Genomic DNA, 455,583 nt, shown 5'->3' with positions numbered 1-455,583 from the left:
GACGTTCTCGATCGGCGTGCGCGACGTGCTCGCGGCGTCGTCGATCGTGGTGCGCGTCGAGGGCCCGTTCCTCGCCGACGAGGGCGAGCGCGCGATGCTCACAACATAGGCGACCACGCGATCACGCCGGCCTCGATCAGCTCGCGCAGCCAGGCCCGCGGATCGGGCGCCTCCTCGAGGAGCGCTACGAATTCCGTAGCGCGCATCGGCGCGCGCGCGAGCACGTCGAGCGCGTCGGCGACGATCTCGGCGATCGCGACCACGACGACCTCGCCGCGGTACGCGCCGATCAGGTACGTGCGCGCGCCCTTGCCCGGCTTCTGCCCGGAGTGCAGCGCGAACACGTCGCGATCGAACGGCATCACGCGGAACGTCTGGCTGCGCACCAGCTGCACGTGCTCGAGATCGCGCGGCAGCGCGCGCGCCGGCTCGGAGAGACGCTCGACGCGATCGTCGCCACGACGCGCCGCCGCGATCGCGGCCTCGAAGCGCGCGAGCTCCGCGATCTTCGGATCGCCGCCGCTGGTCGCGAGGAACGTCGCGAGGCGATCCGCGAGCGGAGCGCGCGCGAGGAGCGCGTCGCTGGTGGCGAGCGCGGTGAGCGTCGATCCGGCGCGACGCCCCAGCAGCGCGAGCGTCCGCGGCGCGCACGAGGCGACACCGTCGGCGAGCTGATCGACGCACAGCGCGCCCCGCTCGAGATCGCCGGTCTCGACGACCGTCGGCGCCGCGCCGCGCAGCGCCTTCGCGATCCGGCGATCCCACGCCGCGACGTCGACCGCCTTCGTGCCGTCGAGCGCACGCGCGACCTCGGTGCCCGCGTCGGTCGCGATCGACTCCGCCCACTTCGCCGCGCTGCCGCCGGCGTGCGCGGCGCGCTGCACGCGATCCCAGAGCGCGCGCCCGCTCCGCTGGATCGCCGCTTTCTTCGGATCGAACGACAGCGTCGCGAAGAGCAGCGCGTCGAACGCCTCCTCGACCCCAGTGCGGTACGCGCGCACGTCCTCGTAGCGGTCGGGGCCCACCGGCACCAGCTGCGCGAGCACGTCGCCCGTCTTGTCGAGCCGCGCGCGGTGTCCCGCGACGTACGCGAGCGCATCGCTCGACGCGTCGAGGAACGGATGCGGCGCGCGCACCCGGCGCCCGGTCGCGATCTCCTCGTCGATCGCCGCGAGCTCGCGCTCGAAGTGCGTGATGCCTTCCTTGATCAGCGTGGCCGAGCGGCTCGCGCGCACGCGCAGCGACGCCTCGTCCTCCTCGATCCAGCGCGCGTCCGCGAGGCGCGCGGCGGGATCACGCCCCGCGAGCTCGCGATCGAACGCGCCCTCGTCGAGGCGCATCGCCTGCTCGGGCCCGTACCACGTCACGACGGGCAAGAGCTCGTTGAGGCGCGCGCCGAGGTAGAGCTCCCAGCGCGAGCACCCGGGCCGGAAGAAGAAGCCCACCGCGCGATGCATCAGCTCGTGCGGGCCCCACTTGCCGACGTGATCGGGATGGAACGTCGCGAACGGCTCGTCCTGCAGGAATTGCTGGTATTTCCCGAGGCGCAGCACCCCGCGATCCCACTGTCCGTGCACGGGATCGCGCGTGCCCTCTTCGCCCGCGAGCGCGCGCGGCCACGTCATCACGCGGCGCAGATCGCCGTGCACCGTGCTCGCGCCGCGCATCGCGCCGAGCGCGACCATGCGGGTCGCGAAGGGCGAGGCCGCGACCTCGGCGACGGGCAGCGAGACCGCGCGCGCGAGCGCTTCGTGGATCGCTGGATCGCGCAGCGCGAGCGCGAGCTGGACGAGACGCGACGCGAGCACGTCGTCGGTGGCGCGCAGCAGCGCGCGGCGGCGCGCGGCAGGGCTCGCGCCGCGCGGCGCGTCGAAGGCGGGGAGGATGAAGGAGGGCATCGTCGGCGCGCGAGTCTGGCACGGGCGGCGAGGGCGCGCGGGACGAAGTCCCGACGACGGACTAGGCTCGATCGTCATGCGCTCGACGTCCGCGCTCGTGATCTCCTGGCTCGTGCTGCTCGGCGGTCTCCTCGCGACGGGATGCAGCACCTCGCGCGAGCGCGTCCCCGAGGGCGGCTTCGTCGACGCGGGCCCCGCGCACTGCGCGCGCGTCGCGACGTTCCGCGACGGCGACGCGTGCGACTTCGACGAGCCGTGTGTCGTGGACGACGGCTGCTGCGCGACGACGTGGACCTGCGAAGCGAGCTCGCTCGTGAGCGCGACCCGCTGCGGGCTGCCCGGCTGTTACAACACCTGCGAGGACGCGCTCGAGTCGGCGGAGCAAGGCGACCCGTGCGAGGGCGCGTTCTTCTGCTCGCAGTTCGACGATCGCCTGTGCTGCTCGCACAGCGTCGAGTGCGTCGGCGGTCGCGTGCAGGTCGAGGACGAGTGCCCGCCCGGGTGCGCGACCGCGGACTGATCAGATCCTCGCGATCTCCGCCTCGACGCTCTCGCCGACCTCGACCTCGCTGCGCGCCCGCGCGAGATCGCGCTCGAGCCCCGCGATCGCGCTGCGATCGGCGACACATGCCGCCATGCGCACCACCGTCTCCTCGAGCTGCGCGACGATCGACTCCAGCTTCGCGCGCGCCTCGGCGCGCCGGGCGTGCATCGTGCTCAGCGTCGCGCTCGCCGCCTCGGATCGCACCCACGCGCTCCGGCCGATCGCGCGATCGAGCTCGACGAGGTGCGCGCGCTGGCGCGTGGCCGCATCGACGAGCGCGCTCGCCGAGGCGAATGCCCCGTCGAACGCAGCGCCCAGCACCTTCGCCTCGCGGGCGATCGCAGCACGTGCCTTCGTCACCCGCGCCATCAGCGCCGCGTCGTGATCGTGGCGTCGACGCCGCGCGAGCACGATGCCCAGGACGAGCAGCGGAACGCTCAGCGTCACCGCGCCCGCGAGCCCCGCAGGCGACACGCGCGGCTCGACCACCGCCGCGGTCGGCGCGTCGTGCACGATCGGCGCCGCCTCGTCCCCGAGCACCTCCGCGACGATCACTCCGCTCAAGCTCGCGCGCAGCTCCGAGACCGTCACCAGATGACGCGCCGCGAGCGCCGGCACGTTGAGCCCGATCGTCGCGCCCGCGCCGGCCGGCACCTCGACGAGGTACGCGTGCGGTCCGCGCTGCTCGATCAGGCGCGCGCCCGCCGGGAACACCAGCGGCGAGGCGTCCTCCATCGAGCGCGACGCCGTCGTCACGTGCATCGCGTCGATCTCCGATCCGTCGATCGCGTTGCTCAGCGTGCCGCGCAGCAGCACTCGCACCGTCGCGCCCGGCGCCCACGACACGTCGGCGCGATCCCACGCGTCGATGCGATACGTCGCGACCACCCGATCCTGCGCGCCCGCGCGCGCCGCGATCGCGACGACCATCAGCGAGAGCGCCCAGGCGACGACGCGCCTCATCGCATCCTCCGGTCGCCGTAGTAGTTCATCGCCATCACCAGCGTGCGGCGCGAGTCCTCGCCCCACCCGCCCCACGCCGACGCGAGCACGCGCTGGTAGCCCTCGAGGATGCGCAGATCGTCGTCGAGCCCGCGATCGCGCCACAGATCTCGCGCCGCGCGCAGCAGCGTGATGCGCTCTTCGATCGCGAGCTGCGCGCCCGCGTAGTCGCCGCGATCGAGCGCGTCCGCCGTCGACTGCAGCGCATCGCCCGCTTGGAACGCGAGCACCGTGCGCTTCACCTGGCGCACCGTCGACGCGACGGCGGCCTCGGCATCGTGCGTGCGCTCCGCGGTCACGTCGACCGCCGCCTGCGCGTTGTGCTCGTCGACCAGGTCCTTCCAATCGAGCGACACCTGCGCGATCGACGTGCGATCGACGCCCGGCGGCACCTCGAGCTCCATCAGCACGACGTGCTGATCGCCACGCCGGAACGTCGGGAAGTGCATGCGCAGACCGCGCTGATCGTCCTCCTGGCGATCCCGCGCGATCCCGAGCTCGCGCGCGAGGCGCACGTCGGTCGCGACCTCGGTCCGCCGCACCGCCTGCGCCTCCTGCTGATCGAGCAGGCGCGATCCGTACACGCGCGTCGCGACCACGCCGGGCGCGAGCTCGATGCGCAGCCGGAGGTTCTGCGCGACCGCCTGGGCGCGCTCCTCGAGCTCGTCGGTGAGGATGCTCGCGATGTCCTCGCTGCGGCGCACGAAGTGGTAGCTGCCGCTGCCCTCGCGGGCGATCGAGAGCATGGTCTGCTCGTCGAAGTCGGTGCCCACGCCGAGCGTCGTCGTGAGCACGCCGCCCTCGTCGAAGAGCGCGCGGGCGCGCGCCGCGATCATGTCCGCGTTGGTCTGCCCGACGTTCGCGACACCGTCCGACAGCAGCACGACGAGCAGCACGTCGTTGGGGCGGCGGCGCTCCGGGCGGACCCGCGAGACGGCGGAGAGCGCGCCGTCGATGTTCGTTCCGCCGCCGATCACGAGCTGATCGATCGCGTGGTGCGCGCGCTGGCGATTGCCGACCCGCGCCGGCTCGAGATCGATGCTGGCGTCGTCGCTGTAGCTGATGAGCCCGAACGTATCGTTGGAGCTCAAACGATCGACGAGCGCGTGCGCCGCCTGGATCGCGTGGGTCCACTTGTCGCCGTGCATCGAGCCCGAGCGATCGATCACGAGCCGCACGTCCATGCGCGGGCGCGCCGGCATCTCGCCCTGGCGTGCCATCAGCGCGATCTGGAGGTGCACGCGCTCCCCTTCGGCGCGCAGCGTGGCGCGCTCGAGCTCGGCGTGGAGCGCGACCGCGTCGCGCGCCGGGACCGCGTAGGGAAGGCGTCCGAGCTCGTCGAACGCCTCGAGCCGCACGTGCTGACCGCCGACCATCACCCCGCGCTCGAGCAGATCTTCGAGCCGCGCCTGCGCGCCGCTTCCGCCGACGAACGTCGACGCGAGCACGCCGCTCTGGGGCAGCGGCGCCGCGACCGTCCGCTGCGTGGTCGGCATGCTCGGGATCGGCGCGCCGGCCGGGCGCCCACCGCCGCCGAGCGCACCCTGCAGCAGCGCGTCGACGTCGCCGCCGCGATCCTGGGGACCGCCCGAGGCAGCGGCGCGCGCACGTCGTTGCGCGGGCGGCGGAGGCGGCGCTGCGGCGGGCTCGGCCGGCATGCGCGCGAAGGGCTGATCCGCGAGCGCAACCGGCGTCGTCGGGGCGGACTGCGCGAGCACCGGCGCCGCTGCGACCCCGCTCGCCACCGCGTCCTGCTCGCGCTCGGCGCTCTCTTCGCGCGCCCCCTCCTCTGCGATCGCTGCCTCGTCGTCGGCGATCGCAGGGCTCACGATCGCCGGCGACGCGGCGGGCGAGTCCGCGGTGCGATCGCAGGCTGGGACGGTGAGCAGCGCGACGAGCGTCATCAGCACGAGCGCGATCCACCGCGGCGCGCGGTGCCGCGCGCCGCTGCACGAACGATCGTTCAACATTCGCTCTCTCCGGTCGGGTGTGGCCTACGACCCGAGCGATTCGAGCGACCTTGGGCGCGCGTCAGCGATACGTCGCGTCGTCGATCGTGACGCGGAAGAACTCGCCTTCTTCCCAGCGCGGCGTGCCGAAGAACCATCCGACGCGCACGCGCGACGGGATCGTGAAGCCCTCGAACGTGCGCTCGTCCTCGATCACACCGCCGAACGGGAACGTCGACGACGTGCCCGTCGCATCGGGATCGCCCCAGCGATCGAACACGATCTCGCGCAGCGCACCGTGCGCGTCGATCGTGTAGTCGATGCGGCCGCTCTCGCCGTGGATCGCGATCTCCGCGTCGGCGTGCGCATCGTCGCGCGCGTGCCACTCGGCGCCGGTGAGGATCGAGGGCAACCAGATCGCCTCCGCCTGCGCGCGCCCCGCGGCCGATCGCGACACGTCGACGCCCGACGCGCGCGCCACCGGGATCACGCCGAGCAAGCGCCAGTCGAGCGCGCCCGCGCCGTCGACCCAGCGATCCGATCCGCGCACCGGCAGTCCCTTCATGCGCACCCGCGCGCGCCACACGAAGCCGCGCGCCGCGTGGATCACCTGCTCCGCCTCGAACGCGCTCCACGCGCCTCCGAGCTTGATCTCCCCGTGCATCGCGAGCCGCACCGCATGCGCGAGCGGCGTGCCTCTCGCGATCGCGTGACGCAGATACCGCTGCGCAGCCGGCGGCAGCTGCGCGACCGCGCGCGCATCGAACCCCGCCCCCCGCGGTACGGCGTCGTCCCAGAGCTCTTCGAGCACGCGATCACGCATCCCCTCGACGTACGCACGAGCGAGCGCCACGCACCCGACGCGCACGCTCGCCGCAGCGACACGTCGACGCGCACGCAAGATCGCGCCGACCCGCCACTCCAACCGTCGGCGCGCGCGCGTCGCGCGCCCGCACCTCTTGCCCACCGGACGCGCGCACACGCGCGAAGCGCGGTGCTCTCCGAAATCCCGCGCAACGCGCGCACACGCGCGAAGCGCGGTGCTACCCGCGAGCGTCCGAGCCGCGCGAGCAGCGCGGATCGGCCGCGAGCTCTCCCCAGCCTCCACCAACGAGGCGGCAGAACCGCGGTACCGGGCGCGGGGTGAGGGTGCTCGCGCCTTCACGCAGCGGGTTCCGCACGACGGCAACGCGAGATCGTCGGCGAGCGAGCGCTGTGCGCGAAGCGCACGAGCGAGCGAAGCGCCGCGTCCCGAAGCTCTCACCGCCACGGTCCGGCGGCCGCGAGTACCAAGGCGCCGGCACCCTCACCCCGCGCCTCTCGCCGAAGCGTCTCGATCAAGCCAGTCGCATCAGCGCCCCTTCGGGCAACGAGATCGACATCTGCGCCACCCGTCCCTCCCCGAGCTCGATCGAGAAGAAGAACGTCGGCGCGCCACCCGTCCCGACGTCGTGCTCGAAGCGCCCGGTGATCCATCCGCCCGAGCAGCACAGCTCGACGATGTCGCCGCCGTGCAGTGAACGATCGTTCAAGAACCACGCCTCGCCGCCGCGCGCGATCCCGCGCCGCAGCGATCCCGTCTCGTTCTTCATCCTGCGAGCATCCTCAGCAGCTCCGCCTCGTCGATCACCGCGACGCCGAGCTCCTTCGCCTTCTCGAGCTTGCTGCCCGCTTCCTCGCCCGCGACGACGAAGTCGGTCTTCTTGCTCACCGAGCCCGAGACCTTGCCGCCCGCGGCCTTGATCATGTCGCCCGCCTGATCGCGCTTCAGCGTCGGCAGCGTGCCGGTGAGCACGAACGTCTTGCCCGCGATGCCCTCGACGTCGGCGCGCGCCGCGCTCGCCGCCTCGAGCTTCACGCCCGCGTGCACGAGCCCCGCGAAGATCGCGCGCAGCGTCGGCGAGTCGATCTCCGCGAAGATGCTGTCCGCCGTCTTCCGCGCGAGGCCCTCGATCGCGCCGTTGCCGCCCTCGGGCGCGACCACCGCGATCGCGCTCTCGTCGCCGTTCGCATACCGCTGCGCGAACTCGCGAAGCTTCTCGTAGGTGCCGAAGTACGACGCGAGGTCCTCGCTCATCGTCTCGCCGACGTGACGGATCGCGAGCGCCGCGAGCACCTTCGCGAGGCCGCGCCCCTTCGCGGTCTCGAGCGAGCGCACGACGTTCTCCGCGCTCTTCTTGCCCATGCGCTCGAGCGACGAGAGCTGTTCCACCGTGAGCTCGAAGAGCTGATCGGGCGTGCGCACGCCGAGCTTGTCGATCACCTGATCGATCAGCGACTCGCCGAGCCCGTCGATCGCCATCTGCCGCCGACCCGCGAAGTGCTTGAGCTTCTCGCGCACCTTCGAGGGGCAGAGCTCGTTGGGGCAGTTCACGAAGATCTCTTCGACGACGACCGGCGTCTCGCAGTCCGGGCAGTGCGTCGGGCGCAGGATCGGGCGCGCATCCGCGGGCCGACGCGCGCGATCGACGTCGACGACCTGCGGGATGATGTCGCCCGCCTTCTCGACGAGCACGAAGTCGCCGACGCGGATGTCCTTGCGCTCGATCTCGACGAAGTTGTGGAGCGACGCGCGCCCCACCGTCGTGCCCGCGAGCTGCACCGGATCGAGCTGCGCGACCGGCGTGATCTTGCCGGTCTTGCCCACGCTGAGCTCCACGCCGAGCAGCTTCGTCGCCTTGCGCTCGGGCGGGAACTTGTACGCGATGCCCCAGTGCGGGTGGTGCCCGGTCGCGCCGAGCTGCGCGTAGTGCCGCAGCTCCTCGATCTTGATGACCATCCCGTCGATGTCGAACTCGAGCGTGCCGCGCCGACCGCCGAATTCCGCGCAGTACGCGAGCACGCTCTCCGCGTCGCCGAGCACGCGCACCAGGTCGAGATAGACCGGCGCGCCCATCTCCGAGAGCCACTTCAGCACGCCGCTCTGCGTGCTCGGCAGCGTGACGCCCTCGGCCCACGGCACCTGGTAGAGGAAGGACGTGATGCCGACGCTCTCGAGGCCCTCGACCTCCTTGCGCTTGATCATCCCGGCGCAGCCGTTGCGCGGGTTCGCGATCGTCTCCTCGCCCGCTTCCTTCAGTTTCGCGTTGTAGGCGTCGAAGCGCGCGCGCGGCCAGTAGAGCTCGCCGCGCACCTCGAGCGAGCCCTTCGGGCCGTCGATCTTCGCGGGCACCGCGCGCGCCTGCTTCACCTGCTTCGTGATGTCGTCGCCCTTGCGACCGTCACCGCGCGTCACCGCGCGCACGAGCTTTCCGTGCTCGTAGAGCAGCGAGACGCTGATGCCGTCGATCTTCGGCTCGACGAAGAGCGGCAAGGGCGCGCCCGTCGCGAGCTCGAGATCCTTGCGGCGGCGCTCGACCCACTGCGCGAGCTGCTCGGCGATCGGCATCGCCTCGCCCTTGCTGTCCTTGCGGTTCGGCGTGAGCTTCTCGAGCGAGAGCATCGGCACACGATGCTCGACCTCCTGGAAGCCCTCGGTGTGCTGCTCCGCGCCGGGCGCCGCATCGAGCCGCTCCGCCGCCGGCACCTTCAGCGCGTCGGCGAGCTCCGAGTAGCGATCGACCATGTCGTCGAACGCCGCGTCGGGGATCTCGGGGCGACCCTCGCGATAGATCTTCTCGTGATAGCGAATCTGCGTCGCGAGCTCCTCGAGCTCGATGCGCATGCGGTGGGTATCGGGGCTCTCGTTCTTGCTCATCGCCGACCTGAGACGGCGCAGTCTACATCGCGGGCGGCGCACATCTGCCGCGCGCCGCGCGGCCCCGGGGCTCGGGGCCGCGCGCCGAGATCAGCGGAGCTCGGGCACGCTGCACATCAGCGCGATCGCGTCGAGCGAGTCACCCGCGCGGATCACCGCGCCCCGCGCGATCGATCCCGCGGGACACGTCGACTCGGGGAACGCCGAGCCACCGCTGCCGCCGACCGAAGGCCGCGCCGAGGGCGTGCCGATCACGAGCGCGAGCGACGCGCCGGTGCCGCTCACGGTGAGGCTCGCGCACGAGATCGTGATGCTGTCGACGAGCGCGCCGCGGCGTCCGACGAACCCCGTGACGATCTCGCCGGGCGCGCAGCGCGTGCTCGCCATCACCGGTCCGGTGTGGCCGCCGCGCAGCGGCAGCGTGGCGCCTGCGCCGATCGAGACGGTGTATCCGCCGCTGCCGTCGTGCGTGAGCGCGGGGGTCCCGCACGCCGCCGCGAGGCGCTGGAAGTAGCCGTTCGCCGAGCTCAAGAGGCCGTCGAAGCCGATCAGCACCTGGCCCTCGGGGCACGCGTCGTCGAAGCGCGTGCCGCCGGTCACGTTGCCGCGCATCGGCGACTCGACGCCCGCCGGGAACGCGAGCACGGGATCCCCACACGTCGCCGCGACGCCCTCGCACACGCCCGCGGTGCACACGTCGTCCGCGGTGCAGCGATCGCCGTCGTCGCACGCGCCGCCTTCGTTGCCCGGGGCGGGCACGCACGCGCCGGTCGCGTCGCACGCGCCGACGTTGCAGGCGTCGTCCATCGCGGTGCAGTCGAGCGCGGTGCCCTCGCACGTGCCCGCGGTGCACGCGTCCTCGGTGGTGCAGGGATCGCCGTCGTCGCAGCGGGTGCGATCGGGGCGCGGGATCGTCCCGCAGGTTCCGTCGGCCGGGTCGCACACGCCGACGACGCAGGCGCCGTCCATCGCCGAGCAGTCGACGCCGGTGCAGCGCGAGCCGGCGTCGCTGCCCGCGTCGCTCGTGCCGCCGTCGCTGCCCGCGTCGGGCGTGCCCGCGTCGCTGCCCGCGTCGAGCGCGCCCGAGTCGGGAAGGCCGGCATCCGGCGCGCTCGCGTCGGCACCGCCGTCGTCGCCCGCGTCGAGCGGCGGCGCCGCGTCGATGGGCGCGGCATCGATCGCAGGCACGTACGCGTCGACGCTGGTGCTCGCATCGCGACGCCCCGCGTCGACGCGCCCTCCACCTCCGTCGTCGTCGTCCGCGGCGCACGCCGCGCCCCATGTCCCGATCACCACGATCGCCAAGCAGCTCCGAAGCTTCCCCACGCGTACCTCCGCCACCGAGCGCGCGATCGCTGCGGCCGCAAGGGATCGGCGCTCGGTGCCGCGGAGGGGGCGCGTCGCGCCCGAGCGGGTCTCGCGCGCGTGACGCGGAGATCGCATTTCACACGCCGGAAACAATCGGTGCAGCGTCGCTGCGGGAAGTCGCGCACCACCGGACGTTCCGCCGCGTTGACGACGTCGTCCCTCCCGCCGACACTCGCGGACCCCACGGAGGAGCGATGCGCCGCTACGTCCCAGTCATCGTCGTCGCCGCGTTGCTCTTCGGCCTCGCGCTGCCCGGCTGTGCCTCGGCGACGCACGCGGTGCGTCAGCGCTTCGCGGCCGAGCACGGCTGCGGAGAGCGCGAGGTGACCGTGGAGGATCTCACGAGCGGCGCGTATCGCGCATCCGGGTGCGGGCGCACGGCGACCTACGTCTCGACCTGCAACGAGGCGAACTGCACGAGCACGACGATCATCCGCGAGGTGAGCGGCGAGGAAGCGGTGTCGGGACCGCCGAGCGACGTCGCGAGCACGCAGCGCCAGGTCATCGGGAGCGAGAGGGGCGCCGCGCCGGAGGCGATCCGCGCGGTGAGCCGGGTCCGCACCGAAGCAGGCTGGGCGCTCGAGACGACCGCGCAGCTCGAGGGCGCGAGGGTGTCGCTGCACGCGGTGCCGAGCGCCGATCCGCGGCGCGTGTGGTGGTCGATCCGGATTCCCACGACCGCGCCGGACGAGACCTGTTCGACGCGCGTGCTCGTCGACGGCACGCGCGTCGATCTCGAGGTCGTGCAGCGCCACCCGGTGGTCGAAGGGCAAGAGGTCCGGAGCCTCGTCGATCTGGACGTGCTCACCGCCTTCGCGACTGCGGCGCGCGTGATCGGACAGACCTGCGGCCACGAGTGGGTGGTGGGGCCCGAAGCGCAAGGCCGTCTCCTCGGGTTCGTCGAGCGCGTGAACGAGGAGTCGGCGCTCTCGTCACCGTGAGTGGCGCTCGAGGCCGCTCTGCGGAAGTGAGCTGGACTCATTTCTGCGCGAGCGTCAGGCTCGGGCGCGCCGACGATGCACGAGGAGCGGATCGCCAAGGGCGAGCGGACGCGGCGGCGACTGCTCGAGATCGCGACGGACGAGCTCGCGACGCGTGGTGAGCTCGATCTCGCGCGGCTCGCCTCGCGCGCCGGGGTGAGCGCGGGGTTGCCCTACCGCTACTACCCGACGAAGTCGGAGTGGATCCGCGCGCTCGTGGGGTCGTTCTTCGATCGCTTCGACGCGCAGGTGTTCGACGCGCACTTCTCCGGCGAGACCTGGACCGCGCGGGAGCGCGCGCGCACCGAGGCGTTCGTGCGGTTCTTCCTGACCGAGCCGCTCGCGCCGTTCGTCAGCGCGGTCTCGAGCGACGCGAGCGTCGCGGCGGGACAGCGCGACCGCGTGGCCCAGCAGATCAAGCGCGCCGCGAAGAACGTGCGCGCCGGACAGCGCCTCGGCGAGGTCGACGCGGAGCTCGATCCCGAGCTCGCCGCGACCGTGCTGATCGGCGGGATGGTGCAGGCGATCAACCGCGCGCTCCTCGGCGAGATGAAGCGCTCGCGCGCGAAGCTCACCGAGCAGGTGTGGCGCGTGGTGGTGAACCTGCTCCGGCTGCGCGAGCCGTGAGCGAGCTGGTCGCCGAGATCGAGCGCACGTTGGACGGCGCGATCGACCCGCGCGAGCGCGTGCTCTCGTGGGTGCGGCTCCTCGACCTCGCGGTCGCGCGCGAGCCCGACACGAGCAGCGCCGCGCGCGTCGCGCTCACGTCCGCGATGGTCGCCGCGGGACGCGCGCTCCTCGATGCCGGTGTGCTCGAGCTCGACACGAACGTGCGCGCGACCGTCGCGGCGGCGGAGCGTTACCTCGAGCACCCCGACGAGGCGTGTTGGACGGCCTACGAGGAGGCCGCGACCGCGAGCTATCCGTTCGGCTCGGGCGACGGCTGCTTCGCGATCGCCGAGCTCGCGAGCTCGTGCGCCGCGGGGAGCGGCTGCCGCAGCGGGGCCGGCGCGCTCTACTTCGTGGCGCAGGCGATCGGCGAGGCACGCCTCGTCGACGCGGTGGGTCCGGCGCTCGCCGAGCGGTGCGCGCGAGCACGCGCGGCACGAACGCTGCTGCGGTGATCGGCACATGGAGCATCCGAAGAAGCCGGTGCCGGGCCGCGACTTCGATCCGCGTCGGAGCAACCTCGAGAAGGATCCCGACGACTGGGTGAGCGGCGACGATCCGATGACCGACGCGCAGTCCTCGTACCTCGCGACGCTCTGCGAGCAGGCCCACGAGGAGTTCGAGCCGCACCTCACGAAGGCCGAGGCGAGCAAGCGCATCGACGCGCTGCGCGCGAAGCTCGGGCTTCCCGATCACCACCGCCACGACACGCACTGAGCGGTCACGCGCCACGCGTGGTGCGCGGCGCATCACTCACCCGCGAGCGCGAGCCCGATCTCGCGCGCGAGCGCGTCCGTGAAGCGGTCGAACGACTCGACGCACGCGGACTCGATCACCACGTGCGCGCCCGCGTCGCGCATCGCGGCCGCATGCTCGAGGAGACGCCGTCCGGGGTACGCCGAGACACCGCTCGCACCGCGGAGGCACGCGGGCAGCGGCCACGTGCGACCGGGCTCGAACCGGATCTGCATGTCGGGATGCGCGAGGAGCGCCTCGGCGTCGACGTCGCGCGGATCGCTCACCGCCGCGGGCGGGGCGCCGAGCACCGTCGCGACCACGACGCGGCGGGGATCGTCGCGCAGCGCGAGCAGACCTCGCACATAGCGCTCGACCGGGCGCAGCGCCTCCGGGTGGCGCACGGACCGCACGGGGAGCTCGCCGTCGTAACGATCCGACGCGAGGTCGTAGAGCGAGAGGTCCGCGGTCGAGGCGTCGTCGTGCGCGGTGACGAGCACGATCACGAGCACGCTCTCGTCGCGCACGAGCCCGGCGTTCGCGCCGTCGCCGTGGCCCGCGCCGCGCTCGAACGCCGGCGCGACGTAGCCGGGCGCGGTCCACGACGTCGCGCGCGCCGGCGAGAGCGCCTTCAGCGCCGCCTCGAGCGCCTGCACGACGAAGCAGTCGTCGGAGCCGACGCGGTAGAGGTCCGCGAGCGCATGCGCGACCGTGTCCACCTCGTCGCCCTCCTCGAGGACCTGCAGCGCCGCGTGCTCGGTCATCGTGCGCGCGCCGTCGATCAGCTGCGCATCGTCGCCGCCGTCGGGGCCGCAGCCGTAGTCCTCGACCACGCCCGCGCCGAGGTCGGCCGTGATCACCCCCGCGCGCAGCGAGCGCACCGCCGGCTGCTCGGGAACGCCGTCCCGATCGACGTCGCCGCTCGCCAGCGCATGCAGGAACGCGGGGGTCGCCTCGGACAGCGCGCCTTGCAGCCGAGTCGCGTACGAGAACGCGTCGATCACGAACAGGATGTCGACGCGAGCGGTCGGCGCGAGCGGTGGACGCCCGGCGTCCGGGTCGCTCGCGACGTCGCGCGAGAGCGACGCGTCGTGCGGCTCCGCCGGCGACGTCGCGCACGCGGAGAGCAGCATCATCGTCGCGCACCATCGCCGCATCGCGGGCGCGCACTGCGAGCACCGTGCCTCGCGCGATCTCTCGCATCTCCGGCGCGCGGCGAGCCAACCGCGTTGGCGATCGTCGTGACGGAAGGGCGCGCTTGTTGCGGCCTCGCGAGCCGTGTGACGCTCGCCGGCATGACGCGCCTCTCGTGGTCGCTGCTCGTCCTCGCGCTCGTGCTCCCGTCGGTCGTGCACGCCCAGGCGCCGCTCGCGCCGAGCGACGTGCCCGCGCCGCTCCAGCCGTGGATCCCGTGGGCGCTCGACGGCGCGGAGACCTACGGCTGCACGTTCATGCCCGACGGCTCGCCGCGCTGCATCTGGCCCGGCGAGCTCGCGCTCGCCGTCGAGCCGGGGGGCGCGACGTTCGTGCTCAGCGTCTCGCTCGATCACGCGAGCACCGTGACGCTCCCCGGCGACGAGCGACGCTGGCCGCTCGACGTGCGCGTCGACGGTCGCGCGGTGCCGGTGCGTCGCGGCGGCGCGCCGCTCGTCGATCTGCCCGCGGGCGCGTTCCGCATCGAGGGCCGCTTCACGTGGACCGAGCAGCCCGAGACGATCGCGATCCCGTTCGACGTCGGGCGCATCTCGCTGCGCACGCCCGAGGGCCTCGTCACCCGCCCGCGCCGCGACGCGACCACGCTCTGGCTGCAGACCGCGACGCGCGAGGCCGCGCAGGAGGACACGCTCTCGATCGAGGTGTTCCGGCGCATCGACGACGGCTCGCCGATGCGCATCACCACGCGCATCGCGCTGCGGGTCGGCGGTCGCCCCCGCGAGATCGCGCTCGGGCGCGCGCTGCTCGAGGGCGTCGATCCGATCGCGGTCACCTCGAGCGCGCCGGTGCGCATGAGCGAGGACGGCGAGCTCACCGTGCAGGTGCAGGCGGGCTCCTTCGACGTCGAGGTCGTCGGCGTGCGCGCCTCGCTCGACGCGCCGCTCCGCGCGATCCCCCGCGCCGAGATCTGGCCCGCCGAGGAGATCTGGGTGTGGAGCGCCGACGAGGCGCTCCGTCAGGTCGAGCTCGCGGGCGCCGATCGCATCGACCCCGATCGCACCAACCTGCCCGGCGAGTGGCGCGGCCTTCCGACCTATCTCGCGCCCTCCGCGTCGGCCGAGCTCACGCTGACCACCACGCGCCGCGGCAACCCCGCGCCGCCGCCCAACCAGGTCTCGCTCTCGCGCGAGCTCTGGCTCGATCCCGACGGCGAGGGCCTCACCGGCATCGACCTGCTCAGCGGTCAGATGCACCAGCGCTGGCGCCTCGAGCTCGCGCACGGCGTGCTCGGCCGCGCGACGGTCGACGGATCGCCGCACCTCATCTCGGCGCTCGCCGAGGACGGGCGCGCCGGTGTGGAGCTGCGCCGTCCGACGATCGACGTGCGCGCCGAGTGGCGCGACGACGCGACCAGCAACGTGTTCTCCGCGGTGGGCTGGGACGAGGACGTGCAGAGCCTCGTCGCGACCCTCCACCTCGCGCCCGGGTTCCGCCTCATCGCGGCGAGCGGCGTCGATCACGCCGCGACCTGGCTCGATCGCTGGAACCTCTGGGGGCTCTTCTTCGTGCTCGTGATCTCGCTCGCGATCGGTCGCCTCGCCGGGCCCGTCGCGGGCGCGACGTCGCTCGCGGTGCTCGTGCTCTCGTACCACGCGCCGGATGCGCCGTTCCTCGTGTGGATCCCGCTGGTGATCACGCTCGCGCTCGCCAAGGCGCTGCCGCGCGGATGGATGCGCGAGTCGATGCGCTACGCGTTCCACGTCTGCTTCGCGCTGCTCTGCCTGCTCGTCGTGTACTTCGCGGGCTACGAGCTGCGGCGCGGAATCTGGCCCTACGCCGATCCCAGCGCGCCCGCGTTCGAGGTGCGCGAGGAAGAGCAGCTCTCCGCGCTCGGCTACGCGACCGGCGGCATGGCACCCGCCGCGCCCGCCGCCGAGCCGATGATGGCCGACGACGCCGAGGGCGGCGGCGGACGGCGCTACCGCGGCGGTGAGGCCGACGAGAGCGGCGGCTTCTTCGGCAGCAGCAGCGACGCGTCGCGCAGCCCGAACCTCTGGTCCTACGAGCCCAACGCGGTGCTGCAGACCGGACCGGGCGTGCCCTCGTGGCAGTCGCGCGGCGGTCAGACGATCACGCTCTCGTGGGACGGCCCGGTGACCCACGACACCCAGGTGCGCCTCTGGCTCGTCACCCCGTTCGAGAACGCGGTGCTCGCGATCCTCGAGGTCGCGCTCTTCGGGCTCTTCCTCTACTTCCTCTACCGCGCGCGCCCCCAGCCGCCGCCGCCCGCGCCTGCCGAGGAGAGCGCACCCGCGCCGATCGCCGCGGCCGCCGTGCTGCTCGCGATCGTGATCGCCCCGGCGGCGATCGCGCGCGCCCAGGACGCGTACGAGCCCTCGCCGCAGATGCTCGAGCAGCTGCGCACCCGCCTCACCCGGGCCCCGCGCTGCGCGCCGAATTGCGCCGACCTCGCGGCCGCGACGATCTCGATCGCGAGCGGTCGCCTGGTGATCGATCTCGACGTGCAGGCGAGCGCGCTCTCCGCGGTGCCGCTGCCCGGACCGCTCGACGCGTGGTCGCCCGCGACGATCACCATCGACGGCGGCGCGACCACCGCCGCCGCGCGCGCCGACGACGGCTACCTCTACGCGCGCGTCCCCCAGGGCGCGCACCGGGTGCGGCTCGAGGGCGCGCTCCCCTCGAGCGACGCGTTCACCCTCGCGTTCGCCGCCGCGCCGCACCACGCGCAAGTGAGCGCGCCGGGCTGGGAGGTCGACGGCCTCTCGGGCGGCGATCGCATCGGCAGCTCGATCCAGCTGCGGCGCTCGGTCGGCACCGAGCCCGGCGAGGGCGAAGGCGAGACCGGCGGCGGCGCGTCGATCCGCGTCGTGCCGTGGCTCTCGCTCGAGCGCTCGTTCGCGCTCGGCATCCGCTGGGAGGCGACGACCACGGTGCGCCGCACGTCGGCGATCGGCGCCCCGATCGTCGCGCGCATCCCGCTGCTCCCCGGCGAGTCGGTGCTCTCGTCGGATCTCACCGTCGAGAACGGCGTCGTCGTGGTCACGCTCGGCGGCACCGAGACCGAGCGCTCGTGGTCGAGCGTGCTCACGCCGCGCGAGTCGCTCGAGCTCACCGCGCCCACCAGCGAGCGCCGCAGCGAGACCTGGCGCGTGTCGTGCGGCACCGTGTGGCGCTGCGAGACGCGCGATCTCGACCCGGTGAGCATCGAGCAGGACGGGATGTGGCAGCCCCAGTTCCGCCCCTTCCCCGGCGACACGCTGCACGTCGACGTCGCGCGCCTTCCCGCGGCACAGGGCCAGTCGATGACGATCGACGGAGCGCGCCTCACGCTGCGCCCCGGCGAGCGCCTCACCATCGCGACGCTCTCGCTCGACGTGCGCAGCAGCGTCGGCTCGACCCAGACGATCACGCTCCCCGAGGGCGCGGTGCTGCAGTCGGTGATGGTCGCGGGCGAGCGCCGCTCGGTCGAGCAGCGCGATCGTCAGGTGAGCCTGACCATCGCGCCGGGCGCGACCCACGTCGATCTCGAGTGGCAGGAGCCGCGCGCGCTCGACCTCGTGTACCGCACGTCGCCGGTGACGCTCTCGGGCGGCGCGGTGAACGCGACCGTCGTCATCGAGCGGCCGAGCCGGTGGACGCTCTGGCTGAGCGGGCCGGCGTGGGGCCCGGTCGTGCTCTTCTGGCCGTACCTGCTGGTGCTGATCGTGGTGTCGATCGCGCTCGCGCGCGTGCTCGCGGCGCGCGACGGAACGCGCGCCGGCGTCAGCGCGCTCGACTGGGCGCTGCTCGGGCTCGGGCTCTCGCAGCTGCCGTGGCAGATCGTGTGGATCGTCCCGAGCTGGGTCGCGCTGATCGAGTGGCGCCGCCGCACGCCCGATCTCAGCGCGGGCTGGTCGGATCTGCGCCAGCTCGTGATCCTCGGCTGGACCCTGATCACCGCGATCGTGCTCTACGCGGTGATCCACGTCGGCCTGCTCGTCGATCCCGACACCTCGATCGCGCCCGATCTCTACGCGACGCTCGAGTGGTACGTCGATCGCGTCGACGGGCCCGAGGCGTCGCTCCCGATCGCGACGATGATCTCGGTGCCGACGTGGGCCTACCACGTCGTGATGCTGCTCTGGTCGCTCTGGCTCGCGGCGCGGCTGATCGCGTGGTCGCGCTGGGCGTTCGCCGCGTTCGTCGCGGGCGGCATGTGGAGGACGTGGCCGCCGAAGAAGCCCGCCGTCCCGCCGCCCGCGCCGGCACCCGTGAGCGCGCCCGTCGAGGCGCCGCCGTCGGGCGAAGGCTGAGAGACCGTTCGAACTCGGCTCGCCGGCGCAGGGCCCTCCGCCAGCGAGCACTCCAGCTCGGACTGACTCACGCGCCGGGCGTCGTGTACAGCCCGGCGCTCTGACCCCAGCACTCGATCGCATCGTCGGTGCGCACCGCGCAGTCGGCGCCGTAGGACGGGGCGATCTGCACGATCCCCTCGAGCGCGGCGGGACGCATGCCGGCCGCCGCGCCCCAGCAGGTCGCGGTGCCGTCGGCGTGCAGCGCGCAGGTGCGCGGCCCGCCGGTCGTGATGCGGGTCGCGGGAGGCATGCCCACCGGCACGTCGAGCTGTCCGTCGCCGTCCGAGCCCCAGCACCGGACGCCGCCGGCGTCGTCGCGCGCGCAGGCGTGGGTGGTGCCGACGGTGACCTGCACGATCTCGCCGAGGTCGCTCGGGACCACGTCGGTGCCGTCCGCGTAGCGCCCGCCCCAGCACGTGACGTCGCCCGCCTCGTCGACCGCGCAGGCGCTGTTCATGCCGACCGCGACGTCGACGATCGGCGCGAGCCCGGCCGGCGGCGCGAGCGGCACCTCGAAGCTCGGTGCCCAGCACCGGACACCCCCCGCGTCGTCACGCGCGCAGGTGTGGACGGTGTCGGGCGCGCCCGCGATCTGCACGATCGTCCCGAGATCCGCGGGGGCCGCGGGCCCGGTGCCCCAGCACGTCACGTCACCCGCGGCGTCGAGCGCGCAGGTGTGCGCGTTGCTGGCCGCGAGCTGCACGACGTCACCGAGCGACGAAGGCACGTTCGTCTGCCCGTCGCGGCTCATGCCCCAGCACCGCACCGCGCCCGCGTCGTCGAGCGCGCAGAGGTGCGCCCCGCCGAGCGCGATCTGCACCAGCGACGGGCACGGCGTGCCGGGATCACGATCGCGGTCGCGCCAGTCGCAGCGCAACGGCGGGGTGTCGCCGCCGGCGCAGAACTCGCCGGGGATGCAAGCGCGGCAGCTCGCGTCCGAGGTCGCGGTGCCCGCGGTGCGCAACACCTCGCCGACGTCGCAGGCGCGGTGCGGCAGGCAGAGCCGATCGCGCATCGCGCTGGGCGGCGCGGCCTCCCACTCGCCGGAGGCGCACGTCGAGAGCGGCGCGCAGAGGCGATCGCGCGAGACGCTCGGCGGCGCGAGCTCGTACTCGTCGCTGCTGCACGTCGTGATCGCGACGCAGCGACGATCGTCGGTCGCGGTCGGCGGCGCGAGCTCGTACTCGCTCGCGCCGCAGGTCGTGTGCGCGCGGCAGACGCGATCGCCGTAGGCACTCGGCGGCGCGACCTCGTGCTCGCCGTCTTCGCAGGGGGTGTGGGCCTGGCAATCGAGCCCGGGCCCGGGGCGAAACCGACCCGCCGGACACGGCTCGTCGGGCGGTGGGTCGTCGCCGCCGCAGGCCACTGTGAGGAGCGCGAACGCGAGCAGAAGGCGGTGGTTCATGTCCATGACACCTATCACGGACGGCGCCTCGCTCGCGCGGCTGGGGTACCGTCGCGCGCATGGCGACCAAGAAGAAGAGCCCCATCAAGAAGAGCCCCACCAAGAAGGCCGCGCCCTCGGCGGCGATCGCGATCGAGGTCTCGCTCGCGGCGAGCTACCCGACGCTCGGCGAGGCGCAGCAGCGCGCGTTCCTCGGCCAGGTGTCGATCGCGAAGTGCGCCGAGCTCGGCGCGCGCACCAAGGCCGAGGGTGTCTATCGCGACGCGCAGAAGTGGGCGCCGATCATCCACACCGCGCTCCAGCAGCACCCAGTCGCGCTGCGTCGCTACGGTCGGGCGCGGTTTGCCTGGTTCCTCCTCTGCCTGCGCGAGCTCGGCGAGCGCGTCGCGACGCAGAAGGGCAAGCGCTCGAAGGCGACGAGCGCGCGCACCGCGCTCGAGCGCGCGATCGACGAGGCGAAGGCGGTGCGCGCGCTGATCGCGGAGGCGCTCGAGCTGCTCGCGGCGGGCGACCCGAAGGCCGAGGCGGCGTACGCGGCGGCGTTCGGCGTGGCGGACTCGCTCGACGCGCTGCGCGACTCGCTCGCGGCGCTCGCCGATCTCGCGGACGAGACGCTGCGCGCGACCGACGCGACGACGCGCGCGCTCGTCGAGTCGGTGGACCTCACGGCGGACGACGTGCGGCTCGCGCGCGAGGCGCACGCCGCGCTGGGCGCGGCGCGGAGCACGCGCATCGTCGAGGGCGCGGCGGGCACCCACGACGAGCCGGCGACGAGCCGCGCCGAGGGCCGGATGCTGTTCGAGATGCGGCTGGTGATGGGCGTGTTCGAGGCGGCGCACCGCCGCACCGCGCTGGTGCCTCGCCTGACGCCGGGACCGGCGACCCGGAGCGCGCTGGCGCCGAGCCGCACCGAGCGCGCGGCGCCGAACGAGCCGGCAGCGCCCGACGCGGGATCTCCGACGACGCCGGGCGCGGTGTCGCCGGCGGTCGCGCCGGTGTGAGCGGGCGCCGGCGGCGTGGGAGTGAGCGCGGGCGCCGTGGGAGTGAGCACCGGTGCCGTGTGAGTGAGGGCCGGTGGCGTGTGACTGGGCGCCGGTGGCGTGTGAGTGAGGGCCGGTGCCGTGTGACTGGGCGCCGGTGGCGTGTGACTGGGCGCCGGTGGCGTGTGAGTGAGGGCCGGTGCCGTGTGACTGGGCGCCGGTGGCGTGTGAGTGAGGGCCGGTGCCGTGTGACTGGGCGCCGGTGCCGTGTGAGTGAGGGCCGGTGCCGTGTGACTGGGCGCCGGCGCCGTGTCACCGGGCGCCGGTGGCGTGTCACCGGGCGCCGGCGCCGTGTCACCGAGCGCCGGCGCCGTGTCACCGCCGCCCGGCGTCGTGTGGCTCGCGCGGCGCGCCGCTAGCGGCGGCGCTCCTGCATCTCGAGCACGATCGCGCGGCGCTCGCTCGCGGGCAGCGTGTCGATCGCCGGGAAGATCTCGCGCTCCTCGAGCTCGAGGTGGACCTCCATCGCCGCGTCGAGCGTCTCGAGCAACCGCTGGTGCCCCGCGAGATCGACGACGTGCCCCGGATCGCCCTCGCCCGCCCAGCACGCCCAGTCGGCGCACAGCAGATCGACCGCGGCGTCGATCGCGCCGTGCTCGTCCATGCGCGCCAGCAGCGCGCGCGCGAGGCCGACCGAGCGCTGCTCGATGCGCGGTGCGATCGACGCGTCCTCGTCCGCCTCGTGGAGCGGCATCGCGACCCGGAAGTAGCGCAGCACCGCGCGCGCGCTCTCGCGGCGGCGGCTGGGCTCGCCGGTGCCGGTCGCGAGCGCGCGCGCGTCCACGAGGAAGCGACGGATGCGCGCGTGACAGTCGGCGAGCCGCCCGACGACGTCGTCGGGCCCGTGTACGGTGGGCGCGGGATCTCGGCGCGAGCGCAGCGGGATCATGCTCCGACCCAGATACTCCCCGGGTGCGCGCGCGCCACCCCCGCGCACCCCGCGCACGTCAGGTCGAGGGCACGACCCGCCGCAGCGCGTGGCGCAGCACGTCCGGCGAGAACGGCTTGTCGAGCAGCGGCTGCGGCGAGGCGTCGAGGTAGTGACGCGAGCGCTCGGTGAGCGCGCCGCCAGTCATGAAGACGAAGCGCGACGCGACGTCGGGCCACACCGCGCGCACCCGCTCGTGCAGCTCGGGGCCGCTGGTGCGCGGCATCATCACGTCGCAGAGCACCGCGTCGTACTGCTCGCCCGCGTCGAAGCACGCGATCGCGTCCTCCGCGCTCGTGACCGCGTGCACCTGGTGCTCGCCGCTCAACAGCAGCTGGATGAGGCGCCCGAGCGTGGGCTCGTCGTCGACCACCAGCACGCGCATCGGCCGCAGCTCGTCGGGGCTCGCCGGGATCACGCTGGGCGGCCGGGCGCGGCCGCTTCCGGGGCTCGCCGTCGGCATGCGCACCCGCACCGTGGTGCCGCGACCGAGCACCGACTCGAGGGCGATCGTGCCGCCCATCGCGGTCACGAGCCCGTGGCAGATCCAGAGCCCGAGCCCGGTGCCGACGTTCGCGGGCTTCGTCGAGAAGAACGGATCGAACACCCGCGCCCGCGTCTCCTCGGGGATGCCGCCCGCGTTGTCCTCGACGGTGATCTCGACCCAGCCGTCGCGCTCCGCGCACGTGACGATCACGGTGGGATCGAGCGCGTCCTCGGGGAACGCCTGCATCGCGTTGACGAGCAGGTTGAGCATCACCTGCTCGAGCCGGCCGGCGTGACCGTGGGCGCGCGGCTGACCGGTGGTGCGTCGCACGAGGCGCGCGCGATGACGCAGCTCGTGCGCCGCCATGCGCTCGGCGGTGGCGATCACCTTCACGACGTCGATCTCGCCGGGCGGCGGGGTGTCCTCGGATCGCGCGAACGCACGCAGGTCGCGCACGATCTCGGCGACGCGCGCGGTGCCGTCGCGCATCGGGCCGAGCATCGCGACGAGCTCCTCGCGCACCGCGGGATCGGCGACGAGGAGCTCGATCTTGCGCTCGAGCGCCTGCACCCCGAGCGAGACGAAGGTGAGCGGGTTGTTGATCTCGTGCGCGACGCCCGCCGCGAGCAGGCCGAGCGCGGCGAGGCGATCGGCGCGCGCGAGCTGCTGCTGCATGTGCTTGCGCTCGCTGACGTCGCGCCCGAAGCCGAGCACCGCGGGCGCGCCGTCGTACTCGATGACGTGGCCGGTCATCTCCATCACGGTCGGGGTCCCGTCGGCGCGCAGCAGCCGGTACTCGCGCGGCGGGAAGCGCTCTCCGTCGAGCAGCATGCGGCGCATGCGATCCATGAGGACCTCGAGGTCCTCGGGCTCGTAGAGCTGCGCGAGGTCGAGGCCGACGAGGTCGGAGGGCGCGGCGTAGCCCAGCGCGACGGCGGCGGAGCGGTTCGCGTAGACCATCGTGCCGTCGAAGCGCGTGATCGCGATGCCGTCGGGCGCGGACTCGATCAGCGTGCGGAAGCGCGCCTCGGACGCGCGGAGGGCGTCCTCCGACGCGCGGCGCGCGCCGATGTCGCGGAAGAACGTGACCCCGACGCGGTGCGACCCGATGAACGCGGCGCCCATCGCGATCGCGACCGGGATGCGCGAGCCGTCGGGGCGGATCGCGGAGAGCTCGAACGCGCCGTTGCGGAGGTCGCCGCGATCGCGCTGCGCCTTGATGTCGTGCACCTCGCCGAGGTGCTCGGGCGCGAGGAGCTCGACGATGTTGCTGCGCAGGAGCTCCTCGTAGGGGCGACCGAGGATCTCGACCGCGCGCTCGTTGAACCACACCGGGCGGATGTGCGCGCCTTCGGTGAGCGTCACCGCGACGCCGATGCCGGCGTTGTGCGCCGCGTGGAGGACGGCCTCGGAGACGCCGTCGGGAGGCGCGGGCCAGCGCTCGCTCATCCGATGCGCTCGCCGATCGCGCGCTGGATCTCGGACGCGCGCACCGCGCTCACGGCGAGGCGCTTGGCGAGCCCCGAGTAGAAGTCGCGCTCGCTCTTCGCGACGCGTCCGTCGGCGCACGCGAGCTCCCAGCACAGCGCGAGGAGCAGCTCGCGCAGCACGGGGTGCGTCAGGCGCGTCTCGAGGCCGCGCAGCGAGGGCGGCTCGTGGCTCTCGCGGACGAGCTCGTCCTGGATGTCGTCGTCGAGCAGGCTCGCGCCGATGATGCGCCGCAGGAGGTGCACCTCCTCGGGGTCGACCTCGCGATCGGCGTGCACCATCCAGATGCAGACCTCGATCGCGGCGCGGCGCTCGCGGTTCGCGATCTGGATCGGCTGCTCGGCGAACCAGCCGCGCAGTCGATCGAGCTCGCTCTCGCCGACGACGTACGCGGCGACCGCCTGCCCCGCCTTCTCGTGCTCGCCCTCGAGCACGCCGCCGCGCGCGAGCGCGCCCAGCCAGCTCGCCATCGCCTGCTGCGCATCGCTGATCCCCATGTTTGCCCCCCTCGTCGCTCTCAGCCGCTGCTCACCAATTCGATGAGCGCTCGGTTCGCGGGCACGTCCGTCAGGAAGCGCGCCCTCCAGTCCGCGTCCGCGATCCTCCCCGCGAGGAACTCGAGGCGCGTGATCCCGATCGTGAGGATCTCGCGCGCGTCGGTGTCGCGTCCGTTGGCGATCAGCGCGCGCGCGTGCGCGAGGAACACCTCGGACTCGTCCTCCTCCATCGCGCCGATCTCGTCGCGCAGGCTCATCGCGCGGGTCGAGAGCGCGAGCGCGTCCTTCACGTCGCCCGAGAGCAGGCGCGCCTGCGACGCGAGCGCGAGCGCGGTGACCGACCACGGGAGCGTGCCGGCGCGGCGCGCTTGATCGGCGACCTGCTCCGCGAGCGCGACGACCTCGTCGGGATCGCGATGCCCGAGCAGGGTGCGGGCGCGATAGAGCCGCACTGCGAGCACGAGGCGGCTCTGCTGCGCCTGCGCGCCGATGCGCTCGGCGTCGTCGAGCGCGGCGAGCGCCTCGTCGGTGCGCTCGAGCTTGCCGAGCGCGTACCCGAGGTTCGCGAGCGCGAAGCCTTCGACGACGCGGTTGCCGACGCGACGACAGGTCTCGAGCGCGGCGCGCAGCGCGGTCTCCGCGGCCTCGTAGGACCCGATGCGGTTGAGCGTGTCGGCGAGGTTCGTCTCCGCGCTCGCGGCGCGCCGCAGATCGCCGATCTGCTTGTAGCGGGCGATCGCCTGCTCGTACGCGATCTTGCGCTGGCCGAGGTCGCCGCGCGCCGTCGCGAGCTGCGCCTTCCACGCCGCGATCAGCGCCGCGGTCTCGGGGCCGACCTGATCGATCATGCGCGCGGCCTCGCCGATCGCGCTCATCGCCTCGTGGATGCGCCCCGCGTAGAGCAGGACCCATCCGAGGCGCACCAGCGCGGTCGCGAGCAGGTCGGGATCGCCCACGTCGCGCGCGGTGCGCACCGCGTCCTCGCCGACGAACGCGCCCTCGTCGTTGCGGCCGAGCGTCGCGAGCAGGCCGGTGCGCTCGGTGAGCGCGCGGGCGCGCTCGGCGGGGGTGCGCGCGCGATCGAGCGCGGCCTCGAGCTCCTTGCCCTGCTCGTCGCGGCGGCCGAGGAACGAGAGCGCCTCGGCGCGCGCCAGGTGCAGCTCGAAGGCGAGCGCGCCTTCACCGCCGAGCGCGAGCGCGCGCTCCGAGAGCCGCAGCACGCTCTGGCTGTCGCCGCGACGCTGGGCGACGCGCACCGCCTGCACGTACGCGAGCGCCGCTTCCTCGGGCGCGCCGCCGAGCTCGTGGTGGCGCGCGATCTCCTCGCGCTCGACGCCGGGATCCGACGCGAGGTACGCGGCCGCGCGGCGGTGCAGATCGCGCCGCGCGCGCTCGCTGTTCATGCGGTACGCGACGTCGGCGACGAGCGCGCTCTTGAACTGGTGCTCGCGCTCGGTGCGCGAGCCGCTCTCCGCGATCGCGCGGCGCACGCCGCTGATCGCCTCGTCGCGCGTGATGCCGCTCGGCTCGCGATCGCTGGCGCGGGTCGCGAGCAGGCCGCGGCGCACCAGCGAGACGAGGAGCGGCGCGGCGTCGGTCACCCCGAGCGCCTCGAGCGCGCTGGCCCCGAACGCGCGCGCCCCGCCTCCGAAGCCAGAGAGCACCGACGCGACCTTGCAGAGGTGCTTCTCGGCGGGCGGCAGGTGATCGAGGCGCGACTGGACGGCGCCCTCGACGTGCAGCGGGATGGGCAGGCTCGCAGGCGGCGAGTCGAGCATCTCCTTCTCGACGAGCTCGCCGACGATCTGCTCGACGAAGAACGGATTGCCGCCGGTGCGATCGGCGATCGCGCGCACCACGCGCTCGTCGACCTCGCGCCCCGCGATCGCGCGCGCGACGTGCCCGACGTGGGCGGCGCGCAGCCCGCGCGGCTCGACGCGCACGACGTCGGCGCCGGCGAAACGATCGCGCTCGCGCTCGACGCGCTCGGAGCGCGCGGCCATCGCGACGAGCAGCGGGCGATCGGCGGCGCGCGCGCAGAGATCCGCGAGCAGCGCGAGCGACGCGTCGTCGGACCACTGCAGGTCGTCGAGCACGATCGCGAGCGGCTCGCGCTCCGCGATCGCGAGGAGCAGATCCCCGAGGGCGATGCGCAGGCGATCGGCGCGCACCTGAGGATCGGAGCGGCGTCCCTCGGACGGCGCTTCCCACGGCACGCCCAGCAGCTCGCACACGACCTCGGCGTGCTCGCCGACGACGTGGGGCTCGGCGTCGAGCCACACCGCGCAGAAGCGCTCGATCGCCTCGCGCCGGAGCGCGACGCCGACCTCGGCGCGCGAGAGCGCGTCCGCGAGCCCGGGCGCGCTGCGCAGCGCGTGACCGATCACGTGGTACGCGGCGTCGCGCCGATGCGACTCCGCGCGCCCGACCAGCACGACCGGGCGCGGCACCCGCGCCCGAAGGCGACGCTCGAGCTCCTGGCGCAGCCGCGTCTTGCCGATCCCGGGCGGCCCCACGATCCACGCGACCGTGGCGCGCGGCTCCTCGAGCGCGCTCGCGAGCGCGCCTTCGAGCTGCGCGAGCTCGGCCTCGCGACCGAGCAGCGGGACCTCGCGCGCCTGCGCCCCGGGCACGAACGTCTCGCGACGTCGCGCGCCGCGCGGGACCTCGAGCAGCGCGCCCTCGGCGCGGCGCATCTCGAACAGCGAGCCCACGGTGCGCGACGCGGTGAGATCGAGCGCGACACCGGGCAGCTGCGCGGCGCACGCGCGCTCGACCGCGCGCACCGCGTCGCCCGAGATCGTCGTGCCCGCGCCGGTCGCGCGCCCCGACGCCACCGCGATCCACCGCACCGCGTCGCGCGCCTCGAGGGCCGCGCTCACCGCGCGCACCGTCTCGTCACCCTCCCACGTCGTGCGGCCGAACACGCCGATCGCACGGCCGCCGAGCATCGGGATGAGCTCGCCGCCCCAGTGCGCGATCGCGCGCTCGAGCGCGGCCTGATCGACGATGCCCTCCGCGAGCACCAGCGCCATGACGCGCTGCTCGTCCTGCGGCGACGCGGTCTCGATCTCCGCGAGGATCGTGGGCCGCGCGTGCACGTCGATCTCGCGCAGCGCGCGCGCGATGGCGTCGGCGCTCGACCAGCGCTGATCGAGGCGCTTCTCGAGGCAGCGATGCACCACCTCGGCGAGCCCCGGCGGCAGCGGCGGCGCTTTGCTCGCGAGCGGCGCGGCCTCCTCGAGCACGACGGCGAGGATCGTCGCGACCGCGGTCTCGCGGCGGAACGGCGAGATGCCGGAGAGCGCTTCGTAGAGGATCACGCCGAGCGCCCAGAGGTCGGCGCGGGTGTCGACGTCGGTCTCGCCGCGCGCCTGCTCGGGCGCGAGGAAGCCCGGCGTGCCCACGACCGAGCCCGCCATCGTGAGCTGCTGATCGCGCGCGAGCTCACCGCCGCGCGCGATCCCGAAGTCGAGCACGGTGACGCGCCCGTCGTTGCGCACGAACACATTGCCCGGCTTGAGATCGCGATGGACCACGCCGCGCGCGTGGGCGGCGGACAGGCCCGCGCAGATCTGCAGCCCGAGGTCGATCACCTCGGCGGCGGGCAGCGGCGCTTTGCGTAGCCGGTCGTTGAGCGGCTCGCCCTCGAGCAGCTCGAACGCGATCCACGGGGTCCCGTCGTCGGCGCGCCCGGCGTCGATCACCCGCACCACGTTCGGGTGCTCGATGCGGATGTCGCCCTCGCGCTCGAAGCGCTGGAGGAGCTCGTCGGTCCGCATGTGCTCGGAGAGCACCTTGAGCGCGACCTTCGTCCCGTCGGGCGCCTCACCCGCGTAGACGGTGCCGAACCCACCCGAGCCCAGCACCGACACGAGCCGGTACGGACCGATCGTGTCGACGCGCCGTCCGCGCTGGATGCGGGTCTTGGGAGCGTCGGACACGGATGTACTCGTGTACCTCCGAGGCCCGCGAAAAGGCAAGCGAGAGAGGCGCGCAGGAGGTCAGAGGTCGCCCCGGCGATAGGTGATCGGCAGTCGCTCGCCGCCCTCCACGCTGCACTCGAGGATCGCCCGAACCGACCAGCCCTCGAGGAAGCACTCCACGCGAGCGTCGAACGCGCAGCGCGTGAAGCGATCGCCGTAGTCGTCGCGGTCCTGCGCGGCGCGGCGTCGTCGCCGGGAAGGACGACGAAGTCGTCGCGGCGACAGAGACCGGTGCAGCGGAGCGTGCTCTCGAGCTCGGCGCGAAGGCCGTCGCTGCGGTAGAGCGCGTGGCCGCACGACGACGCCAAGACGAGAGCACACCCGCGAGCCACGCTCTCGCCGTGTGGGCGCGCGCCATTCGCGGTGGAGGGCGAGCGCGTCAGCGGCGCGTCGGGCCGATGCGGACCGGGAGCACCGGCGTGGGCGCCTGCGGCTGCGGCCGCGGCCGCGTCGAGCGGCGACGCACCACCGGCGGCGCCTCCACCTCGAAGCGCTGGTCGAACACGAAGAGCTCGTCGCTGTCGGGGAAGACGAAGCTCTGGCGGGGCTGCTGGGGACGGAGGTTCGGGAACTCGTTCGTCGCGAGCAGCACCGCGAACGTCTGGCCCGGCTGCATGTCGAGCGCGACGTGGGCGACGCCGCTGGCGTCGGTGCGCGCGACCTCGCGGCCGTCGATCATCACCGGCACGTTCGCGTGCGCCTGGTCGCCGCCGGCGCGCACCACGACGACGCCGTGTCGCTGCGCGGGCGGGCACGCGATCGAGACCTGGAGGCCGAGCGCGGCGGTCGCGGGATCGAGGCTGACCACGCGGCGCAGCGTGATCATCGGCAGCGACGCGGGCGCGCGGTGGCCCTCGGGGCACGTCGCGCCGATCTGCACCGGCGAGCCTTCGGGGCCCGTGAGGTCGACGTGGAGCGTGCCGTCGGCGCCGGTCTGGCCGATCGGCGCGCCGTTCGCGGTGACGCTCACGCCGCCGAGGCGCTGGCCGGGGTCGGCCTCGGCGGTGAACGTCACCGGGAAGCGCGGCGGCGGTGCTTCCTCGCCGCATCCGAGCAGCGCGAGGGCGACGAAGAGGGCGGGGATGGCGCGTCGTGACATGGCTCGGCTCGTGGCGAGAGGGCGAGGTGCCGTCAGGGAGACGTGCAGGGTCGACCGTCGGGACCGACCCCACCTTGGCAGCGCTGCGCGAGGCGCCGCTGGAGGATGCGCACCATCTGCGCGTACTCGGGCCGCTCGGGGTGCGCCTGCGAGAGCTGCTGGTAGTGCGGCAGCGCCTCGGCGTAGTGCCCGGTGATCACGAGATCCGCCGCGACGCGGTCGGGCGTCGGGCCCGTGGGCACCTCGGGCGTCGCGCCCGGGGTCGTCGGCTCGGGCGTCGCGGGCGAGGTCGGATCGACGGCCTGCGCGGTGGGCTGGGTCGGCGCAGTCGGCTGGGTCGGCGCAGTCGGCTGGGTCGGCGCCGTCGGCTGGGTCGGCGCCGTCGGCTGGGTCGGCGCGGTCGGCTGCGTCGGCGCGGTCGGCTGCACCTGAGCCGGCTGGGTCGGCTGCGTCGGCGCGGTCGGCTGGGTCGGCTGCGTCGGCGTCGGCTGCGCCTGCTGGGGCGGCAGCGGCGCCGGCACCGTCTGGGCCTGCGGGTGCGGCGGCTGGGGCTGGGGCGCGGGCTCCGCGCTCGGCCCCATCATCATCAGCGCGACCGCAGCGAGCACCGTGATGCCCAGGAGGGCCCACGTGCGCATCGGGAGCGACTGCTTCCCCTTGGCCTTCGCGTCCTTCTGCCCTTGCGACTGCGCGCCCTGCGCCGCGTCGAACGACGGCGGCGCCATGAACCCGCTCTGCGGCCCCTGCGCCGGCTGCCCGCCGAACGGCGAAGGCGCCCCCGGGCCGTACCCGGCCTGCTGCGGCGGCTGCGGCGCGCCGAAGCCACCCGGCTGCTGCCCGTACCCGGGCGCCTGCGGGCTGCCCGACGTCACGCCCGGATAGCCCGCCTGGACCACCACCGAGGGCCCGCCCGCGTTCGGATCCGCCGGCGTCGCGGCCATCTTCGCCGCGACCGCGAGGTGCTGCGACATCTCCTCGGCGGTGATCGTCCGCGCCATCGGCGGCGTCCCGCCGCCGCTCCCACCGAGCCGCGGACGCATCGGCGGCGGTGCCTGCGAAGCCGGCTTCGCCTGCGCCGGCGCGCCGAGCCCCGGCATCAGCGCGCCCTCGCTCGCGATGCGAGTGCGCTCGGGGTCGAGCTCGCCCCACCCGCCTCCGCCTTCGCTCGGCGGCGGCTGGATGCGCGTCGCTTCGCCGGGAAGCGAGCTGTCGTCCCATCCGCCGGCGGCCGGCGGGTAGTCCGAGCGCGCCACCAGCGCACCCATCATTCCTTCGCCCGGCGCGAGCGTCACCCGCTTCGCCTCGCCGGGGTTGCTCGCCATCGCGACCGCCTGCGCGGCCGACGTCTCGATGTGCATCGCGCCGCCGCCGAACACCACCTCGGCGCGGCCCTTCACCTGCACCCAGTCCGCGACCGGCATGCCGTTCAGCATCACGCCGCCGACCCGGCGCGTGTCCGAGACCCACAGCGTGTTGCCGTCCCAGAAGATCTCGAAGTGGTACGGGTGCACCGCGGGGGCCTGCAGCGGCCAGCCCGCGTCCGGCGCGCTGCCGACCGTGAGGCGCGCCTGCGGCGTGGTCGCGTCGATCGACCAGTACTGCCCGCCCGACTGCCCGCGGACGAGCTGGATGCGCGCCCACGCCGCCCCGGGGGCCTGCATCGGCTGTCCGTACGATGCCGCCACCACCTACCTCTTCCCTCGGTGAACAGACCTCAGTGACCGTGACCGCCGCCGCCGTGGCCGCCGCCGTCGTGCCCAGCATACGCCGCTTGGCCGCCCGTGCGCTGCGCCATCTCGTACATGACGTTGGGCAGGCGCAGGCCGTAGCCGTGGATGTGCTCGACGCACTTCGGCATGAACCCGGTGAGCTCGAACGTCGACACCACTTTTCCCTGCGCGTCGTCGCCGTGATAGCGACGCACGAATACGTCCTTCACGTCGTAACCCTTCTCCGGGTCGTAACCTTGGACCTCGCTGATGTGCGTGACGCAGCGCGAGCCGTCGCGGAGGCGCGAGGTCTGCACGATGATGTCGACGCCGCTCGCGATCTGCGCACGGAGCGCGTGCAGCGGCAGCGCGATGTCGCTCATCAGGCACATCGTCTCGAGGCGGTTCAGCGTGTCGAGCGGGTACGTCGCGTGGACCGTCGCCATGCAGCCGCCGTGACCGGAGGTCATCGCCTGCACGAGATCGAGCGCCTCGCCGCTCCGGATCTCGCCGACGACGATGCGGTCGGGGCGCATGCGCAGCGTGGCCTTGAAGAGGTCGCGGATGCTCACCTGACCGCGGCCGCGCGCGTCGGGCGGGCGCGCCTCGAGCTGCACGATGTGCGGCTGCTGCGGCTGCACCTCCTGCGAGTCCTCGATGACGACGATGCGGTCGTCGTTGGGGATGAACCCCGTGAGCGCGTTGAGCAGCGACGTCTTCCCCGAGCCCGTGCCGCCGGCGACGATCGTGTTCTCCTTCACCGTGACGACCGCCTTGAGGAACTCGGCGGCCTCCGGCGTGAACGAGCCGAACCCGACCAGGCGCTCGACGGTCAGCGTCTCGCGGAAGAAGCGACGGATCGCGACGTGCGGCCCATCCGGCGCGGCGGGCGGCAGCACCGCCTCGACGCGCGAGCCGTCGGGCAGGCGCGCCTCGAGGATCGGGCGGTGCTCGTCGACGTGGCGACCGACGAACTGCGCGAGGTTGCGGAGCGCCGCGGTCAGCGCGTCGCGCGAGCTGAACTTCGCGCCGGTGAGCGTGAGCTTGCCCTTGCGCTCGATGTAGATCTGGTCGGGCCCGTTGATCATCACCTCGCTGACCGACGGGTCGTCGAGGAAGGGCCGGATCGGCGCGAAGAAGTTGAGGATCGTCTGCTCGAAGACGTCCTTCGGGATCGTGTTGTTGCCGCTCACTGCGTGGCTCCCGCGGTAGGTTCGTGAGAGGGCATGCGCACCGGGAGCGTCGACGCGCCCTCGGGCTGCGGCTGCGCGGAGGTCGCACGCGCGATCGACGCGCGCGCTTCGGCGGCGTGCTCGCCCTCGGGCGCGAGCTCGAGGTAGCGCTGGAACGACGCGATCGCGGCCGCGGGATCCGCGAGATCGTCACGCGAGAGCACGCCGAGCATGTAGTGCGCGACCGGCTCGGTCGGCTGGTCGTCGACCACGCGCATCAGCTGCGCGTGCGCGTCCGCGGGCTCGCCGAGGCCCATGTGGATCGTCGCGACGAGCAGTCGCAACGACCACGCCTCGGGGTGCCGCTCGAGGTACGGCTCGGCGTATCCGAGCGCCGCCGACAGGCGCGAGCTGCGCACGCACGCCGCGAGCAACGTCGGCATCACGACGTTCTCGTCGTGCCCGCGCTGCATCGCCGCGACGAGGTACTGCTCCGCGCGGATGTAGTCCTCGTGCTGGGCGAGGTACACGCCGCGCTCGTAGAGCTCGGAGGGCTGCACCGTCGAGAGCGGATCGGTGACCGGCGTCTCGTCGGCCTGGGTCTGCGCGCCGCCGCATCCGACGGTCGCGAGCGCGATCACGAACAGCAGGACGCGCATCACGAGCGTGCCTGGTCGACGAGCAGCTGCAGGCGCCGCTCGTTGCGGATCAGCCACTGCACGTACGCGTGCTCGCGGTGGCGCGTCAGCGAGAGCAGCGCGCGCGTCTCGAGCAGCGCGTCGGGCCAGCGCTGCTGCTCCATCGCGCGCTCGAGGCGCAGGCGATGCGTCGTGTAGTCCTCTTCGATGCGGTGCTGCATCCAGTCGCCCTCGTGCTGCATGCGCGCTGCCGCTTCGGCCTGACCGACCAGCGCGTAGCACGCCTGCGAGCGGCGATAGAGCTGCACCGACTCGACTCCGTCGCTCGCGTCGAACGGATAACGCTCGCTCTTCGCGAGCGCGCCCTCCGCGTCGTCGTCGGCCATGTAGAGCGCCTGCGCGCCGGTCTGCGGGCACTGCACCGCGGCGTCGAAGATCTGGAGCTGCTCGGTCGGCGCCTGGGTCTCGATGCCGTGCCCGCCGGGATCGCTGAGCATCGTCCACGCGAGAATGCCGACGATCCCCACGCCGCCGATCAGCACGACGGGCGAGGTCTTCTGCTCGCCGTCCTTCTTCTCCTTCGGCAGCGAGTCGGTGACCTTGATCTTCAGGCCGCCGATCTCGATCTCGGTGCCCCACGCGACCATGCCGTGCTGGAAGGCCTCGCCGCGGACCTTCGCCTGCACGCGCGAGCCCTGCGCGATCGCGACCCAGCATCCCTCGCCGCGTGGCGCGATCAGCAGGTGCTCGGGCTCGAGATCACGACCGTCGGGGATCGGCACGCCGGCGGTCGGCGACTTGCCGACCGTGATCTGGTCGCCCTCGATGCGATGGCGCTCGAGGCTGCCGTCTTCCCGGATGACTTCGACGTACGCTTCCATTCTCTGTTTCTCCGGAAGATCGGAATCAGAACGCGTCCGTCTGCATGCCCTGGATGATGAACGGGCCCATCAGACAGAGGATGATGCAGCCGAAGATCAGCATGAGCGGGCCCATCATGAGGATGGCGGCGCGCGCGGCAGCTTCTTCGGCCATGACGCTGCGGCGCATGCGCATCATCGTCGCCTGGATGCGCAGCACCTCGGCGAGCGGGTTGCCCTTCTCCTCGCTCTGCACGACCGCGCTCACGAAGTCGCGCACCGCTTCCGTGGGCACACGATCCGCGAAGTTCTCGAGCGCCTGACGGCGCGTGCGGCCGAGCTCGAGCTCCTGCAGCACGGTCTCCCACTGCTCGTGGAGCGCGTCCTCGCGGTTGCCACTCTTGTCGACGATCTGGCGGATCGCGCCGGGGAAATCGAGGCCCGCGCCCATGCAGAGCGAGGCGAGATCGATCGAGCCCGGCAGCGCGCGGTTGCACTCCTTGAAGCGACGATCGCGCTCGCCCGTGACCTGCAGGTACGGCATCAGCGCGCCGAGCGCCGCGAACGGCACGAAGAGGATGCCCGGGAACCCACCGAGGTTCGCGAGCAAGAGGCCCATCAGGCCCATGCCGACCGAGCCGAGCGCGCAGAGCGCGAAGAACTCGTTCGCGGTCAAGCCGAGCCAGTCACCCGCGTGCTTGAGCAGCTCGTCGACCTTGCGGCGCTGATCGGTCAGCGGGAAGTACGCGATCCATCCCGCGACCATGCGGATCGCGGGCTCGGTGCTCGCGAAGAGCCCGCCCTCCTCGAGCGCGCGCTGGCGCTTCTTTCCGCGCATCCCGAGGCGCGGGCTGTCCTCGGGTCGATTGCGACCGAGCGTCCACACGCCGATCACCAGCCCTGCGGCGATCAGCGCCATCGCGACGTATGCGTAGATGCGCGCCATCGGACTGCCTCAGATGTCGACCGCGAGGATGCGGCGAGCGAGGAAGATCGCGGCCGCCCAGAGCAGCGTGGCGACGGTCAGCACGATGTAGCCGATCGTCGTCTCGAAGAGCGGGCGCAGCCAGTTGTTGTCGACCTGGTGGATCGCGAAGAGCAGCACGAAGGGGATCGCCGCGAGGACGATCGCCTGCATCTTGCCCTCGGCGGTCTTGGTGCGGACGACGCCCTCGAGGCGCGCCATCTCGCGCAGCGTCGCGGCGCTCTGCTCGAGGATGTTCGGCAGATCACCGCCGGTCTGACGGCCGACGAGGACTGTCGCGAGCGAGCTCGAGATGATGCGGCTCTTGATGCGCGTCGACATGTTGAGCACGGCCTGATCGAGCGGCGTGCCGAGCTTCATCTCCTTGATGACGAGATCGAGCTCTTCGCTGAACGGCGCGCGCATGAGCTTCGCGCTCGACTGGATCGCCTCGCCGAGCGAGGGCGACGCCTTGAGCGCGTTCGCGAGCATGAGCAGCCACGAGTCGAGGTTCTCCTCGAGCAGCCGCACGCGCTCGTCGTGCTGACGGCGCAGCCAGAAGTACGGGCCGACCGCGACGATCGGGATGAGCAGGACGAGGATCGAGTCGTCGAGCAGCAGCGAGACGAACGGGATCGCGAGCACGATCGCGAGCTGCGTGAGCGCGATGCGCTGGCCCGTCGTCTTGAGCAGCAGGAAGCGCACTTCGTAGTCGAGCGTCCGGACGTACTCGGCCCACCGGCGGCGCAGCGCCGAGGTCGGATCGGTGACCGTGACGAACCCGGCGGTGACGATGCCGAGCACCGTCATGATCATGCCGCCGTACCCCAGCAGCATCGTCGTCTGCGAGACGTTCACAGGTAGTCTCCGTCGGCGACGAGGCCCTGCGTGATGAAGTCCTGCAGGAACGAGGGCAGGTACCCCGACGCGCGGAACTCGCCGATCACCTTGCCCGCGGGACCGGTCCCGGTGCGATAGAACCCGAAGATCTCGTGGGTCTCGACCTCGCCGTGCTCGTCGATGCCGACGATCTCGGTGATGCTCGTGACCTTGCGCGAGCCGTCGCTCAGGCGGCTCTGCTGGATGACCACGTGCACCGCGCTCGCGATCTGCTCGCGGATGGCGCGCGCCGGGAGATCGAGGCCGCTCATCAGCGCGAGCGTCTCGAGGCGCGCGACGGCTTCCTTCGGCGTGTTCGCGTGCGTCGTGGTCATCGAGCCCTCGTGGCCCGTGTTCATCGCCTGCAGCATGTCGAGCGCCTCGCCGCTTCGACACTCGCCGACGATGATGCGGTCGGGGCGCATGCGGAGCGCGTTCTTCACGAGATCGCGGATCGAGTACTCGCCGCGCCCTTCCATGTTCGCCGGGCGCGTCTCGAGGCTCACGACGTGCGGCTGCTTCATCTGCAGCTCGGCTGCGTCCTCGATCGTCACGATGCGCTCGTCCTCGGGGATCGCGGCGCTGAGCACGTTGAGCAGCGTCGTCTTGCCCGAGCCAGTGCCGCCCGAGATGACGATGTTCTTCCGCGCCTTCACGCAGCGCGTGAGGAAGCGACCCATCTGATCGGTCATCGCGCCGAACTTGATGAGGTCCTTCAGCAGCAGCGGCGTCTTCGCGAACTTCCGGATCGTGATGCACGAGCCCTTGATCGCGAGCGGGCGGATGACCGCGTTGACGCGCGAGCCGTCCTTCAATCGCGCGTCGACGAGCGGCGTCGACTCGTCGATGCGTCGACCGAGCGGCGTGACGATGCGCTCGATGACCGCGCGCACCGCTTCGTCGTCGGTGAAGCGCAGCGCGGTGAGCGAGATCTTGCCCTTGCGCTCGACGTAGATCGTCGTCGGATCGACGACCATGATCTCGCTGACCGCCTCGTCCGCGATGAGGCGCTCGAGCGGCCCGAGGCCGAGCGCCTCGTCGGTGATCTCGTCGATCAGCGCGGCAGTGTCGGTCTGCTGCGGGAGATCCTTCGCGAGGTCGCCGATGATGCGGCGCAGCGCGGTGCGCACCTTCGGGCGCATCACGCGGTCGTCCATCTTGTTGCGGTCGAGCGACGCGAGGTCGAGGTTCTCGAGGAGCAGCTTGTGGATGCGCTTGCGCAGCTCCACCGAGACCATCGAGGTCCCGCTCTGATCGTAGGGGCTCGCCTCCTTCTTCTCCGGCGCGGCCTGGGGCGGCGCGGGCGGCGGAGGCGGCGCTTGCGGCGCGTACTGCTGCGGCGGCGGAGGCGGCGGCGCGGCGTACGGCTGCTGCTGCGCGTAGGCCTGCTGCGGAGGCTGCGCAGGCTGGGGCATCTGCATCGCCGGCATCGCGGCCTGCGAGGGCGGCGGATACGCAGGGGCCGCCGGCTGCTGCCCGTACGCGCCCGGCTGCGCCGGCATCCCGCGCGGCTGCTGATAGCCCGGCGAGTACGGGTCGATGACGCGGATCACGTAGGGCCCGACGCGCATCGGCAGGTTGCCCGGCACCTGCACCGTCGTGCCGCGCACGCGCTGATCACCGACCATCGTGCCGTTGGCCGAGTTGTCGGTGATCAGGAACGCGCCCTGGTGCGAGGGCTGGATCATCAGGTGCCGCCGCGACACGTCGGGCGACGGCAGCACGACGTGGCAGGAGGGGTCGCGTCCGATGGACACCGGCCCGTGCACGTCGACGGTCAGCGTCTCGACCGTTCCGTCCGCGAGCTCGATTCCGAGATTCACCGGCACGAACGAACCCTCCTACCCCTGCCCCCGAAGAGGCACAGCGCGCTCACGCGCGCACGACGAACGTCATTCGTAGCCCGGCGGCGAGGGCTCGATCAGCTCGATGTCGCCCAGGCCCGGCCCACCGATCGATCCGAAGCGCTCGTAGATGCGGAGCGCCTCCGCGATGCGATCCGACTGCGCGCGCGGCACCGCCTGCACGACGGTCGGCACGATGAAGAGCAGGTTCTCCACGTTCTCGTCGGCGCGCTGGTTCGTGCCGAAGAGGACGCCGACGATCGGGATCTGGCTGAGGCCCGGCAGACCGCCCTGCGACTCGCGGCTGGTGCGCGACACGAGACCACCGAGCACGATCGACTGACCGAGCTCGAGGTTCACGACCGTCGAGAGCTGCGTGCGCGTGCGGCCCGGGACGCCCGACGTGCCCGCCTCGGTGAGGTCCGAGACGTCCGCCTGGATCGCGACCTCGATGCGGCGCGTCTCGGGGTCGTAGCGCGGCGTGACCTCGATGTTGCTGCCGAACTCGATGCGCTGGATCTGCCCACCGAAGCCGCCGCTGACGACGATGTTCACCTCGCCGCCGCTGTTGATCTCGGCTTCCTGACCGTTCGCCGTGACCAGCATCGCCTGGCGCAGGAGGCGCGCCCAGCCGCTCGCCTGCGCGAGGTCGAGGCGCGGCAGCGCCTGGTTCGTGATCGTCGCCGTCGCGCTCTGCAGCGAGAACGTCGTCAGATCGAGCGACGCCTGCACGCGCGCGATGCCCGCGCCGCCGATCGATCCCGGGAACGCGAGGCCGAGCTGATGGCTGTACGACTGCTGCAGCTGCACGAAGTACAGGTCGAGCCGGATGTTCTCGCGCGCGGGCACGCCGCCCGTCGCGGTCACCGACTGCTCGGGATCGAGCACCGTGATCGCGTAGCGGACCTGACGGCCGTCGGCGTAGATGAGCAGCAGCGACGTGACGCCGGGCTGCAGCGCGACGATGACGAACTGCGCGCCGTCGCGCGGCAGACGCACGTCGACGATGCCCGGACGACCCTCCGAGTAGCTCGCCACGCCCGTCGCCGGGATCGTCACCTGCTCGCCCACTTGAAGCTCGAGCCGCTCCGTCTCTGGACGCGCCTGCGCGGCCGCGACCGAGGGCGACACGATCTGCGGCGCGGCGAGCGCCGCGCACGCGAGGAACGAGACAATCGAGAGCGAGAGCCGCGCGCTCCTCGAGCGCGAGAGATGCTGCTTAGCGTCCACGTCCACCTTCGATGCGAATGGGAACCGGGGCCGTATCGGTGGCCGGCGCGTCGGGCCTGCGCGGAGTGCTGCGCTGGACCCGCTCGCGACGAGCCGGCTCGATGATGTCGGCCGTCGACGTCTCGGGGAGGTTCTCGAGGACCTCGATGTCGTCGGGGTTGCGCAGCACGAGCGTGAGCCGCCCGCGCTCCGACGAGAACGCGAGGAGCTGCGACTGCTCGATGCTCGCGCTGAGCGTGACCTGGTTGATCGTCTGCGGGCGACGCGTCGTCTGCCCGGGGCGCTGCATCGCGCCGGTGTCCTGGCCCGCCGCGAGCACCAGGAGGTTCTGCAGCAGCGGCACGGTCACGGGATCCTGCGTCGCGCGCTCGAGCGTGAGCAGCACGTCCACGCGATCGCCGGGGCGCACGAGACCGCCGAACGACGTCGACGCGTCCGCGCGGATCGTGATCGCGCGCTGACCGCTGCGGACCAGGCTCGAGAGATCGCGGCTCTGATCGCTCGTCGTCGCGAGGTCGCTCCAGAGGAGCGACTCGCCGGCGCGCACGCCGCTCGTCACACGAACGCCGATGATGCGCTGCGCGTCTTCGCGCGGGATGTGGCGCCCTTCGACGTACGACTGCGGGAGATCGCGATAGCCCAGCATCGCTTCGCTCACCGCCGTCCCGAGCGGGATGTCCTGCGTCGCGATGATCACCCGCACCGGCGCACCGCCCGAGGCCTCGTCCTCGAAGCGCTGCATGTACAGGAACAACATCACGATCCCGGCGGCCGCGACTCCGATGGCGGCGAGGAGTGCCTTGGCGTTCATCAGGTGGGGTCCTCGGTGTGCTCGCAGGGACGCGGGCAGGGGCGGGTCAGCCCCTCCGGAGGACCGAGACTAACGGATCCCCGACCTTGGGTGGAAGCCCCGATTGGAGCGCCGCACCTGCCCGCAACCACGCGAGATTCTTCGAGCGCGTGACGGAGCGTCAGCGCGCGGTCAGCACGGTGACGACGGCTTGACCGCTGGGCTCGTCGTCCGTGAACACGACCATCACCTGGCGGTCGCCCTGCTCGGCGTGCAGCGCGCGGCCGCGCTCGAGCACGTCGCGATCGTGCTGTGACCAGTGACGGGTGAATCGATCGCGCTGCGCGTCCGTGGGCTCGACGAGGTCCCAGCCCGAGTCGGGGAGCTCGCTGCGATACCAGCGCTGGAGCTCCTCGGCGCTGCGCGTCGTCGACGTGTACATCGAGAGCGAGTGCGGGTCGCCCTCTTCCCACGCGCTCATCAGGCGTCGCGTGTTCGCGGGGCGCGGAAGGCCGTCGACGTCCGCGCCCGGCGCGTCGCCGGTCGACGGGAACATCTCGTAGACGTTGAGCTCCTCGTCGGTGTGGAAGACGAGAAAGTGCGTGCCGCCGTCGTCGGTGCGACGCGCGTAGACGTAACGAAGGCCGCCCATGCGCGCGAGGTTGCCGCTGTCCGCGAACGACTGCAGGCGCGCGAGCAGACCCTCCACGCCCTCGCGCTCCTCGCCGACGTCGAAGCACGCGACGTAGCCGCTGCGCTCGGTCGAGTCGCGCAGCGTGCCGTCGAGCATCGACGTGTCGGGCACCGGCATCTGGCGCTGCTCGTAGAGCTCGTGGACGCGCTCGACGAGGCGACCGTCGCGCGACGTGCAGCGCGCCTCGAAGAAGTCGAGCACCTCGTCGACGTCGTGGTTCGCGGTGTGCCCCGATCCGAAGAGCAGGCGCTGGCCGTTCACGTGCAGCGTGCGCGGCGAGTCCTGCGCGTCGGCCTCGGCGTACGTCATCATCTGCGAGCCGACGCCGAGCATGATCTCGTTCGTCTCCGCGCGGACCTGACGCGCCACGATCACCATCGCGACCGCGTACACGACGAGGAGGAACGCGAAGAGGCGCGCCAGGTTCGGGAGGATCGCGCGCAGCCGACCCCAGGCCGACCCACGCTCCGACTTGCCTTGCCGCCTTTGGGTCATGACGCCGTCATCCGCAGAAGAAGGGCGCGATCGCGCACACCATGTCGAGCGCCATCTCGCCCACGGTGGTCGGGCGCTCGTTGCACATGATCGCGAAGGCGCCGCGCGTGTGGACCGTGGTCGCGCCGAGCACCTGCGGGCGATTGACGTCCTCGTTGTGCCGCGCGACGCGCAGCTCGCCGAAGAGCTCGTCGATGATGCCGTTGAGCACGTCGCCGATGATCGGGATGTCGAGCGGCAGGTCGTCCATGCTCGACTCGAGCTCGCCGGTGCCCGCGCCGCCGTCGACCGCGACCGGATCGCCCGGCTCGGCCTGACACTGCGGAGGCAACGTCTCGCATCCCGTCTGCGCGAACGACCACCCGCAGTCGCGCGCCTGCATGCCCGCGTCGATCTTGTGCTTGTAGACGTCGACGGCGAAGAGCAGCAGGCCCCAGACGATGATGAAGAACGGGATCATGATCACCGCCTCGATGCTCGCGGTGCCCTCGTCGTTCGCGAGGAAACGGCGCAGGAAGCCGGGCCGGCGCGACCCTTCGATCGCTCCTCCCACGACTCCGCGACGGCGCTGTTTCTCTCTCACGCTCCGACTCCCGTGCTCGTCAGTGAACGATGATGTTGCTGACTGCGTCGCTCAGGAAGCTGCCGATTCCACCGCCGGTGTCGCAGCTGCCGCCGCCGCCGTCCGAGGCCGCGCCGTCACACGCGGCGTCCGGCGTGTCCGCCGCGTCACCGCTCGCGCTGCCACCACCGGCGCACGCGTCCTCGCCGCCGACGCGGAAGCGCCGCATGCGCGCGGTCCAGAACATGTGCCACATCCACTCCTGGCGCTGCGTCGTGTCCTCTCCGTCGATCTCGCCGCGGTGCCAGAACATGTACTCGGCCTGCGCGAACGAGAGGCGCCCGGCGACGTTCATGATGCTCGAGTACGTCCCGCCGCCCTCCTGGCCCCACGCCGCGAGGCGCACGCCGGCGTCGGCGCGCTGCGACTGGCTCACGTCGCCGAGCACGAACGTGCGGAGCTGGAAGCGCTCTTCGCCGAGCTGCGCGCAGTCCTCGAGCTTCTTCGGGCACATGTCGCAGTTGCTCGAGTCGGGCGCGGTCGCGCCGTCCTCGAAGAGCTGATCGTCGACCGGCAGCTCTTCTTCGCGCGTCTGCGCGCAGGAGAGCACCGCCGTCACCGCGGTGAACTCGATCGTCCGGGTGTACGTCGCGGGCAGCGAGGTCGGACGGTTGTCGGTGCAGTCCTCGTAGAAGCCGGTCGGCATCATGCCGCCGCCGCCCTCGCGCGAGTTGCTGCAGCCGTCGAACGCGCCGGGCGCGTCGCTGCCCGGGCAGTCGCAGCCGCGCGTCGTGATCTCCTCGGCGCAGACGAACGGGCCGCTGCCCTGGAAGTCCTCGAAGTCGTCGCTGCCGCAGGGCAGCTCGTCCTCGTCGTTGCCGATCGCGTGCGAGGAGCTGCCCGTCATCACGCCGGGCATCGTGCAGTTGTTCGTGCACGCGATGCAGGTCGCGCCGCACGCGCATCCCGTCGAGCAGCACGTGCCCGACGACGAGCGACCGCCCGCGCAGCCCGACTCGGTCGGACCGTTGTCGACGATCGTCGGCGCCGAGAGCGAATAGTCCCAGTGACCGGTCTCGAGATCACCGACCCAGATCCAGCGCTCGGTGCGCGAGTATCGAGTCGTCTCCCAGACGAAGTTCTCTTTGTCGTCACCGCGGCAGTCGCTACGGCCTGCGGCCACGCGCTGCTCGTACGCGGTGCGATCCCCCGCGCTGCACGACTCGGGCGGGTTCTCGGTGCGCGCGCAGCGCTCGCCCGCTTCGTACCAGGCCTGGTAGCGATCACACGACGCGCGATCCGCGCTGTCGTCGGTACGCGAGCGCGCGCACTCCGCGGAGTCGCCGTCGGGGTTGTCGGGCAGCAGCGTGGTCACGTCGTAGGTGACCGAAGGCGGCTCGCCGCCGTCGCCCGACCCACTGCCGCCGCAGAACCACGACGAGAACGTCGCCGCGAGCCCGCCGAGCGCGTCGCTGATCGCGTCGCGGATCGAGCCCGGCAGGAAGAAGAACGGCAGCATCGCGATGTCGCCCGCGGTCTGACCGGCGCGACGACAGAGCTCGTCGAAGCTGTCGTCGACGACCGGCAGCGGGCGATAGAGCGGCCACGCGAATCCGATCTGCGTCGTCGGCGCGTACACGTCCGCCGCGAGCTGCACGACGCGCGCTTGCGCGACGACGGGCACCACTCGCGCGATCACCGTCTGTGTCGTGTCGCAGACTCGCAGTGCGGTGAAGATGGGCTCTTTGAGCGTGTTGTAGAGATTCGAAGTCGTCTGCTGGATCGTCTGCAGCGGCGGGACGAGCGCGAGAATGCCGCTCGCGGTCCCGAAGCTGAGCGCGGCAATCGCATAACACGCAAAGATGCCAATCCAGGCGAGCGTCTCGACCAACTTCAGGGCGACGAGGATCGCGAGCAGCGCCGCCATGATGATGTTGATCAGGACGATGTAATTCATCCCTCGGGCGTGGAGCACCGCGCTCGCGAACGCGGCACTGTCCGAGGCGTCCTGCATCCGCTCGCGATAGACGATCGCGTCGCCGATGCCGCAGACGTAGTAGACCATCCCGACGAGCATCATCGCCATGAAGATGCCCATCACCATCATCGCGCCCGACTGATCCCCGCCGAGCTCGCCGAGCGAGCGCGGGCGCCAGACGTCGCGGAGCGCGACCGGCAGCGCGGGACCGTGCACGGGGCCGAGCGCGTCGAGCGCCTCGCCGTCCGCGAGCGCGCCCGACGATCGCTCGTCTCGGAGCAGACGTCGGAGAAGCGCGATCATCGTCAGCCCCTCACTCGCTCTGGTACTGATAATTCGCGTACTGGATCGGGAGCTGCGCCTCGGCGGTCATCACCTTCACGCGCATCGACATGCCGAGGAGCGACGCACCGATTCCGAGCGCGCCCACGCCCTGACGCGCGTTGTCGCCGAGATCGCTCCAGGGGATCTCGTCGCGCGACTCGCGCGCGAGCTCGAGCTCGCGCTGCCGCGAGATCGCCTGCAGGCGCTCGAGGCTCGGGGTGCCGCCGGTCACGAGACGGGCGAGCGCGGCGCCGTCCGCGCCGAACAGCAGCGCGAGCGGGTCGTTGCACATCAGGCGGTTCGCGAGCGGAACGCCGCAGTGGAAGAGATACGTCACGCGCACGCGCGCCGGCGTCGGCACCGCGTCGTCCTCGTGCAGCGGCGCGGCATCGAAGCTGCGCTGATCGGTGCGCGAGGCGGGGCCGTCGACGAGGCGCACCGCGAGCGCGCCCGTGTTGTTCCAGACGAGCCCGGAGAGCAGGCGGCTCGGAGGCATCCCGAGAGGATCGCGGTTGTTGCCGATCGCCGCCATCACCGACTCGGGGCGAACGAGCGCCGAGGGAGGCGGTGCGACCGCGAAGAGCGGGATCGACGCGGCGCTGTGGATCGCGGAGAGACGCGCGCTGTCGCCGGTGTCGGCCGCGGAGCCGCCCGCGCCGCCCATCCCGCCGGTGTCGCCGCCGCTGACGCCGCTCGATCCGAGGAAGTCGATCAGGCCCTCGCCGGCGCTGGGCCCACTGCCGCTGCCGCCGCCGATCTGCATGCGCCCTTCGCCGCCGTAGTACTGCGGGTCGTCGTCGAGCACGACGATCGCGGCGCGCGCCGCGGCCGACGCCGCGCGTTGCACCGCGAGGCCGCCGACGAACATCAGGCCCATCTGGACCATCCCCAGGAACATCAAGAACACGGGGATGAACGAGATCAGGAACTCGACGTAGGCAGCGCCTCTCGTGTCTCGAGCGAGCTTGCCGACCATACGAATCCCGCCTCTCTGGTGTGGGTCCACGACGGGTCTCTCAGGTACCGAACATGAAGAAGGTCTGGAGCCGGCTGAACACCGCGATCAGCGTGCCCGCGAAGATCGCGCCGCCGAGCCGCAGCGTGTGCAGGAGCTCGGGGCTGATCGGCTTGCGCAGCCGCTGAGGGAGCAGCGGGTTCATGCCCATGTACAAGCTGTTGCCCAGCGTGCGGAGGAGCTTCCCCTGCCAGGCGAGCCGGCCGAGCGCGTAGATCCCCGCGACGATGAACGCGAGGAACTCGGCCTCGAGGCCGACCTCGATCCCACACACCGCGGCGATCGCCGCGAAGAGCTTCACGTCGCCTCCGGCCATGCCGCCCCGCCAGAACATCAGGAGCGGGACGGCGCCGCAGATCGCGACGGCGAGGATCGATCCGAAGAATCCTTCCGCGCCGTTCATCAGTCCGTGGACCAGCGGCGCGAGGAACAGGGGCGGCAGCGTGAGCCAGTTGGGGATGTGTCCGGTGCGCCAGTCGGTGAACGCCGCGACGGCGGTCATGACGACGGCGAGACCGTACAGGTACGGTAACAGCTCGGGATCCGGGCCGAGACCGAACACCTTATCTCCACCAGCTCACGCTGCGGCTCCTCTCAGGAGATCGCCGAGATGGCGATCAAGTCACGGCGAGCTGTCGGTCGGGAGCGTGCCGACCATGCCGTCCGCGCCCTGGACCTTCGCCTTCACGGTCTCACCGAACTGGCGCCAGATGGCGAAGCACACGACCGCGATGAGGCAGAGGATGATGATGTACTCGACGGTCGACAGACCGCGGGTATCCGCGAGGAGCTCACGAACGCGGCGCGACTTGTTCATGCTCAGCTTGTCCATTCTCGGGTTCTCCTGGGTTGGCTGGAACGAGGTGGGCCCGTCACTCCGTCAGGGGATCGGGAGCGACAGAATCAGCTGCTGATAGCGAAAGAGATTCACGAGGGGGATGCCCAGGGTGACCACGGCACCGGCCCCGATGATCGTCACCAGCAACAGCAGCGCGACGTACTCCACGAAGACGACGCCACGCGTGCCCGCCAGCGCCGCGACCTCCGCATCGGCAGGGCGGCGAAAGCCTCCTTCGGCCGACTCGGCGATCTCGATCGCGTGTTGAGCACGGGTTTTCTGCATGGCGTTCGACCTCGTCGTCGCGTTGCGTGATGGGGCCTAGTGCGACGCGCATGCCAGGATGCCACGAACGTCTGTGCGGGGTCGATGGTCCTGATTTCACAGGAGATCCCGGCGAGGAGGACCATCTACGGACATGTGGGAGATGGTGGGGCGGAGACTGGAGTCCCCAGAGGTCTTCGGATCAGCCGTGACAGGGTGACTCGCTCACGCGGGATTTGCGCGGTTTTTCGCGGAGAGGACGAAATACCCCAGCAGACCGAGCCCAATCGTGGCGACACCGAAGAGGGCTATCGCGCGGGCGTAGAGGATCGACTCGTAGACCGTCCAGATCATCACGATCACGAAGAAAAGCGGGGTGATCGGGTAGAGCGGGACGCGGTACGGACGAGGGCGCTCGGGGTGGCGAGCGCGGACGATTGCGACGCCGATGACCGTCAGGCCGGACGCGATGGAGAGGGTGAAGCCGACGGCGGCGAGCAGGGTCTCGAAGCTCGCGGTTGCCACCATGAGGAGCGCGAGGCCGGCCTGGACGAGCAGCGCGACGACCGGCGAGCCGCCGGCGTTGCGCCGCGCGAGGAACGCGAGCGCCGGATGGTCTCGGCCGATCGCGTCGTACACGCGGACGCCGGTCACGACGAACGCGCCGATCGTGGAGACGAGGCCGAGCGCGATGACGGCGGCGAGGACGCGGCCCGCGGTGGCGCCGAAGAGGTGGGTCGCGGCGACCGCGCCGATCTCGACGACGCCCTCGAGCTCGGCGCGCGGAGCGCTCGCGAGGAGCACCGCGTTGATGCCGACGTAGAGCGCCGTGACGCCGGCGGTGCCGAGCAGCAGCGCGAGCGGGAGGGTGCGCGCCGGGCGCTCGATCTCGCCCGCGACGTACGCCGCGGCGTTCCACCCGGTGTACGCGAAGTAGACGAGCACGAGCCCGATCGCGAACGGCGGCGAGACGAGCGTCGCGGGATCGAGGGGCTCGGCCAGGCGCGAGAGATCGCCCTCGGTCGCGCCGCCGAAGACGAAGATCGCGACGAGGACGATCTTCGCGATGGTGAGCGCGTCCTGGAAGCGCGCACCGCTGCGGAGATGGCCCACGTGGACGGCGGTCGTGAGCACGACGATCGCGATCGCCGCGGGGAGCTCGGGGACGAGGCCGGGGAACGCGGCGTCGAGGTAGCGCGCGAACGCGATGGCGCACGCGGCGATCGGCGCGGCGAAACCGGCGACGATCGAGACGACGCCCGCGGTGAAGCCGACCGCGGGGTGGAACGCGCGGGCGAGGAGCGTGTACTCGCCGCCGCTCTCGGGGAGCTGCGCGGCGAGCTCGGCATAGGAGAGCGCGCCCGCGAGCGCGACGAGGCCGCCGACGATCCACACCGCGAGCACCGCGGGGACCGAGCGGAGCTCGGCGAGGAGGATCCCGCTCGTCGTGAAGACGCCCGTGCCGACCATGCTCGCGACGACGAGGAGGGCCGCAGTGCGGAGGCCGTAGCGGTGCGGAGTCGAGGCGGACATCGCGCGGAGGCGCGAGCATCGCAGCCGCGGAGCCTCCGGGCCATCACGGGGCGACGAGCGCCTGCATCACGTCGGCGAGGCCGCCCTCGGGGTAGCGCGCGAGGTAGGCGCGCGCGGCGTCCCGCGCGGCCGTGCGATCGCCGGCTGCGTCGAGGGCGCGGGCGCGGAGGCCGAGGGCGCGCTCTTCGAGGGCGCTCTGCGCGAAGTCGACGGCGTCGAGCGAGGTGACCGCGCCGCGCGCGTCGGCGAGCTCCCGCCAGCGGAGGGTCGCCGCGCGGAACGCGGCCTCGGCGCGCTGCGCGGACGGCGCCGTGCGGGCGAGCGCGTCGTAGGCATCGGCGGCCTCGGCGGCGCGACCGAGGCCCTGGAGCGCGTGGGCCTCGAGCATGCCGAAGCGCCACTCCGTCGGTGCGTGGGCGCGGGCGGCGCGGGCCGCGTCGAGCGCCTGGGCGAAGCGGCGCGACGCGACGAGCGACTGGATCTCGGCGAGCGAGGGCGCGGGCGGAGTCGGGGCGGGCTCGATGGCCGGCGTGGGCTCGGGCTCGATCGTGGTCCTGCGCGCAGCGACCGGCGCGGGCTCGGGGATCGGCGTGGGCTCGGGGACCGACGTGGGCTCGGCCGTCGGAGCGGGCTCGGCGATCGGCGCGGGCTCGGCGATCGGCGTGCGAGCAGCCACCGGCTCGCGCGCGGCCGCGGCGGCGCGACCGATCGCGGCGAGCGCGCCTTCCTGGGCGTCGCGCGCGCGACCTTCGCCCGAGCGGTAGGTCTCGCCGGGCGTGATCGAGACGAGCTCGCCGCGCTCGCGCACGTCCACGCGACCTTCGTAGACGCGCACCACGGTGCGATCACCGACGCGCTCGACCGAGAACACCGTCCCGCGCACCGTCACCTCGAGCTCGGGCGTGCGCACCACGAACGACTCGTTCGGCTCGAGCGGGCGCACGTCGAAGAGCGCCTCGCCCGCGTGCACCGAGATGCGGCGCGACTCGGGCGACACCTCGTCGAGCGCGAGCGCCGCGTGCGGCGCGGTCGTGACGCGATCGCCCGTCGCGAGCACGAGCACGCCCTCACCGACGTCCGCGGTCGGCGCGTCGCGCATCGTGACGAACGCGAGCGCGACCAGCGCGGCCGCCGCGATCGCCCATGCGACGTACGGCGTGCGGCTGCGTGCTCGCGGCGTCTCGAGGACGGCGCGGTCCTCGGCCTCCGCGATCGCGCGCGCGATCTGCGCGTCGCGGCGCGCGTCGGTGATCGGAGGCACCGGCGCCTGGCGCGCGATCGTCGCGAGCGCGTCGACGGTGCGGTCGTCGAGTCGGTCGCGGCTCATCCTCCACCTTCCTCGTCTTCGTCGCGCGCGCCCGCGCCGCGACGTCCAGCCTGAGCGAGCGCCTCCGCGAGCGGATCGCCCTTCATCAACCGCGCGATCTCGTTGCGCGCCTGGAGCAGGCGCGCGCGCATCACGAGCGAGGGCACGCCCTCGATGTCCGCGGCCTCTCCCGGCGTCATGCCTTCGACGCAGCAGAGCACGAACGCGACGCGGCGCTTGGGCGACATCTTGTCGAGACAGCGATAGAGGCGGCGCAGCGTCTCCCGGCTCGCGACGCGCGACTCGGGGTCGTCGGGATCGTGCGGCTCGACGATCTCGAGGGGCACGGTGCGCGGGCGGCCGAAGTAGCGGAACGACGTGCGCACGGTGATCCGGCTCGCGAGGGTGGACAGCGACGCGCGCCCCTCGAAGCGCGGCAGCGCGCGTGTGATCTCGATCAGCGCGTCCTGGGTCGCGTCGTCGAGGTCGTCGCGCGGGCCGAGCAGGCGATGCATGCGGCTGCGGACCTCGGGGAACAACGCGCGCAGCGCGGTCTGCACGACCCGGCGGTCTCCGCGCCGGAGCGCCTCGAGCGTGGGCTCGTCGAGGCGCGCGCGCGGATCGATGGCCGCCCCGGGTTCGGCGTCTTCGTCGCCCGATGGTGTGGAGCCCCGACGCGCGCGCACGAGCTGAAGCATAGGTGTTCTCCGCAGTGCGGGGCGCCGGGGCCGTCGTGAGATCTTTTTTCGCGGGCCCCGGAGCGGGCCTGTGCTCAGGGCGCGGCGTCGGCGGCCGGCGCGCTGCACTCGAACGCGGCGAGCGGCGCGACGTCGTCGGCGCACGCGTCCACGATCTGGTCGAGCGAGCACGACGAGGCCGCGCAGCGCTCGAGGTGGGACGCGGCGGTCGCGCGCAGGTAGGGCAAGATCTCGGCGCCTGACGCCGTGGCGGCACACTCGCTGCCGCCGCACGCGGTGCAGCGATCCTCGATCACCTCGCCCAGCGCGGCCGCCCGCAGCGCCGCGTGGACCGACGCGAGGCAGGCGTCTCCTTCGCCGGCGTCGGAGAACGCAGCACATCGGGTTTCGTCGAGGCACTCCATCGAGGCGATCAAGAGCTCGGTGTCGCCGGTCTCGCAGAGCTCGATGTAGCCGTCCCAGAGGCACACGCGGTCGGCGTCCCCGGTGGCCGGTGCGGCGCAGTTGTCGCGGAACCTCGTCGCGAGCTCGATGCAGCGCGCGACGTCGGAGCCCGACGCCTCGCATCCGACGAGAAGCACACCGAGGAGCACGAGCCGAGCGGGAAGCGAAACCATATTGGAAGCCATCGATTTTCCTCTATTTTTCGACACGAGAAGACACGAGTCCGCACGCCGCGCCCGGAGCGGCGCGGTCGAGCGGCGTGATCGCGGGGCGGCTGACGAGGGCGCTGGAGCTCCGCGGCGCGCGCGGATCACCAGAACCCGATGCCGAGGACCACGTTGGTGAAGGGGCGGTAGAGCGCGGGGCTCGGCACGGCGAACACGCCGAGCTCGATGCGCGCGCGGAACGGGAACACCGCGCGGCTGTCCGGCGCGGTGAGGCCCACCGCAGTCCCGAGGCGCACCGCGAAGTTCGAGGCGCGGGGGTCCGCGTCGGCGAGCAGGTTGTGGAACGCGACCCCGACCACGCCGCCGAAGTCGAACGAGATGATGTCGGCGGGCAACGAGGCACCGACGAACGCCTGCGCTTGCAGGAGCACGCCGGACTCGTACGAGCCGTCGATCGAGTGCTCGATCCCGAGGTCGCCGGTGATCTCGCCGCGGAACCGATCGGCGACCAGGCCGGCGCCGAGGCGCTGCACGAGGTGCAGGTGGTTCTCGAAGTTGCCCATCCGCCACACGAAGCCGCCGACCGCGTCGACGATCGCGTAGGGGTGCAGGGCGCCGTCGCGGGTCGCGTGCGCGGGATCGCCTGCGGGCTCGTCGCCCTCGAGATCGGTGGCGGGCGGCACCACGACGACGTCCGAGACGAACGCGCCGAGCGGAGGCGCGGCGGGCTCCGGCGGAGCGGGCTCGGGCGGAGCGGGCTCGAACGGTGCGGGCTCGAACGGTGCGGGCTCGGGAGTCGGCTCGGGCGCCGCGCGCTCGGGTGTCGGCGCGGGGTCGGCCTGCTGCGGGACGACCACGACGGTCGACTCCGGTGGCTCGGGCGCGGGCATCGCCATCGCTTCGTCGAGCAGGCTCGCGAGCAGGACCGCGAGCACACGCGGATCGATCGAGCTCGCGGAGCGAGGCATCGTCGCGCGGCGCACGGGCCCCGCGGGCGTGACCGCGCGCGCCTCGTTGCGGCGCTCTTCGAGCCACAGGGTCGCGTAGGCACCGCGCTGCTGCGCGAGCAGCCGGGCCTGGCGCTCGCGCGCGGCGTCGTCCTCGCCGGCGAGCGCAGGGATCAGCTCGAGAGCGAGCCCGCGGAGGCCGAGCTCGGCGCGCAGCGCGAGCGCGCGATCGTCGTCGACGCCCTGATCCATCGCGAAGAGCACGCGGCCGACCGTCGAGGTGTCCTGTGCGCGCGCGCCGGCGCATGGAGCGACCACGAGCAGCACGAGCGCGACGACGACGGGGAGGACTCTCTCTCTGCGCACGACGACGACCTCCGGCCTCGCGCTCGATCGCGCTCGGACGGCTCGCTAGTGGGGGGCGGCCCCGGGAGCGTTACGGAAAAAGATCGTCAGTCGATGCGATGCACGGTCGCGCGCACGCCGTGCTTGGGGCGCAGCGTGATGAGCGGCTCGGGGACGATCGGGTGGCCGGGCAGGAGATCGACGCGATAGCGGCGCGCGAGCGTCGCGAGGACGAGCTGTCCCTCCATCATCGCGAAGCCGGCGCCGATGCACATGCGCGGGCCCGCCGCGAACGGGAAGAACTGATGGCGGTGCATCGTCTTCGCGCGCTCGGGGAGCCAGCGATCGGGATCGAAGCCCTCGGGGTCGTCCCAGAACCTCGGGTGACGATGGGTGACCCACTGCGACGTGAACACGATCGTCTTCGCGGGGATGTCGTAGCCGCCGATCTCGACGGGCTCGGCGGGCGAGCGCCCGATGATCCACACCGGCGGATAGAGCCGCATCGACTCGTTCAGCACGCGCCGCGCGAGATCGAGCTTCGGAAGATCGGCCTCGGTCGCGGGACGATCACCGAGCACGTCGCACGCTTCCTCGTGGAGCGCGCGCGCGACCGCGGGGTAGCGCGAGAGCAGCACGAACGTCCACGCGAGCGCGTTCGCGGTGGTCTCGTGCCCCGCCAGGAACATCGTCATGACCTCGTCGCGCAGCTGCTTGTCGTCCATCGCGGCACCGGTCTCGGGGTCGCGCGCCTCGAGCAGCATCTGCAGGAGATCGTCGCGGTGCTCGCGACCGCGTCGCCGCTGCTCGATGATCTCGAGGACGATGCGATCGAGCTCGCGCGTCGCGGCCGCGTACGCTCGGTTGCGCGGCGTGGGCCAGTGCGCGGGCGGCGACCAGAGCGTGTTGATGCGCGTGTTCGCCTCGTGCAGCACCGTGGTGAGCGCGGTGCTCACCGCGTTCGCGCGATCGCTGGGATCGGTCGAGAGCAGCGTCTCTCCGGCGATGCGCAGCGTGAGGCGCATCATCTCCGCGGCGACGTCGATCGGCGTGCCTTCGCGCGCGGGCGCGGCCCAGCGCTGCACGGTGTCCTCGGCGGCGCGCACCATCGCGTCGGCGAAGCCGGCGATGCGCTTCTTGTGGAACGCGGGCTGCGCGATGCGGCGCTGGCGCAGCCAGAACTCGCCGTCCGACGTGACCAGGCCGTTGCCGAGGAACGCGCGCAGCTTCGCGTAGCCGCGCGTCTGCTTGGTGAAGAGCCGGTGTTGATCGACGAGCACCTGCTGCACGTGATCGGGGTGCGCGACGAGGTGCGCCGTGACGTGCGGGAACTCGAAGCGCACGACGTCGCCGGTCTCGAGCGCGACGCGCATCAGGTAGTCGAGACGGTCGGGCCGCACGAGCGGCAGGTGCCCGAGCAGCGGCACGTTGTGCTTGGGGCTCGGCGCGAGGCGCGCACCCGTGGGGTGTCGCGACTGCAGGCCCGGCAGCGAGTAGAGGCCGCGTGCGAGGAGCGTTCGGGGCGCGTTCACGTCGACGACGAGGGTACCACCGAGCGGAAATTCGAGGTGGCCGCGACGACCGGAGAGTCGATGAGCACGACCCCGGACACGACGCTCGAGCTGAAGGTCGCGGTGCTGCGCGCGTCGCTCGGGCCCGCGCTCCAGCTCGCTCGCGCGATGGCGCTGCCGGTGCAGGACCTCCTCGACGTCGTGGAGCTCGAGTACTTCCGCGCGATGCGCGGCGACGGGCTCAGCTTGCGCGCCCTCGCGCCGAGGTTCGGCCGGAGCCTGCGCACGCTCGCGACGCTGAGCCGCCGCGCGCAACGACAGGACGGCGCGATCGCGCGAGGGAGCTTCGCGCTCGAGACGATGCGGCTCGTGTTGCTCGCGCTCTCGCGCCGAGGTCCGCGCAGCGCGAGCGCGATCGCGCGCTCGGTGCGGGGGCGCAGCGCCGAGGAGATCGATCGCGCGCTCGAGGCGCTCTCCGCGCTCGGGCTCGTGGAGCGCGACGGCGAGCGATTCGCGGCGCGCGCCGCGCACTTCCAGCGCATCGACGCGCGACCGGCGCACCGCGTCGAGTCGCTGCGGCACTTCCTCGCGCCGATCGGCGACGTGATCCTGCGACGCTTCCTGCGCGACGAGAGAGGCGGAGAGGCGTTCGCGCGGGTGCTCACGTTCCGCGCGTCGCCCGAGGCGCTCACCGCGCTGCGCGAGAAGCACTACGCCGCGCTTCGCGACGACGTGGTCGCGATCGACGCGAGCGCGGCGGAGGATGCCGGCGTCGCGTCGATCGCGTGGTGCTCGGTCAGCGAGGAGCGGACGGCGCGCGCTCAGGTGCGCACGCAGTAGCCGCCGGCGAGCTCACCGCCCACGAAGAGCTCGGGCTCGCAGACCGTCCCGGACGGGCACGCGCAGGTCGGCACATCGCTGCCGTCGGGCGCGTCGCAGCGACAGGTGCAGAACGCCGGGGCGTCGTCGCGCCCGTCGTCGATGCAGCCGGCGGTCACGCCGGGCGCGTCGACACACTCGTCGTGCAGCGTCTCGAGCAGGACCTCTCTCGGGTGGACGCCGTCGTCGGGCACGTCGCGCTGCGTGCACGCGTCGCCGGTCGTGGTCTCTTCGCGCGGGGTCGTCGGCGTCGCGCCGCAGCGCGCGCCCATCAAGCGGCAGAGCTGCTCGCGCTCGTGCGGCGATTCGGGCAAGCGGTCGACGCACGCAGCGAGATCGCCGAGCGTGATCAGGTGGGGCGCGAACGCCGGGCACGAGAAGCCGCTCTCGATGACGATCGCGGCCTCGTACACGCACGCGTCGCGCTCGCTCGAGCGCACGGCCTCACCGGGACCGCAGGGCGATGTGTCGGGGCTCGCGCACGCAGCGAGCGCGGCGGCGAGAGTGATCGGGAGCACGAGCGACGAGAGACGACGGTGCATTCGGAGGCCTCCTTCGTCAGCTCAGTCGGGAGGCCCCGTCTCCGTTTTCGATTCGCGCTCGCACGCCGTGTGGCAAGCGATTGCAACAGCGCTCAGCGAGTGAGCAGGTAGCACGCGAAGGTGCCGAGCCAGTGGCTGCCCGCGTAGTGCGCTCCGTCGATCGCGGCGAGCGCGACGTCGCGGTGCGCGCTCGAGCACGCGACGTACGCGGCACGTCGCGCGTCGTCGTCGGGGAGCGCACCGGCGATGCGCTCGAGCATCCATGCGCGGCTGAGGTTGAGCCCGTCGAGGTGCGCGAGCCGTCCATCGGTGGGATCGGTCACGCGCGCCGGGACCAAGCGCGCGGGCGCGTCGTCGGGCAGGACGCGCGAGAGCCACGTCGCGAACGTCGCGGGCGCGAGGACGCGCGCCATCAGGTCCGCGCTCCCGAGGCTCGGGCTGAGGAAGTCCTCGCCGCCCGGCTCGAGGTGCAGCGCGTGGTCGCGATCGTCGCCGAAGTAGTCGAGGGCGCGCGCGGTGACGAGCGCCGCGAGCTCGGCGTCGCGGAGCACGCGCGCCGCATCGAGCACGAGGCCGAGCGCGAACGCGGTCTGCGCGTGGGTGCCGACGCGGGTCGGCGTCGAGAGCTTCGGAAGCCAGCGCACGAGGTGCTCGCGCGCGACCGCGGTGAGCGGCGCCAGCGTCGCCGCGAGCGCGCCGTCGAGCTGCGCGAGCTCGGCCTGCAGCGTGAAGAGCCACGCGAGCCCGTAGGGGCGCTCGAACGTGGGGCGATCGCGCAGGTACTCGACCTCTCCGGTGACGCCGGCGGTCGTGAGGCTCGTGTGGAGCGCGGCGCGCGCCGGCGCGGCGAACGGCGCGTCGGGGAAGTGCCGCGACGCGCGCGCGAGCAGCCAGTGCCCGTGCACCGCGGAGTGCCAGTCGTAACAGCCGTAGAAGACCGGCGTCAGCGCGCGCGGCGGACGCGCGTCGGCGTCGTCGCGCAGCACGTGCGCGATCTGATTCGGATACGCGCGGTGCACGCAGCCGAGCGCCATCGCGACGAAGGGCGCGAGGCGCTCGGCGTGTTCGTGAGAGCTCACGATGCGCGAGGCTACGTCATCGCGGCGGCTGATCCGAGAGCGTCACGCCGGTGAACCCTGCCGTGACCGCGGTGTCGACGGCGGCGATCACGTGCTCGTACGTGACGCCGTCGTCGGGCGCGACGACGAGATCGTCGTGATCGGGCGCGGCGAGCTGGCGCTCCGCGAGCCGCGCGTGCAGTCCCTCGAGATCGTACCCACCGCTGCCGCTCGGGATCTCGACCTGCTCGCCCGCGGTCGAGCCCAGCGTGAACCCGCTCGCGCGGATCTGGAGGTACACGACGATGCGATCGACCGCCGGCGCGTCCATCGCGCTGCCCGCCGCGGCGCGTTGATCCACGTCGAGCCGGCCGAGCCGGCTCCAGACCGCGGTCACGAGCAAGAACATGATGCAGCACAGCAAGAGATCGATCGTCGGCATCAACGACACCTCCGCGTCGACGCTCTTCCGGTTGCCGTGCCCTCCACCACCCACGCTGATTCCACCCACGAGACGCTCCTCCGCTGATTTTCGTACTGCGTAAGAAAACGCCGCGCGGGGAAAGTTCCCGGGTATTCTCCGGGCGATGCGTCGAGAGCCCCGAGCGCCCGGTCGGCCGGCGCGCCTGTCGATCGAGGTGATCGTCGATCGCGCGTGCGAGCTGGTCCGCGAGCACGGGCTCGATGCGCTCACGATGCGCGCGATCGCCGAGGCGCTCGAGGCGACGCCGATGGCGATCTACCACCACGTGAAGGACCGCGACGCGCTGGTGCACCTCGTCGTCGATCGCGTGGTCGCGCGCATCGAGCTGCCGGAGCGCACGCTCGCGCCGGTGCCCTGGCTGCGCGAGGTCGCGCACCGCACGCGCTGCGTCGGGCTCGAGCACCCCGGCGTGATGGACGTGCTGCTCGACGAAGGTCCTGCGGTGCCGAGCGCGCTGCGCATCCTCGACGCGACGGTCGCCACGCTGCACGACGCCGGGCTCGGATGGGCCGCGGCGACCGACGTGCACAACACGTTCTTCTCGTGGCTCGCCGGCGCGATCCGGCGCGAGGATCGATGGCGCAGACAGCACGTGGAAGGTCCGCCGCCCTTCGTCGCGCTCGCGGAGACGATGCCGTCACGCGAGCTGCCCGCGCTGCGGCGCGCCCTCCCGCGCCTGCGCGCGATCGATCTCGACGCGATGTTCGCGACCTCGCTCGAGCTCGTGCTCGCGGGCGTGGAGCACCAGCTCGAGCGGCCGCGCGGGCGTCAGGACGCGCGACGATAGGGCAGCGAGAAGCGCACCGGTGCGGGCAGGCTGCTCGACTGCACCACGACGCTCAGCGTCATCGTGCGACCGTCCTCGCCGAGGCGGAACGTGTTCCAGCGCCGGCCGCGCTCGGTCGTGAAGACCTGCTCGAGCGCGCCCTCGCGGAAGTGGTGCACCACGCGCACGCGATCCTCGCTCGTGCTCGCGGTGGGCGCGGCCTCGGGGTGGCCCGGCGCGGTCTCGTAGCGACGCTCGTCGAGGTGCACGCGGATGCGCTGCGGGCTCGAGCTGATGACCACGCGCGCGATGATCGGCGTGCGCTCGCGCAGCGCCGACGCGGCCATTCCGTCGGCGATCGGCGGCATGCCGTCGGTGGCGGTCTCGATCGCACGATCGAGGCGCTGCCGCGCCTGGTCCTCGGAGACTGCGAGCACCCACTCGCCGTCGAGCGTCGGCGGCGTCGACGGCGCGGTGGTCGGCTGCGCCTGCGCGCTCGCGAGGAGCGCGATCGCGAGCGAGCTCGCGCCGAGGGCGGTGAGGAAGACGTGGGCTCGGAGCTTCATGCGCTTGTCGTCTCGTTCGAAGGTCAACGGTTCGCGATCTGCTCGCGCGCGATCTCGATCGCGGCGGCGTAGGGGTGGACGTTCTTCTCCTGCGCGCGCTTCATCACGCGCTGCACGTTGCGACCGATCAAGTCGCCCACCAGGCCGTGCGCGGTGCTCTCGTCGAGGCCCTGGAGCGCGCAGATCGTCGCGAGCACGCCGCCCGCGTTGGCGACGAAGTCGGGGATCGCGACGACGCCGCGCGCGTGGAGCGCCTCGAGCGTGCCCTCGGCGTACGGGACGTTCGATCCCGGCACGACGAGCGACGCCTCGATCGCGTCGACGTTCCCGCGATGGATCGCGTCGGGCCGCGCGCCGGGGACGAGCACGTCGCACTTCACCGCGAAGAGCGCCTCGCGGGGCTGCACCGTGACGCCCGGCGCGCGCTCGAGCGCGGCTTCGCCCTGCTGCTCGCGCACCGCGACGAGGCGCTCGACGTCGAGGCCGTCGTTCGAGGTGAGCGCGGCGCGCACCGTCGACACCGCGACCACCTTCGCGCCTTCGCGCACGAAGAAGCGTGCGGCCGCGGTGCCCACCTTGCCGAACCCTTCGATCGCGACGCGCGCGCCCTCGAGCGATCGTCCCGCGAGCTGCGCCGCGCTCTTCGCCGCGGCGACCACGCCGTAGCCGGTGAGCTGCTCGTCGAGGTGGAGGTCGGCGCTGCTCGCGAAGTCGGTCGCGGTCGTGCCCATGTCGGGCCCGGGCACGAACACGCCGGCGTCGATCAGCGGCTTCGCGGCCTCGAGGAACGCGCGCACCACGTCGGCGCGCGCCGGGTCGCTCGGATCGAAGCGGATCCCGGCTTTCGCGCCGCCGACCGGCATCGAGAGCAGCGCGTACTTGTACGTCATCGCGCGCGCGAGGCGCGCGATCTCGGCGATCGTGACGTCGGGCGTCATGCGCACGCCGCCGCCCGCGGGCCCACCGGTGATCGAGTCCACCACCACGACCGCGTGGAGGCGCGCCCCGGGATCGTGGAGCACCACCACGCGGCGCGGGCCGAGGTCGTCGAAGGGCACCCCGGGTACGTCGAACGTCGTCTCGCTCGCGCTCATCTCAGCTCCTCCGCGTTCCGTCCCAGAGCACGTCGAAGAACTGCGCCGCGACCAGATCGCTCACGTCACGACCACGTCGCGCGAGGTGCCGCCGGTACGCGCGCACCTGTCCGTACGAGAGAAGCGAATAGAGCGCCGGCATCGCGTCGCCGGGCGCCGCGTACACGTCCTCGATGCCCGAGAAGAGCACCGCGAGGTCGGTCGGGATCTCGCGCCAGTTGCGCACCATGTCGCGCATGATCGCGACCGCGATCTGGCGCTTCACGCCGGGCGGCACGATGCGCGGGCCCTTGCCGTTCACCCGGCCGAGCACGGCGTCGCAGAGATCCTCCGCGCCCATCATGAACACACCCGCGGTCGGGCGCGGGTTGCACTCGAGGAGCACGAGCCCGCGCGACGTGCGCATGAAGTCGAACGAGAGCTGCCCGTGGTACTTCAGCGCCTCGGCGTAGCGGCGCGCGAGCGCGAGCGACTCGGGCTCGTCGATCGACTCGAAGAGGATCCCGCCCGCGTGCTCGATCGTCTTCGGGTGCTCGTACGCGCAGTGCGCGACGATGCGCCCGTGCTGCGCGACGCTGAAGCTGCACACGTCCGTGCCGTGCACGAACTCCTGCACGATCCAGGGCTGCAGCGGCGTCGGGTGACACGCATCGATCGGCACGCGCCCCGCGAGCGGACCGCTGTTGGTCAGCAGCGTCACGCCGCCGCGCGAGTACGCGGCGCGCGCGATGTACTCGGGCAGCTCGTCGATCGCGCGGCGCAGCTCGCGCGGGCTGCGCACGACGATCGTGCGCGGCACCGGCATCCCGAGCGAGCGCGAGAGCTCGACGAAGCGATGCTTGTCGTGCAGGCGCGCGAGCGTCTCGAGCGACGGGCAGAAGATCGGCGCAGGGATGCGCGCGCGGTGCTCCGCGAGATAGAGCGCCTCTTCGAACGCCGGCACGACGAGATCGACGCCGCGCGAGCGCACGATCTCCGCGACGTCGTCGACGTAGCGCGCGGTCTCGAACGTCGGTGACGCGGTCACGAAGCTCTCGGCGACGTACCGCGAGTGACTGCCCGGCGCGGTCGCGAACGTGTCGGCCGCGTACACGGTGTGGCCCTGCTCGCCGAAGTGACGGATCTCGCAGAGCGCGTGCGGGAAGCGTGAGCTCGTGACGAGGACCTTCATCCACGCACTGTGAGTGCAGCGCACGTGCCCACCGCACGAGAGCGCTCGATCACGGATTTCACGAGATCGTGCGCCGCGATGCGGGGCGATGTGCCGCGATCGACGTGAGCGTCAGGCGCGCATGCCGCGCGCGAGCGCGTCGATCGCACGATCGATGGCGCGCCGCGACGTGTGCAGGATGCCGCCCAGCGAGAAGAAGCCGTGCACCAGCGACTCCTCGCACTGGAGATCGACGTGCACGCCCGCTGCTTCGAGCTTGCGCGCGTAGCGCTCGCCCTCGTCGCGCAGCGGATCGAACCCCGCGGTGACGACGTGCGCGCGCGGCGCGCCGCGCACGCAGGGCGCGTGCAGCACCGAGGCCATCGGGTCCGCCGCCGACACCGCGCATCCGCCGAGGTAGTTCTCGCGGAAGAACATCATCGCGTCGGCCTCGTGGAGGAAGCCCTCGGCGAAGAGGCGATACGACTCGGTGTCGTGCGCCCAGTCGGTCACCGGGTACACGAGGAGCTGGAAGCACGGGCGAGGATCGCGACCGCGCTCGTGCCACGCGACCACCGCCGCGAGGTTGCCGCCCGCGCTGTCGCCCGCGACCGCGACGCGATGACGATCGCCGCCGAGCTCGTGCGCGTGCTCCGCGGTCCAGCGGAACGCGGCGAGCGCGTCCTCGACCGCCGCCGGGAAGCGGTGCTCGGGCGCGAGGCGGTACTCGACCGCGACCACGATGCAGTCGGCGCGGCGCGCGATGCGGCTGCAGAGGCCGTCGTGCGAGCGCAGGCTGCCGATGCAGAAGCCGCCGCCGTGGAAGTAGACGACGATGGGGCGCGGCGTCGCGGTGGGCGGGCCGGGCTCGTACACGCGCACCGGGATCGAGTGGCCGACGCCGGGGATCTCGACGTCGCGCTCGTGCACGCGATGCAGCGCACATCGCGCGAAGTCGGCGAGCGGCGCGCGATGATCCATCTCGTGGCGCAGGTGCGCGAGCGGGCGCGAGCTCGTCTTCGGGCGCTGGGCCGCGACGCCGCGCAGGAACGCGCCGACGCCGAGATCGAGCTCGTGACCGCGATCGTTGCGCGGGAGCTCGCCGAGCATCGAGCGCAGGAGCGGCTCGGGCGACGCGAGGACGGCGCGCAGAGCGCTGCGGGCGAACGTGCGGTACGGCATCGCGAGCACGAGCACCTAACGCACGGCGCGAGCGCTCGGTAGCTGCCTGATCGTCGAGCGTGGCGCGATGTCCCGCGCGCCACACCCGGTGCTCAACGCGGCGTCGCCGCCGCGGCGCGCTCGCGGATGCGCTGCGCCACTTCCGCGCTGGTGCGATCGAGCTCGGTGATCGCGTCGATGGCGCTCATGCGCGCGCGGCCCACCGCGGGCGACGCGATCGCGGCCGCGCCGTCGGCGAACCTGACGTATTCCTGCCACGCGACGCGCGCGTCGGCGCGGCGATCGGGCATGCGCTCGAGCGTCGATGCGACGCCGTGCAGGGCGCGCGCGGTCCAGCGCGCATCGTTCGCGGCGCGCGCGACCTCGAGGCACGCTTGGTAGCCCTGCAGCGCGGCCGCGAGATCGCCGTCGATGCGCTCGACCTCCGCGATGTGGCAGACCGCTTCCGGCCGCGCGGGCTGGAGCTGCGCGGCTTGTCGGAACGCGGTGATCGCCGAGCCGCGATCGCCCGCGCTCATCGCGACGATGCCGCGCCCGACGTGACCGAGGTACTCGGCCGACGCGGGTGGAGCCTGCGCCTCGACGCGCGAGGCGACGACCAGCGAGGCCGCGAGGACGATCACAGCGAGCGCGACGCGATGCATGGCCGGCGATGGTAGCCGATCGAGCCGCTCTGCTATATGGCCGCCATGCGGCGATTCGCTCTCGTTTCTCTCGCTCTCTCGCTGGCGGCATGCGGTTCGTCGCCGAGCACGACAACGACGACCACCGAAGGATCCACCGCGAGCGGCGGTGAGATCGGCGAGGCGGTCTCCATCGAGCGCGCACCCTCGCGACTGCCCGAGACGGTCGCGCCGACGCGCTACACGCTCACGCTCTCGATCACCCCCGCGCAGGATCGCTTCTCGGGCGAAGCGGACATCGACGTGCGCGTCACCGAGCGCACGAGCGCCATTTGGATCCACGGCCAGAGCCTCGACGTGACCGACGCTCACGCGATCGTCGGTGGCGAGGCGATCGCCGCGCGCTGGGAGCAGGTCGACGCGGAAGAAGGCGTCGCGCGCATCGTGCTCGAGCGCGCGATCGAGCCCGGCGAGGCGCGGCTGCACTTCGCGTGGACCGCGCCCTTCGATCAGACGCTCGAGGGGCTCTACCGCGTGCGCGTCGGCGAGGACGCGTACGCGTTCACGCAGTTCGAGGCGCTCGCGGCGCGCAAGGCGTTCCCGAGCTTCGACGAGCCGCGCTTCAAGACGCCGTACGACGTGACGCTCGTCGTGCCCGCGGGACAGGGCGCGTTCGCGAACAGCCGCGAGCTCGAGAGCAGCGAGGAGAACGGCGTGCGCCGCGTGCGCTTCGCACCGACCGAGCCGCTGCCGACGTACCTCGTCGCGTGGGCGGTCGGTCCGCTCGACGTGGTCGAGGCGACGATCCCGGCGAACGCGGTGCGCGCGCAGCCGCTCGCGCTGCGAGGCCTCGCGGTGCGCGGTCGCGGCGGGGATCTCGCGTTCGCGATGCAGCACACGCCGCGCATCCTCGCGGCGCTCGAGGGCTACTTCGGGACTCCGTATCCGTTCGACAAGCTCGACATCGTCGCCGTGCCCGACTTCTCGGCGGGCGCGATGGAGAACGCGGGCCTCGTCACGTTCCGCGACAACCTGCTCCTCTTGAGCGCGGACGCGCCGATCGCGCAGCGCCGCGGGTTCGCGTTCGTGATGGCGCACGAGCTCGCGCACCAGTGGTTCGGCAACCTCGTCACGATGGCGTGGTGGGACGACCTCTGGCTGAACGAGGCGTTCGCGACGTGGATGGAGACCGCGATCGTGCGCGAGGTCTTCCCCGAGATGCGCGCCGAGGTCGGCGAGCTCACGACCGCGTTCGAGGCGTTCGACGCGGACTCGCTCGCGAGCGCGCGCCAGATCCGCAATCCGATCGAGACGAGCCACGACATCCACAACGCGTTCGACTCGATCACCTACAGCAAGGGCGCGAGCGTGCTCGCGATGTTCGAGCACTGGCTCGGGCGCGAGACGTTCCAGCGCGGCGTGCGCCGGTATCTGAGCGAGCACGCGCGCGGCAATGCGCGCGGCGAGGACCTGATGCGCGCGCTGAGCGAAGAGGCGCAGCGGGACGTCGCGGCGCCGCTCACGACGTTCCTCGCGCAGCCTGGCGTGCCCCTGATCGAGGCGCGCGTCGAGTGCGAGGGCGAGCCGCGTCTCGCGCTCACGCAGCGTCGTTATCTCCCGGTCGGCTCGAGCGCGACCGCGGAGGCGACGTGGCAGGTACCGGTCTGCGCGAAGTACCGCGCGGGCGGGCAGGTGCGCGAGACGTGCACGCTGCTCACCGAGGCGCAGGGCTCGATGGCGCTCGAGGGCGGCGCGTGTCCCGAGTGGGTGCACCCGAACGCCGGCGGCACGGGCTATTACCGCTGGACGCTGCCCGACGATCAGCTCGCGCGCCTTCGCACGCCGCAGGCGCAGCGCGCGCTCGACACCCGTGATCTGCTCTCGATCGCCGACAGCGTGCGCGCCGGGTTCGCGTCGGGCCGTGTGAGCTTCGAGAGCGCCGCGCGCGCGCTCGAGCCGTTCGCGGAGAGCACCGATCGTCACGTCGCGACCGCGCCGATCGAGCTCCTGCAGTACGCGCACGATCACCTGCTCGAGACCGACGCGCAGCGCGACGCGTTCCGCGCGTACGCGGCGCGCCTCTATCGCAACCAGCTGCGTCGCCTCGGCTGGGGCCCGCGCGGTCGCGCCACGGAGGACGGCGAGGTCCGCTTGCTGCGCGCGGCGATCCTCTCGTTCCTCGCGATCACCGCGAAGGATCCCGCGGTGCGGCGCGACGCGCAGACGCGCGGGCTCGCGTTCGTCGAGGGCGGCACGGTGCACCAGGACGCCGTGCCGAGCGATCTCGTGAGCGTCGCGCTCGTGGTCGCGGCGCAGGAGGGCGGCGAGGAGCTCTTCGCGCGTTTCGAGCAGATCTTCGCGGGCTCGCAGGACGCCATGACGCGCTCGCAGCTGCTCGGCGCGATGGCGAGCGTCGACGACGCGGCGCTGCGGAGCCGTGCGATCGCGCTGACGCTCGATCCCCGGCTGCGCATCAACGAGGTGTTCCGCCCGCTGATGGGCCAGATGAGCGATCGCGACGGGCGCGAGCCGGGCTGGGCGTGGATCCAGGCGAACTACGACGCGATGGCGCAGCGCATGGGCCCGGCGTACGCGGGCTATCTGCCGTACGCGACGAGCGGCTTCTGCAGCGCGGAGCGCGCGAACGAGGTGCGCTCGTTCTTCGCGCCGCGCATGGAAGCGACGCAGGGCGGGCCGCGCAACCTGGAGAGCGCGGTCGAGTCGATCTCGCTGTGCGCAGCGCGCGCGGACGCGCAGCGCCAGAGCGCGCAGCAGTTCTTCTCGTCGGCGCGGTGAGGTGCGACGGGCGGGGGCGTGTCACATCGCGCCCTCGCCCGCTTCCTCGTGCAGCTCGACGCGACGCCTCACCGGATCGATCGTCAGCCACGCGCCGAGCCGACCGAGCGCGCGGAATCCACCCTCGCCGGTCTCGAGCGAGTCGACCGCGCCGAGCGCCGACTCCATCGCCCACACCTCGAGCGAAGGGCCGATCACGTACAGCCCGCCGCCTCGGAGCGGTTCGTCCGCAGCGATCGGAACCGGCAGCGAGACCCGCGTGCCGACGCGACCCTCGACCGGCAACGCAGCGATCGCGATCGCGGTGAAGCGACCGTCGTCGGCACACGCGAGCATGACGCTACCGCGGCCGGGGGTCGCGACGGGTCGCCACAGACGCTCGCCGTTCGGGAGCACGCGCACCGTGTCGTCGACGTGCGCCACCACGGTTCGCGCTCGTGCGCACACCCGCTGGGTGCCTTCGGGCGTGAGATCGGTGAGCGCGCCCGTCGCGACGTCGACGAGCCGGTAGCTGCTCGCGCTCACGACACCGACGCGCCCATCATCGTGCACCTGCAAGCGCACCTCGACGTCGCTGACTGGGAGCACGCTCGTCCATGCGAGCGCGCCGTCGGCGAGGCGGTGGGCGATCACGCGCAGCGGGCTCTCGACGACCTCGAGAAGATGCTCGCCGCTGAGCACGTACGAGAGGACGCTCGCGTCGTGGTGCGTGGCCACGATCTGCGTGCCCCGCGCATGATCGATCACGAACACGCCGCAGCTGGAGCGCTCGGTCGTCCAGCGCTCGACGGTGAGGTAGTCGTCGAACACGCGACCGTTCGTGACCTCAACGGCGCGCGGGAGCGTCGTCTCCCACCGGCTCGCGCGCGTCGCCGCATCGGTCGCGCGGACCGCGTAGCGGTCGTCGCCCATCCAAAAGGCGAGCTCGACGAGGTCGTACTCGATCCCGCGCCGGCGTGCTCGATGACGCGCACCGGGCGGCGTTCGCGCGGGATCTCGCGTGCCGCGACGAGCGCCGTCGCGACCGACATCGCGATCACGACGACGCTCCCGAGGCCCACCGCGATCCGACGCGGCGCCTTCACGCGATCCACACGTCGTCGTTCGCGAACGTGCCCCGCATCACGCGCCGGCGCACTTCGCCTGCCCGGACCACGCCGCGCGAGCTCTCCTCCATCTGTGCGCTCGCGTGCACGTATCCGCGCTCGTCGCGCTCCGTGCCGCGCTCGCCCTGCCAGTAGAGCTCGTGGTCGAACTCCGCCTGTTCGTGCACCTCGCCGTCGTGGACGTGCACCGTCGGGAAGAAGGTCCGCGCTGCATCTCGCGTGGGAAACCGGAACGCCATCGGGTGCACGCGGTGGTCGCCCTTCTTCAGCGTGAACACCGCGAACCCCCAGTCCTCGTAGCGCGGCAGCGCGCGCCACACCGCCTCGGGCATGCGGAAGCGTGCATCGAGGCGCACGAAATCGCGGATGCTCGGGACGTACGACGCGTCGAACGCGCCCACCGAGCACACCTTCAGCGTCGGCAACGGCGCGGCGAACCGCGCCACCGGCGCGCCCTTCGACTGGGGCGCCATCACCACGAAGCACATCGCGAGCTGGTCGAAGATCGCGGGGGCGCCGCTCAGGTCGACGAACTCGACGGCGTCCTCGCGTGCGCCGTGCGCGACGGGGATCGGCAGCACCATCGCGAGCTCCTGCTTGCTTCGGAGGTGCATCGAGTACGCGAGGGTCTGCGTCGCTCCGTCGCAGCGCGCGAAGATGCGCGTGCCCGAGACCTTCACCGGCTGCGCGAAGAGCGACGCGAAGAGGCCCGCCGGGCGACGCGCCGAGAACATGCACATGCGTGCATCTTAGCGGCGCGGCGCGAGCCGCACGTGCGGCGGGTGCTCGGCGCTGGCGTCGACGTGGGCGCGCACGTCGCCGTCCGTGCGAGCACCATCGGTGCGCGCAGGTACGCAGGCGCCGCGTCGAGCTCGTACCGCAGCACGCCGACGTCGCGGCGGCGGGCGTCATCGTCTGACGCGCGCCGCCGCGACGCCGAATCGATCACGCCGTCGCGATCGCGCGGCGCGACGCCTCGGCGCTCGCCGCGGGCTGCGCCGTCGGCTTCGCGTCGAGCGCGAGCACGTCGCGGAACGCGTTGCGGTACGCGAACGCGAGCCCGACCTCGAGCGCGAGGATGAACAGCACCATCCCCATCCCGTCGGGCGCGAGCACTGCGTGGAAGAACACGATGTTCACCACGATCGGCGCCAGCAGCACGAGCGCCAGCGGGACGAACCGGTTCGCGAGCAAGAGCACGCCCGCGACGACCTCGGTGCCCTTGATCAGCGGGAACATGTAGCCGGCAGCCGCGAGACCACCGAGGAACGCACCGGCCTCGAGCGGAGGCGGAGGCTGCGGGATGAACTGCAGGAAGCCGTTGAGCCCGAACACGAAGAAGAGCAGGCCGAGCACGATGCGTGCGGCGTGCGGGGCGTAGCGGCGGATGCGATCGCTCATGGGGAAACCCTCCTGACGCGAGCGAACCTGCGGCGTGCCGGGCGAGCTCGGGAGAGGGCACCGACGCGACTCATCGTTGCAGAGCGCGCAACGATGAGCGCTCCTGGATGCGGACGACCCCCCTGTTCGGAACGATCGGAGCGCGCTCATTCCGCCTTGAAGCTGACGCGACGTCAGCTCGTATCGTCCCCTCCTCATGACGAAGCGCGCGACGAGCGGACGCCGCTGGCGCATCGGCGAGCTCGCGGATGCGACGGGCCTCACCGTGCGCGCCCTCCGCCACTACGAGCACGTGGGGCTGCTCCGGCCGCGATCACGCACCGCCGGACGCCAGCGCCTCTACGACGAGGACGACGTCCGCCGCATCTATCGCATCTGCGCGCTGCGCGACATCGGGCTCCCGCTCACGACGATCGCTCGCATGCTCGACCGCGATCGCGCCGCGCTCGGCGACGTGCTGCGCGCCCACCGCGCCCGCGTCGACGCGGAGATCGCGCGGCTCGAGAGCCTGCGCGCGATGCTCGATCTCGTCGGCGCGAAGGACGCGATCGACCCCGACGTGATGCTCGCGACGATCGAGGCGACCTCGCGCGTGCTCCGCCGGAGCGACGCGCGCCGCAGAGAGGGCAGCGCGCCGAAGGACGTCGAGGCGCGATGGCGCGCGCTCGGTCGAGAGCTCCGCGCGTGCATGAACGCGGGCGAGCCGCCCTCCGCGCCGGCGCCGCGCGCCATCGCGCGCGAGGCCCGCGCGCGCATCGTCGACTTCGCGGGAGGCGACCCCGCGACCCTCGAAGCGCTCGCGCACTTGCGGCGGTTCGCGCCGCCGAAGGACCTCGCAGGGTGGGATCCCCCGCTCATGCGTTACCTCGACGAGGCGCTCACCGCGCTCGGCGAGACGGAGGAGAGAGCATGAACACCGAGCGAATCGCGAAGAACGTCGGACCGGCGCGCATCGACATCGCCTGGCAGTCGCACGGCGATCCGGCGCACCCGACCGTGCTGCTGGTGATGGGGCTCGCCAACCAGCTCGTGCACTGGCCGATCGGGTTCCTCGAAGCGCTCGTCGCGCGCGGGCTCCACGTGGTGCGCTTCGACAACCGCGACGCCGGTCGCTCCACGCACATGGTCGACGCGCCGCCGCCCGATCTGCCGGCCGCGCTGAAGGGCGATCTCTCGTCCGCGTCGTACACGCTCTCCGACATGGCGGCGGACGCCATCGGGCTTCTCGATGCGCTCGGCATCGACGCCGCGCACGTCGTCGGCGCGTCGATGGGCGGCGCGATCGCGCAGACGATCGCGATCGAGCATCCGTCGCGCGTGCGCTCGCTCGCGTCGATGATGTTCACGACCGGCGATCCGTCGGTCGGACAGGTGCATCCCGAGACCGCGAAGGCGCTCTTCGGCGCGGGCCTTCCGCAGACGCGCGACGCGTACGTCGCCGCCGCGGTGCGGCGCTACGAGATCGTCGGATCGCCTGCATTTCCCGTCGATCCTGCGGCGATCGCGGAGATGGCCGCGCTCGCGTTCGAGCGTGATCACGACGAGCTCTCGATCGCACGCCAGGCGGTCGCGACGGTCGCGTCGGGTGATCGCACCGAGCGGCTGCGCGCGCTGCGCGTGCCGACGCTCGTCGTGCACGGGCTCGCGGACACGCTGTGCGATCCGAGCGGCGGTCGCGCGACCGCCGCGGCGATCCCGGGCGCCGAGCTCGTGATGATCGAGGGCATGGGCCACAACCTGCCGCCCGGCCTCTGGGAGCGCATCGCCGATCATCTCGTCGCGAACATCGGGCGCGCGAGCTGACGCGCCGTTCGCGACGGGAGCGTTCTCCCAGCTCCGGTTTATGCCAGAGAGGGGGGCTTGCGGGAAGCCCCCTCGGAGGCCGCAGGGTCCCCCGCCATGACGAACCATGCAGTGGTGATCGCGGGTGGTGGACCGACCGGGCTCACGTTGGCGGCGGAGCTCGCGCTGGCGCGCGTCGACGTCGCGATCGTCGAGCGCCGCCTCACGCAGGACCTCGCCGGCGCGCGTGCCGGCGGTCTGCACGCGCGCACGATCGAGCTCTTCGATCAGCGCGGGATCGCGGAGCGCTTCCTCTCGCGAGGACGGGTCATGCAGGTGGCCGGCTTCGCGCTGATCCCGCTCGACATCAGCGACTTCCCGACGCGCCATCACTACGGCCTCGCGCTCTGGCAGGAGGGCATCGAGCGCGTGCTCGCCGAGTGGGTGCTCGAGCTGGGCATCCCGACGTACCGCGGGCTCGACGTCGCGGGCTTCGCGCAGGACGACGACGGCGTCGACGTCGCGCTGAGCGATGGTCGATCGCTCCGCGCGCAGTACCTCGTCGGGTGCGACGGCGGTCGCAGCGTGATCCGCAAGGAGGCCGGCATCGACTTCCCCGGGTGGGACGCGTCGACGAGCTTCCTGATCGCCGAGGTGTCGACCGGCGCGGAGCCGCCGTGGGGTGTCCGCCACGACGACAAGGGCATCCACGGCTTCGCGAAGCTCGAGGACGGGCCGCGCGCGCGCATCCTCTCGAGCGAGCAGCCCGTGCGCCGCGGCGAGCCGACGCTCGACGATCTCCGCGAGTCGCTCGTCGCGGTCTACGGCACCGACTTCGACGTGCACGACGCGACGTACCTCTCGCGGTTCAGCGACGCGACCCGTCAGGCCGCGTCGTACCGCGCGGGACGCGTGCTCCTCGCGGGCGACGCGGCCCACGTGCACTCGCCGGCGGGCGGGCAAGGGCTCAACCTCGGCGTGCACGACGCCGTGAACCTCGGCTGGAAGCTCGCTCGGGTGGTCCACGGCACGTCGCCGCAGAGCCTGCTCGACACCTACCAAGCCGAGCGCCACCCGATCACCGCGCGCGTGCTCCGCGCCACGATGGCGATGACCGCGCTCAACCGCGGCGACGAGCGCACGAGGGCGCTGCACGAGTCGGTCGCCGAGCTGCTCCGGATGGACGAGCCGCGGAAGCGCTACGCCGCGATGATGTCGGGGCTCGACGTCCGCTACGAGCTCGGAGACGGCCACCCGCTGCTCGGACGGCGCATGCCCGACCTCGAGGTGATCACCGAGCGCGGCCCGCAGCGCGTGTTCACGCTGCTCCACCGCGCACGCCCGGTGCTGCTCGATCTCGGTGGTGGGCTCGAGCTCGCGTCGGATCGGGTGGAGCGCGTCGTGGCGCGGTACGAGGGCGCGTGGGAGCTCCCGGTGCTCGGCGCGGTCGCGGCCCCGAGCGCGGTGTTGATCCGGCCCGACGGCTACGTCGCGTGGGTCGGTGAGGGGACGGACGCGGGGCTGCGCGAGGCGCTGACGAAGTGGTTCGGCGCCTGATCGGCTGAGCACGAGGCACGCGAGAGCCACCCCTCTCGCGTGCCCTGCGCTCGAGGTCACGCGCGCAGCGTCATCCCGGCTTGCCGAAGACGCGCCGCGCCAGACGGCGCAGATAAGAGCCGGCCGCGCCGAGGTACGCGCTGATGCAGACCCGCCGCCGCACGCCCGGCGGCAGCACGGGCTTCTCGAACCGCGGGTCCTCGAGGATCGTGTCGAAGCGCCGATCGTCGTCGTGGAGGTTCGCGAGCATCACGCAGCGGCTCGGGATCACGTCGAGCTGCGCGCAGACGCGCCGTTGCGCATCGCGATACGCCGACGGCATGAAGTCGGCGGAGAACTGGCGCATCAGCGTGAGCCCGACGTACGCGCCGACGCGGTTGTAGTAGCTCGCCTGCGTCTGGATCTCTTCGAGGTACGGCAGCGTCCGCTTCGAGAAGAGGATGCCAATCCGGAACGACTGCACGGCGAATGCCTTGCTCAGGCTGAAGCTCACCATCTCGATCGCCGGATGGCCGTAGTCGAATCGCGTGCCGTGACACGTGCCGAAGTACGCGGCGTCGATCATCACCGGAACGCCGAGCTCGCTGCATCGGTCGAGCAACGCGCGATATCCCGGCGGCACCGACCCGTCGGCGTAGAACGGAGTCGACATGACGAGCGCGTCGTTCGGGCGGAGCTCGTCCGCCTCCACGTGCGCCCAGTCCGGCACCGAGAGGCGCACGTAGGGATACTCACCCTGCAGCGTCCGGAACCGACGGTCTTTGTGCTCGTAGAAGAAGATGTCGTAGGCCTGCGTGACCCCGTTCACGAAGTACCGCGCGGAAAACGCATCGAGGCCGGTGACAGGCGTGGCTCGGCACGCGCGGATCCACTCGGCGTACGTGGAGAGGAACTCCTCCCTCAGGCTCCTCGGCGCGGCCTGCTCGAGCAGCCGCTTCATCGAGATCGAGTCCACGGCGCGCGCGATGCGCCGATCCACGATCGGTCCGGTGCCGCGGCCCGCGCGCGACAGGTCCGCGGTGGGTCGGAACGCCGAGCGCAGCACTCGAGTCGGAATCGCGCTCACGTCAGCTCCGAGGGTGCGAAGGACGCTTGCACCGCGGCAGTCACCATCGGAGACCGCGGCGCGCGGACCGGCAGCGGCATTCGCGCGAACACCCGCTGTGACTCCGGTCGTGCAGAGACCATCTCCGGACGCCGCTGCACCGATCGCGACGCAGTCGTCGGGAGCAGCTCCTGGTACTTCCAGAGACACGCACGCTGGCGGTCCGTCAGCGGCTCGTCGACGAACGGAATCCCGGGCTCGAAGCTGTAGCTCCGGCACAGCCGCTCGTCGGTCGGGTGGCGCGACGTGTAGCAGAACGATGCGAGCTTCCGCGCGCTGAGCGGGATCTTGCCGCGGTGGAAGAGCTTCGCGACCGCGCCGAAGACGACCGTGCCAGTCGGGCCCTTCGCGCGGCGCCATCTCCACTCCGGCACGACACGCCTCATCTGCTCGTCGTCGATCCGCTCGACGCCGTGGAAGTCGCGATACGACGGGCTCGAGTGGCGCGGCACGTACTCGAATGGACCGCTCTCGTCGTCGACGACGTCGTTCAGATAGACGAGCACGCGGATCACGTCGAGGTCCTCGGCGTCCCGGTGCCACAGGCGCGTGCCGACCGCCTTGCCGTCCACGAGCTCCTTGCGGATGCAGACACCGTGGTACGCGACGTCGAGACCGATGCAGCGCTCGACGATGTCGAGCAGCGACTCGTCGAGCCCCCACATGAAGAACTCGGGGAGCTGCGTCGCGATCGTCGATGGATTGATCGGAACGCAGTGCTCGAATCCTTCTCCGTACTCGAGCGTGCGTGAAGCCCTCGCGTCCAGCCGATCGAGGTGCTGACGAGCTCTCGGCATCGCGTCGAGCAGCGCGCGATTCGACGCGAACGGCAGCTCTTCGAGCGGCACCGCCGCGACGCCCTCGCGCCGGAGCTCTGCGACGATGTGCCGGCCGATCGAGGAGAGCGGCGGTCGCCGCCGCAGGTGCCGGACCTGGCTCGCTCGATAGCGCACCTGCACGGCGGCTTCACGCGTCTTCTTGACGAGCTTTCGACTCAGGCCCTTCCACCTGGCCGGCAATGCATTGGACGTCAGCATCGAAATCCCCCCCGAGATGGATGTCCGACTGAGAAGCGCGTCCCGTCACCGGTGCCGTCGCACCCCTGCACACCCGGGTGCTCGGTGGGGCGCCGAGGCACGGAAGAGCCTTTGTCCCCCGCGGGCCTTCCGTACAAGCCCGGCGCATTGGTACACGTCTCCCGACGCGGTGCGCGCAGCGCGCGAGTCCGTCCCGACTCCGATGCTCGGAGCGCCGATCGGCAGCATTTGAGTCCGTGCTCCGGCGGCTACGGCTAGTAGCGCTCGACGGCACTCAGCGCGCGAGGTGACGTGTGATCGGCAAGTGGACTCCATTGCCCGCGCTGCACGGCGCAGCACGCCTGTTCGGGTGGAAGGGTTCACCGCTGCAGGATGTCGCGGATCGCACGTGGACCCTCAGCCCCGCGAGGCGCGCGCGCCATCCGAGGGCGTTCTTCCTGCCCAACCAGCTCGAGCGCGTGCGGCACACGATGTTCTCGGAGGGCGACGCGCGAGAAGAGGTCGAAGGTGGCGTCGTCGATCACGCCCCCACCCGCGCGTTCCTCTTCCAGAACGCGTGGCTCCTCGACGGCGTGCTGTACAAGGGCCGAGGCCACGAGTGCGTCCGCGCGCGCACGCGACGAATTCCTCCTCTGCGCGTGCAGCACGAGCTCGCGCGGGGAGCCGTCTATTCGACGTTCGCCGGGATGCAGTATTTCGGCAATTGGCTCCTGCACGACTGTCTCTCTTATCCGCTCGCGGCTGCGGAAGGAGAGCCGGTCACGATCTCGCGCAAGACGGTGGGCTGTCACGAGCCCACCTACGAAGAGTGGCTCGGCATGAAGCCCTCGCGGCTCGATGCGGTCTTCTTCCGCGAGCTCGTCCTCTTCGACGACTTCGGCTACACGGAGCACAAGCGCGCGCGCTTCCGCGCGCTGCGAGAGAAGCTGTTCGCGCGCGTCGACGTGAAGCCGCACCCGGGCGTCTTCGTGGTGCGAGGCCGCACCGGACAGGGCAAGCCGCGCGTCCTCGAGAACGAAGCGGCGCTCGCCGAGATGCTGGCGCAGCGCCGCGGCTTCCGCGTGCTCGACCCCGCGCGGACCGACGTCGCCACGATCGTGAAGACCTGCGCCGGCGCGCGCGTCGTCGTCGGCGTCGAGGGCAGCGGGCTCGCGCACGGCATCCTCGGCCTCGCGCCGGGCGGCTCGCTGCTGGTCCTCCAGCCTCCGGACCGCTTCGTCACCGTCTACAAGAACACGGTCGAGCGCGAGGACCAGCACTTCGCGTTCGTCGTCGGCCACCCGCGCGGCGACGACTTCTACGTCGATCCCGCCGAGGTGGAGCGCACGCTCGACATGCTCCCGCCGGCGCGGGTCTGAGCGGGAGAGACCGCGGCACGGCGCGACCGCGCTCGTGCACGTCCCTCGTGAGCAACTGCGTTGCTGATGCGCTCGAGGCTTGATCTCGCGCTGCCCTCCTGCTCCCGGCGTCTACGACGCTCCGTCACTCGCTCGCTGCGCTCGCGAGCGAGCTCCACGAGACCGAGCCGCTCGATCCATCCGACGCGCTACGCGCGCTCGCGCGCTCGCTCCACGCGCGCCTCGTCCACGCGCATCGGGCCGCGCGCGTCGGCAGCTCGAACTCTCCACCACCGCGATCCTCGATGGGCTCGGGTGGAGCGTCCGTCTCTCTCAGATCGAGTGCCGCCAGTGAGCTTTGACCCCCAATCGGAACTGAGCGATGGGGGGGCGTCCGATGCGGTCCTGCTTCCAGTCGGCAAGTGAAACAAGCACACGAGTGAAGACGCGAGCCGCGTCTTCCCGGAGCGGTTGCTCCCCACCAAGGCGGTGAGTTTCAATCTGCCGAGCAGCTTGTGCAGCAGCTACGATATTCCCTTGGGTATCAAGATGAGACGACCGTCTCGTTTGGATATCCTACGCTGAAGAGCGTCAGTTCCATTGCGCACCGAGCTACGGGATAGCGCAACCGAGCGGTCCGTAACGCTGAATGCGCGGAGGGTCCCACTAGGCGATGCGCCTGCACGTTTTGATGGCAGAGCGGATCTCACCAACCTTCGCCGCGTCGATCGTGTTCTTTCGCGGTTCCTGAACACGCGCGACTTTCTCGTGCTCGACAAGCAATAGGCCACTGCCGACGGCGGCCAGCTTCTGTTGGATCCAAGTCGGGTCCCAGCGATGAACGCCCCGGCCTTGAGAGTGCTCGTCAAGGACTCGTGCTGCCATCCAGGGCGTGCATGCCGTCCACACCTCCGTCCCGTAACCTGCATACGTCGCGAGTTGGTCGATCCCCCGCTTGAAATCGGGCAGAGCGTTCTTCAGTTCCACGATCACGATCGTCGTTCCGAAAAAGCCATCTTTGAAGCCCAACACGTCAGCGCGGTTTCTCCCCGTCGGTACTTCCGCGTACACTTCGAGGTTGTATTGCTTCATATAGGCTGCGATCGGAAGCAGCAGGTCTGATTCGCGCTTCAGATGGGCAAACACACCATCACGCGCGGCCGGGAGCTCGGCGCGGACCACAGCTGCGGCGGCGATCTCGGCTGAGGAAAGTCCGTGCCATGGCGAAGTCTTCAGCGAGCGTAGGTGCTCGACGTGCGCCCTGAGAGCCGTGCGCGCATCGTCGTTCGACAGCTTGCCGCGATGGCCCTTCGCGATGGGGACTTCGAGCACTTTCATCACCGCATCAATCGTCGCTCGGTCGTCGAACAGCTTCGCGAGCGCGGGCGAGCGCGCGTAGGCGTATCGAGTGTCGTCGGCTAGAAAGGTCTCGAAGAACACCTGGCCTCCTCGGGCGCTGAACCACGCCCACGTGCAATCTCGCGCTCCAGCAGTTCTCCACTCTACACGTCGAGACAGCTGCACGTCACGGCCCCTGGCTGCGTAGGATGCGCCCGTGGAGGTCAGCGCCGTCACTGCGCCCGGGGGCGCACTCCTCGCGAGCGTCCGCGGTCTGCTCGGTTCGTCCGACGACGCGCTCCTCTGCGTCGCGTTCGCTCAAGCGCGCGGAGTCCACCTCATCGCGCGCGAGCTCGAGTCGAGCGCTCGTCGTGGTCGTGCGCGCGTGCTCGTGACGACGACGCTCGGTGCGACCAGCGAGGCAGCGATGACCGCGCTGCGCGACGGCGGTGCGTCCATTCGCGTGCTCAATCCTGGCGGCTCGACCTATCACCCGAAGGTCTATCTCGGACGCCGCGACGGACGCACGACTGCCATCATCGGCTCCGCGAATCTCACGTCCGGTCTCGTCGCCAACGTCGAGGCAGCGACGGTGTTGCACGGGCGCGACGACGAGCCGCCGCTCTCCGAGCTCTAGGCCTGGGCGGAGCAGCTCTGGACCGATCCGCGCTCCTCCGACTTCGCTGGAGCCGCCGTCGATCGCAACGAGGAGGTCGAGCCCGAGCTCCTCGCGCTGCTGCACGAGGCATCACGACGGACGCCCGTCGTCTACACGCTCGGTCCGAGCGCGCAGCCGAATCGCATCGCCGAAGTGACGCCATCGGGTCTGTGGGTCGAGACCAAGCGAACTGCCGAGCGCGGCACGGGCGCTCAGGTCGTCTCGCCGCGGATGCTCAACCTCGCGTGGGACGTGCTGCGTGCGCGCGGTCGACTCACGAACCGCGAGATGCTCGACGAGCTGCGCATCCATCGCTCGAGCTTCGTGTGCGCCGTGCTCGCGAAGCTGCCCGGCGTGCGCGTCACGAGCACGCGGCCGATCGAGCTGGCGTATTCGGCTCGCATCTGATGATTCGCACTCCCCGTATCATCTCGTGGTGGTGAGCGCGGCGGTCGAGACCCAGCCATACGCGCGCAGCGCGACGCTGCGGATTGGCTTCGCTGTCGTCGGCGCAGTCGCGTGCTTGCTCGTCCTCGATGCATTCGGTGCGGGTCGCTTGCTGCACGCGACGCTCGACGAGGCCGTCGATGCGGGGCTCGGTGTGCTGCTGCTTCCGCTCGGCGTCTTCGCCGCGACGCTCCTCGCACATCCGCGCTCCGTCGTTCGCGCGGGGCTCGCGCTCGGCGTGCTCGCGCCCAACGTCGCGTGGCTGGTCGTCCTGGGCGGCGACGCACTCCTTGCTCGCGTCGCGTGGGTCGTCGTCTTCCTCGGCTGCCTCCTCGTCGCGCGAAGCGCGATCCGCGACAGCGGTGAGCCCGCCGCCGCTCGAACGCTCTTCACGGCCGCCGGGCTGGGCGCGCTGCTCCTCGGTTGTGTCGCGACGCTCGCGTGGTGGCCGCGGTCGGTCGTGTTCGGGCCGGAGGAGCGCGTGCTCCCGACGTGGCAGATCGCCGTGGCGACGATCTGCCTGATGGTCTCGCTGCGCGACCTCCACGCGCGACGCGCGCGCGCGCTGGTCTCGTTGGCGGCGGCGGGCCTGCTGATCGCGGCGTCGCCGACGTTGGGCGAGGTGCAGAGCGGGTGCGTCGGGTTGCCCGGGCCGCTCGAGACGCTGCTCTTCCCGAGGCTCGTCGTGCCCGCGATCCTCTCGTGCTGGGCTGGTCCCGTCGCGCGCGCCGTGCGCGATCGGTACGCGACGAAGACCTGAGCGTGCCGCGCGTAAACCGAACCGATGTCCACCGATCCCCGCTGGAGCGCGCTCGGCGCCGCGATCGCCGCCCATCGCGCCCGTCACGAGCGCGAGAGCACGCTGCGCATCGCCGAATCCGTCCTCGGGCATCTCTCGACGCTGCTCTACGAACGCCCCGGTGCCGGCGAGGTGCTTGCGCTGCTCGGCGCGCAGCTCGCCGACGTGACGCTCGACGACTGGTCGCGCGTCGCGATGGCCGATGCCGAGTCCGCGCTCGCGCTGCGCGACGTGTGGAAGGCGCTCGACGACGCGTGGCACCACGGCGAGAACGAAGAAGGCGCAGACGGCGCGCCGTGGGCCGTCATGGCCGAGTCGATCGACGCCGACCTCACCGCGATCCGCGACGAGCTCCTCCGCGCCGCCGACGGATGCGCCGAGGCACGCACCGCGATCGCGTCGTACCCGCCGCTCTCGATCTGGCCGCTCGAGCACGCGGGCTCGGCGCGCACGCTCCACGACGAGGCGCTCCAGGCGATCAGCGAGCGCACCGGGATCCCGCGCGACGAGATGCTCGACGTCTCGACGATCCCGGACGAGCCCTGCTTCCTCGTCGGCTTCGACGCGCTGCCGCTCGAAGACGCAGGCGCCGTCCTCGCGCGACGTCGCGCCTGGGCGATGGTGCTGCACACGCTGCGCGATCATCTCGCGCCGCTCGAACAGGCGATTCGGTCCGGCTCGTAGCGCAGCGCCACCGGAAGTGCCGTACCTCCGACGTCTCACCGTCGACCGCATCGCGACGAGACCGACGCGAGAATTCTGACTCCCGACCTCATCTCGATGAGGGCACGCGCGAGAATTCTGACTCGTGACCTCATGCGCATGGTCACGGATCGATAAATTGTGACTCGTGACCTCATACGCATGGTCACGGATCGATAAATTCTGACCCTGTGACCTCATACGCATGGTCACGGATCGATAAATTGTGGCTCGTGACCTCATACGCATGGTCACTCGAGTCACCCGTTACGGTTTTTCGCCATCCGCGACGCAACGCGCGTCATCGCGCTCCGATGAGCCCACCACGGCGCGCGGGTCGGGGTGATGCCGCGCGGTTCAGCGAGGTGATTCCCGTGACGGCTCTTCTGGCAATGGCTGCGACGCTTCTCTATGGCCCGTACACCGATGGCATTCGCGTCCAAGCGCGGATCGTGATGGCGCTCGCGCGCGAGCTCTGGAACGCGCGACCCCGCAACGTGCGCGAGAAGGAGCGCGAGGCGCTCGAGGCGATCCTCGAGCAGGCGCAGGTCATCGACGACATCCTCAAGACGGAGAAGGACGTCCAGACGATCCGCGAGCAGTTCATCGCCTTCGGCCAGTGCTGGGGCGGCATGTACGACGCGCTCGTCGCGAAGACGCGGCTGCCCGCGGGCGTGACCGCGTCGAGCGCGACCGCGATGCGCATCCTCGAGAGGGCCTTCCCCGAGGGGATCGCGTTCATCCGCTTCGAGGCGCCGGCCGCGTGGAGCGAGGGCAACCGCCGCCTCCAGCACATCGTCGAGCTGAAGCTCGACCGCGAGATCGACGCGTGCGTCGGGGTCGACTACTTCACGGCGGCGCGCGACGCGACCGCCGCGCTCGGGGAGGCGATCGGCACGGGCGAGCGCCCGCGCGTCCGCGCGAGCCGGCCGTCGAAGAAGGACGCGCTCTTCGCGTTCTCGCGCGCGATCAGCAAGTACGCGCGGCTGCTCTCGGCCGAGGTCGACGAGACCGACGCGGAGTCGATCGCGCGCTTCCAGAAGGCGGTCGCGCCGATCGACACCTATCGCTCGACGCGCACCACGCGCGAAGAGGAAGAGGGCGAGGACGGCGACGAGGGCGGCACGCAGCCGGTGACGCCGGTGGTCACCCCCGGCCCGATCAACGGCGACGGTCCCTTCATCGACGAGCCGAGCACGTGACGTGAACGACGAAGAGCCCGCGGCCTCGCGGGCTCTTCGCGTCGCGGCGCTCAGCCCGCGGTGAACGCGTCGGTGAGGTCGTCGCGGATGCGCGCGAGGTCGGACGAGGCCGGCGGAGCGCTGCTCGCCTCGCTCAGCGCGTCGATCATCGCCAGGGCACGCTCGAGCGACGGCTCGCTGAAGGTGCTGCCCTTCTGCCGCGCCTCGTAGAGCCAGTCCGAGAAGTGCCCGATGTTGCCGCTGAGGTCCCGGGGCTGTGGCTCGGCGCGCAGCGCGGTCAGCAGGCGCTCGAGCACCGCGAGCGCATCGGGGATCGCGCTGCACTCCTCGATCGCCGCGGCGTACGACTTCAGCCTCACTCCGTCGCCGGGCCCCGCGCGCTTCTTCAATTCGCTTCCTCCTCTTTCGTGATCACCGAACGAACGTGATGCGCGCGCCCGGCGCGCCGGAGTCGGGCCGCGGATCGTGGCGACGATCGCGAGCGCGCCGCCGGGCAGCGAGACGAGCTCGTACGCGGCGTGGTCCGGCCCGAGCGCGCGAGCCGCGAGCGGCTCGAGGGTGCTCGCGTCGAGCTCCACGAGCAGCCAGCCGTCGCGCTCGCGCGTGAAGGTGCGGCCCGCGATCGTCATCGGCGCTCCGTCGATCAGGTCCCCCGCGATCAGGAGCCGATCGCCGTGGAAGGCAGCGGTGGGCGCGAAGAGGCGGAGGTCGAGCACGTGATCCTCGCCGCCGAGCTGCACGCCGAGGCCGAGACCGGCCGGGCCGATCACCACCGGACGCCCATCGGGATGCCAGAACGCCTCCTCGAGCGGCTCGAACGGCGGCGCCGGGATCGACACCAGCGGCCCGTCGGGGAGCGTGGTGGTGATCACGAACGGGCCGCCCGCGGGCTCGAACGCGCCGCCCTCGAGGTCGTAGCCGACGACCAGCACGCCTCGATCGCCCGCCACGACGTGATAGACGCGCTCGATCGGCGTCGGGCGCTCGAGCGGCGGTCCCGCCTCGACCCGGAGGACGCGGAGATCGTCGGCCGCGAGCACCGCGACGAAGGGGCCCTGTCGGTCCCGGACGTCGCCGATGCGACCGGCCGTGCGCAGCGCGCCGCCGACCACGACGACGTCTCCCGCGGCGCTCAGCGCGCGGGCGAACGGGCCTTCTTCCGCCGCGGCGATGTCGAGCTGGGCGCGCACCTCGAGCGCGCGGTCGAGACGCAGCACGCCCATGCCCTCCTCGGGCGTGCACTCGTCCTGGACCAGCGCGAAGAGATCGCCCGCCGCGTGGGTGGCGAGGCGGTGCACGCCGAAGCGCCCACCGGGACAGACGACCGCGCGGCTGCGCGTGGGGCCGGCGGGGGTGAAGCACGCGATGAACGCGTCGTCGTCGCGCACGTCGGGCAGGAGCGGCGAGGGCTCGGGGGAGTCACGCACCCCGGCGATGCAGACCTCGTCGTCGACGGTCGCGACCGCGTCCCACACGCTGTACCCCGCGGGCAGCTCGAGCGCTGGCGGCGCGGCGGCGTCGGGGATCACGACGGCGTCGGGGATCACGGCGGCGTCGGCGGGCCCATCACCAGGCCCGCGGACGTGCGAGCGCGCGCAGCCCGCGAGGCCGAGGAACACGAGCCCGAGCGCGCGCGACACGCTCGGGGATCGATCACGACTCGATCGCCGACCTCGCATGGCGCCGCGGATCAGCGGGGCGGCAGGCCGTCCCAGACCTCGAGATCGTCGATCTGCCAGCCGGCGCACACGCCCTCGCCGTCGACGCAGTCCGCGTAGTCGCGGCCGTCGCCGGTCGACGCGTAGAAGAGCTGGAACCCGGTCCAGTGGAACGTGCGCTCGGGGCCGTACGCGATGCGCCCGTCGACGTAGCGCTCGTCGTCGGCGACGAGGTGGCCGTCGATCCAGATCGTGAAGTAGCGCTCGTCGTAGTCGATGAAGTACTCGAAGCGCCGCCAGCGCCCAGGGCCGGGGGCCACCTCGGGATGCTGCAGCCAGAGCGACGAGTAGCCCCAGTTGTCGCAGGTCCCGTCGGCGCGACACGCAGCGCAGGTCTCGTCGTCCTCCGTGCAGTGGGCCCAGTGGTTCGACGCGCAGCCGTTGTTGTAGACGACGGCGATGTTGCGGCTGTGGAGCTGCCCTCCGAAGTACGCGTCGAGCTGACAGCTCCCCGAGCCGGTCGCGTTGACGAAGTAGAGCAGCTTGCCTTCGTTCTCCGCGCCGTACGCGAAGTCGTCGTGGCGGAACCAGTACGAGAAGTACATCTGGTGCGGCGTCCGCTCCGCGATGTCGTGCCCCGCGCCGCGCCAGTCGAGCAGCGCGTTGCCGATGCCGGGCAGCCCGGTGATCGGATCGACGACGCTCGCGAGCTGGTTGCCGCGGAGGGAGCGCAGGCCGCCGTGGGGCTCGTGGGTGACGACCGCGACGTGGCCTTCCCACGTGGCGCGCCCCGTGAAGTCGCCCTGCCAGCCGTCGGCCTCGAAGTCCTGGCGATAGAGGAGCCGGGGACCGCTCGACGAGGCATCCTCCGCGCCCGCGTCCATCGCGGCATCGGTGATCGCTGGCATCACGCCGGCGTCCCGCGAGGACGCGTCGGCTGGATCGGAGCTCTCCCCTCCGCAGCCGAGCAGCACCACGAGCCCCGCGGCCCAGAGCCAGCGGTGACGTCCCTCGATCATCGACACCTCCTCCGGCGTCGTATCGCGCGAGCGCTCGAAGGCGCAACGAACCGTCGGTACGGACCGTTGCGCTTCGAGCAACGTTTGCCCCAGATACACGCTCGATGTCGCTCATCGAACAACCGAACATGCCGGCGCTCGAGGACCTCGAGGCATTCGTGCGGGTCGCCGAGACGGGGTCGTTCACCGCCGCGGCCACGCGCATGCACCTGCCGAAGTCGACGATCAGCCGGCGGGTGTCGCGGCTCGAGGCGGCGCTCGAGACCTCGCTGGTGGTGCGCACCAGCCGCAAGGTGACGCTGAGCGAGGCTGGCGCGGCGTACCTCGAGCGCATCGCGCCCGCGATCGCGCGCATCGAGGAGGCGAGCGCCGCCGCGCGCGAGGAGCGAGAGCGGCCGCGCGGGCACCTGCGCGTCACCGCGCCGGGTGATCTGTCGATCGGGTGGATGCCGCGGCTGGTGACCGAATTCCGGGCGCGACATCCCGACGTGACCGTCGAGCTGCTGGTCGACGATCGGCGCGTCGATCTGGTGGCCGAGGGCATCGATCTCGCGGTGCGCGCCGCGCAGCAGCTCGAGGACAGCTCGCTCGTGGCGCGCCGGCTCTCGTCGGTGGGGCTCGGCCTCTGGGCGAGCACGAAGTACCTCGACCAGCGCGGGCGACCGGCGCGCGTCGAGGACCTCGCGCAGCACGAGTTCGCGCTGCCGCGGATGATGCAGGCGCGCGGGCGGCTGACGCTCACCGGGCCCGAGGGCGAGCGCACGATCGACGTACGCGCGCCGATCGGCGCGAACGACATGGCGTTCCTCGAGCGCGTCGCGGTGGAGGACGGCGGGATCGCGGTGCTGCCGACGATCGTGAAGCTCGATCGCACGACGCTCGAGCACGTGCTGCCCGAGTACTCGGCGGGCGCGTCGAACCTCTACTGCGTGTACCCGAGCGGGCGCGTGGTGCCCGCGAAGGTGCGCGCGTTCCGCGACTTCCTCGTCGAGCGCGCGCCGCAGTTCGAGGAGCGATGCCAAGAAGGCGGCTGTCCGCGCAGCGCGTGAGGCACGCGACCTGCTGCCTCGGGCGCGCGCGGGTGGGCTGGCCTGGATCGGCACACGTGCACGCGGAGGTGGGACGTGCGGGACCGATTCGTGGTGGTGGTGGCGGGGCTCGTGTGCGCGCTCTCGGGGTGCACCTCGAGCGACGGTGAGGGACGCGACGCGGGCTCGTTCCACTCCGCGATCGACGGAGGGGATCGGTTCTCGGACTGCGTGCTCGGCGCCGACGAGTGCGACGCCGGCGAGCGCTGCGCGTTCGGGCGTCTCGATCGCTCGTCGTTCACCGGGTTCCGCTGCACGTCGGAGCCAGGGACGCTGAGCGAGGGCGAGGCGTGCGCGTTGGACGTGCACGTGACGTTCGCGGACGGGCTCGCGTACTCCACGTCGCGCTGCGGCGACGACCTCGTCTGTCACGTCGCGTTCGGCGCCGAGAGCGGGACGTGCGTGCGGCCGTGTCACCTGCTCGGGTGCCCGTCGGGCGAGCTCTGCCCGGGCTCCTGGCAGTCGTGCGTGGTCGCGGAGCGTTGTGATCCGCTCACCCAGAGCCCGTGCGACGCGCCCTCGGAGCGCTGCGCGCACGTCATGCCGTTCGGCAGCGGCGCGGATCGCTGGATCTGCCGGCCGACGGGGACCGGCGCGCTCGGTGACGTGTGCACCGACGACACCGACTGCGCGCGCTCGCTGGGGTGCGGATATGGACGGTGCGGGATGCGGTGCGACGCGACGCCGCTGCCCGGCTCGCCCGATGGCGGGACGGGGGTGCCGCTGCCCGATGGCGGCGTGGTGTTCGAGCCGTCGCCGGCGCGCTGCGACGATGGCTCGCGCTGCGAGGACGTGATGCTCGACGACGGCGCGCCGGTCGGCGTGTGCGACGCGGATCTCGTCTCGGACTGCTCGCTCGCCGCGGCGTCGTCGTGCGGGACCGGAGAGCGCTGCGCGTGGGGCGTGATCGAGCCCTACGAGCGGCGTTACGCGATGCGCTGCGTGAGCGAGGCGGGGACGCTGGGCGCGGGCGACGCGTGCACGAGCGACGTCGCGGTGTCGATCGGCGCCAGGCAGACGCTGATGACGTCGCGCTGCGGCGAGGGCCTCGCATGCGCGCCGTACGGGCGCGACGCCGGGACCTGCATCGCGCCGTGCGACGCGTTCGGGTGCGACGAGGGCGAGCTCTGTCCGCACGCCGGCGCTGCGTGCATCCCCGACGAGCGCTGCGACCCGAGCGCGCCCTCGCCGTGCGGCGGCGGGCGATGCGAGCGGATCACGCCGTACGGCGCGAGCACGTCGATCGCGGTGTGCATCGCGCCGAGCGAGGACGGCGATTGGTGCGCGAGCGATCGCGAGTGCGGCGCGGGCCTCGTGTGCCATCAGGATCGCTGCGCGCCGACGTGCGATCCCACGTGGTACCCGGTGCCTCCGGGCTCCGACGGCGCGGTGCCGCTGCCCGACGGCGGCGCGACGCGCGAGCCGCGCTGCGCGGACGGCTCGTACTGCGCGCCGCACTCGGCGGGCGGTGGGGGCCCGCCGGTCGGCGTCTGCGTGCGCGGTTGAGATCAGGGCAGGACCGCGATCCCTTCGATCTCGATGAGGATCTCGGGGTCGTAGAGCACCTGCACGCCGATGAGCGAGGTGGGCGGACGCGACGCGATCCCGAGGCGCTGCGCGGCCCGGGCGAAGCCGGCGACGAACTCCGGCATCCGCTCGGGCGTCCAGCGCGTGACGTAGATCGTGAGCTTCGCGACGTCGGCGAAGGTCGCGCCCGCGGCGGCGAGGGCGCGGCCCACGTTGAGCGTCGCCTGTTCGGTCTGCGCCGCGAGATCGCCGGTGCCCACGAGGCGCTGGTGCTCGTCGTAGGCGACCTGGCCCGCGAGGTAGACGGTGCGGGTGCCGGTCGCGACCGCGACCTGCGCGTAGTGCTCGGAACGGAAGAGGTCCGACGGATGGATCAGCTCGACGGGCATCGCTCGCCTCCTTGTCGCGTGATGGCGATGAGATGCGCCCGGCGCGCCGCGCGGTCTTGAACGAATGCGACGTCGCGTCAGCTCGCGGGATCGCGGAGCCACTCGGCGCGCGCGCGCGGCGCGTCCTCGGCGAGGAAGCGCGTCGGCGGCGAGCCGGTGAAGCGCGTGAACTCGCGGACGAGGTGTGCCTGGTCGGCGTAGCCGCACGAGCGCGCGATGGTGGCGAACTCGGCGCGTGAGGAGGTCATCGCGTCGAGCGCGCGGCGGAAGCGGAGCACCGACGCGAGCGCCTTCGGCGCGACGCCCACCTCGTCGGCGAAGCGGCGCTCGAGCTGGCGCGGGCTGAGCCCGACGGTGTCGGCGAGCGTGGCGATCCGCAGCGTGCCCGCGCCGCGCTCGAGGAGCTCGAGGGCGCGACGGACCGGTCCGCTCGGCGCGCGCGGCGCGACGAGAGCGCGCGCGAGCGCGGCCTGGACGAGCGCGACACGATCGCCGGGGTCCGCGTCGTTCACCGAGCGCGCGAGCTGGCGCGAGAGCGTGGCGGCGAGCGGCGGATCGACGCTCAGCCGATCCACGAGCTCGCGCGGCGGCACGTCGACGAACGTGCGCGCGCGGCCGGGCCAGAAGCTCACGCCGACGACGTCGAGCGCGCCGCTCGACGAGAGCGCGAAGGGGCGGCGGATCTCGCCGATGAAGAGCGTCCCGCCCGGCGGCACCGAGCCGTCGCCGTCGGGCCAGGCGAGCGGCGCGCCGAAGTTGATCCACCAGCTCATCGCGCCGTCGGGGACCATGCGCTGCGGCAGCGGCTGGTCGCAGGGCCCGGAGAGCTCCCAGACCACCCGCACGTGCCCGCGCAGCGCGGGGATCGGGAGGTGCTCGCGGTACTGCGTCGACGAGAGGGCCATCGCGGCGGCTACGCGGGCGCCTTCTCGTCGAGGAACCCGAGCATCTCCTGCCAGCAGCGGCGCGCCGACGCGCGGAACACGAACGCGTGGAACGCGTGCACTTCGCCGGGATAGATCTTCGTCATCGCCTCGCCGCCGAGCGCTTCGACCGCGCGCGCCAGGCGGCGCGTGTCGTCGAGCAGCGGATCCTTCGTGCCCACCGGCAGGAAGAACGGCGGCAGCGGGCGCGACGGCGCCTGCGCGCGCTCGAGGAAGCACACCGGATCGGCGAGATCGAGCGACGTGCCGTACGCGCTGTGATCGCGCCCGAGGTACGCGTGCGAGACCTCCTCGAGCCGGTCCATCACGAAGCGCGGGAAGCCCTTCTTGCGGCGCGCGAAGCGCTGGACGTCGCTCACCTGGAAGATGCCGCACGCCGGCAGCGTCGCGCGCGGGACGATGCCGAGCTCGAACACGCGCTTCGCGTACGGCTCGTCGCGCTCGTAGCAGCACGCGAGCGTGAGCGCGGCGACGAGGTTCGCGCCCGCCGACTCGCCCGCGAGCACGATGCGCGTCGGATCGCCGCCCCAGCGATGCGCGTTCCGCGCGACCCAGCACAGCGCGTCGCTCGCGTCCTCGAGCGCCGCGGGGAACGGGTGGCGCGGCGCGAGCCGATAGTCGACGTTGAACACGACGTAGCCGCGGCGCGCGAACGCGAGGCCCATGAGCCAGTGGGTGTCCTTCGAGAGGATGCGGAAGCCGCCGCCGTGCACGTACATCACGACCGGTCGCGGCCCGGGCGCGTCGTGCTGCGGACGATAGACGTCGAGGCGATGCTCGGGCCCTGGGCGATCGACGTACGGGATGTCGCGCTCGACGATCACGCCGTGTCGCTCGGGGCGCGCGTTCGGATGCAGCGACGCCACGCGCGAGAGCCCGCGGAAGAACGACTCCACCACCGCGGAGCCCGCGGCGCGCCGCAGATCTTCGATGCGCTCCGATGCGATCACGCGGCCCGCCTCCGCCGAGCGAGGAACATCGACGCGAGCGCCGTGATCACCAAGCCGAGCCCGGCGCTCGCTCGAGCACGTCCCGGCACGGCGCAGCTGCAGCCACCACCGCCGGGTCGGCCGTCTTCGTCGTCGCCGACGCAGACGCGGTGCACGATGCATCGGGCCTCGTCGGCGCAGGCGGTGCCGAGCTCGTCGCACGCGCCGGCCACGTGGGTCATCACGCAGAGCTCCGCGTCGGGCGGTCGGAGACCACCGCACGCGCGGTTCTCCACGCACTGTGCGAGCTCCATGCAGCGCGCGTTCTCGCCGCAATGCACGTCCGTGAGGCACGTGCGAGGCGCGCAGTAGGGACCGCTGTGCGCAGTGGAGGGCGTCGAGCCGCGCGGACAGCGCTCGGGCTCGGGATCGACGACGTCGGCGCGCGCGATCGACGCGCTCGAGAGCACGAAGAGCAGCAGCGCAATGCGCATCACGGGCACGTGCATCGGTCGTAGATGGTGACGTCGGTCTCGTTGCCGCCGCAGCTCGCCATGCCGCCGCTGCACGTGCCCGCGAAGATCGTGCACTCGCGGTAGCCCATCGCGCCCGGCGAGCAGACGCTGCCGACGAGGGGCTGACACGGCCGGCACGAGCGACCGCGCTCGCAGGGATCGCCGCCGAGCATGCACGCGCGCTCGTCGATGCGGATGCCGGACATCGCGCAGGTGCCCGCGCTGCACTGGGCGCCGGTGCAGCGACGCGTCTGCACCCCGTTGCCCATGCACGCGCTCCCCGAGGCCGAGGTGCGCACGCAGAGGCCCCAGTCGCCGCACGTCTCGGCGCCGCACATGATGCCGTCGGAGTCGCGCGTGCAGGCGCGCATCTCGGACGTGGTGGTGGTCCCGGTGCAGGCGCCGGCGCTGCAGCGCGGCGTGGTGATCGTGCGGCTCTGGGTGCCGCTCTCGTCGCAGGTGTCGTCGTAGCCGCCGCAGAGGCTCCACGCGCCCGGGATCGGGGCGCCGCACATCACGCCGTCGGTGGTGCGCCCGCAGCCCGTGGTGTCGGTCTCGATCGTCGGGATCATCGCGCACGAGCCCGACGCGCAGGTCGGCGTGGTGACGGTGCGGGTGCGGGTGCCCATCGTGCTGCACGTCGCGTCGACGTACGTGCACGCGCTCCACGGGCCGGCGGTGGGCGCGCCGCACGAGAGGCCGTCGGTGGCGCGGGTGCAGGGCTCGGTCTCGGCGCGGATGGTCGCGTCGCAGGTGCCGGTGTTCGAGCACGTGTAGCTGGTGATCGAGCGGGTGCGCATGCCCATCGTCGCGCAGACGTTCGTCGGGAACGTGCACGCGCCCCAGTCGCCGACCATCTCGGCGGGGCAGTCGGTGTCGTCCTCGCAGCCCATGCACGTGTCGCTGGTCGCGTCGCAGAACGACGCGCCGGGGCACGGGTCGACTCCGTCGTGCACGCTGCACGTGCCCTCGCCGCACGAGTCGGCGCCGTTGCAGAGCACGTGGTCGTCGCACGAGCCGGGCACCGGCGTACGCACGCAGCCGATCGACGGATTGCACACGTCGTTCGTGCACACGTTGCCGTCGTCGCAGCCGCCGACCTCGCAGAGCCGGCCGCCGTCCTCGCGCCCGGCGTCGAAGCCACCCGAGTCGGACGGTGGCGTTCCGGCGTCGCGGCCTTCGAAGCCCACGCGCTCGAGCGAGCAACCGGCGATCGCGAGCGAGCTCGCGACCGCGACCAGGCAAGTGAGACGAGCAAGCATCACGATCGAGGATACCCGAGCTGCGTCGCCGATTGCGCGGCGCCCCCGGTGGCCACGCTCGGCGCGTTGCGGTACATCCGGCCGCCATGCACGAGGCCAGAAGCGCGTCGGTCCCGGGCGTCACGCCCTCCGCGCCCGTCGTCCGCGACGGCGCCATCCACCCCGTGTGCCCGGTCGATCTGCGGCCGCTCGCGCCGATCCCGGTCGCGAGCGCGGCCGACGTGACGAAGGCCGTCGAGGAGGCGCGTCGCGCGCAGCACGGCTGGGCGTCGCGCCCGGTGAGCGAGCGGGCCGACGCGCTGCGCCGCGCTGCGAAGGCGATGCTCGCGGATCGCCTCGAGGTGGTCGCGCTGATGCGCGACGAGGTGGGCAAGCTCGAGGTCGACGCGCTGATGAGCGAGGTGCTCGGCCCGCTCGATCAGGTCAACTCGTGGGCGTCGGTGATCGAGCCCGCGATCGCGCGGAAGAAGGTCGGGCTCAATCCGATCAATTTCCCGAAGAAGAAGGCGTGGATCGATCGGGTGCCGCGCGGCGTGATCGGGATCGTCGCGCCGTGGAACTACCCGGTCGCGACGCTGTTCCGCACCGTCATCCCGGCGCTGCTCTGCGGCAACGGCGTGGTGCTGAAGCCGAGCGAGTACGCGACGCGCGTGGCGCAGTGGTTCTGCGGCAAGCTCGCGGCGGAGCTGCCGCCCGGCTTGCTCACCGTGGTGCCGGGCGGGCGCGAGACCGGCATCGCGCTGATCGAGAGCGGCATCGATGCGTGCGTGTTCACCGGGTCGGTCGCGGCGGGGCGCGACGTCTCGCGTCGCTGCGGCGAGCGGATGATCCCGTGCAGCATCGAGCTCGGCGGCAAGGACGCGGCGATCGTGCTCGCGGACTGCGACCTCGATCGCACGGTCGCGGGCATCACGCACTGGGCGCTGCACAACGTCGGTCAGGCGTGCGGCGCGATCGAGATCGCGTACGTCGACGCGCGCATCGCGGACCAGCTGGTGTCGCGGCTCGCGCGGGCGTGGCAGTCGCTGAAGGTCGGGCCGGGCGCGCCGGGCGAGGTCGACGTCTCGCCGCTGACGAACGCGAAGCAGCTCGCGCTGGTCGAGGCGCACGTCGAGGACGCGATCGCGAAGGGCGCGAAGGTCGTGTGCGGCGGGCGCCGTCTCGGAGAGGGCCTGTTCTACCTGCCGACGCTGCTCGATCACTGCACCGACGCGATGGACGTGGTGGCCGACGAGACGTTCGGCCCGGTGCTCGCGGTGGTGCGCGTGGACGGCGCGGCCGAGGCGATCCGCCGCGTGAATGCGGGCCGGTATGGCCTGACGTCGTCGATCTGGACGAGCGATCACGCGCGCGCGCTGCGGCTCGCGGAGCAGATCGAGGTCGGCGTCGTGACGATCAACAACCACGCGATGACCGGCGCGATCGCGGCGCTTCCGTGGAGCGGGACGCGAGACACGGGCACGGGAATCGCGAACAGCGAGCTGGCGCTCGGGACGTTCACGCGACCGAAGACGATCCTGCTCGACTCGAACGAGGCGCCGGAGCTGTTCTGGATGCCCTACGACAAGACGCTCTGGGAGCTCGGCAACCTGCTGAGCGAGGCGCAGATCCCGAAGATCGGGCCGGCGCTGGTGAAGATCCCGTTCCTCATCAAGCAGCGCGTCGACACCGTGCGCCGCTTCTTCCGTTCGTGAGAGGCAGGCAGGCCGTGAGCAGCGCAGCAACGTTCACCGCCCGGGTGCTCTTCGAGTCGGCCCCCAAGCCCAACGGCGGCTCGCCGCCCGGCGTGCGGGTGACGGCGCGCGAGGAGCGCGTCGACGACACGACGCTGGAGCGCGCGCTCGCGAGCGCGTGGTACTGGCCCGAAGCGCGCGAGCAGATCGCGAAGCACGGCGGGGTGCTCGAGGTCGCGCTCGCCGCGGAGGTGGGCTCGCCGATCGAGCGCGCGCTGGCGCTGACGAAGGCGGTGTCGGCGCTGGCGGCGAAGCCGGGCTGTCTCGCGGTGCTGTGGGACGCGACGACGTTGGTGCACGAGCCGGCGCAGTGGATCGCGCAGACGGAGGACGCGTCGGAGGACGACCTGCCGCTCTTCTTGTGGCTGGCGTTCGAGGGCACCGAGACGACCGATGGGTCGCGCTCGCTGCGTACGCGAGGCGCGCGCGACTTCGGGACGAACGAGGTCGAGGTCGCAGGCAGCAAGCGCGACGGCGAGGAAGTGCTCGAGACGGTGTGCGACGTGGCGCTCTACGTGATGACGAGCCCGGTGCCCCTCGAGGACGGCGATCAGGTCGAGGTCACGCGCGGCAAGGTGCGGGTCCGGGTGGAGCCGTCGTTGCGGAACGACGGGTCCCGGGCGTATCGGCTGCGGTTGCCGTGACGAGCGCGCGTCGGGCCTGGTGAGCCGACCGAGCCACGCCCGCGACCGACGTGGTCGTCGTCGTGAGCGTGGTCAGCCGTTGTCCCTCAGGCCGCGACGTCGAGCCTCGCGCGCACCAGCTCGAGCACCAACCGCCCGTGCGCTTCGCGATCCTCGGGCCTCACCCAGTCTCGCCCGATCCGCGTCCACTCCTCGCGCTTCGGGTCGAGCCCGGCGGTCTCGATGTACGCCTCGTCGACGATCACGAAGTGATGGCGGTACGGCAGGAGGAATCCTCCGTGCTCCGCGCGGATCGCGCGCGCTTCGTCGTACGACGCGCTCCACACGTTGAAGTGGCCGCCGCACTCGCGCGGATAGAGCCACGTGCCGCGGTCGCGCTCGTCGTCGTCGCCGCGGACCACCGCGGCGAGATGGGCCCAGCTGCGGAAGCCGAGCTCCTCGGCGAGCACCGCGAGCGCGTGGGCGCGACGCACGGTGCGCGCGAGCGTCTCGTCGTCGAGCGTGCGCAGCGTCGCGAGCGCGCGGACGCGCGCGAGCGCGGCGGGGTCCTTCGCCTGCGCATCTCGATGGAGGATGCGCGCGCGATGCTTCAGGTCGTCGATCGGATCCATTCGTCTCCTCCGCGCCCTCTCGGGCGAGCGAATGGGCCCTTCCCGCGCCGATGCGGGCCCGAGGACACGGCGGACGAAGATCGTCGAGCTCGTGCGTGCGTGCAGGGTGCGGAGGCTTGCGGCGGGTCGGGCGCCCCTGCGCGCCCGCGAGCACGAACCCTGCGGCGCAGACGCGCGGAGCGCAACTGTGGCGTCGCGTCGCCGCACGCGGGTTGTGAGACGCACACGCGCGCCCACGTGGTGAGGCGTCGAGCGCCATGCGCGCGCCGACGAGGAGCCCATGACACGGACCTGGATGACTCTGATCGGCGCGATCGTCGTGGCCGGCGCGACGCTGCCAGGCTGCGGCGACGACGGCGCGCGTCCCTACGACCTGTGCATCGACACGAGCGACTGCACGACCGAGACCGACGGGTGCTCGATCATCTCGACCGCGAGCTCGACCGCCGGCATCTGCACCAACAACTGCGGGAGCGACCTCGACTGTCCGCGCGACATCCGCGGCGACGTCGGCGCGTGCCTGTCGCTGTCGGGCTCGGCGTTCGTGTGCTTCGAGCGCTGCTTCGACGACTTCGACTGCCCGAGCAACTTCCTCTGCACCCCGACCGCCGGCGGCGCGAGCGAGCTGATCTGCCTTCCCCCGTAGTCGTCGGCTGATCGCGAGCGAGCTCCGCCTTCAGGGCACGAGGCCGTCGCGCAGCGCGGTGCGACGGCCGGTGGGCCAGGGCAGGCACGCGGTGCCGGAGCCCTCGACGGTGTAGACGAGCGCGTGCGGCGCGCGATCGTCGCCGCCCTTCGTCGCGACGGTGATCTCGAGATCGCCGTCGCGATCGACGTCGGCGATCGTGGGCACGCTCATCGCGCCGCGATCGGGCAGCGCGATGCGATGGAGCTCGCGCCCGTTCGCCGCGAGCACGACGAGGTGCGATCGATCCGCGTCGGGCGAGTACGTCGCGAAGACGATCTCGGGCGAGCCGTCGCCCGAGAGATCCGCGATCGCGACGCCCGCGGTGAGCACACGATCGCTCGTCGTGTACTCCGCCTGCCAGACCTCCTGAGCGCGCGCGTCGACGCAGTGGATGCGCCCGTCGAAGCCGGCGAACACGAATTCCGGGCCCGCACGATCCGGGAACAGATCCGCGACCGAGACCTGGTTCGTGGCGCCGACGACGTTCTCGCCGTCGAAGTCCCAGAGCCCCGCGAGATAGCCCGGCGCGTGGAACGGCGTGGCCCACGCGTCGGGGCGCGTTCCGTCGGGGCGAACGACCCAGAGCGCGACGCCGCGCAGTCGATCCTCCTGCGACGCGTTCTGCACGCTGCCGAGCACGACGAGCTCGCGCGTTCCGTCTCCGTCGACGTCGACGATCGCCGGCGCGCTGTTCGTGAAGTGCGCCTGGTTCGCGGTGTCCTCCTCGTCGGCGTAGCCCTGCTGCGCCTCGGCGTAGTCGTGGAGGAAGCGCACGCCGTGGAACTTCGTGCGGTCCTCGAACATCGGCGCGCAGTCGAAGGCGCGTCCCGTCGCGTCGTGCAGCGAGAGGTACGCGTTGTCCTGCGTGGCGAAGATCTCGGGCACGTCGTCGCCGGTCACGTCGCCGAGCGCGAGGTTCTGGTCGTAGCCTCCGGTCACGTAACACGCGTCGTCGCAGCCCGACGCGCCGGTCGTGTTGGGCGGGAAGCCGGGCACCATCGTCGCGTCCTCGTTCACCGCGATCACGATGTCGCGCTGGCCGCCGCCCTCAAGCGGGCTCGTCGTGACCGCGACGAGCTCGAGGCGATCGTCGCCGTCGAGATCGGTCGCGCCGAGCGAGCGCAGCTCGTCGCGCCACGCGAACGGCCATCCCTCGAGCTCGCTGCCGTCGCTCCCGATCACGTGGATGCGCGCGCGCTCCGCGAACGCGATCTCGAGCCCTTGGTGCTCGGGCACCACGTCGGCGACGATCGGCGAGGACCACACCCGCCCTTCGACGTCGAACGAGAGCACGATCGAGCCGTCGAGGTGGAACGCGAGAACGCGCCCGCTGCGCGCGAGCACGATCTCGTTCTCGCCGTCGCCATCGAGATCGTCGATCGCGGGCGAGGCGAGCCAGCCCTCGTGCCAGCGATCCGAGAGCGACGCGACGAGTTCGGGCGGCGCGACCGTCGCGCTGCCGCCGCTCGCGTCGCACGTCGCGGGCGGAGGCGGCGGGAGCTGCGCGTCGACGCGCGGGACCGACGCGTCGCGCCCGCCATCGCCGTCGTCACCGCACCCCGAGAGCACGAGCACCAGCGCGAGCGCGCCCCAACTCCCCGTCCGCATGGTCCGCGATGGTACCGCCGCGCCGCGCGCCGCGGGTCCGTCGGCGCGGCGTTGCCGGTGTGGCCGTGGTCCCTACGTGCCGTCTGAAGCGCTGCCTGCGAGACCGCGACGCGAGCGCGCGAAGCCCGATCCCACGGCGAGGGGGAGCCGCATTTGCTGGACACCAGCACCCAGCCCGGACGCGTCGTGGTCGCCCGCGAGGCGAAGGACGTGTCGCTCGCGCGCATCGCGGCCTCGCGCATCGATCTCGGTCGCTTCCTGACGCTCGCGGTGAGGCTCGCGGACGCGCTCGACGCGCTGCACGGACGCGGCGTGATGCACCTGCGGCTCCACGCCGAAGACGTGCGCGTGCACGGCGGCGACGTGGTGGATCTCGGCACGCCCTTCCCGCCGCCGCCGCACCGCGGGCCGGTGGCGTGGCGCCCGTGGCCCTCGCGCCAGTGGCCGTATCTCTCGCCCGAGCAGACGGGGCGGCTCGCGGTCGAGATCGATCAGCGCAGCGATCTCTACTCGCTCGGGATCATCCTCTTCGAGCTCCTCACCGGGCGCCGCCCGTTCTCGGCCGCCGATCTTCCGGGCTGGATCCACGCACACGTCGCGATCCCCGCGCCGCCGCCGCACCTCTTGGTGCCGGCGGTGCCCGAGACGCTGTCGCGCATCGTGCTGCGCCTGCTCGCGAAGGCGCCCGAGGATCGCTATCAGAGCGCGTCCGGGCTGCAGCACGATCTGATGCGCTGCCTCGAGAGCCACCGGACGCGCGGCGTCGTCGAGGTGTTCGAGCCGGGGCGCGCGGATCGCCCTCCGCTCCCGCGCCTCACCGCGATGCTGCACGGGCGCGACGACGAGCTGCAGCGCATCTCGGCCGCGCTCGAGCGCACGTCGCTCGAGGAGCGCCCGCGCGTCGTGATCGTCTCGGGGCCCACCGGCTCGGGCAAGAGCGCGCTCGTCGATCGCGCGCGGCGCGTCGCGATGCTGCACGGCGCGCTCTTCGCGGCGGGCAAGTGCGACGCGGGCGCGGAGCGCGAGCCGCTGCGCGCCGCGTTCCAGGCGCTCGACGGATTGGTCGCCGCCGCGCTCGAGTCCAACGCGTGGACCCACGACGAGCTGCGTGCGCGCCTCGACGAGGCGCTCGGGCTCCACGCCCCGATGTTGGTCTCGCGCCTGCCCGATCTCGCGCAGCTCCTCGGCGAGCGCACCCCTCCCGCCGAGGCGCCCGCGCGCGAGGCCGAGCGCCGCTTCCTCGGCACGCTCGCGCGCTACCTCGGCGTGCTCGCCACCGAGGCCCATCCCCTCGTCCTGTTCCTCGACGATCTCCATTGGGCCGACGCCGGCACCCTCAAGGTCCTGGAGCACGTCGCGACCGCGCCCGAGGCTCACCACCTGCTGATCATCGCGGCGTACCGCACGATCGAGCGCGCCCCGACGAGCCCGGTGGAGTCGGTGGGCACGCGCCTGCGCGAGCGCGGCGTCGACACGATGTCGATCGCGCTGCGCCCGCTCTCGCAGGACGCGGTCGCGCGCTGGATCGGCGACGTGCTGCGGCGCAGGCCCGACGAGGTCGGCGAGCTCGCGGTCACGGTGCACGAGCGCACCGGCGGCAATCCGCTCTTCGTCGCGCAGTTCCTCGACTCGCTCTACGCCGAGAGCCTGATCCGCTACGACGACGCGAAGAAGGGCTGGCAGTGGGATCTCGATGCGATCCGCGCCAAGCCCTACTCCGACGACGTCGCGGATCTGATCGCCTCGCGCATCGCAACGCTCTCGCCGCGCACCCGCGACGTGCTGCGGCGCTTCGCGGTGCAGGGCGCGTCGGTCGATCTCGCGACCCTGTCGATCGTGCTGCGCTGCTCGGAGAGCGAGCTGCTCCCGCAGCTCGCGGAGGCGATCTCGGCGCGCCTCGTCGCGCGCATCGGCGACGAAGTGCGCTTCCTGCACGATCGCGTGCACCAGACGGCGTACGAGCTCACGCCGCACGCCGAGCGGCTCGCGCTGCACCTCGAGACCGGTCGCGCGCTGCTCGCGAAGACGCCGCCCGACAAGGTGGGCACGCGCATCTTCGAGATCGTGCGGCACTTCGATCTCGCGGCGCCGCTGCTGCGCGATCCCGAGGAGCGCGCGCAGGCCGCGTACCTCGATCTGCTCGCGGGGCGCACGGCGCGCGCGTCGAACGACGGGCGCGCGGCGATCGCGTTCCTGGTGCGCGGCATCGAGCTCCTCGGCGAGGATCCTTGGGAGCAGCGGTACGCGCTCGCGTTCGAGCTCCAGCTCTCGCTCGCGCGCTCGCGCTTCCTCATCGGCGAGCTCGGCGCGGCGGAGGAGCTCTGCGTCGCGCTCACGAAGCGCGCGCGGACGCGCGTCGATCTCGCGGCGGTGCACACGCTGCTCGCCGAGCCGCGCCTGGTGCGCGGCGCGATGGGCGAGGCCACCGCGACCTGCCTCGAGGGCCTGCGCGCCCTCGACGTGGATCTGCCGGCGCATCCGACCGATGGCGAGGTCGACGCCGAGTACGACGCGCTGCTCGAGGCGCTCGGTCCCGATCCGACGCGCGCGATCCTGTCGCTCTCGCGCGACGTGCCGGTGAGCGACGAGGCGCGCGCGACGCAGGAGCTGCTCGTCGCGCTGATCACGCCTGCGAGCTACCACGACTGGAACCTCGTCTGGCTCGCGGCCTGTCGCGGCCTCGCGGTGGCGATGCGCGAGGGCGTGACGTCGAGCTCGCTCGGCGCGTTCGCGGCGTTCGCGCTCGGCCTCGCGGTGCGGCGGCGGCGCTACGCGGACGCGTTCTCGATCGCCGAGGGCACGTACCGGATCGCGCAGCGGCCCGAGCACGCGATGCATCGCGCGCGGGCGAGCTTCGCGTTCACCGCGCTGATCTCGTACCTGCAGCTCCCGCTGCGGCGCTGCGTCGAGCTCATGCGGCGCGAGCTCGCGGCCGCGACGGTGAGCGGCGATCTCACCTACGCGAGCTTCCACGCCAAGCACATCGCGGACTTCCGCCTGGTCGCGGGAGATCCCCTCGACGAGATCGCAGCCGACGCGAGCGAGGCGCTCGAGCTCGCGGATCGCTCCGGCGCGCCTTCGGTCGTCACGTCGATGCGCAGCCGCCTGCGCATGATCGATCTCGTGCGCGGAGGCACCGCGGTCGTGCCGCGCGAGCCGCTGGTCGCGAGCGGGCGCGAGGTCGACCAGTTCCACCGCGTCTTCCACGAGCTCGTCGCCCGGTTCCTCCGTGGTGATCACGAGGGCGCGGCGATCGCCGGGGCGCGCGCGCGCGCACGGCTCGGCGCGGTGCTCGGCTTCGTGCTCGTGCCCGAGTGCCGCTTCTACGCCGCGCTCGCCGACACATCGATGCTGGACGGCCCCAAGGATCGCGAGCACGACGAGGAGCTCGGCGACGGCGATGGACCGACCCGCGTGCCGGTCGCGGTGCGCGAGGATCTCGACGTGCTCGAGGCGCTCGCGGGGAGCCAGGCCGAGACGTTCGGGCCGCGCGCCGCGCTGGTCGCGGCCGAGATCGCGCGCGTCGAAGGGCGCGAGCTCGACGCGGAGCGCGGCTACGAGGACGCCGTACGAGGCGCGCGTGCCGCCGGCATCCTCCACGTCGAGGCGATCGCGTGCGAGGTCGCCGCGCGCTTCCACCGGCGCCGAGGGCTCGACACGATCGCGGACGCGTACCTCGTGCAGGCCCACGATCTCTACGAGCTCTGGGGCGCGCGCGCGAAGGCGCACGCGCTCGCGATCACGATCCCCGCGCTCGCGCGGCGCGACGAGCGCATGCGCGAGTGCCCCGACGTCTCGGGCGTGCTCAAGGCGTCGCAGGCGGTCACCGGCGCGCTCCTGCTGCCCGACCTCCACGCGCGGCTCCTCGAGGTCGCGGTCGAGAGCGCGGGCGCGCAGCGCGGGTGCCTCGCGCTCGTGACGCCCGGCGGGCTGCTCCTCGCAGCGGCGCGTGGTCACGGCGCGAGCGCGTTCGGCGAGCTCGATCGACCGATCCGCGCCGCGAGCCTGCCGCTCTCGGTGTGCGACGCCGCGGTCCGCACCCGACGCGCGGTGATGATCTCCGACGCGTCGGGCCCGCACCGCTACACGTTCGACCCCTACTTCACCGCGGGGCAGCGGCGCAGCGTGCTGTGCCTGCCGATCCTCCGCGACGATCGCGCCACCGCGATCCTCTATCTCGAGAACGACCTCGTCCCCGGCGCGTTCTCGGCCTCGCAGCTCGCGGTGCTCGACGTGCTCGCGTCGCAGGCCGCGGTCTCGCTCGAGAACGCGCGGCTCTACTCCGGGCTGCGCCAGGAGAACGCGGAGCGCCGCGCCGCCGAGGCGCGCCTCCAGGAGCGCGAGGCGCTGCTGCACGCGATCTTCGACAACTCGACCGCGCTGATCACCGTCAAGGATCTCGACGGGCGCTTCACGCTCGCGAACCGCCGCTTCGCGGAGATGGTCGGGCTCGAGCCCGCGCAGGTCGTCGGCAAGACCGACGCGCACCTCTTCGCGGAGTCCGTCGCCGAGGCGATGCGCGCGCTCGATCGACGCGTGGTGCGCGAGGATCGCGTGCTCGAGTCCGACGACGTGATCCCCCACGCGGACGGCGTGCACCAGTACATCACCGAGCGCTGTCCGCTGCGCGACGAGAACGGCGCGATCACCGCGATCTGCACCATCTCGACCGACGTCACGTCGCGCCAGCGATCCCACGAGATGCTCCAGCGCTCGATGTCGCTCGTGGAAGCCGCGCTCGAGTCCACGGCCGACGGCATCCTCGTGGTCGACACCGAGGGGCGCATCGTGCGCTTCAACCGGCGCTTCATCTCCATGTGGCGGGTGCCCGAGGACGTCCTCACCGCGCGCGACGATCACCGCGCGCTGAAGCACGTGCACGATCAGCTCGTCGCGCCCGAGGAGTTCATGGCGCGGGTGCGCGAGCTCTACCGCAGCCCCGAGGCCAGCGGGCTCGAGACGATCCGCTTCAAGGACGGTCGCGTGTTCGAGCGCTACTCGCAGCCGCAGCGCCTCAACGGCGAGATCGTCGGGCGCGTGTGGAGCTTCCGCGACGTCACGCAGCGCGTGCAGGCGCAGGAGCAGCGCGACCGGCTCCTCGCCGAGGAGCAGCGCGCCCGCACCGCCGCCGAGGCCGCGGTGCGCATGCGCGACGAGTTCCTCTCGGTCGCGTCGCACGAGCTGCGCACGCCGCTCACGAGCCTCCAGCTCGCGGTGCAGAGCCTCGAGCTGCGCTTCCAGCTGTCCGGCATGGTCGAGCCCGACGCGCTCATGCGCGTGATCACCGTCAGCAAGCGCCAGATCCGGCGTCTCGCCTCGCTCGTGACGCTGCTGCTCGACGTCTCGCGGTTCCGCGAAGGGCGCCTGCAGCTCACGCTCGGCGAGGTGGATCTCCACACGGTGGTGAACGAGGTCGCGACACTCCTCGGCGACGAGCTCGCGCGCTCGGGCAGCTCGCTCCAGGTCTCGGCGGCGAGCGACATCGGAGGCCCGCCGGTGATCGGCCGCTGGGACGCGCTGCGGATCGAGCAGGTGGTCACGAACCTGATGACCAACGCGATCAAGTTCGGCCGCGGCGAGCCGATCGAGATCACGATCGAGCGCCAGGACGAGCGCGCGATCCTCAAGGTGCGCGACCGTGGCATCGGCATCCCGCGCGAGGTGAAGGAGCGGCTCTTCGCCCCGTTCCAGCGCGGTGTGTCGTCACGCCACTACGGCGGCCTCGGCCTCGGCCTGTTCATCACCCGTGTGATCGTCGAGGCGCACGGCGGGTGCATCTCGCTGGAGAGCGAGCCCGATCAGGGCGCCACGTTCACCGTCGAGCTGCCGCTCGCCGGTCCCCCTCGCGAGGAAACCTCCGAATGAGCCAGTGCAAGGTCTGCATCGTCGACGACGACGACGACATCCGCGAGGCCATGCGCCTCGCGCTCGAGCTCCACGGTCTCGAGGTGATCGAAGCGAGCGACGGCGAGGAGGCGCTCTCGCGCTTGCACGGATCGCACTGCGGGCTGGTGCTGCTCGACCTGATGATGCCCGGCATGAACGGCTGGGAGTTCCGCGCGAAGCAGCGCGCCGACCCCGAGCTGGCGAGCATCCCGGTGCTCGTGCTCTCGGGCGCGCGCGACGTGGAGAGCCACGCGCGCGAGCTCGGCGCATCGGCGTGGGTGCAGAAGCCGATCGAGCTCGACCACCTGATCGTCGAGGTGGATCGGCTCTGCAAGGACGGCCGCGCGGAGCGCGCTGGCTAACCGCCTCGGCGGGGAGGATCCCCGGCGATTCCGCGTACCTCGCTCACCATTCCTGGTGGCTGGAGTTTTCGCGCTGGACGCGAGGACGGGCCCTGGGGTGGGATCGACGGCGATCGGAGGCCGAGGGAGATGGCGATCGAGCGAGGGTTCCGGGCGAAGCTCCGCTACCGGGCGAACGAGTTCATCGGCGGAGGCGCCGGCAAGCAGCTGCTCTTCCTCGCGGTGTTGACCGCCGCGCTGGTGATCGGGTTCACGACCGTCGGCCTGGTGCTCGGGCTCGGGGTCGAGGACGGGTTCGCCGGCGGCTTCGTCGAGCGCGCGTACGAGGTCAGCTGGTTCTACTTCGGCCGCGTGATCGACTCGGGCACGTTCACCGGCGACAGCGGCATCGGCAACCGCGCGATCTCGACGGTCGCGTCGATCCTCGGCGTCATCGTCGCGGGCCTCCTGATCTCCGCGCTCGCCGGCAACTTCCAGCAGGCGCTCGAGGACATCCGCAAGACCGGCGCGCCGGTGATGGAGGACGGGCACTTCCTCGTGCTCGGCTGGAGCGAGAAGATCTACTCCGTCATCGATCAGCTCGCCGAGGCCTACGCGCCCAAGGGCCGCATCACCGTCGTCGTGATGGCCGAGCGCGACAAGGTCGAGATGGAGGAGAAGCTCTACGACAAGGTGCAGTACCAGCACCGCGTGAAGCTCGTCGTCCGCTCCGGCTCGAGCGTCGTGCTGAACGATCTCGCGAAGGTCAGCTTCGATCGCACGCAGGCGATCGTCGTGCTGGTCGACGACGCCGACGTCGACGATCCCGACAAGGCGGACGCGCGGATCATGAAGACGCTGATGGCGATCTTCAATCATCCCGACGCGCGCGGGCGCACCGACGGCCTGCGCGTGACCGCCGAGGTGATGCAGTCGCACAACCAGGAGCTCGCGATCATCGCGAGCAACCACCGCGCGCGCGTCGTGAAGACGAACGAGATGATCTCGAAGATCATCCTGCAGACGGCGCGCATCAGCGGCCTCTCGCTGGTCTACGACGAGCTGCTGCGCTTCGAGGGCAACGAGATCCACTTCAAGAAGATCCCGCCGGTGGTGGGGCGCCGGTTCGGCGACATCCTGCTCGACTTCCCGAACGGCATGGTCGTCGGCGTCGCGAAGGCGAACGGCTCGGGTCACACGCTGAACCCGCCGGCCGATCACGTGATCGGGCCCGACGAGGAGCTGCTGATCCTCGCAGAGGACGCGTCGGTCCAGCACAAGCCGTACGCCGGACCGCTCTCGCTCGCGTCGATGCCGGTGCTCCAGTCGAACGCGCAGAAGCGCGTCGAGCACATGCTCGTGCTCGGGTGGAACCCGAAGATCCACCCGATGATCAAGGAGTTCGACGACTACGTCGCGCCCGGCTCGACGCTGACGCTGGTGAACAACCTCCCGGAGGACGAGCGCGCCACCGAGATCGCCGAGAAGGTCGGCGAGGTGAGCACGGTGCAGCTGCGACACCTCGTCGGTCAGTTCACGAGCCGGCACCTGATGGATCAGCTCGGCCCGCAGAACTACCCGCTCGTGATGGTGCTCGGCGATCAGGTCGAGGGCACGAGCGCGGAGGACGCGGACACGCGCGCGATCATCGCGCTGCTCCTCCTGCGCGATGCGCGCCGTCGCTCGGGGCTCGCGCCGAACCAGCGCGTGTGCAGCGAGATCCTCGATCCCAAGAACCGCGAGCTCGCGGCGACCACGCAGATCAACGACATCGTGATCTCGAACGAGATGGTCTCGATGGTGCTCGCGCAGATCACGTACGAGCCGCGCGTGCAGGCGGTGCTCGAGGACCTGCTGCGCAGCGAGGGCAGCGAGGTCTACGTCAAGCCGATCGAGCTCTACGCGCCGCCCGGGCAGCCGGTGTCGATCGAGTACCTGATGCTCGCGGCCAAGGCGCGCGGCGAGCTGATGATGGGCGTCCAGATCTACGAGGACGCGCCCGAGAAGAAGTACGGGCTCGTGCTGAACCCCATGAATCGCCAGGCGCCGTTCATGCCGAAGCCGGGCGATCGCGTCGTGGTGCTGGCGGAGGAAGACGGCTGACCGTCTCCCACCCGCGATCACCGCAGGCGTAATTGTCTCCCTTGAAGGACGGGCGCCGATCGGGCACACCCGGATTCTCTCAACGGAGCTGTAACGCCTCACATGACGAATTCGAAATCCGCGGTGGTCGAGGTCCATGCCGACCGCATCGAGCGCATTCGCGACGTACTGGCCATGATCTCGCTCGGCGAGTTCGATCCCGCCGAGCACCTCATCCCGAGCGACTACGACGACGACTTCTCGTCGTTCGAGGAGACGATCAACCTCTTCGCGCGGCAGCTGCACGCGTCGGTGCGCGAGAGCGAAGCGGCGATGCAGAAGCTCGAGGGCGCGCGCGTCGAGCTCGAGGCGAAGCTCGCGACGATCGAGCGACAGCGCGTGGCGATCCGCGAGCTCTCGACGCCGGTCGTCGAGCTCTGGGAGGACATCATCACGCTGCCGGTGGTCGGCGAGCTCGACTCGCAGCGCGCGAAGGAGATGACCGATCGGCTGCTGCATCGCATCGCGGAAGGCGGCGCGCGCTGCGCGATCGTCGACGTGACGGGCGTCGCGGTGGTGGACACCGCGACCGCGTACCACTTGCTGCAGATGGTCGCGGCGACGCGGCTGCTCGGCACGTTCTGCGTGCTCACCGGGATCAGCCCGCGCGTGGCGGACACGCTCAGCCACGCGGGCGTCGAGCTCCGCGACGTGGTCACGCGCGGCACGCTCCGCGACGGGCTCGAGGAGTGCTTCGATCACCTGCGCGCGGGGAAGAACGGAACGGCGAAGAAGCGCGCGACGACGCAGCGCACGGCGAAGGAGCACGGATGATGGGCGAGCTCCAGATCGAACGTGCGACCGTGTCCGGCCGGAGCGTGCTCGCCATCGTGCAGGCGGTGCGCTCGTTCTCGGTCCTCGTCACCACGCTGCTCGACGTGATGCAGATCCAGACCCGCGACGCGAGCGGCGCGCTCGCGGTCGATCCCGAGGCCTGGTACCCGGTGCGCCACTACCTCGTGACGTACAAGAAGATCGACTCGCTGCTCGGCGGGCGCGGCCTCGAGAAGGTGGGCTCGCTGGTGCCGTCGAACGCGGTGTTCCCGCCGAACATCAAGGACGTGCGCGCGGCGCTCGCGTCGATCGACGTCGCGTACCACATGAACCACCAGCTCGACGGCAAGCCGATGTTCGATCCCGCGACCGGCGCGATGCTCGAGGGGATCGGGCACTACCGGTGCGAGGCCGTGCCGGGCAAGAACGAGGTGCGCCTCGTCTGCGACGACGCGTATCCGTGCCGCTTCGATCTCGGGCTGATCCGCGGCATGGCGCATCGCTTCGAGGCGGGCGCGACGGTGACGCACGACGCGCACGGGCCCTGTCGCACGAAGGGCGGAGCGAGCTGCACGTACATCGTGACGTGGTGAGCCGACGCGGGCGCTGACGTTCTCAGTCGGCGCCGAGCACGGCGCGCAGTCGGGTCGTCGCGAGGTCCACGAACGCGCGGACCTTCGCGGCGACCGCGCGCCCCTCGCGATGCACGACGTGCACGGGGATCGGCGGCGGCTCGTGGTCCTCGAGCACCACGCGCAGCCGCCCCGCGCGCAGCTCGGGCTCGACCTGGTACGAGAGCACGCGCGTGAGGCCACGACCGGCGAGCGCCGCGGCGATCGCGAGCTCCGCGCCGTTCACGATCAAGCGCGCGTGCGGCGTGATCACCTGGGTCTCGCCCTGCGACTCGAAGGTCCAGTCGCGCAGGGCGCCGCTGCCCGAGAACGCGATCAGCTCGCGATCCGCGAGCTCCGCGGGGCTGCGCGGCGCGCCGTGCGCCTCGAGGTACGCAGGCGAGGCGCACACCACGCGTCGCACCGTGCCGACGCGCACCGCGCGCATCGACGAGTCCGGCAGGTGCGCGATGCGAACGGCGACGTCGACGCCCTCCTCCGCGAGGTCGACGACGTGATCGACGAAGAGCGCGCGCACCGAGAGCAGCGGATGACGCTCGAGCAGCTCGAGCACGATCGGCGCGACGTGCAGCCGACCGAACGTCGCGGGCGCGGTCACCGCGAGCCGCCCGCGCGGCTCGGCGTGCAGTCCCGCGGCGATCGTCTCCGCGTCCTCGAGGTCGCGGAGGATGCGCTTGCAGTCCGCGAGGTACCGCTCGCCCGCGTCGGTGAGGCGCACCACGCGCGTCGTGCGATGCAGGAGGCGCGTGCCGATGCGCTCCTCGAGCGACGCGATCGCGCGCGTGACGGCGGGCGGCGACATCGCGAGTCGGCGCGCGGCAGACGCGAACCCACGCTCTTCCGCGACCGCGACGAACGCGCGCATGGCCTCGAGCCGATCCACGCGCGTCATTCCGCGGAGCGCAAGAGTGCGTTGTCAAGAGCGTCGTTCTCGCGCTGCGCGTCGCGCGCCATGGTGCGCGACATGACGAAGCCGCCGATCCGCCTCCATCGCCACGTGCTCTCGGGCCACTCGCACCGCGTCGAGCTCTTCTTGTCGTTGCTCGGGCTGCCCTCCGAGCTCGTCGACGTCGACATCACGAAGGGCGCGCACAAAGCGCCCGAGTTCCTGCGCAAGAACGCGTTCGGTCAACTGCCGGTCATCGAGGACGAGGACTTCGTGCTGCCCGACAGCAGCGCGATCCTCGTCTATCTCGCGAAGCGCTACGACACGAGCGGGCGGTGGCTGCCGAGCGACGCGCGCGATGCGGCCCAGGTGCAGCGCTGGCTCTCGGTCGCGGCGGGACAGCTGGTGCAGGGCCCGGCGGTCGCGCGGCTCGTGAAGGTGTTCCGCGTGCCGCGCGACGCCGACCAGGCGACGAGCGTCGCGAACCAGCTCTTCGGGGTGCTCGAGGCGCACCTCGCGTCGCGTCGCTTCTTCGTCGGCGATGGACCGACGATCGCGGACATCGCGCTCTACTCGTACACGCGACACGCGCCCGAGGGCGGCATCTCGCTCGAGCCGTACCCGAGCGTGCGCGCGTGGCTCGAGCGCATCGAGGCGCTGCCCGGCTTCGTCCCGATGAAGGCGAGCGCGGTCGCATGAGCGCGCCGCCGCCCGGCTGGTCGCGCGGCGAGTCGCCGTTCCACGCGGGGGAGCGCGCGGTGCAGGAGCGGCTCGGAGCGCGCGAGCGCGTCGAGCGCCAGGGGCGGCGTGTGATCCGCGACTTCATGCCGGATCAGCACCGCACGTTCTACGCGGAGCTGCCCTTCGTCGTGATCGGCAGCGTCGACGCGCAGCGACGGCCGTGGGCGTCGCTCGTGGTAGGCGCGCCCGGGTTCGCGCGCTCGCCCGATCCGCGCACGCTCGAGGTGCACGCGCGTGCGGCGCCCGGCGATCCGCTCGGGGATCACCTGCGCGTCGGTGCGCCGATCGGCCTGCTCGGGATCCAGCTCGAGACACGGCGGCGCAACCGCGTGAACGGCACGATCGTGCGCGCCGATGACGGCGGCTTCGCGCTCGAGGTCGGACAGAGCTTCGGCAACTGCCCGCAGTACATCCACGTGCGCACGCCGGGCTTCGTGAGCGCGCCGCCGCCGCGGGTGATGGCGCGAGATGCGACGCTCTCGCCGCGCGCGATCGAGCGCATCGAGCGCGCCGACACGCTCTTCATCGCCACCAGCACGAGCGAGGACGTCGACGTGTCGCATCGCGGCGGCGCGCCCGGCTTCGTGCGCGTGCGCGGCTCGGTGATCACGATCCCCGATTATCGCGGCAACGCGCACTTCAACACGCTGGGGAACATCGAGGTCCATCCGCGTGCGGGGCTCGTCGTCGTCGACTTCGAGACCGGCGCGCGCGTGATGATCACCGGCGATGCCGAGATCGTGTGGGACGGGCCCGAGGTCGACGCGCTCGAGGGCGCGGAGCGCGCGATCCGGATCCGCGTCACCGAGGTGATCGAGATGGCGTCGTCGTCGCTCGACGATCAGCCCTGATCGACGCGCTGCGCGAACACGATCACGTTCCCCGCGGGGTCGTTCGTGATCGTCTCGCGAGCGCCGTAGAACGTCGTGCGCTCCGCGACGACGACGTCCTCGTACCCTGCGAGCGCGCGCTGCACCTCGGCGAGCGACGCGACCTTCACGTAGAGCGCGGCGCGATAGTGCTCGGCCGGCGCGTCGGCGATGTCGTTCGCGACCGAGCGCTCCGACTGCAGCATCAGCTCGGCGCCGTCCTTCACGAGGATGACGAAGCCGATCGTGTCGCCCTCGGGCACCTCGACGGTCTTCGTGAATCCGAGCCGGTCGATCCAGAACGGCAGGCACGCTTCGATCGAGGGCACGATCAAGTTCGCAGTGATCTTCATGCGCGCTCCTCTGCCACGTCGAACGCGCTCGTGATTGGAGAAATGGAACCTCGCGCCCGGGCGATCGCGCCCGGCGTCATTCCCGCGATCGCGCCGAGCTCGTGCACCAGGTGCGCCTGGTCCGCGAAGCCGTGCTCGATCGCGAGCGCAGCATGATCGCGATCGCCGCGCGCGATCGCCGCCATCGCGCGCTGCGCACGCGCGATCCGCGCGAGCTCCTTGGGCCCGAGCCCGACCACGGCGCGCACTCGACGCGCGAGGTGCTGGCGAGAGATCCCGAGCTCCTCCGCGACCGCCGCGATGCGCGGCGCGCCCGGCGCGACCAGCCGCGCGATGGCCCGCGACGTGGTGCGATCGACCGCCGCAGAGGCGAGCACGCGCGACGCGACGAACGACTCGACGAGCGCCCGGCGCGCTTCGATGGTCGGCGAGCGCGTCAGCGCGTCGATCACGGGGCGGGCTTCGATCCCCAGCGCGTCGAGCTCGACGTGCGCGTCGGTGATCGTGTCGACCGGCGCATCGAGGAAGCGCGCCGCGCCTCCGGGACGAAAGCGCACCGCGACGATGTCGCGCGCCATCGCGGGCACCACGCGCGCGCTCGTCATCGCGCCGACCACGACGGCGCGCGGCCGCGTCCCGAGGTGGAACATCACGTCCACACATCCGTCGGGCAGCACGCGCGCTTCACGCCCGGCGCGCTCGCGCTTGGTCCACACGCGATCGATCACGCCGGCGAGCGCGGCGCGCGGGAGGTGCTCCTCGTAGGGCGCGTCGGCGCTCACGCCCGGAGCGTAGCCCGTCAGGGCGCGTGCAGCGTCTCGTGCGGCGTGAGCTCGACGTGCGTCTCGTCGCCCGACGCCTCGAACACCACGTCGGCGTAGGTCGGCACGCCCGCGTGATCGACGTCGTCCTCGCTGCGCACGAGGCTCGCCGCGTAGCGCCCGGGCCGCACGTCGCGGAACAGGATCTCCGCGGTTCCGCCGGCGATCGGCGCGGCCCCGACGTGGAGCGCGTGCTCGCGCGAGCGCTCCGCGGCGGAGTGCGGATCGAAGAGGGCGACGAGCGCGACGCCGCGCTCCCGACGCAGCCCGCGCACGTGGACCACCACGCTACCGATCGAGCCCGAGTCCGCCATCGGTCTGCGAGATGGGCCCCGCCGCGCCGGCGGCAACCCGGGTGTCGCACGATGCCGCAGCGACTACGATCGCGCCGATGCGCCTCGCGCCGATCGCGCTCGTGCTCCTGCTCGTCGTCGTGCCGGCGAGCGCGCGCGCGTGGTGCCAGATGGTCACCCCACGTCCGTGCGAGCGCGCGAGCGACTGCCTCACGGGCCAGGGCTGCACCGACTCCGGTCAGTGCGCGTGGATCGGCGCGCCGCTCGAGTGCGAGGTGCCCGACTTCGCGCGCACGTTCCCCATCGCGTGGCGACGTCGCTGCACCACGATGACGATCAGCGCGGCGAGCCCTTCGGGCGACCTCATGCGCCAGCACGTCGCCGCGATCCTCGAGCGCTCGATCGCGACGTGGGAAGCAGTGCGCTGCGAGGGCGGGGGCACGCCCGGGCTCGACGTCACGCTGCTCGACGAGCCCGACGAGTGCGTGCGCGCGTCGCACTCGAGCTCGGGCGGCAACGTCCACTCGCTGATCTTCGTCGACGAGGGGTGGGCCACCGAGCGCATGCACGATCCTCGCGCGTTCGCGGTCACGTCGGTGTGGTTCGGCGCGGGCGGCGAGATCTTCGACGCCGACATCGAGATGAACGAGGCGCTCGGTCCCTACGTCGAGTGCGATCCCGCGGGTTGCACGACGCCGGGCGTCGTCGATCTCGAGAGCACGCTGACGCACGAGCTCGGGCACTACTTCGGCCTCGCGCACTCGCCGCACGACCCGCTCGCGACGATGTGGTTCGACGCCGATCCGCGCGAGACCCACAAGCGCGATCTCGCCGAGGACGACGTCGCGGGCATCTGCACGATGTACCCGCCGGGCTCGCTGCCCGACGCGTGCAACCCCGACCCACGGGGCGGGCTCGACCTCGACTGTCGGACGGTGGAGAGCTGCAACTGCCGCGCGCCGGGCGTGCGCACCGCGCCGACACCGGCGCTCGTGCTCGCGCTGATGATCACGCTGCTCGCGATCGCCGCGCGACGACGCCGCTGATCGCGACGCACTTGCGTCGTCTCACACCGCGGAAACGCGGGCGCGAGCGGTCCGGTACGCTCGCCGGCCTCCATGACCGATCACGCGACCACCGATCCGCAGAAGAAGGGCCTCGGCTGGGCCTTCTGGATGCTCTGCACGATGGAGGGCTTCGAGCGCCTCGCCTACTACGGCCTGCGCGTCGTCATCGGCATCTACATCGCGCAGGTCGGCGAGCCCGGCGGCCTCGAGTGGACCCAGTCGGATCGCGCGACGATCTTCTTCTGGTGGGCGATCTTCCAGTCGTGGCTGCCCACGTTCACCGGCGGGATCGCGGATCGTTACGGCTACAAGAACACGATCTTCGTCTCGATCACGCTGAAGGTCGCGGGCTACCTGCTGATGGCGGTCTCGCGCGACTTCTGGCCGTTCTTCACGGGCGCGATGTTGCTCGCGACGGGCACCGCGCTCTTCAAGCCGGGCATCCAGGGCTCGCTCGCGCAGAACCTCACGAAGGACAACGGCTCGGTCGGCTGGGGCATCTTCTACTGGCTGGTCAACGTCGGCGCGATGATCGGCCCCGGCTTCGCGGGCTGGCTCAAGGACTTCGGCTGGGCGGCGGTGTTCTACGGCTGCGCGGGGATCGCGGCGCTCAACTACGGAATGCTCTTCACCTACAAGGAGCAGGCCTCGGGCGCCGACGTGAGCAAGCCGCTCGGCGAGGTGATGAAGGAGACCTTCGTCAACTTCTTCCAGGCGCGGCTGCTGCTCTTCCTGCTCTGCCTCAGCGGCTTCTGGCTGATGATGTATCAGCTGTGGGATTTCCATCCCTTCTTCATCACCGACTGGGTCGACAGCCGCGGCATCATCGCGGCGCTCCCGATCCCCGAGAGCTGGACCGTCGATCTCGGACGCGGCCGGCACATCGAGCAGGAGCACCTGCTCAACCTGAACGCGTTCCTGATCGTGCTGTTCGTCATCCCGATCAGCCGCGCGGTGAAGAAGCTGCGCACGCTGACCGCGATGCTCGGCGGGATGATCATCGCGACGCTCGGCATCCTCGCGTCGGGCCTCACGACGAGCGGCTGGATGCTGCTCCTCGGCATCCTCTTCTTCTCGCTCGGCGAGATGCTCACGGGCCCGAAGAAGACCGAGTACCTCGGCTACGTCGCGCCGCCGGGCAAGAAGGCGCTCTACCTCGGCTACGTGAACATCCCGGTCGGCATCGGACAGGCGCTCGGGGCGCAGCTCTCGGCGTGGCTCTACGCGCGGTGGGGCGAGAAGGCGATGCTCGCGCAGCGTTATCTCGCGGAGCACGACACCGAGCTGCTCGGGCGCGACGTGACGTGGAACGGCGATCCGCTGACGCTCGAGCAGGCGACGGGCGTCGCGCGCGCCGATGCGTTCCAGCGGCTCTGCGACGCGCTCCACCAGGACGGCGCGGCGGTCACCGAGCTGCTGTGGGCGACCTACGATCCGTGGGTCGTGTGGCTCCCGATCGCGGCGATCGGCGTGACGTCGGTCATCGGTCTCTACCTCTTCGCGCGCGCCGCGAAGAAGTGGGCCGACATGAACCACTGAGTCAGTCGATCGCGATGCTGCCGTCGGGCGTGATCATCACGCCGCCGTCGAGCAGGACGGGGCCGCCCCCGTCGTTGCAGCGCGATCGATCGTAGACGCAGCCCGCGAGCGCGTCGCAGCGCACCGTCTCGCACGGCGCGCCCGGCGGGCAGAGCGCGTCGTTCGGCGCGTGCAGGCACCCGCTCGCGCCGCACGAGTCGATCGTGCACTCGACGCCGTCGGAGCACGAGCCCGCGTCGCACCCGATGCCGCCGTCCATGCACGGCTCGCCCACGCAGAGCCCGCCCTGACAGCTGTCGATCCCGTTGCACCCGAGGCCGTCGCTGCACGGCAGATCGTCGGTCGCGCGGCTGCACGGCTGGGTCTCGAGCGTCGGCACCGACGCGCACGCCGCGTCCGTGCAGACCGCGTCGTAGCGGAAGCGCGACTCGGTCCCGCTCACGTCGCACGTGTCGTCGAAGCCGCTGCACAGCCACTCGCCGTACGTCGTGGTGCCGCAGCTCGTCCCGTCGGTGTCGCGCGAGCACGCGCGCGTCTCTTCGCCGTCGCTGGGCTCGCACGCCGAGTCGACGCACGTGAACGTGCGCACGGTGCGCGACTGCGTCGCGTCCTCGTCGCAGGCGTCCGCGTACCCGCACGCGCCGTACGCGCCCTCCATGCGCGCCGGGCAGTCCTCGTCGCGCGCGCACCCGAGGCAACGATCGGTCTCCTCCTCGCACTCGAGCGACGCGCCGCACGGGTCGCCCGCGTGGACGCACTCGCCGCCGCTGCACGCGTCGAGGCCGTTGCAGAACACGCCGTCGTCGCAGTCGAGCGTGTTGTTCACGTACGCGCACCCGCTCGGGCCGTCGGCGGGATCACCGCTGCACGTGTCCTCGGTGCACGGGTTGTCGTCGTCGCAGAGCGCGGCGCTCCGCGTGTGCGCGCACTCCCCGTTCTCGTCGCAGTAGTCGCTCGTGCACGCGAGCCCGTCGTCGCACGCGGCGGGATCACACTCGCCGCCGTCGACCGTGCTTCCGTCGAGCACGCCGGCGTCGCGCGCCCACGGCATCAGGTCCTCGACGTCGATCGTCGCGTCGCCGCACTGATCGGGCCCGATGCACGTCTGCCCGGGATCGTCGCACGTCACGCCGATGCACCCATCGAGGAGGAGCAGCTGCAGCCAGAGCGTCTGCTCCTCGGCGTACCCGCTGATCGCGCGCACCGTCGCGATCTCGGCGCCGCCCGTGCTGAGCGCGACCGCCTCGATGCGATAGCGCCGCGAGGGATCGCGTCCTTCGGGCGCGAGGGCGACGGTCGTCGGCCATCCGTCGCTCGCCGACACCGGGAACGGGAATTCCTGCACCAGCGTGTCGGGCACGCCGCTCTGTCCACCGGGCGCGCCATAGACGCGAACGACGAGCTGGCGCGCCATCCCGCGCACGCCCGGCTCGGCGTCGATCGTCGCCATCACCTGGGTGTTCGCGCGCATGTTCTCGCACGAGCATCCGGTCGCGAGCGCGCTCGCGACGACCACGAGGACGAGGAGCGCGCGCCTCACGGGATCGGCACCGTCAGCGTGATCGCGATCGCTCCGCCGTCGCCGGTCACGTAGGGCGGGTACACGTCCTCGCGCGTCGTCGTCGCCGCGACCACCGCGCCCGCGACACCGCCCGCGACGACCACGCCGATGATCGTCCACAGCCACCACGACGTCAGCACGTCCTCGCCGCCGCCGTCATCGCGCTCGGCCGACTCGCTCGCCGGCGCGGCGCTCGGCGCGCTCGCCGCGTCCTGCGCCGCGGCCGCCTCGGCCGCCGCGACCGCTGCCGCTTGCTCGTCCTCGCGCGCGATCTCCTCGCGCAGCACGCGGAGCCGACCTTCGACCTCGCGGCGGTTCGGCGCGTCGGGCAGCGCCGCGAGGTACGCCTCGAACGCGCTCACCGCCTCGCGCTCGCGCCGCAGGCGATCCGAGCTCGTGCCGATGTTGTAGAGCAGCTCGGGGCGCCCCGAGAGCTCGTGCGAGCGCTCGAAGTACTCGAGCGCGTCCTCGAAGCGCCCGTCGGCGAACGCGACGCGCCCCGCCTCGAACAGCGCCCGCGCTTCGGCGTCACGCGACGACGACTGCGAGGAGGACGCGGGCGGGGTCCCGTCCTGCGCCGCCACGACGCTCGGGAGCGCGAGCGCGAGGGCGAGAGCGGTCCACGAGGCAGCGAGCCATCGGGCCATTCGACGGGATCATACGCCCGTGCGGCGCCGGCGGATCAAGCACCGCGCGCCCACCTCCGCGCACTCATCCGAAGACGCGATCGACGAGCGCGGTGTCGACGTACTCCGTGATCTCGGCGACGCGCTCGCCCTCGAAGCGCATCACGAAGCAGTACTGGTTGTCGTAGCGCGCGCCCTTCTTCGTCACGTTGTCGCCGCGCGCCTCGACGACGACGAGCTCGCCGTCGGCGATCACGCGCGACGCGGCGATGCGCATCGCGCCCTCGATGCGCGACCGCAGCGGCGCGATCAGCTGCTCGAGGATCACCGGCTTGGTCGCGAAGCTGCGCGAGAACCGCGAGGTCCCGCTGATCGTCCACCGACAGTCGTCGGACATCATCGCGAAGAAGCGCTCGAAGTCGCCCTCCGCGGCGCGCGCGAAGGCCTCGGTGACGAGGGCTCGTCTCGGATCGTTCGTGTGCATGCCGATCGAGATGCCGCCCGCCGCGCTCCACCGATTGGAAGAATCGGCCATGCCCGCGTGCTCGCGCGCGCGGTCACGACCATGCTCTTCTCCGTGCTGACGACCCGCGCGTTCGCTCCGCCCCGCGCGCTCGCGCGCTTCGTCGAGTGCGTGCGCGTGATCGACGCGCCCGAGCTCGCACGCCTGCGCTACGAGCGCCTGCCCGACGGCAAGACCGAGCTCGTGGTGCGCATCGACGGACGCGGCGCGGACGCGGGCGCGATGGGCACGCGCACCCGCGCGGTCAGCAAGGACGCGGGCCCGCTCGCCTCGGCGGTGGTGGTGCGCTTCCGCGCGGCGGGCGCGTATCCGTTCTTCGGCATGCCGATGTCGGAGCTCACCGATCGCCACACCTCGATCGAGACGCTCTGGGGCGGCAGCGGGCGCGCGCTCGAGGACGCGCTCGCGGGCGCGCGCAGCGGCGAAGCGCGGGTGCGCGTGATGCTCTCCGCGCTCGAGGCACGGCTCGCGAGCGATCGTGTGTTCGAGCCCGCCGCGGCCGCCACGGTACGCCGCGCGACGCGCACGATCGCGGCGATGGAGACGCTCCCGCGCGTCGACGCGCTCGCCGCGCACGTCGGGCTCAGCGAGCGCCAGCTCCGCCGCGCGTTCGACGCAGTGATCGGCGTCGGCCCCAAGCACTACCTGCGCATCGTGCGGTTCCAGCGCGCGATCGCGATGCTGCGCGCCGACGTGCCCCGGCCCCCGTGGGGCGTGATCGCGCGCGACGCGGGCTACTTCGACCAGGCGCACATGATCGCCGAGCTCCGCGAGATGACCGGCCGCGCGCCCTCGGAGCTCGCCCGGCGGCTCGCGGAGCGGCGGCGCGAGCTGGCGCTACGGAATCCGTAGCGCGGTCCTCGCGCCATCGACGACCTGGCGCACGGCGACCGCCGCATCGCGCCCGTAGGCTCGTCCATGATGAAGTGGACCAAGGGCGAGCACGAGATCGACACCGAGAAGACGCGCCTCGACGTGGGCCTGATCCATCGCTTCCTCGCCGAGGACTCGTACTGGGCGAAGGGCATCTCGCGCGAGCGCGTGGAGCGCGCGATCGAGCGCTCGTGCTGCTTCGGGCTCTACCGTGGCGCGCGCCAGCTCGGCTACGCGCGCGTCGTGAGCGACGAGGTCACGTTCGCCTATCTCTGCGACGTCTTCGTGCTCCCGGACGCGCGCGGCGCCGGCCTCGGCAAGTGGCTCGTCGAGGTGAGCACCGGTCAGCACCAGGTGCGGCGATGGATGCTCGGCACGCTCGACGCGCACGGCCTCTACGCCCAGCACGGCTTCGCGCCGATGCGCGAGCCACAACGATTCATGGAAAGACTGGATCCGGACATCTACACGCGTGGTGGATGACACGGGTCAGGGGCGGCGCGGTCTCGGGTATCCTCGAAGGGCGGTGGGCAGTCGTCGCCTCGAGCGTGCGCTCTGGTGCATGTGGTTGTGGGCGTGCGCGGCACCCGGCTGCGGGCGCATCGGGTTCGACCCGAGCGCCCTCGAGGAGCGCGACGGCGGCGCGCTCGACGCCCGCACGCCGTCCCGCGACGCGACCACCCCCGAGGACGCGACGTCCCCAGCGGACGCCCCGACCGCCGACGCGTTCGTCCCGTTGAGCCCGGACGCCGCGATCCTCCCCGACGCGACCACGAGCTGCCCCGCGGTCTGCAACGACGGCTGCGCCGGCGGGACGTGTCGGATCGTCGGGGACGTGCTCGCCGCGATCGTCTGCCCGACCGGCATGCCCTGCCAGGTGCGCTGCGTCGCGCGCCAGGGCTGCATGACCAACGTCCAGTGCGCCGGCGCGTCGAGCTGCGAGGTGCTCTGCGAAGGAGATCGCAGCTGCTTCTTCGGCGCGACCTGTGGCAGCGCGCCCTGCACGGTGCAGTGCCTCGGGACCGACTCCTGCGGACCGATCGCCTGCGCCGACGCGTCGAGCTGCTCGATCGACTGCCCCGGACCGAGGAGCTGCGGGTTCGGCGTGCAGTGCGGCTCGAACGCGTGCTCCGTCACGTGCTCGGGCGTCGGCAGCTGCTCGGGCGGCGTGTTCTGCGATGGCTCGTGCGCGTGCGACGCGGTGTGTGGCGCGTCCGCCGCGTGCCCGGGAGGCTCGGCCCGGGTGGTGTGCCCGTCCGGATGCAGCACCATCGACGGGTGCAGCGCGACCGGCGTCTGCGACGGGTGCTGAGGAGATTTTCCCCGCGCGGGGGAGAATTTCCCCGAGCGGGGTGTCGACATGGCGCAATCCGTGGTATCCACGATGCCGAGGCGCGTCGGGGTACAGGCGTCGATGTCGTTCGCCGCCCCACATCGCCGCCCTCGAAAGGTGACGATGAAGAAGCTCGTGACGGGATTCCAGCGGTTCCGAGACCACGTGTTCGAAGAGCACCGGGAGCTGTTCCATCAGCTCGCGTCCGGGCAGTCGCCGCAGGCGCTCTTCATCACCTGCTCGGACTCGCGCATCCAGCCGAACCTGCTGACGCAGACCGAGCCTGGGGATCTCTTCGTGGTCCGCAACGCCGGCAACATCGTGCCGCCCTACTCGCCCCAGGGCTGCTCGGAGGCGGGCACGATCGAGTACGCGATCGACGTGCTCGGCGTGGCGGACATCGTGGTGTGCGGTCACTCGGGCTGCGGCGCGATGAAGGCGCTGCTCGAGCCCGAGCCGCCGAAGGGTCTGCCCGCGGTGGCGGCGTGGCTCGGCCACGCGGAGCCCACGCGGCGCGTGATGCAGTCGGTCTACGCCGAGCGTCCGGCCGACGAGAAGCTGAACGTCGCGATCCAGGAGAACGTGCTGCAGCAGATGGTGAACCTGCGCACGCATCCGTCGGTCGCGGCGAAGCTCGCGGCGGGCAAGCTCCGGCTGCACGCGTGGGTCTACAAGATCGGCAGCGGCGAGATCTTCGCGTACGACCCCGAGAGCATTCAGTTCCGCCCGCTGATCGAGGTGACGCCGGAGCGCCTGTCGCGCCGGATGCTCGCCGACGCGATCGGCCCGTGAAGCGCGCGTCGAAGAGGTCGAGCGACTACTCGACCTCTTCGACCTTCACCGCGACCTCGAGCGTCTCGCCGCGACCGCCCTTGTAGAGCGTGCCGGACGTCGGGGTCGCGTCGCGGTAGTTGCGCCCGCAGGCCACGCGCACGTGGTCGCGCCCCGCGAGCACGCCGTTCGTCGGGTCGAAGCCGGTCCAGCCCGCCCAGGGCAGGTAGAGCTCGGCCCACGCGTGGCTCGCGTCGGACTGCTGGGTGTTCTCGTAGCGCCCCGCGCCGCCGGTGAAGATGTAGCCGACGCGGTAGCGCGCCGGGATGCCGAGCAGGCGCGCGAGGCAGATCAGCAGGTTCGCGAAGTCCTGACAGACGCCGGTGCGCGAGCAGTAGACGTCGTATGCGGTGGTCGCGAGCGTGGTCGACCCCGAGACGTACTTGAAGTCGCGGAAGATCGACGTGTTCATGTCGAGCAGCGTCTGCACGAGATCGCCGTCCTGGCGCTCGACGTAGCTCATCGCGAACTCGACGAGCTCCTGCAGCTGCGTCTCGGGCAGCTCGGGCGGGAGCAGGTACGGCGTCATCATCTGACGCTGCCAGGGCATCCACACGAGCGGGATCGTCACGCGACGCTCGGGCGCGTCGAGATCGGGCGAGGGCTCGTGGAGGATGCGCACCTTCGAGCGCGCGGTGATGCGCAGCTCCTCGTAGGGCTGCTCGATCTCGGCGCGCACGACCTGGTTGCCGAACACGTCGTCGTACGCGCGGCGCAGGCCGCCCGCGTTGAGCTCGAGCGAGTACTCGATCAGCTCCTGGCCGAGGTCGTGACAGGGCTGGAGGCGGAAGAGGTGCTTGCTGCGCTCGACCGGCTCTTCGTAGCGGTAGATCGTCTCGTGGAGGACCGTCATCACGCGGCCCTTCTTCTCGGGCGAGATGACGATCGCGGGCGCCTCGGGCGCGCGCGAGACGCGCTCTTCCGCGTCGAGCCCGACCGGCGGCGGCGCGACGATGCGGCGTGCGGCGCCGGCCCCGGCATGCGAGTCGAAGATGATCGAGCCGCGACGCGCGACGAGCATCTGCCCCTCGGTCATCGCGACCCACTGCGGGCTCGGCGGGGGCGCGGGCGTCGCGCCCTTCTTCGTGTCCGGCGGCGCGGGCTGCGGCTCGGGCGACAGCGGGATCGTCGAGAAGAGCACCGCGGTGCGGTTGCGATCCTCGGCGTCGGTGAGGTCGACGTCGATGTCGGGCGTGCGCCAGATCGTCGACGCGTGGGGCGGCGCGAGGCGCAGCGAGTAGAGCGTGTTGTAGCCCTCGGCGTCGCGATAGACGGCGACGTCGATGCCGTCGGTGAGCAGGAAATTCGCGGTGCCGAGCGTGTCGAGCTCGCGGAACCACTCGTGGAGGCGCTCCCAGCCGATCTCCGCGAGGCGCTTGGCGCCGCAGCTGCGCATGCGCTCGAGGAGCCAGCAGAACGCGCGCTCGGAGTCGGTGCGGCCCATCGGCGCGAACGCGCTCGAGGGCTCGAGCGGGAGCTGCACCTCGAGGTCGCCGAAGAGATCGCCGTTGTGCGCGAGCACGAACGAGCGCCCCGCCCAGTTGTGCGCGAACGGGTGCGTGTCCTGCTCGCTCAGCGTGCGCGCCGCGCCGCGCAGGTGGCAGACGAAGACCGTCGACTGGAAGCGCTCCCAGTCGCGCAGGAGCTTCGTCATCGGGTTCTCGCCGATCGACGTGGGATCTTTGATGACGAGCGCGGCGGGCCCGGCCTCGGGGTACCACGCGAAGCCCCAGCCGTAGCCGTGCTCGCGCGCATCCGCGCCGTGCTCGAGCGCGCGCAGCGAGATCGACGGCGAGACCGGCGCGTCGAGCGACATCGCGAGGAGGCGCGTGGCCTTGTGCTCGCGTGCGTAGACCTCGGCGAGCGGGCCGCGGCCCGTCGCGGAAGGAGCGTCCGCGGAGGGCTGCGGAGTGATCGAACGCGGCGGGACGGACGGCGGATCGCTCACGCCGGGCGAGGGTAGCAGACCGACCCTCGCCGAGCGCGCGGTCTTCAGCGCCAGCGCAGCTCGAGATCCGCGTCGCGCTCGCTCAGCACGCGGACGCGCACGTCGCCGCGCAGTCGGAACACGCGCAGCGCACCCTCGAGCACACCGAGGTGCCACGCGTCGGGCCAGTCCCAGAAGTCGCGGTACGAGAACACCGCGCGCCCCGGCCCTTGCTCGAGCATCCGCACCTCGCCGTGCGCGCGAACGAGCTCGTAGGCGCGCCCGACGAGCGGCACCGCGAGCTCGGGGCTCTTGCCGGCGAGCCCGAAGAGCACCGCGCCGACGGTGCTCTGCACGAACCCGTCGTACGCGCCCCAGCCCACGCGGCGCAGTCCTTCGCGCGGCGGCAACGTCGGATAGAGCGCGTGCGACGCGGCCGCGAGGAACTCGAGCCACTCGGTGAGCGGATAGCCGCGGAACGCGAGATATCGCGCGCGTCCGACGGGCTTGCCGATGCGGCGCGTGCGCTCGGCGACCGGCTCGAAGAAGACGCCCTTCACCTCGGCCGCGGGGCAGCGCGCGAGGCGCGACGGGAGATCGATCGACGCCTCGAGATCGGGCATCACGAACTCGCCGTCGCGCGCGTGGGCTGCAGCGGTCACGTCCGAGAGGCTACTCGATCGCGCCGCGACGCGATCACTCGACGCCACGAGCGCCACGAGCGCCGCGCGCTCGGCGACGCACATCGCCGAGCGCGCGATCGGATCAGCGCGTGACCGAGTACGCGAGCAGCTGCACGCCGTTCGCGTACGACTTCGTGGATCGCAGCGAGAGCGCGCGCTGCAGCGGTCGCGCGAACATCGGGATGCCCGTGCCGAACACGACCGGCGAGAGCTTCACGATGATCTCGTCGACGAGGTCGGCCTCGAGCAGCGCGCTCGCGAGCTCACCACCACCGCACAGCCAGATGTCCTTGCCGTGCTCTTCCTTCAGCGCGCGCACGCAGCCGACGACGTCGTCGCGCACCAGCTCGACCGCGGGGTCGGGCGAGCGCTCGAGCGAGCGCGAGAACACGTACTGGCGAAGCATCGGATACGGGCTCGTGACGCCCATCCGCAGGCCGACGTCGTAGGTCTTGCGGCCCATCAGCACGATGTCGCTCGTGCGGAACGAGTCGAAGAACTCGTCGACGTGCTCGCCTTCGTTCAGGAACCCTTCGTACGTGTGGTCCTCGTGCGCGAGGAACCCGTCGAGCGTGATCGCGACGTGGTACTTCAGCTTTCTCATACGAACCTTCTCTCTCGTCAGGAGCCGACGTGAGCACCGCGCGCGCACACCTCCGAGAGGCGTGATCGCTGCGCGCGATGCGTGGACGTGGATCAGAGAGAGACGGTCATCGTCGACGCGCGGCGGCGCGCGTCGAGCGAACGTCTAGCAGCGGACGCGCGAAGATCAATCGACGGGCACGAGGTCGAGGCCCGGCGCGTCCTGCTCGAACACGAGCGAGAGCGCGACGCCGGGCACACCGAGCGCGAGCACCACACCGCCCGCGATCCCCGCGAACACGAGGCCGTGACGATCACCGAACCAGCCGTAGTCCGGAGGCTGCGGCTCGGTCGCGATGCCGACGATCGCGGCCGCGCCGAGGAGCACGCCCGCCGCGATCAGGAGCGCGTGCCCGGTGCCGCGCAGGAGCGAGCGATCCTCGAGCCGCAGATCGACCCGCAGATCGTGCGCGAGGAGCACCTCGCGCTGCCACTCGATCACGTCGTCGCGCCGCCACCCGAGCCGCACCTCGCCGCGCGGCAACGCGAGCTCGCACGAGGGCTCGCACAGCGTGCGCGGCGCGCCGTCACGTGGAGCGACGACGACCTCGTAGCCCGGGAGCACGAGACCACGCGAGACCGTCACGTCCTGCGCGGCGGCGATCGACGGCGCGACGAAGATCGCGAACGAGAGCAAGCACGCCCGAAGCATCGACGGGCGCATCGTACGCCGAACCGCGCGCTCGCCCAGCGCCGCGCGTCCACGTCCGAGACCTCTCCGTCGCGCCGATCCATTTCACCGCACGGAATGCCCATCCCCGCGCTCCTCGAGGACCCCCGTCATCGGCGCCCCGCTGTTCCTCGTCTCGGGCCCCGAGCTCGTCATCGAGCAGTGCGAAGGCCGGCATCGTCGGCTCGTTCCCCGCGCTCCACGCGCGCCCCGCGCACGTCCTCGAGCAATGGCTCGAGCGCATCTCGCGCGAGCTCGCGGCCGCGCACCCCGAGCGCAAGATCGCGCCGTTCGCGGTGAACCAGATCGTCCACGCATCGAACGATCGCCTCGCACACGACCTCGAGCTCTGCCGGCGCTCCGAGGTGCCGATCCTCATCACGTCGCTGCGCGCGCCCGACGACGTCGTGAAGAGCGCGCGCTCGTACGGCGGCCTCGTCTTCCACGACGTGACCAACGTCCACCACGCCAAGCGCGCGCTCGCCGCGGGCGTCGACGAGCTCATCCTCGTGTGCGCCGGCGCGGGCGGGCACGCGGGCACGTTCTCGCCGTTCGCGCTGGTGCGCGAGGTCCGCGAATTCTACGACGGGCGGATCATCCTCTCGGGCTCGATCGCGAGCGGCGACGCGATCCTCGCGGCCGAGGCGCTGGGCGCCGACCTCGCCGGTGAAGGCGTACATCTGGGGCGCGGGCCAGGGCACCGCTCAGATCCACGACGTGCCCACCACCGCCGAGCTCGTCGCACGACTGGCGCGCGAGTACGACGAGGCGCGCGGCTGTTCGCGCGTCGTTGAAAACACCACGTCGCGACTCGGGAATTCGCGGTCGGGTGCGGGTGATCGACCCACTCGAGGCGACCCGCGCCGACAGCGGCGCCCGGGGCGCGATGCCCCGTGGGCGGTCCGCGCTCGGGCGCCTACGCGGGAGACCCCTGACGTGCGGGACTGCGGCTTCGCGGTACAACGCGGCCCCATGACGCAAAGGGTCCTCGCCGCGATCGTCGCGGTCGCGGCCGCGCTGGGGTTCGCCTTCGCCGCGGTCTCGACGTCCGACTTCGTCGCGCACCTCGATCGTCAGGTCCACGGCATCCACTGCTCGTTCCTTCCCGGCGTCGGCACCGCCGACGTGAGCGGGACGACCGGATGCCACGTGACGCTGATGAGCCCGTACTCGTCGGTCATGCGCGAGAGCGTGTGGGGCGGCATCCCCATCTCGCTGCCCGCGATGGCGGTGTTCGCGTACCTGGTGTTCTTCCCGCTCGCGCTGATCGCGCTGCGGCGCACCGGCGATCGACGCGCGACCGGGTTCCTGCTCGCGGCGACCACGCTCCCGCTGCTCACGTCGATCGTGATGGGCTGGATCTCGCTCACCGAGCTCGACGCGGCGTGCAAGCTCTGCATCGGCATCTACACGGCGAGCACGATCGCGTTCTTCGCGGCGCTCGGGCTCTTCGTGGTCGCGATGCGCGCGCCCGCGGGCGCGACCGCGACGACGGCGACGCGCGGAGGCGACGCGCCGTTCGAGCGGATGGGCCCGGCGCCGCGCATCGCCGCGCGCGGCAAGCGCATCGGGGGCGGCACGCTGCCCGGCGGGTACTCGCCCGAGCAGACGATCCCGGCCGACGAGACGGTGCGCGATCCGGTCGCGCTCGGTCACGCGCCGACGATCGATCTCGCGTCCGAAGAGGCGGCCGCGCAGCAGCCGCGACGTCTCGCCACCGCGAGCGAGATGGATCGCCGCGGCGCGCCCGATCGCCGGTTCGGCAGCTCGCCGTCGCGCACGTCGCCCGACGACGCGCCGATCGGCTGGGGTGTGCTCGGCGCGGCGTTCGCGCTCGGCATCGCGTTCGTGGTGCTCCCGGTCGTGGCGTACGCGGCGAACGCGCCCGACTTCGATCACTACCTCGGCGCGTGCGGCACGCTGCCCTCGCCCGCCGATCCGCATCGCGTGCTGGTTCCGCTCGGCCCGCAGACGCGCCCGCTCGCGGTCACCGAGGTGCTCGATCCGCTGTGCCCCGCGTGCCGCGGCTTCGAGCAGCGCTTCACCGGGCTCGAGAGCGCGTCGCAGGTGTCGCGCCGCGCGCTGCTCTTCCCGCTCGACAGCGAGTGCAACTGGATGGTCGATCGCCCGATCCACCCGGGCGCGTGCGCGATCAGCGAAGCGATCCTGTGCGCCGGCGACGACGCGGAGGACGTGCTCGCGTGGTCGTTCGAGGAGCAGGAGGCGATCCGCACCGCGACGACCAGCGATCCCGGCGCGGCCGCGCGCATGGCGAGCGCGCGCTTCCCCGCGCTCGCGCGCTGCATCGGCTCGCCCGAGGTCCGCGCGCGCCTCAACCGCGCGCTGCGCTGGGCGGTCGCGAACCAGCTCCCGGTGCTCACGCCGCAGGTCTACGTCGGCGACACGCGCATCTGCGACGCCGACACCGACCTCGGCCTCGACTGGACGCTGGCCCGCCTTCTCGAGAGGAGCGCGTCGCGATGACGAACACGATGCGATGGTCGTTCGCGGGTGTGCTCGCGCTCATCCTGTTGCTCACGCCGGTGCTGCTCGCGACGTCGTGGCAGGGCAGCGCGAGCGCGCGCCTCGAGGAGACCGAGGCTGCCGAGGCGGGCCGTGAGATGCCCGCCGTCGCGACGGCGTCCGAGGCCGACGAGGCGTACTGCACGCCCGAGCTGCGGCAGATCCTGCGCCGCGTGCTCACGAGCTGCGGCCTGATCGGCGGCAGCGGTCGCGGCTGTCAGCCCGTCGAGGCGCGCAGCGTGGCGACGATGCGCGGCGACGACTTCAACGCGCTCTTCCTGCCGATGCAGGAGCGCGGCGGGATCCTCCAGTTCGAGCGCGCCGAGGCGACGCTCGACGCGAGCGACACCGCGCTGATCGATCGCGTCTTCGCCGATCGCCGTGGCGCGTCGTACTTCTTCGTCGTCGCGCGCGCGTCGCCGGAGGGCTCGGTCGAGCGCAACCGCGAGCTCTCGCGCGAGCGCGCCGAGGCCGTGATGTCGCACCTGCGCACCACGTTCAACGATCCCGAGCTCGATCGTCAGGTCGGTCTGCTCTGGCTCGGCGAGGAGTACGCGCAGCTCCAGGCGAATTTCTGCGAGTGGCAGCGCAGCGGCGGCGAGGAGTGCCGCCCCGAGGATCTCAACCGGAGCGCGTTCGTCGCATGGATCGATTGCGTGCTGTGATCGTGGCGGCCCTCGCGGTCGCGGGATGCGGTGGAGAAGAGGCGACGATCACGCCGGAGGGCGCGGCGCCCGTCGCTCCATCGCGCGTCGAGGCGGTCGCGGCGCGCGACGAAGATCCGGCGCGTCGCTTCTGCGACGTGTCGGCGGGGTTCGGCGAAGGACGCGAGCTCGCGCTGCCGGCGCTCGAGGGCCCGAGCGCGCCGACCAGCGGATGGCGGTGGATCAACGTGTGGGCGACGTGGTGCCCGCCGTGCGTCGAGGAGATGCCGCGCATCGTCGCGTGGCGTGCGCGGCTCGCGGAGGAAGGCACGCCGATCGAGCCGTTCTTCGTCTCGGTCGACGCGAGCGCCGAGGACGTCGCGACGTGGCGCGCGGCGCACCCGGACGCGCCGGAGTCGGCGCGTCTGGACCCGACGGGCCTCCCCGCGTTCTTCACGTCGCTCGGGCTCGACGCGGCGACGTCGATCCCGATCCACGCGCTGGTCGATCCCACCGGTCACGTGCGCTGCGTGCGCGCGGGCGCGGTCGCGGAGCGCGACTACGCGACCGTGCGCGCGATCCTGAGGACGCGTTGAACGTGTGCAAGATCGGCTCGCCCGCTCAGCACTCCAGCTGGACCGTGGACGCGCGCTGCGCCGCGCTGGCACGAGAGTGCAGCGCGGATGCAGCAGCGCGCGCGTTCTCGGGCGCTCTCGCGTGCCGCTCACGCGGCACGCCGAGTGCTGAGCGGCGCGCCGCGCGCGGTCGGGGCGCTGCGTGTTGCGCGTGCGCGCCACGCACGTGAGCGAGCGCGCGCAGGGAGATCCCGGTGAGGCTGGAACGAGATTGCGGGCGTCGCGCCGAGCGCCGTACGCTGGGCGGCGTGTCTCGGCGGTGGTGTCGCTGGCTCGTCGTCCTCGCGTCGATCGTGACGGCCGGGTGCGATGACAGCGCGGCGCTGACGATCGATCTGCGCACCGATCTGGCTCCAGGCATCGAGTTCGTGCGGGTGCGCGCCGAGCACTCGATGCGCCCGTTCGACGAGGCCGGCGGCGGCGTGCGGATGGTCGAGCAGCTCGCGTCGTCGAGCACCGACTACGTGCACCGCGGCGGGCGCGTCGCCGAGCTCGACGGACTGCGCCCGGGCGCGTCGTTCGTGCGCGTCAGCCTCATCGACGCGCAGGGACGCGTGGTGGTCGATCGCGTGACGACGGTCGACGTGCGGAGACGCGTGTCGATGGTCGTCGTGATCACGCGCGCGTGCCGTGGCGTGGTGTGCCCGGGACCGAGCGACGGGCCCGAGGCGACGACGTGCATCGCCGGGCGCTGCGTGCCGCCCGACTGCTCGCCCGGGAACCCGGGCGCGTGCGGCGATCCCTCGTGCACGACCGACGAGGAGTGCCGTCCCGACGCCGAGTGCGCGGTCGGGCTGTGCCTCGACCGCGAGTGCTTCTACGTCGGCGTCGACGAGCGCTGCGCGACCGACCAGTGGTGCGGCCCGGAGGTCGGATGCCTGGTGCGCCCCGGCCTCGAGAGCGACGGCGGCGTGCCCGACGCACGCGCCTGCGCGACGAGCGAGACCGCGTGCGACGACGGCGAGGACGACGACTGCGACGACCTCGTCGACTGCGCCGATCCCGACTGCCTCGGGGTGACGTGCGACGACGGCAGCGCGTGCACGACCGACGACGCGTGCACGTCCGACGGCGCGTGCGAGGGCACGTCGATCGAGTGCGACGACGACGAGGTGTGCACCGCCGACTCGTGTGATCCCGCGACCGGCTGCGTGAACGTCCCCGCGGAGGGCGCGTGCGACGACGGCAGCGCGTGCACCGAGGGCGACGCCTGCGCCGAGGGCGCGTGCGTGGGCACCGCGATCGCGTGCGACGACGGCAACGTGTGCACCGACGACGCGTGCGATCCCGCGACCGGCTGCACCCAGACCGCGAACACCGCGCCCTGCGACGACACGTTCTTCTGCAACGGCGCCGACTCCTGCGGAGGCGGCACGTGCTCGGTGCACACGTCGCCGCCGTGCGCGCAGTTCTGCAACGAGACCACGGAGCGCTGCGATCAGTGCGCAGCCGACGCCGACTGCGGCGCCGTGACGTTCGGCGCGTGGAGCGCGTGCGGCAGCTTCGCGAACACCTGCGACGAGAGCGGCACGCGCACCCGCTCGGTGCTCACGCCGCGCTGCACGTCGGGCATGTGCACCGTCGTCACGACGACCGAGACCGGCGCGTGCACGCGCGACACCGACGGCACGACGTGCGGCACGACCACCACCGGCGCCTGCGGCTACGCCGACGCCTGCGACGAGTCGGGCTCGCAGACCGTCACCACGCGCCGCTGCGTGACCGGCACCTGCACCGCGAGCTCGACCACGCGCGCCTGCGGCGGCCGCGACACCGACGGCGACCTCTGCGGCTCGCGCCGCACCCGCGATCGCTGCTGCGCGGGCGCGTGCCGCGACATCTGGTCCGACGAAGCGAACTGCGGCGGCTGCGGGATCCGCTGCGCGAGCGGCCTGTCGTGCCGCACCATCTCGAGCGGCGCGACGTCGGGCGACGGCGCCGCGTGCTTCCAGTGCACCGCGACGTCGCAGTGCGGCAACGGAACGAGCCGCAACTGTTGGTCGGTCGCGACCGGCGGATACGGATACTGCCAGTGCTTGACCGACTCGGGCTGCGCGTCGGGCGAGCGCTGCTTCACCGGCTCGGGATCGAACTACTGCTACTACCCGTGATGCTCCGCGTCTTCGCTTCGCTGCTGTTCGTCGTCGCGCTGCTCGCGCCCTCGCTCACACGCGCGCAGGCCGCGCGCGAGCTGTCGCCCGCCGAGGTCGAAGAGGCGCGCGCGCTCTTCGTCGCCGGCTCGGCCGCGGTCGAGAGCGGGCGCTGGGCGGATGCGGTGAGCAGCTTCGAGCGCGCGTACGAGATCACCGGCGCGCCCTCCGCGCTCTACAACCTCGGGCTCGCGCTGCGCGCGCTCGGTCGTCATCGCGACGCGCGCGACGCGTTCGATCGCCTGCTCACCGCGCACACCCTCGACGACGCCGAGCTCCGCCGCGAGGTCGAGCAGATGCGCACCGAAGAGGCCGCGCGCGTCGCGGTGCTCGAGCTCGTCGGCCTCGACGCCGACGCGCGACACGCGATCCGCTTCGACGGGCGCGACGTCGCCGACGACGGCGCGCGCCCGCTCGACGTCGAGACCGACGCCGGCGCGCACACGCTGATCGCCGAGCGCGAGGGCTTCCGCCCGTTCGTGTGGGAAGGCGAGCTCGCCGACGGCGAGCGCCGCGCCGTGCGCGCGCTCTTCGAGCCGGTCGCGACGGCGAGCGCGAGCGACGACACCGCGCTGCACGTCGTGCTCGTGGTCTCCGCGATCGCGGCGGTCGCCGCGGGGGGCGCGATCCTCGGGTACGTGCTCTACGAAGACGCGCAGGTGCGCCCGCTCTACGACCAGCGGGTGGAGCCGTGAGGCGCGCCGCGCTGCTCGCGCTGCTGCTCGCGGGATGCGCCGAGACCGGCGTGCTCGAGCTGCAGCTGATGCTGCCCGCGAAGCCCGCGACCGACGGCGAGCCGCTCTTCGCGCAGGTGCAGATCCGTCGCGCGTCGGATCACCCGTTCGACGTCGCGTGGGAGGGCGCGGACGTCGCCGCGGTCGAGCTCGGCGCCGCGCCGGTGCGCTCGCAGATCAGCGTGATCGGCCGCGATCCCGCGCTCGATCTCCACGTCAAAGTGCGCTTCTGCCGCGCGCCTTCGTGCGATGCGCTCGACGACGCGCGCGCGCCCGAGCTCTGGTTCGACATCGAGCGCCCGTTCCACGTCGGTCGCCGCACCGCGTGGGCGACCTGCATCGACGCGGTCCCGAGCGCGCAGCCGACCGACGCGACCACCGTCGAGCGCTGCGACGTGCACGGCTGCACCACCGGCGCGGCCGCGACCTACTGCGACGCCGACGGCGCGCACTTCTGCGAGATCGAGTCGATCGACGAGCCGCCGCGCGAGCTGCAGTGCGCGGACGGCGTAGCGGACTACTGATGCCCGGCGGTACGCTCGACCGCGCGATGACGCCCGCCAGCGATCTGCCCGGCGAGCCGAGCTACGGCCGCTACGAGACGCTCTTCCGCATCGCCGCGGGCGGCATGGCGGAGGTCTACGCGGCGCGCGCGCGCGGCGAGGCCGGCTTCGAGAAGCTCGTCGCGCTGAAGCGCATGCTCCCGCATCTCTCGAGCGACGAGCGCTTCGTCGCGATGTTCATGGACGAGGGGCGCCTCGCCGCGAACATCTCGAGCCCTCACGTGGTCTCGACGCTCGATCTCGGTCGCGCGTCGGACGGCTCGCTCTACCTCGTGATGGAGCTCGTCGTCGGCGTCACGCTCACCACGCTCGTGCGCAACGCGCTGCGCGCTGGCGAGAAGATCCCGATCGACGTCGCGGTCGAGCTGATCGCGCAGGCGGCGCACGGCCTCCACGACGCGCACGAGGCGACCACGCCGTACGGCGAGCCGCTCCACGTCGTGCACCGCGACGTCTCGCCGCAGAACATCCTGATCGGCGCCGACGGACGGGTGCGTATCACCGACTTCGGCGTCGCGCGCGCGACCCAGCGCTCGACCCAGACCACGACCGGCGAGATCAAGGGCAAGCTCGCGTACTTCTCGCCCGAGCAGTGCGCGAATTCCCCGCTCGATCGCCGCAGCGACGTGTTCTCGCTCGCGACCGTCGCGTGGGAGACGCTCACCGGCGATCGGCTGTTCTTCGCCGACAACCCGATGGCGATCTTCGAGCGCGTCTCGAAGATGCCGATCCCCGACGCGAGCTCGCTGCGCCCCGAGGTGCCGGCGCCGATCGCGGCGGTGATCGCGCGCGGGCTCGCGCGAGATCGCGACGCGCGCTTCGCGAGCGCGGGCGACTTCGAGCGTGCGCTGCGCGATGCAGCGCGCGCGTGTGACGTGGTCGCGCCGTCGGGCGAGGTGTCGCGCTTCGTACGGGCCCACGGCGGGGACTCGCTCGCGAAGATGGAGGCGCGCATCCGCGCGTCGCACGCGACGAGCGAGGCGGGGCGAGCATCGGCGCCGCCCGGCGAGACCCCTCCGTCGCACAGCGGCATGGTGGCGCGCGGGGCGCGGACCGCGACGCCCGAGGACGTGGTGCTCCACGAGCAGCACACCGTGGTCACCCCGCCGCCCGTCGAGATGCCGCGCCCGCCGCGCCGCGCGTCGATCGCGATCTGGGCGCTCGCCATCGCGGCCGCCGCGGGCATCGGTGCGTGGCTCGCGATCGCGCAGCGCGATCCGATGGTCGCCACGCCGATCACCACGCCGCCGCCGGCCCCGAGCGCCGAGCCGCCCGCGCCGACGATTCCCACGATCGCCGAGCCGACGCCCGAGCCGGCCGTCGCCGAGCCCCCGCTCGCGCCGAGCCCCGAGCTCGCGGCACCGGCCACCCCGCGCCCCCGCGCCCCCGCGAGCGCCGCCGCGCCGATCCGCCCGCCACGCCGACCACCACGGCGCGCGCGGCCGAGCCCGCTCCCGCGCCCGCCCAGGCGCCCCGCGAGCCCGCTCCCGCGACGTCGACGCGCCCTCGCGGCAGTCGCTTGCTCTCGCTCGATCAGTTCGATCGTGACCTGGGCGGTCACTGAAATACCCAGGTTTTTCCCCGATAAGGAAAACCCTTGGGTGCATGTCCCCGGCGGGACATGAGCTGACAGCCTACGCAGCGTGCGATACGACGCGAGCGGATGGAGCACCGTTCACGGTCTCGCCCGACAGGCGCCCCGCGCGATCAGAGCCGACCGCGGGCGATCAGCTCGCGCCGCGACCGCACACCGATCTTGCGGAACACGGCGTCGACCTGCTTGGTCACGGTGCTCCGCGTCGTGCCGCGGAGCTCCGCGATCTCCGCATCGGAGAGCCCGACCAGCAGCAGCGCGTGCACCGCTCGCTCCGCCGCGGTGAGCGCCGGCGCGGACGCGGCCTCCTCGGGGGCCTTCCGCTCGGGCCAGCTGAACACCACGTACCTGCCGGAATCGTGGGCGAGCCACGAGACCCGCAGATCGTCCGGCGCCTCGTCGTCGTGAGATTGCACGGCCAGCGAGAGTAGCGCGGCGGCGGTCGGTTGGAGAGGGAACGAATGGCTCGAGCGCAGGATCCCATGAGCGTCGTCGAGCGCGCCTACGATCTCGAGGCGCCGGAGGACCTCTGGGTCCAAGGACTTCTGGGCGCCGCAGCGCCCATGCTCGACGCCGGTCACGGACTGATGGGCGCCGTGTTCGACTTCACGACGCCCGACGGGACACCCCACGCGCGCGCCGGAGCCGCGGTCGGCGGCCCCGACGAGTGGACGCTCGGCTGGCGCGACAGCTGGTGGGACCACGTGGTGCACGGCCTTCCGCGCCAGGTCTGGGTCGACGCGCTCTCCTTCGGTCCCGTGACCTACGCGTCGCACGCCGCGCAGGGCGTCGCGCAGCGCATCGAGACGTTCGAGGAGATGCTCGCGACGCTCGGCAGCAAGGGCTTCGCGCACGTCTTCGGTCGCACGTTCACGACCGAGCCCGCGGCCGCGAGCCGCTTCGTCTCGTACCCCGAGGCGCTCGGCGTGATCGCGAGCGATCCCGCCGGCTACAGCGTCGGGCTCTTCGCGAACCGCAGCGCCAACGTCACGCGCCCGCCGGGCCGCGTCCTGCGCCGCACGTGGTCGCGCGTGGCCGCGCACGTCGCTGCCGCCCACCGCCTGCGCCGCCGCATCGGCCCGGCGTCGTCGCTCGACCGCGCCGACGCCGTGATCACGCCGCGCGGACGCGTCGTGCACGCCGACGGCGAGGCGGCGCAGCCCGAGCGCCTCGAGATGATCCGCCACGCCGCGATCGCCATCGACCGCGCGCGCACCGCGCGCGTCCGCACCACCGACGAGGCGTTCGAGCTCTGGCGCGCGCTCCACGAGGGCCGCTGGTCGATCAGCGACACCTTCGATCACGACGGCCGGCGCTTCCTCGTCGCGCGCGAGAACGAGCCCGCGAGCGACCCCGCGCCCTCGCTCTCGCGCCGCGAGCAGCAGGTGATCGACCTCCTCGCGCTCGGCCACTCGAACAAGCTGATCGCCTACGACCTCGGGATCTCCACCTCGAGCGTCGCCACGCACCTGCGCCGCGCCGCCGACAAGATCGGGCTCTCGACGACGCGCGAGCTCGTGCGCTGGGCGCGCGCGCGGCGTAGACCCGTGGAGCGATGATCGCAGCGGAGATCGCGGGCGAAGCGTGCTCGCAGTGGAACCGGCGCTTCGCGATCCGGCTCCGCGACGGCGCCGAGGTCGAGGCGGTGCTCTACCGCGGCGACACGCTCTGCGTGTCGTCGCAGGTCGGGTGCGCCGTGCGCTGTCCGTTCTGCGCGTCGGGCGCGAACGGGCTCGCGCGTGGGCTCGAGATCGAGGAGCTGCGCGCGCAGGTCGAGCAGGTCGAGGCGCTCGGGGTCGCGCTCCGCGGCGTGACCGTGTCGGGCGTGGGCGAGCCGCTCCACAACGCGGCGCGCGTCATCGAGTTCGTCACGTGGTGCAAGGCGCGCGGCACGCCTGCGAGCCTGACCACGTCGGGCGGCCCGACCACCAAGCTCGCGTCGTTCTTGAAGGACGTCCCCCACCACGGCCTCACGATCTCGGTCCACGCCGGCACCGAGCCCACGCGCGCACGGCTCGTCCCTCACGCCCCGACGCTCGACGCGCTCTTCACCACGATCGCCGACGCGCTGCCCCACCTGTCGCGACGCCGGCGCAAGAAGACCGCTCTCGCGTACCTGCTGATCGCAGGCGAGAACGACGGAGACGACGAGCTCGACGCGTTCGCGGCGCGCGCCGTCCCGCTCGATCTTCCGGTGCACCTCTACGCGCTCAACGAGGTCCCGACGAGCGCGATGCGCGGCCCCGGTCGCGCGCGCTACGAAGCCGCGTATGCGCGGCTGTGCGCGGCGGGCCTCGTCGTCCGCATGTCGTCGCAGGCGCGCATCGAGGCCAACGGGGGCTGCGGCACGCTGATCGCCCTGCGCCGCCGCGCCGCGTCCTGAACGCCCGCGCCCTGCGCAAACGTTGACTCCCCCGATCACGCGTGCTTCAAACGCCCGGGTTCCAACCCAGCGGAGAAGCATGGGATCTCTCTTCCTCCAGGCCGCCGCGACGGCGCCTCACCGGCTCGACCCGATGCAGCTCATCCTGCACGCGTCGCTGGTCGTGAAGCTCGTCATGCTGGTGCTCGCCGGCATGTCGCTCGTGTGCTGGTTCATCATCGGGACGAAGCTCGTCCGCATGATGGCCGCGCAGCGCACCAGCGCGCGCTTCCTCGACGTCTTCTGGAGCAAGGAAGAAGGCAACGTGTGGGGCCCCGAGCGCCTCGAGGCGATCTACGCGCGCCTCGGTGGGCTCGAGGCGTCGCCCCTCGCGCGGGTCTTCCACGCCGGGTACGTCGAGCTCGCGAAGGTCTCGCAGGCGGGCGCGAACGCGGGCGACATCGAGAACGTCGAGCGCTCGCTGCGTCGCGCGCAGGCGGGCGAGATGACGCGCCTCGAGAACCAGCTCCCGTTCCTCGCGACGACGGGCTCGGTCGGCCCCTTCATCGGCCTCTTCGGGACCGTGTGGGGCATCATGAACTCGTTCCTCTCGATCGGCGCCGAGCGCGGCGCGACGCTCGACGTCGTGGCGCCCGGCATCGCGGAGGCGCTCATCGCGACGGCGATCGGCCTCCTCGCCGCGATCCCCGCGGTCATGGCCTACAACTACTTCATCCGCCGCATCCGCGTGATCGAGGCCGAGACCGAAGCGTTCGCGATCGACTACCTCAACATCGTCCGCAGGCACTTCCTGACCTGACACGCGTCAGAGGAGCATTCCTCTGAGGAGAGCAGGAAGGCAGGAGATCGAGAGCTCATCCTCCTTCCCTCCTAACTTCCGGCATTCCTCAGAAATTCTCTTCCCTGCGCTCCCTGTAGAGAGGCGACCACGACATGGCCATGTCGACCGGAGGAGGCGGCGGACGCGCGCCGCTGAGCGAGATCAACGTGACGCCGCTCGTCGACGTCATGCTGGTGCTCCTCATCATCTTCATGGTGGCGGCACCCATGATGACGTCGGGTGTGCAGGTCGATCTGCCGAACGCCGATGCACCGCCGATGGACATCGAGCCCGAGCAGATGATGCTCAGCATCGACGCGCAGCAGCGCGTCTTCCTGGGCGAGGCCGAGGTGCCGATGGAGCGCCTCGAGGAAGCGCTGCGCACCAACGCGCGGTTGCAGGAAGAGGACGAGATCTTCGTCCAGGCCGACCACACCGTGCCCTACGGCTTCGTGGTGCGCGTGTTCACCGCGATCCGCGCGGCGGGCGTGGAGAGCGTCGGCCTCGTCACCGATCCGCTGAGCGCCCCCGATCAGCCCGCTGCCCCGACGCCCTGATGAACCACGTCGCGAGCACGCCCCTGCACCTCGACGACGCGGACCTCCGGCCGCGCTCGCTGTTCGATCGCGCCACGCCCACGCCCGCGCAGATCGCGGCGGGCGCAGCGACCGCGTTCGTGGTGCACGTCGGTCTGCCGCTGGTGGTCGCGGCGTTCGTCGGTGTGCTCGCCGCGGTCGGCGCGCTCGAGGAAGAGCCGGCCGAGCTCCCGCCGGTCGAGCAGGTGATCCAGGCGCGCTTCCTCCAGCGCGGCGAGATCATCGATCCGAGCCAGCTCCCGAACCGCCGCGTGCCGATCCTGCGCACCGACGTGCCCGAGCCCGGCCCGAGCAAGCGCGCCCCCACCGAGCCGATCCCCCAGCCGGAGCGCGAGCGCCAGCGCGACTCGGTCGCCGACGCGCTGCAGCGCCTGAGCGACGACGCGCAGATCTTCGCGGAAGCGGAAGAGCGCCGGGTGCAGGAAGGCGATCCCGAAGGCATCGAGGGCGGCGACCGCGAAGCGAGCGAAGGCGATCTCTACGCCGGACGCCTCAGCAGTTTCTTCAAGCGGGGATGGCGCGTCGCCACGACGCTCGACTGCGACACCCTGCGAACGCTGACCGCGCGGGTGAGCGTGACCATCGCCGACGATCTCAAGGTGGTCGGTTTCCGAATCACCGGATCGAGCGGCAACCCCGACTTCGACCTCTCGGTGGAGCAGCAGCTCCAGCGCCTCGTCGACTCGCAGGCCGTGATCCCGCCGCCTCCTGAGGAGGCGGCGAGCAACTACATCGGCCGCGACATCGGCTTCCGGTTTCTCGGACGCGACGCGTGCTGAACCGCGACGCGCGCTGAGCATCACTCACGAAGGCCACACACGATGAAGACCCGCATCACCTCCGCGCTCGCCTTCGTCCTCGCGCTCGCCGCGAGCGTCGCCGTCGTGCTTCCACCGCTCGGCACCACGTCGACCGCGCAGGAGGCCGCGCCGCGCGGCAGCGAGGCGCCGCCGCCCGAGGGCGCGCCGGTCCCGCCCGACGAGATGCTGCCGAACCAGGTCGTCATCGACGTCACCGCGCCCGAGCGCGCGCTCTATCGCATCGCGGTGCCGAACCTCCTCGGCGACGCCGAGATGGGCAACAGCGGCGCCGAGGTGATGCGCACCGACTTCCGCCTCGTCTCGCTCTTCGAGGTGCTCGACGCGCGCAGCTTCCTCGCCGATCCCGCCGCCGAGGGCCTCGGCATCACCGCCGCGCCGTGGAGCAGCGTCGGCGCGCAGGGCGTCATCAAGGGCCAGATCACCCGCACCGGCGGACAGATCCGCGTCGAGATGCGGCTCTACGAGCTCGCGCGCGGCACCACCGCGACGCTCTCGCGCACCTACAACGGCGCGCCCGGCGAGCTCCGCAACTTCATGCACGACTTCGCGAACCTCGTGATGGAGCAGCTCACGGGGCGCCGCGGCGCGTTCGGCACGCGCATCACGTTCGCGCGTCGCGTGCGCGAGGGCCGCAAGGACGTCTACGTCGCGAGCTTCGACGGGCACAGCGTCTCGCGCGTCTCGAGCGGTCGCGGGGTCGCGATGCTCCCGGCGTTCGGCCCCGGCGGCATCTGGTACTCGGTCCTCACCGACGTCGGCATGTTCATCACGCGCACCGGCATGGAGGAGGCCGCGCTGATCGACGCGCCCGAGTCGATCAACATGGGCGTCTCGATCTGCGGCAGCCGCGCGTACTTCACGAGCACGCGCGACGGCAACGCCGAGATCTACAGCTCCGCGCTCGACGGCACCGACGTGCGGCGCCTGACCGATCACCCCGGCATCGACGTGTCGCCGACCTGCGGCGGCCCCGGTGGGCTCATCGCGTTCGTCTCGAACCGCCACGGCAGCCCGCAGATCTTCGGGATGGACTCGAACGGCGGCGGCGTGCGCCGCCTGACGTTCCGCGGCTCGTACAACCAGACGCCCGCGTGGTGCCCGATCGGCGAGGAGCGCCTGCTCGCGTTCACCGGCCGCGCGGCGGGCCTCGACGTGTTCACGGTGAACATCGAGACCCAGCAGTACACGCGCCTCACCCAGGGCCAGGGCGTGAACAAGGACCCGGCGTTCTCGCCCGACTGCCGGATGGTCGCGTTCTACTCGACGCGCGGCGGCATCTTCATCGCCAGCCCCGAGGGCCTGAACCAGCAGCTCGTGGTCCCCGGCGTCGCCGAGACCCTCCGCTGGTCGCGCTGAATCGGTTCAGAACACCGCGGCCCAGTCAGGGCGATCGGCGCGCTCGCGCTGCACCCGCTCGAGGCGCTCGATCGACACGACGAGGACCGGGACCGAGAGCCAACGGAGCGCGATCGACGCGACCATCAGCAGGCCGAGGAGCACATCGTCGGCGTGCGCGAGGACGGCGCCTACCAAGCTCGCCTCGAGCCAGATCGACGACAGCGCGCCCCACCACCCGGCCGCGACCCAAGCGGGCACGCGCCCGACCACGCCCGATCGGCTGAGCGCGTCCAGCTCGCTCTGGACCTGGAGCCCGGTGATGAACTGGACCACCGGCGCCGCGGCCCAGCCGACCGCGCTCGCCGGGGAGAACCGGGCGAGCTCGCGGTCGCGCGCGAGGCCCAGCGCCCGGCCGAACGCGCCGTGCAGCCAGACGAGGTACGCGACCGGCGCGACCAGCCGCGCGCCCAGGGCGAGCAGGATCGTGAGCAGCGCGGCGATGGCAAGGGTCCACCAATCGCTGCTCCCCCGCACCCCCGGCGCGATCGGGGCGCGCTCGTTCACATACGCGAAGCCGAAGAAGCAGAGGTCGGCGAGGAGCAGCGTCGCGGCGGCGGACTGGGCAACACGGGCGCGCAGTCGTGATGGCAGTCGCGGTGTGACCATCGGGGGTCCGAGTGTGGCACGCGCACGTCTACCCGATTGCGTGCCGCGCGAGCGGAACCATGTCGCGATGTTCGACACCGACGTGGCAGGCGCTACGATTGCGGGTCGGGGGTGTGACGACGAGGTGACGGAGCACGCGCAGGATGATCCGCTGAACGCGCCCGAGCAGGAGGCGCCCGCGGAGCGGCCTGTGACGACTCCGGTGCCGGACCGCCCGAGCGACTGGGGCTCGCTCGTCGCCGATCTCTCGCGCGGCCGGCAGCACCCGACGTTCCGGGTGCACGACCGCACCCACGTCGAGCTCGCCGTCGACTACCGGCTGCGCCCAGGGCGCAAAGAAGAGTCGTTCGTCTGGGAGTCGTTCTACTTCGCGCCCGAGTCGCTGCGCCTGCACTCGCGCACCTACGACAAGAGCGACCTCTACTCGGACCTCCAGTCGTACGTGCGCTTCGAGGTGCCCGACGTCGCGTACGGAAGGCTCACCGGCGAGCCGCTCGAGCGGGTGCGCCAGGCGATCGTGTCGGGCGACGACGCGACCGCGACCCGCGAGATGCGCCTCTTCTCGTGCATGGTCCGCGCAGCGGGCGTCGAGGCGCGCGACGCGATCGCCGACGGGCTCGACGGAGACGAGCACGACCGCACCCGCGCCCTCGCCTGCGCGGCGCGCATGGTCGCCGACAGCGCGCGGATCGGGCCGCGCCTGCGCGAGGTGCTCGCGCTCGCGCAGAACGCGCCCGACCCGATGCGCACCGCGGCGTCGTGGGTCGACGAGGACGTCTCGCGCCTGGTCGAGACGCTGCTCGGCAATCTCGTGCAGCGCCTCCGCGAGAAGGAAGCACCGGAGTCGCTGATCAACGCGGCCGAGCAGGCCGCGGTCGCGGAGGCGCGCTATCGCCTCGATCGCGGGCTCGGCGGCGTGGGCAGCGTCGGGATGAAGAGCCGGCGCGTCGAGCAGCTCGAGTTCCGGCGCCACGTGCTCAAGCGCTTCACGTCGTCGGTGCTCTGGCTGAGCCCCGAGATCAGGCCCGCGAGCACCTGGATCCTGCACTTCCTCTACGCGATCGCGGCGTCGGTCGCGATGGGGTTCGCGGTCGTCGCGGCGCTCTGGAACGGGCAGGACGCGGGCACGCGCGGCATCGTGCCCTGGGCGATCGTCGTGATCCTCGCGTACGCCGCGAAGGACCGCATCAAGGCGCTGCTCCAGACGCAGTTCCACGACGTGATCTCGCGACACTTCCCCGATCGACGGTGGGTGATCCGCGATCGCGAGCGCGGCGTGGAGCTCGGCGAGATGGAGGAGCAGTCCGGGTTCATCTCGTGGAGCGAGCTGCCCCACGACGTGCTCGCGGTGCGGCGGCTGACGCGCCTCCACCCGCTCGAGGAGCAGGCGCGCCCCGAGACCGTGCTCTTCCATCGCAAGGAGATCGAGGTCCGCGCCGATCGCATCGCGGACCCGCGCTTCACGACGCTGACCGAGATCTTCCGGCTCGATCTGCGTCGCTGGCTCGCGCACACGGACGATCCGAAGCGCGAGATCGTGTTCGCCGACCCCGAGCGCGGGCAGATCGGATCGGCGCTCGCGCCGCGCGTCTACAACCTCGGCGTGGTGTACCGGCTGCGGCGCGAGGACGAGGTGGACGCGCCGTGGCACCGCGTGCGGATCGTGGTCACGCGGAAGGGGATCCGGCGGATCGACACCGTCGTGTGATTCCAGCCCTCGATTTTCGCGAACGAGCGTCGAAAAAAACTGGCGATGCCGGGGAGCGGGTGGTACGTGCGCCGCGCTCCCGCGTGCCAGGGGAGCGCGGGAGGTCGTACGGTGCCGCGATCGCGCAAGGGCGACGACGAGCTGGAGAACGAGACGCTCGAGGCGGGCGAAGGCGACGACGTCGCCGAGCCGGCGGTCGACGTCGCGGCCGACGAGGACGAGGAGGGCGAGGAGGCCGAGGAAGGCGTTCCCGCCAGCGCGGCCGGTCGTGCGAGCGCGGCCCGGCTGCTGGAGCTCCTGGTCGAGAAGAAGGCCCTCGCGCTGCTCGCGAAGAAGCCGGGCAACGAGCTGATCGAGAAGGTCGCGCGCGTGCTCGAGAGCCCGGCGGCCGTGAAGGCGCGCGCGTCGCGCCTGTCGGACGTGATCGTGGACAGCGACGACGTCGACGAGCTGTTCATCGACGACGAGACGCTGATCGAGCTGCTGAAGCGCTGGTGATCGGCGGCGCGCTGGCGCGCTGTCGATCAGGGGCGCTGCAGGTCGGGAGCGCTGGTGATCAGGGCATGAGCGGGACCACGCAGTGCGCGTGGGCTCGCTCGCAGTCGCTGGCTTCGTCCCAGATGCTGCTGCAGTCGGGGCCGACGCACTCGCAGCCGCTCACCGAGCGGCACGCGGTGCCGTTCCAGGCCCAGCCGAGCACCGCGTCGCAGTCGCCGGTGCCGCGTGCATCCTGGGCCTCGCAGCTGGCCACGCAGGGACCCTCGTAGTCGACGTCGGTGCCCTGGCCGAAGGCGTCGCAGTCGCTCTGGTAGGTCTGGCCGTCGCAGCCGCAGACCTCGTGGATCACCGGCGGGCACACGGTCGGGCGCTCGCGGCAGGTGCCGATCTCGTCGCTGCCGCCGCACGCGTGGGGGTCGGGGAAATCGCAGAACTCGGAGGCGGTGCAGGCGTCTCCGGCGATGCCGCCGCAGCGGCGCACGCACGCGGCGAACGTCGCCTCGCACTCGGAGCGCGTGGAGAACGCGCTCGCGCAGTCGGCGCCCTGACACGTCGAGCAGCCGTGGAGCTCGGTGCACGAGCGGCCGTCCCAGATCCACAGGCCGAGCGCGCGCCCGCAGATGCCGTCGCCTGCGGCCTGCATCGGGGAGCAGTCGGGCATGCACTCCTCGCTGGTGCACGAGAGGTCGGGCGGCGCGCAGAGGCCGCAGCTGGCGTTGCAGCAGACGGTTCCGGGGCCGCAGACCGTGCGGCCGCAGCGCTCGCCCATCGGGCACGTCACGTGGTCGCACGGGCAGGGCTCGCCGTCGTAGTAGCAGCCGGGCGGAGGCGCAGGGCACTCGCACCAGCCGCCGCCGTCCACGGTGCACTCGGGCGGGACCACGCGCACGAACGAGCCGGAGCGGCACTCGAGGCGCTCGCAGGGGCCGCGCGCGCAGACGCGGCCGGCGCTGCACGTGTCGCCCGGCTGCGCGATCTCGCAAGGGGGATCGCAGCTGGGCGGGAGGACGTCGAGGCTGATGCAGCGGCCGCACGCGCACTGGTTGCCGAGCGCGCAGTCGGCGTTGGTCGCGCAGCTGCCCGGGCCGCCGTCGTGGGCGCCGACGCGGACGCGGTAGCCGCAGCCGATCGCGGTGAGAGCGAGGAAGAGGAACGCGGACGCGCGCATCGCGGATCGTGCGTGGCCGTGTCGTCGGTGATCCGTCACGGGCAGGCGGCGCGGACGCGGGGCGCGAGGCGGGAGCGCGGGTGCGCCGCGAGGAGCGCGTCGAGCGCGGCGCGGCCCTCGTCGGCGCGGCCGGACGCGCAGAGCGCGAGGGCGCGCGCGGCGTCGCGCTCCTCGGCGAGCTCGCCGTCGGGGAAGCGCGCGTGGTGCTCGTCGAGGGCGCGCAGGGCGTCCTCGGGACGCGCGTCGCGCAGGGCGGACCACGCGCGGCGCAGGAGCGGGAGCTCGGCCGGGAGCGTCTGGACGGGGGCGGGGGCCGGGTCTGGGCTCGCGACCGCGACGGGAGGCTGGGCGGGGGCCGGTGCGCTCTCCGGGGCCGGCTCGGGCGCGAGGACCGCGGGCTGGGCCGGTGCGGGCTGCGGCCGGGCGCGGCGCGCCGGTGCGGCGCGGGCGCGGCCACGGTGGGCGCGGGCTCGGCGAGCGGGATCGCGGGCTCGGCCAACGTGACCACGGCGGTGGGGGTCGGGTCGAGCGCGAGCTCGGTCGGCAGTGCGGGGGTGGGGTTCGGGGCGAGCGCGAGCTCGGTCGGCGCGGGAGTCCGCGCACGGTCGGGCGCCGGCGCAGCGACGTGCGCGCCGGAGCTCGCCGGGTGCGCCGGCTCGGCGGTCGCTGCTGGGCGCTCGGGCTCGGCCGTGATCCCGACCACCATCGCGCCTCCGGCGCTCACCGCCAGCGCGAGCGCGGCGACCTTCGCGAGGACCGACATCCCGAGCGCGCTGCCCGTGACCGCCGTGGTCGCCGCGCCGGTCGCCGCCGTCGCCGCCACGCCCGTCGTCGCGAGGGCTCCGCTCGCGGCCGCGCCGGTCACCAGCGCTTCGCCGCCCGCGAGCACCCCGCCCGCCGCGCTGCCCGTTCCGCTCGCCGCGCTCGCCGCCGCGCTCGCCGCGGTGCCCGCCGCGCCGGCCGCCGCCGCGCCCGCCGCGATCGACGCCATCATCGCGCGACGCACCCGTGCGCGATCCGCCGCGCTCGGATCGTCTCCCGCGCGCGCCGCTTCGATCAGCGCGCGCGCGTCCGGGCCGAGGCGCGGAACGACGCGGTGCGGCCCCGATCGGTTCGCCCGTCGCTCGCTCACGGCGCCCTCCGGTGCGACTCGCGCGCGCGATGCCGCGCGAGCGCCTTCTCGAACTCGATGCGCGCCGCGCGCAGCCGCGAGTACACCGTGTTCAGCGGGATGCCGAGCATCTCCGCGATCTCCGGCGCCGTCGTCTGCTCGAGCTCCGCGAGCACGAACACCGTGCGCTTGTCGTCGTCGAGCTCGTCGAGCAGCCGGTGCAGCAGTCGAACCGCCTCCGCCTGCTCGAGCGCGCCCGCCGGGCACTCCGCGCGCTCGTCGACCATCTCGCCCTGCGTCGACGCCATCGCGTCGTAGCTCGCGTGGCCGCCCTTGCGGCGCTGGGTCCGCCGCCAGTCCGACACGACGCGCAGCAGGATCGCGAACACCCACGTCTTGGGCGACGAACGCCCCTCGAAGTCGCCGAGCCGGCGATGCACGACGAGGAAGACCTCCTGCACCACGTCGTCGATCGCCGCCTCCGCGACGCCGAGGCGACGCGCGCTGCGCCACACGAAGTCGAAGAGCTGCTCGTAGATCGCCTCGAACGACGGCACCTCGCGCGCCGCCGCAGGAGCAGGATCGATCGCGAGCGCCAGCGCAGTCACCGACCCTCCGTGGCCGGCCCGCGCGCGATCCTTCGGGCGTTCGTCAGCGGACATCGACGTGCCCTCCGATCGTGAGTCGCCCCGCGACGGGCGACGGCTCCCACACCACACCGAACGGCGCGACCTCGAAGCCCGGCGCGCCCATCGCGACCGAGAGCTCGAGCCCCACCTCGAGATCGAGCGCGTCGATCGGCGCCCACGGCATCACCGCGCCCAGCGAGAGCGCGCCCATCGCGGCCTCGGCGCGCCCCGGATCGCTCACCCCGACCCCGCGCGCGATCAGCGCGCCGACCTGCACGCCGCCGCAGATCGCGAAGCCCGGGCGATCCGCGTCGCCGTCGAGCGGACGACCACACGCGGCGAGCGATCCGCCCGCCCACTCGACGTCGACACCGACGCCCGGCGGCGCGCCGACCGAGTCGTTCACCAGGCGCGCTCCCTGGGTCGAGAGCCAGCCGCCGCGCACCCGCAGATCGAGCCGATCGATGCGCACCACGACCTCGCCGATCACCCCCGGCGCGATCGCGGGCAGCGTGCCGACGTCGAGCACGAACGCGGCGCCGACGCCCAGCGACACGACGGTGCCGCCCGGCATCGCGAGCGGTGCGTCGGGCGCGCCGAGACGCGACGCCGGATCGTACGCGACACGGGGAGACGGCGCGGGGGTTGGCTCCTCCAACGCGACCTCGGGATCGATGCGCCACGCGAGCACCAGCGCGGTCGCGTCGAGCAGCGCGTCGCAGCCGTCGGCCGCGAGCGTCCGCTCGACTGTGCCGTCCTCGATGCTCCGCAGCTCGACCACCCAGCGGTCCGCGCCTTCCTGGCGCACTTCGGCGTGCACCGCGATCCGGTCCGCAGGCGCGAGCGGTCGTCCGAGCAGCGTCTCGATGCCGGTACGCAGCGCGTGATCGCCGGCGCACCCCGGGGGCGCGATCCACCGCACGTCCTGGGCTCGCGCCGGTGGGCTCGCGGCGAGCACGACCGCGCTCACCACGGCCGGGAACGCGCGCCAGAGCGTGCCTCGTGTGCCCAACATCCCGCCGAGGGAGCACCGTCGAGCACGCCCCATGCCGCGCGCGGGGTTTCACCTGGGCAGTGGTTTCACTGACACGCCGTAACACGGTACGTTGAAGATCGACGGAGGAGGTCGGAGCATGGGAGCGCTCGCGTTCGTCACGGGGCCGGTGCACCTCGACGAGGAAGGCGACGATCTCCGCGCCGACCTCGGGTCCGCGCTGAGCGAGGCGCTGGGCGCCTCGATCGTCGTCGAGAGCGAGCGCAGCTACACCGCGCTGCGCGATCGGGTGATCGCGCGCGATGCCGCGCTCGCATGGCTCCCGCCGGGGCTCTTCGTGCGCGCGCACGAGGCCGGCGCGGTGGGCGGGGTGATGCGCGCCGAGCGCTTCGCGGGCGCACGGTACCAGGGCGCGATCTTCGTGCGCGATGGGTCGAGCGCGACGCGCGCCGAGGACCTCCGGGGCATGCGGGTGGCGTGGGTCGATCGCGACTCGTGCGCCGGGTACTTGTTCCCGCGGCTCGCGCTGCGCGACTGCGGGGTCGATCCCGACGCGTGCTTCGGCAGCGAGACCTTCACCGACAGCCACGCGCGCGTGGTCGCGGCGGTGGCGTCGGGCGCCGTCGAAGCCGGCGCGACGTACGTGCAGCTCAGCGATCCCGAGCGTCCGTCGCGCGGCCTGGCGATCGCCGGGTGGACCGCGTTCGCCGAGACGCGCTCGATGCGCGCGGTCGTCGTCAGCGCGTCGATCCCGAGCGACGCGGTGTGCATCGGCGCCTCGGTGCCCGACGAGGTGCGGGTGCGATGGATCGAGAAGCTGCGCGCCGCGCACGCGCTGCCGCGCGTGTCGCGCCTGCTTCGTGCGATGCTCGGCGCCGATCGGCTCGCCCCCGGCACGCCCGAGGACTACGCGCCGGTGCGCGAGGCGCTGCTCGCGGAGGGCGCGCTGAGGAGCTGATCGAGGAGCCCGCGTGAAAGACTGTCGGCTGGTTCGCGGACCGAGGAAGTGCCTGCTGTTCGTGTCGTGTCTGCTCGCGCTCGCGTGCGATCCAGCCGAGAGCCCCGTCGACGCGGGCACCGACGCGTACGTCGCGCCGCTCGAGTGCGAGGTCGACGTGCAGCCCGAAGCGCCGCTCGCCGATCCGCCGCGCCGCACGCCGCGCTGGGCGTTCGAGCCGTGGATCTCCAAGGACATCTCGGATCGCGACGACACGCTCGCGTTCGTCGCGGGGTTCCGCGAGCGCGACATCCCGGTCGGCGTGGTGGTGCTCGATTCGCCGTGGGACTCGCAGTACACGACGTTCCGCCCGAACCCCGAGCGCTACGGCGACTTCGGATCGCTCGTCGAGACGCTGCACGAGGACGACGTGCGCGTCGTGCTGTGGACCACGGCGTTCGTGAACCGTCGCTCGTACGACCTCGAGATGGGCGGCGACTCGTACCGCGGTCCCGCGCCGAACTACCTCGAGGGCGTCGCGTGCGACTTCTTCGTGAACGACGGCGAGCTCTACGAGTGGTGGAAGGGCCAGGGCGCGAGCGTCGACTTCTTCGACGCACGGGCGCGCGCGTGGTGGCACGCGCAGCAGGACTTCCTGCTCGATCTCGGGCTCGACGGCTGGAAGCTCGACTTCGGCGACAGCTACCTCGAGGCCGACGCGACGCTGCTGACCGACGAGGGCGACGTGCCGCACCAGCGCTACGCGGAGGAGTACTACCGCGACTTCCTCGCGTACGGCGTGTCGCGGCGCGGGCCCGAGTTCACGACGATGGTGCGCGCGTGGGACGAGAGCTACGACCGTCGTGGGCGCTTCCACGCGCGGCCCGAGCACGCGCCCGTCGTGTGGATGGGCGACAACCGCCGCGACTGGTTCGGCCTGATCGACGCGCTCGATCACACGTTCCGCTCCGCGGAGGCGGGCTACGTCGTGCTCGGCAGCGACATCGGCGGATACCTCGATCGCGACGACGAGATGTTGACCACGGTCATCCCGTTCGACGTCGAGACGTTCCAGCGCTGGACCGCGTGGAGCGGGATGATGCCGTTCCTGCAGCTGCACGGGCGCGGCAACCTCGCGCCGTGGACCGTGCCCGGCACCGACGAGGATCGCGCGGCGACGGTCGAGGTGTGGCGCTACTGGGCGACGCTGCACCACGCGATGGTCCCGTACTGGTACTCGATCACCGAAGAGGCCTACGCGACCGACGGCGTGATCGTGCATCCGGTGGGCGACGAGGCCGCGTGGGCGGACGACTGGCGCTACGTCGTCGGTGAGGCGTTCCTCGTCGCGCCGCTGATCGCGAGCGGGAGCACGCGCGACGTCGCGCTGCCGGCGGGCGCGCGGTGGTACGACTGGTGGGCCCCGGGCGCGGCGGCGATCGATGGCGGCACGACGCTCGAGGGCTACGACGTCGGCAGCTCGCGGGTGCGCATCCCGGTGTTCGTGCGCGAGGGCGCGATCGTGCCGATGCACGTCGACGGCGACGCGAACGGGATCGGCAGCGCGGCGAGCGAGGGGTTCCTGACGGTGCTGGTGTGGCCGTCGAGCGAGACGTCGTCGTTCCGACTGCGCGAGGAGCCGGACGACGCGATCACGACGATCACCGCGAGCGAAGGCTCGATCACGTTCGCGCCGGCGCGCGCGTCGGTGATCGTGCGGGTGCGCGCCGACGCGGCACCGACCGCGGTCGCCGCCGACGGCGCAGCGCTCGAGGCGCGCGACGATCGCGCCGCGCTCGACGCGAGCGCGTCGGGCTTCTGGTACGACGCGACCGAGCGCGCGCTGTGGGTGAAGCGCACCGACGCGACGGGGACGATCACGTTCGACTGAGCCCGCGCGCATGGCTCGGCTCGGCCACGGAGGGTCCTCCCCGTCCGCGCGCTCCGCACGCTCCCGTGCGGGCCCTCCGCGGCCGAGCACCCCTGGTGGACTGATTGCGACCGTTCCGTTCAAGCCGCGGTGCCTGCGTGACGGCAGGATCGCGTCATGGACGACGAACGTGGAAGCCTCCTCTCGTGGCAGTGGTCGCACTATCCGAGCGGGCACGCGGACCGCACGAACCTGCTCATCCACGCGATCACGGCGCCGCTCTTCTGGAGCGGCCTCGCGACGCTGGTGCTCGCGCCGCTCTCGGGCGCGCCGCTCGGCGCGCTCGGGGGCGTGGCGCTGATCGTCATCGCGGTCGCGGCGCAGGGTCGCGGGCACAAGCGCGAGCAGGTCGGGCCGCTGCCGTTCCGCGGGCCCTTCGACGTGATCGCGCGGCTCTTCGTCGAGCAGCTCGTGACGTTCCCGCGCTTCGTGCTCAGCGGTGGGTTCGCGCGGGCGTGGCGTCGCGCGGGGGAGAACGTCGCGATCGGCTGATTCGCGCGCTGTCGATGGACGAATCGTCTGCTGGAGCGCGCTCGAGTAGACGATTCGTCCATCCGCGCGGTCCGCTACGCTGGGTCCATGCACCGCTGGCCCGAGCAGCTCCTCGTGTGGAACGCCGTGGGCGCGACCGCGGCGCACGCGCACCACGCCGCGCACGTCGTGCTCGCGACGCGCGGCCACGTCGGCGCGAAGGTCGGGCGCGCGCGGGTCGAAGGCGCGGGGATCTGGGTGCCCTCGAACGTCGCGCACGCGATCGAGCGCGCGGAAGCGCCGACCGTCGTGCTCTACGTCGAGCCGGCGAGCCCGATCGGCGCCGGTCTCGCGTCGGTGCTCGGCGAGGAGCCCGCGTCGATCGCGGAGGCCGTGCGCGACGCCGCGGTGCACGGGCTCGGTGCGCGCGACGCGGGCTCGCCGATCGCCGCGACGCAGGTGCTCGAGGCGCTCGGCGTGCGCGAGGGACGCACCGACATCGACGCGCGCGTCGCGCGGCTCCTGCGATGGCTCGAGGAGAGCGAGCTCGGCAAGGACGAGGTCGCGCTCGCCGCGCTCGCGGCGCGCGCGGGCGTGTCCCCGACGCGCCTCACGCACCTCTTCACGAGCGACGTCGGCACGCCGCTGCGGCGCTACGTGCTGTGGCTCCGGGTGCGCCGCGCGCTCGCCGCGCTCGCGTCGAGCGGCGATCCGATCGCGACGATCGCCGCGCGCTCGGGGTTCGCCGACGCGGCGCACCTGAGCCGCACGATGCGCAGCACGTTCGGGATGACGCCGACCCAGCTGCTGCGCGCGAAGGCCATCACCCCGAGCGCTTGACGAGCGCGTCCCAGTCGAGCTCGAAGCGCGCGAGGTACTTCCGCAGGCGATCCGCGTCGTTGATCGTCGTGCGCGTCTTGCGCGACTCCGCGAACAGCGTGCGTCCCGCCTCGGAGAGCGAGCGGCTGCGCGCGCACACCCGCAGCACCTCTTCGAGCTGCACGCGATCGAAGCGATCGATCCCCGACGCGCGCTCCGGGCCGAGCGTCTCCTCGACGCGATCGACCTCGCCCGCGCTCTGCGCGCTCACCTTCTCGGTCCACGCGTCCTCGAGCCGCGCGATCTCCTCGTCGACGATCGCGACGTCGATGCGCCCGCCGTCCGCGAGCGTCGCCATGCGCATCACCGCGGCGTCGAGATCGCGGAAGTTGCCCGGCCACGTGGCGCGCGGGCTCTCCGCGAACCCGAGGAAGCGCGCCCTCGCTTCTTTCGACATCGAGATGCGCGTGCCGAGGCGTGCGCTCACCGCGTCGAGCTCGTAGTCGAGGTTCGGCGCGATGTCCTCGCGTCGCTCGCGCAACGCGGGCAGGCGGAACGTCCAGAGGTCGATGCGCGCCAGGAGATCCTCGCGAAACTTCCCCTCGCTCACGCGCGCGCGCAGATCGCGGTTCGTTCCGCAGATGAGCTGGAACTCGCTCTTCACCTCGCGATCCGAGCCGAGCGGCAGGAACGTCTTGTCCTCGATCGCGCGGAGCAGCATCGCCTGCTCGTCGAGCCCGAGCTCGCCGATCTCGTCGAGGAAGAGCAGCCCCTGATCGGCGCGGCGCAAGAGGCCCTCGCGCTTGTCCGCGGCTCCGGTGAACGCGCCCTTCACGTGCCCGAACAGCGCCGAGTGCGCCATCTCTCCGCGCAGCGTCGCGCAGTTCACCTCGACGAACGCGCCGCGCAGCGACTGGCGCGCCTTCTTGAGCTCGTAGACGCGCTTCGCGAGCATCGACTTGCCCGCGCCGGTCGGGCCCATGAGGAGCATCGGCTCGCGCGAGCGCGCTGCGACGACCTCGATGCGCTCGATCATGCGATCGAACGTCGCGTTGCGGGTCGCGATGCCGCTCTTGAGGAACGTGCGCGCCTCGACGCGCTCCGCGCTGAAGCGACGCGCGATGCGGTCGTACCGCGAGAGGTCGAGGTCGACGATGCGGTGCGTGCCGTGTTTGCTCTCCTCGCCGCGCACGGGCGGCGAGGTCTGCACGAGGCGCGCGGGGAAGTGCCGCGACTCGCAGAGCAGGAAGAGGCAGATCTGCGCGACGTGCGTGCCCGTCGTGATGTGCAGCGGGTAGTCCTCGCGCTCGGCGTCGAAGCGCGTGTCGCGCGCGAAGTCGTAGAGCGCGCCGTACATCTCTTCGAGGTCCCACGCGTCCTCGATCTCGATCGGGTGCGAGCGGACCTCGGTGCGCGGCGAGATCTCCCCGATGTCGGTCGCGACCTGCGACGCGAGCGCCTCGAACTTCGGCTGGAAGAGGAGCTCGAAGCGATCGATCGCGAGCTCGGGCTGCGCGCAGAGCGCGACCGAAGGACGCCACTTCTCCCAGCGCCGTGGGCCGAGCCCGGCGTCGAGCGTCGAGCCCACGAGCCCGATCGCGACGGTGCGACGCGCCTTGTCCTTCTTATCCGCCACGCGCGGAGCTTATCCCAGCGTCGCAAGGCGCGCGGCTGCTAGATCCATCGTGATGGCGCGGATGAGCTACGCCGAGTACCTCGCGCTCGAGCGTGAGAGCGAGACGCGCTGTATCGAGATCCGCTCGCGTCCGCGTAGACTGCTCGCGTGTCCGACGACGAGACCCTCGTGCTGGTCGCATCGGGCGTCGTCGCCGCGATCACGCTGTGGCGCGCGCTCGTGCCGACGATGTCGCTCTCGTCGCTCCATGCGCCGACGGCGACGCGACGCTGGGTGTGGGTCGCGTTCGCGCTCGCGCTGGTCGTGGTGCACGGGACGCTCGCGACGATCTCCGCGTCCGACGTGCGCACGAGCGTCGAGTACACGTTCTTCTACGACGTGATGGGCCTCGCGTGGCTCGGGACGACGGTCGCGCTGTTCCACCTGCTCGGGCTCTCGCTGCGCGACGACGTGCTCGAGCGTCGCAATCCAGCTGCGCTCGCCGCGTTCGCGGGTGCGACCATCGGCGCGGGATTCGCGTTCGCCGGCGGCAACGTGGGCGATGGGCCGGGGTGGTGGTGCGTCGTCGCGGCGAGCGGGCTCGCGACGATCCTGCTCGCGGGATCGTGGCTCGGCGTGCACCTCGTCGGCGGCGCGGCGGACGCGATCACGATCGATCGCGACGTCGGCAGCGGCGTGCGCGTGGGCGCGCTGTTGATCGCGGTCGGCGCGATCGGCGGGCGCGCAGCGGCGGGCGACTGGGTCTCGCTGTCGCACACGATCGAGACGTTCGTCGTCGCGGCGTGGCCCGCGCTCGTGCTCGTCGTGCTCGCGGGAGCGGTCGAGCGCGTGCTCGCGCGCGGTGTGCCGTCGCGGTCGAGCGCCGTCGCGATCCTCGCCGCGTCGGTCTATCTCGCGAGCGCAGGCGTCGTCGTTGCGGCGCAGGGTCTGCCCGCGTGATCGACGCCGCGATCCCGATCCCGCTCGCGTGCACCCCGGCGCTGGCACCCGAGGCGCACGCCGCGCTGCGGCGGCGGCTGATCTTCGATCATCACAAGTGGGATCCGCAGGTCGGCGACGTCTCGGTGATCGCGCCGTACGCGCTGTGCATCGCGCGTCGCACGTGGGAGCACGTCGCGGCGCTCGCGCTCGAGCTCGCGCGCGAGCTGCTCGATGCGGAGCGCGCCATCCTCGCGTCGCCGCGCGCGATCGCGCGCCTCGCGCTGCCGCTTCCGATCCACGCGGTGCTGCGCGCGCGATTGCTCGGCGCGCCCTCGCCCGGGATCGCGCGGTTCGTGCGGTTCGACTTCCATCCGACGCCGCAGGGGTGGCGCATCTCCGAGGCGAACAGCGACGTGCCCGGCGGGCTCATCGAGGGCGGCGCGCTCTCGTCGCTGATCGCGCAGCACCACGCCGGCGCGCGCCCCGCGGGGGATCCCGGGGGCGCGCTCGCGGCGTCGATCGCGCGCGCCACGCGCGTCGGCGCGCGCATCGGGCTGGTGCACGCGACCGCGTACAACGACGATCGCCAGGTGACGTTCTTCCTCGCCGATCGGCTGCGCGCGATCGGGCTCGAGGGCCTCCCGTGCGGGCCCCACGATCTCGCGTGGCGTCGCGGGCGCGCGCACGTCGCAGGCGCACCGCTCGACACACTCTTCCGCTTCTTCCCCGCGGAGTGGCTGCCGAACCTGCTGCTCGAGAGCGCGTGGTGGCGCTTCTTCCGCGGCGCGCGCACGCCGGTCGCGAACCCCGGCGCGGCGCTGCTCACGCAGAGCAAGCGGTTCCCGCTCACGTGGGACGCGCTCGGGCTCGCGATGCCCGCGTGGCGCGCGCTCCTTCCCGAGACGCGCGACGTGCGCGAGGTCGACGTCGCGTCGGGCGAGTGGGTGCTCAAGCCCGTGCTCGGGCGCGTCGGCGACGGAGTCACGATCCCCGGCGCGACCGCGCCGCGCGAGTGGGCGCGCGCGCTGCGCGACGTGCGCCGTCATCCGCGCGCGTGGATCGCGCAGCGCTCGTTCGAGACGCTCGCGGTGAGCACACCCGAGGGCCCGATGTACCCGTGCCTCGGCGTGTTCGTCGTCGACGGAGCGATCGCGGGCGCGTACGCGCGTCTGTCGGCGCATCCGCGCATCGACGATCGCGCCCGCGAAGCGGGCGTGTTGGTGAGCGAGGACCGCGTGATCGAGGAGCCCGATGTCGCTCGAGCGTGAGCAGATCTACGCCGCGTGGGCGCCCGATGGCGCGCCGTGGTCGCCCTGGGTGAAGCCCGTCGTCTTCGCGGTGATGGAGCGCGGCCGCAGCACGCAGGTCGAGCCGATCGACGTGTCGTGGGCGCCCGCGCCGATCATCGAGACGATCGGCGAGGACGATGGATACCGGGCCGCGCCGGAGCGCGTGCACACGCCCGCGAAGCGTCGCGCGGCGCTGGTGATCGATCTGCCCGCGACGGAGTCGGTGCGCACCGGCATCTCGCTCGTCGCGCGCGGCTATCGCCCCATCCCGGTCTTCAACGCGGCGGCCGGTGCACCGCCCGGCGACGTCGCGCACCTGGTCGCCGGCGCGATCGCCGCGGGCACGCGGACGCTGGAGAGCGCTGCGCTGCCGCTCGACGCGCCGCCCGCGTTCTTGCTCGACTCGTGGCGCGGCACGGGCATCCCGACGCCGGGCACGTACGACGGGCGGTGGATCGTGTTCCCCCAGGACTTCCCGTCGGCGCGCCTGCTGCGCGCGCACGGCATCGAGCGCGCGATCCGGCGCGCCGCGCAGACCGCGCTCGACGACGATCTCGCGCACGTGCTCCACGGCTGGAAAGACGGCGGCGTCGAGATCCTCGGCTCGACGCCGGGCGACGCGAGCGAGCGCGCGCTCGACGTGCGGCCGCCGCCCGGATACCGCTCGCTCGTGCGTCGCGCGCTCGCCGTGCTCGGGCTGCGGCGCAGCGCCGCGGGCGGCTTCGGCGGGATCGTGCCGGTGCCCTCCGAGGGCGGCTCCGGCTACAGCTGATCGTTCAGGCGAACGTCGCGGCGATGCCGTGGATGTCGTCGCGCGTCGCGCGCGCGAGCTGGTTCTTGCGGATGCGCTCGACCACGAGGATCGCGAGCACCGCCGCGGTCAGGTGCGCGAGGAAGCTCCCGGCGACGAGCGTCGTCTCCACCGACTCGCCCTGTGCGAGCACGAACCGCGTGATGATCAGCGAGCCGATCCAGCACGCCCACCAGCCTGCGACCAGGCCCGTGTCGACCGCGCTCGGCTCGGGCGCGCTCGCGCGATCGATCTCCCGCACGACCTGGTACGGCACCCACGCGTTCACGCACGGCGCGAACCACACGCCCACCGCGGCGCCGGGCGTGAACTGCAGCTTCGTCTCGCTCAGCACGTGCGCGTTCTTGCTCGCCCGGTGCAGCCACACGAGGAACACGACGGCGGTGCACAGGCGCAGCACGATCTCGATCGGCTCCGCCACGTCCCAGAAGCGGTCTCGCGCATCCCACACCGCGAGATCGTCGACGCTCGGGAGCACGAGATCCTGCGCGGCGAGCACGACCAGGTAGAGCGCGAACCAGGCCACGTTCATGCCGAGCGCGACCTGCGCGACGCGCGCTCGCGGCGTGGTGTCGAGGAAGCCCTCGGGGACCTCGGCGCGCCCCCCGCCGTCGTCGGCGGGAGGCGCGTCGAAGATCGTGCTCACAGCGGCGCCCCGGTGGGCACCAGCGGGCGCAGCGTGAGCCCCGCGCCGAGCTGCGCGAAGCCGTGGAAGCCCACACACCGCACGCCGCCCGCGTCGCGGACGCACGTCGAGGTCCCGGTCGCCGCCACGTCCGTCGCGCCGCTCACGCCCTCGAGCTGCACCGGCATCGTCACGAACGGCGTGGTCGCGCCCGCGCCGAGCTGACCGTCCACCGCCGCGCCCCAGCACCACACGCTGCCGTCGGTCCGGCGCGCGCAGGTGTGATCCCAGCCCGCCGCGATCTGCGCGACGTCGGTGAGCCCGACCACCTCGCGCGGCGCGAACCGATCCGCCGTGCCGCCGTCGCCCACCTGACCGAGCGCGTTGTCGCCCCAGCACGACACGCGACCCGAGACCAGCAGCGCGCACGTGTGGGCGCGACCGAGCGCGACCTGCGTCGCGAGGCCCAGCTCGGGCACGTCGAGCGCGGTGTGACGCGCGCCCCCCGGCGAGCCGTCGCCGTGCTGGCCCTGATCGTCGGCGCCCCAGCAGCGCACCGTGCCCGCGCCACCGCTCGCGCTCACGATCGCGCACGCGTGGAGCTCGCCGGCCGCGATCGCGATCGCGCTCTCCGCGCCGGGGATCGGCGTCGCGACGCCCGAGTCGGTCACCGCGTCGAAGCCCACCTGCCGCTGTGCCGAGTCGCCCCAGCACCGCACGACGCCGCCCGCGTCGCGCGCGCACGCGAACTCGCCACCGACCGCGATCTGCGCCTGCCCGGCGGGCAGCGCCATCACGCTCAGCGGCGACGCCGAGTCCACCACCGAGGTGCCCTGGCCGAGCTGGCGCTGGCTGTTGTCGCCCCAGCACCGCACCGCGCCGCCGTCGAGGCGCGCGCACGCGAAGCGCTCGCCCATCCCGAGCTCGACCACGTCCTCGATCGCCACCGCGGCGCGCGGCACCAGCGCGTCCGACGCGAGCGCGTCGAGCACCAGCCCCGTCTCCGAGTTGCCCCAGCACGAGAGCGCACCGTCCGCGCTGCTCGCGGCGCACCACACCGCGTGACGACGCGGGCGCGTTCCCGCGATCGTCGCGACCGTCGACGCATCGATCGACACCGCCGCCGGCTCGCGCTGCGCCGGTGCGATCAGCCCGAGCTGCGCGAGGTCGCCCTGGCCCCAGCACACGCGCGCGCCCGCGCTGGTGATCGCACACGTGCCGGTCGCGCCCGCGTCGATCGCGGTCAGCGTCGCGCCCGTCGAGGTCACCGCGCGCGGCGTGCGCCACGACAGACGCGAGCCATCACCGATCTGACCGGCGGCTCCATCACCCCAGCAGTACGCGCCGCCATCGACCAGCGCGCACGTGTGCCACGTCCCCGCGGTGATCGCGGTCGCCGGGCCGGGCAGCGTCACTGCGACCGGCGTCGGCTGATCCGGCATCATGCCGATGCCGAGCTGGCCGCGCTGGTTGTCGCCCCAGCAGCGCACGGCGCCGTCGCGCAGGCGCGCGCAGGTGTGATCGCCGCCCGCCGCGATCTCCACGACGTCCGCGAGCGCCAGCACGCGCACCGGCAGGCTCTGGTCGGTGTTCGTCCCGCCGTCGCCGAGCTGCCCCTGATCGTCGTCGCCCCAGCACGACGCGTGGCCGTCGTCGTGCACCACACAGGTGTGATCGGTGCCCGCGCTCAGCGCGACCGCGGCGGGTACGAGGTCGACCACCATCGGCGCCGCGCTGTCGTTCCGGTCGGGGCCGCCGCGACCGAGCTGGCCGTTGTCGTTGTCGCCCCAGCACCACGCGTCGCCCGCCTCGTCGAGCGCGCACGCGTGCTCCTGTCCCGTCGCGACCGCGCTCATCGTCATCGTCTCGATCACGCCGATGCGCCCGGGCGCGAGCCGCGCCGCGCCGACCGCTCCGGGGCCCTGCTGGCGCGCCGCGTTGCTGCCCCAGCACCACACCGTCGCGTCCTCGTGGAGCGCGCACGCGAACTGACCGCCGAAGTCCACCTGGGTGAACAGGTCGGGCATCGTCGTGACCGGCAGGAAGCGCGGCGCCGTCGTCCCGTCGCCCACCTCGCCGCGCGTGTTGTCGCCCCAGCAGCGCAGCGCGCCGTTCATCGTCAGCGTGCACCCGCCGCGGTCGCCGAGCGCGACGTCGAGCGCGTGATCGATGCGCACGCACGCGCTCGGCTCGCCGGTGCATCCATAGGCGAACTCGGTCGCGCACGTCGCGTCGCAGCCGTCGCCCGACTCGAGGTCTCCGTCGTCGCACGACTCGACGCTCGCGACGATCCCGTCGCCGCAGATCGACGCGCACACGCTCGGCATCACGCCCACGCACGAGAAGCCGCGCTCGACGGTGCACGTCGCGCTGCATCCGTCACCAGGATCGGCGTCGTCGTCGTCGCACGCCTCGCCGCCCGCGACGACCCCGTCGCCGCACACCGGCGTGCACGCGCTCGGCATCCCGCTGCACGCCCAGCCGGTCTCGATGCGGCACGACGGCGAGCATCCGTCGCCCGCGGTCCCGTCGCCGTCGTCGCACTGCTCCATGCCGGCCACGATGCCGTCGCCGCAGCCCGCGGCGCACACGCTCGGCGCGCCCTCGCACGACCAGCCCGCCTCGATCTCGCAGGTCGCGCTGCAGCCGTCGCTCGCGCTCGTGTCGCCGTCGTCGCAGGCCTCGCCCGCGACCACCATTCCGTCGCCGCAGACCGTCGCGCACGTGCTCGGCGTTCCGCTGCACGTCCATCCGCCCTCGACGCGGCACGCGCTCGAGCAGCCGTCGCCCTCGTCGACGTCGCCGTCGTCGCACTGCTCGCCCGGATCGATCGCTCCGTCGCCGCAGCTCTCGATGCAGACGCTCGGCTCGCCGGTGCACGACCAGCCGGCCTCGATGCCGCACGACCCGTTGCAGCCGTCGAGCGGCGCGGTGTCGTCGTCGTCGCACTCCTCGTCGCTCGCGACCTCGCCGTCCCCGCAGCTCGAGCGACACACGCTCGGCGATCCGAGGCAGCCGAAGCCGTGCTCGACCTCGCAGGTCGGCGAGCAGCCGTCGCCGGCCACGAGATCGCCGTCGTCGCACGCCTCGCTCGCGCTGCGCGTCCCGTCGCCGCAGCCCGGCACCGGCGTGGCGTCGATGTCCGCCTGCGCGTCGGGGCCCGACGCGTCGCGCTGCGGCATCCCCGAGTCCATCAGCGTCGGCGTGTCGTCGTCACCTCCGCCGCATCCGGGTGTGCTCGCGACGACAGCCAAGACGAGCACGAGGAGAGTGAAGACCGAAGCGGCTGGTTTCATGGCCGCCGAAATTACACGCACTCCGTCCCGTGGCGAGGAGCTTTCGGAACTCGTGACGGAGTCGTTCCAAGGCGCGCGCGATGCTCGTACGATGTGCGCCGAGGAGAGCCCGGGCGATGCTGGTGATCGACGGATCGATCGGTGAGGGAGGCGGGCAGGTCCTTCGGAGCGCCCTCTCGCTCTCGATGGTCACGCGCAGGCCATTCAAGATCGAGCGCATCCGCGCCGGCCGCGACAAACCCGGCCTCGCGACGCAGCACCTCGTCGCGGTCCGCGCCGCGGCGTCGGTGTGCAACGCCGAGGTCTCGGGGGACGCGATCGGATCGACCGCGCTCTCGTTCCGACCGCGCGCGATCAAAGGAGGCGAGCATCGCGTCGCGATCGACACCGCGGGCAGCGCGACGCTCGTGCTCCAGACGATCACACCCGCGCTCCTCCGCGCGCCCGAGCCGAGCGTCGTCACGCTCGAGGGCGGCACCCACAACCCGGCCGCGCCGCCGTTCGAGTTCCTCGAGAAGTGCTGGGCCCCCGCGCTCGCGACGATGGGCGTGAAGGTCCAGGTCTCGCTCGAGCGCCCCGGCTTCTACCCGAAGGGCGGCGGGCTCTTCACCGCGCGCATCACGCCGGGCGAGCTCGGTCGCTTCGAGCGCGAGGAGCGCGGCGCCGAGAAGTCGCGCCGCGCCACCGCGACCATCGCCGGGCTCTCCGAGCCGATCGCGGATCGCGAGCTGCGCGTCGGGAAGGAGCGCCTCGGGCTCGCGCGAGATCAGATGGAGCGCCGCGTGCTCGACGAGGCGCTCGGGCCCGGCAACGTCTTCCAGGTCGAGATCGTGTACGAGCACGGCACCGCGCTCTTCGTCTCGTTCGGCGAGCGCGGCCTGCGCGCCGAGCAGGTCGCGGAGATCGCGATCGGTCGTGCCCTCGCGTTCCACGAGAGCGACGCGGCGATCGAGGAGCACCTCGCCGATCAGCTCCTGCTCCCGATGGCGATCGGCAAGGGCGGCCTCTTCACCACCACCGAGCCGAGCTCGCACGCGCGCACCCAGGCCGAGGTGCTGCGCCGCTTCCTCGACGTCGACGTCGACATCACCACGCGCGACGAGCGCACGTACACGATCGAGATGCGCGGAGCCGACGTCTGATGCCGACCTCGACGCGACGGCCCGTCGCCATCGTCGGGCTCGGGCAGCTCGGCGCGACGTTCGGCATGGGCCTCTTGCGGCTCGGGCGCCCAGTGCTCCCGGTGCTGCGCGGGGACGCGATCGAAGCGCTCGTCGCGCACGATCCCGAGCTCGTGATCGTCGCGGTCGCGGAGAAGGATCAGGACGCGACGTTCGCCGCGATCCCCGCCGCGCTCCGCAAGCGCGTCGCGCTGGTGCAGAACGAGCTGCTCCCGCCCGACTGGCAGGCGCACGACATCGTCGATCCCACCGTCGCGGTGGTGTGGTTCGAGAAGAAGCGCGGCCGCGGCGCGAAGGTCGTGCGCACCACGCGCATCGGCGGCCCGTGCGCGGATCTGCTGGTGCGCGCGCTCGAGAGCGTCGATCTCCCGGCGCGCCGCGTCGACGCGCGCGACCTCACGTTCGAGCTGGTGCGCAAGGACCTCTACATCCTCGGCTCGAACCTCGCGGGCCTGAAGGTCGGCGGCACCACCGCGGATCTGTGCACGACCCATCGCGCGCTCGTCACCGCGATCCTCGAGGACGTGCTCGCGCTCGACGAAGCGCGCCTCGGCGCGTCGCTGCCGCGCGAGGCGCTGATCGAGTGCGCGTTCCTCGACTTCGCGAAGGACCCCGAGCACGCGAGCACCGGACGCAGCGCGCCCGAGCGCCTCGCGCGCACCCTCGCGCGCGCCGAGCAGCTCGGCGTCGACATCCCCGCGATCCGCGCGCTCGCGGCCGAGACTCGATGACGCGCGTCGCGCTCGTCCTCGCGCTCCTGGTCGCGTCGTGCGACCTGCCCGCGGATCGCCGCGCCGCGTACGCGATCACCGACTGGACGCTGAGCACCACGAGCTGCGAGGACGAGGGCGACGACGTCCGCGCGATGCGCGTGAGCACGCACCTGCTCGTGAACCCGCTGGGACGCACCGACGATCGGGAAGCGATCGTCACCACCTGCATCCGCGCGTCGGGCACCACGAACGACTGCGAGGACGAGGGCAACGACGTCTCGTCGATCGCGGAGCTCTCGTTCCACATGGAGCAGGAGTCGGAGTCGGTCTTCGTCGACTCGCGACTCGTGCTCGACGACAGCGGCACCTGCGCGGGCGTGCTCGAAGCGGCGCGCCTCACGTTCCCGGTCGCGCAGCGCTTCCGCCTCGAGATCCGCCGCACCAGCTTCGACGTCCCCGGCGCGCTCGACTGCATCACCGAGGCGAACGCCCAGCTCGCGACCCGCGACTGCGAGGCGCTCGAGGTCCTCCACGGCGACTTCGAATTCGAGGTCGAGGGCCCGCACGAGTCGAGCTCGAGCGACGACGACGACGACTGGGACTGACGATCACGCGCCGATGCGCTCGAGCGGCCGGGGCATCGGCGGACCACCGATCGCGCGCTCCGCGACCGTGCTCTGTAGCGCGCGCATCGCCGCGATGTTCGGCAGCGGGTTCTCGACGCCCTCGTCGAGCCGGAGCAGCCCGACGAATTCGCCCTGCCCCGCCACGCGGTAGTACTCGAAGCGCACGCCCGCGGGCGGCGCCGCGGCCAGCGCGGCGAGCGCCGCCTCCACCGCCGCGGTCACCTCCGCGACGTCTCGATCGTCCACCCGGTAGTGGATCATCAGCACACGCATGAACGTTCCTCCTGCTTCCACCCTCAGGACGACCGGAGCGGCGGAGAGGTGACCGCCCCCGACGAGCTCGCGGACGAATTCGAGCGATCGCGTGCCCGCCTGCGCGCGGTCGCGCTCCGCATGCTCGGCTCGCGCGACGAGGCCGACGACGCGGTGCAGGAGACGTGGCTCCGCGCGAGCCGCGCCGGTGCGCGCGATGTCGAGAGCCTGAGCGGGTGGCTGCGCACGATCCTCGGCCGGGTGTGCCTCGACATGCTGCGAGCGCGACGCCGGCGCGGCGAGGTGGGCCTCGACGAGCTCGACGTGCCGACGAGCCCCGACGACGAGCTCGCGCAGGCCGAGTCGGTCGGGCTCGCGCTGCTGGCCGTCCTCGAGCGGCTCGGCCCCGACGAACGCGTCGCGTTCGTGCTCCACGATCTGTTCGGCGTGCCGTTCGAGGAGATCGCGGTGATCCTCGAGCGCTCCCCGGTCGCCGCGAAGAAGGTCGCGAGCCGCGCGCGCCATCGCGTCGTCGGTGCGCGCCGGGTCCACGCGCCCGACGTCGAGGAGAAGAAGCGCGTGATCGAGGCGTTCCTCGCGGCGTCACGCGCGGGCGACCTCGACGCGCTGCTCGCGGTGCTCGCGCCCGACGTGGTGCGCCGCGCCGATCGCGTCGCGCTGCCGAGCGACGGGGAGCGCGAGCTGCGAGGCGCACGTCGGGTCGCCGACGAGACGCGCGGCAACGCAGCCCGCGCGCGCCACGCGCGCGTGATGTGGGTCGACGGCGAGCTCGGCGCAGTCGTCGCGCCGCGCGGCCGCGTCGCGATCGTGCTGCGCCTCGCGATCGAAGGAGGCCGCATCACCGAGCTCGACGTGATCGCCGAGCCCGCGCGCCTGCGCGCGGTCGATCTCGCGGCGCTGGAGACCGACCTCGCGCCCTGACGCTCACTCGCTCGGCGGGTCGTCGTCCTGCGCGTCGCGGCGGCGGCCCTTGCTCGTGTAGCCGGTCATGAACTCGAACGCCTGCGCGACCTCGGGCAGCCGTCGGCCCACGCTCTTCGAGAGATCGTAGACGTCGAGCGCGGCGCGCCACGCCTCGTCCTCCGCGAGCATGCGCGCGTCGACCAGCGCGCCGAGCTTCGCTTCGTACTTCTGGCGCAGCTCGTTCTCGCGCTCCCACGCGCGCTGCGCGCGCCCCGCCAGCGCGCGCAGCTTCGCCGGGCTGAGCCCGGGCACCCGCAGGTGCGCGCGGTTCGCCTCCCACGCGCTGGCGCTCGTGCCGAGCGCGTCGTCGTAGTCGGCGGGCGGGCGCAGCAGCGACGCGCGCTGCTCGTCGGTCAGCCGCGGAGCGCTCACAACGCGCGCGCGCGACGATGACTTCTTCGCGGTCTTCTTGTTCCCGGCGCTCTTCTTCGCGCGGGTCTTCTTGGTCGCGCTCTTCTTGGATGTCTTCTTGGTCGCCATGACACGAGATCGTACGCGACGCGTCGAGCCCCGCCAGGGAGCGCGAGGATCCGATCGCGATCCGCGCGAGACGCAAGCATCTCTCGCGGCGCTCGACGCGCGTCGCGATCATTTCGATCGCGATCCGTCGCAACTCGCGATGATTTCGATCGCGATCCGTCGCAACTCGCGATCATTTCGACCGCGATCTGTCGCAACTCGCGATCATTTTCATCACGCGCCGCGCGAGAATTCGTCGAATTCCCGGCAAATTCGCGCGGTTTTCGGAGCCCCCAGAAGTTGGGGATCGAACCCCCCCTCGCTGGCCTCGCCACCCCCAGCCGGCGGGGACCGCACCCCCATCCGCCGGCCTCGCGACCCCGCACGACGGCGACGCACTCCCTCGCGTACCGCCTCGCGACCCCGCACGCGGGCGACGCACCGCCAGCGATCCGCCTCGCGACCCCGCGCCACGAGAACGCACCGCCAGCGATCCGCCTCACGACCCCGCGCGACAGCGCCTCACGCGCACGACCCCCGAGCGTCCACCCCACCCGAGTCGGCTCACGATGCCCGAAGGGCGAGTCGGTCCGCGCGAGATGCCGCGAGAGCGCTTCGCGCGCTCGCGTCATCACGCGCTCTCGCATCACACCGAAGAACGGCGCGTGCACGCCTCGCGCGCGGCCGAGACCTCACCAGCAGGGCGCGTGGCAGGGGGCCCGAGCGCTTCCGCAGCGACCCACCCGACGTCACCGACGCACCCGCCCGGTTCTCGTCATCGCATCCGCGATGACGAGAACGACCCCGCCTCCCGACACCCCACCGCCATCGCACGCCGGTCGCGAGGCTTAGCGAGGGCCCCCTGCCACGCGCCCCCGCCGAAGCCTCACCCCGCGCGGCCTCTAGCTCTCCCGCACGTGCCGCTCGAAGGCATCCGGGGGCATCGGCTTGCCGAACAGGTAGCCCTGCACCTCGTCGCACCCGACGTTCGCGAGCTGCTCGAGCTGGGTCGGCGTCTCCACGCCCTCCGCGAGCACGTCGAGCCCGAGCTGGTGCCCGAGGAACGTGATCGCCTGCGCGAGCGATCGCGCCTGCTCCGCCGGGAGCCCTTCGCGATCGAGCTCCTGCACGAACGAGCGATCGATCTTCAGCACGTCGACCGGCAGCTTCTGCAGGTACGCGAGCGACGAGTAGCCGGTGCCGAAGTCGTCGACCGACACCCGCACGCCCAGCGAGCGCAGCGCGCTCAGGCGGACGATCGCCTGCTCGACCTCGCCCATGACGATCGTCTCGGTCAGCTCGAGCTCGAGGCGCTCCGGCGGGATGCTCGCCGCGCGCACCGCGCGCTTCACCGTGCCCACGAAGTCGTGCCGCACGAACTGCAGCCCCGACACGTTCACCGACACCCGCCCGTACTCGAGCCCCGCGTCGCTCCAGCGCTTGCACTGACGCGCCACCTCGTTGAGCGCCCAGGTGCCGATCGGCACGATCAGCCCGCTGTCCTCGGCGACCGGGATGAAGCGCCCGGGGCTGATCATGCCGCGCTGCGGGTGCTTCCAGCGCAGCAGCGCCTCGGCGCCGACGAGCTGGCGCGTCGCGATCGAGTACTTGGGCTGGTAGTGCAGCGAGAGCTGCCCCGAGCGCATCGCCTCGCGCAGCTGGTGCTCGAGGTCGAGCCGCTCGCGCGCGGTCTGCTGCATCGACGCGTCGAAGAGCTTGAGCCGGCCCGGGCCCTCGTTCTTCGCCTGGTGCAGCGCGATGTCCGCGTAGCGCAGCAGCGTCGCGGCGTCGGGCGCGTCGTCGGGATAACGCGCGACGCCGATGCCCGCGGTCAGCACGATCTCGTGCGCGTCGAGGTGGAAGGGCTCGCGGATCGCCTGCTGGATGCGATCCGAGCGCTGCAGCGCCGAGACGCCGGCGCGCACGTCGTCGAGCAGCACGATGAACTCGTCGCCGCTTCGACGCCCCGCGAGATCGCCGTCGTCGATGCTCGAGAGGAGGCGCTGCGCGACCTGACGCAGCAGCACGTCGCCGAGCGCGTGCCCGAGCGAGTCGTTCACCCGGCGGAACCGATCGAGCGACACGATCGCGAGCGCGAGCCCCTGGCCCATCACCGCGGCGCGCTCGATGCGGCGCTCGGTCTCGAGGTGCACGAACGCGCGGTCGGGCAGGCCGGTGACGGGATCGGGGCGCGGCGCGCGCTGCGAGGACCCGACGCGGCGTCGCTGGCTCCCGGAGTGATGCCGCAGATCGATCGGCGGGCGGGGCGTCGGCGCGATCGGGTGCGACGCGGTGATCGGCTCGCCCGCGGGCGGCTGGAGCACGCCCTCGACGAGCGCGCGCAGATCGTCGAGCGCGGCGCTGCGGCGCGCCTCGGCGAGATCGGGGCGCGTCCTCACGTCGGCGAGCAGCACCGTCGCGAGCTGGGTCTCGCCCGCCATGATCGGGAGCGTCGCGACGGCGAGGGGCGTGGTGCCCGCGGCGAAGAGCGCGACCTCGGGCGCCGCGGGGCCGCGGCCGACGTGGGTCACGATGCGCGCGCGCTCGAGCCGGAGGCGACGCGCGGGCACGACCTCCTCGAGCCCTCCGTCGCGCGCGAGCTCGCTCGCGCTGGCGAGCTTGCGCGCGTGGTCGCCCTCGAGGGTGAAGCAGACGGCGATCGGCAGATCGACGAGCCCCGCGACCGTTCGCAAGAGACGCTCGACCGTTCGTCCCCTCGCGTCCGATGTCGCCGTCGCGGCTGGGTCTCGCGTCTCGCTCGGGCTCATGAGCCGGACCGAGTATAGGCGGACCACGACGCGCGCGAACAGCGGATCACCGGCGCATCCGACCCGCCGCCGCGGTGGTGACGTAGTAGTGGGGAGGCCAGTGTCGGTACCACTCCGCGCCGAGGACCGGACCGTTCTCGGTGTCCTCTTCGCCGGTCGCGACGCCGTAGACCTTCACGAGCGAGCCGGTCCAGAGGCGACGCGCGCCCGCGCGATCCTCCTCGCGCATCGGGATGAGCGCGACGAAGCGGCCGATCTCGCGATCGCTCACGGTCACGCGGCACGAGTCGCCGCTCTCGTCGCCGCAGAGGTGGCGATCCTGATGCGCGCGCAGCGAGAGCAGGACGCGCGCGCGTCCGTCGTCCTGCGCGACCGGCGGCTCGAGCACGACGCCGAACCAGCCGACGAGGGGCTGCTCCTCGGGGCGGGTGCGGCGCACCTCTTCGTACGAGAGCTCGGTCGCGCGCTCCATGTACGCGCGCTCGTCCCCGAGCGGCTCGTAGCTGCGCGAGAAGCCGTAGGCGCCGCCCCCACCACAGCCGGCGATCGAGGCCAGGATCGAGAGGGCGCAGAGTGTGCGGAAGAGCGTCATCGCGCGCGCATGATGCCGCACCGAACACGTCTTGCGCAGGCCCCCCGCGCGCCCCAGTATCCCGCGCCTGCGGAGGCCCCCGAAGGATCTCCGCGCGCTTACGGGCCCCGCCGTGTTCGCACGGCCGGGGCGGAGGAAAGCAGCACGTCATGCCGGGTCTTGCGAGGTCGGGAATCCAGTGGGCCGAGCCGCTGATCTTCGAGCGTGGCGCCGCGGGCCGTACGGCCGCGTCGCTCCCCGCGCTCGACGTGCCGGACGTCGACCCGAAGGCGCTCTTCGGTGATCAGGCGCGCGACCCGAGCGAGCAGGCGGGCCTGCCCGAGGTGAGCGAGCCGGAGGCGTTCCGCCACTACGTGCGGCTGAGCGAGATGAACTTCGCGATCGACAACGCGATGTACCCGCTCGGCTCGTGCACGATGAAGTACAACCCGAAGGTCAACGAGTGGGCGGCGCGCCTGCCGGGCTTCGCGAAGCTGCATCCGTACGCGCCGGAGCACCTGATCCAGGGCGCGCTCGAGCTGATGTACCGGCTCGAGAAGGGCCTCGCCGAGGTGTGCGGCATGGACCGCGTCGCGCTGCAGCCCGCCGCGGGCGCGCAGGGCGAGCTCGCGGGCCTGATGATGATCCGCGCGTTCCACCAGGCGCAGGGACGCTCGCCGAAGAAGGTGCTGGTGCCGGTGACGGCGCACGGCACGAACGCCGCGAGCTGCGCCTTCAACGGCTATCAGATCGTGCCGTTCCCCGCGGGCGAAGACGGCGTGGTGCACCCCGAGGCGATCGCGCCGGTGCTCGACGACGACGTCGCGGCGATCATGATCACGAACCCGAACACCGTCGGGCTCTTCGAGAAGCACCTGCCGACGATCGCACGGATGGTGCACGACAAGGGCGCGCTGGTGTACGGCGACGGCGCGAACCTCAACGCGCTGATGGGCCGCGCGCGCCCCGGTGATCTCGGCGTGGACGTGATGCAGTTCAACCTGCACAAGACGTTCACGACGCCGCACGGCGGCGGAGGCCCCGGGTGCGGGCCGGTCGGCTACAAGCGCATCCTCGATCCCTACGCGCCGGTGCCGACGGTCGAGAAGTCGCACGACGGGACGTACCACCTCGAGTTCAACCGCCCGAAGAGCGTGGGCCGCCTGCGCAGCTTCTACGGCAACTTCGGGATGATGGTCCGCGCGTACGCGTACCTGCGCGAGATGGGCGCCGAGGGCCTCAAGGGCGCGACCGATCTCGCGGTGCTCAACGCGAACTACCTGCGCGCGAAGCTCGGCGAGACGTGGCACGTCGCGTACGACACGACGTGCATGCACGAGGTCGTGATCAACGACAAGCACCTCGGCAAGACGGGCGTGACGACGATGGACGTCGCCAAGCGCCTGCTCGACTACGGCTTCCACGCGCCGACCGTGTACTTCCCGCTCGTCGTGAAGGGCGCGATGCTGGTCGAGCCGACCGAGACCGAGACGCGCCAGGCGCTCGATCGGTTCGTCGACGCGATGAGCGCGATCAGCCGCGAGGCGCACGAGGAGCCCGAGACCGTGAAGAAGGCGCCGCACCTCACGCGCCTGCGCCGCCTCGACGAGACGCGCGCCGCGCGCAAGCCGGTGCTGCGCTACACGAAGAAGCCGCAGGGCTGATCGCCCACGCGACGTGACGAACGAGCCGTGCTCTCCTCGAGGGAGCGCGGCTCGTGTCGTTTCAGGGCTCGTCGTCCTCGCCGAGGGCGCCGGTCGAGCCGGGCGCGACGGTGTCCGGCGCCGTCTGCTCGGGCGAGAGCGTCGTGTCGCCGGTCTTCGCGGGCTCGCCGGCGGCGCGACCGCGCGTCTCGCCGGGCTGGGCGCCGGTGGGCTCCGCGGTGTCCATGTCGCGCTCGCAGCCTACGAGCGAGAGCGCGCCTGCGAGCACGAGCATCGGGATCGAGGTCTTCATCGGTCTCCTCCGTGCTCGCCCGTTGCAGTGCGTGCGCCGAACGGCGTGCGCACGTGCGCGCACGGATCGCAGCGGCAGGAAATACGTGTGGTTTCGCGCAGTTGTCGATGGCCGTGCGCTTGCTGAAGAGGGCCCCCGACGAACGCGGCGCCGAGGCGCGCCGCCTCGCAGGAGGACCTCGCCGTGCAGCCCATCTCGTCGCGTGCCCGCATCTTCTCGCGCACCGAGCGCGCCCACCTCTGCCCGACGTGCGGAGGCGCGACACCGGTGCCGCTCGAGGGAGGCACCGCGTGCTGCGTGCGCTGCGCGGCCGCGATCCCGGTCGGGCCGCGCCCCGAGGAGCTCGCGCGTGTGCCGGTGCCGGTCACGGAAGCCGATCGCCTCGCGCGCCTCGCCGCGCAGCAGCACACGCCGATGATGCCGCCGCCCGCGATCGCGCCGCTCTTCGCGAGCGGCGGGCTCAGCGCGATCCGCCGCAGCGAGGCCGAGGCGAGCTGGCAGGCGCTGCGTCGCGCGGTGATCGCGGCGCCCCACGATCTCTCGAGCGCGGACGCGCTGTACGTGCTCACGCTCGGGCTCGTCGGGCTGCCCGACGAGGAGCCGGCGCGCGCGCGGGCGCGGCTCGAGACCGCGCGCGAGATCCTGTCGATGCCGCGCCATCGCGGCGGGCTCGCGTGCTCGCTCGCGCGCATCGCGGCGCGCGAGGAGGAGATCGACGCGGCGAAGGAGTGGCTCGCGCTCGTCGATCCGCACACCGACGATCTCGAGACCGACAGCGGGCGCCGGTTCGCCCTCGCGCTGATCGCGACGTCGCAGGACGACTTCACGGGCGTGCTCGCGGCGCTGGGATCGAAGAGCGGGGAGATCCCGCTGCACCTCGCGACGCAGGCGACGTGCGCGGTGCTGCGCGCGCATGCGCTCGAGCGCACGGGGCGCGTCGAGGACGCGGTCGCGTCGCTGCGCGCCGACATGGCGGAGGGACGGCTCGATGCGGTGCTGGTCGAGCAGATCCGCTCGCGCTTCCCGCGCTTCGCGCTGATCGCGCAGAGCTGGCCGCAGGTGAACGCGGCGCGCGCGAGCGCGCGGAGCAAGAGCGCGATCGCGTTCTGGGCGCCGATGGCGTTCGGCGGGATCGTGTTCCTGCTGATCGGGCTCGCGTCGTTCGTGCCCGCGCTGTTCGGGCTCGTGCTCTCGATGTTCCCGACCGCGATGTTCGGGCCGCTCGCGCCCGCGGTGACGTCGTTCACGAGCCACGCGTCGTTCGGGTCGCTGATCTTCGGGTTCGCGTTCGCGGCGAGCTCGAGCATCTGGTTCGGCATCGCGTGGAGCTCGTACAAGTCGGGGCGCGACGCGGCGTGGCTCGAGCAGCACGGCGTGCCCGCGCAGGCGCGCTTGCTCGCGGTGAAGCAGACCGGGATCCGCATCAACGATCAGCCGATCTTCGATCTGTCGCTGCGCGTCGAGATGGAAGGACGCGCGCCCTACGAGGCGAGCCTGCGGCAGCTCGTGCCGTTCCATCAGCTCGGGATGATGGTGCCGGGCGCGCTCCTGCAGGTGAAGGTCGACCCCGCGAACCCCACGCGCCTGGCGGCGGTGTGACCATGAAGGCGATGACGGACACGCTCGAGGGGCTCGCGGCGTCGTGCTCGGCGGGCATCGCGATGGTGCTCGGAGGCGCGGCGGTCGCGTCGGAGATGACGGGTCACGGCGTGATGGCGCCGATGGTGCCGACGGTGATCGGGAGCTTCGCGGTGATCGCGATCGCGCTCGGGTGGTCGGCGACGCGCGCCGCGACGATTCGGTGAGACGGATTCGGGCGCTCGCGGCCCCTTCTGCGAGGGATGGAGCTCGCAGCAGTACGGCAGGACGGAGCAAGCGTCGGGATCGAGGGCTGGGGGCGCGAGCACGTCGGATACGCGGTCGGTCTCGAGGGAGCGGCCGCGGCAGGCTCGGTGCGCATCGTCGCGGCGTTCGACGGGACCGACGTGGACCTCGAGCCGGCGCAGCGCGGGATCGCAGGCGTGGTGCTCGATGCGGGCGAGTCGGTCGAGCTCGAGGTGGAGGGTGCGTTCCGGCTCGTCGCGAGCGAGCCGATCCTCGTGGTGCAGACGCTCGGCGGGACGTCGATCTCGTGGGTGGTCGCGCCGGTGGATCGTCACCGCAGCGAGCACGCGATCGACCTGCCGTACGGCGCGCTCGACGAGCACGCGCTGGTGATCGTGCGACCGCGCGAGACGTGGACGTGCATCGACGGGCGCGTGTCGGGCCTGGCGCGCGTCGCGCGTGTCGGCGACTGGGAGTGCTGCGTGACGCGCGTCCGCGCCGGGGCGCATCGGGTGATCGGAGAGCGCGCGTTCGCGCTGGTCGCGATCGGACGCGAGGGGATCGCGCCGTACGCGAGCGCGTCGCTCTGAGCGTCACTCGGGGAACTGGAAGACGATCTCGCCCTCGCGGACCATGCCGAGCTCGTCGCGCGCGATGCGCTCGATCGCGCGCTCGTCGGCGCGCAGCGAGCGCACGTCGTGCTGGAGCTGGCGGACCTCTTCGCGCATGCGCTCGTTGGTGCGCTGCACCTCGGCGAGCTCGTCGCGCAGCGCGCGATAGCGGGGCAGGCCCTGCTCGCCCATCACGAGCAGCGGCACCGCGATGATCGATCCGAGCAGGAGCGAGAGCGGCAAGAGCCACGCGAGGAACGTCGAGGTCCGCGACATCCGACCCGCGATGCTCGATGGGCCGGGGGCGCAGGTCCAAAAATCAGCGCTCGCGTCACGGAATTGGTCAACCCTCGCGGAAGTCGCCCGGCGAGAGGCCGTGGCGCTTGAGGAGCGCGTGGAAGTCGGTGCGATTGCGGCCGGCGAGGCGCGCGGCGGCGCTCACGTTGCCACCCGCGCGGCGGAGCGCTTCCTCGAGGTACGCGCGATCGAACGCCTCGCGCGCCTCGCGCAGCGGCAGCAGCTCGCGCGAGCGGGCGAGGTCTCGCCCGTCGATCGATCCGCTCGGCGGCTCGCTCTCCGACGCGTCGAGCTCGGGGGCACGCGCGAGCACCGCGAGCACGTGCTGGGGGCGCAGCACGCCGTCGGGCGCGAGCAGCGCCGCGCCCTCGATCACGTTCGCGAGCTCGCGCACGTTCCCGGGCCAGTCGTGCGCGCGGAGGATGCGCAGCGCGTCGCTCGTCAGGTGCGGCTCGGAGAGGCGGTGGCGCGACGCGGCGCGCGCGAGGAAGAGCTCCGCGAGCAGCGGAATGTCCTCGCGGCGATCACGCAGCGCGGGCATCTCGACCGGCACGACGTGCAGTCGATAGAAGAGGTCCTCGCGGAACGTGCCGCGCTCGACCGCGGCGCGCAGATCGCGATGGGTCGCTGCGACGACCCGCACGTCGACCGGCGTCGCGCGCGTCGCGCCGACCGCGACGACCTCGCGCTCCTGCAGCACGCGCAGCAGCTTCACCTGGACCTGCGGCGGCGCGTCGCCCACCTCGTCGAGCAGGAGCGTCCCGCCGCTCGCGGCGGCGAACAGGCCCTCCTTGTCGCGCACCGCGCCGGTGAACGCGCCGCGCACGTGCCCGAAGAGCTCGCTCTCGAGGAGATCCGCGGGCAGCGCGCCGCAGTTGATCGCGACGAAGCGTCCGTGCGCGCGCGGCGAGAGCGAGTGGAGCATGCGCGCCGCGAGCTCCTTGCCGGTGCCCGACTCGCCGAGGAGCAGCACGGTCGCGTCGGATCGCGCGATGCGCGCGATCCGCTCGCGCACCTCCTCGATGCGCGCGCTGGTGCCGAGCAGGCGCACGCCCTCGCCCTCGTCGCCGACGATGCGGCGCAGGCCCGCGACCTCGCGACGCAGCCGGACGCGCTCGACGGCGTGCTCGACCTCGGAGAGCAGCTCGTGGTCGTGGAACGGCTTGGTGAGGAAGCCGTACGCGCCGCGATGGAGCGCGGCGACCGCGGTCTCCACGGTCCCGTGCGCGGTGAGCACGATCACCGGCAGATCGAGCGAGCGCCGCTGCACGGCGTCGAGCACGTCGAGGCCGTCCTCGCCGTCGAGGCGGAGGTCGAGGATCATCGCGTCGACGATCTCGCGCTCCAGCACCTCGAGCGCGCCGCGCCCCGTGGTCTCGATGGTCGCGCGGAAGCCGTGGTGCTCGAGGCGCATCGAGAGCAGCTCGCAGAGGTCCTCCTCGTCGTCGACGACGAGGACGTGCCCCTTCCACTCGGGCTCGCTCACGAGGGCACCCCCAGCACCCCGAGCGGCGCGCCGCCGAGCGCGCGGGGCGGTGCGCTCTCGCGTCCGTCGAGCGGCAGCCGCATCACGAAGCACGCACCGCGATCGACGGTCGCGTCGAGCTCGAGCTCGCCGCCGTGGGCGCGCGCCACCTCGCGCGCGAGCGCGAGCCCGAGGCCGATGCCGAGCGCCTTGGGCGAGCCGTCGACGGCGACCGTGACGAACGGCTCGAACAGCGTGTCGCGCACCTCGTCGGGCACACCGGGGCCCTCGTCGCGCACGCGCACCACGGCGACGCTGCGCCCGTCGACGCGCTCGATCGTGCGCGTCACGCGCACCACCTGGCCCGGCTTCGAGACCGAGACCGCGTTGCGCATCAGGTTCGCGAACGCGCGCTCGAGCAGCGCCTCGTCGAGCGCGGTGCGCACCGAGTCCCCTTCGCGCTCGACGTCGATCGTGACGCGCCGTGCGCGCGCATCGGAGCCTTCTTCCGCGACGGCGTTGGCGAGCACGTCGTCGACCGAGACACCGCCGCGGCGCCGGAGCGGCGCGCCCGCGCGCAGCCGCGAGAGATCGAGGAGCGTGGTCACGATGCGGATCTCGCGCTCGCACGCGGTCCGCGCGATGCCGACGACGCGTGCCTGACGTTCCTGGAGCGGTCCGCACGCGCCGTCCATCAGCAGCGCGAGCGCCTCGCGGATCTTCGACAGCGGAGTTCGCAGCTCGTGGGAGATGGACGCGAGGAATCCCTGCTTCAAGCTCTCGAGCTCGGCGAGCCGCACGCGCATGCGCTCGAGCTCCTCCGCGAGCTCCACGATCTCCGCCGGACCCTCGGCCACCAGCGACTCGCCGAAGTCTCCGCGCGACAGCCGCTGCGCGACGCGCGAGATCTTCGCGAGCGGCTCGCTGATCTCCGCGGCCATGCGGCGCGCGGTCCACATCGCGAGCGCGAGCGCGATCGCCGCGATCAGCACGCCGACGACCAGTGCGCTCGTGCCGAGCCGCCCGACGTCGCCCTCCTGGGCGCGCGCCGCGGCGTGGAGCTCCGCGAGCCGCTCGACCCAGATCGTCGTGATGCGCGCGTCGAGCTCGCTGCGCTCGAGCTCCGCGATCGCGCTGTACGGCGAGCACACGCCCGACGCGAGCAGGCGATCCGCGAGATCGAGGTAGCCGACCGACGCGCGGTAGAGCGGCTGCGACACCGGCGCGGTGCCTCGCAGCCGATCGCGCAGGATCGACGCGTTGCGCTCGATCGGCTCGGTCGCCGCTTCGTCCTCGCCGCGGGCACAGCGCGCGAGCGCGTGGCGCATCGAGAGATCGAGGTTCCAGTCCGCTTCGTGGAGCGCGCCCTCGCGGGCGAGCGTGCCGAGCTCGTCCTCACCGAGCTCCACCACGAGCTGCGTCATGCGCCCGAGCGCGCCGAGGACGATCGCGAGCGCCACGGTGATCACGAGGACGGGCGCGGCGTGAGAGACGACGAGGCGCGAGAAGAGACGCATTCGATTCCATCGCTGCAGCCAGCGAGCGCGACGGGGTCGCGGGGCGCGCGCCTTGATCCTCAGCATTCGGCGTTCCGTCGGGTCTCCTCCGAAGATATCGCGAGAAGCGCTGGCGCACCGTCGGTCTTCGCCGACGGTGTCGGGAACACCTGTCGGCGATTCACGACGGTGGTGCGCGGAGCCGCGCGGATCGCAGGGATCGCGCGGTGGCACGCGACGTGGACCAGGGCGCGCCGTGGCTCATCGCGAACGATCCCCGAGCGCCCTCGCCGACACCCTCGCGTCGTGGCGCGAGATGTTCGATCGCCGCACCGCCGGCGCGAACGTCGGCGCCGGTCTGGTCGTCGCGATGGTCGCGATCCCGCTGAACCTGGCGCTCGCCGTCGCGTGCGATCTGCCGCCTGCCGCGGGCCTCGTGAGCGGCGCGATCGGCGGGCTGATCGCGGCGCTCTTCGGCGGCTCGCGCCTCAACGTGACCGGCCCCGAGGTCGCGCTCGCGCCGCTGACCGCAGCGATCGTCGCGGCGCACGGCATCGACGGGATGCTGATCGCGACGGCGATCGCCGGCGCGGTGCAGATCGCGCTCGGCGCGCTGCGGGTCGGCGGGCTGGTGCGCCTCCTGCCGCGCCCGGTCGTCGGCGGGTTCCTCGCGGCGGTCGGCGTGATGGTGTTCGACTCGCAGCTGCCGCACCTCGTCGGCGTGCACGACGGCCGTCGCGTCGCCGCGCTCGCGACGACGCTGCCCGAAGTCTCGTTCGACGTGCTCGCGATCGCGATCGGCGCGCTCGTGATGCTCGTGCTGATCGTGCTCCCGCGCGTCGTGCCCCGCGTGCCCGCGCCGCTCGTCGCGCTCTCGCTCGCGGTCGGCGTCGTCGCGTGGCTCGGGCTCGACGTCGAGCGCGTCGCGCCGCTGCACGGGAACGCGCTCGCGCTGCACGTGCCGAGCTTCGATCGCGTCGATCTCGCGGCGCTGCTCCCGAACGCGCTCGCGCTCGCCGCGCTCGCGTCGGTCGACTCGCTGCTCTGCGCGGTGAGCATCGACGCGCGCACCGGCGGCCCCTCGCATCGCCCCGATCAGGAGCTCGTCGCGCAGGGCGTCGCGAACCTCGCGTGCGCGGCGTTCGGTGGCATGCCGGTCGCGGCCGCGGTCGTGCGCAGCGTCGCCGCGATCGAAGCGCGCGGCAGCACGCGCCTCTGCGGCGTCGTGCAGTCGGTCGTGCTGCTCGCGGTGGTGCTCGTGCTCGGCCCGCACCTCGATCTCGTGCCGCTCGCGGCGCTCTCGGGCGTGCTCCTCGTCGTCGGCGCGAAGCTCGTCGACCTGAGCGAGCTCGCGAAGCTCGCGAAGGTGCGCCGCTTCGAGGCGGTGGTGTTCGTCGCGACCGCGATCGCGATCGTCACGACCGGCTTCGTCGAGGGCCTCTTGATCGGCTTCGCGCTCGCCGTGATCGAGCACGTGACCGCGCAGGGCGCGGCGCTCCGGCTCGACACGCACCGCATCGGACAGACCCACGTCGCGCGGCTCGAGGGGCCGCTCGTCTTCGCGTCGCAGCATCGCGCGCAGCAGCTCGTCGCGGGCATCTCGGACGACGCGCGCACGCTGATCGTCGAGCTCGAGGGCGTGACGCACTGGGACGCGAGCGGCCTGGCCGCGCTCCGCACCGCGCTCGCCCCGTACGCGAAGCGCGGCGCGAGCGTCGAGGTCGTGCCCGGAGAGGGCATCCCGGTCGACGCGCTCGAGCGCGATCTCGCCGGTGTCGCGCGCGTCCGATCGCGCCGCGAGAGCATGCAACCGCGCCCGCGCGACGCCGGCTCCGGCCTCGAGTCGCTGGCGCTCGATGGAGCCGAGTGAGGCTCGTGGAGGTGGACGCGATGGATCGCAGCGCGACGGCGACGGTCGAACGAGACGAAGCAGCGACGGAGACGACGAGCGCCGCGCGCGCGCAGCGCAGCGCCCGCGCGACGTGGGCGGGCATCGCGCTCCTGCTCGGCCCGATGGCCGCGGTGGGCGCGGCGGCCGTGCTCGCGACCGGCAGCGAAGCGCCGCGCGGCCCCGCGCTGATCGTCTTCCTGCTCGGCCTCGGCGCCGCGGTCACCGCCGATCGGAGCGCGCGGCGTAGCGCGTGAGCCGCTCGAGGTACGCCGCGCAGCCGGGCTCTCCCTCGCGCGGCGCCCACGGCGCGAAGTCCTTGTCGTTCGCGGCCTGATAGGGGCCCGGCTTCACCTCGAAGCAGATCGCGCTCTCGCTCGTGACCACGAGCGAGTGCCACACGCCGGGCGCGAGATCGATGCCGCACGCGTGCGCGCGCTGCATCGGGTCGCCGAGCGTCTGGCAGCGCTCGATCTCCCCGCGATCGTCGAACACGAAGAACGCGACCTCGCCGCGCAGGATGACGAACGTCTCGCTCTTCGCGGGGTCGAGATGGCGATGCGGCGTGATGTACGTGCCGCGCGTCATCACGTTCAGGAAGCGGTGCGGGTTGTCGTCGAGCGACGGATGGAAGTTGTGGTTCGTGCGCCCTCGCGGCGCGCTCGCGGCACGCGCCAGCGTCGTCTCGAAGAGCGCCTCGTCGATCAGCTGCACTCGGTCGGCCACGAGCCCAACATGAGCACACGTGGTCGCGCACGTGCACGAGATCGTTCGCGATCATCGGTAACGCGCGCGACACCGCACGTTTACGCGCCGATTCCTGCGTGCGCGGTATACTGGCTCGTTCGCCGTCATGGACCGGTCAAACAAGGACGCTCCTCCTGCGCCTCCGCTCCCGGAGCTCCCGCGAGCGCGACCCGTCCCCCGAGCGCGCGTCCAAGCGGCCGGTCCTGCGCCGACGCCGACGCCCGGGCTCGCGATCCCGACGCCACCCGACGGCACCGCGCGCGACTGGATGACCCAGGAGATCTCGCTCGCGAACGCGCAGGCGCTGCCCTCGCAGCAGGTCTCGCTCGACGACATCGAGCCGGTCACGCACTCCGGTCGCGCGTCGCTCTCGCGCGCACCCTCGCTCGCGCGCTTCGGTCGCTACGACCTGCTGGGTCGCATCGCGTTCGGCGGCATGGCGGAGATCTTCCTCGCGCGCGAGGTCAGCGAGACCGGCCGCGCGGGGCGCCACGTCGTGCTCAAGCGCGTGCTCCCGCACGTCGCGGAGGACGAGCACTTCGTCGAGATGTTCGTCGACGAGGCGCGCCTCGCGATGCACCTCAACCACCCGAACATCTGCCACGTCTACGCGTTCGGCGAGGAGTCGGGGAGCTTCTACATCGCGATGGAGTGGGTCGACGGCATGCCGCTGTCGAAGCTCGTCCGCCGCGCGCGCGAGCGCGGAGGCGTGCCGATCCCGATCGCGCTGCGCATCGTCGCGATGGTCGCGGAGGCGCTCGACTACGCCCATCGCGCGAGCGACTCGCAGGGCGAGCCGCTCGGCATCGTGCACCGCGACGTCAGCCCGCAGAACGTCATGGTCAGCTACGACGGGCCGGTGAAGCTGCTCGACTTCGGCATCGCGAAGGCCGCGAGCCACTCGACGCGCACCGAGGCCGGCGTCGTGAAGGGCAAGTTCGCGTACATGTCGCCGCAGCAGTGCCTCGGCGAGCCGATCGACGCGCGCGCCGACGTGTTCGCGCTGGGCCTCTGCCTCTACGAGATCCTCACCGGTCGCAACCCGTTCAAGCGGCAGACCGAGTTCGACACGATGCGCGCGATCGTCTACGAGGACGCGCCGCCGCTCGCCGACGCGATCACCTCGCGCGAGCCGCGCATCGAGATCCAGCGCGAGCTCGAGGCGCTGATCGCGCGGGCGATCGCGAAGAAGCCCGAGGAGCGCTTCCAGTCCGCGGGCGAGATGCAGATGGCGATCGAGCAGGTGCTCGCGCGCAGCGGCACCGTGGTGCTCGCGGCGAAGGTCGGCGAGCTCATGCACGACCTCTTCGCGAACGAGATCAAGGCAGGCCCGCAGCTCGATCGCCGGCTCAGCATGCCCCCGCCGCGCGCGACGGTGCCGAGCGGCGAGAACGAGGCGATGTCCTCGCTGCCCCCCGGCCCGAACGCGACGCAGCGCATCGAGGTCGCGACGCCGCACGACGACGAGCGTCCGTCGTCGATCGTGCCGCCGCGGCGGCGCATGCTCGGCGCGCTGATGATCGCGGCGGGCTTGGCGCTCTTCGCGGTGACCGGCGGCGTGGGCGCGTGGGTCGCGTACACGATGGGCGCGCAGGGCGCGCACAGCGAGGTCGTGATCCCGAGCGTCGGCGCAGGGCCGAGCGCGCCCGCCGCGCCCACGACCGGCGCGATCTACGTCGACAGCACGCCGAGCGGCGCGCACATCGAGCTCGAGGATCGGGGCGACGTCGGCACCACGCCGATGGAGATCGGGCTGCTCTCACCGGGCCGCTATCTCGTGCGGCTTCGCGCCGACGGGCACGACGACTGGGAGCGCGCGATCGATCTCCGCGCCGGCGATCGCGCACAGCTCGTCGCGGTGCTCTCGGCGAACGCGCCCGACCTCGAAGAAGAAGAAGAAGAAGCCGCGGAGCCGGAGCCGGTCGCGCGTGCGGTCCGCCCGTCGCGCCGCGAGCGCGAGCCCGCTGCGCCCCCGGGCCGCGTCTCGATCAACTCGCGCCCCTGGTCGAAGGTCTACGTCGGCGGCCGCTTGCTCGGCACCACGCCGATCGGCGACGTCGAGGTGCAGTCGGGCTCGGTGCGCCTTCGCTTCGTCGATCGCGACGGCGAGGAGCACGTCCGCTCGATCACCGTTCCGCCGGGCGGCCACGCCCGCGAGTTCTTCGACCTCCGCGCGCAGGCGGAGTAGCGACCGGCTTCTCGCTCGTCGGCGGGAAGATGCGCCCGTCGGGCCCACGCGATGCGAGCGCGAGCTCGGCGACCCGCACCACGAAGTCGATGTACGGGCGCATCTCGTGCCCGCGCCCCGCGCCCTTCGGGAACACGACGTACTGCTCGATGTAGAGCAGCCCGATCGCGTTCACGACCATGCGCGAGAGCAGCTCGATCTCCTCCTGATCGACCTGCCCCGACTCGACGTAGTGCGAGAGCATCGTCGTGAAGAGCCCGCCGACCGTCTCGACGAACATCACGCGCAGCCGCTCCGCGTAGAGCGGCTGCTCGAGCGAGAGGTTGAACAGGAAGCGCACGAAGATCGGCCAGTCGGTCCGCTCGTACATCGCCTGCACGATGTCGCCGAGCGCGCGCGGCAGATCTTCGACGCGATCGGGGATCGACGTGCCCTCCGGCACGCTCTGCACGCCGCCGAACCCGAACGTCGTGAGGATCTGATCGACCAGCTCTTCCTTGCTGCGGAAGTAGTGGTAGAGGCTCGGCTGCTGCATCCCGAGCCGCCGCGCGAGCTCGCGCAGGCTCGCGCCCGCATAGCCGCGCTCGGCGAAGAGATGCAGCGCCGCGCGCAGCACCTCGCGGTGTCGCTCGCCCAGCTCCTGGCCGCCCCACGTGTGCTCGTCCGCGGTCCGCGGCATGCGCGCGTTCTATCACGCGCGCGGCGCGATCACGCGGCAGCGCGCATCGACGGGCGCGCCGGACGGCGCGTGGGCACGCTCGCGCGCGCTTCTTCGCGGCTGCGGTACGGCGTCTCGCGACGACAGCTCGGGCACACCGCGGGCATCGTCGCGAGCCAGTGAAGCGGGCCGAGCGCGAAGCCGTAGAGCGCCATCAGCGGCACCGCGAACATGATGAACGGACCGATCAGGCTCGCTCCGAGCACCGCGAGCACACCGCCGAGCGCGGTGATCGCGAGCGCGACGCGAAACATCCAGGGCCGCCCCGGACGGACCGGAGTGACGGCGTGATCGCAGTGTCGACAGAAGTGGGTCCCGTGGTGGTGCGGGTGCATGTCCGCTGCCCTCCCTATCACTCGATAGGCTGGTGCCTATCGATCGATAGGTCAAGGGCGCGACCGCGCGTCGGCGCTACGCTGCGCCCAACCCGAGAGAGGTTGGTCGCGCGATGGCGAACGAGACGATCCCGCTGTTCGAGCTCTCCCATCGCGAAGCGCGCGCGCTGTGCGCGCGCGGCGTGCGCGTCTGGCTCCCGGTGAACCCGGTCGAGTACCACGGGCCACACCTCTCACTGCACAACGACCGTCTCATCTCGACCGGCCTCGCGCGCGAGGTGCACGCGCTGCTGTGCGGCGAGCACGAGCCGTTCGTGGTCGCGGCGGATCTCGAGGTCGGCTGCGATCCCACGCCCGGCCCGGGCACGCGCACCGTGCCCTTCGCGATCGTGCGCGACACCGTGATGGAGGCGTGCCGCGCGCTGCGCTCGCTCGGCGCGCACCGCGTGATCGCGATGACGTGGCACGGCGCGCCGCTGCACTCGCTCGCGATCGAGCCCGGCCTCGCGTGGCTGCGCGAGCGCGGCGTCGCGGCGCTCAACCCGTTCAACCAGGCGCTGCGCGAGCTGTGTCAGCTCGACGGGCGGCGCTTCGTGCGCGCGTTCGATCACGTGAAGGACGGGCGCGAGCGCACGCGCATGATCGAGACGCTCCGGCACGACTTCCACGCCGGCTTCTTCGAGACGTCGATGGCGCTCCACTACGCGCCGCACTCGGTGCGCGGATGGCAGGACGTGCCGCCCTGCCCGACGATCGTGCCGGATCGCGCGATGATCCACGCATCGCGCGTCGCGCGCGGGATGGGCAAGGACGAGCTCGCGGGCGAGCTCGAGCTCATCGCGATGGCGCTCGGCTGGCACGCGCTCTCGCCGTTCCCCGGCTACACCGGCGCGCCGCACCTCGCGCGTCCCGAGAGCGGCGCGGTGTTCGCCGCGGAGATCGCGAAGAGCTGCGCGACGCTGATCGACGACGTGCTCGAAGGACGGCGCGAAGCGCCCGAGCCGCCGATGCGCTGGGTCGCGAAGCTGACGGCGAACGGGCGCCTCCAGCCGAAGCCGAAGAGCGCGTGATGGCGCGCGAAGTGCTCTGAGCGAACGCGACACATCGAGGCACACGCACGTGCCTCGAGAGGGGGTCGCTTTGCTCAGGAAGATGCTCGTCGTCGCCGCATTGCTCTCCGTCGCGGCGGTCTCGTCACCTGCGTCGCGCGCGTCGGCGTGCTCGGCGCACGCGTGCCCGCCGGTGCGCTTCCACCCGACGTCCGCGGCGAACGCCGACGAAGTGCCGGTCGTGCCCGAGAACGGGGCGATCCTGTCGATCACGGGCGGCGGCGCGGTCGCGTCGCGCACGCTCGTGGCGGTGCGTGAGCGCGATGGTGAGTCGACGACGATCGAGCTCGCCGTCGAGGACGGCGTGGTGCGACTCGACGGCGCGCTCGAGGGCGACGTCTGGACGCTCACCGAATCGCACGCGTGCGAGACGGGCCCGATGTCGGACGAGGCGACGACGACGGTCCGCGTCGGAGCGCCCGCGACGGCGCCGGTCGCGCTCGGGACGCTGCACGCGGGCCGGTGGGCGCGTCGCGAGATCGTGGTGCCGGACAGCTCGGGGCCGTGCTCGAGCCCGATCGACTCCGCCACGATCGAGCTCGACGTCGTGCTCGACGCGAGCGTGGCGCCGTGGCGCGATCTGTTGCAGTGGGAGACGCTCGTCGACGGTGAGCCGTTCACGGGCGGAGGGCTCCTCGGGCAGCCCGCCCCGAACAGCGCGATCGTGTTCGTCGCGTGCGAGCCGCCCACGAGCGGCCAGCACCCGCCGGACCTCGAGGAGGGGCTCCACAGCGTGCAGCGACGCGCGTCGTTGCCCGGCTCCGACGAGGTGCTCGCGACCGACGAGATCGAGATCGAGCTGCGCTGCGATCCGCCGCCGAGCGACCCGCCGCCGTCGCCCATGGTGTCGGTGTGCAGCATCGCGTCGCCCGGTGCCGGGGCGAGCGGCGGCGTGGGCGCGGTGCTCGCAGTGGCGGCGATCGGGCTCGCTGCGCGGCGTCGTCGTCGCGTCTGAGCGAGGCGCTACGGAATTCGTAGCGCCTCGCGCCTCGATCACTCGCCGAGCAGGTACGCGAAGATCAGCGGCGCGACGATGGTCGCGTCGCTCTGGATCATGAACTTCGGCGTGTCGACCTCGAGCTTGCCCCACGTGATCTTCTCGTTGGGCACCGCGCCGCTGTAGCCGCCGTAGCTCGTGACCGCGTCGCTGATCTGCGCGAAGTAGCCCCAGAACGGGCAGTCTTCCATCTCGAGATCCTGGATCATCGCGGGCACCGCGCAGATCGCGAAGTCGCCCGCGATGCCGCCGCCGATCTGGAAGAAACCGACGCTCGGCTTCTCGAGCTTCGACGCGCCGTTCTTCTTCATCGCGTTGTACCCCGACGCGTCGAGGTACCAGCGCATCAGGTGCTCCATCTGCTCGGTGCCGGTCTTCACGACGGTGTGGGTCGACACGTCGCCGCGCCAGCACGCCGCCGCGAACATGTTGCCGGTCGTCGAGTCCTCCCAGCCGGGCGAGTAGACGGGGATGCCCATCTCCTTCGCGGCGAGCATCCACGAGTCGTCCTTCGGGATCTGGTAGTGCTGCTCGAGCGAGGCATCGCTGAGCACGTCGAAGAGGAACTCGCTCTCGAACTTGCGCTCACCGCTCTTCGCGGCCTTGCTCCACACGTCGATCAGGCGCTCCTCGAGGTGGCGCATGATCGTCTCGGGGATGCAGGTGTCGGTGACGCGGTTGTAGCCCTGGTCGTAGAGCGCCTTCTCGTCCTCGGCGCGCAGCGCTCGCCAGTCCTGGATGATCTTGTAGTCGTTCGCGGCGAGGAGGTTGAACACGTCCTCCTCGAGGTTCGCGCCCGTGCACGAGATCGCGTGCACGTAGCCCTTGCGGATGAGGCGACCGAGGATGCGCCCGATGCGCGCGGTGCTCATCGCGCCCGCGAGGGTGACCATCATCTTGCCGCCGCTCTGGATGTGCGCCTCGTACGCCTTCGCGGCGTCCACGACCTCGCGGCTGTTGAAGTGCAGGAAGTGGCGGTCCATGAACGCGCGCACGGTGCTCATCGTCTGGTCTCCTCGAAAAAACAGGGGGGCCGAAGATAGCGCTCCACGACGCAGACGCGAGCGCTTCGGCGTGCGGGCGGATCACGCCCGGAGCATCGCCACGAGATCCGTCACGCCCGGATCGTGACCCGCCTGCATGAGCAGGGTCGTCACCTGACCGCGGTGATGCGTCTGGTGATTGAACATGTGGGCGACCGCGTGCCAGAGCGGAAGCTCGTTCGCGGCGCCGCGGCGCGAGTACCGCAGCGGTCCGGCGAGCGTCTCGTCGGTCAGCGTGGCGATGAAGGCGACGATCTCGTCATCGGTCTTCGCCCGCTCGCGACGGAGCTCGTCGAAGCTCGCATAGAGCTCCTGATCGAGCGATCGGATCCCCCCGGGTCCCATCTCGCCCGCCTGCAGCTGCGCGCCGGTGAAGCGCCCCATCCACACGCGATCGGCGAGGAGGAGATGGTTGAGCGTTCCGTGCACGGACCGGAAGAACGCGCCGCGATCGGCCTTGCGCTCCTCGTCCGTGAGCGTCTCCGCGACGGCGTAGAGCTTGTCGTTCATCCAGCGGTTGTAGCGAGCCATCACGCGGGCGAGGTCGGGCGTCATGTGTTCGCGCGCAGCGTACCTCGGTTCACGCCGGGCTCGGCCGCGACGACCGACGGAAACGTGCTCGAGGAGAGCACGCGAGCCAGGCTCGTCGCGTGAAGATCCCCGACGGCTGGATGCCCATCCTGCGCGGTGAGCTCGAGAAGCCGTACTGGCGCGAGCTCTCGGAATTCGTCGCGGCCGAGCGCGCGCTCCACGAGGTGTTCCCCGCCGACGACGAGGTTTTCGCTGCGCTCGAGCACACCGCGTTCGACGACGTGCGCGTCGTGCTGCTCGGACAAGACCCGTATCCGACGCCGGGGCACGCGCACGGTCTGTGTTTCTCGGTGCGCGAGGGCGTGAAGCCGCCCGCGTCGCTCGCCAACATGTACCGCGAGCTCGAGAGCGATCTCGGCGTGCCGATCGCGACGACGGGCTCGCTCACCAAGTGGGCGGAGCGCGGGATGCTCTTGCTCAACACCGTGCTCACGGTGCGCGCGCGCGAGCCCAACTCGCATCAGAAGCGCGGCTGGGAGACGTTCACCGACGCGATCCTCTCGGCGCTCTCGGCGCGCGAGCGACCGATGGTGTTCGTGCTGTGGGGCACCGCGGCGAAGAAGAAGGAGAAGCGGATCGACGCGACGCGGCATCGGGTGGTGTCGGGCGCGCACCCTTCGCCGCTGTCGATCAAGCACTTCAAGGGATCGAAGCCGTTCTCGAAGATCGACGCGGCGCTGCGCGACCTCGGCGAAGCGCCGTTCGATTGGTCACTGTGAGGCTGCAGGGGCGAAGAACTCCGCGATCAACGTCTCGCGGAAGAGCTGCGTCGCGCGCGGCCCGAGCGGCGTCACTGCGCCGGTCGTGAGCGGTCCCTCGCGCAGCGCGAAGCGCGCCGCGAGATCGCGGTTCGACAAGAAGTACGAGCCGTCGTCGAGCTGCGCGAAGAGCGCGCCGTCGACGATGCGCGCCCAGAGCCGCGCGCCATCGCGCAGCCTCGTGATCCTCACCAGATCCGCCTCGAGGCGATCGATGCGGAACGCGCCGTCACCGGTCGTCTGGGTCGATCGATCGGCGCTGTCGGCGTAGTCGGCACGGATGCGATCGAGCTCCGCGACCTCGGCGCACGCGCCCGCGATCGGCGCGCTCTCTGCGCCGGGGCACACCAGGTCGGCCTCGACGCAGCGACAGCGCGAGCGCGCCGCGCGCGGTGCGCTTCGAGGCGTGGTCACGCCGCTCGCATCGAGCAGATAGCCGCCGCTCGACGCGCTCAGGTACACGCCGCGCTCGGTCGGCGTCGCGGTGTAGAGCGAGCTCGCGCGCAGCAGCTCGGGCGGGGTCGCGGGCGCGCTCGCGTCGACGCGCGTGATCGTTCCCTGCGCGAGGTCCAGGCTCGCGCGCTCACCGCGCGGTCCGCTCAGCAGCAGCGTCCCTGCCCCCTCGAGGCTCGCGCGCGCGGGACGCCGCATGCCCTGCGGGTACGCGACGATCGTCGGCTCGGTCGCGGGCAGCCGCAGCACGTGCACCTGGATCACGCCGCCGCGCGCCTGCACGGCGCTCACGACGACGCCGCGATCCGCGTAGAGCAGCGTGCCAGGGAGCGACGCGTGATCGCGCAGCTGCACGCTGCGTCCCGCGAGCGCGAGGGTGTCCACCTCGACGCGCTGCAGGCCCATCACGACGTAGGTCGTGCCCTCGTGGGTGAACGTCGCGACGCCGTAGTCGAGCAGGTCCTCGGGCGCGTCCACGCGCGTCGCGCTCGCGTCGTCCACGCGGCGCCATCCCGCCTGGGTCCGATAGAGCACGCCGAACGCGGTGTCGACGACGCGCGCGGTGTCGGTCTGCGCGAGCCCGAGGTACGCGTCGCGCGTCAGGTCCCAGCGCCACACGCGCCCCGCGAAGCGCGTCGCGGCGCCGCCCTGATCGGTCACCGCGAAGAGCACCTCGCCGTCGCGCGCGACCGCGGACGTGTCGTACCAGTCGCCCGAGAGCGCGATGCGCCGCACCGCGCGCACCAGACCGGTCGCGCGATCACGCAAGCAGATGCGCCCGGCCGCGAGCGCGATCGTCTCGCCCTCGCGCATCGCGCACGACTGCGGCACGAGCTCGCGCGTCGGGTAGCGCGCGGCGAGCGCGGTCGCGAGATCCTGCGCGTGCACGCGCGACGAGACGAGGCTCGCGATCCCGAGCGCGAGGAGCGCGCCGATCCGTGTGCGTTGGTGCATCGCACGATGATGCCCGAGTTCGCGCGCGACGACGCGAGAGCGCTCCTCCAACGGATTGGCACGACGGACGACGCCTTGGAGCGCGATGCGCAGGCTGCATCGCGTGGAGGCAGCCATGAGCGAGACGAACGTGTGGAAGGACCGGCGCGTGATCGTGACCGGTGGGACCTCGGGGCTGGGGCTCGCGACTGCGCGCGCGTTGGTCGAGCGCGGCGCGCGGGTGGGCATCGTGGCGCGCACGCGCGAGCGAGTGCTCGCGGTCGAGCGCGAGAGCGATCGCATCGTGGGTGTGGTCGGCGACGTCGCGCGCAAGGAGGACGTGCATCCGATCGCGGTGCAGCTGCTCGGTCGGCTCGGCGGGCTCGACGTGCTGGTGAACAACGCGTCGAGCCTCGGCCCGGTGCCGCTGCGATCGTGGGCCGACACCGAGTGCGAGGATCTCGAGGCTGCGCTCGCCGCAAACGTGATCGGGCCGCATCGCCTGACGCGCGCGGTGCTCGGCGCGCTGCTCGAGGCGCCCTCGCGCGGAGCGAACGCGGTGGTCGTGAACGTGACGAGCGACGCCGCGGTGAGTGCGTATGCGGGTTGGGGCGCGTACTCGGCGAGCAAGGCCGCGCTGCTGCACGCCACGCGCATCTGGGATGCGGAGATGGCGTCGCGCGGTGTGCGCTTCGTGTCGTTCGATCCGGGCGACATGGACACGCCGATGCACGCGGCTGCGCTGCCCGACGCCGATCCGCGCACGCTGAAGCGCCCCGAGCAGAGCGCGGAGGAGCTGCTCGCGGTGATCGAGACGACGATGCGCCGAGGTGCGTCGTGAAGCCCGCGACCGAAGCGGCGCGCGCGCGGCGCGACGGACGGCTGCTGGTCGTCGACGCGTCGGGGCGCATCGCGCACCACCCGCGCGGCGCGCTGCCGGAAGTGCTGCGCGGTGCTCGTGGGGACCGCGGTGGAGACCTCCTGGTCGTGAACGACTCGGGGACGCTGCCCGCGTCGTTGCGCGGCACGCACCTCCGCACCGGCGCGTCGATCGAGGTGCGCCTCGCGGCGCGCCTGACGCTCGACGCGCGCGAGATCCGTGCGTGGCGCGCGATCGTGCTCGGGGAAGGCGACTGGCGCGCGCGCACCGAGGATCGCCCTGCTCCGCCTGCGCTGCGGCCCGGCGATCGGCTCGCGCTCGGGACCACGCTGCGCGCGGAGATCGCCGATCTCGACGGGCACCCGCGCCTCGTGCTGCTGACGTTCGAGGGCACGGCGCGCGACGTGTGGGAAGGGATCGCGCGCGAAGGCGCGCCGGTGCAGTACAGCCACCTCCGCGCGCCGCTCGCGCTGTGGGATGCGCAGACCGCGATCGCCGGTCCACCGGTGTCGGTCGAGCCGCCGTCGGCGGGGTTCGTGCTCGATCACGCGATGCTCGATCGGCTCGTCGCGCGCGGCGTCGAGATCGCGATGCTCACGCACGCGGCAGGGCTCTCGAGCAGCGGCGACGCGAAGCTCGACGCGCGCTTCCCGCTGCCCGAGCCGTACACGATCCCCGACGCGACGGCGCGCGCGATCCGCCGTGCGCGGCGCGAAGGAAGGCGCGTCGTCGCGCTCGGCACGACGGTGGTACGCGCGCTCGAGAGCGCGGCCGCGTACGACGGCGAGGTGCATGCGGGCCCGGGGATCGCGACGCTGCGGCTCGGCCCCGAGCGCCCGCCGCGCGTCGTCGACGCGATCGTGTCCGGCATGCACGAGCCCGGCACCAGCCACCACGCGCTGCTCGAGGGCTTCGCGCCTCGCGCGCGCCTGCTCGACGCGGCGCGCGAGGCCGAGGAGCGCGGCTATCTCGCGCACGAGTTCGGCGACGCGTGCCTCGTCGAGCGCGCCGCGTGACTCACGGAAGCAGGATGCGCCCCGGCGCGCCGTTCGTGCCCGCGGTGGTGTGGCACGCGTTGCAGTCGCCGCTCGTCTGCGGCGTCAGCATCGCGCGCTCGCGCCCTTCGTAGAGCACGCGCACGGTGTACGGATACGCGAACTGCGTCGCGAGCGCGCCGCCCGGCTCGACCTCGTCCTCGTCGTCGTCCTCGTCGCTCGGTCGCACGAGGAAGAAGTTGCCCGCGCGGTTCGGGGCCAAGCGCGAGACGCGTCCCTCGGCGTCGGTGATCTCGACGATCGCGGCGCCGCGCGTGTCCGCGCCGTTACAGTCGTCGGGCTCGTGCGCGGTCGGATAGACGGTGCCCGCAGCCCAGAAGAGCGGCTCGTCCGCCTCGCGCGCGTGGCACGAGACGCACGTGCCGCCGGGCTTCATCTCGGGCGACTTGTCGTCGCCGTCGGTCCACGTGCGCATGCTCGTGCACTGGACCGGCGTGCTCCACGGGTCGTCGACGGCGCACGTCCCAGCGGGCATCCCGTCGGCGATCCACGCCTCGAACGCGGCGATCTGCGCTTCGGCGACGCGCGCACCGACGGGCGGCATCGCATCGACGTCGCGCGCATGCGCACGACCGATCGCGCGGCGTGGGTCTGCGAAGGATCGATCGCCGACGCGCGCATCAGATCGGCGCGCGTCACCAGCGACATCGGCGCGCCGCCGCTCGGGGTCGCGCCGTGACACGTGCCGCAGTGTGCGGCGAGCGTCTCGGCGATCGCACACGGCAGGTCGGTGTCGGGCGTGGGCGGCTGCGTCGTGGTGCCGGCGTCGGGCGGAGGCCCGGCGAGCCGCGGGCCCGCGGGGCGCGAGTCGTCGGCACAGCCGGCGAGGGTGATCAGGGCGACGGCGAGGAGCGTTCGATGCGTCATGGCGCTCGGGTCGCAATGCATCGTGCTCGGCGGGCACGACGACGCGCGTGTTCGTGATCAGCGCGCGCTCATGATCGTCGAGTCGGGCGGCGGCTCCGCGTCGGGGTTCGGAGGCGCCGGAGGTGGGCACCCGCAGAGCGTGATCGCGCACGCGAGGAGCGCCGCGCATCGAATGACGCGGCGTCGCGCCTGCGAGATCGAGCGGTCGCGGTCCATGCGAGGCTTGCTTCTCGATCACTAGATGAGCGCGCGTCGTGAGATCCCCAGGCGCTCCCCACCGAAGCCGCCACTCGCGAATCCGATCGCGCCACCTTCGACGGGCGCGCCGACCGGCTCCGTAGACTCCGCTCGCATGAAACAACTGGTCGCGTTCGTCCTCGCCGGTGGCCTGATGTTCGGTATCGCCGCGTCGCTGTCGGTCGGGCTCTATTGGCTCGCGCCGATCGTCCCCTGCTACGTCACCGAGAGCAGCCCCTACGGCGGCTACGGCGGTCAGCGCGAAGACCTGTGCACCGGCGAGCAGCTGCACTCGTACTCGTACGCTTGGGGGCAGTACCGCGAGCGTCACGAAGCGCGGCGGGTGCACGTCGTGCTCGCGCTGGGCACGCTGGGCGCGAGCGCGCTCGCCGGGCTCCTCGCGGTGTCGCTCGTCCAGCGCATCGAGCGGCGCCGCAAGGCCCCGGCCGCACCCTCCGACGTGCGACGCGCGGCGTGATGCGTCACTCGACGACGCGCTGCACGCGCTCGGTCAGAGGCGACTCCGGGAAGTCCTCGCGGAACTCGAGGTAGCGCCGCTCGACCTCGTCGGTGCGTCCGAGCGCGGCGAGCGCTTCGATCGCGTAGACCTCGCGCTCCTCGCGCAGCGCTCCGTCGGGGAAGCGCGCGCGGTGCTGTTCGAGCAGCGAGAGCGCCACTGCGGGCTCGGTCGCGACCATCGCGCGCGCCTCCTGGACCAAGCGCATCTCGGCGGCGAGATCGCTCATCCGGCCCTCTTCACCCTCGTCGGTCGCGCGCTCGGGTCGCGCGCCCGGCGGGAGCGTCGGCACCGCGGGGAGGTTCGGCACGAACCCTTCGGGCAGCGGCTCGGCCTCGGGGGTCTCGCCCGACGGATCGAACGGCATCCCCGGCTGATCGAGCGCGAGCGGCGCGGGCGCGGGATCGGCATCGCCGCTCGAGAGCCAGTCCACGAGCCCGACGACCGCGGTCGCCAGCGAGGCGACGAGCAGCCCGCCCCAGATCCACCCCTGCCTGTTGCGCCGCTCGCTCACTCGCGCCGTCTACCGCAGGTTCTCTCTGCGCGCGAAGCGGAAAAAAGGGGGCCCCCGGCCCGCCGCGACAGGAGGGGGGAGGGAGCGGCGGGCCAGGGGCGCGCGAAGCCGGGGAGCTCCGCGCTGGTACGTGGGAGGCGACTTGGGAACCCGCGTGGAGGTTTCAGTCTTCCCAATCGCGGAGCGCGTGCGCCTACTCAAACGGGTAGGCGATTCGAGCACACGAATTCCGCGTGTTTTCCGGCCTTCGAGAAAAGCCCCCGTCGATCGCGATCACGATCGAGACGGGGGCTTCTCTCACACTCACGAGCGACTGACACCCTTCGTCAGGGTGCCAATCGTCGCTCAATGGAACTGATCTTCCTCGGTCGAGCCCTTGAGCGCCTTCGTCGAGCTCTGGCCCTGCGACACGATCTCGCTGATCACGTCGAAGTAGCCGGTGCCGACCTCGTGCTGGTGCTTCGTCGAGGTGTAGCCCACCGACTCGGCCGCGAACTCCTTCTGCTGGAGCTCCGAGTACGCCGCCATGCCGCGCTCGTTGTAGTCGGCGCTGAGCATGAACGTCGAGTAGTTCTGGACGTGGAAGCCCGCGAGCGTGACGAACTGGAACTTGTAGCCCATCGCGCCGAGCTCCTTCTGGAACTTCGCGATGGTCGCCTCGTCGAGGTTCTTCTTCCAGTTGAAGGACGGCGAGCAGTTGTACGCGAGCATCTTGTCGGGGTTGTCCTTGAGGACCGCCTCCGAGAACTGCTTCGCGAGCTTCAGATCCGGAGTCGAGGTCTCCATCCAGATCAGGTCCGCGATCTTCGCGTACGCCTTCGCGCGCGCGATGCAGGGCTCGATGCCCTGCTTGACGTAGTAGTAGCCCTCGGCCGAGCGCTCACCCGTGCAGAAGGGCTTGTCGCGATCGTCGATGTCGCTCGTGAGGAGCTTCGCGCTCTCCGCGTCGGTGCGCGCGATGAGCACCGTCGGGACGCCGCAGACGTCCGCCGCGAGACGCGCCGCGAGCAGCGAGCGCTCGAACTGCGCGGTCGGCACGAGCACCTTGCCGCCGAGGTGGCCGCACTTCTTCTCGCTGGCGAGCTGATCCTCGAAGTGGACGCCCGCGGCGCCCGCCTTGATCATGTTCTTCATCAGCTCGTACGCGTTGAGCGGGCCGCCGAAGCCGGCCTCCGCGTCCGCGACGATCGGAAGGAAGTAGTCGCGACCGGTCTTGCCCTCCGACCAGTCGATCTGGTCGGCGCGCGCCAGCGCGTTGTTGATGCGCTCGACGAGCTTCGGCACCGAGTCGGCGGGATAGAGCGACTGGTCGGGATACGTGTGGCCCGACGTGTTCGCGTCCGCGGCGACCTGCCAGCCCGAGCAGTAGATGCCGTCGAGGCCCGCGCGCGCCATCTGCACCGCCTGGCCGCCCGTGAGGGCGCCGAGCGTGCGGACGAACGGCTTCTCCTTCATCGACTTCCAGAGGCGACGCGCGCCCTTGTCGGCGAGGGTGTACTCGACGCGAACGGAGCCGCGGAGCTTGAGGACCTGCTCCTCGGAGTACGGGCGGACGACGCCCTTCCAACGAGGATCGCTGAACGAATCGGTGTCCTTCTGGATCGGATTGGCCACGTCGGTTCTCCTCTCAGGCTCGGCTCTCGCGAGGTGCATCGGGCGCATGCCGGAGCTCCTCGTAGGCAGGAAGGGTCAGGAACTCGATCAGCGGGCTCTCGGTCGAGACCCGCAGGAAAATGCGCTTCGCATCCTCGAAGCGGCCGGACTTCACGCGCTCGACGCCGATCTCCGACTCGATGACGTTCATCTCTTCGTCGATGATCTTCGCGACGAGTTCGCGCGTGACCTTGGTCCCGTCCTCGAGCGCACAACCGTGCTGGACCCACTGCCAGACCTGCGTGCGCGAGATCTCGGCGGTCGCGGCATCCTCCATCAGGTTGTAGAGCGGGACTGCGCCGCTGCCCTTCAGCCACGCTTCGACGTACTGGATACCGACCAGCACGTTGTGCTTCAGGCCCTCGAGCGTCTTCGGGCCCTGTGGCGCGGCGATCAGATCGGCGGCAGTCGGATTCCAATCCGATTGCTTGCCACTCGCGATCTGATTGGCCTCCTTCATGTGCTCGTCGAAGACCTTCTTCGCGACCGGCACGAGCGCGGGGTGCGCGACCCAGGTCCCGTCGTGTCCGTCGGTGACCTCGCGGAGCTTGTCGGCGCGCACCTTCTCGAAGGCGCGCTCGTTCTCCGCCTCGTCGCCCTTCACCGGGATCTGCGCCGCCATGCCGCCCATCGCGTGCACGCCGCGGCGGTGACAGGTCTTGATCACGAGCCGCGAATAGGCGCGCATGAACGGCTGCGTCATCCCGACCTGCGAGCGATCGGGGAGCACGCGCGTCGCGTCGGTCGCGTGGACCTTGATGTACGAGAAGATGTAGTCCCAGCGACCGCAGTTGAGCCCGGCCGAGTGCTGGCGCAGCTCGTAGAGGATCTCGTCCATCTCGAAGCAGCCGGGCAGCGTCTCGATCAGGCACGTCGCCTTGATCGACCCCGCGGGCACGCCGAGCTTCTCCTGGGCGCGGAGGAACACGTCGTTCCACACGCGCGCCTCGAGGTGGCTCTCCATCTTCGGCAGATAGAAGTACGGGCCACTGCCGCTCTCGAGGAGGCGCTTCGCGTTGTGGAAGAAGTAGAGACCGAAATCGAAGAGCATGCCGGGCACCGGCTTGCCGTCGACTTCGACGTTCTTCTCCCAGAGATGGAAGCCGCGCGGACGAACGAAGAGGACCGCAGTCTCGTCGTTGAGGCGATAGCTCTTCGCGCCGCTCGAGAAGGAGATCGTGCGCGCGACCGCGTCGCGCAGGTTGACCTGTCCCTCGATGCAGTTGTCCCAGGTCGGCGCGTTGGCGTCCTCGAAGTCCGCCATGAACACGCTCGCGCCCGAGTTGAGCGCGTTGATGATCATCTTGCGGTCGACGGGGCCCGTGATCTCGACGCGGCGATCGAGGATGTCCTTCGGCAGCGGCGCGCACTTCCAGTCGCCCTCGCGGACGCTCTTGGTCGCGGCGAGGAAGTCGAGGCGCTCGCCGTTCGCGAACCGTGCGTGACGCTCGGCGCGGGCCGCGAGGCGCTCCTCGATGCGCGGGCGGAACGTGCGGACGAGGTCCGCGACGAACTCGAGCGCGGGGCGCGTGAGGATGGCAGCGCGGTCTCCCTCGACGGTCGAGCCGAGGACGCGCACGCCGGCGGGCATGTCGAGTTGCTGTGTCATCGACCTCTCCTGCTCGCGAGCCGGTGCGGCGTTCTGCTTCACACGTTGACCTCAGTCAAGTTGTAAACTGCGTCAACTCTGTAAATGACGCGTTGCGCTAGGGTTTTCGCTGCGAATTTTCTGAGCTTGTCGACGTGTCCAGCCCGGAAAACGCACGACCCACTGCATCGACCTGCGCCCCGCGTCGCGTCCCACAAGCGGTGAAGTTGTAAATAACTTGTTGATCGCGGTGATGCGTGGCGACGGGCCTTGTGATGCGAGACGGCGCGCGGCAGGTTCGGCCGCATGACGGGGGCGGGGTTCGTGGTGGGCGCGACCGGGCTGACGGGACGCCACGTAGTCACGCGATTGGTGGCGCGAGGGCACGGAGCGATCGCGCACGTGCGGCCCGACTCTCCATCGCTCGAGTCGTGGCGCGCGCGCTTCTCGGAGATGGGCGCGCGCCTCGACGCCACGCCCTGGGACGAGGGCGCGATGCGCGCGACGCTGATCGCGCACCGTCCGACGTGGGTGTTCGGGTGCCTCGGCACGACACGCGCGAGGGCGCGTGAGGCCGCGCGCGCCGGGCGCGACGCGAGCAAGGAGAGCTACGACGCCGTCGACGTCGCGCTCACCGAGATGACGATCCGCGCGGCGAAGGACGCGGGCGTGCAGCGCTTCGTGTACCTGTCGTCGATCGGCGCGGGCGACGGCGCGCAGAACGCGTACCTCGCGGCGCGCACGAAGGTGGAGACGACGCTGCGGGAGAGCGGCCTTCCGTACACGATCGTGCGGCCCTCGTTCATCCTCGGGGATCGCGACGCGCCGCGCGCGGGCGAGAACGTCTTCGGCGCGATCGCGGACGCGGGCCTGAGCCTCGTGGGCGCGCTCGGCGGCGCGAAGGTGCGGGATCGGTATCGATCGATCACCGGCGAGCAGCTCGCGCAGGCGATGGTGGCGATCGCCGAGGACCCGGGGTGGCGCGATCGGATCGCGGACGGAGTCGATCTGCAGCGGCTCGTGCGCTGATCGGCGTGTCCGAGATCAATCGTCGCCCTCTGCGTCGCCGCGCGTCGGCGTCACCTTGCGCTTCGAGAAGCGCTTGATCTCGACCTTGCCCGCGGGCGCGCCCTTCGGCTTCGAGACGTCGGACACGCGGCACACGTGCACCTCGACGCGCGGCGCGCCGCGCGCCTTCGAGTACCACGCGGCGAGCTGCGCAGCGCGCTCGACGACGGCGTCGGGCGGATCGCCGCGCTCGGGGCTGCGCACCACGACGTGACTGCCCGGCGTCCCGCCGCCGACGTGGAGCCAGAGGTCGCGCTTCTTCGCGACGTGGAACGTGAGGTGATCGTTGTCCTCGTCGGCGCGCCCGACGAGCACCTCGATGCCGTCGATCACGAACGTTCGATACGGCCTGCCGCGACTGCCCATGACGGGCGCGAGCATGACGCGCGACGGCGCGCGGAGCATCGCGTCGATACCGTCGAGCAGGCGCGCGAGGCCGAGCTCGAAGACAGCGTCGAGCTCGACGTCGAGGCGCGGCGCCGCGATCATGCGCGCGAGCGTCGGGTACGAGCTTCCCTCGAGCGCTGCGGCGAACGAGGGCTCGCGCTGGGCGATCCACTCGTCGTTCGTCATGCCGCTCGTCGCCTCGGCCTCGAGCTCGGCGTCCACTCCGATCGCGACGCCGCGCACGAAGCTCATGAGCACGAGGTAGGTGCGCATCATCTCGCCGGGATCGAGGCCGAGCCCGTCGAGCGGGCGCAGCACCGACTCCGCGAAGCGCATGCCGTTCGGGAGCATCTGGGGGCGGGTGATCGAGAGCGCGCGCACGAGCCACGGATGCGCGCGATGGAGCTTCCACTGTGCGCGCATCGCTGCGCCGAGATCGGCGCGCCACGCGCCGCTCGGCGCGTGCTCGGGCAGCTCGGCGAAGCACGCGTCGATCATCGCGAGCAGGAGCTCGTCCTTGCTCGGCACGTGGCGATAGAGCGACATCGCGGGCGCGCCGAGCGCACCCGCGACGCTGCGCATCGAGACCGCGTCGAGGCCCTCGACGTCGGCGATCGTGATCGCGGCGCGCACGATGCTCTCCGGCGTGAGCTCGGGGTCGGTGCGCGCGCGGGATCGCGCGGCGACGATCGTGCCGACGCGCGGCTCGGCGCGCACGAGCCCCTCCTGCTTGAGAACGGCGATCGCACGGCTCGCCGTCGCGAGCGCGACGCGCCATCGGCGCGCGAGCTCGCGCACCGGAGGGAGGCGCTCGCCGGGTCGCAGCGCGCCCGATCGGATCTGCTCTCGGAAGTGCGCGGCGATGCGAGCGGAGGCCATCACGACCTAGTACAGAGCGTGCGCTGTTCTATCACAGTGATCGCCGGTTGCGTTGCTGGTCTGCGATTCTCGCGCATGTTCGCGACATGCGTACAGCGTACCGGGCGCTCCGTGATCGGTTCGTGATCGATCTCGCGGGCTTCGTGTCGCTCGGCGGCATCGATCAGTGGATCTCGGTGCGCGGCGACGACGTGCGCAACCCGGTGCTCGTGATCGTGCACGGCGGGCCGGGCGCGGTGACGTCGATCTTCACGTCGCGCCTGCGCGCGTGGGAGCGCTGCTTCACCGTGGTGCACTGGGATCAGCGCGGCGCCGGCAGGACGTTCGGGCGTCACGGCGCGCGCGGCGAGCTCTCGCTCGCGCGGCTCGCCGAGGACGGCATCGAGCTCGCGATGCACCTGCGAGCGCGGCTCGGGCACGAGAAGGTGATCGTGCTCGGCAGCTCGGTGGGGAGCGCGATCGCGCTGCAGATGGTGCGGCGGCGGCCCGAGCTCTTCCACGCGTACGTCGGTGTCGATCAGAACGTCGGCGACCCCGATGGGCTCGGTCACCGGCTCGCGATCGACGCGCTGCGCGCGAGCGGGGATCGGCGTGGGGTGCGCGAGCTCGAGCGCATCGGCGCCGACCCTGCGCGATGGACGCGCGACGACTTCGATCGGCGCAACCGCATCATCGCGGGCGCGCGCACCGGTGCGCCCGACATGATCCGCGACGTGACGCTGCCTGCGATGCTCTCGTCGCCGCAGCACGGCTGGCTCGATCTCGTCGACATCGCGCGGGGCCTGCGCTTCTCGCTCGGTCGACTCCACGCCGAGGTCGCGACGTTCGACGCGCGCGCGGGCGGGGTGTGCTTCGAGGTGCCGGTGATCGTGCTCCAGGGCGAGCACGACATCGTGACCCCGCACGCGCTCGCCGCGCGCTTCGTCGACGACGTCGACGCGCCGTACAAGGCGTTCGCGACGATCGAGGGCGCGGGACACCTCGCGGCGTTCGCGTTCCCCGAGCGCTTCCTCGAGCAGCTCACTCGCGCGTGGCGCGGATCAGTCGCTCGGTGATCTCGAGCACCGGCTTCTTCGAGCGCGTGTCGCGCGCCCAGTCGTACGAGCCGGAGTCGTCGTCGATCGCGAAGCCGTGCGCGCGCAGCAGCGAGTGCATCTCGGGGGTTCGCATCGCGCCGACGAGCGGCTCGCCGAGCATCGCGAACGCGCGCTTCACCGCGGGCAGGAGCAGCGCGGGGACGCGCACGTGCTCGGGCGTGAGATACGTGACGAGGAGCACCGAGCCGGGCGCCGAGCGCGCCTCGATCGTGCGCAGCGTCTCGTCGATCGCGGCGCGATCGAGGTACGGCGTGACGCCCTCCCAGAGCCACACCGTGGGCGCGCGCGCATCGTGGCGATGATCTTCGAGCTCTCCCGCGAGCTCGCCGCGCGCGAAGTCGACCTCGACGAAGCGCACCTCGCGCGCGAGGGCCTTCACGTGCTGGAGCTTGCGCGTCTTGATGCGCTGGCTCGCGACGACGTCGACCTCGAAGACCACCGCGCGCGACAGCTCGGCCAGGCGCCATGCGCGCGCGTCGAGCCCGGCGCCGAGGATCACGAGCTGCGTCCGCGCGGGCTCTTCGGTGAAGAGGTCGCGGAGCGCGCGATCGATCGCGGCGGTGCGCAGCGCGACGTGATCGAGCAGGCCGCCCGAGAGCACGCGCGCGACGGTGGGCGCGCGCGCGAGCACGTGCGGCGCGAGCGCGAGCGAAGGTGGGAGCAGCGACTCCGCGATCGGATCGCGCACGTCGTGCAGCGCATCCGCGCTGGTCGCGATCGCGCGCAGCAGGGCGACGCCCAGGGCGGTTCGGCTCGCTTCGCCTTCTCGCATGCGCCGCGATTGTGGCGCCTCGCGCATCACTCCGCGAGCGCCGGGGCCTCGACGGCGGTCGCGGGCGGAGGCTGCTCGTCGCGCGGATGCGCGAGCACGGTGATGAGCGAGAGCCCGGCCGCGATCGCGCCGCCCCAGAACAGCGGATCGAGCGCGTCCCCGAGCGCGTCGATCACGCCCGGCTGCGCGAGCACGATGTCGCGGCCCTCGGGATCGAGCAGGCGGCTGACGACCTCGGGCGAGAGCGCGCGGCCGAGCCGCGCCGCGAGCACCGCGCCGAGCGCGCCGACGCCGAGCGCGCCGCCCATCGTGCGCGCGAACATCGTCGCGGCGGTGACGACGCCGCGCTGCTCCCAGCCCACGCTCGCCTGCACGCCGATCAGGATCGCGGTGTTCGCGAGGCCCATGCCGAAGCCGAACACGAACATCGAGCCCGCGAGCGCGAGCGGGTGGGCCCGCATCGTGACCAGCGGCGCGAGCGCGACCAGGCCGACTGCGGAGAGCAACGCGCCGAGCCACACCGGCTTGCGATAGCCGGTGCGCACGAGCATGCGGCTCGTCATCGCCGACGCGATCGGCCAGCCCACCAGCATCGGCGCGATCACGAGGCCCGCCTCGGTGGGCACGCCGAGCAGCACGCCCTGCACGTGCAGCGGCAGGTACGTGAGCACGCCCATCATCGCGACGCCGAGCAGGAACGACGCGATCGTCGTCACCGCGATCAGCCGGCGCGTCATGAGCGGGATCGGGAGCACGGGATCGCTCGCGCGGCGCTCGATCACGACGAAGAGCGCGATCAGCGCGACGCCCGCGATCGTCATCAAGACCGGGGCGACGCCCGACGCCGCGAGCAGGAGCGCGAGCGACGCGAAGAGGATCGTCGACGCGCCCGCGAGATCGAGCGGCGCGCCCGCGCGCTCGCGCGGCGCTTCGCGATAGGCGAAGGCGAGCACCAGCGCGGCCGCGATGCCGAACGGGATGTTGATCAGGAAGATCCAGCGCCACGTCGTGGTCGCGACGATCGCGCCGCCGATCAGCGGACCGCTGATGCCCGCGATGCCCCACACCGCGCCGAAGAAGCCCTGCACCTTGCCGCGCTCGGCGGGCGTGTAGAGGTCGCCGATCACGGTGAGCACGATCGGCTGCACCGCGCCGGCGCCGAGCCCTTGGAGGCCACGGAACACGATGAGCTGCTCGATCGACGTCGCGAGGCCGCTGGCGAGCGAGCCCGCGAGGAACAGCGCGATGCCGAGCAGGAGCACCGGCTTGCGGCCGCGGCGATCCGCGAGCTTTCCGTAGAGCGGGACGGTGACCGTCGACGCGAGGAGGTACGCGGCGCCGACCCAGCCGTAGAGCCGGATGCCGCCGAGCTCGCTGATCACCGTCGGCATCGCGGTGGCGACGACCGTCGCCTCCATCGCTGCCATGAACATCGAGAGCAGGAGCGCGGCGACGGTGAGCGGACGATTCGAAGCTTTCACGGCGGGAGCCGTTATGGGGCACGGCGCTCGGAATGACAGGGAGAAAACGGCCGTGCCGGCGCACGGCCTCGTGCTCATCCGTTCTTCTTCTCGAACTCGCGCATGAACGCGACGAGCTTCTCGACGTCGGCGAGGCGCACCGCGTTGTAGATCGACGCGCGCACGCCACCGACCGAGCGGTGGCCCTTGAGGCCCACCAGCGACGCGGCCTTCGCCTCGCCGAGGAACTTCTTCTCGAGCTCCTCGGTCGGCAGGCGCCACACCACGTTCATGATCGAGCGCGACGCCTTCTCGACCGGCGCGCGCCAGAAGTCCGGCGATGCGTCGATCGTGTCGTAGAGCAGCTTCGCCTTCGCCGCGTTCTCCCTCGTGAGCGCCTCGATGCCGCCCTGCTCCTCGAGCACGCGCAGCGTGTTGCGCATCACGTAGATCGCGAACGTCGGCGGCGTGTTGAACAGCGACTCGCTGTCGGCGAACGACTTGTACCGGAAGATCTGCGGGATGTCGGTGCGACCACCCGCGATCAGATCCTTGCGCGCGATCACGACGGTCACGCCCGAGGGCCCGACGTTCTTCTGCGCGCCCGCGTAGATGAGCCCGAATTTCGACACGTCGATCGGGCGCGAGAGCAGATCGCTGGTCATGTCGGCGACGAGCGGCACGTCACCGGTCTCCGGATAGCTCTGCCACTGCGTCCCGAAGAGCGTGTTGTTCGACGTGATGTGCACGTACGCCGCGCTCGGATCGAACGCGAGCTCGTCCTTCGTCGGGATGCGCGCGAACTTCTTGTCCTTCTCGGTGCTCACCACGACGCGCGCCTTCGCGCCCGCCATGTTCCCGAAGAGCACCGCCTCTTCGTGCGCCTGCTTCGCCCACGTGCCGGTCACGACGTAGTCGGCGCTCTTGCCCGCGTGCAGCAGGTTCATCGGCACGATCGCGAACTGCCCGCGCGCCCCGCCCTGCATGAGCAGGATGTCGTGGGTCTCGGGCACGCTCAGCATGCGGCGCAGCAGCGCGATGGCCTCGCGGTGCACCTTCTCGTAGGGCGCCTCGCGGTGCGAGTGCTCGAGGAGCGACATGCCCGTGCCCTCGAAGTCGATCAGCTCGTCGCGCGCCTGCTCGAGAGCGGCGAGCGGCAGTGCAGCGGGTCCGGCGTTGAAATTGACGACGCGAGCCATGATGCGCGCAGCGTAGCGTCGGGCCCGGCAGCGAGAAAGGGCCGCACGTCACGGCGCCGTGGGTCAGCAGGCTTCCTTGCTCGTTCTTCGCAGAACGGGCGAGAATCGCGGCGTATGTCGTCGAACGCAGGGGCTCCCGACGCCACGCACAGGTCCGTCATCCGTCGCGCGGACGACGCGGTGTTCACGATCGAGCAAGGGCTCGTCGCGCTGATGCTCGTCGTGATGACGGTGATCGTCTTCCTCGACGTCATCTACCGGCAGCTGATCGCGCCCGAGAGCGAGATCTCGCAGTGGCTCTCGGAGATCGTCGCGGACGCGAGCACGCGCGCGGCGATCGCGCCGTGGCTCGGCGGCGTGCTCGGCGTCGCGATCCTCTACGCGGGCGTGGCGGCGTCGGAGAAGAGCCGCGGCGCGCCGATCCTCGCGGTGAAGGGCAGCGCGCTGATCGTCGCGCTGCTGATCGCCGCGGTCGTCGCGGGCATCGGCGTGCTGATGGTCACGACGAGCTCGCAGCTCGTCTACCTCGTGCTCGTCGTGCTCGGGCTCTCGCTCTTCGCGAGCGGACAGCTGCGCGCGCGCGCGCCCGGATGGCAGGTGCGCCTCGGCATCGCGGCGGCGATCGCGACGCCGCTGATCGCGCTGGTCGCGTCGTCGGCGTTCCCGACCGCGTACACGTGGTCGAAGGAGATCGCGATGACCGTGACCCTCTGGGTCGGGTTCTTCGGCGCGTCTCTGTGCGTGCACGAAGGCAAGCACATCCGGCTCGAGGCGCTCGAGAAGTCGCACCCCGAGAAGGCGAAGCACCTCGTCGCGGGCGTGTCCAACCTGATCGCGGCGCTCTTCAGCCTGTTCCTCGCGTACCTCGGGTATCTCTACGTGTTCGCGCCGGGCACCGGCGCGTTCTTCATCGGCGGCAACCTCGACCTCTCGGGGATGCCGATGTGGATCCGCACCGCGGCGATCCCGATCCTCTTCGTGGTCAGCGGACTGCGGTTCCTCGGCGCGGCGGTCAGCGCGGTGCTCGGCGGCAATTACGGCGCGCCCGCGAAGGCCGAGGGCATGGACGACGCGGAGAAGCTCGCCGCCGAGGCGGACGCGCTCACCGCGGATCAGGCGCCCGAGAGCGCGAGCACCGAAGCGAAGCCGGCGAAGAAGCCGATCGCGTTCTTCGTGGTGCTCGGGCTCGTCGTGCTGCTCCCGCTGCTCGGCAAGGGCGGCGTGCTCGCGGCGGTGATCCTCGCGGGCGTGCTGCTCGCGGAGCCGCTCTTCGTCGTGCTCGGCGCGATGACGGTCGTCGCGTTCCTGCTGTGGGGCGGGCGCACCGAGGCGTCGCAGTTCTCGATCCTGATCGAGCGCATCGTCTCGATCGCCGACAACGAGGCGCTGCTCGCGATCCCGTTCTTCATCCTCTCGGGCGCGATCATGGCGCGCGGTCAGATCAGCGCGCGGCTCATCGGGTTCGCGCGCGCGCTCGTCGGATGGCTGCCCGGGGGCATGGCGATCAGCGCGGTCATCGCGTGCATGATCTTCGCGGCGATCAGCGGCTCGAGCCCTGCGACCGTCGTCGCGATCGGCGGCATGATGGCGCCCGCGCTGATCAAGCAGGGCTACAAGCCCTCGTTCGCGCACGGCCTCGTCACGAGCGCGGGCTCGCTCGGCATCCTGATCCCGCCGTCGATCCCGATGATCGTCTACGCGATCGTCAACACGCAGGCGTCGATCCGCGTCGAGGAGCTGTTCGCCGCGGGCTTCGGCCCCGGCATCGTGATCGGCGGGATCCTGATGGGCTACTCGCTGTTCCGCGGCGTCGTCGACAAGACGCCGCGCGACACGTTCTCGGTCGCGCAGCTGGTGAGCGCGACGCGCGACGGCATCTGGTCGCTGATGTTCCCCGGGCTGATCCTCGGCGGGATCTACGCGGGCATCTTCAACGCGATCGAGTCCGCGTGCATCAGCGTCGTGTACGCGGTGATCGTCGAGGTCTACATCCACCGCGCGCTGAAGCTCGAGGAGCTGCCGAAGATCTTCGGCGAGACCGCGATCATGCTCGGGAGCTTCCTCGTGATCCTCGTGGTCGCGATGAGCTTCGTGGAGTTCCTCGAGGATCAGTCGATCCCGGCGACCGCGGGCGAGTGGATCCGCTCGATGGACCTCGATCGCGTGACGTTCCTGCTCGTGCTGAACCTCGCGCTGCTCGTGGTCGGATGTCTGATGGACATCATGAGCGCGATCTTCGTGTGCGTGCCGCTGATCGCACCGATGGCCGCGGCGCTCGGGATCGACCCGCTGCACCTCGGGATCGTCTTCATCGTCAACCTGGAGATCGGCTATCTCACGCCGCCGGTCGGGCTGAACCTCTTCGTCGCGAGCACGCTGTTCAACAAGCCGCTGACGTACCTGATCCGCGCGGTGCTGCCGTTCATCGCGATGATGTGCGTGGGCCTGTTGATCATCACGTACTACCCGCCGATCAGCGCGGACCTCGGGCGCTGGATCGCGGGCGCGCCGCCCGCGCCGCAGGCACCGGCGCCGGTCGAGACCGGCGAGGTCGGCGAAGAGGAAGACGAGGAAGAAGCAGCTCCTATGGGCTTCGTCCCGCAGTGCCAGCCGCCCGAGGATCTGAACTGCGACGGCAACGTCACGATCGACGAGATGACGCGCTACGGGGAGATCCTCGCGGAGCAGGAAGCGGCCGAGGAGGCGCCCACGCCGCGATGCGAGCCGCCCGAGGACCTGAACTGCGACGGCAACGTCACGATGGAAGAAATGACGCGCTACAGCGAGACCCTCGGAGAGCAGGAAGAAGCCGAGGAGACGCCCTGATCGCGCTCCCGTCCTCGTCGCACGACCGATGCGACGATGTCGGTGTCCCGCGCTCGTGGCCTCGTGAAGTGAGGCCTTCGGCCTCGTGAGAAAGCCCCCGTTGGCCCTGCGCCTCCGGGGGCTTTCGTGTCATCGTGGCCGCGCCTCATCACCTGGGAAGACATGGCCACGACCGACCTGACCTCGATCGCACGCACGGCTCCCACTTCGAGCGCGCCGCGCGTCTCCACGATGGCCGAGGGCCTCGTCGGCTCGGAGATCCTCAAGATCGCCGCCGAGATCCGCGCGCTGATCAAGGGCGGTCGCACCGTCTGCAACCTGACGGTCGGCGACTTCGATCCGAAGCAGTTCCCGATCCCCGACGCGCTCAAGAAGGCGATCGTCGACGCGTACGACGCGAACGAGACGAACTACCCGCCGAGCAACGGCATGCCCGAGCTGCGCGACGCGCTGCCGCGCTTCTACGAGCGCGAGCTCGGCCTGCGCTATCCGCTCGAGTCGTTCCTCGTCGCGAGCGGCGCGCGCCCCGTCATCTACGGCATCTATCGCGCGGTCGTCGATCCCGGCGACACCGTCGTCTACCCGGTGCCGTCGTGGAACAACAACCACTACGTGCACATGCTCGGCGCGAAGGGCGTGACCGTGCCCTGCGGTCCCGAGTCGCGCTTCCTCCCGAGCAAGAGCGAGCTCCTCGCGACGCTGCCCACCGCGCGGCTCGTGTGCCTCAACTCGCCGCTCAACCCGACCGGCACCGCGATGGCGCGCGATCAGCTCCTCGGCGTGTGCGAGGCGATCTGCGCGGAGAACGCGAAGCGCGCGTCGCGCGGCGAGAAGCCGGTCTATCTGATGTACGACCACATCTACTGGATGCTCACGGCGAAGGGCACCGAGCACTACACGCCGCCGCAGCTCGTCCCCGAGATGGCGAAGTACACGATCTTCGTCGACGGCATCAGCAAGGCGTTCGCCGCGACCGGCGTGCGCGTGGGCTGGGCCGTCGGTCCGACGGACGTGATCGATCGGATGAGCGCGATCATCGGGCACGTCGGCGCGTGGGCGCCGCGCGCCGAGCAGATCGCGACCGCGCGCCTGCTCGACGACACGAGCGCGATCAAGACCTACGTCGACGCGATGCACGCGGGCCTCGGGTCGCGCCTGAACGCGCTCCACGAGGCGTTCCAGTCGATGAAGTCGTCGGGCCTGCCGGTGGACTCGCTCTCGCCCGAGGGCGCGATCTACCTGACGGTGCGCATCGCGCCGTTCGGCAAGAAGACGCCGAGCGGCGCCGAGCTGAAGACGAACGAGGACGTGCGCCGGTACGTGCTCGAGGCCGCGGGCGTCGGCATCGTGCCGTTCCAGGCGTTCGGCGTGCCGGGTGACGACGGCTGGTTCCGCCTCAGCGTCGGCGCGGTCAGCGAGCGCGAGATCCGCGACGCGATGCCGCGCCTCGCGGAAGCGCTCAAGGCGCTCTGAGCGCCTTCTCGCTACGGATCCCGTAGCGCTACGGATTCCGTAGCGCTCACCGGAACGGGCCGATGCTCGCATCGCGCAGGCGCGCGGCGATCGGCCCTTCCGGATGCGCGTGCTCGAGCGCCTTCGTGCGCACGGTGCGCGCGAGCTCGTGCTCACCGCGCGCGTGATGGACGTCGAAGAGCAGGGCCCACGCCTCGGCGTCCATCTCGTGCGCGAGCAGGTGCTCGCGCAGCAGCGCCTCTGCGCGGGCGAGCTCGCCCGCCAGGCGCACGGCGCGCGCTCGCACGAGGAACGCCTCGCGCTCGAGCGCGACCCGATAGCCGTCGTCGATCGCGAGCTCGGGCAGGACGCGACGCGCGAATTCGATCGCCGCTTGCTCGAGCTCGCGCGCTTCCTCGGGCCTCGCGATGTCCCCGGCGAGCCGCATCGCCGCACGATGCAGCGGCACGATCTCGCGCGCGCTGGGAGAGAGCGCCGCGGGATCGAGCGCGTCGAGCAGCGCGAGCCCCGCCGCGTGGGCGCCCATCGTGTCGTGGTGCACCGCCTCCGCGATCACGTCCTCGGGTGTGCGATCGCCCTCCGGGATCCTGCGCAGCGCGAGCACGCCGCCCTCGGGATCGCCCGCGGACCACGCGGCCGACGCGACCTGTCGCAGCGTGCCCGCATCGCCTTCGCAGAGCGCGATCGCCGCGAGCACGAGCTTGCGCACCGTCGCGCGCGGCATGTTCGGCGGCAGCGACGCGAGCTCGTTCAGCACGACCCCGCGCACGCCGTCGACGCGGCCCTCGATGCTGCCCTCGCGATCGATGATCTCCTTCGCGAGGCGCACGCAGCCGTCGCAGATGAAGGTCTTCGGGCCCGCGATCAGCTTCGTGACCTGGCTGCGGTCGAGCCCACAGAACGAGCACGCCATCGAGGGCTCCGCGGCCGGCGCGGCACCCGTCCCGAACACTCGGCTCCAGAACGACGTCACGAGGGTCGCTCGATGCTACGCGCGAGGCGCGCACGACACACCTCGCGACGACTCGCCGCAAGCGATCTCGGTGGCCCCTCGATTGCTGTGGATCCGCGACATGCAGGGCCTCGCCGCACTGCTCCTCGCCACGATGCTCGTGCAAGGCCCACCGGCCGCGCTCGAGGCGGATCGCGAGCGAGATCGAACGCCCCGTCCATCGTTCGCGATCGAGCTCGAGCTCGAGGTGCCGACGCTCGAGGAGGTGCTTCGGGAGACGTTCCCGGTGAGCGAGCTGCTCTACGTGCGCAACGGCTGGGTCGGGATCTCGCTGACCGAAGATCTCGCGATCCTCGTCGACGTGCGGACCGAGGGCATCCCTTCGAGCCCCGATCCCGCGCGCCCGATGTCCCGCGGATCGTTCAGCGCGACGCTCGGGATCGCGCTGTCGTCGTGGGACGGCTGACGCGTCCGTGCATCAACGACCGTTCGGGCGTCGCCACGTCTCGAGCCCCGCTTCGACGCGCTCGGCGAACGCGATCTCCTCGCGCAGCGAGTCGACCGCGCGGTTCGAGGACGCGCCCGGGTCGAGGCACGCGAGCTCGGTCCACTGCTCGTTCTCGACCCCGTGTTGGCGCACGTACCAGCGATCGTGATCGTCGCGATCGAGCGGAAACGTGATGCACGTCGCGGGCTTGTACTTGTTCTTGTCGCCCTCGCTCGCGCCCAGCACGTGGAGCGCGCAGCCCTCGGCGTAGAACACGCAGTACGCGTCGGCGATCGCGAGCATGGGGCGGCCGTGCTTCATCCGCTTCGTGACCCACGCACCGCGCTCGACCACGCGCCGCGCGGCGGGGCGCAGCCTCGCGACCACGCGCGGGATCGCCTCGGCGATGCGCGCTGCCTCACCCTCGCTCACGGGCGGGCGCGAGTCCTTGCAGCACGCGCCGCCGCATCCCGGCCACACGCACTCGAAGCGCGCGGCGTCCCCGTTGACGACCGGCAGTGCCTTCTTCACGCGAGGCTCCGCCCGTAGACGATCTTGTCCGCGCCCACGCGGTAATAGTCGCGCACTCGCGCGATCTCGGGATAGCCGGCGCGCAGATAGAAGCGACGCGTCGGCTCGTAGTCGGGCGTGCCCTCGGTCTCGATCAGGAGGAGGCGTCCGCCGCGCGCGCGCACGTCGTCCTCGCACGCGGCGAGGAGCTTCTGTCCGATGCCGCCGCCGTGGCGGGTCGGGTCGACCGCGATCCAGTAGAGGTCGTAGGTCGCGTCGGTCATCGGCGCGTGGCCCCAGCACGCGTAGCCGAGCACGGCGCCGTGATCGTCCTCGGCGACCGCGAAGAAGTATTGGTCGGCGTTGGTGGAGAGCCCCTCGTCGACGAGCTCCATCGCGACGTCGACCTCGTCGGGGCGGAACACACCGACGGCGCGCACGATGCGCGCGATCGCCTCGCGATCGGTGGGGCGGAGCTCAGTCCGGATGCGCACGACGTGCTGCTCCTCGCAGGAGGCCCGCGATCAGGCCCTCGTAGCCGATCCCGGCGCGCTCCGCGGCGAGGCAGAGGCCGGCACCGCGCGAGAGGTCGGGGTTGGGGTTCACGTCGATCACGAACGGCGCGCCGTCGCGATCGAGACGCAGATCGACGCGCCCGTAGTCGCGCAGACCGAGCGCGCGCCATGCCGCGAGCGCGACCTGCTCGACGCGGGCGCGTCGGGTCGGATCGAGGTCGCGCGCTTCGACGCTCGCGCTGCCGCGGTACTCGTCGCTCGTCTCGTCCCACTTCGCCGCGAACGTCAGGATTCGCGGCAATTCTGCGGGAAACTGCGAGTAGTCGATCTCGGCGATCGGCAGCGCTCGCGGAGGCGCACCGTCGAGCTCGACGATCGAGACGTTGAGCTCGCGGCCGTCGACGTAGCGCTCGATCAGCGCGGGGCCGAGGCCGCGGGTGATCAGGTGATCGACACGCGCGCGCGCGGCGCGCTCGTCGTGCACCACGCTGGTCGCGTCGACGCCGTGGCTCGCGTCCTGCGCGGCAGGCTTCACGATCCACGGTCCGCGCACATCGAGCGGCCAGGGCGCGCGCGCATCGCTCATCGTCGCGCCCTCGGGCACGGGGACGCCGGCGCTGGCGAGCAGCGCGCGGGTGAGCGGCTTCTCGAGGCAGAGCGCGAGCGCGCGCGGGGTCGCGCCGGTGTACGCGCAGCCGCGGAGCTCGAGCGTCCACGCGACACCGGCCTCGTTGCGCACGCGGCCGGCCCAGCTCTCGGCGAGGTTCACCACGACGTCGGCATCGATCGCGGCGACCTGCGCGAGCATCGTGCGCGCGTCGCTCGCGAGCGGGACGCGCTCGACGCGCAGCCCGAGCGACGCCGCGACGTGCGCGACCTCGTCGATGACGCCGCCGATCGACGCGACGGCGGCGGCCTCGGCAGCGCCGGTCTCGGCGGAGGTGGCGGAGGTGGTCGAGAGGGAGTCCCAGAGGATCGCGATGGAGCGGAGAGACGTCATGGGTACAGCCGAGCGCGCGCGGGGATCATCTCAGATCGTGCGCGTGGGAGATCGGATCTCGATCTGCAAGCGCTGGAACAGCCGTGCACGAGCACGTGGCACGTGCACGTGTACGAGTCACGACGTGGTTCGATCGATCGCGATCGTTCGTACTCCGCATCACGAATCGAGGCGCATCGAGGTCACTTCATTCTCGCGCGCAGCGCGCACACGCGCGAAGCGCGGTGCGACACGCGAGCGTCCGGGCCGCGGCGAAGCGCGGACCGGTCGCGAGCCATCGCACCCTACCCCAGCGAGACGGCAGAACCGCCGTACCGGGCGCGGGGTGGAGGGTCCGACGCCCTCGTGCGACGGGGGCTCGCAGACGCCGATCAGACACTGATCGAAGCATCGCGGCAGACGCGCGAAGCGCGCGCCGCGATGCGACCACCGACTCCCGACGCTCGCGGCCTTCCGTTCAGCAGCCCGCGAGCACCCGGGCGGCGGACCCTCCACCCCGCGCCTCACACCGAGACGTTCACAGCCCTTGTCTCTCGCGCGCTCCTTCGACGATCCGCCCGATCAGGTCCGCATACCCGAGCCCGTTCGCGCGCGCGAGGATCACCAGGTCGCCCGTCACCGGGTTCAGCCCCGGCAGCGGATTCACCTCGAGGAACTTCGGCTCACCGTCGTCGCCGAGGCGCACGTCGACGCGACCGACGTCGCGGCACGCGAGCGCACGATACGCCGCGAGCGCGACGTCCTCGACCGCGCGCACCAGCTCGTCGGGGCGACGCGGCGGGACGTGGTACTCGACCTCTTCGAGGTAATTTCGTTTGACCTCCAACGAGTACACGAACTCCTCGACCGCACAGTTGCGGGGCACGATCTCCATCGCGCCGATCACCTGCGCGCTCGCGCCGGTGCCGAGGATGCCCACCGTGAACTCGGGGCCCGAGCAGAACTCCTCGACGAGCACCGGCTCGCGGTAGTCCGCGAGGAGCTGCCCGCAGAGCTCGCGCAGATCGTAGAGATCGACCACGCGGCTGTGCTTGCGCACGCCCATGCTCGAGCCCTCGAAGAGCGGCTTCGCGATCAGCGGGAACGCGAGCGGCACGTCGTGGAGCTGCTCGACGTTCTCGACGACGACGAAGCGCGGCGTGGGCACGCCCGCCGACGCGACGACGCGCTTGGCCATCGCCTTGTCGAGCGTCAGCGCGAGCGTCAGCGGATCCGAGTGCGTGTAGGGCACGCCGAGCATCTCGAGCGCGCTCGGCACGTGCGCCTCGCGCGATCGCGTGCCGTAGCCCTCGGCGATGTTGAAGACGAGATCGCCCGGCTCCTGCATCGCGCGCGCGAGGAACGAGCGACCGCTGCCGAGACGCCGGGTGCGATAGCCGTTCGCGCCGAGCGCCTCTTCGATCGCCGCGACGGTCGCGTCCGAGTCGTACTCCTCGAAGGCGTCGTCGGGCATCTCGACGTCGCCGAGGGTGCGACGCGCGACGCGCTCGAAGTCGGCCTTGAGGTCGTACGCGATGCCGATCGTGCGCACGTCGGTCGTGCGCGGGCCTTCACCGAGGCTCTTCATGTGCGTGCGCAGCGCGCCGCCGAACGACGACGGAAGGCGCATCGGCGCGCCGGGCGCGCCGCCGCGCATCGAAGGGCCGACCTCGGCGTCGAAGCGGCCGGGGACCGCGGTGCCGAGCGCGCGCACGATGCGCGGCGCGAGGCCGTAGCGGTGGGAGTGCGGATAGGAAGGACCACCGAGCGAGACGATGCTGGGCGCGCGAGTCGCGCCGCGACGCGAAGGAGAATTGCGATGCGTGTCCATCAGTGCTCGTAGGAGCGCGCTCGTCCGAGCGCGGGGCAGAGATCGCCGTCAACGGCAGGGCACGCGAGAAGTGCGCGCCGCGGCCGTCCGACCCGGGCGAGGCGGGCCGGAGCGAGCGAACGGAACGGAGACCTCACGGAGCGAGCGCGAGTCGCGTCCACGATGGATGCGATGGCGCGCCGCTCCGACGAGGCGTCGGGGACGAGTGCGAGGGGAACGTGGGACCAGTCAGGACCGTCGAGGATCGCGATCGCCGGCGCGGCGTCGTGTGTGACGCAGATCGCCGTCGATCGCGAAGGTCTTGGGACGGGTCCTGGCGGCTCCGTTTGGGCGGGGTCGGAAGCAGTAGCGCTCCGCCGTGCGCGCTCGTCCATGAGCCCGGAGACTGACGAGGTCGATCTCGAGTGTCAATCGGGTGGCGCGCGTTTTTCGAGATGCGATCTCCCGCGCACGCGCGCGAGAAAGAGAGCATCGATCGCGACCGCGGATCAGCCGCCGCACGCCGGTGTGGCAGGCCGCCCCGACGCGGTCGCGACGCCCCCCGCGGGCTCGCCGCGCAGCTGGCTCCAGCCGTAGTCGGCGGAGACCGCGACGATGCAGACGAGCCCCGCGATCATCATCCGCACGAAGAACCCGGCGGCCCACGATCCATCGCCGCCGCCCGGCACGTCGCGCCATCGCGCGAGATAGCGCTCGGCCGCGAGGAACGCCGGCGCGGCGAGGAGCACGAGCCGCGGGTACCAGCCGATCGCCGCGAGCACGAGCGTGAGGATCACCGAGAGCGCGAGGAATGCGCGCGTGACGTCGAGCGTGAACCGCGCGCCGCGCAGCGCGACGAGGGTGCGATAGCCGCGCGCGCGATCCTCGTCCTCCTGGAACGCCTGGGCCGCGAGGTACGCCGCGACGATGTACGTGACGCTCAGCGCGAGCGTGGCCGCGCCGCGCGGGGTCGGCGGCAGATCCGAGAGCAGGAACCCGCCGAGCGGCGAGAGCACGCCGTAGCCGATCGCGTTCGCGAGCGGGCCGAGGATCGCGTGTCCCTTCCACGCGGTGCGCGGGTGCGAGTAGAGCACCGAGAGCATCGCGCAGCCGAGCACGCACAGGCCGAGGCCCACGTCGGTCACGAACGCGGCGACGAGCGAGAACGCGAGCGTCAGGTACGCGTACTTCTCGACGCCGGGCGGGACCGGGACGCTCTTGCCGAAGAGCACTTGTCCTTCGTCGCGATCGAGCGCGGCGTTCAGCCACATCGTGCCCATGTGCGGCACGGCCCACACCGTCGCGAGGAGCCCGAGCGGCGCGAGCGCGCCGAAGCCCGGGATGCGGCAGCCGTGATCCCAGTACGCGAACCCGAAGCCGATCATCGGCAGGAACGCGATGAGCACCATCCCCTTGGGGCGGGCGAGGGTCCAGAGAGCGCGGATCACGAGCGGGCCGCGATGGTACCGCCGCGGTCGGGCGCGCGGTGCGCGAATCGCGGTGCTAGCGTGCGCGCATGCCGAGCGCGAACCCGCTGATCTCCGATCGCTTCGTCGACTTCCTGCTCTACGACGTGCTCGACGCGCCGTCGCTCGCTGCGCTGCCCGCGTTCGCCGATCACGAGCGCGAGACGTTCGACCTCTGGCTCGGCGCGTGTCGTCGCCTCGCGCGCGAGGTGCTCTTCCCGACCTATCGCGCGATGGACGAAGCGCCGCCGCGCCTCGAGGGCGGGCAGGTGCGCGTGCATCCGGCGATGCGCGCGATCTGGAAGGAGCTCGCGGAGCTCGGCGTGATCGCGTCGACGCGCCCCGCGTCGGTCGGCGGTCAGCAGCTGCCGCTCACGGTGTCGACGCTCGCGAGCGCGTACCTGATGGCCGGCAATCTCTCGGCGTACGGCTACGCGGGGCTCACGACCGGCGCGGCGCACCTGATCGAGGCGTTCGGCGACGCGTGGACCAAGCAGACGTTCATGGCGCCCCTCTACGAGGGGCGCTGGACCGGCACGATGACGCTCACCGAGCCCCAGGCGGGCTCGTCGCTCGCCGACGTGCAGACGCGCGCCACGCGAACTGACCAGGGTCATTTTCTCCTGCGCGGCGCGAAGATCTTCATCTCGGGCGGCGATCACGACGTGACCGAGAACGTCGTGCACCTCGTGCTCGCGCGCATCGACGGCGCACCTCCGGGCACCAAGGGCATCTCGCTGTTCGCGGTGCCGAAGCGTCGTCGCGAGGGCGACGCGTGGGTCGACAACGACGTGTCGATCAGCGGCGTGATCCACAAGATCGGGTGGAAGGGCCTGCCCTCGGTCGCGCTCGCGCTCGGAGATCGCAACGACTGCCACGGCTGGCTGATCGGCACCGAGAACTCGGGCCTGCGCTGCATGTTCCAGATGATGAACGAGGCGCGTCTGATGGTCGGCGTGAACGCAACCGCGACGGCGTCGGTCGCGTACCACGAGTCGCTCGCCTACGCGCGCGAGCGCACGCAGGGACGTCCGCTCGGCGTCGTCGATGCGACCACGCCCCCGGTGCCGCTGGTCGAGCACGCCGACGTGCGGCGCATGCTCCTGCGCCAGAAGGCGATCGTCGAAGGCGCGCTCTGCCTGCTCGCGACGAGCGCGAAGTACGCCGATCTCGCGGAGCACGCGACCGATCCGAGCCTGCGCGAGCGGAGCCGCTTGCTGCTCGATCTGCTGACGCCGATGGCGAAGAGCTTCCCCGCCGAGTACGGCTTCGAGTCGAACGCGCTCGCGGTGCAGATCCACGGCGGCTACGGCTACTCGTCGGAGTACCTGCCGGAGTCGTGGCTGCGCGATCAGAAGCTCAACTCAATCCACGAGGGGACGACCGGGATCCAGAGCCTCGATCTGCTGGGTCGCAAGGTCGTCGCGGGCGGAGGCGCGGCGATCATGACGTGGCGCGAGGAGATCCTCGCGGACTGCGCGCGCGCCGACGAAGCGGGCGTCGATCGCGCGCGCACCCAGTCGGTGCGGGATGCGCTCGAGCGCGTGGTCGCGCTCACCGGCGCGCTCGGCGCGCGCGGGATGAAGGGCGACGTGAACGGGATGCTCGCGCACAGCGCCGACTACCTGCAGCTCGCGTCGATCCTCGCGATCGCGTGGATGTGGACGCGCATGAGCGCGGCGATCGCGGGCCGCGACGAGGCGTTCGCGCGCGGGATCGAACGCGCGGCGATGTACTGGATCGCGACCGAGGTGCCGCGCATCGAGGTGCTCGCGCGGCTGTGCGAGAGCGCGGAGCCGAGCTACGTCGGGCTCGACCCCGCGGATCTCTGAAGCCAGCGCGCCCACTCGCTCGACGTGGTGCGCACCGAGCCGCTCATCACCTCGCACTCGCCGAGCTCGATCGGGGCGCGCCGCGCGCGCGCCCATCGATCGTCGTCGGCGCCCGGGGCGCGCGTGATCGACAAGTAGAACCCGGTCCGGCCGATCGCGAGCATGTGGTGGATCGAGGCCCAGGGCTCGCCGCTCGCGGTGCGTAGCTCGAACCGATCGAAGAGCGGCGCGACGAACCGCGCATCGAGCGCGTCGCCTTCGACCTCCTGCTCGTGGAGCACGCCGCCGCGGTGCCGCACGCACACGATGCGCGTCGATGCGGGCGCGCCGACCGCCGCGAGCACGTCGCGCCACGAGATCTCGCGCGGGCCCCACACGAGGAGCTCGTCCGAGCGCGGACGCGGCGGCGGGCGATACTTGGTGGTCGCGCCGCGCTCGACCTCGACGTGGCTCGCGGTGAGCACGATGCGACCTGGCGCGTCGATCACGATCGCGACCGGCGCGTCGGGCAGCTCGACGTCGGGGAACGAGAGGGGCGTGTCGACGTCCCACTCGCCATCGAGCGTCCAGCGCGTCACGCCGTGCGCCTCGAGCGTGTACTGCTGGAGCTGCGGCGGGTCTTCGGGCACGACGAGCCCGAGCACGAGCCGCACCGACCTCGGCGCGCGTTTCGCGGTCGGCTTCGGCGTCGCGCGACGAAGCAGGGCCTCGGAGAGGTACTCGCCCTCCATCCAGGCGATCAGCTCGGCCGTCGTGCGCAGAGTCTTGCGTGTCATCAGCGCAGGATCGATCGGAGGTAGGCGTCGAGCTTCGTCTCGTCGATCGGCTGGCCGCGATAGCCGACGTAGAGATCGGGGCGGATCAGGTACGCGCACTCGCTCGTCGCGCCGTAGCGCTTCTCGAGGTCGCCGTCGGGATCGAGGAGCACCGGCACGCTCTCCGGGAGCTTCGCGGGGCGCGATGCGCGCGGCGTGACGACGAATGCGCGCACGGACGCGCCCCACCGCGACGCGATGCGCTCGCACAGCTTCGCGTAGCGCTCGTAGCCCGCGTCGCTCTCGTGACGACCGTCGAAGAGCAGCAGCGTCCACGCGCGCCCGTCGAGGATCTCCGCGAGCCGCTTGGTCCCGCTGCTGCCCGCGACGGTGACCCGCCCGTCGGGCGCGCGGGATCCCGCGCGCGGTCCGTGCTCGAACTCGCGCATCGTCGCGAGCGTCGGCGTCTCGCCGCCCGCCGCGCTGCCGATGCGTGCCTGGAGCATGGAGATCTTGTCCTCGCGCACGATCGGGCTCGACTGGTAGCCGACCGCGAGCTCCGAGACCTCGCGCGCGATGCGCTGCTGCACGACCTCGAGCCCCGCGAGGTGTCGCGCGACCTCGTTGCGCAGCGCGCGCGCGACGCTGCTCTTGAGCGTGCCCACCTTGGTCGCGAGGTCGGTGCTCTTGAGCACGCTGCGCGCGATCGCGTGGCGCTCCTGCTCGTAGCTGTCGAGCAAGAGCGCGCGCGCCTCGCCGCGGTGCACCATCGCGAGCTTCCACGCGAGGTTGTGCGCGTCCTGGATGCCGGTGTTCATGCCCTGACCGCCGACGGGGCTGTGCACGTGCGCGGCGTCGCCTGCGAGGAAGACGCGATCGTCGCGATAACGCGCGACCTGACGGCAGTGGATGCGGAAGCGCGCGAGCCACGTCGCGTCGCCGAGCACGCCGCCGGTCGCGGTGCGTCGATCGAAGATCGCCTGCACCTCGTCGAGCGTCGGCGCGGCCTCGGTCTCGTCGCCCGCGGGCGCGCTCGCGATGACGCGCCATCGCCCGCCCGGCATCGGGAAGCACGCGATCACGCCGTCCTCGGCGAACCACGTCGAGATGCGATCGTCGCGGGTGTCCCAGCCGATCGTCACGTCGGCGAGCAGGAAGCGCTCGTCGTACGTCGTGCCCTCGAAGGGCAGCTCGAGCGTCTCGCGGACCGTGCTGTGCGCGCCGTCGCATCCGACGAGCCACGCCGCGCGCACCGTCGTCTCCCCGTCGTTCGTGCGCAGCGTCGCGGTGACGCCGGTCCCGTCCTGGCGGAACGAGCCGAGCGTCGTCCCGCGCTCGACCTCCACGCCGAGCGACTCGAGCTTCGCGGCGAGCACCGCTTCGGTCTCCGCTTGCGACACCGAGAGCAAGTACGAGAAGCGCGTGTCGAGCTCCTCGAACCCCGCGCTCACGATCACCTCGCCGCCCGCCCACATCGTGATGCCACGGAGCACCAGCCCGCGCGCGATCAGGTCCTCGGCGATCCCGACGTCCTCGAAGATCTCGAGCGTGCGCGCGTGCACGACGATCGCCTTCGAGCGCGTGCTCGGCGCCGCGGCGCGATCGATCACCCGCACCGCGAGCCCGCGCCGCGCGAGCTCGCACGCCATCGTGAGCCCGGTCGGCCCCGCGCCGACGACGAGCACGTCCGTCGTGTCCATGCGCGCGATGCTGCCACGATCGCGCCCCGGCTGGTCGGGACCGTGGGTCACGCGACCGGCGCGCCGTCGATCACGCGAACGTCCAGCGCATCGCCCAGCGCCTCGTCTCGCCTGCTGCGAGCCAGTGCGCGTTCTCCCAGCCGGGCTCGAGCGCGCGCGCCAGCGAGTCGGGCGCGCCGATGCACGGCTCGAAGCCGAAGTTGAGGTACGGAGTGCCGCCTTCGAACGGCGTCCAGCCGCGGTGGTTGATCCACAGCCCGAAGTCCGGGATGCCTTCGAGCTCGGCGGTCAATCGCGCGCCTTCCACTGCGAGCCCCACGGTCTTCACGTCTCCGAGCGCGACGAACAGCTTGGTCGCGTAGTGACGCCCCAATGCCGCGGGCCTAGTCATGTCGTGACCCGCGATCACCGGCCATCGGTGCTCCGCGCCGTGGCCGCCGAGGTCGATGTCGTGCTGCGCGTCGACTCTCGTGATCGCGTCCTTCGGCAACACGAGCGTCACGTCGTTCGTCAGCGGCATCAGCGGATGCGACGACCACGAGAACGGCATGCGCACGTTGCCGGAGTTCGTCGCGGCGTAGCGCATCGTGACAGCGCCGCTCGGGTCGACGTCGATGCGGCGCTCGAACACGTACTTCGCGCGCCGGCCCGTCCAGCGTGCAGACAGCGTGCTGTCTCGCGCGTCGATCTCGGGCTCCACCGCCCACAGCTCGCCGTGATCCGGCAGCGTCACGCCGCCCGGCAGCGTGCAGGGCGAGACCGTCGGAAAGCACTCGTCGAAGCCGCCGCTGTCGGCGGTCTCCACGTACGAAGCGCCGTCGATCGGAGCGCGATACGGGATCGTGGCGCTGGTCCACAACCACTCGCGGCCGGCCGCGTGGATCGACGCGATCTTCGCGCCGAGCGCCGGAACGACGACCAGCGTCGTCGAGCCGCGCTGGATGCGCACCGCCCGGAAGCCCTGCACGTCGCACGAGTCCATCTCGACGACGTAGGCACGGGCGCCCGAGCCTCGCGCGCGAGCGCCCTACCCGCTCACCGGCCGACGCGCGCGCGGTACACGTCGCCGTTGACGCGCGTGCCGCTGCGGAAGTCGATCCACCCGATCACGGCGCCCACGAACGGCGTCGTGCTGTCGGCGCGCGCGATCGACGGGTAGTCCGCCTCGCCGCCGCCCGCGCCGCCGTTGCTGTCGACCACCGGATCGGCGACCTGCCACGACGCGCCCGCGTCGATGCTCACCGCGGCGCGGACCCGGCGGTACGTGCTCGCGCCGTTCGCGTCGTTCACGTACGCGACGATCACACGATCACCTCCGGCGTACACGATCGCGGGCGAGTCGTTCACGCCCGGCACCGCGACGCCGCCCGTCGCCTGCGACGCGCGCACCGGCGTGCTCCACGTCGCGCCGCTGTCGGTCGAGCGCGCGAGGAAGATCTGCGTGCCGTCGCGGGTGTCGACCCACGCGACGAACAGACGATCGTCGGTCGTGCTCGAGGTCGCGGGATCGATCGCGAGCGTCGCCTGCGTGCTGCTCGAGACCTCGCCGCTGGGATCGTCGAGGATGCGCTCGGGCGACCAGCTCGCGCCGTTGTTGATGCTGCGCGAGAAGACGACGTCCGAGCCGCCACCCGCCGCCGTCGCCACGTCGGTCCACGCGACGTACACGCGCTCGCCGTCGCTCACGATGCGCAGATCGTCGCTCGCGCGCGCGTTCGTCGTGTCGCCGTCGAGCCGCCGCTCGTTCGCGGCGGGGATCGGCATCGTGATGTCGTCGGTCCACGTCGCGTAGACGTCGAACGTCGTGCGGCTCGGCGAGGCCGACACGCGCAGCTCGCGCCACGCGAACACGAAGCGGCCGGTCGACGTCACCGCGGCGACCGGCTCGCCCGCGTTGGGCGTCGCGCCCGAGTTCACCGAGACCGTCGCGACGTCGGTCCAGTTCGCGCCCGAGTTCGTGGTCGCCGCGTACACGACCGTGCGGTCGAGCGTCGACGTGTTGAGGCGCTCCCACGCGACCACCGCGCGCGCGCCGCTCGTCGCGACCGACTGCTTGAAGTTGTCGCGCGCCGCGAGCGTGCTCAGCGCGACCGCGGAGCCGAAGCTCGCGCCGCCGTCCGCCGAGGTGCGCACGTACACGTTGCGCACGCCGTCGACGACGATCTGGAACGTGACGTAGACGACGTCGTTCGATCCCACGCGTCCCACCGCGATCCGCGGCGCGACCGCGCGCGTGGTGGCGAAGTCGGTCAGATCGACGGGCGCCGAGAACGTCGAGCCGCCGTTCGTCGAGCGCGAGAAGAAGACGTCGGCAGTCGACCCGCCGTTGCGCTTGTCCACCCAGACCGCGTAGACGTTGCGGCCCACGGGATCGCCGCCCGACGCGAGCTGCACCTCGAACGAGTGGAACTCGCCGGGATCGTCGCCGCCGCCGGTGTCGATGCGCAGCTCGCCGCCCGCGGTGAGGCATCCCTCGGCCGTGTCGTTCAGTCCGTCGCAGTCGGTGTCGAGCGTGTCGCCGCAGCGATCGAGCGTGTTCACGATCTGGCCCGCGCACGCGGCCTCGAACGCACCGAAGCGGCAGGTCTGCGTGCCCGCGCGGCACGTGCCGACGCCGGCGGTGCCCGCGGCGCCCGTGTAGCAGCTGCGCGTGAGCGCACCGCCGCCCGCGCCTTCGTCGGTGCGACCGTCGCAGTCGTCGTCGAGCGAGTCGCAGCTCTCGCTGGTCGCCGGCGTGACCTGTCCGGTGCACGCGCCGCCGAACGCGCCCGCGGTGCACGCCTGGGTGCCGCCGCGGCAGAGGCCCACGCCGTTCGTGCCCGCGGGCCCGGTGTAACAAGCGCGCGTCACGCCCTCGTCGATGCGGCCGTCGCAGTCCTCGTCGGTGTTGGTGCAGGTCTCGCCCGCGGGCACGACCTGGCCCGCGCACGTGCCGAACGTGCCCGCCGCGCACACGCGCGTGCCGCCGCGGCAGAGCCCGACGCCGCTCGTGCCCGCGGGGCCCGTGTAGCAGCTCTGCGAGAGCATCTCGTCGACGGTGCCGTCGCAGTCGTCGTCCTGGTTGTCGCAGATCTCGCTGCTCGCCGACGCACCGCCCGAGCACACGAGCGAGCCGCTCGAGCACACGAGCGAGCCCGGCACGCACGCGCCGACCGACGAGCCGCACGAGCCGCCGACGTCGACCGGATCGTCGTCGGTCATGCCGTCGCAGTCGTCGTCGCGGTTGTTGCAGGTCTCGAGCGTCGCGCCGACGCTGCCCGCGCACACGAGCCGTCCGTCGGTGCACGCGATCGCGCCGCGCACGCACTCGCCGGTGTCGGTGCCGCACGCGTCGCCGAGCGTGGGATCGGTCGGCATGTCGTCGATCGTTCCGTCGCAGTCGTCGTCGAGGCCGTTGCAGATCTCGGGCGTCGGACCGACCGCGCGCACGCAGCCGAGCGTGCCACCGCCACAGGTCGAGAAGCCGGCGGTGCAGGCGCCGACCGCGGGCGCGCAGACGCGACCGACGTCGACCGGCGAGTCGTCCGAGCTCCCGTCGCAGTCGTTGTCGAGCCCGTCGCAGATCTCGCGCGTCGGCTCGGGCGCGCCCACGCAGCGCAGCGTCGCGCCGACGCAGGTGAGCGTGCCGGTGCTCGTGCACACGCCGGTCGCGGTGCCGCCCGGCGCGCGGTTGCACGAGGCGCCGGAGTCGGTGGTCGGACCGTCGACGCGACCGTTGCAGTCGTTGTCGAGCCCGTCGCAGATCTCGACGCCGCCGTTGGTCGGCGTGCACGGGTACTCGCACCCGTTGAGCTGCACGCCGTCGCGATCGCTGAAGCCGGCGTTGCAGTCGGTCATCGGATCGAACCCGCAGACGCCGGTGTTGCAGCGCGGCGTCGCGTTCGGGAACGTGCACACGCGACCGCACCGACCGCAGTTGTTCGGGTCGGTCTCGAGGCCGAAGCCCTCGTCGGTGCGGGTGTCGCAGTCGTTGTCGAGGCCGTCGCAGACCTCGGCGCCGGTCGGCGTGCACTCGAACTCGCAGCCGTCGAACTGCACGGCGTTCTGATCGATGTATCCGGTCTCGCAGTCGGTCGCGGGATCGAACTCGCACGTGCCCATGTCGCACGTCGCGGTGGTCACGCGGAAGAACGTGCAGACCTGGCCGCAGCGACCGCAGTTCGCCTCGTCGCCCTGGAAGTCGAACGTCTCGTCGACGTCGCCGTCGCAGTCGTTGTCGATCGTGTCGCAGGCCTCGACGCCGCCGTTGCTCGAGAAGCAGCGGTACTCGCAGCCGTCGGTGTCCGCGAAGGGACCGTCGATGTCGCCATTGAGATCGACGAAGCCGTCGAAGCACTCGAGCAGCTCGCACGCGCCCTCGGTGCACTGGGTCTGCGCGCCGGTGCGCTCGCACGTCGTCGAGCAGTCGCCGCAGTGCCGCGAGTCGCTCGTGAGGTCGATGCCCTCGTCGACGAGTCCGTCGCAGTCGTCGTCGGACTCGTTGCACTCCTCGGTCGCGCCGACGACGCAGCCGTCGGGACGACCACGGCCGCCGTCGGTGCCGCCGTCGGTGCCCGCGTCGTCGCCCGGGCCCGCGTCGAGCTCCGCGCCGCCGTCGCAATTCGCGACGCAGTAGGGATCGACCTCGCAGCCGCCGAGCACGAGCGCGACGACGAGCGCGATGCCAGTGCCAGCGTTGGCACTGGCGGTGCCAGCGTTGGCACTGGCGGTGCCAGCGTTGGCACTGGAGCGACGACGCCGCGCGATCACGATCCCGACGATGCCGAGCGCGATCCACGCGAGCGCGCCGCTCGCGCCGCCGGTGCCCGCGCCGCTCGCGCTGCACATGCCGCCGCCGCCCGCCGCGAGCACCTCGCGCGGACCGCTGCCGGTGCCCGCGTCCATCCCGCCGGTGCCCGCGTCGACCTCGAAGTCGCTCGGCGCGTAGCACTCGCCGAGACGGCAGATCTCGCCCTCGCCGGGGCACGTCACGTTGCGGCACGGATCGTCGACGCACTCGCCGCGCGTCGGATCGCACACCTCGCCGGTGTCGCAGCCGAGCGAGCCGCACGGATCGTCGACGCACGCGCCGCCCGCGCACACCTGGCCCGCGCCGCACGGCGTGTTGCAGCCCGTGCTCTCGCACTCGCCGCCGCGACACACCTCGCCGACGCCGCAGCGCACGCCCGCGCAGCTGCCCACGCACGCGCCGCCGCGACAGAACTGACCCGCGTCGCAGCTCACGCCCGCGCACGGATCGTCGACGCACTCGCCGGCCGCGCAGATCTGCGCGTCGGTGCAGAGGTACGGCAGGAAGATGCAGTTGTTGCCGACGCACGCGCCGTCGGTGCGGCGGCAGACGTTCGGCGCGTCGCACGTCACGGTGTCGCACGCGGGCACGCAGCCGCCCTCGACGCACACGTTCTTCGTTCCGTCGGGGCCCGGCTCGCACGTGACGCCTTCGCACTCGTCGGGCACGCAGTAGTGCTCGACGCAGATCTCGCCGCTCGGGCAGCGCTCGCCGAACTCCGTCATCTGGCAGGGCACGCTGCAGCGCCCGCCGACGCACACGCCGCCCTCGCAGAGGTCGCCCTCGTCGATGCTGCCGTTGCAGTCGTCGTCGAGGCCGTTGCACACCTCGGTGCCGGGGAGCACGCCGCCCACGCACTGGAGCGATCCCGCGATGCAGCGGAGCTCGCCCTCCTCGCAGACGCCCTCGCCCATCCCGCACACGCCGCCTTCGTCGCTCGGCGAGTCGTCGATGACGGTGTCGCAGTCGTCGTCGATGCCGTTGCAGATCTCGGGCGTGCCCGTGGTCGCGCCCTGACAGATCGGCGCGCCCGCGACGCACACCGTGATGCCCGGCGTGCACGTGCCCATCGCCGAGCCGCACACGCGGCCGACGTCGATCGCGTCCTCGTCGGTGTCGCCGTCGCAGTCGTCGTCGTCGCCGTTGCAGACCTCGACGTTGGGCTCGGTCGCGCCCGCGCAGACGAGCCCGCCCGCGACGCAGATCGTGCTGCCGAGATCGCACACGCCGACGTCGGTCGTGCCGCACGTCGCGCCGACGTCGCTCGGATCTTCGTCGGTGATCGCGTCGCAGTCGTCGTCGAGCGAGTTGCAGCGCTCGGTGCCGGGACCGACCGCGCCCTGGCAGCGCAGCATGCCGCCGACGCACGCCTGGGTGCCCGCGGTGCACTCGCCGGTGTCGTCGCCGCAGCTCGCGCCGACGTCGGTCGGCATGTCGTCGTTGTCGCCGTTGCAGTCGTTGTCGCGGCCGTCGCAGATCTCCGGCGTCGGGCCGATGCCGCCGACGCAGGTGGGCGCGGCCGCGAGGCAGCGCAGGCGGCCGGGCTCGCACTCGCCGGTGCTCTCACCGCACGAGCCGAGATCGGTCAGGCCCTCGTCGACGCGGGTGTCGCAGTCGTCGTCGAGGCCGTTGCACGTCTCGGCGCGCGAGCCGTCGCCCGATCCGCCGGGCGCGCTCGAGCAGCGCGTGCCGGTGTCGCCCGCGCACTCGAGCACGCCGGGCCCGCACACACCGGGCGCGACGCACGCCTCGCCGAGGCGGAACGTCTCGTCGGTCGCGCCGTCGCAGTCGTCGTCGAGCGCGTTGCAGCGCTCGGCGCGCGGCGGGATCGGCGTCGCGTTGCAGACCGGCGCGCCCATGCTGCAGATCGTCGCGCCGTTGCTGCGGCACAGTCCGACGCCGGTGCTGCACGCGACGCCGACGTCGGTCGGCCCGTCGTCGACGGCGCCGTCGCAGTCGTCGTCGGCGCCGTTGCAGAGCTCGGCGTTCGTGCCCGTCGCGTCGCTGCAGCGCAGGCCCGACGCGCCCGCGCAGGTGGTCACGCCCTCGTTGCAGAGATCGCCGTCCGCGCCGTCGCACGCGGCGCCCACGCCGGGCACGTTCTCGTCGGTGCGGGTGTCGCAGTCGTCGTCCGCGCCGTTGCAGGTCTCGGCGTTCGCGCCGGTCGCGTCGGTGCACGTGAGCGCGCCCGAGGTGCACGCGAACACGCCCTCGTTGCAGAGGTCGGCGTCGGTTCCGTCGCACGCGACGCCGGTGCCCGCCGCGCCGTTGTCGACGGTGCCGTCGCAGTTGTCGTCGAGGTTGTTGCACTGCTCGGCGCTCGGTCCGACCGTCGAGCGACAGATCAGCGCGCCCGCGACGCACGCCGTCGCGCCGGTGCGGCACACGCCGCGCTGCGCGCCGCCTTCGCACGTCATCGAGACGTTGTCGCAGGTGCACGCGACGTCGTCGTCGGAGAGCGAGGAGTCGGCGGCGTCGACGAGCCCGTCACAGTCGTCGTCGCGCCCGTTGCAGATCTCGACGCCGGGCGAGCAGGGCGGGGTGAGCCCCGTGACCTGCATGGCCATGTCCTCGTAGTCGTTGTCGCCGCCGCGGAAGAGGTCTTCGAACCCGAAGTAGAAGCGGTTCGCGGTGACGCGCGACTGGTAGACGAGGTGATGGACGAAGTCGCCGTCGTTGTTGAAGTCGCGCTGCGTGTAGTAGGCGCGACCGTAGAAGCTCTGGCTCCCGGACCCGAAGTCGCCGCAGTTGGGCGAGCCCTGCGAGCCCGGGTTCGCCGGGTCCTCGGGCGTGATCAGGTAGAACGCGATGTAGCCGCCGCGGTAGCGGCCCGCGGTGCGCTCCGCGTTGAAGTCGACGCTGACGCTCGTGCCCGCTTCGGCGGAGCGGACGTAGTTCGGGACCTCGTTCGCGTGGTTCGAGGCCTGCACGCCGCAGCCCATGATCGGCCGCAGGTTGGTCGTGACGCGCGGATCGTCGCCGACGTTGTAGTAGCCGAAGCTGTTCTCGAACCCTGCGCCCTCGGCGATGTCGACGAAGACGACCGCGTTGCTCGTGCTCGGCAGGAAGATCTCGGGCAGCTGCGCCGCGTCGATCACCGCGTGGATGGCGTTCGCGGCCGGAGGCGCGACGCCTTCGTAGGTGTTCAGCGCGTCCTGCAGCGCGTTGCCGACGGGGACGATCGTCCCGTCGACCTGCACGACGGTCGCGTGCGCGTCGGTCGCGATGAAGGAAGCGGTGAGGGCGGCGATGAAGAGAAGCGGAGCAACACGTCGACTGCGGCGCGGGCGCATAAGCCTCCGGCGAGCGTCATCGCCGCGGCCGGGGGACGGACGGCCGCAGCGGACTCGTCCAGAATCGCTGTGATCGGCGCGCGAAGTAAATAGGGATCATCCCCGACTCGCGAAGTCCGCGTTTCGCCCCAGGAAATCAGGAATTGGCGAGGAGAGCAGGAGGCTGCTCGGAGCGCGATCGAACGGGCCCTTCGGATTTTTTGAGGAAGGCAGGAGGAGAAGGAAGACCACGGCGCTGCGCCAGGTCGATCCTCGGAGCGCCCGATGGGGCCTTCCGGATTTTTTTGAGGAAGGCAGGGGGGAAGGAAGACCACGGCGCTGCGCCAGTCGCTCCTCGCCGCGTCTTCACGAGCCTGCCGATTTGAGGATTCCGAGCGCTTCGAGGTCGACGAGGAGACCTTCGACGTGGTCTTCCCAACCCTCCTGCGTTCCTCAAAACTGCTCGAAGAGGACGCGCTCCGAGCATGGAGGGCTCACGGCAGGACCCTTCGACGTGGTCTTCCCAACCCTCCTGCTTTCCTCGAAAACTGCTCGAAAGAGGACGCGCGGCGAGCACGACGGGCTCACCGAAGACCTTCGACGTGGTCTTCCTGACGTCCCGCTTCCTCGGAGAGCGGAGAGTCCGCGCTCCTCAGAGCATCTTGTGCGAGCGCACCCGGCCCGCTGCGCCGGTCATGCCGATCGTCACGTCGGCGCCCTCGCGCTCGAGCTCGACCTCGGCGCGACGGCCGTTCTGGCACAGCTCGGCGGGCGCCTCGATCAGCTCGATCGTGTCGCCCTCGTCGGTCACGAGCGCCCAGACTCCGCCCTCGATGCCCAGCTTGCGGATCGTGCCCTTCACTCGTCGTGTCGCGCCCACGCTCGCCTCCTGTTGCTCTTCCCGTGCGTGAGCGCGGGACGTGCTCCATCAAGAGCGGCGCGGCTTGACACCCCCGAGCGCGCGCGGGTTGATCGGAGCGATGAGGCAGATCCATAGGCTGACCGAGCCGCGTGCGCTAGCCCTGCAGCTCGACGAGCTCGGTTGGAGCGCGGCGCGCCACGACGATCGCACCTTCCGCTGCGTGCACGACACCAGCGAGGGCGAGCTCGTCGTGTTCGTGCGGCTCGATCAGAACTGGCTCATCGCGTCCGTCGTGCCGTTCCTCCGCACGCGCGGCGACAACTCGTTCGAGCTGTCGCGATGGCTGCTGCGGATGAACCGCGACATGTACCAGACGAAGTTCGCGTACGACGAGGACGGCGACGTCGTCCTCACCGTCGAGCTGCCGACGGAGTCCCTCGACGCGAGCGAGATCCGCACCGCGCTCTCCGATCTGTTGCAGCACGCGATCCGTCACCGGCGAACGCTGCGCGAAGCATCCGCGTGAGCTACATCTCGCCGCCTCGTCGACCACGACGACGGCGGAGGTGGCGGTGAGGATCGAAGCCGACAGCGTCCTGCCCTTCTCGCGCGAGCGTGTGTTCCGCGCCTATCGAGACGAGCTCCCGGACTTCACGGCGTACCTGCCGAACGTGCGCGCGATCGAGGTGAAGTCGCGCACGGACGAAGGCGCGATCGCGACGCTGCACAACGTGTGGCACGGCGGCGGCGACATCCCCGCGCCGATCGTGAAGGTGATCGGCGGCGAGAGCCTCTCGTGGGACGACTTCGCGAAGTGGGATCAGAGCGCGTGGACGTGCGAGTGGAACATCCGCACGAGTGTCTTCACCGAGGCCGTCACGTGCAGCGGCAAGAACACGTTCATCGAGCTCGGCGCGGATCGCACGCGGCTCGAGATCGTCGGTGACATCTCCATCGACGTGAAGAAGGTGAAGGGCGTTCCGTCGTTCCTCGCGGGCTCGATCGGCAAGACGGTCGAGAGCTTCCTCGTGAAGCAGATCACCGCGAACCTGACCAGCGTGAGCGACGCGCTGACGAAGTACCTGCAGAGCAAGGGCTGACGCATCGCGCGCGAGTGGGGGACGCTCGCGCGTGACGATTCGTATCAGGGGTCGAGCGAACGCTGGACAGGCTGTTAGAATCGCGATGGGGGGAGTGACATTGCTGGCACGTCAACCGTTCGTCGCGGTGACGGTCGCCGAGGAGCCGCGCATCGCGTCCGCGGTGGTCTCGGGCGTCCGTCGTACGCTGATCGACCTCGGGCAGTGGCCTCGTGTCCGCGCGCGTGCGATCGCGCGCATGCCGAAGGTCCGCTCCTGGATCGACAGCGCGCTCGATGGCTCGTGGTGCCCCGTCGCGTACCACATCGTGATCCTCGAGTCGGTCGCGGCGGAGTACGGGGACGACGGCATCGCCGCGTTCGGGCGCGCGCGGCTGCTCGACAACATGAGCGGCGGCGTGCTCTCTCCGATCCTGCGGAGCTGGATGCGCTCCTACGGAGGCGCGCCGGGTCACCTGCTGCGCGTCTCGCCGCACGTCTGGCGCGCGGTGACTCGCGATCTCGGGCGCATGGTGGTGGTCGAGATGGGCGAGCGCGCGACGCGCTTCCGCATCGAGGAGATGCCCGAGGAGGCGCGACGCTGCGTCGCGTGGCATCGCTTCCTCGAGGGCTACGGCGTCGCGCTGCTCGAGGCCGGCTCGTACCCGGGCGCGCACGTCGAGATCTCGCTCGGAGAGACGCCGAGGCAGCTCGAGGGATCGGTCCGCTGGTAGGTGCTCGGGGCCGCTCGGCCTTTTCGTGTCGTGCGAGGGCTGCTCGGCTTGCGTTCGACGGCTTCTCGAGATCCCTGCGCGGGCGGCGGGCTTCACGGCGGTGCATGCGAAGGGGGCTTGGCCCCCTCCGCCCCACCCCCTTCGGGCTCGAGAGTCCGTCGCGTGGTCGTCGGGCACGAGCGCGGCCGGTGGGCATGCTCGATCGTGTCGGTCCCCCGCTGTGCGGGGGCCCCTAGCCGACACTTCGCGGGGTGCCGAGCACTCTGGCGGTTCGATCGACACGGTCGGTGCGATTCGGCGGAAGAGCGCGCGACGTCTGATTCGGAAGAGCGCGACGTGTGATTCGGAAGAGCGCGACGCGTGATTCGGAACAGCGCGCGACGTGCGATTCGGCGGAACAGCGCGATGTGTTTTCGGGCGAGCGCGACGTGTGATTCGGAAGAGCGCGCGACGTGCGAGCGAGCTGCGCGCGCTCGGTTGGATGAGCGCGCGCGATGTGCGATCGGGATCCGAAGCTGGGTGCTGGATGGGCGTCAGCGCTCGTCCGGGGGGTCGGTGCGGGGGCCTTCCTCACGCGGGACGTCGGGGCGCGAACGGTCGGTGCGGCGGGCGTCGTTTTCGGCGCGCGGCGGGTCTTCGGTGGGCGGTCGCTCGTCGCCGCGGAGCTTCGCGAGGCGCTGTTTGATCCGCGACTCGATGCCGATGTCCTTCGGCTCGTAGAAGCGCGCGCCCACGAGCGCGTCGGGCAAGTACGTCTCGCCCTGCGCGTGGCCGCCCTCGGCGTGCGGATAGCGGTAGCCCTCGCCGTATCCCCACGCCTTCATGTGTTTGGTCGCTGCGTTGCGCAGCTTCATGGGCACGGGGAGCGGGCCGTGTTGCTTCACCGCGTCCTGCGCGCGCTGCCACGCTTCGTAGCTCGCGTTGCTCTTCACGGTGCTCGCGAGGTACGTGCAGCACTGCGCGAGCGGATGGAGGCCCTCGGGCATGCCGAGCCGACGGAACGCCGCGTCCGCCGCGACCGCGATCTGCAGCGCGTTCGGGTCCGCGTTGCCGACGTCCTCGCTCGCGAAGATGACCAGGCGCCGCATCACGAAGAGCGGATCTTCGCCGGCCTCGAGCATGCGCATCATCCAGTAGATCGCGGCGTCGGGATCGCTGCCACGCATCGACTTGATGAACGCGGAGACGACGTTGTAGTGCTCCTCGCCGCTCTTGTCGTAGAGCAGCGTGCGCGACGCGAGCGCTTGCTCCACCGCCTCGCGATCGAGCGCGACCTTCCTCGCCGTCGCGTCGTTCGCCGCGAGTTCGAGCACGTCGAGCGCACGACGCGCGTCGCCTTGCGCCATCTCCGCGATCACGCCGAGCGCCTCGGGATCCACGGTGAGCGCGAGCTTGCCGAGGCCGTGCTCGCGGTCGCTCATCGCGCGCTCGAGCAGCGCGCGCAGATCGCTCGGCTCGTGCGGCTCGAGGCGGAACACGCGCGCTCGTGAGAGCAGCGCCGCGTTCACCGCGAAGCTCGGGTTCTCGGTGGTCGCGCCGATCAGCACCACCGCGCCGCGCTCGACGTGGGGCAGCAGCGCGTCCTGCTGCGCCTTGTTCCAGCGGTGGATCTCGTCGACGAAGAGGATCGTGCGCGTGCCGTGCAGGCGCTTCCGCTCCGCAGCCTCGGCCAGGATCTTCCGCAGCTCGGGCACGCCGCTCATCACCGCGCTGAACGGGACGAACACCGCCTTGGTCTCCGCGGCGACCGCGCGCGCGAGCGTCGTCTTCCCGGTGCCGGGCGGGCCCCAGAGGATCATCGACGGGATCCGGTCCTGCTGGATCGCGCGACGGAGCAGCGAGCCCTCGGCCACGAGATGTCGCTGTCCGACCATGTCGGTGAGACGTCGCGGCCGCATGCGATCGGAGAGCGGTGCGCCCTCGCGGTCGCGATCTTCCTTGTGGTCGAACAGGTCCATCGACTGCGCTGCTTCTACTACGCAAGGGATGCGGAGCGCGGGACGCAGAGTGCGTACCCGGGTACGCGGATCCAACGCGAACCATGACACGGCTGTCCGACCGTCGCGCCCCACCCGTGCGCGCAGGTCGCGAGGCAGATCGAGAACTTTCGCGTGGGGCGTGCGTCGGAACCGATCGATTCGTGGCTCGTGGCACCTCGGTTGCAGAAATCGGGAGCATCACAAGGGAGGCGTCGATGACGACCCGCAACGTCCTCGAGATGATCTTCGAGTATCAGCTCCTCCGGGCGAAGCAGGATCGTCTGGAGGTCCCGCTCGACGACGACGAGCGCGCGCGCCTCTTCGGGCTCGGGCGCCTGCTGACCGGCGACGGCAGCCCAGGTGCGCGCACGATGCCGCGACTGCCGTTCCCGAAGACCGTGAGCTTCACGATGCCGGGGTGCTTCGAGTCCGGCGAGGTGAAGAACCTGAGCGGCAACGGCCTCGCGATCGCGACGACGCGACCGCCGGTGATCGGCGCGCGCGTGATCGTGCGGCTCGTCGACGAAGCAGCGGGCTGCGAGTACTTCTTCCCGTGTCGCGTGATCTGGGCGCGCCGCACGAACCTGCCGGGCATGGGCCTGGTGTTCGACGGAGTGCCGACGCGCAGCGAGTACCTCGCCGAAGAGAGCACGGGCGTGTGGCGGCGCGCGATGCGCATGGGCGACCCTCCGCGCGAAGCGAACGTCGCATAGCGCTCGGGCCGCTCGGCCTCTCTCGCTGCGCGAGCGTGTGCGAGGGCTGCTCGGCTTGCGTTCGACGTCGTCTCGAGATCCCTGCGCGGGCGGCGGGCTTCACGGCGGTGCATGCGAAGGGGGCTCTGCCCCCTCCGCCCCACCCCCTTCGGGGCTCGAGAGTCCGTCGCGTGGTCGTCGGGCACGAGCGCGGCCGGTGGGCATGCTCGATCGTGTCGGTCCCCCGCGAAGCGGGGGCCCTAGCCGACACTTCGCGGATCGCCGAGAACAAAGGCGGTGAGCTTCGACGCGCGGGCTGGCTCGGGAAGCTCGGCGCGGGGCGTGCGTGGCCATCGAGCGACTCAGGGTCGCGGCGAGACCGCGCGGTAGGATGAAGCGATGGACGAAGCGTGGTTCTGGGCGCTCATCGACGCATCGCGACGTGGGTGCGACCACCGCAGCGCTGACGAAGCGCGGGGGCAGCCAGCGGTGCTCGAGAGATTGCTGCGCGCGTTGACGCCCGAGGACGTCGCCGGGTTCGCGCACATCTTCGAGACCCTGCACGCGCGTGCGTATCGCTGGGATCTCTGGCACGCGGCCTACGTCATCGAGGGCGGGTGCAGCGATGACGGATTCACCGACTTCCGGTCGGGCCTGATCGGGCTCGGGCGCGAGGTCTTCGAGAACGCGCTGCGCGATCCACTGACGCTCGCGCGGTTGTCCGGCGACAGCGCGTTCTCGCAGGAAGGGATGCGTTACGCAGCGAGAAGGGCTTACGAGCGGATCACCGGCAGGCGTCTCGCAGTGGATGTCGCGCGCGCCATCGAGCCGGCAGGCGAGCAGCTGGACGAGGAGGTGTTCCTCCGGAAATACGCGGAGCTCGAGCGTCGGTTCGGTCCGCGTTGATGCGGCGCGAACGAGGGACGATGGGCGCCCGCCCTGCAGTCCCTCGCGCCTGCACCTGCGCTGCGCGCGCTACGGTTTTCGTAGCGCTACGGTTTTCGTAGCGCTACGGTTTTCGTAGCGCGCACCACGCGGGTGCCGCCTGCGAGCGCGTCGTGGCGGCCTTGGCGCAGCGGACTGTTGCGGATCGTCACCACGATCCAGATCCATGCGGCGAGCGCGAGGATCGGGCCGATGAAAGGGATCGCGCCGAGCACGGTGAACGCTTCGCGCGTGAGCGCCTGCTTCATCGTGACGCGCTCGCCCTCGGGGCCGATCACGCGTAGCCCCAGCGCGAGCTTGCCGAACGTCGCGCCCACGAACGCGTCGAGCAGCGCGAAGTACGCGAGCACGAGCATCGAGCCCACGATCAGCCAGTCGAATCCGAACCCCATCAGCTGACCGAGCCCGACGTTCATCGCGACCACGATCGCGACGTCGATGGCGCGCGCAGCGATGCGAACGGGGAGCTCGGCAGGAACGAGCGAGTCCATCGAGACCTCGGCAGCCACGTGAGCCTCCTTGTCGTCTCGTTGGACGCTCGAGTCACGCCGATCTCATCGGTCGACGTGATTCCTGCGCGCGCTCGCGGTGACGGCGCGACCTCATCGGTCGACGTGATTCCAGCGCGCGCTCACGGTCACGACTCAGCCTCGTCGTCGATCTCACGGCCATCGATCTCGGCGACCCGCGAAGTGTCGGCTAGGGGCCCCCGCTTCGCGGGGGACCGACACGATCGAGCATGCCCACCGGCCGCGCTCGTGCCCGACGCCCGCGCGACGGACTCTCGAGCCCCGAAGGGGTGGGGCGGAGGGGGCCAAGCCCCCTTCGCATGCACCGCCGTGAAGCCACCGCCCGCGCAGGGGTCTCGAGAAGACGTCGAACGCAGGCCGAGCAGCCCTCGGAGAGAGAGCGATCAGCGCACGATGCGCAGTCGAGTCGGGCCCTTCGCCGCGGGGATGCGAGTCCCGCCGGTGCGCTCGAAGTGCAGGTTCGCGACCTTCGCGATCAGCGCGTCCGCCACCGCGGTGAACGCCTTCGCGCTCGCACTGTCGGGCACGCTCTGCACGATCGGCATGCCCTTGTCGCCCCACTCGCGCACCGGCGGCTCGAGCGGGATCTGACCGAGCAGCGGCGCCTTCGCGAACTCCGCGATCTTCTCGCCGCCGCCGCGTCCGAAGAGCTCCTGTCGCACGCCCGCGCTGTCGACGAAGTAGCTCATGTTCTCGATCACGCCGAGGATCGGCAGGCTCAGCTTGCTGCACATCGAGACGCACTTGTAGACGTCCTGCAGCGCGACCTCTTGCGGCGTGGTCACCATCACGACGCCGCTCACCTTGAGCTTCTGCGCCATCGTCAGCGCGACGTCGCCGGTGCCCGGCGGCAGGTCGAGCACGAGGTAGTCGAGCTCGCCCCACTCGACGTCCTTGAGGAACTGCTGCAGCGCGCTGTGCAGCATCGGTCCGCGCCAGATCACCGCCTGCTTGTCGTCCTCGAGCAGGAAGCCGATCGACATCATCTTCACGCCGAAGCGCTCGAGCGGGAGGATCTTCTTGTCGTCGCGCGTCGGCGGGTGGCCGTGCACGCCCATCATCGTCGGGATCGACGGGCCGTAGATGTCCGCGTCGAGGATGCCGACGCGCAGCCCCGCGCGCTTGAGCGCGAGCGTCAGGTTCACGGCGGTCGTGCTCTTCCCGACGCCGCCCTTGCCGCTCATCACGAGCACGACGTTCTTCACGCCGGGGATCGGGTCGTCGCCCATCACCTCGCGCGTCGGGACCTGCACGTCGATCGCGATGTCGACCGCCGTCGCGCCGGCCTCGCGCGCCGCGCGCTCGATCTCCTCGCGCACCTTCGCGTGCACGGTGCTCGACGGAGTCGCGAGGTGCGCGCGCACCTTCACCTCGCCACCGGGCTCCACCGACAGATCGGTCAGCGCGCCGATGTCGAGCATCGGCTTTTCGAACACCGGATCGACGACCTTCGACAGCGCGGTGCGGAGCGACTCGGTGGTGAGCTCGGCCATGTTCATTTCCTCAGCGGACAATCAGGTGGCGCGGTGTGTGTCTGCGCAGCGCGCGCGTCAAGCGCGATCACGAGCGCGATGTTTCGCCCGTGTATCATGCCGCGCATGACGTACCGGTTCCGCTTGCTCCTGCTCTCTCTCGCATCGCTGCCCTTGCTCGCTGCGTGCGGCGACGACGACGACGCGCCGCCCACGACCGACGGCGGCACCGACGCGGGGATGATGACGACCACCGACCTCGCGCTGCCGGGCCTCGATGGAGAGGTCGAGGTCGTGTACGACGATCGCGGCATCCCGCACATCTACGGGACGACGCGCCACGACGTGCTCGTCGTGCAGGGCTACCTGATGAGCCGCGATCGCTTCGCCCAGATGGAGTTCATCCGTCGCAGCGTGCTCGGTCGCATCGCGGAGATCGCGGGCGAGGACTCGCTCGAGGACGACGTGATCTCGCGCTGGGAAGGCTACCGGCGCATGGGCGTCGAGATCTACGAGAGCCTCCCCACGGACGATCCGGCGCGCTTGTCGGCCGAGGCGTTCGTCGAGGGCATCAACCTCTACATCGATGCCGTGATGCGCCGCGAGGAGGACCCCGCCGTGATGGGCGCGGACGTCATCAACCTCGTGATCTTCGGCTCGAGCTTCGGGCACTGGGAGCCCGCCGACATCTTCGCGCTCGCGCGCTTCCAGTCGGCGAACCTGAGCTTCGATCCGCGCGACGATCTGAATCGCTCGGCGCGCCTCGCGCTCATCCAGCAGGCGTTCCCCGCCGACGACGCCGATCCGCGCATCGCGGCGCGCTCGGGCCTCTTCGAGGACCTCTTCACGCAGCGGCCGGCGCGCGAGGCGTTCACCGACGACGGCTTCCCCGACGGCACGACGATGGCGCTGCTTCCGGTGATCGATCCGCGTCCCTTCGGCGCGCGCTTCACGCCGAACGTGCGCGCGATCCGCGGCGCGATGCCGTTCCTCGATCGCATCGAGGAGCGCCAGTCGCGCATCTTCGGTGACCTCGTCACGCGCGGCTCGAACAACTGGACCGTCTCGGGCGAGCACACCGCGAGCGGCAACCCGATCCTCTCGAACGATCCGCACCTGTCGCTGATCTCGCCCGCGGTGTGGTGGTACGTGCACCTCAACACCGCGCGCATGGGCGGCGAGGACATGATCGACGCGCAGGGCACTGCGTTCGCGGGCCTTCCCGGCGTCGTCATCGGCTTCAACCGCGACATCGCGTGGGGCGTGACGACGACCGGCTACGACGTGACCGACGCGTACCAGGAGCAGATCACGGGCACGTGCGACGCGGACGGCAACGTCACGGGCGGCACCGTGCTGTGGATGGGCGGACAGAGCCCGATCGCGTTCCACGAGGAGACGATCAGCCTCGCGAGCGGCGACCCGATCACGGTGCGCTTCCCGTACGCGTCGCATCGTCCGGGCAGCCAGTTCCTCCCGGGCAGCTGCGTCGCGGTCGAGGGCACGACGGATCGCTTCGTCGCGGTCAGCGTGCGCTACACGGGCTGGGAGCCGAGCAACGAGCTCGCGACGTTCACCGGCCTGATGACCGCGACCGACGTCGAGTCGGGGCGCGCCGCGCTCGATGCGTTCGAGGTCGGCTCGCAGAACTTCATGATCGTCGATCGCGACGACATCATGTGGTCGACGCAGGCGCGCATCCCGGTGCGCTCGGAGATGGCGACGAACCTCGTGATCGACGAGGAGACCGGCGAGCACACGGGCTACTGCCCGCACATGGTCGTGCCCGGCACCGGCGAGTACGAGTGGACCGGCGACCTCGCGGACACCGCGATCCCGCACGAGCTCGCGCCTGCGCGTGGTTGGATCGCGACGGCGAACCAGGACAACGTCGGCGTCACGCAGGACGGCAACCCCTGCAACGACGAGCACTACGTCGGCGCGGGCTTCGACTACGGGTGGCGCGAGGCGCGCATCCAGGAGCGCCTCGCGGAGCTCGTGGAGCGCGGCGACATCACGACCGACGACATGATCGCGCTGCAGGCGGAGACGCAGTCGCCGCTCGGCCGCACGCTGCGTGATCCGATCGTCGCGATCCTCGGCGACACCGCCGCCATCGAAGCGCTCGGGCTCACCGAGGACGAGGAGACCGACCTCGCGGCGGCGCGCACGCAGCTCATGGAGTGGACGTTCGAGACGCCGCACGGCGTCGGCGCGACCGACACCGCGGAGATCGCGGACAGCGTCGCGACGACGATCTTCAACGCGGCGCTCACGCGCATCATCCCGCTCGCGCTCGGCGACGAGACCGAGCGCGCGATGATCGGCGGACCGACGAGCGAGTCGGCGCGTCTGATCGAGTGGATGCTGACGTCGCCGTCGCGCCTGCTCAGCTACGACGAGGCGGCGATGGAGTCGGTGCTCTGGGACGACATCCGGACCGATGCCGTCGAGACGAAGGAGGAGATCGTGATCCGCGGCGTGCTCGCGGGCCTCGCGTTCCTCACCGAGCGCATGGAGACCAGCGACTGGACCGAGTGGCGCTGGGGCCGTCTGCACACGGTGCGCTTCAACAGCGTGGTGCCGATCCTCGGCGGTGACGACGTGCTGTCGATCCCGGCGGAGAACGATCCGACGTACCCCAACGGGTTCCCGCGGCACGGCGACTGGGGCAACGTCGATCCCGGCAACTTCGGTCTGTGGAACACCGAGAGCTTCTCGTTCGGGAGCGGCGCGTCGCAGCGCCTCATCGTCGAGATGACCGCCGACGGCCCGCGCGCGTTCAACGCCATCCCGGGTGGACAGAGCATCGATCCGATGAGCCCGCACAAGCAGGACGAGGCGCTGCTCTGGATCCGCAACGAGCAGCCGCCGCTCTACTTCACCGAGCAGGACGTGATGTCGCACGCGGAGCGCGAGCTCACCGTGCGCCCGATGGACTGATCGCAGCAGAAGGCGCGTGAGACGAGGCCCTCGGTGCGCGAGCACCGGGGGCTTCGTCGTTTCACGGCTCCGCGCACACGTCGCGCGGCGGAGGGGGCGGCTGATCGAAGCACGGCGAGCGCCACGACGTGGTGCATCCGCCGCCGCGGCCGAGCGACGGAGCGCGACCCCCGGTGACGTCGAGGATCTCGAAGTCGACGCGGCGGTTCGCGGCGCGCGCGCTCGTCGACGCGCTGCGCGGGACGATCGGACGCGCGTCGGCAGCGCTCTCGATCTCGAGGCGCTCGGGGGAGATGCCGTGCGCGACGAGCCAGTCGCGCACCGCGGTCGCGCGCGCTCGCGACAAGCGATCGGGGCGCGGCTCACCGAAGTCGGTGTGGCCGGTGACGCAGATGCGGGTGAGCTGGGTGTTCTGCGCGAGCGCCGCGGCGATCGCGTCGAGCTGCGGGTGCGCGCTCGGCGCGACCGCGCTCGAGCCGCGGGCGAAGAGGATCTGCTCGAGGATCACGATGCGCCCGCTCTCGATGTCGATGTGCGCGCGATCGGGACAGCCGTCCTCGTCGGCGCATCCGTCGTACACCTCGATCTCGTTCGGGCACGCGTCGCACGCGTCGAGGATCTGGTCGCGATCGTTGTCGAGGTCGGGGCACCCGTCTTCGTCCTCGAAGCCGTCGCGATCCTCGGCGATGCAGCGGCAGCGATCGTCGGCGTCGACGATCCCGTCCTCGTCGTCGTCGGGATCGGGGCATCCGTCGTCGTCGCGGAAGCCGTCGACGTCCTCGGCGGCGTCGGCGCAGCGATCGGCTTCGCCGGCGAGATCGTCGCCGTCACGATCCGCGACGGGCGCGGCCGCGGGCGGCGCCTCGGTGGACGTGGTGAGGAGCGAGCTGCAGCCCGCGAGAGTGATCACGAGGACGACGATCGACGCGCGCACGTCGCCGAACATATACACGCGCCGCCGTGTCTTCGCGTGTGATCGATCCTGCGGAGATGTCGCACGGATCGTGGAACGCGGAGCGCGCCGTGCTCCTCACGCGCTGCTCCGCCGGCGCGGATCGAAAGAGGATTCCCGACCCCAGCGCTTGGTTCGGCACGTGCTGAGCAGACGCGCTGCATGGGGAGGTCGACGGCGCTCTTCTTCGGGCTCGTGCTCGCGCTCGCGGGCTGCGAGGGCACGCTGCTCGACGGACCGACGGGCCCACGCGGGCTCGGCGATCGCGGCGGGGGCGGGCCGGCGACGTGCGGCACACCGGCGGTCGCGCCCTCGGCGATCACGCGGCTGACGCGGACCGAGTACGACTACGCGATCGAAGATCTGCTCGGTGACACGTCGCGCCCCGCGCGCGAATTCGCGCCCGACGACATCACGACGGGCTTCGAGGTGGGCGGCGCGGTCTCGCCGCTGCTCGTCGAGCAGTACCTCGACGCCGCGACGTCGACCGCCGAGCGCGCGACCGCCGATCTCGATGCGCTCACCGGATGCGCTGCCGGCGAGGCGTGCGCCTCGGAATTCATCGAGCGCTTCGGGCGTCGCGCGTATCGTCGTCCCCTCACGAGCGAGGAGAGCGCGTCGCTGCGCGCGCTCTATCGCGAGGGCGCGGCGCTCGGCGATCACCGCACCGGGATCCAGGTCGTGCTCGAGGCGATCCTGGTGTCGCCGAGCTTCCTCTATCACGTCGAAGGCGCCGAGCCCGACGCCGCGCCGGGCGCGGTGATGCCGCTCTCGGGGCACGAGATCGCGAGCCGTCTCGCGTTCTTCCTCTGGCGATCGGTGCCCGACGAGGAGCTGCTCGACGCGGCGGAGGCTGGCGAGCTCGACGATCCCGCGAACGTCGAGATGCAGGCGCGACGCATGCTCGAGGACGCACGCGCCGCGCGCGGTCTGCACGACTTCACGCGGCAGTGGCTCGATCTCGATCGGCTCGGGACGATCGAGAAGGACTCGGCGATTCACCCCGAGTTCGATCGCGCGCTCGCGAGCGACATGCGCGCGTCGATCGAGGCGTACGTCGACGCGATGCTGCGCGACGGCGGCGACTTCGACGCGCTGCTCGTCGGCGACGGCACTGCCTACGTGAACGAGCGGCTCGCGCCGATCTACGGGCTCACCGGGATCACCGGCGAGGAATTGCGCGCGGTCGAGATCGATCCGAGCCAGCGCGGCGGACTGCTCACCCAGCCGGGGTTGCTCGCGCTGCTCGCGAAGTCGAACCAGAGCGATCCGATCCATCGCGGCATCTTCGTGAGGCAGCGCTTGCTGTGTCAGCAGCTGCCGCCGCCGCCCGCCGACGTCGACACCACGCCGCCCGATCTGATGCCGGGGCTCACGACGCGCGAGCGCTTCGGCGAGCACCGCGAGAATCCGTCGTGCGCCGCGTGTCACTCGCTGATCGATCCGATCGGGTTCGGCTTCGAGGGCTACGACGCGATCGGTCGGTTCCGCGCGACCGAAGAGGGCCAGGCGATCGACGCGAGCGGCGAGATCGTGTCGGGCGGCGACGCGAGCGGCGCGTTCGACGGAGTGATCGAGCTGAGCGAGCGCCTCGCCGCGAGCGAGACGGTGCACGAGTGCATCGCGCGTCAGTGGTTCCGCTATGCGATCGGGCGCATCGAGACCGCGCAGGATCGCTGCTCGACCGACGCGATCGACGATGCGTTCTCCGAGTCGGGCCACGACGTGCGCGAGCTCGTCGTCGCGCTCGTGACCTCCGACGCGTTCACGCACCGTCGCATCCCGGAGGCGCGCTGATGCTGCTCCCGATGTTCCAGCAGAAGACGCTGCGCCGCCGCGCGTTCGTGGGCGCGGTCGGGTTCGGCGCGATCGCCCTGCCCTTCTTGCGGCTGCTGAACGGCGCCGGTGCGCAGGACGGAGCGCCGCCGAAGCGCTTGCTCGTCGTGTTCTCGCCGAACGGCACCTGGCCCGACGAGTGGCGGCCCGAGGGCGGCGAGACCGACTTCCGCTTCAAGCGCATCCTCGCGCCGCTCGAGCCGTATCGCGAGCGCGTGCTGGTGCTCGCTGGCGTGTCGATGCTCTCGACCGATCGCGGGCCGGGCGACGGACACCAGAAGGGCATGGGCCACGTGCTCACGGGCGTGCCGCTGCTCCCGGGCGACGTCGTGGGCGGCTGCGACTCGTGCCCGCCGGTGAGCTGGGCCAGCGATCTCTCGGTGGATCAAGCGATCGCGAACCAGATCGGAGGCTCGACGCGCTTCCGCTCGCTCGAGCTCGGCGCGATGAGCCCCGAGTACGCGAACGTCTGGACGCGCATGAGCTATCGCGCGGCGAACGAGCCGCTGCCGCCCGAGGCGAGCCCGTGGCGCGCGTTCGAGCGCTTGTTCGGCGACGCGTCGATCGATCCCGACGCGGCGCGCCGTCGCCTCGCGCTGCGGCAGAGCGTGCTCGATCACAACCTCGCGGACTACGAGCGGCTGAGCGCGCGGCTCGCGGCGCCCGATCGCCAGCGCCTCGCGCTGCACCTCGAGACGATCCGCGACATCGAGCGCCGGATCAGCGCGCCCGGCGCGCTCGGCGCGGAGTGCCGCATCCCCGAGCTGGGCACCGCGATCGATCATCGACGCGCCGAGAATTTCCCGGAGATCGTGCGGCTGCAGACCGACCTCATGTGCATGGCGTTCGCGTGCGGGCTCACGAACGTCGGCTCGATCCAGTGGACCAACTCGGTCGGCAACATCCCGTTCCCGCACCTCGGCGTGACCGAGAACCACCACGATCTCTCGCACGAGGGCGACAGCAACACCGACGCGGTCGAGAAGCTCGTGCGCATCAACACCTGGTACGCGGAGCAGTACGCGTACGTGCTCGAGCGCCTCGCGAGCACGCCCGAGGGCGAGGGCTCGATGCTCGATCACACCGTCGTGCTCTGGGTGAACGAGCTCGGGAAGGGCAACAGCCACACGCTGCGCAACATCCCGTTCGTGCTCGCGGGCAACGTCGCGAACGACGACGGCACGCCGCACTTCCGCACCGGTCGCTATCTGCAGTTCGACGGCGACGAGACGCCGCACAACGATCTGCTGGTCTCGCTGTGCCAGGCGTTCGGCGTCGAGACCGACGTGTTCGGCGATCGCGACTTCTGCAACGGACCGCTCCGCGGGCTCACGTGAGGACTGCGGACCTCAGCTCGCTCTGGCACGCAGCGCGCTAACCGGGCGGGCGGCAGCACGCGCCGTTCGCGCGTGGTCAGGGGAGCGTACGTGGGGAGCTGGGGAGCACGGCGCACGCGAGTGCGCGTTTCGGCGGTCGTCGTCGCGGTCGCGATCGGCGGGTGCGGGAGGATCGGGTTCGACCCGGTCGCGCCCGACGACGCGGGCATCGTGCTCGCGGACGCGTGGGTGCCGATCGATCCACCGGTCGACGCGCACGTCGAAGAGGACGCGGGAACGTTCGAGGAGATCGACGCGGGCAGCGACGCCGGCGTGCCGGTGATCGACGGCGGGAGCTGCACGGTGGTGATGCTGCGCGCGAGCGAGTGCGCCGATCCGCCGCGCACCACTGTCGCGAGCCACTCGTTCTCGCCGGCGCGCTCGGTGACGATCCCCCTGTGGCTCGACGTGAGCGACGGCAACGCCGGCGATCACTGGACGCGCCTCGAGCTCGAGCGCAGCGACGGGTCGTGGATCTCGTGCTGCTACCAGGGCGGCTCGAGCGAAGGCGATCCCCAGAGCACGGTCGAGATCGCGCGCGGCGAGCGCTACGTCTACGAGCGGTGCGTCGACGGAGAGCGCGCGTCGTGTCCGTCGACGCGATCGCGGCTCGCGATCGTGCCGTCGTCGAGCATCGAGGTGACGAGCGCGCGGCTCCGCGTGTTCGACGGCGCGCCGTCGTACGGCGTGACCGAGGTGGAGTGGTCGCTCGAGGCGTGCCGCTGATCGTCGGCTGGCCCGCGCGCGCGGCGCGTCGTATCAGCGGCGCCCATGCGGAACCTCCTCGTCTCTCTCACGCTCGTGCTCGCCGGGTGCGGCGGCGGCGCGATGAACGTCCGGTCGTCGGGCTCGCTCGCCGCCCAGCGCTCGCAGCCCGCCGCGCAATTCCCGTCGCGCGATCAGCTGGATCGCATCGTCGCGGCGGCGCCCACCTCCACGCACCCAGCCGCGCCGACCGCGTTGTGGCCGGACGTGTGGACGCTCGGCGGGCCCTTCCCCGACGACGATCCGCGCGCGCCGTTCGCGCCCACGACACCGCTCGAGGCGATCGGGCCCGAGGTCGCGGCGCGCGTCACCGGCGCGCCGCCGATCTCGCGCGCGGTGACGTGCGGTGCGCGCGAGGTCGCGCGTCATCTCGCGGCGCATCCCGGGCCGGTCGACACGCGGCTCGCGCACTTCGCGCTCACGCGCTGCGGATCGACCGCGATCCAGTTCTTCGTCGAGTCGAGCCACGTCACGGTGCCCGCGAGCACGACCGATGCGGCGTTCCTCGCGACCTACGGCGAGCCGCTCCGCACGATGGCGCGCGAGCGCTTCGCGTCGCTCGCGCAGCAGGGCGCGACCCACGTCGGGATGCACGTCGAGCGCGCCGCGAACGGCTTCGTCGTCGCGGCGTTCGTCGGCGCGATCGAAGAGCTCGATCTCACGACGCGCGCGCCGCTCGTGCAGGGCGACGGCGTGGTGCTGCGCGGGCGGCTGCGCAGCGCGGCGCAGAACGTCGAGGCGTACGTCACGTTCGGCCCCGCGGACTTCGCGCGCTGCGCGCTCGCGCCCGACGTCGCGCTGCCCGAGATCGCGATTCGCTGCCCGATGCACCTCGACGATCGCATGGCGCGCGTCGAGATCATGGCGTTCCCGCCGGGCCGCCTGCTGGGTCGCGCGGTCGGTCGCGTGCTCTTGCGCCGCGACGACGCCGCGACGATGCCGGCCCTCGAGGTCGACCCCGCGCTGGCGACCGCGAGCGAGCCCGGCGCGCTCGTCGAGGCGCTGCTCGCGCGCGCCAACGCGCTGCGTGCGCGCACCGGTCGCGCGCCGCTCGCGCTCGAGCTCGCGCAGAGCGCGACGCTGCAGGGCCTCGTGCCGAGCTGGCTCGCGGCGCACCTCGGAGGTCAGTCCGAGGCCGCCGACGTGATCGGCCTCGGCGTGATGGCCGGCTGGAACGTCTCGGGCGGGACGATCCGCGACGCGCGGCTCGGCTCGGCGGCGATCATCGCGACGCGTCACGCCGGCGAGTGGCTCGCGCTGCTGGTCGAAGATCCGTGGACGCGCGCGGTGCTGCTCGATCCCGAGATGCGCGGCGCGGCGATCGGCGTGCGCTGGGACGCCGAGCAGCAGGCGTTCGTCGGGCTGCTCGCGACCTATGCGTTCTTCGAAGGCAGCGAGCTCGAGCGGGCGCGCGAGCAGGTGATGCGCTCGCTCGTCGCGGCGCGCGCTGCGCGGGGCCTCGCCGCACCTTCGTTCGTCGGCAACATCCCGGGGATGCAGCAGGCGAGCGCCGCGGTGCAGCGCGGGACGCGCACGCCGGGCCAGGCGCTCGAGGCGGTGATGAACGAGACGGCGTCGCGCGCGCCGGGGCGACGCGTGCAAGCGCTCTTGATGGAAGGCCTCTCGGCTGATCAGCTCGCGTGGCCCGAGGAGCTCCTCGCGCGCCCCGCGCTGCGGCTCGGCGTAGGGCTCGCGTGGCATCGCGTGCCTGGCGCGGCGTGGGGCCAGTACGCGGTGATGGTGATCGTCCTCGACTGATCACTCGAGCGGAGGCAGCAGCGGATCGATCGCAGCGCGCGCCGATGCGTCGAGCGCGGCGCGCGCGCGAGCGACCGACTCGGCGACGTAGCGCATGCGCACGACGCGTACGTACTGCCGCTCGGCCTCGGGATCGCTCGCGCGCACGAGCACGCCGACGAGCCGCCCGTCGCGATCGAACGCACCGCCGCCGCTCATGCCCGCGACCGCGTGCCCTTCGACGATCGCCTCGACCTCGGGCTCGTACGCGATCTCGCCCTCTTCGTCGCCCTGATCGGCGAGCCACTCGATCGCGGCGCGCGCGCCCTCGTCGTCGAGCACGCGCCCGATCGAGAACGCGCCGCCCTCCGGGCCCGCCTGTGGATAGCCGATCAACATCACGAGCCCGCCCGGCGTCGCGTCGACGAACGAGCGCTCGTCGTCCACGAGCCCGCGTGGATCGTGGATCGCGAGCGCGCTGCGGTCGGCGAACGTCGGCGCGAGCGGCGCGACGAGATCGTCCTGCGCGCGATGGCCGTCGACCAGCCCGACGAAGAGATCGTGACGCGGGAGGATCGTCGTGACGTCCTCGTGCTGCGCCGCGGGAATCGATGGGCGATAGGTGACCCACTGCGGCGAGACGAACGTGCGGTCGATCGCGCCGCTCGCGGTGCGCACCCGGATCCGCATGATGCCGGACTCGTCGTCGCTCGGCGCCGCGAGGCGCTCGGCCACGTCGGTGCCCGGCTCTCCGCCGAACCACCCGGGCCCGAGCACATGCATCGCGCCGACGACCACCCCCAGGCGCGGCTCGCCGCGCGCCGACCAGAGCACCGAGCTCCCGAAGCCGTTCACGGCGACGCGGCCGCGCACCGCGTCGGCCCAGCTGCGGCACGTCTCGGGCCCGCTCGCGAGCTGCGCCTCGAGATCGAGCAGCTCGGTCGTCGTGTCGCAGCCCGTCGCGCCCGCGTCGAGCACCGTCGTCGCGTCGAGCACCGTCGTCGCGTCGAGCACCGTCGCGTCGAGCACGGACGTCGCATCGAGCGGCACCGCCGCGTCGAGCGGTCGATCGTCCGCGCTCGCGCACGCGCCGAGCGAGAGCGCGATCCCGAGCAGCCCCTGCCTCCGCCATCGTCTCACGGTCACGCGTGCCTCCCGCGCATGGAGTGGCCGGACCGAGCGCGTTTCGTCTCAGGTTTCCGACGTCGCGGTGCCTACGTCCTCTCCGGTGCACCACGCGCAGGAGAGCCCGTGATCGATCGCAGCGCGTTCGAGATCGCGCCCTGGGCGATCGTCGAGCGATCGCTGCGGCTCGATCGGCTCGCGACGAGCGAGTCCGTGTTCGCGCTCTCGAACGGGCACATCGGCCTCCGCGGCAACCTCGACGAGGGCGAGCCGCACCGCGAGCCCGGCTCGTACCTCAACGGCTTCTTCGAGGCGCTCCCCCTGCCCTACGCGGAGCCGGGCTACGGCTATCCCGAAGAGGGCCAGACGCTGCTCAACGTGACCAACGGCAAGCTCGTGCGGCTGCTGGTCGACGACGAGCCCTTCGACGTGCGCTACGGCACCCTCGAGCGCCACAAGCGCGTGCTCGACCTGCGCGACGGCGTGCTGCGCCGCGACGTGATGTGGACCTCGCCCGCGGGCCAGGCGGTGCGCGTGCGCTCGACGCGCCTCGTCTCGTTCGTGCAGCGCGCGATCGCGGCGGTCTGCTACGAGGTCGAGGCCATCGGCGCGCCCGCGCGCATCGTCGTGCAGTCCTCGGTCGTCGCGAACGAGCCGACGATCGTGCACGGCGAGGACGATCCGCGCTCGGCCGCCGCGCTCCGCGGCGCGCTCGTGTGCGAGTACCACACGGCGCGCGACAGCGAGGTCGCGATGGGCCACCGCGCGCGGGTGAGCGGGCTGCGCATGGCGGCCGCGCTCGATCACGTGATCGACGGTCCCGAGGGCACGGTGTCGAGCGCGGAGAGCGAGACCGATCTCGCGCGCGTGACGGTGAGCACGGAGCTCGCGCCCGGCCGGACGCTGCGCGTCGTGAAGCTGCTCGCGTACGGCTGGTCCGCGGAGCGCTCGATGCCCGCGCTGCGCGATCAGGTCGATGCCGCGCTCTCCGCGGCGCGGCGCACCGGATGGGACGGCTTGCTCGCCGCGCAGCGCGCGTACCTCGACACGGTGTGGGAGCACGCGGACGTCGAGATCGACGGAGACCCCGAGCTCCAGCAGGCGATGCGCTTCGCGATCTTCCAGATCGTGCAGGCCGCGGCGCGCGCGGAGAACCGTGCGATCCCCGCGAAGGGCCTCACCGGCCGCGGCTACGACGGGCACACCTTCTGGGACATGGACACGTACACGCTGCCGGTGCTCACGTACACGACGCCCGACGCAGCGCGCGACGCGCTCCGCTGGCGTCACTCGACGCTTCCGCTCGCGCGCGCACGCGCCGCGCAGCTGCACCTTCGCGGCGCGTGCTTCCCGTGGCGCACGATCCGCGGCGAGGAGTGCTCCGGCTACTGGCCCGCGGGCACCGCCGCGTTCCACGTGAACGCCGACATCGCCGACGCGGTGCGCCGCTACGTGAGCGCGACCGGCGACACCGCGTTCGAGCGCGACGTCGGCGTCGAGATGCTGGTCGAGACCGCGCGCCTGTGGGCCTCGCTCGGGCACCACGACGCCGAGGGCGGCTTCCGCATCGACGGCGTGACCGGGCCCGACGAGTACACCGCGCTCTGCGACAACAACACGTTCACGAACCTCATGGCCGCGCGCAACCTCCGCAGCGCCGCGAGCGCCGCCGAGCGACACCCCGAGCGCGCCGCCGCGCTCGGCGTCGACGGCGAAGAGATCGCGAAGTGGCGCGAGGCCGCGGGCGCGATCGTCGTCCCGTTCGACACCGAGCTCGGCGTCACGGCGCAGTGCGACGGCTTCACGCGCTTCCGCCGATGGCGCTTCGAGGACACGCCGCCCGACGCGTACCCGCTGCTGCTCCACTTCCCGTACTACCTGCTCTACTCGAGCCAGGTCGTGAAGCAGGCCGACCTCGTGCTCGCGCTCTTCCTCTGCGGCGAGGAGATGACGCTCGAGCAGAAGCGGCGCGACTTCGAGCACTACGAGGCGATCACGGTGCGCGACTCGACGCTCTCCGCGTCGATCCAGGGCGTGGTCGCCGCGGAGGTCGGTCACCTCGAGCTCGCGTACGAGTACTTCCGCGAGACCGCGCTCGTCGATCTGCGCGACATCGCGGGCAACACCGCGGACGGGCTGCACCTCGCGGCGCTCTCGGGCGCGTGGCTCGTCGCGGTCGCGGGCTTCGGCGGGATGCGCGATCAGGGTGACGTGCTCGCGTTCGCGCCGCGGCTGGTCGCGCCGATGACGCGCCTCGCGTTCCACCTCCTGATGCGCGGTCGCTGCATCCGCGTGGACATCACGCCTCACGACGCGCGCTACGAGCTGCGCAGCGGCGATCCGATCGAGCTCGAGCACCACGGCGAGCGCTTCACGCTGGAGCACGACGCGTCGCGGCTCATGCCGTGCCCGGTGCGCGAGCAGGTCCCGACCGTCGCACCGCCCGCGGGGCGCGAGCCGTTCCGTCGCGGCGCCGGTGCCGATGCGCACCGGCGCGTGGGGCGCGGATGACGCTCGCCGCCGTGGTGTTCGATCTCGATGGCGTGCTCACGCGCACCGCGCGCCTCCACGCCGCCGCGTGGAAGTCGCTGTTCGACGGGTTCCTGCGCGCTCGCGAGGGTGTCGGGTTCCAGCCGTTCGACATCCAGCGCGACTACCTCGCGTACGTCGACGGTCGCGCGCGCCGCGACGGAGTGCGCACGTTCCTCGCGTCGCGCGGCATCACGCTGCCCGAGGGCGACGCGTCGGATCCCGAAGGCGCACCGACCGTCGAGGGCCTCGCGGCCCAGAAGGATCACTGGTTCCGCGACGCGATCGCGCGCGACGGAGTGGAGGTCGACGAGCACGCCGTGCACCTCGTGCGCGCGCTGCGCGATCGCGGCATCACGCGCGGCGTCGCGTCGTCGAGCCGCAACTGCATCCCGGTGCTCGAGCGCGCGGGGATCCTCGAGCTCTTCGACGCGATCGTCGACGGCAACGAGCTCGAGCGGATGCGCCTCGCGAGCAAGCCCGCGCCCGACATGTTCCTCGAGTGCCTGCGTCGCCTCGGCGCGTTCGCACCGGCCGACGCAGTGGTCGTCGAGGACGCGACCGCAGGCGTCGCCGCGGGACGCGCGGGCGGGTTCGGCCTCGTGGTCGGCGTCGATCGCGGCGGCAACCGCGACGCGCTGCGCGATCACGGCGCGCACTGGGTCGTCAGCTCGATGGCCGAGCTCACCGTCGCGCGCCTCGAGGCCCAGCTCGCGAGATGAGAACGAGCCCGGGCACCACCACGTGCCCGGGCTCGCCCGTGTGTGCCCGCCTAACGCTGCGCGCCCGGCAGCGCGAGACGGCTCATGAGCTCGCTCGGCGCGGCGACGATCGTCACCTGGCCCACGCGCTCCGCGATCTCCTTCCACGCCTCGAGCTCCTTCAGGCGCAGCAGCGTCGGGTTCTGCTCGAGGAGCTTCGCGGTGTTCGCGAGGCTGCGCGTCGCCGCCGTCTCCTCGCGACGGAGCACGACGTTCGCCGCCGCGCGCTTCTCCGCCTCGATCACCTGGTTCAGGATGCTCTTCATCTCGCCCGGAAGGACCACGTCCTTCAGGTCGAGCTCGAGCACCTCGACGCCCCAGGTGCGCGCGCGCTCCGCGAGCGACTCGCGCATCACGCGGCGTGCGTCCTCGCGACGCTCGAGCAGCTGATCGACGGTGTGGCCCGCGACGAAACGACGCGCCGCGAGCTGCGCCTCGGTGTAGAGCGCCGCGCTCAGATCCACCGTCGCCGCGCACGCGAGCTGCGCGTCGACCACCTTCGTCTTCGCGACGAGGTTGATGCGGATCGTCACCTTGTCGGCGGTCATGACCTCCTGCCCGACGACCTGGGTCTCACGCTCGCGCAGATCGACCGGCAGTGCCTGCACGACGCGACCCTCGCTCCACACGAGGTGGCGGCCCGGCTCGAGCAGACGCACCGCCGCGCCGTCGATCACGAGCAGCGCGCGCTCCCACGGCTGCACGACGATCGTGCGGAGCAGCGACGCCGGCACCAGCGGCACGAACGCCTCGGGCACACCCGACGCGAACGTCGGCAGCGTGCTCACGATCTCCGCGGTCACCTGCGCGCGCTGCTGCCAGAGCAGGTAGCGCCCCGGCACCAGCACCTTCGCGGGCAGGCCGTCGGCGCGCACGAGCGCGATCGCACGCTCGGGCACGACGATCGACTCCGCGACGCCCTGGGGCACGACGCGCGCGAGCTCGGGCGTCCACGGCTCCGCGAGGCGGTTCAGGTCGAGCACGCGAACGTCGGTCGTCGCGCGCCACAGCGTGTGCTGGCCGGGCTCGAGCCAGCCGGCGACGCGGCCGGCGCGGACGAGCAGGCCACGCTGCGTGTCGGTGAGCATGATGGTGCGCATGGGAACGGCCCTCCTGGTGGAAGACGAGAGCGAAGCGATCGCGTGATGCGATCGCGGAGATGGCGCCGCCCCGCGGGCGCGCCTCGCGCGCGCAGCGGGAGCTGCCACCAGCCACACGCGCGTCGCGAGGACGGGCGTGCGCGGGCAACACGTGACGAGGTCACGCGGCAGCTCGCAGGGCCACGCGTGCTTCGCCGTGATCGCGCTGGATCACGACTCGACGCGCCGGCAGAACGGCATTGGGGGTTGTTGGGTTTGGACAGCTTCCGTGTGTGAGACGGACGTCTTTTGCTGATTTTCAGTCAGCCCTGCTCACCAGAGCACGCCCCGGAGGGGGCGGCGGGAGTCGAACCCGCGAAGGAGTGGAGCGACCTCGACGGCCCGGAACTCGCGGAACACGCACCACCGATTTCTGTGGGCCCGTGCGCGCCGCAGGGATTCGTCGACGTTGCGCCGCGGCGCCCCTGAGCAGTGCGCGTGCCGGCGCGTGCTGCGCGGAAACGCCGCGAATCGTGGTGCTCGCGTTTATCCGCTGCGATAAGCGACTATCCGCGCATCACGTGGGCTGTCACGAGCCACGGAGGACACGTTTGCTAGGCTCGGCGCGATGTCGCCCCGCGCCGGCGTGCTCCCGCTGCTCGAGTGCATCCCCGAAGAGGGCGCGCGCCGGCTCGCCGTGCGCTGGATCGACGAGGCGTGCGCGGCCGGTGAGCGCGTGATCGCCGCGCATCACGAGGACGCCGAGGCGCTCCACGATCTGCGCGTCGCGCTGCGCAAGCTGCGCACCGTGCTGCGGACCTACGACGCGCCGCTCGACGGCGCGCTCTCGAAGAAGCGTCGCAGGAAGCTCAAGGACCTCGTGGCCGAGACCGGCACCGCGCGCGACACCGAGGTGCAGCTCGCGTGGCTCGAGCAGGTGCGCGGCGAGCTCGAGGGTGGCGCGCATCGAGGCGTCGCGTGGCTCGCGTCGCGGCTCGTCGCCAAACACGACGATGCGTATGGAGCGCTGCGCGACGACACCGTGCCCGCGCTGCTCGCGCTCTTGCCGAAGCTGCGCCGCGATCTCTCGCGCTACGACATCGAGCACGTGGTCGGCGAGGCGCGCGGCGCGGGTCGCTTCGCCGACGCGACGGCCGCGCTGCTGCGCGAGCAGGTCGAAGATCTGCGCGACAAGCTGCGCGAGGTGCACACCGTCGAGGACGAGGCGCTCGCGCACGAGGCGCGCAAGGACGGCAAGCGCCTCCGCTATCTCCTCGAGCCGCTCAAGGAAGAGTCGATCGAGGATGCGAAGGAGATCGTGCGGCGCCTCAAGGGCCTGCAAGATCTGCTCGGCGAGCTGAACGACGTCGCGGTGCGCGCGACGCTGCTGCGCGAGGAGATCGCGCAGGCTGCGGTCGAGCGCGCGGCGCGCCTGGCGGACGAGGCCGAGAGCCACGCGAGCGACGGCGTGACCGCGTCGAGCGAAGGCGACGAGCAGCTCGGCCTGCTCGCGCTGGTGCGCCGCACCCACGATCGCCGCGAGGAGCTGTTCGCGCAGCTGAAGACCGAGTGGATCGCGCGCGACGGAGCGCTCGACGCGCTGGTCGGCTCGGTCGAGACGCTCGCGGACGGGCTCGGACCGAAGGAGCTGCCGCGCGAGATCGAGCGCAAGTACCTGCTCTCCGCGGTGCCCGACCACGCGCGCGCGTTCCCGTGCACGCAGCTCGATCAGGGCTACGTGCCGGGCACCGAGCTCCACGAGCGGCTGCGCCGCACGAAGAAGGACGGCGAGGAGCACTTCTTCCGCACGGTGAAGCTCGGTCGTGGCCTCTCGCGCGTCGAGGTCGAGGAAGAGACCACGCGCGAGATCTTCGCGAAGATGTGGCCGCTCACGAAGGGCAAGCGGGTGCGCAAGCGCCGCTTCGCGGTGCCCGAGGGCGAGCGCACGTGGGAGATCGACGAGTTCCTCGATCGCGATCTGGTGCTCGCGGAGATCGAGCTGCCCGACGAGCGCACCGAGGTGACGTTGCCCGCGTGGCTCGCGCCCCACGTGGTGCGCGAGGTGACGGACGAGCCCGAATTCGTGAACCTGCGGCTCGCGAAGTGATCGGACATGCTTCGCGCATGCGGGGCAAGACGGTCGTAGCGGGGATCGGGATCACGTTCGCGCTGCTCGGCGCCGACCCAGCCGCGGTGCACGCGCAGCTGCTGCAGCGCAGCTCGGACGCGGTGCGCGGGCGCGAGCCGGCGAGCGTTGTGGTCGACGGAGGCGGATCGAGCGGAGGCGGCGCGGCGTCGCGACCGCCCCCGCCGGATCGCGGTGGTGGCGGGGGCGGCGTGGTCCGGCCGCCGCTCGGGGGCGGCTACGACCGCCCCGACGTGCCCGATCCGCAGCCACGGGAGAGCCCTCCGCCGCAGACGCGCGAACGTCCGCCGCACCGCGTGTGGCGGCCTTGGGGTGGCACGACGTGGACGCCGCCGGTCACGACGACGACCACGACGACGACCACCGTGATCGTGCAGCCGCCCGCGGCCGAGGCCGAGCCGCCGCGCGATCCGATGTACGGCGGCTCGGCGGGCGTGCGGTTGGTGTCGCCGATCGTCCCGCCGCCGCGCGCCGTGCCCGATCAGCCGCCGCCCGCGGGCACGCCGCAGGGCACGCTCGTGGCGGTCGGAGAGGAAGAGGTCGTGACCGTGCGGCCCGAGGTGCAGGGCGTGATCTCGGCGGACGCGGGCTACGTGTTCGACGACGTCGCGCGCGTGACGGTCTCGGGGCGCGTGTCGCTGCCGTACCGGATCGACGTGCTGCTCGGGTACTCGGGGTACCTCGAGCCGCGCGACGCGGGCTTCGACGCGCTCGCGATCGGACGGCTCGGCATCGGCGCGCGCTTGATCGACGAGGAGGTCGCGCAGCTGCGCATCGCGCTCGCGGTGCGTCACTTCCAGGACTGGATCGGGCCGCAATTCGGCGTGGATGCGATCCTCGGGGTCGACGTGGACGTGTACGAGTCGGTCGTGCTCGGGCTCGAGGGCTCGTTCGGCACGATCGGCGAGACGTTCTCGGCGCAGGCGCGTGCGTCGCTCGGCGTGCGCATCGACTCGGTCGAGATCTTCGCGGGCTACGACCACCTGGTGCTGCAGCCGTTCGACTCGTCGCAGCGCGCCGTCGAGCTCGGGGGCCCGATGATCGGCGTGCTGGTGGTGGTCGAGTGAGGCGCGTCGCGCGGCTCGGCCTGATCGTGCTGATCGTCGGGTGCGGAGAGAGCGAGGGCGCGCTCGATGCCGCGACGAGCCGCGACGCGAGCGCGCTCGATGCCGCGCATCTCGACGCGAGCGTGCGCGACGCCGCGACGAGCGACGCGCCGACGATCGACGCACCGGCGGACGACGCTCCGCTCGACGTGTGCGAGGACGGCGCGCGCGTGTGGCTCGAGCTCGAGCGCATCGCGCCGATCGCGCGCGACACCGACGACTACCGCGCGCCGACCTCGGCCGCGCGCGATGCGATCGGCGACGCGGTCACCGCGATCGCCGAGGCGCGCTTCGACGACGCGCGGAGCGCGGCGAGCGCGGCGAGCTACGTGCTGTGCCGCGGCGAAGGAGACGAAGCCGAGCTCGTCGTGCTGCGACCGAGCGCGCCGGAGACCGGGCACGCGACGCTCGTGATCGACACGCGTGACGACGCGCGCCCGCTGATCCTCGAAGCGCCGCACCCGATCTGGGATGCGGACACCGAAGCCGAGAGCGCCGCGATCTTCGCGCGCACCGGCGCGCGCGCGGTGCTCGTCGCGGGCACCCATCGCTGCGGCAGCGATCGCGCATCGGGCTGCGACGGAACCGCGGACGCATGTGGCCCCGACGCGCCGGTGCGCGAGTCGGACATGGCGCACGCGACGGACTCGATCTTCCACGCGGCGCACGTCGCGCTCGCGGCCGCGTACCCCACCGCGCTCGTCGTCGGCGTGCACGGAATGAGCGAGGCCGGGATCAGCGTGTCCGACGGAACGTCGCGCGACACCGGCGAGACGAGCGCGGTCGCACGCTTCGCGCGCGCGCTGCACGCACGCTTCCCGACCGAGTCGATCACCACGTGCAACGACTTCGGCGATCCCGACGTGCCGCGCGACGCGCGCCTGTGCGGGACGACGGACGCGCAAGGCCGCCATCTGAACGGCGCGCCCGACGCGTGCGTCGACGCCGCGGGGAGCGCGAGCGGGCGCTTCCTGCACCTCGAGCAGAACGCGCGGTTCCGCCCCGAAGAGTCGGACGCGATCGCGGACGCGCTGCTCGAAGCCATCGAATGATCGCGCTGCGCTGAACGCGAACATCGCGCGTCGCCCAAGGGAATGCGGGCGCGCGAGGTCTCGGTTCGCAACCCGAGATCATCACGCATGCACCGCTTCCTCTTCTGCTCCGCGCTTCTCTTCTCCGTCCTCTCCAGCGCCTGCGTCGGCGACCCGAATTGCCCGGAGGGCTCGTCGTGGAACGCCGGCGCGAACCGATGCGCCTGCGACGAAGGTCGCGCGCGACATCGGCTGAGCTATCGCTGTCTTCCTCTCGGCGACTGGGTCGACGGTGGGCTCTACGTCGACGACGCCGGCGGGCCCGAAGGAGGCGTCGACGATCACGACGGCGGACTCGACGATGCCGGACTCGACGATGCCGGACTCGACGATGCCGGACTCGACGATGGCGGGCACGACGATGCTGGCCTCGACGCATCGACGAGCGACTGCACCGCCTGCGAAGCGCCTCCCGCGCACGGCGAAGCGAGCTGCGACGAAGGCTCCTGCGGCGTGTCGTGCGAAGCGGGCTTCGAGCCGGTCACCGTGGGCACCTCGCAGCGCTGCAGCGCGTTCGGCGGCGCGTACGTGCGGCGCGGTGACGGGACCTGCGTCGACGAGAACCCGCTGACCGGCGCGTGCAATTGCGGCCCGTTCTCCGCGCTCGAGGTGCGATGGCGCGTCGATCGCGAGGACCCGCGCGTGCACGCGATCCTCGGTCTCTGCGAGGCTGCGACGACGCCCGAGAGCGGCTCGTACGGCGGGGCCTACGTCGTCGAAGAGGAGCCGAGCCGTCGCTGCCTCGAGCCCAACGGCGACACCGGCGAGTGTGCGTGCCCCGAGGGCTTCACGCCGAGCCGCAGCTGGATCGGCCGCAACGACATCGATCGCCGCACCCGGATCGTGTTCTGCCTCGCGAGCGCGCCCGAGCCCGGCGCGACGATCGCGTCGGCGTACACCGAGCTGCGCTGCGAAGGCGCGACGTCGTGCGCGACCGGCGAGGACTGCGCGTGCCCCGCGCAGACACGCGCGCTCGAGATCGCATCCGGCCTCCAGCGCTCGGGCGACGGCGAGTGCGCGACGCGCAGCGTGATCTGCGTCGCGGACTGACGCGCTACTGGGTACGGCGCTTCTTCGTGAGACGGAAGCGATCGCGCACGTCGTTCAGGCGATCGAGCACGCCGAGCGCGCGATCGCCGTAGCTCTTCACGAGCTTCATCACGACGCTCTCGTCCTCGCCACCGCCCAGCATGTCGAGGTCGGGCCGCGCCGCGTCGGGCCCGTACATCTTCTCCATCACCTCGAGCACGCTCTTCTTCACCATCCCGCGGAACGGCACCTTCGCCATCATCCCGTACATCGCGGCGTTCCCGCGCGACTGCAGCTCGGGGTGCGACTTCACGAACTGCACCGCCTCGCGCACGTCGCGCAGGTACTCCTCGACGACGCCCTCGTGGTTCGAGGTGACCGTGCAGTGGATGCAGGGCGGGTTCTGCTGGCGATCGACGTTCCAGTCGCGGTCCTCGAGACGATCCGCCAGCGTGTACACGTCGAGCCCCGAGGTCTTCCGGCTGCGCCACGACACGATCGTCGCGTCGGGGCGGCCCATCACCTCGAGCTCGGGGATCTGCTCGATGCCCGCGATCAGCGCGCGCGACGCGCTCATCGCGCGGCGCGTGTGATCGAGGAACCCGCTCTCGCCCATCGCGACCAGCGACGCCCACGCCGCCGCGATCGCGCCGCCCGAGCGCGTGCCCGGGATCGACGGCGACGCGTAGATGCCGCCCGGCCAGTCCGTCGAGACGAAGAACTGGTGCCGCAAGAAGTCCATGTCGCGATAGAGGATCGTGCTCGCTCCCTTCGAGGCGAAGCCGTACTTGTGCACGTCGGCGCTGATCGACGTCACGCCGCGCACGCGGAAGTCCCACGGCGGGATCGGATACCCGAGGCGCTCGACCCACGGCAGCAGGAACCCACCGACACACGCGTCGACGTGGAACGCGATCTTCTTGCGCTCCGCGAGCGCACCGATCTCCTCGATCGGATCGACCACGCCGTGCGGGTACTGCGGCGCGCTCGCCGCGATCAGCACCGTGCTCGCGTCGACGAGGCTCGCCATGTCCTTCACGTCGGCGCGCAGATCGCGGTCGAGCCGCGCGTAGCGCATCTCGAGCCCGAAGTACTGCGCGGCCTTGTCGAACGCGACGTGGATCGTCTCGGGCGCGACGATGTTGGGCTTCACGATCTTCGGCTTGAGCGCGCGCGCGCGATCGCGCGCGGTCTTCACCGAGAGCAGGATCGACTCGGTCCCGCCGCTCGTCATCGTGCCGACGACGTCGCGACCGCCGTGCAGCATGTCCGCGGTCATGCGCACGACCTCGGCCTCCATGCGGCGCAGCGACGAGAACGCCATCGGGTTCAGCGCGTTCGTCGCGGCGAACTTCGTGTAGGCCTTCTCGATGAGCCGTTGGTGCTCGGGGCCCGCGTAGTAGACGAGGCTGAAGGTGCGGCCCTGCTCGTAGTCGGCGTCGTCGCGCTTGAGCTCGTCGAGCGCGCGGAGCACTTCGTTCTCGCCGAGGCCACGCGAGGGGATCGTGAGCGGCATCGGCGCGCAATCTACACGATGCGATACGCTGCCGCGCGACGTGCCCACCAAGAAGCCACTCCGCATCGCCATCGCGCGCATCGCGCAGGAGACGAACGCGCTCTCGCCGCTGCGCACCACGATCGACGACTTCCGCGCCCAGCACTTCCTCGAGGGCGACGATCTGCTCGCGCGCTGCGGCGTGCTCGGCAACGAGGCGCCGGGGTTCCTGCCGTGGGCCGAGCTGAGCGGCGCGGTGCGCGCGATGCGCAAGGCGGGCGACGTCGAGCCGGTGCCGCTCTTCAGCGCGTGGGCCGTGCCCGGTGGGCCGCTGACCAAGGCGTGCTTCGAGGAGCTCGCAGGACGCCTCGACGACGGGCTGCGGCGCGCGCGCGACCTCGACGGGGTCGTGCTCGTGCTGCACGGCGCGATGGGCGTCGACGGCATCGACAACCCCGACGCGCGCCTCACCCAGCTCGCGAAGGAAGCGAGCGGCGGGCGCGTCGCGGTCACGCTCGATCTGCACGCGAACCTCTCGCGCACGATGGCGGAGGCGAGCGAGATCATCGTGCCCTACGCGACGAACCCCCATCGCGATCACGGGCGCACCGGCGGGCTCGCCGCGTCGATCCTGATCCGCGCGCTGCGTGGCGAGGTCGATCCGCGCCTCGCGTGGCGCTCGCTGCCGATGCTGCTCGGAGGCGGCGCCGAGATCGATCTGCTCGCGCCGATGCGCGCGATCTTCGCGCGGGCACGCGCGATGGAGAAGCAGCGCGGCGTGCTCTCCGCGAGCGTGATGATGTGCCACCCGTGGAACGACGCGCGCGATCTCGGGTGGAGCACGCTCGCGATCACCGACGGCGATCCTGCGCTCGCCGAGTCGCTCGCCGACGAGCTCGCCGAGGCGTGCTGGGCGGTGCGCGACGTGCGCACGCCGGACTTCGCGAGCGCGGAGCAAGCAGTCGACGACGCGAAGCGCGCGACCTGGGCGCGCAAGCTCGGCGTGGTCGTGATGTCCGACGCGTCCGACGTGGTGAGCGCGGGCTCGAGCGGCGACTCGACCCACCTCATCCGCGCCCTGCTGGAGCGCGGCGAGGGTATGGTCTGCTACGCGGCGGTGCGCGACCCCGCGCTCGTGCGCGCGATGGACGCGAAGAACGTCGGCGACGAGGTCTCGGTGCGCTTCGGTGGCGCGCTCGATCCCGCGCGCGCCGGCGCGCCGATCACGTGCGACGCGGTGGTGCGCAGCAAGCGTGTCGACCCCGGGTTCGGCCGCCGTGTCGCGCTCGATCTCGACGCGCCCGCGCACGTCTCGCGCAAGGACGCCGGCAAGGTGCGGCTCGTCGTGACCGAGGGCCCGACGCTCGCGATCCGTCCGTCGTTCTACGAGGCGATGGGCCTTCCGATGCGCGAGGCCGACGTCGTCGTGGTGAAGAACTTCTTCCCGTTCCGCCTCTTCTTCCTGCCCTGGGCGCGCAAGACGATCTACGTGCGCACCCGCGGGCTCACCGATCTGGATGCGGCGTTCGTGCTCGAGTTCGACGGGCCGATGCATCCGCGCGATCGCGTCGACGAGTGGCGCTCTCGCGATCGCAGACGTCGCCTGGGGTTGTGATCGCCGGGCGGCGCGAGCACGTCTCTGCGCGTGAGCGTTCGTCGGGCGGGTTGGCTGTGGGCGGCGCTGGCGCTCGCGGCGTGCGAGACGGGCGCGACCGACGAGCTCGACGGAGGCGTGATCGCGCCCTCGGAGGACGCGCGCGCACCACGCGATGCGCGGGTGATCCCGCGCGATGGCGGGCACCACGTCGGGCCCGACGCGTCGGACCCGCCTTCGTGCGGCACCTGGGTCGGTCGTGATCCGATCCGCACGCTCTTCGTCGGCAACAGCCAGATCGCGTTCTGGGACCTGCCGCGTCTCGTCTCGTCGCTGAGCGAGAGCGCGCCCGACGCGTGCCCGCGCGTCGCGGGCGTGCGCTACGAGCTCGGCGGCGCGAACCTGCGCGACCTCTGGGAGCAGCCGCTCCTCGACGGACGGCGTCTTCCCGAGACGATCACGGGCGGCGACTACGACGTGATCGTCATCGCGGAGTCGATCGATCTCGCGGAGTCGCTCCCCGGCTTCCCCGGGCTCTTCGAGGACTACGCGACGCGCATCGTCGAGCTCGCGCGCGAGGTGGGCGCCACGCCGATCCTCTACGCGACGCCGTACGTCGAGCGCCCGGATCACGCGGGCTTCCACGCCCAGGCGGACCCGCAGATCGCGCTCGGCCACGCGCTCGACGTGCGCGTCGCCGCGGGTGGGCTCGCGTGGCTGCGCGTCTGGGACGAGCTGCCCGCGATCGATCTCTACTTCGACGATCGCCAGCACCCCGGCTTCCGCGGCAGCTACGTCTCGGGGCTCGTGCTCTACGCCGCGATCACCGGCGCGAGCCCGATCGGCCTCACCCGCGCCCCGACGACGAGCTGCGAGACGGTGTGCGACGACCTCGCCGAGACCGAGGCCGACGTCTTCCAGCGCGCCGCGTGGGCGCAGCACCTCGACACCATCGGCCCGTGATCACGGCGCGAGCCACGCGCGCGCCCGCTCGAGGTCCACGAACGCGCGCGTCGTCACCCGCGGCCGCGCCGCGGCGATCATCACGCCGAGCACACGCGCCGCGATCACGCTCGGCACCACGATCGCGCGCCGCGTGATCACGCCCGCTTCGCACACCCGCGCGTCGAGCTCGCGCAGCCGCGCCACCGCCGAAGGCTCGAGCGGCGCCGCGCGCCGCACGTCGACCAGCACCGCGACCGGCGCGCCTCCTCGCGCGCGCAGCCGCGCGATCACCTCGTCCCCGAACCGCGCGAGCTCCGGCGCGCCGACCCGGCGCGCCGGCCACGTCACCACCACACACGACGGATCGCGATCGTCGATCGCGATCATGCACAGGAGTGCTCGTCCCGCAGGTCCCGGACGAGCGCGCGGGAAACGGGCGAGCCGATGATCTCGTCGCCGCTCACCCGTCGATCCAGCGCGCGAGCGCCACGATCGGGCTCAGCAGCGTGCGCACCACCGAGCGCGCGTCCTCGTCGTCGCGGATCGCGCCGGCGAGCGTCGGGCCCACCGCCTCGTATGCCGCGACCAGCGCGCGCCCGATCGCGTTCGTGCGCAGGTGACGATCCCGGAACCGACGCAGCGCGCCGATCTCCTCGGCGAGCGGCGACCCGTACGCCGCCGTCGCGACGAAGCACGGCGAGACCGTCGTGAACTGCACCGGCGGCGTCGTGTACTCCGCGACCACGATCGGCCCCGCGACGTTGCACGCGTCGACCGCGCGCATCGCGACCCAGTAGTGCGTCTCCGGCGCGAGCCCGCCGAAGTCGACCTCGACCGTCTCACCGGTCGCGCGGTTCGTCGGGACCATCAGCGCGACGCTGTCCAGGCTCGCCGCGTTCGCCGGCAGCGCGCGCTGGAAGTCCTCTTCGCTCGCGATCGCATGCGTCGCGACGCGCACCTGGTACTCGGCGATCCCGAGGTCGTCCCCCGGCACCTCGAACGCGAGCTGCGCGTAGCGATGCGCGTCGCGCCGCTCCTCGTACTGCGTGATCTCGAGCGAGCCGATCTCCTCGGGCGCGACGTTCTCTTCGCACACCTCGGGGCCGGTCACCGTCACGCGCAGGCGCCACGTGCCTTCCTGCAGCCGCAGACGATCCGCGCCGCTCCCCGGCGCGCTCTCGGGGTCGTTGCTGATCGACCCGTCCATCGTGTGCATCTCGCCCGCGTCGTCGCCGATCCCGCTGAGCGAGCCGTAGCCCTCGGGCTCCGCCGTCTGCTGGCGATCCGCGCCTCCGCCGACGCGGAACGACACCGCGTACACGACCGAGGGCTGACCGCGGTACGGGAAGCCGTTGTTCTCCGCCCACCAGTCCCAGTACTCGTCGCCGAACGGCTCGTTGTCGGGGCCGAGCGGCGTCGGGTACTCGTCCGGGCCCCACTCCGCGTTGTAGTCGAGCTCGGTGTTCACCTCGACGAAGAGCCGGTACTCGCCGTCGGGCAGCTCGGCTGGCCAGGTGACCATCATCCGCTGCGGCGTCTCGCCGGGCGGCGTCGCCATCGTGACCGCGTCGATCTCGGGCATCACGCGGCGCGCCTCGTCGACGAACGTCGCGACGTCGGGGTGGTCGTAACAGCCGGCCGACGTGCAGCGCAGCGCGTCGCGGCGCGGCGGATAGAGCGACCACAGGTCGAGCTCGCGCTCGATCGTCTCGCCCGGCGCGAGCTCGTACGGCTCGAAGTAGCCGCGCGTCACGTCCTGCTCGGTGACGAAGCGGCCCTTGTCGCTGTTGAACGTGCTCGCGCACGACACCGCGTCGATCCCCTCGTCGCCGCTGCGGAACGAGAGACAGAAGTAGCTGTCCTCCGAGTAGTCCGCCGAGCTGCGCGAGGCGTCGCCCTCGCTGCGACGGTTCTGGAAGATCACGCGCCGGAACCGCTCCGCGCCCTCCGCGGCCGCGCGACGATGCGCCCACACCGGCAGCACGCCCTCGCGCCGCCCGTACGGCCAGCGGAAGCCGCTGTTCATCTGCGACGCGCCGGGGCGATTGCCGATGCCGCGGTACGCGGTCGCCTGGGTCAGCCCGAGCGTGCGCAGGAAGTTCCCGTCGGGATCTTCGACCCACATCGCGATCTGCGCGCGCTGCACCGGGACGTACTGGATCTCGACGACCCGCGGCGGCTGTGCGTCGGCCACGCTCGGCGCGAGCGCAGCGAGGCAGGCGAGCGAAGCGAGCAAGATGCGGCGCATCACGGAGCTCCTCGGGACGTGGTGCGACGTGCGACCAGCCCTGGACTCTAGGTTGCCGCCCAGCCTCGCTCAAGGATCAGCGGAACGGATGGCGCGTGCCGTTCCAGCGATCGACCGGCAGCCCGCTCGGCACCGACACCGGGAGCGCATCCTCGGGGTGGCGCGTCATCTCCTGCGGGTTCGACAGGGATCGCAGGAACGTGACGATGAAGCGGACCTCGTCCTCGCTCAGCGTGCGCAGCGGCGCCGTCGCGGGGTCGAGGTTCGCCTCGATCGCGTCGAGGGTCGCCGGGTCGTTGCGCAGCGTCGCGCGGAGCGTCGGCGAGAGATGGGCGCCGGTGTAGGACCGGAGCGACCGGACCGGATCGATGTGATGGCGCACCGCGTCCTCGAGCGTCTCGAACGCGCCGTTGTGCATGTAGGGCGGCGTGATCCCCACGTTGCGCAGCGGCGGGGTACGGAACGCGAACCGATCGGGCTCGACGCCCGTCACCTCGAAGCGCCCGAGGTCGAGCTCCGGCCCCAGCTGCGGCACCGCGATGTCGTGGAAGCGCTGGTCGGTGAAGAGGTCGCCCGAGTGGCACCGCGTGCATCCGCCGTCGCCCTCGAAGAGCGCGCGACCGCGCGCGGTCTCGGCCTCGAGCAGCGGATCGAGGGTCTCGCCGCGCGGGCCCCAGAGCACTTCCTGGAAGTGCGAGAGCGCGATCGCGACGTGCCCGATGCTCATCTGCGAGGGGTCGAGCCCGAACGCGCGGACGAACAGCGTGTCGTACTCGGGGTGCTGGCGCAGGCGCTCGACGATCGCGGCCCAGATCACCCGGGGCTGTTCGTCCGAGATCATCGCGAGCTCGTTGGGGCGGCCGTCGCTCGCCACGTCGCCGGGCTGGCCGAGCATCTCGTCGCGATCGAGCAGCGGCACGATCGACGCGAGCTCGAGCGCGCGCGTGACCTCCGGCGGCGTCGGCACCGGGCCCACGACCTCGCCGCTCGGTAGCCGCTCGACGCGCCCGTCCCAGAAGAGCACGTCCATCTCGACGCGATGGAAGAGATCGAGCGCGTGACGCCGGATCACCGCGCCGTCGTTGCGGGTGCGGAACTGGCCGAGCTCGGTCGCGCCCTCGCCGAGCGAGAGCGGGATGCCCTCCGCCGTCGTGAGGAACGGGACGTGGCACGTGCCGCACGAGATGTTGCGGTTGCCGCTGAGCTCGGGGTCGAAGAACAGCGCCTGACCGAACGCCAGCATCGGGTCGCGCGGTCCGTCGGGGGAGCCGCCGTCGGGCGCGAACGGCCCTGGCTCGAAGGTCTCGAGGCTGCGCGTCTCGTGGCTGCATCCGACGGCGAGCACGACGGCCAGCAGGAGCGCCGAGCGATGTCCCATGCCCGTACGGACCGCGAGGGTCGCCGAAGCTCTCACGATCACAGGGGCCACCCGATCGCGAGGCCCGCGCTCGCGAAGAACCCTCCGAGCCCCGCCGAGCCGAACGAGTTCACCTCGACGATCCCGCGCTGGTACCCGACGTCGGTCGTGAGGCCGAGCTCGATCGGGCCGACCGGCCAGACCACCTCGAGCTGGGTGCTCGCCGAGAGCACCCACGTGTACGTCGTCGACTCGACCACCACGAAGAACCCGCCCCCGTCGCCGGCCGCGAGCGCCGCGCCGGCATCGCCGCGCACGTCCCAGCCGACGCGCACGCTCCCGCGGTGCTCGAGGACGCGCACACCGACGCCTCCGGTGAGCTGCGCGAGGCGCACCGTCCCGGGCGCGATGTCGAGCTGGGTGCCCGCGCCCGAGACCGCGATCAGCAGGCGATCGAAGCGCAGCGTCACGTCGGCGAGCGCCGCGAGCGTCAGCGGCTCGACGAACACGCGCGCGCCGAGCGTCGCGCCGAGGCGCCACGGCGAGGGCTGGGGGCGCGCTGGGGACTCGAACGGGTCGTCGAGCTCGTCGGGCCCCAGCGTCGTCTCGGGCCCGGGCGCGGTGAGCGCGAGCGCGACGCTGGGCGCGGGCGCCGGCTCGGACACCGGCGCGGGCTCTTCCGCGGCGCGCGCAGGGGTCGTCACCGCAGGCTCGGGGCTCGCGATCACTGCGGCGGCCTCGTCGATCTCCTCGTCCTGCGCGCGGGTGCGCAAGAGCTCCGCGATCACCAGCGCGACCAGGCGCGTCCGGGCCCTCGCGCTCACGCGCGCGAGCCGCAGCGTGAGCGTCGCGTCGGGCTCGCCGGGCGTGCTCAGCACGATGCGCGGCTGCTCGCTCGCGCACTCCTCGAAGCGCACCACGGTGTCGTCGAACGACGCGTCCCACTGCTCGGCGAGCTCGACCTGCACGATCGCCTGCACGTGATCGACGTCGAGCCACGCCGCGTCGCACGGCTCGAGCTGCTGCGCCGCGAGGCGCGCCGGCCACGTCACGAGCCCGACGAAGAGCAGCGCGACGGCGCGGCTCAGAGCTCGCTCTGCCATCGGAGCACCTCGGCGCGATAACGCCCATCGGGATAGGCCTCGAGGTACGCCGCGAGCGCCTCCGCGGCGCGCGCATCACCGGTCCTCGCCAGCGCGATCGCGCGTCCCGCCCGCGCGCCCTCCGCGAGCTGATCGGGGAGACCGAGCTCGAGCGCCCGCGCGAAGTCGCGCGCCGCGGCGCGCGGCTCGCCCGTGCGATCGAGCCGCAGCCGCGCGAGGCTGTACGCCGCGAGCGCCGCGCGCTGATCGTCCGCGTGCTCGCGCACCACCTGCTCGAGCAGCCGCGCCGCGCCGGCGTGATCGCCGCGGCGACGCGCGGCATCGGCGCTCGCCAGCAGCGACGCGACGGGATCCTGATCCACCTCGCGCGACGGCGTCGGACGCCGCTCGACCGCGGGCGGCGACGGTGCTTCCACCGCGATCGTCTCGCTCGCGACCACGACCGGCGCGTCCTCGCGCACCGGCTCGGCGCTCGGCGCGGGCCCGACCTCGATCGAGTCGCCGGCATCGAGGCGCTGCACGTGATCGGGCACGTCGTCGCCCCGCACCAGCACCGAGCCGCGCTCGACCGACACCGTCACCCGCGCGCCGCTGCGCGCGACCGTGAACACGGTGCCGACGACCTCGACCGTCACCCCGCCGCTCTCGATGCGCCACGCCCGCGGTCCGCCCGGCGTGACCTCGAACCGCGCCCGCCCCTCGCGCAGCGCGAGCGCGACCGTGCGCGCCGAGCTCTCGAGCACGTCGAGCCGCGCGTCGTCGTCGACCTCGATGCGCGACGCGTCCGAGAGCCGCACCACGCTGCCCGGCGCGAGCGAGCCCGCGAGCGGCACCGTGTCCGCGATCGTCAGCGGCACCGGCTCGTGATCCTCGGCACCGCGCGGCGCCACCACGACCAGCGCGACCGCCGCCGCCGCGAGCGTCGCGCCCGCGATCACCAAGCGCCGCGTGGGGCTCGTGCGCGGCGTGGTCCTCCGCGCGCCGTCGATCCGATCCCACATCCGCTTCACGCGGACCTCGTCCTGTCGCTCGCGCAGAGCGTCTCGAGCGCGCTCGTGGTCAGGCATCGCGGTCGCTCCCGAAGCTGGCATCGACGCGCGCCTGAGCGCGCGCGAGGCGGCGGTGCACGGTGGCGAGCGAGCACTCGGTGAGCTCCGCGACCTCCGTGACCTGGTATCCGAGCAGGTGGCGCAGCACCCACGCCATCCGGTCGTCGTGGGCGAGCTGATCGAGCACGCGGTCGATCAGCGCGAGCTCCGCGCGCATCTCCGGCGTCACGTCGTCGCGCGCCTGATCGACCAGCGTCTCGTCGTGCACGCTGCGGTCGAGCCCGAGCAGCCGCTGCAGCTTCCGGCGCCGGAAGATCTTGTGCACCCGATGCACCGTGCTCGCCGCGAGCCACCCGGCGAGGCGCTCGGGCGTGCGCAGCGCCGCGAGGTCGCGGAACGCGGTGAGGAAGACGTCCTGCACCACGTCCTCGATGTCGGCGCGACAGCGCAGCAGGCGCGCCGCGACGGTCGTCACCCGGTGCACGTGGCGGCGGTAGATCGCCTCCTCGGCCCAGCGATCGCCGGCGAGCGCGCGCTCGACGAGCTGCACGTCGCTCGGCTCGTCGGGATGGGGCAGCGCGTGGATGCGAAGTGGTGCGGTCATGGGCGTCGCGCGGGGTGGCGCGGGCCGCGCCGTCGAGGGTGGGCGAGTCGACGGCGCGGCCCCGCGGTGGTGGGGACGAGGAGTGGGTCGAGAGAGCGCCTTGGTGGATCCACCGCGGCACATCCGTCGCCGGCGGAGATCAGGCGTAGGGGTCGTGCTGGGGGTCGGCGCGCCCGGCGTCGACCGGCTGCGGCTCGGGGATCGGCGCGATCCCCGCGTCGACCGGCTGCGGCTCGGGGATCGGCGCGATGCCCGCGTCGACCGGCTGGCCGTTGCCGTAGGGATCGTCGGGGATGCTCGCGTCGGGCGGCACCGGCGTGCACACCACGCGGCACTCCGACGAGTCGTAGGACGCGCAGATCGTCTCGCAGCCCTCGGGGAGCGGGCCCTCGATCGGCTGTCCTTCGGCCTCTGGGTCGCCCTCGCGCGCGCATCCGAGCGCGCACCCGAGGACCAGGAAGAGGAGCAGTATCCTTCGCACGGGGAGCCTCCTTGCTGCCGAGGAGGACCCCGAGGGCGCGAAAGTCTCTCACCGCCACGCGGGCGGTCGGCCCGGGCGCTTCGACGCCGCGACGCCGACCGCGCCGGACACCGGGCTGCGCGCGCGAGGGCCCGGCGAGGACGTCGCGGAGCCCGTTCCAACGCGTGGAGTCGCCTCCCGTGGCGTCACCGGCGCGCTCTCGACCGGGTGGAATGCCCTCCCCGCGCGTCCCCGGAGCGCGCTCGAACGCTCGGAATGGCCTCCCCCGACGTCACCGGAGGGCGTTCGAACGCCTGGAGCAGCCTCCCCCGACGTCCCCGGAGCGCATTCGAACGCGCGGAACGCCCTCCTCCGACGTCACCGGAGGGCATTCGAACGCTTCGATCGTGCTCCGCGACGCCGGAGTGTCCCCATCCGGGGGCGCAGATCAGCCCCGCTGGTCGCCCTTGGCGACCGGGCGCCCGCTGCGCGCCCACTCGCTGAACGAGCCGACGTAGAGCTTCGCGCCCGGCAGCCCGGCGTGCTCCATCGCGAGCAGCGTGTGGCACGCGGTGACGCCCGATCCACACGACACGATCACGTCGCTCGGATCGCGGTTCCCGATCAGCGCGCGATACCGCGCCGCGAGCTCGTCGCGCGACAGGAAGCGCCCGTCGACGTCGAGGTTCGACGCGTACGGTGCGTTCACCGCGCCCGGGATGTGCCCGGGGTTGGGATCGAAGGGATCGGCCTCGCCGCGGTACCGCGAGGGATCACGCACGTCGAGCACGAGGCGTCCGGGATCGCTCGCGGCACGCGCGACCTCGTCGATGTCGGCGAGCGGCGAGGCCCACCCGCCGATCGGCGCGGTCGTCTGATCGCTGTGCTCCGAGGGACCGCGCACCACCGGGATCCCCGCCGCGACCGCGGCGTCGTAGCCGCCGTCGATCACCTGCACGCGCGGATGACCGGTCGCGCGCAGCATCCACCAGAGGCGCGCCGCCGCGTTCGCGCCGCCCTTGTCGTCGTAGATGACGATGCGCTTCTGCGAGCTCACGCCGAGCCACGCGAGCACGCGCGCGAACATCTGGGGATCGGGCAGCGGATGGCGCCCGCCGTGCGCGGGGTTCGAGACGTGCGCGGAGAGCCCGCGATCGAGATCGACGTGGCGCGCGCCCTCGAGGTGACCGGCCTCGAAGCGCTCGCGCGAGTCCTTGCCGCTGCGCGCGTCGACGAGGACCAGGTTCGCGCGCTCCTGCCGCGCCACCAGCGTGCGTGGATCGACGATCGGGTCGAGGCTCATCGCGCCGAAGGATGCCCGAAATGCTCGTGCGAGTGCGAGGGGTTACCCTGACGTCCATGTTCTCGCGCACGATCGGAATCGCGCTGGTGATCGGGGCCGTCTCGAGCGTCGCTCGGGCGCAGTCGTACGACGCGACGCCGATGCTCGCGAACGTGCGCGAGTCGCAGCGCGCGGGGCTCCCAGAGCGGCTCGAGGTCGCGCGGCTCGAGCAGCTCGAGCACTACGACCTGCACGTCGCGGTGGAGGACGAGCTGCGCGCGTTCGGGCTGCGCGAGGTCGTGCACGTGACGAACGACGAGCGCGCGCCGTGGCGCGAGGTCGCGCTGCGCATCTTCGCGAACGTGATCGCGACGCCGGGCGAGGCGCCGCCGGTCTCGATGATCGCGGGGGAGTGCCTCGACGGAGTGAGCTGCACGATCGAGCAGACCGCGCCGTCGATCCTCGTGGTGCGTCCGTCGGCGCCGATCGCGCCGGGCGCGACGCTGCGGGTGCAGCTCGATCTGCAGGGGCGCCTGCGCGAGATCGACGCGTCGCGCACCACGATGATGGCGCAGAGCCAGGAGGGCCTCGCCGGGATGATGGGCGAGACCGGCGGCGACTACGGGCTGCTCGCGCGCGGCGAGGGCATCGCGAGCTTCGCGAGCTTCTTCGCGGTGCTGGCGCGGCGCGAGCGGGGGCGGTGGGAGACCGACGATCGCGGCACGCTGGGCGACCTCGGCAACGATCGGATGAGCCACGTGCGGGCGCGCATCGTGGTGCCCCAGGGCGCGCAGCTCGTCGCGACGGGCGTGGAGACGGGCTCGCTGCCGGTGCGCGACGCGCCGGGGCGGGCGCGGCGGCGCGAGATCACGGTGCAGGCGGGCCTGGTGCGCGACTTCTCGTTCCTCGTGGGCCACGCGCTCGAGAGCAGCGCGCGCGACGTGAACGGCGTGAACGTGCGCTCGTGGTACCTCGGGCGTGATCGCGAGGCGGGACGGCGGGTGCTCGAGACGGCGGCGAGCGCGCTCGAGGTGTTCGAGCGGCGCTTCGGTCCGTATCCCTACCGCGAGCTCGACGTGGTCGAGGCCGCGCTGGTCGGCGGCGCGGGCGGCGTCGAGTTCAGCGGGCTCGTGACCGTCGCGAGCATGTTCTATCGACCGGCGGGGCTCGGCGGGCTCGGCGCGATGCTGGGCGGCGCGGGCGCGGGCGCGGTGGGCGACATGCAGAGCGCGATGCTCGAGTTCGTCACGGCGCACGAGGTCGCGCACCAGTGGTGGCACGGGCTCGTGGGCAGCGACTCGCGCGCCCATCCGTGGGTCGACGAGTCGCTCGCGCAGTGGAGCGCGATGCTCTGGGTCGAGGAGCGCTACGGCGCGGAGCGCGCGCGGCAGGAGGGCGAGCGCCAGGTCGCGATGGGCTACCGCACGATGCGCATGATGGGCGTGGCCGACGGCGCGGTGGATCGTGCGACGAGCGAGTTCGGTCCCTCGGTCGCGTACGCCGGGCTCGTGTACGGCAAGGGGCCGTACCTGTACCCGGCGCTGCGCGCCGAGCTGGGCGACGAGGCGTTCTTCGCGGGGCTGCGCGCGTACGTCGAGCGCTACGCGTTCCGGAGCGCGCCGGCGCGAGGCCCGATCGACACGCTCGCCACGGGACGGCACGCAGCGCGGGTGCGCGCGCTGGCGCGCCACTGGCTCGACGAGCGCCACGGCGACGCCGACCTCGGAGGCGGCGACGCGGGCGCGATGCTCGGCGCGATGCTCCCGCCCGAGCTGCAGGGCGCGATGCAGGACCCCGCGATGCGCGCGATGATGGAGCAGGTGCTGCGCGGCCTGATGCAGGGCCAGGCGCAGGGCGGCGCGGCGCCGGGCGGGGGAGGCTCGCCCGAGGACGCCGCGCGCATGATGCAGCAGCTCGAGCAGATGCTCGGCAGCCTCCCCGACGCGCCTTAGAACTTGATCTGCACCGAGCTCGCGGAGCGCTGCGCCGGGCCGTGGTGCACGACCTCGATGTTGTTGCCGTCGGGGTCGAGCACGAACGCCGCGTAGTACCCGGGGTGATAGGGGCGCTCGCCGGGCGCGCCGTGGTCGGTGCCGCCCGCTTCGATCGCCGCGCGGTGGAAGCGATCGACCGCCGCGCGATCCGCGGCCTGGAAGGCGAGGTGCACGCGGCCCGTCACCTGGCCCTGGGCCGCGGGGCTCTCGGGGGTCGAGACGAAGAGCTCGTCCGCCCAGAAGTACCCCGGCCCTTCCCCGCCCAGCGGCACCCCGATCGTGTCGAGCACCGCGCGATAGAAGCGCTTGCTGCGCTCGAGGTCGCGTGTGACGAGCTGGAGGTGGTCGATCAGACGTCCGCGATGGAGCTCGTTCGTGTTCATGCGCGCGAGCGTAGTCCCAGCAGACGTCTTTTCGAGGGCGCACGCGCCTGGTAGAGACCTCCGCATGTCGCTCAAGCAGACGATCGAAGCGGATCTCAAGAAGGCGATGCTCGCGAAGGACGAGATCGCGAAGGACGCGCTGCGGCTCGCGAAAGCCGATCTCCTGAACCGCGAGGTCGAGCTCGGACGCGATCTCACGGACGAGGAGTCGACCGCGGTGCTCCAGAAGGGCGTGAAGTCGCGGCGCGACGCGATCGATCAGTTCCGCGCCGGTGGGCGCATGGACGCGGTCGCGGAAGAGGAGAAGCAGCTCGCGGTGCTGGAGCGCTATCTGCCGAAGATGCTCTCGGAGGACGAGACGCGCGCCGCGATCACGTCGGTCACGAGCGAGCTCGGGCTCTCGAGCAAGAAGGACATGGGCCGCCTGATGAAGGAGCTCAAAGCGCGCTTCCCGGGAGTCGACGGACGCATCGCGTCGAAGGTCGCGGGGGAAGTGCTGAAGTAGTCGACTGGCACGCTCGAGAGAAATGAAAAGGCCGACTCCGGAGCATCGGAGTCGGCCTTTTCGTATTCGTCGAGGTGGTCAGTCGATCACGGGAAGATGCCGCGCTCTTCGTACGCCGCCTTCAGGTTCTCCAGCGCGAGGCAGTACGCCGCGACGCGCGGAAGGACGCGATGGTTGCGCGCGAAGTCCATCACCTTCTGATACTGGCGCACCATGCGGCGCTCGAGCTTCTCGTCGACCTCTTCCGCGTCCCAGAACTCGCTGCGCTTGTTCTGCACCCACTCGTAGTACGAGACGGTCACGCCGCCCGCGTTCGCGAGGATGTCGGGGATGACGGTGATGCCCTTGTCGGCGAGGACGCGCTCACCCTCGGGGTTCGTCGGGCCGTTCGCGCCCTCGACGACGACCTTGCACGAGAGCGAGCGGGCCTCTTCGGCGCCGATCTGGTTCTCGAGCGCGGCGGGGATGAAGATGTCCGCCTTGATCTTGAAGAAGTCCTCGCGCTCGATCGGCTGACCGCTGGGATAGCCCGCGATCGATCCGTTCTGCTTCACGTACTGCGCGAGCTTCGCCGCGTTGAAGCCCTCGGGGTTGTAGAGGTAACCCGAGTGATCGCCGACCGCGATCGTGCTCACGCCGAGCTTGTTGAGGATCTGCGAGCTGTGCGAGCCGACGTTGCCGAAGCCCTGGACGATGGCGGTCTTGCCCTCGAGGTGGAAGTCGTTGTCCTTCGCCCACTCGAGGAGGCAGTAGATCGCGCCCTGCGCGGTCGCCTTCTCGCGGCCCTGCGAGCCGCCGGCGCTGATCGACTTGCCGGTGACGACGTGGCGCTGCGCGTTCTTCTCCATGTCGCCGACACGGTTCATGTACGTGTCCATCATCCACACCATCGTCTGCGCGTTGGTGCCGACGTCGGGCGCGGGGATGTCGTACTCGGGGCCGATGTTGCTGCCGAGCGCGTGGGTGAAGCGACGCGTGATGCGCATCAGCTCGTCCTTGCTGTGCTTGGACGCGTTGACCTTCACGCCGCCCTTCGCGCCGCCGAAGGGGATGTCCATCAGCGCGCACTTCCACGTCATCATCGACGCGAGCGCCTTCACGTCGTCGAGCGTGACCGCCTCGTGATAGCGAATGCCGCCCTTGTACGGACCACGGATGTTGTTGTGCTGGATGCGGTAGCCCTTGAAGAGCTGCATCTCGCCGTTGTCCATCCGCACCGGGAAGTGAACGATGATCTCGTTCTTCGGCTGCGAGAGGATGTCGGCGACGTGGCGCGGCAGATGAATGACGTCGGCGGCTTCTTCGAGGTACCCCTGGACGACCTTGAAGAACTCGTAGTGATTGGCAGACATGGTCCTCCGGACTCCATCCCCCTGGGAGCCGGCATTGGCGCCTTGGGCTCGAGGGCAATGGCGGGCCTATGCACCCCCCGTCCATGTGGCGCAACGACGCGCCGCGTCGTGCGGACGAGGCAGAAATGCCCGTCAGAGCAGCGGATTTCGTCGCCCGCGCGTGAATGCGCGAGAGTGCGACGGATCACGAGTGCGTCAATCGCGGCGTGATTTATCGCAGAGGCAGGATCCAGCTCGCGTAGATCAGGCACGCGAGCGCCGTGAACATCAGCGCATCGACGCGGTCGAGCAGACCGCCGTGTCCCGGCAGGATCGAGCCGCTGTCCTTCACGCCGGTGCTGCGCTTGACGAGCGACTCGACGAGGTCGCCCATCTGACCCAGCGCACCGCCGATGAGCGCGAGCAGGACGGCGTCGAGCAGCGGCAGCTCGGGGAGGAACCCGAAGTGCGCGGCGAGGCCGCCGGTGAGCGACCCGAGCAGCCCGCCGATCGAGCCCTGCACGGTCTTCGACGGCGAGACGGCGGGGTAGAGCTTCGTCTTGCCGAAGTAGCGGCCCGCGAAGTACGCGCCGGTGTCGCTCGCCCACGCGAGCCACATCGCGAGGAGCACCCACGCGCCGCCCTTCTCGAGCGTGTGCAGCACCGCGACGGTGCCGAGCAGACCGCCGACGTAGAGCGGGCCGCCGATCAGCCACGCGACGCGCGAGCCGGCGCGATCGTAGGGCAGCGGCGCGAGCAGACCGCCGAGCGCGCCGACCGCGCCGAGCCCGAGGATCAGGCCGAGCAGCGCGTCCGGCTGGTCGCGGAGGAACACCAGCACCGCGGTCGTCGCGAGCGACATCACGACGCCGAGCACGTGCATCGGCTTCGAGTCGAAGTGCGTGATCCGGAAGAGCTCGTGCGAGGCGCGCGCGATCGCGATCGCGACGAGGATCTGGAAGCCCCACCAGGGCGCCCAGAACATCAGATAGAGGAGGATCGGGATGCCGATGAGGGCGGTCCCGAGGCGCGCGAGCGTGTTGCGCAGGAAGGCGGCGTCGGCCGCCTTCTTCTTGTCCACGTCGGGCTCGGACGAGGGAGCGCTGGTCTCAGGCATGCGCGCGCGGGGCCGCGTCGGGGGCGAGGTCATCCATCGTAGCCACCTGGGCGTCGGAGGATACTCGACCGAACCGACGGTCGCGCGTCTGGAACGACTCGATCGCGCCGTAGAGATCGACCTCGGTCCAGTCGGGCCAGAGGCGATCGGAGAAATAGAGCTCGGCGTACGCCGCGCCCCAGAGCAGGAAGTTCGAGATGCGCTGCTCGCCGCCGGTGCGGATGAGCAGGTCCACCGCGCCGACCTCCATCGACGGGAGGACCGCGTCGATCAGCGACTCGTCGATGCGATGGGGGTCGAGCTCGCCCTTGGCGGCCTGCATCGCGAGGGCGCGCGCGGCGTCCGCGATCTCCTCGCGCCCGCCGTACGAGAGCGCGAGCGTGAGCGTCATCTCGTGGAAGTCCGCGGTCTCCCCCTCGATGCGATCGAGCACCTCGCGGACTCGCGCGGGGAGACGATCGCGACGGCCGACCATGCGGAGGCGGATCTGGTTCGCGATGAGCTCCTCGCGCTCCGAGAGGAGGAACTCGCGGAGCAGCTCCATGAGCGCCTCGACCTCGAAGGGCGGACGGTGCCAGTTCTGCTCGCTGAACGCGTAGAGCGTGAGCGCCCGGACGCCGAGGCGGCGGCACGCGCGCACCGTGCGCCGCACCGACTCGCTGCCCTCGCGATGGCCGATCGGACGGGGCATCCCGCGGTCCTGCGCCCAGCGGCCGTTGCCGTCCATGATGATGGCGACGTGCGCGGGCAGTCGCGTGAGGTCGACGAGCGGCACGACGTTCCCGGCTACCATGCAGATTCCGAGTGTTCAAGCAGGGTTGGACGAGCAGTACGGAGCGCGGTGCGAGCGGGCGCGGGGCTGGGTCGAAAGGACCGTAGCATCGAGGATACTCACTGCTCGAAGCGGGCGCGTCGGATGTGATCGCCCGGCTGGATGCGGTCGACCGCGTCCATGCCCGACGTGACGCGCCCGAACGCGGTGTAGCGGGCGTCGAGGTGGGGCTGCGGGGAGTGCGTGATGAAGAACTGGCTGCCGCCGGTGTCGCGCCCGGCGAGCGCCATCCCGACGACGCCGCGGTCGTAGGTGGCGCGATGGTCCTCGCAGCGCTGGGACCAGCCGGGCCCGCCATACCCGTCGCCGCGTGGATCGCCGCCCTGCACCACGAACGCCGGCACGACGCGGTGGAAGGTGAGCCCGTCGTAGAAGCCGGCGCGCACGAGCTCGACGAAGCGGGCGACCGTCGTGGGGGCGCGATCGGTCCAGAGCTCGATGACGACCTCGCCGCGGTCGGTGTCGAGCACGACGCGGCCCTGGGGCGCGGCGGCGATCGAGGGCGCATCGAGCGGTCGGGGCGGCGCGGCGGGCTCGCCGTCCGGAGGAGCGACCCCCGCCTCGGCGAGGAGCTCGAGCGCGGCGCGACGGACGGCGAGGTTGGCGTGCCGGGCGAGGGGGCGCGCGTCGGACGCGAGCTCGCGGGCGGAGAGCTCGCGAGCGGTGGCGATCCACGTCACGAGACCCTCGAGATCGTCCGCGGCGCGGACGCGGGCGAGCGCGGTGCGGAGGGCGGCGAGAACGGCGGCGGCGGGCCAGCCGTCGTCGGCGGTGTCGCCGGCGAGGACCATCGCGGCGAGGCGGCTCGCGCGGCGTGACCCGGCCGCGCGGAGCGCTTCGAGCGCGGCGTTGGTCACGCCGGCGTCCTCGTCGTCGCGCAGCGTCGCGAGCAGCGCGGCGAGCGCCTCGCGGGTGTCGAGGGCGCCCATCCCGGTCACCGCGGCCTGGCGCACGCGCGCATGCTCGTGGCGGAGGAGGCGCTGGAGGTACACGCCGCGCTGCGCTTCGGAGCCTTCGACGGCGGTGAGCACCTCGGCGGCGAGCACCTGGCGCTCGTGGTCGGCGACCTGCTCGAGACCGCAGGTGTCGACGCGCGCAGGCCAGCCGCGCCCGAGGTCGACCAGGCGCGCGACCGCGCAGTGGGCGAGGCCGCGGTCGCGGGTGGCCGGGACGTCGGGGGGAACGGCAGCGAGGCGGGCGAGCGCGTCGGCGGCGACGGTGTGGATCGCGCCGTGACGGGCCATCGGCGCGGGGACGTCGAGCGCGGTGAGGAAGACGTGGAGGGGTGGGCCGGGGGCGACGTCGCCGGAGGCGAGGAGGCGGTCGAGGAGCGCGCGGATCTGCGCGGCGTAGGCGGGCTCGGCGTGATCGGCGTGCGCGCGTCGGGCGAGCGCGCGGAGGGCGTGGACCGCGACGGTCCAGTCGGGGTCCTCGGTGGCAGCGGTGAGGCGCGCGAGGGACGAGCCGGGGTGGCGGGCGAGCGCGCGGGCCGACATCGCGCGAACGTCGGCGTCGGCGTCGTCGAGACCGCGGGCGAGCTCGTCGCCGATCGCGGTTGCGTCGGCGGGGTCGGGCGCGGGCGCGACGCGTGACAGGGCGTGGGCGCAGGCCAGGCGGACGCGCGACGAGGCGTCGTCGGGGATGCGGGTGGCCGCGCGCCGGAGAAGAGAGGCGTCCGGGACGCGACCTCGCAGGGCGGCGTTCGCGAGGCCGAGGCAGGCGGCTTCGCGCTCGACGGGATGCTCGGACGCGAGGGCGGCGGGGAGCGCGGCGAGCGCTTCGTCGGTGGCGAGGCGGCCGAGGTCGAAGAGCTGGTGCGCGCGGATCGCGGGGTCGGCCTCGGTGGCGAGCGCGCCGAGGAGCGCGGCGGAGGCGGCGTCCGGCGCGGCGTCTTCGAGGGCGCCGACGCCGAGGGAAGCGGCGTCACGGACCTCGGGCGCGGGGTCGCGCAGCGCGCGCGCGAGGAGGGGAAAAGCAGCCGGGTCGTGCAGCCGGCCGAGGGAGAGAGTGGAGGCGGCGCGGGTCTCGGCGTCGGGCGAGGCGAGCGCCGCGGTGAGGGTCGGAGAGAGGCGTCGCGCGTCGGCTTCGGCGAGGAGGACGGAGCGCGAGGGTTCGGAGGAGGACGGCGCGGAGGCGACGGGCGCGCTGGGGGGCGAGGGCGCCGAGGGGGCGTCGGTCGCGGGCGAGCTACAGCCGGCGAGGAGCGCGAGGAGAGCGAGCGGGGTGAGTCGAAGTTTCACGTGAAACGCTGCTCGGGAGGGGTCGTCAGCGTCGCACAGACGGGAGCGGGGCGCGATTGGGGTGATGGGGCGGGGCGGGCGCTCGCCTGGTAGCTCCATCGGGGCCCGGAGGTGACGAGGAGCGACGCCACCCCCGACACGGGCGTGCCCTCCCCGGCTGCCCGCGGGGCCTGCCGGCGGCCTCCGGCGGCAGCGAAGTGTCGACCGTGGAAGCGGCGGCACGCGCGCTCGGCTGCGCGCGTGCGCGCGACCAGCACGCGGACCTCGATCTCGCGACGTCTCGGACTGGGTAGCCCCCACGTGCTGAGGCCTCTGAGCAGTCCGTTTCACGTGAACCGCCGGGGCCGAGCCCCTCGGCAGCGTTCGAGCTCGTTGGGCGCGCCACGCACGAGCCGACCGCGCGCACGACTCGTCGTGCCGTGGTCTCCGGCCGCGGCGCCCCGGTACGCAGCCTCCTCCGCCCGAGCTGGTCCACTGCTAGTCAGCGGGAGCGCGCGGCCGCGGACCTCCGCGTGCGGGCACGACGCCGGCGCCGGGCTGGTCGGCGCGCGTCGGCGTGGCCCCGCGTCCTCCTGCCGCGCCGTCGCGCCGAACTCCCGTGGGCCGCGGGGATTGCGCCGCGTCGGTGCACGCGCTCCGCCGGCCACCCTCTCGCAGCGGCCCCGCCGCGCTCGGATCGAGGCACGGGCCAAGCCTGCCGCCGCCACGGTCCGCGACGCTGTGCGATCACCTCTCCCATCCACACCGTGGATCGCGCGCGAACGTGTCCCCCCGAACCCGGGCGGTCTGCGGCTCGAGTCGCTAACGACGCATGGCGTGAGAGCCTCCGCCCGCCGCTGCCGCCCTGGCCCCTTCCCGCGCGAGTGGACCGTTCGTCGCGCTCGCAGCCGAACCACGCGCACTCCTCCGAACGAGGCGGCCCCGGCGTTCCGGTCGCCCTGCGTCCAACACCCGTCCCGAGCGGCTGTGCACTGCTCGCGGAGGACGCCGACCGCCCTGGGCACCGCACCTCCCGAGTGCCCGCGATGCCTGCGTCCCGACCGGTCGCCGTCTCCCCCGGAGGACCCGACTCGTTGAGTCCCGCCGGGCCTCGACGGAAGGTCGCAGCGCCCGCGCGCCGCTCCCATCGACACGCGCCGACGTCTCACGTGAAACCACCTTCCCCCGCGCCGCGTCGCGCTCCTCCGCAACTCCTCGGCGATCGGAAACACGCTGCTCCCGCTGCCGGCGCGCGTCTCCGCCTGCCCCGTTCCAAGAGGTCCCCGGCATTCCTCGTCTCGCTCGCTACCAGGAGCGTCAGCGCTCGGTGCGACGGCGTGGTTCCGCAGCCGTCGTCCCGCGGCCCACCAATCGTCCGAAGAGCATCGCCGACACCCACCGGGTGCCCTCGGCTCGACGCGGGACCTGCGCGGCAAACCCGCGGCAACGCGACGAGCTGGTCCCCCGCTCAGCTGCGCTCGCCCGCACGGGCAGCCTGCCCTGCCTCCCGTCCCGCCGTACGCGCGCACCCGGCGCCCACGAGACTTCGGGCTCGCCACGAGTTTCACGTGAAACGAGCCTCACCGCGCGCGTTGTCCGTTTCACGTGAAACGCTCGCCAGAGCCGTCTGCGCGCTCGCTGCAGCAACCATCCGCGCCCCGACGCCCCGCCGCGCCGACCCCTAGCTGCGCCGCTTCGGTCCCCCCCATCCACGAGCCCCGCCGACAGGACTCGACCCTTCCAGCACCTCAGCTCCCACCGTTTCACGTGAAACGCGCACCCGCCGCACCTGCCCCGCTGACCCTCCCCTGCTACCCTCGCCCGCCGTGCGCTTTGCCGAACACGTCCGGGCTCGCCTCGCCGACATCGAACACGCCGGGCTGCTCAGGACCCCGCGGCGCGTCACCAGCCCTCAAGGGCCCACCGCCGTCATCGACGGGCGCGAGGTCGTTCTCCTCTGCTCGAACGACTACCTCGGGCACGCCTCGCACCCCGAGCTCGCCGCCGCCCAACGCGACGCCCTCGTCCGCTGGGGGTCCGGCGCCGCCGCCTCCCGGCTGATCAGCGGCACCATGAGCCCGCACCGCGAGGCCGAGCTCGCCCTCGCCCGCTTCGCCGAACACGAGTCGTCGCTCCTCTTCTCCAGCGGCTACGCCGCCAACGTCGGTGCGATCTCCGCGCTCGTCGGGCCGGGCGACCTCGTCCTCAGCGACACGCTCAACCACGCCTCGCTGATCGACGGATGCCGGCTCTCCCGCGCTCGCGTCCTCGTCTACCGCCACGCCGACGTCGAGCACGCCGCCGCGCTCCTCGCCGCCCATCGCCACGAGGCCCGAACCGCGCTCGTGGTCACCGACTCGATCTTCTCGATGGACGGCGACCTCGCGCCCCTCGCCGCGCTCCGTGCCCTCGCCGATCGCTTCGACGCCGGGCTCTACGTGGACGAAGCCCATGCCCTCGGCGTTCGTGGGCCGGGCGGCCGCGGGCTCTCGGCCGAGCTCGACGTTCGCCCCGACGTCGTGCTCGGCACGCTCGGCAAGGCGCTCGGGCTCGCGGGGGCCTTCGTCGTCTCGAGCAGCGACGTGGTCCGGCTCGTCGAGAACCGCGCCCGCAGCTTCGTCTTCTCGACCGGTACGCCCCCCGCCCTCGCCGCGGCGGTCCCGACCGCGCTCCATCTCCTCGAGCGCGCCGACGACGGCCGCGCCCGCCTCGCCCGTCACACCGCACGCCTGCGCCGCGAGCTGCCCGCGCTCGGCTTCGACGTCCCCGATGGCGAGACCCCGATCGTGCCGGTGCTCCTCGGCGAGCCCGCTGCCGCGATGCGCGTCTCCGCGGCCCTCCTCGAGCGCGGCGTGTTCGCCCACGGCATCCGGCCGCCGACGGTGCCGCAAGGAACGTCTCGACTCCGCCTCGTCCCGACCGCCGCACACACCGACGAGCACCTCGATCGAGTCCTCGACGCCTTCGCCGCCGTCGCCGCGGACCTCCGCCGATGAAGGGCCTCTTCGTGACCGCGACCGGCACCGGCGCCGGCAAGACCACGGTCGCCACCGCGCTCGCCCGGGCGCTTCGCGCGGACGGCATCTCGGTCGCCGCGCTGAAGCCGATCGAGACCGGCGTCGACCCCGTCGCCGCCGATGCGCGCGCGCTCGCCGACGCCTCGGGCGATCCCGCCCTCGCCGACGACCCTCGCTGGTACCGCGCCGCGGCCCCCCTGAGCCCCTACGCAGCCGAGCTCGACGGCGCGCCGCCCCTCCAGCTCGATTCCCTGCTCGCGACCCTCTGCGAGCACGCGCGCGCCCGCTTCGTGCTCGTCGAAGGTGCCGGCGGCCTCCTCGTCCCGCTCGACCGCGACCACACGATCGCGGACCTCGCGGTCTCGCTCCACCTCCCGCTGATCGTCGTCGCGCCCGACCGGCTCGGCGTGCTCTCCGACGCGCTCACCACGTGCGAGGCCGCGGCGCGCCGGGGGCTCACCGTCGGTGCGCTCGTCCTCAACCGCACCACGCCCGAGCCCGACGTCAGCACCCGCTCGAACGCCCGAATCCTCGCGGAGCGCCTCCCGCGGATCCCAATCGTTCTGCACGGATACGGCGCGACCGACGTGGATCCCGCCCTGCGCGCGCTCGCTCGTTAGTGGCGCGGCCCGGACGTTCGCTCCGCGGAACAGCACCGCGCCAGAAAACGCGGAGCGACTAGCGCAGCAGCAGCACCGCGATCACGACGGCCGCCCCGAGGCGCAGCGCGAGGGCGAACCCCAGCGCGCGCACCAACGACACCGGCGCGCCTTCGCGTCGTGCCCGGCGGATCACGTCCCACGACGGAACGTTCAGGCCCGCCACCGCGCCCAGCATCAGCGCGAGCGTGATCGCCTTCGCCGCGCCCTCGAGCTGCGCCGGACCGAGCACCAGCATCAGCGCCGCGACCAGCACCGGCCACGTGAGCCGGGCCATGAGCCGCACCTTGCGCGCGTGCGCCTTCTCGGCCGCGTCGTCCATCGAGGGGCGCGAACATGCGCCATCCGCGCCGCCCCCGCATCCCGCACCACTTGACTCGTGCACCCCCTCGGGGGCAAAGCCGGCTGGCTCCAAGGAGGAACGATGCGCTCACGTCCCTGGTCGACGCTCTTCATCTCGCTCGCCCTCGCCGCCTGTGGCGGCGCTCCTGCCGCCGAGCCAGAGCCCGAGCCCACGACCGCGGGCGCCGAAGAGCCGCCTCCGCCTCCGCCTCCCCCGCCGCCGGCGCGCATCCGCGCCGTCCACGCGACCAGCGAGCCCGCGGTGTCGAGCGTGTCGTTCGCGTTCGCCGAAGGCGCCGAGCCGGTGATCAGCAACCTCGCGTATCGCAGCGCGACCGCGTACCTCGAGGTGCCGCCCGGCGCCCACCACGTGCGCGTGCTCGGCGTGCCCTCGGTCGAGACCGGCGAGGCGCCGGAGCTGCTCGCCACCGACACCGAGCTCGCGTCCGAGAGCAGCACGACGCTGATCCTGGTCGGGATGGCCGCCGGCGATCCGCCGCTCGCGGTCGTCGTCGCGCCGGATCGCACCGAGCCGCCGGGCGAAGGGCTCGCCGCGCTGCGCCTCTACCACGCGATCGCGGGCCAGGGCCCGGTCGACGTCTGCGTCGCCGGCGCGGCACCGCGCGATCCCGCGCTCCCCGTGTTCACCGCGGTCGAGCCGAACGCGTTCGCGCGCGGCGACGCGGGCGAGTGGGCCGACGTGCTGCCCTCGGGCGAGATCGCGCTGCAGCTCCGCGCGCCGAACCCGACGCCGTGCCGCGGCCGCGTCCTCGGCGTCGCGCGGTTCACGCCGAGCGCCGGCTCGCGCCACACGCTGGTCGCGGTCGGTCGTGCGTCGGGGCGCCCGCGCGTCGATCGCGAGCTCCTCGTCTGCAACGACCCGCCGGGCGATGGTGCGTGCACCGTCGTGCCGATCGCCGCGCGCTGAGGCTCGCGTCCCGAGAGCGACGGGCCCGCGCACCGGCGGGCCCGTCGCTTTTTTGCGTTCTGCGCGAGGCTCGGGTGAGGGTCGGAGCATGCGCGCCCGTGCCGCACTCGGCGTCGCGCTCGTGATCGTCGCGCTCGCGCTCGCTCCGCTCGGTGCACGCGCCGATCTCGAGCCGATCGCGTACACCGTCGTCCGCGGCGACACCGCGATGCGCATCGCGTCGCGCCACGGGCTCTCGCTGTCCGAGCTCGGTGCGCTCAACGAGGGACAGAACCTCGATCGCCTGCGCGCCGGGCAGTCACTGGTCGTCGGGCACGGCCACGCGATCCGCCATCGCGTGCGGCCGCGCGAGACCGTCACGATGATCTGCGAGCGCTACGGCATCTCGAGCGCCGAGCTCGCTCGATGGAACGACGGCATCGACGACGATCGACTGCCCGTCGATCGCGAGCTCCGCCTCTGGGCGCGTCGCGACGACCCTCCGAGCCAGTCGGTCGGGCGCCCGGATCGCGGCGAGCTCGTGCACGGCGTCGCGATCCCCTCGCACCCCGCGTACGTCGTGCGCGACCCCGAGCGCGCGTGGGTCGCCCGCCACGTGGCCGAGCATCTCGCGCGCGCGTTCGACGCCGTGCTCACGATCGACGCGAACGCGCCGCGCGTGCAGATCCGCGACGCGAGCCTGCCCTCGGGCGGACGGCTTCGCCGCCATCGCAGCCACCAGAGCGGGCGCGACGTCGATCTCGCGTACTACCAGCGACGCTGTCCGAGCGGTCTGTGCAGCCGGCGCTGGATGCGGCCCGACGCGCTCGACGCGCGTCTGCAGTGGGCGCTGATCGAGTCGTGGCTGCGCGCCGACGTGGTCGAGTACGTCTTCGTGGATCACGAGCTCCAGGAGCCGCTCTGGCGCGCCGCGCGGGACGCCGGCGCGACGCGCGAGGAGCTCTCGCGATGGTTCCAGTGGCCGCGCGCCGCGCACGTGCGCACCGGCGTGATCCGCCACGTGCCGCGCCACGCCGAGCACCTCCACGTGCGGTTCGCGTGCGCGCCGCGCGACGAGACGTGCGTGCCGAGCGTGCGCGACAGCGACTGATCTCAGAGGTACGGGCCGCAGCGCTGCCGGTGCATGTGGCAGGTGTACTGGTCTCGGTTCGGACACGCGTCGGCCTCGGTGCACGCGCACTCGTCGATCGCGACGCACGGGCCCCAGCACTGCGCGACCACCGACGCGACCTGCCCTGCCGGGCACGTGGGCTCGATCGCGCGGCATCGTACGTCGCGGCGATCGCAGCTCGTCGCCCCGGTCGTCGCGCAAGCGCCGGTGCGCGCGATCGAGGCGCCGGCCGCGTGAGCGTCGCACTCGTTGCCGTACGTGGTGCCGTCGCAGCCGCACACCGGCGCGTGCACGTCCGGGCAGACGCCCGGTCGTGCGATGCAGGTGCCCCCGCCGTCGTCGGCGCCGCACTCACCGGGCGGGAAGATGCAGACCTCGCCGTCGTCGCACGCCGCGCCGCCGCGCGTGCCGCACGCGAGGCCGCTCGCCGCGTCGTTCGAGGTCGACGCCGCGTCGCCACCGCCGGTCTGGGCGTCGTGGTCGACCTGCCCGTCGGGCACCGTCTCGCGCGACTCCGAGCAGCCGAGCACGAGGACCAGGAACGCGACGATCGCCGTCTTCCGCATGTCGACTCTCCGTAAGCGAAATCGGTGTGAGCGTACCAGCCCTTCGCCTTGACCGATCCAGGCCACCCGACCTACACCTGTTGCGTTCCGAGGTTTCAAAGTTTCTTGAAACCTGTGCGAGCAGCCCCGGACGGTGCGCCCCGAACGCGGAGCGCAGACCCGTCCAGAAGGAGAGAGCCCATGCCGACTGCCGTCGCGGCTCGAATGGACGGGACGGAGACCGGTCGCGCCGAGGTGCTGCGCCGCCTCGAGGCCATCTGCGGTGATCGCGACCTCGCGTCGCTGGGACGTCGCCTCGAGGACCTCGCCGGGCTGGTTCACGCCGACATGGCGTCGCTGGAGCGTGACCTCGCGGTCCCGAGCGGGCCGCGCGCGATTCACGCGGGGGCATCGCACCTGCTCGCGCTCGGCGGCAAGCGGCTGCGCCCGATGTGCGTCGCGCTCGCGTCGCGCGTCGGCACCGGGTTCGATGCGCGCGGGCGTGCGCTCGCGGTCGCGGTCGAGCTCGTGCACAACGCGACGCTGCTCCACGACGACGTCGTCGATCTCGGCGACACGCGTCGCGGCGCGCCGACGACGCGCGCGGTGTGGGGCAACGCGGTGAGCATCTTCGCGGGCGACTGGCTGCTCGTGGATGCGCTGCGCCGGGTGCGCGCGGCGAACGTCCCGGGGACGCTCGAGCGCCTGCTCGACGTGATCGACGAGATGATCCAGGCGGAGTCGCTGCAGCTCGAGCGACGCGGTCGTCTCGAGACCGGGCGCGAGACCTGGGAGCGCGTGGTCGAGGGCAAGACCGCGGCGCTCTTCCGCTGGGCGATGTTCGCGGGCGCGCGCGCCGGCGGGCTCGACGAGCGCGGCGTGAGCGCGCTCGAGGAGTACGGCCTGCACCTCGGCGTCGCGTTCCAGGCGATCGACGATCTGCTCGATCTCAGCGGCGATCAGCGCGCGACGGGCAAGGCGCTCTTCACCGATCTGCGCGAGGGCAAGATGACGTACCCGCTCATCCTCGCGATGGAGCGCGATCGCGCGGCCGAGCCGCTGCTGCGCGCGGTGATCGCCGACGAGGGCGGCGACGAGCAGGCGCGCTTCGACGAGATGGTCGTCGTGCTCGAGCGCACCGGCGCGCTCCACGACTGTCGCGCGCTCGCCGAGACGCACGCGCAGCGCGCCGTCGACGCGCTCGCGGTGCTCCCTCAGGGCAAGGCCACCGAGGCGCTCGTGACGGTCGCGGAAGCGACGGTCGCGCGCCGCGCGTGAGGAGGACGTCGTCATGGGACAGGAAGCCCTCACGACGGTGCGCCCGGGATCGGGCGAGTTCTTCGACGCGATCGCGAAGCGCTACGACCTGCTGAACCGGATCATCTCGCTCGGGATCGATCAGGGCTGGCGCATCAAGACGGTGCGCGCGCTGGGCTTGGCACCCGGGATGCGCGTGCTCGATCTCGCGACCGGCACCGCGGATCTCGCGATCATGACCGCGCGTCGCAGCGCCGGTGTCGACGTGGTCGGGATCGATCCGTCGCGCGAGATGCTCGCGATCGGCCGCACGAAGGTGAGCAAGGGCGGGCTCGACACGCGCGTGACGTTGCTCGAGGGCGACGCGCAGCAGATCGCGCAGCCGGACGATTGCTTCGACGCGATCACGATCGCGTTCGGCATCCGCAACGTGCCCGATCGTGCTCGTGCGCTGCGCGAGATGGTGCGCGTCGGAAAGCCGGGCGCGCGCGTCGCGATCCTGGAGCTCGGCGAGCCTCGCAGCGGGATCCTCGGGCCGCTCGCGCGCTTCCACGTGCACGTCGTGGTGCCGACGATCGGCGCGCTGCTCTCGGGCGCGAAGGAGTACCGGTACCTCCAGACGTCGATCGCGGCGTTCCCCGAGCCCGAGACGTTCGCGCAGCAGATGCGCGATGCGGGCATGGCCGATGTGAAGGTGCATCCGCTGACGTTCGGCGTCTGTCACCTCTACACGGGTCGTGTGCCGGAGGGCGCGCGGTGAGCGCTCCGGCGCACGCGCTCCGCAACGACGAGCCCTCGTCGTACGCGGAGACGCGCGCACCGCGCGTGGCGTCGATCGACTCGGCGCGCGCGTTCGTGCGCGCGACGTTGCTCGAGGCGCCGCGCGAAGGCGTGCTCGCGATCACGGTGCCCGCGCCGGTCACGCCGGTGGAGGCTCCGCTGCGCGCGCTGCGCAAGGGCACGACGTGGGTGTTCGCGCCGAGCGAAGGCGTGAGCGTCGCCGCGATCGGCGTGGCGCGCGAGGCGCGCGCGAGCGGGGAGGCTCGGTTCGTCGAAGCACGCGCGGCGTGCGAGGCGATGCTCGGGCAGGTCGTGCATCGCGTGGACGCGGGCGCGCTCGCGATCCCGGTGCGCGCGTTCGTGGGATTCGCGTTCGCGGCCGGCACCGCGTGCGCGGCCCCGTGGGAGTCGTTCGGCGATGCGCGGGTGACGCTGCCGCGCTGGACGTACGCGAGCGACGGTGCGCGCGCTTCGTTGACGCTGGCGATCGACGTCGGGCGCGGGATGGACGAGCGGCTCGCGCTCGCCGAGCTCGAAGCGGTGTACGGCGCGATCGAGACCGCGCGGCGCCAGCCGAGCGACGCAGCGACCATCGTGCGCGCCGATCATCTCGACGCCGCGCGCTGGGCACGATCGATCGAGGCGATCCGCAGCGCGATCGAGCGCGGGGATGCGCGCAAGATCGTCGCGGCGCGGCGCAGCGTGATCACGACGGCGAGCGACATCGAGCCGCTCGACGTGCTCACGCGCCTCGGCGAGACGCGAGGGCCGACCACGCGCTTCATGGCGCGGGTGGGCAGCGCGACGTTCCTCGGCGCGACGCCCGAGCACCTCTTCGTGCAGCGCGGAACGCGCATCGCGACCGAGGCGCTCGCAGGATCGATCGCGGCCGACGCCGAGCGCGGCGGAGAGCGGCTCGTGGCGAGCGCGAAGGATCGCGAGGAGCACGCGTACGTCGTGCGCCACATCGTCGAGCGCCTCGCGCCGCTGTGCGCGCGCGTCGCGCATCCCGATGCACCGCAGGTGCGTCGGCTGTCGACCGTCATGCACCTGCGCACGCCGATCGAGGCCGAGCTCGCGAGGCCGACCCATCCGATCGACGTGATCGCGGCGCTGCATCCCACGCCCGCGGTGGGCGGCACGCCCGTCGAGCACGCGGTGCCGTGGATCGTGCAGCACGAGACCGAGCGCGGCTGGTACGGCGCGCCGTTCGGCTGGATCGACGCGCGCGGTGATGCGGAGTTCGTGGTCGCGCTGCGGTGCGGCGTGATCCAGGGCGCGCGCGCGTGGCTCTGGGCGGGCGGCGGCATCGTCGAGGGCTCGGATCCGCAGGCCGAGTGGGACGAGACCGCGCTCAAGATGCGCCCGATGCTGCGGGCGCTGGGCTGCCGAGAGAACGGAGCGGTGCGGTGAACGACCTCGGCGCCCCCGCCACGCTGCTCGGCGAGTGGGCGCGCATCGTCGCGAGCGCGCTCGTCGAGAGCGGGGTGCGCGAGGTCGTGATCTCGCCGGGCTCGCGCTCGACGCCCTTCGTGATCGCGATCTCGGCGCGCGAGGAGATGCGCGTCGTCGACGTGCTCGACGAGCGCAGCGCGGCGTTCGTCGCGCTCGGGATGGCGCGCGCGAGCGCGCGTCCGGTCGCGCTCTTGTGCACGTCGGGCACCGCGCCCGCGCACTGGTATCCCGCGATCATCGAGGCGTCGCTGAGCGACATCCCGCTCGTGTGCCTGAGCGCGGATCGTCCGTTCGAGCACGCGCACTGCGGCGCGGCGCAGACGATCGATCAGATCGCGCTCTTCGGATCGCACGTGCGCTTCTTCGCGGAGGTCGGCGCGCCCGATGCGAGCGAGAGCGCGCTCTTCGGGCTGCGTCGCACGGTCGCGCAGGCGGTCGCGAGGTCGCGCGATCCGCGGCCCGGTCCGGTGCACCTGAACCTGCGCGCGCGGAAGCCGCTCGAGCCCCGAGCGCCCGAGACGCCGAGCGAGCTCGCGCTGCGGGCCCGCGTCGATCGTGTGCTCGCGACGCCGCTCACCCGCGCTGCGTCGTGCGAGGTGGTGCCCGCGATCGACGAGGCGGTCGCGCTGCTCGCGCGCGCACGTCGGCCGTGGATCGTCGCGGGCCCGATGCCCGCCCACGATCGCGCGGCGCGCGAGGCAACGCTCGCGATCGCGCGCACCACCGGCGCACCGCTCTTCGCGGAGTCGACGAGCCAGCTGCGCTTCGGGTCGCGTGATCGTGTGGTCGCGCTCGACGCGCTCGACCTCGCCCTGCGCGTCAGCGGCGACGACGATCTGCCCGACGTGATCCTGCAGCTCGGCGCGACGCCGACCTCGAGCGCGTACGAGCGCTTCGTGGCGCGTCATCCCGAGATCGCGCGCATCGTCGCGGGCGCGAGCGACTGGACCGATCCCCACGGCAGCGCGCGCGTGATGTTGCTCGGAGATCGCGGCGCGACGCTGCGCGCGCTCGCGTCCTCGCTGCCGGTGCTCGAGCTCGACATGGCGTGGAGGGATCGCTGGGTCGCGCGCGAGCGACGCGCGTGGCACGCGATCGAGGCGCACCTCGAGGAGAGCTCGACGCTCGGCGAGGGCACGGTTGCGCGCGCAACCGTGCGCGCCCTCCCCCGCGGCGCGTACCTCTCGATCGGCAACTCGCTGCCCATTCGCACCGTCGATCGCTACGTGCGCGGCGGCGAGCACGACGTCGCGGTGCTCTGTCAGCGCGGCGCGAACGGGATCGACGGCTTGGTCTCCGGCGCGATCGGCGCGTCGATCGCGACCGGCACGCCGGGCGCGCTGATGCTCGGTGATCTCTCGCTGCTCCACGACGTCGGCGGGCTCGCGAGCGCGCGCCTGGTCTCCGCCCCGCTCGCGATCGTCGTCGTGCAGAACGGCGGTGGGCGCATCTTCGAGCAGCTGCCGGTCGCGAGCGTCGCGCCCTGGGCGATGACGCACTTCACGCTCGCAGATCAGGGCCGCCCCGATCTCGCGCACGCCGCTGCGCTGTTCGGGCTCGGCTTCGCGCGGGTGAGTGATGCACCTTCGCTGCATGCCGCGCTCGAGCGCGCGCTGGTGCACGAAGGCGTGACCATCATCGAGGCGATCGTGCCGCCCCACGGCGCCCACGACGCCGACGCGGACGTCGAACGGCGCTTGCGCGAGCTCGAGACGTGACCACGCCCTTCGTGTTCCTGCACGGGTTCACGGGCTCGCCTGCGAGCTGGGCGCCGGTGCTCGCGCACGTGCCCGACGCAGACGCGCTCGCGCTCCTCGGTCATGCGGGATCGACGAGCACCGCGCGCACCTGGGACGAGGAGATCGAACGTCTCGCGGCGTCGATCACGGGCCGAGTGCACCTCGTCGGGTACTCGCTCGGCGGGCGCATCGCGCTCGCGGTCGCGCTGCGACGTCCCGAGGTGATCGCGCAGCTCACGCTGATCGGTGCGAGCCCGGGCATCGAGGACGACGTCGAGCGCGCAGCACGACGCGAGGCCGACGAAGCGCGCGCCCGGATGCTCGAGCGCGAAGGCCTCGACGCGTTCGTCGATGCGTGGGAGCGCGAGCCCATCTTCGCGACCCAGCAGACGCTCTCGCCCGAGGTGCGCGCCGCGCATCGCCGCATCCGTCTCGCTCAGCGCGCCGGCGGGCTCGCGACGAGCCTGCGCGTGCTCGGCCAGGGCGCGATGCCGAGCCTCTGGCCCGAGCTCGCCACGCTCGACGTGCCCACGCGCCTCGTCGTGGGCAGCGAGGACGCCAAGCTGCGCGCGATCGCGACGCGCATGCTCGAGCGCCTTCCGCGCGCGACGTTGCACGTGGTCGGCGGCGCCGGTCACGACGTGGGCCTCGAGCGACCCGATGCGCTCGCCGCGATCCTGCTCCAGGAGTCCCTCCTCCAGGAAGACACAGCATGACGACGAACGTGCAGCCCGGATCGACGCGCGCTTGGCTGCTCGCCTCGCGCCCCGCGACGCTGACCGCTGCGTTCGTGCCGGTCGCGGTCGGCACCGCGTGCGCCGCGGCGATGAACGGCCTCCGATGGGATACCGCGCTCGCCGCGTTGCTCGGCGCGTTCGGGATCCAGATCGGGACGAACTTCGCGAACGACGTGTTCGACGCCGAGAAGGGCGCCGACACCGAAGAGCGCCTCGGGCCGACCCGCGCAGTGCAGGCCGGGCTCATCGACGCGCGCGCGATGCGCCGCGGGATGATCCTCGCGTTCCTGTTCTCGACCGCGTGCGGCGTGTACCTCGTCGCGCAGGCGGGCTGGCCGATCGTCGCGATCGGCATCGCGTCGATCCTGAGCGGCATCGCGTACACCGGCGGGCCCTACCCGCTCGGCTACAACGGGCTCGGCGACGTCTTCGTGATGATCTTCTTCGGGTTCGTCGCGGTGTGCGGGACCACCTTCGTACAGACCGGCGACGTGCCCGCGATCGCGTGGTGGGCGAGCGTGCCCGTCGGCGCGATCGCGACCGCGATCCTCGTCGTGAACAACCTGCGCGATCGCGTCACCGACGTGAAGGCCGGCAAGCGCACGCTCGCGGTGCGGTTCGGGCGCACCGGCGCGGAGATCGAGTACGGCCTCTTGATCCTCGCGTCGTACGCGACGCCGGTCGCGATGTGGCTCGAGGGGCTCGCGTCACCCTGGGTGATGCTCCCGGTCGTGACGTTCCCGCTCGCGATGCGGCTGTTCGGCGAGGTGCGCGCCCGCGAGGGCGCCCCGCTCAACGCGACGCTCGCCGGCACCGCGCGGCTCCTCCTGATCTTCGGCGTGCTCTTCTCGATCGGCATCGCCCTCGGCTAGCCGAGCCCTTGTAGGCTCGTCGGCACGAGCCCATCTCGCGGGAACCGGGGCGCCGCCTCCGGAGGACGACGCATGCGCCACGGCGCTCGAGCACACTCTCGTACCTGCCCGACGACGGGAGATCTCTGATGCTCCAGGCGTCGCTCGTGCGCATGCGCGTGAAGCTGCCTCGGGCCGCGGGCGACGCGACGCGACGCTGGCTCGATCGCGAGGCGATCGCGATCGCGGTGAGCGACGGCACGCACGTCGGCCGCGCCGAGGCCGCGCCGCTGCCTCAGATGAGCGGCGAGACACTCGAGCTCGTCGAGCGCTCGCTGCGCGCGATCCCGTGGGCCGACATCGATCCCGAGATCGACGATCCGCTCACGCTCGCTGCGCTGCTCGTCCCCGACGACGTGCCCTCGGCGCGCTTCGCCGTCGAGGCCGCGCTGCTCGATCTGGTCGGGCGCGCCCGCAACCTGTCCGTCGCGGCGATGCTCGCCGAGCGCGAGCCCGCGGGCGCGGTGTCGACCGCCGCGCTGCTCGACGATCTCGACACCGCGGTGGTGCGCGCGACCGTCGCGCTCTCCGCGGGCGCCGGCGCGCTCAAGGTGAAGATCGGGCGACCCGATCGCATCGACGAGGAGTGCGCGCTGCTGCGCGCGCTTCGCAAGGAGCTCGGCCCGACCGTGCGCATCCGCGCCGACGCGAACGGCACGCTCGAGGACGAGCACGATCGCCGCATCGGCATGCTCGCCGAGATCGGCTGCGAGCTGCTCGAGGAGCCCTTCCCGGTCGAGCGCCTGCTCGCGATGGAGCGCCGACTTCCGCTCGCGGTCGGGCTCGACGAGAGCCTCGCGCGAGACCCGGTGCGCGCGCTGCGTGCGCTCGATCTCGGACGCGCTCAGGCGCTCGTGCTGAAGCCGGCGCTGCTCGGCGGCATCGGTCGCGCGCTCGCGCTCGCGGAGAGCGCGAAGGCGCGCGGGGCGCGGGCGATCGTGAGCCATCTCTACGACGCGCCGCGCGCGTTCGCCGCGTGCGCGCACCTCGCCCTCGCGCTCGCGGGTGCGCCCGGCGGGACGAGCGAAGTACACGGCCTCGCGCGGTACGCCGGCGTCGATCAGTGGATCGACGAGCACGGAAGCGCGATCCCGGTGCCCCGTGTGATCGGTGCGTTCCGCATCGAGCGACCCGACGGAGGAGGACTCGGTTGAGCGAGCCGCTCTCGGTGCGCGCCGCAGCGCGCGAACGTGGCGACTGCGACGCGCTGATCGACGAGGACGGCGACGCGATCTCGTGGCGCGCCCTCGAAGCGCAGGTGGACGAGCGCATCGCGATGCTCGCGGCGCACGGCGTCGATGGGCACGATCCCGCGGCGCGCATCGCGGTCGTGGGCTCGCCGACGCGCGCGCACATCGTGGACGTGCTCGCCGCGATCGAGATCGGCGCGCCGCTGGTCATGCTCCATCCGCGGTGGACCGACGCCGAGCGCGACGTGGTGATCGACGAGAGCGCGCCGCGCGTGGTCCTCCCGAGCCAGACCGAGGCGCACGTCGGGCACGAGCCGCCGCGGCCGCGCGAGGGCGCGATCGATCCCGCGCGCACCCTCGCCGTGCTCTACACGTCGGGCACCACCGGCAAGGCCAAGGGCGCCCTGCTCGCGCGCCGCGCGTTCCTCGCCTCGGCGCGCGCGAGCGCCGTGAACCTGCCGCTCACCCCGAGCGATCGCTGGCTGCTCTGCATGCCGATCGCGCACGTCGGCGGCCTCTCGGTCGTCGTGCGCTCGCTGATCGCGCGCTCCACGATCGTGCTCGCCGGGCCCTTCGACGAGACGCGCACCCGCGACGCGATCGAGCGACGCGGCGTCACGCTCGTGTCGCTCGTTCCGACGATGCTCGCGCGGCTGCTCGACGCCGGCTTCGTGCGCCCCGCGACGCTGCGCACGATCCTGCTCGGCGGCGCCGCGTGCCCCGAGCGCCTGCTGATGCGCGCGGTGGAAGCGGACCTCCCGCTGCGCACGACCTACGGCCTCACCGAAGCGTGCTCGCAGGTCACCACCGCGCGCAGCGACGTACGCTCGCTCGCCGAGGGCGCGGGACATCCGCTGCCCGGCACCGGGGTGCGCATCGGCGCGCGCGGCACGATCGAGGTGCGCGGCCCGACGATGTTCGACGGCTGGCTCGGCCAGGTCGTCTCGCCGTTCGATCACGACGGCTGGTACGACACCGGCGATCTCGGCGAGCTCGACGCGCGCGGTCGCCTGCACGTGCTCGCGCGCCGCACCGATCTGATCGTGAGCGGCGGCGAGAACGTCTATCCCGCCGAGGTCGAGGCCGCGCTCGAGCGCATCGACGGCGTGCGCGCGGCGTGCGTGTTCGGCGTGCCCGACGATCGCTGGGGACAGATCGTCGCCGCCGCGATCGTCGTCGACGAGCGGGCGCCCGACGACGCGACGATCGCGCGCGCGCTCTCGCGCGTGCTCGCGCGCTTCAAGCGACCGCGCCGCATCGCGCGACTTCCCTCGCTCGTCGTCGCGGGGAGCGGCAAGCTCGATCGCCGCGCCACCGCCGACGCGGCGACGCCGCTGCTGCGCGCGCTCGAGGTACACGATGGCTGAGGAAGCGCATGGCTGAGGAAGCGGAAGGCGATCCCCTCCTCGCGAGCCTCGTCGCGAGCGCCGAGGACGGCGCGATCGGGCTCTGGCTGATCGTCGCCGTGGTGAAGAACGTGCGCGCGCAGATCGCCGAGGGCGCCGAGGACCAAGCGCGCGAGGCGGTGCTCTCGCTCATCCGCGAGGCGCTGCGTCAGCGCGTGCTCGTCGTGGGCTCGCACGACGACGGGTTCGACGCGTGGCACGTGTCGCCCGACGACGCGGTGAAGCGCATCGACAAGGAGTGGTCCGACCTCGGGCGCGATCCGATCCCCGGCGAGATCGCGACGTTCGTGACGCCGGGCCGGCTCGGCTACGCCTGACCCGTCACTCGCCGCCGAGCGCGAGCTCGCGACGGTACGCCTCGGCGTTCGCGCCGCGCGAGAACCGCCGCAGGTAGCGCTGCATCACCGAGCGCGCCTCGCCGGTGCGGCCCTGCATCCGGTACACGTCGACGAGCAGCGACATCTCCGCGGCGCTCTGGCCGCCCTGGAGCAGCTGGACCGCGCACCGGGTGTCGCCGCGCTGGAGGCACGCCTGCGCCTCCGCGAGCGCGCTCTCGCTCCCCTCGCTCGAGCCGCTCGCCGCCCGTCGCGGGCGCGTGCTGCTGCGCACCGCCTCGGGCGCCGCCTCCTCGGCCGCCGGCTCGACCAGCGGCGCCACCGCCTCCGCGGTGCCCTCCACCGGCCCCTGGGCGCCCCGCTGGAGGCCGCCCGTCTCGGGCGCGATCACCACCGGCGCCGCGGGCTCCTCGGCGGCCGGGACGGCCACGGTAGCCTCGCCGACGACCACCGGCGCGACCGCCGACGGCGCCTCCGGCAGCTGCGTCGCCACGATCGCCGCTCCGTCGCGCTGCGAGAGCGCCCACCCGATGACGCCGACCAGCCCGAGCGCACCCGCGCCCACCGCGACCCACGCACCGTACCGGGCGAGCGTCTTGTTCGGCTTCGTGGGGCGTCCCCCGGGATCGGTCGGGTCGAGCCCGGCGCGCGCCGCGAGCGCATCGAGCGCTCCTGCCTGGGGCGACGGCGACGACAGCAGCGCGTGCTCGTCGAGGTCGAGCCCGTCGCTCGCCTGGCCTTCCTCGACGTCGTCCTCGTCGGACTCGATGTGCGAGCGCAGCACCGGGTTCTGCGGCCGCTGATCGTCGAGCGTCGTGCGCGTCGTCAGCGTGCGCAGCGCCGCGCCGAGCTCGCCCGCGTGGCGCGGCCGCCGCGCCGGGTCCTTCTCGAGGCACTTCTCGACGATCCTCGCGAGCTCCTCGGGCACGTGCGGCGCGACCTCGGCGAGGCGCGGGTGCGGCTCCTTGATCGCGTTCGCCATCACCGCGTTCGCGGTCTCGCCGGTGAACGGATGACGTCCTGCGAGCAGCTCGTAGAGCATCACGCCGACCGACCACACGTCGGCGCCGACGTCCGCCTTCTTCGCGCTCATCGCCTGCTCGGGCGCCATGTACTCGGGCGTCCCGAACGTGATCCCGCTCTGCGTCGGGCCGCGCCGCGTGACCTCGCGGACGAGCCCGAAGTCGAGCAGCTTCACCGTCTCCACGCCCGTGTGATCGCGCGCGATGAACACGTTGTCGGGCTTCAGGTCGCGATGGACGAAGCCCTTCTCGTGAGCGCGCGCGAGCGGCGCGCACATCCCGATGATCAGCTCGACCGCGGTGCGCGTGCCCGGCCACTCGCGACGGGTGCGCGCCCCGAGGCTCTCGCCGTCGAGCAGCTCCATCGCCATGTAGAACGAGCCGTCGTTGTCGACGCCCGCGTCGAACACCTGGACGATGCCCGGATGATCGATCTCCGCCGCCGCGCTCACCTCGCGGCGGAAGCGCTCCACCGCCTGGCGCCCGTGGCACAGGTGCGGGTGCAGGATCTTGATCGCGAGCTTCTTGCGCGAGAGGACGTGCTCGGCCTTGTAGACCACGCCCATGCCGCCCTCGGCGATGCGCGAGAGCAGCTTGTAGCGCCCCGCGACCATGCCGAGCTCGGGCTCGCCGTTCGCCGCCTTCCGCCGCGTCTCCGACGTGCGCTCTTCCGTGGACGCGTCCGTCGCGCCCATGTCGTCGACGGGCGTGGGGATCCGCGAGCGCGGATCCGAGGCGGCGGGCGAGCTGCTCACGGGTCGCAATGGTAGCTTCGGCCCTGGGGCCGTGACCAGGAGACAGGTCGACCCTACTCTTGGGGCCTGATGCCTACATTTCCGGTCCGCGTCGATGGGTCCCTCGTGCTGCTCGGACGCGACCCCGCGGAGGTCGCCGGGCGCCCGATGTCGCCCCCCGAGCCCGACTGGATCCAAGCCGACCCCCGGCGCATCCGGACCGCGCTCGCGCGCGCGAGCGCGAAGCCGAGCGGCGGCTGGGCGGTCCTCGACGCGACGCGAGCGGTGCGCGAGGCGAAGGGACCGCGCCACTACGTGGTGGCAGGCCGCGAGCTCGTCGCGTGGTGGGACGGCGAGCGCGTGAAGGTCGCGCCGGACGCGTGCCCGCACATGGGCGCGTCGCTCTCGTGCGGGCACGTGAGCGCGAGCGGCGAGGTGGTGTGCCCGTGGCACGGGCTCGCGCTCGGGAAGACGGCGCACGGAGGGTGGGCCCCGCTACGCACGCACGACGACGGAGTGTTGACGTGGGTCCGTGCCACGGCGCTGCTCGCGCCGGGCGAGGCGCCGACCGACGCGCCGATCCTCCCGGTGCGCCCGCCGCGCTTCCTCGACGCGGTGGTGCGCACCGAGGCGCGCTGCGCGACGCAAGACGTGATCGCGAACCGGCTCGATCCCTGGCACGGCGCGCACTTCCATCCGCACTCGTTCGCGCGCCTGCGGGTGATCGGCGAGGACGCGGAGTCGATCACGGTGCGCGTCGTCTATCGCATCGCGGGGCGGGTCGGCATGGAGGTCGACGCGCGGTTCCACTGCCCGGATCCGCGCAGCATCGTGATGACGATCGTCGCGGGCGAAGGCGTGGGCTCGCTGGTCGAGACCCACGCGACGCCGATCGAGACGGGGCGCACCGCGATCGTCGAAGCGACGCTGGCGTACTCGGAGCGCCCACGGATGGCGTGGCTGCCGCGCGCGGGCGCGCTGATGCGCAAGCTGGTGCAGGCGCGCTCGGCGCGCCTCTGGGACGACGACGCGCAGTATTGCGAGCGCACGTACGAGCTGCGCACGAAGAAGAAGCCGCTGACCGTCGTCGACGACGCGGAGATCCCGGCACCGGCCGAAGCGGAGTAGCGACCGTTCTCCAGGCGAGAGAGCCGTCCTCGAGCGCTTCCCCGGACGTTCTCCAGGCGAGAGAACGCCTCTCGAGATCCTCGAGGAGCCTTCTCCAGGCGAGAGAACGCCTCTCGAGATCCTCGAGAGCCTTGCTCCAGGCGAGAGAACGCCTCCCGAGATCCTCGAGAGCCCTTCTCCAGACGAGAAAGCGCCTCCCGAGATCCTCGAGAGCCCTTCTCGAGACGAGAAAACGCCTCCCGAGATCCTCGAGAGGCGTTCTCCAGCCGCGACCACGGTCGCCGCGCGCGTCGCCAGCGTCTCTCCCGGCGCGACGACGGCGACGCGACGCATCGAGGGCCCCCCGGCGCGGCGTACGCGGAGGGCCCGACGGCGTCAGCTCGCGGGGGGCGTGACGGGATCGCCCTCGTTGTCGTCGTTCGCGGGCGCGGTCGCGGTGGGACGGAAGAAGTCGTCCGCCTCGCCCTTGCTGCGGCTGAGCGTCACCAGCTGGCCGTGGAGCTCCACCCGGGTGCGGTCGAGCTCGAGCTTGAACTGCTCGACGCGCGAGCGTGCGAGCGCCAGCGCGGTGTCGGCCTCGTTGCTCGCCGCCTTCGCGGTGACCAGCGCGTCGAGCGCGCCGCGGAGCGAGGTCTCGTAGGCCGCGCGCTCCGCGTGATCGGCGGGCAGCCGCGCCAGCTCGCCGACGATGCGCCGCACCTGCTCGAGCTCGTCGTCGAGCCCGAGCTTCGCGACGCGCGACGGGCTCAGCGACTTGAAGAACACCGCGTAGAGCGTCGGATCGATCGCTCGCACGTGCCCGCCGAATCCGATGACCTGCTTGTCGAGCACCGCGTCTCGACGAGCCTTGCGGGCGCGCAACACCACCGCCGCGTCCTCGGCGAGCTCGAACGCGTCGCGCTCGGCGCGGAGCTCCGCGAGCTTCGCGGCGACGCGCGGCGCGAGCGCGTTCACCGCTGGGCGATCATCGGCGAGCAAGCTCGCGTGCAGGAACACGAGGTCGTATCGGAACGTCGCGAGCGAAGAGCTGGAGCCGAGCATCCGCATCGTGGCACCTCCACGCCGCGAGCCTATCGGCGGCGCACACGACCCGACGAGTCTACGAACGCGGCTAAAGAGCGCTCAGGTGGCGCCGGGCGACCCCGCGAAGCGCATCGACGCGATGAAGCCGCGCGGCGGGATCGACCACACCGGCTCGCCGCGCACGTCCCAGCGGTCCAGCAGCTGGTTCGCCGCGAGCAGGCCGCTCGCCGCTGCGCGCTCCATCAGCGCGGTCGGGAACGGCAGCTTCACGTAGTCGCCCGCGAGCACGAGGTTGCCGTACGGCGTGACGACGCGCGGGCGCGTCGCGTGGCTGCCCGGCGCGAAGCCCGGCTGGTCCTGCCGCACCATCATGACTTCGTGCAGCACGTTCGCGTCCGAGAGCTCCGCGTAGACCGCGCGCAGCGTCGAGACCATCTCGTTGCGCACTGCGCGCTCCTCGCGTCCCTCCGCGAGCGCGACCGCCTGCAGCTGGATCACGGTGCCGCCGTGGCGTCGCGCCCAGCGGCGGCTCTCGCCCTCGAAGCGATCGAAGATCGTGATCTGGTCGAGCGCGCCGAGCCCCGCGACGTTCACGTGCGGCAGACGATCGGGGCTCGCCGGGCGATCGAGGAAGAGCCGCAGCACCGCGAACGGCGCGCTCGTCGTGAGCGAGTCGATCGAGCGCGCGAACTCCGCGCTCTCGTGCAGATCGGGCGAGCGCGCCACGAGCTCGCGCAGCGCGGGCACGCACGTCGCGAGCACCGCTCCGTCGCACGCGATGATCGAGCCGTCCTCGAGGTGCACCCGCGTCGCGCCGATCTTGTCGCGCTCGATCTTCGTCGCGCTCACGCCCATGCGCAGCTCGACGCCGTGGCGCGCGAGGTAGCGCTCCATCGGCTTCCACAGGACGTCGCTGGTCGGCTCCTCGAGCACGTCGAAGCGCAGGCCCTCGGGGTTGCCGAGGAAGTAGAAGTGCAGGCGCGAAATCATCTCGGCCGCGCTGATCGCTTCTTCGCGGTTGAACACCGAGCGCGAGAAGACGCGGAAGAGCATCTCCCTCGCGCGCGGCGGCAGCGCGAGCCGATCGAGCCAGTCGCGCGCGCTGCGATCGTCGAGCTCGCCGTAGCTGCGGATCGGATCGAACGTCAGCATCGCGCGGAACGACTCGCCGTCGATCTTGCGCAGGTCGTTCAGCGTGAGCCACGGCGTGCGGCGGAAGAGCGAGATCAGGTTGAGCGGCGCGGTCGTGGGCAGACCCGCGAACGAGTCGGTCGTTCCGTCGGGCCCGAGGATCGGATAGTCGGGCAGCGCCTCGAGGGACGCGAGCTCGGGATCGATGCGCCGCAGGATCGCGCGGAGGTTGTAGTAGTGGCGATGGAACGCGGGGAACGCGCGCTCCATCATGAAGTGCTGCCCGTCGGGCAGGCGCTCGCTCCACGCGGCGAGGCGCCCTCCGAGGAACGGCTCCTTCTCGACGAGCACCACCTCGACGCCGCGCTCGGCGAGCACACACGCCGCGCTCGTGCCCGCGATGCCGCCGCCGATCACCGCGACGCGCGTGCCCGGCTCCGCGCGCTCGCGCGTGCCGCGGAACGCACCGCGCACCTCGCGGCGACCGAGCCCGAGCCGCTCGGCGAGCGACGGGCGCGGCGCGAGCGCGAGGCGATCCCCGGTCACTCTCGCTCCACCTGCGACGGCGCGTGCGCGACGAAGCTGTGCAGCACGTTGCGCTGCCAGCCGTCCATCGGCTCGGTGCGCACCCGCTCGAAGCCGGCGCGCGCGAGGCGCGCCTCGAAGGCGCGCACTCCGTCGAACGACACGACGCTCTGGCGAAGGTAGCGATAGATGCGCGCGTCGCCCGCGGTGACGAGCCCGCCGGGGATGATGATCCCGTAGCAGACCGCGTCCCACACCGCGCGCGCGGTCAGCGACTCGGCGACCGAGTACTCGTGGAACACGATGCGCCCGCCCGGCGCGAGCAGCGCGCGCAGGTTGCGCAGGCAGCGATCGGGGTCGGCGATGTTGCGGATCCCGTACGCCATCAGGATCCCGTCGAACGGGCCCTCGACGCCCGCCGCGCGAGGATCGGTCGCGTCGCCGTGCACGAAGTCGATGCCCGCGAGCACCTCCTTGCGGCGCGCGACCGCGAGCATGCCCTCCGACGCATCGAGCCCGACGATGTCGGCGTCGGGGTACGTGACGCGCAGCGCCTCGGTCGACAGGCCGGTGCCGCAGCACAGGTCGAGCACGCGTGCGCCGCGCGGGAGCACGAGGCGCTCGGCGCTGAGCCGCAGGTGGCGGTGGTAGCCGGGGTTCAGCCCGGTGAGGAAGTCGTAGGTGTCCGCGACGTCGTCGAAGTCGCGCGGGACCTCGCGCTTGCGCTGAGCTTCGAGAGAGTCGGCCTCGGGGACGATGGCTTCGGGCGAGGAGGCGTTCGGCAACGAGGGCTCCGTGAGAAGGCGGCGATCGGTCCGCGACACAGCAGACGGGTTCAGGCAGCGGCGGCGTCGACCAAGAAGCGCGTCTCCGCGAGCGGCGCGTCGTCGGACGCGCTTCCGCCCGCGACCACGGTGGCACGCGCGAGCAGCAGGGCCTTGCGTGCCCCGGTGGTGTGAGCCCGCGCGCTGACGCTATCGCATCCGCGCGACCGGATCACCCGCCCGATGTCGCGGTAGATGCGCGAGGCCGCGCGGATCGCGAGGCGACAGTCCGCCGGGAGATCGGCGATGCCGACCTCGGCGCGCGCGTAGAGCACGTCGGCCTCGTCCAGCACGCGACGCACGACGCGTCCGAGCGCCGGTGAGAACGTTGGAGCGGAAGCGAATCGATCCGGGTCGACACCCTCCTCGCGCATCCACGCGCGCGGGAGGTACAGGCGACCGTTGCGCGCGTCCTCGCCGACGTCGCGCGCGATGTTCGTGAGCTGCATCGCGACGCCGAGGTCCGCGGCGCGCGCGAGGGTGCGCGGCGCACGCCGGCCCATGAGCGCGGTCATCGCGACCCCGACGCTCGACGCGACGCGCGCCGAGTACGCGATGGTGCCCGCGAGGTCCTCGTAGGTGCGGCGCTCGACGTCCCACAGGTAGCCCTCGAGCAGCGCCTCGAGCGGGCCGCGCGGAAGGCCGTGGGTGTGGGCGAGCCACGCGAGCGCGCGGTCGACCGGGTCGTCGTGGGGCGTGCCCGCGTACGCCGCGTCGAGGCGCGCGTGCAGCGTGGCCAGCGCAGCGCGCGGGTCGTCGCTCTCGTCGACCGCGTCGTCGGACACGCGACAGAACGCGTAGAACGCCGCCACCGGATCGCGCAGCCGATAGGGCAGCGCGCGCGAGGCGAACGCGAAGGACTTCGATCCCCGCGCGAGCAGCGCACGACACGCCTCGAGGTCCCGTTCGATCGCGGCGCTCACGGGCGGGCACTGTAGCAGGCTGGGCGATCCCACGACCGCGTCACAGGACTGGTGATCGCGAGAACGGCGCGCATGGAGTCGCGAGAGCCGGTGCGCTTCACCGTCTGCCTCGCGCTGCTCGCCGTGATCTCGTGCGCGCCGCGCGAGCGTGACGACGCGGTCGTGCTCACGTTCCCGGTCAGCGCGGTCGGCGAGGAGCGCTCGATCCTCGCGCGACAGCTGCGCCGGTTCGAGGACGAGCACCCCGGCGTGCGCGTCGCGACGATCGAGATGCCCGACGATCCCGACCCGCGGCACCAGCTCTACGTGCAGTGGCTGAACGCGGGCGTGAGCGAGCCCGACCTCCTCCAGATCGACGTCATCTGGACGGCGGAGCTCGCGTCGGCGGGATGGATCCTTCCGCTCGATCGCTTCGCGCCCGACGTGCGCGACACGTTCCCGCGCGTGCTCGAGGCCGGTCGTCACGACGGTCGGCTCTTCGCGATGCCGTGGTTCGTCGACGTCGGGATGCTCTACTGGCGCACCGACCTCGTCGATCACGCGCCGGCGTCGCTCGACGAGCTCACGGCGAGGGCGCGCGATGCGCGCGTCGATCACGGGCTCGTGCTCTCGGCGGCGCGCGGCGAAGGGCTCGTCACGGTGTTCGTCGAGATGCTCGGCGCGTACGGCGGCGAGATCGTCGACGCGCGCGGCGAGGTCGTCGTCGACTCCGACGCGGCGGTGCGCGCGCTCGAGTGGATGCGCGACGCGATCCACGTCGATCGTGTGATCCCCGAGGAGGCGCTCTCGTTCCGCGAGGAGCAGGCGCGCTTCGCGTTCCAGAACGGGCGCGCGCTCTTCATGCGCAACTGGCCGTACGCGTACCGGCTGATGCAGGCCTCGCCCATCGCGGGTCGCTTCGCGGTCGCGCCGATGCCCGGCACACCGGACGGCGCGCCGACCGCGGCGCTCGGCGGGCAGCTGCTCGCGATCAACGCGCGCTCCGAGCATCCCGACGAGGCGTTCGCGCTGATCGAGTTCCTCTCGAGGCCCGAGCAGATGCTCGAGCGGCTCGCGATCGCGGGGCAGCTCCCGCCGCGCCCCTCGCTCTACGACGATCCGCGCTTCGCCGAAGCCTCGCCGATCCCGGCGCACGAGGCGCGCGAGGTGATCCTGCGCGCCGCGCTGCGTCCGTCGACACCGGTGTACGGCGAGATCTCGCGCGCGCTGCAGATCCACCTGCATCGCGCGCTCACGAACCAGGAGTCGCCGCGCGCTGCGCTCTCCGCCGCGGCGGACGAGATGCGGGCTCGACTGGCGCACGCGTCGCGCCCTCCGAGCGCGGCGTCGTCCGCGACGTGGCTGGGATGGCTCGCGCTGGTCGCCGCGATCGTCGCGGTGGGGTGGCTGGCGTGGCGCGCTCGCGCGCTGACGCGCGAGGAGCGCGTCGCGTGGGGGCTCGTGCTGCCCGCGCTGCTCGTCATCGCGCTCTTCGCGATCGTCCCGCTCACCCTCACGTTCGCGGAGTCGCTGCACGACCACGACCTGCGCGCGCCGTGGCGAGGTCGACCGCTCGTCGGGCTCGCGAACTACGGCGAGCTCGCGTCCACGCCGCGCTTCTGGGAAGCGCTCGCGCACACCGTGCTCTTCACGACGTGCTGCGTCGTGCTCGAGGTGCTGCTCGGTCTCGCGCTCGCGCTCGTCCTCGACGCTACGCGCCGATGGCGCGGCATCACCCGCGCGATGGCGCTGCTCCCGTGGGCGCTGCCGACCGTCGTCGCCGCGCTGGTGTGGCGCTTCCTCTTCGAGGGAGATCGTTCGTTCGCGAGCGACGCGCTGGTCGCGCTCGGCCTGCGCGACGAGCCCTTCGCATTCCTCTCGCATCCGAGCGCAGCGTGGATCCCGCTGATCGCGGCCGACGTGTGGAAGACCACGCCGTTCGTCGCGCTGCTGCTGCTCGCCGGGCTCACGTCGATCGATCCCGCGCTGCACGAAGCGGCGCGCGTCGACGGTGCCGGCCCGGTGCGGCGCTTCGTCCACATCACGCTGCCGCTGCTGCGACCGGCGCTCGTCGTCGCGTTGCTCTTCCGCGCGCTCGATGCCTTCCGCGTGTTCGACCTCGCGTACGTGCTCACGGGCGGTGGGCCCGGCACCGCGACCGAGCCGCTCGCGCTCTACGACTTCCAGACGCTCTTCTCCGACCTGCGCTTCGGCTACGGCTCGGCGATCTCGATCGTGATCTTCGCGTGCACCGCGATCTTCGCGCTCGTCTGCGTGCGCGTGCTCGGCGCCGAGGAGACGCGGCGATGAAGGCGCGCGGCTGCGGCGTGCTCCTGCTCCTCGCGATGGCGGCGCCGCTCGCCCTCGCGCTCGTCGCGTCGCTGCGACCGGAGTCCGAGCTCCAAGGCGCGTCCACCGCGATCACGCTCACGCTCGAGCACTACCGAGCGCTCTTCACCGAGCACCACTTCGTGCGTCCGATCCTCAACTCGCTCTTCGTCGCGGCGTGCACGACGGCGCTCGCGGTGCCGCTCGCCACCGCGTGTGCGTACGCGCTCGCGCGCATGCCGTTCCGCGGTCGCGGCGCGGTGCTCGCACTCGTCCTCGCGGTGACGATGTTCCCCCAGGTCTCGATCGTGTCGCCGCTCTATCTGCTGCTGCGCGCGGTCGGGCTCGTCGACACCTACCCCGGGCTCGTGCTGCCGTACCTCACGTTCGCGATGCCGCTCGCGGTGTGGCTCCTCGTCGGCCACCTCCGCGCATTGCCGCGCGAGCTCGAGGAAGCCGCGTTCGTCGACGGCGCGAGCCGCCTCCGCACGCTCGTCGAGATCGTCGCGCCGCCCGCCCTGCCCGGCATCGTCACCACCGCGATCCTCACGTTCGTCTACTGCTGGAACGAGCTGCTGTTCGCGCTCGCGTTCACGGTCGGAGACGATCACCGCACCGTGCCGGTCGCGATCGCGCTCTTCCGCGGCCAGTACCAGGTGCCGTGGGGCGAGATCCTCGCGGGCGCGATCGTCGCGAGCCTCCCGGTCGTGCTGCTCGTGCTCGCGGTGTCGCGGCGCGTCGTGAGCGGGCTGACCGGCGGCGGAGTGAAGGGCTGATGGCGTCGCTCGAGCTCGACGCGGTGAGCAAGATCTATCCGGGCGGCACGCCCGGCATCCGTCGCCTCGATCTCGCGGTGCGCGACGGCGAGCTCCTCGTGCTGGTCGGGCCCTCGGGGTGCGGCAAGAGCACCGCGCTGCGGATCGTCGCGGGGCTCGAGGACGTGAGCAGCGGGCGCGTGCGCATCGGCAAGCGCGACGTGACCGCGCTGCCGCCGCAGGATCGCAACGTCGCGATGGTCTTCCAGAGCTACGCGCTCTATCCGCACAAGACCGTGCGCGCGAACCTCGCGTTCCCGCTCGAGACGCGCCGCGTCCCGCGCGACGACGTCGATCGACGCGTGCGCGAGGTGGCGTCGATCCTCGACCTCGAGCCGCTGCTCGAGCGCAAGCCCGCGCAGCTCTCGGGCGGACAGCGCCAGCGCGTCGCGCTCGGCCGCGCGATGGTGCGCGCGCCCGACGTGTTCCTGCTCGACGAGCCGCTCTCGAACCTCGACGCGTCGCTGCGCGTGCGCATGCGGGCCGAGCTCCATCGCCTGCACCGGAGGCTCGGCGCGACGATGCTCTACGTCACGCACGATCAAGAAGAAGCGATGACGCTCGGATCGCGCGTCGCGGTGCTGCGCGACGGAGAGCTCGAGCAGATCGGCGAGCCGATGGAGCTGCATCGACGCCCCGCGACGGTGTTCGTCGCGCGCTTCCTCGGATCTCCCTCGATGAACGTGATCGAAGGCGAGGTGCACGAAGGACGTGCGCGCACCGCGCTCGGCGCGATCGACGCACCGCTCGCGTCCGGCACGCGCGTGCTCGTCGGCGTGCGTCCGCGCGACGTCGTGCTCGGGGGCGAGGGCGACGTGATGCTGCCGATCGACGTCGTCGAGCCGCTCGGGGACGAAGCGATCGTGCACCTCGCGGCCGACACCGCGCTCGTCGCGATCGCGCCGATCGAGCCGCGCCTCGCGCCCGGTGATCGCGTCGGCGTGCGGCTGCGGCGCGACCGCATCCACCTGTTCGATGCTGCCACGGGCCGTCGCGTCTAGCGGCTGCTCATTTCAGATCAGGTCGCCCGCGTCGCCCTGGCCCTGCGGCGGAGGCGGAGCACCACCGTCACGCGGCTCGCAGTACCCGTCGGGCGCATCGAAGCGCTCGCCGGAGCCGTGCGCCGCGATCAGGCGCGCTTCACGGACGCGTCGAGCCGCTCGGGATCCGGCACGACGGTGTCGAGCACACGCGCGCTCGAGAGCACACCGGGCATGCCCGCACCAGGGTGTGTGCCCGCGCCGACGAGGTAGAGCCCCCTGATGTCCTCGCTCTCGTTGTGCGGGCGGAAGTAGGCGCTCTGGTGCAGCACCGGCTCGATGCCGAACGCCGCGCCGTGCACCGACAGATAGTCGTCGAGGAAGCCCTGCGGCGTGAGCACGCGCGAGCTCACGACGTGCTCCTCGAGGCCCGGCAGGATCGACTCGCCGAGCGACTGCGCGATCGCGCGCCGGTATTGCTCGACCTTCCGAGGGGTCCACTCGATGCCGCTCTCGAGGTGCGGCACCGGCGAGAGCACGTAGAAGCAGTCGTGCCCCTCGGGCGCCATCGACGCATCGGTGCACGTCGGTCGGTGCAGGTAGAGCGAGAAGTCGTCGGCGAGCACCTTCTTGTCGAAGATGTCCTCGAGCAGCTCGCGATAACGCGGCCCGAGCACGATCGTGTGGTGCGCGACGTCGTCGTACTTCTTGTTCGTCCCGAAGTACCAGACGAAGAGGCTCATCGAGTAGCGCGTGAGCTTGTCGAGACGGAAGTCGCTCCACGTGCGTCGATGCTCGGGGCGCACGAGGTGGCGATAGGTCCACGCGGAGTCGGCGTTCGACACCACGACGTCGGCGCGCACCACCTCGCCGTCACGGAGGCGCACGCCGCGCGCGCGACCGTCGTCGACGAGGATCTCGTCGACCTGCGCGCCGAGCCGCACGGTGCCGCCGAGCTCGGTGATCAGCGACACCATCCCGCGCACGACCTCGCCGGTGCCGCCCATCGCGAACCACACGCCGAACTCGCGCTCGAGGAACGCGATGAGCGTGTAGATGGACGACGTCGAGTACGGATTGCCGCCGACGAGCAGCGGATGGAACGAGAAGACCTGCCGCATCTTCTCGTCCTCGATGTACTTGCTCACGAGGCCGATCACGGTGCGCCAGTTCTCGAGCCGCACCATGTCGGGGACGACGCGCGCCATGTCGAGCGGGCTCGAGAACGGCGCGTGCGCGAGCTCCTCGAAGCCGACGCGATAGATGCGCTCGCTGTGCTCGAGGAACTTCTCCCAGCCCTCGACGTCGCGCGGCGAGAAGCGCGCGATCTCGCTCCTCATGCGCGCACGATCGCCGGTGTAGTCGAACTGCGATCCGTCGTGGAACCGGATCCGATAGAACGGATCGATCGGCACGAACGTGACGTCGTCGGCCATGCGACGCCCCGCGAGCGTCCAGAGCTCTTCGAAGAGGAACGGCGCGGTGATGAGCGTGGGCCCGGCGTCGAACACGAACCCGTCCTGGCGGAACACGCGCGCGCGACCACCGGCTTGATCGAGCCGATCGATCACGGTCACGCGATAGCCGCGCACCAGGAGCCGAATCGCCGCAGCGAGCCCGCCGAACCCCGCGCCGATCACGACGGCGTGCGGTGCTCGTGGTGAAGGCGACACCGGCGCGCGCCGCGTGTTCAGGCGCGTCTCGGGGGTGCGCAGCTTCTTGAGGAACGAGCCGAGGTTCGTGTCGGGCGGCATGAGCGGCGCGAAGCGTAGAGGCACCCACCCAGCCCGCCAAGCGCACGCGCGTCATCGCGAGCGCCGGTGACCGATGCCGGCGATCCAATCCGCGGCACCGACCCGCGCCGCGAGCTCGGACACGCCGACCTCTGCGCGCTCGTACGAGAAGCGCAGCTGCGCCCGCGCGCCCTCGCAGCCCTGGCGAGCGGCGAGCGACGCGAGCTCACCCGTAGTGAGGCGCATGAGGTCCTCGGGCGCGCGCACGTCCGCCAGCGGGAGACCGTCGAGGCGGAGCAACGTCTCCCCGTCGCACGCATCGATCAGCGCGCCGCGCGAGAGCCTCAACATCACGCCGCACCGCGCCTCGAGCACCACGACGTCCTCGCCCGGCGCGACGACGTCGAACGAGACCACCGGCGCCCGGCCGTTCCCGGCGTACCCGCACCACGCGCCACGCGCGTCCGGCCCCTCGATGCGCGACACCCCGGAGGTCGCACGCGCGTCACCGCACTCGACGTCCGCCCGCACGTCGAGCACCGGCCGCAGCGTCGCGAGCTCGACGTCCTCGATCCACCACGACTCGACGGCGCCGAGGCGACGCCGCGTCTCGCGCGCGGGACCGAGCACGATCGACTCGCGCTCGTCGTCGCTCACGTGCACTCGCACCCGCGCGCGCTCGAGGTGCGCCGCGTCCGCGGCGACCACGCGATACGCCACCGAGAGCGTCGTCCCCTCGAACGACGGTTCGGTGATGGCCTCGACATCGAGCGGCTCGCCGACCGCCGAACAGGTGAGGTCGGGCTCGACGACCGTCGCGCTCCGCCGCGTCTCGACCGGAGCCGACGCACACGCGCCGAGCACGAGCGATATCGCGATCACCACGCGCATCCGCGGTGATGGTAACGCGCTCCTCACACTGCGCGCGTCACGCGACCCGCTTCGACGTGCCAGTCCACCCTGCCCTCCGCGAGGCGGATCAGCTCGGGGTGCGTGGTGGTCAAGAACACTTGACCACCCATCTCCGCGAGCAGCGCGAAGAAACGCTCGTTGCGCGTGCGGTCGAGCTCGCTCGACACGTCGTCGAGGAGCAGCGGAGGCACCCGACCGATGCGCTTCGCGAGCACCTCGAGCTCCGCGACCTTCAGCGCGAGCACGAGCGTGCGCTGCTGTCCCTGCGACGCGTGGTGCTTCGCGCCGCGCGCGTGCACCTCGAGCGCGAGCTCGTCCGCGTGCGGCCCTTCGGCGGTGAACCCTCGCGCGAGATCCTTGTCGAGCGAGCGCACCAGCGCTTCGAGGATCGCCTCTTCGCTCGGCGGAACCCGCGGCACGTAGCGCACCTCGAGCGGGATCTCGCCGCCGAGGATCTCACCCGCGACGCGCACCGTGACCGGCGCGATCTCGCGCACCAGCTCCTCGCGCGCTCGACCGAGCACCGCGCCCGCGCTCGCGACGATCGGATCGAACGACGTGATCGCACGCCGGTCCGGCATCTCTTCGCGCAAGAGGCGATTGCGCGAGCGCAGCGCCTTGCCGTAGGTCGCGAGCGTCGCGGCGTAGCTCGGATCCATCTCGCTCAGGATCGCGTCGAGCAGCGCGCGCCGCGCGTCGGGCCCGCCCTGCGCGAGCTCGAGGTCGCCCGGATGGAAGAGCACCACCGGACACACGCCGAGCCACGTCGCGACCGAGCGCGGCCGCTTGTCGTCGAGCGCGAGCTCGCGCGCCTTGCCCCCGCGATGCACGCGCACCTTGAGCGTGTGGGGCGCGGGCGGCCCGCTCACCTTCGCGGCGATCACCGCGCTGTCCGCGTCGCGCGAGACGAGCTCCTCGGCGGGCGCGCCCCGAAAGCTCTGGAGCGACCCGAGGTAGCAGAGCGCCTCGAGCAAGTTGCTCTTGCCCTGCCCGTTGTCGCCCGAGATGACGTTGAAGCGCGCGCCCGGCGCGAGATCGAGCGGCGCGAGGTTGCGCCACTGCCGCGCAAAGAGCTGCTCGAACCGCAGCGCCTCCATCGCGCCGCATCATGTCCGGGCGCGCGACGCGAAGCGAGCTAGTCCATGTCCCAGCCGGCGCGGTGCTTCCCGCATCGCCCACAGCGGAACGTGTAGAGCCCACCGAGCTCCGCCTCTCCGCGCACGAACGCATCCCACCGCTGCGGATCGCAGCGCTCGTCGTCCGCGCCGAGCAGCTCGGTCACGAGCCGTCGCGCGCCCGCGTCGTCGCCGGCCCGTGCGAGGAGCTCTTCACGCTTCCACTCACCGACGAACACCATCGGAGCATCGCAGTGGAAGAGCCAGATCGCGCCCTGCCACGTCGAGAACGTCGGCGTGCGGAGCAGCTCCTCGAGAAGCTCGGACGCGACGTGCACGCGGCTCCAGCTCGGATCGTCCGGGCTCGGCGAGGTGTCGTAGAGCTCGGAGATCAGATCACTCGGCAGCCCGTGGGTGACGCCCTGGCGCGCGAGCTCGGGCGTGACCATGCCGAGCTCGGTGTCCTGCGTGCTCTTCGCCCGTCCCGCGCGGAAGCACGCGTGACAGGCACGCACCTCGCGCTCCACCGTCACCGGCGCGACCAGTGCCGCGCCGCACGCGCACGAAGGCACACGCTCCGCGACGTGCCAGTCGGTCCGCGCGCCGCACCCCGCGCACGTCAGCTCGACGTACCCGCCGATGCCGAACCCGAAGAGCTCACCTGGCTGCGCGCACAGCGCGCACGTGCCGCGGCCTCGATGACCGGTGCACGTCGAGAGCGGACCTTCGTAGAGCGGGAACGAGATCCCGAGCTCCGCGAAGGTCGCCATCAGATGCGCATCGGCATCACGACGCCGACGAACAGCGTCGCGTCGTTCGCCGGCTTGATCACGCCCGGGTCGAGCTCGCCCGAGAGCTCGAGCGCGACCTCGTCGTCGCTCAGCGACGCGAGCACGTCCTGGATGTACTTCGCGTTGAACCCGATGGTCAGCGGGTCACCCGCGTAGTCCACGTCGAGCTCCTCGCTGCCCTCGCCGACGTCGGGGTTCTCGCTGACCACGCGCAGCGAGCCCTCCTGCAGCATCAGCCGCACGCCGCCGCTCTTGTCGCTCGAGACGAGCGAGATGCGGCGCAGCGACTCGACCAGCGACGCGCGCGGGCACACCACGCGCTTGTCCTGGTTCTGCGGGATGACCTTCGCGTACGGCGGGAACTGCTCGTCCGCGAGCTTCACGGACAGCTGGATGCCCTCGCGCCGGAAGAACGCGTTGCCGCCCTGCGTCGCGACGCCGACCGTGACCGGCTGCGCCTCTTCGCCCTTCGCGGGCTTGTCCGCCTTCGCGTCCTCGAGCAGGCGCTTGAGCTCCGCGATGCCCTTGTTCGGCACGAGCATCGTGAAGTTCACCATCGAGGCGCCTTCACGCAGCTTGTGCTCGCACTTGCTGAGGCGGTGGCCGTCGGTCGTGACCATGCGGACCACGCGTCCCTCGCCCTCGAAGAGCGCGCCCGCGAGGTGCGGTCGCGTATCGTCGGTCGACATCGAGTACGAGGTCTTCGTGATCAGGTCGGCGAGCACGTCGACGTCGATCGACGAGAACTCCACCTCGCGCGGCGCGGGCAGCGGCGGGAAGTCGTCGCCCGGCATGCCCGGGATGCGGAAGCGCACTTTGCCGCTGCGGATCTCGGCGGCGTGGTTGGGACCGACCGTCCACTGCACGTCGCCGTCGGGCAGGTTCTTCACGATGTCGAACAGCGTCCGCGCTGCGACCGCGATCGAGCCGCCCTTCTTGATCTCGGCGGGCGCGGTGGCCGCGACACCGAGATAGAGATCCGTCGCAGCGAAGCGCAGCGTGCCAGTGTCCTCCGTCGTGAGGAGGATGTTCGACAGGATCGGCATCGAGCTCTTCCGATCCGCGACACCGTGCGTCCGCGCGAGGCCTCGGAGGAAGTTCCTCTTGCTGATCGTCAGCTCCATGCGCGCGCCCTCGGCTCCTGCCTTCCGGAACGCGCTCCCGACTCGGGCTGGGGAGAAGCGATCAGAAGGATCGGGAGAGTAATTACTTAAAAGGAGATCATCTCCTTAATCAGTCCTGTGGATTGTGGGATGAGGTCCGCATCCTGCCGGGATCATTGCTGATCCCGGTCCTCGGTCCCCGTGCACGGAGCGTGGAGAGATCGGGGACGAAACCCATCCACGATCTATCCACAGGTCCTTCCACGGGTTCCGAGCACACGAACCCACAGGTGTCGTGACTCTACCGAGCGCGGCGGGTCTCCGGCAAGTTTCGCGGATCTCGACGATCCTGGCCGAACGGCCTGCTCGCCGGCGCGAGCCCGGGAAGCACCGCCGCGGGCCCGGCGATCCACAAGGCGCGCACCACGACGAGCGCCAGCGCGAGCCCCGACGCCGAGGCCAACCACCCGTGCTCGTGGGCCTCTCCGGTCGCGAGCGGCGGGAGCGCCACCGGCACGAGCGCGTTCACCAGGAGCGCCCCCGCCCATGCCGTTGCGACCAGCGCGACGACGCCGTGCACCGCCGCGCGCGTGCCGTAGCGGCGACGGAGGAACGCGAGCGTCGCGACGTTGGTCGCGGGCCCGAGCGTGACCGCGACGAGCACCGCGCCGGGCGAGAGCCCCTTCGCGATCAACACCGCGCCGAGCGGCGCGGCCGAGGCGGGACACACGTACGCGGGGATCGCGAGCACGGCCATGAGCGGGATGTCGGCGCCGATCGCCGCGAACCCCGCGACCGACTCGGCGGGCACGAGCTCCGCGACGAGCGCGGCGAGCACGATGCCGACCAGCGCCCACGGCGCGTTGTGCAGCGCGAGCTCGTCGAACGCGGCGCGCCATCGCGTCAGCAGCGTTCCCTCCTGTGGCGCGTGATCGTGATCGTGATCGCAGCAGTCGTCGTGCGAGCACGAGCTCGTCGCGACGAGCTCGAACGAGCGCCCGCGGATCGTGATCGCCGCGGGCCTTCGCGCGACGCGCGCGATCACGATCGCGGCGACGATGCTGGTCGCGAGCGAGACGACGAGGTGCGCGGTCGCGAACGGCACGCCGAGGAAGCGCGCCATGACCGCGAACACCTCGACGCCGGCCTGTGGCGTCGCGAGCAGGAACGCGACCACGAGCGCGGCGCTCGCGCGCCGCATCGCGAGCCCTTCCGCGACGGGGAGGATCCCGCACGCGCACACCGGAAGCGGCGCGCCGTAGACCGCGCCGCGCATCGCGTCGCGCAGCGGGCTCGTCTCGCGCATCCAGCGATCGGGGAAGCGCCCGCCGATCGCCTGCACCAGCGCACCGAGCGCGAGACCGAGCAGCAGCATCGGCGCGGCCTCGAGCGTCGTGTCGACGAGCGCATCGACGAGCCGCAGCTCGAGCGCGCGCGTCGCGTCGGGCGCGAGCTCCCAGTGTGCGCGGGTGCCGAGCAGCGTGACGATCACGCCGACCGCGAGCGCGATCAGCTCGCTCACCCGCCGCCCCGACGTGCGCGCGTGCACCGGCGCGAGCGCGCGCGCGATCACGAACAGCAGGAGCCCCGACGCGATCGCATCGAACGCCGGCGTGAGCGACGCGACCTGCTCGCCGCCGAAGCGCGCGAAGGACACCCCGAGCACCGACGCGATCGCGAGCCCCGCGGCACGCAGTCCGATCGCGTCCGACGTCGACACCAAGAGCAACGCGGCGGTCGGCATCGCGTGCGCGATCAGCGCGAGCGCGAGCTCGCTCTCCGGTGCGCTGCGCGCCGCGATCGCCATGCGCGCCGCCTCGAACACGTGGTAGCCGAGCAGGCCCGCGTAGGTGAGCTCGGTCGCGAGCACCGCGCTGCGTCGCTCGCGCACCAGCCACGGCACCGCGAGCGACGCGCCCATCAGCAGCAGCGACCACGCGCCGATCCCGCGCGCCGACTCGGGCACGAGGTGCGTGCCCACGAGCGCCAGGCCCGCGCCGATCGCGAACGTTCGCACCGGCGCGTCGAGCGCCGGGCGGTGTCGAGCGAGCGACGCGATCAGCGCGCCGATCGCGCACGAGACGATCGAGACGAAGACGACGAGCGACATGACGAGACCTCTCCCGAGCGAGATGCACGCGGGCAGGTGCACGCGACGGACGGAGGAGAGCCCGCATGCGCACGTCTTCGCGACGTGACGCGTGATCCTCCGCGCGTGCGCTCAGGCGGGCGGCGAGGTCTTCGGTGCGTGATCGAGGACGCGCGCGGCGAGACGCGGCGTGTCGTGCGGTGCGGTGTGGAGCGACGAGACGTCGAACGCGACGACGCGTGACGGCGCCTCGTGGATCGTGATCGCCGCGACGGTGCGCAGCGCGTCCAGCGCGCAGCCGTCGTGCGCGTGATCGTCGCGGCTCGAGAGCGCGTCGTGATCGACGTGCGCGTGCGCTGCGTGCGCATCGTCCGCGTGCTCGACGCGCGCATGCTCCGCGCAGTGGACGTGCCGCACCAGCGCGAGGTGCGCGAGCGCGCCGAGCTGCGCGGTGGCGCACACCGCGAGCAGCGCGCTGGCCACCAGGCGGAACCAGGGACGCGGCATCGGCCGGGTCGTTATGGGCGGCGCCCGCGACGACGGTCAAGGAAGCCGCTGCTTGCGGCCCGCGTAGGACGCCGGTACAACACTTCAACGAATGGTGAAGTCATCGAGCGTCGCGACCGCCCGCAAGGGCACTGCTGCTCCTCGCACCACCACGAAGGCTACGAAGGCCGCGCCCACCGGCGAGAAGCCCACGTGCCGCCACGACGACGCGCCTGCGCGTCGCGGCAGCGTCGGGACGCTCGCGCTGGCGCGCGCGGCCGCGCTCTTCCGCGCGTGCGGAGACCCCGAGCGGCTCCGCCTGCTCGAGCGTCTCTCGCAGGGCGAGTTCTGCGTCTCGGAGCTCGCGGCGGAGTCGGGCGAGGGGCTCTCGACGGTCTCGCAGCGGCTGCGTCTCTTGCGCACCGAGGGGCTCGTCAGCCGTCGTCGCGAGGGCAAGCACATCTACTACGCGCTGTCCGATCAGCACGTCGCCGATCTCATCCAGAGCGCGCTGGAGCACGCGCTCGAGCCGCGCTCCCACGCGCACACCGGAGAAGAGGACGAATGACCCACAAGCACCACGACGATCACGAAGGCCACGAGCACGGCGCCGGCTGCGGTCACACCGCGGTGCAGCACGAGGGCCACACCGACTACCTCCACGACGGTCACCTGCACCACAAGTGCGCGCACGGCGGCGTCGAGGAGCACGAGCTCGCGATCGGCGGCACGAACCCCGCGGACTGCACGCCCGGCCACGCGTGCGCGGGCCACGCGAAGGGCCACGCCCACGGGCCCGGGTGCGGTCACGAAGCGGTGCCGCACGGCGACCACACCGACTATCTCGTCGACGGTCACCTGCACCATCCGCACGGCACGCACTGCGACGATCACGGGCCGCTCCGCGCCGCCTGATCGCGAACGAGAGAGACACGAGGCCGCGCCGCTCCCGACGAGGAGCCGCGCGGCCTCGGCGCGCTCAGAAGACGATCGCGTAGCGGAGCTCGAGCACCTCGCGCCCTCCGATCGTGTCGCGCTTCGTCTCGCCGTCGGCGCGCCATCCTTCGCGCTCGTAGAAGCGACGGGCGCGCGCGTTGTGCTCGAGCACCCAGAGGATCGCGCGACGTGAATCCGCGCGCAGCGCGTCGATCGCGTGCTCCATCAGCACGCGCGCGACGCCGGTGCCCGCTGCGCGCGACGTCACGTACATCGCGTAGAGCTCCGCGACGTCGTCGGGCACACCGCGGCCGGGGCCGATCGAGACGAAGCCCTGCGCGTCGTGATCGTCGAGCGCGACCCAGGTGCGCTCGCGTGGCGCGTCGCGCGCGAGGATGTCGCGCCAGCGCGCGGCGCGATCGGGCACCGAGAGCCCGTCGAGGAACGCGTCGGGCAGCAGACCGCGATAACCCCAGCGCCATCCCTCGACGTGCACGCGCGCGAGCGCATCGGCGTCGTCGACGCGGGCGAGTCGGATCGTCATCTCTCACTCGAGCTGGGTCGCGAACCACCAGGTGTTGCCCGCCACGTCGAGCACACCGCCGCGACGATCGGGGTCGCCCTCGCGCTGCTCGGGCGCGCGCACCGACGTCGCGCCCGCGGCGAGCGCGCGCTGGTACGTCGCGTCGACGTCGTCGACGTAGACGTGCAGGTGCGTCGGCACCGCAGGCCACTGCTCGCCCGAGTCGCCGATCATCACGATGCTGTCGTCGATGCGCAGCTCGGCGTGCATGACGGACCCGTCGGGCGCGTCGTAGCGACGCTCCACCTGGGCATCGAGGACGTTCTTCGCGAACTCGATGACGCGCGGCGCGCCGGGGCAGATGAGATACGCGGAGACGCGCGGATAGCTGTTCGGTCGCTTGGCCATGAGCGCGAGCGTGGCGCCTCGAGCGAGCGCGCGATTGGAGAAAATCGACGGCCGGCGCGAGTACATCGGATGTACATCCGATGTACGATGGATGTACACGCGCATGAACGACCTCTGTCCGCGCTGCGGTCGCGCCAGGCACGAGGGCGCGCACGATCTCTCCGAGGCCGAGCGTCGCGCGCTGCGTCCTTCGTTCTGTCCGAAGTGCAGTGGCGGGCCCGACGATGCTCATCCGCGCTGCGCGAGCGAGACGACGCTCTTCTACCAGTGCAGCTGCGGCGTGCGCTGGACGTGCCCCCGATGAGCGGAGTCAGCGCGCCGCGCAGTGGGCGACGTGCTCGACGAGCCGAGAGTCGGCTTCTCCCTCGATCATCAGGCCGTCGTCGTTCAGCTCGAGCTCACCGCTCACGCTGAAGACGCCGACGACGTGGCCGTGGACATCGAGGACGGGCGCGCCGCTGAACCCGCGCACGTCGACCGGCGGATCGAGGTCGTAGACGAAGCGGCCCTCGGCGCCCGCCGTGACGCGACCGCGGTAGACGTTCTGCACGCAGGTCTCCTCGGAGTACGGGCAGCCGACGAGGAACACGGCGTCGCCCACGTCCGCGGGGCGCGCCGCGATGCGCAGCGGTGTGGACGGGAGCGTGTCCGGGTCGGCGTCCGTTCGGAGCAGGAGCCAGTCGTCGAACACGGCGGGCTCGGTGAGGCCGGTCGCGCGGATCTCGCGCTCGGGCTGGGTGCGCGGGTAGATCGTCCACTCCTCGAGCAGCGCGTCGAAGCGCGTCGGATCGCGCATCGCGAGCCCATCGACCGCGGGCTCGATGCCGCCGGGCTCGGCCGTGAGATGCGCGGCCGTCGCGACGTGAGCGCGACCGCCGGCGTCGATCAGGAATGCGCTCGCGCCGCCCGAAGGCGGGCGACCCGAGAACGACATCTCGTTCGTGAGCACGAGCTGCGGCCACTCGTCGTGCGGCGTGCTCGCCCACGGCTCGGCCTGCGACGCGGCCGAGCCCTCGACCACGCTCGTCGCGCAGCGCTCGCGCGATGCGTCGACGATCGCGTCGGCGGAGATCCTCGGCGCGCCGGCCGGTCCTCCGCCGTCCAGGATCGCGCGCGCGATCACCTCCGTCGCGGGCGCGATCACGCTGAAGTGATCGAGGCCCGGAACGACGACGGCCTCGACCGGCGCGGTGCCGGCCATCGCGTCGAGCCACGGCAGGAGGTCGCCGTTCGACGGCTGCTCGGCGCCTTCGACGAGGAACGTCGGCGTGCGGATCTCGTCGACGAAGTGGCTCGCGTCGCGCAGCCAACGCTCGGAGAACGAGACGTGCGGCGGCAGGCAACCGCCGTCGCCGTAGTCCGTGACCGCCGCCGTCGGTCCGATCGCGAACACCGCGCGGTAGCGATCGCTCGCGGCCGCGGTCAGCAGCGCGAGCGTCGCGCCGGTGCTGTGCCCGACGAGGTAGATGCGCTCGGGGTCCACGTCCGGGCGTGCGGCGAGGAAGTCTGCGGCAGCGACGAGGTCGTCGATCTCGCCGAAGAAGCACTCGGCGGAGCCCGGGTTGTCGTGGTTGCCGCGAAAGCTCGGGAACATCACGACGAGCCCGTCCTGCGCGAACGCCATGCCGCTCTGATCGTCGCCGCGCCACGTGCGCGACCACGCGAGCGCGCCGATGCTCCAGTCGAAGCCGCCGTGCACGTACACGACGGCGGGACGGCGCGGGCCCTCGCGCGGCTCGGAGACGTACGCCCAATTCGCCCCGAGCGGCGCCGCGTAGCGCACGAGCGCGTAGGTGCCCTCGGGTGGCTCCTCGGGAGGCGGACCGGCGAAATTCGGCAGCGGGAAGTGGTTGACGTGGCGCGCGCGCTGTTCCGCGAAGGGCATGTTCACCGCCCACACGCCGGTGAGGCACAGGGCACACGCGCCGATCGCGAACAGCGATCCGCACCCCAAGGCGATCTTCCACGCTCCCCGCATCGACGCGACCTCCGCGCGGAGCTTAGCGAGCGATCGTCGAGCGCGGGCTTCGGAACGCCGGCGGCCGATCAGCGCAGCGCACCGAGGAACTGCGCGCCGGGGAGCATCAGCGCGGCGCGCCGGCCGAGGACGCGCACCGTCACGGGCTGGCCCGCGGGGTTGCGATCGACGAACCGGAACGTCGCCTCGCTGCCCTGCTCGAGCCGGACGAGCACGTTCCAGTGCACGCCATTCCTGCGGCGCACCTCCACGATCGACGTCACCTGACCTCGATGGATCGCGCCCTCGTGCAGGAGACGCGTCGCCGCGCGGGCGCGCCAGAGCGCGACCATCCACACGAGCCCCGCGAGCCCGAAGAGCGCGAGCGCCGCGAGCACTCCGAGCGGACGATCGTTCGGCATCGCGATCGCGATCGCGTGCAGGATCGCGGCGCACCCGCCGAGCGCCGCGAACGCGCCCAGCGCGAAGCTGCGCCAGACGAGCTTCAGCCCCGCGGCATCGAGCAGCGGTGCGGGCGCCGTGGCGCCGGGGCTCGCCGGCAGCGGCGCTGGCCGAGGCGGCGCCGCAGGCGCGGGCCGCGCAGGCGCGATGGGCATGCTTTGGTAGGCGCTCGGGCCCGAGTACGGCCGCTCCGCCGGCCACTCCACCGACGCCACGCGCGTGTGATCGCCGAGCTGATGGACGCGGGGATCGTCGTCGGCGATCGCGAGCGCGAAGAGGCCCATCGCGGCGAACGTCGTCGAGCGCTCGGTGGTCGGGCCGTAGTCGATGGCCGCGATCTGTCGCACTCGCGCCAGCGTCTCGCTGGCGACGACGTGCAGCTCCACGATGAATCGATACTGCGTCCCGCCCGTGTAGTCGGACTGCGCTCCGAACTCGAGGTTCTCGCGCAGCAGGAAGCGATGGCCCGCGGCGTCAAGGAACGCCGTCGCGCGTCCTGGCATCGCCCCAGCGGCCTGCGTCGGCGGGCGCGTCTCCTCGACGCGGATCGAGACACCTCCGTAGGTGGCACCCACACAAAGGACATACTCCGAGCGGCGATCGCGCCACAAGCGCTGCCCGGCGCAGATCGATCTGCGGGGCGCACCGCGCGCCTGGCGTCGCGACCGAGAGCCCAGAAGGCCCGCAGCAACTGCTGCGGGCCTTTCTGATCGTCACTCGGCAGCTTCGGCGTGCTCCTCGCGCGTCGCGCGCTCGTGCGATGCCGCCGCGTCGCGCGCGCTCTCCGCGCCGTAACGCGCGCGCAGCGCGCGCTCCACGTACGCGTAGTCGCTCGGATCGACCGGCAGGAGCCACTGCGCGACCCGCTTCGCCGGCGAGAGCGTCATCTTCATGTCCGCGAGGAGCTCGTCGATGTGGTGCAGCGAGAACGGGATGATGTTCGTCCCCTTCGCGTGCTTGCCCGCCGTGCGCGCCTCCATCCACGCCAGCCTCCGCGCGATGTGCTCGCGCTGCGCCGCTTCGCTCGGCAGCGCGATGTCGCCTCGGAGGTGCTGCACCAGCCAGAGCGCGGACATCTCGCAGTTGAGCTGGCTGAAGAACGACGAGTTGTATCCGTTGAACGCGAGGCGCGGCACGCCGACCGGGAGCACCGAGCGATGCAGCTGGAAGTTGCCCTGCGCGTCGGTGACGCGGCGCACCACGTCGTCGTCGAGGAAGGGCACGCGCTGCTGGAACCCGGTGCCGCACACGACGAGATCGGCGCGCACCTCGCGGCCGTCGGAGAGGTGCGCGTAGCCCGCGCTCAGCCGCACGATCTCGACGTTCCTCTCGACGGTCAGCGCGCCCGACGCGACCTGCTCGAAGAACCCGTCGCTCGCGAGGCTCACGGTGCTGCGCGCGATCGTCTCGAGCGGCTTGCCCGGGTGCAGGCCGAGCTCGCGCAGCCGGAGCTGCCGCGTGATCACGGCCTCGACGCTGCCGAGCATCGCGTCGCGGATGCCGCGCCCCGCGCCGTGGAGGAAGCGCTCGAGCCCGGCGAGCTCGATGTACTCGAAGAGCGCCTCGCCCATGCGCGTCAGGAGGAGGAACTTGAAGTTCAGCAGCTTGCCGAGGAGCTTCGGCACCTTCCAGATCAGCTCGCGCGCGACGACGGTCGTGCTCGCGCTGGTGCTCGCGACCGCGCTCGCGACGTCGCACGACGACTTGCCGTAGCCGACGACGAGCACGTGCTTGCCGCGCGCGTCCTCGGGGTCGTGGAGCTCGCACGTGTGGCAGATGCGTCCGCCGTTCGCGACGAACTCGTCGCGCCCCGCGTACGACGGCACGAAGGGCGCCGAGAAGATCCCGTTGCAGACGACCAGGAAGTCGAATGCGAGCGAGAGCGCCTCTCGGCGACGCCGCGCGCGCACCGTCCACGTCGCGCTCCGCTCGTCGTAGCTCGCGCGCTGCACCTCGGTCTCGAGCAGCACGTGCTCGGCGATGCCGAAGTGCTCGGCGTACGCCGCGAGGTAGGCCTGCACCTGCGCGCCGGAGGGCCACTCGGGATAGCTCGCGGGCATCGGAAAATCCGAGAGCGCGTAGGTCGTGCGCGGATTCTGCGTGGTGAGCCCTGGGTATCGGCGCGACGCCGACCACACGCCGCCCACGTCCGCGGCCTTCTCGAAGACCGTCACCTCGTACCCGAAGGTCTTCAGCACCTTCGCGGTGCTGAGCCCCGCGAACCCCGCTCCGATGATCGCGACTGTCTTGATCACGACTGCCTCCGCTGTGTCGACGGCGCAGTGCAGCGCGTGTGCCCAGCGCGCGAAGCGCGGATCGGCGCGGAATTCTGGGCGCACGAAGCTCGCGAGAATCTGCGCTCGCGAGTTTTCGCGACGCCGCTCGCAAGTTCTCGTGAGCTGGACTGGCAGGTTCCGGTCGCAGGCCCGGCCGCGCACCGGGCCGGCCGCGACGGGCCCGGGAGTGCGTCGTGCCCCAAGAACGACCGAAGGGCCGGAAGCTCTCGCCGCCGGCCCTTCGTTCAGCCCGTCTTGCTCGGGCTCCCTGTTGTATGGACGTGCCCGGGATCGAACCGGGGACCTCTAGAGTGCGATTCTAGCGCTCTCCCAGCTGAGCTACACGCCCGTGAGGGAGGCGGAATATACATGGGCCGATTCGCCGCGCAAGCACTGTTCGTGGTTCTCGTCGCGTGTGCTCCCAACCGAGCGGAATCACCGCGGATTTCGCATGATGACGCGCCTCGCTGGGGCGGTCTCGACGTCGTCGAGCGAGGCCGCGGGAACGTCACGGTGGTGCTCATGCACGGCTACGGCGCGCCCGGGGACGACCTCGTCGCGCTCGGTGAGGAGCTCTCCGCCGAGGTACCGGCGCGCTTCGTGATGCCGGCTGCGCCGCGCATCTGGCAGGGCGGTCCTCCCGGTCGCGCGTGGTTCGAGCGCGAGCCTTCGCTCGCTCGCGCTCAGCTCCCCGCGGCGTCGCGCGCGGTCGACGGAGTGATCGCGACGCTGGTCGACGAAGGTGTGCCCGCGTCGCGGCTCGTCCTCGCCGGGTTCTCCCAGGGCGCGATGATGGCGCTCGAGCGATCGCTGCGTGGCCCCGCGACGCCGCGCGCGATCGTGCTCCTCTCGGGCGGCGCGATCCGCGGTGTCGACGACGGCGAGCTCGACTGGTCGCGCCTCGCGAACCTGCCGGTGTTCGTCTCGCACGGACGACAGGATCCGATCCTGCCGTTCTCCGGCGCGGAGACGATGGTGCAGCGCGCCGAGGCCGCGGGCGCGCGCGTGACGTTCGTGCCGTTCGACGGGGGACACTCGATCCCGCCGGTCGTACGACGCGAGGTGACGCGATTCCTGCGCGAGGTGGTGGCGCGATGAGGCTCGCGCTCCTCGTGCTGCTCGTGCCCTCGATCGCGATGGCGCAGCCACGTGCGCTCGAGGTGCGCTCGCTCGGCGGGTCGTGTGGCGAAACGACGCGCGACGTGCCCGCGGCGTCGCTCCGCGCGAGCGCGAACATGCGCGGCGAGGTGACGATCGCGATCACCTCGATGCGCTTCTACTGCGCTCCGGCGCCGCGCTTCGACGCGAGCGTGCGCGACGACGGAACGATCGTGCTCGTCGCGCGCGAGCCCGAGGCACCGGTCGCGCGCTGCACCTGCGCGCACGACGTGCGGCTCCGCCTGCGCGTCGTGCCGCCCGGGATCCACCGCATCGAGGTCCGCTTCCGCGACGAGGTGCTCGCGACGGGCGAGGTCGGCGTCGCGAACGTGCGGCGACGTTAGGGGCGCGGCGGCTCGCACCGTCCGGGGCCGAGCGCGCACGATCCGAAGACGCACGCGCCGCACCCGCAGTCGTCGTCGTCGTCGCAGGGCACCGTCGTGCATCCGTGCGCGTCGACGTCGTCGACGCCGCCGGGCACGCACGTCGATCCGATCGGGCACGCGTATCCTTCGTCGCAGCGCTGCGGGCGGCAGCGCCCGTCGTCGCCGCACGTCTCCCAGCGCGAGCACGACGTCGCGGTGCAGCGCTCGCGGCACTGGCTGCACGAGCCCTGGTTCAGCTCGACGCACACCTGCGAGGCGGCGCAGTCGCCGTCGTTCGCGCACTCCATCGGGCAGAACCCGGCCACGTAGAACGCGCTCGTGTCGCCGGGCGCCCAGCACGAGCCGCTGCCGCCGCAGTCGGCGTCGCTGCGGCACTCGGTCGACGTCATCGCGGGAGGAGGCTCGTACGCGCCGCATCCGCTACCCGCGTCGGGCAACGTGGGGCACCCGAACGGAATGACCGACACGCGCAGCCGTCCGTCCACGCACGTCCGGTCGACGTAGCCGCAGTTCGTCGGGCCATCGCGGAACTCGCGGCAGGACTCGTCGAAGTCGCAGCGCGCGCCCTCGCTCGCGCTGGACGCTTCGGAGCACGAGTCGACGGGCTCGGCGCACCCGAGCAGCGCGAGCGTGAGCAGGAGCGGCAGTCCTCGTTCGATCTTCATCCGTCCCCCCGTGCCACGCAGTGCCAGCCCTACGAGCGCACACGAGCGAGCAAGCGCTGCGCCGAGCTCCTGCGCGTCCTGCGCGGGCGCTCGTGATCGAGTGAGCCGATCCTCGCTCGTCGCGACACTGCAGGTCGATGCGACCGACCCTCCCACTCGTGCTCTGGGCGTTGTGCTCCATCGGCTGCACCGGCAGCGCCCCGTTGCTGAGCGACCGCGACGCCGGCCTCCCCGGGCCGGGCATCTCCACGAGCTCGTTCGTGTCGTGCGAGCCCGAAGCCGATGGCTGGTACGCCGAGGCCGAGCTGCCGCTGAACGTCGCGACGGTGCGCGGCCTGCGCGCGGTGCTCTGTGATCTCGAGGGCACCGCGCCCGAGCGCAGCGGGGGCCTCCCGTGCGCGATCACGTCGGAGGTCGCGTTCTCCGACACTGTCGCACGCGTCGCGTGCGGGTCGGGCGACCCCGCGGCGGGTGGTTTCCGCTACGGCACCGTGCGCTTCGTCGTCGACCCGTGACGACCCGAGCGCCGCGAGAGCACACCGCGTGAGCAAGCGCCGCGCCGCAGCTTTACGGGCTCTTCGCGTGCGGGGTATGTCCTTCGTCTCACTCCACGAGGCGGACGCGATGGGATTCTCGGGGCTCGACTACTACGGCATCGACGACGAGCTGAGCGACGAAGAGCGGATGGTTCGCGACAACGTTCGTCGCTTCGTCGACGAGCGCATCGAGCCCATCATCGCGAAGCACTTCGAGGACGGCACGTTCCCGATGGAGCTCGTCCCCGAGTTCGCGAAGCTCGGTCTGCTCGGCGCGAACCTCGAGGGCTACGGCTGCGCGGGCATGGGCGACGTCGCGTACGGCCTCGCGATGCAGGAGCTCGAGCGCGGCGACTCGGGCATCCGCTCGTTCTGCAGCGTGCAGGGCTCGCTCGCGATGTTCCCGATCCACGCGTACGGCAGCGAGGAGCAGAAGCAGAAGTACCTGCCCGGGATGGCGAAGGGCGAGCTCATCGGCTGCTTCGGCCTAACCGAGCCCGACTTCGGATCGAACCCGACGGGCATGATCACGAAGGCCGAGAAGGTCGCCGGCGGCTATCGCATCAACGGCGTGAAGCGCTGGATCACGAACGGTGATCTCTGCCACCTCGCGGTGGTGTGGGCGAAGCTCGACGGAAACGTGCGCGGCTTCATCGTGCCGCGCGGCACCAAGGGCTTCTCGACGCGCAAGATCGACGACAAGTGGTCGCTGCGCGCGAGCGTGACGAGCGAGCTGTTCTTCGAGGACTGCGTGGTCGACGAGGACGCGATCCTGCCCGGCGTGCGCGGGATGCGCGGTCCGCTCTCGTGCCTCTCGCAGGCGCGCTTCGGGATCTGCTGGGGCGCGATCGGCGCGGCGATGAGCTGCTACGACACCGCGCTCTCGTACGCGAAGGATCGCAAGCAGTTCTCGCGTCCCATCGCGGGCTATCAGCTCGTGCAGCACAAGCTGACGGAGATGGTCAGCGAGATCACGAAGGCGCAGTGCCTCACGCTGCGCCTCGGCCGGCTCAAGGAGGCGAAGAAGGTGCGCCCTCCGCAGATCTCGCTCGCGAAGCGCAACAACGTGTCGATGGCGCTCAACATCGCGCGCGTCGCGCGCGACATCCTGGGCGGCAACGGCATCACGTACGCGTACTCGCCGGGCCGTCACATGATGAACCTCGAGACCGTCTACACGTACGAGGGCACCCACGACATCCACACGCTGATCGTCGGTCAGGACGTCACGGGGCTCGCCGCGTTCGAGTGATCACCGTCCGAGGGTCGTCGGCGAGCGCCTCGGGGTGCTCGAATGTCGCGCGATGGCCCTCGATCAAACCGTGCCCACTTCGCCCGCGCGCTCGTCGCGCGACGTCGTCGATCGCGCGCTCACCGAGCTGCACGCGCACCGCACCGAGTGGGCGCGGCTGCCGGTGCTCGAGAAGCGCGCGCTGCTCGAGCAGATCAAGGATCGCGCGGCGCGCCTCGCGCCCGAGTGGGTCGAGGTCGCGACGCGCATCAAGCGCTTGCCCACGGGATCGCCGATCGCCGGCGAGGAGTGGATGAGCGGGCCGTGGGCGCTGATCGCGGGCATCGTCGGGCTCTCGCGCACGCTCGAGCGCATCGCGCGAGGACGTGATCCGCTCGAGGGCGCGCGTCTGCATCGCGCGGCCGACGGACGGGTGATCGTCGACGTGTTCCCGTCGAGCCCGTTCGAGCAGGTCTTGCTGTCGGGCTACTCGGCGTCGGTGTGGATGCAGCCCGGCGTCGACGAGCGCGAGGTGCGGCGCAGCGCGGGCTCGTTCCATCGCCACGTGCGCGATCCGATCGGCTCGCTCGCGCTCGTGCTCGGCGCGGGGAACATCACGTCGATCGCACCGCTCGACGTGCTCTACGAGATGATCGCCGAGGGGCGCGTCGTCGTGCTCAAGATGAGCCCGGTGAACGAGGCGCTCGGGCCGGTGCTCGAGCGCGTCATGGCGCCGCTCGTCGAGCGCGGGTTCCTGCGCTTCGTGTACGGCGGCGCGGACGTCGGCGAGATGCTCACGCGGCATCGCCTCGTCGAGAAGATCCACGTCACCGGCTCGGCCGCGACGCACGACGCGATCGTGTTCGGCACCGGCGACGAAGGCCGTGCGCGCAAGCAGCGCCGCGAGCCGCTCACGCAGATCCCGGTGACGAGCGAGCTCGGCGGCGTGGGCCCGGTGATCGTCGTGCCCGGCGTGTGGAGCGAGGCGGACATGCGCTTCCAGGCCGAGCACGTCGCGACCCAGAAGCTGCACAACGCAGGCTTCAATTGCGTTGCCGCGCAGGTGCTGGTGCTCCACCGCGAGTGGCCGCTGCGCGAGCGCTTCCTCGCGATCCTGCGCGACACGATCGCGCAGCTCCCGAAGCGCGCCGCGTACTACCCGGGCGCCGACGCGCGTCAGCGCGATGCCGTCGAGAAGCACGCGCGGTCCGAGCTGCTTGGCGGCCAGGACGTGCCGTACACGCGGATCGTCGATCTCGATCCCGACGATCGCAGCGCGCCCGCGTACCGCAGCGAGTTCTTCGGCGCGACGTGGGCCGAGACGTCGATCTCCGCGCCCGACGTGCAGTCGTTCCTCGCGCGCGCCGTCACGTTCGCGAACGAGCGGCTCATGGGCACGCTCGGCGCGCAGATCCTCGTGCACCCCGCGACGCAGCGCGCCCATCGCGCGGCGATCGAGCGCGCGATCACGGACCTGCGCTACGGCACGATCGCGGTGAACGCGTGGAGCGGCGTCGGGTTCCTGCTCGCGAACGCGAGCTGGGGCGCGTTCCCGGGGCACACGCTCGAGGACATCCAGAGCGGGCGCGGCGTGGTGCACAACGCGATGCTCCTCGAGCGCACGGAGAAGACGGTGGTGCGCGGGCCCTTCGCGCCGTTCCCGCGATCGCTCCTGCTCGGAGAGCGCCACACGTCGCCGAAGCCGCCGTGGTTCGTGACCCATCGCCGCTCGGATCGTGTCGGAGCGCTGCTCACGCAGTTCGAGGCCGCGCCTTCGTGGCGCAAGCTGCCCGCGATCTTCGCGGCGGCGCTCTCGGGGTGACGGGTCAGCGTCCGTCGAGGTAACGCTCGGCGCGCGCGAGGTCGTCGAACACGCGGAAGCCCTCGTCGCGATCCACGCTCGCGAGGCGCTGCGCCTGGAGCCACCCGGACGCGCTGCGCACGACGATCGCGACGCGCCGGAAGTCGCGCACGATCTCGCGACGCAGCGGCGCGTACCACGCCTCGTACTCGGGATCGTTCACGCCGCGCGCGAGGCGCACGTCCATCATCAGCGTGTGGGTCGCGCGATCGATCGCGTCGAGCACGTCGAGCACCGGCGTGCACGCGAGCTCGGCGTCGGCCTGCGAGCGGAAGAGCGGGGGCAGGCGACGCACGATCACGCGACGCGCGTCGCGATCGATGTCGACCTCGAACCAGTCGCTCGCGTGTCGGCGGACGAGAGCCACGGCCCACGCATCATCGCACGGCTCACGTCTCGTCGAGCGGCGCGTCGCACACGTCGCGACGACCACACCGCGCGCACTCACCGCCGTTCCACAGGTGATCGAAGATGCCCTGCACCTGATCGAGCAGCGCCTCGTCCTCGGTCACGAACCCGAGCTCGAAGTTGCGGTTGCGATCGCCCTTCGCGCCGAGCCCCGCGCCCGTCCAATTCGCGCTCCCCAGGTACAAGAGCGCGCCGTCGACGATCACCGCCTTGAGGTGCAGCCGCGCGCACTGACGCAGCGCGAGCCCGCCCTTCACGAGCCGCGGGTGCGCGTCGAACGCGTCGCGGAACGCCTGCGAAGGAAAGCCCGCGTGGAGGATGCGCAGATCGACGTGCTTCTGCGCGAGATCGTCGAACACCTCGAGCATCGAGCGATAGCTCGCGCGCCGTCCCGGCATCTTCGCGCGCGTGTCCTCGACCATCAGCTCCTTGAGGTTCGCGGTGGCGATCCACACGCTCACCTTCGCGTCGATCACCGCGCGCACCACGCTCTCGTAGTGCCCGCGACCCGCGACGATCTTCGTGCGCACGAGCCGCGAGGCGCTGACGAAGTCGAGCTCCACGCTCATCGCAGCTCCGGGACCCGCAGCTCGGGGACGAGGTGCACGGGCTCGTCGCCGCGCAGCACCCGCATCGCGTCGCGCAGCGCGCTCGACGCCATCCGGGCGCGCGCCTCGCGCGTCGCGCTCCCGAGGTGCGGCAGGAGCACCACGTCGTCCCGCGCGACGAGCCCCGGATGCACCCGCGGCTCCTCCTCGTACACGTCGAGCCCCGCGCCGCCGAGCTGTCCGCGCTCGAGCGCGCGCACCATCGCGGCCTCGTCGACGACCGTGCCGCGCGCGGTGTTGATCAGGACGACGCCGCGCTTCATGCGCGCGAATTCCGGCTCGCCGATCAGGTGGCGCGTCGCGCGCGAGCCCGGCACGTGCAGGCTGATCACGTCGCTCTCCGCGAGCAGCTCGCGCAGCGTGACGTGCACCGCGTACGGCTCGTTCTCGAACGGCACGTCGCCGCGCGTGCTCGCGATCACGCGCATGCCGAACGCGTCGGCGCGCCGCGCGACCGCGCGCGCGATGCGCCCGTAGCCGATCAGGCCGAGCGTCTTTCCGTCGAGCTCGTGCCCGAGGAGCATCGTCGGCGACCAGCCGCCGAAGCGCCCTTCACGCACCATCGCCTCGCCCTCGCGCACCCGGCGCGCGCACGCGAGCAGCAGCGCCAGCGCGAGATCCGCGGTCGACTCCGTGAGCACGCCGGGGGTGTGGGTGACGATCACGCCGCGCGCGCGGCACGCGTACACGTCGACGTTGTCGTAGCCCACCGCGGCCTGCGCGATCACCCGCAACGAAGGCAGCTGCTCGAGCAGCTCGCGATCGATGCGATCCGCGACCGACGTCACGATCGCGCCGCACGCGCGGCCGCGATCGATCAGCTCCTCGCGCGTCGGCCCGCGCTCGTGCGCGAACACGTCGATCATCACGCCGGGGCCCACCACGTCGGCCGCGTCCACCGGCCATCGACGCGTCACGAACACTCGCGGAAAGCTCATCGACGATGCTTGCTCCACTCCTCGACGAACTCCCAGTCCGCGATGAGCCCCTTGCGCAGCAGCAGCGAGAGCAGCGCCGCGAAGAGCGGCTCCCAGCGCGCGTCGGGGAGCACCGCGCTCACGTCCTTGCCCTCCGCGCGCGCCTGCAGCGCCGCGATCAGATCGCGCGTCGTGAGCGACTCCTGCGGCGCTTGCTCCTCGGGCTTCTTCTTCCCCGACGCGGGCAGCTTCACCGTCGTGCCGTCGAGCAGCGTGAGCGTGATCGTGCGCGGCTTCTTCGCGGGCGCGGGGCGTGCGGGCGCGGCGGGCACCGCGGGCTCGGGGGAGGGCGCAGCGGGCGGCGCGGGCTCGGGGGCCGCGACCTCGGTGGGCACCGCGGGCGCCTTGGGGATCGACGGCTCGAGCTCCGCCTCGTCGAGCTCGACGGGCGCGATCGACGAGCGCGTGACGACCGGCGGCGGCGCCGCGATCGACGGCGCCTTCCGCTTCACGATCGGCGCGGTCGCCGCGGTCTCGCGCCCGCCGAAGTAGTAGACGCGGATCGCGTTCCGCACGTCGCTGCTCGACGCGACCATCGGCTTCACCGGCATCCCGGCCTGCTGCGCGATCGCGATGAGCGCGGTCTCGTTCGTCGGATCGTCGGTCGCGACGAAGAGCGTGTCGCCCTGCTTGCGGATCTTGCGCACGTAGACCGGCACGCAGCCGTACTTCTCGGCGAGCTCGGCGGGGATGAGGTTCAGGAGCTCGCGCGAGAAGTCGACGTGATAGAGGTTCACCCACGGGATGCTCAGCTGGTTCGAGAGCACCTGCGCGAGCTGCACCTCGCTCACGTAGCCGAGCTCCACCAGCAGCTCGCCGAGCCGCCCGCCGCGCGTCTTCTGCAGCGCGAGCGCCTCGTCGACGTGCTCGGCCGTGACCATCTGCGCCTGGACCAGCATGTCCCCGAGTCGGATGCGGCTCATCGACTCGAATTCTCGCGGATCGCGAGCACACGCACGAAATAAGCGGCAACCCCCACCCTTGCGGTGCCGGGGGCCGAGCGTCATAGGCTCGTATCCGATGCTCGAGACCGACGCTCATCTTTCGGGCGGGGATCGCGCGGTCACCACGATCACCGAGGACGGCTCGTTCCGCGTCGTGACCCTGCGGTCGACCCAGACCGTGACTGCCGCGATCGCTGCGCAGAACGCCACCGGCACGACCGCGGAGCACCTCGCGGATCTGATCACCGGCTCCGTGCTCGTGCGCCTCACGATGGCGCCCGACCTGCGCGTGCAGGGCGTGGTGCGCGGCAAGACCGGCAAGGGCACGCTCGTCGCCGACTGCCATCCCGACGGCGGCTGTCGCGCGCTGGTGCGCGAGACCGCGGGCCCGATCGAGATCGGCCCCGGCTCGCTGGTGCAGGTGATGCGCTCGCTGCCCAACGGCACGAGCCACCAGGGCGTGGTCGAGATCCCCGCGGACTACGGGATCAGCGGCGCGTTCATGGTCTACATGCTCGAGAGCGAGCAGGTGACGAGCGTGATCGGCGTCGGCTGCGTGATGAGCGAGGACGACAAGGTCTCGGTCGCGGGCGGATGGATCGTGCAGCTGCTCCCGGAGTGCAAGGAGCCGCCGCTCGAGCTGATGTACCAGCGCATGCGCCTCGACTTCGCGGACCCGAAGAGCGTGCTGCGCTCGCTCGGCGGCGACCCCGAGACGCTGCAGTCGGAGATCCTCTACGGCATGCCGTACCAGCAGACCGGCGGCGCGCTGATCGAGCACCGCTGCTACTGCAGCCCCGAGCGCGTCTTCGCGAGCATGGCGACGCTGGGCCGCGCGGATCTCGAGGACATCCTGCGCAAGGGCGAGACGCTCCACGTGAGCTGCGACTACTGCAATCGCCCGTACGAAGTGCACCCCGAGACGCTGCGTGGGTTGCTCGAGGCGAGCTGATCGGGCCAACGGCCGATCACGCCTTCTTGCGCGCCGCCGCGTTCACCGCGGCCGGTGACGGCACGCTCGCGCGGGGCACGTAGCCCGGCGGCGGCGGCGGGATCGACAGGCGCTGTCCCGGCAGCGGCGGCGCGGGCGGGAGCTTCGCGCTCGGCGCCGGGAGCTTCGTGCCCGGCGGCGCCATCGACGGTCGCGACCCCGGCGGCGCGGGCGGACGCACCGTGGGCGGCGCGGGCGGACGCGTGCTCGACGCCCCGGGCTTCGTCGCGCTCGGCACCGGCTTCGCCGCCGCCGACTTCGCGACCGGCGCGGCGGGCTTGGCCACGATGCCGCTCGAGCTCGCCGTCGCGGGCTTGGCGACGATGCCGCTCTCGCTGACCGACGCGGGCTTCGTCGCCGCGGGCGGCGCCGACGAAGGACGTCGGTCGATCCCGAACGGCTCGACGCGCGGCAGCGCCGGGCTCGGCGGGATCGCGGGCATCGCCGGACGCGACGTGCTCGGCGGCGCGATCGACGGCGGCGCCGACGAGAAGCGCGCCGTCGGCTCGCGCGACTTGATCGTGCTCGGCGGGATCACGCTCGCGCGCGCGACGGTGCGCGACGCGGGCATCGGTGCGCGGTCTCCGTCGACGAGCCGCACCACGGTGCGCAGCTCGCAGAGGACCGGGGGTGCGTGGGGGCCCGTGCTCGGGCGCTCCACGACGAACGGCATGGTGGAATCCTTCGCGCGGCGGGAGGTCATCGCGAGCGCGTTCTTCAAGAAGAGTGCCTCGCGAATTCCGCGACGATCCCGACGCACCCGCGGCACGCGGAGCGCTCCGCGCGCGCTCCGCCGCTTTGTGGACAATCGACTCCAGCGCGCACGACGATCCGCGCGATGGGCCCCCGCACACGCGCGCGTTCGGCCGCGTCGGCCTGCGGTGTGGTCGCGCTGATCGCTGCCTCGTGCGGCACGCCCGAAGAGCGACCCGACGCCGCGCTCGAGCCCCTCGCGCTCGCGCCCTCCTTCACGATCGAGCTCCCGCCCGCCGAGCCCGCGACCGCGATCACGCGGATCGACGCGTTCCTCGGCGAGCCCGACGCCCCGCGCATCACCTCGCTCTCCGAGGCCGCGCTCGAGGGCGTGGGGCGGGGGCGCGGCGGACGCAGCGTCGCGTTCGTCGTCACGCTGCGCGACGGAACGCGTGGGTACTTCAAGCCCGAGCAGACGTTCTCGAGCGGCTCCTACGCCGCCGAGATCGCCGCGTACCACCTCGATCGCGCGCTCGGGCTCGGACGGGTCGCGCCGGTCGTCGGTCGCCGCGTGCCGTGGTCGCGGCTCGAGCCGGTGCTGAGCGAGCACGCGCCCGAGCGCCTCCGCGAGGTCGTGGTCCAGCCCGACGGAACGGTGCGCGGCGCGCTCGTGTGGTGGATCCCCGAGGCGCTCCCTTCGCTCGACCTCGGGCGCGGCTGGGAGCGCTGGATCCGGCTCGACGGCGCGCTCGCGATCACCCCGTTCCAGCGCCCGCGCGAGTACGCGGCGCTCGCCTCGGGGACGGTGCCGATCCCGACCCGCGGCGAAGGGCCCTCGGCGGGCGATCCCGATCGCGGCGATCGCGCGGCCGAGCTCTCCGACCTCGTGCTGTTCGACTACCTCGCGCACAACACCGATCGCTGGGGCGGCGACTTCACGAACCTCCGCACCCGCGAGCCCGGTGGGCCGCTGGTGTTCCTCGATCACGGCGCGTGCTTCCTGCGCCACCGCGCGCGCTTCGGGTACATGGACGCCCGACTGCGCGCGCTGCAGCGCTTCCGCCGCTCGACGATCGACACGATCCGTGCGCTCACGATGGACGATCTGCGCGCGCGCCTGATGGGCGACCCGCTCGGCGCGGCGCTCGACGAGACCCAGCTCGAGCACCTCGAGGAGCGACGCCGCGTGCTCCTCGAGCACGTCGACGCGACGCTCGCCGCGCGCGGCGACGCGGTGTGGCTCGAGCGGTGATCGCCCGCCGCGAGGTATCAAAGACGCTCGCTCGCCGGGGTACCCGCCGCCCGAAGACGCCGTAGCGGCCTGTGCGCCGGCGGATCGGCCGCTGCGACGCTTCGCAGGGGTGCGTTCGCCGGCGGATCACGCGGTACGAAGCTTCGCAGCGGTGCGCTCGCCGGCGGATCGCGCGCTGGGGAGGCGCGCAGCGCGGGTGACGCCGTCTCACCGCGCGCCGGGAAGGCTCGCAGCGCCCGTGACGCCGTCGCGATGCGCGCTGGGGAGGCCCGCAGCGCGCGTCACGCGCGCTCGAGGCGCGCTGCGAAGGCTCGCAGCGGCCGTCGCGCCGTCGCGACGCGCGATGCAGCCCTGCGAGGTCGGCCGTTCGCGGGCATCCTCGGCGGGATGACGCGCAGGAAGCCGCCCGAGGTCGGCACCGTGTACGCCGTCCCGTTGAGGAACGGGCGGTGGGGCGCCTGTCAGATCGTCGCGCTCGACATGCAGCGGCCGTGCGTCGCCGCGCTCGACTGGATCGGGGATGGCGCGCCCGCGCTCGACGCGCTGCGCGCTTGCACCGCGCTCGACACGAGCGCGCCTGCGATGCTCGACGGCCCGCCGCCGCCCGACTACCTGCCGCTCGGGGTGCTCGAGCCGCGCGATGCGCGCCCGGGCGGGATGTCGGGCTGGGGCCTCGCGCGTCACCTGGCGTGGGCGCGGCTCGGTCGTCGTCCTCGCCCGCCGCGCGCCGACGCGCCCGGTCCGGTGCGCATCACGATCGCGGGCACGACGCACGAGCTCGCGCCGGGCACGTGGCGTCTCGCGATCGGGCTCCCGCCGTCGGTGCCGGGTCTGCCGCAGCCGCCGCCCGACTGGAGCGCGCTCGACGCGCTCACGGCGCTCACCGAGATCGACTACCGCGGCCCCGACGCGCGTGTGCTCGACTGGATCGCGACCCAGCCGCGCATCGACACCCTGCGCTGGAGCGGGCACGGGGAGCGCACGATCGACGTCTCGGGCACCCGGCTGCTCGAGCTCTCGCTCGACGGGACGCGCGGCATGACGCTGGCGGTGGGCCCGGAGCTCGAGACGCTGCGGGTCGACGATCTGCGCGAGCTCGACGTCGTCGCGCCCGACGCCGAGCTCGACGTGCACACGAGCGGGCCCGGCGCGTTCGTGCCCGGGCTCGTCGCGGTGCGGCGGCTGTCGATCCACGGCGGGACCGACGCGTCGATCCTGACCCGCTACGTCGCGCTGGAGGCGCTCTCGCTCCGAGGCAGCGTCGAGCACGTCGAGCGTCTCGCGGAGCTGCCGCGCCTCCACACGCTGCAGCTGCGCGACGCGTACGGGATCGATCCGTCGCGCGTTCCGTCCTCGTGGCCCGCGCTCGCGCGCGTCGAGATCGACGGCGTGCGTCGCTCGGCGGTGCCCGCGCTGCGCGCGGCGCTGCGCGCGGTGGCGCACGTCGAGATCCGCGGCGCGAAGGACGACGCGTGGATCGCCGCGAACCTCGAGAATCCGTTCCGCGACTGGGTCGATCACGACCGCCGGCGCGGCGAGCGCGCGTGCGCGGCGTGGACGAAGGCGCGCGGTGCGGCGCCGAAGGCGACCTCGCTCGACGCCGCGAGGCGCGTGCTCGAGACGTTCGTCACGTCGCTCGCGCGGATGGAGCTCGACACCGCGGATCGCGAGGAGGTCGCGGAGGCATACTTCGCGCTCGTCGCCGCGCTCGGCGCGCCCATCGACGAGCGCGAGGCGGAGCGCTGGCTCGAGGGCTGGCTCGACTGATCGCGCTTCTCGCGATCCTGCTACACCTCGCGCCCATGAAGACGCCCCACGAAGCCGGATTCCAGCAGCCCGCCGAGTGGGCGCGGCACGAAGCCGTCTGGCTCGCGTGGCCGAGCGACGAGACGCTCTGGGAGGAGTCGCTCGGCGCCGCGCAGCGCGAATTCGTCGGGCTCTGCGACGGCATCGCCGATCCCGATCCCCAGACCGGCTCGCCGCGCGGCGAGCGCCTCGAGATCCTGGTGCGCACCGAGAAGGACGAGCGCGACGCGCGCGCGGCGCTCGGGCACCTCGGCGCGCGCTTCCACCGCCAGGCGTACGGCGACATCTGGCTGCGCGACACCGCGCCGGTGTTCTTGCTCGATCGCTCGCTGCGCCTCGGCTCGGTGCGCTTCGTGTTCAACGGCTGGGGCGGCAAGTACGAGCTCGAGGGCGACCCCGACCTCGCGCAGCGCGTGCAGGCGATCGTCGGCGACGAGGTGCACCCGTTCGCGCTCGACTTCGTGTGCGAGGGCGGCGCGATCGAGGTCGACGGCGAGGGCACGGTGCTCACGACCGAGCAGTGCATGCTCAACCGCAACCGCAACCCGAAGCTCGATCGTGCGGCGATCGAGCGCGTGCTCGAGGGCGCGCTCGGGGTGCGGCGCGTGCTCTGGCTGAAGAACGGCCTGCTGAACGATCACACCGACGGGCACGTCGACACGCTCGCGCGCTTCGTCGCGCCGGGCGTCGTGGTGTGCATGGCGCCGAGCGGCGACGACGACCCGAACGCGGCGGTGCTCGAGGAGATCGCGCGCGACCTCGCGTCGATGGTGGACGCGAAGGGTCGGAAGCTCCAGGTGGTACGGATGCCCTCGCCGGGGCGGGTCGTCGACGACGACGGCGAGATCATGCCGGCGAGCTACGCGAACTTCTACGTGGGCAACACGAGCGTCGTGGTGCCCACCTACGGCACGCCTTGGGACGAGGCCGCGGTGCGCGCGCTCGAGCCCCTCTTCCCCGAGCACCGCGTGGTCGGGCGGATGAGCAAGACGATCCTCGAAGGCGGCGGCGCCTTCCACTGCATCACCCAGCAGCAGCCGGAGCGATCCCGATGAGCATCGAGCAGCAGGCGAACGAGGTCACCGTCGCGGCGATCCAGTGTCCGCTCGGCGGCTCGCGCGCGCAGAACGTGGAGCGCGTGATCGGCTGGGTGCGCGAGGCGGCCAAGCGCGGCGCGAACGTGGTGCTCCCGAGCGAGCTCTTCGAGGGGCCCTACTTCTGCTGCGAGGAGAAGGAGCGCTGGTTCGAGGAGGCGCGTGCCTTCGAGGACAACGAGACGGTCGCGCTCTTCGCGAAGCTCGCGAAGGAGCTCGGCATCGTCATCCCGATCTCGTTCTTCGAGAAGGCGGGCCCGGGCGCTTACTACAACACCGTCGCGATGGTCGACGACGGCGGGAACGTGCTCGGCTGCTACCGCAAGAGCCACATCCCCGACGGGCCGGGCTACGAGGAGAAGTTCTACTTCCGGCCCGGCGACACCGGGTTCAAGGCGTGGAAGACGCGCTTCGGCACGCTCGGCGTCGGCATCTGCTGGGACCAGTGGTACCCGGAGTGCGCGCGCGCGATGACGCTGCTCGGCGCGGAGCTGCTCTTCTATCCGACGGCGATCGGCAGCGAGCCGCACGCGCCCGAGCTCGACACGCGCGACCCGTGGCAGCGCGTGATGATCGGCCACGCGGTCGCGAACGCGACGCCGGTGATCGCGGCGAACCGCATCGGCCACGAGCTGACGCAGACGTTCTACGGCTCGTCGTTCGTCGCCGACATGCGCGGCGACAAGGTGAGCGAGCTCGACCGCACGACCGAGGGGCTCGTGATGGCGACGTTCGATCGCCAGAAGATCGCGAGCTACCGCGCGAGCTGGGGCTTCTTCCGTGATCGCCGCCCCGAGCTCTACGGCGTGCTGATGACCGCCGACGGACAGCACGTGGTGCGCGCGGCCGGCAAGGTGTGATCGCGGCGCGATGGCGCGCTGGGATCGGTTCGTCTGCGTCGACTGGAGCAAGGAGCTCGCAGGTCGACGGGCGTGGGTCGCGGAGGTCGGGATGCGGCGCATCGCGCCGCTCGACGACGTGACGCCGACGCTCGACGGGCTGCTCGGGTTCGCGCGCGCGCTGCCGGGGCGCACCGTGATCGGGATCGACGCGGCGCTCGGCGTGCCGCGCGGGTATCTCGAAGGGGCGCGCGCTGCGGTGCCGGCGTGGCGCGAGGCGAACGACTTCCTCACCTGGCTCGTGCTCGCGTGCGAGGCGCCGTCGTTCGCGCGCGAGGCGAGCTCGGCCGCGGCGTGGCGACACGATCGACCGTTCATCGCGGTGCCGGCCGGGAAGGGCTCGCTCGACGCGTTCTGGGCGCGCGCCGGAGGGCGACTGCTGCGCGACATCGACGTCGCGACGGACGCGAAGTCGCCGTTCGTCGTGTCGGGCGTGCCGGGGACGGTGGGCTCGGGCACGCGCGTGCTGTGGGCGGAGCTCGCGCGGATGCTGAGCGGCACGTGCGACTTCGCGGTGACGCCGTTCGACGGCGCGCTCGACGCGATCGCGCGGAAGATCGCGATCGCCGAGATCTATCCGCGCGTGTGCTACGCGCTCGCGCTCGCGCCCGAGCTGCCGGCGCCGATCTCGCGGCTCGCGAAGACGTCGCGCGAGGTGCGCGAGCAGGCGATCACGACGCTGACGAGCGCGGCGTGGGTGCGCGATCACGACGTCTCGCTGCGCGAGCTCGAGCTCGCGCTCGCGCGGGAGAGCGAGGACGACTTCGACGCGCTGATGTCCGCGGCGGGATTGCTGCGCTGCGTGCTCGAGGGACGCGCGCTGGAGTCCGGGCGAGATCCCGTGGAGGGAGGGATCCTCGGGCTCCCGTCGGTGCGGCTCACGTGAGCGCGTGGCGGGCGGCGGCTGCGATCTGCTCCGGGCTCGGCGTGATGCCGGTGTAGAGCACGAACTGATCGACGGCTTGCAGCACGATCACCTCGTCGCCGGTGATCACCTTCTTGCCGAGCGCACGGGCGCGCGCGACGAAGGGCGTCTCGGGCGGCATCGCGACGACGTCGAACGCGATCTCGGCTGCGGCGATCGTCTCGTCGTCGAACGCGAGCGCCTGGGCGTCGGGGCCGGTCATGCCGAGCGGGGTGACGTTGACCAGCATCGGCGCGCGCACGCCTGCCACGTCGCGCTGCCACGCGAAGCCGAGCGCCTTCGCGAGCGCCGGGCCGCTGGTCTCGTTGCGCGCGACGATGACTCCGTCGCGGAAGCCCGCGTCGCGCAGCGCGGTCGCGACCGCCTTCGCCATGCCGCCGCTGCCGCGAAGCACGAACCGGGTGCTCGGCGCGATCGCGTGCCGCTCGAGCAGCGTGCGGACCGCCGCGTAGTCGGTGTTGTGCCCGGTCAGCCGGCCGTCGTCGTTCACGATGGTGTTCACCGACTCGATGGCGCGCGCCGAGGGCGCGAGCGCGTCGAGCAGCGGGATCACCGCCTCCTTGAACGGCATCGAGATCGCGCAGCCACGGATCCCGAGCGCGCGCACGCCGCCGATCGCCGCGGGCAGATCGCTCGTGGAGAACGCCTTGTAGATCCAGTCGAGCCCGAGCGCCGCGTACAGATGGTTGTGGAAGCGCGAGCCGAACGATCCGGGCCGCCCCGAGAGCGACATGCAGAGCGTCGTGTCGCGACCGATCGTGAGCCGGGTCGTCACGCGACCTCGGCGACCTCGGGCTTTCGCGTCTCCACCGGGGTCACCGTGGTCGCGTAGTGCTCGCGCAGGACGCGCGCTCGCGCTTCGTGCATCGCGCGGTGGGTGAACGTCAGCGCGCGCTCGCGCGCGACGATGCCCATGCGCTCGAGCTCGCCGCCGTGGCCGTGCGCCCACTCGAGCAGCGCTGCGAGATCCGTCGCGTCGCCCCGTGCGTGCAGGCGCCCGGTCACACGATCCTCGACGAACGCCGACACGCCCGGCGTGTCCGACGCGAGCACCGGCAGCGCGCGCGCGTACGCGTCGAAGAGGATGCGCGGCTGCTCGTCGCCGAGCTGCGGCACCAACACCGCGTGATAGCCGTCGAGGAAGCGGAAGAACGGCTCGCCGTACGAGACCGGCTCGAGGAAGCGCAGCTTCACCACGCGCAGCCGCTGCGCCGCTTCCTCGAACGCGCTGCGTCGATCGCCGACGCCGATCACGTCGACCTGCACCGACGTGCCCTGCGCCTCGAGCGTGCGCAGCGCGTCGAGCAGCACGTCGGTGCCCTTCTCGCGCAGCAGCCGCGACGGGTACACGAAGCGCGGCGTCCGCTCGCGCTTGGCCTGCCAGACGCGCGTCGCCTCGTCGCGCGTGAGCACGTCCTTCTCGTCGATCCACGCCGCGGGCGTGATGAACGCGCGCCCGCGCGGGTTCGTCGAGAGCTCGCGCCGGTAGCCCTCGTGCGTGAAGAACGTGAGGTCCGCGCGGTTGACGAAGAAGCGCCCGAGCGCCTCGGTCGTGAGCGCGCGCAGCACGTGCACGGGCCGCTCGGCGCCGGTGCCCGCGATGCGCCACGGCGTGCTCTCGACGACGAGCACCAGCGGCTTCTGCTGCGCCATCGCCATCGCGTTCGCGATCCAGCCGAGCGGATACGGCCAGCCCACGATGCCCGAGTGCACCAGGCCCGCGTCGCGGATGCCGCGGTGCAGCACGCGCATGGTGTGAGGCAACGCCATCAACGCGGAGCGCACCGAGGGCGTCCACGGCAGCTCGACGATCTCGAAGCGCGTGCCCTCGGGCACCTCGACGTGCGCGAGATCGACGCCGACCGCGTCCTCGATGCGCCGCACCGGGCACGCGAGGCGGACGTGCGGGATGTAGTCGAAGTGGCGGACCAGATCGCGCTGCCAGAGGCGGTCCGTGTAGAGGCGGCCCGCGGCATCGCGATAGAGCGGAATGAACGTCAGAAGCAGGTAGGGATCGGACATCCCGCTCTCGTCGTCGAGCGCGTTGTGTGACGTTCGTGGAGGGTACACGCAAGCCGCGGAGATTGCTCCGAGGTTCGAGGTTGCGTCCCTCGCGCGCGAACCCCACGCTCCGCGCCGCTAGATGGAGCACTTCCTCGATCGGCTCCGCTCCGATCTCGTCCGGCGGCACGGAAAGGGCGTCCTGCGCGAGCCCGTCGATCGGGTGGCCGAGCAGATGGGCGAAGGCCCGGGCGCGAGCGCGCTGCGCAGCCTCGCGGCGGCGACCAGCGACAGCCTGCTCGGTCCGCTGCTCGAGAGCACGGCGGTCCACGAGCGCTTCGACGAGATCGGCCCCGCGGCGCGCAGCGCGCTGCACGCGTCGTTCGGCGCGTGGTCGCGCGATCGCCTGAAGAAAGCGCGGGCGAGCGAAGGGCGCATCAGCGACGTCGCGGAGCACGAGCTCGTCAGCTGGGCGCGCCGGCTCGGCGTGGAAGAGCGGCTCGACGATCCGGTCGCGCAGATCGCGCGCTTCGCCGAGGGAGGGACGTGGGTCGCCGACGCGCTGCGATACGGGATCGCGGGCGACGTGCGGCGCGCGGCGCTCGGGCGCACCAGCGCGCGGGGAATTCCTCCCCACGAGCTCGCGGCGGCGGCGCGCAAGTACCTCGAGGCGTGCGCGGCCGACGCGGCGCAGCACGCGCGTCGCGAGATGTTGTGGCGGCAGACACCGGCGCTCCCCGCGCTGGCGCGGCTCGCGGAGTCGCTGCGCACGATGGAGCTGTCGCTGCGCGACCAGAGCGGCGGGATCGCCGCGCGCGTCGGTCGTGACGCGGTGACGCTCGACGCCTCGGTGCCGTGTCTCGCGCTCGGTCGCACCGACGAGACGTGGGACGGGCGCGAGCTGAAGCTGGTGCTCGCGGGGCACGAGCAGGGCGAGCTCGCGTTCGAGCCTCCGCATCCTCCGCCGCGCCGCGCGCTCGCGCTGGTGCGGGCCGCGCTCGACGCGGTGCACGATCCCTCGAACGCGCTGCACGGCGCGCTCACCGAGGCGCTCGCGATGCCGACGTGGAAGCGGCTGGTCGAGAGCATCGAGGAGGAGCTGATCGCGGCCGACGAGCGCGAGGTCGAGACGCGCGTCGTCTTCCGCGTCGCGCTCAGCGAGAGCGGCGCGCCGGTGGTCGACGTCGCGGAGCAGCGGCGCGGCGCGCGCGGTCGGTGGACCAAGGGCTCGCGCATCACGCCGGGCGCGGCGCTCGCGAGCAAGCACCCGATCGGCCCCGCGGAGGCGCTGGCGCTGCGCGCGCTCGGCGATCTGTACCGACCCAGCGCGTCGGCGGAGGCGCTCTTCGCGCTCGTCGGTCGCCCCGACGTGGTCTCGGAGCGTGGCGCGCCCCTCGAGGTGCGACGCGTCGAGGCGCGCTTCGCGCTCGCCGACGAGGTGGGCGGCGTGCGGCCCGCGCTCGCGCTCGGCGAGGCGCGCATCCCGGTCGAGGTCGCTGCCCCGCGGGTGCGCGACGCGAGCTGCGTCGCGCACGTCGTGCTCGAGCGCGGGCTGGTGCTGGTCGCCGCGATCGATCGGGATCTCTCGCGGCTCGTGCTCGCGGCGTCGCGCCACTCCGCGGTCGTGCCCGACGCCGAGCGCGCGGCGATCCTGCCGCTCGTCGAGCGCGTCGCGGCGCGCGTGCCGGTGACGCTCTCCGCGGCGCTCGAGCGCGAGGTCGCGCCGCTGGCGCCGGTGCTCTTCGTGCGGATCGTGCCCGACGAGGCGGGCGCGAGCGTGGAGATCCGCACCCGCCTCTCGCCCTCGACCAGCGCGAGCGCGGGCGTGGGCGCGACGCTGGTCTCGGTGCTCGGGGACGGCACCGCGGAGCCGGTGCTGCGCCGACGCGACCTCGGGCGCGAGCTCCACGAGGCGCACGAGCTCGCGCGCGCGATCGGGCTGCCCGAGGAGCAGACGCACGCGCACCTCGCGACCGAGGACGAGCTGCTCTCGCTGATCGCGGCGCTGAACGCGCATCCCGGCGTCGACGTCGAGTGGCCCGAGGACGCGGCGTCGCGCGCGCGCTACGTCGGCGCGATCGGGCGCGGCGGGCTGCGCGTGACCGTGAAGAGCGCGGCCGAGTGGTTCGGCGTCGACGGCGAGGTCGAGATCGACGGCGAGATGGTGAAGCTCGCCGAGCTCCTCGCGCAGGTGCGCGCGGGGCGGAAGTTCATCCGCTTGTCGCGCGGACGGTTCGCGCTCATCGAGGCCGATCTGCGGGCGCGCCTCGAGCGCGCGGCCGACGTGGTGTTCGAGACCCAGCGCGGCCAGCTCGCGGTGGTGCCCGCCGCGGGCGACGCGCTCGAGTCGCTCGCGGACGATGGTGCGCTGCGCTCCGACGAGGCGTGGACGCGCATCCGCGCCAAGCTGCGCACCGGCGCGCTCGGTGAGATCGCGGTGCCCGAGACGCTCCACGCGACGCTGCGCGACTACCAGCGCGCGGGCTTCGAGTGGCTGGCGCGGCTCGCGTCGGTCGAGGCGGGCGCGGTGCTCGCCGACGACATGGGCCTCGGCAAGACGGTGCAGGCGCTCGCGCTGCTCGCGCACCGCGCGAGCGAAGGGCCCGCGCTGGTCGTGGCGCCGACCTCGCTCGGCGACAACTGGCTGCGCGAGGCCGAGCGCTTCGCGCCCTCGCTGCGGGTGCGCCTGCATCGCGGTCCCGCGCGCCACGCCGCGCTCGAGAGCGAGCCGCCGCGCGCGGGCGACGTGCTGATCGCGAGCTACGACGTCGTCGCGCTCGACGAAGAGACGCTCGGCGCGCTCGAGTTCGCGACGCTGGTGCTCGACGAGGCGCAGGCGATCAAGAACCCCGAGGCCCAGCGCACGAAGGCCGCGCGCGCGCTGCGGGCGAGGGTGCGCGTCGCGCTCACGGGCACGCCGCTCGAGAACCGGCTCTCCGAGCTGTGGAGCATCGTGTCGGTGGTGCATCCCGGATTGCTCGGTCCCTGGGAGCACTTCCGCGCGCGCTTCGCGCAGCCGATCGAGAAGGACGGCGAGAAGGCGCGGCTCGCCGCGCTCTCCGAGCTGGTGCGGCCGTACCTGCTGCGCCGCACGAAGGAGGTCGTCACGCCCGAGCTGCCGCCGCGCATCGAGCTGCTGCGCGACGTCGAGCTCTCCGATCCCGAGCGGCGCCTGTACGACGCGGAGCGCACCCGCGCGATCACCGCGCTCGCCGGCGCCGACGAGTCGCAGCGGTTCCGCGTGCTCGCGTCGATCACGCGGCTGCGCGAGCTCGCGTGCGACGCGTCGCTGGTCGTGCCCGACGCGGGCGTCGCGTCCTCGAAGCTCGCGTCGCTGATGGAGCTGATCGACGAGCTCGAGGGCGCGGGCCGCAAGGTGCTCGTGTTCTCGCAGTTCGTGCGGTTGCTCGAGAACGCGGCGTCGCTGCTGCGCGCGCGCAAGACGAGCTACCTGCAGCTCGACGGCTCCACGCCGGCGCCCGAGCGCGCGCGGCGCGTCGAGGCGTTCCAGCGCGGCGAGGCGACGGTGTTCCTGCTCTCGCTGAAGGCGGGCGGCACCGGGCTCAACCTGACCGCGGCCGACACGGTCGTGCACCTCGATCCGTGGTGGAACCCCGCGGTCGAAGATCAGGCGAGCGATCGCGCGCACCGCATCGGACAGGACAAGCCGGTCACGATCGTGCGGCTCGTCGCGAAGGACACGATCGAGGAGTCGGTGCTCGCGCTGCACGCCGCGAAGCGCGAGCTCACGCGCGGCGTGCTCGAGGGCGCCGACGCCGCGGGCGCGCTCAGCGCGGTCGAGCTCGTCGATCTGATCCGCGGCGGCGTCGAGCGCGACGCGCGGCGCGCCAAGACCACGCCGTGATCACGCGCTCGCGGCGAGCGCGTCGCGCTCGTCGCGGGTGTGCGGGAGGTCGAGGTGGTGCAGCGCGAGCTCGCGCGCGAGGCGGGCTTCCTCCTCGCGTCCCGCCGCGCGCGCCAGCTCGATCACCGGGATCACCTCGCGCGCGAGGAGCGTCTCGCGGTAGCCGTCTCGGCTCGCGCTCTCGAGCCCCTCGAGCAGGTGCGCGCGCGCCGACTCCCACCGGCCGAGCGCCGCGTCCACCGCGGCGTGCACCACGCCGACCCGCACCGCGAACGCGTGGCGTCCGTGCCGCTCCAGCGACTCCTCGGCGCGCGTGAGCACTTCGTCCGCGAGATCGAGCCGCCCGCCGCGCGCCCACGCCATCCCGAGGACGACCTCGGCGAAGTGCTGCTCGGTCGAGCGCACCGATCGGTAGAGCGCGATCGACTCCTCCGCGGTCGCGATCGCGTCGTCGATCGCGCCGCGCGCGAGCGCGAGCGCCGCGTCGCCGAAGCGCACGTGGGCGAGCGCGAGACGGCTCCCCTGCGCGACCGCGATCTCCTTCGCGCGCGCGTACACGCGCGCCGCCTCCACGACGTCCTCGCGCGCGAGGTGCGCGAAGCCCATCGCCCAGTAGAGATGCAGCGAGAGCCGCGGCTCGTTCTGACGCGTCGCGAAGACCTCGATCAGGCGGAACCGACCGAGCGCGTCCTCGAGCCGCCCGGTGAACGCGTCGAGCCACCCGAGCAGCCACACCGCCTGGCCGGCGTTGATCAGATCGCCCTGCGCGAGCAGCGCGTCGTGGGCCTCGGTGAGCGCTCTGCGCGCCGGCTCGATCTGCCCGATGCGGCTCTCGACCTCGGCGCGTCGCAGGAGCGCGAGCGGCGCGAGCGCGTCCCATCCCGGCACTCCGCGTCGCGCCGCGGTGCGGTCCGCGAGGGCGAGCGCTGCGGGGTAGTCGCCGATGCTCCGCAGCGTCGCCGAGCGCGTGAGCCACGCGCGCCCGCGCACCGGATCGTCGTCGGCGATCCCCGCGCGATCGGCGCATCCATCCGCGAGATCGAGGAGCGCGAGCGAGGTCGCCGCCTCGGACTGCACGCGCCGGTCGTGCGCGCTGTCGATCAAGAGCGGCACCGCCTCGAGGTCGCGGCCGGTGTCCGCGAGCAATCGACCGAGCCGCTCCCGTGCGTCCGACGCCCCGGCCTGCACCCGCTCGCGCAGCAGCCGCTCGATCACGAGCACCTGCGCGTCGCGCCGCCCGGCCTCGACGGCCGCGCGCAGCACGCTCTCGCGCAGCATCCCGTGCACGAACGCGATCCCGCTGCCGTCACGACCGAGATCGACCAGCCGCGCGCGCGCCAGCGCGGTCGCGAGCTCGCGCGGCGAGGGCAGCGACGCGAGCTCGCACGCGCGCGTCCACTCCGCCTCGTCGACGTGGTGCCCGAGCAGCGCCGCGATCTCGAGCGCCTCGCGCTCCACCGCGGGTCGGCTCGCGAGCAAACGCTCGACGCGCGCGATCCACACCGCGTGCAGATCGTCGGGCAGGTCCACGCGCGCGCCCGCGCGCAGCGCGAACCCATCGGCGCGCACCTCGAGGATCTCGCGGCGCACCCAGTCCCCGACGAGCTGCTCCGCGAAGAGCGGATTGCCCGCGGTGCGCTGCACCAGCTCGCGCGCGAGCCCGGGCTCGAGGCGCAGCAGATCCTGCACGAGGCTGAGCTGGTCCTCCTCGCCGAGCGGGCCGATCGCGAGCGCGCGCGCGTGCGCGTCCTGCTCGAGCGCGGTGATCGCCGCCGCGGTCTCGGGCGCGACGTGCAGCGCCTCCTCCTGCACCGTCGCGACCACGAGCATCGGCGGCGCGTCGGGATCGCGCAGCAGGTTCGTCAAGAGGCGCGTCGTCTCGTCGCCCCACTGCAGATCGTCGAGGCCGAGCACCAGCGTGCGCTCACGCGCTTCGCGTCCCAGCGCGCGCGTGAGCGCGTACGCGGTCGCCTCGCGCTCACCCGGCGGCGCTGCGCCCGGCTCGCACGCGACCTTCGCGAGCAGCGCGAAGAGCGCCTCGCGCTCGAGCGCGTCGCCCTCGCCGCGGATCGCGAGCAGCGCGTCGATGCGCGCCCGCAGCGCGTCGGGCGTGAGGCGCAGGCACCCGAGATGACGCGCGAGCGCGGGCGCGAGCCCGTCGAGCACACCGCGCTCCGGCCCGTGCGTCGCCAGGAGCGTGCTCGCGACGCCGAGCTCGTGCGCGCGATGCAGCGTCCAGCGCAAGAGCCGACTCTTGCCCACGCCGCTCGCGCCGCGCAGCAACACGACGCGCAGCGCACGTCGCTCGTGCACGTCGCCGAGCGCCTCCCACAGCGCGTCGCGCGCGACGTCGCGATCGACGATCGGGATCTCTCTCGCGCCGTACAGCGAGAGCCCCGCGCCGACGAGCTGCATGCGCGAGAGCGGCGCCCGCTCGGCGCGCCAGCTCGCGGGGAAGGCCGGCTTGGGGGGCGGCGGGGCGGATCGCGGACGCTGCGTCGTGCGCGCCGTGGGCGGCGTCTGCCGCACCGGCGACGGCGTGAGCGGCGCGTCGAGCACCGTCGACGCCGCGCGCGGCGTGCTCGCCGACGAGGCCGCCCGCGTCCGCACGACCTCGAGCGTGCGCGCGACGCTCGGGCTCGCCCGGCGCGCCCAGGCCCGCCCGCGGCCGCTCCGCGGGCCTGCGACCCGCTCGAGCGCCGCCGCCGCGTCCGCGGCGCGACGAAACCGCAGGTGCAGGTCGGAGCGCGCGAGCCGTGCGATCCACGCGCGCACATCGTCGGGCACCTCGAGCGTCGCGGGGAGCGGCGGCAGCTCCTCCGTCATGTGCGCGAGCATCACGCGATGGGCCGCGCCCGCGAACGGCTCGATGCCCGCGAGCAGCGTCCAGATCGTGCACCCGAGCGAGTACAGATCCGTCCACGGCCCGAAGTCGCGCCACTCTCCGCGCACCTGCTCGGGCGCCATGAACCCCGGCGTTCCCGCGAGCATGACCATGCCGTCGGAGTCGATCTCCGCGTCGTCGATCTCCCCGCCGTCGAGCGCGTGCGCGATCCCGAAGTCGGTCAGCAGCACGTCGGCGCGCGTGCCGTCCTCGCAGCCCGAGACCAGTACGTTCGCCGGCTTCAGATCGCGGTGCACGACGCCCCGCGCGTGCGCATGCGCGAGCGCGTCGAGCAGCACGCGCGCGACGTGCACGACGTCGCTCCACGGCATCGGCGCGAGTGCCGCGAGCGAGGCGCCCTCCGCGAGCTCCATCGCGATCCACGGGCTGCCCGCGACGTAGCGCCCGTCGCTCGCGCGCGCCTCGTCCGCCGAGAGCGTGCCGAAGTCGAGCACCGTGACGATCGCCGGATGATCGAGCGCCGCGAGCCGCTCGGCCTCGCGCCGGAACGCGGCGACGTAGCGGGGCGCGATCGAGCGCGCGCCGCGCAGCACCTTCACCGCGACGGGCACGCCCTGCGCGACGTGGACGGCCCTCCACACCTCGCCCATGCCGCCGCGCCCGAGCACCTCGTGCAATGCGAACGGACCGATCGCGAACGCCGGCGCAGTCACGCGAGCGAATCTTGAGCGGTCCGCCGCGCCGCGGCGAGCGCCCAGAGCACGGGTGGTGCCAATCGCCGCAGCTCGCGGGCTCGATCACGCGCCGCGGCGCGGCGCCGTTCTTGCGACCCCACGTCGCGCACGATGGACAACGAGACCATCTGCCGCGACCTGCGGCGCCACCACGTCATCGGGCGCGGCCACGATCACGAGCCGCTCGTCGACTATGCCGTGCTCGCGACGACGTTCCTGACGGTCACGTCCACCGCCGTCGTCTCGGCGCTGCGCCGCGACGCGCTCCCGCGCGAGCTCCCGCTGCGCGACGCGCTCCTGCTCGGCCTCGCGACCACCCGCCTCACGCGCCTCTTCACGCGCGAGAAGGTGATGCGCGTCGTGCGCGCGCCGTTCACCGAGGTCGAGGAGGGCGCGAGCCCCGACGAGGTGAAGGAGCGCCCGCGCGGCGACGGCGCGATCCGCGCGCTCGGCGAGCTGCTCACGTGCCCGCGCTGCTTCGGCATGTGGTCGAGCGCCGCGCTGTCGATCGCCTACGTCTTCGCGCCCGGGCCCACGCGCTTCGCGGCGGGCCTGCTCACGGCGGCGCTGGTCAACGACTACGTCAACCTGCGCTTCGCGCAGGCCCGCGCGCATCAGGCGTAGCGATAGGGCCCGCCGCGCTCGATCGCGCGCCGGTACGCGGGCCGGGTGTGGATGCGGTCGAGGAAGGCGCGCAGCTTCGGGTGCCGCTCGAGCGAGAACCGCTGCGCCGCGGCCTCGACCGGGAAGCTCATCTGCACGTCCGCCGCGCTCATCTCGTCACCCGCGAACCAGGTGCGCAGCGCGAGCTCGCTCTCCATGAAGTCGAGCATCCGCCGCACGTTCGGCTCGACGTACGCCTGCTCGACCTGATCCGCGATCCGCCGCGCGATCGGCTTCGCGAGGAACGGCATCGGCGCCTCGCGGATGCGATCGAGGATCAGCTTCACGAGCAGCGGCGGCATCGCCGAGCCCTCGGCGAAGTGCATCCAGTACGTGAAGCGCATCGCGTCCGGCGTGCCGCGCGCGGGGCGCAGCCGGCCCTCGCCGTAGCGATCGACGAGGTACTCGAGGATCGCGCCGCTCTCCGCGATCGTCACGCCCTCGTCGGTGATCACCGGCGCCTTTCCGAGTGGGTGCACCCGCCGCAGCTCGGCCGGCGCGAGCATCGTCTTCGGGTCCCGCTGGTGGCGCTGGATCTCGTAGGGCACGCCGAGCTCCTCGAGCATCCAGAGCACGCGCTGCGATCGCGAGTCGTCGAGATGATGAACGGTGATCACGCGCGCACCTTAGCGCGGCCGGAGCACGACGTTGTCGAGCGACACGTTGCCGGTGGTCGTGATGAACACCGCGCTCACGTTCGTCATCTCGTGCGGGAACACGGTCCCCCAGTACGTCATCTCGCCCGCGATCGGCACGCCCGTCGGGTAGCGCGTCCACGCGGTCGTCGGCACCGTCAGCGAGCTCGACACCCAGATCTCCACGTTCGTCGGATCGGCGCCAGGGATCGCGCTCACGTGCTCGGGGTCGGTGTCGTGGCGCACGCGATAGTCGATTGAGACCAGATCGAACGCGCGCCGATCGCTCAGCCGCACGTACACGCCCTGCAGGATCGCGCCGAACGCGTGCTGGTTCTCGTAGGTCGTCGTGTTCCCCCACGCGTCGGGGGGATCCCAGTCCTGCGGGTACAAGTGCGTGTGCCCCGCGGAGATGAACGCGTCGGGCGCGCCGTAGCGCTCGATCGCCCAGTTCTCGAGCCACGTCCCGCCGCGCTCGATGTGCGGGTTCGGCGGACGCACCTCGCCACCTCCGTCGTACGCGCCGTCCATCCGCGGATCCCACGTCACGACGCGCAGATCGCTCGTGTCGGGCAGGCGCATCTCGACGCGCGTGCAGCTCGGCATCGCGCAGTGATCGCCCGCGCCGCTCCAGAACGGCACGCCGTCGCGCAGCACGCGGAAGCGGTACGCGCCGTTCGTGAGCTGCAGGTGCACCTCGCCCGCCGCGTCCGTCTTGCCCGCGACCGGCGTCGCACGCTCGCCCTGGAACGCGCGCACCGGCACCGCCGTCGTGAGCGGCACGCCGCGCGCGTCGAGCACGCGGACGACCACGTCGATCGTGCACGGCGCGGGCACCGTCGAGCACTCGCCCGTCGCCGGCTCGCACGTGCCTGCGCTGTGGCACGCGTCGATCGGCGGGCACGTGATCGCGTCGCCGCCCACGCACGCGCCGCGCTCGCATGCATCGGCGCGCGTGCAGAGATCTCCGTCGTCGCACGACGTGCCGTCGGCGCGCGGCGCGCCGAGCACGCACTCGCCGCTCCGCGGGTCGCATCGCCCTTCGCGGCACGCGTCCCCGGGGCACACCACGTCCTCGCAGGGGTCCGTCCACGCGTCGTGTCCCGCGTCGCGAGCGTCCTCGCGCGCGCCGGCATCGATCGGCGACGCGTCGATCGCGACCGTCGCGTCCATCTCGACGACGACCGCCGCGTCCGCGCCGCCGCCATCCCATGCCGTCGCGTCCATCTCCGGCGCTCCCTCGGGCGCTGGGACACAGCCGCACGCGAACCCTGCGATCGCACCGAACCACGCGTACCCACGAAGCTTTCGCACGCGCTTCATCTCGTCGCGCGACGCCCGCGCTCAAGGTGTGGGCCCCGACTTGATCACCTCGGAAGGTGCCTATCTGCGCGTCGGTCCGTGTACGACGGAGCGCGGAGCGACCCGCGCCGAGGAGATGCAGAGATGGGCTCCATTCCGCGCGATCCCGCGATCGACGGCTCCCTCGCGCTCCTCCGCGAGGGCTATCTCTTCCTGCCGCGTCGCTTCGAGCGTCTCGACACCGACGTGCTCGAGCTGCGCCTCATGGGCCTGCGCTTCATCGCGCTGCGTGGGCGCGACGCGGCCGCGCTCTTCTACGATCCGACGCGCTTCGTGCGGCGCGGCGCGGTGCCGATGGCGGTCCAGCGCACGCTCCTCGGCGAGCGCGGCGTGCAGACGCTCGACGGCGACATGCACGCGAAGCGGAAGAAGATGTTCATGTCGCTCATGTCGCGCGAGCGCATCGACGCGCTCATGGGCGAGATGTGGAAGCAGTGGTACGCCGCGCTCGATCGCTGGCAGCAGCGCGAGGAGATCGTGCTGCTCGAGGAAGCGCAGGACGTGATGTGCCGCGCCGCGTGCGCGTGGGCGGGGGTGCCGCTCGAGGAGCGCGAGGTGCGCCTGCGTGCCGAGGACTTCGGCGCGATGGTGCACTCGTTCGCGACGATCGGGCCGCGCCACTTCGCGGGCCGCATCGCGCGCGCGCGCACCGAGCGCTGGATGGGCGGCGTGATCCAGCGCATCCGCCGCGGCGAGCTGCGCCCGTCGCCGACCCAGGCCTCGTACGTCGTCGCGTCGCACGTCGACGCGAACGATCGACCGCTCGACGAGCACGAGGCCTCGGTCGAGCTGATGAACGTCCTGCGTCCGATCGTCGCGATCGGCACCTACGTCGCGTTCATCGGCCACGCGCTGCACGCGCACCCCGATCATCGCGCGATGCTGCGCGCGCCGGTCGACGAGACCACGCGCGCCGAGCGCGTCGAGGCGTTCGTCCAGGAGGTGCGCCGGTTCTATCCGTTCACGCCGTTCCTCGGGGCGCGCGTCCGCGAGAGCTTCGAGTGGCGCGGCTATCTGTTTCCGAAGGGCCGCCGGGTGCTGCTCGACGTGTTCGGCACCGATCACGATCGCCGGCTCTTCGACGATCCCGACGCGTTCCGACCCGATCGTTTCCTCGGATGGGCGGGGGGGCCCTACGACTTCATCCCGCAGGGCGGCGGTCGCTACGAGGGCGGCCATCGCTGCGCCGGCGAGTGGCTGACCATCGAGGCGATGAAGGTCGCGCTCACGTTCCTCACGCGCGCGGTCGAGCTCCGGTTCGCGCCGCAGGACGCGCACATCGACCTCTCGCGCATCCCGACGCTCCCGCGGAGCGGGATGATCCTGACCGACGTGCGCGCCGTCGCGAGCGACGCGCCGCGCCCGCCGGTGACGCGCCCCGACGGAGCCGCCGCGCGCATCTGAGCGCAACGATTCTTCACGCGCCCGAGCGCACGACGTTCACGCGCGCTCGGGTACCGTCGTGCCCATGCCTCGCCGCGCCCGCAACCCCGAGAAGACCAAGCGCGCCGCCGCGCACCCGAAGCGCCCCGGCGAGAAGTGCGAAGCCGATCCCGGCGCGTTCGTCCCGCGCGTGAGCCGCTCGCGGTGCGAAGGGAAGGGCGACTGCGAAGAGGTGTGCCCCTACGACGTGTTCGAGGTGCGGCGCATCGACGACGCGGACTTCGCCGCGCTCGGTCTGCTCGCGAAGATCAAGAGCGTCGCGCACGGGCGCCAGACCGCGTACACGCCGGGCGCGGATCGCTGCCGCGCGTGCGGCCTCTGCGTCGTCGCGTGCCCGGAGCGCGCGATCGAGCTCGTGCGCGCGGGCTGACGCCTCCTTCATCCGCGCAGCGCGACGATCGCCGCGAGCACCACGATCGCGATCAGCACCGCGATCGTGATCCACTGCGCGCGTCGATCGCGCATCACCGGCAGCGACTGCGTCGTCTTGGCGGGCGGTGCGTCCTCGGCGAACGTCGCCAGCTCGCGCGCGAGCTCTCGCACCGACGAAAAGCGCGCGTCCGGGCTCTTCTCGAGAGCGCGCAGGATCACGCGCTCGAGCGCGTCGGGGATCTCGGGGCGTCGCGCCCGTGGCGGCTTCAGCGAGCCCACCAGGATCGCCGCGTAGACCTGGGTCGCCGTGCGCCCGCCGTACGGCTTCGCGCCGGTGAGCAGCTCGTAGAGCACGACCCCGAGCGACCACACCTCGCTACGCGCGTCCACGCGCGACGCGTCCTCGAGCTGCTCGGGCGCCATGTAGCTCGGCGTGCCGACGAGCGCGCCGGTCGTCGTCGCCGCGGTGGCGCTCGCCGCGCGCTCCACGCGCGCGATCCCGAAGTCGAGCACCTTCACGTGCGACGATCCGTCGGGCTGCTCCGCGCAGAACAAGTTCGCGGGCTTGATGTCGCGATGGAGGATGCCGAGCGCGTGCGCGGCGTCGATCCCCTCGCACGCCTGCAGCACGATGCTCGCCGCCTGGCGCACGCCCAAGGGCTCTCTCGACTCGCGTAGGAGTGTCGCGACGTCCCGCCCGATCAGCCGCTCCATCACGATGTACGGCGCGCCGCTCGCCAGGTTGCCGACGTCGCGCACCTTCGACACGTGCTCGCTCTCGATGCGCATCAGCGCGCGCGCCTCGCCCACGAAGCGATCGCGCGCCTCGCGATCGGCGCCGAGCGTCGGCATCAGGAACTTGATCGCGACGTCCTCGCGCGCTTCGAGATCGTGGGCCGCGACGACGATGCCCATCGCGCCCTGGCCGAGCACCTCGTCGATGCGATATCGCCCGCCGAGCCGCTGTCCCGCGAGCTCCTGCTCGCCCGACTCCGCGTGCTCGCGCGCGCCGAGCGCCTTGCGCAGCTCGAGCTCCGACGCCGCGCGCCGCGCGAGGATCGAGAGCGCATCGAGCTGCGACGCGCCGAGCTCGCGCGGCACGCGATCGAGCACGCAGAGCGTCCCGACGCGCGCTCCGCTCGCGAGCTCGAGCGGAACGCCCGCGTAGAAGCGGATGAAGGGCTCGCCGCGGACGAGCGGGTTGTCACAGAAGCGCTCGTCGCACGTCGCGTCGCGCACCACGAGCATCGCCGAGTCCGCCGCGACGGCGTGCGCACAGAACGCGATCTCGCGCGGCGTCTCTCTCAGCGTCACCCCGACACGCGCCTTGAACCACTGTCGCCGCGCGTCGACCAGGGTGACCAGCGCCATCGGCGTTCCACACAGCTGCGCCGCGAGGCGCGCGAGGTCGTCGAACGTCGGCTCGGGCGGCGTGTCGAGCACATCGAGCGCGATCAGCGCTGCGAGGCGCTCGCGCTCGTCCTGCGGGGCTCCGACGATCTCGTTCACGGGCGCTCGTCTCATGGGACCGAGGAACACGACGACAACCCCAGCGTAGACCGCGCGACGTCCAGGGCCGAGGCGCAGCGCAGCCCTGTCGGGGATGATCCCGACGGACCCTGCGCGCCCCCTCGTGGATCCTGACGACCCGGAAAGCGCGTCATGTCGGGCCCGAGCGATCGCAGGAAGAAGCGGCAGGAGCGCACGACCGAGCCCGAGATCCCCGCGCAGGGCAGCGCTCCGGCGCCCGCCGAGCGCAAGCGAGAGAGCGGCATGCGTCGCGCGCGTCGCAAGCGGGACCCGGTCGCCGAAGAGCTCGTCGAGACAAGCGCGCGCCGCGATCCGCGACGCGAGGAAGGTTGAGCGCCCCCGATGCCCCAGCCGCGACGTACGCCGACGCGAGATCCCTCGCGCGATCGCGACCCGCATCACCGCACGCCGATCCGCCCCGTCGAGGGCGGCACCACGACCCACGGCCGCGTGCGGGACACCGTGCCCGACGCGCCGCCGGCGCGCCCGGCGCGCCCCGCGACCAAGAGCGGCATGCGCCCCCGCCGCGCCCGCGGCGGCGTCACCGAGATCGACGCGAGCTCGCACGGCAACGACCCGCGCCGCGAGCGCTGAGCGTCCGAGCCCCACCGGTGGAGCTTCCGAGTTCCACCGGTGGAGCTTCAGCGCGCCGCGAGGTGCCCGGGCTCGCCCTTCACGATGCGCGTGTCGTGCGCCTGCGCCGGATCGGTCTGCGGGTGATCGATGTTGAAGTGCAGCCCGCGGCTCTCGCGGCGCACGCTCGCGCACGACACGATCATCTCCGCGACGTCCGCGATGTTCCGCAGCTCGAGCAGATCGAGCGTGACGAGGTGCTCCCAGTAGTACTCGCGGATCTCGTCCTTCAGGAGCGCGATGCGCCGCGCGGCGCGTCGCAGCCGGCGATCGCTGCGCACGATCCCGACGTAGTTCCACATGAAGCGCCGCAGCTCGTCCCAGTTCTGCGTGACCACGACCGCTTCGTCGCTCGGCGCGGCTTCGCCCACGTCCCACTCGGGCACGTCGGGGAACCGCGTCTCGCTGCGCGCCCCCGCGAGCGCGCGCGCCGCGCGATGCCCGTACACGAGCCCTTCGAGCAGCGAGTTCGACGCGAGCCGGTTCGCGCCGTGGAGCCCCGAGCACGTGACCTCGCCGATCGCCCAGAGCCCGGGCACGGTCGAGCGTCCCTCGAGATCGACCACGACGCCGCCGCACATGTAGTGGGCCGCGGGCACCACCGGGATCGGCTGCACCGCCATGTCGATGCCGAACTTGAGGCACTCCTCGTAGATGTTCGGGAAGCGCTCGCGCAGGTACGACGCGTTCTTGTGCGTCATGTCGAGCATCACGTGCTCGGCGCCGGTGCGCTTCATCTCGAAGTCGATCGCGCGCGCGACCACGTCGCGTGGCGCGAGGTCCTTCATGTCGTGGTGACGCGCCATGAACGCGTCGCCGTTGGCGAGACGAAGGATGCCGCCCTCGCCGCGCAGCGCCTCGCTGATGAGGAACGACTTCGCCGCGGGGTGGAACAGGCAGGTCGGGTGGAACTGGAAGAACTCCATGTTCGAGACCAGCGCGCCCGCGCGATACGCCATCGCGACCCCGTCGCCGGTCGCGACGTCGGGGTTCGACGTGTAGAGGTAGACCTTCCCCGCGCCGCCGGTCGCGAGCACGGTCGCGCGCGCCGCGATCGTGTGCACCGCGCCCGCGACGTGATCGAGCACGTACGCGCCCGCGACGAGGTGCGGCCCGCCGTGCTTCGAGAGATCGATCAGGTCGATCGCCATGTGGCTCTCGAGCACGCGGATGCTCGGGTTGGCGCGCACCGCTTCGACGAGCGCGCGCTGCACCTCGCGCCCGGTCACGTCGCCCGCGTGCACCACGCGGCGCGCGGTGTGCCCGCCCTCGCGCGTGAGATCGAGCGGCATCGCGCCGGTTTCGTCGACCGAGCCCGAGTAGCCCACCGCCGCGTCGAACTGCGCGCCGAGCGCGATGAGCTCGCGGATGCGCGCCGGCCCGTCGCGCACGACCATCTCGACGACCTCGGGCTTGCTGAGCCCGTAGCCCACCCGGAGCGTGTCGCCCGCGTGCGCCTCGAAGCTGTCGTGCGCGGGGTCCATCACCGCGGCGATGCCGCCCTGCGCCCAGTTCGTGTTCGAGTCGGAGAGCGAGCGTTTCGTGACGACGATCACCTGGCCGTGCTTGGCCGCCTCGAGCGCGAACGTGAGCCCGGCGACACCGCTGCCGAGCACGAGGAAGTCACACGAGATTCGCATGGGGGTTGCAGCCTACCCTAGGGCCGAGGCCCGCCAAGGTCGCGTGCAACTTCGCCCGCTGCCGTTGCGCTGCGGGTCCGCTCGGCGCACCGTCGCGCCGATGGGCGGAAATCCGTACTGGTACGTCGTTGACTACGAGGAGCCGCTACAGTCGGCGCTCGACAAGCTTCGTGAGCGCGAGTTCGAAGCCGGTCGCTACAACCCCGTGATGCCGTTCCCGATGGAGGATCGGAATGCGACACCCGGGAAGAAGCACGACTCGATCAAGGCCGCGTTGAAGGCGTCGGACGCGGACGGCACACGCTCGATCCTCGACATCGTGCGGATCTCCGACGAGCCCGACTTCTGCGAGGCCGCTCCGTTCGATCTCGAAGAGCTCCGCAGCATCCTAGGGACCACGCGACCGACCGCGGAGCAGGTAGTGGCCTCGATCAGCCGACTCCTGGAGCCGGTGGTGCGAGGGATGGCGCTCTACGTGATCGCCTTCGAGGGGGAACGTCCAGCGAAGGTTCTGTTCCTCGGGTATTCGTTCGACTGAGCGGGCCCAGGAATAGCTTTCGTCACGCGCGCCGTTCTCTGGCCTGGTCGCGCGTCGCCGGATACGCTCGATCCAGTCGCTCACGATGATCCGCCGCTCGATCCTCGCTGCCGTCGCGCTGATCCTCGCGATCACCGTCGTGCCCGTCGCCGCGCCGTCGCCCGCGCGCGCCGACATCTACACGTACACCGACGAGAACGGGGTCATCCACTTCACGAACACGCCGCCGCGACGTCGGCGCGGCGTGCGCGTCGCGATCCGCGCGCGCGAGCCGCGCCCCGACGATGCGCCGCGCGCGTCGATCGGCCCGCGCGACACGTCCCCCGAGCGCTACCACCGCTACGACGCGTTCATCCGCGAGGCCGCCGCGCTCTATCGCCTGCCCGAGGCGTTTATCCGCGCGGTCATCCGCGTCGAGAGCGACTACAACGTGGGCGTCGTCTCGCGCGTGGGCGCGCAGGGGCTCATGCAGCTCATGCCCGGCACCGCCGCCGGCATGGGCGTGCGCGACGCGTTCGACCCCCGCCAGAACATCCTCGGCGGCGCGCGCTACCTGCGCATCCTCGCCAACGACTTCTCGGGCGATCTCATCCTCACCATCGCCGCGTACAACGCGGGCCCGGGCGCGGTGCAGCGCTACCGCGGCGTGCCGCCCTACGACGAGACCCAGCGCTACGTGCAGCGCGTGCTCGGGTGGTACTGGCAGTACCTGCAGGCGGAGAGCGCAGCCCGGTGACGTCTCGCATGGTTCTGCTCGCGTTCGCCTTCGCGGGGATGTGCACCTCGCCGTACGCGAGCCGCATCCGCGTCCAGCACGCCCAGGAGTTCGGGTGCCAGGAGCGCTGGGTCCAGGTGCGCGAGAGCGACGTCGAGGGCCAGTGGACCGCGACCGGCTGCGGCTTCCGCAGCGAGTGGTCGTGTCAGGAGCGCGCGTGCCGGATGCGCGACTCCGCGAGCTACGGCGTCGACGCGCCCTGAGACGCCGCGCATCCTCGCGTGATGGGCGGGGCGAGGCGAGGGTGCGGGATCGTGCTCGGCGCGATCGTCGTCGCGCTGACGGCGGGGATCTGCGCGTACGTGTGGCTCTACCAGATCGACCGCGTCGTCGGCACCTACGGCACGTACGCGCTCGACGAGGCGCACGTGCTGGTCGCGCATCGGCTGCGCACCGGCTGGCTGTGGTGGGAGCCCTCGGCCGAGCTCGAGGTGCGCGACCCGCGCGGCGCGAGCTTGTGGAGCATCACCGTCCACTCGTCGCACCACGAGATCGGGCTCTTCGCGCGCGACGGCGAGATCATCGTGGTGCCCGACGGCGACGACTCGCTCGTGGTGCTCATGGTCGACAACGGGCTGCGTCTCTTCGACACGCCATCGCGCGGATCGCTGGTGCGGGCGCGCGATCTCGGCGATCTCGTGCTGCTCACCGAGCGCGACGAGTCGTCGTTCAGCACCGCGATCCGCGCGCTCGACCGCACCACCGGCGCGACGCGCTGGACCCACCCCGACGTGCACTACGCGTCGTACGACGATCCCCACGGCAACGAGCTCGGCGCGTTCGGCGCGACCGAGATCCAGATCGGCAACGACCTGCTCGATCGCGTGAGCGGGACGCGCCGCGAGCCGATCGACGCGCGCGCGTGGTGCCGCACCGATCACGACGTCGTGTGGATCGCGCGAGATGGCGCGATCCGTCGCCGCGCGCCCGGCGGCGAGCCGCGCACCGTCGTGCCGCGCGGCGCGTGGGACATCGTGCGCTGCGCGGGTGACGCGGAGACGCTGCTGATCGTGCTGTCTCGCCGTCGAGGGCGCGCCGTGCTTGGCGCGGCGCCGCGCGCGAGCGAGCCCGGGCTCGTCCCGGTCGCGATCACCGATCTGCACGACGGCGACGACACCGTCGTGATCGCGCTACGTCCCGACGGCGCGCTGCGCTGGGCGCGGGTCGTCACCGGCGACGCCGCGAGCGTGTGCCTGCCCGCGGGCGCACCGCCCGGCGTGTGGCGCGTGGACTTCTGGGACGTCGCGCGCTCACCGCTGGGCATCGAGCTCGCGACCGGCGCTCTCGCCGGCGCGCCGAGCGGCGCGCGCTGCGTGTTCTACGAGCACTTCCCCGAGGGCTGACCGCGATTTGCCCCCGCGCGGGGGCCGACTCACACCGGCTCGCGTGCTGCGTCCAGCGCTTCCGTCACCGCGTTGCTCGTGCTCGCGGGCTGCTACACGTCCCACGAGCGCGCCGCGACCGACCTCCCGATCGACGTCGACGCGTCGATCCGCTCGCCGCTCTGCCCCGCGCCGACGAACGGCGACGGTCGCACGCTGCTCGTGCTGCACGATCCCGAGATCGGCCCGCTCACGCTCTCGCGGCGCGAGCCCGACGGCACCTACCGCACGATCACGCGCGAGCTCTTCTCGCCCATGCCGTTCCTCCAGGCGCTCCCGGGCGGTGCGCACGCCGTCGTCGGCTTGGACGCCGGCAGCGCCGAGCTCGTCGAGCTCGAGACCGGCGTCGTGCGCCCGCTCGCATCGCTGCTCCCGCCCGACGCGGTCGCGACCTGCGGCCGCGACGGTCCGGGTGTCGCGAACGGCTTCGTGATCCAAGGCAGGGCCGATGGCCGCGCGCTCCTCTACGGCTGCTCTCGCTACGCCGATGGCGCGCCCGGAGGCGAGGCGCGGATCGTCGGCGGCGCGGTGTGGGAGGTCAGCCTCGAGTCGTTCGAAGCGCGCGAGGTCGCGACGGGCTGCGCCAAGGCGAGCTATCCCGTCGGCGCCCCGTGCGACGTCCAGGTCACGTGGCGGAGCTGCCCGGGCTCCGACGCGGTCGACGCGGCCGTGCGCAGCGAGCTGCGACGGATCGACGGCTCGGTCCACCCGCTGCGCGCACGCTCGTGGGCGCTCTCTCCGTCCACGCAGCTCGCGCTCGGCGACGGCGACGCACCGCACGAGCTGCTCGTGATCGATGCCGCGGGGCGCGAGCGTCGCGTGCTCGAGTCGGTCGACGTCGAAGGGCCGCTCCGGTTCGGTCTCTTGCTCCGGCGCGACGGAGCGGCGCTCGTGTTCGATCGCGGCAGCACCTTCCTCGTCACGACGACGCAGACGTCGCCGCCGCTGCCGGGCGCCTGCTCCGAGGAGGGCGGCGTCGCGTTCGTGGGCGCCAGCCCGGACGGTGCGCTCCTCGTGCGAGGCTGCTCGGCGTCCGCGCGCTGGTCCTCGCTCGATCTCCGCGCGCCCGCGGCGACGCGCTCGCTCCCCGAGCTCGACGGCGTGCGCGGCGCGGTAGTCGGCTGGTCGCACGACGGCGCGCACTGGCTGATCGACACCTGGGCCGCGATGGGCGACGAGGCGCGCGCGACGCTCGTCTCGCGGGACGGCGAAGTGGTGGCCAGGGTGCACGCGACGGAGCCCGAGCTCGGCGAGGTCCACGACGTGGCCTTCGCGTTTCCCGCGGATTGAGCGCGTGGCGCGCGCTTGACGCCGTCCTCGGCAACGCGTAACTCAGGCGCGCGTCACTGCGCCGGGGGAGCCGGGGAGGACAAGAAAATGTCGAAGCAACGTGCGCGGTCGTCGGCCGCGCGATGGGTGTCGTGTTGTCTCGCGCTCGCGCTGAGCGCGTGCCTGGGCGAGGGGATCGAGGACGCTTCGCTCGAGGCGGCGGCGATCGCGGACGACGAGCAACGCGCGAGCGCGGTCTACGTCCTCGAGACCGGCCATTGGAGCCAGTACGTCTATCACGGCATCAGCCGTGAGAGCTTCTGGGTGGACCTCGCGGTGCGCAACGACGCGTACACGAAGGACGTCGGGATCCTCTGGACGACGAACGGCTGGATCACGTCGCAGCGCGCGACCGCGGTCTGCGAGGGCACGCTGCCCGACGGGCGCGAGCGCTGGGGCGTGGACGTGCGCGACTTCGCGAACCGCGGCTGGGGCCACGAGCCCGAGGTCGAATTCGCGGCGTTCGTCACGATGAACGGCACGACGAGCTGGTCGCCGTTCCGCAATCACTTCGTGTATCGCGGGGTCACGCCTGCGAGCCCGGTGCGCCTGCTCTCGTCGCGCATCGCGTGGGACGGCTCGGTCGCGTCGCTCGAGGGCACGGTTCGCTCGCTGCGCACCGCGCGCCCGCGCCGGATCTTCGTGCGTTACACGCTCGACGGATGGGCCACGTGGGACGAGGCGGAGGCCACGGCGAGCGAGGGTGAGCACGCGTTCTCGATCCCGCTCGACATCGATCCCGCGCGCACCGAGGAAGTGGCCTTCGCGGTGCGCGTCGAGCACGACGGACAGAGCGCGTGGGACAACAACGGGGGCGCCGACCATCGCCACCAGCTCGCGCCCGCGGTGAGCGCGTCGTTCGTGAACGCGCCGGGCTACGCGATCGACGGCGTGCTCGTGCTGATGGGCCACGCGCGCAGCGCGTTCCCGGTCGACGCGGTGCGCGTGCGCATCGACGACGGGGCATGGGAGTCGCTGCCGCAGGGCGACGATCTCGCGCGCGGTCTCGCGGCGTTCTCGACGGCGGGCACGTTCCGCCGCGTGGTCGAGACGCGCGCGCTCGCGGCGGGCCCGCACACGCTCGAGGTCGAGGTCTCGGCCGGTCCGTTCGTGCGCTCGCCCTCGACGCTGACCGTCGACGTCGCGGACGCGATCGCGTCCGTCGGCTCGCAGCGGCTCCCCGAGTCGGATCGCGGCACCGCGTGGGACGTCGATCGCGACCACGACGGTCGCCTGGTGATCGCCTACGACCGCGGCGTCGCGCGGCTCGACTCGCAGGGCGCGCTCGAGCTCACGTTCGAGCCCTACGCGGGACCGGGGCGCTTCGACGACGTCGAGGCGACCACGCAGTACGTCTACGCGCTCTCGAGCCCGCTCGTGGTGCGCTACGAGGCGGCGACGGGCGCGCTCGATCGCAGCTTCGGCGTGGACGGCGCGCTCGACCTCGGTGTGGTGCTCACCGGCGACAACGCGCTCTGCTACGCGTCGCAGATCGCGGCGAGCGACGACGCGCTCTTCGTCACGGACAGCTGCAACGCGCGCGTGGTGCGCCTCACGCCGGACGGTGTGCTCGACGGCGTCGTCGCGCTCGGCGACGGGCTCGGGTACGCCAACGTGCAGCACCCGACGCTCGCGCCGGACGCGCTCTGGGTCTGGCGCGAGCGCCACGTGGGCTCGGACTTCGTGCGCGAGCTCGTCGCGATCGACGCGGATGCGCTCGCGGTGCGGGAGGTCGTCTCGCTCGATCCGCGCGTCACGCAGAGCGCGGGCGGGGTCGGCGTGGGGGCGGATGCGTTCTGGGTCGTCGCGTACGACGGGATGCTGCTCCGCATCGGTCGCGACGGCGCGCTGCGCGGCGCGTGGGTCGGCGGTGACATGTACGAGCCGCTCGTCCCGGGCGTGATCAACATCGGCGCGCACGTCGAGGTGCTCGCGGACGGCAGCGCCGAGGTGCTCTCGGTGCAGACCGCTTCGCTCGAGAGGTTCGCGCCGACTCGTTGAGAGACGAGCGGCGACGCGCTGCGTGCCCTTTCTCGCGATCGCACGTGCGCCGGAGCGCGCCGTCGGTCATGGACCCCAGCGCGCGACGATGACGTCCTCGGAACGACCCCGCGATCCGCTGCACGGCGTGACGCTCGCGATGATGCTCGAGCGTCTCGTCGACGAGCTCGGGTGGGACGCGATGGGGCGTGCGGTCGACATCCGCTGCTTCACCCACGAGCCGAGCATCGCCTCGAGCCTCAAGTTCCTGCGCCGCACGCCGTGGGCGCGCGCGAAGGTCGAGGCGCTCTACCTCGACGTGCTCGCCGCGCGCCGTTCGCGACCGCGCTCCTGATGCACGAAGCCCCGGCGCGCTCGCGCGCACCGGGGCTCCGCTCGTTCACTCTTCGGCCGCTGCGCTCTCCACGACCGCCGGGGGCGTCGCGCGCTCCGCGAGCGCCTTCTGCGCGTCGTCGCTCGAGAGCATCGGCGCGACCTGCGCGATCACCTCACGCGCCTTGTCGGTGAGCACCTGGCCGTCGACCTTCCCGAAGGTCATCAGCTCGCGCATCAGCGGGTACGCCGCGCCGGCCTCCATGATCGTCTTGAGGATCGGCGACATCATCCCGACCGCGCCGGGCGTCGCGCCGCTCTCGCCGTTCGCCGCGCTCCCCGCGAACATGCCGTTCGTCTGCAGCACCTTGATCTCGGTGATCTTCTGCGCGGGCATCATCAGCTCGCGCGCGAGATCGGGCGCGACCTCGAGCGCCTTCACCGCGACGTCGCGCAGCAGGAGCTTGTCACCGACCGCGTTGTCCGCCTCGACCATCGCGCGGCGCGCCTCGGCGAGCGCCAGACCCTTGAGGCGCTCCGCCTCCGCGAGCTGCTTGATCGCCTCGGCCTCCTTGAACGACGCCTCGGCCGCGGCGTCCGCCGCGATCCGCTGCGCGTCCGCCTCGGCCTGCGCGGCCGCGCGTCGCTTGTTGGCCTCCGCGACCGCCTCCGCCTCGAGCGCCTGCGCCGCGCCGCGCGCCCTCGCGAGCTGCGCCTCGGCGAGCTCGCGCGCCTTCTTCGCCTCACCTTCCGCGAGCGCGCGATCCACCTCGGCTCGCGCGGCCGCCTCGATCACCGCGATCGCCTTCTCGCGCTCCGCCTTCGCGGTCGCCTCGACCGTCACGATGGCCTGCTTCGCCTGCTCTTCCTCGGCCCGCGCCGTCGCCCGCGCCGCGGCCGCACGCGCCGCCGCCTCCTCGCTCTGGATCACCGCGACCTGCTTCGCGATGCGCGCGACCTCGATCGCCTTCTCCTTGTCGATGAGCGACGCGCCGACGACCTTCTCCTTGTCGATCATCGCCGCGTCGATCGCCTTCTGACGCTCGACCTCGGCGGCCTGCACGACCTTCTGCTTCTCGATCTCCGCCGCCTCGATCGCGCGCTGCTTCGCGATCTCCGCGGCGCTCTGCGCCTTCTCCGCTTCGATCTGCGCCTCGCGCTCCGCGCGCTGCTTCTGCGCGAGCGAGATCGCGACCTCGCGCTCCTGCGCGATGCGCGCCTGCTCGACCGCGCGCTGCTTCTCGTACGACGCGAGGTCACGCGCCTGCTCCTGGATCAGCACCGCCTTCGCGGTCTCCGCGGTCTGCATCGCGGCGTACTCCGCGACCCGGCGCGCCTGATCCGCCTCGGCCTGCTTCTGCGTCTGCTCGAGCTCGAGCGCGCGCATCTTCGCCGCGACGTTCTGCGCGTGGATCTGGTTGTCCTTCTCGCGCTGGATCTGGTTCGTCTTCTCGCGGTTCGTCTGGACGCTCTCGGTGATCGCGCGCAGGCCCTCGGCGTCGAACACGTCGCTCTCGTCGAGCTCCGAGACCGGCACCATCGCGAGCGACGTGATCGACACGTTCTCGAGCGTCAGGCCGTTCTTCTTGAGCTCCTCGGCGAGCGTCGCCTGGATCATCTCGGCGAACTCCTTGCGCTTGCCGTGGAGGTTCATGAACGTCTGGTTCGCCGCGACGCTGCGCAGCGCGTCGGTCAGCTTGCCCTCGATCAGATCCGCGATGCTCGCGCCGTCGAGGTTGCGCTCACCGAAGCTGCGCGCCGCGGCGAGCACGTCCTCCTGGATCGGCTCGACCTTGATGTAGAGCTCGGTCGTGACGTTCGCCTTGATCTTGTCGGCGGTCACGAGCGCGTTCTTGCCCGCGCGCTCGACGCTCAGCTTCACGCTGCGCAGCGACACGCGCAGCAGCTGGTGGAGGATCGGGTAGACCATCACGCCGCCCCCGATCACCACCTTGTTGCCGCCGCGGCCGGTGCGGACGAGCGCCTCGTCGGCGCCGCAGCGCCGGTAGAAGCGGCTCATCATGACCATCGCCATCGTCGCGACGAACACGACGAAGCCGATGAGCCCCGCGATCCCCAAGGTGACCGGATTCCACGTGCCCATGACCGTTCTCCCTTTCGTGCACGAGCCGCGCACGACCGCGCGGCTCCCTCGCAACGGGCCCGAATCGGCCCGAGCGCAATCACCGTTGCGTTGTTGAGCGACCGTTAAAGAACGCGCTGCCGGCGCTCGGGGTCGCCCTCGTCGAACGCAGCGACGAAGAGCGTCCCGTCCTCGCTGCACTCGACGACGACGGCCTCGTCGCGCTCCGCGAGCTCGCGCGTGCCGGGCGCGACGCGACAGACCACGCGCACGTCGTGCCCGCTGCGATCGCGCAGCCGCACCTCGCCGAACTCCTCGCTCACCCGCGACGAGATGACGACGCCGATCGTCCCGACCAGCTCGCGCCGCGACGTCGCGGCCTGCGCGCGATCGTCGATGATCGGCGCGAGCACCCGCGCGACCAGCGCCGCCGCGCCGTAGCCGACGAGCAGCGCGCTCGGCAGCGTCCACGCGAGCGAGACGAGCGGCGGGCCCGCGGGGTCACTCAGGTACGCCGAGTTGATCACGAGCCCCGCGATCGCGAACGCGAGCCCAGCCGACTCGACCGTCAGCGTGAGCGGCACCCGGCCGATCGCGAGCGGCCCGAGCAGCGCCTCGAGCGCCGAGCCGTGTCCCGCATCGGCTTCGTGCCCGTCCGCGTCGCCATCGCCGTCCGCGTCGGTATCCGCGTCCCCGTCGTCGTCGCTGCCGAGCAGGCCGAGCACACCGCTCGCCTGCACCAGCGCGAAGAGCAACGTCGCGCCGCCCGCGACGGTGAATGGGACGTTCGCCCACGACGAAAGCCAGTCGAGCACCGACACTGCGCGCTCCCTCCCGAAGTCGGCTCGGCCCCCCCGTGCCCGACTTCGGCGCGTCCAACCGTAGCCCACGCCGCGCTATTTCGGAATTCCGCCGGCGCTCGTCGCGCTCTCGGTCGGCAACGACACCCGGAACGTCGATCCCAGCCCGACCGTGCTGTCGACCGCGATGTCCCCGCCGTGCGCTTCCACGATCCGCCGCGCCACCGAGAGCCCGATGCCCGCGCCCGTCGCGACCGCGCGCGCTCCGCGGGAGCGCCGGAACGGCGTGAAGAGCTTCTCGCGATCCCCGCTCGCGATGCCGATGCCGTGATCGACGACGGATACGAACGCGCGCTCTCCTTCGCGCCCGACGTGCACCTCGATCGGCCCGCCTTCGGGCGAGTACTTGATCGCGTTGCTCACGAGGTTGCCGACGACCTGCTGCATGCGCAGCACGTCCGCGCGCACCGTCACCGGCCGCTCGGGCGCGTGCAGCGCGATCGTGTGGCTCGTCGCGGTCGGCGCGTGCAGCTCGACGACCTCGCGCGCGACCTCGCGCAGATCGATCGGCTCGCGCGTCAGGGCGAGCTCCCCGGCTTCGATGCGCGTCGCATCGAGGAGGTCTCCGATCATGCGCGCCAGGAGCTCGATCTGTCGGTCCGCCATCGCGAGCGTGCGCTCGCGCGCGCTCGCGTCGGTGCGGGCGAGCGAGATCGCCATCTTCAGCGCGGAGAGCGGGTTCCGCAGGTCGTGCGCGACGCCGGCGAGGAACGCGAGCCGCTCCTCGCGCTGGCGCGCGAGCTCTCCGCGCATCTCGCCGAGCGCCGTCGAGATCTCGCGGATCTCGCGCGGGCTCTGCTCGAGAGGCATCGTGCCTCGCGTGCTCGCCGGGTGTGTGATCTCGTCCCGCAACGCCGCGAGCGGGCGCAGCACGCGCCGGTGCAGCCCCGCGACCAGCGCGGCGAGGCCCGACGCGATCAGCACCGCCGCCGCGATCCCCGCGGTCGACGCGAGCCGGTCGACGCGCTCGGTCTCGCGCTGCGCGCGCTCCACCTGCTCGACGTTCATGCGGCGCAGCTCGCCGAGCCGATCGTGCAGCGCGACCAGCGGCGCGCGCATCTCGCGCACGACCTCCTCGAGCGGCGCGTCGCGGGCCTCGAGGGCGCGTCGTCGCGACAGCGCCTCGTCGAGGAGGTGCTCGATGTCGTCGAGGAGGTGCCGCTCTCGCTCGTTCGCGATCAACGTGCGCGCCTCGTCGAGGTTCGCGCGCATCTGCAGCTCGAGCGTGGCGCGCGGGCGCGCGACCTCGGAGTTGTCGCTCGCGACCGCGAGATCACCGAGCGAGTCGTGCATCTCGAGCCGCACCTCCATCTCGTCGGCGAGCGCACGGCTCCGCGTGTCGCGCAGCATCGTCCACGTCACGTCGTGGAGCAGCGTCGTGACCACCACGATCGCGATCGCGAGCGCGATCGCGACCGCGCCGAACAGCGCGGACCACAACATCACGGTGCCGCGCAGCCCGAATCGCCGGCGCGCCCCCGCGCGCGATCCCTCGTGCAGCGCACCGTCTCGCTGCTCGATCGCGAGCCGCATCGTGCAGCCGGGCTCGCAACGCGCGGGCCACACCTGCACGATCGACGTCGCGTACTAAGCTGCGCGCCGTGGCGACGCACCTCGACGCGCGCACCGGCGCCGCCCTCGCGATCGGCGCGCTGACCACCGCGAGCGCGCTCGGCCTCGCGTTCTGCCAGTCTCCGCAGGGCGACGAGCCGAACCGCAGCGCCGAAGCGATGGTCACGCACACGCTCGAGGAGGCGTGGCCGCCGCCCGCCGGCGATCTCGAGGCGGCCCTCGCCGCGACCGCGATCCGGCGCATCTCCGAGTCGGCGATCTACGATGCCGGCGTGGACGCGGGAGACGGCGACAGCGGGCCTCCGATCGTGCTGCCCGAGGGCCCGATCGAAGGCGTGCAGGTGCGCCGCGGCGCCTACGAGGACATCCACTTCCTCGAGGTCGTGCTCGGCCCGGCGACGTTCGACGACGCGCTGCCGATCGTGTTCGTGTTCCACGGGCGCGGCGGCAACGCGGGCCTGCCGGGCGGTCCGTTCCTCGGGCTCTCGCACCCGGTGCGCGTGATCGTCCCGCAAGCGAGCGATCGCCTCGGCACGGGATGGGAGTGGCTGCCGGTGAGCGTGGGCTCGGGGCTCGTCGATCGCCTCGCCTCGTCGCTCTTCCAGGTGAGCTCGCGCGTCGCCGCGATGATCCGCACGCTCACTGCGGAGCGTCCGACGCTCGGGCGGCCGATCGTGAGCGGGTTCTCGCAGGGCGGTCTGCTCACGTACGCGCTCGCGCTGCACCACGACGACGTGGTGGGCCACGCGTTCCCGCTCTCGACGTGGCTCCCGCCGCCGCTCGAGCCGCTCTATCGACGCGACGATCTGCGCTTCCCGCCGATCCGCTCGATGCACGGCACGGTCGATCCCGTGATCCCGGTCGGGCCCACGCGCGTGCTCGTCGATCGCCTCCGCGCGCGCGGGTTCGACATCGAGCTCGTCGAGTTCGACGGGGTCGGCCACGAGATGAACGAGGCGATGAACCAGACGTTCCATCGCTGGCTCGAGCGCGCGGTGTGCGACGTCGTCGGCGACACCGCGTGCCCCGCCGCGCTCGCGCCCGGCGAGGACGGTGGGGTCCCGATCGACGACGCGGGCGTCGACGCCGGCGAGGACGCAGGCGCCGATGCAGGGCGTCGCCGCCGCCGCGCGCCGCGCGACGCTGGGTGATCTCGGGCTTGCTTCTCGACCGTCCCCTGCTGGACCATCACGGGAAGGGGAGGTCGCCGTGGAAGTGAAGGGGACTGCGTTCCTCGCGCGCAAGACGTTGCTCGTGCACGAGCTCGGCGAAGAGAAGTTCACGCGCTTCCTCGAGCGCTTCGCGGAGAAGGAGCCGGTCTTCCGCGAGCCGATCCTCGCGACGTCGCTCATCCCCATCAAGCCGTTCCTCGCGCTCAACGACGCGATCGTCGCCGAGCTCTACGGCGGCGACATCGAGTCGTACTTCCGCGTGGGCGCGGCGAGCGCCGAGTGGTCGCTCACGCAGGGCCCGTACAAGCACATGCGCGAGACCAAGAGCCTCGATTCCTTCGCGGGCATGGGGCGCGTGCTCTACGCGAACTTCTTCACGAAGGGTCGCGCCGAGACGGTGAAGCACGGCAACCGCGTCGAGCTGCGCATCAGCGAGGTCGCGCGCGAGTATCACCACCCGTACTTCGAGTATGCGATCTGCGGCTACTTCAAGCGCGGTCTCGAGCTCGTCGGGGGAGGCCGCGTCGACATGAAGCGCATCCGCGGCTTCACGAAGGGCGACGCCGACGTCTTCTACGAATTCCACTTGTCGTAGCGCGCGCGATCCGTGGGGCGCGATGCATCGCGCGGCGGGCGTTCTCGCACGTTGAAGCGGTCGATCTCGTCGGATAGAAGCGACGACTCCCTATGAGCGAGACGTCGACCAAGCCTCAAGCGTTCGATCCCGTTCCGTTCATCTCGCAGGAGCTGAATCTCCCGCCGCGCGGCGTCGCGGCGGTGGTGAAGCTGCTCGAAGAGAACGCGACCGTTCCCTTCATCGCGCGCTACCGCAAGGAAGTCACCGGCGGCCTCGACGAGGTGCAGATCCGCGACATCCAGGAGAAGCGGGCCTACATCCTCGAGCTCGAAGAGCGACGCGCGTCGATCCTCGAGGAGATCGGCAAGCAGGGGAAGCTCACCGACGACCTCAAGAAGAAGATCCTCGCGTGCACCACGAAGGCGGCGCTCGAAGATCTCTACCTGCCGTACAAGCCGAAGCGCCGCACGCGCGCGACGATCGCGCGCGAGAAGGGGCTCGAGCCGCTCGCGCTGCGCATCCTCGCGCAGAGCGCCGACGGTGATCCGCGCGTCGAGGCGCAGGCGTTCGTCAGCGCCGAGAAGGAAGTCGCGGACGTCGCGGCAGCGCTCGCCGGCGCGCGCGACATCGTCGCGGAGATCGTCGCCGAGCACGCCGACGTGCGCGCGCTGACGCGCGAGGCGTTCGAGAAGGAAGGCATCCTCGTCAGCGAGGGCGTGCCCGACAAGATCAAGGAGCCGACGAAGTTCGAGCAGTACTACGAGTGGCGCGAGCCGATCGCGGAGATCCCTTCGCATCGCTTCCTCGCGATCCGTCGTGGTGAGCGCGAGGGGATCCTCCGCGCGTCGATCGAGGTCGACGGCGAGCGCGTGGTGCCGCGCCTCGAGAACGTGATGAAGGTCGATCGCGGCTCGCCGTGGTGCGGCGAGATGAGCGCGGCGATCGCGGACGCGTTCAAGCGCCTGCTCGCGCCGAGCGTCGAGAACGACGTGCGCGTCGACCTGAAGCTCAAGAGCGATCGCAGCGCCGTCGACGTGTTCGCGGACAACCTGCGCAACCTGCTGCTCAGCGCGCCGCTCGGGACCAAGAGCGTCATCGGGATCGACCCCGGTCTGCGCACCGGGTGCAAGGTCGCGGTGGTGGACTCGACCGGGAAGTTCCTGGTCAACGACACGATCTACCCGTCGCAGGGCGCGGCGCGCGAGGAGGATGCGAAGCGCGTGCTGCTCACGCTCGTGAAGCGCCACACGCCCTTCGCGATCGCGATCGGCAACGGCACCGCGGGCCGCGAGACCGAGTCGTTCGTGAAGAAGACGCTCAAGGAGGCGGGCATCACGGACGTGGTGGTCGTGCCGGTGAGCGAGTCGGGCGCGAGCGTCTACTCGGCGAGCGACGTCGCGCGCGAGGAGTTCCCCGAGCTCGACCTCACGGTGCGCGGCGCGATCTCGATCGCGCGTCGCCTCCAAGATCCGCTCGCCGAGCTGGTGAAGGTCGATCCCAAGTCGATCGGCGTGGGGCAGTACCAGCACGACGTGCACCAGCCGCTGCTCGCGCGGAAGCTCGGCGAGGTCGTCGAGAGCTGCGTGAACCACGTCGGCGTGGAGCTCAACACCGCGAGCGCGTCGCTGCTCGCGTACGTCGCGGGCATCGGCGGCTCGCTCGCGAAGAAGATCGTGAAGCACCGCGAGGAGAAGGGCGCGTTCACGTCGCGCCAGCAGGTCCTCGAGGTGAGCGGGCTCGGGCCGCGCGCGTTCGAGCAGTGCGCGGGCTTCCTCCGGGTGCACGGCGCGGCGAACCCGCTCGACTCGAGCGCGGTGCACCCCGAGCGCTACGCGCTGGTCGAGCGCATCGCGAAGGACATGGGCGTGTCGCTCGCGGAGCTCGTGGGCAACACCGATCTCGCGAAGAAGATCGACATCCAGAAGTACGTGGGCGAGGGCGTGGGCGAGCCGACGCTGCGCGACATCGTCGCGGAGCTGGGCAAGCCGGGGCGCGATCCGCGCGCGAGCTTCGAGCCGCCGAAGTTCCGCGACGACGTCATGGAGATCACGGACCTCAAGGAGGGCATGATCCTCGAGGGCGTGGTCACGAACGTCACGGCGTTCGGCGCGTTCGTCGATCTCGGCGTGCACCAGGACGGCCTCGTGCACGTGAGCAAGCTGAGCGACCGCTTCATCAAGGACCCGAGCGAGGTCGTGAAGGTCGGCGACAAGCTCACGGTGAAGGTGCTCGAGGTGGACCTGGCGCGGAAGCGCATCTCGCTGAGCGCGCGCATGCACGACGAAGCGAGCAAGGGCCCGCGCCAGGGCAACCAGCACGGCGGCGCGCGCGCGCCCGGCGGCCCGCAGCGCGGCGGCCCGCAGCGTGGTGGTGGAGGCCCGCAGCAGAAGGGCCCGCCGCCGAAGCAGTTCGCGAACAATCCGTTCGCCAAGCTGCTCGACCGCAAGTGAGCCCGACTCACTTCTGAACGACGAAGGGCGCTACGGAATCCGTAGCGCCCTTCGTGCTGGTGCTCAGCGCGGCAGCGAGCCGTCCTGGTAGAGCGAGAGGATGTGTCCGTCGGGGTCCTTGAGCTCCGCGGACCATCCGCCGGGCGCTTCGGACACCGGCGTGACGAGCTCCACGCCGGCCGCGGCGAGCGACGCGACCATCGTGTCGATGCCGCCGCGCGCGAGCCCGAAGACCACCTGCGGGGTCGCGCCGCGCGCTGCGTCGCCAGGCAAGAACACGAGCTCGACGTCACCCGGCAGGCGCGCCTGGAGGTAGCCGTTCTCGAAATCTTCGACCTCGAACGGGATCCCGAGGGTCTTGGAGTAGAAGCGGTGGGTGCGCGCGAGGTCCGTCACGACGAAGACGATGGCGACGTTCTTGAGCTGACCGTTGAGCATGAGCTTCCTCTTTCACGGGTCCGACCGCCCGCGGGGGGCGCATCGGAGGCTTTCCCGCTCGTTGCCGTGGCCCGTCCCGCTGTGAGCGCCTCGGCGAAGATCAGCCCGTGACCGTCGGGATCGCTGGCTCCCAGGACCCGACCGACGTCGCCGGCGCGCGTCGCCTCGAGCCGAGGGAGCACGTCGACCTGCGCGCGGCGCGCTCGGACGACCGCCGGGGTCCGGCTGGGCGTCGGAAGCTCGGGGCGAGCGAGCGGGCCGAGCTCCCGCAGCGACTGGAGCCTCTTGCGCAGCGCCGCGTCGTTCACGCCGAGCGCGGCGCGGAGCTCCGCCTTCTCGAGCCCGAGGAAGAGCAGCAACAGCGTCGTGCGCAGCGTCGGGGTGAGCTCGGACAGCGGCGCGCCTTCGACGTCGTGCGTGTCCGTCGCGCCGTCGTGCTCTTCTGCGACGATGCGGAGCTCGCGCGCCCGCCGGCGAACGGCGCTGCGCGCGAGGAAGGCGGCGTGACGTCGCGCCGCGCCGTGAGCGCTGCGCAGGAACACCTCGCCGTCGAGGGGAAGCCCGCGCTGCAAGGCGGACACGATGATGTCGTGGGCGAGGTCCTCGACCTCGTCGGCCACGCGGCTGTACCGCCGGGACACTGCGACCAGAGACTCGCGAACTGCCTGCAGGCGCGACATCGCGTCGGACCCTAACACCTCGAAACCGCTCGGAACCAGCGCGGCTCCGTCACCCGCAGAGCGCCGAGCACGTCGCCGGCGCCTCACCGCGCTCGCCGCACACCGCGTGGCACGCCTCGCGACCGCGCTCGGTCGTGAACCCGCACACGTTCTTGCAGCTCACGACGTCGTCGCCCTGACGCAGGCACACGCCCGCGCACCCGACCTCGCCGCAGTCGCTCGTGAGCCCGCAGAGGCCCTTGCACGTCGCGGTCGCGACGCCGCGCGCGATGCACGTCTCCGCGCAGCCGAGCTCCGCGATCGCGCCCGACGCGCCGCACACGCTCCGGCAGGTGCCGGTGTCGTCGCCGTTGTCGACGCACAGCGCGTAGCACCCGTACGCGTCCCCGAGATCACATGCCGCGCGGCACGCCGCCGTCGACGTGCCGCTCGAGATGCAGCCCTGCCAGCACGCGTCGACGGTGCCGGTGCAGGTGCCGCTCGAGGGGCGCCCCGAGTCGCGTCGGGTGCCCGCATCGCGCGCGCAGGAACCGCCGTCGCAGGGCTCGCGGCAGACGTCCATCACGCACTGGAGCCCGGGATCGCAGCCGTCGCCCGACGTGCACGCGCAGCCCTCCGAGCCCACGTCGCATTCGTCGTCGGGCGCCTCGGTCATGCACGCCAGGATCGTGAGCGTGAGCCACGCTCCTGCGACGAGAGCCCCGATCCGCTTCGGCACGAGCACCTCCGAGCGCGCTGGTTTGTCGCGCCGGACGGCGCGGGGCAATCCATCATCGGCTCGTCCACGTCGTGCGCTTCCGTCCGCGCGCTCTGCGCGGTCCCGTGCGCGCGCGCCGCGGCCGAGCACTCCGGTCGTCGATTCAACGGTCGGGCACCGGGGTCGGGATTCCCGCGTCGTGACGGCACTCGAACGTGGTGCGATGCCCGGCGACGACCGGCACCTGCACCACGCGATCCTCGAGCGCGACGGCGTACGAGCCCGGCGCGTAGCTGCCCTCGAGCGTCCCGCCGGGCAAGCACGTGATCCCGCCGAACACGCACCGCTCGCGGCAGACGAGCGCGAGCCGCCCCTCGCTCGCATCCTCGCGATACGCCGAGATCGACCACGCGATCCCGACGATCACGAGCACGGGCAACACCCCGACCCACCCCAAGCGCCGGTGAGCACGCTGGCTCGGATCGCAGGGCCGCTCGCGCACCGTCGTCCTTCCCAGCGCGAAGTGCTCGGCGATCCGCGACGCGAGGGCGCGTGCGTGCGACGCGCCGAGCAGGTGCGAGGTGATCGCGAAGTCCGACCCGTCGGCGGTCGTCAGCTCGACCGACGCCACGTCGGCCGCGAGGATCGTCGTCGAGCATCGCTCGTCGGTGCCCACGCGCCGCACGTCGCTCGCGTCGAGCTCGCGCACCACCTCGCGCCGGAAGAGCGCGCGCTCGCGAATCACGACGTGCATGCCACGGACGTGGACCGCGACCCACCGCGCGTGCGATGCGGTCTTGGCGAGCGCGACGTACGCGATGATCAGCGCGCCGAGCGCGATCGGGTGCGCGAGCATCGCGGTGATCACGGAGACGACGGTCACCACCGTCGCCATCACCACGCCGCGCCACGCCACGATCACCCTGCGATCGAGCTCGACCTCGCTCGCGCTCGGCTCGCGATACGCCACTCGCGCGCAGCTTACTCGACCACCACCACGCGGTGCTCGAGCGACGCGCTCACGCGGTGCACCCGAAGCGTGCGCGCCTCGCGATCGCCGATCACGAACGCCGCGTCGTCGCCCAGGCGGAACGCGTCATCGCCGCGCGGCAGGTGATCCTCGGTGAGCTCGCGCGCCCCGACGACCGTCGCGCCGGAGCCGTCGATCACCATGCCCCACGTGCCCGAGAACGCGAAGCCGCGATCGCCGCGCGCCCATCGCTCCCACAGCACCACGAAGCGATCACCGCCGAGCGCGACGAGCTTCGGGCGCTCCGCGTGCACCGCGCCGCCATCGCTCGTCTGGTAGTCGGTGAGCCACTGCAGGCGGTTCTGGCGCGCCTCGCCGCTCGACGTCACGTCGAGGCGATCGGGCAGCGCCGGATCGAGGAACGCGTTCTCGTCGGCGCGCCGCGCGTCGAAGTCGCGACGCACCCGCACGATCGCGAGATCCCGCGCGCCCGCGACGCGCGACGCGCCCTCGATCGCGCCCGTGCCCGTCGTGTGCTCGCTCGCGAAGAGCGCGAGCCAGCCCATCTCGCCCGCACCCTCGATCGCGGCGAACGCGCCGAGCCGGGTGTGCGTGTTGTTGTCGCCGAGGTTCCCCTTCACGTGGAAGAGCGGGTACGCGTCGGAGACGCGCTCCGCCGTCGTGCGCGAGAGCGTGACGAAGCGCGGGTACGCATCGCCGAGGTGCATCTCCACGAACCCGGTGCCGTCGTGCGCGAGGCGCTGATCGAACGAGTGGCTGCACCAGATCGTCGAGGTCCGCGTGACCGCGCCGGTGTCCGCGCGCAGCACCGTCGTGACGGCCTTCTGGTGCCGCACGCCGCCGCCGTCGGGCACGGTGTTGTTGCCGTGCACGAGCGCGAGCAGGCCGTCGCCGTACGCGAGGCGCGCGCTCGCCGCGACCATCGGGTTGATCAGCGGCTCCGCGTCCGCGCGCACGTCGGCGCGCCCGGTGTCGAGGTCGACGTCGAAGCCGATCGCGCCCGCGGCATCGAGCTTCACCACGCGCACGATGCCCTCGCGGTACGTGCCGGGCGCGGGGTTCTCGCGCGTGATCGCTCCCGCCTCGTCGACGCCGCTCGCGACGAAGTACGCGCCCGACTCGTCGCGCGCGAGGCCCATCACGCGATCGAGGATCGGCGCTTCGATCGCGCGCGTGATCACGAGGTCGTCGCCGTCGGGCGTGAGCCGCAGGATCATCGCGCGCGGGGTCTCGTCGCTCGCGTGGTCCTGCACCAGCAGGTCGAGCTCGGCGCCGGCGGGCACCGGCACGATCTCCGGGCTCTTGCCGTACATCGCCGAGTGATCGTCGGGCCCGACGAGGTCCGCGCGGTTCGCATCGAACGGGACGAGCAGCTCCGCGATCGTCCCCACCGGCACCGGCGCCGGGCCGGTCGACGCGTCCTCGTCGCCCCCGCCGCCGCCTCCGTCGGTGCGCGCGATCGCGCCGTCGCCCGATGGACCCAGCCCGCCGCCGTCGACGTCGCGCGGATCGCCTTCGATCGTTCCGTTCGAGCACGCGGCGAGCGCGAGGCAGATCGCGAGCACACGAGACACACGCATCGAGCCACTCTCCTGGCGAGACGTCATGCGTGCAATCGCAAGCATCGTGCCCCTCCGCGGAGGACGCGTTTCGCGGAGATCGCGCGGATCGGCGTGGGGGCCGCGGATCCCGGCCCTGGGGGCGTGATCCCCCTCGCGCGGGACACGTGCCGCTATCATCGCGCGATGCGGCGATCGCTCGGGTGGCTCGTTCTCCTCGTCGCGTGCGGCGGCTCGCCCGCGACGGATCCATCGTCGTCGACCGAGCCCGCCGCGGGCAGCGAGACCGAGGAGGTCACGCCGACCGAGCCCGCGCCGAGCGAATGCCCCGCGACCTTCGACGCGCCCGGCCCGTCGTGCGAGGGCGAGCGCGTCCTCCAGTGCACGTACCCCGAGGGCGAGTGCTATTGCGGCCGCCCGCCGCTCTGTCAGGGCGTGCAGCCGCCGCCCATGCCGCCCGAGTGGGTCTGCGTGCCGAACCGTCCGCCGTGCCCCGAGGCGGGCACGCCGTGCGAGGGCAACGCGGAGTGCGCGCCGTGGTGCTGCGGCGTCGGCGTCGTGTGCGTCGACGGGACGTGGCAGTCGCACCACTTCCCTTGCCCGCCCTGACGCTCATCGCCGCGATCCACGCGTCGATCAGTCGCGACGACCGCGGAAGAGCCCGGTGCGCCCGGAGCGCGCGCGGCAGCGAACATGAGCGACGACACCCCGCGATCGAACGAGCCCTCCTCGAAGCGCGCCGAGACACCGGCGCGCGAAGCCTTGCGGCGAGCCCGCGCGCTCGGGATCCAGCCCGACGATCGCCCGTCCGATCGAGGGGTGACGAGCACCGCATCGATGCGCGACCCTCGCGCCCGACCATGCACCGCCCGCGCATCCTCGCGATCCAGGCTGGCCTCGGCGGAGAGGACGGCAACAGCGCCGCGCTGCTCGCGCACGCGCTGCCGCACCTCGAGCCCCACGCCGACGTCGAGCTCGTCACGCTCGCGTCGACGCCCGGGTTCGCGCCGCATCGCGACGCGCTCGCGCTCGCCGACGCGTTCGTGCTCGTGACCGGCACCTACTGGGACGGCCCATCGTCGCACCTGCAGCGGTTCCTCGAAGAGGCGACGCCCAGCGAGGGCACCGCGCTCTGGCTCGGCAAGCCCGCGGCGGTGCTCGTCGGCGCGCACGCGGTCGGCGGCAAGTCGGTGCTCGCGCGCCTGCAGAGCGTGCTCGCGACGCTCGGCGCGTCGATCCCTCCGATGAGCGGCCTCGTGGTCACGCTCGCGGCGCAGATCGCGATCGACCACGCGTCGCACGGTCACGCCGACGATCTGTGGAGCACCGCGGACCTCGAGATCGTCTGCCACAACCTGTTGGTGGCGACCCGCGTCGATCGCAGCGCTTACCGCGCCTGGCCGGTCGATCGCCGCGACCCATCGCGCCGCTGGCTCCGCTGAGCGTCGTTCCCGTCGCCGTCCACGTCGACGTGGTCGTGGTCGTGGTCGCGGTCGTGGTCGTGATCGGCGACGGCCGTCCGCCGACTCACTCCTCCCCGCACGCCGCCTGCACCGCCATCCACGCCGCCGCCGCCTCCCGCGCCGGCCCTTCGCACGCATCCGCCGGCGGCGCCGGCTCCAGCCGCTCGCGCAGCGCGCCCAGCGCGCCCGCGACCTGCGCCAGCGCCTCCTGCCGTCCCTCCGCGGTGTGCGGGTGCATCAGCGCCTCCGCGCCGTCCTCCACGCGCCCGAGCAGCGCCGCGTCGCGCTGCGCCTCCGGCACCTCGTCGAGCAGCGCCCACACGTGCTCCGCGATCTCCTGCATCTGCACCACGCCGGTCGAGACCTCCTCGCCGCGTCGCGCCGCATCGAGCCGCGCTCCGATCGCCTCCTCGAGCCACTCGAAGTCGTCGCGCAGCGCCCACTCCGGCAGCGGCGTCGACGCCCGGCACGACTCGACCGCCGCCCGCGTCTCCGCCTCCTGCGCGCGCAGCGTCTCGCAGCTCTCCGGGCCCGCCGTCTCCTCGCCGCCCGCGCTCGTGTCGGGGGACGACGACGACGACGCAGAAGGCCCGCAACCGACCATCACGAGCGCCACGAGCGCACACCGAGCCAGACGCGACATCGCGCGCATTGGACGCTCGATCCGACGCCGAGACAAGCGCTTGACACCGGACCCCCGCTCGATCCCAATGCGGAGTCTGGATGGCGACCGAACCCGCGATGTCCGGGGAGATCCCCCCGGATGGCGTCCTCGACATCCTTCGCGAGATCGAGGCTCGCCGCATCACCGGCCGCCTCCGCTTCACCGCGACGAGCGAGGACGGAACGAAGCTGACCGGTGAGGTCGAGCTCATCGCGGGACAGATCGCGCTCGACCAGGATCCGCTCCCCGACGGCAGTGACCCCGTCGAGCGCCTGCTCGCGATGCGCGGCGGCATCTTCGTGGTGCACCAGCGCCTGCCCGTGCTGCCGGTCTCGCAGGGCGACGATCGCCACCGCGTCGGCTCGCTCTCGGTGCACGTCCCCGCGGACCTGATGAACTACTGCGAGCAGGCGGGCCTCACCGGCACCCTCAAGCTCGACCACGAGGGCGAGCGCGTCGAGCTCGTCTACGAAGCGGGCGAGCTGCTCGCGATCCGGGTCGACGGGCGCGAGGACGGAGACCTCACACACGTCTTCGGTTGGGACTCGGGGCGCTTCGAGATCGCGGTGAACGCGAAGGTCCGCACGCTGATCCCCGAGCTGCCCGCGGAGGAAGCGCGCAAGGCGCTCGAGAGCGACGACTTCGAGGCGCGCGAGCCGACCACGCAGTACGTCCGCCCGCGCAACCCCGAGGACACCGGCAAGCACCTGATGAAGGTGCTCGAGGTCGCGCTGACGACGATCGTCGACCAGAGCGAGCGCGCGCGCCCCGCGCGAGTCAGCCCGGCGCGCGGCGCGAGCAAGAGCGTGCGCCCTCGCCCCGCGACGATGCCCGCGCTCAACGCGCCGCGCCGCCGCGAGCCCACGGTGCGCGTCGTCTACCTGAAGCCCGACGACCCGACCACCGCGGTCCCCGCGGGCACCGACCTCAGCACCCGCCACGTCGCGCCGGGCCACGCGCGCGAGGAAGCGCTCCCCGAGGCCCAGCCCGCGCGCCGCAAGAGCGCGGAGCACGCGGCGGTCGAGCCCGCGAAGCCGCCCCCGCTGCGCCCGGTCCGCAAGGACCCGACGCCGACCCCGACCCCGCAGAGCGAGCCCCCGCGCACCGCGAAGCCCGACCGCACCCCGCTGCGCGTCGAGCAGCCGCCGCGCAGCAGCCCGTCGCACCGCATCGCGCTCGAGCGCGAGACCGAGCGCGCGAAGCACCAGGGCCTGACCCCGCTTCTCTGGGTGATCACGGTCGTCGCGATCGGTTTGCTGGTGGTCGGGCTGCTCACCCAGCTGCAGTGAAGCGCGCGCTCTGGTGGATGGCGGGTGTCGCGACCGTCGCCGCGACGATCGCGCTCGCCGCGTACCTCTGGCTCTTCGAGGTGCGCGGCCGCATCGCGACGCTCTCCGCCGTTCCCTTCGGCCCGTACGTCGTGACCCAGCACCAACGGCGCACCAGCCGGTGGCTGCCGTGGCTGCCGACCCACGAGCTCGAGGTCTCGGACGCGTCAGGCCCGCGGTGGCGGATCCGAGTGCGCGACGCGACGCCGTGGGACGGCTTCGGCGCGTCGCACTGGCTGCGCCACGACGAGCTCCTCGTCGAAGACGGCGACACCTGGCACGGCCACGACCTCGCCACCGGCGCGCTGCGATGGCGCGCCCCGTTGCACCACGTCCACGACGCGCGGGTGCTGCCGCGGGTCACCCTCGTCCTCGACGGCCACTCGCAGCTCTGGGCGATCGATCACACGAGCGGCGTCGCGCGCTGGGCCCGCGACTTCGACGAGGGCCGGCTCGACGCGTTGCCCACCCTCGGCGACGAGATCGTGATCGGCACGGACGTGGTGGACCTCGGGACCGGTCGGGTGCGCCTCGAGCTTCCGTACGCGTTCGCGATGGCGGGCGACCAGCTCTTCTGGGCCGAGGGCGACGTGGTGATGCGCCGTCCCGCCGGTGCGCCGCCGCGCCGCGTGCTCTCGCTGAGCGCGCTCGGCGCCGTCGACGCGCTCGCCGTGGGCGACGAGGTGTTGATCCACCTCTCGCGCATCGCGCAGTGGGCGCCCGACGTCGCGGTCCGCGCCCAGCCGACGGCGGTGCGCCTCGACGAGCTCACCGCGCGCGACGCGGCGATCGTCGCGCTCGGTCCCCACGACGACGTGCGGTGGACGGTCGCGATGGCGCACGGCTTCTGGCGCTGGTGCGCGGTCCACGACCCGCGCTCGGTCGTCGTCGTGCAGACGTCGCGTGCCGCCGGCCCGCAGTACGTGGACGCGGCGTTCGCGATCGACGTCGAGACCGGCACCGTGCTCGCGCTCGACGCGTCCTCCGCGTGTCCGTGATCCCGTGTTATCTCCTCCGCGCGGCGCGTTCTTCCATCACGCGCCGCAGGGGGCAGACATGACGGAAGTGTCGAAGACGGTCGCCGATCACCTCGCGATCTCGGAGCAGGTGCTGCAAGCGATCGAGGTCCTGGGCGGCAAGGTCGCCGAGGGGATCGCGTCGGGGGCGCGCATCCCGCGCGACGTGGTGCTGAGCGCGGTCATCGCGTGGCTCGGCACGCATCTCCGGAGCGCGCACGACGCGCTGCGCGACGCCGACCTCGAGCACGCCGCCGAGCTCCAGGACGATCGCGCCCCGCGCGACGCGCGTGACCAGATCACGGCCGACCTGCGCGGCGCGCTGATCAGCGCGTCGAGCGTGGTGCGCGGCGCGTACGGCGAGTCGTTCTCGACGGCGGCGGGGCTCGAAGCGGCGGTCGAGAAGCGCCCCGACCTCGTCGCGGCGCAGGCGCATCGCATCGCGCGGGCGCTCCGCGCCGGCCGCGCCCCGGCCACGATCACCGAAGGCGTCCGGGTCGACCTCGCCGCGCTGGCGTCGTCGCTCGAGGCGCGAGCGTCGCGGCTCGACGACGCGCTCTCGATCGTCCGCCGCGAAGAGCGCGAAGCGCAGACGGCGATGTCCGCGCGCGACGCGGCGCTCGCCCGCTGGGAGCGCACCTACGCGGGCGTCGCCGAGATCTTCACGGGCCTGTGCACGCTCGCGGGGCTCGACGATCTCGCGCGCAAGGTTCGCCCCACCCCGCGTCGCCGCGCGGGGCTCCCCGACGACGGCGGCGCGCCGCCCGGAGGAGGCGGAGAAGGCGACGGCGGCGGCGGGACGACCGAGTAGCCCAATCCGAGTGTCCGTAGATTGGGTTTTCCGGAGAGGAGTGACCCGATCTACGGACAAGAGATCGCCTTCTCGGGCCGCGCAGTCGCGATCGCCGGTCCCTCGATTGGGATGATCCGTCCACGGGTCGCGATCGCCGGCTCGGCGAAGGCGTCTCGTGGTGGCGATCGGCGATCTCCGGCTCGGCGAAGCCGCTTCCGCAGTGGGCGAGGCGATCTCCGGCTCGGCGAGCCGGCTCTGAGCCGGGGAAAGGCCATCTCCGGCTCGGCGAAGCCGCTTCCGCAGTGGGCGAGGCGATCTCCGGCTCGGCGAGCCGGCTCTGAGTCGGGGAAAGGCCATCTCCGGCTCGGCGAGACCGATCGCGACCGAAGGGACGCGATCGGCGCGCCGGCGACGCCCTCACGCCCACGGCGCGATGGATCGGTCTCGGCGCAGCGATCAGTCCGGCCAGCGACGCTCGCGCTGGATGCGCGCGCAGAGCGCCTCGAGCGCGTGCGCGTCGAGCGCCGCGATCGCGCGCTCGCGCCCGTCGGTCCACGCGATGCCGAGCGCGTCGCAGAGCACCCGAACCGCGGTGCGTAGCCCGTCCGCGCGCCCCTCTTCGCGCCCCTCGGCGACGTAGCGCCGCGCGAACTCGCTCCTGTACTCGTGTCCTTCGACCTTCATGCTGGCCTCCAGCGCCGCTCGCGCGAGATCGGCGAGCGCATCGAGCACCGCGTCGAAGTAGAGCTTGCCACGGTCCTCGTCGCGTCGCCCCACCTCGGCGGCCGCGATCAACCCCGCGGCCCCGATCTCCACCACCTCCGGCCCGTTCCGTCCGTGCGCCATCGCGGAGAGCACGGCGAGCTCGGGCGCCGCGCGCGCCACCTCGGCGTCGCGCACCCGCGGGATCTCGTCCGGGCCGATCACCAGCGGTGTCAGCGCGCCACCCTGGAACGTCGCGATCGGCGCGCGCGCCCACGCGCTCACCGCGCGATCGAGCGCGACCACGACGAGCCACGATGCGCGTCCGTGCCGCGCATGCGCGCTCGCGAGGTAGAGCGGCCACGTCGCGCGCTTGCGCTCGTCGCGCGCTCGCTGCACCTCGACCACGACGACGACGTCGGGCCCGACGAGCACCAGATCCGCGACGTACGCCGCGGGCTCGAGCTCGTGGAACGCCGCGCTGGACTCCGCGAGCCCCTTGCCGAGCTCCACACCGAACGCATCACGCACCAAGCACGCGAGCACCGCCGGTGCATCGCGCAGCAAGAGCAGTGGCAGCTCGTGGCCGGTCGAGGGCATCGCCGCGCGCTCCGCACGCTGCGTGCCGCGCTGTCGCGGCGCCGATCTCCGAGGAATCGGCCGCGCAGCTGGCGGAGTCGCCCGCCACCGCCCGGCGGCCGCCATCCGCTCTGCGGTTCTCGATCGCGTCCCCCCCGTGAAGTAGGCTGCGCCGGTGCGCGTCCCGGTCTGGCTCGTGCTCGCGTTGTGCTTGGTCGCGAGCCCATCCCGCGCGCAAACCGAGCCCGAGCCGCCCCCGGTTTCCGAGCCCGACCCCGAGCTCGTCTTCCTGCTCGACGGCATCGACGTCCGCGGCAACGACCGCACCGCCGATCACGTGATCCGTCGCGTGCTCCCGTTCGAGATCGGCGCGCCGCTCGACGTCGACGACGAGCGCCTCGAGCAGGCGCGCTGGCAGCTGCTCGGCACCGGCTTCTTCGACTCGGTCGAGCTCTCGATCGAGCGCGGCCGCGAGCGCGGGCGCGTCGTGCTCGTGGTCGACGTCCGCGAGCGCAACACCGTGCTGCTCGAGGAGATCGCGCTCGGCGTCTCCGAGGGCCTCAACGGCGAGCGGAGCTACGGCGGCGACATCTACGTCGGCTCCACGCTCTCCGAGACGAACCTCTTCGGCACCGGCACCTCGCTGCAGGGCTCGTTCGTCCTCTCGATGCTGCAGCAGGGCCTGCGGCTGCGCTTCCACGAGCCGCGCTTCGCGGGCACTCCGTTCGCGCTCACGATCGGCGCGTTCTTCCTCAACGCGCGCGAGGTCTACGGCGACGAGGACGTGCTCGTGACGCCGATCGCGCCCGTCGATCCCGAGGGCCCGTTCGGCCCCGAGGAAGTGCGCTACGCGCTGGTGCGCTACCACCGCGGCGGCGGCTGGATCGGCACCGGGCTCTCGCTCGACCCCGAGAACCGCATCAACGTCTCGTACCAGCTCGAGGTCGTCGACGTGCTCTCGCGGCCCGACGCCGCGAGCGAGCGACGCGGCAGCGAGATCGTCCCGATCGACTTCGCGCTGCACGACGGCACGAGCTTCGTCTCCACGCTCACGCTCGGCTTCGCCCACGACGAGCGCGACGATCCCGGCCTCACCCGCCGCGGCCGCCTGATCACGCTGCGCGGCGATCTCGCGTCGCGCCTGCTCGGCGGCGACTACGACTTCTTCCGCGCCCAGGCGCTGTGGCGCGAGTGGATCGCGCTGCCGGGGTGGGAGCACTCGCTGCGCACGACGCTCTTCGTCGGCGCCGCGCTCGGCGACGCGCCGGTGTTCTATCGGTTCTACGCGGCGGACCTCAGCGACCTCGTGCCGAGCCGCATGCTCGAGCTGAACCTCGACCGCCGCACGCCGCCGAACCTGCTGGGCACCGCGATCGCCGAGCTCCGGTTCGCGCAGCTCGGGGCGCGCGTCGACGTCGAGTACACGTTCCTGATCGTCCGCCCCAACGACGCGGTGCGCGCGCTCTTCGGCTTCGTCGACGTCGGCCTCTACGCGCTCGCCGACACCGACATGTTCACCCGCCCGATCCCGGGCTACCCGATCAGCGTCCCGATCGATCTCACGTTCGACGTCGGCATCCGTCTCGACACCTCGGTCGGCGTGTTCCAGCTCGCGTTCTCGACGCTCGTGGGGTTCGTCTCGCTGTGATCGCGCGCGCCCTCATCGCGCTCGCGATGCTGCTGCTCGCGCCCTCGCTGGTGCACGCGCAGGACGAGTCGATCGCGCGCCGTGCGATGCCGGTGCGCTTCGAGGCCGGCGCCGCGCACGTCGACGCCGAGGCGAGCGATCTCGCGGACGCCGCGCTGCGCCGCCGGTTGTCGAGCGGGCTGCCCCAGACGCTGGTGACGCGCGTCTACGCGTTCCAGGGCGAGAGCACGACACCGATCGCGATCGGCGTGCGCTCTTGCCGCATCACCCACGACCCGTGGGGCCTCACCTATCGCGTGCAGATCCAGACCGAGTCGTCGGATCGCAGCGAGACGATGCGGAGCGTCGAGCAGGTGATCGACGCGTGCCTCGATCTGCGCGCGCTGCGCGTCGGCCGCGCGCGCGACTGGGCTCCGTCGCGCGGGCAGAGCGTGTGGCTCGCGGCGATCGTCGAGCTGAACCCGCTCTCGCCGGACACCGTGCACCGCATCCGCCGCTGGCTCGCGCGCCCCGACGGCGCAGGGGTCGAGGGCGACGCGTTCTTCGGCTCGTTCGTGTCGCTCTTCGTGAACCGCCGCATCGGCGAGGCGGAGCGCACGATCCGCTATCGCTCGGCCGCCGAGGTGCGGGTGCCATGACCAAGAGCCCGCTGCGGCTCGGCCGGTTCGAGCGACGCGTGCTCGCGGTGATCGCCGCGGTCGCGTTCGTGCCGCTGATCGGCGCGCTGGTGCTGGGGCGCGGCGTGCTCGCGGAGTCGTATCGCGTCGGGGTGAACCCGCGGGTGCGGCGCCAGCTCGAGGCGAGCCTCGAGACCTACCACGAGTACCTCGTCGCGATGCGCGCCGATGCCGAGCGCAGCGCCGACGCGGTGGCGTACGACTATCGCCTCGTCGACGCGCTGCGCGCGGAGGACGCGAACGTCGCGCGCGACGTGCTCGACGCCGCGCTGGCGCGCCACGAGCACCTCGCGGCGATCGAGATCGTCGACGACGACGGTGCGGTGCTCGCGGCATCGGCTCGCGATCTCGACCCCGATCACTACCGCCACCTCCTGCTCGAGCGCGACTTCGAGCGCACGGCGGATCCCGCGCTGCAGCACGTGACGGTGCGGGTGACGGTCGCCGCCCCGAACGAGCCGTTCCTCGCGTACCAGCGCGCGGGCGAGGTCGTGGAGGTGTTCCGCCACCTCGAGGCGAGCACGTCGTACGTCGCGGGCTTCTACCTCGCGGTCTACATCGCGCTCTTGCTGAGCGTCGCGGTGGTGGCGCTCGCGATCGGCATCGTGGTCTCGCGGCGCGTCACCCGGCGCATCGTGGTGCTCGCGGACGCGACCCAGCGGGTCGGCGGCGGTGATCTCACCGTCGAGGTCCCGACCGACGAGGCCGACGAGGTCGGCGAGCTCACCCGCGCGTTCAACGCGATGGTCCGCGACATCCGCACCTCGCGCGATCGCATCGAGTACCTGCAGCGCGTCGGCGCGTGGCAGGAGATGGCGCGCCGCCTCGCCCACGAGATCAAGAACCCGCTGACGCCGATCCAGCTCGCGGTGCAGCAGCTCCACCAGAGCTACCGCGGCGAGGACGCGCGTTATCGCCGCACCCTCGACGACGTGCGCGACATCGTCGAGGAAGAGATCACGACGCTGCGCCGCCTGGTGAAGGAGTTCGGCGAGTTCGCGCGACTGCCCACGCCGGAGCTCGCGCCCGCGGATCTGCGCGCGCTGGCGCGCGACTTCGCGAAGGGCGTCGACGCCGCGGCGATGGCGTCGGAAGGCGAGGCCCCGCGCCCGGGGCTCCCGATCCCGAGCGTGCGGCTCGACATCGATCCCGACGTGCCGCTCCCCGTCGTGATCGATGCCCAGATGCTGCGACGCTGCCTCGACAACCTGGTGCGCAACGCGGTGCAGGCGACGGTCTCGAGCCGCGCGCGCGGCGGCCCGGGGAGCGCGGTGATCGTCGCGGCGCGACGCGAGGGCGACGACGCGCTCCTCGAGGTGCGCGACGACGGCCCCGGGGTGCCGCCGGGCGCGCGCGAGCGAGTGTTCGACCCGTACTACACGACGCGCGAGGAGGGCACCGGCCTGGGCCTCGCGATCGTGAAGAAGGTCGTGCTCGAGCACGGCGGCACGATCTCGTGCGACGAAGCGAAGGAGGGCGGCGCGGCGTTCCGCATCCGCCTGCCGCTCGAGCGCAGCAGCAGCAGCGAAGGAACGAGATGAGCGACGGTGGACCCACGACGCGCACGATCCTGCGCGCCCTCGGCTTCGGCTTCGTGCTCCTGGTGCTCGGCGCGTGGCTCGCGCAGACGCTGTTCCCGCACGAGAGCCCCTTGATGTCGCAGCCCGCGCCGCCGCTCGAGGGGCGCATCGTCGCAGGCGAGGGCGCGGAGAGCGAAGATCGGGTGTCGCTCGAGTCGCTGCGCGGGCGCCCGGTGATCCTGGACTTCTGGGCGAGCTGGTGCCCGCCGTGCCGCGCGTCGATCCCGATCCTGTCGCGCCTCGCCGCGACCCACGCCGACGCGGGGCTGGTCACGCTGGGCGTGAACGTGGAAGCGAACCAGACGCGCACGTTCGTCGAGCGCGCGCATCGCGCGCTTCGCTCGGGATTTCCCACGCTCCACGACGAGCACTATCAGATGCAGGCCGCGTACGGCGTCGAGTCGCTCCCCACGCTGGTGCTGATCGACCGGCGCGGGGTGGTGCGCCGAGTCGAGGTCGGAGTGCCCGACGAGTCCGACCTCGACGCGCATATCCGCGAATTGCTTGCGGAAAACCCCTGAACGTCAATTTCGTCGGCTTGCCCGGGTTGTGGTCCGCTGGTATCTTTGCCGGGCCGCGGGCCCTTTGGTTCGCGTGGGTCTTTCCGAGCCTGGATGAGCAGCCACGCCATGTCGTCGCAGAACCCCGGGGCCGAATTCACGCGCCTCCAGCAGCAGGCGCAGAAGCTCGACGAGCGTCTCGTGGTCCTGCAGCGCCTCTACGCGGCGGCCCCCGAGGACGCGCGCAAGGACTACAACTTCAAGCTCGACCTCTCGTGGATCCACCACGACAGCGCGCTCGAAGGCGTCGTCTACTCGATCCCCGAGCTGCACGCCGCGCTGCAGGGCCAGCCGCCCGCCGATGCGTCGCTCGTCCCGACGTTCGACGAGATCCGACAGAACAAGGCCTCGGTCGACCTCGTGCGCGAGATGGCGACGCGCAAGAAGCTCAAGATCGACCTCGACACGCTGAAGGACCTCTACGTGTGCCTCGCGCCCGAGGAGGTCGAGGGCAAGAAGCCTCCGGCGTACCGGAAGGACATGCCGATCCACCGGCTGTACTTCCACGAGATCGCGACGCCCGACAAGATCAGCTACAAGCTGCGCCAGTTCACGCAGTGGGTGAACGCCGCGGAGACGAAGCGCACCACGCACCCGGTGCGGCTCGCGGCGAAGGCGCACTTCCAGCTGCTGCACATCTACCCGTTCCCCAAGCACAGCGGGAAGGTCGCGCGCCTCGTCGGCAACCTGATCCTGCTGCAGAACGGGTTCCCGCCCGCGATCATCCACGCGACCGAGCGCCAGCGTTACTACGACGCGCTCAAGACGAACGACAACGCGCTCGCGACCGTGGTGCGCGAGGCGCTGATGAGCTCGATGGAGAGCGCGATCCGCTACTTCGAGACCATCGCGCCGCCCGCGCCGGTCGAGGAGCCCGCGCCCAAGCCGCGCAAGAAGGCCGCGGGCGCGAAGAAGCGCTGAGCGGGCCTACTCGGGCCCGCGCTCGCCGCCGGGCAGCACGTCGATCAGCGCGCGCTCGACGCGATCACCGACGAGCGTGAGGCGCGGCGCGCCCTCGAAGTCGATCACCATCGCGACGCGGCCGCCCGCGTCGTGGAGGATCGTGAAGCGCGCCTTCGGGCCGTGGGGCGGCAGGTGCTCGCCGTGGCCGCGCACCTTCGCGCTGCCGCGACGCAAGAGCGAGAGCACGCGGCCGCCGAGCGGTAGGCGATCGGGGACGTGGCCCTCGGGCACCTCGTCGGAGTGGGCGAGGAGCGCGAGCTCGCGCGCCTCGTCGTCGAGCTGCGCGACCCACGCGGTGCGTGTGTTCTCGGGCGCGCGGAAGATCGACAGCAGCGTGCCCTCCTCGTCGAGCTCGATCATGCCCGCGAGCCAGAGCTCGTCGCCGACGTGGAGGAGCACGTCGCCGACCCGGAGACCACGGCGCGGATCGTTCGCGCGCGCTGCAGCCGCGAGGCGCTTCTCGCGCTCGGCGTCCTGGGCCGCACGTCGCTGCACGATGGCGCGCGCGACCGCGGACGCGACGACGACCGCCGCGGCGCTCACCGCGAGCTCGATGATCACCCCTCGCCCCCGCCGAGCGCGAGATGCAGCGCGCGCGCGGTCTGCTCGGGATCGCGCGCCTCGCCGATCGCCGCGATCGCAGCGCCCAGCGCGACACCGGTGCGTGCGACGCCGGGCGCGCTCGCCTCGGTGATCCCGCCGATGGCGACGATCGGGACGCGCGCCACGCGCACCGCACGCGCGAGCCCCTCGAGGCCGACCACCGGATCCGGGTTCTCCTTGCTCTTCGTCGCGAACACCGGCCCGAAGCCGACGAGGTTCGCGCCCTCGTGCATCGCGGCGCGCAGCTGCGCGAGATCGTGCGTCGAGCGGCCGATCATCATCCGTCCGACGATGCGTCGCGCCTCGGCGATCGGCAGATCGTCCTGCCCGAGGTGGAGCCCGTCCGCGTCGACGAGCAGCGCGAGATCGGGCCGATCGTTCACCACGAAAGGCACGCCGTGCTCCTTCGCGCGCGCCCGCACGGCACGCACGAGCGCGAGCCGCTCGCGGTCGGGCATCCGCTTCGCGCGGACCTGGATCAGCGCACATCCACCACGAAGGATCGCGCTCGCGACCTCGACGGGATCGCGCCCTGCACAACGGTCCGGATCGACGATCGCGTAGAGCCCGCGCACGGCGCGAAGATAGGCGTTGCCCCCACCCCGATGCAACCTCTCGGAATTGCTGCGCTCCCTGCGCAGTGATCCCGCCTTGCGAGCACCCCGTGCGTCGCCCACCCTTGCGCCGCCGTGAGAGAGTGGTGGCGCGATGCGCGCGGCGAGCCCTCGCCGATCCCGTGGGCCGGCACGCGTCGCGCGGTGCACGCGCTGGTGGTGATCGCGGCGATCACGTTCGCGACGCTCTCGCTGCTGCGCTGGCACACGTTCCACAACGAGACGTTCGATCTCGCGTTCTACGCGCGCATGGCGTGGGGCGCGGTCCACGGCGACGGATGGAACCCGATCGTCGGCGCGCACGAGCTCGGGCTTCACCTCGCGTGGATCCTGCGCCCGCTCGGCGTGATCGGGATGCTCTTCGGGCAGGCGCCGACGCTGCTCGTCGCGCAGTCGATCGCGCTCTCGGCGGCGGCGCTGCCGATCGCGCGCATCGGGGCGCGTCACCTCGGCGCGCCGGGCGCGATCGTCGCGGCGCTCGCGTGGCTGCTCCATCCGAACCTCGCGCACGTCGCGTCGGAGGAGTTCCACCCGGGCAGCGTCGCGGTGCTGCCGCTCGCGTGGGCGGCGGACGCGCTCGATCGCCGAAGCGGTCCGGGGATCGTGCTCGCGACGCTCGGCGTGCTGCTCTGCCGCGAGGATCTCGGGCTGGTCACGATGCTGGTCGGGGTCGCGGCGTGTGGGCTCGCGGTGCGCTCGCCGCGCTCGGCGGAGCGCACGCGCCTCGCGCGCGCCGGTGTGCTCGTCGCGGTGGTGTCGCTCGCATACGTGCTCTTGTTCGTGCTCGTGCTGCACCCGCGGTTCGCGCCGCCCGAGGGATCGCTCGAGCTGCACTTCGGGCGCTTCGGGCGCAGCACCACCGAGGTCGCGCGGTACGTGCTCACGCATCCGGGCGAGCTGATCGAGCACCTCTCGGCGCGGCACCGCGTGCTCTACCTCGCGCTGATCACCGCGCCGTGCGCGCTCCTGCCGCTGCTGCGACCGGGGTTCCTGGTGATCGCCGCCCCCGTGCTCGCGATCAACCTGCTCTCGGACTTCCCGGGCACGACGGACCTCGACTCGCACTACCTGACGCCCGCGATGCCGTTCGTGCTCGCCTCCGCGATCCACGGCGCGGCGGCGCTGCCCGACGGCGCGCTCCTCCGGCTCGCGCCGCTCGCGACGAGCGCGTTCTTCGCGCACGTGATCGCGGGTGGCACGCCGCTCTCGCTCGCGTTCTCGCGCGAGCCGTTCGTCGCCGACGAGAGCACGGACGCGGCGCGTCGCATCGTCGCGCGCATCGGGCCCAGCGCGTCGGTCCAGGCCCCCGACGCGCTCCTGCCGCACCTCGCGGAGCGCCGTGATCTGCGCCGCGCGCCGCCGCCCGAGACACGCGCCGACTTCGTCGTGCTCGACGCGTCGCACCGCGTGCGCTTCGCCCACGACGAAGACCTGCTCCGCACCAGCGAAGAGCCCGAGATCCGCGCGTGGATCGCGCGTGATGATCACGCCCTCGTCGAAGCGGGCGGCGACTACCTGCTGCTCGAGCGCGGACGTGATCCGCGCGAAGGGATCGGCGCCCGCGCGATCATCGGCCACGACGACGATCGGCGCGCCGGACGCCGCCTCACCGGGTGCCTGCGGCTGCGCGATGCTCGGCTCGAGCGGCGCGGCAGCGGGCTCGTGCTGACGCTCGACCTCGTCGCGCTCGGAGCGTGCCCGTCCGACCTCGCGCTGCGCATCGGCGAGGGCAAGCGACCGAGCCGGGTCGATCTCGTCGCGAACGGGTGGCTCTCGCCCGCACACTTCCGCGCGGGGGACGTGATCCGCTCGGAGCACCCCCTCGGGCCGGCCGAGGTGCGCCCCGGACGGCTGCGCGTCGGGGCCCTGCGCTCGAGCGGCGCGCGCCCCGAGCACCTCGATCCCCACTCGCTCTCGATCGACGCAGCATTTCCGTGACGCCGGCTGACGTTGCTCGACGCGGTGCGCTATGCTCCCGGGTCGTCGCCGTGCGCCCCGCGGCGATCACCGGAGGACCCGTTTGACGTCCCCCACGTCGAGCTCCGAGATCACCGACGATTCCGACGCGACAGAGCTCGCACTGCGACGCTCGGGCATGTTCCAGGGAGGCTCCGCGGCCCACTCGCGCGCCTCGACACTGACCAGCAGCGGACAGGACGACGAGGACGACGGTCCGACGCTCCTCGAGTCGCGCAAGAACCTGCAGAGCCTGCAGCCCGAGCTGCTCGCGGATCGCTACGAGAGTCGCTCGGTGCTCGGCGAGGGCGGCATGGGCGAGGTGCGCCTCGTCTGGGATCGCGTCGTCGGCCGCGAGGTCGCGATGAAGGTGCTGCTCCCGACGCGATCGAATCGGTCGCGCGCGAAGGAGCGCTTCCTGCGCGAGGCGCACGTGCAGGGCTACCTCGATCACCCGGGGATCGTCCCGGTGCACGAGGTCGGGACGCTGCCCAGCGGCGAGCCCTTCTTCACGATGAAGCGCATCCGCGGCGTGACGCTGCACGAGGTGCTCGAGGGGCTCCGCAAGAACGATCCGAACCTGCGCAGCCGCTTCAGCCGGCGCCGCATGCTCTCGGCGTTCGCGAAGGCGTGCCTCGCGATCGACTACGCCCACGCGCGCGGCGTGGTGCATCGCGATCTGAAGCCCGAGAATGTGATGCTCGGCGACTTCGGCGAGGTCTACGTGCTCGACTGGGGCGTCGCGCGCATCGTCGGCACCCAGGTGCAGCGCATGCCGATGGCGCTGCTCGGTTCGATCACGCGCGCCGAGCAGGATCTGCTGGGCACGCCCGGGTACATGGCGCCCGAGCAGATCGACCGCTCGAACGACGCCGACTCCGCGGCGGACGTGTACTCGCTCGGCGCGATCCTGTTCGAGGTGCTCACGCATCAGGCGCTGCATCGCGGCAAGAGCGTGCGCGAGCTGATGATCTCGACGCGCGAAGGCGCGGACGCGCGGTGCTCGGTGCGCGCGCCGCAGGCGGCGGTGCCGCCCGAGCTCGAGGCGATCTGCGTGCGCGCGACCCACGCCGATCCGCTCAAGCGCCCGCAGGCCCGCGAGCTCCACGAGGCGATCGAGTCGTTCCTCGACGGAGATCGCGAGACCGCGCGTCGCAAGCTCGTCGCGGATCTGCATCTGCGCGCGGCGAAGGAGACGCTCAAGCGCGCGTCGGGATCGAGCGGTGCGGAAGGCGCGACCGCGCAGCGTGATGCGATCCGCGGGCTCGCGCGCGCGCTCTCCGCCGACCCGTCGAACCCCGAGGCGCTGCAGCAGCTGCTCGACGCGCTCGCGAAGCCGCTCGACGGGAAGCTGCCCGAAGAAGCGGAAGCCGAGATCCGCGAGGAAGAGGAGAAGCAGCACCGCGTCGCGTCGCGCGCGCTGCGCGCAGGGCGCTTCAGCTGGCTGCTCTACGTGCCGCTCGTGGTGTGGCTCGGTCCGCGCGATCTCGTGCTCGGGCTGACCGCGCTCGGCGCGATCATCGCGGCGGTGATCGTCAGCTGGATCGTCGATCTGCTCCCGCGGCCGCGCCCGTGGATGCGCACGGCGGTCGCGGTGTTCGCGATGCTCACGATCATGCCAATCGCGTCGCTGTTCTCGCCGCTGATCCTGCTGCCGGCGATCACGGCGGCGAGCATCCCGACGTTCATGGTGCACCTCGACCGGCCGGGGCGGTGGATCACCACTGCTGCGGCGTGCATCGCGGCCACACTGCCGTTCGCGCTCGAGATCGCCGGTGTGATCCCGCCCTCGGTCCTGATCCGCGACGGAGCGATCACGATCCTGCCGCGCATGACGCATTTCCCCGAGTGGCCGACGCGCGTGGTGCTGCTCGTGCTGTCGATGTCGCCGCTGATCACCAGCGCGATCCTGGTCGGCCGTGTCCGCTGGGAGCTCGACGCCGCGCGCCGCCGCGTGCACTGGCACCTCTGGCGCCTGCGTCAGCTGATGCCGTGATCCGGATCGGCGCGCATCGCTACGAGTCATCGCTCGTCGGCGAGCCGCGCGAGGAAGAACCTCACGGCTTCGGGTGGCTCGGCACGCTGACGCTGGTGGTGCGGCGAGCCGACGCGCCCGGCGCACTGCGGATCGAATTCGACGGCACCTCGATGGATCGCGACGGAGCCGCGGGCGCCATCATCCGGATGCGCGCGAACGGCCCGGAGTGGCTGCCGCTGCACGCGACCGTCGTCAGGCGGTGTTTCATCGAGGCCGCGCTCGCCGCCGGGTGGGACGGCGAGCGCGCCTTCGAGCTCGACGGCTGGACACTCTACGACGACGCGCTCGCGCGCATCCGCGCGCGCGAGCCGCGTCGATGATCAGAAGCAGATGCCGTGCAGGTCGTGGCAGTAGAGCGCCTGCACGGTTCCGCGCACCGACCAGCCGGGCACGTCGATCTCGACCTGGGCGAGGAGCCTCCGGAGCGCTCCTTCCTCGCATGCCTCGGGCGCGTCGACGAAGCGCGGATCACAGCGGCAGAACGCGTCGTCGCGCGAAGGGCCGCGCGGATCGTCGGATGGGCCGTCCCGCTCGATCACCCGGACGGTCGCGCGTGCACTGACCGACTCGCCGTCGCGGCGCGCTCTCACCTCGACGTCGTCGTATCGCCCCGGCGCGCTCGGAAGGTCGACGAACGTGAGCGACGGCTCGAGCGGGTCCGGGAACAACGCGCCGTTGCGGAACGCGAGTTGCGCTGCCTCCGACACGTGGAGCACGTCTCCGCCGCCGCACGCCTCGAGCAGCCCGGCCCACGCGTGACGTGCGTCGATCGGACCCAGCGGCGTGGTGCCCGCCACCGAGGCGTTCGACGCGTCGAGCGCGCAGGTCGGCACGAGCACGTTCGCGTCGATCGGTCGCATCGCGTCGATCGGTCGCATCGCATCGATCGAGGCCGCGTCGATCGAGGCCGCGTCGATCGACCCGCCATCGCGCGCGTCGATCGCGGTGCGCGCGCCGCATGCGCCCGAGAGGACCAAGGCGACGAGCGCGATCCTCGATGGTCGCACCTTCATCGCCTGGTCCTATCACGACGCTCAGCTGATGCCGACCTTGCGCTCGATCACCTCGATCGCGCGCTTCACGCGCTCGTCGCTCTCGACGAGACCGCTGATCTTGCGGTGCGCGTTCATGACCGTGGTGTGGTCCTTGTTGCCGAAGCGCGCGCCGATCATCGGGTAGCTCAGATCGAGCCGCTCGCGGCAGATGTACATCGCGATCATGCGCGGCAGCGACACGTTGCGGTGCCGGCGATCGCTCATCAGCTCCTTGATACCGATCTGGAAGTACTCGCAGGCCGCGCGCTGGATGTCCTCGACGCTCGTCTGACGCGCGTCGCGACCCTTCGGCTGGTGCGCGCCGAGCGCCATCCGCGCGAGCTCGATGTCGAGCGGGCGCTGCTGCGCGTCCGCGAGCACCGCGAGACGAAGCAGCGTCCCCTCGAGCTCGCGCACGTTGCTCTGCACGACCTGCGCGACCAGCAGCGCGACGTCGTCGCCGAGGTGCAGCTGCTCCTGCTCCGCCTTCTTGCGGAGGATCGCGATGCGCGTGTCGAGCTCCGGCGCCTGGATGTCGGCGACGAGGCCCCACTGGAAGCGCGAGATCAGGCGCTCCTGCATCTCGGGGATGTGCTGCGGATAGACGTCGCTCGTGACGACGATCTGCTTGTCCGCGTGATAGAGCGCGTTGAACGTGTGGAAGAATTCTTCCTGCGTCTGCTCGCGCCCCGCGAGGAACTGGATGTCGTCGATCACCAGCACGTCGCACGAGCCGCGATAACGCGCGCGGAACTCGTCGATGCGCTTGTGCTGCAGCGCCCAGATGAACTCGTTGGTGAAGCGCTCGGCGCTCAGGAAGAGCACGCGCGCGTCACGACGATCCTCGAGCACGCGATGGCCGACCGCGTTGACGAGGTGCGTCTTGCCGAGGCCGACCTTGCTGTAGATGAAGAGCGGGTTGTAGCGCTTGCCCGGGCTCGAGCTCGCCGCGATCGAGGCCGCGTGCGCGAGCTGGTTCGACGGCCCGACGACGAAGTTGTCGAAGAGATAACGAGGGTTCAGGGCATACGACTGCTCGCCCACGGGACTTCCGCTCTCGACCGGCGGCGCGACGCGATCCGCCGCGACGCTGCGCGCGACGGGCGGGCGTGCGATCGGCGCGCGATCGGCACCGCCCTCGACGTCGAAGGGCAGCTCGCCCGCGGCGCGCAGCGCGCGCACCGGCGGACGCGACGCACGCGCGGTCACCCGACCCGCGGCCGCCATGCGCGCACCGCGCGAGAGCATCGCCTCGTCCGCGAGCATCGCGCCCGGCGCGAGCATGACGCCGGTCGACGCGACCTCACGATCCGCCACCGCCGGGCTGGCCACCTGCCCGGCCGACGTCACCTGCTCCTGCAGGCTCGGATCGACGACCCACGAGACGTCCAGCCCTTCGGCGCCGGTCAGCGCCGCGAGCGACTCGAGGATGTCGGGCAGATACCGCGCCGAGATCCAATCCGCGAAGAAGCGGTTCGGAATCCGCAGCCGCACGATCCGGCCCTCGATCCCATCGAAGCGAATCGGCTCCAGCCACGTCGCGTAGGTCTCTTCCGCGAGCCTTCCGCGAAGTCTGCCGAGAGTCGATTCCCACAGCCCGTCCATGCCAGATACCCCAGCAGTTGAGCGCACTTGTCCAAGCGATCCACAGGCTTTCCACAGCCTGGGTCGCTCCATCGGTTCGTTCAGGGTCGCCGTCTCGATCGAGGTTCGCTGTTCGGGTGCGTGTTTCGAAGGACGCTTGGTTCTAGGAGAGGTGGCTTCTCGAAGAGCTGCCCATCGGAACATCTACCCAGCTATCTGGAGCACAGCAGCACAGCGACTTCTGCCAGCAGCACAGCGACATCTGCCTCGCGTCGGCACGGGTGAGCGGTTTCCGCGAACGAAGAACGACTGCTATCGCGGCAACACGTCCCGGCCAAATTACCGTCACTCCGATGCTGCACCCGATCCGGGACGCATCATCCGAGCTACGGCATCCCTCACGAACTGCCGAGGAGGGAGCGAGACACTCGATCGGAGGCAACCCGCCTCCCCGAGGAAGACCGACGCTAGCAAAGCTCCCGGGTGCCGTCTACGGGTCTTCCTGCGGAAACTTCTAAGCTCATGATCTGATTGGGTTTTCTTCGTCCGCGACGTGCTCGTTCCGAACGCGTCCAGACGCAGTGCGTCGAACCGTTTCGGGAAGCCTCGGAGATCACACGTGATCCGCCGAGCCTCTTCGATCCGGTCTCCGTTTCGTCACGGGAGCCAGCGTGATCACACTGGATTCGTGGCATTCCGCCGCGTGACCCTCCGAGGCCGTCCACACGGGCGGGCGGATCGCGCGCGAGGCGAGGCGCATTCCCGCGTTTGCGACCGGTTCGACGCGGTTTTCTTGGTGTGCGGCGCCGAACCCGGTTAAGCAGGGACACCGCTGTCCAGGCGTTCGGGAAACGGGCGTTCGGGGGATCGCAGAGGGATCGGAGGAGCGATGGTGCGTTGGTCAGGTGCAGCGGGGGTGCTCGTGCTCGCAGGGTCCCTCGCGATCTCGCTCGGCGCACCAGCTCGGCTCGCGGCGCAGGCGGCGATCGATCCTCCGGTCGCCGAGGGCTACGACACGACGCGCGGCCTCGCGATGGGCCTCGGCGCGCGTGCCTCGGCGGCCTCGACGTCGGCGCTCCAGTACAACGCGGCCGGCCTGACGATCGGGCGCGTCTATCACATCGAGTCGGTCGCCGGGTACGAGCCGGGCACGACGCGCTTCAGCGTGGGCGCAGCGGTCGTCGACTCGTACAGCTCGCCGATCGCGATGGGCATGTCCTATCGCTACATCCACGGCAACGGCGAGTACGGGCACGGCGGGATGGAAGGGCGCCTCTCGCTCGCGCTGCCGATCGGCGATGCGTTCGCGATCGGCGTGTCGGGCCGGTACATGAGCTACTGGCGCGAGGGGCAGCCCGAGGGCGACACCCGCGGCCCGTTCGCGGAAGGCGTCACGGTCGACGCGGCGATCCGCGTGATGCCGATCGAAGGCCTGCACATCGCGGCGCTGGGCTTCAACCTGATCGATCACGGCACGTCGCTCGTGCCGCGCCTGGTGGGCGGCAGCGCGAGCTACACGATCGACCGCATGGTCACGATCGCGTTCGACGGGCTCGCCGATCTGTCGACCTTCTACAACGTCGACGGGTCGCTTCGTCCCGAGGCGGCGTTCGGCGGCGCGGTCGAGGTGTTCATCAGCGGGGTGCCGATCCGCGCGGGCTACAGCTTCGACACCGGTCGCGACATCCACTACGTGACGGCGGGCCTCGGCTACGTCACCCAGGACTGGGGACTCGACTTCTCGTGGCGCCAGCAGGTCGTGGGCGACGACGACACGTGGCTGCTGCTCGGCTTCCGCTACTTCGTGCACTGAGGAGCTTCGTCACTCCCGCGCGCGCACCAGGACCAGGCGAGCGAGGAGCTCGTGCACGCCGAGCGGTGCCGCGACCCGCACGTTCACGGCGGGGTGCTTGCTCGCGGCCTCGGACGCGATCCGCGGGACGTCGCTCGTCGCGTGCCTTCCCGGCGCGAGGAAGTACGGCACCACGACGATCTCGGTCGCGCCCTCGCGCACCAGCGCGTCGATGCCCTCGGGGATCGACGGCGTCGCGAGCTCCATGTGGGCGTGACGCACGATCGTGCCGTCGCCCGCGATGCGCGCGACCAGCTGCGCGACGTCGCCGAGCTGCGCGTTCGCCGCGTCGACGCGGCTGCCGTGATCGACGAGCAGGATCGCGCGCATTCCATCGAGCTTGAGGGTGATCGCGCATCCCGGCTACCTTCGCCGGAACCGCGCTCGGCCGAGGTTGTCTCGGGCGCGTGGACCTCGTTCCCGACGATCTCGATCACGCCGCGCTGGAGCGTCGTGCCGAGGCCCTCGGGTTCCACGTGCCGATGCCCGACGGCCACGAAGAACAGCTGATCGAGCGGCTCCGACGACGCGACGAAGCCGCGTTCAACGAGCTCGTCCGCCTGTATCAGGAGCGCGTGTTCCGCCTCGTGCTGCGCATGCTCGGCGATCGCAGCGAGGCCGAGGACGTCGCGCAGGAGGTCTTCATCACGGTCTTCAAGTCGATCGAGGGCTTCCGCGGGGACAGCAAGCTCTCGACCTGGCTCTATCGGGTGGCGACGAACCACTGCAAGAACCGGATCAAGTACCTGGACCGTCGCGCGCGCGGGAAGAAGAAGGAGCTCGACGAGATCGCCGAGCACGGCGCGGTCGAGAGCGCGTCGATGAGCTCGTCGGCGCAGGTCGCGCGCCCCGATCAGCAGGCCGAGGCGAACCAGATCGAGACGATCGTGCGCGAGGCGATCATGGAGCTCGACGAGGACCAGCGCGTGCTCGTGATCATGCGTGACGTCGAGAACATGAGCTACGAGGAGATCCAGCAGGAGACCGGGCTGCCCGAGGGCACCGTGAAGAGTCGGCTGCACCGCGCGCGTCTGGCGCTCGCGAAGGCCGTGCAGCGCGCGACCGGCGAGCGTCGCTCGAGCACCCCCGCGGTGAAGGCGTCGTCGGGGAAGAAGTGAGACGATGGAAGCGATGACGAGCGACGAGGCGCGCGACCTCTTCGGAGACGTGATCGAGGGGAGCCTCGATCCCGCGAAGAAGGCCGCGTTCGAGGCTGCGCTCGCGAGCGACCCCGAGCTGCAGGACGAGCTCGACGCGTACCGGATGGTGGTGCGCGGCGCGGCGGCGATCGGTGGGGACGCGGGGGACCAGAAGGAGGGACCCGAGGCCTCGCCGGACCTGCTGCCCGGCGTGCAGTCGCGCCTGCGCGCGCGGAGCCGCGGACGGTTCTATCGCGACCGGTTCGCGGAGCAGGCGGGACCGCGGGGCACGCTGCCGGTCTTGGTCGCGATCCTGGTGGCGCTGCTCCTCGCGACGGGATGGCTCGCCGTGCAGAGCTTCGTGCAGGTGGAGGGGCCGCCCTCTCCGACCACGCATCCCTGAGCCACGCGCAGGACGTCATGGACCGGGCAAAACCCTGAGGGTCTTGCCCGGTCCCAGATGAAACGCCGCGATTCGCGGACGGAAAAAAGCGGCCCGCGCTGCGGGGGGGGCATGCAGCGCGGGCCTGGCGCGACCTGGCGTGATCGGCGGTTGGGGGGGCAGACTCGCCGAGGTCACCGGGTCGCGTCTGGGGCTTTAGCGAGGGCCGTGCCAGACGTTCGGGAAGCAGTTGCCCCACGTTTCTCGCGATTGCGCCGGCGCGTTTCCGTGGGCGCCTTTCGGATCTGCAACCCCCCTTGCAGCGATGCACTCGCAGGGGTGACACCGGGATGCGATGGGGAGCGTCGCGCCGGGTGGGGCAGGGTCGTACCTCATCGGCGCGTAGGGGCGCAGAGCGCGCCACGCTCCACATTCGGCGCTCCCTGCGCTCAGACGCGCGCCAGGAAGGCGTCGCGCGCAGCGAAGTACTCGCGGCGGTGGGCGACGAGGTGGCGGACGTGGTCGCCCTCTTGGAAGAAGAGGCGCTCGAGCGGGACGCCGTGGGCCTCGCAGTCACGCACGAACGCCTCGACGAAGCGCGCCGGGACGAGCTCGTCGCGGCCACCCCAGACGACCATGAGCGGCCGCTCGCGGTGGGCGTCGCGCAGGCGCGCGAGGCTGCTCTCCATGAAGCGCACCTGCTTCGGCGCGACGTGGTGCCACGCGTAGAGGAACGCCGCGAACGGCGGACCGACCAGCGGGTGCGTGTGCGACGCGCGCAAGCCGAATCGGGCGAGCAGTGCCGGGAGCATCGCGCGGGTGGCGTAGCGCGCGGTGAAGCGCGCCTCGATGTGCGGCGGGAACCCGGGCGCGGAGTCGATCACGGTCGCGCGATGCGCGTCGCGCAGCGCGGGGGAGAGCCGATCGAGCAGCGCGGCGGTGGTCCAGAAGCCCGCGTTGCTGAACGCGTGGATCACGAGCGGCATCGGGCGGGCCGCGTGTGCGCGCTCGAGACGCTCCGCGAGGCGCTGACCTTCGCGGGCCCAGCCCTCGGGGAAGCTCATCGCGCGGAAGGTGCGCGGCACGTGCGTGAGGACGTCCGCGCCGTGCTTCGACTCGTCGTGCTTCGCGAGGACGCGCAGCTGGCGCTCCCGCGAGCCGTGCCAGCCGACGATCAGCTCGCGGAACGCTGCTCGAGCCACTCGATCACGCGCGCCGAGAGGTCCTGGCCCGAAAGCCGCGACATCTGCTGGATGCCGGTCGGGCTCGTCACGTTGACCTCGGTGAGCTTGCCGCCGATCACGTCGAGGCCGACGAAGTAGAGGCCGTCCTTCTTGCAGCGCGGGCCGACCTCGGCGCAGATCGCGCGGTCGTGCGCGTCGAGCTCGGTCTTCTCGACGGTGCCGCCGACGTGGATGTTCGAGCGCACGTCGCCGCGCTGCGGGACGCGGAGGATCGCGCCGAGGGGCTCGCCGTCGAGCAGGAGGATGCGCTTGTCGCCCTCGGTGACCTTCGGGAGGAACTCCTGGGCCATCGCGACGCGCTTCCCGTCCTGCGTGACGGTCTCGATGATCGCGTTGACGTTGAGGTCGCCCTCGGCAAGCAGGAACACGCTCTCGCCGCCCGCGCCGCTGAGCGGCTTGAGCACGGCGCGCCCGCCGACCTCGGTGACGAAGCGCTTGATGCGTGCCTTGTCGTTCGCGACGAGCGTCGCGGGCATGAGCGACGGGAAGTGCGTCGCGTAGAGCTTCTCGTTCGCGTCGCGCAGCGCGCGCGGATCGTTGACGACGAGCGTCTTGCCGCGGACGTGCTCGAGCAGGTGGCACGCCCAGAGGTAGTTCGCGTCGAACGGAGGATCTTTGCGGACGAGCACCGCGTCGACCTCGTCGATCCACACGTCCTCGTAGTCGCCGAGGGTGATCGGCGCGATCGGATCGCGCTGCATCGTCGCGCGGCGGACGCGCGCGCCGAGGCGCCATCCGTGGAGGAAGAGATCGGTGATCAGCGCGTGATCGACGCGATGGCCGCGCTCCTGCGCGGCGAGCATCAACGCGAAGGAAGTGTCGGCGTCGACGAGGACGGTCGAGACCGGGTCCATGAGGACGACGATGCGCATGCGCGCACGTACATCGCGCGCCCGGCGCGCGAGCGCAAGGGTGGTAGAAGGCGAACATGCGGAGAGTCGCTCTCGGGCTCGCGTGCCTCGCGGTCGTGCTCGTCGGTCAGGCGACGCCGTCGCGGCCATCCCACGCGGCGGTCTACGCGCGGTACGCGGTCGCCGCGGATCATCCGCTCGCGTCGGATGCGGGCGCGCGGGTGCTCGCGGCGGGCGGGAACGCGGCGGACGCGGCGGCGGCGACGATGCTGGCGCTCGGGGTGGTGAGCCCGGCGTCGAGCGGGCTCGGGGGCGGCGGGTTCGCGCTCTATTACCGTGCGTCGGATCGATCGCTGACGTTCCTCGACTTCCGCGAGACCGCGCCGGGCGCGGCGACGAACGACATGTTCGCGCGGCGCGAGGGCGACACCGACGAGGTCGCGGCGCAGCGCTCGATGACGGGCGGGCTCGCGGTCGCGGTGCCGGGCGAGCCTGCCGGCATCGACGCGCTGATCGCGCGCTTCGGATCGCGTCGGGTGACGCGCGCGCAGATCGCGTCGCACGCCGAGCGCTACGCGCGCGAAGGGTTCGCGGTGTCGCGCTACGTGAGCGACTCGTCGCGCGTGGCGCTCGCGCTGCTCCGCGGGGACACGCTGCTCGCGGGGTGGCTCGGCGCGGACGGGATCGCGCAGGGCGCGCGCATCACGAACCCACAGCTCGCGGCGACGCTGCGCACGTTCGGGCGACAGGGCGCGGCGCCGTTCTATCGTGGCGCGATCGCGCGCGCGATCGTCGACGCGGTGAGCGCGCGCGGCGGCGTGATGACCGCCGAGGATCTCGCGGGCTACGCGGTCCGCGAGCGCACGCCGATCTCGCGCGATGCGTTCGGTCGGCGATGGGTGAGCGCGCCGCCGCCGAGCGCGGGCGGGATCACGATGTTGCAGTCGCTCGCGCTGCTCGAGGCGTGGCAGCCCGAAGGGGGGTGGCGCGAGGGCGCGGCGTTCCGTCATGCGCTCACCCAGTCGTGGATCGGCTCGTACGTCGATCGTGCGGCGTACCTCGGCGATCCCGATCACGCCGACGTGCCGACTGCGGCGTTGCTCGCGGACGACCGCATCGCGCGGCGCGCGGCGATCTTCGATCGCGATCGCGCGCTGCCCGCGGAGCGATGGGAGCTTCCGCTCGCGCCGGACGAGACGCGCGCTCCGAGCGCGCCGCCTTCGGATCACGGCACGTCGCACCTCTGTGTGGTCGACGAAGAAGGGAACATCGCGGCGGTCACGACGACGGTCAACCTGCTGTTCGGCGCGCGCGTGAGCGCGGCGGGCATGGTGCTCAACGACGAGATGGACGACTTCGCGCGCGAGCTCGGTGCGCCCAACGCGTTCGGGCTCCCGGGGGGCGCCGCGAACCTGCCGCGGCCGGGCGCACGTCCGGTGTCGTCGATGGCGCCGACGATCGTGTTCGAGGGATCACGCCCCGTGATGTGCGTGGGCGCGAGCGGTGGATCGCGCATCCCGACCGCGACCGAGCAGGTCGCGCTGGTGTCGCTGCTCTTCGACGCGGAGATCGGCGAGGCGATGTCGCGGCCGCGGGTGCACCAGCAGGGCAGCCCGGCCACGACGCTCGTCGAGCGGGGCGTCGACACCGGAACGCGCCTCGCGTTGTGGCGCCGCGGGCACGACGTGAGCGAGACCCCGACCGTCGCGAACGTGCAGACCATCCGGATCGTGCGGCGCGACGGCGTCGTCGAGCTCCACGCGGCGAGCGATCCGCGCAAGGACGGTGAGCCGCGCGGCGAGTGATCCCGCGCGGACGGCCAGGAGCGCTCGCTTGACAACGTTGTGAGCTGCCGGCACACCGGCCCCCCGGTCCGGTGAGCGCTTTTCGGCCCTGCATCCTGATCCCGACCTACGACAATCCGCGCACCGTGCGCGACGTCGTGCTGCGCGCGCGGGAGCACCTCGCGGACGTGGTGGTCGTCGACGACGGCAGTCACGAGGAGGGGCGCGCGGCGGTCGCGGGCATCGGGCGCGACGGGCTCGCGCACGTGACGCACCGCGCGCAGAACGGCGGAAAGGGAGCCGCGGTGAAGACCGGCTTCGCGTTCGCGCGCGAGCTCGGGTTCACCCACGCGCTCCAGGTCGACGCCGACGGACAGCACGCGCTGGAGGACATCCCTGACCTGCTGAACGTCGCGCGCGCGCAGCCGGGCGCGCTGATCCTCGGGCGCCCCGAGTATGACGAGAGCGCGCCGATCGGGCGCCGCATCGCGCGCAACATCACGATCTTCTGGACGCACATGGAGGCGGGCTGGGGCGTGATCGCCGACCCGATGTGCGGCTTCCGCGTCTATCCGCTCGAGAGCGCGCTGCGCGCCTGCGCGGAGTGCGGCGATCGCATGGACTTCGATCCCGAGATCGCGGTGCGCATCGCGTGGACCGGCGCGCCGGTCGTGAACCTCCCGACGAAGGTGCGCTACGTCGAGGGCGGGGTGTCGCACTTCAAGCTCTTCCTCGACAACTGGCTCATCTCGCGGATGCACACGCGGCTGATGTGGCACCGCGCGTGGTGCACCGTGCTCGGTCGACCGCTGGTGCCGGCGCTGCCCGCGCCCTCCGACCCGATCGTGCTCGAGAAGGGCGCGAGCGAGCCGCGTCCCGCCGAGCTCCCGGGCGATCGATGAGCGAGCAGCCCGCGGCGCTCGAGACGCCGTCGCCCCAGCCGCCGCAGCGGCAGGGCTGGACCGACGTCGGCGAGAAGGGCGGCGTGCTCGCGATCCGCGCCGCGGTGTTCGCCGCGACGGTGATGGGCCGCACCTTCGGGCGGCTGATCGCGCGCGTGGTCGCGTTCTACTACTGGCTCTTCGCGCCGGGCGCGCGCCGTGCGTCGCGCGAGGTGCTGCGCCGCGTGCTCGGGCGCGAGGTCACCGCGTACGAGACGTACCGGCAGATCCTGCGCTTCGCGCAGACCACGCTCGACGCGTTCTTCCTCGTCGCCGGCAAGGTCCGGCACTTCCGCGTGACCACCAACGGTCACCAGCACCTCGCGGAGCTGCGCGACGGAAAGCGCGGCGCGATCCTGCTCGGCGCGCACCTCGGCAGCTTCTACGCGATGCGCGCCCAGAGCGAGGTCGAGAATCTCCCGATCTACGCGGTCGTCTACACGAAGAACGCGCGGCGCATCAACGACGCGTTCGAGAAGATCGACCCCGGCAAGAACGCGAAGCTGCTGCAGATGGGCGAGGGCATCGACTTCATGCTGCGCGTGAAGGAGCTGATCGAGCAGGGCGCGATCGTCGCGATCCTCGCCGATCGTGTGCCGCCCAACGCCGACGCCGCGGATGCGCGCACCGTGAGCGCCGAGTTCCTCGGGGGCACCGCGAAGTTCCCCACCGGGCCCTATCTGCTCGCGTCGATGCTGAAGTGCCCGGTGTACCTGACGTTCGGGCTCTATCGCGATCCGAACCGCTACGATCTCTTCTGCGAGCCGTTCGCGGAGAAGATCGAATTGCCGCGCAAGGCGCGCGAAGAGGCGCTCGCGAAGTACGTGCAGCAGTACGCGACGCGCCTCGAGCACTTCGTCCGGATGGCGCCGGACAACTGGTTCAACTTCTACGACTTCTGGGAGCGCTGAATGGGTGAGCTCGCGATCCTGCCGCTCGGCCACGAGCCGATGACGATCGAGCACGTCTGCGCGATCGCGGAGAAGCGCGCCGTGCCGGCGATCTCGGCCGACCCCGCGGTGCGCGAGCGTATCGCGCAGAGCCGCAAGCTGATCGACGACGCGCTCGCGGGCGCGCGCACGATCTACGGCGTGACCACGGGCTTCGGCGCGTCGGTCGAGTTCCACGTGCCGGTCGAGGTCGCGGAGGAGATGCCGCTCAACCTCGTGCGTTATCACGGCTGCGGGACCGGCGCGCTCTTCGGCGAGAACGCGGCGGCGGCGATCATGGCGGTGCGCGCGAACTCGCTCGCGCAGGGCTTCAGCGGCGTGCGCCAGGAGCTGCTCGATCGCATGTGCGAGCTCGTCGCGCGCGGTTGCGTCGCGGCGATCCCCGAAGAAGGCAGCGTCGGTGCGAGCGGCGATCTCACGCCGCTCAGCTACATCGGCGCGCTGCTCGCGGGCGAGCGTGAGTGCTGGTTCCACGGGAAGCTCGTGAACGCCCCGCACGCGCTCGCGGAGCTCGGGCTCCAGCCGATGAACCTGCGCCCCAAGGAGTCGCTCGCGATCATGAACGGCACGAGCGTGATGAGCGCGCTCGGATGCCTGTCGTGGACGCGCGCGCTCAAGCTCGCGCGCTTCGCGTGCACGATCTCCGCGATGGCGTCGGACGTCCTGCACGGCGTGCCGGACCACTTCGACGATCGGATCTTCGAGCTCAAGAACCACCCCGGGCAGCGCCAGGCCGCGCAGTGGATCCGCGCCGGCGTGCACCACCGCAACACCCCGGCGCGCGTGCAGGATCGCTACTCGATCCGCTGCGCGCCCCACGTGATCGGGCTGATCCTCGATTGTCTGCCGTGGATGCGGCGGATGCTCGAGACCGAGATCAACGGGGTCAACGACAACCCGATCATCGAGGGCTACTCGTCGAGCGCGCCCGAGGGTCGCGTGCTGCACGGCGGGAACTTCTACGGCGGTCACGCGTGCCTCGTGACCGACACGATGAAGAACGTGGTCGCGAACGTGGCCGACCTGCTCGATCGTCAGGTCGGGATGCTCTGCAACCCCGCGACGAACGCGGGATTGCCCGCGAACCTCGTGATGCGCAGCGGGATCGATCGCCCGACCCACCACGGGTTCAAGGCGATGGAGATCAGCGCGTCGGCCCTCGCGGCCGAGGCGTTGAAGATGTCGATGCCCGCGAGCGTCTTCAGCCGCAGCACCGAGTCGTACAACCAGGACAAGGTCTCGATGGGGACGATCTCGGCGCGCGAGTGCGTGAGGGTGCTGGACCTGACGGAGACGGTCGCCGCGATCCACCTGCTCACCGTGTGTCAGGCGGTCGATCTGCGCGGCCAGGGGCACTGCCACCCGCGCAGCGCGGAGATGCGCGATGCGGTGCGTCGCGTCGTGCCGGTGAACGAAGCGGATCGCCGCATGGACGTCGACATCCAGGCCGTGCTCGAGCTCTATCGCGACGACGCGCTGCCGCTCGGCGAGATCGCGTGGACGGTGCCGGAGGCGCGCGCATGAGCGGCGTCGATCGCGGGCTGCGCGAGAAGCCGCCGGACGACGCGGTCATCGTCGATCTCGAAGTGCCGTTCCACGACGTCGATCCGCTGCTCGTCGCGTGGCACGGGCACTACTACAAGTACTTCGAGATCGCGCGTCAGGCGCTGCAGCGCAGGCATCGCGTGGACGCGCCCGATCTCGTCTCGCTGGGCTTCCACTGGTACGTGATCGAGACGCGCTCGCGCCACGTCTCGCCGCTGCGATATGGCGAGCCGTTCAGCGTGAAGGCATGGTTCTGCGAGCGCGATCCGCGCATCGGCATCGCGTACGAGGTCGTCAGCAAGAAGACGGGCAAACGCGCCGCGCGCGGCGTGACCGTGCTGGTCACGACGCGTCCCGACGGCGAGATGCTGCTGGAGACGCCGCGTGAGATCCTGGAGCGCATTTCTCCTTCTTAGTGCGTCGATGCTCGTCGCGAGCGTGACGAGCGCGCAGCAGGGCGCGCCGTCGCTCGACGCGATCCTCGCGAGCTTCCGCGGCGTCGAGGGCATGGAGCTGCGGTTCCGCGAGGAGAAGCGGATCGCGCTGCTCAGCGTGCCCGCGATCAGCGAAGGCACCGTGCACTACATGCGGCCGGGACGACTGGCGCGCCGCACGACGTCGCCGAGCCCGCAGGTCGTGCTCATCGACGGCGACGAGCTGCGCATGAGCGAGGGCGGGCGCGTGGAGCGCATCGACCTCGCGGCGCAGCCGGTCGTGCGCAGCTTCGTCGACACGTTCTCGGAATTGCTGCGCGGCGATCGCGCGGCGCTGGAGCGTGTCTATCGCGTGCAGTTCACGCCGCGCGAGGGTGCCAATTGGACTCTGACGCTCGCGCCGCGCGCGTCGCCGCTCGATCGTTTCCTGCGCGAGATCCGGTTCGAGGGCGAGGGCACGTCGCTGCGCACGATGGTGATGACCGAGGTGAGCGGCGACGTGACGACGACGACGTTCTCCGACGTGAACACGCGACGTCGCTACACCGCGGCCGAAGCCGCGCGCGTGTTCTCGCTGCAGTGACGCTCAGCGGCGGATCGAGAGCTCGGCGTTGATCTGCGCGACCGCGCGATCGACGTCGGCGGCGCGCACCGTGATCTCGGTCTGCGCACCGCCCTGCTCGGTGATGATGATCGACGCGGTGCTGCCCACCTCGGCGCCCTTCATCGTGTAGGTCGTGATCTTCTTCTGCGCGCTCGCGATCGAGCTCCAGCGCTCGATCAGGAAGCGCGCGTCGGGGCCGCCCCCACGCGCTTCGACGATCGTGATGAGCGCCAGGCCGAGCGCGACGAGGCAGGGCAGGCCTCCGACGGCGGCGCAGACGTACCCGCCCGCGCTGCGGCCCATCGGGTTCATCGCGGCGCGCGCGAGCATGTCGGACGCGAAGAGATAGACGCCGACGAGGCCGGCCGCCGAGAGCGCGGCACCGAGCATCGCGCGCACCGCGCGCTGTCGCGAGCGCGCCTGCACCATGTCGAGGAGGACGACCGAGGGGCCCATCGAGCGAGAGTCTCCGCTCCGCCGTGCGGCGCGACCACGCCGTGGCGGATTCGGTGGTGCGAGCGGCGCGTTCTATCGGCGGCGGGTGAGCCAGAGCTCGAGCTCGCGCAGCGGGACTCGGTGCTTGCGGTTCTTCCACTTCACGTTGCGCGCGCGGATCTCGCGGGTGCGCGTCGGAGTGAAGCCCGCGGCGTCGGCGAGCCGAGCGAGCCAGTCGTCGACCGGGACGTGCACGCCGTAGGGCGCGGAGTCGCCGATGACGAAGCAGACCTCGCCGCCGGGTCGCACCACGCGCGCGAGGGCCTGCCACACGCGCGCGAGATCGACGAAGTACGCGGCGATCATCGTGTGATAGGTCTTCTTGCCGGGCTTCGACGCGCGGATCGCGGCGAGCGCTTCGCACACGCCGGTGAGCGCATCGCGGATCGGCGCGACGTGGGGATCGGCGAGGAGATCGCCGAGCGCGAGACGATCCGCGGCGGTGTGCTGCGAGCACGCGCGCACGAGATGACGGCGCGTGGTCGTGTGGAGATCGCGCCACTCGCGGACATCGCCGAAGAACGTCTGCTCGAGGCGCGTCGCGTCGGCGTAGTCGTAGTTGTTCGGGTAGGGCGGTGAGGTGAGGACGAGATCGACCGAAGCATCGGCGATCGAGGCGCAGGTACGCGCGTCGTCGTGATGGAGCACTGCACTCGTGCGCCCCGCGCACAGATCGGCGCTCATGAGCGCGGTTTGCATCGGAAATCGCACGAATGGCATGGCGACGCGCGCCTTGCGCCGGTTCGGCAGCACGTATTGCCAGGGCGCGGTGCCGGCGCTCGAGCATGCGCGGAGGATCGCGACCAGCGCGAGCCAGAGCAGTGGGTGCTCGCCCTGGGCTTCGATCGCGCGATGGAGGCGACGTAGATCGGCGAGCGCGTCGGGCGAGTACGACGCGCGGAGCAGCTCGGGCTCGTCGTCGCACGCGGCTTCGCGGGGGAGCGACTCGGCGTGGGCGAGAACGGATTGCGCGGCGCGCTCGAGCGCATCGGGATCACACGGCGTGAGCTTCGCGCGCGCGATGCGCGCGACGAACGGATGCGCTTCGACCCCGAGCGCGTGACGCCCCGCGAGCTGCGCCGCCACGAGCGTGGTCGCGACGCCGGCGAATGGGTCGAGGATCGTGTGATGCGCGCTCGTCCGCTCGCGGATCACGGCCTCGGCCCACGCGCCGGAGAACCCCGCGGAGTAGCGGAACCACCGGTGGATCGGCAGCCGCTGGTTCGCGAGGAACGTCGAGGTCGTCACCCGAGCAGCGTGTCGGGCGCGGGCACGCGCTCTTCGACGATCGTGCACGCCACGCGCGCGCCGGTGAGCCGCTCGCGCACGTCGTCGGCGAGCCGGCGATCGCTGAGCGTGATGCGCGCGCTGCCCTTGCGCGCGAGCTCGGTGTAGATGCGCTCGGCGCGATCCCAGCCCAGCACGCCCCCCGCGATCTGCTGGATGATGTTCGTCGCGCGCACGTCGCACGGGCCGATCTCGACGCGATAGCGCAGCCAGTGCCGCGCCTTGCTCGGACCGCGCTGCTCGCGCCACCAATCGAGATCGGGCTCGATCGTGCCCAACCGGACGAGCTCGTTCCTCACGTGCTCGACGAACTCCTCCGGCGGCTTCACTCCGTGCTCCGCGACGTAGTGCGCGTACCCCTCGGGCCACACGTACGTGAAGTCGGTGAGCTCCTGGCTCCCGTTCGTCGATCCGCAGAGCCGGCACCGTGAGAAGCCGTGGAATGCGGCCATCCGACGGCCCTGCCGGAGGTAGTCGACGACGACGTCCCGTTCGGCGCCGTCCCACTCGGGATCGATGAAGTCGCGCGGATCGGGCAGCGACGAATCGCGCTCGTTCACGCTGCGCCAGTAGCCGATCACTCGGAGCCGCATCTCGCGACGTGATCATCGCACGACTGCGATCGCGACGTCTTCCGTGACGAGCGTGGGCGCGCGTCGCATCATCGCCGCGCTGTGAGCGAACCCCAGTCGGACCGGCGGCGCGGTCGCATCGTGTCGATCGTGCTCGCGCTCGTGACCGCCGCGATCGGCGTGTGGGCGTTCCACGATCTGCGCGTCCGCCACGAGATCTCGCAGTTCATCCCGTCGAGCGAGGATCGCGAGCTCGCCGACGTCGCGCGCCAGGTGATCGACTCCGAGCTCTCGCGCACGATCGTCATCGCGATCCGCGCCGAGGACGAGCCCACGTCGATCGCGGCCGCGCGCACCTTCGCCGATCGGCTGCGCACCATCGAGGGCGTCGCGTGGGTGCGCAGCGGACCGCCCGCCGAGGTGGAGCGCGCGTTCTACGAGCTCTACTTCGCGCGTCGCTACGCGTTCTTCGCGGACACGCCCGAGGAAGCGCGCGCGCACCTGAGCGACGACGCGCTGCGGGTGGCCGCGGTGCGCCTCGAGCGCGAGGTCACGGGCCCGACCGCGATGTTGGTGCGGCGCGTCGCGCAGGAAGATCCGCTGCTCGCCTTCCTCGATCACCTGCGGCGTCTGCAGGGCTCGGCCGAGGGCGGTCCGCGCGTGATCGACGGTCAGCTCGTCAGCCAGGACGGCTGGGCCCTCGTGCTGCTCGCGAGCGAGGCGCCGAGCTTCGACACCGCGCGCATCGGTCCGCTGCTCGACGCGATCGATCGCGAGACGCGCGCGCTGATCGACGCGCACGGCGGATCGCTGCGGGTCGAGCAAGCGGGCGTGCACCGCTTCGCGCGCCGCGCCGAGCACGACATCCGCGAGGACGTGCAGCGCATCTCGACGCTCTCGACCCTCGGCGTGGTGGTGCTCTTCCTCGCGCTCTATCGCGGGCCGCGCTTCCTCCTGCTCGGCGGCATCCCGCTCGCGGTGGGCACGGTCGCCGCGACGGCGGCGTGCCGGCTCGTCTTCGGCAGCGTGCACGGCATCACGTTCGCGTTCGGCTCGTCGCTGCTCGGCGTGGGCATCGACTACGTCTCGCACTACGTGAACCACCACGTCCTCGAGCCCGACGCGCGCGGGCCCGAGGCGACCATGCGCACGATCTGGCCGGGGCTCGCGCTCGGCGCGAGCACGACGATCGCGGGCCTCGCGGGGCTCGGCTGGACCGCGTTCCCCGGCATGCGCGAGATGGCGCTCTTCGCGGCGGTGGGCGTCACCGCGGCGCTGCTCTCCACGCGCGTGATGGTCCCGCCGTGGATGCCGATGCGCAGCGAGCCGCCGCGCATCACGCGCGCCGCCGCGGACGTCGCGTTCCGTCTCTGGCGTCGCCTCCAGTCGCATCGCGCGCCGTTCCTCGCGCTGCCGATCGTCGCGCTCGTGATCGCGGCGATCGGGATCCCGCAGCTCGCGTGGGTCGACGACATCCGCGCGCTGAACCAGGCGGATCCCGAGTGGCTCGCCGAGGACGCGGCAGTGCGCTCGCGCGTCGCGCAGGGCGAGGCCGGCCGGCTGGTGATCGCGACCGGGCGCGACGACGAAGAGGCGCTCGCTCGCGCGGAGCGCGCGTTCGAGGCGCTCACCCGTGCGCGCGACGCGGGCGAGCTGCGCGCGTTCCGCTCGGCGCATCACCTCGTGCGTTCGATCGCGACCCAGCGCGGCGTCGACGACGCCGTCCGCAACGCGCCCGCCCTCGCCGACCGCACGATCACCGCGCTCGAGCGCGAGGGCTTCGTGCCCTCGATGTTCGAGCCGTTCCGCGCGTCGCTCGCCGCGCCGGCGCCCGAGCCGCTCACCTACGAGGCGCTGATGGCGAGCCCGATCGCCGATCTGGTGCGCCCCTTCCGCGTGCATCTCTCGAGCGATCGCGTCGCGTATCTCGCGTTCGTCGAAGGCGTGTCCGACTCGGCCGCGCTGCGCGCACGCCTCGCGTCGCTCGAGGGCGTCGCGTACTTCGATCAGGGCGAGTTCCTCGCGAGCGCGTACCGCGAGTTCCGCGCGCGCACGCTCGAGCTGCTCGCGGTCGGCATGCTCGTCGTGCTCGGGCTCTGCGTCGCGCGATATCGCAGCGTCCGGCTCGGGCTCGCGTCGGTCGCGCCCGCATTGCTCGCCGCGGCGACCGCGCTCGGCGTGCTCGGTCTGCTCGGCGAGCCCGCGAACCTGATGCACCTCGTCGGCGCGCTCCTCGTGCTCTCGATGGCCGAGGACTTCGCGGTGTTCCTCATCGAGTCGCGCGACGACCCCCGCGGTGTCGCGACGACGATGGTCGGCATCACCGTCGCGTGCATCACGACCGTGATCTCGTTCGGTCTGCTCGCCGCGAGCACGCACCCCGCGATGCGCGCGCTCGGGCTCATGGCATCGGTCGGCGTCGGCCTGGCGCTCGTCTTCTCGCCGATGGCGCTCTTGCTCGCGGGCACACGCAAGCCCTCGTGACCACTGCGATCCGCGCCCATGCTCTCCATGCCCTCGATGCGCACCATCCTCACCACGATCCTCCTCGCGCTCGCGCTCGGCTGCGGCCCCGGAGCGACCTCCAGGACCCTTCCGCAGGACTACGCCGGGCCGGTGCGCGCGCCGTCGACGTACCGCGCCGACTTCGCGATCGATCACCAGATCACCGCCGTGCACGCCGAGGGCAGCGACACGTTCCGCGCGCTCCTCGAGAAGCGCGGTGACGCGCTGGTGATGGTCGCGCTCGGCCCGCACGGCTCGCGCGCGTTCACGCTCGCACAAGAAGGCGACGCCGAGCCGCGCTTCGAGTCGCAGCTCCCGCGCGAGCTGCCGTTCCCGCCGCGCTTCATGCTCGTCGACGTGCACCGCACGTGGCTCTTCGGGCTCGACGCGGCGCGCGCCGACGGCGCGCACACGGACGAGATCACCACCGCGACGGGGCCCGAGATCCTCGACGAGACGTGGGCCGACGGTCGCCTCCTCGCGCGCAGCTTCGCGCGCGAGGGCGTCGAGGGCGTGATCCGCATCACCTACGAGGGCGGGCTCTCGCCCGATCCCAGCGCGCCTCCGCCCACGCGCGTGGAGCTCGACAACGGCTGGTTCGGCTACCGATTGGTGATGGAGAACATCACGCGCAGCCCCCTGTGAATACCGCGCGTTCGCGCGCAAACCAGCTATCGTGATCGCATCGTGCAGATCGACGTCACCTTCTCTTGCGACGACGGCCACGCGATGCGCGCCGTCCTCACGATGCCCGACTCGACCTCGGGGCGTCGTCTGCCAGCGCTCGTGATGGTCTACGAGCTCCTCGGCCTCACCGACGAGATGAAGCGCGTCGCGCGCGACCTCGCGAGCGAGGGCTGGATCGTGCTGATCCCCGACATTCTCGATCGCGGTGCGCGCCCGCTCTGCATCGCGCGCGCGCTGCGCGCGATCTCGAAGGGCGAGGGTCAGGCCGTCGACGACCTCGAGGCGGCGCGTCGCTGGCTCGCCGCGCGCCCCGAGGTCGATCCCGATCGCATGGGCGTGATCGGCTTCTGCCTGGGCGGCGGCTTCGCGCTGCTGCTCGCGATGAACGGCAAGTACAAGGTCGCCGCGCCGTTCTACGGCGAAGCGCCCGATCCGATGCCGCGCAGCTGTCCCGTCGTCGCGAGCTACGGCGCGCGCGACACCACGTTCGCGCGCTTCGCGCCGAAGCTGCAGAAGAACCTCGCGACGCTCGGCGTGCCGCACGACGTGAAGGTCTATCCCGACGCGGGCCACAGCTTCTTCACGCACACGCCGCGCGGCGTGCTCGGCTACCTCGGGCGCATCGGCCCGCTCCACGCCGAGCACCACGAAGAGAGCGCGCGCGACGCCCGCGCCCGCGTCGTCGCGTTCTTCCGCGAGCACCTCGAAGGCGAGGGCGCGAGGCGGGACGCGGCGGCGAACGACGACCTCGCGTGACGACGCACGGCTCGAAGGTCCCCGGCGAGCGCTCCGACGATCCCGACGTCGAGTCGCTCGATCTCGTGCGCGTGCAGCGCCAGGGCGAGTCGCGCTTCCTCGAGGGCCCACGAGGACGACTGCGGGACCTCGCGCGCGCGATGCGCATCACTGGCGAGCTCGTGCGCGGCTTCCGCGCGCTGACGTTCGTCGGACCGTGCGTCACGGTGTTCGGCTCGGCGCGCTTCGACGAAGGGCACCGCTACTACGCGATGGGTCGCGAGCTCGGCGGACGGCTCGCGCGCGCGGGGTTCACGGTCATGACCGGCGGCGGGCCCGGCATCATGGAGGCCGCGAACCGAGGCGCGCACGAAGCGGGCGGCTCGAGCATCGGCTGCAACATCGTGCTGCCGCGCGAGCAGGCGCCGAACCCGTACCTCGATCGTTACGTGCTCTTCGATCACTTCTTCGTCCGCAAGGTCATGCTCGTGAAGTACTCGTACGCGTTCGTCTGCTTGCCCGGCGGGTTCGGCACGCTCGACGAGCTCTTCGAGACCGCGACGCTCGCGCAGACCGGCAAGATCCAGGCGTTCCCGATCGTCTTGATGGGCAGCGACTACTGGGCCCCGATGATCTCGTTCCTGCGCGAGACGATGCTCGCCGAGCGCACCATCGACGGGCACGACGTCGATCGCCTCGTCGTCACCGACTCGCCTGAGGAATGCGTCGCGCACATCCGCGAGATCACGACCACCCACTTCGGGCTCGCGGAGGCGCGACGCCCGCATCCTTCGATGATCCTCGGCGAGAAGCGCCTCTCCGTGCGGCGCTGACCCGCGTGCGTATGTACCTGCTCGATGGGCGTGACCGCGCGCATCGACTCGGGGAGCGTGCTGCTCTTCCGCTTCCTCGACGTCGCGGACGAGCTCGACCTCGATCGCGCGCCGATGTTGCTGGAGTCGCGCGCCACCGTGCGTCGTGTCTCGATCCGCCGCGAGAGCTCGGTCGCGCTCGCGCTCGAGACGCTCCCGGTCGAGCTCGATCTCGGCCCGCGCACGATCACGCTCGGCGACGGAACCGAGCTCGCCGTCACCGCGCGCCTTCGCCTCTTCCGGTTCGGCGTGGTCGCGGTGGTGCTCGAGGTGCCGATCGCGCCGGGCACGGCGCTCGAGGATCTCGTCCCGCTCGCCGCGTCGACGTGGGAGGCGAGCGCGATCGACGACGCCGCGCGCGCGATCGCGCGGGAGCTCGCGGAGCCGCTGGTCGCGCTCGCGAACGAGCCGCTCACCGAGCTGCCCCAGATCGAGCGCTACGCGGTCGTGTTCGTGCGCGCGATCACCGGCGATCCCCTCGCGCGTCCCGAGATCGTCGCGCGCCTGCTGCTCGGCGAGTCCGATCCGCGCCCGGTCTCGCAGGCGGCGTGCGAGCACGTGCTCGCGCACCGCTTCCAGTACTACGTCGACGACCTCGCGATCGTGCACGCGACCAGCGCGCTCGTGATCGAGCCGAGCGACGATCGCGACGTGGTGCTCGCGCTCGAGCTCGCGTGCTCCCAGCTCCTCGAATTCCGGGTGTACGACGCGATCATCGATCGCGAGCTCGACCGCGTGTACGACGAGCTCGGCCACGCGACGAAGCGCGGCTGGTGGATCTTCGGGCGCGCGCACGAGGCGCTCTCGCGCCGCGCCCAGCTCCACATGGTCGAGCTCTCGGAGCTCGCGGATCGCGCCGAGAGCGCGGTGCGCGTCGCGTCCGACACGTACCTCGCGCGCGTGTACCTCGCGGCGCTCGAGCGACAGCACGCGCTCGCGTGGCGCGACAGCGTGATGCGCAAGCTGCGTCTCTTCGCGCAGGCGTACGATGTGCTGAAGGACGAGGCGCACGCGCGGCGTGCGCTCGCCGTCGAGTACGTCATCGTGCTGCTGATCGCGTTCGAGATCGTGATGGCGCTGCTCGAGCGGTGAGAGAGAAAGTGACACCGAGTGCCGGATTCCATCGAGCTGCGCATCGGGATCGCGTTGGTGATCGGCCTCGTGATCGGCGCCGAGCGCGAGCAGCGCATGAGCGAGGGCGCGCATCGCGCGGCCGGGATCCGCACGTTCGCGATCACCTCGCTGCTCGGCGCGATCGCCCACGCGCTGCACGAGCCGCTCGCCCTCGCGGTGCTCGGCGCGGCGGTGGGCATCGCCGCGGTGGTCTCGTACTGGCTCGGTGATCGCACCGATCCCGGGCTCACCAGCGAGATCGCGCTCGTGCTCGCGTTCGCGCTCGGCGCGCTCGCGATCGATCGTCCGACCACCGCGCTCGCCGCGGGCATCGTCACCGCGCTGCTGCTCGCGTACCGCGCGCGCATCCACGAGGCGGTGCGCGAGATCCTCTCGCCCGCCGAGCTCCGCGACGCGCTGATCGTCGCCGCCGCCGCGCTCGTCGTTCTGCCGATGCTGCCCGCGCAGCCGGTGGATCCGTGGGGCGTGCTGGTGCCGTTCACGTTGTGGCGCCTCGTCGTGCTGATCCTCGCGATCCACCTCGCGGCGCACGTCGCGCAGCGCATGCTCGGCGCGCGCTGGGGTCTTCCGATCGCCGGGCTCGCGAGCGGGTTCGTGTCGAGCTCGGCGACGATCGCGTCGATGGGCGGCAAGGCGAAGGACGATCCGCCGCACGTCACCGGCGCGATCGCCGCGGCCGCGGCGTCGACGATCGCGACGTTCGTGCAGATGGCGCTGCTCGTCGGCGCGGCGAGCCCGCGCTTGCTCGAGCAGGGCTTGTGGATCCCGCTCGCCGCGGGCGGTGTCGCCGCGCTGCTCTACGCCGGGCTCTTCGCGCTGCGCGCAGCGCGCAGCGAGCACGGCGGGCCGCCGCCGGGGCGCGCCGTCGATCTGCGCGGCGCGCTGATCTTCGCGCTGCTGGTGACCGGCGTGAGCATCGGCGCGACGCTGATCGGTCGTCAGGTCGGCGCGCTCGGCGTGGTGATCGCGTCGACCGTCGCCGCGTTCGCCGACGCGCACGCAGCGGGCGCGTCGGTCGCGTCGGTGCACGCGGCAGATCAGCTCGAGACGACCTCGGCGATGATCGCCGTGCTCGCGTGCCTCTCGACGAACAGCGTCACGAAGGTGGTGCTCGCGTTCAGCGCGGGGCCGCGCCGGTTCGCGGCGCCCGTCGCGCTCGGCGTCGCGCTCGTGCTCGCCGCGACGTGGGCCGCGTACGCGCTCTACGTCGTCAGCGCGGAAGCGGCGGACTGAGCCGATCGAGGAGCCGCGCGGGATCGTCGTCGCAGATCAGCAGCTCGCGATGGTGCGCGCGCACGAAGCCCTCGTCCTTCGCGTGCTCGACCCAGCGCACGAGCGGCTGCCAGTACTGCTCGACGTCGAGCAGCCCGCTGCGCTTGCGATGGATGCCGAGCTGCGACCACGTGAGCGCCTCGAAGAGCTCGTCCATCGTGCCGAACCCGCCGGGCAGCGCGACGAACGCATCGGCGCGCGCGCTCATCGCCGCCTTCCGCTCGTGCATCGTGTCGACGACGATCAGCTCGGTCAGTCCGGGATGCGCGATCTCGCGATCCACGAGCGAGCGCGGGATCACACCGATCACCGAGCCGCCCGCCTCGAGCGCTGCGTCCGCGACCGCGCCCATGAGCCCGACCGTCGCGCCGCCGTAGACCAGCGACATCCCGCGCTGCGCGATCTCCACGCCGAGCGCGCGCGCCGCCGCGAGGTACGCCGGGCGCGCGCCGCTCGCCGAACCGCAGTACACCGCCACGCTCTTCAAGCCCGTCATTCTCCACGCTCGAGCCGGCGCGTCGTCGTGTCGACGACCTCGCCTTCGAGCACCTCACCGCCGACCCGCGCGCGCGGCGGTCCGGGCGCGCGCACCTCGCGGTCCTCGACCACCACTCCGTCCACGTCGACCACGCGCCGCCGCCCGTACGCGCCCTGCGGCGTGACCACGCGGAAGTCGAACACGCTGCCGACGCCTCCGCCGCGCTCCATCCGCGCCCGCACCCGCGCCTCGATGAGCCGCGCGACGACGAGCCGGATCGGCGGGATCAGCAGCAGGATCCCGGTGAGATCGCTGAGCACGCCGGGCGTCATCAGCAGCGTGCCGCCGACGAGCACGAGCAGGCCCGACGTGATGCCCTCCTCGGGCATCCGCATCTCCGCGAGCGCGCGCTGCCACTCGCGGAACACCCGCAGCCCTTCGCGCTTCAAGAGGTATCCGCCGAGCAGCGCCGTGCCGAGCACGAGCGCGATCGTGGGCCAGAACCCGAGCAGATCTCCGACGGCGAGCAGCAGGTACAGCTCGAGCGACGTGACGGCGAGCATGGCGAGCGCGATCCAGCCCATTCGATCGACCTCTACGTCCGGGCTCCCGAGAGAGCAACTCCCCCAGAGCGCTCTTGAAACTCTCGGAGCGAACCGGTACGAATGAATGGCCATTCATTCTGGCGCGGCGTTCCGGTCGGGGATCGGCGGAGCACGCGAGAAAGGCGCGCGAGACGTGACGTTCACTCCGTACACCGAGGAGCACGAGCTCTTCCGCAAGCAGGTCCGCCAGTTCGCCGAGAAGGAGCTCCTGCCGCACGTCGACGAGTGGGAGCGCGACGAGCTCTTCCCGAACTGGGTGTTCAAGCGCGCCGGCGAGCTCGGCATCCTGGGCGCGCACTATCCCGAGAGCGCCGGCGGCAGCGGCGGCGACTACTGGTACTCGATCGCGAAGAGCGAAGAGCTCGTGCGCTGCGGCTCGGCGGGCGTGACGATGGGCCTGCTCGTGCAGAGCGACATGGCCACGCCGTGCATCGGCGAGCTCGGCACCAAGGAGCAGATCGACGAGTTCCTCGCGCCCGCGCTGCGCGGCGAGAAGATCGCGGCGCTCGGCGTGAGCGAGCCGGGCGCGGGCTCGGACGTCGCGGGCCTGCGCACCACCGCGCGCGTCGATGGCGGCGACTACGTCATCAACGGCAGCAAGACGTACATCACGAACGGCACGCGCGCGGACTTCGTCACGCTGCTCTGCAAGACGAACCCCGACGCCGGCCACCACGGCATCTCGATCCTCCTCGTCCCGACGAACACGCCCGGCTTCTCGGTGAGCAAGAAGCTCGAGAAGATGGGCAACTGGGCGAGCGACACCGCCGAGCTCTTCTTCGACAACGTGCGCGTGCCCAAGCGCAACCTGCTCGGTCAGGAGGGCATGGGGTTCATCTACCTCATGCAGAACTTCCAGAGCGAGCGTCTGGTCGGCTCGAGCTCGGCGATCGCGGGCGCGTTCCACGCGCTCGATCGCAGCCTCACGTGGGGCCGCGAGCGTCACGTCTTCGGCAAGCCGCTGATCAAGCGCGAGGTGTGGCAGCACAAGCTCGCCGACCTCTACACGAAGGCCGAGGCGGCGAAGTCCCTCGTCTATCGCGCGGCCGACGCGTTCAACACCGATCGCTACGTGCGCAAGGGCGACATCTCGTTCGAGACGACGAAGCTGATCGCGATGAGCAAGCTCTTCGTGGGCGACGTGTCGAGCGAGATCGCCGATCAGGTCGTGCAATTCCACGGCGGGATGGGCTACCTCGAGGACCTCTGGGTCTCGCGTTACTACCGCGACCAGCGCCTCTTCCGCATCGGCGGCGGCGCGAGCGAGGTCATGAAGTACATGATCGCGAAGATCAGCGGCTGGTGAGCGCGATCACGCGGAGGGCGCTACGGATTCCGTAGCGCCCTTCGTCGTGCCTACGTGCTCCTGCATGGCAGACGATCCGACGAAGAAGGGCCCCGCCGATCGCACGCGCGTCTCGACCTCGGAGGCACACGAGCTGCGCTACTGGTCCGAGAAATTCGGTGTGTCGCACGACGAGCTGAAGCGCGCCGTCGCGGCCGTCGGCAACAGCGCGGAGAAGGTCGAAGCGTACTTCCGCGATCGCTCGCGCGACGCGCGGCGGTGACCGAAAGAAAAACGCGCGGCGTGCATCGGTGTGCACGCCGCGCGTCGTTGGTGGGTTCGCGATCAGCTCGTGGATGCGCGATCAGAAGTGGACGAGCGCGCCCGCGACGATGTTCCAGCGCGCGCCCGAGCCGTCCGCGATGTAGCCGTCGATCGCGATCGGTCGGAAATAGACCGTCAGCATCCCCTGGAGCAGGTCGAGCTCGGCCTGCGTCGAGAACTGGATGTTGAACGCGCCGTTCGTCCCGCCGCCTGCACAGCCGAACACGGTGCAGACCTCGTCGACGATGCTCACCGCGCCGCCGAGCACCAGCGCCGGCGCGACGCGAATCGTGAGCTCGCCGTTGGTCCACACGCCGAACGACGCCGTCGCGCGCGCGCCGAACGTGAGGATGAAGAAGTCACCGAGGTGCTGCGCGAGGTCGAGCCCGAAGCGGAGCTGCAGGTCCGTGCCGCCGCCGAGCAGGATCGGATCGAGCTGGTAGCCGACCTCCTCGTTGAGCAGGAAGAGCGCGCCACCACCGTTGTCCAGGCCCGCGCTCACGCCGAGACCGCCGCCCGCGTACCAGTTGCGGATCGGGTTCGTCGAGCCGATCGAGACGTCGTCCTGCGCGGCCGCGCTCGATGGCGTCAGCGTTGCGATCGAGATCGCTCCGAGGCACGTCGCGAGGAGGAGCGGAACCAAAGAGAGTCGCTTCATGTAGTCGTGATCTCCCGTCCGAGCCGAGGGCTCGGGCGGCGCAGTGTACGCACGGGGCGCTCGCGCGCCCCCCTCGCACGACCTCACGCGGTGAGGACGATCGGCGCGCCCTTGGTGACCACGAGCGTGTGCTCGAACTGCGCGCCCAGCGATCGATCGGTGGTGCGCAGCGTCCAGCCGTCGCGATCCTCGAACACGTCGGTCGCGCCGAGCGTGAGGAACGGCTCGATCGTCATCACGAGGCCCTCGTGCAGGCGCGTGCGATCGAAGCGGTGCTCGACGTTCGACACGTGCGGGTCCTCGTGGATGTGGCGCCCGACGCCGTGCCCGCCGAGCGTGCGCACCACGCGCAGGCCGTGGCGCTTCGCGCGACGCTCGACCGTGCGTCCGATCATGCGCAACGGCTCGCCGGCGCGCGCCGCCTGCATTGCCTCTTCCTGCGCCTTCTTCGTCGCCCAGAGCAGCAGCTTCGCGCGCGACGACACGTCGCCCACGGCGTAGCTCGCGCCGCAGTCGGCCCAGTAGCCGTCGATCACGCAGCTCACGTCGATGTTCACGAGATCGCCCGCGCGGATCACGACCTTGTTGCTCGGGATGCCGTGGGCGATCGCGTCGTTGACGCTGATGCACGTCCAGCCCGGGAAGTCGTACGCGACCTGGGGCGCGGATCGCGCGCCGTGCGCGCGCAGCACGTCGCGGCCGATCGCGTCGAGGTCGGCGGTGGTGAGCCCGGGTGCGAGCGCACGCGCCATCGCATCACGCGCTTCGGCGGCCGCGCGCGCGGCGCGCTTGAGGGCTGCGAGGTCGTCGTCGTGCTCGATCGTCATGCCGCCCAATCTACTCGGTCGCGCCCGAACGACGAGCGACTTTACGCGCCACGACGTGGGCTGCAGAATGAATGGCCATTCATCGGAGGCGGCACATGGGCAACGCGTGGATCATCGAGGCGGCGCGCACGCCGCGCGGGCGCGGGAAGATGGGCAAGGGCGCGCTCACCGGCGTGCACCCGCAGGAGCTGCTCGCGCAGACGCTGAACGCGGTGGTCGCGCGCGCGAAGGTCGATCCCGCGGCGATCGAGGACGTGGTCGCGGGCACGGTGTCGCAGGCGAAGGAGCAGGGCGCGTGCATCGCACGCAACGCGGTGCTCGCGGCGGGCCTGCCCGACGACGTGACCGGCGTTTCGCTCAATCGCTTCTGCGGATCGGGCCTGCAGGCGGTGAATTTCGCGGCGATGGGCGTCGCGAGCGGGCACCAGGGCCTGGTGATCGCGGGCGGTGTCGAGAGCATGTCGCGCGTGCCGATGGGCTCGGACGAGGCGGGCATCGACGGGAACAACCCGCACCTGCGGAAGAAGGTCTTCCAGGTCCCGCAGGGGATCAGCGGGGATCTGATCGCGACGATCGAGGGCTTCTCGCGCGAGGAGCTCGATCGGTTCGCGCTCGCGTCGCAGCAGAAGGCGGAGGTCGCGCAGAAGGAAGGTCGCTTCGCGCGCGCGCTGGTGCCGGTGAAGGATCCCGAGACCGGCAAGGTGCTGCTCGAGCACGACGAGATGCCGCGGCACGGCACGACGTACGAGGCGCTCGCGAAGCTCGAGCCGAGCTTCGTCGGCATGGGCGCGGCGCCGGTCGGGCCGAACGGCGAGACGCTCGATCAGATCGCGCTCGCGCGATATCCGCACGTCGGCGCGATCCAGCACGTGCACACCGCCGGCAACTCGAGCGGGATCGTCGACGGTGCGTGCGCGGTGCTGCTCGCGAGCGACGAGGCGGTGAAGGCGCACGGCCTCAAGCCCCGCGCGCGAATTCGCGCGATGGCGACCGCGGGCGCCGAGCCGGTGATCATGCTGACCGCGCCCGCGCCGGCGTCGGCGCGCGCGCTGAAGAAGGCGGGCATGAGCGCGAAGGACGTCGATCTCTGGGAGATCAACGAGGCCTTCGCGACCGTGCCCCTCGAGACGATGAAGAAGCTCGACGTCGATCCCGCGAAGGTGAACGTGAACGGCGGCGCGATCGCGCTCGGTCACCCGCTCGGCGCGACCGGCGCGATGCTGCTCCAGACCGCGCTCGACGAGCTCGAGCGTCGCGGCCTCGCGACCGCGCTGATCACGCTGTGCATCGGCGGCGGGATGGGCATCGCGACGGTGATCGAGCGCGTGTGATCGGAGCGAGGCTTCGCCTCACGTCGAGGCGAAGCCTCTCGCTCTAGAAGGTCACCAGCGCCGCCGCTGCGCTGAGGGCACCGAACGTCACGATGCCGACGCCCATGTGCACCCCGGCGAGCGCCTGCAGCGCGTCGAAGTCGTCGTTCGTGTCGAGCCCGAACGCCTCGTGGTTCGCGATGAAGATCCCCAGCAGCGCTTGCAGCACCACGCCGCCGAGGTGCACCCACCGCAGCGCGCGATGGATGCGCACGCGCTCCGCCCAGTCGGACTGCTGGTGCTCGAGGTCGAGCGGATCGGGCATGAAGAACGAGAGCGTGAACGTCGTGAAGTAGAGCGCGGCCGTGGTGAACCCCGCGACAGCGTGGGGCCACGGCGTGCCCTCGCAGAAGTCCTGGAGCACCGCGGTGCCCTGCGCGCACGCGGTCTCGGAGCGCGCGCCGTGGAAGCCGTACTCGTCGCCGAACTGGATGAAGCCGAGCACCGCGGTCGCCGCCATCGACGCCCACGTCGCGACGCCGAACGCGCGATGCACGAGCGCGATCTCCTGACGCTGGCGCAGCTGCGCGGCGATCGCGGCGTCCTCGAGCTGCGCGGGATCGGGCGCGCCGGGCGCGAGCTGTGCGACGACGTCGGGATGGAGCTCCGGAGAAGCGAGGACGGGCACCTGCAGCGAGAGCCCGAAGAGCGGTGTGGCGAGCGCGAGCGCAGCGAATGTGGGCATCGATCCTCCGAGCCCATCGAGGACGGCTTCGCGCGATGCGTTACGAGTTGTAACGTCGAGCCCGGAGCGCTCCTCTCTCGAGCATGAAGCCCGACGTGTCCCTTCCGCGCACCGCAGACGAGCCGGACGACGCGATCATCGTCGCGCAGGTCCTCGCCGGCGACGCCGCGCGCTTCGAGGCGCTGATGCGGCGCCACAACCAGCGCGTGTTCCGCACCGCGCGCGCGATCCTGCGCAGCGACGCGGAGGCCGAGGACGCGGCGCAGCAGGCGTGGCTCTCGGCGTACACCCACCTCGCGCAGTGGAACGGCGGCGCGCGCTTCTCGACGTGGCTCACGCGCATCGTGGCGCGCGAGGCGCTCCATCGGCTGCGAGGGCGCGGGCACGATCACCTCGAGCTCGTCGACGATCGTGCGTCGCCCGCGATGCCGAGCCCCGAGGACGAGACCACGCGCGCCGAGGTGCGCGCGATGCTCGAGCGCGCGATCGACGCGCTGCCCGAGGCGTTCCGCACCGTGCTGGTGCTGCGTGACCTCGAGGAGCTCTCGAGCGCCGAAGTTGGCGAGGTGCTCGGCCTCACCGAAGAAGCCGTGCGCGTCCGGCTGCACCGGGCGCGACGCGCGCTGCGCGCCGGCATCGAGGAGCAGCTCGAGACGAGCGCGCGCGAGCTCTTCCCGTTCCTCGGCGAGCGCTGCGATCGCATCTGCGCGGCCGTGCTGCGCGCGATTCGTGAGAGCATGAGCGGGTGAGCGACTCGAAGCAGAAGCGCACGCTGTCCGACGACGACGTGGTGGTGAAGCGGAGCTCGACCGGCCGCGCGATCGAGCGCGTCGGCGGCAACCTCGGCCCGGGCGCGAAGACGGCCACCGATCCCGACGCGGGCGGCGGTGGTGGTCGGGGCGCACCGAAGCCCGGTGGCGCGACCGACGCCGACGCGAGCTGATGCGCAACTCTGCCGCGCATGCGGCATGCGCGATGCACTCCTCTCGCTCGGACGAACGGACGAGGAGGAGCTCATGGAATGGGTGCGCGCAGCCGCTGCGTGGGTGAGCGCTGCTGCGTTCCTGGTGCTCGCATCGAGCGCCGAAGCGCAGCAGGTCTACGGAGTCGAAGATGTGCCGGAGGTCGACTGGATGACGAGCGGGCTCGCGCCGCTCGTATTGCTGCTCGGCCTGGGCATCGTCGTCGCGCTCGTCGCGGCAGGCGTCGCGGCGGTCCTGCTCCGCTCGCCGCGCGGTCGGTTCCGCGGCCCGCGCGAGGCGTGATCGCGCGCCACGCGATCACAACGCGAACGTCACACGATGCGCTCGCGCCAGGCGCGCTGCGCGTCGAGGCCGAGCGCGTCGAGCGCCGGGAGCACGACGGTCGCGACGACCTCGTCCATGAGGGCGCGGCTGCGATCGCCCATCGTGACGCCGAGCGCGGCGAGCTCGTCCTCGAGCGCGGCGTCGACCTGGAGCTCGAGCGTCATCACCTCGTGCATGCGCGCTTCGATCGTGCCGAGCGCGAGCGGCAGATAACGCTGGATCCCGGCGCGCTCGGCGTCGGTGATCGTGTCGCGCAGGTACGCCCATCCGAAGCGTGCGTGGAGCGTCTCGTCCGCGGCGAGCTGCTCGAGCACGAGGCGCACGTGGGGCTCGCTCGCGAGCTCGCGCTCGGCCGCGAGCAGCGGCGCGGCGATGCTCTCGCTGAGGCACGAGACGAAGAGGACGTTGCGCATCGCGCGCTCGCGCGCGGTGGTTCCGGCGTGCTCGGGGAGCGGCTCGGTCGCGAGCTCGCGCTCCACCTCGGGCTCGCCGCCGAGCAGCCGCACGACGTCGCCGCAGAGCGCGGCGTGACGCAGCTCGTCCATCGACATGCGCAGCGCGACGGTCTTGTACTCGAGCGGCGCCTCGGCCTCGATGAGGTGCGGCAAGAGGCGCGAGAACACGGCAGCGGACTGGTGCTCGTGCTCCATGCGCGCGAGCCACGAGGTGCGGGCGAGCGTGATCGCGTGCTCGGAGAAGTCGCCGGTGAGCCGCGCGCCCGGCGGGATCTCGGGCGCGAGCTCGCCGCGACGCAGCGCGGTGCGCACGAGCCGCGTGTGCTCGGTCGCGAGCGGCGACGTTCCGACGTCGACGCGCAGTCGGCCGCGGGTCATGCGGGCAGATCGGGCGGCGTGAAGGGCCCGGGCACCGGGAGCGGTGGACGGCACACGTTCGCCGTCGAGTCCCACATGAAGTGCCGGCGATCGCAGCAGTAGCGCGTGTTCTCGGCGAAGCCGCAGGCGCGATCGATCACCTGCTCGCAGCCCGCGGCGGTGGTCGCGATCGCGAGGCCGAGCGTGACCGCGCGCGCGGCCTGCAGCGCTCGGCGCCGAGCGTTCTCGCGATCGTCGCTCATGCGGGCATGTCCGGCGGCACGAACGGACCGATCATCGCGCGCATGCACGTGCGGGTCGCCGGGTCGTAGTAGGACAACGGCTGTCGCTCGCAGCAGTAGCGCGTGTTCTCGGTGAACGAGAACGCGCACGCGCGATCGACGACCTGCTCGCATCCTGCGGTGGTCGCCGCGATGGCGAGCCCGAGCGTGACGGCGCGCGCGGCCTGGAGCGCTTTGCGTCGAGCGTTCTCGCGATCGGTCATGCGAGCGAGACGATCGCTCCGTCGCGTGGTGGCTCGCAACTCACGCGTCGAGCCGCCCCCATCGCGTGCGCACCACGCCCTCGCGATACGCGCCGCCGCCCGCGTGTGTCTCGCGCAGGAGCCAGCGGGTGCCGTGCCCGTCACGCTCGACGCGCCATCCGGTCGCCACGCCGTGTTCGGCCGACCACGCGAGCCGCCGCCGCCTCTGCACCTCGAGCGCGACTCCCACGACCACTGCCCACGCGATCGCCGCGCCCGCGACGGCGAGCTCGTGCATCCACGTGATCGACGTACGGATCGCGGCGGCGACCGAGAGCCCGAGCGCGCACCACAGCGCTGCCGCGCAGAGCGCGCGAGGTACCGTCGTGATCGTCACCTGCTTGCTGACGCGCGAGAGCGAGAAGACCACGGGCCACAGCAGCATCCCGAAGCACCAGCCCAACGCGAGCCCGAGCGGCGCGCTGCAGATCGTGCCGCACAGGGCGTACGCCGCGAGGATCCAGCTCGACTCCGCACCCTCGCCGACGCGCACCGCCAGCGTGAGCACGATCAGCGTGATCGGCGCGCAGCACACGCCGGCGATCGACACGGCGCGGATCGCGCGCCACGGATTCCGCGCGTGCGACGCCGCCGCTGCGGCGACGAGCGCAGTCGTCACCACGCCCACCCACGCGTAATCCTCGGTCGATCCGCGGATCGCGGACGGGAAGTCGTACGGCATCAACACGGCCGGCATGAGCGCATGGATCGCGAGCCCGCCGGGAATGGCGGTGATGGTCGCGAAGACGATCGCGGGCATCGCGGCGGTCCATCCCGCGACGCGCGCGTCGTCGATCGGCTCACGCATCGAGCCGGCCCCAGCGCGCGCGCACGACACCCTCGCGGTACGCGCCGTCGCCGACGTTCGCGTCACGCATCAGCCAGCGCGTTCCGTCCTCGTCGCGCTCGACGCTCCATCCGATCGCCACGCCGCGCTCGGCGCGCTTCGCGAGCCGCCGTCGTCGCAGCACCTCGGTCGCACCGCCGCCCACGACCAACCAGGCGATCGCGGCACCTGCTGTCTCCACGTCTTGCATTCCCGTGACCGGGGCTCCCCACATCGCCGGCACCGAGAGCCCGAGCGCGCACCACGACGCTCCCGTGCAGAGCGCACGAGGCATCGTCGTGATCGTCACCCGTCGACCGAGGCCACCGAGCATGTTCACGAGCGGCACGAACACGATGCCGGAGCACCACCCGATCACGAACCCGAGCGGGAGGCTGCACATCGTCGCGAGCACGGCGGACATCCCCGCGTGCTCGACCTCCGGCCATCCCTCGACGGCTCGGAGCGACGCGACCATGCCCACCGTCACGGGCGCGCACGCGACGCCCGCGAGCGCCATCGCCCGGAGCGCGCGTCGCGCGTCGCGAGAGCACCAACCCGCGCACGTCGCAACGACGCCGACGATCGCTACGGCCGCCCATTCGTAGTCGGACAGCGACCGTGCGAGCGCGGGTGGCATGTCGTACGCCGATTCCGGCGTGAACGTCGGCAGGAATGCTCGGACCGCCAGCCCACCGGGGATCGCCGTCACAATGCCGAACGCCGCAGCGCGCATCACGTCGATGGCGCGCCGCGCCCGCGCGTCGTCGATCGGCTCACGCATCGAGCCGCCCCCAACGGGTGCGCACGATGCCGTCGCGATACGCGCCGTCACCCGCGAGCGCCTCACGCATCAGCCAGCGCGTGCCGTCGTCGTCGAGCGCGACGCTCCAGCCCGCGATGCGTCCCTCACACACCGCGCGCACCCACCGCGATCGCGTCGCGACGCCGATCGCCGCGCCGGTCGCGACCACGAGCGCGATCATGGCGAGCGTCGTCGCGATCTCGCTCGCTCCGACGGGTCGCTCCGCGATGCACGCTTCGAGGCCGAGCGGCAACACCGCCCAGGCCGCGCTCGCGCGCAGCGCGCGCATCGTCGTGCTGACCGTCGGACGCGCGGCGAGGCGCGTGAGCCCCAAGTCCAAGGGCGACAACGCGACTCCGGAGACCAGCCCGAGCACGAGGCCGAACGGCACGCTCAGCGCCGCGGCGATGATGCCGCGCGACCACACGCCGATCATGTCGACGGGTCCGTGCTCGATCGCCAGCGCCAAGCACCCGACGGCGACCATCGCGGTTCCCGTCAGCGATCCGGCGAGCGCGGTCGCGCCGAGCATCGCGAGGCCGCTCCGCGCCGCGAGCCACGCGAGGACCGCCGTCGCGCAACCGGCCGCCCATGCGTGCCGTGGCTCGGCGAGGATCTCGGCGGCCGAGTGCGGGAACCCGAACGCGACGGTGAGGAACACACGCGCGACCCACGCGCCCGCGATCCCGGCGACGATCGCGAACGCCACGCGCCGCATCACGTCGATCACGCGCCGCGCCCGCTCGTCGTCGACTGGCCCGCGCATCCGCACAGCCTAGCCCGAACGCACGAACGCCCCGCGGCGCTTCCGCGCCGCAGGGCGTTTCCCCGCACCGACCCGTCGTCAGCTCACTGCAGACAGATCTCGAGCTGGCTCCGGTAGTCCTCGAACGTCCCGATGAAGTTCACGCCGTCCGTGCGACGCAGCGCGACGCCGTTCACCGTGAAGTAGTACTCGACGTTCGCCGCGACGTACGCGCCGCTCGGATCACCCGAGACCCGCAGATCCGCGTCGGGGCACTGCGACGGATCGGTGCGCGTGTACGGGCCCGCGAGCGGATCGATCTCCGCCATCGGCAGCTCGTAGCGCGCGTCGTTCCCGACGCGCCGGAAGAAGCGCACGTAGCGCGTCTGGAACGCGCCCGTCGAGCGCCAGCGGTAGTGCACCTGCACGTCGAGGTCGGCCCACAGGTTCGCGTTGTCGAAGTCGGTCACGCCCGCCTTCCACACGTCGAAGTAGATCGCGCGGATCGCCGCGCGCTGGCGCGCGTACGTGCCGTAGGTCCAGCCGTTCTCGAGCGCGACGCGGCTCGAGTCGCACGGCCCGCCGTCGCACGTCATGCGGTTGATCACCGACGCCGCGTTGCCCATCCAGCCCGGCGCGCGCGGATCCGCGTCGACCACCACGCGGTAGTTCGCGCCATCGAGCGAGTCCCATGCACGGCAGCCGTAGTAGCCCTGGTTCTCGAACCAGAGCTGCAGCTCGCCGCTCTCCACGAGATCGAGCGTCGCGCTGCCGCTGGTCACGGGCACGTACCCGGTGCGCCCGCTCGGGAAGCGATAGTGCGCGAGCACGCTCCACGCCGGCAGCCCGTAGCGCGTGTCGCGGCACTGCGGCAGGCGCGCGACGTCGTACTCGATGGTCAGGCGCGCGCTCTGGCGCACGTCGCCGCTCACCGAGATCCCACCGCCCGCCGCGAAGCGCGCGATCGGCGCCTCGTCGGTCTGCGCCGCCTCGATGGTGAAGCGATGGTTCGCGCCGAACGCCGAGTCCCAGCCCTGGCAGCCGAACGACGACGTGTTCTCGAACCACACCTCGAGCTCGCCCGCCTGCGTGAGCTCGATCGGAAGACCGACCTGATCCGGCGCCGGCGCGTGGCCCGCGACGTGGACCGAGCGAACGTCGCCGCCCGCGATCCGGTAGTGCGCGTAGATCGACCACGCCGGGTTGCCGTAGCGCTCGCCGCGACAGGTCGTCAGGCGCGACGCGTCGTACGAGATCGTCGCGATCCCCCCCGCCACGAGCGTCCCCTCGACGCGCTGCTGGTGGTCGGCGGTGAACACGAGCTCGGCGCTGCGGCCTTCGAGGCCCGCGCGATCGACCGCGAACGAGCCCTCACCCTCGGGCGCGCACGCGACGAGCGCGAGCGCGACGAGCACGGACTTCACGAGCTGGACTGGGCGCATCTTCTCCATCCCCGCAGGAGTGACTCAGCGCCGAGTGACTAGCATCGCGCGGCGGCGAGGCAACCACGTCGCCTCACACCGGCGACGCTCGTCATCCCGCCCTCGCGCGCGCAGGCTCGATCCGATGCGCCCGTTCCTCGCGGCCCTCGCGGTCCTGGTCCCCGGATGCGTCGACTCCGACGGCTCGTACGCCTGCGGCCCGGTCGGCGCGTATCTCTTCTGCGCGCCCGACGAGGCGTGCGTCGGCGTGATCTCGTTCACCGGCGCCGAGGCCGAGGTGTGGGCGTGCGCGCCCGACGTCGGCTGCGACGCCCCCGAGGACGACTACTGCGACGCGCGCGCGACGTCGGCGCGCTGCGAGCCCACGCGCGCCGACGCGAACGACGGATCGCGCCCGCTCGTCAGCGTCGTGCGCTGCGACGTCCCGTCGATCGTTGGACCTCCAACGATCAGCCCGCGGGCGCGAGCCGCGAGCGACCGAAGAACTCGAGCACCGCGCTCGCGAGCTGCTCGGGCACCTCGTTCGCGAGCGAGTGGCGCGCGCCGGGGAATACCTTGAGCTCGGCGCGCGGGATCATCCCCGCGAGGCGCTTCACGCCCTCGCCCATGCCGAGCCCATGATCGCGATCGCCCCATCCGAGCAACGTCGGCTGGGTGATGCGCTCCGCGTACGCGAAGTGCGTGTGCAGGAACTGGTCGAACGCGACCTCGAAGTACATGCGCGCGAAGCCGGGCCCCATGACCTCGCGGTAGTACGCGAACGTGTCGCGTAGCGTCTGATCGCGCTTGGGCCAACGCGCCTCGTACCAGTACCGCGACTGCACCCAGACGAACGGCCAGAAGAGGAAGCGCCCCGCGGCGCGCCCGAGCGCCTTGCCCACGTCGGCGACCAGCTTCGCGGGCTGCCACGCGCCCGCCGGCGCCCACGCCGCGAGCTCGGGGAAACGATCGGGGACGCGATGTCCGAGGCGCAGCGTCAGATTGCCACCGAGGCTCCCGCCCCCGACGCGCGCGCGCTGCACCCCGACCGTGTCGAGGAAGCCGAGCAGCGTGTCCTCGTAGAGCTGCAGCGAGTACGCGCAGTTCGGCTTCTCCGAGTAGCCGCAGCCCGGCAGGTCGGGCACCAGCACGCGATGACGCCGCGCGAGGTGCGGGACGAGATCGTCGTACTCCTCGATGCGCGATGTGTGGCCGTGCACCAGCAGCAGCGGCGTCGCGTCCGCATCGCGCTCGGTCGGGCCGACGTCGATGTAGCGGAGGCGCATCCCGAGCACGTCGACGTCGCGCTGCTCGAACTGTGTTCCGCGAGCGCGTTGCGGTCTCCGGAGGTCGTTCGGTCGACGCGGGCTCGGAGGCACGTGTGTTCGCTCCACGTACGATCCTTATGGTCCCCGCACGTGCTCGCGTCGAGCACCGGCGCGCGATTCACACGATGCGCGCGAGCTCGGCGACGGCGTCGTCGAGCGTCGAGCGCTCGTGCTTGCCCTGCCGCAAGAACGCCTCGATCGCGTCGACGCGCGACAGCGCCGCATCGAGCCGGGGATCGCTGTCGCGCTTGTACGCGCCGAGCATCACGAGGTCGCGCTTGCTCTCGTAGAGCGCGAGGTGCGCGCGCAGGCGCGCCGCGGCGTCGCGATGCGCGGGCGTGGTGATCGCGTCCATCACGCGCGAGAGCGAGACCAGCGGATCGATCGCGGGCCAGCGACCACGCGCGCCGAGCGCGCGATCGAGCACGACGTGCCCGTCGAGGATGCCGCGCACCTCGTCGGCGATCGGCTCCTCCATGTCGCCGCCTTCGACGAGCACCGTGTAGAACGCGGTGATCGAGCCGTGCTCGCTCGTGCCGCTGCGCTCGAGGAGCTGAGGCAGCATCGCGAACGTGGACGGCGGATAGCCGCGCCGCGCCGGGGGCTCGCCCGCGGCCAAGCCGACCTCGCGCCCCGCGCGCGCGAAGCGCGTGAGCGAGTCCATCATCAGCAGCACGCGCTTTCCGCGCTCGCGGAACCACTCGGCGATCGCCGTCGCGACCCACGCGCTGCGCATGCGAACGAGCGAGGGCGTGTCGCTCGTCGCGCAGACCACGACGCCGCGCGCGCGCCCGTCGTCGCCCAGCGCGTCCTCCAGGAACTCGCGCACCTCGCGCCCTCGCTCGCCGACGAGGCACACGACGAACACGTCGGCGTCGGCCTGTCGCGCGATCTGCCCGAGCAGCGTGCTCTTGCCGACGCCGCTGCCCGCGAAGAGCCCGATGCGCTGCCCTTCACCGACGGTCGTGAGCGCGTCGATCGCGCGCACCCCGAGCGCGAGCGGACGCGTGATGCGAGGCCGCGCGATCGGGTTCGGCGGCGGGCGCATCACGTCCCACTCGTCGCCGTCGATCGCGGGGCCGCCGTCGATCGGCTCGCCGAGCCCACCGAGCACGCGACCGAGCACCTGCTCGCTCACCCGCACCGAGAGCGGCCGTCCCGTCGGGCGCACCGGATCGTCCGCGCCGACGCCCTCCGCCGATCCGAGCGGCATCAGCGTCGCATCGTCGAGATGGAACCCGACGACCTCGGCGAGCAGCGGCGGATGGGCGCGCCGCTCGATCTCCACGATCTCGCCGAGCCGCACGCCCGGCACCGCGGCGCGGATCGAGAGCCCGACCAGCTCGCGCACGCTGCCGGTCACGCGCACGGTGTCGGCGCGCCGCAGCGCCGCGAGCGATCGCGCGAGATCGAACGTCATCGCGCGCGATCGTACTCGAACGACTACTCGAACAAGCCCTTCAGCTTGTCGAGGAAGCTCTTCTGCTGCGGGTGCACGTCCTCGCCGAACTCCGCCGCGAGCTCCTCGATCAGCTTGCGCTGCCGCTTCGTGATGTTCGACGGCACCTCGACGACGATGTGCACGAGCTGGTCGCCCTTGCCCGCGCCGCCGAGCACCTCGATGCCCTTGCCGCGCAGCCGGAAGACCTTCCCGCTCTGGGTGCCCGGCGGGACCTTCATCTTCACGCGCCCTTCGAGCGTGGGGATGTCGACCTGCGTGCCCAGCACGACCTGGGGGAAGCTCACCGGGATCGTGACCTTGATGTCCGCGCCGTCGCGCTTGAAGAGCGGGTGAGGGCGCACTCGGATCCGCACGTGCAGATCGCCGGGCGGGCCGCCGTGTCGACCGCGCTCGCCTGCGCCGCGCACGCTGCGGATCGCGCCGTCCTCGACGCCCGGCGGGACCTTCACGGACATCTCCTCGTGGCTCGCGACGACCGTCTTGCCCTTGCAGGTCGGGCACGGCGTCTCGATGCGCTTGCCGGTCCCGCCGCACGACGAGCAGGGCCGCGAGGCCGAGAAGAACCCGCGCTGGAACTTCACCTCGCCCACGCCGTTGCAGGCGTGGCAGCGCTCGACCTTCGAGCCCTTCGCCGCGCCCGACCCCTCGCACGTGCCGCAGGTCACGAGGCGCGGCACCTGGATCGGCTTCTCGGTGCCCAGCGCCGCTTCTTCGAACGAGATCTCGAGCTCGAGCTCGATGTCGGTGCCCTGACGCGCGCGGCGCGCCGCGCCCGACAGCCCGAACACCTCGCCCATCAGGCCCTCGAGGATCTCGCTCACCGCGCGGAAGTCGATGCGCTCGTAGTCCGCGGCCCCGCCGAACGCGGCGTGGCCCATGCGGTCGTACCGACGGCGCTTCTCGACGTCGATGAGCACCGAGTACGCTTCGCTGATCTCCTTGAACTTCTCTTCCGCGGACGGGTCGCCCTGGTTGCGGTCGGGATGCCACTGCTTCGCGAGCTGGCGATACGCCTGCTTGATGTCGTCGGGCGTCGCGGTCTTCCCGACGCCCAAGGACTCGTAGTAGTCGCGCTTCGGAGGAGCCATGAGTTCTTCGCTGGGTCGCGGGCTGACCGCCGCGCGTTGTTCGCCGATTCGCGGACCGACGCCGCGAAAGCGCCGCGATCTTACGGCGGTAGCGCGGGATGGCCAAGGGCTCGGCCGGCACGTGGCGCGGGGCGGGCGCATCGGCTACCCCACGGGCCCTCGGGCCAGGCCCTGCGTGTCGCTGTGCTGGCCGTGGACGGGCGAGTGACGCAGTGATCGAGGCCGGGGCGTGATCGAGCTGGAGGTCGAGGCGGCCGAAGCCGGGCTGCGGCTCGACGTCGTGCTCGTGCGGCGCGTGCCGGGGATGAGCCGCGCGAAGGCGCGCGAGATGGTCGAGAGCGGCGCGATCCGCGTGAACGGCCGGAGCCCGCGCAAGGGCCTGCGGCTCGCGCCGGGGGATCACGTGGTGCTCGCGCGCGCGCCCGCGCCGAGCGACTTCCACGCGCGCCCCGACGCGAAGCTGCCGCTGCACGTGGTGCACGAGGACCCGTGGCTCGTGGTGGTCGACAAGCCCGCGGGCGTGCCGAGCCACCCGCTGCGCGAGAACGAGATCGGCACGATCGCGAGCGCGCTCGTCGCTCGGTATCCCGAGATGAGCGGAGTCGGATATCGCCTGCGCGAGCCCGGGATCCTGCACCGGCTCGACACCGACACGAGCGGGCTGATCGTCGCGGCGCGCGACGAGCTCACGTTCGAGGCGCTCCGCACCGCGCTCAAGGACGGGCGCATCGACAAGCGCTACGTCGCGCTGGTCGAGGGACGCGTGGACGCGCCGCAGGTGATCGATCTCCCGATCGGACCGCACCCGCGCGATCCGCGCCGCGTGGTCACGATCGACGTGAAGGGCGCGCGCCCCGCGCGCACCGAGATCCTCAAGGCCGAGGCGATCGGTGTGTACACGCGCGTCGAGGTCTCGGCGTCGCACGCGACGCGGCACCAGGTGCGCGCGCACCTCGCGGCGATCGGGCACCCGCTGGTCGGCGACGCGCTCTACGGCGGCAGCGCGCTGCCCGGGCTCGCGCGACACTTCCTGCACGCGTCGCGCATCGCGTTCGAGCACCCGCACGACGCCCGCGCGATGCGCTTCACGTCCCCGCTCCCGCGCGATCTCCAGGCCGCGATCGAGACCGCGCGCTGAGTGCCTGCCGGAGTGCTCGTCCGCAGGTTGCTGACGGGAGCGCGCGAAGCGCGCGGACGGTAGGGACCTGCGGGCGAGCCGATGTTCGCCCGATCACTCGTAGGCGATCAGCAGCGCCGAGAGATCGTAGTGCGGCTCGGCGTGCGCCCCGCCGTCGTACTCGCAGCCGGTGCCGAGCGTGCACCCGCTGCAGACCGCGACCCCGGGGCGGCACGAATTCTCGTACGTCGCGACGTCGTAGCCGACGTCCACCGTTCCGTCGCTCGGGAGCGGCACGTCGAAGGACCAGTCGTGCGTCACGGCGCCCGGGCACCATCCGGCGCGCGGGTACGTGTACGTGCCCGCCTGGCCCGGCGCGGCCGTCGTCGCGCAGTCGTCGCGCCAGACGTTGCGGGTGAACGCCTGGCCCTCGACCGAGAAGGTGTGATCGCGCGGGCAGAATTCCGCGCAATTCTCGGCATTTCCCTGGCCGTGGCCGGTGATGAACGAGCGGATCGCGAGCGCCGACGCCCCCGCCGGCACGTCGAGCGTGACCGGCGGCACCTGGCTCGGGATGCTGCGCGCGGGATCGCCGTAGACCGGCTGCTGCGACCGGAACACCGGCACCACCGCGATCGCGCGACGCTCGAGCACGCCGGGGCGGTGCTCGAACGACACGTCGACGAGCCAGCCCGCGCCATTCGCGTGCCCCGGGCCGACCCACGTGTCGATGAACACCTGGAGCGTGCGGCGCCCCGAGAGCAGCGGGCGAAGATCGGTCACGTCGACGTCCCACGCCGCGCCGACGCGGTACGGCGTGACGAAGCGCGAGATCTCGATGCGCTGCTCCTCTTCCTCGGGCACGCCGGGGTTCTCGACGATCATCAGCGCGCCGCGGCGATCCCACCAGTCGCATCCGCCCTCGGGCGGACAGCGCAGCGCGAAGTGCATGATCACCTCGCCGTAGCGCTGATCGAGCGGCGGGAAGTCGACCTCGACGTTCACGCGCCGTCGGTTCTCGACGGTGAAGTGCACGTGCTCGCCGTCCATCGCGACGACCGTGAGCGGCTCGGTGGGCGCGCTGCCCGCGTCGCTCTGCGGGGTCTCGCCGGCGTCGCCGCCACTCGACGCATCGTCGTCACCACACGCCGTGGCGAGCAGACAAACGAGGAGCCAGGCGGCGCGCTGAGAGGTGTCGACGCTCACGAGAGACCTTTCGCTGCGTCGCGACGCGCGACGACGTGCTGCCGTGTGTCGCGACGCGCGCTCCCTGTCCACCGCGCGGAGCGACGATTCACCAGCGTTTAACGCTCAGAACGGCACGCGGAGGCCGGCCTGCGCGATCACGCCGTTCCCGAAGCGGCTCGACTGCCACCAGTAGTCGAAGCTGAACCACACCTCGCCCTCGTGCGCGAAGCCGAGGAACGTGCGCTCGAGGAACTCCATCCCGACGCGCGCGTGCGCGCCGACGAGATGGCTCGAGAAGTCCTGCATCTTCGGGTCGTTCGTCACGAACGGATCGTCCGCCGTGTACTGATCCGGCGCGCGATAGAAGAACGAGCGCGTCTGCGAGTAGAAGCGATATCGCAGGCGCAGCGTGATCAGATCGCCGATCTCCTGGTAGATGCGCCCTTCGGGCGTGACCGCCGCGAGATCCCAGCCGTCGACGTAGAAGCGATAGAGCGCGTGGAACGCGGTGCGCGTCTCCGGGACGTACAGCGCGACGCGCCCGTACAGCGAGTGCCGCAGGCGCTCGTCGGGGTGGTCCTCGGGGCGCACCACGCCCTCGATCGACACGCCGCGATACGGGTTCTGCAGGTAGCCCCAGTTGTAGACGAGGTCGTAGCCGAACGACGCGACGAGCTGCGACGTGAGGATCTGGCTGAGCGAGAGCCCGAGCGTGAACCCCTCGAGCTGTCCGACGCGCCCGCGATCCGACAGGTCGCGCCCGCCGCCCTCGCGCGGCTGGGAGCCGCGGACGACCGAGCCCACGTCGTCGTGGATGTACGTGAGCGCCATCCCGATCAGCGTGCAGCGCTGCGCGAGCGAGAGCGTGCCCGCGAGGGTCACGCCGGTCGCGAGGTAGTCGGGCTCGTGGCTGATCCGCGTCGACGCGTCGAGCCGCAGCTGCGCCTCACCGAGGTCGAATTCGTGCCCGGCGCCGACGGTCACCTGGTGACGCGTCTCGGTGAACCGGATGTCCTCCACCACGCCGGCGGCGAGGCTCGCGCTCGTGATCGAGTCGACGAGGTACTCGGCGCGCACGTCGGTCCCGTCGGGCGACGTCAGCCGGAACCGCACCTCGGGCGCGATCACGCGGGTCGAGGTCTCCCAATAGTAATTGCCCTGCACGCCGACCTCGCCGGTCCACGTGCCGGTCGTCTCGTCGGCGCGCGCTGGGCTGACGAAGAGCGCCACCGCGAGCGCGACGAGGATGCGGACGAAGGGGCGCGATGCGTGATGCGACGTCATCCGCGGACCCGAGTGAGCGCAAGCGTGGCTGGGGCCGCGCGCGCAGTGTTTGGGGTGGGGGGACCCGATCCGGCTCTGCCGGTCGAGGGGAGGCGTCTTCCAAGACCCCTCCCGAACGCTCAGTTGCATCCGCAGCCGCCGCCGGTGCTGCCGTGGCCGCCCGTCGCGCCTTCGCGCGAGTCGTGCACGTGCGCGCGGAACGCGGTCTCGTCGTCCTCGCGACCGAAGTCCATCGACGCGCGGCTCAGGTGCTCGCGCTCGTAGGGCGCCACGGTCGCACATCCGGCGATCGCCGCGGCCGCGAACAACACAACGACGATTCGCATGGCGCGCCAGCCTAGCGACCGAGCCCGCGTCGCTCAAGGCTCGAGTCGCGCGCCTGATCCGTCAGGGCGTGCGCCCGACCATCCCGACGGTCGAGAGCCCGCTCGTCGTGTTCGGCACCACGGTGTACGTCCCGGTGCCGGTCGCGTTGTTGATCCGCACCCGGCCCGCGCCGCCGCCGCCGCCGCCGCCGTTCGTCGCGTTCGCTCCGGCGGTCGCCATCCCCGTCAGCGACGATCCCGCGCCGCCGCCGCCGCCCGCGCGGTCCGTCGCGCTGCCCGGCGCCGGCACCGTCAGCAGCGAGCCGTCCGCGCCGTTCGCCCCGTCGTCGCCACAGTTGTCGCAGCGCGCGCCCTGACCGCCGGCGCCGCCCGTCGCGACCACGCGGCCCGCCGCGACCGTGACCGTGACGGCCTCGAGCAGGATCGCACCGCCCGACCCGCCGCCGCCGCCCGCGCCGCTGTCGAAGACCCCGCCGCCGGTGTCCCCGCCGCGCCCGCCCTCGCCGGTCGCCTCGATTCCGCCACTCGCGGTGACGGTGATCGACGTCGCGCTCGTGAACTGGATCGCGCCGCCGCCGTGACCGCCGCGCCCGCCCGCGTCGTCGCCACCGCCGCCGCCGCCCGAGCCTCCGCGCAGCGGAACGAGATCTGCGTCGCCGTAGACGCTGCCCCCGTCGCCGCCGTCGGCCTCGGGCGAATCGCCGCCCCCGGCGCCGACGCTCGCGTGGCTTCCGCCGCCACCCCCGCCGTCGTCGTCGTTGCCGATGCCGCTGTCGGACTCGCCGCCTTCACCGCCGCCTGCACCGCTGCCGTTCGTCCCGCCGTTTCCGCCCGCCGCGCCGCCCGGGCCGGGCCCGAACGTCGACGCCCGCACCGTCACGAGCCCCTCGATGAGCACGTCGCCCGCGCTCACGAACACGAGCGATCGCGCGCCGGGATTGCCCGCGAGCACCGCGAGCGGCCGCACCCGGAGGCTGCCCACGACGAACACGCCGTAGCTCGCGCCGTCCGCGCCCGCGATCTGCGCGTAACGAATGCCGTTGTTCGTGCCGACGCCCGCGGTGCGCACGTTCCGCAGCACCGTCCCCGGGTTGTCTCCGTCGCGCGCCTCGATGAGCCCGCTGTCGCCGTGGACCAGCCAGAATTCGCCGTCGACGACGTCGAGGCTCGCCGTTCCGTCGGTGAACGCGACCATGCCCCCGACGTTGCTCGGGACCATCGCGCGACAGCTCGTGCCGGACGCGCTGCACCCGAGCGCGCACTCCGTCACCACCGGCGCGCCGCCGACGCACGTCGTCAGCTGTCCGCCGGCGCAGGTCGGCGGCCCGCTGCAGCCGGCGTCGGGCTGACCTGCGTCGCGTCCCGAGTCGATCCCCGCGTCGATCCCGGCGTCGTCGATGACGATCCCGCCGTCGAAGCCCGCGTCCTCGTCGACGACGCCGGTGTCCCCGGCGTCCTCGTCGATCGAGCTCGCGTCGATCCCGCCTCCGTCGCGCCCGCCGCCGTCGAGCTGTGTCGGTCCGTCCCCTTCGAAGCCCACTCGTTCGAGCGCGCATCCGGTCAGCCCGGCGAGCCCACACGCAGCGACGATGAAGAGAAGACAGCGGTACGTCACCGACCCAGGATCGGGGAACGGGCCGCGCGTTTCAACGTCCCCGCGCGCGTCCCCGATTGCCCGAACGGGCCGCCGCCCCGCGCGCCGGAGCCTTCTTCGCGCTCGACGCGCTCGCCGCCACCGGAGCGCCATCCATCTGCGACTCGAGCTTCTTGATCCGATCGCGCAGCTCCGCCGCCTTCTCGAACTCGAGCTGCTCCGCCGCGAGCAACATCTCGCTGCGCAGCTCCTCGATGCGCTCGGGCAGGCTCTTGCTCGTGTCCTCCGCGACGTCGCGCCCGCGCGGCACGCTCGACCAGTCGGCGCCGCCGCTCGAGGGGTCGAGATCGAGCACCGCGCGCTTCACGGTCTCCGGCGTGATCCCGTGCTCTTCGTTGTATTTCTGCTGGATCTCGCGGCGCCGGTTGGTCTCGTCCATCGCGTACTGCATCGCGTCGGTGACCCTGTCGGCGTACATGAGCACTTCGCCGCGGACGTTTCGCGCCGCGCGCCCGATCGTCTGGATCAGCGAGCGCGGCGAGCGCAGGAAGCCTTCCTTGTCGGCGTCGAGGATCGCGACGAGCGACACCTCGGGCAGATCGAGACCCTCTCGCAGCAGGTTGATCCCGACGAGCACGTCGAACTCGCCGCGCCTCAGATCGCGCAGGATCTCGACGCGCTCGAGCGTGTCGACGTCGCTGTGGAGATAACGAACGCGCACGCCGAGCTCCGAGTAGTACTCGGTCAGATCCTCGGCCATGCGCTTGGTCAGCGTGGTCACGAGCACGCGCTCGTCGCGCTCCACGCGCCCGCGGATCTCGCCGAGCAGATCGTCGACCTGGTTCGTCACCGGCCGGACGTGGATCACCGGATCGATCAGGCCCGTGGGGCGGATGATCTGCTCGACGACCTCGCCCTGCGTCTCCTCGAGCTCGTACTCGCCGGGCGTCGCGCTGACGAAGATCGTGTCGCCCGCGCGCTGCCAGAACTCGTCGAACTGCAGCGGTCGGTTGTCGAGCGCGCTCGGCAGACGGAACCCGTGATCGACGAGGATCTCCTTCCGCGCGCGATCGCCCCGGAACATCGCGGCGATCTGCGGGACCGTCTGGTGCGACTCGTCGAGCACCAGGAGGAAGTCCTGCGCGAAGTAGTCGATCAGCACCGGCGGCGGCTCGTCCTTCATCCGTCCGCTCAAGTGCCGCGAGTAGTTCTCGATGCCGTGGCAGAACCCGGTCTGCTCCATCATCTCGAGGTCGTAGAGCGTGCGCTGCTCGAGCCGCTGCTTCTCGACGAGCTTCATCTCGCTCGAGAGGTCCTCGAGCCGATCCTGCAGCTCGGTCTTGATCCCCTCGATGGCGCGCTTCCGCTGCTCTTCGGGCGTGACGTAGTGCGAGCCCGGGAAGATCGCGTAGCCGCTCAGCTCGCGGATCGGCTTGCCGCGCAGCGGATCGATCTCCTGGATGCGATCGATCTCGTCGCCCCAGAACTCGACGCGGATCGCCTTCGTCTCCTCGCTGACCGGGAAGATCTCGACCACGTCGCCGCGCACGCGGAACGTGCCTCGATGGAAGTCGACGTCGTTCCTCTCGTACTGCACGTCGACGAGGCGCCGCAGCAGCTCGTCGCGCCGGATCTGCTGGCCCTTCTCGATCCGGATCATCATCTCGACGTACGAGTCGCGCGAGCCGATGCCGTAGATGCACGAGACGCTCGCCACGATGATCACGTCGCGACGCGAGAGCAGCGCGCGGGTCGCGCTGTGCCGCATGCGATCGATCTTCTCGTTGATGATCGCGTCTTTCTCGATGTACGTGTCGCTCGACGGGACGTACGCCTCGGGCTGGTAGTAGTCGTAGTAGCTGACGAAGTACTCGACCGCGTTGTTCGGGAAGAGCTCGCGCATCTCGCCGTAGAGCTGCGCCGCGAGCGTCTTGTTCGGCGCCATGATCAGCGCGGGACGCTGCGTGCGCTGGATGACGTTCGCGATGGTGAACGTCTTTCCGCTGCCGGTGATCCCGAGCAGGCACTGACGCTTCGCACCTTGCTCGAGCCCGCGCACCAGCGCCTCGATGGCCGCCGGCTGATCGCCGCGCGGCTGCATGTGCGTCACGAGCTCGAAGCGATCGTCGTTGGTCATGCGAGCCGCAAAAACTAGAGCCCGGAGGCCATGACGGCCAGCCGGGCTCCAGTCTCACCTGTCAGCTTTCTGTCAGGTACGCGCGAACCGATCGCGGGATCCGATCGCGTCGCCCCCGCGGGTCCCTACCGTCCGCGCGCCTCGCGCGCTGCCGTCCGAGACCTGCGGGACGCGCACTCCAGTGAGGGATCAGCAGTGGCGGCCACGACCCGCGGGGTCGTTGGGATCGCTGTCGCTGCAGCTGCGGCGACCACGACCGCAACCGGCGCGATCGGCGTTGGGGCCGCCGTCGCTGTCGGTGACGCCGTTGCCGCGTCCACGGCCGCCGGGATCGGCGTTCGGGCCACGATCGCTGTCGGTGCACTGCGCTTCCGCCTGGCTCGGCGTCGTCGCGGCGATGATGCCTGCCGCGCCGAGCACGGCGCCTCCGAGCAGCGCGATGCTCGACCGGCGGCCCATCGGGCGCTCGGTCACCAGGTCCGCATCCTCCAGCGTCTTCTTCTTCTTCTCGCTCATGTCTCCCGTACCCTCCCGCGACGACGCGGTCCGCGGACGCCGCGGCCGGAGCATCGCACACCCGGGGAACCCCCCGGAAGCCCTGATCGACGCAGCCCGAACGGAGATGTTCATCGCTGCGGAACGACGACCCCGCCCTTCAGCATTGGCGACCGCGGCCCGCCGGGTCGTAGGGGTCCGCGTCGCTGCAGCTGCGACGACCGCGACCACGGCTCGCCGGGTCCGAGCGATCCCGATCGGTCAGCCCGGTCCGACGGCTGCAGCCCGCCGCGTCCTCGAGATCGCTGTCGCTCCACCCGGGGCAGCCGCGCCCGCGACCCGCGGCGTCGCTCGCGTCTCGATCCGTGACCTGCGCCTCGGCCGGGGTGATCGCGGTGCCGAGAACCGGAGCGCCCAGCACCGCAGCGCCGAGCATCGTCATGCTCGAGCGGCGCCCGATCGAGCGCTGGGTGATCAGCTCCTCGTCGCGGAGCGATCGCTTCTTCGCCGGCTCGTCGGAAATGGGACCCCTCCTCGGACGCGATGGTGGCGAGCCGACGTCTCGCGGTCACGAACGAGCGGGCCGGCGGCGCGTGTCGGACGGGAACCACGGAACGATATTCGTCGCGCCGGACGATTTCCTCCCGCGGACGGAGCGAGATCGTGCGCGTCGCCGACGATCAGGGCGTTGCGGGCGCGGGCGCAGCCGGGGCGGTCGGAGCGGTCGGAGCGGTCGGAGCGGTCGGGGCCGCGGGCTCGGTGCCCGGCGCGGTCGGTGCGCCCTCGGCGGGCGGAGGCGCGGGCGGCGCCGCCACTGCGATCGTGCGGCGGAGGAACCGCGCGCGTCGCGTCGCGTCGAGCACGTCGGCCGCGACGATGTCGGGGTGCTCGCCGCCGACCTGGATGTCGTTCGGGTTGCGCAGCAGCAGGCTCAGCCCGCCGCGCTGGCGCGCGATCGTGAGCAGCGCGCCCTGCTCGATCGTCACCTGCAGCGTGATGTTCGTCGCGCGGCCGAAGCGCACGTCGCGGGTGTCGCCGCGCGAGCCGCCGGTCGTCGGGGCCTCGACCGCCTCCCGGATCTCGAACTCCTGGCCCACCGCGAGCACCAGGATGTTCTCGAGCACGACGACCTGACGCCAGGTGTCGGGCAGCTCGCGGCTGCCGACCGTGAGCAGCACGTCCACGCGATCGCCGGGGCGCAGCAGCCCGCCGAACGTCGACGTCGGACGCGCCATGATCGTCACCGCGCGCTGGCCCGTCGGGACGGTGCCCGAGAGCGTGCGACGCGCGTCCGACATCGCGCTCAGATCGGTGCGCAGCACCGCCTCGCCGGCGTGCACGGACTGCGCGAGCGGAAGCCCGATCAGATCGCGCATCCCGTCGGCCCGGATGTGGCGCTCCTCGAGGTAGCTCTGCGGGACTTCCTTCGTGGTCAGCCACTCGGCGCGCACCGGCTGGCCCAGCTCGATGTCGATCGCTGCCGCGACCACCTCGATCGCCTGGCCACCGGCCTCCTCCGCGCGGAACTGGTCCTGGTACATCCAGAAGACCAGGACGCCCATCGCGAGGAGCGCCGCCGAGAGCATGAGGAGGGTGCGATTCATCCGAGATCCGAGATGGGTAGGTAGGCTCGTTCGCGCGTGGGTCGCTCGTCAACCCCTCGCAGCGACCGGCGCAGGGAGGAAGGCGCGCACCCGGTCCGCGGTCGTCGCGTGGGCGTAGCGGAGGACCGCGTCGAGCGCGCACTCGCCGGTCGCCAGCGCGTTGGCGTGGACCGCGGCAGCGGCTGCGCCCGGCGCTTCGCGGGGATCACGGATCGTCGCGAGCGTCGCGAGGGCCGCCGCCTGCGCGCTCTGGATCGCCGGGTCGCCCGGGATGGCGAACGCGGCCTCGAGCGCCGTGGGATCGGGCGCCTCGGCGCCGTCGCACCAAACGCGCGCGGCGGTGAGCGCATCGCGCGCGCTCGGATCGTCGACGGCCTCGAGCGCGAGCTCGGCGCACGCGCACGCCGCGCGCACCAGGGCGCGGCGATCGGTCGTCTCGAGCGTCGCGGCGATCGCGAGCAGCCAGTCGCCGCGCGGGCACGCGGTCCACGCCGCGCTCCAGTCGTCGCCGAAGGGCTCGGCCCACGCGACGACGTCGCGGTAGGCGCCACGTGCCTCGAGCCATCGCGCCAGCGTCGTCACGGCGCGCGCACGATAGCGCGCACACCGGCGCCGCGTCATGCTCGCGCCCCTCGTGATGCTCCGCGCCTTCGTTCTCTGCTCGCTCGTGCTGGCCGCGCCCTTGCTCGGCGCGTGCGATCAGGACGACGCCGAGGGCGAGAGCACGCTCGACGCGTGCAGCAACGGGCGCGACGACGACGACGACGATCTCGTCGACTGCGACGATCCGGCGTGCCGCGCGTACGTGTTCTGCCTGTCGAGCGACGCCGGCGCCGATGCCGGGCCCGTCGATGCGGCGCCGCTCCCGGACGGAGCGATCTGCGTACGACCGATCGACGTCGTGCTCAGCGTCGACGTGTCGAGCTCGATGGGCCCGACGCTCGCCGCGCTGCGTGACGCGTCGAGCGCGCTGATCGAGCGCCTCCAGGCGCTCGATCCCAGCGCGCGCGTCTCGCTCGTCGTGTTCGTCGACGACGCGCTCGCGGTCGAGGAGTGCGCGCCGCTCGACGTGAGCGCGCTGCAGGACCAGCTCGAGCTCTGGCGCGTGCGCTCCGAGGACAACCGCAGCCCGGTGAGCGAGACGTACAACACGGATTGCCCGGAGAATTCGCTCGACGCGCTCATGCTCGCGACGCGCGGTTGTCCGTGGCGCGCGGGCGCGGCGCGCCTCCTCGTGCACGTGACCGACGACACCTTCGCCGAGCGCCCGACCGTGCTCAGCGGTCCGTTCGGAGGCGGCATCGTCGTGCAGTCGACCTACGCCGAGGTCGGCGAGGCGATGGAGGACGCGAGCGTGCGGATGATCGCGCTCACCCGCACCGGCACGGGCGAGAGCTGCGGCGCGGGGCGCAGCCCCGACGTGGGCCAGGGGTTCCACACGCCGTATCGCGACGCGGTCGCGCTGCCCGAGCGCACCGGCGGCGCCGCGCTGCTGCTGCCGGACTTCGCCGCGGGCAACCTCGACCTCGTGGGCGTGATCGCCGACCAGGCGCAGCTCGCGTGCGAGCCGTGACGCGCGGTCGCACCTGCAACGGTGTTGCTGTTGCGTCAGCTCGGTCCGGGCTCTAGCCTCGACGTCGTGGCGACCGTCGCGACGAAAGCACCGCGCAAGAGCGGTGAGCTCAAGGCGCTCCTGCGTGATGCAGGCCTGCGCGCGACCGCGGCGCGCACCGCGGTGTTCCAGTGCCTGATCGACGCGGGCGGTCCGCTCTCGCACGCCGAGGTGTGCGATCGGCTCGCCGACGCGGGGTTCGATCGCGCGACGGTCTATCGCAACCTCGCCGATCTCACCGAGGCCGGGCTGGTGCGCCGCACCGACCTCGGCGATCACCTCTGGCGCTTCGAGCTCACGACGAAGGTCGAGCACCCGATCGACGAGGTCCACCCGCACTTCGTGTGCACCGGGTGCGGCACGGTCGCGTGTCTGCCCGAGGGCGCGGTGACGCTGAACCCGGTGAAGGGCGCGCCGAAGTCGTTCCGGAGCGGCACCGTCGAGGTCCAGGTCCGAGGCACCTGCAACGGCTGCGGCTGAGGCCCCTCCGAGCCCGGGCCCCCGTTGCATCGGGTCCCCTCCTATGCGACCTTCCGCGGCCATGCCTTCGGGGCGGCCCCTCGTGCTCGCATCGACGTCCGCTGCACGCCGCGCGCTGCTCGATCGTCTCCGCCTCCCCTACGAGGCCGTCGCGCCAGTGTGCGACGAGGACGCGATCGCGGGCCCCAGCGCGGCGGAGACCGCGCAGCTCCGAGCGCTCGCGAAGGCGGAGAGCGTGGCGCGCGTGCGCCCCGGTGCCGTGGTGATCGGCTCCGATCAGGTGGTCGAGCTCGACGGCGAGCTGCTCGGAAAGCCCGGGTCGCCCGAGCGCGCGGCGGCCCAGCTCGCGCGGCTCGCAGGGCGGGAGCACCGTCTCGTCACCGCGGTCGCGCTCGTGCAGGACGACGCGAGCGAGGTGCGCACGAGCGTTCATCGCATGGCCATGCGTCCTCTTGCTGGCGACGAGATCGGGCGTTACGTGGCGGCCGATGAGCCCAGCCACTGCGCTGGCAGCTACAAGGTCGAGAGCCTCGGGATCGCGCTGTTCGATCGCATCGAGGGAGACGACTGGACGGCGATCGTGGGGCTCCCGCTTCTCGCGGTGAGCTCGATGCTCCGCGGCGCGGGGTTCGCATTGCCGTAGGGGCCTTGCCCAGAGTTCTCGTGCTGCGGTCTCCCGCAGCACGACCGTGAACGAAGTGCGACCGTGATCGAGTAGAGGGGAATCCAATGGCGAAGGCACGCACGACCGAGAAGAGCGGAGCGAAGAAGACGGCCGCGACGACGACGACGAAGGCGAGCGCCTCCGAGCGTCCCGCCAAGCCGGCGGCGAAGCCGGCTGCCGCCGCTGCGCCTGCGGTCGAGAAGCCGGCGGCCAAGCCGGCCCCCGCGAAGACGGAGCGCTCGGCTGCGGGCACGATGTCGAACAACCAGCCGATCCCCGACGCCTCGCAGGTGCGCGCGCACCCCGACGCGAAGCTGAGCACGAAGGAGATCCAGAGCCTCTACCAGAAGCTCATCGACGAGCGGAACCGCGTGCTCAGCGGCTTCGATCGTCACGTGAGCGAGGCGCTGGAGGACGGCGACGTGCTCGCGGACGAGATCGACATCGCGCAGCGCTCGACCGACCAGGCGTGGCTCTTCCGCTTCGCCGACAAGGAGCGGAAGCTGCTCATCGAGATCGAGGCGGCGCTCGAGAAGATGCGCTCGGGCGAGTACGGGCTCTGCGAGGGCACCGACGAGCCGATCGGCTTCAAGCGCCTCGAGCTGCGCCCGTGGACGCGCTACTCGGTCGGCTACAAGGAGCTGCTCGAGCGCGAGAAGGCGCAGCACACGCGCTGAGCTCGCGATCGTGATCCCGAGAGAGCGCCGCACCCTCGCGAGAGGGGCGGCGCTCTTCGCGTTTCAGCGCTGCGCGAGGAAGCGCAGCGTCTCGCGCTCGGCGGCGCGCGCCGCGTCGGGCAGGTGCTCGGGCGAGCCCTCGTCGGTGAACAGGTGCTGTTCACCGATGTATCGATGCACTTCGATCGAGGGCACGCGCGCGGCGAGATCGTCGACCGCGCTCGGGTCGACCCACGGATCGCCGGTCGTGACGTGGATCTGGAGCGGCACCGACGCGGGCCACGCGTCGAGCTCGAGCGCTTCGATCGGCAGCGCGCCGTGGAGCAGCACCGCGCCGCGCGCGCCCGGTCGCGTGGCCGCGAGCAGCTGTGCCGCGCCGGTGCCCATCGAGAAGCCGACGTAGAGCGCGTCGCTCGGCACGTCCTCGACGGCCACGAGCGCGCGACGGATCAGCTCGCCGATGCCCAGCGCATCGCGCTTGGCCACGCCCTCCTCGAGCGTGTCGAAGACCTCTCCGTCGTAGAGGTCCGGCGTGGTGACGGTGTGGCCCGCGGCGCGCAATCGATCCGCGAAGCGCGTGATCGCAGGACGAAGACCGAGGGCAGAGTGGAAGACGACGACGTGGCTCATGACGCGCATCGTGGCGTGCGCGATGGCACCGTCATGTCACCGTTGTCGCCGTGAACCGCACGGATCGGCTCTACGCGCTCGCCGAAGAGCTCCGGCGGCAGGGTCGTAGCTCGACCTGGCTCGCGGAGCGCTTCGAGGTCTCGACGCGCACCATCAAGCGCGACATCGCCGCGCTCGTCGAAGCCGGCGTGCCGGTGATCGCCGACGAAGGGTGCGGAGGCGGCTATCGCCTCGCGCGCTCGGCGAGCCTGCCGCCGCTGACGTTCACCGCGGGCGAGGCCACTGCGATCGCGATCGCGCTCGCCGCCGAGCCGGGCGCGCCGTTCCGCGCCGAAGGCCGCGCCGCGCTCACCAAGGTGCTCGGGGCGATGACGCGCGAACAGTGCGCCGACGCGAAGGCGCTCGCCGCGCGCGTGTGGATGCGCTCGGGCGTCACGTCGGCGCGTGATCGCAGCGCGAAGGTGCTCGACGAGGCGCTGCGCCTGCGGCGCGTCGTGAACCTCGACTACGGCGACGACGACCAGGATCGCGCGGTCGAGCCGCTCGCGTTCGCGCGCACCCACGGGCACTGGTGGCTGCTCGCGTGGTGCAGGACCCGCGAGGCGGGCCGCTGGTTCCGGCTCGATCGCGTGCGCGCCGCGCGGCTGACGCGCGAGAGCGCGACGACGGATCGCCCGCTCGATCGCGTGTTCGGCGATCCACCTCCCGATGCGGCCCCGGTGCGTCTCGAGTGATCGTCGCGTATCGTCGGCGCCCTGGAGGCCTACGACATGTCGATCTTCTCGAGCTCCGTCCTTCGACGCGCCGCGCTCTTCGTCTCGATCCTCGCGGCCGGCTGCGGCGGAGGCTCGTCGAGCGAGCCCGCGCAGCAAGAGCAGACAGAGACCGCGGGCAGCGAGGCGGAGTCGATGACGCTCGACGAGTTCGTCGCCGAGCTCGCGCGCCAGGCGACCGCGCCGCTCTGCAACGCCGACGACGCGCCGCTGCGCCAGTGCTTCATGGTCGACGAGTCCGAGTGCGCGCAGCTCTTCTCGCTCGCGATGACCGAGTGCGCCAACCAGCGCCGCAGCGAGCTGCCCGCGACGGTCGACGCGTCGAACGCCGACGCGACCGCGACGTCGATCTCGCAGTGCGCGGGCACGTCGTACCGCGTCGGGCTCGAGCAGAACGGGCGCGTCCGCGCCGAGTGCCAGCAGCAGCAGCAGCCGGCGGAGTGATCACCACTCGACGTCGAAGGTGCAGCGCAGCTTCGCGCCTTCGATCGTCGCCGAGCGCACGGTGATGCGAGGAATCGGCGCATCGTGCGAGCGCATCGTGCCGATCACGATGCCCTTGAACACGCTCGGGTACATCGGGACGGGCTCGGCCAGCGCGCGCCACACCGCGCTGCTCGGGCCCGTGATCTCGAGCGCGTGTTGGTTGCCCTGCACCGAGAGCGTGTACGCCTCGACGAGCCGCCCGAGGATGCCCGCGGGATCGCTGCCCATCAGCACCGACATCGTGCGGCCCACGATGCTCTCGCGGAACACCGGGTAGAACGTCTCCGCGATCGCCTGCATCGCGTCGGGCAGCGGACGACCCGGGTGCAGCAGCGGCGCCGCGTAGAAGAAGAGCTTGTAGAAGTCGCGGTGCGCGTAGAGCGTGAACGAGTGCGTCGTGCGCGGGATCTCCGCCTCGGCGACGATGCGCGTCGCCGCGCTCGGACCGACATGCGCGCGCAGTGCCTTCACGAGCCCGTCGAAGAACATGCCGCGCGACTGGATGTCGCTCGGGAAGTCGAGCAGCGCCTTCACGATGATCGCGCGATCGCTCGGCGCGACCTCGATGCGCCGCGCGAACGCCTCCACGTCGCTCTGCGAGACCGCGCCTCGGCCCCAGGTCATCGTCATCGGGTCACCCGCATCGGTGGAAGAGGTTCGGTCGACCCTGCCGATATCGCCACTGATCGACGACCTTGAAAGGCACGAAGCACGCGGGCTCTTCGAGCGGCCACACGCCGCAGCGCGGCCCCGGCGACGCGATCGCGTCGAGCACGTGGTTCGTCGCGCGACGCGCCGCTTCGTTCGCGGCCTCCATCGTCGCGAGATCGGTGTGCGTGCGGACGTAGTCGGACGCGAGGAAGAGGTTCGGGATGCGCGTCTTCGACTCGGGGCGATCGCGCCACGAGTCGATCGTGTTCACGAGCAGCGGCTCGAGGTTCTCGACCGTGTTCGGGTTGGGCCAGACGATCGAGTCGTCGAGGAACCACGAGCGCATCGACCCCGACAGGCGGCTCGCCACCTCGGGGCTGAACGAGCGCAGCACCTGCGCCCACACCTCGTCCTTGACCTCGTCCTTCGTCGCGAGCTCCTTCGCGGGCTTGTGGAAGAGGATGCCGGGCGTCTCCCAGTCCGACACGTCGACCGAGAGCACGCCGCGGATCGTTCCGTCGCCGTAGCCCGAGAGCGATCGCCGCCAGAACTGCGCCTGCGAGATCGACGTGAGCGCCCACGGCGAGTCCGCGTAGATCGTGTGTCCGTGCACGAGCGGCACGTCGTCCGCGAGGAAGAACTGGATGCCGTTCATCCACTCGGTCTGGAGGCGCCGCAGGAGATCGAGCCCGGGATCGAGCGCGATCATCGCGGGCGTGAGCAGCGCGACCATGCGCTCCACCGGCAGGCACGAGACGTAGTAGTCGCCGGTCGTGGTGAACGTCGTGCCGTCGCTCTTCTCGATCGTGACGCTCGAGATCCCGCCGCCCGCGACGTCGATGCCGACGACCTCGTGCTCGGTGTGATAAGCGACCCCGAGCGACGCGAGGTGCGCGCGCCACGGCTCGAGCCAGACCTCGCTCGTCGGGCCGCTGAGCAGGCGGTCGAGCGTGCCCTCGGGCTCGAGCAGATCGAGCAGCAGCTGGATCAGGATCGTCCCGACGGTGCGGGTGCTGCCCTCCTCGGCGCGCATCGCGACGAGCGATCGCGTCAGGCCGATCACGAGGTACGTGCGGTACGGCAGCGACATGCGCGCGGCCTGGGTGAAGTCCCACCACGCGACCTTCTCGAGCTCGCCGAGGCGTCGCTCGTCGCAGCTCGTGAGGAGCTCGAGGATGCGGATCGCGAAGAAGATCGCCTCGCGCGGAGGGATGCCGAGGCGCGCCTCGAGGATCGCGCGGACGGCCTCGTACCACTCGTCGAGCGAGCGCGGGAAGCGCGCGACGAGCACCGGATCGTCGCCGTGATCGCGCGCGATCTGGAAGCGCGTGGCCTGTACGAGGTTGTCGGCGACGCCGTTCACGTTCCCGGGGAACGGGATGCGCCGCATCGTGTCGGGCAGATGGCGATAGAAGCCCGGGAAGAAACGGAAGCCGTGCTCGCCTGGCAAGTCGTGGCGCCCGCCGGTGCCCGAGCCGGGGACCCAGATGCTCCGCGCCTTGCCGCCGGCGATCGCGCGCATCTCGTGCACTTCGACGTCGAGACCGCGCTCGGCGAGCTCGTGCGCTGCGCTCATCCCCGCGACCCCGCCGCCCAGGATCACGACCTTCGTCATCCGCGGTTTTTCGCCTCGAACGGGGTCGCCGCGCAAGGGCCGCTGACGAGATCGTGATGGAGATGCAATCGAGTTGCGAAAGGAACCTGCTTGCGATAGACCCACCGCGCTTTGGGGTTCCGAGCGAGAGAAGTCGGCGCGATCGCGCTCGCCATCGGCTTAGGGTGGGCGACGGCGCTGACGGGCGTCACGGCGCGCGCGCAGGACGGCGGTGACGTCGACGGGGGCGTGCAGCCACCGCCCGATGCTGGGCCGGTCGACGAGGCGCCGCCCGTCGGCGAGGCGCCGCCCGTCGACGAGGCGCCGCCCGCGGAAGAGGCGCCGGCCCAGCCGGCGACGCCGCCGCGGCTGATCTCGTCGCCCGATCCCCACTATCCCGAGTCGCACGCGACGATCGGCATCGAGCCGACCGTGCACCTGCACGTCACGGTCGAGATCGACGGGACGGTGAGCGACGTGCACGTCGAGCACCCCGGCGATCCCGAGTTCGATCAGGCCGCGATCGATGCGGTCACGTCGTGGCGCTTCGAGCCCGCGCGGCGCGGCGACACCGCGGTGCGCAGCCGCACGCGCCTCGCCGTGCGCTTCCACGCGCCGGATCCCGCGACGCGCGTCGCGGAGCCCGATCCCCACGCCGGCGATCCCCACGGCCACGAGCACGACGAGCATCATCCGCCCGAGCCCACGCCCGAGCCCGTCGAGGAGCCCGAGGTCGCGCCGCCGCACTTCGAGGCGCGCGCGGTGAGCGATCCGCTCGAGGAGTCGCGCCGTCCGCGCGCCTCGAGCCAGTACCGCATCGGGCGCGAGGTGCTCGAGGCCGCGCCGCACCGCGATGGCGCGGACATGCTCAACACCGCGCCCGGCGTGTACGTCGCGCGCCCCGAGGGCGACGCGGTCGCGCAGCAGATCTTCCTGCGAGGGTTCGACGCGGAGCACGGCCAGGACATCGAGCTCACGATGGGCGGTGTCCCGCTCAACCTGCCGTCTCACATCCACGGGCAGGGTTATGCGGACCTCGGGTTCGTGATCCCCGAGGTCGTGCGTTCGCTGCGCGTGACCGAGGGCGTCTACGATCCTCGTCAGGGCGACTTCGCGACCGCGGGATCGATCGACTTCGATCTCGGTGTCGCGCGGCGTGGCATTCAATTCCGCACGAGCTATGGCTCGTTCGACACGTTCCGCGCGCTGATCCTCTGGGCGCCCGAGGGCGAGCGCGAGGAGACGTTCGGCGCGGCGCAATATCGACGCACCAGCGGCTTCGGTCGCAATCGAGCGGGGCAGTCGGGCGGCGCGCTCGCGCAGGTGGTGTTCGGCGAAGGCGCGATCCGCGGGCGCGTGCACGGCTCGATCTGGGCCGCGCGTACGGCGATCGCGGGGATCTTGCGGCGCGACGACGTCGCGCAGGGTGACGTCGGTTTCCTCGGCGTCTACGACGATCCGAGCGCGCTCGCGCAGTCGGGGCTCGCGGCGCGCGCCCACCTCGCGGGCTCGATCGAGATGCGCGGAGAGCGCGGATCGTTCGGAGAGCTCGGCGCGTGGCTGCAGTGGCACGACTTCCGACTGCAGGCGAACTACACCGGATACACCGAACGATCGGAATTCGAGCCCGAGTGGGTCGGTCGCGGCGATCTGATCGAGCAGCGCAACGAGGTGCTCGCGCTCGGGCTGCGCGGTCGATATCGCTCTCCGCTCTATCAGCCGTTCGAGTGGGCGCGTGGGTTCGTCGAGGTCGGGCTCACCGGGCGCATCGACTCGATCGGTCAGCAGCAGAACCTGATCGAAGCGCCGCAGAACCAGACGTGGGATCGCCGCGTCGACGCGAGTGTTCGCGCGCTCGACGTCGGCGGGTACTTCGATCTCGACTGGTGCATCACCGACTACGTGCACCTGCGCGGCGGCGCGCGCGCCGACGTGCTCTTCTACGACGTCGACGATCGCCTGGGGAACTTCATCCCGGCGTTCCGTCGCGAGACGTACATCATCGGGTTCCGTCGCAGCGCGCTCGGCGTCGCCGCGGGCCCGCGCGCCGCGATCGAGGTGACGCCGCTCGGCGTGGATCACGATCTCGTGCTCTCGATCGCGTACGGCGAGGGCTATCGCTCGCCGCAGGCGAGGCAGCTGCAGGACGGCGAGGGCGCGCCGTTCGCGAAGGTGCGCTCGGGTGATGTCGGCGCGCGCGTGGTGCTCGGCGATCACGATCAGGTGCGCATCCACGCGTCGGGCTACCTGACGAACGTGAGCGACGACACCGCGTTCGATCCGCGCGAAGGGCGGCTCGAGCGGCTCGGACCGACCACGCGCATCGGTGGTGCGCTCTGGGTCGAGGCGCGTCCCTGGTCGTTCCTCACGAGCGCGCTCTCGGTGACGTACGTGCACGCGACGCTCGACGCGCCGCCGCCTCCGTCGATCGAAGATCCGGCGCCTCCGTACGAACAGGGCCAGTCGCTGCCCTACGTGCCGCCGGTGGTGGTGCGCGCCGATCTCTCGGTCGGAGATCGGTTGTTCGACATCGACGGGATTCCGCTGTCCGGCAGAGTCGGTCTCGGTTTCTCGTTCTTGTCGCCGCGCCCGCTGCCCTATGGACAGGAGGCGGACGCGATCGGGCTCCTCGATGCATCGGTGTCGGTGCGATGGAGCGCGCTCGATCTGAGCGTCGAAGTGCTCAATCTGACCGACTCGCGATACGCGTCGGTCGAGTACTCGTATGCGTCGAATTGGGATCGCGACTCGGTCGCGTCGCGCATTCCGGCGCGTCATTTCGCGGCCGGCGCGCCGCTGACGGTCAACGTCGTGCTCGGAGTGACGCTGTGACGCGCGGGTGGATCGCCGCGGCGATGATCGCCGCGCTCGCGGGATGTGCCGAGACCGGGCGCGAGTACGTCGAAGTGCCGCTCTTCGTGGCGGGCGGTGAGCCGTCGTTCTCGTCGGACGGCTGGACGCTGACGCTGACGCGCGCGGACGTGGCGTTCGGGCCGCTCTATCTGTGCACGACGGAGAGCGCGTCTCCCGAGCACTGCGAGTCGGCGATCCTCGAGCTCACCTCGGCGGTCACGATCGACGGTGTCGATCCCTCGCCGCAGTCGGTCGGGACCGCGTTCGGGATCACCGGCACCGCGCGCTCGGCGATGTGGGACTACGGGATCTCGTGGCTCCCGACCCAGACGCGCGCGCGCCCGCTCGAGGGCGCCGTCGATGGCGAGCACTCGGCGCGCTTCGTCGCGCAGGTCACGCACGAGGACGGACGCGCGTTCGAGGTTCGCGCGGATCTCGCGATCGCGCCCAGCACGCGCGGCGTGATCGTAGTGCGAGGCCGGCGCGTCGAGGAGCACGAGATCACGTCGAGCGACGACGCGCTGACGGTGCGCGTCGATCCGATCGCGTGGTGGCAGCGGCTCGATCTCGATCGGCTCGCGGCGCGCGCCGCGGACGGCGAGGACCCGGTGGTCCTCACGCCGGAGGACGATGCGGACTACGACGCGCTCGTGCTCGCGATGACCGCGGGCGAGCTGCCTGCGCTCTCGTGGGGAGCGCCCGAATGACGAAAGGACTCTCGATGATGCGTGCGCGGATGCTCTTCACCCTCTCGGCGCTGGCGGGGCTCGCGGCGTGCGGCGAGGACGGGACCTCGACGGGATCGCTCCAGGTGCAGCTGGAGGCCGAAGAGACGATCACCGAGGGAATTCCCGCGGGCGAGGGCGACGACGCGATCGTCGACGGCTGGAGCGTGACCTTCGACAAGTACGTCGTGGCGATCGGCGACGTCGAGGTCGAGGGCGGCGGCGACGGGCACTTCCACGCGCACGACGCGGTGGTCGTCGATCTCGCGCAGGTGCCCGAGGGCGGCTTTCCGCTCGCGACGTTCGAGGACATGCCGACGGGGCTGTGGCCCGAGGTGTTCTATTCGACGCCGGCGGTCACGGCCGAGGCGACGCGCGATGCATCGGTGTCGCAGGCGGACTTCGACCGCATGGTCGCGGGCGGGTGCACGTACCTGATCGTCGGCACGATCACGAGCCCGAGCGGTGAGCGCTGCATCGGCGGCGACGACACGATGTGCACGAGCGCGACCGAGATCGACTTCGATCTCTGCGTGCCCGCGCCGACCGTGTTCGGCCCGTGCGAGAGCGACACCGGCATCGAAGGTGTGGTGGTGGCCGAGGGCACGACGACGGCCGTGAACTTCACGATCCACGGCGATCACCTGTTCTTCAACGGGTTCCCGATGGGCGCCGAGGCGGTGATCGAGCGTCGCGCCCAGTGGCTCGCGAACGCCGACATCGACGCGGACGGCACCGTGACCCAGAGCGATCTCGAGAGCATCGGCGCGAGCGATCTCGGCCAGCTCCTCGCGGGCTACGAGCTCGGCGGCGCGCCGATCACGCTGAACGACGCGTGGGACTACGTCGTCGCGCAGCTGAAGACCCAGGGCCACTTCCAAGGCGAAGGCGAGTGCCCCTGGGACGGCATGGGCCACGAGCACGAGTGACGCCCGGATCGAGCTCACCACAGAGGGCCACCGAGGACCGCAGAGAAGAACTTCTCTCTCTCGACCTCTGCGGCTCTCTGCGATGAATTCTCATTCTCCGCCGAAGTCGACTCTCGGCACCTCTCGTGCGCCTGCGTCCGCTTCGAAATACTCGCGCCGCGGGAATCCGAACATCCCTGCGAACAGGTTCGTCGGGAACGTCGAGATGCGAGCGTTGTAGTCGCGCACCGTCTCGTTGTACCGGCGCCGCTCCACCGCGATTCGATTCTCCGTCCCCGCCAGCTCGTCCTGCAGCCGCGTGAACTGCTCGCTCGCACGCAACTGCGGATAGTTCTCCGCGATCGCGAGCAATCGACCGAGCGCCGAGTCGAGCGCCTGGCTGGCCTCCGCGGCGTCCTCGGGGCCGCGCGCGCCGAGCAGTCGACTGCGCGCATCGGAGACGGCGGTGAAGATCTCGCGCTCGTGCGACGCATATCCGCGCACCGTCTCGACGAGGTTCGGGATCAGATCCGCGCGCCGCTGCAGCACGTTGTCGACCTGGGCCCACGACGCGTCGACGCCCTCGCGCGCCTGCACGAGCCCGTTGTACTGGCCCACGCCCATCGCCGCGATGCCCAGCACGAGCAGCACCACGACGCCCAAGACGATCCACGTTCTGCTCATCTCGCTTCCCCTCCCGCGCCGATCACGAGCTGGTCGATGCGCGCGACCATCTCCGCAATCTCGCGGTGATAACGACCATAGACGGCGCTCGCGTCGAGCGACGACGCCGCTTCGCTCGCGATGCGCGCGACCTCGTCGAACGATGCGACGTCGAGCCCGAGCTTCGCGCACAGCGCGCGCACCACCTCGCCGTCGTGCACCGGCACGGGCTCGCCGAGCAGGTGCAGACAGCCGCGCCACACCGGCGCGAAGCTCACGTACGACGCCGCGAGCAAGTGGCGCAGCGGCTTCGATGCGCCGCGCGACTCCACGAACCCTTCGCGCAGCCGCATCAGCTTCTCGCGCAGCTCGCGCTCGCACTGGATCCGCATGTGCGCGCGATCGATCTCGAGCCCGACCACGGGATCACTGCCGTGCAGCACGCGGTGGTGGCGCTGGATGTCGAAGAGCTCGATCGGGAACACGTCGAGCGAGTCACGGATCAGCGCGCGCGTGAAGAAGCGCGGCCACGGCTGTTCCTGCGCGATCCACCAGTGCACCGGATCGTTCAGCAGCGAGAGCGTCGCCGGCTCGAGATCGACGAGCACGATCATGAGGTGGAGTGGGCTCACCTCGCGATAGGTGTCGCCGTGCGCTTCGGGCCCGTAGAGCACGACGCTCTCGAGCTTCGGGCCGAGCGCCTTCGTGAGGCGCGACACCATCTGCGTGAGGAGCACGTCTCGTCGCATCGTCGTCCCTCAGAACCCGCGGCCCGCGCCGCCACCGCCGAACCCGCCCCCGCCTCCGCCGAACCCACCGCCGCCCCCACCGAACCCGCCGCCGCCGCGATGTCGCCCGCCGCCCGAGGTCATCAGCATGAACAGCAACAAGCGCGGATGACGGATCGCGAGATACAGGAAGACGATCCCGATCAGCGCCCACATCACGAGCTGCATGGGCCCGGGGGGCTGCGCGGGACGCGCGCTCGCGCTCGGTGCGGCGACGCCGGTGAGCGTGACGCCGTACTCCTGCGCCGAGATCGCGGCGAGCGCGAGATCGAGGCGCAACAGACCTTCTCCGAACTGATTCGCGCGCAGGAACGGGATCGCGCGCTCGTCGATCAGCGCGCCGACGCGGCCGTCGGGCAGATAGCCCTCGGTGCCGTACCCGGTCGCGACGAAGATGCGGCGATCGTCGCGCGAGAAGGCGATCACGAGCCCGCGGTCGCGACCTTCTCCGCCGATGCCCCAGGTGTGGCCGACCCGCACCGCGAGCTCGTCGATCGTCTCGTCCTGCAGCGCCGGCACCGTGATCACGACGATCGCGACGCCCGCCTTCGCGTAGAGCTCGTGATTGACCTGCTCGATGACGCGCTCGCGCTCGGGATCGATCACCTCCGCGACGTCGTACACCGCGCGATCGGTGCGCCGCGGGAGCGGCGTCTGCGCGCTCGCGACGCTCGCCCCGAGCGCCCACAACGCGACGCTCACGGCGAGCGCGCGGAGTGGACGATCGTGTCGCTCGACCTTCATCCCGGTCCTGGCCACGTAACCACTACTCCGGATCGGCCAACTCTCGTTGTACGAGACTGGCGCTCCCTCGCGCGCGGCTCCAGGTTCTGCGGCTGAATGCAACTCGACGATCGTTTCGTGCGCGAGCTCCCGGGTGACCTCGACGGCGCGCCGCGCCCGCGCCAGGTGCGCGGCGCCGCGTGGTCCAAGGTGCTGCCCACGCCGGTCGCGAAGCCGCGCTTGATGGTCGCGGTGCCCGAGGTCGCGGCGCTCCTCGATCTCACGACGACCGAGCTCGAGTCGCCCGAGATGGTCGAGGTGCTCGCGGGCAATCGCGTGCTGCCCGGGATGCAGCCCTATGCCGCGTGTTACGGCGGGCACCAATTCGGGCACTGGGCGGGACAGCTCGGCGACGGTCGCGCGATCACGCTCGGCGAGGTGATCAACACGCGCGGCGAGCGCTGGGAGATGCAGCTCAAGGGCGCGGGCCGCACGCCCTATTCGCGCACTGCGGATGGGCGCGCGGTGATGCGCTCGTCGGTGCGCGAGCTCGTGTGCAGCGAGGCGATGTTCCACCTCGGCGTGCCCACCACGCGCGCGCTCTCGCTCGTCGCGACCGGCGAGGACGTCGTTCGCGACGTGATGTACAGCGGCGATCCGCGGCCCGAGCCGGGCGCGATCGTGTGCCGCGTCGCGCCCTCGTTCCTGCGCTTCGGCAACTTCGAGATCTTCGCGTCGCGCGACGAGATCGATCTGCTGCGCGCGCTCGCCGATCACACGATCCGCGCGCACTTCGCGCATCTCGGCGCGCCTTCGCGCGAGACCTACGGCGCATGGCTCGCGGAGGTGTGCCGCCGCACCGCCGAGATGGTGATGCACTGGATGCGCGTAGGCTTCGTCCACGGCGTGATGAACACCGACAACATGTCGATCCTCGGGCTCACGATCGACTACGGCCCGTACGGATGGCTCGAGGGCTACGACCCGAGCTGGACGCCGAACACGACCGACGCCGGCGGTCGTCGTTATCGCTACGGGCATCAGCCCAACGTCGCGTGGTGGAACCTGCAGCGGCTCGCGCGCGCGCTGGTGCCGCTGGTGGGCGACGACGTGGCGATCCTCGAGCGCGCGCTGATGACGTACGGCGAGACGCTCGAGGCGCGCGAGGCCGAGATGATCGCGAAGAAGCTCGGTCTCCGCGCGCTCGACGTGGGCCCCGCGGGCGACGACGTCCCGATGGTGCAGGAGCTCTACGAGCTGCTCGAGGCGTTCGAGACCGACATGACGATCTTCTTCCGGCGCCTCGCGGACGTGCCCAGCGATCCCGGCGACGTGACCGATGCCGCGCTGATCGCGCCGCTCGAAGACGCGTTCTACGGAGAGCCGCCCGAGGATCATCGACATCGCGTCGCGACGTGGCTGCGTCGATATGCGGAGCGCGTGCGCGCCGACGGAACGAACGATGTGGAGCGCCGCGCGAAGATGAACGCGGTCAATCCGAAGTACGTCTGTCGCAACTACCTCGCTCAGCTCGCGATCGACGACGCGGAGAAGGGCGATCCCGGCAAGGTGCTCGCGCTGCTCGACGTGCTGCGACGTCCCTACGACGACCAGCCGGGCAAGGACGAGTACGCGATGAAGCGGCCCGAGTGGGCGCGCCATCGCGTCGGGTGCTCGATGCTCTCCTGCAGCTCGTAGCGACGGCGCAGCTCGTAGCAGCCGTGAGCCACTAGCCATAGTGGCTCTCGCGCGCTGAGCACCACCACATATTGCTTGACGACGTAGCGTCACGTCGCCTATGGTCGCCCTCGTGCTGGTGCCCGGGCGTTCGCTCGGGCGAACAGGGAACCTGGTGTGAATCCAGGGCTGCCCCGCAGCGGTCAGCGAGAACGAACGCCGTGACGGCGCACTGGTCTCCACTCCTCTTTCGAGAGGAGGCGGGATTGGGAAGCGACGGCCAGTAGGAATCGTGTCCTCGGACGCGAAGCGCTCGTGAGCCCGAAGACCTGCCAGCGCCCGAGTGCGGGGAGACATCCGTCACTCGGTCCGACCTGGGGCCTCGTGGGAGGGCCGACTGGCGATGTCGAGCGTGTGCGCTCGATCTCTCCGTCGTGCTCGCTCGCGTGGATCTCGGCCGCCCGCGGGGGCGGAGGTCGCACGTGTGTGAGCAGCGAGCTCGCACGCGTCGCGCCCTCGTCCGTCCGCACTGCGACGCACGGAGGACGACATGCAGATCGAGACGAGCGAGTCGAGCACTCGGACGACGATGCGCGTGACCAAGCGCAACGGGACACGCGAGGCGGTGGACGTCGACAAGATCGTGCGCGCCGTGCGGCGCTGCGCCGGGGGGCTCGACGACGTCGACCCGATGCGCGTCGCGACGCGCACCATCGGCGGGCTCTACGACGGCGCGACGACGCGGGAGCTCGATCAGCTCTCGATCCACACCGCGGCCGCGCTGATCGCGGAAGAGCCGCAGTACGCGAAGCTCGCGGCGCGCCTGCTCGCGTCGTACGTCGACAAGGAAGTGCGCGGCCAGGAGATCCACGCGTTCTCCCAGTCGATCGCGACCGGACATCGGCTCGGCCTCGTCAATGATCGCCTGTTCGAGTCGGTCGCTCGACACGCGCGCAAACTGAACGACGCGATTCGCCCCGAGCGCGATCAGCTCTTCGAGTACTTCGGCCTCCGTACGCTCTACGATCGATATCTGCTGCGCCACCCCGAGGCGCGCCTCGTCGTCGAGACGCCGCAGCAGTTCTTCCTGCGGGTCGCGACCGCGCTCTCCGACTCGGTGAGTGACGCGCTGGAGCTCTACGAGCGCTTCTCGACGCTCTCGTATCTCCCGAGCTCGCCCACGCTCTTCAATTCGGGCACTCGCTACGAGCAGCTCTCGAGCTGCTTCCTCCTCGACTCGCCGGAGGACGATCTCGGCAGCATCTATCGACGTTATGCCGACGTCGCGATGCTCTCGAAGTTCTCGGGCGGGATCGGCCTCGCCTACCACCGAGTGCGCGCGCGCGGCTCGCTGATCCGCAGCACGAACGGGCACTCCAATGGCATCGTGCCGTGGCTCAAGACGCTCGATGCGAGCGTCGCCGCGGTCAATCAGGGCGGAAAGCGCAAGGGCGCGTGCTGCGTCTACCTCGAGCCGTGGCACGCCGACGTCGAGGAGTTCCTCGAGCTGCGCGACAACACCGGCGACGAAGCGCGGCGCACGCACAACCTGAATCTCGCGAACTGGATCCCCGATCTCTTCATGCGTCGTGTCGAGTCCGACGCCGAGTGGTCGCTCTTCGACCCCAAGCGCGTGCCCCAGCTCGTCGATCTCTACGGCGAGGAATTCGATCGCGCCTACGAGGACGCGGAGCGCGCCAATCTCTTCGAGCGCAAGGTGCGCGCGCGCGAGCTCTACGCGCGGATGATGCGGACGCTCGCCCAGACCGGGAACGGCTGGATGACGTTCAAGGACAAGTCGAACCGCGCGTGCAACCAGACCGCGCTGCCGGGTCGCGTGGTGCACCTGTCGAACCTCTGCACCGAGATCCTCGAGGTCACGTCGCAGGGCGAGACCGCGGTGTGCAACCTCGGATCGATCCAGCTCGGCAAGCACGTCGTCGGCGGTGAGGTCGATCTCGCGATGCTCGCCGAGACGGTGCGCATCGCGGTGCGCCAGCTCGATCGCGTGATCGATCGCAACCACTATCCGATCGAGACCGCGCGCGCGTCGAACCTGCGGTGGCGCCCGGTGGGCCTCGGGGTGATGGGCCTGCAGGACGTCTTCTTCCAGCTGCGATTGCCGTTCGACTGCGAGCAGGCGCGCGCGATCTCGAAGAAGATCGCCGAGGAGATCTACTTCCACGCGCTGAGCACGTCGGTGGAGCTCGCGATCGAGCACGGCGCGCACCCGGCGTTCCCCGAGACGCGCGCCGCGCGCGGAGAGCTGCAGTTCGACGCGTGGGGCGTCACGCCCAGCGACGTGCAGCGATGGGACGCGCTGCGCGAGCGCATTCGCGCGCACGGATTGCGCAACTCGCTGCTGATCGCGATCGCGCCGACTGCCACCATCGCGTCGATCGCCGGATGTTACGAGTGCATCGAGCCGCAGGTCTCGAACCTGTTCAAGCGAGAGACGCTCTCCGGTGATTTCCTCCAGGTGAATCGATATCTGGTCGCCGAGCTGAAGGCGCTCGGGATGTGGAACGAGGCGCTGCGACAGCGCCTCAAGATGGCCGAAGGATCCGTCCAGTCGATCGAGGAGATCCCCGCGGAGATCCGCGCGATCTACCGCACCGCGTGGGAGATCCCGATGCGCTCGTTGATCGACATGGCCGCGGATCGCGGCGCGTTCCTCGATCAGAGCCAGTCGCTCAATCTGTTCATCGAGAGCCCGAGCATCGGACAGCTTTCCTCCATGTACATGCATGCATGGAAGCGCGGACTGAAGACCACGTATTACCTGCGCTCGCGCCCCGCGACGAAGATCGCGAAAGCGACGGTCCCCACGCCGACGCCCGCACCGCCTGCACCCACGCCGCTCGCGTCGGTGATGTGCTCGCTCGAGAACCCCGAGAGCTGCGAGGCCTGCCAGTGAGCCTGCTCGATCCGGGCCTGTCGCTGACGCTGCGGCCGATGCGATATCCGCAGTTCTTCGAGATGTATCGGGCGGCGATCAAGAACACCTGGACCGTCGAGGAGGTCGACTTCGCGACCGACGTCCACGACCTGCGCGCGAAGATGAGCGACGCCGAGCGTCACCTCGTGCAGCGCCTCGTCGCGTTCTTCGCGACCGGCGACTCGATCGTCGCGAACAACCTCGTGCTCTCGCTGTATCGGCACGTGAACGCGCCCGAGGCGCGGATGTATCTGTCGCGGCAGCTCTACGAAGAAGCGCTGCACGTGCAGTTCTATCTGACGCTCCTCGACACCTACGTGCCCGATCCCGACGAGCGCGCGCGCGCGTTCGCGGCGGTCGAGACGATCCCGTCGATCCGCAAGAAGGCGGAGTTCGCGCTGCGCTGGCTCGACTCGGTGCACGACGTGACGCGGCTCGACACGCGCGAGGATCGCCGGCGCTTCGTGCTCAACCTGATCTGCTTCGCGGCGTGCATCGAAGGCCTCTTCTTCTTCGCGGCGTTCGCGTACGTGTACTTCCTGCGATCGCGCGGATTGCTCCACGGGCTCGCGGCCGGGACGAACTGGGTGTTCCGCGACGAGAGCGCGCACATGGCCGCGGCGTTCGAGATCGTGCGGGTCGTGCGCGAGGAGGATCCCGAGCTCTTCGACGACCGGATGGAAGCGGACGTGCGCGCGATGATCGCGGAGGCGATCGAGTGCGAGGTGCAGTTCGCCGAGGACCTGCTCTCGGGCGGCGTCTCCGGGCTCTCGGTGCGAGACGTGCGCGAGTACCTGCAGTTCTGCGCGGATCAGCGGTTGGCGACGCTCGGATGGAGGGCGGGTTACGGGGCGCGCAATCCGTTCGGGTTCATGGACCTGCAGGACGTGCAGGAGGTCGCGAACTTCTTCGAGCGTCGGGTCTCGGCGTACCAGGTGGGCGTGACGGGCACGGTCACGTTCGACGACGCGTTCTGACCGGGAACTTTCGTCGCGCGGCGTGGTCGGATCGCGCTTCGACCCGGAGAACGCCATGCGTGGGATCCTCGGCTCGCTGCTCGCGCTGTTCGTCGTGATGGCTCCCTCGATCGTCCGCGCCGATCCGCCGGTCGAGGGACCGCCGGTGATCGTGCACGGCCGGCGTCAGGTGCCCTCGGCGTTCACGACGGTCGCGCGCGCTCGGCCTCGCGATCGCGCCACCGATCCGCGCGCGGATCTCGTGCGCGAGGTGCCGCGCACGGTTCGCCGCGCGCCGTTCTGATCGTCAGGGGCTCGTCGCCGCGCCGAGCACGAGGAGCGCGACGTAGCCGATCGCCGCGAGCGTTCCCGAGAATCGCGGGCTGCCGTGGAACGCCTCGGGGATCATCGTCTCCGCGGCCATCGCGAGCAGCGCGCCTGCGGCGCCGGCTTCGGTCACCGCGATGGGCGCGGGGCCGAGGTGGATCAGCGCGCGCGACGCGAACGCCGTGGCCAGCGCCGCGCCGAGCGCGATCGCCGACCACAGCCCCGCGACGTAACGAAACGAGCGGCCCGCGTGGCGCATCCCGACGGCGCTCGAGAGCGCCTCGGGCACGTTGCCGAGCGCGAGCCCCAGGACGAGCGCGATGTCGGGCGCTCCGTCCGCGAGCGAGATGCCGAGCACCGCGGCCTCGGGAATCGCGTCGAGCGCGGTGCCGAGCGCGATCGAGGTGCCGCTGCCCGGCGCGTCCGCCTCGGTGGGCTGCGCGACGCACTCGCCGCAGCGCTTGCGATCGCGCGCGTTGGCCAGCGCGGCGTTCGCGAGGCTGAACACCACCGCGCCGACGACGATCGACGCGACGCTCGCCGCCACGCCGACCTGCTCGAGCGCGTGCGTCGTCAGATCGATCGTCGCCGTCGCCAGCAACACGCCCGCGCCCACCGACATCACCGCCGCGACGACGCGATGCGCGAGCCGTCCCGTGACGCCGACCAGCATCCCCGCGACGAGGCCCGACGACGCGAGCAGTCCCCAGGCGAACGCCTCGATCACCTCACTGACATCGACACGGCGCGCTCCCCGCGCACCTGCACGGCGGTGTGTGGACCCGCGGCCTGCGACAATTCGTCCGTCGACGGGCATGGGGACCCGCACTAGAACCCGCGCGCTCCGATGCCCGTCCGCTCGCTCGCGCTGCTGTTCGCGCTCGTCGCGCTGGCCACGCCATCCGGCGCGAGCGCGTGCGCGACGTGTGGATGCGGCGATCCGACGCTCACCGCGGTCGGCGTCGAGCAGCCCTTCGCGGGGCGCGTGCGGCTCTCGCTCGCGGTGACGCACCTCTCGTACGCGGAAGGGCGCGGGCTCGCGCGCGTCGACGTCTTCGATCAGCGCGCGACCCTCGGCATCGCGGCGTCACCGAACGAGTGGCTCACGCTGAGCGTCCTCGCGCCGCTGGTGTGGCGCGAGGTCGCGCACGCGTCGCTCCAGCACGAGACCACGATCGGCGTCGGCGATCCCGAGCTGCGCGCGCGCTTCGTGCTGTTCCGCGATCGCGCGTTCGCGCCCGAGCACCTGCTCTCGGCGCAGGTCGGCGCGCGACTGCCGACGCCGACGCGCCTGCACGACGAGAACGGCGCGCTGCTGCCGCTCGACGCGCAGACCGGCAGCGGCTCGTTCGATCCGATGGTGGGCCTCGCGTGGTCGTGGTTCGCGCGCGAGCTCTCGATGCACACGACGGCGCTGCTCACCGTGGCCACCGAGGGCACCGGCGGATGGCGCAACGGCGCGAGCGTGCGCCTCGCGTGGCAGGGACAGTGGCAGCCGATGAACGAGCTCGCGCTGGTGGTCGGTCTCGACGCGCGCATCGACGCCGATCCGACGCTGCGCGGCGACACGCAGGCGGGCGGCGGCGCGGTGGTGTTCGTGTCGCCCGGCGTGATGATCTCGCCGAGCGGTGATCTGCTGCTCTGGCTCGTCGCGCGTCTGCCCTTCGTGCAGGCGCTCACCGGGGATCGCAGCGATGGCCCGATCGTCGAGCTGGGGATGGCGCTCGATGTGTGAGCGTCGCGCGCTCGCGGCGATCGTGATCGCGCTGCTCTTCGCGCACTGCGCGTGGACCACGCCCGGGGTCGGCGTGGAGATGACGATCACGTCCGACGACGCGCCGGGCGCGGTGCTCGATGCGCGCGGCGACGCGCACGCGATCGAGCACGCGTCGCTGCGCATCGCGTCGATCGCGCTCCTCCGCTGCCCCGACGATCGCGCTGCGCTCTCGACCCTGCTCGGACCGGCGATCGCGCACGCCCACGAGGAAGAGACGCGCTCGCTCGGTCCCTTCGTGATCGATGCGATCGATCCTACGCCGATCGCGCTGGGACGCCTCACCACGCTGCCCGGGCGCTATTGCGACGTCCGCGTGCGCGTCGCGCGCGACGCCGAGCACCCGACGCTCGTGCTGCGCGACGACGCCGCGATGACGATCACGAGCGAGCTGGAGCGCGAGCGCGTCGTGCGGCTCGCGTCGCCGATCACGCTCGACGAGGGCGCGCGCACCGCGCAGCTCGCGATCCGGATCTCCCTCGCGCAGTCGCTCGAGCGCGTCGATCCCGGCGCGCCCGATCCCATCGCCGACGGCGCGGCTGCGCTCGGCGCGATCCTCGGCGCGCTCGACGTCGCACCGGACTGAGCGCGGGGCTCGACACGCGCGGGCGCGGTGTCGATGTGCTCGCGACGAGGCGCTTCCCGCGCTCGCGGAGTGACCGGAAACACCGCGATTCGCGCGCAGCGGGGCGCTCCGGAGACACGGCGCGCGCTCATTCCCGCGATGCTCGCCATTTTGCCGGTCGTATACGCGCCGGAAACACAGGACCGTTAGCTTCCCCCTCGATGTTGCGGCCCTGATCACGTGGGCGCGGCAGGCGGGAGGCCCGATGGAGATCAATGGCGCGGATACGGCGTGGGTGCTCGTCTCGGCGGCACTCGTCCTACTCATGACCCCGGCGCTCGCCCTGTTCTACGGCGGGCTCGTGCGCAGCAAGAACGTGCTCTCCACGTTCATGCATTCGTTCTTCGCGCTGGGGCTCGTCACGATCCAGTGGGTCGTGATCGGCTACTCCCTCTCCTTCGCGCCGACGGTCGGCGGCTGGATCGGCGGCCTCGATCACATGTTCCTCGCCGGCGTCGGGCTCGAGCCGCGCAGCGGGCAGACCATCCCGCACATCCTCTTCATGGTCTATCAGCTGATGTTCGCGATCATCACGCCCGCGCTGATCAGCGGCGCGTTCGCGGAGCGCGTGAAGTTCAGCTCGTACGTCGTGTTCACGCTCGCGTGGACCACGCTCGTCTACGACCCGCTCTGCCACTGGGTGTGGGGCCCCGGCGGCTGGCTCGGCGCGCGCGGCGCGCTCGACTTCGCGGGCGGCACCGTCGTCCACCTGAGCTCCGGCATCAGCGCGCTCGTCTTCGCGCTCGTGCTCGGCAAGCGCCTCGGCTACCCGAAGCAGAAGATGCTGCCGCACGACCTCACGATGACGCTGCTCGGCGCGGGCATGCTGTGGTTCGGCTGGTTCGGCTTCAACGCCGGCAGCGCGCTCACCTCGGGCGGTCTCGCGTCGCTCGCCTTCGTGAACACGCACATCGCGGCGGGCGCCGGTGCGCTGGCGTGGGCGACGATCGAGTGGGTGCGTCACAAGAAGCCGAGCGCGCTCGGCGTCGCGTCGGGTCTCGTCGCGGGCCTCGTCGCGATCACCCCGGCGGCGGGCTTCGTCGGTCCGATGGCGGGCCTCGGCATCGGCCTCGCGGCGGGTGTCGTGTGCTACCTCGGCGTGCTGCTCAAGAGCCGCGTGGGCTACGACGACGCGCTCGACGCGTTCGGTGTGCACGGCATCGGTGGCGCGCTCGGCGCGGTGCTGACCGGCGTGCTCGCGTCGACGGTGTGGAACTCGGCGGGCCAGGACGGTCTCGCGTTCGGCAACACCGGGCTCTTCATCGAGAACCTGCTCAGCGTCGTGGTCGCGGGTGTGTACGCGGCGGGCGTCTCGTTCGTCCTGCTCAAGATCATCGACAAGGTGATGGGCCTGCGTCCGGCGCCGGAGATGGAGCAGGAGGGCCTCGACATCACGCTGCACGGCGAAGAGGCGTACGCCACGGCGGGCATCGGCATGCGCCCGGCGCCCGACGAGGTGGAGCCCTCGGCGGTGAAGGCGCCGGTCGTGGTCGCGGAGGTCGCGCCCGGCGAGTGATCGCCGCGCAGGGCCCGAGCTCGAGGAGAGCCCTCGTCGCAGTGATGCGACGGGGGCTCTCGCGTTTTCTGGGCGCGGCCCCGTGCGCGGGATGCGCGTGTCGTGCAGCGTGCGTTCCGAACGGCGATGACGACGATCGCGCTCCTGCTCGTGCTCGCGGCCGCGCTCTCGCACGCGGTGTGGAACGCGATGATCAAAGGGCGCGGCGGCGATCCACTCGCGGCGTCGACGGGCTTGTCGATCACGTGGGCGCTGCTCGGCGCGCCGTTGCTCTTCGTCGTGGGGCCGCTCGATCGCGCCGCGTGGCCGCACCTCGGGGCCTCGATCGCGGCGCACCTCGTGTACTTCTCGCTGCTCGTGCGCGCCTATCGCGAGAGTGATCTCTCGGTCGTGTACACGCTCGCGCGCGGACTGCCGCCGCTGCTCGTCGCCGCGATGTCGACGCTCGTGCCGGGCGAGCGCCCCGGCGCAATCGCGATGATGGGCGCGATCGCGATCGCGCTCGGCGTGCTCCTGCTCGGCGCGAAGGGCGGTGTCGCGTCACGGCGCGTGATCGCGATCGCGCTCGTGATCGCGCTGTGCATCGCGACGTACACGATGCTCGACGGGCTCGGCACCCGCGCGTCGGGCGATGCCGCGACGTACGTGACGTGGCTGTGCACGCTGCAGGGCGCGCTCTTCGCGATCGGTGCGCTGGTGATCGGGCGCGCGCCGCTCGCGCGCGAGGTGCGCGCGCGGTGGATGGTCGGACTGATCGGCGGCGTGCTCTCGGGGCTGGGCTACGCGATCGCCCTCTGGGCGATGGCGCGCGCGCCGATCGCGCTGGTCGCCGCGGTGCGCGAGATCTCGGTGGTGTTCGCCGCGCTCATCGGCACGTTCGCGCTGGGCGAGCCGTTCGGGCGGCGCCGGTTGATCGCGGCGGGCGTGGTCGCGATCGGCGTGATCGCGGTGCGGCTCGGTGGATGACGCGGTCACGCCGCATCGATTTTCCGGCCCGTACACACGCTCGAAATCGTCGCGCGCTAGGTTCTCCTTCGTTCGTCGGTGCTCGTCCCGACGCGGCATTCGGACCGAGGGAACCCCTGCCCGAAGTCCCTTCCGCCGGCTCGCAGCTTCCACCATCCCCTT

The 455,583-nt window shown here is 72.1% G+C and carries 419 protein-coding genes, 1 tRNA gene, 2 pseudogenes and 1 riboswitch (1 of these 423 only partly in view); of the genes and pseudogenes, 204 read left to right on the top strand and 218 right to left on the bottom strand.

All coding sequences use genetic code 11. The features are described from left to right. Positions 1 to 109 carry the end of a nucleoside deaminase gene (locus tag DB32_RS43320; protein WP_053238533.1) on the top strand. It extends 356 nt beyond the left edge of the window, so the window shows 109 of its 465 coding nt (coding positions 357-465); its start codon lies off the left edge, out of view; its stop codon occupies positions 107 to 109. Here DB32_RS43320 and DB32_RS43315 read toward each other — a convergent pair. Continuing rightward, the gene (locus DB32_RS43315) at positions 99 to 1,898 is read right to left on the bottom strand and encodes a hypothetical protein (protein WP_053238532.1); all 1,800 of its coding nucleotides are present in this window, start codon (positions 1,896 to 1,898) and stop codon (positions 99 to 101) included. The genes DB32_RS43320 and DB32_RS43315 overlap by 11 nt on opposite strands. A 76-nt stretch (positions 1,899 to 1,974) precedes the next feature. On the opposite strand from DB32_RS43315, the gene DB32_RS43310 reads away from it, so the two are divergent. After that, the gene (locus tag DB32_RS43310) at positions 1,975 to 2,418 is read left to right on the top strand and encodes a hypothetical protein (protein WP_053238531.1); all 444 of its coding nucleotides are present in this window, start codon (positions 1,975 to 1,977) and stop codon (positions 2,416 to 2,418) included. Here DB32_RS43310 and DB32_RS43305 read toward each other — a convergent pair whose 3' ends face one another. The 6 genes from DB32_RS43305 to DB32_RS43280 form a co-directional block, all read right to left on the bottom strand. Next, positions 2,419 to 3,471, bottom strand: coding sequence for a hypothetical protein (locus tag DB32_RS43305; RefSeq protein WP_157070386.1), 1,053 nt, complete (start codon positions 3,469 to 3,471; stop codon positions 2,419 to 2,421). It lies immediately after the preceding gene. Next, the gene (locus DB32_RS43300) at positions 3,402 to 5,414 is read right to left on the bottom strand and encodes a vWA domain-containing protein (RefSeq protein WP_053238529.1); all 2,013 of its coding nucleotides are present in this window, start codon (positions 5,412 to 5,414) and stop codon (positions 3,402 to 3,404) included. The genes DB32_RS43305 and DB32_RS43300 overlap by 70 nt, the downstream gene beginning before the upstream one ends. 61 nt (positions 5,415 to 5,475) lie before the next feature. Then, positions 5,476 to 6,246: a DUF6544 family protein gene (locus DB32_RS43295; protein WP_205627134.1), complete on the bottom strand. Its 771-nt coding sequence runs from the start codon at positions 6,244 to 6,246 to the stop codon at positions 5,476 to 5,478. Positions 6,247 to 6,730: 484 nt separating this feature from the next. Beyond that, positions 6,731 to 6,985: a hypothetical protein gene (locus DB32_RS43290; protein ID WP_053238528.1), complete on the bottom strand. Its 255-nt coding sequence runs from the start codon at positions 6,983 to 6,985 to the stop codon at positions 6,731 to 6,733. Then, positions 6,982 to 9,090, bottom strand: coding sequence for an NAD-dependent DNA ligase LigA (ligA, locus tag DB32_RS43285; RefSeq protein WP_083458428.1), 2,109 nt, complete (start codon positions 9,088 to 9,090; stop codon positions 6,982 to 6,984). Before ligA ends, DB32_RS43290 begins: the two co-directional genes overlap by 4 nt. A 90-nt stretch (positions 9,091 to 9,180) precedes the next feature. Then, positions 9,181 to 10,416 carry a hypothetical protein gene (locus tag DB32_RS43280; RefSeq protein ID WP_157070385.1) on the bottom strand — a complete coding sequence of 412 codons (1,236 nt, stop codon included), beginning with the start codon at positions 10,414 to 10,416 and terminating at the stop codon, positions 9,181 to 9,183. 236 nt (positions 10,417 to 10,652) lie between these two features. On the opposite strand from DB32_RS43280, the gene DB32_RS43275 reads away from it, so the two are divergent. The 4 genes from DB32_RS43275 to DB32_RS43260 all read left to right on the top strand — a co-directional run bounded on the left by DB32_RS43275 (position 10,653) and on the right by DB32_RS43260 (position 12,824). Beyond that, on the top strand, positions 10,653 to 11,399 hold the full coding sequence (locus DB32_RS43275; RefSeq protein WP_053238525.1) for a hypothetical protein: 747 nt from the start codon (positions 10,653 to 10,655) through the stop codon (positions 11,397 to 11,399). A gap of 75 nt (positions 11,400 to 11,474) precedes the next feature. Next, complete coding sequence (locus tag DB32_RS43270) at positions 11,475 to 12,065, top strand: TetR/AcrR family transcriptional regulator (protein ID WP_053238524.1); 591 nt, start codon at positions 11,475 to 11,477, stop codon at positions 12,063 to 12,065. Then, a complete protein-coding gene (locus DB32_RS43265) occupies positions 12,062 to 12,562 on the top strand; it encodes a hypothetical protein (RefSeq protein ID WP_053238523.1) in 501 nt (166 codons plus the stop codon). Before DB32_RS43270 ends, DB32_RS43265 begins: the two co-directional genes overlap by 4 nt. 7 nt (positions 12,563 to 12,569) lie before the next feature. Then, a complete protein-coding gene (locus tag DB32_RS43260) occupies positions 12,570 to 12,824 on the top strand; it encodes a DUF3072 domain-containing protein (RefSeq protein WP_053238522.1) in 255 nt (84 codons plus the stop codon). A 32-nt stretch (positions 12,825 to 12,856) separates the two neighbouring features. Here the strand turns inward: DB32_RS43260 and DB32_RS43255 are convergent, their stop codons facing one another. Further along, entirely contained in the window at positions 12,857 to 13,978 is a 1,122-nt protein-coding gene (locus DB32_RS43255; RefSeq protein ID WP_157070384.1) for a hypothetical protein, read from the bottom strand. A gap of 159 nt (positions 13,979 to 14,137) precedes the next feature. Here DB32_RS43255 and DB32_RS43250 point away from each other — a divergent pair, with 159 nt between their 5' ends. Further along, positions 14,138 to 18,310 carry a hypothetical protein gene (locus DB32_RS43250; protein ID WP_157070383.1) on the top strand — a complete coding sequence of 1,391 codons (4,173 nt, stop codon included), beginning with the start codon at positions 14,138 to 14,140 and terminating at the stop codon, positions 18,308 to 18,310. A 67-nt stretch (positions 18,311 to 18,377) separates the two neighbouring features. Here the strand turns inward: DB32_RS43250 and DB32_RS43245 are convergent, their stop codons facing one another. Continuing rightward, complete coding sequence (locus DB32_RS43245; RefSeq protein ID WP_169791745.1) at positions 18,378 to 19,757, bottom strand: hypothetical protein; 1,380 nt, start codon at positions 19,755 to 19,757, stop codon at positions 18,378 to 18,380. Positions 19,758 to 19,816: 59 nt separating this feature from the next. Here DB32_RS43245 and DB32_RS43240 point away from each other — a divergent pair, with 59 nt between their 5' ends. Next, positions 19,817 to 20,758 (top strand): hypothetical protein, encoded by a 942-nt coding sequence (locus tag DB32_RS43240; RefSeq protein WP_053238518.1) that lies wholly within the window; start codon positions 19,817 to 19,819, stop codon positions 20,756 to 20,758. Between the two features lie 394 nt (positions 20,759 to 21,152). Here DB32_RS43240 and DB32_RS43235 read toward each other — a convergent pair whose 3' ends face one another. The 27 genes from DB32_RS43235 to DB32_RS48955 all read right to left on the bottom strand — a co-directional run bounded on the left by DB32_RS43235 (position 21,153) and on the right by DB32_RS48955 (position 52,510). Beyond that, on the bottom strand, positions 21,153 to 21,686 hold the full coding sequence (locus tag DB32_RS43235) for a hemerythrin domain-containing protein (RefSeq protein ID WP_157070382.1): 534 nt from the start codon (positions 21,684 to 21,686) through the stop codon (positions 21,153 to 21,155). Positions 21,687 to 21,744: 58 nt separating this feature from the next. Continuing rightward, on the bottom strand, positions 21,745 to 23,661 hold the full coding sequence (locus tag DB32_RS43230; protein ID WP_053238516.1) for a hybrid sensor histidine kinase/response regulator: 1,917 nt from the start codon (positions 23,659 to 23,661) through the stop codon (positions 21,745 to 21,747). After that, a complete protein-coding gene (locus tag DB32_RS43225; RefSeq protein WP_053238515.1) occupies positions 23,658 to 24,197 on the bottom strand; it encodes a TerB family tellurite resistance protein in 540 nt (179 codons plus the stop codon). Before DB32_RS43225 ends, DB32_RS43230 begins: the two co-directional genes overlap by 4 nt. Before the next feature lie 20 nt (positions 24,198 to 24,217). After that, positions 24,218 to 28,141 carry a serine/threonine-protein kinase gene (locus tag DB32_RS43220; RefSeq protein WP_053238514.1) on the bottom strand — a complete coding sequence of 1,308 codons (3,924 nt, stop codon included), beginning with the start codon at positions 28,139 to 28,141 and terminating at the stop codon, positions 24,218 to 24,220. A gap of 421 nt (positions 28,142 to 28,562) precedes the next feature. Further along, positions 28,563 to 29,282 (bottom strand): hypothetical protein, encoded by a 720-nt coding sequence (locus DB32_RS43215; protein WP_053238513.1) that lies wholly within the window; start codon positions 29,280 to 29,282, stop codon positions 28,563 to 28,565. 32 nt (positions 29,283 to 29,314) lie between these two features. After that, complete coding sequence (locus DB32_RS49315) at positions 29,315 to 30,943, bottom strand: FHA domain-containing protein (RefSeq protein WP_053238512.1); 1,629 nt, start codon at positions 30,941 to 30,943, stop codon at positions 29,315 to 29,317. Positions 30,944 to 30,996: 53 nt separating this feature from the next. Then, a complete protein-coding gene (locus DB32_RS43205) occupies positions 30,997 to 32,184 on the bottom strand; it encodes a TadA family conjugal transfer-associated ATPase (RefSeq protein WP_053238511.1) in 1,188 nt (395 codons plus the stop codon). Next, the gene (locus tag DB32_RS48975; protein ID WP_169791744.1) at positions 32,181 to 32,822 is read right to left on the bottom strand and encodes a tetratricopeptide repeat protein; all 642 of its coding nucleotides are present in this window, start codon (positions 32,820 to 32,822) and stop codon (positions 32,181 to 32,183) included. The genes DB32_RS43205 and DB32_RS48975 overlap by 4 nt, the downstream gene beginning before the upstream one ends. Then, positions 32,822 to 33,682 (bottom strand): FHA domain-containing protein, encoded by an 861-nt coding sequence (locus tag DB32_RS48970; protein ID WP_053238509.1) that lies wholly within the window; start codon positions 33,680 to 33,682, stop codon positions 32,822 to 32,824. The genes DB32_RS48975 and DB32_RS48970 overlap by 1 nt, the downstream gene beginning before the upstream one ends. Positions 33,683 to 33,707: 25 nt before the next feature. Next, a complete protein-coding gene (locus DB32_RS43190) occupies positions 33,708 to 34,607 on the bottom strand; it encodes a type II secretion system F family protein (RefSeq protein WP_053238508.1) in 900 nt (299 codons plus the stop codon). A gap of 9 nt (positions 34,608 to 34,616) precedes the next feature. Continuing rightward, a complete protein-coding gene (locus DB32_RS43185) occupies positions 34,617 to 35,483 on the bottom strand; it encodes a type II secretion system F family protein (protein WP_053238507.1) in 867 nt (288 codons plus the stop codon). Beyond that, on the bottom strand, positions 35,480 to 37,333 hold the full coding sequence (locus tag DB32_RS43180; protein WP_240481331.1) for a TadA family conjugal transfer-associated ATPase: 1,854 nt from the start codon (positions 37,331 to 37,333) through the stop codon (positions 35,480 to 35,482). Before DB32_RS43180 ends, DB32_RS43185 begins: the two co-directional genes overlap by 4 nt. Before the next feature lie 63 nt (positions 37,334 to 37,396). Continuing rightward, complete coding sequence (locus DB32_RS43175) at positions 37,397 to 38,578, bottom strand: pilus assembly protein N-terminal domain-containing protein (protein WP_157070381.1); 1,182 nt, start codon at positions 38,576 to 38,578, stop codon at positions 37,397 to 37,399. Then, positions 38,568 to 39,389, bottom strand: coding sequence for a Flp pilus assembly protein CpaB (gene cpaB, locus DB32_RS43170; protein ID WP_053238504.1), 822 nt, complete (start codon positions 39,387 to 39,389; stop codon positions 38,568 to 38,570). The genes DB32_RS43175 and cpaB (DB32_RS43170) overlap by 11 nt, the downstream gene beginning before the upstream one ends. 160 nt (positions 39,390 to 39,549) lie before the next feature. Further along, complete coding sequence (locus tag DB32_RS43165) at positions 39,550 to 40,557, bottom strand: hypothetical protein (RefSeq protein ID WP_053238503.1); 1,008 nt, start codon at positions 40,555 to 40,557, stop codon at positions 39,550 to 39,552. A gap of 7 nt (positions 40,558 to 40,564) precedes the next feature. Further along, positions 40,565 to 41,110 carry a TadE/TadG family type IV pilus assembly protein gene (locus tag DB32_RS43160; RefSeq protein ID WP_053238502.1) on the bottom strand — a complete coding sequence of 182 codons (546 nt, stop codon included), beginning with the start codon at positions 41,108 to 41,110 and terminating at the stop codon, positions 40,565 to 40,567. A gap of 49 nt (positions 41,111 to 41,159) precedes the next feature. Further along, positions 41,160 to 43,400, bottom strand: coding sequence for a hypothetical protein (locus tag DB32_RS43155; RefSeq protein ID WP_053238501.1), 2,241 nt, complete (start codon positions 43,398 to 43,400; stop codon positions 41,160 to 41,162). 10 nt (positions 43,401 to 43,410) lie between these two features. After that, positions 43,411 to 44,397 carry a TadE/TadG family type IV pilus assembly protein gene (locus DB32_RS43150; protein WP_053238500.1) on the bottom strand — a complete coding sequence of 329 codons (987 nt, stop codon included), beginning with the start codon at positions 44,395 to 44,397 and terminating at the stop codon, positions 43,411 to 43,413. A 40-nt stretch (positions 44,398 to 44,437) separates the two neighbouring features. Beyond that, positions 44,438 to 44,998: an A24 family peptidase gene (locus DB32_RS43145; protein WP_053238499.1), complete on the bottom strand. Its 561-nt coding sequence runs from the start codon at positions 44,996 to 44,998 to the stop codon at positions 44,438 to 44,440. A gap of 60 nt (positions 44,999 to 45,058) precedes the next feature. Next, positions 45,059 to 45,268, bottom strand: coding sequence for a Flp family type IVb pilin (locus DB32_RS43140; protein ID WP_053238498.1), 210 nt, complete (start codon positions 45,266 to 45,268; stop codon positions 45,059 to 45,061). 48 nt (positions 45,269 to 45,316) lie between these two features. Continuing rightward, positions 45,317 to 45,559: a hypothetical protein gene (locus DB32_RS43135; protein WP_053238497.1), complete on the bottom strand. Its 243-nt coding sequence runs from the start codon at positions 45,557 to 45,559 to the stop codon at positions 45,317 to 45,319. 204 nt (positions 45,560 to 45,763) lie between these two features. Next, a complete protein-coding gene (locus DB32_RS43130) occupies positions 45,764 to 47,071 on the bottom strand; it encodes an APC family permease (protein WP_053238496.1) in 1,308 nt (435 codons plus the stop codon). Positions 47,072 to 47,114: 43 nt separating this feature from the next. Further along, positions 47,115 to 48,398 carry a FecR domain-containing protein gene (locus DB32_RS43125; RefSeq protein ID WP_053238495.1) on the bottom strand — a complete coding sequence of 428 codons (1,284 nt, stop codon included), beginning with the start codon at positions 48,396 to 48,398 and terminating at the stop codon, positions 47,115 to 47,117. Then, the gene (locus DB32_RS48965) at positions 48,395 to 49,063 is read right to left on the bottom strand and encodes an RNA polymerase sigma factor (RefSeq protein WP_169791743.1); all 669 of its coding nucleotides are present in this window, start codon (positions 49,061 to 49,063) and stop codon (positions 48,395 to 48,397) included. Before DB32_RS48965 ends, DB32_RS43125 begins: the two co-directional genes overlap by 4 nt. 86 nt (positions 49,064 to 49,149) lie before the next feature. Continuing rightward, positions 49,150 to 49,833, bottom strand: a complete 684-nt coding sequence (locus DB32_RS48960; protein WP_169791742.1) for a hypothetical protein — start codon at positions 49,831 to 49,833, stop codon at positions 49,150 to 49,152. After that, positions 49,830 to 50,999 carry a hypothetical protein gene (locus tag DB32_RS49310; RefSeq protein WP_053238492.1) on the bottom strand — a complete coding sequence of 390 codons (1,170 nt, stop codon included), beginning with the start codon at positions 50,997 to 50,999 and terminating at the stop codon, positions 49,830 to 49,832. The genes DB32_RS48960 and DB32_RS49310 overlap by 4 nt, the downstream gene beginning before the upstream one ends. Before the next feature lie 86 nt (positions 51,000 to 51,085). Continuing rightward, entirely contained in the window at positions 51,086 to 52,510 is a 1,425-nt protein-coding gene (locus DB32_RS48955; RefSeq protein ID WP_169791741.1) for a cytochrome P450, read from the bottom strand. Positions 52,511 to 52,570: 60 nt separating this feature from the next. Between DB32_RS48955 and DB32_RS48950 the strand changes: the two genes are divergently transcribed. Continuing rightward, positions 52,571 to 53,329 (top strand): hypothetical protein, encoded by a 759-nt coding sequence (locus DB32_RS48950; RefSeq protein WP_169791740.1) that lies wholly within the window; start codon positions 52,571 to 52,573, stop codon positions 53,327 to 53,329. Here DB32_RS48950 and DB32_RS43095 read toward each other — a convergent pair. The 3 genes from DB32_RS43095 to DB32_RS43085 form a co-directional block, all read right to left on the bottom strand. Continuing rightward, the gene (locus DB32_RS43095) at positions 53,311 to 53,910 is read right to left on the bottom strand and encodes a hypothetical protein (protein WP_053238490.1); all 600 of its coding nucleotides are present in this window, start codon (positions 53,908 to 53,910) and stop codon (positions 53,311 to 53,313) included. The two genes, DB32_RS48950 and DB32_RS43095, sit on opposite strands and share 19 nt — an antisense overlap. A gap of 92 nt (positions 53,911 to 54,002) precedes the next feature. Continuing rightward, positions 54,003 to 54,989, bottom strand: coding sequence for a DUF2891 domain-containing protein (locus DB32_RS43090; RefSeq protein ID WP_240481330.1), 987 nt, complete (start codon positions 54,987 to 54,989; stop codon positions 54,003 to 54,005). 16 nt (positions 54,990 to 55,005) lie between these two features. Then, entirely contained in the window at positions 55,006 to 55,479 is a 474-nt protein-coding gene (locus DB32_RS43085) for an ExbD/TolR family protein (RefSeq protein WP_157070378.1), read from the bottom strand. Between the two features lie 76 nt (positions 55,480 to 55,555). Here DB32_RS43085 and DB32_RS43080 point away from each other — a divergent pair, with 76 nt between their 5' ends. Then, on the top strand, positions 55,556 to 56,239 hold the full coding sequence (locus DB32_RS43080; RefSeq protein ID WP_083458426.1) for a TetR/AcrR family transcriptional regulator: 684 nt from the start codon (positions 55,556 to 55,558) through the stop codon (positions 56,237 to 56,239). Here DB32_RS43080 and DB32_RS43075 read toward each other — a convergent pair. From DB32_RS43075 to DB32_RS43055, 5 genes are all read right to left on the bottom strand, one after another. Next, positions 56,221 to 56,784 (bottom strand): hypothetical protein, encoded by a 564-nt coding sequence (locus tag DB32_RS43075; protein WP_157070377.1) that lies wholly within the window; start codon positions 56,782 to 56,784, stop codon positions 56,221 to 56,223. The genes DB32_RS43080 and DB32_RS43075 overlap by 19 nt on opposite strands. 23 nt (positions 56,785 to 56,807) lie before the next feature. Continuing rightward, complete coding sequence (locus DB32_RS43070; protein ID WP_053238485.1) at positions 56,808 to 57,878, bottom strand: Glu/Leu/Phe/Val family dehydrogenase; 1,071 nt, start codon at positions 57,876 to 57,878, stop codon at positions 56,808 to 56,810. A 1-nt stretch (position 57,879) separates the two neighbouring features. Next, positions 57,880 to 59,049: an ATP-grasp domain-containing protein gene (locus tag DB32_RS43065; RefSeq protein WP_053238484.1), complete on the bottom strand. Its 1,170-nt coding sequence runs from the start codon at positions 59,047 to 59,049 to the stop codon at positions 57,880 to 57,882. Positions 59,050 to 59,160: 111 nt separating this feature from the next. Continuing rightward, positions 59,161 to 60,210, bottom strand: coding sequence for an alpha/beta hydrolase (locus DB32_RS43060; RefSeq protein WP_157070376.1), 1,050 nt, complete (start codon positions 60,208 to 60,210; stop codon positions 59,161 to 59,163). 92 nt (positions 60,211 to 60,302) lie between these two features. After that, complete coding sequence (locus DB32_RS43055) at positions 60,303 to 60,854, bottom strand: tetratricopeptide repeat protein (protein ID WP_053238482.1); 552 nt, start codon at positions 60,852 to 60,854, stop codon at positions 60,303 to 60,305. 45 nt (positions 60,855 to 60,899) lie between these two features. Here DB32_RS43055 and DB32_RS43050 point away from each other — a divergent pair, with 45 nt between their 5' ends. Further along, positions 60,900 to 63,629 carry a M1 family metallopeptidase gene (locus DB32_RS43050; RefSeq protein ID WP_053238481.1) on the top strand — a complete coding sequence of 910 codons (2,730 nt, stop codon included), beginning with the start codon at positions 60,900 to 60,902 and terminating at the stop codon, positions 63,627 to 63,629. Between the two features lie 21 nt (positions 63,630 to 63,650). On the opposite strand, the gene DB32_RS43045 is transcribed toward DB32_RS43050, so the two are convergent. From DB32_RS43045 to DB32_RS43035, 3 genes are all read right to left on the bottom strand, one after another. Next, positions 63,651 to 64,541, bottom strand: a complete 891-nt coding sequence (locus DB32_RS43045) for a hypothetical protein (RefSeq protein WP_053238480.1) — start codon at positions 64,539 to 64,541, stop codon at positions 63,651 to 63,653. Between the two features lie 169 nt (positions 64,542 to 64,710). Further along, a complete protein-coding gene (locus tag DB32_RS43040) occupies positions 64,711 to 65,475 on the bottom strand; it encodes a hypothetical protein (protein ID WP_053238479.1) in 765 nt (254 codons plus the stop codon). A gap of 205 nt (positions 65,476 to 65,680) precedes the next feature. Beyond that, positions 65,681 to 66,136: a hypothetical protein gene (locus tag DB32_RS43035; protein WP_053238478.1), complete on the bottom strand. Its 456-nt coding sequence runs from the start codon at positions 66,134 to 66,136 to the stop codon at positions 65,681 to 65,683. Positions 66,137 to 66,332: 196 nt separating this feature from the next. On the opposite strand from DB32_RS43035, the gene DB32_RS43030 reads away from it, so the two are divergent. The 3 genes from DB32_RS43030 to DB32_RS43020 all read left to right on the top strand — a co-directional run bounded on the left by DB32_RS43030 (position 66,333) and on the right by DB32_RS43020 (position 69,475). After that, positions 66,333 to 67,049, top strand: coding sequence for a MerR family transcriptional regulator (locus DB32_RS43030; RefSeq protein ID WP_053238477.1), 717 nt, complete (start codon positions 66,333 to 66,335; stop codon positions 67,047 to 67,049). Further along, complete coding sequence (locus DB32_RS43025) at positions 67,046 to 67,939, top strand: alpha/beta fold hydrolase (RefSeq protein WP_053238476.1); 894 nt, start codon at positions 67,046 to 67,048, stop codon at positions 67,937 to 67,939. The genes DB32_RS43030 and DB32_RS43025 overlap by 4 nt, the downstream gene beginning before the upstream one ends. 96 nt (positions 67,940 to 68,035) lie before the next feature. Next, the gene (locus tag DB32_RS43020; protein WP_053238475.1) at positions 68,036 to 69,475 is read left to right on the top strand and encodes an FAD-dependent monooxygenase; all 1,440 of its coding nucleotides are present in this window, start codon (positions 68,036 to 68,038) and stop codon (positions 69,473 to 69,475) included. A 70-nt stretch (positions 69,476 to 69,545) separates the two neighbouring features. Here DB32_RS43020 and DB32_RS43015 read toward each other — a convergent pair whose 3' ends face one another. Both DB32_RS43015 and DB32_RS43010 read right to left on the bottom strand, forming a co-directional pair. Continuing rightward, a complete protein-coding gene (locus tag DB32_RS43015; protein WP_157070375.1) occupies positions 69,546 to 70,541 on the bottom strand; it encodes an aminotransferase class I/II-fold pyridoxal phosphate-dependent enzyme in 996 nt (331 codons plus the stop codon). After that, complete coding sequence (locus DB32_RS43010; protein WP_053238473.1) at positions 70,538 to 71,539, bottom strand: phytanoyl-CoA dioxygenase family protein; 1,002 nt, start codon at positions 71,537 to 71,539, stop codon at positions 70,538 to 70,540. Before DB32_RS43010 ends, DB32_RS43015 begins: the two co-directional genes overlap by 4 nt. A 371-nt stretch (positions 71,540 to 71,910) precedes the next feature. Between DB32_RS43010 and DB32_RS43005 the strand changes: the two genes are divergently transcribed. Next, on the top strand, positions 71,911 to 72,975 hold the full coding sequence (locus tag DB32_RS43005; RefSeq protein ID WP_157070373.1) for a glycosyltransferase 61 family protein: 1,065 nt from the start codon (positions 71,911 to 71,913) through the stop codon (positions 72,973 to 72,975). A 645-nt stretch (positions 72,976 to 73,620) separates the two neighbouring features. Here DB32_RS43005 and DB32_RS43000 read toward each other — a convergent pair. Then, positions 73,621 to 74,394 carry a hypothetical protein gene (locus tag DB32_RS43000; protein WP_053238471.1) on the bottom strand — a complete coding sequence of 258 codons (774 nt, stop codon included), beginning with the start codon at positions 74,392 to 74,394 and terminating at the stop codon, positions 73,621 to 73,623. Between the two features lie 115 nt (positions 74,395 to 74,509). Between DB32_RS43000 and DB32_RS42995 the strand changes: the two genes are divergently transcribed. From DB32_RS42995 to DB32_RS42975, 5 genes are all read left to right on the top strand, one after another. Further along, a complete protein-coding gene (locus DB32_RS42995; protein ID WP_053238470.1) occupies positions 74,510 to 74,929 on the top strand; it encodes a phospholipase D family protein in 420 nt (139 codons plus the stop codon). Between the two features lie 174 nt (positions 74,930 to 75,103). After that, positions 75,104 to 75,358 carry a hypothetical protein gene (locus DB32_RS42990; protein ID WP_053238469.1) on the top strand — a complete coding sequence of 85 codons (255 nt, stop codon included), beginning with the start codon at positions 75,104 to 75,106 and terminating at the stop codon, positions 75,356 to 75,358. Between the two features lie 31 nt (positions 75,359 to 75,389). Then, positions 75,390 to 76,157: a hypothetical protein gene (locus DB32_RS42985; RefSeq protein WP_157070372.1), complete on the top strand. Its 768-nt coding sequence runs from the start codon at positions 75,390 to 75,392 to the stop codon at positions 76,155 to 76,157. A gap of 24 nt (positions 76,158 to 76,181) precedes the next feature. Beyond that, positions 76,182 to 76,880: a hypothetical protein gene (locus tag DB32_RS42980; RefSeq protein ID WP_053238467.1), complete on the top strand. Its 699-nt coding sequence runs from the start codon at positions 76,182 to 76,184 to the stop codon at positions 76,878 to 76,880. Positions 76,881 to 77,089: 209 nt separating this feature from the next. Then, on the top strand, positions 77,090 to 78,100 hold the full coding sequence (locus DB32_RS42975; protein WP_157070371.1) for a hypothetical protein: 1,011 nt from the start codon (positions 77,090 to 77,092) through the stop codon (positions 78,098 to 78,100). A 50-nt stretch (positions 78,101 to 78,150) separates the two neighbouring features. Here DB32_RS42975 and DB32_RS42970 read toward each other — a convergent pair whose 3' ends face one another. Both DB32_RS42970 and DB32_RS42965 read right to left on the bottom strand, forming a co-directional pair. Continuing rightward, the gene (locus DB32_RS42970; RefSeq protein WP_053238465.1) at positions 78,151 to 79,740 is read right to left on the bottom strand and encodes a hypothetical protein; all 1,590 of its coding nucleotides are present in this window, start codon (positions 79,738 to 79,740) and stop codon (positions 78,151 to 78,153) included. Positions 79,741 to 79,790: 50 nt separating this feature from the next. Further along, positions 79,791 to 80,777, bottom strand: coding sequence for a hypothetical protein (locus tag DB32_RS42965; RefSeq protein WP_157070370.1), 987 nt, complete (start codon positions 80,775 to 80,777; stop codon positions 79,791 to 79,793). Between the two features lie 104 nt (positions 80,778 to 80,881). Between DB32_RS42965 and DB32_RS42960 the strand changes: the two genes are divergently transcribed. Further along, positions 80,882 to 81,826: a LysR family transcriptional regulator gene (locus tag DB32_RS42960; protein ID WP_053238463.1), complete on the top strand. Its 945-nt coding sequence runs from the start codon at positions 80,882 to 80,884 to the stop codon at positions 81,824 to 81,826. 75 nt (positions 81,827 to 81,901) lie between these two features. Further along, positions 81,902 to 83,371: a hypothetical protein gene (locus tag DB32_RS42955; protein ID WP_157070369.1), complete on the top strand. Its 1,470-nt coding sequence runs from the start codon at positions 81,902 to 81,904 to the stop codon at positions 83,369 to 83,371. A gap of 2 nt (positions 83,372 to 83,373) precedes the next feature. On the opposite strand, the gene DB32_RS42950 is transcribed toward DB32_RS42955, so the two are convergent. The 5 genes from DB32_RS42950 to DB32_RS42930 form a co-directional block, all read right to left on the bottom strand. Continuing rightward, positions 83,374 to 83,781, bottom strand: a complete 408-nt coding sequence (locus DB32_RS42950) for a RidA family protein (RefSeq protein ID WP_053238461.1) — start codon at positions 83,779 to 83,781, stop codon at positions 83,374 to 83,376. A gap of 77 nt (positions 83,782 to 83,858) precedes the next feature. Then, the gene (locus tag DB32_RS42945) at positions 83,859 to 84,686 is read right to left on the bottom strand and encodes a helix-turn-helix domain-containing protein (RefSeq protein ID WP_053238460.1); all 828 of its coding nucleotides are present in this window, start codon (positions 84,684 to 84,686) and stop codon (positions 83,859 to 83,861) included. 8 nt (positions 84,687 to 84,694) lie between these two features. Further along, positions 84,695 to 85,675: an alpha/beta hydrolase gene (locus DB32_RS42940; protein WP_053238459.1), complete on the bottom strand. Its 981-nt coding sequence runs from the start codon at positions 85,673 to 85,675 to the stop codon at positions 84,695 to 84,697. Further along, positions 85,672 to 86,148: a hypothetical protein gene (locus DB32_RS48945; RefSeq protein WP_169791738.1), complete on the bottom strand. Its 477-nt coding sequence runs from the start codon at positions 86,146 to 86,148 to the stop codon at positions 85,672 to 85,674. Before DB32_RS48945 ends, DB32_RS42940 begins: the two co-directional genes overlap by 4 nt. Then, positions 86,148 to 87,431, bottom strand: a complete 1,284-nt coding sequence (locus DB32_RS42930; RefSeq protein ID WP_053238457.1) for a hypothetical protein — start codon at positions 87,429 to 87,431, stop codon at positions 86,148 to 86,150. Before DB32_RS42930 ends, DB32_RS48945 begins: the two co-directional genes overlap by 1 nt. Before the next feature lie 86 nt (positions 87,432 to 87,517). Between DB32_RS42930 and DB32_RS42925 the strand changes: the two genes are divergently transcribed. Together DB32_RS42925 and DB32_RS42920 are read left to right on the top strand one after the other, a co-directional pair. Then, positions 87,518 to 89,125 carry an aldehyde dehydrogenase family protein gene (locus DB32_RS42925; RefSeq protein ID WP_053238456.1) on the top strand — a complete coding sequence of 536 codons (1,608 nt, stop codon included), beginning with the start codon at positions 87,518 to 87,520 and terminating at the stop codon, positions 89,123 to 89,125. A gap of 14 nt (positions 89,126 to 89,139) precedes the next feature. Continuing rightward, positions 89,140 to 89,808: a DUF4261 domain-containing protein gene (locus DB32_RS42920; protein WP_169791737.1), complete on the top strand. Its 669-nt coding sequence runs from the start codon at positions 89,140 to 89,142 to the stop codon at positions 89,806 to 89,808. A gap of 86 nt (positions 89,809 to 89,894) precedes the next feature. On the opposite strand, the gene DB32_RS42915 is transcribed toward DB32_RS42920, so the two are convergent. Continuing rightward, the gene (locus DB32_RS42915; RefSeq protein ID WP_053238454.1) at positions 89,895 to 90,419 is read right to left on the bottom strand and encodes a hypothetical protein; all 525 of its coding nucleotides are present in this window, start codon (positions 90,417 to 90,419) and stop codon (positions 89,895 to 89,897) included. Positions 90,420 to 90,699: 280 nt separating this feature from the next. Between DB32_RS42915 and DB32_RS42910 the strand changes: the two genes are divergently transcribed. Beyond that, entirely contained in the window at positions 90,700 to 91,065 is a 366-nt protein-coding gene (locus tag DB32_RS42910) for a hypothetical protein (protein WP_157070367.1), read from the top strand. A gap of 30 nt (positions 91,066 to 91,095) precedes the next feature. Here DB32_RS42910 and DB32_RS42905 read toward each other — a convergent pair whose 3' ends face one another. Beyond that, positions 91,096 to 92,715 carry an FG-GAP repeat domain-containing protein gene (locus tag DB32_RS42905; protein ID WP_157070366.1) on the bottom strand — a complete coding sequence of 540 codons (1,620 nt, stop codon included), beginning with the start codon at positions 92,713 to 92,715 and terminating at the stop codon, positions 91,096 to 91,098. 153 nt (positions 92,716 to 92,868) lie between these two features. Between DB32_RS42905 and DB32_RS42900 the strand changes: the two genes are divergently transcribed. The 5 genes from DB32_RS42900 (at position 92,869) to DB32_RS42880 (ending at position 102,451) form a co-directional block, all read left to right on the top strand. Beyond that, positions 92,869 to 98,580 (top strand): ATP-binding protein, encoded by a 5,712-nt coding sequence (locus DB32_RS42900; protein WP_053238451.1) that lies wholly within the window; start codon positions 92,869 to 92,871, stop codon positions 98,578 to 98,580. After that, positions 98,577 to 98,963: a response regulator gene (locus tag DB32_RS42895; RefSeq protein ID WP_053238450.1), complete on the top strand. Its 387-nt coding sequence runs from the start codon at positions 98,577 to 98,579 to the stop codon at positions 98,961 to 98,963. Before DB32_RS42900 ends, DB32_RS42895 begins: the two co-directional genes overlap by 4 nt. Before the next feature lie 129 nt (positions 98,964 to 99,092). Further along, on the top strand, positions 99,093 to 101,045 hold the full coding sequence (locus DB32_RS42890) for a CASTOR/POLLUX-related putative ion channel (protein WP_053238449.1): 1,953 nt from the start codon (positions 99,093 to 99,095) through the stop codon (positions 101,043 to 101,045). 102 nt (positions 101,046 to 101,147) lie between these two features. Continuing rightward, the gene (locus tag DB32_RS42885; RefSeq protein WP_053238448.1) at positions 101,148 to 101,858 is read left to right on the top strand and encodes an STAS domain-containing protein; all 711 of its coding nucleotides are present in this window, start codon (positions 101,148 to 101,150) and stop codon (positions 101,856 to 101,858) included. After that, positions 101,855 to 102,451 (top strand): hypothetical protein, encoded by a 597-nt coding sequence (locus DB32_RS42880; RefSeq protein ID WP_157070365.1) that lies wholly within the window; start codon positions 101,855 to 101,857, stop codon positions 102,449 to 102,451. Before DB32_RS42885 ends, DB32_RS42880 begins: the two co-directional genes overlap by 4 nt. Positions 102,452 to 102,473: 22 nt before the next feature. Here the strand turns inward: DB32_RS42880 and DB32_RS42875 are convergent, their stop codons facing one another. Continuing rightward, complete coding sequence (locus DB32_RS42875; RefSeq protein WP_053239159.1) at positions 102,474 to 103,373, bottom strand: LysR family transcriptional regulator; 900 nt, start codon at positions 103,371 to 103,373, stop codon at positions 102,474 to 102,476. Positions 103,374 to 103,454: 81 nt separating this feature from the next. Here DB32_RS42875 and DB32_RS42870 point away from each other — a divergent pair, with 81 nt between their 5' ends. After that, a complete protein-coding gene (locus DB32_RS42870) occupies positions 103,455 to 104,075 on the top strand; it encodes a glutathione S-transferase family protein (protein ID WP_053239158.1) in 621 nt (206 codons plus the stop codon). Next, on the top strand, positions 104,072 to 104,968 hold the full coding sequence (locus DB32_RS42865; protein WP_083458423.1) for a pyridoxamine 5'-phosphate oxidase family protein: 897 nt from the start codon (positions 104,072 to 104,074) through the stop codon (positions 104,966 to 104,968). The genes DB32_RS42870 and DB32_RS42865 overlap by 4 nt, the downstream gene beginning before the upstream one ends. Here the strand turns inward: DB32_RS42865 and DB32_RS42860 are convergent. The 3 genes from DB32_RS42860 to DB32_RS42850 are packed head-to-tail and all read right to left on the bottom strand — an operon-like array spanning position 104,959 to position 106,474. Beyond that, positions 104,959 to 105,339 carry a VOC family protein gene (locus DB32_RS42860; protein WP_053238446.1) on the bottom strand — a complete coding sequence of 127 codons (381 nt, stop codon included), beginning with the start codon at positions 105,337 to 105,339 and terminating at the stop codon, positions 104,959 to 104,961. The genes DB32_RS42865 and DB32_RS42860 overlap by 10 nt on opposite strands. After that, positions 105,336 to 106,121 (bottom strand): DUF6597 domain-containing transcriptional factor, encoded by a 786-nt coding sequence (locus tag DB32_RS42855; RefSeq protein ID WP_053238445.1) that lies wholly within the window; start codon positions 106,119 to 106,121, stop codon positions 105,336 to 105,338. Before DB32_RS42855 ends, DB32_RS42860 begins: the two co-directional genes overlap by 4 nt. Before the next feature lie 17 nt (positions 106,122 to 106,138). Continuing rightward, on the bottom strand, positions 106,139 to 106,474 hold the full coding sequence (locus DB32_RS42850; protein WP_053238444.1) for a DUF2141 domain-containing protein: 336 nt from the start codon (positions 106,472 to 106,474) through the stop codon (positions 106,139 to 106,141). 77 nt (positions 106,475 to 106,551) lie between these two features. Between DB32_RS42850 and DB32_RS42845 the strand changes: the two genes are divergently transcribed. Together DB32_RS42845 and DB32_RS42840 are read left to right on the top strand one after the other, a co-directional pair. Beyond that, positions 106,552 to 107,499, top strand: coding sequence for a matrixin family metalloprotease (locus DB32_RS42845; protein ID WP_053238443.1), 948 nt, complete (start codon positions 106,552 to 106,554; stop codon positions 107,497 to 107,499). A 72-nt stretch (positions 107,500 to 107,571) separates the two neighbouring features. Further along, positions 107,572 to 109,059: an MFS transporter gene (locus DB32_RS42840; RefSeq protein WP_053238442.1), complete on the top strand. Its 1,488-nt coding sequence runs from the start codon at positions 107,572 to 107,574 to the stop codon at positions 109,057 to 109,059. 1 nt (position 109,060) lies between these two features. Here DB32_RS42840 and DB32_RS42835 read toward each other — a convergent pair whose 3' ends face one another. From DB32_RS42835 to DB32_RS42825, 3 genes are all read right to left on the bottom strand, one after another. Beyond that, positions 109,061 to 110,599, bottom strand: coding sequence for a hypothetical protein (locus DB32_RS42835; RefSeq protein WP_053238441.1), 1,539 nt, complete (start codon positions 110,597 to 110,599; stop codon positions 109,061 to 109,063). Further along, positions 110,596 to 111,267: a tetratricopeptide repeat protein gene (locus tag DB32_RS42830; RefSeq protein WP_053238440.1), complete on the bottom strand. Its 672-nt coding sequence runs from the start codon at positions 111,265 to 111,267 to the stop codon at positions 110,596 to 110,598. The genes DB32_RS42835 and DB32_RS42830 overlap by 4 nt, the downstream gene beginning before the upstream one ends. A 64-nt stretch (positions 111,268 to 111,331) precedes the next feature. Further along, positions 111,332 to 111,781 (bottom strand): nuclear transport factor 2 family protein, encoded by a 450-nt coding sequence (locus tag DB32_RS42825; RefSeq protein ID WP_053238439.1) that lies wholly within the window; start codon positions 111,779 to 111,781, stop codon positions 111,332 to 111,334. Positions 111,782 to 111,823: 42 nt separating this feature from the next. On the opposite strand from DB32_RS42825, the gene DB32_RS42820 reads away from it, so the two are divergent. The 4 genes from DB32_RS42820 (at position 111,824) to DB32_RS42805 (ending at position 114,767) form a co-directional block, all read left to right on the top strand. After that, positions 111,824 to 112,621, top strand: a complete 798-nt coding sequence (locus tag DB32_RS42820; protein WP_240481329.1) for a helix-turn-helix transcriptional regulator — start codon at positions 111,824 to 111,826, stop codon at positions 112,619 to 112,621. 69 nt (positions 112,622 to 112,690) lie between these two features. Next, entirely contained in the window at positions 112,691 to 113,125 is a 435-nt protein-coding gene (locus DB32_RS42815; RefSeq protein WP_053239155.1) for a GNAT family N-acetyltransferase, read from the top strand. A gap of 43 nt (positions 113,126 to 113,168) precedes the next feature. After that, positions 113,169 to 113,954 (top strand): hypothetical protein, encoded by a 786-nt coding sequence (locus DB32_RS42810; protein ID WP_157070364.1) that lies wholly within the window; start codon positions 113,169 to 113,171, stop codon positions 113,952 to 113,954. Between the two features lie 144 nt (positions 113,955 to 114,098). Continuing rightward, complete coding sequence (locus tag DB32_RS42805; RefSeq protein ID WP_053239154.1) at positions 114,099 to 114,767, top strand: carbonic anhydrase; 669 nt, start codon at positions 114,099 to 114,101, stop codon at positions 114,765 to 114,767. 25 nt (positions 114,768 to 114,792) lie between these two features. On the opposite strand, the gene DB32_RS42800 is transcribed toward DB32_RS42805, so the two are convergent. The 4 genes from DB32_RS42800 to DB32_RS42785 all read right to left on the bottom strand — a co-directional run bounded on the left by DB32_RS42800 (position 114,793) and on the right by DB32_RS42785 (position 118,710). Then, positions 114,793 to 116,754 carry a class II glutamine amidotransferase gene (locus DB32_RS42800; RefSeq protein WP_053238437.1) on the bottom strand — a complete coding sequence of 654 codons (1,962 nt, stop codon included), beginning with the start codon at positions 116,752 to 116,754 and terminating at the stop codon, positions 114,793 to 114,795. A gap of 44 nt (positions 116,755 to 116,798) precedes the next feature. Further along, positions 116,799 to 117,395, bottom strand: a complete 597-nt coding sequence (locus tag DB32_RS42795) for a DUF2378 family protein (RefSeq protein WP_169791736.1) — start codon at positions 117,393 to 117,395, stop codon at positions 116,799 to 116,801. Between the two features lie 103 nt (positions 117,396 to 117,498). After that, entirely contained in the window at positions 117,499 to 118,020 is a 522-nt protein-coding gene (locus DB32_RS42790) for a dihydrofolate reductase family protein (protein ID WP_053238435.1), read from the bottom strand. 165 nt (positions 118,021 to 118,185) lie between these two features. Next, a complete protein-coding gene (locus DB32_RS42785; protein WP_157070363.1) occupies positions 118,186 to 118,710 on the bottom strand; it encodes a hypothetical protein in 525 nt (174 codons plus the stop codon). Between the two features lie 130 nt (positions 118,711 to 118,840). On the opposite strand from DB32_RS42785, the pseudogene DB32_RS42780 reads away from it, so the two are divergent. The 8 genes and pseudogenes from DB32_RS42780 to DB32_RS42750 all read left to right on the top strand — a co-directional run. Beyond that, positions 118,841 to 119,502 (top strand): annotated as a pseudogene (locus DB32_RS42780) (NAD(P)H-dependent flavin oxidoreductase); the annotation flags it as partial. A 198-nt stretch (positions 119,503 to 119,700) separates the two neighbouring features. Next, the gene (locus DB32_RS44840; protein ID WP_075097765.1) at positions 119,701 to 121,212 is read left to right on the top strand and encodes a vitamin K epoxide reductase family protein; all 1,512 of its coding nucleotides are present in this window, start codon (positions 119,701 to 119,703) and stop codon (positions 121,210 to 121,212) included. Further along, positions 121,209 to 121,916, top strand: a complete 708-nt coding sequence (locus DB32_RS42775; protein WP_053238433.1) for an OmpA family protein — start codon at positions 121,209 to 121,211, stop codon at positions 121,914 to 121,916. Before DB32_RS44840 ends, DB32_RS42775 begins: the two co-directional genes overlap by 4 nt. Continuing rightward, the gene (locus DB32_RS42770) at positions 121,895 to 122,491 is read left to right on the top strand and encodes a TlpA family protein disulfide reductase (protein WP_169791735.1); all 597 of its coding nucleotides are present in this window, start codon (positions 121,895 to 121,897) and stop codon (positions 122,489 to 122,491) included. The genes DB32_RS42775 and DB32_RS42770 overlap by 22 nt, the downstream gene beginning before the upstream one ends. Positions 122,492 to 122,778: 287 nt before the next feature. Beyond that, positions 122,779 to 124,641 carry a hypothetical protein gene (locus tag DB32_RS42765; RefSeq protein WP_053238431.1) on the top strand — a complete coding sequence of 621 codons (1,863 nt, stop codon included), beginning with the start codon at positions 122,779 to 122,781 and terminating at the stop codon, positions 124,639 to 124,641. Continuing rightward, positions 124,641 to 125,375, top strand: a complete 735-nt coding sequence (locus DB32_RS42760; protein ID WP_053238430.1) for a tetratricopeptide repeat protein — start codon at positions 124,641 to 124,643, stop codon at positions 125,373 to 125,375. Before DB32_RS42765 ends, DB32_RS42760 begins: the two co-directional genes overlap by 1 nt. Continuing rightward, positions 125,372 to 125,938, top strand: a complete 567-nt coding sequence (locus DB32_RS48940; RefSeq protein ID WP_053238429.1) for a hypothetical protein — start codon at positions 125,372 to 125,374, stop codon at positions 125,936 to 125,938. Before DB32_RS42760 ends, DB32_RS48940 begins: the two co-directional genes overlap by 4 nt. A 26-nt stretch (positions 125,939 to 125,964) precedes the next feature. Beyond that, positions 125,965 to 127,602 carry a serine/threonine-protein kinase gene (locus tag DB32_RS42750; RefSeq protein WP_169791734.1) on the top strand — a complete coding sequence of 546 codons (1,638 nt, stop codon included), beginning with the start codon at positions 125,965 to 125,967 and terminating at the stop codon, positions 127,600 to 127,602. An 82-nt stretch (positions 127,603 to 127,684) separates the two neighbouring features. Here DB32_RS42750 and DB32_RS48935 read toward each other — a convergent pair whose 3' ends face one another. Beyond that, positions 127,685 to 127,987, bottom strand: a complete 303-nt coding sequence (locus DB32_RS48935) for a helix-turn-helix domain-containing protein (RefSeq protein ID WP_053238427.1) — start codon at positions 127,985 to 127,987, stop codon at positions 127,685 to 127,687. Between the two features lie 66 nt (positions 127,988 to 128,053). Here DB32_RS48935 and DB32_RS48930 point away from each other — a divergent pair, with 66 nt between their 5' ends. From DB32_RS48930 to DB32_RS42715, 6 genes are all read left to right on the top strand, one after another. Beyond that, entirely contained in the window at positions 128,054 to 129,130 is a 1,077-nt protein-coding gene (locus tag DB32_RS48930; protein WP_053238426.1) for a helix-turn-helix transcriptional regulator, read from the top strand. Then, on the top strand, positions 129,127 to 129,954 hold the full coding sequence (locus tag DB32_RS42735; RefSeq protein ID WP_053238425.1) for a radical SAM protein: 828 nt from the start codon (positions 129,127 to 129,129) through the stop codon (positions 129,952 to 129,954). The genes DB32_RS48930 and DB32_RS42735 overlap by 4 nt, the downstream gene beginning before the upstream one ends. Before the next feature lie 79 nt (positions 129,955 to 130,033). Continuing rightward, positions 130,034 to 130,753, top strand: coding sequence for a protein TolQ (gene tolQ / locus DB32_RS42730; protein WP_205627132.1), 720 nt, complete (start codon positions 130,034 to 130,036; stop codon positions 130,751 to 130,753). Positions 130,754 to 130,887: 134 nt separating this feature from the next. Then, complete coding sequence (locus DB32_RS42725) at positions 130,888 to 131,331, top strand: ExbD/TolR family protein (protein ID WP_157070361.1); 444 nt, start codon at positions 130,888 to 130,890, stop codon at positions 131,329 to 131,331. Beyond that, a complete protein-coding gene (locus tag DB32_RS42720) occupies positions 131,331 to 132,149 on the top strand; it encodes a TonB C-terminal domain-containing protein (RefSeq protein WP_053238423.1) in 819 nt (272 codons plus the stop codon). Before DB32_RS42725 ends, DB32_RS42720 begins: the two co-directional genes overlap by 1 nt. 42 nt (positions 132,150 to 132,191) lie before the next feature. Then, entirely contained in the window at positions 132,192 to 133,547 is a 1,356-nt protein-coding gene (locus DB32_RS42715; protein WP_053238422.1) for a PD40 domain-containing protein, read from the top strand. Positions 133,548 to 133,553: 6 nt separating this feature from the next. Here DB32_RS42715 and DB32_RS42710 read toward each other — a convergent pair whose 3' ends face one another. Further along, positions 133,554 to 134,273: a hypothetical protein gene (locus DB32_RS42710; RefSeq protein ID WP_157070360.1), complete on the bottom strand. Its 720-nt coding sequence runs from the start codon at positions 134,271 to 134,273 to the stop codon at positions 133,554 to 133,556. Between the two features lie 46 nt (positions 134,274 to 134,319). On the opposite strand from DB32_RS42710, the gene DB32_RS42705 reads away from it, so the two are divergent. Further along, positions 134,320 to 135,903: a hypothetical protein gene (locus tag DB32_RS42705; RefSeq protein ID WP_157070359.1), complete on the top strand. Its 1,584-nt coding sequence runs from the start codon at positions 134,320 to 134,322 to the stop codon at positions 135,901 to 135,903. Between the two features lie 111 nt (positions 135,904 to 136,014). Continuing rightward, positions 136,015 to 136,401, top strand: a complete 387-nt coding sequence (locus DB32_RS42700; protein WP_157070358.1) for a hypothetical protein — start codon at positions 136,015 to 136,017, stop codon at positions 136,399 to 136,401. Positions 136,402 to 136,459: 58 nt separating this feature from the next. On the opposite strand, the gene DB32_RS42695 is transcribed toward DB32_RS42700, so the two are convergent. From DB32_RS42695 to DB32_RS42685, 3 genes are all read right to left on the bottom strand, one after another. Then, on the bottom strand, positions 136,460 to 137,569 hold the full coding sequence (locus DB32_RS42695; RefSeq protein WP_053238418.1) for a hypothetical protein: 1,110 nt from the start codon (positions 137,567 to 137,569) through the stop codon (positions 136,460 to 136,462). Positions 137,570 to 138,697: 1,128 nt separating this feature from the next. After that, on the bottom strand, positions 138,698 to 139,288 hold the full coding sequence (locus tag DB32_RS42690; RefSeq protein ID WP_053238417.1) for an RNA polymerase sigma factor: 591 nt from the start codon (positions 139,286 to 139,288) through the stop codon (positions 138,698 to 138,700). 43 nt (positions 139,289 to 139,331) lie between these two features. Next, positions 139,332 to 140,324: a hypothetical protein gene (locus DB32_RS42685; RefSeq protein WP_053238416.1), complete on the bottom strand. Its 993-nt coding sequence runs from the start codon at positions 140,322 to 140,324 to the stop codon at positions 139,332 to 139,334. Between the two features lie 118 nt (positions 140,325 to 140,442). Between DB32_RS42685 and DB32_RS42680 the strand changes: the two genes are divergently transcribed. The 4 genes from DB32_RS42680 (at position 140,443) to DB32_RS42665 (ending at position 144,481) form a co-directional block, all read left to right on the top strand. Continuing rightward, positions 140,443 to 141,261 carry a phosphate/phosphite/phosphonate ABC transporter substrate-binding protein gene (locus DB32_RS42680; RefSeq protein ID WP_053238415.1) on the top strand — a complete coding sequence of 273 codons (819 nt, stop codon included), beginning with the start codon at positions 140,443 to 140,445 and terminating at the stop codon, positions 141,259 to 141,261. Between the two features lie 13 nt (positions 141,262 to 141,274). Continuing rightward, positions 141,275 to 143,131: a TIM-barrel domain-containing protein gene (locus DB32_RS42675; protein WP_083458418.1), complete on the top strand. Its 1,857-nt coding sequence runs from the start codon at positions 141,275 to 141,277 to the stop codon at positions 143,129 to 143,131. A 156-nt stretch (positions 143,132 to 143,287) separates the two neighbouring features. Further along, a complete protein-coding gene (locus DB32_RS42670) occupies positions 143,288 to 143,662 on the top strand; it encodes a hypothetical protein (protein WP_053238413.1) in 375 nt (124 codons plus the stop codon). 87 nt (positions 143,663 to 143,749) lie between these two features. Continuing rightward, positions 143,750 to 144,481 (top strand): helix-turn-helix transcriptional regulator, encoded by a 732-nt coding sequence (locus DB32_RS42665; protein ID WP_053238412.1) that lies wholly within the window; start codon positions 143,750 to 143,752, stop codon positions 144,479 to 144,481. Here the strand turns inward: DB32_RS42665 and rtcR are convergent. After that, on the bottom strand, positions 144,465 to 146,096 hold the full coding sequence (gene rtcR, locus DB32_RS42660) for an RNA repair transcriptional activator RtcR (protein WP_053238411.1): 1,632 nt from the start codon (positions 146,094 to 146,096) through the stop codon (positions 144,465 to 144,467). The genes DB32_RS42665 and rtcR overlap by 17 nt on opposite strands. A gap of 147 nt (positions 146,097 to 146,243) precedes the next feature. On the opposite strand from rtcR, the gene DB32_RS48925 reads away from it, so the two are divergent. From DB32_RS48925 to DB32_RS42645, 3 genes are read left to right on the top strand one after another with little or no spacing between them, the layout of a single operon-like run. Further along, positions 146,244 to 147,035: a hypothetical protein gene (locus DB32_RS48925; protein WP_053238410.1), complete on the top strand. Its 792-nt coding sequence runs from the start codon at positions 146,244 to 146,246 to the stop codon at positions 147,033 to 147,035. Next, positions 147,032 to 148,285 carry a glutathionylspermidine synthase family protein gene (locus DB32_RS48920; protein WP_053238409.1) on the top strand — a complete coding sequence of 418 codons (1,254 nt, stop codon included), beginning with the start codon at positions 147,032 to 147,034 and terminating at the stop codon, positions 148,283 to 148,285. Before DB32_RS48925 ends, DB32_RS48920 begins: the two co-directional genes overlap by 4 nt. Continuing rightward, positions 148,269 to 149,078: a hypothetical protein gene (locus DB32_RS42645; RefSeq protein ID WP_053238408.1), complete on the top strand. Its 810-nt coding sequence runs from the start codon at positions 148,269 to 148,271 to the stop codon at positions 149,076 to 149,078. The genes DB32_RS48920 and DB32_RS42645 overlap by 17 nt, the downstream gene beginning before the upstream one ends. Positions 149,079 to 149,082: 4 nt before the next feature. Here the strand turns inward: DB32_RS42645 and DB32_RS42640 are convergent, their stop codons facing one another. Continuing rightward, on the bottom strand, positions 149,083 to 149,763 hold the full coding sequence (locus tag DB32_RS42640) for a DUF4328 domain-containing protein (RefSeq protein ID WP_053238407.1): 681 nt from the start codon (positions 149,761 to 149,763) through the stop codon (positions 149,083 to 149,085). After that, positions 149,760 to 153,005, bottom strand: a complete 3,246-nt coding sequence (locus DB32_RS49305) for an RCC1 domain-containing protein (protein ID WP_205627131.1) — start codon at positions 153,003 to 153,005, stop codon at positions 149,760 to 149,762. Before DB32_RS49305 ends, DB32_RS42640 begins: the two co-directional genes overlap by 4 nt. A 149-nt stretch (positions 153,006 to 153,154) precedes the next feature. On the opposite strand from DB32_RS49305, the gene rtcA reads away from it, so the two are divergent. The 3 genes from rtcA to DB32_RS42620 are packed head-to-tail and all read left to right on the top strand — an operon-like array spanning position 153,155 to position 155,537. Beyond that, complete coding sequence (rtcA, locus tag DB32_RS42630; RefSeq protein WP_083458415.1) at positions 153,155 to 154,180, top strand: RNA 3'-terminal phosphate cyclase; 1,026 nt, start codon at positions 153,155 to 153,157, stop codon at positions 154,178 to 154,180. Beyond that, positions 154,180 to 154,950: a ketopantoate reductase family protein gene (locus DB32_RS42625; RefSeq protein WP_053238404.1), complete on the top strand. Its 771-nt coding sequence runs from the start codon at positions 154,180 to 154,182 to the stop codon at positions 154,948 to 154,950. The genes rtcA and DB32_RS42625 overlap by 1 nt, the downstream gene beginning before the upstream one ends. Next, positions 154,947 to 155,537, top strand: coding sequence for a hypothetical protein (locus DB32_RS42620; RefSeq protein WP_053238403.1), 591 nt, complete (start codon positions 154,947 to 154,949; stop codon positions 155,535 to 155,537). Before DB32_RS42625 ends, DB32_RS42620 begins: the two co-directional genes overlap by 4 nt. 3 nt (positions 155,538 to 155,540) lie before the next feature. On the opposite strand, the gene DB32_RS42615 is transcribed toward DB32_RS42620, so the two are convergent. Next, positions 155,541 to 155,831 (bottom strand): hypothetical protein, encoded by a 291-nt coding sequence (locus DB32_RS42615; protein WP_053238402.1) that lies wholly within the window; start codon positions 155,829 to 155,831, stop codon positions 155,541 to 155,543. A gap of 48 nt (positions 155,832 to 155,879) precedes the next feature. Between DB32_RS42615 and DB32_RS42610 the strand changes: the two genes are divergently transcribed. Continuing rightward, positions 155,880 to 156,752 (top strand): sigma-70 family RNA polymerase sigma factor, encoded by an 873-nt coding sequence (locus DB32_RS42610; RefSeq protein ID WP_053238401.1) that lies wholly within the window; start codon positions 155,880 to 155,882, stop codon positions 156,750 to 156,752. Positions 156,753 to 156,755: 3 nt separating this feature from the next. Here the strand turns inward: DB32_RS42610 and DB32_RS42605 are convergent, their stop codons facing one another. From DB32_RS42605 to DB32_RS42595, 3 genes are all read right to left on the bottom strand, one after another. Continuing rightward, positions 156,756 to 157,274, bottom strand: a complete 519-nt coding sequence (locus DB32_RS42605; RefSeq protein WP_053238400.1) for a hypothetical protein — start codon at positions 157,272 to 157,274, stop codon at positions 156,756 to 156,758. A gap of 881 nt (positions 157,275 to 158,155) precedes the next feature. Beyond that, positions 158,156 to 159,946, bottom strand: coding sequence for a putative bifunctional diguanylate cyclase/phosphodiesterase (locus tag DB32_RS42600; RefSeq protein ID WP_053238399.1), 1,791 nt, complete (start codon positions 159,944 to 159,946; stop codon positions 158,156 to 158,158). 121 nt (positions 159,947 to 160,067) lie between these two features. Further along, the gene (locus DB32_RS42595) at positions 160,068 to 160,613 is read right to left on the bottom strand and encodes a hypothetical protein (protein WP_053238398.1); all 546 of its coding nucleotides are present in this window, start codon (positions 160,611 to 160,613) and stop codon (positions 160,068 to 160,070) included. A gap of 149 nt (positions 160,614 to 160,762) precedes the next feature. On the opposite strand from DB32_RS42595, the gene gcvPB reads away from it, so the two are divergent. Beyond that, the gene (gcvPB, locus tag DB32_RS42590; protein WP_053238397.1) at positions 160,763 to 162,256 is read left to right on the top strand and encodes an aminomethyl-transferring glycine dehydrogenase subunit GcvPB; all 1,494 of its coding nucleotides are present in this window, start codon (positions 160,763 to 160,765) and stop codon (positions 162,254 to 162,256) included. Between the two features lie 61 nt (positions 162,257 to 162,317). Here the strand turns inward: gcvPB and DB32_RS42585 are convergent, their stop codons facing one another. Further along, positions 162,318 to 162,548 carry a hypothetical protein gene (locus DB32_RS42585; RefSeq protein WP_053238396.1) on the bottom strand — a complete coding sequence of 77 codons (231 nt, stop codon included), beginning with the start codon at positions 162,546 to 162,548 and terminating at the stop codon, positions 162,318 to 162,320. A 183-nt stretch (positions 162,549 to 162,731) separates the two neighbouring features. Here DB32_RS42585 and DB32_RS42580 point away from each other — a divergent pair, with 183 nt between their 5' ends. Genes DB32_RS42580 through DB32_RS42570 form a run of 3 tightly spaced genes read left to right on the top strand, consistent with a single transcriptional unit; the run spans position 162,732 to position 164,962 of the window. Further along, positions 162,732 to 164,147, top strand: a complete 1,416-nt coding sequence (locus DB32_RS42580) for a hypothetical protein (protein ID WP_053238395.1) — start codon at positions 162,732 to 162,734, stop codon at positions 164,145 to 164,147. 11 nt (positions 164,148 to 164,158) lie between these two features. Continuing rightward, on the top strand, positions 164,159 to 164,353 hold the full coding sequence (locus DB32_RS42575; RefSeq protein ID WP_157070357.1) for a hypothetical protein: 195 nt from the start codon (positions 164,159 to 164,161) through the stop codon (positions 164,351 to 164,353). A gap of 36 nt (positions 164,354 to 164,389) precedes the next feature. Further along, positions 164,390 to 164,962 (top strand): IgGFc-binding protein, encoded by a 573-nt coding sequence (locus DB32_RS42570; protein ID WP_053238393.1) that lies wholly within the window; start codon positions 164,390 to 164,392, stop codon positions 164,960 to 164,962. A 3-nt stretch (positions 164,963 to 164,965) separates the two neighbouring features. On the opposite strand, the gene DB32_RS42565 is transcribed toward DB32_RS42570, so the two are convergent. The 3 genes from DB32_RS42565 to DB32_RS42555 form a co-directional block, all read right to left on the bottom strand. Beyond that, positions 164,966 to 165,259: an FtsB family cell division protein gene (locus DB32_RS42565; protein WP_053238392.1), complete on the bottom strand. Its 294-nt coding sequence runs from the start codon at positions 165,257 to 165,259 to the stop codon at positions 164,966 to 164,968. A gap of 67 nt (positions 165,260 to 165,326) precedes the next feature. Next, positions 165,327 to 166,766: a sigma-54-dependent transcriptional regulator gene (locus DB32_RS42560; RefSeq protein WP_053238391.1), complete on the bottom strand. Its 1,440-nt coding sequence runs from the start codon at positions 166,764 to 166,766 to the stop codon at positions 165,327 to 165,329. Continuing rightward, complete coding sequence (locus tag DB32_RS42555; RefSeq protein ID WP_053238390.1) at positions 166,763 to 168,262, bottom strand: HAMP domain-containing sensor histidine kinase; 1,500 nt, start codon at positions 168,260 to 168,262, stop codon at positions 166,763 to 166,765. Before DB32_RS42555 ends, DB32_RS42560 begins: the two co-directional genes overlap by 4 nt. Positions 168,263 to 168,497: 235 nt before the next feature. Here DB32_RS42555 and DB32_RS42550 point away from each other — a divergent pair, with 235 nt between their 5' ends. Both DB32_RS42550 and DB32_RS42545 read left to right on the top strand, forming a co-directional pair. Continuing rightward, positions 168,498 to 170,111, top strand: coding sequence for a SulP family inorganic anion transporter (locus DB32_RS42550; RefSeq protein WP_053238389.1), 1,614 nt, complete (start codon positions 168,498 to 168,500; stop codon positions 170,109 to 170,111). 20 nt (positions 170,112 to 170,131) lie between these two features. Continuing rightward, positions 170,132 to 170,386 carry a hypothetical protein gene (locus DB32_RS42545; RefSeq protein WP_157070356.1) on the top strand — a complete coding sequence of 85 codons (255 nt, stop codon included), beginning with the start codon at positions 170,132 to 170,134 and terminating at the stop codon, positions 170,384 to 170,386. Here DB32_RS42545 and DB32_RS42540 read toward each other — a convergent pair. Beyond that, entirely contained in the window at positions 170,352 to 170,855 is a 504-nt protein-coding gene (locus DB32_RS42540; protein ID WP_053238387.1) for a WbuC family cupin fold metalloprotein, read from the bottom strand. The genes DB32_RS42545 and DB32_RS42540 overlap by 35 nt on opposite strands. A gap of 289 nt (positions 170,856 to 171,144) precedes the next feature. Here DB32_RS42540 and DB32_RS42535 point away from each other — a divergent pair, with 289 nt between their 5' ends. Beyond that, positions 171,145 to 173,064: a serine/threonine-protein kinase gene (locus tag DB32_RS42535; protein ID WP_053238386.1), complete on the top strand. Its 1,920-nt coding sequence runs from the start codon at positions 171,145 to 171,147 to the stop codon at positions 173,062 to 173,064. Here the strand turns inward: DB32_RS42535 and DB32_RS42530 are convergent. Further along, positions 173,003 to 173,743: a TetR/AcrR family transcriptional regulator gene (locus DB32_RS42530; RefSeq protein WP_053238385.1), complete on the bottom strand. Its 741-nt coding sequence runs from the start codon at positions 173,741 to 173,743 to the stop codon at positions 173,003 to 173,005. The two genes, DB32_RS42535 and DB32_RS42530, sit on opposite strands and share 62 nt — an antisense overlap. Positions 173,744 to 173,772: 29 nt before the next feature. Next, positions 173,773 to 174,036 (bottom strand): hypothetical protein, encoded by a 264-nt coding sequence (locus DB32_RS42525; protein ID WP_053238384.1) that lies wholly within the window; start codon positions 174,034 to 174,036, stop codon positions 173,773 to 173,775. A gap of 194 nt (positions 174,037 to 174,230) precedes the next feature. Here DB32_RS42525 and DB32_RS42520 point away from each other — a divergent pair, with 194 nt between their 5' ends. Together DB32_RS42520 and DB32_RS42515 are read left to right on the top strand one after the other, a co-directional pair. Then, positions 174,231 to 175,187, top strand: a complete 957-nt coding sequence (locus DB32_RS42520) for a creatininase family protein (protein WP_053238383.1) — start codon at positions 174,231 to 174,233, stop codon at positions 175,185 to 175,187. A 70-nt stretch (positions 175,188 to 175,257) separates the two neighbouring features. Next, a complete protein-coding gene (locus DB32_RS42515; protein WP_157070355.1) occupies positions 175,258 to 176,181 on the top strand; it encodes a hypothetical protein in 924 nt (307 codons plus the stop codon). 38 nt (positions 176,182 to 176,219) lie between these two features. Here the strand turns inward: DB32_RS42515 and DB32_RS42510 are convergent, their stop codons facing one another. Next, entirely contained in the window at positions 176,220 to 177,227 is a 1,008-nt protein-coding gene (locus DB32_RS42510) for a deoxyhypusine synthase family protein (protein ID WP_053238381.1), read from the bottom strand. 81 nt (positions 177,228 to 177,308) lie between these two features. Further along, positions 177,309 to 177,797 carry a DinB family protein gene (locus DB32_RS42505; RefSeq protein ID WP_275935538.1) on the bottom strand — a complete coding sequence of 163 codons (489 nt, stop codon included), beginning with the start codon at positions 177,795 to 177,797 and terminating at the stop codon, positions 177,309 to 177,311. Positions 177,798 to 177,916: 119 nt separating this feature from the next. Between DB32_RS42505 and ung the strand changes: the two genes are divergently transcribed. Then, on the top strand, positions 177,917 to 178,576 hold the full coding sequence (gene ung / locus DB32_RS42500) for a uracil-DNA glycosylase (protein WP_275935521.1): 660 nt from the start codon (positions 177,917 to 177,919) through the stop codon (positions 178,574 to 178,576). Here ung and DB32_RS42495 read toward each other — a convergent pair. After that, entirely contained in the window at positions 178,568 to 180,022 is a 1,455-nt protein-coding gene (locus tag DB32_RS42495) for a hypothetical protein (RefSeq protein ID WP_157070354.1), read from the bottom strand. The genes ung and DB32_RS42495 overlap by 9 nt on opposite strands. Before the next feature lie 115 nt (positions 180,023 to 180,137). Between DB32_RS42495 and DB32_RS42490 the strand changes: the two genes are divergently transcribed. Both DB32_RS42490 and DB32_RS42485 read left to right on the top strand, forming a co-directional pair. Continuing rightward, entirely contained in the window at positions 180,138 to 180,842 is a 705-nt protein-coding gene (locus DB32_RS42490; RefSeq protein WP_053238378.1) for an SDR family NAD(P)-dependent oxidoreductase, read from the top strand. After that, positions 180,839 to 181,897 (top strand): S-adenosylmethionine:tRNA ribosyltransferase-isomerase, encoded by a 1,059-nt coding sequence (locus tag DB32_RS42485; RefSeq protein WP_053238377.1) that lies wholly within the window; start codon positions 180,839 to 180,841, stop codon positions 181,895 to 181,897. Before DB32_RS42490 ends, DB32_RS42485 begins: the two co-directional genes overlap by 4 nt. A 1-nt stretch (position 181,898) precedes the next feature. On the opposite strand, the gene DB32_RS42480 is transcribed toward DB32_RS42485, so the two are convergent. Together DB32_RS42480 and DB32_RS47765 are read right to left on the bottom strand one after the other, a co-directional pair. Next, a complete protein-coding gene (locus DB32_RS42480) occupies positions 181,899 to 182,480 on the bottom strand; it encodes a hypothetical protein (protein WP_053238376.1) in 582 nt (193 codons plus the stop codon). 380 nt (positions 182,481 to 182,860) lie between these two features. Beyond that, entirely contained in the window at positions 182,861 to 183,019 is a 159-nt protein-coding gene (locus tag DB32_RS47765; RefSeq protein WP_157070352.1) for a hypothetical protein, read from the bottom strand. Between the two features lie 136 nt (positions 183,020 to 183,155). Here DB32_RS47765 and DB32_RS42470 point away from each other — a divergent pair, with 136 nt between their 5' ends. Continuing rightward, on the top strand, positions 183,156 to 183,518 hold the full coding sequence (locus DB32_RS42470) for a hypothetical protein (RefSeq protein ID WP_157070351.1): 363 nt from the start codon (positions 183,156 to 183,158) through the stop codon (positions 183,516 to 183,518). 4 nt (positions 183,519 to 183,522) lie between these two features. On the opposite strand, the gene DB32_RS42465 is transcribed toward DB32_RS42470, so the two are convergent. The 3 genes from DB32_RS42465 to aceB all read right to left on the bottom strand — a co-directional run bounded on the left by DB32_RS42465 (position 183,523) and on the right by aceB (position 187,333). Further along, entirely contained in the window at positions 183,523 to 184,071 is a 549-nt protein-coding gene (locus tag DB32_RS42465; protein ID WP_053238373.1) for a tetratricopeptide repeat protein, read from the bottom strand. A 345-nt stretch (positions 184,072 to 184,416) separates the two neighbouring features. Next, a complete protein-coding gene (gene aceA, locus DB32_RS42460; protein ID WP_053239151.1) occupies positions 184,417 to 185,724 on the bottom strand; it encodes an isocitrate lyase in 1,308 nt (435 codons plus the stop codon). Further along, positions 185,699 to 187,333 carry a malate synthase A gene (gene aceB, locus DB32_RS42455; RefSeq protein ID WP_053238372.1) on the bottom strand — a complete coding sequence of 545 codons (1,635 nt, stop codon included), beginning with the start codon at positions 187,331 to 187,333 and terminating at the stop codon, positions 185,699 to 185,701. The genes aceA and aceB overlap by 26 nt, the downstream gene beginning before the upstream one ends. Before the next feature lie 285 nt (positions 187,334 to 187,618). On the opposite strand from aceB, the gene DB32_RS42450 reads away from it, so the two are divergent. Continuing rightward, the gene (locus tag DB32_RS42450) at positions 187,619 to 188,341 is read left to right on the top strand and encodes an SDR family oxidoreductase (RefSeq protein ID WP_053238371.1); all 723 of its coding nucleotides are present in this window, start codon (positions 187,619 to 187,621) and stop codon (positions 188,339 to 188,341) included. Positions 188,342 to 188,356: 15 nt separating this feature from the next. On the opposite strand, the gene DB32_RS42445 is transcribed toward DB32_RS42450, so the two are convergent. Further along, positions 188,357 to 189,646: an NFACT RNA binding domain-containing protein gene (locus DB32_RS42445; protein WP_053238370.1), complete on the bottom strand. Its 1,290-nt coding sequence runs from the start codon at positions 189,644 to 189,646 to the stop codon at positions 188,357 to 188,359. 86 nt (positions 189,647 to 189,732) lie between these two features. Here DB32_RS42445 and DB32_RS42440 point away from each other — a divergent pair, with 86 nt between their 5' ends. Then, a complete protein-coding gene (locus tag DB32_RS42440; protein WP_083458411.1) occupies positions 189,733 to 190,701 on the top strand; it encodes an alpha/beta fold hydrolase in 969 nt (322 codons plus the stop codon). Here the strand turns inward: DB32_RS42440 and DB32_RS42435 are convergent. From DB32_RS42435 to serC, 3 genes are all read right to left on the bottom strand, one after another. Then, positions 190,667 to 191,515, bottom strand: a complete 849-nt coding sequence (locus DB32_RS42435; RefSeq protein ID WP_169791733.1) for a class I SAM-dependent methyltransferase — start codon at positions 191,513 to 191,515, stop codon at positions 190,667 to 190,669. The genes DB32_RS42440 and DB32_RS42435 overlap by 35 nt on opposite strands. 26 nt (positions 191,516 to 191,541) lie before the next feature. After that, entirely contained in the window at positions 191,542 to 192,996 is a 1,455-nt protein-coding gene (locus tag DB32_RS42430; protein ID WP_053238368.1) for an MDR family MFS transporter, read from the bottom strand. 74 nt (positions 192,997 to 193,070) lie between these two features. Next, entirely contained in the window at positions 193,071 to 194,174 is a 1,104-nt protein-coding gene (gene serC / locus DB32_RS42425; RefSeq protein WP_053238367.1) for a 3-phosphoserine/phosphohydroxythreonine transaminase, read from the bottom strand. A 114-nt stretch (positions 194,175 to 194,288) separates the two neighbouring features. Here serC and DB32_RS42420 point away from each other — a divergent pair, with 114 nt between their 5' ends. Together DB32_RS42420 and DB32_RS42415 are read left to right on the top strand one after the other, a co-directional pair. Next, positions 194,289 to 197,000 (top strand): TRAP transporter large permease, encoded by a 2,712-nt coding sequence (locus DB32_RS42420; protein ID WP_053238366.1) that lies wholly within the window; start codon positions 194,289 to 194,291, stop codon positions 196,998 to 197,000. A gap of 162 nt (positions 197,001 to 197,162) precedes the next feature. Continuing rightward, on the top strand, positions 197,163 to 198,473 hold the full coding sequence (locus DB32_RS42415) for a pyridoxal phosphate-dependent aminotransferase (RefSeq protein ID WP_053238365.1): 1,311 nt from the start codon (positions 197,163 to 197,165) through the stop codon (positions 198,471 to 198,473). Between the two features lie 46 nt (positions 198,474 to 198,519). Here the strand turns inward: DB32_RS42415 and DB32_RS42410 are convergent, their stop codons facing one another. After that, positions 198,520 to 199,446: a ClpX C4-type zinc finger protein gene (locus DB32_RS42410; protein WP_157070349.1), complete on the bottom strand. Its 927-nt coding sequence runs from the start codon at positions 199,444 to 199,446 to the stop codon at positions 198,520 to 198,522. 70 nt (positions 199,447 to 199,516) lie between these two features. Between DB32_RS42410 and DB32_RS42405 the strand changes: the two genes are divergently transcribed. Continuing rightward, complete coding sequence (locus tag DB32_RS42405) at positions 199,517 to 199,891, top strand: hypothetical protein (protein ID WP_157070348.1); 375 nt, start codon at positions 199,517 to 199,519, stop codon at positions 199,889 to 199,891. Positions 199,892 to 199,903: 12 nt separating this feature from the next. Here DB32_RS42405 and DB32_RS42400 read toward each other — a convergent pair whose 3' ends face one another. From DB32_RS42400 to DB32_RS42380, 5 genes are all read right to left on the bottom strand, one after another. Continuing rightward, entirely contained in the window at positions 199,904 to 200,443 is a 540-nt protein-coding gene (locus DB32_RS42400; protein ID WP_053238362.1) for a YkgJ family cysteine cluster protein, read from the bottom strand. Next, complete coding sequence (locus DB32_RS42395; protein WP_053238361.1) at positions 200,440 to 200,916, bottom strand: GNAT family N-acetyltransferase; 477 nt, start codon at positions 200,914 to 200,916, stop codon at positions 200,440 to 200,442. The genes DB32_RS42400 and DB32_RS42395 overlap by 4 nt, the downstream gene beginning before the upstream one ends. Beyond that, entirely contained in the window at positions 200,900 to 201,937 is a 1,038-nt protein-coding gene (locus DB32_RS42390; RefSeq protein WP_053238360.1) for a D-alanine--D-alanine ligase family protein, read from the bottom strand. The genes DB32_RS42395 and DB32_RS42390 overlap by 17 nt, the downstream gene beginning before the upstream one ends. 517 nt (positions 201,938 to 202,454) lie before the next feature. Next, a complete protein-coding gene (locus DB32_RS42385) occupies positions 202,455 to 203,747 on the bottom strand; it encodes a D-alanine--D-alanine ligase family protein (protein ID WP_053238359.1) in 1,293 nt (430 codons plus the stop codon). 488 nt (positions 203,748 to 204,235) lie between these two features. Continuing rightward, positions 204,236 to 205,174, bottom strand: coding sequence for a UbiA family prenyltransferase (locus tag DB32_RS42380; protein ID WP_157070346.1), 939 nt, complete (start codon positions 205,172 to 205,174; stop codon positions 204,236 to 204,238). A 68-nt stretch (positions 205,175 to 205,242) separates the two neighbouring features. On the opposite strand from DB32_RS42380, the gene DB32_RS42375 reads away from it, so the two are divergent. After that, positions 205,243 to 207,024, top strand: coding sequence for an acyl-CoA dehydrogenase (locus tag DB32_RS42375; RefSeq protein ID WP_053238357.1), 1,782 nt, complete (start codon positions 205,243 to 205,245; stop codon positions 207,022 to 207,024). Here the strand turns inward: DB32_RS42375 and DB32_RS42370 are convergent. The 5 genes from DB32_RS42370 to DB32_RS42350 all read right to left on the bottom strand — a co-directional run bounded on the left by DB32_RS42370 (position 206,994) and on the right by DB32_RS42350 (position 218,420). Next, positions 206,994 to 207,800, bottom strand: coding sequence for a hypothetical protein (locus DB32_RS42370; protein ID WP_053238356.1), 807 nt, complete (start codon positions 207,798 to 207,800; stop codon positions 206,994 to 206,996). The genes DB32_RS42375 and DB32_RS42370 overlap by 31 nt on opposite strands. Next, the gene (locus tag DB32_RS42365; protein ID WP_075098174.1) at positions 207,800 to 209,479 is read right to left on the bottom strand and encodes an FAD-dependent oxidoreductase; all 1,680 of its coding nucleotides are present in this window, start codon (positions 209,477 to 209,479) and stop codon (positions 207,800 to 207,802) included. The genes DB32_RS42370 and DB32_RS42365 overlap by 1 nt, the downstream gene beginning before the upstream one ends. A gap of 70 nt (positions 209,480 to 209,549) precedes the next feature. After that, positions 209,550 to 210,461, bottom strand: a complete 912-nt coding sequence (locus DB32_RS42360; RefSeq protein ID WP_053238354.1) for an aldose epimerase family protein — start codon at positions 210,459 to 210,461, stop codon at positions 209,550 to 209,552. A 53-nt stretch (positions 210,462 to 210,514) separates the two neighbouring features. Continuing rightward, positions 210,515 to 217,468, bottom strand: coding sequence for a MopE-related protein (locus tag DB32_RS42355; protein WP_169791732.1), 6,954 nt, complete (start codon positions 217,466 to 217,468; stop codon positions 210,515 to 210,517). A gap of 724 nt (positions 217,469 to 218,192) precedes the next feature. After that, positions 218,193 to 218,420, bottom strand: a complete 228-nt coding sequence (locus DB32_RS42350; protein WP_157070345.1) for a hypothetical protein — start codon at positions 218,418 to 218,420, stop codon at positions 218,193 to 218,195. A gap of 100 nt (positions 218,421 to 218,520) precedes the next feature. Between DB32_RS42350 and DB32_RS42345 the strand changes: the two genes are divergently transcribed. From DB32_RS42345 to DB32_RS42335, 3 genes are all read left to right on the top strand, one after another. Then, a complete protein-coding gene (locus DB32_RS42345) occupies positions 218,521 to 218,928 on the top strand; it encodes a YbjN domain-containing protein (protein WP_157070344.1) in 408 nt (135 codons plus the stop codon). Positions 218,929 to 218,974: 46 nt separating this feature from the next. Further along, complete coding sequence (locus DB32_RS42340) at positions 218,975 to 219,502, top strand: hypothetical protein (RefSeq protein ID WP_075098173.1); 528 nt, start codon at positions 218,975 to 218,977, stop codon at positions 219,500 to 219,502. Between the two features lie 100 nt (positions 219,503 to 219,602). After that, complete coding sequence (locus tag DB32_RS42335) at positions 219,603 to 220,214, top strand: hypothetical protein (protein ID WP_053238349.1); 612 nt, start codon at positions 219,603 to 219,605, stop codon at positions 220,212 to 220,214. A gap of 533 nt (positions 220,215 to 220,747) precedes the next feature. Here the strand turns inward: DB32_RS42335 and DB32_RS42330 are convergent. Beyond that, a complete protein-coding gene (locus DB32_RS42330) occupies positions 220,748 to 222,172 on the bottom strand; it encodes a replication-associated recombination protein A (RefSeq protein ID WP_075097761.1) in 1,425 nt (474 codons plus the stop codon). 236 nt (positions 222,173 to 222,408) lie between these two features. Here DB32_RS42330 and DB32_RS42325 point away from each other — a divergent pair, with 236 nt between their 5' ends. Continuing rightward, on the top strand, positions 222,409 to 222,906 hold the full coding sequence (locus DB32_RS42325) for a PilZ domain-containing protein (RefSeq protein WP_053238348.1): 498 nt from the start codon (positions 222,409 to 222,411) through the stop codon (positions 222,904 to 222,906). Positions 222,907 to 223,284: 378 nt separating this feature from the next. Further along, on the top strand, positions 223,285 to 223,791 hold the full coding sequence (locus DB32_RS42320; protein WP_053238347.1) for a DUF4240 domain-containing protein: 507 nt from the start codon (positions 223,285 to 223,287) through the stop codon (positions 223,789 to 223,791). Positions 223,792 to 223,877: 86 nt separating this feature from the next. Here the strand turns inward: DB32_RS42320 and DB32_RS42315 are convergent, their stop codons facing one another. Together DB32_RS42315 and DB32_RS42310 are read right to left on the bottom strand one after the other, a co-directional pair. After that, positions 223,878 to 224,339, bottom strand: a complete 462-nt coding sequence (locus DB32_RS42315; RefSeq protein WP_053238346.1) for an RDD family protein — start codon at positions 224,337 to 224,339, stop codon at positions 223,878 to 223,880. A gap of 404 nt (positions 224,340 to 224,743) precedes the next feature. Continuing rightward, entirely contained in the window at positions 224,744 to 225,853 is a 1,110-nt protein-coding gene (locus tag DB32_RS42310; RefSeq protein WP_053239150.1) for an Mrp/NBP35 family ATP-binding protein, read from the bottom strand. Positions 225,854 to 225,958: 105 nt separating this feature from the next. Between DB32_RS42310 and DB32_RS42305 the strand changes: the two genes are divergently transcribed. Continuing rightward, positions 225,959 to 228,775 (top strand): penicillin acylase family protein, encoded by a 2,817-nt coding sequence (locus tag DB32_RS42305; protein WP_169791731.1) that lies wholly within the window; start codon positions 225,959 to 225,961, stop codon positions 228,773 to 228,775. Between the two features lie 61 nt (positions 228,776 to 228,836). Here DB32_RS42305 and DB32_RS42300 read toward each other — a convergent pair whose 3' ends face one another. Then, positions 228,837 to 229,709, bottom strand: coding sequence for an OmpA family protein (locus DB32_RS42300; RefSeq protein WP_169791730.1), 873 nt, complete (start codon positions 229,707 to 229,709; stop codon positions 228,837 to 228,839). 180 nt (positions 229,710 to 229,889) lie between these two features. Between DB32_RS42300 and DB32_RS42295 the strand changes: the two genes are divergently transcribed. The 4 genes from DB32_RS42295 (at position 229,890) to DB32_RS42280 (ending at position 235,462) form a co-directional block, all read left to right on the top strand. Continuing rightward, positions 229,890 to 231,524, top strand: a complete 1,635-nt coding sequence (locus DB32_RS42295; RefSeq protein WP_053238343.1) for a DUF1592 domain-containing protein — start codon at positions 229,890 to 229,892, stop codon at positions 231,522 to 231,524. Further along, positions 231,524 to 232,900: a DUF1552 domain-containing protein gene (locus DB32_RS42290; RefSeq protein ID WP_053238342.1), complete on the top strand. Its 1,377-nt coding sequence runs from the start codon at positions 231,524 to 231,526 to the stop codon at positions 232,898 to 232,900. Before DB32_RS42295 ends, DB32_RS42290 begins: the two co-directional genes overlap by 1 nt. 120 nt (positions 232,901 to 233,020) lie before the next feature. After that, positions 233,021 to 233,665, top strand: a complete 645-nt coding sequence (locus DB32_RS42285; RefSeq protein ID WP_053238341.1) for a hypothetical protein — start codon at positions 233,021 to 233,023, stop codon at positions 233,663 to 233,665. A gap of 45 nt (positions 233,666 to 233,710) precedes the next feature. Next, positions 233,711 to 235,462 (top strand): hypothetical protein, encoded by a 1,752-nt coding sequence (locus DB32_RS42280; protein WP_053238340.1) that lies wholly within the window; start codon positions 233,711 to 233,713, stop codon positions 235,460 to 235,462. Here the strand turns inward: DB32_RS42280 and DB32_RS42275 are convergent, their stop codons facing one another. Beyond that, positions 235,463 to 236,587, bottom strand: a complete 1,125-nt coding sequence (locus tag DB32_RS42275) for a serine protease family protein (protein ID WP_053238339.1) — start codon at positions 236,585 to 236,587, stop codon at positions 235,463 to 235,465. Positions 236,588 to 236,692: 105 nt separating this feature from the next. Between DB32_RS42275 and DB32_RS42270 the strand changes: the two genes are divergently transcribed. Together DB32_RS42270 and DB32_RS42265 are read left to right on the top strand one after the other, a co-directional pair. Then, a complete protein-coding gene (locus DB32_RS42270) occupies positions 236,693 to 239,077 on the top strand; it encodes a glycoside hydrolase family 65 protein (RefSeq protein WP_053238338.1) in 2,385 nt (794 codons plus the stop codon). Then, positions 239,074 to 239,817, top strand: a complete 744-nt coding sequence (locus DB32_RS42265; protein WP_053238337.1) for an HAD family hydrolase — start codon at positions 239,074 to 239,076, stop codon at positions 239,815 to 239,817. Before DB32_RS42270 ends, DB32_RS42265 begins: the two co-directional genes overlap by 4 nt. Before the next feature lie 50 nt (positions 239,818 to 239,867). Here DB32_RS42265 and DB32_RS42260 read toward each other — a convergent pair whose 3' ends face one another. After that, positions 239,868 to 240,956, bottom strand: a complete 1,089-nt coding sequence (locus DB32_RS42260; protein ID WP_053238336.1) for a slipin family protein — start codon at positions 240,954 to 240,956, stop codon at positions 239,868 to 239,870. Positions 240,957 to 241,563: 607 nt separating this feature from the next. Here DB32_RS42260 and DB32_RS42255 point away from each other — a divergent pair. The 3 genes from DB32_RS42255 to DB32_RS42245 are packed head-to-tail and all read left to right on the top strand — an operon-like array spanning position 241,564 to position 245,239. After that, positions 241,564 to 243,042 (top strand): CHAD domain-containing protein, encoded by a 1,479-nt coding sequence (locus DB32_RS42255; protein ID WP_053238335.1) that lies wholly within the window; start codon positions 241,564 to 241,566, stop codon positions 243,040 to 243,042. 17 nt (positions 243,043 to 243,059) lie between these two features. Continuing rightward, complete coding sequence (locus DB32_RS42250; RefSeq protein ID WP_053238334.1) at positions 243,060 to 244,148, top strand: hypothetical protein; 1,089 nt, start codon at positions 243,060 to 243,062, stop codon at positions 244,146 to 244,148. Next, positions 244,145 to 245,239: a hypothetical protein gene (locus tag DB32_RS42245; RefSeq protein ID WP_053238333.1), complete on the top strand. Its 1,095-nt coding sequence runs from the start codon at positions 244,145 to 244,147 to the stop codon at positions 245,237 to 245,239. The genes DB32_RS42250 and DB32_RS42245 overlap by 4 nt, the downstream gene beginning before the upstream one ends. A gap of 81 nt (positions 245,240 to 245,320) precedes the next feature. On the opposite strand, the gene DB32_RS47760 is transcribed toward DB32_RS42245, so the two are convergent. Further along, a complete protein-coding gene (locus DB32_RS47760) occupies positions 245,321 to 245,635 on the bottom strand; it encodes a hypothetical protein (RefSeq protein ID WP_157070343.1) in 315 nt (104 codons plus the stop codon). Between the two features lie 96 nt (positions 245,636 to 245,731). Here DB32_RS47760 and DB32_RS47755 point away from each other — a divergent pair, with 96 nt between their 5' ends. Further along, positions 245,732 to 246,328 carry a hypothetical protein gene (locus DB32_RS47755; RefSeq protein WP_157070342.1) on the top strand — a complete coding sequence of 199 codons (597 nt, stop codon included), beginning with the start codon at positions 245,732 to 245,734 and terminating at the stop codon, positions 246,326 to 246,328. 4 nt (positions 246,329 to 246,332) lie between these two features. Here DB32_RS47755 and DB32_RS42235 read toward each other — a convergent pair whose 3' ends face one another. Then, a complete protein-coding gene (locus DB32_RS42235) occupies positions 246,333 to 247,823 on the bottom strand; it encodes a pyridoxal phosphate-dependent decarboxylase family protein (RefSeq protein ID WP_157070341.1) in 1,491 nt (496 codons plus the stop codon). A gap of 40 nt (positions 247,824 to 247,863) precedes the next feature. Here DB32_RS42235 and DB32_RS42230 point away from each other — a divergent pair, with 40 nt between their 5' ends. Next, the gene (locus tag DB32_RS42230; protein ID WP_053238330.1) at positions 247,864 to 249,417 is read left to right on the top strand and encodes a M81 family metallopeptidase; all 1,554 of its coding nucleotides are present in this window, start codon (positions 247,864 to 247,866) and stop codon (positions 249,415 to 249,417) included. A gap of 30 nt (positions 249,418 to 249,447) precedes the next feature. Next, positions 249,448 to 250,359: a hypothetical protein gene (locus DB32_RS42225; protein WP_053238329.1), complete on the top strand. Its 912-nt coding sequence runs from the start codon at positions 249,448 to 249,450 to the stop codon at positions 250,357 to 250,359. Here the strand turns inward: DB32_RS42225 and DB32_RS42220 are convergent, their stop codons facing one another. From DB32_RS42220 to DB32_RS42185, 8 genes are all read right to left on the bottom strand, one after another. Then, complete coding sequence (locus DB32_RS42220; RefSeq protein ID WP_053238328.1) at positions 250,360 to 250,728, bottom strand: STAS/SEC14 domain-containing protein; 369 nt, start codon at positions 250,726 to 250,728, stop codon at positions 250,360 to 250,362. A 73-nt stretch (positions 250,729 to 250,801) separates the two neighbouring features. Next, positions 250,802 to 252,589, bottom strand: a complete 1,788-nt coding sequence (locus tag DB32_RS42215) for a CFI-box-CTERM domain-containing protein (protein WP_053238327.1) — start codon at positions 252,587 to 252,589, stop codon at positions 250,802 to 250,804. A 76-nt stretch (positions 252,590 to 252,665) separates the two neighbouring features. Beyond that, positions 252,666 to 253,967, bottom strand: a complete 1,302-nt coding sequence (locus DB32_RS47750) for a cytochrome-c peroxidase (protein ID WP_053238326.1) — start codon at positions 253,965 to 253,967, stop codon at positions 252,666 to 252,668. Positions 253,968 to 254,005: 38 nt separating this feature from the next. After that, entirely contained in the window at positions 254,006 to 255,049 is a 1,044-nt protein-coding gene (locus tag DB32_RS47745; protein ID WP_053238325.1) for a hypothetical protein, read from the bottom strand. Continuing rightward, on the bottom strand, positions 255,031 to 256,050 hold the full coding sequence (locus tag DB32_RS42200; RefSeq protein WP_240481382.1) for a FecR domain-containing protein: 1,020 nt from the start codon (positions 256,048 to 256,050) through the stop codon (positions 255,031 to 255,033). The genes DB32_RS47745 and DB32_RS42200 overlap by 19 nt, the downstream gene beginning before the upstream one ends. A gap of 58 nt (positions 256,051 to 256,108) precedes the next feature. Further along, on the bottom strand, positions 256,109 to 256,702 hold the full coding sequence (locus tag DB32_RS42195; protein WP_053238323.1) for an RNA polymerase sigma factor: 594 nt from the start codon (positions 256,700 to 256,702) through the stop codon (positions 256,109 to 256,111). Positions 256,703 to 256,841: 139 nt separating this feature from the next. Then, a complete protein-coding gene (locus DB32_RS42190; RefSeq protein ID WP_053238322.1) occupies positions 256,842 to 257,183 on the bottom strand; it encodes a hypothetical protein in 342 nt (113 codons plus the stop codon). 427 nt (positions 257,184 to 257,610) lie between these two features. Next, entirely contained in the window at positions 257,611 to 258,465 is an 855-nt protein-coding gene (locus DB32_RS42185; RefSeq protein WP_053238321.1) for a sulfurtransferase, read from the bottom strand. Positions 258,466 to 258,521: 56 nt separating this feature from the next. On the opposite strand from DB32_RS42185, the gene DB32_RS42180 reads away from it, so the two are divergent. Then, positions 258,522 to 260,396 (top strand): M1 family aminopeptidase, encoded by a 1,875-nt coding sequence (locus DB32_RS42180; RefSeq protein ID WP_053238320.1) that lies wholly within the window; start codon positions 258,522 to 258,524, stop codon positions 260,394 to 260,396. Here DB32_RS42180 and DB32_RS42175 read toward each other — a convergent pair. Continuing rightward, a complete protein-coding gene (locus DB32_RS42175; protein WP_053238319.1) occupies positions 260,393 to 260,821 on the bottom strand; it encodes a VOC family protein in 429 nt (142 codons plus the stop codon). The genes DB32_RS42180 and DB32_RS42175 overlap by 4 nt on opposite strands. A 64-nt stretch (positions 260,822 to 260,885) precedes the next feature. On the opposite strand from DB32_RS42175, the gene DB32_RS42170 reads away from it, so the two are divergent. Further along, positions 260,886 to 261,326, top strand: coding sequence for a GatB/YqeY domain-containing protein (locus DB32_RS42170; RefSeq protein ID WP_053238318.1), 441 nt, complete (start codon positions 260,886 to 260,888; stop codon positions 261,324 to 261,326). 86 nt (positions 261,327 to 261,412) lie between these two features. On the opposite strand, the gene DB32_RS42165 is transcribed toward DB32_RS42170, so the two are convergent. The 4 genes from DB32_RS42165 to DB32_RS49830 all read right to left on the bottom strand — a co-directional run bounded on the left by DB32_RS42165 (position 261,413) and on the right by DB32_RS49830 (position 265,850). Continuing rightward, the gene (locus DB32_RS42165) at positions 261,413 to 262,678 is read right to left on the bottom strand and encodes a Glu/Leu/Phe/Val family dehydrogenase (RefSeq protein WP_053238317.1); all 1,266 of its coding nucleotides are present in this window, start codon (positions 262,676 to 262,678) and stop codon (positions 261,413 to 261,415) included. A 211-nt stretch (positions 262,679 to 262,889) separates the two neighbouring features. After that, positions 262,890 to 263,774, bottom strand: a complete 885-nt coding sequence (locus DB32_RS42160) for a phosphatidate cytidylyltransferase (RefSeq protein WP_083458638.1) — start codon at positions 263,772 to 263,774, stop codon at positions 262,890 to 262,892. After that, positions 263,767 to 264,567, bottom strand: a complete 801-nt coding sequence (gene uppS, locus DB32_RS42155; protein ID WP_053238316.1) for a polyprenyl diphosphate synthase — start codon at positions 264,565 to 264,567, stop codon at positions 263,767 to 263,769. The genes DB32_RS42160 and uppS overlap by 8 nt, the downstream gene beginning before the upstream one ends. Positions 264,568 to 264,665: 98 nt before the next feature. Beyond that, positions 264,666 to 265,850, bottom strand: a complete 1,185-nt coding sequence (locus DB32_RS49830; protein ID WP_240481326.1) for a peptidylprolyl isomerase — start codon at positions 265,848 to 265,850, stop codon at positions 264,666 to 264,668. Here DB32_RS49830 and DB32_RS49825 point away from each other — a divergent pair. Continuing rightward, a complete protein-coding gene (locus DB32_RS49825; RefSeq protein ID WP_240481325.1) occupies positions 265,839 to 266,198 on the top strand; it encodes a hypothetical protein in 360 nt (119 codons plus the stop codon). The two genes, DB32_RS49830 and DB32_RS49825, sit on opposite strands and share 12 nt — an antisense overlap. A gap of 237 nt (positions 266,199 to 266,435) precedes the next feature. Here the strand turns inward: DB32_RS49825 and DB32_RS50370 are convergent. Beyond that, a pseudogene (locus DB32_RS50370) lies at positions 266,436 to 266,945 on the bottom strand (HEAT repeat domain-containing protein); the annotation flags it as partial. A 1,706-nt stretch (positions 266,946 to 268,651) separates the two neighbouring features. On the opposite strand from DB32_RS50370, the gene bioF reads away from it, so the two are divergent. Further along, positions 268,652 to 269,821, top strand: a complete 1,170-nt coding sequence (bioF, locus tag DB32_RS42135) for an 8-amino-7-oxononanoate synthase (protein ID WP_053238313.1) — start codon at positions 268,652 to 268,654, stop codon at positions 269,819 to 269,821. Then, positions 269,818 to 270,462, top strand: a complete 645-nt coding sequence (gene bioD / locus DB32_RS42130) for a dethiobiotin synthase (RefSeq protein ID WP_053238312.1) — start codon at positions 269,818 to 269,820, stop codon at positions 270,460 to 270,462. Before bioF ends, bioD begins: the two co-directional genes overlap by 4 nt. 58 nt (positions 270,463 to 270,520) lie before the next feature. Here bioD and DB32_RS42125 read toward each other — a convergent pair whose 3' ends face one another. Further along, a complete protein-coding gene (locus DB32_RS42125; RefSeq protein ID WP_053238311.1) occupies positions 270,521 to 270,823 on the bottom strand; it encodes a hypothetical protein in 303 nt (100 codons plus the stop codon). A gap of 102 nt (positions 270,824 to 270,925) precedes the next feature. Between DB32_RS42125 and DB32_RS42120 the strand changes: the two genes are divergently transcribed. Together DB32_RS42120 and DB32_RS42115 are read left to right on the top strand one after the other, a co-directional pair. Further along, positions 270,926 to 271,771 (top strand): DUF4397 domain-containing protein, encoded by an 846-nt coding sequence (locus tag DB32_RS42120; RefSeq protein WP_053238310.1) that lies wholly within the window; start codon positions 270,926 to 270,928, stop codon positions 271,769 to 271,771. 88 nt (positions 271,772 to 271,859) lie between these two features. Beyond that, a complete protein-coding gene (locus tag DB32_RS42115) occupies positions 271,860 to 272,861 on the top strand; it encodes a penicillin-insensitive murein endopeptidase (RefSeq protein WP_053238309.1) in 1,002 nt (333 codons plus the stop codon). Between the two features lie 2 nt (positions 272,862 to 272,863). On the opposite strand, the gene DB32_RS42110 is transcribed toward DB32_RS42115, so the two are convergent. Next, complete coding sequence (locus DB32_RS42110) at positions 272,864 to 273,448, bottom strand: Kazal-type serine protease inhibitor family protein (RefSeq protein WP_053238308.1); 585 nt, start codon at positions 273,446 to 273,448, stop codon at positions 272,864 to 272,866. Between the two features lie 180 nt (positions 273,449 to 273,628). Between DB32_RS42110 and DB32_RS42105 the strand changes: the two genes are divergently transcribed. From DB32_RS42105 to DB32_RS42065, 9 genes are all read left to right on the top strand, one after another. After that, positions 273,629 to 274,705 carry a polyprenyl synthetase family protein gene (locus tag DB32_RS42105; RefSeq protein WP_240481324.1) on the top strand — a complete coding sequence of 359 codons (1,077 nt, stop codon included), beginning with the start codon at positions 273,629 to 273,631 and terminating at the stop codon, positions 274,703 to 274,705. Between the two features lie 13 nt (positions 274,706 to 274,718). Next, on the top strand, positions 274,719 to 275,444 hold the full coding sequence (gene ubiE / locus DB32_RS42100) for a bifunctional demethylmenaquinone methyltransferase/2-methoxy-6-polyprenyl-1,4-benzoquinol methylase UbiE (protein WP_053238307.1): 726 nt from the start codon (positions 274,719 to 274,721) through the stop codon (positions 275,442 to 275,444). After that, positions 275,441 to 276,877, top strand: a complete 1,437-nt coding sequence (locus DB32_RS42095; RefSeq protein WP_053238306.1) for an isochorismate synthase — start codon at positions 275,441 to 275,443, stop codon at positions 276,875 to 276,877. The genes ubiE and DB32_RS42095 overlap by 4 nt, the downstream gene beginning before the upstream one ends. Continuing rightward, positions 276,874 to 278,637, top strand: a complete 1,764-nt coding sequence (gene menD / locus DB32_RS42090; protein ID WP_053238305.1) for a 2-succinyl-5-enolpyruvyl-6-hydroxy-3-cyclohexene-1-carboxylic-acid synthase — start codon at positions 276,874 to 276,876, stop codon at positions 278,635 to 278,637. Before DB32_RS42095 ends, menD begins: the two co-directional genes overlap by 4 nt. After that, positions 278,634 to 279,374: an alpha/beta fold hydrolase gene (locus DB32_RS42085; protein ID WP_053238304.1), complete on the top strand. Its 741-nt coding sequence runs from the start codon at positions 278,634 to 278,636 to the stop codon at positions 279,372 to 279,374. The genes menD and DB32_RS42085 overlap by 4 nt, the downstream gene beginning before the upstream one ends. Further along, on the top strand, positions 279,371 to 280,267 hold the full coding sequence (locus DB32_RS42080; protein ID WP_053238303.1) for a 1,4-dihydroxy-2-naphthoate polyprenyltransferase: 897 nt from the start codon (positions 279,371 to 279,373) through the stop codon (positions 280,265 to 280,267). Before DB32_RS42085 ends, DB32_RS42080 begins: the two co-directional genes overlap by 4 nt. A 128-nt stretch (positions 280,268 to 280,395) precedes the next feature. After that, positions 280,396 to 281,460, top strand: a complete 1,065-nt coding sequence (locus tag DB32_RS42075) for an enolase C-terminal domain-like protein (protein WP_053238302.1) — start codon at positions 280,396 to 280,398, stop codon at positions 281,458 to 281,460. After that, the gene (locus DB32_RS42070; protein WP_053238301.1) at positions 281,457 to 282,863 is read left to right on the top strand and encodes a class I adenylate-forming enzyme family protein; all 1,407 of its coding nucleotides are present in this window, start codon (positions 281,457 to 281,459) and stop codon (positions 282,861 to 282,863) included. The genes DB32_RS42075 and DB32_RS42070 overlap by 4 nt, the downstream gene beginning before the upstream one ends. Before the next feature lie 8 nt (positions 282,864 to 282,871). Further along, positions 282,872 to 283,219: a hypothetical protein gene (locus tag DB32_RS42065; protein ID WP_053238300.1), complete on the top strand. Its 348-nt coding sequence runs from the start codon at positions 282,872 to 282,874 to the stop codon at positions 283,217 to 283,219. Between the two features lie 4 nt (positions 283,220 to 283,223). Here DB32_RS42065 and DB32_RS42060 read toward each other — a convergent pair whose 3' ends face one another. After that, positions 283,224 to 285,014 carry a serine/threonine-protein kinase gene (locus tag DB32_RS42060; RefSeq protein WP_053238299.1) on the bottom strand — a complete coding sequence of 597 codons (1,791 nt, stop codon included), beginning with the start codon at positions 285,012 to 285,014 and terminating at the stop codon, positions 283,224 to 283,226. 105 nt (positions 285,015 to 285,119) lie between these two features. Here DB32_RS42060 and DB32_RS42055 point away from each other — a divergent pair, with 105 nt between their 5' ends. Further along, the gene (locus DB32_RS42055) at positions 285,120 to 286,121 is read left to right on the top strand and encodes a DUF5914 domain-containing protein (RefSeq protein ID WP_205627130.1); all 1,002 of its coding nucleotides are present in this window, start codon (positions 285,120 to 285,122) and stop codon (positions 286,119 to 286,121) included. Between the two features lie 375 nt (positions 286,122 to 286,496). Here DB32_RS42055 and DB32_RS42050 read toward each other — a convergent pair whose 3' ends face one another. From DB32_RS42050 to DB32_RS42035, 4 genes are all read right to left on the bottom strand, one after another. Further along, positions 286,497 to 287,168, bottom strand: a complete 672-nt coding sequence (locus tag DB32_RS42050; protein WP_157070339.1) for a hypothetical protein — start codon at positions 287,166 to 287,168, stop codon at positions 286,497 to 286,499. 75 nt (positions 287,169 to 287,243) lie between these two features. Then, positions 287,244 to 288,821: a hydroxysqualene dehydroxylase gene (locus tag DB32_RS42045; protein ID WP_053238297.1), complete on the bottom strand. Its 1,578-nt coding sequence runs from the start codon at positions 288,819 to 288,821 to the stop codon at positions 287,244 to 287,246. Further along, entirely contained in the window at positions 288,818 to 289,585 is a 768-nt protein-coding gene (locus DB32_RS42040) for a class I SAM-dependent methyltransferase (protein WP_240481323.1), read from the bottom strand. Before DB32_RS42040 ends, DB32_RS42045 begins: the two co-directional genes overlap by 4 nt. Before the next feature lie 50 nt (positions 289,586 to 289,635). Further along, on the bottom strand, positions 289,636 to 290,547 hold the full coding sequence (locus DB32_RS42035; RefSeq protein WP_053238296.1) for a phytoene/squalene synthase family protein: 912 nt from the start codon (positions 290,545 to 290,547) through the stop codon (positions 289,636 to 289,638). A gap of 72 nt (positions 290,548 to 290,619) precedes the next feature. Here DB32_RS42035 and DB32_RS42030 point away from each other — a divergent pair, with 72 nt between their 5' ends. The 3 genes from DB32_RS42030 to DB32_RS42020 are packed head-to-tail and all read left to right on the top strand — an operon-like array spanning position 290,620 to position 294,670. Continuing rightward, entirely contained in the window at positions 290,620 to 292,836 is a 2,217-nt protein-coding gene (locus tag DB32_RS42030) for an extracellular solute-binding protein (protein WP_053238295.1), read from the top strand. Further along, positions 292,833 to 293,630, top strand: coding sequence for a carbohydrate ABC transporter permease (locus DB32_RS42025; protein ID WP_075098168.1), 798 nt, complete (start codon positions 292,833 to 292,835; stop codon positions 293,628 to 293,630). Before DB32_RS42030 ends, DB32_RS42025 begins: the two co-directional genes overlap by 4 nt. Next, complete coding sequence (locus DB32_RS42020) at positions 293,630 to 294,670, top strand: ABC transporter ATP-binding protein (RefSeq protein ID WP_053238293.1); 1,041 nt, start codon at positions 293,630 to 293,632, stop codon at positions 294,668 to 294,670. Before DB32_RS42025 ends, DB32_RS42020 begins: the two co-directional genes overlap by 1 nt. A gap of 128 nt (positions 294,671 to 294,798) precedes the next feature. Here the strand turns inward: DB32_RS42020 and DB32_RS42015 are convergent, their stop codons facing one another. From DB32_RS42015 to DB32_RS41985, 7 genes are all read right to left on the bottom strand, one after another. Continuing rightward, positions 294,799 to 296,403, bottom strand: coding sequence for a phytoene desaturase (locus DB32_RS42015; RefSeq protein WP_083458397.1), 1,605 nt, complete (start codon positions 296,401 to 296,403; stop codon positions 294,799 to 294,801). A gap of 51 nt (positions 296,404 to 296,454) precedes the next feature. Further along, positions 296,455 to 297,264 (bottom strand): hypothetical protein, encoded by an 810-nt coding sequence (locus DB32_RS42010; protein WP_169791728.1) that lies wholly within the window; start codon positions 297,262 to 297,264, stop codon positions 296,455 to 296,457. Positions 297,265 to 297,296: 32 nt separating this feature from the next. Next, positions 297,297 to 298,391 (bottom strand): DNA replication/repair protein RecF, encoded by a 1,095-nt coding sequence (recF, locus tag DB32_RS42005; protein ID WP_053238291.1) that lies wholly within the window; start codon positions 298,389 to 298,391, stop codon positions 297,297 to 297,299. A 38-nt stretch (positions 298,392 to 298,429) separates the two neighbouring features. After that, positions 298,430 to 299,179 carry a CbrC family protein gene (locus tag DB32_RS42000; protein WP_053238290.1) on the bottom strand — a complete coding sequence of 250 codons (750 nt, stop codon included), beginning with the start codon at positions 299,177 to 299,179 and terminating at the stop codon, positions 298,430 to 298,432. Then, on the bottom strand, positions 299,179 to 300,324 hold the full coding sequence (gene dnaN / locus DB32_RS41995) for a DNA polymerase III subunit beta (protein ID WP_053238289.1): 1,146 nt from the start codon (positions 300,322 to 300,324) through the stop codon (positions 299,179 to 299,181). The genes DB32_RS42000 and dnaN overlap by 1 nt, the downstream gene beginning before the upstream one ends. Before the next feature lie 280 nt (positions 300,325 to 300,604). Then, a complete protein-coding gene (locus tag DB32_RS41990) occupies positions 300,605 to 302,413 on the bottom strand; it encodes a permease (protein ID WP_053238288.1) in 1,809 nt (602 codons plus the stop codon). Positions 302,414 to 302,524: 111 nt separating this feature from the next. Beyond that, complete coding sequence (locus tag DB32_RS41985) at positions 302,525 to 302,899, bottom strand: hypothetical protein (RefSeq protein ID WP_053238287.1); 375 nt, start codon at positions 302,897 to 302,899, stop codon at positions 302,525 to 302,527. Between the two features lie 91 nt (positions 302,900 to 302,990). On the opposite strand from DB32_RS41985, the gene DB32_RS49300 reads away from it, so the two are divergent. Further along, a complete protein-coding gene (locus tag DB32_RS49300; RefSeq protein ID WP_205627129.1) occupies positions 302,991 to 303,446 on the top strand; it encodes an ArsR/SmtB family transcription factor in 456 nt (151 codons plus the stop codon). Next, entirely contained in the window at positions 303,443 to 303,793 is a 351-nt protein-coding gene (locus DB32_RS49295; protein WP_053238286.1) for a hypothetical protein, read from the top strand. The genes DB32_RS49300 and DB32_RS49295 overlap by 4 nt, the downstream gene beginning before the upstream one ends. A gap of 64 nt (positions 303,794 to 303,857) precedes the next feature. On the opposite strand, the gene DB32_RS41970 is transcribed toward DB32_RS49295, so the two are convergent. Continuing rightward, on the bottom strand, positions 303,858 to 304,358 hold the full coding sequence (locus DB32_RS41970) for a GNAT family N-acetyltransferase (protein ID WP_053238285.1): 501 nt from the start codon (positions 304,356 to 304,358) through the stop codon (positions 303,858 to 303,860). A gap of 3 nt (positions 304,359 to 304,361) precedes the next feature. Next, the gene (locus DB32_RS41965) at positions 304,362 to 304,745 is read right to left on the bottom strand and encodes a VOC family protein (RefSeq protein ID WP_053238284.1); all 384 of its coding nucleotides are present in this window, start codon (positions 304,743 to 304,745) and stop codon (positions 304,362 to 304,364) included. 103 nt (positions 304,746 to 304,848) lie between these two features. Between DB32_RS41965 and DB32_RS41960 the strand changes: the two genes are divergently transcribed. Continuing rightward, a complete protein-coding gene (locus DB32_RS41960; RefSeq protein WP_157070338.1) occupies positions 304,849 to 305,049 on the top strand; it encodes a hypothetical protein in 201 nt (66 codons plus the stop codon). 6 nt (positions 305,050 to 305,055) lie between these two features. On the opposite strand, the gene DB32_RS41955 is transcribed toward DB32_RS41960, so the two are convergent. From DB32_RS41955 to DB32_RS41940, 4 genes are all read right to left on the bottom strand, one after another. Beyond that, positions 305,056 to 306,723: an alpha/beta fold hydrolase gene (locus DB32_RS41955; protein ID WP_053238282.1), complete on the bottom strand. Its 1,668-nt coding sequence runs from the start codon at positions 306,721 to 306,723 to the stop codon at positions 305,056 to 305,058. Between the two features lie 68 nt (positions 306,724 to 306,791). After that, the gene (locus DB32_RS41950; RefSeq protein ID WP_053238281.1) at positions 306,792 to 307,739 is read right to left on the bottom strand and encodes a hypothetical protein; all 948 of its coding nucleotides are present in this window, start codon (positions 307,737 to 307,739) and stop codon (positions 306,792 to 306,794) included. 138 nt (positions 307,740 to 307,877) lie between these two features. Next, positions 307,878 to 309,419, bottom strand: a complete 1,542-nt coding sequence (locus DB32_RS41945; RefSeq protein WP_053239142.1) for a flavin-containing monooxygenase — start codon at positions 309,417 to 309,419, stop codon at positions 307,878 to 307,880. A 297-nt stretch (positions 309,420 to 309,716) separates the two neighbouring features. Next, positions 309,717 to 309,789: transfer RNA gene (locus DB32_RS41940), tRNA-Ala, on the bottom strand. A 164-nt stretch (positions 309,790 to 309,953) separates the two neighbouring features. Here DB32_RS41940 and DB32_RS41935 point away from each other — a divergent pair. Both DB32_RS41935 and DB32_RS41930 read left to right on the top strand, forming a co-directional pair. After that, a complete protein-coding gene (locus tag DB32_RS41935) occupies positions 309,954 to 310,538 on the top strand; it encodes an alpha/beta hydrolase (RefSeq protein WP_053238280.1) in 585 nt (194 codons plus the stop codon). Beyond that, the gene (locus DB32_RS41930) at positions 310,535 to 310,942 is read left to right on the top strand and encodes a hypothetical protein (RefSeq protein WP_053238279.1); all 408 of its coding nucleotides are present in this window, start codon (positions 310,535 to 310,537) and stop codon (positions 310,940 to 310,942) included. The genes DB32_RS41935 and DB32_RS41930 overlap by 4 nt, the downstream gene beginning before the upstream one ends. On the opposite strand, the gene DB32_RS41925 is transcribed toward DB32_RS41930, so the two are convergent. Then, positions 310,939 to 311,649, bottom strand: a complete 711-nt coding sequence (locus DB32_RS41925) for a hypothetical protein (RefSeq protein WP_053238278.1) — start codon at positions 311,647 to 311,649, stop codon at positions 310,939 to 310,941. The genes DB32_RS41930 and DB32_RS41925 overlap by 4 nt on opposite strands. Positions 311,650 to 311,786: 137 nt before the next feature. Here DB32_RS41925 and DB32_RS41920 point away from each other — a divergent pair, with 137 nt between their 5' ends. The 3 genes from DB32_RS41920 to DB32_RS41910 all read left to right on the top strand — a co-directional run bounded on the left by DB32_RS41920 (position 311,787) and on the right by DB32_RS41910 (position 315,238). After that, a complete protein-coding gene (locus DB32_RS41920) occupies positions 311,787 to 312,164 on the top strand; it encodes a hypothetical protein (protein ID WP_053238277.1) in 378 nt (125 codons plus the stop codon). 109 nt (positions 312,165 to 312,273) lie between these two features. Continuing rightward, a complete protein-coding gene (locus DB32_RS41915) occupies positions 312,274 to 313,437 on the top strand; it encodes an acyl-CoA dehydrogenase family protein (RefSeq protein WP_240481322.1) in 1,164 nt (387 codons plus the stop codon). A 52-nt stretch (positions 313,438 to 313,489) separates the two neighbouring features. Next, positions 313,490 to 315,238, top strand: a complete 1,749-nt coding sequence (locus DB32_RS41910; RefSeq protein WP_053238275.1) for an aldehyde dehydrogenase family protein — start codon at positions 313,490 to 313,492, stop codon at positions 315,236 to 315,238. A gap of 4 nt (positions 315,239 to 315,242) precedes the next feature. Here DB32_RS41910 and DB32_RS41905 read toward each other — a convergent pair whose 3' ends face one another. From DB32_RS41905 to DB32_RS41890, 4 genes are read right to left on the bottom strand one after another with little or no spacing between them, the layout of a single operon-like run. Further along, positions 315,243 to 315,644: a hypothetical protein gene (locus DB32_RS41905; RefSeq protein ID WP_157070337.1), complete on the bottom strand. Its 402-nt coding sequence runs from the start codon at positions 315,642 to 315,644 to the stop codon at positions 315,243 to 315,245. Positions 315,645 to 315,666: 22 nt separating this feature from the next. Beyond that, entirely contained in the window at positions 315,667 to 316,254 is a 588-nt protein-coding gene (locus tag DB32_RS41900; RefSeq protein WP_053238273.1) for a phospholipase D family protein, read from the bottom strand. Beyond that, positions 316,251 to 317,231 (bottom strand): 2-hydroxyacid dehydrogenase, encoded by a 981-nt coding sequence (locus DB32_RS41895; protein WP_053238272.1) that lies wholly within the window; start codon positions 317,229 to 317,231, stop codon positions 316,251 to 316,253. The genes DB32_RS41900 and DB32_RS41895 overlap by 4 nt, the downstream gene beginning before the upstream one ends. Beyond that, positions 317,228 to 318,193 carry a cyclic di-GMP-binding domain-containing protein, MshE-related gene (locus DB32_RS41890; RefSeq protein WP_240481321.1) on the bottom strand — a complete coding sequence of 322 codons (966 nt, stop codon included), beginning with the start codon at positions 318,191 to 318,193 and terminating at the stop codon, positions 317,228 to 317,230. The genes DB32_RS41895 and DB32_RS41890 overlap by 4 nt, the downstream gene beginning before the upstream one ends. Before the next feature lie 97 nt (positions 318,194 to 318,290). On the opposite strand from DB32_RS41890, the gene DB32_RS41885 reads away from it, so the two are divergent. Continuing rightward, entirely contained in the window at positions 318,291 to 319,166 is an 876-nt protein-coding gene (locus DB32_RS41885; protein WP_053238270.1) for an Hsp33 family molecular chaperone HslO, read from the top strand. A gap of 16 nt (positions 319,167 to 319,182) precedes the next feature. Here the strand turns inward: DB32_RS41885 and DB32_RS47740 are convergent, their stop codons facing one another. Further along, positions 319,183 to 319,878: a hypothetical protein gene (locus tag DB32_RS47740; RefSeq protein ID WP_157070336.1), complete on the bottom strand. Its 696-nt coding sequence runs from the start codon at positions 319,876 to 319,878 to the stop codon at positions 319,183 to 319,185. A gap of 165 nt (positions 319,879 to 320,043) precedes the next feature. On the opposite strand from DB32_RS47740, the gene DB32_RS41875 reads away from it, so the two are divergent. From DB32_RS41875 to DB32_RS41855, 5 genes are all read left to right on the top strand, one after another. After that, positions 320,044 to 321,150: a hypothetical protein gene (locus DB32_RS41875; RefSeq protein WP_157070335.1), complete on the top strand. Its 1,107-nt coding sequence runs from the start codon at positions 320,044 to 320,046 to the stop codon at positions 321,148 to 321,150. Positions 321,151 to 321,537: 387 nt separating this feature from the next. Then, positions 321,538 to 322,917: a hypothetical protein gene (locus tag DB32_RS41870; protein WP_157070334.1), complete on the top strand. Its 1,380-nt coding sequence runs from the start codon at positions 321,538 to 321,540 to the stop codon at positions 322,915 to 322,917. 35 nt (positions 322,918 to 322,952) lie between these two features. Continuing rightward, a complete protein-coding gene (locus DB32_RS41865) occupies positions 322,953 to 324,011 on the top strand; it encodes an agmatine deiminase family protein (protein WP_053238266.1) in 1,059 nt (352 codons plus the stop codon). Then, on the top strand, positions 324,008 to 324,910 hold the full coding sequence (gene aguB, locus DB32_RS41860; RefSeq protein WP_053238265.1) for an N-carbamoylputrescine amidase: 903 nt from the start codon (positions 324,008 to 324,010) through the stop codon (positions 324,908 to 324,910). The genes DB32_RS41865 and aguB overlap by 4 nt, the downstream gene beginning before the upstream one ends. A gap of 10 nt (positions 324,911 to 324,920) precedes the next feature. After that, positions 324,921 to 325,835 carry a hypothetical protein gene (locus DB32_RS41855; protein WP_053238264.1) on the top strand — a complete coding sequence of 305 codons (915 nt, stop codon included), beginning with the start codon at positions 324,921 to 324,923 and terminating at the stop codon, positions 325,833 to 325,835. Here the strand turns inward: DB32_RS41855 and DB32_RS41850 are convergent. Together DB32_RS41850 and DB32_RS41845 are read right to left on the bottom strand one after the other, a co-directional pair. Continuing rightward, positions 325,828 to 326,649, bottom strand: coding sequence for a shikimate 5-dehydrogenase (locus tag DB32_RS41850; RefSeq protein ID WP_075097757.1), 822 nt, complete (start codon positions 326,647 to 326,649; stop codon positions 325,828 to 325,830). The genes DB32_RS41855 and DB32_RS41850 overlap by 8 nt on opposite strands. Continuing rightward, entirely contained in the window at positions 326,646 to 327,896 is a 1,251-nt protein-coding gene (locus DB32_RS41845; protein WP_053238263.1) for a glycosyltransferase, read from the bottom strand. The genes DB32_RS41850 and DB32_RS41845 overlap by 4 nt, the downstream gene beginning before the upstream one ends. A 121-nt stretch (positions 327,897 to 328,017) precedes the next feature. Here DB32_RS41845 and DB32_RS41840 point away from each other — a divergent pair, with 121 nt between their 5' ends. Then, the gene (locus DB32_RS41840) at positions 328,018 to 331,740 is read left to right on the top strand and encodes a DEAD/DEAH box helicase (RefSeq protein ID WP_053238262.1); all 3,723 of its coding nucleotides are present in this window, start codon (positions 328,018 to 328,020) and stop codon (positions 331,738 to 331,740) included. On the opposite strand, the gene DB32_RS46145 is transcribed toward DB32_RS41840, so the two are convergent. Beyond that, on the bottom strand, positions 331,741 to 335,298 hold the full coding sequence (locus tag DB32_RS46145) for a serine/threonine-protein kinase (RefSeq protein ID WP_053238261.1): 3,558 nt from the start codon (positions 335,296 to 335,298) through the stop codon (positions 331,741 to 331,743). A gap of 132 nt (positions 335,299 to 335,430) precedes the next feature. Between DB32_RS46145 and DB32_RS41830 the strand changes: the two genes are divergently transcribed. Next, positions 335,431 to 335,943 (top strand): DUF1360 domain-containing protein, encoded by a 513-nt coding sequence (locus DB32_RS41830; RefSeq protein ID WP_053238260.1) that lies wholly within the window; start codon positions 335,431 to 335,433, stop codon positions 335,941 to 335,943. Here DB32_RS41830 and DB32_RS41825 read toward each other — a convergent pair. Both DB32_RS41825 and DB32_RS41820 read right to left on the bottom strand, forming a co-directional pair. After that, the gene (locus DB32_RS41825; RefSeq protein ID WP_053238259.1) at positions 335,934 to 336,599 is read right to left on the bottom strand and encodes a glutathione S-transferase; all 666 of its coding nucleotides are present in this window, start codon (positions 336,597 to 336,599) and stop codon (positions 335,934 to 335,936) included. The two genes, DB32_RS41830 and DB32_RS41825, sit on opposite strands and share 10 nt — an antisense overlap. A gap of 9 nt (positions 336,600 to 336,608) precedes the next feature. Next, on the bottom strand, positions 336,609 to 337,844 hold the full coding sequence (locus tag DB32_RS41820; protein ID WP_169791727.1) for a hypothetical protein: 1,236 nt from the start codon (positions 337,842 to 337,844) through the stop codon (positions 336,609 to 336,611). Between the two features lie 219 nt (positions 337,845 to 338,063). Between DB32_RS41820 and DB32_RS41815 the strand changes: the two genes are divergently transcribed. Together DB32_RS41815 and DB32_RS41810 are read left to right on the top strand one after the other, a co-directional pair. Beyond that, the gene (locus DB32_RS41815; RefSeq protein ID WP_075097756.1) at positions 338,064 to 339,383 is read left to right on the top strand and encodes a cytochrome P450; all 1,320 of its coding nucleotides are present in this window, start codon (positions 338,064 to 338,066) and stop codon (positions 339,381 to 339,383) included. 64 nt (positions 339,384 to 339,447) lie between these two features. Next, on the top strand, positions 339,448 to 339,792 hold the full coding sequence (locus DB32_RS41810) for a 4Fe-4S binding protein (RefSeq protein WP_053238257.1): 345 nt from the start codon (positions 339,448 to 339,450) through the stop codon (positions 339,790 to 339,792). A gap of 8 nt (positions 339,793 to 339,800) precedes the next feature. Here the strand turns inward: DB32_RS41810 and DB32_RS41805 are convergent, their stop codons facing one another. Beyond that, positions 339,801 to 341,303: a protein kinase domain-containing protein gene (locus tag DB32_RS41805; RefSeq protein ID WP_053238256.1), complete on the bottom strand. Its 1,503-nt coding sequence runs from the start codon at positions 341,301 to 341,303 to the stop codon at positions 339,801 to 339,803. A gap of 153 nt (positions 341,304 to 341,456) precedes the next feature. On the opposite strand from DB32_RS41805, the gene DB32_RS41800 reads away from it, so the two are divergent. Next, positions 341,457 to 341,657, top strand: a complete 201-nt coding sequence (locus tag DB32_RS41800; RefSeq protein WP_053238255.1) for a hypothetical protein — start codon at positions 341,457 to 341,459, stop codon at positions 341,655 to 341,657. Between the two features lie 9 nt (positions 341,658 to 341,666). Beyond that, positions 341,667 to 341,918: a hypothetical protein gene (locus DB32_RS41795; protein ID WP_053238254.1), complete on the top strand. Its 252-nt coding sequence runs from the start codon at positions 341,667 to 341,669 to the stop codon at positions 341,916 to 341,918. A gap of 47 nt (positions 341,919 to 341,965) precedes the next feature. Here the strand turns inward: DB32_RS41795 and nadB are convergent, their stop codons facing one another. After that, positions 341,966 to 343,597, bottom strand: a complete 1,632-nt coding sequence (nadB, locus tag DB32_RS41790; RefSeq protein ID WP_053238253.1) for an L-aspartate oxidase — start codon at positions 343,595 to 343,597, stop codon at positions 341,966 to 341,968. Between the two features lie 43 nt (positions 343,598 to 343,640). On the opposite strand from nadB, the gene DB32_RS41785 reads away from it, so the two are divergent. The 7 genes from DB32_RS41785 to DB32_RS41755 all read left to right on the top strand — a co-directional run bounded on the left by DB32_RS41785 (position 343,641) and on the right by DB32_RS41755 (position 349,956). Then, positions 343,641 to 344,135, top strand: a complete 495-nt coding sequence (locus DB32_RS41785) for a hypothetical protein (protein ID WP_157070331.1) — start codon at positions 343,641 to 343,643, stop codon at positions 344,133 to 344,135. 85 nt (positions 344,136 to 344,220) lie between these two features. Beyond that, positions 344,221 to 344,871: a lytic transglycosylase domain-containing protein gene (locus DB32_RS41780; protein WP_053238251.1), complete on the top strand. Its 651-nt coding sequence runs from the start codon at positions 344,221 to 344,223 to the stop codon at positions 344,869 to 344,871. Continuing rightward, entirely contained in the window at positions 344,868 to 345,113 is a 246-nt protein-coding gene (locus tag DB32_RS41775; RefSeq protein WP_169791726.1) for a hypothetical protein, read from the top strand. Before DB32_RS41780 ends, DB32_RS41775 begins: the two co-directional genes overlap by 4 nt. Before the next feature lie 21 nt (positions 345,114 to 345,134). Beyond that, the gene (locus DB32_RS41770) at positions 345,135 to 346,253 is read left to right on the top strand and encodes a hypothetical protein (RefSeq protein ID WP_053238249.1); all 1,119 of its coding nucleotides are present in this window, start codon (positions 345,135 to 345,137) and stop codon (positions 346,251 to 346,253) included. Positions 346,254 to 346,325: 72 nt separating this feature from the next. Further along, on the top strand, positions 346,326 to 347,582 hold the full coding sequence (locus DB32_RS41765; RefSeq protein WP_053238248.1) for a hypothetical protein: 1,257 nt from the start codon (positions 346,326 to 346,328) through the stop codon (positions 347,580 to 347,582). Positions 347,583 to 347,669: 87 nt separating this feature from the next. Then, the gene (locus tag DB32_RS41760) at positions 347,670 to 349,622 is read left to right on the top strand and encodes a carbohydrate-binding protein (RefSeq protein ID WP_083458395.1); all 1,953 of its coding nucleotides are present in this window, start codon (positions 347,670 to 347,672) and stop codon (positions 349,620 to 349,622) included. An 88-nt stretch (positions 349,623 to 349,710) separates the two neighbouring features. Continuing rightward, complete coding sequence (locus DB32_RS41755) at positions 349,711 to 349,956, top strand: VF530 family protein (protein ID WP_053239140.1); 246 nt, start codon at positions 349,711 to 349,713, stop codon at positions 349,954 to 349,956. A 45-nt stretch (positions 349,957 to 350,001) separates the two neighbouring features. On the opposite strand, the gene DB32_RS41750 is transcribed toward DB32_RS41755, so the two are convergent. From DB32_RS41750 to DB32_RS41740, 3 genes are all read right to left on the bottom strand, one after another. Continuing rightward, on the bottom strand, positions 350,002 to 352,218 hold the full coding sequence (locus tag DB32_RS41750; RefSeq protein WP_157070330.1) for a flotillin domain-containing protein: 2,217 nt from the start codon (positions 352,216 to 352,218) through the stop codon (positions 350,002 to 350,004). Further along, a complete protein-coding gene (locus tag DB32_RS41745) occupies positions 352,143 to 352,838 on the bottom strand; it encodes an OB-fold-containig protein (protein WP_053238245.1) in 696 nt (231 codons plus the stop codon). The genes DB32_RS41750 and DB32_RS41745 overlap by 76 nt, the downstream gene beginning before the upstream one ends. A 75-nt stretch (positions 352,839 to 352,913) precedes the next feature. Beyond that, positions 352,914 to 354,410: a sensor histidine kinase gene (locus DB32_RS41740; protein WP_169791725.1), complete on the bottom strand. Its 1,497-nt coding sequence runs from the start codon at positions 354,408 to 354,410 to the stop codon at positions 352,914 to 352,916. Positions 354,411 to 354,478: 68 nt separating this feature from the next. Between DB32_RS41740 and DB32_RS41735 the strand changes: the two genes are divergently transcribed. The 3 genes from DB32_RS41735 (at position 354,479) to DB32_RS41725 (ending at position 358,648) form a co-directional block, all read left to right on the top strand. Next, positions 354,479 to 355,600 (top strand): alpha/beta hydrolase, encoded by a 1,122-nt coding sequence (locus tag DB32_RS41735; protein WP_053238243.1) that lies wholly within the window; start codon positions 354,479 to 354,481, stop codon positions 355,598 to 355,600. A gap of 58 nt (positions 355,601 to 355,658) precedes the next feature. Continuing rightward, entirely contained in the window at positions 355,659 to 356,216 is a 558-nt protein-coding gene (locus DB32_RS41730; protein WP_157070329.1) for a hypothetical protein, read from the top strand. A 92-nt stretch (positions 356,217 to 356,308) separates the two neighbouring features. Beyond that, on the top strand, positions 356,309 to 358,648 hold the full coding sequence (locus DB32_RS41725; RefSeq protein ID WP_053238241.1) for a Tex family protein: 2,340 nt from the start codon (positions 356,309 to 356,311) through the stop codon (positions 358,646 to 358,648). 63 nt (positions 358,649 to 358,711) lie between these two features. On the opposite strand, the gene DB32_RS41720 is transcribed toward DB32_RS41725, so the two are convergent. The 5 genes from DB32_RS41720 to DB32_RS41700 form a co-directional block, all read right to left on the bottom strand. Further along, positions 358,712 to 359,086: a VOC family protein gene (locus tag DB32_RS41720; RefSeq protein WP_053238240.1), complete on the bottom strand. Its 375-nt coding sequence runs from the start codon at positions 359,084 to 359,086 to the stop codon at positions 358,712 to 358,714. Then, positions 359,041 to 359,766 carry a hypothetical protein gene (locus tag DB32_RS47735; RefSeq protein WP_157070328.1) on the bottom strand — a complete coding sequence of 242 codons (726 nt, stop codon included), beginning with the start codon at positions 359,764 to 359,766 and terminating at the stop codon, positions 359,041 to 359,043. The genes DB32_RS41720 and DB32_RS47735 overlap by 46 nt, the downstream gene beginning before the upstream one ends. Before the next feature lie 49 nt (positions 359,767 to 359,815). Then, positions 359,816 to 360,484: a hypothetical protein gene (locus DB32_RS41710; RefSeq protein WP_157070327.1), complete on the bottom strand. Its 669-nt coding sequence runs from the start codon at positions 360,482 to 360,484 to the stop codon at positions 359,816 to 359,818. A gap of 142 nt (positions 360,485 to 360,626) precedes the next feature. Further along, positions 360,627 to 361,433, bottom strand: coding sequence for a hypothetical protein (locus tag DB32_RS41705; protein WP_053238237.1), 807 nt, complete (start codon positions 361,431 to 361,433; stop codon positions 360,627 to 360,629). Positions 361,434 to 361,444: 11 nt separating this feature from the next. Then, positions 361,445 to 363,034 carry a hypothetical protein gene (locus DB32_RS41700; protein WP_157070326.1) on the bottom strand — a complete coding sequence of 530 codons (1,590 nt, stop codon included), beginning with the start codon at positions 363,032 to 363,034 and terminating at the stop codon, positions 361,445 to 361,447. Between the two features lie 165 nt (positions 363,035 to 363,199). Between DB32_RS41700 and DB32_RS48885 the strand changes: the two genes are divergently transcribed. Beyond that, positions 363,200 to 363,622, top strand: a complete 423-nt coding sequence (locus DB32_RS48885; protein WP_169791724.1) for a hypothetical protein — start codon at positions 363,200 to 363,202, stop codon at positions 363,620 to 363,622. A 251-nt stretch (positions 363,623 to 363,873) separates the two neighbouring features. Further along, positions 363,874 to 364,455: an NAD(P)H-dependent oxidoreductase gene (locus tag DB32_RS48880; RefSeq protein WP_053238234.1), complete on the top strand. Its 582-nt coding sequence runs from the start codon at positions 363,874 to 363,876 to the stop codon at positions 364,453 to 364,455. Positions 364,456 to 364,540: 85 nt separating this feature from the next. Here the strand turns inward: DB32_RS48880 and DB32_RS41685 are convergent, their stop codons facing one another. Further along, a complete protein-coding gene (locus DB32_RS41685; RefSeq protein WP_157070324.1) occupies positions 364,541 to 365,119 on the bottom strand; it encodes a hypothetical protein in 579 nt (192 codons plus the stop codon). A gap of 80 nt (positions 365,120 to 365,199) precedes the next feature. Here DB32_RS41685 and DB32_RS41680 point away from each other — a divergent pair, with 80 nt between their 5' ends. Genes DB32_RS41680 through DB32_RS41670 form a run of 3 tightly spaced genes read left to right on the top strand, consistent with a single transcriptional unit; the run spans position 365,200 to position 368,295 of the window. Next, entirely contained in the window at positions 365,200 to 366,429 is a 1,230-nt protein-coding gene (locus DB32_RS41680) for a hypothetical protein (RefSeq protein WP_053238232.1), read from the top strand. Beyond that, entirely contained in the window at positions 366,426 to 367,466 is a 1,041-nt protein-coding gene (locus DB32_RS41675) for a hypothetical protein (protein WP_053238231.1), read from the top strand. The genes DB32_RS41680 and DB32_RS41675 overlap by 4 nt, the downstream gene beginning before the upstream one ends. A gap of 58 nt (positions 367,467 to 367,524) precedes the next feature. Next, entirely contained in the window at positions 367,525 to 368,295 is a 771-nt protein-coding gene (locus DB32_RS41670) for a hypothetical protein (RefSeq protein WP_053238230.1), read from the top strand. A gap of 438 nt (positions 368,296 to 368,733) precedes the next feature. On the opposite strand, the gene DB32_RS41665 is transcribed toward DB32_RS41670, so the two are convergent. Further along, a complete protein-coding gene (locus DB32_RS41665) occupies positions 368,734 to 369,579 on the bottom strand; it encodes a hypothetical protein (protein WP_053238229.1) in 846 nt (281 codons plus the stop codon). A gap of 154 nt (positions 369,580 to 369,733) precedes the next feature. Here DB32_RS41665 and DB32_RS41660 point away from each other — a divergent pair, with 154 nt between their 5' ends. The 5 genes from DB32_RS41660 (at position 369,734) to DB32_RS41640 (ending at position 374,944) form a co-directional block, all read left to right on the top strand. Further along, entirely contained in the window at positions 369,734 to 371,206 is a 1,473-nt protein-coding gene (locus DB32_RS41660) for a BamA/TamA family outer membrane protein (RefSeq protein WP_053238228.1), read from the top strand. Next, positions 371,203 to 371,844, top strand: coding sequence for a hypothetical protein (locus tag DB32_RS41655; RefSeq protein WP_053238227.1), 642 nt, complete (start codon positions 371,203 to 371,205; stop codon positions 371,842 to 371,844). The genes DB32_RS41660 and DB32_RS41655 overlap by 4 nt, the downstream gene beginning before the upstream one ends. Continuing rightward, positions 371,841 to 373,424: a sensor histidine kinase gene (locus DB32_RS41650; protein WP_053238226.1), complete on the top strand. Its 1,584-nt coding sequence runs from the start codon at positions 371,841 to 371,843 to the stop codon at positions 373,422 to 373,424. The genes DB32_RS41655 and DB32_RS41650 overlap by 4 nt, the downstream gene beginning before the upstream one ends. Next, positions 373,421 to 373,984: a TlpA family protein disulfide reductase gene (locus DB32_RS41645; RefSeq protein WP_053238225.1), complete on the top strand. Its 564-nt coding sequence runs from the start codon at positions 373,421 to 373,423 to the stop codon at positions 373,982 to 373,984. The genes DB32_RS41650 and DB32_RS41645 overlap by 4 nt, the downstream gene beginning before the upstream one ends. Before the next feature lie 108 nt (positions 373,985 to 374,092). Beyond that, positions 374,093 to 374,944 (top strand): Fic family protein, encoded by an 852-nt coding sequence (locus DB32_RS41640; RefSeq protein WP_053238224.1) that lies wholly within the window; start codon positions 374,093 to 374,095, stop codon positions 374,942 to 374,944. A 6-nt stretch (positions 374,945 to 374,950) separates the two neighbouring features. On the opposite strand, the gene DB32_RS41635 is transcribed toward DB32_RS41640, so the two are convergent. Continuing rightward, complete coding sequence (locus tag DB32_RS41635; RefSeq protein WP_053238223.1) at positions 374,951 to 375,547, bottom strand: hypothetical protein; 597 nt, start codon at positions 375,545 to 375,547, stop codon at positions 374,951 to 374,953. Continuing rightward, positions 375,544 to 376,164, bottom strand: coding sequence for a thiamine phosphate synthase (gene thiE, locus DB32_RS48875; protein WP_053238222.1), 621 nt, complete (start codon positions 376,162 to 376,164; stop codon positions 375,544 to 375,546). The genes DB32_RS41635 and thiE overlap by 4 nt, the downstream gene beginning before the upstream one ends. A 114-nt stretch (positions 376,165 to 376,278) precedes the next feature. On the opposite strand from thiE, the gene DB32_RS41625 reads away from it, so the two are divergent. From DB32_RS41625 to DB32_RS41615, 3 genes are all read left to right on the top strand, one after another. Beyond that, on the top strand, positions 376,279 to 378,141 hold the full coding sequence (locus DB32_RS41625; protein WP_053238221.1) for a DUF2079 domain-containing protein: 1,863 nt from the start codon (positions 376,279 to 376,281) through the stop codon (positions 378,139 to 378,141). A 157-nt stretch (positions 378,142 to 378,298) separates the two neighbouring features. Further along, a complete protein-coding gene (locus DB32_RS41620; protein ID WP_169791723.1) occupies positions 378,299 to 380,155 on the top strand; it encodes a serine/threonine-protein kinase in 1,857 nt (618 codons plus the stop codon). Next, positions 380,152 to 380,517: a hypothetical protein gene (locus DB32_RS41615; protein ID WP_053238219.1), complete on the top strand. Its 366-nt coding sequence runs from the start codon at positions 380,152 to 380,154 to the stop codon at positions 380,515 to 380,517. The genes DB32_RS41620 and DB32_RS41615 overlap by 4 nt, the downstream gene beginning before the upstream one ends. Here DB32_RS41615 and DB32_RS41610 read toward each other — a convergent pair whose 3' ends face one another. Together DB32_RS41610 and dnaA are read right to left on the bottom strand one after the other, a co-directional pair. Then, on the bottom strand, positions 380,518 to 381,210 hold the full coding sequence (locus tag DB32_RS41610) for a hypothetical protein (RefSeq protein WP_053238218.1): 693 nt from the start codon (positions 381,208 to 381,210) through the stop codon (positions 380,518 to 380,520). A gap of 21 nt (positions 381,211 to 381,231) precedes the next feature. Next, on the bottom strand, positions 381,232 to 382,908 hold the full coding sequence (dnaA, locus tag DB32_RS41605) for a chromosomal replication initiator protein DnaA (RefSeq protein WP_240481320.1): 1,677 nt from the start codon (positions 382,906 to 382,908) through the stop codon (positions 381,232 to 381,234). A 796-nt stretch (positions 382,909 to 383,704) separates the two neighbouring features. Here dnaA and DB32_RS41600 point away from each other — a divergent pair. Beyond that, positions 383,705 to 384,628: a hypothetical protein gene (locus DB32_RS41600; RefSeq protein ID WP_157070320.1), complete on the top strand. Its 924-nt coding sequence runs from the start codon at positions 383,705 to 383,707 to the stop codon at positions 384,626 to 384,628. A gap of 9 nt (positions 384,629 to 384,637) precedes the next feature. Here DB32_RS41600 and DB32_RS41595 read toward each other — a convergent pair whose 3' ends face one another. Then, positions 384,638 to 384,997 (bottom strand): sirohydrochlorin chelatase, encoded by a 360-nt coding sequence (locus DB32_RS41595; protein ID WP_053238215.1) that lies wholly within the window; start codon positions 384,995 to 384,997, stop codon positions 384,638 to 384,640. Between the two features lie 77 nt (positions 384,998 to 385,074). Between DB32_RS41595 and DB32_RS41590 the strand changes: the two genes are divergently transcribed. Further along, on the top strand, positions 385,075 to 385,785 hold the full coding sequence (locus DB32_RS41590; protein WP_240481319.1) for a sigma-70 family RNA polymerase sigma factor: 711 nt from the start codon (positions 385,075 to 385,077) through the stop codon (positions 385,783 to 385,785). 13 nt (positions 385,786 to 385,798) lie between these two features. Continuing rightward, positions 385,799 to 386,209 carry an anti-sigma factor family protein gene (locus tag DB32_RS41585; RefSeq protein ID WP_157070318.1) on the top strand — a complete coding sequence of 137 codons (411 nt, stop codon included), beginning with the start codon at positions 385,799 to 385,801 and terminating at the stop codon, positions 386,207 to 386,209. A gap of 428 nt (positions 386,210 to 386,637) precedes the next feature. Here the strand turns inward: DB32_RS41585 and DB32_RS41580 are convergent, their stop codons facing one another. Both DB32_RS41580 and gshB read right to left on the bottom strand, forming a co-directional pair. After that, positions 386,638 to 387,390 (bottom strand): DUF829 domain-containing protein, encoded by a 753-nt coding sequence (locus DB32_RS41580; protein ID WP_053238213.1) that lies wholly within the window; start codon positions 387,388 to 387,390, stop codon positions 386,638 to 386,640. Then, positions 387,363 to 388,304 (bottom strand): glutathione synthase, encoded by a 942-nt coding sequence (gene gshB / locus DB32_RS41575; RefSeq protein WP_053238212.1) that lies wholly within the window; start codon positions 388,302 to 388,304, stop codon positions 387,363 to 387,365. The genes DB32_RS41580 and gshB overlap by 28 nt, the downstream gene beginning before the upstream one ends. 56 nt (positions 388,305 to 388,360) lie before the next feature. Here gshB and ggt point away from each other — a divergent pair, with 56 nt between their 5' ends. The 6 genes from ggt (at position 388,361) to DB32_RS41545 (ending at position 394,520) form a co-directional block, all read left to right on the top strand. Further along, positions 388,361 to 390,088, top strand: coding sequence for a gamma-glutamyltransferase (gene ggt, locus DB32_RS41570; RefSeq protein WP_053238211.1), 1,728 nt, complete (start codon positions 388,361 to 388,363; stop codon positions 390,086 to 390,088). 71 nt (positions 390,089 to 390,159) lie between these two features. After that, positions 390,160 to 390,969 carry a glycosyltransferase family 2 protein gene (locus DB32_RS41565; RefSeq protein WP_075097755.1) on the top strand — a complete coding sequence of 270 codons (810 nt, stop codon included), beginning with the start codon at positions 390,160 to 390,162 and terminating at the stop codon, positions 390,967 to 390,969. Beyond that, positions 390,966 to 391,919, top strand: a complete 954-nt coding sequence (locus tag DB32_RS41560; protein ID WP_053238210.1) for an LpxL/LpxP family acyltransferase — start codon at positions 390,966 to 390,968, stop codon at positions 391,917 to 391,919. The genes DB32_RS41565 and DB32_RS41560 overlap by 4 nt, the downstream gene beginning before the upstream one ends. Further along, positions 391,920 to 393,482, top strand: a complete 1,563-nt coding sequence (locus DB32_RS41555; RefSeq protein WP_053238209.1) for an HAL/PAL/TAL family ammonia-lyase — start codon at positions 391,920 to 391,922, stop codon at positions 393,480 to 393,482. Further along, positions 393,479 to 393,919, top strand: coding sequence for an acyl-CoA thioesterase (locus tag DB32_RS41550; protein ID WP_075098164.1), 441 nt, complete (start codon positions 393,479 to 393,481; stop codon positions 393,917 to 393,919). Before DB32_RS41555 ends, DB32_RS41550 begins: the two co-directional genes overlap by 4 nt. Further along, entirely contained in the window at positions 393,888 to 394,520 is a 633-nt protein-coding gene (locus DB32_RS41545) for a LolA family protein (protein ID WP_157070316.1), read from the top strand. The genes DB32_RS41550 and DB32_RS41545 overlap by 32 nt, the downstream gene beginning before the upstream one ends. A gap of 3 nt (positions 394,521 to 394,523) precedes the next feature. Here DB32_RS41545 and DB32_RS41540 read toward each other — a convergent pair whose 3' ends face one another. From DB32_RS41540 to DB32_RS41530, 3 genes are all read right to left on the bottom strand, one after another. Then, positions 394,524 to 394,997, bottom strand: coding sequence for a hypothetical protein (locus DB32_RS41540; RefSeq protein ID WP_053238206.1), 474 nt, complete (start codon positions 394,995 to 394,997; stop codon positions 394,524 to 394,526). A gap of 72 nt (positions 394,998 to 395,069) precedes the next feature. After that, a complete protein-coding gene (locus DB32_RS41535; protein WP_053238205.1) occupies positions 395,070 to 396,284 on the bottom strand; it encodes a DNA methyltransferase in 1,215 nt (404 codons plus the stop codon). Beyond that, complete coding sequence (locus DB32_RS41530) at positions 396,281 to 396,916, bottom strand: hypothetical protein (RefSeq protein ID WP_053238204.1); 636 nt, start codon at positions 396,914 to 396,916, stop codon at positions 396,281 to 396,283. The genes DB32_RS41535 and DB32_RS41530 overlap by 4 nt, the downstream gene beginning before the upstream one ends. Before the next feature lie 81 nt (positions 396,917 to 396,997). On the opposite strand from DB32_RS41530, the gene DB32_RS41525 reads away from it, so the two are divergent. Genes DB32_RS41525 through DB32_RS41500 form a run of 6 tightly spaced genes read left to right on the top strand, consistent with a single transcriptional unit; the run spans position 396,998 to position 404,061 of the window. Further along, a complete protein-coding gene (locus DB32_RS41525) occupies positions 396,998 to 399,379 on the top strand; it encodes an MMPL family transporter (RefSeq protein ID WP_053238203.1) in 2,382 nt (793 codons plus the stop codon). Between the two features lie 36 nt (positions 399,380 to 399,415). Next, complete coding sequence (locus tag DB32_RS41520; RefSeq protein WP_157070313.1) at positions 399,416 to 400,045, top strand: DUF3261 domain-containing protein; 630 nt, start codon at positions 399,416 to 399,418, stop codon at positions 400,043 to 400,045. A gap of 42 nt (positions 400,046 to 400,087) precedes the next feature. Continuing rightward, on the top strand, positions 400,088 to 400,843 hold the full coding sequence (locus DB32_RS41515) for a dienelactone hydrolase family protein (protein WP_053238201.1): 756 nt from the start codon (positions 400,088 to 400,090) through the stop codon (positions 400,841 to 400,843). Next, positions 400,840 to 401,655 carry an LOG family protein gene (locus DB32_RS41510; RefSeq protein WP_205627128.1) on the top strand — a complete coding sequence of 272 codons (816 nt, stop codon included), beginning with the start codon at positions 400,840 to 400,842 and terminating at the stop codon, positions 401,653 to 401,655. Before DB32_RS41515 ends, DB32_RS41510 begins: the two co-directional genes overlap by 4 nt. 24 nt (positions 401,656 to 401,679) lie before the next feature. Beyond that, positions 401,680 to 402,786, top strand: coding sequence for an RMD1 family protein (locus DB32_RS41505; protein ID WP_053238200.1), 1,107 nt, complete (start codon positions 401,680 to 401,682; stop codon positions 402,784 to 402,786). A gap of 18 nt (positions 402,787 to 402,804) precedes the next feature. Beyond that, positions 402,805 to 404,061 carry an MgtC/SapB family protein gene (locus tag DB32_RS41500; protein ID WP_053238199.1) on the top strand — a complete coding sequence of 419 codons (1,257 nt, stop codon included), beginning with the start codon at positions 402,805 to 402,807 and terminating at the stop codon, positions 404,059 to 404,061. On the opposite strand, the gene DB32_RS41495 is transcribed toward DB32_RS41500, so the two are convergent. Both DB32_RS41495 and DB32_RS41490 read right to left on the bottom strand, forming a co-directional pair. Further along, positions 404,039 to 404,587, bottom strand: coding sequence for an LOG family protein (locus DB32_RS41495; protein ID WP_053239137.1), 549 nt, complete (start codon positions 404,585 to 404,587; stop codon positions 404,039 to 404,041). The two genes, DB32_RS41500 and DB32_RS41495, sit on opposite strands and share 23 nt — an antisense overlap. A gap of 5 nt (positions 404,588 to 404,592) precedes the next feature. Next, complete coding sequence (locus DB32_RS41490) at positions 404,593 to 405,162, bottom strand: FxsA family protein (protein WP_053238198.1); 570 nt, start codon at positions 405,160 to 405,162, stop codon at positions 404,593 to 404,595. A 154-nt stretch (positions 405,163 to 405,316) separates the two neighbouring features. Here DB32_RS41490 and DB32_RS41485 point away from each other — a divergent pair, with 154 nt between their 5' ends. Together DB32_RS41485 and DB32_RS41480 are read left to right on the top strand one after the other, a co-directional pair. Further along, positions 405,317 to 406,489, top strand: coding sequence for an acyl-CoA dehydrogenase family protein (locus DB32_RS41485; protein ID WP_053238197.1), 1,173 nt, complete (start codon positions 405,317 to 405,319; stop codon positions 406,487 to 406,489). A 64-nt stretch (positions 406,490 to 406,553) separates the two neighbouring features. Continuing rightward, positions 406,554 to 406,751 carry a DUF3606 domain-containing protein gene (locus DB32_RS41480; protein ID WP_053238196.1) on the top strand — a complete coding sequence of 66 codons (198 nt, stop codon included), beginning with the start codon at positions 406,554 to 406,556 and terminating at the stop codon, positions 406,749 to 406,751. Positions 406,752 to 406,832: 81 nt separating this feature from the next. On the opposite strand, the gene DB32_RS41475 is transcribed toward DB32_RS41480, so the two are convergent. Together DB32_RS41475 and map are read right to left on the bottom strand one after the other, a co-directional pair. After that, a complete protein-coding gene (locus DB32_RS41475) occupies positions 406,833 to 407,450 on the bottom strand; it encodes a hypothetical protein (protein ID WP_157070310.1) in 618 nt (205 codons plus the stop codon). An 83-nt stretch (positions 407,451 to 407,533) separates the two neighbouring features. Next, positions 407,534 to 408,277: a type I methionyl aminopeptidase gene (gene map, locus DB32_RS41470; RefSeq protein WP_053238194.1), complete on the bottom strand. Its 744-nt coding sequence runs from the start codon at positions 408,275 to 408,277 to the stop codon at positions 407,534 to 407,536. A gap of 95 nt (positions 408,278 to 408,372) precedes the next feature. On the opposite strand from map, the gene DB32_RS41465 reads away from it, so the two are divergent. Continuing rightward, on the top strand, positions 408,373 to 409,608 hold the full coding sequence (locus DB32_RS41465) for an acetyl-CoA C-acetyltransferase (RefSeq protein WP_053238193.1): 1,236 nt from the start codon (positions 408,373 to 408,375) through the stop codon (positions 409,606 to 409,608). A gap of 43 nt (positions 409,609 to 409,651) precedes the next feature. On the opposite strand, the gene DB32_RS41460 is transcribed toward DB32_RS41465, so the two are convergent. Then, positions 409,652 to 410,332 (bottom strand): hypothetical protein, encoded by a 681-nt coding sequence (locus DB32_RS41460; RefSeq protein ID WP_053238192.1) that lies wholly within the window; start codon positions 410,330 to 410,332, stop codon positions 409,652 to 409,654. A 95-nt stretch (positions 410,333 to 410,427) separates the two neighbouring features. Here DB32_RS41460 and DB32_RS41455 point away from each other — a divergent pair, with 95 nt between their 5' ends. From DB32_RS41455 to DB32_RS41445, 3 genes are all read left to right on the top strand, one after another. Continuing rightward, positions 410,428 to 411,081, top strand: a complete 654-nt coding sequence (locus DB32_RS41455) for an RNA polymerase sigma factor (protein WP_240481318.1) — start codon at positions 410,428 to 410,430, stop codon at positions 411,079 to 411,081. Next, positions 411,078 to 411,275 (top strand): hypothetical protein, encoded by a 198-nt coding sequence (locus DB32_RS41450; RefSeq protein WP_053238190.1) that lies wholly within the window; start codon positions 411,078 to 411,080, stop codon positions 411,273 to 411,275. Before DB32_RS41455 ends, DB32_RS41450 begins: the two co-directional genes overlap by 4 nt. Positions 411,276 to 411,348: 73 nt before the next feature. Further along, positions 411,349 to 411,597 carry a hypothetical protein gene (locus DB32_RS41445; protein WP_157070307.1) on the top strand — a complete coding sequence of 83 codons (249 nt, stop codon included), beginning with the start codon at positions 411,349 to 411,351 and terminating at the stop codon, positions 411,595 to 411,597. 29 nt (positions 411,598 to 411,626) lie between these two features. Here the strand turns inward: DB32_RS41445 and DB32_RS47730 are convergent, their stop codons facing one another. The 10 genes from DB32_RS47730 to dnaJ form a co-directional block, all read right to left on the bottom strand. Then, the gene (locus DB32_RS47730) at positions 411,627 to 412,472 is read right to left on the bottom strand and encodes a ferritin family protein (protein ID WP_053238188.1); all 846 of its coding nucleotides are present in this window, start codon (positions 412,470 to 412,472) and stop codon (positions 411,627 to 411,629) included. Further along, complete coding sequence (locus DB32_RS41435; protein WP_053238187.1) at positions 412,469 to 412,714, bottom strand: hypothetical protein; 246 nt, start codon at positions 412,712 to 412,714, stop codon at positions 412,469 to 412,471. Before DB32_RS41435 ends, DB32_RS47730 begins: the two co-directional genes overlap by 4 nt. Beyond that, positions 412,711 to 412,956: a hypothetical protein gene (locus tag DB32_RS41430; RefSeq protein ID WP_053238186.1), complete on the bottom strand. Its 246-nt coding sequence runs from the start codon at positions 412,954 to 412,956 to the stop codon at positions 412,711 to 412,713. The genes DB32_RS41435 and DB32_RS41430 overlap by 4 nt, the downstream gene beginning before the upstream one ends. A gap of 40 nt (positions 412,957 to 412,996) precedes the next feature. Then, on the bottom strand, positions 412,997 to 413,803 hold the full coding sequence (locus tag DB32_RS41425; protein ID WP_157070305.1) for a hypothetical protein: 807 nt from the start codon (positions 413,801 to 413,803) through the stop codon (positions 412,997 to 412,999). After that, positions 413,796 to 414,605 carry a hypothetical protein gene (locus tag DB32_RS41420; protein ID WP_053238184.1) on the bottom strand — a complete coding sequence of 270 codons (810 nt, stop codon included), beginning with the start codon at positions 414,603 to 414,605 and terminating at the stop codon, positions 413,796 to 413,798. The genes DB32_RS41425 and DB32_RS41420 overlap by 8 nt, the downstream gene beginning before the upstream one ends. Beyond that, positions 414,598 to 415,392, bottom strand: a complete 795-nt coding sequence (locus DB32_RS41415) for a hypothetical protein (protein WP_053238183.1) — start codon at positions 415,390 to 415,392, stop codon at positions 414,598 to 414,600. The genes DB32_RS41420 and DB32_RS41415 overlap by 8 nt, the downstream gene beginning before the upstream one ends. Positions 415,393 to 415,475: 83 nt before the next feature. Beyond that, positions 415,476 to 416,822 carry a DUF6209 family protein gene (locus tag DB32_RS41410; RefSeq protein WP_053238182.1) on the bottom strand — a complete coding sequence of 449 codons (1,347 nt, stop codon included), beginning with the start codon at positions 416,820 to 416,822 and terminating at the stop codon, positions 415,476 to 415,478. A gap of 440 nt (positions 416,823 to 417,262) precedes the next feature. After that, positions 417,263 to 418,078: an alpha/beta fold hydrolase gene (locus tag DB32_RS41405; RefSeq protein ID WP_157070303.1), complete on the bottom strand. Its 816-nt coding sequence runs from the start codon at positions 418,076 to 418,078 to the stop codon at positions 417,263 to 417,265. 160 nt (positions 418,079 to 418,238) lie between these two features. Further along, positions 418,239 to 419,540, bottom strand: coding sequence for a FliI/YscN family ATPase (locus DB32_RS41400; RefSeq protein WP_053238180.1), 1,302 nt, complete (start codon positions 419,538 to 419,540; stop codon positions 418,239 to 418,241). 23 nt (positions 419,541 to 419,563) lie between these two features. Beyond that, complete coding sequence (gene dnaJ / locus DB32_RS41395; RefSeq protein ID WP_053238179.1) at positions 419,564 to 420,670, bottom strand: molecular chaperone DnaJ; 1,107 nt, start codon at positions 420,668 to 420,670, stop codon at positions 419,564 to 419,566. A 229-nt stretch (positions 420,671 to 420,899) separates the two neighbouring features. Here dnaJ and DB32_RS41390 point away from each other — a divergent pair, with 229 nt between their 5' ends. Beyond that, a complete protein-coding gene (locus DB32_RS41390; RefSeq protein ID WP_053238178.1) occupies positions 420,900 to 421,808 on the top strand; it encodes an RluA family pseudouridine synthase in 909 nt (302 codons plus the stop codon). Between the two features lie 93 nt (positions 421,809 to 421,901). Here the strand turns inward: DB32_RS41390 and DB32_RS41385 are convergent, their stop codons facing one another. From DB32_RS41385 to DB32_RS41345, 9 genes are all read right to left on the bottom strand, one after another. Further along, positions 421,902 to 422,993 (bottom strand): peptide-N-glycosidase F-related protein, encoded by a 1,092-nt coding sequence (locus tag DB32_RS41385; RefSeq protein ID WP_053238177.1) that lies wholly within the window; start codon positions 422,991 to 422,993, stop codon positions 421,902 to 421,904. Between the two features lie 105 nt (positions 422,994 to 423,098). Continuing rightward, complete coding sequence (locus tag DB32_RS41380) at positions 423,099 to 424,259, bottom strand: DUF3570 domain-containing protein (protein WP_053238176.1); 1,161 nt, start codon at positions 424,257 to 424,259, stop codon at positions 423,099 to 423,101. Positions 424,260 to 424,378: 119 nt separating this feature from the next. Next, positions 424,379 to 424,585, bottom strand: a complete 207-nt coding sequence (locus tag DB32_RS41375) for a DUF4266 domain-containing protein (RefSeq protein WP_075097754.1) — start codon at positions 424,583 to 424,585, stop codon at positions 424,379 to 424,381. 61 nt (positions 424,586 to 424,646) lie between these two features. Next, positions 424,647 to 426,200, bottom strand: coding sequence for a hypothetical protein (locus tag DB32_RS41370; RefSeq protein ID WP_053238174.1), 1,554 nt, complete (start codon positions 426,198 to 426,200; stop codon positions 424,647 to 424,649). 31 nt (positions 426,201 to 426,231) lie between these two features. Then, complete coding sequence (gene uvrB, locus DB32_RS41365) at positions 426,232 to 428,316, bottom strand: excinuclease ABC subunit UvrB (protein WP_053238173.1); 2,085 nt, start codon at positions 428,314 to 428,316, stop codon at positions 426,232 to 426,234. A 189-nt stretch (positions 428,317 to 428,505) separates the two neighbouring features. Next, complete coding sequence (locus DB32_RS41360; RefSeq protein ID WP_053238172.1) at positions 428,506 to 428,832, bottom strand: hypothetical protein; 327 nt, start codon at positions 428,830 to 428,832, stop codon at positions 428,506 to 428,508. Positions 428,833 to 428,971: 139 nt separating this feature from the next. After that, positions 428,972 to 429,247 carry a hypothetical protein gene (locus DB32_RS41355; RefSeq protein WP_157070301.1) on the bottom strand — a complete coding sequence of 92 codons (276 nt, stop codon included), beginning with the start codon at positions 429,245 to 429,247 and terminating at the stop codon, positions 428,972 to 428,974. Positions 429,248 to 429,491: 244 nt separating this feature from the next. Then, entirely contained in the window at positions 429,492 to 430,415 is a 924-nt protein-coding gene (gene cpaB, locus DB32_RS41350) for a Flp pilus assembly protein CpaB (protein ID WP_053238170.1), read from the bottom strand. A gap of 48 nt (positions 430,416 to 430,463) precedes the next feature. Then, positions 430,464 to 430,997, bottom strand: a complete 534-nt coding sequence (locus tag DB32_RS41345) for a hypothetical protein (RefSeq protein WP_157070299.1) — start codon at positions 430,995 to 430,997, stop codon at positions 430,464 to 430,466. Between the two features lie 37 nt (positions 430,998 to 431,034). Between DB32_RS41345 and DB32_RS41340 the strand changes: the two genes are divergently transcribed. The 4 genes from DB32_RS41340 (at position 431,035) to DB32_RS41325 (ending at position 433,848) form a co-directional block, all read left to right on the top strand. Next, on the top strand, positions 431,035 to 431,988 hold the full coding sequence (locus tag DB32_RS41340) for a hypothetical protein (RefSeq protein WP_053238168.1): 954 nt from the start codon (positions 431,035 to 431,037) through the stop codon (positions 431,986 to 431,988). A gap of 66 nt (positions 431,989 to 432,054) precedes the next feature. Next, positions 432,055 to 432,507 carry a Fur family transcriptional regulator gene (locus tag DB32_RS41335; RefSeq protein ID WP_053238167.1) on the top strand — a complete coding sequence of 151 codons (453 nt, stop codon included), beginning with the start codon at positions 432,055 to 432,057 and terminating at the stop codon, positions 432,505 to 432,507. Positions 432,508 to 432,568: 61 nt separating this feature from the next. Continuing rightward, positions 432,569 to 433,150, top strand: coding sequence for a Maf family protein (locus DB32_RS41330; protein ID WP_205627127.1), 582 nt, complete (start codon positions 432,569 to 432,571; stop codon positions 433,148 to 433,150). An 86-nt stretch (positions 433,151 to 433,236) separates the two neighbouring features. After that, complete coding sequence (locus tag DB32_RS41325; RefSeq protein WP_053238165.1) at positions 433,237 to 433,848, top strand: TraR/DksA family transcriptional regulator; 612 nt, start codon at positions 433,237 to 433,239, stop codon at positions 433,846 to 433,848. 63 nt (positions 433,849 to 433,911) lie between these two features. On the opposite strand, the gene DB32_RS41320 is transcribed toward DB32_RS41325, so the two are convergent. After that, on the bottom strand, positions 433,912 to 434,478 hold the full coding sequence (locus tag DB32_RS41320) for a dienelactone hydrolase family protein (RefSeq protein WP_075098161.1): 567 nt from the start codon (positions 434,476 to 434,478) through the stop codon (positions 433,912 to 433,914). A 50-nt stretch (positions 434,479 to 434,528) separates the two neighbouring features. On the opposite strand from DB32_RS41320, the gene DB32_RS41315 reads away from it, so the two are divergent. Further along, on the top strand, positions 434,529 to 435,212 hold the full coding sequence (locus DB32_RS41315; RefSeq protein ID WP_053238163.1) for a helix-turn-helix transcriptional regulator: 684 nt from the start codon (positions 434,529 to 434,531) through the stop codon (positions 435,210 to 435,212). Positions 435,213 to 435,248: 36 nt separating this feature from the next. Further along, positions 435,249 to 435,695: a hypothetical protein gene (locus DB32_RS41310; protein ID WP_053238162.1), complete on the top strand. Its 447-nt coding sequence runs from the start codon at positions 435,249 to 435,251 to the stop codon at positions 435,693 to 435,695. On the opposite strand, the gene DB32_RS41305 is transcribed toward DB32_RS41310, so the two are convergent. Next, entirely contained in the window at positions 435,696 to 436,361 is a 666-nt protein-coding gene (locus DB32_RS41305; protein ID WP_169791722.1) for a TIGR02265 family protein, read from the bottom strand. It abuts the gene before it with no gap. A gap of 10 nt (positions 436,362 to 436,371) precedes the next feature. Next, positions 436,372 to 438,003: a hydroxysqualene dehydroxylase gene (locus tag DB32_RS41300; RefSeq protein WP_053238160.1), complete on the bottom strand. Its 1,632-nt coding sequence runs from the start codon at positions 438,001 to 438,003 to the stop codon at positions 436,372 to 436,374. A 111-nt stretch (positions 438,004 to 438,114) separates the two neighbouring features. Here DB32_RS41300 and DB32_RS41295 point away from each other — a divergent pair, with 111 nt between their 5' ends. The 3 genes from DB32_RS41295 to DB32_RS41285 are packed head-to-tail and all read left to right on the top strand — an operon-like array spanning position 438,115 to position 442,489. Then, entirely contained in the window at positions 438,115 to 440,814 is a 2,700-nt protein-coding gene (locus DB32_RS41295; protein WP_053238159.1) for a TonB-dependent receptor domain-containing protein, read from the top strand. Then, positions 440,811 to 441,542 (top strand): hypothetical protein, encoded by a 732-nt coding sequence (locus DB32_RS41290; protein WP_053238158.1) that lies wholly within the window; start codon positions 440,811 to 440,813, stop codon positions 441,540 to 441,542. The genes DB32_RS41295 and DB32_RS41290 overlap by 4 nt, the downstream gene beginning before the upstream one ends. Further along, on the top strand, positions 441,539 to 442,489 hold the full coding sequence (locus tag DB32_RS41285) for a hypothetical protein (RefSeq protein ID WP_053238157.1): 951 nt from the start codon (positions 441,539 to 441,541) through the stop codon (positions 442,487 to 442,489). The genes DB32_RS41290 and DB32_RS41285 overlap by 4 nt, the downstream gene beginning before the upstream one ends. A 90-nt stretch (positions 442,490 to 442,579) precedes the next feature. Here DB32_RS41285 and DB32_RS41280 read toward each other — a convergent pair whose 3' ends face one another. The 3 genes from DB32_RS41280 to DB32_RS41270 are packed head-to-tail and all read right to left on the bottom strand — an operon-like array spanning position 442,580 to position 444,678. Further along, entirely contained in the window at positions 442,580 to 443,152 is a 573-nt protein-coding gene (locus DB32_RS41280) for a LemA family protein (protein WP_053238156.1), read from the bottom strand. Then, a complete protein-coding gene (locus DB32_RS41275) occupies positions 443,149 to 443,880 on the bottom strand; it encodes a thioredoxin domain-containing protein (protein ID WP_157070295.1) in 732 nt (243 codons plus the stop codon). The genes DB32_RS41280 and DB32_RS41275 overlap by 4 nt, the downstream gene beginning before the upstream one ends. Before the next feature lie 9 nt (positions 443,881 to 443,889). Continuing rightward, positions 443,890 to 444,678 (bottom strand): TPM domain-containing protein, encoded by a 789-nt coding sequence (locus tag DB32_RS41270; RefSeq protein ID WP_157070293.1) that lies wholly within the window; start codon positions 444,676 to 444,678, stop codon positions 443,890 to 443,892. A gap of 81 nt (positions 444,679 to 444,759) precedes the next feature. On the opposite strand from DB32_RS41270, the gene DB32_RS41265 reads away from it, so the two are divergent. The 4 genes from DB32_RS41265 to DB32_RS41250 all read left to right on the top strand — a co-directional run bounded on the left by DB32_RS41265 (position 444,760) and on the right by DB32_RS41250 (position 450,517). Continuing rightward, positions 444,760 to 446,340, top strand: a complete 1,581-nt coding sequence (locus DB32_RS41265) for a protein adenylyltransferase SelO (protein WP_053238153.1) — start codon at positions 444,760 to 444,762, stop codon at positions 446,338 to 446,340. Between the two features lie 99 nt (positions 446,341 to 446,439). Next, a riboswitch (cobalamin riboswitch) is annotated at positions 446,440 to 446,670 on the top strand. Positions 446,671 to 446,869: 199 nt separating this feature from the next. Then, on the top strand, positions 446,870 to 449,236 hold the full coding sequence (locus DB32_RS41260) for a ribonucleoside-diphosphate reductase subunit alpha (protein ID WP_053238152.1): 2,367 nt from the start codon (positions 446,870 to 446,872) through the stop codon (positions 449,234 to 449,236). A 38-nt stretch (positions 449,237 to 449,274) separates the two neighbouring features. Then, entirely contained in the window at positions 449,275 to 450,234 is a 960-nt protein-coding gene (locus tag DB32_RS41255; protein WP_083458631.1) for a ribonucleotide-diphosphate reductase subunit beta, read from the top strand. Between the two features lie 55 nt (positions 450,235 to 450,289). Then, the gene (locus DB32_RS41250; RefSeq protein WP_157070291.1) at positions 450,290 to 450,517 is read left to right on the top strand and encodes a hypothetical protein; all 228 of its coding nucleotides are present in this window, start codon (positions 450,290 to 450,292) and stop codon (positions 450,515 to 450,517) included. 3 nt (positions 450,518 to 450,520) lie between these two features. Here DB32_RS41250 and DB32_RS41245 read toward each other — a convergent pair whose 3' ends face one another. After that, positions 450,521 to 451,357 (bottom strand): ZIP family metal transporter, encoded by an 837-nt coding sequence (locus DB32_RS41245; RefSeq protein ID WP_169791721.1) that lies wholly within the window; start codon positions 451,355 to 451,357, stop codon positions 450,521 to 450,523. Between the two features lie 30 nt (positions 451,358 to 451,387). Here DB32_RS41245 and DB32_RS41240 point away from each other — a divergent pair, with 30 nt between their 5' ends. The 4 genes from DB32_RS41240 (at position 451,388) to DB32_RS41225 (ending at position 455,421) form a co-directional block, all read left to right on the top strand. Next, positions 451,388 to 452,275: a hypothetical protein gene (locus DB32_RS41240; RefSeq protein WP_053238149.1), complete on the top strand. Its 888-nt coding sequence runs from the start codon at positions 451,388 to 451,390 to the stop codon at positions 452,273 to 452,275. After that, on the top strand, positions 452,268 to 452,900 hold the full coding sequence (locus tag DB32_RS41235; protein WP_053238148.1) for a hypothetical protein: 633 nt from the start codon (positions 452,268 to 452,270) through the stop codon (positions 452,898 to 452,900). The genes DB32_RS41240 and DB32_RS41235 overlap by 8 nt, the downstream gene beginning before the upstream one ends. Before the next feature lie 244 nt (positions 452,901 to 453,144). After that, the gene (locus DB32_RS41230; protein ID WP_053238147.1) at positions 453,145 to 454,455 is read left to right on the top strand and encodes an ammonium transporter; all 1,311 of its coding nucleotides are present in this window, start codon (positions 453,145 to 453,147) and stop codon (positions 454,453 to 454,455) included. Between the two features lie 126 nt (positions 454,456 to 454,581). Then, complete coding sequence (locus tag DB32_RS41225; RefSeq protein ID WP_053238146.1) at positions 454,582 to 455,421, top strand: DMT family transporter; 840 nt, start codon at positions 454,582 to 454,584, stop codon at positions 455,419 to 455,421. Positions 455,422 to 455,583 lie beyond the last annotated feature (162 nt).

Origin of the sequence: Sandaracinus amylolyticus (assembly GCF_000737325.1) — a bacterium.
GTDB classification, from domain to species: Bacteria; Myxococcota_A; Polyangia; order Polyangiales; family Sandaracinaceae; genus Sandaracinus; species Sandaracinus amylolyticus.
The sequence above is the reverse complement of the archived record's forward strand: the minus strand, read 5'-3'. Positions and strand labels throughout refer to the sequence as shown.

Bases quoted from the DNA above. Each gene is read 5' to 3' on its own strand.
- DB32_RS41855 (WP_053238264.1), top strand. From the start codon at position 324,921: ATGGCGCGCTGGGATCGGTTCGTCTGCGTCGACTGGAGCAAGGAGCTC.
- DB32_RS41610 (WP_053238218.1), bottom strand. From the start codon at position 381,210: ATGAAGGTGCGACCATCGAGGATCGCGCTCGTCGCCTTGGTCCTCTCG.
- DB32_RS47740 (WP_157070336.1), bottom strand. From the start codon at position 319,878: ATGCCGTTCGTCGTGGAGCGCCCGAGCACGGGCCCCCACGCACCCCCG.
- DB32_RS42180 (WP_053238320.1), top strand. From the start codon at position 258,522: ATGTTCTCGCGCACGATCGGAATCGCGCTGGTGATCGGGGCCGTCTCG.
- DB32_RS42615 (WP_053238402.1), bottom strand. From the start codon at position 155,831: ATGCGTGTGCTGATGATCCACTACCGGGTGGACGATCGAGACGTCGCG.
- DB32_RS41795 (WP_053238254.1), top strand. From the start codon at position 341,667: ATGCCCCAGCCGCGACGTACGCCGACGCGAGATCCCTCGCGCGATCGC.
- DB32_RS42825 (WP_053238439.1), bottom strand. From the start codon at position 111,781: ATGGCCGATTCTTCCAATCGGTGGAGCGCGGCGGGCGGCATCTCGATC.
- DB32_RS42110 (WP_053238308.1), bottom strand. From the start codon at position 273,448: ATGCGGAAGACGGCGATCGTCGCGTTCCTGGTCCTCGTGCTCGGCTGC.
- DB32_RS42120 (WP_053238310.1), top strand. From the start codon at position 270,926: ATGCGCTCACGTCCCTGGTCGACGCTCTTCATCTCGCTCGCCCTCGCC.
- aceB (WP_053238372.1), bottom strand. From the start codon at position 187,333: ATGACACAGCAACTCGACATGCCCGCCGGCGTGCGCGTCCTCGGCTCG.
- DB32_RS41325 (WP_053238165.1), top strand. From the start codon at position 433,237: ATGGCGAAGGCACGCACGACCGAGAAGAGCGGAGCGAAGAAGACGGCC.
- DB32_RS42555 (WP_053238390.1), bottom strand. From the start codon at position 168,262: ATGCGTCTCTTCTCGCGCCTCGTCGTCTCTCACGCCGCGCCCGTCCTC.
- DB32_RS41540 (WP_053238206.1), bottom strand. From the start codon at position 394,997: ATGGGCCCCTCGGTCGTCCTCCTCGACATGGTGCAGGCGCGCTCGCGA.
- tolQ (WP_205627132.1), top strand. From the start codon at position 130,034: ATGGGATCTCTCTTCCTCCAGGCCGCCGCGACGGCGCCTCACCGGCTC.
- DB32_RS41800 (WP_053238255.1), top strand. From the start codon at position 341,457: ATGTCGGGCCCGAGCGATCGCAGGAAGAAGCGGCAGGAGCGCACGACC.
- DB32_RS41875 (WP_157070335.1), top strand. From the start codon at position 320,044: ATGGGCCCCCGCACACGCGCGCGTTCGGCCGCGTCGGCCTGCGGTGTG.
- DB32_RS41585 (WP_157070318.1), top strand. From the start codon at position 385,799: ATGACGAGCGACGAGGCGCGCGACCTCTTCGGAGACGTGATCGAGGGG.
- DB32_RS42725 (WP_157070361.1), top strand. From the start codon at position 130,888: ATGGCCATGTCGACCGGAGGAGGCGGCGGACGCGCGCCGCTGAGCGAG.
- DB32_RS41460 (WP_053238192.1), bottom strand. From the start codon at position 410,332: ATGCCCACATTCGCTGCGCTCGCGCTCGCCACACCGCTCTTCGGGCTC.
- DB32_RS42480 (WP_053238376.1), bottom strand. From the start codon at position 182,480: ATGCCGCCCGTCGGTGCGCGCGTCGCCGAAGCGCAGATCGCCGCGTTC.
- DB32_RS41870 (WP_157070334.1), top strand. From the start codon at position 321,538: ATGACGCGCAGGAAGCCGCCCGAGGTCGGCACCGTGTACGCCGTCCCG.
- DB32_RS43080 (WP_083458426.1), top strand. From the start codon at position 55,556: ATGCGTCGAGAGCCCCGAGCGCCCGGTCGGCCGGCGCGCCTGTCGATC.
- DB32_RS42330 (WP_075097761.1), bottom strand. From the start codon at position 222,172: ATGGACCTGTTCGACCACAAGGAAGATCGCGACCGCGAGGGCGCACCG.
- DB32_RS41375 (WP_075097754.1), bottom strand. From the start codon at position 424,585: ATGCGAATCGTCGTTGTGTTGTTCGCGGCCGCGGCGATCGCCGGATGT.
- dnaA (WP_240481320.1), bottom strand. From the start codon at position 382,908: ATGGAGCGACCCAGGCTGTGGAAAGCCTGTGGATCGCTTGGACAAGTG.
- ubiE (WP_053238307.1), top strand. From the start codon at position 274,719: ATGGGACAGGAAGCCCTCACGACGGTGCGCCCGGGATCGGGCGAGTTC.
- DB32_RS41865 (WP_053238266.1), top strand. From the start codon at position 322,953: ATGAAGACGCCCCACGAAGCCGGATTCCAGCAGCCCGCCGAGTGGGCG.
- DB32_RS43290 (WP_053238528.1), bottom strand. From the start codon at position 6,985: ATGAAGAACGAGACGGGATCGCTGCGGCGCGGGATCGCGCGCGGCGGC.
- DB32_RS42805 (WP_053239154.1), top strand. From the start codon at position 114,099: ATGAAGAAGCTCGTGACGGGATTCCAGCGGTTCCGAGACCACGTGTTC.
- DB32_RS41235 (WP_053238148.1), top strand. From the start codon at position 452,268: ATGTGTGAGCGTCGCGCGCTCGCGGCGATCGTGATCGCGCTGCTCTTC.
- DB32_RS43250 (WP_157070383.1), top strand. From the start codon at position 14,138: ATGACGCGCCTCTCGTGGTCGCTGCTCGTCCTCGCGCTCGTGCTCCCG.
- DB32_RS48945 (WP_169791738.1), bottom strand. From the start codon at position 86,148: ATGCGCATTGCGCTGCTGCTCTTCGTGCTCTCGAGCGCGTCGATCGCG.
- DB32_RS41550 (WP_075098164.1), top strand. From the start codon at position 393,479: ATGAGCGGCGTCGATCGCGGGCTGCGCGAGAAGCCGCCGGACGACGCG.
- DB32_RS43095 (WP_053238490.1), bottom strand. From the start codon at position 53,910: ATGCACCGTCGTCTCTCGTCGCTCGTGCTCCCGATCACTCTCGCCGCC.
- DB32_RS41475 (WP_157070310.1), bottom strand. From the start codon at position 407,450: ATGAAGCGACTCTCTTTGGTTCCGCTCCTCCTCGCGACGTGCCTCGGA.
- DB32_RS42845 (WP_053238443.1), top strand. From the start codon at position 106,552: ATGCGCCTCGCGCCGATCGCGCTCGTGCTCCTGCTCGTCGTCGTGCCG.
- DB32_RS42750 (WP_169791734.1), top strand. From the start codon at position 125,965: ATGACGCCCGCCAGCGATCTGCCCGGCGAGCCGAGCTACGGCCGCTAC.
- DB32_RS41505 (WP_053238200.1), top strand. From the start codon at position 401,680: ATGGGCGTGACCGCGCGCATCGACTCGGGGAGCGTGCTGCTCTTCCGC.
- DB32_RS42895 (WP_053238450.1), top strand. From the start codon at position 98,577: ATGAGCCAGTGCAAGGTCTGCATCGTCGACGACGACGACGACATCCGC.
- DB32_RS41665 (WP_053238229.1), bottom strand. From the start codon at position 369,579: ATGCCCTCGACCGGCCACGAGCTGCCACTGCTCTTGCTGCGCGATGCA.
- DB32_RS41520 (WP_157070313.1), top strand. From the start codon at position 399,416: ATGCGCACCATCCTCACCACGATCCTCCTCGCGCTCGCGCTCGGCTGC.
- DB32_RS42890 (WP_053238449.1), top strand. From the start codon at position 99,093: ATGGCGATCGAGCGAGGGTTCCGGGCGAAGCTCCGCTACCGGGCGAAC.
- DB32_RS41285 (WP_053238157.1), top strand. From the start codon at position 441,539: ATGACGAAAGGACTCTCGATGATGCGTGCGCGGATGCTCTTCACCCTC.
- DB32_RS41885 (WP_053238270.1), top strand. From the start codon at position 318,291: ATGCTCGAGACCGACGCTCATCTTTCGGGCGGGGATCGCGCGGTCACC.
- DB32_RS43300 (WP_053238529.1), bottom strand. From the start codon at position 5,414: ATGTTGAACGATCGTTCGTGCAGCGGCGCGCGGCACCGCGCGCCGCGG.
- DB32_RS43130 (WP_053238496.1), bottom strand. From the start codon at position 47,071: ATGTCCGCCTCGACTCCGCACCGCTACGGCCTCCGCACTGCGGCCCTC.
- DB32_RS42320 (WP_053238347.1), top strand. From the start codon at position 223,285: ATGGACGAAGCGTGGTTCTGGGCGCTCATCGACGCATCGCGACGTGGG.
- DB32_RS42250 (WP_053238334.1), top strand. From the start codon at position 243,060: ATGCGGGGCAAGACGGTCGTAGCGGGGATCGGGATCACGTTCGCGCTG.
- serC (WP_053238367.1), bottom strand. From the start codon at position 194,174: ATGGCTCGCGTCGTCAATTTCAACGCCGGACCCGCTGCACTGCCGCTC.
- DB32_RS43315 (WP_053238532.1), bottom strand. From the start codon at position 1,898: ATGCCCTCCTTCATCCTCCCCGCCTTCGACGCGCCGCGCGGCGCGAGC.
- DB32_RS41725 (WP_053238241.1), top strand. From the start codon at position 356,309: ATGAGCGAGACGTCGACCAAGCCTCAAGCGTTCGATCCCGTTCCGTTC.
- DB32_RS41410 (WP_053238182.1), bottom strand. From the start codon at position 416,822: ATGGAGAAGATGCGCCCAGTCCAGCTCGTGAAGTCCGTGCTCGTCGCG.
- DB32_RS41595 (WP_053238215.1), bottom strand. From the start codon at position 384,997: ATGCGCGCGATCCTGCTCGTCGATCACGGCAGCCGCGTCGACGCGGCG.
- DB32_RS48880 (WP_053238234.1), top strand. From the start codon at position 363,874: ATGCACCGCCCGCGCATCCTCGCGATCCAGGCTGGCCTCGGCGGAGAG.
- DB32_RS42930 (WP_053238457.1), bottom strand. From the start codon at position 87,431: ATGCTTGCTCGTCTCACTTGCCTGGTCGCGGTCGCGAGCTCGCTCGCG.
- DB32_RS42685 (WP_053238416.1), bottom strand. From the start codon at position 140,324: ATGTTGGGCACACGAGGCACGCTCTGGCGCGCGTTCCCGGCCGTGGTG.
- gcvPB (WP_053238397.1), top strand. From the start codon at position 160,763: ATGCCGGGTCTTGCGAGGTCGGGAATCCAGTGGGCCGAGCCGCTGATC.
- DB32_RS43190 (WP_053238508.1), bottom strand. From the start codon at position 34,607: ATGGCGCGCATCTACGCATACGTCGCGATGGCGCTGATCGCCGCAGGG.
- DB32_RS41760 (WP_083458395.1), top strand. From the start codon at position 347,670: ATGTCGAAGCAACGTGCGCGGTCGTCGGCCGCGCGATGGGTGTCGTGT.
- DB32_RS42760 (WP_053238430.1), top strand. From the start codon at position 124,641: ATGCTCCGCGTCTTCGCTTCGCTGCTGTTCGTCGTCGCGCTGCTCGCG.
- DB32_RS42020 (WP_053238293.1), top strand. From the start codon at position 293,630: ATGGCGTCGCTCGAGCTCGACGCGGTGAGCAAGATCTATCCGGGCGGC.
- DB32_RS43070 (WP_053238485.1), bottom strand. From the start codon at position 57,878: ATGAGCGCGAGCGAGACGACGTTCGACGTACCCGGGGTGCCCTTCGAC.
- ligA (WP_083458428.1), bottom strand. From the start codon at position 9,090: ATGAGCAAGAACGAGAGCCCCGATACCCACCGCATGCGCATCGAGCTC.
- DB32_RS41925 (WP_053238278.1), bottom strand. From the start codon at position 311,649: ATGAAGATCGAACGAGGACTGCCGCTCCTGCTCACGCTCGCGCTGCTC.
- DB32_RS43310 (WP_053238531.1), top strand. From the start codon at position 1,975: ATGCGCTCGACGTCCGCGCTCGTGATCTCCTGGCTCGTGCTGCTCGGC.
- DB32_RS42775 (WP_053238433.1), top strand. From the start codon at position 121,209: ATGACGAACACGATGCGATGGTCGTTCGCGGGTGTGCTCGCGCTCATC.
- DB32_RS42790 (WP_053238435.1), bottom strand. From the start codon at position 118,020: ATGAGAAAGCTGAAGTACCACGTCGCGATCACGCTCGACGGGTTCCTC.
- DB32_RS48885 (WP_169791724.1), top strand. From the start codon at position 363,200: ATGCGGCGATCGCTCGGGTGGCTCGTTCTCCTCGTCGCGTGCGGCGGC.
- DB32_RS42310 (WP_053239150.1), bottom strand. From the start codon at position 225,853: ATGGCCGAGCTCACCACCGAGTCGCTCCGCACCGCGCTGTCGAAGGTC.
- DB32_RS43230 (WP_053238516.1), bottom strand. From the start codon at position 23,661: ATGAGCGAGCGCTGGCCCGCGCCTCCCGACGGCGTCTCCGAGGCCGTC.
- DB32_RS41740 (WP_169791725.1), bottom strand. From the start codon at position 354,410: ATGCGGCTCGCGATCGAGCAGCGAGACGGTGCGCTGCACGAGGGATCG.
- DB32_RS47745 (WP_053238325.1), bottom strand. From the start codon at position 255,049: ATGGCAGAGCGAGCTCTGAGCCGCGCCGTCGCGCTGCTCTTCGTCGGG.
- DB32_RS42220 (WP_053238328.1), bottom strand. From the start codon at position 250,728: ATGATCGCGATCGACGATCGCGATCCGTCGTGTGTGGTGGTGACGTGG.
- DB32_RS42345 (WP_157070344.1), top strand. From the start codon at position 218,521: ATGAGGCAGATCCATAGGCTGACCGAGCCGCGTGCGCTAGCCCTGCAG.
- DB32_RS42160 (WP_083458638.1), bottom strand. From the start codon at position 263,774: ATGCCTGAGACCAGCGCTCCCTCGTCCGAGCCCGACGTGGACAAGAAG.
- DB32_RS42885 (WP_053238448.1), top strand. From the start codon at position 101,148: ATGACGAATTCGAAATCCGCGGTGGTCGAGGTCCATGCCGACCGCATC.
- DB32_RS42850 (WP_053238444.1), bottom strand. From the start codon at position 106,474: ATGGCGGACTCGGGCTCGATCGGTAGCGTGGTGGTCCACGTGCGCGGG.
- DB32_RS42390 (WP_053238360.1), bottom strand. From the start codon at position 201,937: ATGACGTCTCTCCGCTCCATCGCGATCCTCTGGGACTCCCTCTCGACC.
- DB32_RS43075 (WP_157070377.1), bottom strand. From the start codon at position 56,784: ATGAAGCTCCGAGCCCACGTCTTCCTCACCGCCCTCGGCGCGAGCTCG.
- DB32_RS43020 (WP_053238475.1), top strand. From the start codon at position 68,036: ATGACGAACCATGCAGTGGTGATCGCGGGTGGTGGACCGACCGGGCTC.
- DB32_RS41490 (WP_053238198.1), bottom strand. From the start codon at position 405,162: ATGGGCTGGATCGCGCTCGCCATGCTCGCCGTCACGTCGCTCGAGCTG.
- DB32_RS41260 (WP_053238152.1), top strand. From the start codon at position 446,870: ATGCAGATCGAGACGAGCGAGTCGAGCACTCGGACGACGATGCGCGTG.
- DB32_RS42840 (WP_053238442.1), top strand. From the start codon at position 107,572: ATGACCGATCACGCGACCACCGATCCGCAGAAGAAGGGCCTCGGCTGG.
- DB32_RS41900 (WP_053238273.1), bottom strand. From the start codon at position 316,254: ATGAGCGTGGAGCTCGACTTCGTCAGCGCCTCGCGGCTCGTGCGCACG.
- gshB (WP_053238212.1), bottom strand. From the start codon at position 388,304: ATGCGCATCGTCGTCCTCATGGACCCGGTCTCGACCGTCCTCGTCGAC.
- DB32_RS41770 (WP_053238249.1), top strand. From the start codon at position 345,135: ATGGGCGGGGCGAGGCGAGGGTGCGGGATCGTGCTCGGCGCGATCGTC.
- DB32_RS43270 (WP_053238524.1), top strand. From the start codon at position 11,475: ATGCACGAGGAGCGGATCGCCAAGGGCGAGCGGACGCGGCGGCGACTG.
- DB32_RS41280 (WP_053238156.1), bottom strand. From the start codon at position 443,152: ATGAGCAGAACGTGGATCGTCTTGGGCGTCGTGGTGCTGCTCGTGCTG.
- aguB (WP_053238265.1), top strand. From the start codon at position 324,008: ATGAGCATCGAGCAGCAGGCGAACGAGGTCACCGTCGCGGCGATCCAG.
- DB32_RS41265 (WP_053238153.1), top strand. From the start codon at position 444,760: ATGCAACTCGACGATCGTTTCGTGCGCGAGCTCCCGGGTGACCTCGAC.
- DB32_RS41425 (WP_157070305.1), bottom strand. From the start codon at position 413,803: ATGCGTGAGCCGATCGACGACGCGCGCGTCGCGGGATGGACCGCCGCG.
- DB32_RS43150 (WP_053238500.1), bottom strand. From the start codon at position 44,397: ATGGTCGGCAAGCTCGCTCGAGACACGAGAGGCGCTGCCTACGTCGAG.
- DB32_RS42255 (WP_053238335.1), top strand. From the start codon at position 241,564: ATGTCGCCCCGCGCCGGCGTGCTCCCGCTGCTCGAGTGCATCCCCGAA.
- DB32_RS42235 (WP_157070341.1), bottom strand. From the start codon at position 247,823: ATGCCGCTCACGATCCCCTCGCGTGGCCTCGGCGAGAACGAAGTGCTC.
- DB32_RS42950 (WP_053238461.1), bottom strand. From the start codon at position 83,781: ATGCCCGTCGAGCTGATCCATCCGTCGGACCTCTTCCGTTCCGAGCAC.
- DB32_RS42015 (WP_083458397.1), bottom strand. From the start codon at position 296,403: ATGCCGCCCGACACGAACCTCGGCTCGTTCCTCAAGAAGCTGCGCACC.
- DB32_RS42185 (WP_053238321.1), bottom strand. From the start codon at position 258,465: ATGAGCCTCGACCCGATCGTCGATCCACGCACGCTGGTGGCGCGGCAG.
- DB32_RS41955 (WP_053238282.1), bottom strand. From the start codon at position 306,723: ATGCGGGGAGCGTGGAAGATCGCCTTGGGGTGCGGATCGCTGTTCGCG.
- DB32_RS43140 (WP_053238498.1), bottom strand. From the start codon at position 45,268: ATGGACAAGCTGAGCATGAACAAGTCGCGCCGCGTTCGTGAGCTCCTC.
- nadB (WP_053238253.1), bottom strand. From the start codon at position 343,597: ATGCGAATCTCGTGTGACTTCCTCGTGCTCGGCAGCGGTGTCGCCGGG.
- DB32_RS41840 (WP_053238262.1), top strand. From the start codon at position 328,018: ATGGAGCACTTCCTCGATCGGCTCCGCTCCGATCTCGTCCGGCGGCAC.
- DB32_RS43025 (WP_053238476.1), top strand. From the start codon at position 67,046: ATGAACACCGAGCGAATCGCGAAGAACGTCGGACCGGCGCGCATCGAC.
- DB32_RS42870 (WP_053239158.1), top strand. From the start codon at position 103,455: ATGACGAAGCCGCCGATCCGCCTCCATCGCCACGTGCTCTCGGGCCAC.
- DB32_RS41380 (WP_053238176.1), bottom strand. From the start codon at position 424,259: ATGACGTCGCATCACGCATCGCGCCCCTTCGTCCGCATCCTCGTCGCG.
- rtcA (WP_083458415.1), top strand. From the start codon at position 153,155: ATGCTGGTGATCGACGGATCGATCGGTGAGGGAGGCGGGCAGGTCCTT.
- DB32_RS42385 (WP_053238359.1), bottom strand. From the start codon at position 203,747: ATGGACACGCATCGCAATTCTCCTTCGCGTCGCGGCGCGACTCGCGCG.
- DB32_RS41415 (WP_053238183.1), bottom strand. From the start codon at position 415,392: ATGCGCGGGCCAGTCGACGACGAGCGGGCGCGGCGCGTGATCGACGTG.
- uppS (WP_053238316.1), bottom strand. From the start codon at position 264,567: ATGGTAGCCGGGAACGTCGTGCCGCTCGTCGACCTCACGCGACTGCCC.
- DB32_RS42695 (WP_053238418.1), bottom strand. From the start codon at position 137,569: ATGCGCGCGTCCGCGTTCCTCTTCCTCGCTCTCACCGCGATCGGCTGC.
- DB32_RS43040 (WP_053238479.1), bottom strand. From the start codon at position 65,475: ATGTGCATGTTCTCGGCGCGTCGCCCGGCGGGCCTCTTCGCGTCGCTC.
- DB32_RS42065 (WP_053238300.1), top strand. From the start codon at position 282,872: ATGGCTGAGGAAGCGGAAGGCGATCCCCTCCTCGCGAGCCTCGTCGCG.
- DB32_RS42200 (WP_240481382.1), bottom strand. From the start codon at position 256,050: ATGTGGGATCGGATCGACGGCGCGCGGAGGACCACGCCGCGCACGAGC.
- DB32_RS42720 (WP_053238423.1), top strand. From the start codon at position 131,331: ATGAACCACGTCGCGAGCACGCCCCTGCACCTCGACGACGCGGACCTC.
- DB32_RS42445 (WP_053238370.1), bottom strand. From the start codon at position 189,646: ATGGCCTCCGCTCGCATCGCCGCGCACTTCCGAGAGCAGATCCGATCG.
- DB32_RS41810 (WP_053238257.1), top strand. From the start codon at position 339,448: ATGCCTCGCCGCGCCCGCAACCCCGAGAAGACCAAGCGCGCCGCCGCG.
- DB32_RS47730 (WP_053238188.1), bottom strand. From the start codon at position 412,472: ATGACCCGCGGCCGACTGCGCGTCGACGTCGGAACGTCGCCGCTCGCG.
- DB32_RS42125 (WP_053238311.1), bottom strand. From the start codon at position 270,823: ATGGACGACGCGGCCGAGAAGGCGCACGCGCGCAAGGTGCGGCTCATG.
- DB32_RS42575 (WP_157070357.1), top strand. From the start codon at position 164,159: ATGACGGACACGCTCGAGGGGCTCGCGGCGTCGTGCTCGGCGGGCATC.
- DB32_RS44840 (WP_075097765.1), top strand. From the start codon at position 119,701: ATGACGCAAAGGGTCCTCGCCGCGATCGTCGCGGTCGCGGCCGCGCTG.
- DB32_RS48975 (WP_169791744.1), bottom strand. From the start codon at position 32,822: ATGCGCGTCCTGCTGTTCGTGATCGCGCTCGCGACCGTCGGATGCGGC.
- DB32_RS43155 (WP_053238501.1), bottom strand. From the start codon at position 43,400: ATGATCGCGCTTCTCCGACGTCTGCTCCGAGACGAGCGATCGTCGGGC.
- map (WP_053238194.1), bottom strand. From the start codon at position 408,277: ATGACGATCGAGCACGACGACGACCTCGCAGCCCTCAAGCGCGCCGCG.
- DB32_RS42625 (WP_053238404.1), top strand. From the start codon at position 154,180: ATGCCGACCTCGACGCGACGGCCCGTCGCCATCGTCGGGCTCGGGCAG.
- DB32_RS42520 (WP_053238383.1), top strand. From the start codon at position 174,231: ATGGCGAACGAGACGATCCCGCTGTTCGAGCTCTCCCATCGCGAAGCG.
- dnaN (WP_053238289.1), bottom strand. From the start codon at position 300,324: ATGGAGCTGACGATCAGCAAGAGGAACTTCCTCCGAGGCCTCGCGCGG.
- uvrB (WP_053238173.1), bottom strand. From the start codon at position 428,316: ATGACCAACGACGATCGCTTCGAGCTCGTGACGCACATGCAGCCGCGC.
- DB32_RS43125 (WP_053238495.1), bottom strand. From the start codon at position 48,398: ATGAGCCGCGACCGACTCGACGACCGCACCGTCGACGCGCTCGCGACG.
- DB32_RS42925 (WP_053238456.1), top strand. From the start codon at position 87,518: ATGCACGAGGCCAGAAGCGCGTCGGTCCCGGGCGTCACGCCCTCCGCG.
- DB32_RS42290 (WP_053238342.1), top strand. From the start codon at position 231,524: ATGCTGCTCCCGATGTTCCAGCAGAAGACGCTGCGCCGCCGCGCGTTC.
- DB32_RS41965 (WP_053238284.1), bottom strand. From the start codon at position 304,745: ATGGCCAAGCGACCGAACAGCTATCCGCGCGTCTCCGCGTATCTCATC.
- DB32_RS41305 (WP_169791722.1), bottom strand. From the start codon at position 436,361: ATGACCTGGGGCCGAGGCGCGGTCTCGCAGAGCGACGTGGAGGCGTTC.
- DB32_RS41960 (WP_157070338.1), top strand. From the start codon at position 304,849: ATGAACGACCTCTGTCCGCGCTGCGGTCGCGCCAGGCACGAGGGCGCG.
- DB32_RS42545 (WP_157070356.1), top strand. From the start codon at position 170,132: ATGGATCGCAGCGCGACGGCGACGGTCGAACGAGACGAAGCAGCGACG.
- DB32_RS41830 (WP_053238260.1), top strand. From the start codon at position 335,431: ATGGACAACGAGACCATCTGCCGCGACCTGCGGCGCCACCACGTCATC.
- DB32_RS42880 (WP_157070365.1), top strand. From the start codon at position 101,855: ATGATGGGCGAGCTCCAGATCGAACGTGCGACCGTGTCCGGCCGGAGC.
- DB32_RS42910 (WP_157070367.1), top strand. From the start codon at position 90,700: ATGACACGGACCTGGATGACTCTGATCGGCGCGATCGTCGTGGCCGGC.
- DB32_RS42435 (WP_169791733.1), bottom strand. From the start codon at position 191,515: ATGCGAGAAGGCGAAGCGAGCCGAACCGCCCTGGGCGTCGCCCTGCTG.
- DB32_RS41845 (WP_053238263.1), bottom strand. From the start codon at position 327,896: ATGTCCGATCCCTACCTGCTTCTGACGTTCATTCCGCTCTATCGCGAT.
- DB32_RS42785 (WP_157070363.1), bottom strand. From the start codon at position 118,710: ATGCTTCGGGCGTGCTTGCTCTCGTTCGCGATCTTCGTCGCGCCGTCG.
- DB32_RS42375 (WP_053238357.1), top strand. From the start codon at position 205,243: ATGCCGAGCGCGAACCCGCTGATCTCCGATCGCTTCGTCGACTTCCTG.
- DB32_RS42075 (WP_053238302.1), top strand. From the start codon at position 280,396: ATGCTCCAGGCGTCGCTCGTGCGCATGCGCGTGAAGCTGCCTCGGGCC.
- DB32_RS42865 (WP_083458423.1), top strand. From the start codon at position 104,072: ATGAGCGCGCCGCCGCCCGGCTGGTCGCGCGGCGAGTCGCCGTTCCAC.
- DB32_RS42415 (WP_053238365.1), top strand. From the start codon at position 197,163: ATGGCCACGACCGACCTGACCTCGATCGCACGCACGGCTCCCACTTCG.
- DB32_RS41815 (WP_075097756.1), top strand. From the start codon at position 338,064: ATGGGCTCCATTCCGCGCGATCCCGCGATCGACGGCTCCCTCGCGCTC.
- DB32_RS42680 (WP_053238415.1), top strand. From the start codon at position 140,443: ATGGGAGCGCTCGCGTTCGTCACGGGGCCGGTGCACCTCGACGAGGAA.
- DB32_RS42665 (WP_053238412.1), top strand. From the start codon at position 143,750: ATGCACCGCTGGCCCGAGCAGCTCCTCGTGTGGAACGCCGTGGGCGCG.
- DB32_RS42645 (WP_053238408.1), top strand. From the start codon at position 148,269: ATGTCGCTCGAGCGTGAGCAGATCTACGCCGCGTGGGCGCCCGATGGC.
- DB32_RS41720 (WP_053238240.1), bottom strand. From the start codon at position 359,086: ATGCTCAACGGTCAGCTCAAGAACGTCGCCATCGTCTTCGTCGTGACG.
- DB32_RS42525 (WP_053238384.1), bottom strand. From the start codon at position 174,036: ATGTTTCGCGTCGCGCTCGCGATCACCGCGCTCGGCGGTGTGCTCGCG.
- DB32_RS42915 (WP_053238454.1), bottom strand. From the start codon at position 90,419: ATGGATCCGATCGACGACCTGAAGCATCGCGCGCGCATCCTCCATCGA.
- DB32_RS42305 (WP_169791731.1), top strand. From the start codon at position 225,959: ATGACGTACCGGTTCCGCTTGCTCCTGCTCTCTCTCGCATCGCTGCCC.
- DB32_RS43060 (WP_157070376.1), bottom strand. From the start codon at position 60,210: ATGCCGTACCGCACGTTCGCCCGCAGCGCTCTGCGCGCCGTCCTCGCG.
- DB32_RS41340 (WP_053238168.1), top strand. From the start codon at position 431,035: ATGCTCGCGCCCCTCGTGATGCTCCGCGCCTTCGTTCTCTGCTCGCTC.
- DB32_RS42570 (WP_053238393.1), top strand. From the start codon at position 164,390: ATGGAGCTCGCAGCAGTACGGCAGGACGGAGCAAGCGTCGGGATCGAG.
- DB32_RS42025 (WP_075098168.1), top strand. From the start codon at position 292,833: ATGAAGGCGCGCGGCTGCGGCGTGCTCCTGCTCCTCGCGATGGCGGCG.
- DB32_RS41990 (WP_053238288.1), bottom strand. From the start codon at position 302,413: ATGTCGCTCGTCGTCTTCGTCTCGATCGTCTCGTGCGCGATCGGCGCG.
- DB32_RS49295 (WP_053238286.1), top strand. From the start codon at position 303,443: ATGACCCACAAGCACCACGACGATCACGAAGGCCACGAGCACGGCGCC.
- DB32_RS42565 (WP_053238392.1), bottom strand. From the start codon at position 165,259: ATGTCGCGGACCTCGACGTTCCTCGCGTGGCTCTTGCCGCTCTCGCTC.
- DB32_RS43065 (WP_053238484.1), bottom strand. From the start codon at position 59,049: ATGAAGGTCCTCGTCACGAGCTCACGCTTCCCGCACGCGCTCTGCGAG.
- DB32_RS41435 (WP_053238187.1), bottom strand. From the start codon at position 412,714: ATGAGCGACGATCGCGAGAACGCTCGGCGCCGAGCGCTGCAGGCCGCG.
- DB32_RS41250 (WP_157070291.1), top strand. From the start codon at position 450,290: ATGCGTGGGATCCTCGGCTCGCTGCTCGCGCTGTTCGTCGTGATGGCT.
- DB32_RS41650 (WP_053238226.1), top strand. From the start codon at position 371,841: ATGACCAAGAGCCCGCTGCGGCTCGGCCGGTTCGAGCGACGCGTGCTC.
- DB32_RS41890 (WP_240481321.1), bottom strand. From the start codon at position 318,193: ATGAGCCGCATCCGACTCGGGGACATGCTGGTCCAGGCGCAGATGGTC.
- DB32_RS42535 (WP_053238386.1), top strand. From the start codon at position 171,145: ATGACCCAGGAGATCTCGCTCGCGAACGCGCAGGCGCTGCCCTCGCAG.
- DB32_RS49315 (WP_053238512.1), bottom strand. From the start codon at position 30,943: ATGCAGGCCCCCGGGGCGGCGTGGGCGCGCATCCAGCTCGTCCGCGGG.
- DB32_RS42170 (WP_053238318.1), top strand. From the start codon at position 260,886: ATGTCGCTCAAGCAGACGATCGAAGCGGATCTCAAGAAGGCGATGCTC.
- DB32_RS48950 (WP_169791740.1), top strand. From the start codon at position 52,571: ATGAGCACGACCCCGGACACGACGCTCGAGCTGAAGGTCGCGGTGCTG.
- DB32_RS42325 (WP_053238348.1), top strand. From the start codon at position 222,409: ATGACGACCCGCAACGTCCTCGAGATGATCTTCGAGTATCAGCTCCTC.
- DB32_RS42505 (WP_275935538.1), bottom strand. From the start codon at position 177,797: ATGGCTCGCTACAACCGCTGGATGAACGACAAGCTCTACGCCGTCGCG.
- DB32_RS43255 (WP_157070384.1), bottom strand. From the start codon at position 13,978: ATGATGCTGCTCTCCGCGTGCGCGACGTCGCCGGCGGAGCCGCACGAC.
- DB32_RS42295 (WP_053238343.1), top strand. From the start codon at position 229,890: ATGGGGAGGTCGACGGCGCTCTTCTTCGGGCTCGTGCTCGCGCTCGCG.
- aceA (WP_053239151.1), bottom strand. From the start codon at position 185,724: ATGCACCTCGCGAGAGCCGAGCCTGAGAGGAGAACCGACGTGGCCAAT.
- cpaB (WP_053238170.1), bottom strand. From the start codon at position 430,415: ATGAATCGCACCCTCCTCATGCTCTCGGCGGCGCTCCTCGCGATGGGC.
- DB32_RS43055 (WP_053238482.1), bottom strand. From the start codon at position 60,854: ATGCATCGCGTCGCGCTCGCTGTGATCGTCCTCGCGGCCTCGCTGGTC.
- DB32_RS41645 (WP_053238225.1), top strand. From the start codon at position 373,421: ATGAGCGACGGTGGACCCACGACGCGCACGATCCTGCGCGCCCTCGGC.
- DB32_RS41915 (WP_240481322.1), top strand. From the start codon at position 312,274: ATGGGATTCTCGGGGCTCGACTACTACGGCATCGACGACGAGCTGAGC.
- DB32_RS41970 (WP_053238285.1), bottom strand. From the start codon at position 304,358: ATGACGATCCGACTCGCCCGCGTCGACGACGCCGATGCGCTCGCGCGC.
- DB32_RS48970 (WP_053238509.1), bottom strand. From the start codon at position 33,682: ATGGAAGCGTACGTCGAAGTCATCCGGGAAGACGGCAGCCTCGAGCGC.
- DB32_RS42105 (WP_240481324.1), top strand. From the start codon at position 273,629: ATGCCGACTGCCGTCGCGGCTCGAATGGACGGGACGGAGACCGGTCGC.
- DB32_RS42000 (WP_053238290.1), bottom strand. From the start codon at position 299,179: ATGGCGACCTTCGCGGAGCTCGGGATCTCGTTCCCGCTCTACGAAGGT.
- DB32_RS42530 (WP_053238385.1), bottom strand. From the start codon at position 173,743: ATGCCGCGGACCGCGGACGAGCACACGTGGGGCGGCCAGGAGCTGGGC.
- DB32_RS41530 (WP_053238204.1), bottom strand. From the start codon at position 396,916: ATGCGGCTCCGAGTGATCGGCTACTGGCGCAGCGTGAACGAGCGCGAT.
- DB32_RS42215 (WP_053238327.1), bottom strand. From the start codon at position 252,589: ATGCGCCGCATCTTGCTCGCTTCGCTCGCCTGCCTCGCTGCGCTCGCG.
- DB32_RS42670 (WP_053238413.1), top strand. From the start codon at position 143,288: ATGGACGACGAACGTGGAAGCCTCCTCTCGTGGCAGTGGTCGCACTAT.
- DB32_RS41920 (WP_053238277.1), top strand. From the start codon at position 311,787: ATGCGACCGACCCTCCCACTCGTGCTCTGGGCGTTGTGCTCCATCGGC.
- DB32_RS47765 (WP_157070352.1), bottom strand. From the start codon at position 183,019: ATGGACCGCGACCGCTCGATCTCGCAGGCGCGACGCCGCGTCATTCGA.
- DB32_RS41400 (WP_053238180.1), bottom strand. From the start codon at position 419,540: ATGACGTTCGATCTCGCGCGATCGCTCGCGGCGCTGCGGCGCGCCGAC.
- DB32_RS42030 (WP_053238295.1), top strand. From the start codon at position 290,620: ATGGAGTCGCGAGAGCCGGTGCGCTTCACCGTCTGCCTCGCGCTGCTC.
- DB32_RS42280 (WP_053238340.1), top strand. From the start codon at position 233,711: ATGCGGAACCTCCTCGTCTCTCTCACGCTCGTGCTCGCCGGGTGCGGC.
- DB32_RS43045 (WP_053238480.1), bottom strand. From the start codon at position 64,541: ATGGGCGACGACCGCTACGCGGTCCGCGCGACCGATGCGGCGACGCGC.
- DB32_RS42735 (WP_053238425.1), top strand. From the start codon at position 129,127: ATGATCGCAGCGGAGATCGCGGGCGAAGCGTGCTCGCAGTGGAACCGG.
- DB32_RS43275 (WP_053238525.1), top strand. From the start codon at position 10,653: ATGCGCCGCTACGTCCCAGTCATCGTCGTCGCCGCGTTGCTCTTCGGC.
- DB32_RS42585 (WP_053238396.1), bottom strand. From the start codon at position 162,548: ATGAAGACCTCGATCCCGATGCTCGTGCTCGCAGGCGCGCTCTCGCTC.
- recF (WP_053238291.1), bottom strand. From the start codon at position 298,391: ATGGAGGCGCTGCGGTTCGAGCAGCTCTTTGCGCGGCAGTGGCGCAAC.
- DB32_RS42470 (WP_157070351.1), top strand. From the start codon at position 183,156: ATGAAACAACTGGTCGCGTTCGTCCTCGCCGGTGGCCTGATGTTCGGT.
- DB32_RS41245 (WP_169791721.1), bottom strand. From the start codon at position 451,357: ATGCCCGTCGACGGACGAATTGTCGCAGGCCGCGGGTCCACACACCGC.
- DB32_RS41445 (WP_157070307.1), top strand. From the start codon at position 411,349: ATGGAATGGGTGCGCGCAGCCGCTGCGTGGGTGAGCGCTGCTGCGTTC.
- DB32_RS41895 (WP_053238272.1), bottom strand. From the start codon at position 317,231: ATGAGCTTTCCGCGAGTGTTCGTGACGCGTCGATGGCCGGTGGACGCG.
- DB32_RS41685 (WP_157070324.1), bottom strand. From the start codon at position 365,119: ATGTCGCGTCTGGCTCGGTGTGCGCTCGTGGCGCTCGTGATGGTCGGT.
- DB32_RS42115 (WP_053238309.1), top strand. From the start codon at position 271,860: ATGCGCGCCCGTGCCGCACTCGGCGTCGCGCTCGTGATCGTCGCGCTC.
- DB32_RS41255 (WP_083458631.1), top strand. From the start codon at position 449,275: ATGCGATATCCGCAGTTCTTCGAGATGTATCGGGCGGCGATCAAGAAC.
- DB32_RS42050 (WP_157070339.1), bottom strand. From the start codon at position 287,168: ATGCGGATGCTCGGCTCCAGCTCTTCGCTCGCGACGTTCCGATACGAC.
- DB32_RS41600 (WP_157070320.1), top strand. From the start codon at position 383,705: ATGGTGCGTTGGTCAGGTGCAGCGGGGGTGCTCGTGCTCGCAGGGTCC.
- DB32_RS42420 (WP_053238366.1), top strand. From the start codon at position 194,289: ATGTCGTCGAACGCAGGGGCTCCCGACGCCACGCACAGGTCCGTCATC.
- DB32_RS41670 (WP_053238230.1), top strand. From the start codon at position 367,525: ATGACGGAAGTGTCGAAGACGGTCGCCGATCACCTCGCGATCTCGGAG.
- DB32_RS42360 (WP_053238354.1), bottom strand. From the start codon at position 210,461: ATGGACTCGTGCGACGTGCAGGGCTTCCGGGCGGTGCGCATCCAGCGC.
- DB32_RS41910 (WP_053238275.1), top strand. From the start codon at position 313,490: ATGGCCCTCGATCAAACCGTGCCCACTTCGCCCGCGCGCTCGTCGCGC.
- DB32_RS49830 (WP_240481326.1), bottom strand. From the start codon at position 265,850: ATGGCCCGTCACGGCGCGATCCACACCGTCGCCGCCGACGCGCTCGCC.
- DB32_RS49300 (WP_205627129.1), top strand. From the start codon at position 302,991: ATGGTGAAGTCATCGAGCGTCGCGACCGCCCGCAAGGGCACTGCTGCT.
- DB32_RS42175 (WP_053238319.1), bottom strand. From the start codon at position 260,821: ATGAACACGAACGAGCTCCATCGCGGACGTCTGATCGACCACCTCCAG.
- DB32_RS42715 (WP_053238422.1), top strand. From the start codon at position 132,192: ATGAAGACCCGCATCACCTCCGCGCTCGCCTTCGTCCTCGCGCTCGCC.
- DB32_RS42440 (WP_083458411.1), top strand. From the start codon at position 189,733: ATGCGTACAGCGTACCGGGCGCTCCGTGATCGGTTCGTGATCGATCTC.
- DB32_RS42860 (WP_053238446.1), bottom strand. From the start codon at position 105,339: ATGAAGATCACTGCGAACTTGATCGTGCCCTCGATCGAAGCGTGCCTG.
- DB32_RS42830 (WP_053238440.1), bottom strand. From the start codon at position 111,267: ATGGCCCGATGGCTCGCTGCCTCGTGGACCGCTCTCGCCCTCGCGCTC.
- DB32_RS41700 (WP_157070326.1), bottom strand. From the start codon at position 363,034: ATGCGTGTGTCTCGTGTGCTCGCGATCTGCCTCGCGCTCGCCGCGTGC.
- DB32_RS41560 (WP_053238210.1), top strand. From the start codon at position 390,966: ATGAGCGAGCAGCCCGCGGCGCTCGAGACGCCGTCGCCCCAGCCGCCG.
- DB32_RS41310 (WP_053238162.1), top strand. From the start codon at position 435,249: ATGTCGATCTTCTCGAGCTCCGTCCTTCGACGCGCCGCGCTCTTCGTC.
- dnaJ (WP_053238179.1), bottom strand. From the start codon at position 420,670: ATGGCTCCTCCGAAGCGCGACTACTACGAGTCCTTGGGCGTCGGGAAG.
- DB32_RS41430 (WP_053238186.1), bottom strand. From the start codon at position 412,956: ATGACCGATCGCGAGAACGCTCGACGCAAAGCGCTCCAGGCCGCGCGC.
- DB32_RS41985 (WP_053238287.1), bottom strand. From the start codon at position 302,899: ATGCCGCGTCCCTGGTTCCGCCTGGTGGCCAGCGCGCTGCTCGCGGTG.
- DB32_RS41480 (WP_053238196.1), top strand. From the start codon at position 406,554: ATGGCAGACGATCCGACGAAGAAGGGCCCCGCCGATCGCACGCGCGTC.
- ggt (WP_053238211.1), top strand. From the start codon at position 388,361: ATGCGGAGAGTCGCTCTCGGGCTCGCGTGCCTCGCGGTCGTGCTCGTC.
- DB32_RS48930 (WP_053238426.1), top strand. From the start codon at position 128,054: ATGAGCGTCGTCGAGCGCGCCTACGATCTCGAGGCGCCGGAGGACCTC.
- DB32_RS42370 (WP_053238356.1), bottom strand. From the start codon at position 207,800: ATGACACGCAAGACTCTGCGCACGACGGCCGAGCTGATCGCCTGGATG.
- DB32_RS41465 (WP_053238193.1), top strand. From the start codon at position 408,373: ATGGGCAACGCGTGGATCATCGAGGCGGCGCGCACGCCGCGCGGGCGC.
- DB32_RS42495 (WP_157070354.1), bottom strand. From the start codon at position 180,022: ATGCACCAACGCACACGGATCGGCGCGCTCCTCGCGCTCGGGATCGCG.
- cpaB (WP_053238504.1), bottom strand. From the start codon at position 39,389: ATGAACGCCAAGGCACTCCTCGCCGCCATCGGAGTCGCGGCCGCCGGG.
- DB32_RS41355 (WP_157070301.1), bottom strand. From the start codon at position 429,247: ATGCTCGGCGCTGCGGTGCTGGGCGCTCCGGTTCTCGGCACCGCGATC.
- DB32_RS42265 (WP_053238337.1), top strand. From the start codon at position 239,074: ATGACGCTCGCCGCCGTGGTGTTCGATCTCGATGGCGTGCTCACGCGC.
- DB32_RS42980 (WP_053238467.1), top strand. From the start codon at position 76,182: ATGTCCACCGATCCCCGCTGGAGCGCGCTCGGCGCCGCGATCGCCGCC.
- DB32_RS41640 (WP_053238224.1), top strand. From the start codon at position 374,093: ATGTCGTCGCAGAACCCCGGGGCCGAATTCACGCGCCTCCAGCAGCAG.
- DB32_RS43030 (WP_053238477.1), top strand. From the start codon at position 66,333: ATGACGAAGCGCGCGACGAGCGGACGCCGCTGGCGCATCGGCGAGCTC.
- DB32_RS43215 (WP_053238513.1), bottom strand. From the start codon at position 29,282: ATGTCACGACGCGCCATCCCCGCCCTCTTCGTCGCCCTCGCGCTGCTC.
- DB32_RS47750 (WP_053238326.1), bottom strand. From the start codon at position 253,967: ATGGGACATCGCTCGGCGCTCCTGCTGGCCGTCGTGCTCGCCGTCGGA.
- DB32_RS43165 (WP_053238503.1), bottom strand. From the start codon at position 40,557: ATGACCCAAAGGCGGCAAGGCAAGTCGGAGCGTGGGTCGGCCTGGGGT.
- DB32_RS42960 (WP_053238463.1), top strand. From the start codon at position 80,882: ATGTCGCTCATCGAACAACCGAACATGCCGGCGCTCGAGGACCTCGAG.
- DB32_RS42080 (WP_053238303.1), top strand. From the start codon at position 279,371: ATGACGACGAACGTGCAGCCCGGATCGACGCGCGCTTGGCTGCTCGCC.
- DB32_RS42945 (WP_053238460.1), bottom strand. From the start codon at position 84,686: ATGGCCCTCTCGTCGACGCAGTACCGCGAGCACCTCCCGATCCCCGCG.
- DB32_RS42595 (WP_053238398.1), bottom strand. From the start codon at position 160,613: ATGACGCTCTTCCGCACACTCTGCGCCCTCTCGATCCTGGCCTCGATC.
- DB32_RS41420 (WP_053238184.1), bottom strand. From the start codon at position 414,605: ATGCGTGAGCCGATCGACGACGCGCGGGCGCGGCGCGCCATCGACGTG.
- DB32_RS42490 (WP_053238378.1), top strand. From the start codon at position 180,138: ATGAGCGAGACGAACGTGTGGAAGGACCGGCGCGTGATCGTGACCGGT.
- DB32_RS42620 (WP_053238403.1), top strand. From the start codon at position 154,947: ATGACGCGCGTCGCGCTCGTCCTCGCGCTCCTGGTCGCGTCGTGCGAC.
- bioD (WP_053238312.1), top strand. From the start codon at position 269,818: ATGAAGGGCCTCTTCGTGACCGCGACCGGCACCGGCGCCGGCAAGACC.
- DB32_RS41230 (WP_053238147.1), top strand. From the start codon at position 453,145: ATGGAGATCAATGGCGCGGATACGGCGTGGGTGCTCGTCTCGGCGGCA.
- DB32_RS42195 (WP_053238323.1), bottom strand. From the start codon at position 256,702: ATGACCGCACCACTTCGCATCCACGCGCTGCCCCATCCCGACGAGCCG.
- DB32_RS42605 (WP_053238400.1), bottom strand. From the start codon at position 157,274: ATGGCGACCAAGAAGACATCCAAGAAGAGCGCGACCAAGAAGACCCGC.
- DB32_RS41930 (WP_053238279.1), top strand. From the start codon at position 310,535: ATGAGGCTCGCGCTCCTCGTGCTGCTCGTGCCCTCGATCGCGATGGCG.
- DB32_RS41275 (WP_157070295.1), bottom strand. From the start codon at position 443,880: ATGCGACGAGACGTGCTCCTCACGCAGATGGTGTCGCGCCTCACGAAG.
- DB32_RS41300 (WP_053238160.1), bottom strand. From the start codon at position 438,003: ATGACGAAGGTCGTGATCCTGGGCGGCGGGGTCGCGGGGATGAGCGCA.
- DB32_RS42260 (WP_053238336.1), bottom strand. From the start codon at position 240,956: ATGCGCACCATCATGCTCACCGACACGCAGCGTGGCCTGCTCGTCCGC.
- DB32_RS41405 (WP_157070303.1), bottom strand. From the start codon at position 418,078: ATGCGCCTCCGCTACATCGACGTCGGCCCGACCGAGCGCGATGCGGAC.
- DB32_RS41620 (WP_169791723.1), top strand. From the start codon at position 378,299: ATGTTCCAGGGAGGCTCCGCGGCCCACTCGCGCGCCTCGACACTGACC.
- DB32_RS42770 (WP_169791735.1), top strand. From the start codon at position 121,895: ATGGATCGATTGCGTGCTGTGATCGTGGCGGCCCTCGCGGTCGCGGGA.
- DB32_RS42510 (WP_053238381.1), bottom strand. From the start codon at position 177,227: ATGAGCACCGTGCGCGCGTTCATGGACCGCCACTTCCTGCACTTCAAC.
- DB32_RS41755 (WP_053239140.1), top strand. From the start codon at position 349,711: ATGACGTCCTCGGAACGACCCCGCGATCCGCTGCACGGCGTGACGCTC.
- DB32_RS42365 (WP_075098174.1), bottom strand. From the start codon at position 209,479: ATGGACACGACGGACGTGCTCGTCGTCGGCGCGGGGCCGACCGGGCTC.
- DB32_RS43035 (WP_053238478.1), bottom strand. From the start codon at position 66,136: ATGAGCGATCGCATCCGCCGCTACGCCCCGCACGCCGCACGCATCGTG.
- DB32_RS41225 (WP_053238146.1), top strand. From the start codon at position 454,582: ATGACGACGATCGCGCTCCTGCTCGTGCTCGCGGCCGCGCTCTCGCAC.
- DB32_RS41820 (WP_169791727.1), bottom strand. From the start codon at position 337,844: ATGGACGCGACGGCATGGGATGGCGGCGGCGCGGACGCGGCGGTCGTC.
- DB32_RS43245 (WP_169791745.1), bottom strand. From the start codon at position 19,757: ATGAACCACCGCCTTCTGCTCGCGTTCGCGCTCCTCACAGTGGCCTGC.
- DB32_RS42450 (WP_053238371.1), top strand. From the start codon at position 187,619: ATGACGGGGGCGGGGTTCGTGGTGGGCGCGACCGGGCTGACGGGACGC.
- DB32_RS41240 (WP_053238149.1), top strand. From the start codon at position 451,388: ATGCCCGTCCGCTCGCTCGCGCTGCTGTTCGCGCTCGTCGCGCTGGCC.
- DB32_RS43135 (WP_053238497.1), bottom strand. From the start codon at position 45,559: ATGCAGAAAACCCGTGCTCAACACGCGATCGAGATCGCCGAGTCGGCC.
- DB32_RS47735 (WP_157070328.1), bottom strand. From the start codon at position 359,766: ATGTCGCGCCTGCAGGCAGTTCGCGAGTCTCTGGTCGCAGTGTCCCGG.
- DB32_RS41330 (WP_205627127.1), top strand. From the start codon at position 432,569: ATGCCTTCGGGGCGGCCCCTCGTGCTCGCATCGACGTCCGCTGCACGC.
- DB32_RS43225 (WP_053238515.1), bottom strand. From the start codon at position 24,197: ATGGGGATCAGCGATGCGCAGCAGGCGATGGCGAGCTGGCTGGGCGCG.
- DB32_RS41780 (WP_053238251.1), top strand. From the start codon at position 344,221: ATGATCCGCCGCTCGATCCTCGCTGCCGTCGCGCTGATCCTCGCGATC.
- DB32_RS41555 (WP_053238209.1), top strand. From the start codon at position 391,920: ATGGGTGAGCTCGCGATCCTGCCGCTCGGCCACGAGCCGATGACGATC.
- DB32_RS42165 (WP_053238317.1), bottom strand. From the start codon at position 262,678: ATGTCTGCCAATCACTACGAGTTCTTCAAGGTCGTCCAGGGGTACCTC.
- DB32_RS41320 (WP_075098161.1), bottom strand. From the start codon at position 434,478: ATGAGCCACGTCGTCGTCTTCCACTCTGCCCTCGGTCTTCGTCCTGCG.
- DB32_RS43050 (WP_053238481.1), top strand. From the start codon at position 60,900: ATGCGGCGATTCGCTCTCGTTTCTCTCGCTCTCTCGCTGGCGGCATGC.
- DB32_RS42905 (WP_157070366.1), bottom strand. From the start codon at position 92,715: ATGCGGACGGGGAGTTGGGGCGCGCTCGCGCTGGTGCTCGTGCTCTCG.
- DB32_RS42965 (WP_157070370.1), bottom strand. From the start codon at position 80,777: ATGATCGAGGGACGTCACCGCTGGCTCTGGGCCGCGGGGCTCGTGGTG.
- DB32_RS43260 (WP_053238522.1), top strand. From the start codon at position 12,570: ATGGAGCATCCGAAGAAGCCGGTGCCGGGCCGCGACTTCGATCCGCGT.
- DB32_RS41360 (WP_053238172.1), bottom strand. From the start codon at position 428,832: ATGAGCGAGAAGAAGAAGAAGACGCTGGAGGATGCGGACCTGGTGACC.
- DB32_RS42815 (WP_053239155.1), top strand. From the start codon at position 112,691: ATGAAGTGGACCAAGGGCGAGCACGAGATCGACACCGAGAAGACGCGC.
- DB32_RS41680 (WP_053238232.1), top strand. From the start codon at position 365,200: ATGGCGACCGAACCCGCGATGTCCGGGGAGATCCCCCCGGATGGCGTC.
- DB32_RS43240 (WP_053238518.1), top strand. From the start codon at position 19,817: ATGGCGACCAAGAAGAAGAGCCCCATCAAGAAGAGCCCCACCAAGAAG.
- DB32_RS43235 (WP_157070382.1), bottom strand. From the start codon at position 21,686: ATGATCCCGCTGCGCTCGCGCCGAGATCCCGCGCCCACCGTACACGGG.